Annotated in this window: 398 protein-coding genes, 8 tRNA genes, 3 rRNA genes, 8 pseudogenes, 1 riboswitch and 1 other annotated feature (1 of these 419 cut by a window edge); of the genes and pseudogenes, 279 read left to right on the forward strand and 138 right to left on the reverse strand. The window is 67.1% G+C overall.

What is annotated here, in order from left to right:
- The 10 genes from dxr to ASPU41_RS12240 form a co-directional block, all read left to right on the forward strand.
- Window positions 1-329, forward strand: partial view of a 1-deoxy-D-xylulose-5-phosphate reductoisomerase gene (dxr, locus tag ASPU41_RS12195; RefSeq protein WP_069951141.1) — the 3' end only. The gene continues 856 nt to the left of window position 1, outside the view; 329 of the gene's 1,185 nt are visible here — the last part of the coding sequence; its start codon lies off the left edge, out of view; the stop codon is at window positions 327-329.
- Between the two features lie 18 nt (window positions 330-347).
- Window positions 348-1,679, forward strand: a complete 1,332-nt coding sequence (locus tag ASPU41_RS12200) for a M50 family metallopeptidase (RefSeq protein ID WP_069951142.1) — start codon at window positions 348-350, stop codon at window positions 1,677-1,679.
- A gap of 339 nt (window positions 1,680-2,018) precedes the next feature.
- Window positions 2,019-2,786 (forward strand): MarR family transcriptional regulator, encoded by a 768-nt coding sequence (locus tag ASPU41_RS12205; RefSeq protein ID WP_231941064.1) that lies wholly within the window; start codon window positions 2,019-2,021, stop codon window positions 2,784-2,786.
- The gene (locus ASPU41_RS12210) at window positions 2,783-3,268 is read left to right on the forward strand and encodes a hypothetical protein (RefSeq protein WP_069951143.1); all 486 of its coding nucleotides are present in this window, start codon (window positions 2,783-2,785) and stop codon (window positions 3,266-3,268) included. The genes ASPU41_RS12205 and ASPU41_RS12210 overlap by 4 nt, the downstream gene beginning before the upstream one ends.
- 58 nt (window positions 3,269-3,326) lie before the next feature.
- A complete protein-coding gene (locus tag ASPU41_RS12215; RefSeq protein ID WP_069951144.1) occupies window positions 3,327-3,620 on the forward strand; it encodes a YciI family protein in 294 nt (97 codons plus the stop codon).
- 38 nt (window positions 3,621-3,658) lie between these two features.
- On the forward strand, window positions 3,659-4,825 hold the full coding sequence (gene ispG, locus ASPU41_RS12220; protein ID WP_069951145.1) for a flavodoxin-dependent (E)-4-hydroxy-3-methylbut-2-enyl-diphosphate synthase: 1,167 nt from the start codon (window positions 3,659-3,661) through the stop codon (window positions 4,823-4,825).
- The gene (locus ASPU41_RS12225; protein WP_069952667.1) at window positions 4,788-5,675 is read left to right on the forward strand and encodes a GNAT family N-acetyltransferase; all 888 of its coding nucleotides are present in this window, start codon (window positions 4,788-4,790) and stop codon (window positions 5,673-5,675) included. The genes ispG and ASPU41_RS12225 overlap by 38 nt, the downstream gene beginning before the upstream one ends.
- Window positions 5,676-6,054: 379 nt before the next feature.
- Window positions 6,055-7,866 carry a proline--tRNA ligase gene (locus tag ASPU41_RS12230; RefSeq protein ID WP_069951146.1) on the forward strand — a complete coding sequence of 604 codons (1,812 nt, stop codon included), beginning with the start codon at window positions 6,055-6,057 and terminating at the stop codon, window positions 7,864-7,866.
- A gap of 18 nt (window positions 7,867-7,884) precedes the next feature.
- The gene (locus ASPU41_RS12235) at window positions 7,885-8,679 is read left to right on the forward strand and encodes a sulfite exporter TauE/SafE family protein (protein WP_069951147.1); all 795 of its coding nucleotides are present in this window, start codon (window positions 7,885-7,887) and stop codon (window positions 8,677-8,679) included.
- 97 nt (window positions 8,680-8,776) lie between these two features.
- Complete coding sequence (locus tag ASPU41_RS12240) at window positions 8,777-10,204, forward strand: pyridoxal phosphate-dependent decarboxylase family protein (protein ID WP_069951148.1); 1,428 nt, start codon at window positions 8,777-8,779, stop codon at window positions 10,202-10,204.
- Between the two features lie 98 nt (window positions 10,205-10,302).
- Here the strand turns inward: ASPU41_RS12240 and ASPU41_RS12245 are convergent, their stop codons facing one another.
- The 3 genes from ASPU41_RS12245 to ASPU41_RS23740 all read right to left on the reverse strand — a co-directional run bounded on the left by ASPU41_RS12245 (window position 10,303) and on the right by ASPU41_RS23740 (window position 14,107).
- A complete protein-coding gene (locus ASPU41_RS12245) occupies window positions 10,303-11,505 on the reverse strand; it encodes an aminoglycoside phosphotransferase family protein (protein ID WP_231941065.1) in 1,203 nt (400 codons plus the stop codon).
- Between the two features lie 223 nt (window positions 11,506-11,728).
- On the reverse strand, window positions 11,729-12,460 hold the full coding sequence (locus ASPU41_RS12250; protein ID WP_069951149.1) for a VIT1/CCC1 transporter family protein: 732 nt from the start codon (window positions 12,458-12,460) through the stop codon (window positions 11,729-11,731).
- 477 nt (window positions 12,461-12,937) lie between these two features.
- Window positions 12,938-14,107, reverse strand: coding sequence for a DUF4439 domain-containing protein (locus ASPU41_RS23740; protein WP_083266488.1), 1,170 nt, complete (start codon window positions 14,105-14,107; stop codon window positions 12,938-12,940).
- A gap of 105 nt (window positions 14,108-14,212) precedes the next feature.
- Between ASPU41_RS23740 and rimP the strand changes: the two genes are divergently transcribed.
- The 5 genes from rimP to rbfA all read left to right on the forward strand — a co-directional run bounded on the left by rimP (window position 14,213) and on the right by rbfA (window position 20,102).
- Window positions 14,213-14,830: a ribosome maturation factor RimP gene (rimP, locus tag ASPU41_RS12260; RefSeq protein ID WP_069951151.1), complete on the forward strand. Its 618-nt coding sequence runs from the start codon at window positions 14,213-14,215 to the stop codon at window positions 14,828-14,830.
- Window positions 14,830-15,810, forward strand: coding sequence for a transcription termination factor NusA (gene nusA, locus ASPU41_RS12265; RefSeq protein ID WP_069951152.1), 981 nt, complete (start codon window positions 14,830-14,832; stop codon window positions 15,808-15,810). Before rimP ends, nusA begins: the two co-directional genes overlap by 1 nt.
- A gap of 251 nt (window positions 15,811-16,061) precedes the next feature.
- Window positions 16,062-16,403, forward strand: a complete 342-nt coding sequence (locus ASPU41_RS12270) for a YlxR family protein (RefSeq protein WP_069951153.1) — start codon at window positions 16,062-16,064, stop codon at window positions 16,401-16,403.
- A 152-nt stretch (window positions 16,404-16,555) separates the two neighbouring features.
- Complete coding sequence (gene infB, locus ASPU41_RS12275) at window positions 16,556-19,462, forward strand: translation initiation factor IF-2 (RefSeq protein WP_069951154.1); 2,907 nt, start codon at window positions 16,556-16,558, stop codon at window positions 19,460-19,462.
- 130 nt (window positions 19,463-19,592) lie between these two features.
- Window positions 19,593-20,102: a 30S ribosome-binding factor RbfA gene (rbfA, locus tag ASPU41_RS12280; protein WP_069951155.1), complete on the forward strand. Its 510-nt coding sequence runs from the start codon at window positions 19,593-19,595 to the stop codon at window positions 20,100-20,102.
- A gap of 148 nt (window positions 20,103-20,250) precedes the next feature.
- Here rbfA and ASPU41_RS12285 read toward each other — a convergent pair whose 3' ends face one another.
- Complete coding sequence (locus ASPU41_RS12285) at window positions 20,251-21,414, reverse strand: ScyD/ScyE family protein (protein ID WP_069951156.1); 1,164 nt, start codon at window positions 21,412-21,414, stop codon at window positions 20,251-20,253.
- A gap of 186 nt (window positions 21,415-21,600) precedes the next feature.
- On the opposite strand from ASPU41_RS12285, the gene ASPU41_RS12290 reads away from it, so the two are divergent.
- The 3 genes from ASPU41_RS12290 (at window position 21,601) to ASPU41_RS12300 (ending at window position 23,004) form a co-directional block, all read left to right on the forward strand.
- The gene (locus tag ASPU41_RS12290) at window positions 21,601-22,086 is read left to right on the forward strand and encodes a deaminase (protein ID WP_069951157.1); all 486 of its coding nucleotides are present in this window, start codon (window positions 21,601-21,603) and stop codon (window positions 22,084-22,086) included.
- 105 nt (window positions 22,087-22,191) lie between these two features.
- Window positions 22,192-22,629, forward strand: a complete 438-nt coding sequence (trxA, locus tag ASPU41_RS12295; protein ID WP_069951158.1) for a thioredoxin — start codon at window positions 22,192-22,194, stop codon at window positions 22,627-22,629.
- Between the two features lie 27 nt (window positions 22,630-22,656).
- Complete coding sequence (locus ASPU41_RS12300; protein ID WP_069951159.1) at window positions 22,657-23,004, forward strand: CU044_2847 family protein; 348 nt, start codon at window positions 22,657-22,659, stop codon at window positions 23,002-23,004.
- 65 nt (window positions 23,005-23,069) lie between these two features.
- Here ASPU41_RS12300 and ASPU41_RS12305 read toward each other — a convergent pair whose 3' ends face one another.
- On the reverse strand, window positions 23,070-23,270 hold the full coding sequence (locus ASPU41_RS12305) for a hypothetical protein (protein WP_069952668.1): 201 nt from the start codon (window positions 23,268-23,270) through the stop codon (window positions 23,070-23,072).
- 139 nt (window positions 23,271-23,409) lie between these two features.
- Window positions 23,410-24,576 carry a pyridoxal phosphate-dependent aminotransferase gene (locus ASPU41_RS12310; protein WP_197515646.1) on the reverse strand — a complete coding sequence of 389 codons (1,167 nt, stop codon included), beginning with the start codon at window positions 24,574-24,576 and terminating at the stop codon, window positions 23,410-23,412.
- Between the two features lie 83 nt (window positions 24,577-24,659).
- On the opposite strand from ASPU41_RS12310, the gene truB reads away from it, so the two are divergent.
- From truB to ASPU41_RS12325, 3 genes are read left to right on the forward strand one after another with little or no spacing between them, the layout of a single operon-like run.
- A complete protein-coding gene (truB, locus tag ASPU41_RS12315) occupies window positions 24,660-25,613 on the forward strand; it encodes a tRNA pseudouridine(55) synthase TruB (protein ID WP_083266691.1) in 954 nt (317 codons plus the stop codon).
- The gene (locus ASPU41_RS12320) at window positions 25,613-25,966 is read left to right on the forward strand and encodes a hypothetical protein (RefSeq protein ID WP_069951162.1); all 354 of its coding nucleotides are present in this window, start codon (window positions 25,613-25,615) and stop codon (window positions 25,964-25,966) included. Before truB ends, ASPU41_RS12320 begins: the two co-directional genes overlap by 1 nt.
- A 1-nt stretch (window position 25,967) precedes the next feature.
- Window positions 25,968-26,486, forward strand: a complete 519-nt coding sequence (locus ASPU41_RS12325) for a hypothetical protein (RefSeq protein WP_069951163.1) — start codon at window positions 25,968-25,970, stop codon at window positions 26,484-26,486.
- 4 nt (window positions 26,487-26,490) lie between these two features.
- On the opposite strand, the gene ASPU41_RS12330 is transcribed toward ASPU41_RS12325, so the two are convergent.
- Window positions 26,491-26,919 (reverse strand): VOC family protein, encoded by a 429-nt coding sequence (locus tag ASPU41_RS12330; RefSeq protein ID WP_069951164.1) that lies wholly within the window; start codon window positions 26,917-26,919, stop codon window positions 26,491-26,493.
- 46 nt (window positions 26,920-26,965) lie between these two features.
- Entirely contained in the window at window positions 26,966-27,571 is a 606-nt protein-coding gene (locus ASPU41_RS12335; RefSeq protein WP_083266489.1) for an NUDIX domain-containing protein, read from the reverse strand.
- 143 nt (window positions 27,572-27,714) lie between these two features.
- On the opposite strand from ASPU41_RS12335, the gene ASPU41_RS12340 reads away from it, so the two are divergent.
- Window positions 27,715-29,322 carry an HNH endonuclease signature motif containing protein gene (locus ASPU41_RS12340; protein ID WP_069951165.1) on the forward strand — a complete coding sequence of 536 codons (1,608 nt, stop codon included), beginning with the start codon at window positions 27,715-27,717 and terminating at the stop codon, window positions 29,320-29,322.
- 45 nt (window positions 29,323-29,367) lie between these two features.
- Here the strand turns inward: ASPU41_RS12340 and ASPU41_RS12345 are convergent, their stop codons facing one another.
- Window positions 29,368-29,835: a hypothetical protein gene (locus ASPU41_RS12345; protein ID WP_157356989.1), complete on the reverse strand. Its 468-nt coding sequence runs from the start codon at window positions 29,833-29,835 to the stop codon at window positions 29,368-29,370.
- Window positions 29,836-29,927: 92 nt separating this feature from the next.
- On the opposite strand from ASPU41_RS12345, the gene ASPU41_RS12350 reads away from it, so the two are divergent.
- Window positions 29,928-30,323 (forward strand): hypothetical protein, encoded by a 396-nt coding sequence (locus ASPU41_RS12350; RefSeq protein WP_069951167.1) that lies wholly within the window; start codon window positions 29,928-29,930, stop codon window positions 30,321-30,323.
- 47 nt (window positions 30,324-30,370) lie between these two features.
- Here the strand turns inward: ASPU41_RS12350 and ASPU41_RS12355 are convergent, their stop codons facing one another.
- Window positions 30,371-31,165: a DUF937 domain-containing protein gene (locus ASPU41_RS12355; protein ID WP_069952670.1), complete on the reverse strand. Its 795-nt coding sequence runs from the start codon at window positions 31,163-31,165 to the stop codon at window positions 30,371-30,373.
- A gap of 234 nt (window positions 31,166-31,399) precedes the next feature.
- Here ASPU41_RS12355 and ASPU41_RS12360 point away from each other — a divergent pair, with 234 nt between their 5' ends.
- The 15 genes and pseudogenes from ASPU41_RS12360 (at window position 31,400) to ASPU41_RS12425 (ending at window position 47,752) form a co-directional block, all read left to right on the forward strand.
- Complete coding sequence (locus ASPU41_RS12360; protein ID WP_069951168.1) at window positions 31,400-32,395, forward strand: bifunctional riboflavin kinase/FAD synthetase; 996 nt, start codon at window positions 31,400-31,402, stop codon at window positions 32,393-32,395.
- 41 nt (window positions 32,396-32,436) lie between these two features.
- Window positions 32,437-33,291, forward strand: a complete 855-nt coding sequence (gene kynA, locus ASPU41_RS12365) for a tryptophan 2,3-dioxygenase (protein ID WP_069951169.1) — start codon at window positions 32,437-32,439, stop codon at window positions 33,289-33,291.
- A gap of 5 nt (window positions 33,292-33,296) precedes the next feature.
- Window positions 33,297-34,607 carry an aminotransferase class V-fold PLP-dependent enzyme gene (locus ASPU41_RS12370; RefSeq protein ID WP_197515850.1) on the forward strand — a complete coding sequence of 437 codons (1,311 nt, stop codon included), beginning with the start codon at window positions 33,297-33,299 and terminating at the stop codon, window positions 34,605-34,607.
- 159 nt (window positions 34,608-34,766) lie between these two features.
- Complete coding sequence (gene rpsO / locus ASPU41_RS12375; protein ID WP_069951170.1) at window positions 34,767-35,036, forward strand: 30S ribosomal protein S15; 270 nt, start codon at window positions 34,767-34,769, stop codon at window positions 35,034-35,036.
- 249 nt (window positions 35,037-35,285) lie between these two features.
- Entirely contained in the window at window positions 35,286-37,535 is a 2,250-nt protein-coding gene (locus ASPU41_RS12380) for a polyribonucleotide nucleotidyltransferase (RefSeq protein WP_069951171.1), read from the forward strand.
- Window positions 37,536-37,713: 178 nt separating this feature from the next.
- Complete coding sequence (locus tag ASPU41_RS12385) at window positions 37,714-39,057, forward strand: M16 family metallopeptidase (RefSeq protein WP_069951172.1); 1,344 nt, start codon at window positions 37,714-37,716, stop codon at window positions 39,055-39,057.
- A gap of 131 nt (window positions 39,058-39,188) precedes the next feature.
- Window positions 39,189-39,674 (forward strand): DUF1579 family protein, encoded by a 486-nt coding sequence (locus ASPU41_RS12390; RefSeq protein WP_069951173.1) that lies wholly within the window; start codon window positions 39,189-39,191, stop codon window positions 39,672-39,674.
- Between the two features lie 231 nt (window positions 39,675-39,905).
- Entirely contained in the window at window positions 39,906-41,078 is a 1,173-nt protein-coding gene (locus ASPU41_RS12395) for a substrate-binding domain-containing protein (protein ID WP_069951174.1), read from the forward strand.
- Between the two features lie 97 nt (window positions 41,079-41,175).
- Window positions 41,176-41,940: an ABC transporter ATP-binding protein gene (locus ASPU41_RS12400; RefSeq protein ID WP_069951175.1), complete on the forward strand. Its 765-nt coding sequence runs from the start codon at window positions 41,176-41,178 to the stop codon at window positions 41,938-41,940.
- Window positions 41,937-42,368 (forward strand): annotated as a pseudogene (locus ASPU41_RS23870) (ATP-binding cassette domain-containing protein); the annotation flags it as partial. The gene ASPU41_RS12400 and the pseudogene ASPU41_RS23870, both read left to right, overlap by 4 nt.
- On the forward strand, window positions 42,366-43,301 hold the full coding sequence (locus tag ASPU41_RS12405) for an ABC transporter permease subunit (RefSeq protein ID WP_331712777.1): 936 nt from the start codon (window positions 42,366-42,368) through the stop codon (window positions 43,299-43,301). The pseudogene ASPU41_RS23870 and the gene ASPU41_RS12405, both read left to right, overlap by 3 nt.
- Window positions 43,298-44,539, forward strand: a complete 1,242-nt coding sequence (locus ASPU41_RS12410; RefSeq protein ID WP_083266491.1) for a branched-chain amino acid ABC transporter permease — start codon at window positions 43,298-43,300, stop codon at window positions 44,537-44,539. Before ASPU41_RS12405 ends, ASPU41_RS12410 begins: the two co-directional genes overlap by 4 nt.
- Entirely contained in the window at window positions 44,536-46,182 is a 1,647-nt protein-coding gene (locus ASPU41_RS12415) for a class I adenylate-forming enzyme family protein (protein WP_083266492.1), read from the forward strand. The genes ASPU41_RS12410 and ASPU41_RS12415 overlap by 4 nt, the downstream gene beginning before the upstream one ends.
- The gene (locus tag ASPU41_RS12420; protein WP_069951177.1) at window positions 46,179-46,850 is read left to right on the forward strand and encodes a TetR/AcrR family transcriptional regulator; all 672 of its coding nucleotides are present in this window, start codon (window positions 46,179-46,181) and stop codon (window positions 46,848-46,850) included. The genes ASPU41_RS12415 and ASPU41_RS12420 overlap by 4 nt, the downstream gene beginning before the upstream one ends.
- The gene (locus ASPU41_RS12425; RefSeq protein ID WP_069951178.1) at window positions 46,847-47,752 is read left to right on the forward strand and encodes an alpha/beta hydrolase; all 906 of its coding nucleotides are present in this window, start codon (window positions 46,847-46,849) and stop codon (window positions 47,750-47,752) included. Before ASPU41_RS12420 ends, ASPU41_RS12425 begins: the two co-directional genes overlap by 4 nt.
- A gap of 29 nt (window positions 47,753-47,781) precedes the next feature.
- Here ASPU41_RS12425 and ASPU41_RS12430 read toward each other — a convergent pair whose 3' ends face one another.
- On the reverse strand, window positions 47,782-48,063 hold the full coding sequence (locus ASPU41_RS12430) for a hypothetical protein (protein WP_069951179.1): 282 nt from the start codon (window positions 48,061-48,063) through the stop codon (window positions 47,782-47,784).
- Between the two features lie 112 nt (window positions 48,064-48,175).
- Between ASPU41_RS12430 and ASPU41_RS12435 the strand changes: the two genes are divergently transcribed.
- The gene (locus ASPU41_RS12435) at window positions 48,176-49,312 is read left to right on the forward strand and encodes a helix-turn-helix transcriptional regulator (RefSeq protein ID WP_069951180.1); all 1,137 of its coding nucleotides are present in this window, start codon (window positions 48,176-48,178) and stop codon (window positions 49,310-49,312) included.
- Window positions 49,313-49,333: 21 nt separating this feature from the next.
- Here the strand turns inward: ASPU41_RS12435 and ASPU41_RS12440 are convergent, their stop codons facing one another.
- Both ASPU41_RS12440 and moaA read right to left on the reverse strand, forming a co-directional pair.
- Entirely contained in the window at window positions 49,334-49,600 is a 267-nt protein-coding gene (locus ASPU41_RS12440; protein WP_069951181.1) for a MoaD/ThiS family protein, read from the reverse strand.
- A 7-nt stretch (window positions 49,601-49,607) separates the two neighbouring features.
- Window positions 49,608-50,744, reverse strand: a complete 1,137-nt coding sequence (moaA, locus tag ASPU41_RS12445; RefSeq protein ID WP_197515647.1) for a GTP 3',8-cyclase MoaA — start codon at window positions 50,742-50,744, stop codon at window positions 49,608-49,610.
- Window positions 50,745-51,032: 288 nt separating this feature from the next.
- Between moaA and ASPU41_RS12450 the strand changes: the two genes are divergently transcribed.
- The 7 genes from ASPU41_RS12450 (at window position 51,033) to ASPU41_RS12480 (ending at window position 56,731) form a co-directional block, all read left to right on the forward strand.
- Window positions 51,033-52,568: a molybdopterin-dependent oxidoreductase gene (locus tag ASPU41_RS12450; RefSeq protein WP_069952673.1), complete on the forward strand. Its 1,536-nt coding sequence runs from the start codon at window positions 51,033-51,035 to the stop codon at window positions 52,566-52,568.
- Between the two features lie 89 nt (window positions 52,569-52,657).
- The gene (locus ASPU41_RS12455) at window positions 52,658-53,881 is read left to right on the forward strand and encodes a molybdopterin molybdotransferase MoeA (RefSeq protein WP_069951183.1); all 1,224 of its coding nucleotides are present in this window, start codon (window positions 52,658-52,660) and stop codon (window positions 53,879-53,881) included.
- Window positions 53,869-54,372: a cyclic pyranopterin monophosphate synthase MoaC gene (gene moaC, locus ASPU41_RS12460; protein WP_069951184.1), complete on the forward strand. Its 504-nt coding sequence runs from the start codon at window positions 53,869-53,871 to the stop codon at window positions 54,370-54,372. Before ASPU41_RS12455 ends, moaC begins: the two co-directional genes overlap by 13 nt.
- Window positions 54,369-54,881, forward strand: a complete 513-nt coding sequence (locus ASPU41_RS12465; RefSeq protein WP_069951185.1) for a MogA/MoaB family molybdenum cofactor biosynthesis protein — start codon at window positions 54,369-54,371, stop codon at window positions 54,879-54,881. Before moaC ends, ASPU41_RS12465 begins: the two co-directional genes overlap by 4 nt.
- Window positions 54,871-55,386, forward strand: a complete 516-nt coding sequence (locus ASPU41_RS12470) for a molybdenum cofactor biosynthesis protein MoaE (protein WP_069951186.1) — start codon at window positions 54,871-54,873, stop codon at window positions 55,384-55,386. The genes ASPU41_RS12465 and ASPU41_RS12470 overlap by 11 nt, the downstream gene beginning before the upstream one ends.
- A 98-nt stretch (window positions 55,387-55,484) precedes the next feature.
- On the forward strand, window positions 55,485-56,243 hold the full coding sequence (gene dapB / locus ASPU41_RS12475; RefSeq protein ID WP_069951187.1) for a 4-hydroxy-tetrahydrodipicolinate reductase: 759 nt from the start codon (window positions 55,485-55,487) through the stop codon (window positions 56,241-56,243).
- A 5-nt stretch (window positions 56,244-56,248) separates the two neighbouring features.
- Complete coding sequence (locus ASPU41_RS12480; RefSeq protein ID WP_069951188.1) at window positions 56,249-56,731, forward strand: hypothetical protein; 483 nt, start codon at window positions 56,249-56,251, stop codon at window positions 56,729-56,731.
- A gap of 22 nt (window positions 56,732-56,753) precedes the next feature.
- Here ASPU41_RS12480 and ASPU41_RS12485 read toward each other — a convergent pair whose 3' ends face one another.
- On the reverse strand, window positions 56,754-57,989 hold the full coding sequence (locus ASPU41_RS12485; protein WP_069951189.1) for a heparan-alpha-glucosaminide N-acetyltransferase domain-containing protein: 1,236 nt from the start codon (window positions 57,987-57,989) through the stop codon (window positions 56,754-56,756).
- Window positions 57,990-58,105: 116 nt separating this feature from the next.
- On the opposite strand from ASPU41_RS12485, the gene ASPU41_RS12490 reads away from it, so the two are divergent.
- The 8 genes from ASPU41_RS12490 (at window position 58,106) to ASPU41_RS12525 (ending at window position 66,959) form a co-directional block, all read left to right on the forward strand.
- A complete protein-coding gene (locus tag ASPU41_RS12490) occupies window positions 58,106-58,465 on the forward strand; it encodes a hypothetical protein (RefSeq protein WP_069951190.1) in 360 nt (119 codons plus the stop codon).
- A 20-nt stretch (window positions 58,466-58,485) separates the two neighbouring features.
- Window positions 58,486-59,226, forward strand: coding sequence for a carbon-nitrogen hydrolase family protein (locus ASPU41_RS12495; protein ID WP_069951191.1), 741 nt, complete (start codon window positions 58,486-58,488; stop codon window positions 59,224-59,226).
- 161 nt (window positions 59,227-59,387) lie between these two features.
- Window positions 59,388-60,296 carry a 4-hydroxy-tetrahydrodipicolinate synthase gene (gene dapA / locus ASPU41_RS12500; RefSeq protein WP_069951192.1) on the forward strand — a complete coding sequence of 303 codons (909 nt, stop codon included), beginning with the start codon at window positions 59,388-59,390 and terminating at the stop codon, window positions 60,294-60,296.
- Window positions 60,297-60,356: 60 nt separating this feature from the next.
- Window positions 60,357-62,048, forward strand: a complete 1,692-nt coding sequence (locus ASPU41_RS12505) for a ribonuclease J (RefSeq protein ID WP_069951193.1) — start codon at window positions 60,357-60,359, stop codon at window positions 62,046-62,048.
- Between the two features lie 197 nt (window positions 62,049-62,245).
- A complete protein-coding gene (locus tag ASPU41_RS12510; protein WP_069951194.1) occupies window positions 62,246-65,206 on the forward strand; it encodes an FtsK/SpoIIIE family DNA translocase in 2,961 nt (986 codons plus the stop codon).
- Window positions 65,207-65,215: 9 nt separating this feature from the next.
- Window positions 65,216-65,857 (forward strand): CDP-diacylglycerol--glycerol-3-phosphate 3-phosphatidyltransferase, encoded by a 642-nt coding sequence (gene pgsA / locus ASPU41_RS12515; protein WP_069951195.1) that lies wholly within the window; start codon window positions 65,216-65,218, stop codon window positions 65,855-65,857.
- On the forward strand, window positions 65,854-66,366 hold the full coding sequence (locus ASPU41_RS12520; RefSeq protein WP_069951196.1) for a CinA family protein: 513 nt from the start codon (window positions 65,854-65,856) through the stop codon (window positions 66,364-66,366). Before pgsA ends, ASPU41_RS12520 begins: the two co-directional genes overlap by 4 nt.
- A 140-nt stretch (window positions 66,367-66,506) precedes the next feature.
- A complete protein-coding gene (locus ASPU41_RS12525; RefSeq protein ID WP_069951197.1) occupies window positions 66,507-66,959 on the forward strand; it encodes a helix-turn-helix domain-containing protein in 453 nt (150 codons plus the stop codon).
- 81 nt (window positions 66,960-67,040) lie between these two features.
- On the opposite strand, the gene ASPU41_RS12530 is transcribed toward ASPU41_RS12525, so the two are convergent.
- On the reverse strand, window positions 67,041-67,550 hold the full coding sequence (locus ASPU41_RS12530) for a MarR family winged helix-turn-helix transcriptional regulator (protein WP_069951198.1): 510 nt from the start codon (window positions 67,548-67,550) through the stop codon (window positions 67,041-67,043).
- A gap of 44 nt (window positions 67,551-67,594) precedes the next feature.
- Here ASPU41_RS12530 and ASPU41_RS12535 point away from each other — a divergent pair, with 44 nt between their 5' ends.
- From ASPU41_RS12535 to dapF, 6 genes are all read left to right on the forward strand, one after another.
- Window positions 67,595-67,813, forward strand: coding sequence for a DUF3046 domain-containing protein (locus tag ASPU41_RS12535; RefSeq protein WP_069951199.1), 219 nt, complete (start codon window positions 67,595-67,597; stop codon window positions 67,811-67,813).
- A 269-nt stretch (window positions 67,814-68,082) separates the two neighbouring features.
- The gene (recA, locus tag ASPU41_RS12540; protein ID WP_069951200.1) at window positions 68,083-69,135 is read left to right on the forward strand and encodes a recombinase RecA; all 1,053 of its coding nucleotides are present in this window, start codon (window positions 68,083-68,085) and stop codon (window positions 69,133-69,135) included.
- Between the two features lie 154 nt (window positions 69,136-69,289).
- Window positions 69,290-69,781, forward strand: a complete 492-nt coding sequence (locus ASPU41_RS12545) for a regulatory protein RecX (protein WP_069952674.1) — start codon at window positions 69,290-69,292, stop codon at window positions 69,779-69,781.
- A 38-nt stretch (window positions 69,782-69,819) separates the two neighbouring features.
- A complete protein-coding gene (gene miaB, locus ASPU41_RS12550; protein ID WP_083266494.1) occupies window positions 69,820-71,394 on the forward strand; it encodes a tRNA (N6-isopentenyl adenosine(37)-C2)-methylthiotransferase MiaB in 1,575 nt (524 codons plus the stop codon).
- An 84-nt stretch (window positions 71,395-71,478) separates the two neighbouring features.
- The gene (miaA, locus tag ASPU41_RS12555) at window positions 71,479-72,402 is read left to right on the forward strand and encodes a tRNA (adenosine(37)-N6)-dimethylallyltransferase MiaA (RefSeq protein WP_069952676.1); all 924 of its coding nucleotides are present in this window, start codon (window positions 71,479-71,481) and stop codon (window positions 72,400-72,402) included.
- Entirely contained in the window at window positions 72,395-73,351 is a 957-nt protein-coding gene (gene dapF / locus ASPU41_RS12560; RefSeq protein WP_069951201.1) for a diaminopimelate epimerase, read from the forward strand. The genes miaA and dapF overlap by 8 nt, the downstream gene beginning before the upstream one ends.
- On the opposite strand, the gene ASPU41_RS12565 is transcribed toward dapF, so the two are convergent.
- Window positions 73,332-73,946, reverse strand: a complete 615-nt coding sequence (locus ASPU41_RS12565; protein WP_069951202.1) for a class I SAM-dependent methyltransferase — start codon at window positions 73,944-73,946, stop codon at window positions 73,332-73,334. The two genes, dapF and ASPU41_RS12565, sit on opposite strands and share 20 nt — an antisense overlap.
- A gap of 479 nt (window positions 73,947-74,425) precedes the next feature.
- On the opposite strand from ASPU41_RS12565, the gene hflX reads away from it, so the two are divergent.
- The gene (gene hflX, locus ASPU41_RS12570) at window positions 74,426-75,994 is read left to right on the forward strand and encodes a GTPase HflX (RefSeq protein ID WP_069951203.1); all 1,569 of its coding nucleotides are present in this window, start codon (window positions 74,426-74,428) and stop codon (window positions 75,992-75,994) included.
- The gene (locus ASPU41_RS12575) at window positions 75,987-78,113 is read left to right on the forward strand and encodes an ATP-dependent DNA helicase (protein WP_269450050.1); all 2,127 of its coding nucleotides are present in this window, start codon (window positions 75,987-75,989) and stop codon (window positions 78,111-78,113) included. The genes hflX and ASPU41_RS12575 overlap by 8 nt, the downstream gene beginning before the upstream one ends.
- An 85-nt stretch (window positions 78,114-78,198) precedes the next feature.
- On the opposite strand, the gene lexA is transcribed toward ASPU41_RS12575, so the two are convergent.
- On the reverse strand, window positions 78,199-78,948 hold the full coding sequence (gene lexA, locus ASPU41_RS12580; RefSeq protein WP_069951204.1) for a transcriptional repressor LexA: 750 nt from the start codon (window positions 78,946-78,948) through the stop codon (window positions 78,199-78,201).
- Between the two features lie 339 nt (window positions 78,949-79,287).
- Between lexA and ASPU41_RS12585 the strand changes: the two genes are divergently transcribed.
- The 8 genes from ASPU41_RS12585 to ASPU41_RS12615 all read left to right on the forward strand — a co-directional run bounded on the left by ASPU41_RS12585 (window position 79,288) and on the right by ASPU41_RS12615 (window position 85,688).
- The gene (locus ASPU41_RS12585) at window positions 79,288-79,788 is read left to right on the forward strand and encodes a LysM peptidoglycan-binding domain-containing protein (protein WP_083266495.1); all 501 of its coding nucleotides are present in this window, start codon (window positions 79,288-79,290) and stop codon (window positions 79,786-79,788) included.
- A 56-nt stretch (window positions 79,789-79,844) separates the two neighbouring features.
- Window positions 79,845-80,963, forward strand: coding sequence for a histidinol-phosphate transaminase (locus ASPU41_RS12590; protein WP_069951205.1), 1,119 nt, complete (start codon window positions 79,845-79,847; stop codon window positions 80,961-80,963).
- A 65-nt stretch (window positions 80,964-81,028) separates the two neighbouring features.
- A complete protein-coding gene (gene hisB, locus ASPU41_RS12595) occupies window positions 81,029-81,655 on the forward strand; it encodes an imidazoleglycerol-phosphate dehydratase HisB (RefSeq protein ID WP_024366742.1) in 627 nt (208 codons plus the stop codon).
- The gene (gene hisH, locus ASPU41_RS12600) at window positions 81,652-82,407 is read left to right on the forward strand and encodes an imidazole glycerol phosphate synthase subunit HisH (protein ID WP_069951206.1); all 756 of its coding nucleotides are present in this window, start codon (window positions 81,652-81,654) and stop codon (window positions 82,405-82,407) included. The genes hisB and hisH overlap by 4 nt, the downstream gene beginning before the upstream one ends.
- Complete coding sequence (locus ASPU41_RS23050; protein ID WP_197515648.1) at window positions 82,408-82,566, forward strand: hypothetical protein; 159 nt, start codon at window positions 82,408-82,410, stop codon at window positions 82,564-82,566.
- Window positions 82,567-82,644: 78 nt separating this feature from the next.
- Window positions 82,645-83,391, forward strand: coding sequence for a bifunctional 1-(5-phosphoribosyl)-5-((5-phosphoribosylamino)methylideneamino)imidazole-4-carboxamide isomerase/phosphoribosylanthranilate isomerase PriA (priA, locus tag ASPU41_RS12605; RefSeq protein WP_069951207.1), 747 nt, complete (start codon window positions 82,645-82,647; stop codon window positions 83,389-83,391).
- 12 nt (window positions 83,392-83,403) lie between these two features.
- A complete protein-coding gene (locus tag ASPU41_RS12610; RefSeq protein WP_069951208.1) occupies window positions 83,404-84,306 on the forward strand; it encodes an SseB family protein in 903 nt (300 codons plus the stop codon).
- Between the two features lie 59 nt (window positions 84,307-84,365).
- Entirely contained in the window at window positions 84,366-85,688 is a 1,323-nt protein-coding gene (locus tag ASPU41_RS12615) for an MFS transporter (RefSeq protein WP_069951209.1), read from the forward strand.
- Between the two features lie 118 nt (window positions 85,689-85,806).
- Here ASPU41_RS12615 and ASPU41_RS12620 read toward each other — a convergent pair whose 3' ends face one another.
- Window positions 85,807-86,193, reverse strand: a complete 387-nt coding sequence (locus ASPU41_RS12620) for a DUF1844 domain-containing protein (protein ID WP_069951210.1) — start codon at window positions 86,191-86,193, stop codon at window positions 85,807-85,809.
- 451 nt (window positions 86,194-86,644) lie between these two features.
- Between ASPU41_RS12620 and infC the strand changes: the two genes are divergently transcribed.
- The 4 genes from infC (at window position 86,645) to ASPU41_RS12640 (ending at window position 89,667) form a co-directional block, all read left to right on the forward strand.
- Entirely contained in the window at window positions 86,645-87,766 is a 1,122-nt protein-coding gene (gene infC / locus ASPU41_RS12625) for a translation initiation factor IF-3 (RefSeq protein WP_069951211.1), read from the forward strand.
- Window positions 87,767-87,881: 115 nt separating this feature from the next.
- Window positions 87,882-88,076 (forward strand): 50S ribosomal protein L35, encoded by a 195-nt coding sequence (gene rpmI / locus ASPU41_RS12630; protein ID WP_009358635.1) that lies wholly within the window; start codon window positions 87,882-87,884, stop codon window positions 88,074-88,076.
- 119 nt (window positions 88,077-88,195) lie between these two features.
- Complete coding sequence (gene rplT, locus ASPU41_RS12635; RefSeq protein ID WP_069951212.1) at window positions 88,196-88,690, forward strand: 50S ribosomal protein L20; 495 nt, start codon at window positions 88,196-88,198, stop codon at window positions 88,688-88,690.
- 65 nt (window positions 88,691-88,755) lie between these two features.
- Entirely contained in the window at window positions 88,756-89,667 is a 912-nt protein-coding gene (locus tag ASPU41_RS12640; RefSeq protein WP_069951213.1) for a TrmH family RNA methyltransferase, read from the forward strand.
- A 133-nt stretch (window positions 89,668-89,800) separates the two neighbouring features.
- On the opposite strand, the gene ASPU41_RS12645 is transcribed toward ASPU41_RS12640, so the two are convergent.
- Window positions 89,801-90,067 (reverse strand): GlsB/YeaQ/YmgE family stress response membrane protein, encoded by a 267-nt coding sequence (locus tag ASPU41_RS12645; RefSeq protein ID WP_069951214.1) that lies wholly within the window; start codon window positions 90,065-90,067, stop codon window positions 89,801-89,803.
- 264 nt (window positions 90,068-90,331) lie between these two features.
- Between ASPU41_RS12645 and ASPU41_RS12650 the strand changes: the two are divergent.
- Window positions 90,332-91,041, forward strand: a pseudogene (locus ASPU41_RS12650) (cation diffusion facilitator family transporter); the annotation flags it as partial.
- A 55-nt stretch (window positions 91,042-91,096) separates the two neighbouring features.
- On the opposite strand, the gene ASPU41_RS12655 reads toward ASPU41_RS12650, so the two are convergent.
- Window positions 91,097-92,305: an MFS transporter gene (locus ASPU41_RS12655; protein WP_069951215.1), complete on the reverse strand. Its 1,209-nt coding sequence runs from the start codon at window positions 92,303-92,305 to the stop codon at window positions 91,097-91,099.
- A 169-nt stretch (window positions 92,306-92,474) separates the two neighbouring features.
- Between ASPU41_RS12655 and ASPU41_RS12660 the strand changes: the two genes are divergently transcribed.
- From ASPU41_RS12660 to ASPU41_RS12675, 4 genes are all read left to right on the forward strand, one after another.
- The gene (locus ASPU41_RS12660; RefSeq protein WP_069951216.1) at window positions 92,475-92,930 is read left to right on the forward strand and encodes a (deoxy)nucleoside triphosphate pyrophosphohydrolase; all 456 of its coding nucleotides are present in this window, start codon (window positions 92,475-92,477) and stop codon (window positions 92,928-92,930) included.
- 85 nt (window positions 92,931-93,015) lie between these two features.
- Window positions 93,016-94,173, forward strand: a complete 1,158-nt coding sequence (locus ASPU41_RS12665) for a Re/Si-specific NAD(P)(+) transhydrogenase subunit alpha (protein ID WP_069951217.1) — start codon at window positions 93,016-93,018, stop codon at window positions 94,171-94,173.
- Window positions 94,173-94,490, forward strand: a complete 318-nt coding sequence (locus ASPU41_RS12670; protein ID WP_069952679.1) for an NAD(P) transhydrogenase subunit alpha — start codon at window positions 94,173-94,175, stop codon at window positions 94,488-94,490. The genes ASPU41_RS12665 and ASPU41_RS12670 overlap by 1 nt, the downstream gene beginning before the upstream one ends.
- Window positions 94,487-95,860 (forward strand): NAD(P)(+) transhydrogenase (Re/Si-specific) subunit beta, encoded by a 1,374-nt coding sequence (locus ASPU41_RS12675; RefSeq protein ID WP_069951218.1) that lies wholly within the window; start codon window positions 94,487-94,489, stop codon window positions 95,858-95,860. Before ASPU41_RS12670 ends, ASPU41_RS12675 begins: the two co-directional genes overlap by 4 nt.
- 51 nt (window positions 95,861-95,911) lie before the next feature.
- On the opposite strand, the gene ASPU41_RS12680 is transcribed toward ASPU41_RS12675, so the two are convergent.
- The 4 genes from ASPU41_RS12680 to ASPU41_RS12695 all read right to left on the reverse strand — a co-directional run bounded on the left by ASPU41_RS12680 (window position 95,912) and on the right by ASPU41_RS12695 (window position 99,164).
- Window positions 95,912-97,111, reverse strand: a complete 1,200-nt coding sequence (locus ASPU41_RS12680) for an Rv2578c family radical SAM protein (protein ID WP_083266497.1) — start codon at window positions 97,109-97,111, stop codon at window positions 95,912-95,914.
- Between the two features lie 43 nt (window positions 97,112-97,154).
- Window positions 97,155-98,114 (reverse strand): IS1595 family transposase, encoded by a 960-nt coding sequence (locus ASPU41_RS12685; protein ID WP_083266498.1) that lies wholly within the window; start codon window positions 98,112-98,114, stop codon window positions 97,155-97,157.
- Window positions 98,115-98,131: 17 nt separating this feature from the next.
- Window positions 98,132-98,413, reverse strand: coding sequence for a hypothetical protein (locus ASPU41_RS12690; protein WP_069951220.1), 282 nt, complete (start codon window positions 98,411-98,413; stop codon window positions 98,132-98,134).
- Window positions 98,414-98,789: 376 nt separating this feature from the next.
- The gene (locus ASPU41_RS12695) at window positions 98,790-99,164 is read right to left on the reverse strand and encodes a cupin domain-containing protein (RefSeq protein WP_069951221.1); all 375 of its coding nucleotides are present in this window, start codon (window positions 99,162-99,164) and stop codon (window positions 98,790-98,792) included.
- A gap of 435 nt (window positions 99,165-99,599) precedes the next feature.
- Between ASPU41_RS12695 and ASPU41_RS12700 the strand changes: the two genes are divergently transcribed.
- Window positions 99,600-99,932 (forward strand): hypothetical protein, encoded by a 333-nt coding sequence (locus tag ASPU41_RS12700; RefSeq protein WP_069951222.1) that lies wholly within the window; start codon window positions 99,600-99,602, stop codon window positions 99,930-99,932.
- On the opposite strand, the gene ASPU41_RS22075 is transcribed toward ASPU41_RS12700, so the two are convergent.
- Entirely contained in the window at window positions 99,901-100,065 is a 165-nt protein-coding gene (locus ASPU41_RS22075; protein WP_083266499.1) for a transposase, read from the reverse strand. The two genes, ASPU41_RS12700 and ASPU41_RS22075, sit on opposite strands and share 32 nt — an antisense overlap.
- A gap of 82 nt (window positions 100,066-100,147) precedes the next feature.
- Window positions 100,148-101,119 carry a CPBP family intramembrane glutamic endopeptidase gene (locus tag ASPU41_RS12705; RefSeq protein WP_083266500.1) on the reverse strand — a complete coding sequence of 324 codons (972 nt, stop codon included), beginning with the start codon at window positions 101,117-101,119 and terminating at the stop codon, window positions 100,148-100,150.
- A gap of 203 nt (window positions 101,120-101,322) precedes the next feature.
- Between ASPU41_RS12705 and pcp the strand changes: the two genes are divergently transcribed.
- Window positions 101,323-101,964 (forward strand): pyroglutamyl-peptidase I, encoded by a 642-nt coding sequence (pcp, locus tag ASPU41_RS12710; RefSeq protein WP_069951224.1) that lies wholly within the window; start codon window positions 101,323-101,325, stop codon window positions 101,962-101,964.
- 20 nt (window positions 101,965-101,984) lie between these two features.
- On the opposite strand, the gene ASPU41_RS12715 is transcribed toward pcp, so the two are convergent.
- Window positions 101,985-102,623 (reverse strand): SIMPL domain-containing protein, encoded by a 639-nt coding sequence (locus ASPU41_RS12715; RefSeq protein ID WP_069951225.1) that lies wholly within the window; start codon window positions 102,621-102,623, stop codon window positions 101,985-101,987.
- Window position 102,624: 1 nt separating this feature from the next.
- On the reverse strand, window positions 102,625-103,122 hold the full coding sequence (locus ASPU41_RS12720) for a hypothetical protein (RefSeq protein WP_231941067.1): 498 nt from the start codon (window positions 103,120-103,122) through the stop codon (window positions 102,625-102,627).
- Window positions 103,123-103,333: 211 nt separating this feature from the next.
- Between ASPU41_RS12720 and pheS the strand changes: the two genes are divergently transcribed.
- From pheS to ASPU41_RS12740, 4 genes are all read left to right on the forward strand, one after another.
- On the forward strand, window positions 103,334-104,395 hold the full coding sequence (pheS, locus tag ASPU41_RS12725) for a phenylalanine--tRNA ligase subunit alpha (RefSeq protein WP_069951226.1): 1,062 nt from the start codon (window positions 103,334-103,336) through the stop codon (window positions 104,393-104,395).
- Between the two features lie 2 nt (window positions 104,396-104,397).
- Window positions 104,398-106,941, forward strand: a complete 2,544-nt coding sequence (gene pheT, locus ASPU41_RS12730) for a phenylalanine--tRNA ligase subunit beta (RefSeq protein ID WP_069951227.1) — start codon at window positions 104,398-104,400, stop codon at window positions 106,939-106,941.
- A 194-nt stretch (window positions 106,942-107,135) separates the two neighbouring features.
- On the forward strand, window positions 107,136-107,687 hold the full coding sequence (locus ASPU41_RS12735; RefSeq protein ID WP_069951228.1) for a 4'-phosphopantetheinyl transferase family protein: 552 nt from the start codon (window positions 107,136-107,138) through the stop codon (window positions 107,685-107,687).
- Between the two features lie 179 nt (window positions 107,688-107,866).
- Window positions 107,867-109,672, forward strand: a complete 1,806-nt coding sequence (locus ASPU41_RS12740; protein ID WP_069951229.1) for an HNH endonuclease signature motif containing protein — start codon at window positions 107,867-107,869, stop codon at window positions 109,670-109,672.
- An 83-nt stretch (window positions 109,673-109,755) separates the two neighbouring features.
- On the opposite strand, the gene ASPU41_RS12745 is transcribed toward ASPU41_RS12740, so the two are convergent.
- The 5 genes from ASPU41_RS12745 to ASPU41_RS12765 form a co-directional block, all read right to left on the reverse strand.
- Window positions 109,756-110,133, reverse strand: a complete 378-nt coding sequence (locus ASPU41_RS12745) for a VOC family protein (protein ID WP_069951230.1) — start codon at window positions 110,131-110,133, stop codon at window positions 109,756-109,758.
- Between the two features lie 83 nt (window positions 110,134-110,216).
- Window positions 110,217-111,596 (reverse strand): M1 family metallopeptidase, encoded by a 1,380-nt coding sequence (locus ASPU41_RS12750; protein ID WP_083266502.1) that lies wholly within the window; start codon window positions 111,594-111,596, stop codon window positions 110,217-110,219.
- Window positions 111,597-111,640: 44 nt separating this feature from the next.
- Window positions 111,641-115,564, reverse strand: a complete 3,924-nt coding sequence (locus ASPU41_RS12755) for a Pls/PosA family non-ribosomal peptide synthetase (protein ID WP_069952682.1) — start codon at window positions 115,562-115,564, stop codon at window positions 111,641-111,643.
- Window positions 115,565-115,750: 186 nt separating this feature from the next.
- Window positions 115,751-116,716, reverse strand: coding sequence for a quinone oxidoreductase family protein (locus tag ASPU41_RS12760; RefSeq protein ID WP_069951231.1), 966 nt, complete (start codon window positions 116,714-116,716; stop codon window positions 115,751-115,753).
- Window positions 116,717-116,864: 148 nt separating this feature from the next.
- On the reverse strand, window positions 116,865-117,956 hold the full coding sequence (locus ASPU41_RS12765) for a fatty acid desaturase family protein (RefSeq protein WP_069951232.1): 1,092 nt from the start codon (window positions 117,954-117,956) through the stop codon (window positions 116,865-116,867).
- A 255-nt stretch (window positions 117,957-118,211) separates the two neighbouring features.
- Between ASPU41_RS12765 and argC the strand changes: the two genes are divergently transcribed.
- The 10 genes from argC (at window position 118,212) to ASPU41_RS12815 (ending at window position 128,363) form a co-directional block, all read left to right on the forward strand.
- Complete coding sequence (gene argC, locus ASPU41_RS12770) at window positions 118,212-119,243, forward strand: N-acetyl-gamma-glutamyl-phosphate reductase (protein ID WP_069951233.1); 1,032 nt, start codon at window positions 118,212-118,214, stop codon at window positions 119,241-119,243.
- Entirely contained in the window at window positions 119,240-120,406 is a 1,167-nt protein-coding gene (argJ, locus tag ASPU41_RS12775; protein ID WP_069951234.1) for a bifunctional glutamate N-acetyltransferase/amino-acid acetyltransferase ArgJ, read from the forward strand. The genes argC and argJ overlap by 4 nt, the downstream gene beginning before the upstream one ends.
- A gap of 24 nt (window positions 120,407-120,430) precedes the next feature.
- Window positions 120,431-121,387, forward strand: coding sequence for an acetylglutamate kinase (gene argB / locus ASPU41_RS12780; protein ID WP_069951235.1), 957 nt, complete (start codon window positions 120,431-120,433; stop codon window positions 121,385-121,387).
- On the forward strand, window positions 121,384-122,676 hold the full coding sequence (locus ASPU41_RS12785) for an acetylornithine transaminase (RefSeq protein WP_069951236.1): 1,293 nt from the start codon (window positions 121,384-121,386) through the stop codon (window positions 122,674-122,676). Before argB ends, ASPU41_RS12785 begins: the two co-directional genes overlap by 4 nt.
- Window positions 122,673-123,668 carry an ornithine carbamoyltransferase gene (gene argF, locus ASPU41_RS12790; RefSeq protein WP_069951237.1) on the forward strand — a complete coding sequence of 332 codons (996 nt, stop codon included), beginning with the start codon at window positions 122,673-122,675 and terminating at the stop codon, window positions 123,666-123,668. The genes ASPU41_RS12785 and argF overlap by 4 nt, the downstream gene beginning before the upstream one ends.
- Window positions 123,668-124,201: an arginine repressor gene (locus tag ASPU41_RS12795; RefSeq protein ID WP_069951238.1), complete on the forward strand. Its 534-nt coding sequence runs from the start codon at window positions 123,668-123,670 to the stop codon at window positions 124,199-124,201. The genes argF and ASPU41_RS12795 overlap by 1 nt, the downstream gene beginning before the upstream one ends.
- A 103-nt stretch (window positions 124,202-124,304) precedes the next feature.
- Window positions 124,305-125,510 carry an argininosuccinate synthase gene (locus ASPU41_RS12800; RefSeq protein WP_069951239.1) on the forward strand — a complete coding sequence of 402 codons (1,206 nt, stop codon included), beginning with the start codon at window positions 124,305-124,307 and terminating at the stop codon, window positions 125,508-125,510.
- 5 nt (window positions 125,511-125,515) lie between these two features.
- Window positions 125,516-126,946 carry an argininosuccinate lyase gene (gene argH / locus ASPU41_RS12805; protein WP_069951240.1) on the forward strand — a complete coding sequence of 477 codons (1,431 nt, stop codon included), beginning with the start codon at window positions 125,516-125,518 and terminating at the stop codon, window positions 126,944-126,946.
- 74 nt (window positions 126,947-127,020) lie between these two features.
- On the forward strand, window positions 127,021-127,551 hold the full coding sequence (locus ASPU41_RS12810) for a pyridoxine/pyridoxamine 5'-phosphate oxidase (protein ID WP_069951241.1): 531 nt from the start codon (window positions 127,021-127,023) through the stop codon (window positions 127,549-127,551).
- 71 nt (window positions 127,552-127,622) lie between these two features.
- Window positions 127,623-128,363, forward strand: a complete 741-nt coding sequence (locus tag ASPU41_RS12815) for a maleylpyruvate isomerase family mycothiol-dependent enzyme (protein WP_069951242.1) — start codon at window positions 127,623-127,625, stop codon at window positions 128,361-128,363.
- A 155-nt stretch (window positions 128,364-128,518) separates the two neighbouring features.
- On the opposite strand, the gene ASPU41_RS12820 is transcribed toward ASPU41_RS12815, so the two are convergent.
- A complete protein-coding gene (locus ASPU41_RS12820) occupies window positions 128,519-129,031 on the reverse strand; it encodes a methylated-DNA--[protein]-cysteine S-methyltransferase (RefSeq protein ID WP_069951243.1) in 513 nt (170 codons plus the stop codon).
- Complete coding sequence (locus ASPU41_RS12825; RefSeq protein ID WP_069951244.1) at window positions 129,028-130,593, reverse strand: DNA-3-methyladenine glycosylase 2 family protein; 1,566 nt, start codon at window positions 130,591-130,593, stop codon at window positions 129,028-129,030. Before ASPU41_RS12825 ends, ASPU41_RS12820 begins: the two co-directional genes overlap by 4 nt.
- 91 nt (window positions 130,594-130,684) lie before the next feature.
- Between ASPU41_RS12825 and ASPU41_RS12830 the strand changes: the two genes are divergently transcribed.
- The 19 genes from ASPU41_RS12830 to ASPU41_RS12925 all read left to right on the forward strand — a co-directional run bounded on the left by ASPU41_RS12830 (window position 130,685) and on the right by ASPU41_RS12925 (window position 154,863).
- Window positions 130,685-131,353 carry a DNA-3-methyladenine glycosylase gene (locus ASPU41_RS12830; RefSeq protein WP_069951245.1) on the forward strand — a complete coding sequence of 223 codons (669 nt, stop codon included), beginning with the start codon at window positions 130,685-130,687 and terminating at the stop codon, window positions 131,351-131,353.
- A 55-nt stretch (window positions 131,354-131,408) separates the two neighbouring features.
- Complete coding sequence (locus tag ASPU41_RS12835; protein WP_069951246.1) at window positions 131,409-132,008, forward strand: hypothetical protein; 600 nt, start codon at window positions 131,409-131,411, stop codon at window positions 132,006-132,008.
- 26 nt (window positions 132,009-132,034) lie between these two features.
- Entirely contained in the window at window positions 132,035-132,577 is a 543-nt protein-coding gene (locus ASPU41_RS12840) for an adenine phosphoribosyltransferase (RefSeq protein ID WP_069952683.1), read from the forward strand.
- A 174-nt stretch (window positions 132,578-132,751) separates the two neighbouring features.
- Window positions 132,752-134,980 (forward strand): HelD family protein, encoded by a 2,229-nt coding sequence (locus ASPU41_RS12845; RefSeq protein WP_069951247.1) that lies wholly within the window; start codon window positions 132,752-132,754, stop codon window positions 134,978-134,980.
- A 75-nt stretch (window positions 134,981-135,055) separates the two neighbouring features.
- On the forward strand, window positions 135,056-136,369 hold the full coding sequence (gene tyrS / locus ASPU41_RS12850) for a tyrosine--tRNA ligase (RefSeq protein WP_069951248.1): 1,314 nt from the start codon (window positions 135,056-135,058) through the stop codon (window positions 136,367-136,369).
- Window positions 136,370-136,908: 539 nt separating this feature from the next.
- Window positions 136,909-138,432, forward strand: a 16S ribosomal RNA gene (locus ASPU41_RS12855).
- A gap of 491 nt (window positions 138,433-138,923) precedes the next feature.
- Window positions 138,924-142,070, forward strand: a 23S ribosomal RNA gene (locus ASPU41_RS12860).
- Between the two features lie 241 nt (window positions 142,071-142,311).
- Window positions 142,312-142,428: ribosomal RNA gene (gene rrf, locus ASPU41_RS12865) — 5S ribosomal RNA — on the forward strand.
- Together the 16S, 23S and 5S rRNA genes form the textbook arrangement of a ribosomal RNA operon.
- Window positions 142,429-142,755: 327 nt before the next feature.
- Window positions 142,756-144,732, forward strand: coding sequence for a hypothetical protein (locus tag ASPU41_RS22080; RefSeq protein ID WP_231941068.1), 1,977 nt, complete (start codon window positions 142,756-142,758; stop codon window positions 144,730-144,732).
- A 6-nt stretch (window positions 144,733-144,738) separates the two neighbouring features.
- Window positions 144,739-145,728 (forward strand): HAD-IIA family hydrolase, encoded by a 990-nt coding sequence (locus ASPU41_RS12880; RefSeq protein WP_069951250.1) that lies wholly within the window; start codon window positions 144,739-144,741, stop codon window positions 145,726-145,728.
- A 10-nt stretch (window positions 145,729-145,738) separates the two neighbouring features.
- Entirely contained in the window at window positions 145,739-146,116 is a 378-nt protein-coding gene (locus ASPU41_RS22665) for a hypothetical protein (RefSeq protein WP_069951251.1), read from the forward strand.
- Window positions 146,103-146,915, forward strand: a complete 813-nt coding sequence (locus ASPU41_RS12890; protein WP_197515650.1) for a TlyA family RNA methyltransferase — start codon at window positions 146,103-146,105, stop codon at window positions 146,913-146,915. Before ASPU41_RS22665 ends, ASPU41_RS12890 begins: the two co-directional genes overlap by 14 nt.
- A gap of 22 nt (window positions 146,916-146,937) precedes the next feature.
- The gene (locus ASPU41_RS12895; RefSeq protein WP_069951253.1) at window positions 146,938-147,978 is read left to right on the forward strand and encodes an NAD kinase; all 1,041 of its coding nucleotides are present in this window, start codon (window positions 146,938-146,940) and stop codon (window positions 147,976-147,978) included.
- Window positions 147,979-147,981: 3 nt separating this feature from the next.
- Complete coding sequence (gene recN / locus ASPU41_RS12900; RefSeq protein WP_069951254.1) at window positions 147,982-149,721, forward strand: DNA repair protein RecN; 1,740 nt, start codon at window positions 147,982-147,984, stop codon at window positions 149,719-149,721.
- 76 nt (window positions 149,722-149,797) lie between these two features.
- Window positions 149,798-151,597, forward strand: coding sequence for a CTP synthase (locus ASPU41_RS12905; RefSeq protein WP_069952684.1), 1,800 nt, complete (start codon window positions 149,798-149,800; stop codon window positions 151,595-151,597).
- Window positions 151,598-151,624: 27 nt separating this feature from the next.
- The gene (locus tag ASPU41_RS12910) at window positions 151,625-152,287 is read left to right on the forward strand and encodes an NUDIX domain-containing protein (protein ID WP_069951255.1); all 663 of its coding nucleotides are present in this window, start codon (window positions 151,625-151,627) and stop codon (window positions 152,285-152,287) included.
- Window positions 152,287-153,273: a site-specific tyrosine recombinase XerD gene (xerD, locus tag ASPU41_RS12915; protein ID WP_069952685.1), complete on the forward strand. Its 987-nt coding sequence runs from the start codon at window positions 152,287-152,289 to the stop codon at window positions 153,271-153,273. Before ASPU41_RS12910 ends, xerD begins: the two co-directional genes overlap by 1 nt.
- Before the next feature lie 36 nt (window positions 153,274-153,309).
- A complete protein-coding gene (locus tag ASPU41_RS12920) occupies window positions 153,310-153,798 on the forward strand; it encodes an 8-oxo-dGTP diphosphatase (protein ID WP_069951256.1) in 489 nt (162 codons plus the stop codon).
- A gap of 162 nt (window positions 153,799-153,960) precedes the next feature.
- Window positions 153,961-154,863: a hypothetical protein gene (locus ASPU41_RS12925; protein WP_069951257.1), complete on the forward strand. Its 903-nt coding sequence runs from the start codon at window positions 153,961-153,963 to the stop codon at window positions 154,861-154,863.
- 92 nt (window positions 154,864-154,955) lie between these two features.
- Here the strand turns inward: ASPU41_RS12925 and ASPU41_RS12930 are convergent, their stop codons facing one another.
- The 4 genes from ASPU41_RS12930 to ASPU41_RS12945 form a co-directional block, all read right to left on the reverse strand.
- The gene (locus ASPU41_RS12930) at window positions 154,956-156,095 is read right to left on the reverse strand and encodes a bifunctional 2-methylcitrate synthase/citrate synthase (protein ID WP_069951258.1); all 1,140 of its coding nucleotides are present in this window, start codon (window positions 156,093-156,095) and stop codon (window positions 154,956-154,958) included.
- A 65-nt stretch (window positions 156,096-156,160) separates the two neighbouring features.
- On the reverse strand, window positions 156,161-157,063 hold the full coding sequence (gene prpB, locus ASPU41_RS12935) for a methylisocitrate lyase (RefSeq protein ID WP_069951259.1): 903 nt from the start codon (window positions 157,061-157,063) through the stop codon (window positions 156,161-156,163).
- Complete coding sequence (locus tag ASPU41_RS12940) at window positions 157,063-158,583, reverse strand: MmgE/PrpD family protein (protein WP_069951260.1); 1,521 nt, start codon at window positions 158,581-158,583, stop codon at window positions 157,063-157,065. Before ASPU41_RS12940 ends, prpB begins: the two co-directional genes overlap by 1 nt.
- Window positions 158,584-158,597: 14 nt before the next feature.
- Entirely contained in the window at window positions 158,598-159,239 is a 642-nt protein-coding gene (locus ASPU41_RS12945) for a GntR family transcriptional regulator (protein ID WP_069951261.1), read from the reverse strand.
- Between the two features lie 186 nt (window positions 159,240-159,425).
- Between ASPU41_RS12945 and ASPU41_RS12950 the strand changes: the two genes are divergently transcribed.
- Window positions 159,426-161,336, forward strand: coding sequence for an AMP-binding protein (locus tag ASPU41_RS12950; protein ID WP_069951262.1), 1,911 nt, complete (start codon window positions 159,426-159,428; stop codon window positions 161,334-161,336).
- A 13-nt stretch (window positions 161,337-161,349) separates the two neighbouring features.
- Here ASPU41_RS12950 and ASPU41_RS12955 read toward each other — a convergent pair whose 3' ends face one another.
- Entirely contained in the window at window positions 161,350-162,069 is a 720-nt protein-coding gene (locus ASPU41_RS12955; protein ID WP_069951263.1) for a response regulator, read from the reverse strand.
- Window positions 162,066-163,784, reverse strand: coding sequence for a sensor histidine kinase (locus ASPU41_RS12960; protein ID WP_069951264.1), 1,719 nt, complete (start codon window positions 163,782-163,784; stop codon window positions 162,066-162,068). Before ASPU41_RS12960 ends, ASPU41_RS12955 begins: the two co-directional genes overlap by 4 nt.
- Before the next feature lie 139 nt (window positions 163,785-163,923).
- Between ASPU41_RS12960 and ASPU41_RS12965 the strand changes: the two genes are divergently transcribed.
- The 10 genes from ASPU41_RS12965 to ASPU41_RS13010 all read left to right on the forward strand — a co-directional run bounded on the left by ASPU41_RS12965 (window position 163,924) and on the right by ASPU41_RS13010 (window position 173,789).
- A complete protein-coding gene (locus ASPU41_RS12965; protein WP_069951265.1) occupies window positions 163,924-165,279 on the forward strand; it encodes a cation:dicarboxylate symporter family transporter in 1,356 nt (451 codons plus the stop codon).
- 251 nt (window positions 165,280-165,530) lie between these two features.
- Window positions 165,531-166,430, forward strand: a complete 900-nt coding sequence (locus ASPU41_RS12970; RefSeq protein WP_069951266.1) for a ParA family protein — start codon at window positions 165,531-165,533, stop codon at window positions 166,428-166,430.
- Window positions 166,431-166,438: 8 nt separating this feature from the next.
- Window positions 166,439-167,299 (forward strand): segregation and condensation protein A, encoded by an 861-nt coding sequence (locus ASPU41_RS12975; protein WP_069951267.1) that lies wholly within the window; start codon window positions 166,439-166,441, stop codon window positions 167,297-167,299.
- 167 nt (window positions 167,300-167,466) lie between these two features.
- On the forward strand, window positions 167,467-168,036 hold the full coding sequence (scpB, locus tag ASPU41_RS12980; RefSeq protein ID WP_231941347.1) for an SMC-Scp complex subunit ScpB: 570 nt from the start codon (window positions 167,467-167,469) through the stop codon (window positions 168,034-168,036).
- A gap of 111 nt (window positions 168,037-168,147) precedes the next feature.
- Window positions 168,148-169,425 (forward strand): pseudouridine synthase, encoded by a 1,278-nt coding sequence (locus ASPU41_RS12985; protein WP_069951268.1) that lies wholly within the window; start codon window positions 168,148-168,150, stop codon window positions 169,423-169,425.
- Window positions 169,426-169,427: 2 nt separating this feature from the next.
- Window positions 169,428-170,537 carry a prephenate dehydrogenase gene (locus tag ASPU41_RS12990; protein ID WP_069951269.1) on the forward strand — a complete coding sequence of 370 codons (1,110 nt, stop codon included), beginning with the start codon at window positions 169,428-169,430 and terminating at the stop codon, window positions 170,535-170,537.
- A complete protein-coding gene (gene cmk / locus ASPU41_RS12995; protein WP_069951270.1) occupies window positions 170,537-171,265 on the forward strand; it encodes a (d)CMP kinase in 729 nt (242 codons plus the stop codon). Before ASPU41_RS12990 ends, cmk begins: the two co-directional genes overlap by 1 nt.
- 67 nt (window positions 171,266-171,332) lie before the next feature.
- Window positions 171,333-172,013: a lysophospholipid acyltransferase family protein gene (locus ASPU41_RS13000; RefSeq protein ID WP_069952687.1), complete on the forward strand. Its 681-nt coding sequence runs from the start codon at window positions 171,333-171,335 to the stop codon at window positions 172,011-172,013.
- Window positions 172,010-173,560 (forward strand): ribosome biogenesis GTPase Der, encoded by a 1,551-nt coding sequence (gene der / locus ASPU41_RS13005; protein WP_069951271.1) that lies wholly within the window; start codon window positions 172,010-172,012, stop codon window positions 173,558-173,560. Before ASPU41_RS13000 ends, der begins: the two co-directional genes overlap by 4 nt.
- A gap of 152 nt (window positions 173,561-173,712) precedes the next feature.
- A tRNA-Pro gene (locus tag ASPU41_RS13010) sits at window positions 173,713-173,789 on the forward strand.
- A gap of 92 nt (window positions 173,790-173,881) precedes the next feature.
- Here the strand turns inward: ASPU41_RS13010 and ASPU41_RS13015 are convergent.
- Window positions 173,882-174,751 carry an Fpg/Nei family DNA glycosylase gene (locus ASPU41_RS13015; protein WP_069951272.1) on the reverse strand — a complete coding sequence of 290 codons (870 nt, stop codon included), beginning with the start codon at window positions 174,749-174,751 and terminating at the stop codon, window positions 173,882-173,884.
- Window positions 174,752-174,897: 146 nt separating this feature from the next.
- Here ASPU41_RS13015 and gcvH point away from each other — a divergent pair, with 146 nt between their 5' ends.
- From gcvH to ASPU41_RS13040, 5 genes are all read left to right on the forward strand, one after another.
- On the forward strand, window positions 174,898-175,284 hold the full coding sequence (gene gcvH / locus ASPU41_RS13020) for a glycine cleavage system protein GcvH (protein ID WP_069951273.1): 387 nt from the start codon (window positions 174,898-174,900) through the stop codon (window positions 175,282-175,284).
- Window positions 175,285-175,436: 152 nt separating this feature from the next.
- Window positions 175,437-175,913, forward strand: coding sequence for an FHA domain-containing protein (locus ASPU41_RS13025; protein ID WP_069951274.1), 477 nt, complete (start codon window positions 175,437-175,439; stop codon window positions 175,911-175,913).
- A 23-nt stretch (window positions 175,914-175,936) separates the two neighbouring features.
- On the forward strand, window positions 175,937-176,653 hold the full coding sequence (gene ftsR / locus ASPU41_RS13030; RefSeq protein ID WP_069951275.1) for a transcriptional regulator FtsR: 717 nt from the start codon (window positions 175,937-175,939) through the stop codon (window positions 176,651-176,653).
- Complete coding sequence (locus ASPU41_RS13035) at window positions 176,653-177,156, forward strand: bifunctional nuclease family protein (protein ID WP_069951276.1); 504 nt, start codon at window positions 176,653-176,655, stop codon at window positions 177,154-177,156. The genes ftsR and ASPU41_RS13035 overlap by 1 nt, the downstream gene beginning before the upstream one ends.
- A gap of 261 nt (window positions 177,157-177,417) precedes the next feature.
- On the forward strand, window positions 177,418-178,014 hold the full coding sequence (locus tag ASPU41_RS13040) for a MerR family transcriptional regulator (RefSeq protein ID WP_069951277.1): 597 nt from the start codon (window positions 177,418-177,420) through the stop codon (window positions 178,012-178,014).
- 81 nt (window positions 178,015-178,095) lie between these two features.
- Here the strand turns inward: ASPU41_RS13040 and ASPU41_RS13045 are convergent, their stop codons facing one another.
- Window positions 178,096-178,947, reverse strand: coding sequence for a ParA family protein (locus ASPU41_RS13045; protein ID WP_069951278.1), 852 nt, complete (start codon window positions 178,945-178,947; stop codon window positions 178,096-178,098).
- Window positions 178,948-179,322: 375 nt separating this feature from the next.
- Here ASPU41_RS13045 and ASPU41_RS13050 point away from each other — a divergent pair, with 375 nt between their 5' ends.
- The gene (locus tag ASPU41_RS13050) at window positions 179,323-182,718 is read left to right on the forward strand and encodes a pyruvate carboxylase (protein ID WP_069951279.1); all 3,396 of its coding nucleotides are present in this window, start codon (window positions 179,323-179,325) and stop codon (window positions 182,716-182,718) included.
- 160 nt (window positions 182,719-182,878) lie between these two features.
- Here ASPU41_RS13050 and ASPU41_RS13055 read toward each other — a convergent pair whose 3' ends face one another.
- On the reverse strand, window positions 182,879-184,699 hold the full coding sequence (locus ASPU41_RS13055) for an AMP-dependent synthetase/ligase (protein ID WP_069951280.1): 1,821 nt from the start codon (window positions 184,697-184,699) through the stop codon (window positions 182,879-182,881).
- Window positions 184,700-184,932: 233 nt separating this feature from the next.
- On the opposite strand from ASPU41_RS13055, the gene ASPU41_RS13060 reads away from it, so the two are divergent.
- Window positions 184,933-185,955, forward strand: coding sequence for an ROK family glucokinase (locus tag ASPU41_RS13060; RefSeq protein ID WP_069951281.1), 1,023 nt, complete (start codon window positions 184,933-184,935; stop codon window positions 185,953-185,955).
- Here the strand turns inward: ASPU41_RS13060 and ASPU41_RS13065 are convergent.
- The 3 genes from ASPU41_RS13065 to ASPU41_RS13075 are packed head-to-tail and all read right to left on the reverse strand — an operon-like array spanning window position 185,952 to window position 188,150.
- Window positions 185,952-186,572, reverse strand: coding sequence for a hypothetical protein (locus tag ASPU41_RS13065; RefSeq protein ID WP_069951282.1), 621 nt, complete (start codon window positions 186,570-186,572; stop codon window positions 185,952-185,954). The genes ASPU41_RS13060 and ASPU41_RS13065 overlap by 4 nt on opposite strands.
- Complete coding sequence (locus tag ASPU41_RS13070) at window positions 186,565-187,368, reverse strand: alpha/beta hydrolase (RefSeq protein ID WP_069951283.1); 804 nt, start codon at window positions 187,366-187,368, stop codon at window positions 186,565-186,567. The genes ASPU41_RS13065 and ASPU41_RS13070 overlap by 8 nt, the downstream gene beginning before the upstream one ends.
- Window positions 187,365-188,150, reverse strand: coding sequence for an alpha/beta hydrolase (locus tag ASPU41_RS13075; RefSeq protein WP_069951284.1), 786 nt, complete (start codon window positions 188,148-188,150; stop codon window positions 187,365-187,367). The genes ASPU41_RS13070 and ASPU41_RS13075 overlap by 4 nt, the downstream gene beginning before the upstream one ends.
- Window positions 188,151-188,262: 112 nt before the next feature.
- On the opposite strand from ASPU41_RS13075, the gene ASPU41_RS13080 reads away from it, so the two are divergent.
- Window positions 188,263-189,006, forward strand: a complete 744-nt coding sequence (locus ASPU41_RS13080; RefSeq protein WP_069951285.1) for a lysophospholipid acyltransferase family protein — start codon at window positions 188,263-188,265, stop codon at window positions 189,004-189,006.
- 80 nt (window positions 189,007-189,086) lie between these two features.
- Window positions 189,087-190,520, forward strand: coding sequence for a class II 3-deoxy-7-phosphoheptulonate synthase (locus ASPU41_RS13085; RefSeq protein ID WP_442856198.1), 1,434 nt, complete (start codon window positions 189,087-189,089; stop codon window positions 190,518-190,520).
- A 100-nt stretch (window positions 190,521-190,620) separates the two neighbouring features.
- Here ASPU41_RS13085 and ASPU41_RS13090 read toward each other — a convergent pair whose 3' ends face one another.
- Both ASPU41_RS13090 and ASPU41_RS13095 read right to left on the reverse strand, forming a co-directional pair.
- Window positions 190,621-192,741 carry a Stk1 family PASTA domain-containing Ser/Thr kinase gene (locus ASPU41_RS13090; RefSeq protein ID WP_069951287.1) on the reverse strand — a complete coding sequence of 707 codons (2,121 nt, stop codon included), beginning with the start codon at window positions 192,739-192,741 and terminating at the stop codon, window positions 190,621-190,623.
- Between the two features lie 121 nt (window positions 192,742-192,862).
- Complete coding sequence (locus ASPU41_RS13095; protein ID WP_069951288.1) at window positions 192,863-194,242, reverse strand: lytic transglycosylase domain-containing protein; 1,380 nt, start codon at window positions 194,240-194,242, stop codon at window positions 192,863-192,865.
- Window positions 194,243-194,518: 276 nt separating this feature from the next.
- On the opposite strand from ASPU41_RS13095, the gene ASPU41_RS13100 reads away from it, so the two are divergent.
- Window positions 194,519-194,872 carry an Rv2175c family DNA-binding protein gene (locus ASPU41_RS13100; protein WP_069951289.1) on the forward strand — a complete coding sequence of 118 codons (354 nt, stop codon included), beginning with the start codon at window positions 194,519-194,521 and terminating at the stop codon, window positions 194,870-194,872.
- 192 nt (window positions 194,873-195,064) lie between these two features.
- Here ASPU41_RS13100 and ASPU41_RS13105 read toward each other — a convergent pair whose 3' ends face one another.
- Complete coding sequence (locus ASPU41_RS13105) at window positions 195,065-196,159, reverse strand: polyprenyl synthetase family protein (protein ID WP_069951290.1); 1,095 nt, start codon at window positions 196,157-196,159, stop codon at window positions 195,065-195,067.
- Entirely contained in the window at window positions 196,156-196,686 is a 531-nt protein-coding gene (locus ASPU41_RS13110; RefSeq protein WP_069951291.1) for a lipase chaperone, read from the reverse strand. Before ASPU41_RS13110 ends, ASPU41_RS13105 begins: the two co-directional genes overlap by 4 nt.
- A gap of 176 nt (window positions 196,687-196,862) precedes the next feature.
- Here ASPU41_RS13110 and dinB point away from each other — a divergent pair, with 176 nt between their 5' ends.
- From dinB to dnaE, 23 genes are all read left to right on the forward strand, one after another.
- Complete coding sequence (gene dinB / locus ASPU41_RS13115) at window positions 196,863-198,023, forward strand: DNA polymerase IV (protein ID WP_083266693.1); 1,161 nt, start codon at window positions 196,863-196,865, stop codon at window positions 198,021-198,023.
- A gap of 276 nt (window positions 198,024-198,299) precedes the next feature.
- A complete protein-coding gene (locus tag ASPU41_RS13120) occupies window positions 198,300-198,674 on the forward strand; it encodes a DUF3040 domain-containing protein (RefSeq protein WP_069951293.1) in 375 nt (124 codons plus the stop codon).
- Window positions 198,675-199,100: 426 nt separating this feature from the next.
- Window positions 199,101-199,529: a division/cell wall cluster transcriptional repressor MraZ gene (mraZ, locus tag ASPU41_RS13125; RefSeq protein ID WP_056740915.1), complete on the forward strand. Its 429-nt coding sequence runs from the start codon at window positions 199,101-199,103 to the stop codon at window positions 199,527-199,529.
- Between the two features lie 197 nt (window positions 199,530-199,726).
- Window positions 199,727-200,725, forward strand: a complete 999-nt coding sequence (rsmH, locus tag ASPU41_RS13130; protein ID WP_069951294.1) for a 16S rRNA (cytosine(1402)-N(4))-methyltransferase RsmH — start codon at window positions 199,727-199,729, stop codon at window positions 200,723-200,725.
- Complete coding sequence (locus tag ASPU41_RS13135; protein ID WP_069951295.1) at window positions 200,722-201,414, forward strand: hypothetical protein; 693 nt, start codon at window positions 200,722-200,724, stop codon at window positions 201,412-201,414. Before rsmH ends, ASPU41_RS13135 begins: the two co-directional genes overlap by 4 nt.
- Before the next feature lie 42 nt (window positions 201,415-201,456).
- Window positions 201,457-203,253, forward strand: coding sequence for a peptidoglycan D,D-transpeptidase FtsI family protein (locus ASPU41_RS13140; protein ID WP_069951296.1), 1,797 nt, complete (start codon window positions 201,457-201,459; stop codon window positions 203,251-203,253).
- Window positions 203,254-203,370: 117 nt separating this feature from the next.
- Window positions 203,371-205,020: a UDP-N-acetylmuramoyl-L-alanyl-D-glutamate--2,6-diaminopimelate ligase gene (locus ASPU41_RS13145; RefSeq protein ID WP_069951297.1), complete on the forward strand. Its 1,650-nt coding sequence runs from the start codon at window positions 203,371-203,373 to the stop codon at window positions 205,018-205,020.
- 6 nt (window positions 205,021-205,026) lie between these two features.
- Window positions 205,027-206,574, forward strand: coding sequence for a UDP-N-acetylmuramoyl-tripeptide--D-alanyl-D-alanine ligase (locus tag ASPU41_RS13150; RefSeq protein WP_069951298.1), 1,548 nt, complete (start codon window positions 205,027-205,029; stop codon window positions 206,572-206,574).
- Window positions 206,571-207,680, forward strand: a complete 1,110-nt coding sequence (mraY, locus tag ASPU41_RS13155; RefSeq protein WP_069951299.1) for a phospho-N-acetylmuramoyl-pentapeptide-transferase — start codon at window positions 206,571-206,573, stop codon at window positions 207,678-207,680. Before ASPU41_RS13150 ends, mraY begins: the two co-directional genes overlap by 4 nt.
- On the forward strand, window positions 207,662-209,263 hold the full coding sequence (gene murD, locus ASPU41_RS13160; RefSeq protein ID WP_069951300.1) for a UDP-N-acetylmuramoyl-L-alanine--D-glutamate ligase: 1,602 nt from the start codon (window positions 207,662-207,664) through the stop codon (window positions 209,261-209,263). Before mraY ends, murD begins: the two co-directional genes overlap by 19 nt.
- 2 nt (window positions 209,264-209,265) lie before the next feature.
- Complete coding sequence (ftsW, locus tag ASPU41_RS13165; RefSeq protein WP_069951301.1) at window positions 209,266-210,852, forward strand: putative lipid II flippase FtsW; 1,587 nt, start codon at window positions 209,266-209,268, stop codon at window positions 210,850-210,852.
- Between the two features lie 6 nt (window positions 210,853-210,858).
- Complete coding sequence (gene murG / locus ASPU41_RS13170) at window positions 210,859-211,998, forward strand: undecaprenyldiphospho-muramoylpentapeptide beta-N-acetylglucosaminyltransferase (RefSeq protein ID WP_069951302.1); 1,140 nt, start codon at window positions 210,859-210,861, stop codon at window positions 211,996-211,998.
- 4 nt (window positions 211,999-212,002) lie between these two features.
- Window positions 212,003-213,418, forward strand: a complete 1,416-nt coding sequence (gene murC, locus ASPU41_RS13175) for a UDP-N-acetylmuramate--L-alanine ligase (RefSeq protein ID WP_069951303.1) — start codon at window positions 212,003-212,005, stop codon at window positions 213,416-213,418.
- Complete coding sequence (locus ASPU41_RS13180; RefSeq protein WP_069951304.1) at window positions 213,411-214,280, forward strand: cell division protein FtsQ/DivIB; 870 nt, start codon at window positions 213,411-213,413, stop codon at window positions 214,278-214,280. Before murC ends, ASPU41_RS13180 begins: the two co-directional genes overlap by 8 nt.
- 204 nt (window positions 214,281-214,484) lie before the next feature.
- Window positions 214,485-215,711: a cell division protein FtsZ gene (gene ftsZ, locus ASPU41_RS13185; RefSeq protein ID WP_069951305.1), complete on the forward strand. Its 1,227-nt coding sequence runs from the start codon at window positions 214,485-214,487 to the stop codon at window positions 215,709-215,711.
- A 99-nt stretch (window positions 215,712-215,810) separates the two neighbouring features.
- Window positions 215,811-216,599 carry a polyphenol oxidase family protein gene (locus ASPU41_RS13190; RefSeq protein WP_069951306.1) on the forward strand — a complete coding sequence of 263 codons (789 nt, stop codon included), beginning with the start codon at window positions 215,811-215,813 and terminating at the stop codon, window positions 216,597-216,599.
- Complete coding sequence (locus ASPU41_RS13195; RefSeq protein WP_083266504.1) at window positions 216,592-217,386, forward strand: YggS family pyridoxal phosphate-dependent enzyme; 795 nt, start codon at window positions 216,592-216,594, stop codon at window positions 217,384-217,386. Before ASPU41_RS13190 ends, ASPU41_RS13195 begins: the two co-directional genes overlap by 8 nt.
- Window positions 217,387-217,473: 87 nt before the next feature.
- A complete protein-coding gene (locus ASPU41_RS13200) occupies window positions 217,474-218,004 on the forward strand; it encodes a cell division protein SepF (protein ID WP_069951307.1) in 531 nt (176 codons plus the stop codon).
- Between the two features lie 138 nt (window positions 218,005-218,142).
- Window positions 218,143-218,451, forward strand: coding sequence for a YggT family protein (locus ASPU41_RS13205; protein WP_069951308.1), 309 nt, complete (start codon window positions 218,143-218,145; stop codon window positions 218,449-218,451).
- A gap of 150 nt (window positions 218,452-218,601) precedes the next feature.
- Window positions 218,602-219,288 (forward strand): DivIVA domain-containing protein, encoded by a 687-nt coding sequence (locus ASPU41_RS13210; protein ID WP_069951309.1) that lies wholly within the window; start codon window positions 218,602-218,604, stop codon window positions 219,286-219,288.
- 138 nt (window positions 219,289-219,426) lie between these two features.
- Window positions 219,427-220,011, forward strand: coding sequence for a signal peptidase II (gene lspA, locus ASPU41_RS13215; RefSeq protein ID WP_069951310.1), 585 nt, complete (start codon window positions 219,427-219,429; stop codon window positions 220,009-220,011).
- Between the two features lie 139 nt (window positions 220,012-220,150).
- A complete protein-coding gene (locus ASPU41_RS13220) occupies window positions 220,151-221,008 on the forward strand; it encodes an RluA family pseudouridine synthase (protein ID WP_231941348.1) in 858 nt (285 codons plus the stop codon).
- 94 nt (window positions 221,009-221,102) lie between these two features.
- Window positions 221,103-224,660, forward strand: a complete 3,558-nt coding sequence (dnaE, locus tag ASPU41_RS13225; protein WP_069951312.1) for a DNA polymerase III subunit alpha — start codon at window positions 221,103-221,105, stop codon at window positions 224,658-224,660.
- A 33-nt stretch (window positions 224,661-224,693) separates the two neighbouring features.
- Here the strand turns inward: dnaE and ASPU41_RS13230 are convergent, their stop codons facing one another.
- Window positions 224,694-225,152 carry a flavin reductase family protein gene (locus tag ASPU41_RS13230; protein WP_157357122.1) on the reverse strand — a complete coding sequence of 153 codons (459 nt, stop codon included), beginning with the start codon at window positions 225,150-225,152 and terminating at the stop codon, window positions 224,694-224,696.
- Window positions 225,153-225,361: 209 nt separating this feature from the next.
- Between ASPU41_RS13230 and ASPU41_RS13235 the strand changes: the two genes are divergently transcribed.
- The 3 genes from ASPU41_RS13235 (at window position 225,362) to nrdR (ending at window position 228,118) form a co-directional block, all read left to right on the forward strand.
- Window positions 225,362-226,003: a hypothetical protein gene (locus ASPU41_RS13235; RefSeq protein ID WP_069951314.1), complete on the forward strand. Its 642-nt coding sequence runs from the start codon at window positions 225,362-225,364 to the stop codon at window positions 226,001-226,003.
- A gap of 67 nt (window positions 226,004-226,070) precedes the next feature.
- Window positions 226,071-227,474: a histidinol dehydrogenase gene (gene hisD / locus ASPU41_RS13240; protein WP_069951315.1), complete on the forward strand. Its 1,404-nt coding sequence runs from the start codon at window positions 226,071-226,073 to the stop codon at window positions 227,472-227,474.
- 152 nt (window positions 227,475-227,626) lie between these two features.
- The gene (gene nrdR, locus ASPU41_RS13245; protein WP_069951316.1) at window positions 227,627-228,118 is read left to right on the forward strand and encodes a transcriptional regulator NrdR; all 492 of its coding nucleotides are present in this window, start codon (window positions 227,627-227,629) and stop codon (window positions 228,116-228,118) included.
- Window positions 228,119-228,206: 88 nt separating this feature from the next.
- Here nrdR and ppgK read toward each other — a convergent pair whose 3' ends face one another.
- Together ppgK and map are read right to left on the reverse strand one after the other, a co-directional pair.
- Window positions 228,207-229,010, reverse strand: coding sequence for a polyphosphate--glucose phosphotransferase (ppgK, locus tag ASPU41_RS13250; RefSeq protein ID WP_069951317.1), 804 nt, complete (start codon window positions 229,008-229,010; stop codon window positions 228,207-228,209).
- Window positions 229,011-229,100: 90 nt separating this feature from the next.
- The gene (gene map / locus ASPU41_RS13255) at window positions 229,101-229,979 is read right to left on the reverse strand and encodes a type I methionyl aminopeptidase (protein WP_069951318.1); all 879 of its coding nucleotides are present in this window, start codon (window positions 229,977-229,979) and stop codon (window positions 229,101-229,103) included.
- Between the two features lie 126 nt (window positions 229,980-230,105).
- Between map and ASPU41_RS22670 the strand changes: the two genes are divergently transcribed.
- The gene (locus ASPU41_RS22670; protein WP_128081649.1) at window positions 230,106-230,273 is read left to right on the forward strand and encodes an SPOR domain-containing protein; all 168 of its coding nucleotides are present in this window, start codon (window positions 230,106-230,108) and stop codon (window positions 230,271-230,273) included.
- Window positions 230,274-230,322: 49 nt separating this feature from the next.
- Here the strand turns inward: ASPU41_RS22670 and panB are convergent, their stop codons facing one another.
- Window positions 230,323-231,288, reverse strand: a complete 966-nt coding sequence (gene panB / locus ASPU41_RS13260; RefSeq protein ID WP_069951319.1) for a 3-methyl-2-oxobutanoate hydroxymethyltransferase — start codon at window positions 231,286-231,288, stop codon at window positions 230,323-230,325.
- 264 nt (window positions 231,289-231,552) lie between these two features.
- Between panB and glnA (ASPU41_RS13265) the strand changes: the two genes are divergently transcribed.
- The 4 genes from glnA (ASPU41_RS13265) to ASPU41_RS13280 all read left to right on the forward strand — a co-directional run bounded on the left by glnA (ASPU41_RS13265) (window position 231,553) and on the right by ASPU41_RS13280 (window position 236,988).
- Window positions 231,553-232,893 carry a type I glutamate--ammonia ligase gene (gene glnA, locus ASPU41_RS13265; RefSeq protein ID WP_069951320.1) on the forward strand — a complete coding sequence of 447 codons (1,341 nt, stop codon included), beginning with the start codon at window positions 231,553-231,555 and terminating at the stop codon, window positions 232,891-232,893.
- 9 nt (window positions 232,894-232,902) lie between these two features.
- Complete coding sequence (locus ASPU41_RS13270) at window positions 232,903-235,914, forward strand: bifunctional [glutamine synthetase] adenylyltransferase/[glutamine synthetase]-adenylyl-L-tyrosine phosphorylase (protein WP_069951321.1); 3,012 nt, start codon at window positions 232,903-232,905, stop codon at window positions 235,912-235,914.
- 84 nt (window positions 235,915-235,998) lie between these two features.
- A complete protein-coding gene (locus ASPU41_RS13275) occupies window positions 235,999-236,415 on the forward strand; it encodes a VOC family protein (protein ID WP_069951322.1) in 417 nt (138 codons plus the stop codon).
- Between the two features lie 57 nt (window positions 236,416-236,472).
- The gene (locus tag ASPU41_RS13280) at window positions 236,473-236,988 is read left to right on the forward strand and encodes a GNAT family N-acetyltransferase (RefSeq protein WP_069951323.1); all 516 of its coding nucleotides are present in this window, start codon (window positions 236,473-236,475) and stop codon (window positions 236,986-236,988) included.
- 112 nt (window positions 236,989-237,100) lie between these two features.
- Here ASPU41_RS13280 and glnA (ASPU41_RS13285) read toward each other — a convergent pair whose 3' ends face one another.
- Window positions 237,101-238,525, reverse strand: coding sequence for a type I glutamate--ammonia ligase (glnA, locus tag ASPU41_RS13285; RefSeq protein WP_069951324.1), 1,425 nt, complete (start codon window positions 238,523-238,525; stop codon window positions 237,101-237,103).
- Window positions 238,526-238,822: 297 nt separating this feature from the next.
- On the opposite strand from glnA (ASPU41_RS13285), the gene ASPU41_RS13290 reads away from it, so the two are divergent.
- Both ASPU41_RS13290 and ASPU41_RS13295 read left to right on the forward strand, forming a co-directional pair.
- Entirely contained in the window at window positions 238,823-239,260 is a 438-nt protein-coding gene (locus tag ASPU41_RS13290) for an RDD family protein (RefSeq protein ID WP_069951325.1), read from the forward strand.
- A gap of 874 nt (window positions 239,261-240,134) precedes the next feature.
- Window positions 240,135-241,364, forward strand: a complete 1,230-nt coding sequence (locus ASPU41_RS13295) for an IS30 family transposase (protein ID WP_442856250.1) — start codon at window positions 240,135-240,137, stop codon at window positions 241,362-241,364.
- A gap of 154 nt (window positions 241,365-241,518) precedes the next feature.
- On the opposite strand, the gene ASPU41_RS13300 is transcribed toward ASPU41_RS13295, so the two are convergent.
- From ASPU41_RS13300 to lipB, 4 genes are all read right to left on the reverse strand, one after another.
- On the reverse strand, window positions 241,519-241,893 hold the full coding sequence (locus tag ASPU41_RS13300) for a DUF3817 domain-containing protein (RefSeq protein ID WP_069951326.1): 375 nt from the start codon (window positions 241,891-241,893) through the stop codon (window positions 241,519-241,521).
- Window positions 241,894-242,013: 120 nt separating this feature from the next.
- Window positions 242,014-242,775 carry a DUF4191 domain-containing protein gene (locus ASPU41_RS13305; RefSeq protein WP_069951327.1) on the reverse strand — a complete coding sequence of 254 codons (762 nt, stop codon included), beginning with the start codon at window positions 242,773-242,775 and terminating at the stop codon, window positions 242,014-242,016.
- Between the two features lie 89 nt (window positions 242,776-242,864).
- Window positions 242,865-243,872, reverse strand: coding sequence for a lipoyl synthase (lipA, locus tag ASPU41_RS13310; protein ID WP_069951328.1), 1,008 nt, complete (start codon window positions 243,870-243,872; stop codon window positions 242,865-242,867).
- The gene (lipB, locus tag ASPU41_RS13315; protein ID WP_069951329.1) at window positions 243,869-244,537 is read right to left on the reverse strand and encodes a lipoyl(octanoyl) transferase LipB; all 669 of its coding nucleotides are present in this window, start codon (window positions 244,535-244,537) and stop codon (window positions 243,869-243,871) included. Before lipB ends, lipA begins: the two co-directional genes overlap by 4 nt.
- 109 nt (window positions 244,538-244,646) lie before the next feature.
- On the opposite strand from lipB, the gene ASPU41_RS13320 reads away from it, so the two are divergent.
- Window positions 244,647-246,542: a serine/threonine-protein kinase gene (locus ASPU41_RS13320; RefSeq protein ID WP_069951330.1), complete on the forward strand. Its 1,896-nt coding sequence runs from the start codon at window positions 244,647-244,649 to the stop codon at window positions 246,540-246,542.
- 138 nt (window positions 246,543-246,680) lie between these two features.
- On the opposite strand, the gene ASPU41_RS13325 is transcribed toward ASPU41_RS13320, so the two are convergent.
- Together ASPU41_RS13325 and ASPU41_RS13330 are read right to left on the reverse strand one after the other, a co-directional pair.
- Complete coding sequence (locus ASPU41_RS13325) at window positions 246,681-248,498, reverse strand: HNH endonuclease signature motif containing protein (RefSeq protein WP_083266505.1); 1,818 nt, start codon at window positions 248,496-248,498, stop codon at window positions 246,681-246,683.
- 218 nt (window positions 248,499-248,716) lie between these two features.
- Window positions 248,717-249,619: a TIGR01777 family oxidoreductase gene (locus ASPU41_RS13330; protein ID WP_069951331.1), complete on the reverse strand. Its 903-nt coding sequence runs from the start codon at window positions 249,617-249,619 to the stop codon at window positions 248,717-248,719.
- Between the two features lie 72 nt (window positions 249,620-249,691).
- On the opposite strand from ASPU41_RS13330, the gene ASPU41_RS13335 reads away from it, so the two are divergent.
- Window positions 249,692-253,315, forward strand: coding sequence for a S41 family peptidase (locus ASPU41_RS13335; RefSeq protein WP_069951332.1), 3,624 nt, complete (start codon window positions 249,692-249,694; stop codon window positions 253,313-253,315).
- 92 nt (window positions 253,316-253,407) lie between these two features.
- On the opposite strand, the gene ASPU41_RS13340 is transcribed toward ASPU41_RS13335, so the two are convergent.
- The 5 genes from ASPU41_RS13340 to ASPU41_RS13360 all read right to left on the reverse strand — a co-directional run bounded on the left by ASPU41_RS13340 (window position 253,408) and on the right by ASPU41_RS13360 (window position 259,684).
- Window positions 253,408-253,836 carry an OsmC family protein gene (locus ASPU41_RS13340; protein WP_069951333.1) on the reverse strand — a complete coding sequence of 143 codons (429 nt, stop codon included), beginning with the start codon at window positions 253,834-253,836 and terminating at the stop codon, window positions 253,408-253,410.
- Window positions 253,837-254,056: 220 nt separating this feature from the next.
- Window positions 254,057-254,425 (reverse strand): hypothetical protein, encoded by a 369-nt coding sequence (locus ASPU41_RS13345; RefSeq protein ID WP_069951334.1) that lies wholly within the window; start codon window positions 254,423-254,425, stop codon window positions 254,057-254,059.
- Window positions 254,426-254,600: 175 nt separating this feature from the next.
- Complete coding sequence (gene sucB, locus ASPU41_RS13350) at window positions 254,601-256,391, reverse strand: 2-oxoglutarate dehydrogenase, E2 component, dihydrolipoamide succinyltransferase (protein WP_069951335.1); 1,791 nt, start codon at window positions 256,389-256,391, stop codon at window positions 254,601-254,603.
- A gap of 126 nt (window positions 256,392-256,517) precedes the next feature.
- Complete coding sequence (gene lpdA, locus ASPU41_RS13355) at window positions 256,518-257,903, reverse strand: dihydrolipoyl dehydrogenase (protein WP_069951336.1); 1,386 nt, start codon at window positions 257,901-257,903, stop codon at window positions 256,518-256,520.
- Window positions 257,904-258,157: 254 nt separating this feature from the next.
- Window positions 258,158-259,684 carry a leucyl aminopeptidase gene (locus ASPU41_RS13360; protein ID WP_069951337.1) on the reverse strand — a complete coding sequence of 509 codons (1,527 nt, stop codon included), beginning with the start codon at window positions 259,682-259,684 and terminating at the stop codon, window positions 258,158-258,160.
- Window positions 259,685-259,976: 292 nt separating this feature from the next.
- Here ASPU41_RS13360 and ASPU41_RS13365 point away from each other — a divergent pair, with 292 nt between their 5' ends.
- From ASPU41_RS13365 to ASPU41_RS13380, 5 genes are all read left to right on the forward strand, one after another.
- A complete protein-coding gene (locus ASPU41_RS13365) occupies window positions 259,977-260,912 on the forward strand; it encodes a proteasome assembly chaperone family protein (RefSeq protein ID WP_069951338.1) in 936 nt (311 codons plus the stop codon).
- A gap of 34 nt (window positions 260,913-260,946) precedes the next feature.
- Window positions 260,947-262,278, forward strand: a complete 1,332-nt coding sequence (locus ASPU41_RS13370) for an MFS transporter (protein ID WP_069951339.1) — start codon at window positions 260,947-260,949, stop codon at window positions 262,276-262,278.
- Window positions 262,279-262,380: 102 nt separating this feature from the next.
- A complete protein-coding gene (locus tag ASPU41_RS13375; protein ID WP_231941070.1) occupies window positions 262,381-263,427 on the forward strand; it encodes a DUF4192 domain-containing protein in 1,047 nt (348 codons plus the stop codon).
- Window positions 263,427-263,690: a DUF4192 family protein gene (locus ASPU41_RS23440; RefSeq protein WP_231941071.1), complete on the forward strand. Its 264-nt coding sequence runs from the start codon at window positions 263,427-263,429 to the stop codon at window positions 263,688-263,690. The genes ASPU41_RS13375 and ASPU41_RS23440 overlap by 1 nt, the downstream gene beginning before the upstream one ends.
- 301 nt (window positions 263,691-263,991) lie before the next feature.
- The gene (locus tag ASPU41_RS13380) at window positions 263,992-265,326 is read left to right on the forward strand and encodes an RNA polymerase sigma factor (RefSeq protein ID WP_069951340.1); all 1,335 of its coding nucleotides are present in this window, start codon (window positions 263,992-263,994) and stop codon (window positions 265,324-265,326) included.
- 171 nt (window positions 265,327-265,497) lie between these two features.
- On the opposite strand, the gene ASPU41_RS13385 is transcribed toward ASPU41_RS13380, so the two are convergent.
- The gene (locus ASPU41_RS13385) at window positions 265,498-265,719 is read right to left on the reverse strand and encodes a DUF7455 domain-containing protein (RefSeq protein ID WP_069951341.1); all 222 of its coding nucleotides are present in this window, start codon (window positions 265,717-265,719) and stop codon (window positions 265,498-265,500) included.
- 237 nt (window positions 265,720-265,956) lie between these two features.
- Between ASPU41_RS13385 and ASPU41_RS13390 the strand changes: the two genes are divergently transcribed.
- Together ASPU41_RS13390 and ASPU41_RS13395 are read left to right on the forward strand one after the other, a co-directional pair.
- Window positions 265,957-268,065 (forward strand): DNA gyrase/topoisomerase IV subunit B, encoded by a 2,109-nt coding sequence (locus tag ASPU41_RS13390; RefSeq protein WP_069951342.1) that lies wholly within the window; start codon window positions 265,957-265,959, stop codon window positions 268,063-268,065.
- Window positions 268,066-268,233: 168 nt separating this feature from the next.
- Entirely contained in the window at window positions 268,234-269,754 is a 1,521-nt protein-coding gene (locus ASPU41_RS13395) for a M20/M25/M40 family metallo-hydrolase (protein WP_069951343.1), read from the forward strand.
- A gap of 114 nt (window positions 269,755-269,868) precedes the next feature.
- Here the strand turns inward: ASPU41_RS13395 and ASPU41_RS13400 are convergent, their stop codons facing one another.
- Together ASPU41_RS13400 and ASPU41_RS13405 are read right to left on the reverse strand one after the other, a co-directional pair.
- Window positions 269,869-270,858 (reverse strand): M56 family metallopeptidase, encoded by a 990-nt coding sequence (locus tag ASPU41_RS13400; protein WP_069951344.1) that lies wholly within the window; start codon window positions 270,856-270,858, stop codon window positions 269,869-269,871.
- Window positions 270,859-270,864: 6 nt separating this feature from the next.
- On the reverse strand, window positions 270,865-271,251 hold the full coding sequence (locus ASPU41_RS13405; RefSeq protein ID WP_069951345.1) for a BlaI/MecI/CopY family transcriptional regulator: 387 nt from the start codon (window positions 271,249-271,251) through the stop codon (window positions 270,865-270,867).
- Between the two features lie 243 nt (window positions 271,252-271,494).
- Here ASPU41_RS13405 and ASPU41_RS13410 point away from each other — a divergent pair, with 243 nt between their 5' ends.
- The 4 genes from ASPU41_RS13410 to ASPU41_RS13425 are packed head-to-tail and all read left to right on the forward strand — an operon-like array spanning window position 271,495 to window position 278,730.
- Window positions 271,495-273,096, forward strand: a complete 1,602-nt coding sequence (locus ASPU41_RS13410; RefSeq protein ID WP_069951346.1) for a cytochrome ubiquinol oxidase subunit I — start codon at window positions 271,495-271,497, stop codon at window positions 273,094-273,096.
- Window positions 273,097-273,126: 30 nt separating this feature from the next.
- Entirely contained in the window at window positions 273,127-274,176 is a 1,050-nt protein-coding gene (gene cydB / locus ASPU41_RS13415; protein WP_069951347.1) for a cytochrome d ubiquinol oxidase subunit II, read from the forward strand.
- A 6-nt stretch (window positions 274,177-274,182) separates the two neighbouring features.
- A complete protein-coding gene (cydD, locus tag ASPU41_RS13420; protein ID WP_069951348.1) occupies window positions 274,183-277,716 on the forward strand; it encodes a thiol reductant ABC exporter subunit CydD in 3,534 nt (1,177 codons plus the stop codon).
- Window positions 277,717-277,737: 21 nt separating this feature from the next.
- Window positions 277,738-278,730: a GNAT family N-acetyltransferase gene (locus ASPU41_RS13425; RefSeq protein ID WP_069951349.1), complete on the forward strand. Its 993-nt coding sequence runs from the start codon at window positions 277,738-277,740 to the stop codon at window positions 278,728-278,730.
- A gap of 45 nt (window positions 278,731-278,775) precedes the next feature.
- Here ASPU41_RS13425 and ASPU41_RS13430 read toward each other — a convergent pair whose 3' ends face one another.
- Complete coding sequence (locus ASPU41_RS13430; RefSeq protein ID WP_069951350.1) at window positions 278,776-279,294, reverse strand: DinB family protein; 519 nt, start codon at window positions 279,292-279,294, stop codon at window positions 278,776-278,778.
- Between the two features lie 250 nt (window positions 279,295-279,544).
- A complete protein-coding gene (locus tag ASPU41_RS13435) occupies window positions 279,545-282,061 on the reverse strand; it encodes a DNA gyrase/topoisomerase IV subunit A (RefSeq protein WP_069951351.1) in 2,517 nt (838 codons plus the stop codon).
- A 67-nt stretch (window positions 282,062-282,128) separates the two neighbouring features.
- Between ASPU41_RS13435 and ASPU41_RS13440 the strand changes: the two genes are divergently transcribed.
- The 3 genes from ASPU41_RS13440 (at window position 282,129) to ASPU41_RS13450 (ending at window position 286,870) form a co-directional block, all read left to right on the forward strand.
- Window positions 282,129-284,819 (forward strand): bifunctional acetate--CoA ligase family protein/GNAT family N-acetyltransferase, encoded by a 2,691-nt coding sequence (locus ASPU41_RS13440; protein WP_069951352.1) that lies wholly within the window; start codon window positions 282,129-282,131, stop codon window positions 284,817-284,819.
- Between the two features lie 79 nt (window positions 284,820-284,898).
- Window positions 284,899-285,642, forward strand: a complete 744-nt coding sequence (locus ASPU41_RS13445) for a DUF5998 family protein (RefSeq protein WP_069951353.1) — start codon at window positions 284,899-284,901, stop codon at window positions 285,640-285,642.
- 1 nt (window position 285,643) lies between these two features.
- Window positions 285,644-286,870: an alkaline phosphatase family protein gene (locus ASPU41_RS13450; protein ID WP_069952690.1), complete on the forward strand. Its 1,227-nt coding sequence runs from the start codon at window positions 285,644-285,646 to the stop codon at window positions 286,868-286,870.
- 33 nt (window positions 286,871-286,903) lie between these two features.
- Here ASPU41_RS13450 and sepH read toward each other — a convergent pair whose 3' ends face one another.
- Window positions 286,904-288,262 carry a septation protein SepH gene (sepH, locus tag ASPU41_RS13455; protein WP_069951354.1) on the reverse strand — a complete coding sequence of 453 codons (1,359 nt, stop codon included), beginning with the start codon at window positions 288,260-288,262 and terminating at the stop codon, window positions 286,904-286,906.
- 351 nt (window positions 288,263-288,613) lie between these two features.
- Here sepH and ASPU41_RS13460 point away from each other — a divergent pair, with 351 nt between their 5' ends.
- Entirely contained in the window at window positions 288,614-288,913 is a 300-nt protein-coding gene (locus tag ASPU41_RS13460) for a DUF4193 domain-containing protein (RefSeq protein WP_018772415.1), read from the forward strand.
- Here the strand turns inward: ASPU41_RS13460 and ASPU41_RS13465 are convergent.
- On the reverse strand, window positions 288,910-289,395 hold the full coding sequence (locus ASPU41_RS13465; protein ID WP_069951355.1) for a DUF3093 domain-containing protein: 486 nt from the start codon (window positions 289,393-289,395) through the stop codon (window positions 288,910-288,912). The two genes, ASPU41_RS13460 and ASPU41_RS13465, sit on opposite strands and share 4 nt — an antisense overlap.
- Before the next feature lie 119 nt (window positions 289,396-289,514).
- Between ASPU41_RS13465 and dut the strand changes: the two genes are divergently transcribed.
- The 4 genes from dut (at window position 289,515) to ASPU41_RS13485 (ending at window position 292,081) form a co-directional block, all read left to right on the forward strand.
- Window positions 289,515-290,069, forward strand: coding sequence for a dUTP diphosphatase (gene dut / locus ASPU41_RS13470; RefSeq protein WP_069951356.1), 555 nt, complete (start codon window positions 289,515-289,517; stop codon window positions 290,067-290,069).
- A gap of 167 nt (window positions 290,070-290,236) precedes the next feature.
- Entirely contained in the window at window positions 290,237-290,962 is a 726-nt protein-coding gene (locus ASPU41_RS13475) for a DUF3710 domain-containing protein (protein ID WP_069951357.1), read from the forward strand.
- A complete protein-coding gene (locus ASPU41_RS13480) occupies window positions 290,955-291,374 on the forward strand; it encodes an OB-fold nucleic acid binding domain-containing protein (RefSeq protein ID WP_069951358.1) in 420 nt (139 codons plus the stop codon). Before ASPU41_RS13475 ends, ASPU41_RS13480 begins: the two co-directional genes overlap by 8 nt.
- Entirely contained in the window at window positions 291,371-292,081 is a 711-nt protein-coding gene (locus tag ASPU41_RS13485; RefSeq protein WP_069951359.1) for a DUF3159 domain-containing protein, read from the forward strand. The genes ASPU41_RS13480 and ASPU41_RS13485 overlap by 4 nt, the downstream gene beginning before the upstream one ends.
- Window positions 292,082-292,145: 64 nt before the next feature.
- Here the strand turns inward: ASPU41_RS13485 and ASPU41_RS13490 are convergent, their stop codons facing one another.
- Together ASPU41_RS13490 and ASPU41_RS13495 are read right to left on the reverse strand one after the other, a co-directional pair.
- A complete protein-coding gene (locus ASPU41_RS13490) occupies window positions 292,146-292,940 on the reverse strand; it encodes a potassium channel family protein (protein ID WP_069951360.1) in 795 nt (264 codons plus the stop codon).
- Window positions 292,941-293,612: a potassium channel family protein gene (locus ASPU41_RS13495; protein WP_069951361.1), complete on the reverse strand. Its 672-nt coding sequence runs from the start codon at window positions 293,610-293,612 to the stop codon at window positions 292,941-292,943.
- Between the two features lie 129 nt (window positions 293,613-293,741).
- Here ASPU41_RS13495 and ASPU41_RS13500 point away from each other — a divergent pair, with 129 nt between their 5' ends.
- From ASPU41_RS13500 to ASPU41_RS13560, 13 genes are all read left to right on the forward strand, one after another.
- Entirely contained in the window at window positions 293,742-295,718 is a 1,977-nt protein-coding gene (locus tag ASPU41_RS13500) for an APC family permease (protein WP_197515651.1), read from the forward strand.
- Window positions 295,715-297,073: a class I SAM-dependent RNA methyltransferase gene (locus tag ASPU41_RS13505; protein WP_069951363.1), complete on the forward strand. Its 1,359-nt coding sequence runs from the start codon at window positions 295,715-295,717 to the stop codon at window positions 297,071-297,073. Before ASPU41_RS13500 ends, ASPU41_RS13505 begins: the two co-directional genes overlap by 4 nt.
- A gap of 171 nt (window positions 297,074-297,244) precedes the next feature.
- Window positions 297,245-300,058 carry an aconitate hydratase gene (locus ASPU41_RS13510; protein ID WP_069951364.1) on the forward strand — a complete coding sequence of 938 codons (2,814 nt, stop codon included), beginning with the start codon at window positions 297,245-297,247 and terminating at the stop codon, window positions 300,056-300,058.
- A gap of 161 nt (window positions 300,059-300,219) precedes the next feature.
- The gene (gene dxs / locus ASPU41_RS13515; RefSeq protein ID WP_069951365.1) at window positions 300,220-302,193 is read left to right on the forward strand and encodes a 1-deoxy-D-xylulose-5-phosphate synthase; all 1,974 of its coding nucleotides are present in this window, start codon (window positions 300,220-300,222) and stop codon (window positions 302,191-302,193) included.
- Window positions 302,190-302,735, forward strand: a complete 546-nt coding sequence (locus ASPU41_RS13520; RefSeq protein ID WP_069951366.1) for a DUF402 domain-containing protein — start codon at window positions 302,190-302,192, stop codon at window positions 302,733-302,735. Before dxs ends, ASPU41_RS13520 begins: the two co-directional genes overlap by 4 nt.
- A complete protein-coding gene (locus ASPU41_RS13525; protein WP_069951367.1) occupies window positions 302,732-303,289 on the forward strand; it encodes a hypothetical protein in 558 nt (185 codons plus the stop codon). Before ASPU41_RS13520 ends, ASPU41_RS13525 begins: the two co-directional genes overlap by 4 nt.
- Before the next feature lie 76 nt (window positions 303,290-303,365).
- Complete coding sequence (locus tag ASPU41_RS13530; protein ID WP_069951368.1) at window positions 303,366-303,584, forward strand: hypothetical protein; 219 nt, start codon at window positions 303,366-303,368, stop codon at window positions 303,582-303,584.
- A gap of 61 nt (window positions 303,585-303,645) precedes the next feature.
- Window positions 303,646-304,623, forward strand: coding sequence for an aldo/keto reductase (locus ASPU41_RS13535; protein WP_069951369.1), 978 nt, complete (start codon window positions 303,646-303,648; stop codon window positions 304,621-304,623).
- 66 nt (window positions 304,624-304,689) lie between these two features.
- Complete coding sequence (locus ASPU41_RS13540; RefSeq protein ID WP_069952691.1) at window positions 304,690-305,721, forward strand: nucleoside hydrolase; 1,032 nt, start codon at window positions 304,690-304,692, stop codon at window positions 305,719-305,721.
- Between the two features lie 62 nt (window positions 305,722-305,783).
- A complete protein-coding gene (locus ASPU41_RS13545) occupies window positions 305,784-306,632 on the forward strand; it encodes a glycosyl transferase family 9 (RefSeq protein WP_069951370.1) in 849 nt (282 codons plus the stop codon).
- A gap of 30 nt (window positions 306,633-306,662) precedes the next feature.
- Window positions 306,663-307,421, forward strand: coding sequence for an energy-coupling factor transporter transmembrane component T (locus ASPU41_RS13550; RefSeq protein ID WP_069951371.1), 759 nt, complete (start codon window positions 306,663-306,665; stop codon window positions 307,419-307,421).
- Window positions 307,418-308,929 (forward strand): ABC transporter ATP-binding protein, encoded by a 1,512-nt coding sequence (locus ASPU41_RS13555; protein ID WP_069952692.1) that lies wholly within the window; start codon window positions 307,418-307,420, stop codon window positions 308,927-308,929. The genes ASPU41_RS13550 and ASPU41_RS13555 overlap by 4 nt, the downstream gene beginning before the upstream one ends.
- Window positions 308,930-308,985: 56 nt before the next feature.
- A complete protein-coding gene (locus ASPU41_RS13560) occupies window positions 308,986-309,948 on the forward strand; it encodes a hypothetical protein (RefSeq protein ID WP_069951372.1) in 963 nt (320 codons plus the stop codon).
- A gap of 137 nt (window positions 309,949-310,085) precedes the next feature.
- Here the strand turns inward: ASPU41_RS13560 and ASPU41_RS13565 are convergent, their stop codons facing one another.
- The 10 genes from ASPU41_RS13565 to ASPU41_RS13610 form a co-directional block, all read right to left on the reverse strand.
- Entirely contained in the window at window positions 310,086-312,266 is a 2,181-nt protein-coding gene (locus tag ASPU41_RS13565; RefSeq protein WP_069951373.1) for a 3-hydroxyacyl-CoA dehydrogenase NAD-binding domain-containing protein, read from the reverse strand.
- Complete coding sequence (locus tag ASPU41_RS13570) at window positions 312,263-313,498, reverse strand: thiolase family protein (RefSeq protein ID WP_197515853.1); 1,236 nt, start codon at window positions 313,496-313,498, stop codon at window positions 312,263-312,265. Before ASPU41_RS13570 ends, ASPU41_RS13565 begins: the two co-directional genes overlap by 4 nt.
- A gap of 238 nt (window positions 313,499-313,736) precedes the next feature.
- A complete protein-coding gene (locus tag ASPU41_RS13575; RefSeq protein ID WP_069951375.1) occupies window positions 313,737-315,131 on the reverse strand; it encodes an HRDC domain-containing protein in 1,395 nt (464 codons plus the stop codon).
- Window positions 315,132-315,217: 86 nt separating this feature from the next.
- Window positions 315,218-315,868: a DUF3000 domain-containing protein gene (locus ASPU41_RS13580; RefSeq protein ID WP_069951376.1), complete on the reverse strand. Its 651-nt coding sequence runs from the start codon at window positions 315,866-315,868 to the stop codon at window positions 315,218-315,220.
- Window positions 315,869-316,012: 144 nt separating this feature from the next.
- Window positions 316,013-317,101: a threonine aldolase family protein gene (locus ASPU41_RS13585; RefSeq protein WP_069951377.1), complete on the reverse strand. Its 1,089-nt coding sequence runs from the start codon at window positions 317,099-317,101 to the stop codon at window positions 316,013-316,015.
- 70 nt (window positions 317,102-317,171) lie between these two features.
- Window positions 317,172-317,945 carry an SDR family oxidoreductase gene (locus ASPU41_RS13590; protein ID WP_069951378.1) on the reverse strand — a complete coding sequence of 258 codons (774 nt, stop codon included), beginning with the start codon at window positions 317,943-317,945 and terminating at the stop codon, window positions 317,172-317,174.
- Complete coding sequence (locus tag ASPU41_RS13595; RefSeq protein WP_069951379.1) at window positions 317,942-319,339, reverse strand: DUF6421 family protein; 1,398 nt, start codon at window positions 319,337-319,339, stop codon at window positions 317,942-317,944. Before ASPU41_RS13595 ends, ASPU41_RS13590 begins: the two co-directional genes overlap by 4 nt.
- Window positions 319,340-319,604: 265 nt before the next feature.
- A complete protein-coding gene (gene msrB, locus ASPU41_RS13600; RefSeq protein WP_069951380.1) occupies window positions 319,605-320,120 on the reverse strand; it encodes a peptide-methionine (R)-S-oxide reductase MsrB in 516 nt (171 codons plus the stop codon).
- A 14-nt stretch (window positions 320,121-320,134) separates the two neighbouring features.
- A complete protein-coding gene (locus tag ASPU41_RS13605; RefSeq protein ID WP_069951381.1) occupies window positions 320,135-320,623 on the reverse strand; it encodes a hypothetical protein in 489 nt (162 codons plus the stop codon).
- 18 nt (window positions 320,624-320,641) lie between these two features.
- Window positions 320,642-321,601 (reverse strand): IS481 family transposase, encoded by a 960-nt coding sequence (locus ASPU41_RS13610; RefSeq protein WP_069949745.1) that lies wholly within the window; start codon window positions 321,599-321,601, stop codon window positions 320,642-320,644.
- A gap of 275 nt (window positions 321,602-321,876) precedes the next feature.
- Between ASPU41_RS13610 and ASPU41_RS13615 the strand changes: the two genes are divergently transcribed.
- Window positions 321,877-323,235, forward strand: coding sequence for an alpha/beta hydrolase family protein (locus ASPU41_RS13615; protein ID WP_069952693.1), 1,359 nt, complete (start codon window positions 321,877-321,879; stop codon window positions 323,233-323,235).
- A 127-nt stretch (window positions 323,236-323,362) separates the two neighbouring features.
- Here the strand turns inward: ASPU41_RS13615 and ybaK are convergent, their stop codons facing one another.
- The 3 genes from ybaK to ASPU41_RS13630 all read right to left on the reverse strand — a co-directional run bounded on the left by ybaK (window position 323,363) and on the right by ASPU41_RS13630 (window position 325,334).
- On the reverse strand, window positions 323,363-323,860 hold the full coding sequence (gene ybaK, locus ASPU41_RS13620) for a Cys-tRNA(Pro) deacylase (RefSeq protein WP_069951382.1): 498 nt from the start codon (window positions 323,858-323,860) through the stop codon (window positions 323,363-323,365).
- 34 nt (window positions 323,861-323,894) lie between these two features.
- A complete protein-coding gene (locus ASPU41_RS13625; RefSeq protein WP_197515652.1) occupies window positions 323,895-324,353 on the reverse strand; it encodes a SufE family protein in 459 nt (152 codons plus the stop codon).
- 63 nt (window positions 324,354-324,416) lie between these two features.
- A complete protein-coding gene (locus ASPU41_RS13630) occupies window positions 324,417-325,334 on the reverse strand; it encodes a sulfurtransferase (protein ID WP_069951384.1) in 918 nt (305 codons plus the stop codon).
- A gap of 229 nt (window positions 325,335-325,563) precedes the next feature.
- Between ASPU41_RS13630 and zapE the strand changes: the two genes are divergently transcribed.
- Window positions 325,564-326,601 carry a cell division protein ZapE gene (zapE, locus tag ASPU41_RS13635; RefSeq protein ID WP_069951385.1) on the forward strand — a complete coding sequence of 346 codons (1,038 nt, stop codon included), beginning with the start codon at window positions 325,564-325,566 and terminating at the stop codon, window positions 326,599-326,601.
- Window positions 326,602-326,751: 150 nt separating this feature from the next.
- On the opposite strand, the gene ASPU41_RS13640 is transcribed toward zapE, so the two are convergent.
- The 6 genes from ASPU41_RS13640 to ASPU41_RS13665 form a co-directional block, all read right to left on the reverse strand.
- The gene (locus ASPU41_RS13640) at window positions 326,752-327,021 is read right to left on the reverse strand and encodes an antitoxin (RefSeq protein WP_069951386.1); all 270 of its coding nucleotides are present in this window, start codon (window positions 327,019-327,021) and stop codon (window positions 326,752-326,754) included.
- A gap of 172 nt (window positions 327,022-327,193) precedes the next feature.
- Window positions 327,194-327,268: transfer RNA gene (locus ASPU41_RS13645), tRNA-Val, on the reverse strand.
- A 38-nt stretch (window positions 327,269-327,306) separates the two neighbouring features.
- Window positions 327,307-327,379: transfer RNA gene (locus tag ASPU41_RS13650), tRNA-Gly, on the reverse strand.
- A 56-nt stretch (window positions 327,380-327,435) separates the two neighbouring features.
- Window positions 327,436-327,510, reverse strand: a tRNA-Val gene (locus tag ASPU41_RS13655).
- 39 nt (window positions 327,511-327,549) lie between these two features.
- Window positions 327,550-327,620: transfer RNA gene (locus ASPU41_RS13660), tRNA-Cys, on the reverse strand.
- 45 nt (window positions 327,621-327,665) lie between these two features.
- A tRNA-Gly gene (locus ASPU41_RS13665) sits at window positions 327,666-327,738 on the reverse strand.
- 316 nt (window positions 327,739-328,054) lie between these two features.
- Here ASPU41_RS13665 and ASPU41_RS13670 point away from each other — a divergent pair.
- Both ASPU41_RS13670 and ASPU41_RS13675 read left to right on the forward strand, forming a co-directional pair.
- Window positions 328,055-328,126: transfer RNA gene (locus ASPU41_RS13670), tRNA-Val, on the forward strand.
- A gap of 106 nt (window positions 328,127-328,232) precedes the next feature.
- Window positions 328,233-329,081 carry a cytochrome gene (locus ASPU41_RS13675; RefSeq protein ID WP_069951387.1) on the forward strand — a complete coding sequence of 283 codons (849 nt, stop codon included), beginning with the start codon at window positions 328,233-328,235 and terminating at the stop codon, window positions 329,079-329,081.
- Between the two features lie 158 nt (window positions 329,082-329,239).
- On the opposite strand, the gene ASPU41_RS13680 is transcribed toward ASPU41_RS13675, so the two are convergent.
- Window positions 329,240-330,940, reverse strand: coding sequence for an HNH endonuclease signature motif containing protein (locus ASPU41_RS13680; RefSeq protein WP_083266506.1), 1,701 nt, complete (start codon window positions 330,938-330,940; stop codon window positions 329,240-329,242).
- A gap of 330 nt (window positions 330,941-331,270) precedes the next feature.
- Between ASPU41_RS13680 and def the strand changes: the two genes are divergently transcribed.
- The 12 genes from def (at window position 331,271) to hisF (ending at window position 341,779) form a co-directional block, all read left to right on the forward strand.
- A complete protein-coding gene (def, locus tag ASPU41_RS13685) occupies window positions 331,271-331,867 on the forward strand; it encodes a peptide deformylase (protein WP_069951388.1) in 597 nt (198 codons plus the stop codon).
- Window positions 331,864-332,784 (forward strand): methionyl-tRNA formyltransferase, encoded by a 921-nt coding sequence (gene fmt / locus ASPU41_RS13690; RefSeq protein ID WP_069951389.1) that lies wholly within the window; start codon window positions 331,864-331,866, stop codon window positions 332,782-332,784. Before def ends, fmt begins: the two co-directional genes overlap by 4 nt.
- Window positions 332,781-334,400 (forward strand): RsmB/NOP family class I SAM-dependent RNA methyltransferase, encoded by a 1,620-nt coding sequence (locus tag ASPU41_RS13695; RefSeq protein ID WP_069951390.1) that lies wholly within the window; start codon window positions 332,781-332,783, stop codon window positions 334,398-334,400. The genes fmt and ASPU41_RS13695 overlap by 4 nt, the downstream gene beginning before the upstream one ends.
- 74 nt (window positions 334,401-334,474) lie before the next feature.
- Complete coding sequence (gene rpe, locus ASPU41_RS13700; protein WP_069951391.1) at window positions 334,475-335,131, forward strand: ribulose-phosphate 3-epimerase; 657 nt, start codon at window positions 334,475-334,477, stop codon at window positions 335,129-335,131.
- Between the two features lie 206 nt (window positions 335,132-335,337).
- A riboswitch (FMN riboswitch) is annotated at window positions 335,338-335,488 on the forward strand.
- Between the two features lie 259 nt (window positions 335,489-335,747).
- Entirely contained in the window at window positions 335,748-336,848 is a 1,101-nt protein-coding gene (gene ribD / locus ASPU41_RS13705; RefSeq protein ID WP_069952695.1) for a bifunctional diaminohydroxyphosphoribosylaminopyrimidine deaminase/5-amino-6-(5-phosphoribosylamino)uracil reductase RibD, read from the forward strand.
- Entirely contained in the window at window positions 336,848-337,507 is a 660-nt protein-coding gene (locus tag ASPU41_RS13710) for a riboflavin synthase (protein WP_069951392.1), read from the forward strand. The genes ribD and ASPU41_RS13710 overlap by 1 nt, the downstream gene beginning before the upstream one ends.
- Window positions 337,508-337,566: 59 nt before the next feature.
- The gene (gene ribB / locus ASPU41_RS13715) at window positions 337,567-338,244 is read left to right on the forward strand and encodes a 3,4-dihydroxy-2-butanone-4-phosphate synthase (protein ID WP_083266694.1); all 678 of its coding nucleotides are present in this window, start codon (window positions 337,567-337,569) and stop codon (window positions 338,242-338,244) included.
- A gap of 13 nt (window positions 338,245-338,257) precedes the next feature.
- Window positions 338,258-338,956 (forward strand): GTP cyclohydrolase II, encoded by a 699-nt coding sequence (ribA, locus tag ASPU41_RS13720; protein ID WP_069951393.1) that lies wholly within the window; start codon window positions 338,258-338,260, stop codon window positions 338,954-338,956.
- 90 nt (window positions 338,957-339,046) lie between these two features.
- On the forward strand, window positions 339,047-339,532 hold the full coding sequence (gene ribH, locus ASPU41_RS13725) for a 6,7-dimethyl-8-ribityllumazine synthase (protein WP_069951394.1): 486 nt from the start codon (window positions 339,047-339,049) through the stop codon (window positions 339,530-339,532).
- Window positions 339,533-339,708: 176 nt separating this feature from the next.
- Window positions 339,709-339,972: a phosphoribosyl-ATP diphosphatase gene (locus ASPU41_RS13730; RefSeq protein ID WP_024367461.1), complete on the forward strand. Its 264-nt coding sequence runs from the start codon at window positions 339,709-339,711 to the stop codon at window positions 339,970-339,972.
- Between the two features lie 148 nt (window positions 339,973-340,120).
- Window positions 340,121-340,963 carry an ATP phosphoribosyltransferase gene (gene hisG, locus ASPU41_RS13735; RefSeq protein WP_069951395.1) on the forward strand — a complete coding sequence of 281 codons (843 nt, stop codon included), beginning with the start codon at window positions 340,121-340,123 and terminating at the stop codon, window positions 340,961-340,963.
- Window positions 340,964-341,002: 39 nt separating this feature from the next.
- Window positions 341,003-341,779, forward strand: a complete 777-nt coding sequence (gene hisF, locus ASPU41_RS13740; RefSeq protein ID WP_069951396.1) for an imidazole glycerol phosphate synthase subunit HisF — start codon at window positions 341,003-341,005, stop codon at window positions 341,777-341,779.
- 97 nt (window positions 341,780-341,876) lie between these two features.
- On the opposite strand, the gene ASPU41_RS13745 is transcribed toward hisF, so the two are convergent.
- Entirely contained in the window at window positions 341,877-342,521 is a 645-nt protein-coding gene (locus tag ASPU41_RS13745; RefSeq protein ID WP_069951397.1) for a TIGR03085 family metal-binding protein, read from the reverse strand.
- Window positions 342,522-342,676: 155 nt separating this feature from the next.
- Between ASPU41_RS13745 and hisI the strand changes: the two genes are divergently transcribed.
- The 11 genes from hisI (at window position 342,677) to pyk (ending at window position 357,996) form a co-directional block, all read left to right on the forward strand.
- The gene (gene hisI, locus ASPU41_RS13750; RefSeq protein ID WP_069951398.1) at window positions 342,677-343,114 is read left to right on the forward strand and encodes a phosphoribosyl-AMP cyclohydrolase; all 438 of its coding nucleotides are present in this window, start codon (window positions 342,677-342,679) and stop codon (window positions 343,112-343,114) included.
- A gap of 96 nt (window positions 343,115-343,210) precedes the next feature.
- Window positions 343,211-344,776 (forward strand): anthranilate synthase component I, encoded by a 1,566-nt coding sequence (locus ASPU41_RS13755; protein ID WP_069951399.1) that lies wholly within the window; start codon window positions 343,211-343,213, stop codon window positions 344,774-344,776.
- Entirely contained in the window at window positions 344,773-345,408 is a 636-nt protein-coding gene (locus ASPU41_RS13760) for a Trp biosynthesis-associated membrane protein (RefSeq protein WP_069951400.1), read from the forward strand. The genes ASPU41_RS13755 and ASPU41_RS13760 overlap by 4 nt, the downstream gene beginning before the upstream one ends.
- 114 nt (window positions 345,409-345,522) lie before the next feature.
- Window positions 345,523-345,813: an HGxxPAAW family protein gene (locus ASPU41_RS13765; protein ID WP_069951401.1), complete on the forward strand. Its 291-nt coding sequence runs from the start codon at window positions 345,523-345,525 to the stop codon at window positions 345,811-345,813.
- Window positions 345,814-345,815: 2 nt separating this feature from the next.
- Window positions 345,816-346,634 carry an indole-3-glycerol phosphate synthase TrpC gene (gene trpC, locus ASPU41_RS13770; protein ID WP_083266509.1) on the forward strand — a complete coding sequence of 273 codons (819 nt, stop codon included), beginning with the start codon at window positions 345,816-345,818 and terminating at the stop codon, window positions 346,632-346,634.
- Between the two features lie 95 nt (window positions 346,635-346,729).
- Window positions 346,730-348,046, forward strand: a complete 1,317-nt coding sequence (trpB, locus tag ASPU41_RS13775) for a tryptophan synthase subunit beta (RefSeq protein WP_069951402.1) — start codon at window positions 346,730-346,732, stop codon at window positions 348,044-348,046.
- The gene (trpA, locus tag ASPU41_RS13780) at window positions 348,043-348,870 is read left to right on the forward strand and encodes a tryptophan synthase subunit alpha (RefSeq protein ID WP_069951403.1); all 828 of its coding nucleotides are present in this window, start codon (window positions 348,043-348,045) and stop codon (window positions 348,868-348,870) included. Before trpB ends, trpA begins: the two co-directional genes overlap by 4 nt.
- Window positions 348,871-348,874: 4 nt before the next feature.
- On the forward strand, window positions 348,875-350,095 hold the full coding sequence (gene lgt / locus ASPU41_RS13785; protein WP_069951404.1) for a prolipoprotein diacylglyceryl transferase: 1,221 nt from the start codon (window positions 348,875-348,877) through the stop codon (window positions 350,093-350,095).
- A gap of 262 nt (window positions 350,096-350,357) precedes the next feature.
- Window positions 350,358-354,968 (forward strand): glutamate synthase large subunit, encoded by a 4,611-nt coding sequence (gene gltB, locus ASPU41_RS13790; RefSeq protein ID WP_069951405.1) that lies wholly within the window; start codon window positions 350,358-350,360, stop codon window positions 354,966-354,968.
- A complete protein-coding gene (locus tag ASPU41_RS13795) occupies window positions 354,961-356,418 on the forward strand; it encodes a glutamate synthase subunit beta (RefSeq protein ID WP_069951406.1) in 1,458 nt (485 codons plus the stop codon). The genes gltB and ASPU41_RS13795 overlap by 8 nt, the downstream gene beginning before the upstream one ends.
- 78 nt (window positions 356,419-356,496) lie before the next feature.
- Window positions 356,497-357,996 carry a pyruvate kinase gene (pyk, locus tag ASPU41_RS13800; protein WP_069951407.1) on the forward strand — a complete coding sequence of 500 codons (1,500 nt, stop codon included), beginning with the start codon at window positions 356,497-356,499 and terminating at the stop codon, window positions 357,994-357,996.
- Between the two features lie 106 nt (window positions 357,997-358,102).
- Here the strand turns inward: pyk and ASPU41_RS13805 are convergent, their stop codons facing one another.
- Complete coding sequence (locus ASPU41_RS13805) at window positions 358,103-358,708, reverse strand: ANTAR domain-containing response regulator (RefSeq protein ID WP_069951408.1); 606 nt, start codon at window positions 358,706-358,708, stop codon at window positions 358,103-358,105.
- Between the two features lie 206 nt (window positions 358,709-358,914).
- On the opposite strand from ASPU41_RS13805, the gene ASPU41_RS13810 reads away from it, so the two are divergent.
- Window positions 358,915-358,995, forward strand: a tRNA-Leu gene (locus ASPU41_RS13810).
- Between the two features lie 903 nt (window positions 358,996-359,898).
- Here the strand turns inward: ASPU41_RS13810 and ASPU41_RS23445 are convergent.
- Complete coding sequence (locus ASPU41_RS23445; protein ID WP_231941072.1) at window positions 359,899-360,072, reverse strand: DoxX family membrane protein; 174 nt, start codon at window positions 360,070-360,072, stop codon at window positions 359,899-359,901.
- A gap of 90 nt (window positions 360,073-360,162) precedes the next feature.
- Window positions 360,163-361,346 (reverse strand): IS3 family transposase gene (locus ASPU41_RS13820; protein ID WP_157356993.1). Its coding sequence is split into 2 segments (ribosomal slippage): window positions 360,163-361,085 and window positions 361,085-361,346, totalling 1,185 coding nucleotides; the frame shifts between segments, so codons are not numbered across the junction.
- A 665-nt stretch (window positions 361,347-362,011) separates the two neighbouring features.
- Here ASPU41_RS13820 and ASPU41_RS13830 point away from each other — a divergent pair.
- Window positions 362,012-362,800, forward strand: a complete 789-nt coding sequence (locus ASPU41_RS13830) for an alpha/beta fold hydrolase (RefSeq protein ID WP_069952697.1) — start codon at window positions 362,012-362,014, stop codon at window positions 362,798-362,800.
- A 394-nt stretch (window positions 362,801-363,194) separates the two neighbouring features.
- On the opposite strand, the gene ASPU41_RS13835 is transcribed toward ASPU41_RS13830, so the two are convergent.
- Window positions 363,195-364,703 (reverse strand): esterase/lipase family protein, encoded by a 1,509-nt coding sequence (locus ASPU41_RS13835; RefSeq protein WP_231941073.1) that lies wholly within the window; start codon window positions 364,701-364,703, stop codon window positions 363,195-363,197.
- Between the two features lie 375 nt (window positions 364,704-365,078).
- Between ASPU41_RS13835 and ASPU41_RS13840 the strand changes: the two genes are divergently transcribed.
- The 3 genes and pseudogenes from ASPU41_RS13840 to ASPU41_RS22675 all read left to right on the forward strand — a co-directional run.
- The gene (locus ASPU41_RS13840) at window positions 365,079-366,017 is read left to right on the forward strand and encodes an endonuclease/exonuclease/phosphatase family protein (RefSeq protein WP_069951412.1); all 939 of its coding nucleotides are present in this window, start codon (window positions 365,079-365,081) and stop codon (window positions 366,015-366,017) included.
- A 490-nt stretch (window positions 366,018-366,507) separates the two neighbouring features.
- The gene (locus ASPU41_RS13845) at window positions 366,508-366,912 is read left to right on the forward strand and encodes a hypothetical protein (RefSeq protein WP_231941074.1); all 405 of its coding nucleotides are present in this window, start codon (window positions 366,508-366,510) and stop codon (window positions 366,910-366,912) included.
- A 55-nt stretch (window positions 366,913-366,967) separates the two neighbouring features.
- Window positions 366,968-367,084 (forward strand): annotated as a pseudogene (locus ASPU41_RS22675) (integrase core domain-containing protein); the annotation flags it as partial.
- 84 nt (window positions 367,085-367,168) lie between these two features.
- Here ASPU41_RS22675 and istB read toward each other — a convergent pair.
- Together istB and istA (ASPU41_RS13855) are read right to left on the reverse strand one after the other, a co-directional pair.
- Window positions 367,169-367,900, reverse strand: a complete 732-nt coding sequence (istB, locus tag ASPU41_RS13850; RefSeq protein WP_197515653.1) for an IS21-like element helper ATPase IstB — start codon at window positions 367,898-367,900, stop codon at window positions 367,169-367,171.
- A complete protein-coding gene (istA, locus tag ASPU41_RS13855) occupies window positions 367,897-369,363 on the reverse strand; it encodes an IS21 family transposase (protein ID WP_083266303.1) in 1,467 nt (488 codons plus the stop codon). The genes istB and istA (ASPU41_RS13855) overlap by 4 nt, the downstream gene beginning before the upstream one ends.
- A 278-nt stretch (window positions 369,364-369,641) precedes the next feature.
- Between istA (ASPU41_RS13855) and ASPU41_RS23450 the strand changes: the two are divergent.
- The 3 genes and pseudogenes from ASPU41_RS23450 to ASPU41_RS13865 all read left to right on the forward strand — a co-directional run.
- Window positions 369,642-369,869: pseudogene (locus tag ASPU41_RS23450) on the forward strand (IS3-like element ISAar46 family transposase); the annotation flags it as partial.
- Window positions 369,870-369,951: 82 nt separating this feature from the next.
- Entirely contained in the window at window positions 369,952-370,335 is a 384-nt protein-coding gene (locus ASPU41_RS13860; protein ID WP_157356994.1) for a hypothetical protein, read from the forward strand.
- A gap of 137 nt (window positions 370,336-370,472) precedes the next feature.
- Window positions 370,473-371,717 carry an ISL3 family transposase gene (locus tag ASPU41_RS13865; RefSeq protein ID WP_069949528.1) on the forward strand — a complete coding sequence of 415 codons (1,245 nt, stop codon included), beginning with the start codon at window positions 370,473-370,475 and terminating at the stop codon, window positions 371,715-371,717.
- Window positions 371,718-372,264: 547 nt separating this feature from the next.
- On the opposite strand, the gene ASPU41_RS13870 is transcribed toward ASPU41_RS13865, so the two are convergent.
- From ASPU41_RS13870 to ASPU41_RS13885, 4 genes and pseudogenes are all read right to left on the reverse strand, one after another.
- Window positions 372,265-372,738, reverse strand: a complete 474-nt coding sequence (locus tag ASPU41_RS13870; protein WP_197515654.1) for a hypothetical protein — start codon at window positions 372,736-372,738, stop codon at window positions 372,265-372,267.
- Window positions 372,739-372,762: 24 nt separating this feature from the next.
- Window positions 372,763-373,708, reverse strand: a pseudogene (locus ASPU41_RS13875) (ABC transporter ATP-binding protein).
- 284 nt (window positions 373,709-373,992) lie between these two features.
- On the reverse strand, window positions 373,993-374,484 hold the full coding sequence (locus ASPU41_RS13880; protein WP_069951414.1) for a DUF6326 family protein: 492 nt from the start codon (window positions 374,482-374,484) through the stop codon (window positions 373,993-373,995).
- Between the two features lie 96 nt (window positions 374,485-374,580).
- Entirely contained in the window at window positions 374,581-375,621 is a 1,041-nt protein-coding gene (locus tag ASPU41_RS13885; RefSeq protein ID WP_083266510.1) for an NAD(P)-dependent alcohol dehydrogenase, read from the reverse strand.
- Between the two features lie 124 nt (window positions 375,622-375,745).
- Between ASPU41_RS13885 and ASPU41_RS13890 the strand changes: the two genes are divergently transcribed.
- Window positions 375,746-376,420, forward strand: a complete 675-nt coding sequence (locus ASPU41_RS13890; RefSeq protein WP_069951415.1) for a TetR/AcrR family transcriptional regulator — start codon at window positions 375,746-375,748, stop codon at window positions 376,418-376,420.
- Between the two features lie 160 nt (window positions 376,421-376,580).
- Window positions 376,581-376,895 carry a transposase gene (locus tag ASPU41_RS13895; protein WP_069951416.1) on the forward strand — a complete coding sequence of 105 codons (315 nt, stop codon included), beginning with the start codon at window positions 376,581-376,583 and terminating at the stop codon, window positions 376,893-376,895.
- Between the two features lie 1,337 nt (window positions 376,896-378,232).
- On the opposite strand, the gene ASPU41_RS13900 is transcribed toward ASPU41_RS13895, so the two are convergent.
- The 4 genes from ASPU41_RS13900 to ASPU41_RS13915 all read right to left on the reverse strand — a co-directional run bounded on the left by ASPU41_RS13900 (window position 378,233) and on the right by ASPU41_RS13915 (window position 381,997).
- Window positions 378,233-378,985 (reverse strand): maleylpyruvate isomerase family mycothiol-dependent enzyme, encoded by a 753-nt coding sequence (locus ASPU41_RS13900; protein ID WP_069951417.1) that lies wholly within the window; start codon window positions 378,983-378,985, stop codon window positions 378,233-378,235.
- Entirely contained in the window at window positions 378,985-379,806 is an 822-nt protein-coding gene (locus ASPU41_RS13905) for a fumarylacetoacetate hydrolase family protein (RefSeq protein WP_069952700.1), read from the reverse strand. The genes ASPU41_RS13900 and ASPU41_RS13905 overlap by 1 nt, the downstream gene beginning before the upstream one ends.
- 437 nt (window positions 379,807-380,243) lie before the next feature.
- Window positions 380,244-381,221 carry an NAD(P)H-quinone oxidoreductase gene (locus ASPU41_RS13910; protein ID WP_069951418.1) on the reverse strand — a complete coding sequence of 326 codons (978 nt, stop codon included), beginning with the start codon at window positions 381,219-381,221 and terminating at the stop codon, window positions 380,244-380,246.
- A 77-nt stretch (window positions 381,222-381,298) separates the two neighbouring features.
- Window positions 381,299-381,997, reverse strand: a complete 699-nt coding sequence (locus ASPU41_RS13915; RefSeq protein WP_069951419.1) for an SDR family NAD(P)-dependent oxidoreductase — start codon at window positions 381,995-381,997, stop codon at window positions 381,299-381,301.
- A gap of 323 nt (window positions 381,998-382,320) precedes the next feature.
- On the opposite strand from ASPU41_RS13915, the gene ASPU41_RS13920 reads away from it, so the two are divergent.
- From ASPU41_RS13920 to ASPU41_RS13935, 4 genes are all read left to right on the forward strand, one after another.
- On the forward strand, window positions 382,321-383,307 hold the full coding sequence (locus ASPU41_RS13920; RefSeq protein WP_069951420.1) for a tripartite tricarboxylate transporter substrate binding protein: 987 nt from the start codon (window positions 382,321-382,323) through the stop codon (window positions 383,305-383,307).
- 75 nt (window positions 383,308-383,382) lie between these two features.
- Complete coding sequence (locus tag ASPU41_RS13925) at window positions 383,383-383,859, forward strand: tripartite tricarboxylate transporter TctB family protein (protein ID WP_197515655.1); 477 nt, start codon at window positions 383,383-383,385, stop codon at window positions 383,857-383,859.
- A gap of 1 nt (window position 383,860) precedes the next feature.
- Entirely contained in the window at window positions 383,861-385,387 is a 1,527-nt protein-coding gene (locus ASPU41_RS13930; RefSeq protein WP_069951421.1) for a tripartite tricarboxylate transporter permease, read from the forward strand.
- 63 nt (window positions 385,388-385,450) lie between these two features.
- Window positions 385,451-386,860 carry an MmgE/PrpD family protein gene (locus ASPU41_RS13935; protein WP_069951422.1) on the forward strand — a complete coding sequence of 470 codons (1,410 nt, stop codon included), beginning with the start codon at window positions 385,451-385,453 and terminating at the stop codon, window positions 386,858-386,860.
- A gap of 16 nt (window positions 386,861-386,876) precedes the next feature.
- Here the strand turns inward: ASPU41_RS13935 and ASPU41_RS13940 are convergent, their stop codons facing one another.
- The gene (locus ASPU41_RS13940; protein ID WP_069951423.1) at window positions 386,877-387,833 is read right to left on the reverse strand and encodes an NADP-dependent oxidoreductase; all 957 of its coding nucleotides are present in this window, start codon (window positions 387,831-387,833) and stop codon (window positions 386,877-386,879) included.
- A 137-nt stretch (window positions 387,834-387,970) separates the two neighbouring features.
- On the opposite strand from ASPU41_RS13940, the gene ASPU41_RS13945 reads away from it, so the two are divergent.
- The 5 genes from ASPU41_RS13945 to ASPU41_RS13965 all read left to right on the forward strand — a co-directional run bounded on the left by ASPU41_RS13945 (window position 387,971) and on the right by ASPU41_RS13965 (window position 393,696).
- Complete coding sequence (locus ASPU41_RS13945) at window positions 387,971-388,825, forward strand: alpha/beta fold hydrolase (RefSeq protein ID WP_197515656.1); 855 nt, start codon at window positions 387,971-387,973, stop codon at window positions 388,823-388,825.
- Between the two features lie 28 nt (window positions 388,826-388,853).
- Window positions 388,854-390,410 (forward strand): flavin-containing monooxygenase, encoded by a 1,557-nt coding sequence (locus ASPU41_RS13950; RefSeq protein WP_083266512.1) that lies wholly within the window; start codon window positions 388,854-388,856, stop codon window positions 390,408-390,410.
- The gene (locus ASPU41_RS13955) at window positions 390,407-391,468 is read left to right on the forward strand and encodes an Ldh family oxidoreductase (RefSeq protein ID WP_069951424.1); all 1,062 of its coding nucleotides are present in this window, start codon (window positions 390,407-390,409) and stop codon (window positions 391,466-391,468) included. Before ASPU41_RS13950 ends, ASPU41_RS13955 begins: the two co-directional genes overlap by 4 nt.
- A 70-nt stretch (window positions 391,469-391,538) precedes the next feature.
- Window positions 391,539-392,222, forward strand: a complete 684-nt coding sequence (locus ASPU41_RS13960; RefSeq protein WP_069951425.1) for a TetR/AcrR family transcriptional regulator — start codon at window positions 391,539-391,541, stop codon at window positions 392,220-392,222.
- Between the two features lie 25 nt (window positions 392,223-392,247).
- Entirely contained in the window at window positions 392,248-393,696 is a 1,449-nt protein-coding gene (locus tag ASPU41_RS13965; protein WP_197515657.1) for an MFS transporter, read from the forward strand.
- A gap of 602 nt (window positions 393,697-394,298) precedes the next feature.
- On the opposite strand, the gene ASPU41_RS13970 is transcribed toward ASPU41_RS13965, so the two are convergent.
- The gene (locus ASPU41_RS13970) at window positions 394,299-395,540 is read right to left on the reverse strand and encodes an IS256 family transposase (RefSeq protein ID WP_069952704.1); all 1,242 of its coding nucleotides are present in this window, start codon (window positions 395,538-395,540) and stop codon (window positions 394,299-394,301) included.
- Window positions 395,541-396,120: 580 nt separating this feature from the next.
- Between ASPU41_RS13970 and ASPU41_RS13975 the strand changes: the two genes are divergently transcribed.
- Together ASPU41_RS13975 and ASPU41_RS13980 are read left to right on the forward strand one after the other, a co-directional pair.
- A complete protein-coding gene (locus tag ASPU41_RS13975; protein WP_231941075.1) occupies window positions 396,121-396,468 on the forward strand; it encodes a hypothetical protein in 348 nt (115 codons plus the stop codon).
- A 310-nt stretch (window positions 396,469-396,778) separates the two neighbouring features.
- Window positions 396,779-397,192: a nuclear transport factor 2 family protein gene (locus ASPU41_RS13980; RefSeq protein ID WP_069951428.1), complete on the forward strand. Its 414-nt coding sequence runs from the start codon at window positions 396,779-396,781 to the stop codon at window positions 397,190-397,192.
- Window positions 397,193-397,317: 125 nt separating this feature from the next.
- On the opposite strand, the gene ASPU41_RS13985 is transcribed toward ASPU41_RS13980, so the two are convergent.
- Window positions 397,318-397,725, reverse strand: a complete 408-nt coding sequence (locus tag ASPU41_RS13985; RefSeq protein WP_083266515.1) for an antibiotic biosynthesis monooxygenase family protein — start codon at window positions 397,723-397,725, stop codon at window positions 397,318-397,320.
- Window positions 397,726-397,936: 211 nt separating this feature from the next.
- Complete coding sequence (locus tag ASPU41_RS23455) at window positions 397,937-398,110, reverse strand: cupin domain-containing protein (RefSeq protein ID WP_231941076.1); 174 nt, start codon at window positions 398,108-398,110, stop codon at window positions 397,937-397,939.
- A gap of 302 nt (window positions 398,111-398,412) precedes the next feature.
- On the opposite strand from ASPU41_RS23455, the gene ASPU41_RS14000 reads away from it, so the two are divergent.
- Window positions 398,413-399,634, forward strand: a protein-coding gene (locus ASPU41_RS14000) for an IS3 family transposase (RefSeq protein WP_157356995.1) whose coding sequence is annotated in 2 segments (ribosomal slippage) — window positions 398,413-398,705 and window positions 398,704-399,634 — 1,224 coding nt in all. Because the reading frame shifts where the segments join, the coding sequence is not laid out codon by codon here.
- Window positions 398,691-398,806 (forward strand) — a sequence feature (AL1L pseudoknot). (Overlaps the previous gene by 116 nt.)
- 219 nt (window positions 399,635-399,853) lie before the next feature.
- Here the strand turns inward: ASPU41_RS14000 and ASPU41_RS14005 are convergent.
- Window positions 399,854-401,101, reverse strand: coding sequence for a helix-turn-helix domain-containing protein (locus ASPU41_RS14005; protein ID WP_231941077.1), 1,248 nt, complete (start codon window positions 401,099-401,101; stop codon window positions 399,854-399,856).
- 239 nt (window positions 401,102-401,340) lie between these two features.
- Between ASPU41_RS14005 and ASPU41_RS14010 the strand changes: the two genes are divergently transcribed.
- The 7 genes from ASPU41_RS14010 to ASPU41_RS14040 all read left to right on the forward strand — a co-directional run bounded on the left by ASPU41_RS14010 (window position 401,341) and on the right by ASPU41_RS14040 (window position 410,288).
- Window positions 401,341-403,131, forward strand: coding sequence for an NAD(P)/FAD-dependent oxidoreductase (locus tag ASPU41_RS14010; protein ID WP_069951433.1), 1,791 nt, complete (start codon window positions 401,341-401,343; stop codon window positions 403,129-403,131).
- Between the two features lie 72 nt (window positions 403,132-403,203).
- Window positions 403,204-403,989, forward strand: a complete 786-nt coding sequence (locus ASPU41_RS14015; RefSeq protein ID WP_069951434.1) for an acetoin reductase — start codon at window positions 403,204-403,206, stop codon at window positions 403,987-403,989.
- 40 nt (window positions 403,990-404,029) lie between these two features.
- Complete coding sequence (locus ASPU41_RS14020) at window positions 404,030-405,085, forward strand: 2,3-butanediol dehydrogenase (protein ID WP_069951435.1); 1,056 nt, start codon at window positions 404,030-404,032, stop codon at window positions 405,083-405,085.
- 42 nt (window positions 405,086-405,127) lie between these two features.
- On the forward strand, window positions 405,128-406,306 hold the full coding sequence (locus tag ASPU41_RS14025) for a hypothetical protein (RefSeq protein WP_197515658.1): 1,179 nt from the start codon (window positions 405,128-405,130) through the stop codon (window positions 406,304-406,306).
- Between the two features lie 172 nt (window positions 406,307-406,478).
- On the forward strand, window positions 406,479-408,044 hold the full coding sequence (locus ASPU41_RS14030) for a Re/Si-specific NAD(P)(+) transhydrogenase subunit alpha (RefSeq protein WP_069951436.1): 1,566 nt from the start codon (window positions 406,479-406,481) through the stop codon (window positions 408,042-408,044).
- Window positions 408,041-409,513 carry a Re/Si-specific NAD(P)(+) transhydrogenase subunit beta gene (pntB, locus tag ASPU41_RS14035; protein ID WP_231941078.1) on the forward strand — a complete coding sequence of 491 codons (1,473 nt, stop codon included), beginning with the start codon at window positions 408,041-408,043 and terminating at the stop codon, window positions 409,511-409,513. The genes ASPU41_RS14030 and pntB overlap by 4 nt, the downstream gene beginning before the upstream one ends.
- 466 nt (window positions 409,514-409,979) lie before the next feature.
- Window positions 409,980-410,288 carry a hypothetical protein gene (locus ASPU41_RS14040; protein WP_069951437.1) on the forward strand — a complete coding sequence of 103 codons (309 nt, stop codon included), beginning with the start codon at window positions 409,980-409,982 and terminating at the stop codon, window positions 410,286-410,288.
- Window positions 410,289-411,647: 1,359 nt separating this feature from the next.
- Here ASPU41_RS14040 and ASPU41_RS22680 read toward each other — a convergent pair.
- Window positions 411,648-411,809, reverse strand: a complete 162-nt coding sequence (locus ASPU41_RS22680; RefSeq protein ID WP_157356996.1) for a hypothetical protein — start codon at window positions 411,807-411,809, stop codon at window positions 411,648-411,650.
- Window positions 411,810-411,972: 163 nt separating this feature from the next.
- Between ASPU41_RS22680 and ASPU41_RS14050 the strand changes: the two genes are divergently transcribed.
- Window positions 411,973-413,156 (forward strand): IS3 family transposase gene (locus ASPU41_RS14050; protein ID WP_157356997.1). Its coding sequence is split into 2 segments (ribosomal slippage): window positions 411,973-412,234 and window positions 412,234-413,156, totalling 1,185 coding nucleotides; the frame shifts between segments, so codons are not numbered across the junction.
- Between the two features lie 811 nt (window positions 413,157-413,967).
- On the opposite strand, the gene ASPU41_RS14055 is transcribed toward ASPU41_RS14050, so the two are convergent.
- Window positions 413,968-414,204, reverse strand: coding sequence for a hypothetical protein (locus ASPU41_RS14055; protein ID WP_069951440.1), 237 nt, complete (start codon window positions 414,202-414,204; stop codon window positions 413,968-413,970).
- Between the two features lie 506 nt (window positions 414,205-414,710).
- Between ASPU41_RS14055 and ASPU41_RS14060 the strand changes: the two genes are divergently transcribed.
- Window positions 414,711-415,139, forward strand: a complete 429-nt coding sequence (locus ASPU41_RS14060) for a hypothetical protein (RefSeq protein WP_157356998.1) — start codon at window positions 414,711-414,713, stop codon at window positions 415,137-415,139.
- Between the two features lie 173 nt (window positions 415,140-415,312).
- Here ASPU41_RS14060 and ASPU41_RS14065 read toward each other — a convergent pair whose 3' ends face one another.
- The gene (locus tag ASPU41_RS14065; RefSeq protein ID WP_069951442.1) at window positions 415,313-416,050 is read right to left on the reverse strand and encodes a GAF and ANTAR domain-containing protein; all 738 of its coding nucleotides are present in this window, start codon (window positions 416,048-416,050) and stop codon (window positions 415,313-415,315) included.
- 1,025 nt (window positions 416,051-417,075) lie between these two features.
- Here ASPU41_RS14065 and ASPU41_RS23875 point away from each other — a divergent pair.
- On the forward strand, window positions 417,076-418,074 hold the full coding sequence (locus ASPU41_RS23875; RefSeq protein WP_331712757.1) for a GAF domain-containing protein: 999 nt from the start codon (window positions 417,076-417,078) through the stop codon (window positions 418,072-418,074).
- On the opposite strand, the gene ASPU41_RS23880 is transcribed toward ASPU41_RS23875, so the two are convergent.
- Window positions 418,071-418,193: a hypothetical protein gene (locus tag ASPU41_RS23880; protein ID WP_331712758.1), complete on the reverse strand. Its 123-nt coding sequence runs from the start codon at window positions 418,191-418,193 to the stop codon at window positions 418,071-418,073. The genes ASPU41_RS23875 and ASPU41_RS23880 overlap by 4 nt on opposite strands.
- A 6-nt stretch (window positions 418,194-418,199) precedes the next feature.
- Between ASPU41_RS23880 and ASPU41_RS23885 the strand changes: the two genes are divergently transcribed.
- From ASPU41_RS23885 to ASPU41_RS14090, 7 genes are all read left to right on the forward strand, one after another.
- Window positions 418,200-418,748: a sensor histidine kinase gene (locus ASPU41_RS23885; RefSeq protein ID WP_331712759.1), complete on the forward strand. Its 549-nt coding sequence runs from the start codon at window positions 418,200-418,202 to the stop codon at window positions 418,746-418,748.
- Window positions 418,749-419,137: 389 nt separating this feature from the next.
- Window positions 419,138-419,812, forward strand: coding sequence for a response regulator transcription factor (locus tag ASPU41_RS14075; protein ID WP_231941079.1), 675 nt, complete (start codon window positions 419,138-419,140; stop codon window positions 419,810-419,812).
- Between the two features lie 399 nt (window positions 419,813-420,211).
- A complete protein-coding gene (locus ASPU41_RS14080) occupies window positions 420,212-420,871 on the forward strand; it encodes a dihydrofolate reductase family protein (protein WP_069951443.1) in 660 nt (219 codons plus the stop codon).
- A 222-nt stretch (window positions 420,872-421,093) separates the two neighbouring features.
- On the forward strand, window positions 421,094-421,240 hold the full coding sequence (locus ASPU41_RS22685; RefSeq protein WP_157356999.1) for a lmo0937 family membrane protein: 147 nt from the start codon (window positions 421,094-421,096) through the stop codon (window positions 421,238-421,240).
- Between the two features lie 1,338 nt (window positions 421,241-422,578).
- Complete coding sequence (locus ASPU41_RS24050; RefSeq protein ID WP_157357000.1) at window positions 422,579-422,881, forward strand: helix-turn-helix domain-containing protein; 303 nt, start codon at window positions 422,579-422,581, stop codon at window positions 422,879-422,881.
- A 27-nt stretch (window positions 422,882-422,908) separates the two neighbouring features.
- Window positions 422,909-423,157, forward strand: a complete 249-nt coding sequence (locus ASPU41_RS14085; protein ID WP_083266516.1) for a cold-shock protein — start codon at window positions 422,909-422,911, stop codon at window positions 423,155-423,157.
- A 129-nt stretch (window positions 423,158-423,286) separates the two neighbouring features.
- A complete protein-coding gene (locus ASPU41_RS14090; RefSeq protein WP_069951444.1) occupies window positions 423,287-423,724 on the forward strand; it encodes a hypothetical protein in 438 nt (145 codons plus the stop codon).
- Window positions 423,725-423,968: 244 nt separating this feature from the next.
- Here ASPU41_RS14090 and ASPU41_RS14095 read toward each other — a convergent pair.
- Both ASPU41_RS14095 and istA (ASPU41_RS14100) read right to left on the reverse strand, forming a co-directional pair.
- Window positions 423,969-424,717 (reverse strand): annotated as a pseudogene (locus ASPU41_RS14095) (ATP-binding protein).
- Window positions 424,714-426,192 (reverse strand): annotated as a pseudogene (istA, locus tag ASPU41_RS14100) (IS21 family transposase); the annotation flags it as partial. The pseudogenes ASPU41_RS14095 and istA (ASPU41_RS14100), both read right to left, overlap by 4 nt.
- Window positions 426,193-426,358: 166 nt before the next feature.
- Here istA (ASPU41_RS14100) and ASPU41_RS14105 point away from each other — a divergent pair.
- The 4 genes from ASPU41_RS14105 to ASPU41_RS14120 all read left to right on the forward strand — a co-directional run bounded on the left by ASPU41_RS14105 (window position 426,359) and on the right by ASPU41_RS14120 (window position 430,521).
- Entirely contained in the window at window positions 426,359-427,579 is a 1,221-nt protein-coding gene (locus tag ASPU41_RS14105) for a tyrosine-type recombinase/integrase (protein ID WP_069951446.1), read from the forward strand.
- Window positions 427,576-428,511, forward strand: a complete 936-nt coding sequence (locus ASPU41_RS14110) for a tyrosine-type recombinase/integrase (protein WP_069950601.1) — start codon at window positions 427,576-427,578, stop codon at window positions 428,509-428,511. The genes ASPU41_RS14105 and ASPU41_RS14110 overlap by 4 nt, the downstream gene beginning before the upstream one ends.
- Entirely contained in the window at window positions 428,508-429,500 is a 993-nt protein-coding gene (locus ASPU41_RS14115; protein ID WP_069950600.1) for a tyrosine-type recombinase/integrase, read from the forward strand. Before ASPU41_RS14110 ends, ASPU41_RS14115 begins: the two co-directional genes overlap by 4 nt.
- 331 nt (window positions 429,501-429,831) lie before the next feature.
- Entirely contained in the window at window positions 429,832-430,521 is a 690-nt protein-coding gene (locus ASPU41_RS14120) for a class I SAM-dependent methyltransferase (protein ID WP_069951447.1), read from the forward strand.
- Between the two features lie 222 nt (window positions 430,522-430,743).
- On the opposite strand, the gene ASPU41_RS14125 is transcribed toward ASPU41_RS14120, so the two are convergent.
- Window positions 430,744-432,024 (reverse strand): MFS transporter, encoded by a 1,281-nt coding sequence (locus tag ASPU41_RS14125; protein WP_069951448.1) that lies wholly within the window; start codon window positions 432,022-432,024, stop codon window positions 430,744-430,746.
- Window positions 432,021-433,415: an MBL fold metallo-hydrolase gene (locus ASPU41_RS14130; protein ID WP_069951449.1), complete on the reverse strand. Its 1,395-nt coding sequence runs from the start codon at window positions 433,413-433,415 to the stop codon at window positions 432,021-432,023. Before ASPU41_RS14130 ends, ASPU41_RS14125 begins: the two co-directional genes overlap by 4 nt.
- A gap of 107 nt (window positions 433,416-433,522) precedes the next feature.
- Here ASPU41_RS14130 and ASPU41_RS14135 point away from each other — a divergent pair, with 107 nt between their 5' ends.
- Together ASPU41_RS14135 and ASPU41_RS14140 are read left to right on the forward strand one after the other, a co-directional pair.
- Window positions 433,523-434,203 (forward strand): ArsR/SmtB family transcription factor, encoded by a 681-nt coding sequence (locus tag ASPU41_RS14135; protein WP_069951450.1) that lies wholly within the window; start codon window positions 433,523-433,525, stop codon window positions 434,201-434,203.
- Window positions 434,204-434,276: 73 nt separating this feature from the next.
- Window positions 434,277-434,627, forward strand: coding sequence for a DsrE/DsrF/TusD sulfur relay family protein (locus ASPU41_RS14140; protein ID WP_069951451.1), 351 nt, complete (start codon window positions 434,277-434,279; stop codon window positions 434,625-434,627).
- 168 nt (window positions 434,628-434,795) lie between these two features.
- Here ASPU41_RS14140 and ASPU41_RS14145 read toward each other — a convergent pair whose 3' ends face one another.
- The 9 genes from ASPU41_RS14145 to ASPU41_RS23460 form a co-directional block, all read right to left on the reverse strand.
- On the reverse strand, window positions 434,796-435,608 hold the full coding sequence (locus ASPU41_RS14145; RefSeq protein WP_069951452.1) for an AAA family ATPase: 813 nt from the start codon (window positions 435,606-435,608) through the stop codon (window positions 434,796-434,798).
- Window positions 435,605-437,032: a Mu transposase C-terminal domain-containing protein gene (locus ASPU41_RS14150; RefSeq protein ID WP_069951453.1), complete on the reverse strand. Its 1,428-nt coding sequence runs from the start codon at window positions 437,030-437,032 to the stop codon at window positions 435,605-435,607. Before ASPU41_RS14150 ends, ASPU41_RS14145 begins: the two co-directional genes overlap by 4 nt.
- A gap of 41 nt (window positions 437,033-437,073) precedes the next feature.
- Window positions 437,074-437,685 (reverse strand): recombinase family protein, encoded by a 612-nt coding sequence (locus tag ASPU41_RS14155; RefSeq protein ID WP_069951454.1) that lies wholly within the window; start codon window positions 437,683-437,685, stop codon window positions 437,074-437,076.
- A 357-nt stretch (window positions 437,686-438,042) separates the two neighbouring features.
- On the reverse strand, window positions 438,043-440,067 hold the full coding sequence (locus ASPU41_RS14160) for a putative bifunctional diguanylate cyclase/phosphodiesterase (RefSeq protein ID WP_197515660.1): 2,025 nt from the start codon (window positions 440,065-440,067) through the stop codon (window positions 438,043-438,045).
- Between the two features lie 171 nt (window positions 440,068-440,238).
- The gene (locus ASPU41_RS14165; RefSeq protein WP_069951456.1) at window positions 440,239-440,853 is read right to left on the reverse strand and encodes a recombinase family protein; all 615 of its coding nucleotides are present in this window, start codon (window positions 440,851-440,853) and stop codon (window positions 440,239-440,241) included.
- A 110-nt stretch (window positions 440,854-440,963) separates the two neighbouring features.
- A complete protein-coding gene (locus ASPU41_RS14170) occupies window positions 440,964-442,154 on the reverse strand; it encodes a TniQ family protein (RefSeq protein ID WP_069951457.1) in 1,191 nt (396 codons plus the stop codon).
- Complete coding sequence (locus ASPU41_RS14175) at window positions 442,151-443,059, reverse strand: TniB family NTP-binding protein (RefSeq protein WP_069951458.1); 909 nt, start codon at window positions 443,057-443,059, stop codon at window positions 442,151-442,153. Before ASPU41_RS14175 ends, ASPU41_RS14170 begins: the two co-directional genes overlap by 4 nt.
- 2 nt (window positions 443,060-443,061) lie before the next feature.
- Window positions 443,062-444,750, reverse strand: a complete 1,689-nt coding sequence (locus tag ASPU41_RS14180) for a DDE-type integrase/transposase/recombinase (protein WP_069951459.1) — start codon at window positions 444,748-444,750, stop codon at window positions 443,062-443,064.
- Between the two features lie 550 nt (window positions 444,751-445,300).
- A complete protein-coding gene (locus ASPU41_RS23460; RefSeq protein WP_231941504.1) occupies window positions 445,301-445,495 on the reverse strand; it encodes a hypothetical protein in 195 nt (64 codons plus the stop codon).
- Here ASPU41_RS23460 and ASPU41_RS14185 point away from each other — a divergent pair.
- Together ASPU41_RS14185 and ASPU41_RS14190 are read left to right on the forward strand one after the other, a co-directional pair.
- A complete protein-coding gene (locus ASPU41_RS14185) occupies window positions 445,403-446,653 on the forward strand; it encodes an FAD-binding oxidoreductase (protein ID WP_231941349.1) in 1,251 nt (416 codons plus the stop codon). The two genes, ASPU41_RS23460 and ASPU41_RS14185, sit on opposite strands and share 93 nt — an antisense overlap.
- A gap of 58 nt (window positions 446,654-446,711) precedes the next feature.
- Window positions 446,712-447,005, forward strand: a complete 294-nt coding sequence (locus ASPU41_RS14190; protein WP_069951461.1) for a hypothetical protein — start codon at window positions 446,712-446,714, stop codon at window positions 447,003-447,005.
- 461 nt (window positions 447,006-447,466) lie between these two features.
- Here the strand turns inward: ASPU41_RS14190 and ASPU41_RS14195 are convergent, their stop codons facing one another.
- The 3 genes from ASPU41_RS14195 to ASPU41_RS14205 all read right to left on the reverse strand — a co-directional run bounded on the left by ASPU41_RS14195 (window position 447,467) and on the right by ASPU41_RS14205 (window position 450,624).
- The gene (locus ASPU41_RS14195) at window positions 447,467-448,861 is read right to left on the reverse strand and encodes an IS1380 family transposase (protein WP_083266399.1); all 1,395 of its coding nucleotides are present in this window, start codon (window positions 448,859-448,861) and stop codon (window positions 447,467-447,469) included.
- Window positions 448,862-448,976: 115 nt separating this feature from the next.
- Window positions 448,977-449,186 carry a hypothetical protein gene (locus tag ASPU41_RS23055; RefSeq protein WP_197515661.1) on the reverse strand — a complete coding sequence of 70 codons (210 nt, stop codon included), beginning with the start codon at window positions 449,184-449,186 and terminating at the stop codon, window positions 448,977-448,979.
- 370 nt (window positions 449,187-449,556) lie between these two features.
- A complete protein-coding gene (locus ASPU41_RS14205; protein WP_069951463.1) occupies window positions 449,557-450,624 on the reverse strand; it encodes a glycosyltransferase family 4 protein in 1,068 nt (355 codons plus the stop codon).
- Window positions 450,625-451,637: 1,013 nt separating this feature from the next.
- Between ASPU41_RS14205 and ASPU41_RS14215 the strand changes: the two are divergent.
- A pseudogene (locus ASPU41_RS14215) lies at window positions 451,638-454,132 on the forward strand (ATP-dependent Clp protease ATP-binding subunit).
- A 206-nt stretch (window positions 454,133-454,338) separates the two neighbouring features.
- Here ASPU41_RS14215 and ASPU41_RS14220 read toward each other — a convergent pair.
- Window positions 454,339-454,566: a hypothetical protein gene (locus ASPU41_RS14220; RefSeq protein ID WP_157357003.1), complete on the reverse strand. Its 228-nt coding sequence runs from the start codon at window positions 454,564-454,566 to the stop codon at window positions 454,339-454,341.
- A 310-nt stretch (window positions 454,567-454,876) separates the two neighbouring features.
- Here ASPU41_RS14220 and ASPU41_RS14225 point away from each other — a divergent pair, with 310 nt between their 5' ends.
- Both ASPU41_RS14225 and ASPU41_RS14230 read left to right on the forward strand, forming a co-directional pair.
- A complete protein-coding gene (locus tag ASPU41_RS14225; RefSeq protein WP_069951466.1) occupies window positions 454,877-455,305 on the forward strand; it encodes a hypothetical protein in 429 nt (142 codons plus the stop codon).
- Window positions 455,306-455,681: 376 nt separating this feature from the next.
- Window positions 455,682-455,993, forward strand: a complete 312-nt coding sequence (locus ASPU41_RS14230; protein WP_069951467.1) for a low affinity iron permease family protein — start codon at window positions 455,682-455,684, stop codon at window positions 455,991-455,993.
- Window positions 455,994-456,311: 318 nt separating this feature from the next.
- Here the strand turns inward: ASPU41_RS14230 and ASPU41_RS14235 are convergent, their stop codons facing one another.
- A complete protein-coding gene (locus ASPU41_RS14235; RefSeq protein WP_069951468.1) occupies window positions 456,312-456,488 on the reverse strand; it encodes a CsbD family protein in 177 nt (58 codons plus the stop codon).
- Window positions 456,489-456,737 lie beyond the last annotated feature (249 nt).

Consider the following 456,737-nt stretch of genomic DNA (forward strand, 5'->3'; position numbering starts at 1 on the left):
TCCCCGGCTCGGCCCGGCCGTGCGACTGGAGCCAGGCCACCAGCTGGACCTTCGAGCCGCTGGACATCGAGGCGTTCCCCGCCGTCGGACTGGCCAAGCACGCCGCCCGGCAGGGGAGCACCTACCCGGCTGTCTTCAACGCCGCCAACGAGGAGGCCGTGATGGCGTTCCATGCCGGCCGGATCCGGTTCACAGACATCGTCGATACCATCGAAGCAGTCCTCAGCGAACACACAGGGTCCTCCGGGTTGACGGTGGAGTCCGTGCTGGATGCTGAAGGATGGGCACGCGCCCGCACCCACGAACGTTTAGCCGTCAGAAGCGTCTAGGAAGCAGCAGATCCAAGCATGAGTCCCGTCCTCCTCTTTATCCTCGGTGTCGTCTTTGTCGCGATCGGCATCGCCGTGTCCATTGCCCTCCACGAGGTGGGCCACCTGCTGCCGGCCAAGCTGTTCAAGGTCCGCGTCACCAAGTACATGATCGGCTTCGGACCTACCCTCTGGTCCCGCAAGAGGGGCGAGACCGAATACGGCTTCAAGGCCATCCCGCTGGGCGGCTTCGTCTCCATGATCGGCATGTACCCGCCGAACAAGGAGGACGGCACCGTACGGACCTCCAGCACCGGCATGTTCCAGTCCCTCGCCTCGGACGCCCGCTCCCTGGCCCACGAGGAAGTCGGCCCCGCCGACGGCAACCGCGTCTTCTACAAGCTGCCGGTCTGGAAGAAAATCATCATCATGCTCGGCGGCCCTGCCATGAACATGCTGATCGGACTCGCGCTGACGGCCGTGCTGCTGATGGGCTTCGGCATCGCCACCCAGACCACCACCATCGCCGACGTCTCCAAATGCCAGGTCAAGGCCGGCGAAACCGTGGACCCGGACTCCGCCGACTGCAAGCTCACGCCCGCCGCCGCCGCGGGACTGTTGCCCAACGACGTCATCACCTCCTTCGACGGCAAGGCCGTGACCAGCTGGGATGAACTCACCGGCTGGATCCGCGCGTCCGCAGGCCGGCAGGTCAGCATCACCGTGGAGCGCGACGGCGGCCCCGTCACCACCACCGTCACACCCGTCCTTTCCGCGCGTCCCGTGGTGGGCGAGGACGGCCGCCAGGCCAGGAGCGCCGACGGAACCCTCCAATACCAGGACGTCGGCTTCCTGGGCATCGGTGCGCAGACCGCACTCGTGCCGCAGCCGGCGTCGACCGTCCTGCCGATGGCGGGCGAGAACATCAAGCAGATCGCCAACGTCGTCCTGAACCTGCCGGCCCGGGTGGCCGGCGTGGCGGAGGCAGCCTTCAGCGAGGCGCCGCGCGATCCCAACGGGCCCATCAGCGTGGTGGGGGTGGGGCGTGTGGCCGGCGAGGTCGCCGCGATGGAGCAGGTCCCGATGCAGTCCCGGGTGGCCACCCTGGTGGGGCTGCTGGCCGGACTCAACTTCGCCCTGGCCGTGTTCAACCTCATTCCGCTGCTGCCGCTCGACGGCGGCCATGTGGCCGGCGCACTGTACGAAGGTGCCCGCCGCCGGATCGCCAAGCTCTTCGGCCGCCCGGACCCCGGCGCCTTCGACATCGCCAAGCTGCTCCCGGTCACCTACGTGGTCGCGGTGCTGCTGATGGGCATGGGCGCCCTGCTGATCTACGCGGACATCGTCAAACCGGTCAACCTCTTCGGCTGACGCCGCGTCCGGCCGGCCCGGAGCATACCTTCTGAGGTTCAAGGGCTGTGATCGCCGTTCCACGCGCCTTCGGCTGGCATCGCCTGCGGTCCGGGGGCACTTTGCCGCCGTCCGGCGGCGAAATGGATGACGGCGCCCGGCGTTTCGTGTCAAAGTGCCCCCGGACGGCCCCGGGTGCGGCCGCCGTCCAGGCGCCCGCCGCAGCCCGGTTGCTTGGGACAGCCTGGCCGGGTTCTAGCCGCATTCAGCTGTTTATCAGCCATCAGCTTATTTTGGCTTATTTTTAGTAATCAGTTGAAAATGATTGATTCAGCAAGATCAGCCGCTTAGGCTGGGGCTATGTACGTGATGACCATCGACCAGCGCGGCAGCAGCGCCGACGTCGACCGTGTCCCGGAGCTCCTGGCCGAGCTCGCCGGGCTGTCCACCGCCGGGCGCTTCGAGCGTTCCGTGGGCGATGAAGTCCAGGGCGTTGTGGAGCGCCCGGACGAAGTCGTGGAGATCGCCCTGCACGCCCTGCGCAGCGGCCGCTGGTACGTGGGAATCGGGGTGGGGGCGGTTGACCTCCCGCTGCCTGCCAGCCCGCGGGAAGGATCCGGGCCGGCCTTCGTGGCGGCCCGCGCCGCCGTCGAGAAGGCCAAATCAGCGTCCGCCCATGTGCCCATCGCGGTCGTCTCCGGCGGCCTGCGCAGGGGAGAGGCTGCGCCCTCGCCCGCGGGATCTGCCGGCGCCCGCGCCTGTGCCAACGCCGAGGCGGTGCTGCGCCTGATCGGACGGCTGGTCCAGGACCGGACAGCTGCCCAGTGGAAGGTCGTGGATGCCCTGCGCTCGGTGCAGCACGGGCACTCCGGCACCCACGGCACGCAGAAAGTCACCGCCCGGGAACTGGGAATCACGGAGCAATCGGTGAGCCGTGCGCTGCTGCGCTCCGGCTGGCAGGAAGAATGGGCCGCGAGGCCGGCGGCGGAAATGCTGCTGGACTTCGCCCACCGGACCATCACCGGCAACGACGAGGCCGGCGGGCAGCCCACGGACCGTGCCCACGACCCGGCCCGGACGCTGCGCCCGGATTCCAGCACCAAGGACAGTACAGAAGGAGACCGGTGAACGCCCTTTGGATCACCCTGGCCCTGCTCACTGCAGGCTTCGCCGGATGGCCCGTAACGGCCCTGGTTTTCCGGCTCGCCCGGACCATTGACGACCGGCAGGACGCCAGCGCCGGCGCCGCCGACCCGGCGAATGACCCCGCGGCGGACGTCACGGTTGACCCCTCGGCCACCGGCGCCCCCAACTCCGCCGCAGGCAACCCCACTCCGGCAGCAGGCCCCGCGGCCGCCTCGGTCAGCAGCGTGCGGATCCTGCGCGGCGGAGCGATCATCGGAGTGCTGGAACGCCTGGCGGTCTGCCTCGCGATCCTCGCCGGCGAACCGGTAGCCATCGCCTATGTGGTTGCGATCAAGGGCCTGGGCCGCTTTGCCGAACTGAAGGAGACCCCGGTCGCCGCGGAGCGTTTCATCATCGGCACCCTCACCTCCCTGCTGTGGGCTGCCGGAGTCGCCGTCCTGGCCAGGCTGCTCGTCCTCGGCTGAGACCGGCAGCCCGGGCGCCCGGATGGGTACCGGGCCACCGGGGCGATAGTGTATCCGTATGACTGTTTTTGCTGTTGAGTACGTATACGACGCCGAATCCTCCGAAGCCCGCGACCTCGCCCGTCCGGCGCACCGCGAATGGACCGCAGGACTTGCCCAGGAGGGAACGCTGCTCGCCAGTGGCCCCTACGGTGACGGCGCCGGTGCGCTGCTGATTTTCAAGGCCGCCGACGAGCAGGCCCTGAACGAGGTCCTCAAGCAGGATCCCTTCGCCGCCGCCGGTGCCATCTCCGGTACCCGCACGACGGCCTGGGCTCCCCTGACCGGCCTCCTGGCCGGCCACGCCGCCTAGCCGTCCCCCGCCAGACCACTTCGATACAAGGAGTCCATGTGACCTCGGTCAGCCTGGGAATGCCGTCAGCACCGCCACCCGTCCTCGCGCCCCGCCGCAAGACCCGCCAGATCAAGGTCGGTTCGGTCGGCGTCGGCTCCGATTCGCCGATCAGCGTGCAGTCGATGACCACCACCCCCACCACGGACATCAACGCCACCCTGCAGCAGATCGCCGAGCTCACCGCTTCCGGCTGCGACATTGTGCGCGTCGCCTGCCCGTCCGCGGACGACGCCGAGGCGCTGCCGATCATCGCCCGGAAGTCGCAGATCCCGGTGATCGCAGACATCCACTTCCAGCCCAAGTATGTTTTTGCCGCGATCGAGGCAGGCTGCGCCGCGGTCCGGGTGAACCCCGGCAATATCCGCAAGTTCGATGACCAGGTCAAGGAAATCGCCCGCGCGGCGAAGGACCACGGCACCTCGATCAGGATCGGCATCAACGCCGGATCGCTGGAGCCCGGAATCCTGAAGAAGTACGGCAAGGCCACCCCGGAAGCCCTCGTGGAGTCCGCCGTCTGGGAAGCGTCGCTGTTCGAGGAGCACGGCTTCAACGACTTCAAAATCTCGGTGAAGCACAACGACCCGGTCATCATGGTCGCTGCCTACGAGATGCTGGCCGAGCAGGGCGACTGGCCGCTGCACCTCGGCGTCACTGAGGCCGGACCCGCCTTCCAGGGCACCATTAAGTCGGCCACGGCTTTCGGCGCCCTGCTGTCCCGCGGCATCGGTGACACCATCCGCGTTTCCCTGTCGGCCCCGCCGGTGGAGGAAATCAAGGTCGGCAACCAGATCCTGCAGTCGCTCAACCTGCGCCCGCGCAAGCTCGAGATTGTCTCCTGCCCGTCCTGCGGCCGCGCCCAGGTGGACGTGTACACACTCGCCGAGCAGGTCACGGCGGGCCTGGAAGGCATGGAGATCCCGCTGCGCGTGGCCGTCATGGGCTGCGTCGTCAACGGACCGGGTGAAGCCCGCGAGGCAGACCTCGGCGTCGCCTCGGGCAACGGCAAGGGCCAGATTTTTGTGCGGGGTGAAGTCATCAAAACTGTCCCCGAGGACCAGATTGTTGAGACACTGATCGAAGAAGCCATGCGTATTGCTGAAGAGATGGGGGAGGCCGATGGCGAAGATGCTGTCAAGGGTAGCCCCGTGGTTAGCGTCTCGTAAGGACGGCGCCGCTCCCGGCGTCGCAGTCCGGACCCTGGGCGGCTCGGACACCTCCCAGCTGGTTGATCTGGCGCGGCAGGACGCCGTCGCCAATGTCTTCATCCTGTCCCACCTGGCAACCACCGGTTCGGCGGCTCCCACCACCGGCGGGGCAAGCATCCTCGGCGTGTTCGACGGCGGCACCCTCCTGGGCGCCTGCTGGGCCGGCGCCAACCTGGTGCCGGTGCAGCTGGACCCGGAGCTGGCCGGCACGGTTGCCGAGTCCGCGCACCGCTCCGGGCGCCGGTACGCCTCGATCTTCGGCCCCGCCGACACCGTCCTGGCGCTGTATGCCGGGCTCGAACAGTTCGGGCAGACGGCCCACGAGGTCCGCGGGGACCAGCCGCTGATGACGATTGCCGGACCGCCTGCCGTGCCGCCGAACCCCCAGCTGGGCTTTGGCCAGCTGGCGGACTTCGACCGGATCCTGCCGGCGTGCGCTGCCATGTTCGAAGAGGAAGTGGGCTATTCGCCCTTCCTGGGCGGCCGGGAATACTACAGCCGGCGGGTCAAGGGGCTGATCCGCCAGGGGCATTCCATGGTCCACCTGGACCCCGCCGGCGGGGTTGTGTTCAAGGCCGAGCTCGGTGCTGTCACGCCGGAGGTGACGCAGGTCCAGGGAGTCTGGATGAACCCGGAATTCCGTGGCCAGGGCCTCAGCGCCGGCTACATGGCCGCCGTCGTCAGCCTGGCCCAAACCCTGGCCCCGGTCACCAGCCTCTACGTCAACAGTTTCAACACCCGGGCACGTGCCACGTACGAGCGGGTGGGCTTCCGCCAGGTGGGGACTTTCGCCACTGTACTTTTTTAACTCCAGTGTTCTTCTGCCCCGGCGGTTTACCGGGCTCACAGATAAATATCTGGATGCAGACTCTTGTTTTAGTGCCCCGCGTCACATAGGTTCGAGCTAACCGTGTCGCATGGGCACGTGTTTCCACGGAGCAACAGCCGGGGATGCAGACGCCCTTGAGGGCAGCACAACGGAACTCACGGCCAGATCTTTGGCGGTGCTGGGGCCGCAGAGCCACGCCATGACAGGATGACCAGCCGGAAACGGCCAGGGGCTTCCGTCAGTTATGGCGTGGCTCTTCCGTGTTCAGGCTGACGGTAGATTAGTACCTAGACGCGTGTGCCGGTCTCCCCGGTTGTATCGTTTTGCCCGCACCTTCCCAGAAACGGATAGATACCCAGTGGTCCTTCGACTTTCCAAGCTGTTCCTGCGCACTCTGCGTGAAGATCCCGCCGACGCCGAGGTGGCCAGCCACCGGCTCCTGGTCCGCGCCGGGTACATCCGCCGGGCCGCACCGGGGATCTACACCTGGCTTCCGCTGGGGCTGAGCGTGCTGCGCAAGGTGGAGGCGGTCATCCGCGAGGAGATGTCCGCCATCGGCGCCCAGGAAGTGCATTTCCCGGCCCTGCTGCCCAAGGAGCCCTACGAGGTCACCAACCGCTGGACCGAGTACGGCGAGGGCATCTTCCGGCTCAAGGACCGCAAAGGCAACGACTACCTGCTGGCGCCCACGCACGAGGAGATGTTCACCCTGCTGGTCAAGGACCTGTACTCCTCGTACAAGGACCTGCCGCTGAGCATCTACCAGATCCAGAACAAGTACCGCGACGAGGCCCGCCCCCGGGCCGGGCTGCTGCGCGGCCGCGAATTCATCATGAAGGACTCCTACTCCTTCGACGTCGACGACGCCGGCCTGGACGCCAGCTACGCGGCGCACCGCGGCGCCTACCTGAAGATCTTCGAGCGCCTCGGCCTGGAGGTCATCCCGGTCGCGGCGACGGCGGGCGCCATGGGCGGCTCCAAGAGCGAGGAATTCCTGCACCCCACCGAGATCGGCGAGGACACCTTCGTCCGTTCCCCCGGCGGCTACGCAGCCAACGTCGAGGCCGTTACCACGGTGGTCCCGGCGGACATCGACTTCAGCCGCGCCCCCGCCGCCGAGGTCCGGGACACCCCGGACACCCCGACCATCGACACGCTGGTGGACGCCGCCAACGCCCTGGTGCCCCGCGCCGAGGCCGACGGCGGCGCCTGGACTGCCGCTGACACGCTCAAGAACGTCGTCCTCGCCGTCACCCTGCCGACCGGCGAACGCCAGATCGTGGTCATCGGCGTTCCGGGCGACCGCGGCGTGGACCTCAAGCGGGTGGAAGCGAACATCGGATCCTTCCTGCCGATCGCCGGCGAAATTATCCTCGAGGCCGCCAACGAGGAGGACCTCAAGAAGCAGCCCCTCATCGTCAAGGGCTACCTGGGCCCCGGCCTGTCCCCGGATGCGCCCCTGCTGGGCGCTGAGGGCGCCGCCAAGCTCCTCTACCTCGTGGATCCGCGCGTGGTCAGCGGTTCCGCCTGGGTCACCGGTGCGAACGAGGCCGGAAAGCACGTCTTCGGTCTGGTCGCCGGACGCGACTTTGGCTGGGACGGCGTCATCGAGTGCACCGAGGTGCGCGCCGGCGACGAGGCCCCCGACGGCTCCGGTCCGCTGGAAACCGCCCGCGGCATTGAGATGGGCCACATCTTCCAGCTCGGACGCAAGTACGCCGAGGCCCTGGAGCTCAAGGTCCTGGACCAGAACGGCAAGCAGGTCGTGGTCACGATGGGTTCCTACGGCGTCGGGGTCACGCGCGCCGTCGCCGCCCTGGCCGAATCCAACCACGACGACAAGGGCCTCATCTGGCCGCGCGCCGTCGCTCCGGCCGATGTCCACGTGGTGGCCGTTGGCCGCGGCGAGGAGATCTTCGCCGCCGCGGAGAAGCTGGCCCTCGAGCTTGAGGCCGCCGGCCTCGAGGTGATCTACGATGACCGGCCCAAGGTGTCCCCGGGCGTGAAGTTCGGCGACGCCGAACTCGTCGGTGTGCCGACCATCCTCGCCGTCGGGCGCGGCCTGGTGGACGGGGTCGTCGAGATCAAGGACCGCCGCAGCGGCAACGCCGAAAACATCGCCGTTGAGAAGGCTGTTGACTTTTGTGTCGCCGCCGTCCGCAACAACTAGCGCACTGTCCCTGCAGGCGTGGTCTCCGGACTCGAGTCGATCGAGCTCAGTACCCTCATCCTGATTGTGGTCGCCGGCTTCGCCGCGGGCTGGGTCGACGCCGTCGTCGGAGGCGGGGGACTGATCCAGCTTCCGGCGATGCTGCTGGTGCCGGGCATCAGCCCGGTGCAGGCCCTGGCGACAAACAAGATGGGGTCGATTTTCGGCACCACCACCAGTGCCGTCACGTATTACGGCCGGGTGCGGCCGGACCTGCGCACTGCGCTGCCCATGGCGGTGATCGCCATGGCAGGGAGCTTCGGCGGGGCGGTGCTCGCGGCGAACCTCCCGGCGAGCGTGTTCAAACCGATCATCGTGGTCGCGCTCGTCGCCGTCGCGCTGTTCACCGCCTTCCGCCCCAGCGTGGGGGAGCTGACGAAACTGCGGCACAACGGCCACCGGCACTATGCGGTGGCGTGCCTGATCGGCGGCCTGATCGGCTTCTACGACGGCCTGATCGGCCCCGGCACCGGTTCCTTCCTGGTCATTGCGCTCGTCTCGGCCATGGGCTATGCCTTCCTGGAAGCCAGCGCCAAGGCGAAGATTGTGAACATGGCCACCAACGCCGGCGCCTTGCTGTTCTTTGTGCCGCACGGAGCCGTGCTGTGGGGTCTCGGGCTGGTCCTTGGCCTGGCGAACATGGCGGGCGGCTACCTCGGGGCCCGGACGGCCGTCAAGCAGGGGAACAAGTTCATCCGCATCGTGTTACTGGCGGTCGTCGGGGCGCTGATCATCAAGCTCGTCGCGGACATCTGGCAGGAGAGCTTCGCGTAGCAGCCGCGGCCGACCGGACCCCCGTCTGGAGGGACCCGTCTGAGGGACCCGTCCGGAGGGACTCCCCGGACGAAAGCCGCGGGCGTAGCATGCAGCTATGTCAGCACCTGAAGAAGGCTACAGCGACGCCCTGGCGGCTGCGGCCCGGCACGCACGCCAGTGGCTGGAGAGCCAGCAAACACGGCACGTCGGCCCGCGCGTAACCGCGGCGGACCTCGCCGCGGACTTCGGCGGTCCGCTGCCCCGGGACGGAACGCCGGCGGCGGAGGTCGTGGACTACCTGGCAACGAAGGCCGAGCCCGGGCTGATGGCCATGCCCTCCGGGCGGTTCTTCGGCTGGGTCATCGGCGGCACCCTGCCGGCGGCGCTGGCCGCAGACTGGCTGGTCAGCGCCTGGGACCAGAACGCCGGGTTACGTTTCGCCACCCCGGCGACGGCGGCCATCGAGGAGGCCGCCGGCACATGGCTGCTTGAGCTGTTGGGGCTTCCCGAAGAGTCCGACGTCGGCTTCGCCACCGGCGCCACGATGGCGAACTTCACCGGACTGGCCGCGGCGCGCTGGCGCCTGATGACCGACGCCGGCTGGGACCTCGACGTCGACGGTCTCTTTGGTGCGCCCCGGATCCGCTGCTTCGTGGGCCGGGAACGGCACGACACGATCGACCTCGGCCTGCGGTACCTGGGGCTCGGCAGGCCCACGGTGGTCCCCGCGGACCGGCAGGGCCGGATCAACCCGTGGGAGCTGGACCGCGCCCTGGCCGGCGCCGTGGAACAGGCGTCAGCCGCCGGAGCCGGCCCGGCCCCGCTGCTGGTCTGCCTCCAGGCCGGTAACCTGCACTCCGGCGCCTTTGATCCCTTCCTGGAGGCCATCGCCATCGCCAAAGCACACGGCGCCTGGGTCCACGTGGACGGGGCGTTCGGGCTCTGGGCCGCCGCCGTGCCGGAGCTTGCCGCCCTGACCGCCGGCCTGCAGGGTGCCGATTCCTGGGGCACCGACGCGCACAAGACCCTCAATGTGCCATACGACTGCGGGATCGTGGTGGTCCGGGATGCCCGGGCTCTGCGTTCGGCCATGGGCGTTCACACCAGCTACCTGATCCAGGACGCGGACGGCGCGGCGGACCCGTTCGAGACGGTTCCGGAGCTGTCCCGCCGGGCCCGCGGGGTGCCCGTCTGGGCCGCGCTGAAATCGCTGGGCCGGAATGGCGTCGAGGCCCAGGTCCGGGGGCTGGTGCTGTATGCCCGGCAACTGGCGGAGCAGCTGTCCGCGCTGGACGGCGTCGAGGTGCTCAACGACGTCGACTACACCCAGGTCTCGCTGGCCTTCGGCGACGACGCCACGACCCGTGCGGTCACGGCCAGGATCATCGAGGACGGCCGGGTCTGGATGTCCGGATCGCGTTGGCGGGACCGGGACATCCTGCGGATTTCCGTAAGCAACTGGAGCACGGACGACGCCGACGTGGCAGTCGCCGTCGACGCCATCCGGGACGCCCTGGCGGCGGTCCGCGGGGGCCCGAACTAGCCAGGGACTGAGGGTCAGCACTCCGTCGGCGCCAGAGTTAACCGGCGCCAGAACCAACCAGTGCCTCTGCCGGACCGGGGGCTGCGGGTCCGCCGCCGCTAGTGCAGGTCCTGGCCCGGCGCCGGCAACTCGTGCGGCGCCGGGAGGTCCGGCAACGTGCGGCCGGCGAGGGTGCTGGCCACCCAGAGCGACCGGGCAAGGTGGCCTTCGTGGCGGGGCTTCGAGGCATACCCGAGGGCGTTCTCCACCTCGCGGGCCAGGCTCCATTGCCGGGCCACCTCGGCGTCGAGGCCCGCGGCCAGGCTGAAGTCCCGGCAGCGCTCCAGCAGGCCCCGTTGCGGATCCGCCCGCGGGAGCTCAGGGATACGGTTCCACAGCAAGGGTGCCACCGCGAATTCCGCCTCGCCGATCATGGGCTGCGGATCGATGGCGGCCCAGCCGTCGGCCGGCTCCGGCGCGCCCTCGGGTGTGCGGCCCCGCGGTGCGCCGCGGTCGGGTGCGCCGCGGTCGGACCGGGCCAGGACATTCAAGAAGTGCAGGTCGGTATGGACCAGGACATCGCGTCCGGAGCGGCGCCCGACAGCCCCGCGGGTCTGGCAGACCTCCAGCGCGGCTTCCAGCAGCCAGCGCGGGAAAGGGCGGCCCAGCTGTTCCCAGCTCTCCGGCAGCTCATCGCTCCACTGCTCGGCGCGGGCTGCCACGTGGCTGAACTCCCGCCATTCCGGCCGGTCGTCCGGGACCAGGCTCAGCCGGCGGATCAGTCCGCCCCACACCGGAAGCGCCAGGTCCATCGGTGCGTCCTGGAGGGACCGGGCGGCGTCCAGGCGCTCCAGCAGCACCGTGCCGGCACCGGGGTCATTGGCCAGCAGCCGCACCGCACCGCGCCCGCTCCAGAGGGCCAGGGCGTGCGGTTCCAGAAGGGCTTCGTCGTGCGGAAAGGCGACTTTCAGGACGGCAGCCCCTGCCATTGCCGCGGCGGTGCTGGCGGCGGACCTCGTGCTGGCGGCGGATGCGGCCGTGGACCCGGTGTTGGTGCTGGAGACGGCTGTGGTCCGGGTGTTGGCGCTGGCGGAGCTGCTGGAGTCAGCGTCGCCGCCGGCGCGTTGGCGCACCGGGATCACGATGGCCCCGTGGCCGTTCCACGGCAGTGCGCCCGGCGCGAGGTCAAGCTCGAGCTGCCACTGGTCCAGGCTGTGCCGGATCAGCCGGGGGAGGGAGGCCAGCCAGTCGCGGCCGGTCGTGCTGCCGCTGTAGCGGCGGCTGAGGTCGGGCGGGATCGGGACGTCTGCGGACTGGCTCATCAGAACCAGCGTAGTTGCTTCCGGCCACCTTGAAACCCCGGGGACTTGGGACCTAAGACCGACGACCTATGACATGGCACCTGACACGGGCGGATTGCCGGATCGCGGGCCACCTCGTCAGACGGAGTGGAACGGCTGCGCGGCGGGCCTTCTCATCAGCCGGACTGGAACGGCTGACGGCGGGCCTTCTCATCAGCCGGCCGGGCCGGCAGGAACAGGACTATCAGACGGTGATGCCGCTGGCGCCGAGCCAACTGCCGATCAGGAAGGTCGCGACAAGCGCAGCGGCGCCGCCGATCACCACGCGGATGGCAGCCTTCATCTTCCCGCCGCCGCCGATCCACGCGCCGATGGCCCCGGTCAAGGCCAGCGCCACCAGCACCGCCACGAAGGTCAGCGGAACCCGGATGTTCTCCGGCGGCAGCAGGATGGCAAGCATCGGGAGGATCGCGCCGATCAGGAACGCCGCGGCGGAGGCGAACGCGGCGTGCCAGGGGCTGACAATGTCCGTCTCGTCAATGTGCAGCTCTGCCGAGAGGTGCGCGCCGAGGGCATCGTGGGCGGTGAGTTCCCGGGCTACCGTGCGGGCGGTCTCGGCGCTGAGGCCTTTGCCCTGATAGATGGCCGCGAGTTCTTCGAGTTCCTCTTCGGGCTGCTCTTCCAGTTCCCGGCGTTCCTTCTCGATCAGAGCCTGCTGACTGTCCTTCTGGCTGCTCACGGAGACATATTCGCCCAGCGCCATCGAGATTGCACCACCCACGACGCCGGCAGTGCCGGCGATGAGGATGGGGCCGGATTCCGTGGTGACGCCGGCAACGCCGACCACAATCGCGGCGACGGAGACGATGCCGTCATTGGCGCCCAGCACACCCGCGCGGAGCCAGTTGAGGCGGTGTGCGATGTCATTGCGGTGTGGCTCGTTCTCATGCTGAATGGGTACGGCTTGACTGTCCATGAGTACAGCAAAGCACCGGCGCCCACAGCCAGCCAGTATGACGAGCCTAACTAAGCGATTCCTCGCCACCGCGGTTGCTGTATCCCGGACCTGGCTCGGGCGGCGCGGCGGGGGCACTTTGACACAGACACACCGCGTCCTGCGCAGGATTCGGGGCCCGCGGACCTCAAAGGCGCCCCGTTCTGCCGCCACCTGCAGCACGGCCACCCCCACGCGCAGCTTCGGTTGCTGTATCCCGGACCTGGCTCGGGCGGCGCAGCGGGGGCACTTTGACACAGACACGCCGCATTTTGGGCGGGATTCGGGGCCCGCGGACCTCATAGCCGCCCCGTTCTCCCGCCACAGCCCTCCCGCCACAGCCAGCCAGCCCCCAGCCCTCCCGGCCACCGAGCAGGGGCGGGAAATCGCGGGTCCGCGGCTGGAAGAGGCCAAGGAAAACCAGGAGCCGGCAACCCAAAAATCGTCCGGGACCCGGGGCTATGGACTGGGGGTTGGTGACGGAAGCTCGGGGAATCCCTCCGGGTCTGCGGTCAGGCCCGGAAGCACGCCGGTTTCAGCGCCCCAGAGAGCGGCGCGGCGTGCGGCGCCGACAAGACCGGTGATGGCCCACTGCCGGGTCTCACCCTCGCTCAGGGCCACCAGGTCCCCGTAAACAGGCAGTGCCGCAGCCTCCAGGCCGCCGAGACCCGCGGCCGGTGAATCGAGGAAGTCCTGCCCCAACTGGTAGCCGGCCACGCGGGGCGGAACCGGGGCGCAGTGCACTCTGCTCAGCGCTTCGGCAGCTCCGGCGAGGGCCTCATGCCGGGCTAGCTGCTCCGCCGCCGGGCCGGCTGCTTGGCCGCCCAGCCGGGTCAGGGCCACCTGATAGCCGTACACGGTTTCCAGTTCGGTCTCCACGGTCGCCGCCAGCGCTGCGGCAAGGGAAGCGGGGGCAGGGTCCGTCCCCGCCAGGTTGCCCGCCAGGTTGCCCGCCGAGGCTACCGCCGTGGGACCGGTCGGATCATCGGCCGCGGCGCCGGAGGACGCCGGCGATGCCGTCGCGCTCGTGCATACCCCGGACGGCTGGGGTGCGGCGGGGTCCGGCACGGCAGGGGCCGGAGCCCCGGCCGCGGCGGCGAGGGAGGACCCCTGGAGCAGCTGGGCGGTTCCGACGGCGGCAAGCAGCCGGGCCATGCCGCCGTCGGCAACGGCGGCGTCGGTGAGCCGTTGCGAGGCGCTGGCCGCAAGCTCGCTGGCCAGCGCGGCCACCGACGCGGGCGGGACAACAGGGGGCACAACAGCCGTCGAGGCAGCCGGAGAGGCCGGGCTCGGGGAGGAATCGGGGGAGGGCGAAGAAGCCGGTTCGTCCTGGCCCGGTCGCAGGAGGGCCCGTGCCTGGCTTGTCAGCAAACTCACAGTGCGCGCCACTGCGGCCTGCCCGTCGCCGGAGAGGGTCTGGCTGAGGAGCTCGCCGGCCGCCCGCAGCCGCATGGTTTCAGCCAGTGCCGCGGACCTCGCCTGTTCGGAAAACGTCGGTTCGGCGGGCTCCTTCGGGTTTCCGGGACTCAACGCCACCCCGAGGCTGACGACCACAAGGGCGAGGCAGGCCAGGAGCGAGATGCGGGGAATGAGTCCCCGCCGCCGCTTTTCCCTGGTGTCGTCTTTCACAACAGACCATTTTGTCATGCCGGCCGGGAACTCGGTGCACCATGGCGCCGGGAAAATCGCTAGGCTAGTACACACAACATCATCTAGCGGGAGGCGGCCGGCATCATGACCAACGCAGAAGCCACGACTTCGACAGACCGGACCGGGACGGGTAAGGCTGACGCCGCACCCGCTCACAACTTTGAGGCCGAGCGGCTGCATGCCCTCCTGGAGCCCGAAGTCCTGGCAAACCGGCTTTACCTGGAGGACGTTTCCATTCACGTCGCCGGTGCCAACCGGGTGGTCCACGTGGTGGTGGACCTGCCGCAGGAGGAAACGGGCGGCGTCGGTCTTGACGTCATCGCGGAGATCTCCAAGACCCTTTCCGAAACCCTGGACAACGATCCCAGCACCGACGCGCGACCGTACGAGCTTGAGGTTTCCTCGCCCGGCGTCGGCCGTCCCCTGACCGAAGAGCGGCACTGGCACCGCGCCCGCGGCCGGATGGTCAAGGTTAATGTCCTCCAGGGTGAGAACGTCACCGGCCGGGTCCAGTCCGTTGATGACGAAGGCGTCACCCTGATCCCGGAGATCGCCGTGAAGAAGGGCATGAAGCCCAAGCAGGGCGAGCCCATCAAGCTTCCGTTCGACAAGATCCGCAGTGGAAAAGTCGAGATAGAGTTCAGCCACCTCGAAGAGGCCGGTCTGGAGAACGCACACAATGGACCTTCCGAGGAGGCCTAATGGATATTGACATGAGCGCACTGAGACTCCTGGAGCGTGAGCGTGAAATCCCGCTGGATCTCCTGATTCCGACCATCGAACAGGCCCTGCTGGTCGCCTACCACAAGACGCCGGGAGCCTTCGAGAAGGCCCGTGCCGAGCTGGACCGCAAGAGCGGACACGTGACCATCTGGGCCACGGAGATCGACGACGACGGCGCCCCCATCGGCGAATTCGAAGACACCCCCGCGGGCTTTGGCCGGATCGCAGCCAGCACGGCGCGGCAGATCATCCTGCAGCGCCTGCGCGATGTTGAGGACGACAATGTCCTCGGAGAGTTCAAGGGCCGCGAGGGCGAGCTCGTGGCCGGAACCATCCAGCAGGGCAACAACCCGCACATGATCCAGGTCAACCTGGGCACGGTGGAGGCACTGCTTCCGCCGCCCGAGCAGGTGCCCGGGGAGAAGTACACCCACGGCAACCGGCTCCGCGCCTTCGTGATCGACGTGCACCGCGGCACCAAGGGCCCCTCCATCACCCTGTCCCGGTCCCACCCGGGCCTCGTGCGGAAGCTCTTCGAAATGGAAGTTCCGGAAATCGCGGACCGCTCCGTGGAAATCGTCGCCCTGGCCCGCGAGGCCGGGCACCGCACCAAGATGGCCGTCAAGGCCAACATCCCCGGCATCAACGCCAAGGGCGCGTGCATCGGTGAAATGGGTTCGCGCGTCCGCGCGGTCATGAACGAACTCAACGACGAAAAGATCGACATCGTCGACTATAGCGAGGACCCGGCCACGTTTATCGCCAGCGCGCTGTCCCCGTCACGGGTGAACTCGGTCACCATCACGGACGAGGCAACCCGCTCGGCCCGCGTTGTGGTGCCGGACTACCAGCTCTCCCTCGCGATCGGCAAGGAAGGCCAGAACGCCCGCCTCGCCGCCAAGCTCACCGGCTGGCGGATCGACATCATCTCCGATGCCGCCGTCAGCCGCGACAAATAGCCACCCGGCTCCACCGGCCCGGGCAATCGGGCACCGGTGCAGGCCCGCCCGTCAGCGTCCGTGTCCCCGAAGGTTCGGGGCCCGGGCGCTTGAGGGGCTAGAATAGACATGACCGCGCCTCACGGCCGGTATCCGCGTGTCCCCAACGCGTCCGGGTTATGTCCGGCGAAGGTGTTGTTCACAACCCTTGGCCAGGCTGGCTCCAGCAGCCCGGGGCCGGCAGATATGTACTGGCAGGAAGATACTCGTAAGTGGCACACGTGCAACACCTCGAGAATCAGCCGCAGCGTACCTGCATCGGATGCCGGAAAAAGGGTTCGCGGTCGCAGCTTCTCCGGCTCGTCGCCGACGGCAGCGGTTCAACCGCCGTCGTACTGGATGAACGACGCCGGATGGCTGGCCGGGGTGCATGGCTGCACCCCAGCGAAAAGTGCCTGGCACTGGCGGTCAAACGTCGGGCGTTCGGACGCGCCCTCAACGGCGCCGCCGTAACAGCCGACGTCGAACGCCGGATCATGGCAGTCACGCAAGCCGTGGACACCCCGGTGGCCGCAGCAAAAACCGTCCAACCTGAAAGCGGGTCAGAAAACTGATGGAAACCCGATGAGTTCCCAGCGATGAGTGCGCAACGATGACAAATTTGTTGCGCTCTGCAATGGACCTTTCAGCTGCACTCGCGGCGAAGGTCCGCAGTAAGAAGTAGACGGTTCGTGCCTGGCTCGGTGCGGACCGAGACAGGAGAAATGTGGCCAAGGTCCGCGTACATGAGCTTGCTAAAGAGCTCGGTATTACTTCCAAAGATGCAGTAACCAAACTGCAGGAACTGGGCGAATTCGTTCGCTCTGCCTCTTCCACCATTGAGGCCCCCGTTGTGAGGAAACTCCGCAACGCGTTCCCCGACGCAGCAGCAGCTTCGAAGTCCGAAGCGCCCGCGTCCGCACCCAAGGCACCCGCCAGCCCCTCGGCATCCCGTCCGGCGCCCGCGCCGGCCGCGGTTGCACCCACGGCGCCGGCGGCTGCAGTAACCAAGACAGAAGCTCCGGCAGCAGCAGCGGCTCCGGCACCGAGTGCCGCCCCGGCAGCTCCGGCCGCCGCACCGGCCGCACCTGCGGCTCCCGCCGCCCAGGCTCCGGCCGCACCTTCGACGGGCGCCAAGCCCGGCGCACGTCCGGCACCGAAGGCTGAAGCCCCGGCTGCTCCGGCACGCCAGGGTGGCGCACCCCGCCCGGGCGGTCCCCGTCCCGGCAACAACCCGTTCGCTACCTCCCAGGGCATGCCCCGGGGCCGCGGCGGCGACAACGAACGTCCCTCGCGTCCGGGTAACAACCCGTTCGCTCCTTCCCAGGGCATGCCGCGTCCGGGCGGAAGCCGCACCGAGGGCGAACGCCCCGGCGGGCCCCGTCCCGCAGCAGGCGCTGGTGGTCCGCGTCCCGGCGCTCCCCGCACAGGCGGAGCCCCGGGTGCCCGTCCGGGCGCCCCGCGTCCGGCTGGCGCTGCAGGCGCTGGCCGTCCGGCAGGGGCCGGCGGAAACCGTCCGACTCCCGGCATGATGCCTAACCGCACCGAACGTCCCGCACCCGCAGGTGCAGGCCGTCCCGGCGGCGGAGCCCGCGGCCCCGGCCGTCCGGGTGGCGCTCCAGGTACCGGTGCTCCCGGTGCCGGTGGCGGCGCTCCGGCCGGCGGTGGCTTCGGCAAGGGTGGCCGCGGTCGCGGTGGCACCCAGGGTGCTTTCGGTAAGGGCGGCGCAGGCCGTGGCAAGCAGCGCAAGTCGAAGCGTGCCAAGCGCCAGGAACTCGAGCAGATGAGTGCTCCGTCGCTGGGTGGCGTAAGTGTGCCCCGCGGCGACGGCCACACCGTGGTCCGGCTTCGCCGTGGCTCGTCCATCACGGACTTTGCCGACAAGATCGAGGCGAACCCCGCAGCACTGGTGACCGTCCTCTTCCACCTCGGCGAAATGGCTACCGCCACGCAGTCGCTGGATGAAGAGACCTTCGCCCTGCTGGGCGAGGAGCTTGGCTACAAGCTCCAGGTCGTGTCCCCGGAGGACGAGGAGCGCGATCTGCTCTCCGGCTTCGACATCGACTTCGACGCCGAGCTGGAAGCCGAAGGCGATGAGGAACTTGAGGCACGTCCTCCGGTTGTCACCGTCATGGGTCACGTTGACCACGGTAAGACCCGTCTGCTCGATGCCATCCGCAAGTCCGACGTTATGGCGGGCGAGCACGGCGGCATCACGCAGCACATCGGTGCTTACCAGGTCACGCACGCCCACGAAGGTATCGATCGCAAGATCACCTTCATCGATACTCCGGGCCACGAGGCGTTCACCGCCATGCGTGCCCGTGGTGCCAAGGTCACTGACATCGCCATCCTCGTGGTCGCAGCGGACGACGGCGTTATGCCGCAGACCGTTGAAGCCCTCAACCACGCGCAGGCGGCCAACGTGCCGATCGTTGTGGCCGTGAACAAGATCGACAAGGAAGGCGCGAACCCGGAAAAGGTCCGCGGCCAGCTGACCGAGTACGGACTGGTTCCGGAAGAATACGGTGGCGACACCATGTTCGTGGAGGTCTCTGCCCGCCAGAACCTGAACATCGACGAGCTGCTCGAGGCCGTCCTGCTCACCGCAGACGCAGCCCTGGACATGCGCGCCAACCCGAACAAGGACGCCCGCGGTATCGCGATTGAGGCCAACCTGGACAAGGGCCGCGGCGCGGTCGCTACCGTCCTGGTCCAGTCCGGCACCCTGCACATCGGCGACACCATCGTGGCAGGCACGGCCCACGGCCGCGTACGTGCGATGTTCGACGACGACGGCAGTGCACTGACCGAGGCCGGCCCGTCCCGCCCCGTGCAGGTACTGGGTCTGTCCAACGTCCCGCGCGCCGGCGACACGTTCTTCGTGACCGCTGACGAGCGCACCGCCCGCCAGATCGCCGAGAAGCGTGAAGCTGCGGACCGCAACGCGGCCCTGGCCAAGCGCCGCAAGCGCATCAGCCTGGAAGACTTCGACCAGGCCGTCGCCGATGGCAAGATCGACACCCTCAACCTCATCCTCAAGGGTGACGTGTCCGGTGCCGTGGAAGCCCTCGAAGACGCGCTGCTCAAGATCGACGTCGGCGAAGGTGTCCAGCTCCGCGTTATCCACCGCGGTGTCGGTGCGATCACGCAGAACGACGTCAACCTGGCGACGGTCGACAGCGCCGTCATCATCGGCTTCAACGTCAAGCCCGCCGAGCGTGTTGCCGAACTGGCAGACCGCGAAGGCGTGGACATGCGCTTCTACTCCGTCATCTACGCAGCAATTGATGACATTGAGGCAGCCCTCAAGGGCATGCTCAAGCCCGAGTACGAAGAGGTCCAGCTTGGCACCGCCGAGGTCCGCGAAGTGTTCCGTTCCTCCAAGTTCGGCAACATTGCAGGCTCGATCGTGCGCTCGGGTGTTATCCGACGCAACGCCAAGGCCCGGGTCAGCCGCGACGGCAAGGTCATCGGTGACAACCTCACCGTTGAGACGCTCAAGCGCTTCAAGGACGACGCCACCGAGGTCCGCACGGACTTCGAGTGTGGTATCGGTCTTGGCTCGTTCAACGACATCAACGAAGGTGACACCATCGAGACCTTCGAGATGCGCGAAAAGCCGCGCCTCTAAGCCTGAAGTCAAATGCAGTAAAGGTGCGGGGCCGTTGGATTCTTCCGGCGGCCCCGCCTCTTCGCAAAACCCAACAGTTGTGCGGCCACCGTTCCGGCGCCGTCGTACATCCAAATTTTTAGGAGTGGAAATGGCTGATCCCGCACGGGCTGCCAAGTTGGCGCAGCGGATTAAGGTTGTTGTTGCCGAGGCGCTGGGCCGGAGGGTCAAGGATCCCCGGCTTGAGGGCGTCACCGTTACCGATGCGCGTGTGACCAATGATCTTCAGCATGCCACCATCTACTACACCGTGTTCGGTGACCAGCTGGTCCAGGCCGAGGCGGCCAAGGGGCTTGAGAAGGCCAAGGGCGTGCTGCGTCAGGAAGTCGGGCGGAACATCACCGTCCGGCTCACCCCGACGCTGGAGTTCGTGGCGGACCAGATCCCCGTCAACGCCTCCAACCTGGAGGAACTTCTCCGGGCTGCGAAGAAGCGCGACGCCGAGGTGGCCGCACTGGCTGCCAGCGCGAAGCACGCCGGCGACGCCGACCCCTACAAGAGCGACACTCCCCAGGACGTGGAGCTCGATGAGGATGACTTCGACGAAGAGGACCTCGACCTCATCAACGAAGACGACGTCGACGAGGACAGCAACAAATAGTCCACACCAGCACCGCACAGCACAGCAAGGAAATGGCCGGCCCCGGTTGGGGACCGGCCATTTCCGTCCCGCCACCGGGGCTGATCTGTCCGCGTTTCGTTGCCGGCTATGCGCTGCCGGCGGCGCGCTGCCGGCTGTGCCGGAACGCTCAGCTGAATGCAGCCCGGTCGTGCCGCCCGTCCTTCAGCTCCAGGTACATCACCCGGCCGTCCGGCGGGCCCCCGGGTCCGGGCAGGGCGTTGACCGTGGCAAAGAGCGTGTCTCCGCGCAGGTCCACATCGGCCGCGAAAGCTGCGGCGAGCACCACCGACTGCCCGCCCGAGTCCGGGTCGATCCTGAGCACGCCTTCACCGAAGAGCGAGGCGACGTACATGTCGCCGTTGTCGTCCAGGGCGAGTCCCGTGGGCGTCATGATCTCATCCGCCACGAGCTCCACGTCGCCGTCGTCCGGATCCACCTTGAAGATCGCCCCCCGCGGGCCGAGCGTCGGATCTTCCGGTCCGCCCGGCAGCGAAGTGACATACAGCCACCCGTCGGGTCCGACGGCGACATCGGTCGGAACAGCCTCGAAGTCGTAGGTCGTTCCCACAACGCAGTCGGGCAGGCCGTTGGAGGCCGCGGCTTCCGGGGTGATCTGGTAGGGACGCGGCGGCAGCACAGCGACGGTCTCGGTCCGGCCGCTCCCGGTGTCAACTGACACCACACTGTTGGCCCCGGCGTCGGCGACGTAGATGGTTTCTTCCGTGTGGACGATTCCGTATGGATGGGAATCAACTTCACCCGTGTAGCTGGCGGGCATATTGGCCGGCAGTTCGGCTGCGCAGCTGTCCGGCAGGTGGCGGTAGCCGTACCGGGTTGTGCCGTCGGCGTTGTCCTCCGTTTCCAGGGCGGCGAAGTCGCCCAGCGTCCGCTGGTGACCGTCTTCTTCGATGATGCGGACGTGTCCGGCCAGCTCGGCCGGGTCGGGTCCGGCGCCTTGGCTCTCCAGGAAGTACGTCGTGTCACGCCACTGGGCGTTGCCCGCCACGCTCCAGTCCGCGGTTTCGTAGAGGACCTTCTGGTGCCCGTCGGCGTCGACCCGCGTCAAGCGGCCGGCGAAGGACTCGCTCACCGTGACTGAGCCGTGGCGGCCGGCGTTGACGTGAAGCGGGCCCACGAGCCTGTCGGTGAGCAGAACCGGTGCGGTCTCTCCGGCGCTCCCGCCCTGGCCCTTCCCGGGGGCTGTGGCGGGGGCTACGCCGGCAGCTGTCCCGGTCGAGAGGAACACGGCTGCGGTGGCGGCCGTGGCTAGCAATGACAAACGCTTTCTCATGGTTGGCTCCCGTGGCGGGTGATGAAGTTTTTGCATCGATGAGACCACTGAGACCGGTGTACTGGCCGCCGGAGTATTCACGGGGCCCCTACAGCGGATATTAGGCTCTCCGGGTTTCAAAGTCGATGCCTTGGCGGCGGACACGGGTCCTCCCCGGCAGACGTGGTTGCTGGCTATGATCGGACCATGGCCACGGCACCCTCAGCTCCCGGAATTGACCGCTTCCTGGATCAGGCCGTCCGGCTCGCCGCCGCAAACGTGGCCGCGGGCGGCGGACCTTTCGGTGCGCTGGTGGTGACCCCCGACGGGCGGATCCATGAGGGCGTCAACCATGTCACGCGGGACAACGACCCCACCGCCCACGCCGAGGTGGTGGCCATCCGTGCTGCCGCGGCCGCGTCCGCCAATTTCGATCTCAGCGGGGCCGTGCTCTATGCCAGCTGCGAACCGTGCCCGCTGTGCCTCGCCGCAGCCCTGTGGGCGCGCGTGGACCGGGTCTACTTCGCCGCGGACCGGCACGCGGCCGCTGCCGCCGGCTTCGACGACGCGCTTTTCTATGAGTACTTTGACGGAACCCGGCCGGACCTGATGCCGGTGCGCCAAACTGCAGTCCCGGCGTCGGGCGCACCATTCCAGGCCTGGCTCGATAACCCGGACCGCATTGAGTACTGAGACCGGCGTCCACGGGCAGGCCGGGGGTCTTTGGACTCTAGGCCCGCCCCGCGCGGGGGCGTCCCATGGAACCATGACTGCGGGGACTCGGGAAGGCGGCGGACCGTGGGCTCCAGCCTGATCGCCTGCCCGCACTGCGGGAAGACCAACCGGCTACCGGCGGCGGCCGCCGGGCATCCACGCTGCGGCAACTGCCGCAAGGACCTCCCCTGGATTGTCGAGGCAGGGGATGCCGACTTCGCCGCGATCGCCGAGCAGTCCTCGACGCCTGCCCTGATCGACTTCTGGGCAGCCTGGTGTGGGCCCTGCCGCATGGTCAGCCCGGTGCTGGACAGGCTGGCCCAGGAGCGCGCCGGCCGGGTCAAGCTCGTCAAGGTCGACGTCGACAAATCACCGGCGCTCTCACGGCGCTTCGACATCCAGGCCATTCCGACGATGCTGTTGATCATCGACGGGAAAGTGGTGGCCCGGCAGGCGGGCGCACCGCCGGCGGCCGCCCTGCGCCAGTGGCTCGACGGCGCGCTGGCCGCCGGCAAGCCGTGACCCTCCCACCGGCGAGATGAGGAAGCAATGACCGACATACTGCGCTACGAAGTGGGTTCCGGGACGGTGCTGGTGGAGGTTGCGGACGGCAGCTTCGGCGTCGAGCGCCCCTCGCGGAACGAGCAGGGCATTACGGATGCCGGGCGGCGGCTTGAGGATGCCCTCGCAGCCATCCGGCCGGCGGCCAACGCGGCAGCGGAGGTCCTGAAGGAAATCGGCGCAGAGCACCTGGAACTTCAGTTCGGCGTGAAGCTGGCCGGTGAGGCGGGGGCCATCATTGCGCAGAACTGCTCCGAGGCCCACTTCATCGTCAAGCTCTCTTTCTCCCACGCGCCCGAGGCGCCGCCGTCGCCGGAGGACGAGATTATCCTGTGAGGCCCCGGGCCCCGGGCGCCGTCACTGGATACGGGGGCGGGCTGTTTCAGCGGCGGACGGCTGTTTCAGCGGCGACTGCGCCGGGCGCCCAGTCCGCCCAGGACGGGGGAGCCCATCCCGAGCAGGAAGCCGAAGTCGTACCAGTTTCCCGCGCGGGCCGTGTTGTAGAACGGGAACTCACTCCACTGCCCGAAGACATGGACGATCAACACAATCCACGCCGTGAGCCCGTTCCAGATGCCCCATAACAAGTCCTGCCACCACATGTGAACCTCCCAGACCGCACCCTGAAACACCGGTCCCGGAACGGCACGTCCCGGGACGCACGCGAAAGCACGCGCTGCGCTCAGATTAGGGCCTACAGCGCCGCGGCGGTAGGGGACGGGGACCCGAAAAGCCGGGCTGTCAGCCTTCGGCCGGGAGCCTGGCCGGCAGCCGGCTGAGGCCTTCCACGAGGTCAGCCTGGCTGCTGCAGAGGGCAATCCGGATCCAGCCCTCGCCGATCGAGCCGAACGCGGTGCCGGGGGCAAAGGACACCCCGGACTCGGCCAGGAAACGCCGCACCCAGGCGCGGACATCCCCGCCGCTGACGTGGGACACATCCGCCCACAGATAGAAGGCCCCCTGCGCGGTGAGGAACGGGATCCCCCTGGCAGCCAGGACCGCCGAGGCAGCATCCCGGTTGGCCCGGTAGTGCGCATGGGCGTGGCTGACATAGTCCTGCGGACCCGTCAGTGCGGCCAGCGCCGCGTACTGCGAGGGCGAGGCGACACAGGAGACAATTGCCTCCATCACGTTGTTCATCCTCTGCTCCAGGCCGGGCGGGCAGATCAGGGCCCCGATCCGCAGCCCGGTCAGCCCGTAGGTCTTGGAGAGTGTGAGCGAAGTGAACACGCGGGCTTCGCCGGGGACGTCGCTGTCAAAGCGGGCCGGGCTCACATGGGGAACGTCGTAGGTGAACGCCTCGTAGCATTCGTCGGAGATGATCCAGAGATCGTGCCGGACGGCCAGCGCCACGAGGCTGCGGGTGAGTTCCTCGCCCAGGACCGCGCCCAGCGGGTTGGACGGCGAGTTGAGGATCAGCACCTTCGTCCGCGGGGTGATGAGCTCCTCGATGTCCCGGATCCGGGGCTGGAAGTCGTGCTCGGGATACAGCGGATACTGCACCGGGACTGCGTGCAGCAGGCTGCTGGTCATCGCGAAGGTCGGGTAGCCCGGGTTGGGAATCAGGACCTCGTCGCCGGGGGAGAGCAGCAGGCTCATCGCGAAGTGCAGGCCCTGCTGGGCGCCGTCGACGACGTACACCCGGTCCGCTCCGACCGGCGTCGCGTGGTGTTCCCGGAACCTGGCTGCGAACGCCTCGCGCAGGGCCGGGATGCCGGCGTTGGGGGTGTAGTTCGTCTCGTCCCGGTCCAGGCACGCCATCCCGGCCTCAAGGATGTGGCGGGGGACGGCAAATCCCGGTTCGCCGATGCTCAGCACGATGGCGCCGGGGGTTCCCCAGGCGGCTTCGGTGATTTCGCGGATCTGGTTGATGGGAACGTCGCGGACGTGGGCGGCAAGCTCGGGCATGTCTGCCATCCTAACCGGCGCAGCTCGCGGTGCCGGGGGACACCGGCGCAGGGGGCGGCTCCGGCGCAGATATACTGGGGAGCGTGCTTTCTGGACTGGTAATAGTGGACAAGCCGCAAGGCTGGACCAGCCACGATGTGGTTGGACGGATGCGGCGGCTCGCCGGTACCCGAAAGGTCGGCCATGCCGGAACGCTGGACCCGATGGCCACGGGGGTTCTGGTGGTCGGCATCAACAAGGCCACCCGGCTCCTGACCTACATCGTGGGCACCTCCAAGACCTACACGGCCACCATCCGCCTGGGCGAATCGACGGTCACCGACGACGCCGAGGGCGAGGTCACCGCGACCCACAGCGCCGCAGCGGTCACCGAGGAAGCTGTCCGGGCCGGCGTCGCCGCGCTGACCGGTGAGATCGAACAGATCCCCAGCAGCGTCAGCGCCATCAAGGTCAACGGTGAACGCGCCTACGCCCGGGTCCGCTCCGGCGAAGAAGTCACCCTGGCCGCACGTCCGGTCACCATCCACCGCTTCGAGGTCCACGGGCTCCGCCCGGTGCGCGGCGGAGAGGCGCTCGACGTGGACGTCACGGTGGAATGCTCCTCCGGCACCTACATCCGGGCCCTGGCCCGCGACCTTGGCAACGCACTCGGCGTCGGCGGTCATCTGACGGCGCTGCGCCGGACCCAGGTGGGCCCCTACACGCTGGACCAGGCCCACACCCTCGAACAGCTCGCCGAAGAACTCGACGTCCTGGAAATGTCCAAGGCCGCCCGGGCGCTCATGCCCAACCGCGAACTCAGCGACGAGGAAACCACCGAGATTTCCTTCGGCCGCAGGATCGCCGCGGGACCGGCCGCCGGGACACCGGAAGCGGCCACGCCGGAGCAGCCCGCCGCGGGCTTCGCCCCGGACGGGACCCTCGTGGCCCTGCTCGCGGACAAGGGCAGCTACGCCAAACCGGTGCTGGTGTTCGCGCCGGACAATGAGAAGCGTGCGCCCAAGCAGCCGACGGCGGAACAGCAGGCCGGGCAGTAGTGGACGCGTACTTCTACATCATCCTGGTGGTCGGGCTGGTCTCCACTGTCATCTGCCTGACCGCCGGCATCCTCAAGAAGGCCCCGAACGACACGACGATCCTCTCGGTGGCCGCGGTCGAACTGTCCCTGCTGGTCTACCTGGCGGGCTCGATCGTGCGGGTCGCGGGCGGGGAACAGATCGCGGGGGAGCCGTGGGAGTTCTGGGGTTACCTGCTGACGGCCCTGATGCTGCCGGTTGGCGCGGTGTACTGGGCCGTCCTGGAACGCACCCGGTGGAGCAACTTCGTGCTGGCCGCCGTCGGCGTCACCGCCCTGGTGATGGCGGCCCGAATGAATCAGATTTGGTACTGACATGGAAGAGGCAGAAAACGTGACGGCGAAACCTTCGCACGAGGACACCGGAACGACGCCGGCACCGGCTCCGGCCGCCAGGGCTGCGGCCCCTGCGACGGCTGCTGCCCCGGCGGCAAAAGACACCCGCAATACCGGCCCGGGCCGGCTGCTGATCGCTGTTTACGCCGTGTTCGCGATTTCCGCAACGGCCCGGGCGGGATTTCAGATCCTCACCAAGTTCTCCGAAGCCCCCTTGGCGTATCTGCTCTCGGCTTTCGCCGCCGTCGTCTACCTGGTGGCCACGGTGTCCCTCGCGAAGTCCGGCCGGACCTGGTTCAAGGTCTCCGTTGCGGCGGTGCTCGTGGAACTGGTGGGTGTGCTGGTGGTCGGTGCGCTCAGCCTGTTCGACGCCGTCAACTTCCCGCATGAAACCGTCTGGTCCCTGTTCGGCCGGGGCTATGCGTTTATCCCGCTGCTGCTGCCGATCCTGGGCCTTATCTGGCTGTACCGCCGCCGTCCCGCGCCGAAGCGGGCCTGAACGCCTAGTCGGCGGGCTGGTCCAGTTCCTGGAACAGCGTGATCTGGAGCCCGGCAGGGCCGTTGAGCCGTGAGTTCACGGAGCGCCACGGTGTCTCCCGTGGTTCCGCGATGAGGGTGCCGCCGGCCTCCACCAGGTTCTGCGTGGCCGCCTGCGTGTCGTCAACCTCGAAGGCAACCCGGATCCTGGCGCTCGGCTGACCGTCGGCCTCCACCTGGTCGATGTACTTGACCTGCGCCGGGTTGGAGAGCTCCAGGGTGGCCCGGCCTGCTTCCAGGATCGTGATGCGTGCCTCCCCGTTGCTGGGGACCGCTTCACGTTCCACGAGGCCGAGGACGTCCCGGTAGAAGGTCAGGGCGGCGTCGTAGTCCTCGGTCTCGACGACGAGGCGCAGTTGCCGGACAGGACGCGGGGTGTGATTTTCGGTCGTCATAACCGAACCTTAGGACGGACTGTTCCGGTGCGGAATACCGCAGTTCCTAACTGCCGCCCGGGCCGGCGTCGTTGACCTGGTCCGTCCCGGCGTCGAACTCCAGCAGCCTTCGCTGCAGGCCCCGCCACGCTGCCCCGAAGCCGGGGTGCAGTTCCTTGTCGCCGACGAGCTCCACCGGAACCCACTGCAGCTCCAGGCTCTCCGGGTCGCTGATCTCCGGTTCGAAGGCCTCCACGACCTCGGCGACGACAGTCGTGTAGCTCCAATAACCGACGTCGAACACCGAGGTGAACAGCACCCGGACGCTCTCCGGCGGAACGGCAGCTTCTTCTTTGGCCTCGCGCAAAGCCCCGTGGACCGCTGCTTCGCCCTGGTGCAGGGCTCCGCCCGGGAGCCCCCAGGTGCCGCCCTGATCGCTCCACAAGGCGCGGTGCTGGAGCAGGACGCCCTTGGCCGGGTCGTGGACCAGCAGTCCAGCCGAACCGAACCGCCCCCAGAACCGTCCGCGGTCGCCCTCGACCCACGCGTCACCGGGATCGCGGGGTCCGAGGGGGCGTCGCAGCTCGATCGGGAGCTCGGTGGATTGTGCTGCGCCGGGCAGCGCGTTGTGGAGGAGTGCCGGGCTGGAGGTCGGGGGAACAGGGCTGTCCATGCCCCCAGTTTCCCACGGCACTCCTCGTCCCGGCCGGAGTGTGACTCCGCGGGGCCAGCCGGGACGCCAGGGTGGATCCCGCCCGTATCAGGGTCGAACAGCTCGATCCCGTTACTGTCACACCCCAAAAGTAATGTTGAGTCATGGAAGCCATTGGAGATTTCATCCCGGTACAGGCCAACCGGCCAGGCGCCGGGATCCTCCCTGGCGTTCCCCGGCTCGCGCCCGTTCCTGACGAAGCGGAGAACGCGGACCGTGCTCTGGACGGAGCACTTGCCCTCCTCCGCTCTTCAAACGGGACGGCGTTGACCCATGCGGCGCAGTTCGGAGTGACCGAAGCCTCGGACTTTGCCGGCCGCGTGGAGGAATTGTCCCGCATGGTCGATTACTTCCAGCTTGTGGCGACGGCGGCGGTCGACCGGACCCGAAGCCAGGCAGCGGCTGGAGCCAGGACTGCCGCCGCGAAGTTTGGTTCCAACGCGCCTGCCGGCTGGTTGACTGGCTGGAATACGGAGGCGAGTGGGCCGACGAGTACTCCCTCGGACCCCTCCTGGAACGAACCGGGAGGCGCTGATCTTTCCACGGGATGGGTGGACGACGGGTACCGGAACACCGTGGAGTTCCTGCGGGCACGGCTGCGGATCACTGCCGCGGAAGCCCGACGCCGGCTGGCCCTCGTCGCGGACGTCCTGCCGCGAACAGGCATATCGGGCCAGCCACTGCCGGCCGCGAAAGAAGAACTCGCGGCTGTGGTCGTCTCCGGGGACATCAGCTCACGGGCGGCGACCATCATCAGCCTTTCCCTGGACCGGGTCCGGCACGTGTCCGCCGCAGAGGATGCCGCCCGGATGGTGCACGCCCTCACCCGGACAGCGGTTGAGAACGACCCGGACTTCCTGACCAGGATCGCCAAACGCTGGACGGACGCCTTGGACCAGGACGGCGACGAACCCGACGAGCAGGAACTGCGCCACCGCCAGGGTGCCTTCATACGACGGGCACACCGTGGACTGCATCATCTGGAAATCTTCGCCACGACCGAACAGTTCGAACACCTACTCACGGTCATGAACACCGCCACCAACCCGCGGACCGGCGCCGCATCCGGGCCCGACGCGGACGACGCCGCCTCAGCAGAGCTGCTGGATCAGCGCACCCGGCCGCAGCGGCATCTCGACGGCCTCGTCGGTGGCTGTAAAGCTGCCCTCGCCGCCGGAGACCTGCCCGCCGCGGGAGGGCTGCGCCCGCAGGTGATGGTCACCATTGACTATCGTGACCTCCTGGACCGGCTGGGCGGCCCCGGCCCGGAGACTCGAGCCCCTGGCTCCAACGCCGGGACACTGATGTTCACCGGACCCATCACGGCCTCGACAGTGCGCAAGATCGCGTGCGACGCCGACCTCATTCCCATCGTGCTCGGGGGCAAGGGCCGGATCCTCGACATCGGCCGCGCCTCACGGGTTTTCCCGCCGCACGTCCGCAATGCCATCGCCGCGCGCGACCAGGGCTGTGCCTTTCCCCAGTGCACGATCCCGGCGCCCTGGTGCGAGGCCCACCACATCAACTACTGGTCCCGCGGCGGAAGCACTGGGACAGGCAACGGAACGCTGCTCTGCTCGCATCACCATCACGTAATCCACAAGGAACAGTGGACCATTGCACTCCGAAGCGGCGTCCCCTGGTTCATCCCGCCTCCGCACCTTGATCCTCGCCAGGTGCCGCGACGAAACCGCTACTTCCGCCTTGAATGAGGCTTGAGCTTCCACTGTTAGTGAGGTGGGAGCGTGGAACCTCGATCAGCCCACCGAATCGACGGCCTTGAAGGGGAGCGGGGTGCCGGCGTCGAACGGCACCGCGCCCTGTACCGGAGTCTGCGTGATCCAACCGCCGTCCTGTTTGCTGGCGTAGATAAGCATCCGCTGGCTCCGCTCAAGCGGATCACCGTCCGGATACAAGAATCCGGGGGAGCACGTCGGCGGCGTCGAAGTGATGCGGAGCGGTGCTGGACCCGGCTCACCCTTGAGGACAGTCTCAACGTCCAGGAGGTGGACGTTCGCCCTGTAGCCGTAGAGGGCTGTCTCCCCGTCCGCCCGGACGGGTTTGCTGATCACGACGAGGGCGGCGTGGTCGTACTGGGCCTGGGGCGTCTCGAAGCGGATCCAGTCGACGCACGTCTCGGAAGGCCCGGTGGGCAGCAGGGAGCAGCCACTCGCCAGGCCGCACGTCAGGAGTCCCACGATCGCCGCTTGCACTGGTCTTGGCATGCTCAGAACATATCCGCCACCGGACTTTCCCGCCACGTCCGGGCGGGCCGAAAGCCTCTGAACGGACGGCGGCGCACAGCTACGCTGGACTCATGGCTGGACTCAAGGCTCCACCGGCGCTGCGGAAGGCTGACCGTGCTTCGCTGCTAAGGGCCGTGAAGGCATTCCACACCTTTGCCTGGTTCACGATCGAGGCCTGCATGGTCTACGTCCTGTATGCCGGTGTCCGCGGCCGCACGGACCGGAGGGTTGGTGTGGCCGCCGGCGTCGTGACCGCCGAAACCCTGGTCTTTGCCGCCAATGGCTTTCACTGCCCGCTCACCGCCGTGGCCAGGGACCTGGGCGACGAGACAGGCTCAGTCACCGACATCTATCTGCCGCGGTGGTTCGCGCGGAACCTCCCGGGCATCCACGTTCCCCTGATCCTGGCCGCAGTGCTGCTGCACTTGCGGAACTACCGCGCCGCTGGCGGCGCCACCGGGCGTTGAAAGCCCCGCTACGGTGCCCGGGACCGTCGGGGACGGCCGCGGCGGGCCTACTTCTTCCCGAACAGACCGCCCAGGATCCCGCCGAGGCCGCCCGGGCTGCTCTCTTCGTTCTTCCGCTCCTCCGGCTGGCTCTCCGGGAGGTCGACCTCGATCACCTCGCCGGGGCGCGGTGCACCGCCGGTGGGCTGGCCCTGCGGGTAGGCCTGTGGTTCCAGCGTTGAGTCCCGCCGCGCGTCGGGAACGGCCGCCGGCGAAGACGGCTGGCCCCCGCCCAACAGCCCGCCCAGCAGATCGCCAAGCCCGCCCGTCCCACCGGCGCCGGCACCGCCGGCAGCGCCGCCGAGGATCCCGCCCAGAATTCCGCCGAGGTCAATGCCGCCGGCCTGGCCGGACCCGCCCGCGCCGCCGGACGCGTCTGCCCCGGACTGCCCGCGACCCCCGAGGACCTTGTTCGCGAGGTAGGACATCACAATCGGGGCCAGGATCGGCAGCAGCTTCTTGATCAGGTCCCCGCCCACGCCGCCGAGCCGGGATGCCCCGGCCAGCTGGCTGGCCACCCGGTCCTGCTGCCCGCCGAAGACGTGGCTCACGATCTTCTCGCCGTCCGCGGTGTCCACCTGCGAAACATCCACCCCACCGTCCATCAGCCCGTCCTGATGCTGGCTGAGCGCTGACTCCAGCGACGCGGCGCCGTCGGGGGCTTGAGCGTTCCCATGCATACCCGCCAGCAGCGTGGGCACGGCGGCCTCCACTGCGGCCTGCGCAGTCTGCCGGTCGGTGCCGAGCATGCCGGCAATCTGGTCTACCGGGATCTGCTGCAGGATGTCGTGGAGTTCGGTCATGGGGTACTCCTTCAGCCGCACCTCGGTGCGGGCTTCGCTGGAAACGGCGCCCGCGCAGACGCCGCCGGACTGTTGCCCTTGCATCGTAGTCCGGGCGTCCGGAACACGAAAGGACGTTGCACGGCGCCGGGCAGTGCCGTCGGGGGCGCGGGGCGTTTGCGGGTAATCTAGGAGAGTTCCGGAGCCGGCAGGTTCTCCGGAGGCGCACATGGCAGGTAGCAAAAGGCGAGGTTGATGGTCCACATCTGGAACGATCCGTCCGAAGTCCCGGCGGACTTTGGTCCTTCCGTCGTTACTTTCGGCAACTTCGACGGCGTGCACCGCGGCCACCAGCAGGTGCTCTCGCAGCTCATCCGCGTCGCCCGCCTGAACCATGCCAGGGCCGTCGCCATCACCTTCGACCCGCATCCGGCGCAGGTCCACCGCCCCGAATCCGCTCCCGAGCTGATCATGGGCCTGGAAGACAAACTGGTCGCGCTCGGCGAGCTGGGTCTGGACGCTGTACTCGTGATGAAGTACTCCCTCGAGCTGGCCAGCCTCACACCCGAAGAGTTCGTCGCCAACGTCCTGGTCGGCAGCCTCAAGGCAAGCCACGTGGTGATCGGCCACGACGCCCGGTTCGGCCGGGGCAACTCCGGGGACCTGGAGACCATGCAGGAACTCGGCAGGAAGCTCGGCTTCGAGGTGCTGGTTATCAGTGAGTTCGGCTCCGAAGGATTCCCGCTCCACGGTGAAGTGCACAACGACGGCGGCACGGACCGCCGGTGTTCCTCCACCTGGGTGCGCGAGGCACTGCGGGAGGGCGACGTCGCGACTGCCGCCGCCGTCCTGGGAAGGTCGCACCGGATGCGCGGCGAAGTGGTCCACGGTGCCGCACGCGGGCGCGACCTCGGCTTCCCCACCGCCAACCTCGCCCCGAACGCCAGCGGCTACATCCCGGCGGACGGCATCTACGCCGGCTGGCTCGTGGACCAGGCCGGCACGCGCTGGCCCGCCGCCATCTCCGTCGGCTCCAACCCCACCTTCGACGGCGTCAGCCGGCAGGTGGAGGCGCACGTGATCGACCGGCCGGAAGAGGCCGTCGAGGACTTCGATCTGTACGGCCAGACAGTAGTGGTGGAATTCGTCGCCCGGCTGCGGGGGATGGTGGCGTACCGTGGCCCTGAAGCGTTGGTGGACCAGATGCGCCTGGACGTGGTCCAGGCCCACAACATTCTGTTCGCGCGCTGAACCGCCGGGCTGGACAGCCTCGGGCAAGGAAGGCACAAAACGTGACGATTGAGAAAAACACCAGGGAACTGGACAAGGACATTGTCCGGGACTTCAGCTCAAAGATGAGCTACGCGTCCTACCTGCAGCTGCCGACGCTCCTGAGCGCCCAGCAGCCGGTCAGCGCCCCGGAGCACCACGACGAGATGCTGTTCATCATCCAGCACCAGACCACGGAACTGTGGCTCAAGCTGGTCCTGCACGAGCTCCGCAGCGCCGCCGCCTGGCTGCGCTCCGACGATCTCGGCTCGGCCTTGAAAGCCATCGCCAGGGTCAAGCACATCCAGAAAACCCTCACCGAGCAGTGGTCCGTGCTGGCCACGCTCACCCCCACCGAGTACTCGCAGTTCCGGGGCTTCCTGGGCAACTCCTCCGGATTCCAGTCCAGCCAGTACCGCGCCGTCGAATTCCTGCTCGGCAACAAGAACCGCAAGATGCTGCCGGTGTTCGAATCCGACCCCGAGGCCCACGCGATGCTGCTGGAGCTCCTCGAATCCCCGAGCATCTACGACGACTTCCTCGCCTACCTCAAACGCCAGGGCTTCGACGTTCCCGCCTCACTGCTGGAGCGGGACGTCACCCGGGCACACGAGTTCTGCGCCGAGCTCGTCCCGGTCTTCAAATACATCTACGAGAACGCCGCCGAGAACTGGGGCGCCTACGAGGCCTGCGAGGAGCTCGTGGACCTCGAGGACAACTTCCAGCTCTGGCGCTTCCGGCATCTGCGCACGGTGCAGCGCACCATCGGCATGAAGTCAGGCACCGGCGGCTCCAGCGGCGCTGCCTTCCTGCAGAAGGCGCTGGAACTGACCTTCTTCCCGGAGCTCTTCGCCGTCCGGACGGAGATCGGTCAGTGAGCGCCCTGCATCCGACGACGGCGGGCCCCGCGGCACAGGCCACCGCCGGCAACGACACAGCCCTGCTGCAACGCGCCCGGGACCTGGATGCCGCCGATCCGCTGGCCGACTACCGCGATCACTTCATCGGCACCGGGACGGAACTGTCCTACCTGGACGGCAACTCCCTGGGCCGCCCGCTCAAGCGCACCGTTACGGACATCAGCAGCTTCATCCAGGACAGCTGGGGCGGCCGGCTGATCCGCGGCTGGGACGAGGAATGGCTGGAGCTCCCGCAGTCCATCGGCGACCAGCTCGGCAGGGCCGTCCTCGGCGCCGCTGGGGGGCAGACCATCATCGCAGACTCCACCACGGTGGTGCTGTACAAGCTGATCCGGGCCGCGCTGGCCGCGGTCACGGACCCGGCACGCACCGAAATGGTGCTGGATACGGAGAATTTCCCCACCGACCGCTACCTCGTCGAGGGCATCGCCCGCGAGGAGGGCCTCACGCTGCGCTGGATCGACGCCGACCCCGCCTCCGGCGTGACCGTGGAGCAGGTGCGGGCCGCCACCGGACCGGCCACCGCCGTCGTCGTCCTGAGCCAGATCGCCTACCGTTCCGGTTTCCTCGCGGACCTGCCGGGCATCACCGCGGCCGTGCACGACGCCGGCGCGCTGGTGGTGTGGGACCTCTGCCATTCCGCCGGTTCGGTGGAGATCGCCCTGGACGCCGCCGCCGTCGACTTCGCCGCCGGCTGCACTTACAAATACCTTAACGGGGGACCGGGCTCGCCTGCCTTCGCCTACGTCAACGCCCGGCACCTGCCGGGCCTGCAGCAGCCGATCTGGGGCTGGATGGGCCGCAAGGACGCCTTCGAAATGGGGCCCGGTTATGAGGCGGCCGCCGGAATCCGCGGCTTCCTCAGCGGCACCCCGGCCGTCTTCGGAATGCTCGCCATGCGCGGCACCCTGGACCTGCTCGAGGAGGTCGGCATGGCCGCCGTCCGGGAAAAGTCACGTCTGCTGACCGGGTTCGCCGTCGAACTCCACGACGCCTGGCTCGCCCCGGCGGGGGTTGACCTCTCGACACCGCGGGATCCGGAGCTGCGCGGCAGCCACATCACCGTGGACCACCCGGCCTTCCGGGAGATGACCGCGGCGCTCTGGGAGCAGGATGTCATCCCCGATTTCCGGGCGCCTCACGGCCTCCGGATCGGGCTGTCCCCGCTGAGCACATCCTTCACCGAGCTGTACCGCGGAGTGGCCGCCATCCGCGAACGGCTGGAGCAGGGCCCTTCCGGGCAGCACCAGGACCGGCCGTTTCGACAAGATTAGCGGCGTGCCGGTAAACTAAACGTTGGATCCGGCTGCAGTCCGTGGCGGCTGGCTCTTGTTGTGTACGGAAAACTGCCTCTTTGGAGGAGAAGTGCCGCCGCAGCACCCCCGGCAGTGAGTTACTGATTCGGGCCTCACGGCACATCTCTAGGAGTTATTGTGGCACTTGAAGCCGCTGTAAAGACGTCCATCATCCAGGATTTCGCAACGTCCGAGGGCGACACCGGTTCGCCGGAGGTCCAGGTTGCAGTCCTGACTCAGCGGATCAAGGATCTCACTGAGCACATGAAGGTGCACAAGCACGATTACCACACCCAGCGCGGTCTGCTGGCCATGGTCGGTCGTCGCAAGCGCATGCTGACCTACCTCAAGAACACTGACATCACCCGCTACCGTGCGCTCATCGAGCGTCTCGGGCTGCGCCGCTAGTCAGCTTTAAGGGGCGGCCCCTTCCACGACGGAAAGGGCCGCCTTCTTCAAACAAAAACTCAACAGGAGGATCAACCGCATCACGCATTCGCGGTCTTCGGTAGTGACTTCCGGGAACGGCTTCAAGGAAATGTTGCCTTAGCCCGTGGGTCTCGATCGATGACCGGGTGCAGTGCAGGCCAGCAGACAGAAGCTGGGCTGGGTTGATGCGGCTGGACTCCGTGAACCAAGAAACGGAGGTGACTCTCTATGGAGGGTCCCGAAATCCAATTCTCAGAAGCAATCATTGACAATGGCCGCTTCGGCAAGCGTGTAATCCGCTTTGAAACCGGCCGCCTTGCCAAGCAGGCAGCCGGCGCAGCGATGGTCTACATCGACGAAGAGACCGCGCTGCTGTCCGCAACCACCGCCGGCAAGCACCCGCGTGAAGGTTTCGACTTCTTCCCGCTGACCGTCGACGTCGAAGAGCGTATGTACGCCGCCGGCCGCATCCCGGGCTCGTTCTTCCGCCGCGAAGGCCGTCCCTCCACGGAAGCCATCCTGGCCTGCCGCCTGATGGACCGCCCGCTGCGCCCCGCCTTCGTCAAGGGCCTGCGCAACGAGGTCCAGATCGTCGTCACCGTGCTGTCCATCAACCCGGACGAGCTCTACGACGTGGTTGCGATCAACGCTTCCTCGATGTCCACCCAGCTCTCCGGCCTGCCCTTCTCCGGCCCGATCGGCGGCGTCCGCGTTGCCCTCGTCGCCGACGAGCACGGCTCGCAGTGGGTTGCGTTCCCGAAGCACTCCCAGCTTGAGAACGCCGTCTTCAACATGGTCGTTGCCGGCCGCGTCAAGAACGATGACGTCGCCATCATGATGGTTGAAGCCGAAGCCACCGACAACTCCTGGAACCTGATCAAGGAACAGGGCGCCACCGCCCCGACCGAAGAGGTTGTTTCCGAGGGCCTCGAGGCTGCCAAGCCGTTCATCAAGGCACTCTGCGAAGCGCAGGCCGACCTGGCAGCCCGCGCCGCCAAGCCGACCGTCGAGTTCCCGGTCTTCCTGGACTACCAGGATGACGTCTACGCGGCTGTTGAGTCCGCCGCCGCCGAGAAGCTGGCCGCTGTCTTCCAGATCGCTGACAAGCAGGAGCGCGACACCGCCTCCGACGAGCTCAAGGACGAGGTCACCTCTTCCCTGGCCGGCCAGTTCGAAGGCCGCGAGAAGGAGCTGTCCGCAGCCTTCCGCTCCGTCACCAAGCACGTTGTGCGCCAGCGCATCCTCACGGACCAGATCCGCATCGACGGCCGCGGCCTGACGGACATCCGCCAGCTCACCGCCGAGGTTGAGGTCCTGCCCCGCGTTCACGGCTCGGCCATCTTCGAGCGCGGCGAGACCCAGATCATGGGTGTCACCACGCTGAACATGCTCAAGATGGAACAGCAGATTGACTCGCTGTCTCCCGTGACGCGCAAGCGCTACATGCACAACTACAACTTCCCGCCGTACTCCACCGGCGAGACCGGCCGCGTCGGTTCCCCGAAGCGCCGCGAAATCGGTCACGGCGCCCTCGCCGAGCGCGCCATCATGCCGGTGCTGCCGTCCCGCGAGGAATTCCCGTACGCCATCCGCCAGGTGTCTGAGGCTCTCAGCTCCAACGGTTCGACGTCGATGGGTTCCGTCTGCGCCTCCACGCTGTCCCTGCTCAACGCAGGTGTGCCCCTGAAGGCTGCAGTTGCCGGTATCGCCATGGGCCTGGTCTCCGACCAGGTTGACGGCCAGACCCGCTACGCCGCCCTGACCGATATCCTCGGCGCCGAAGATGCTTTCGGTGACATGGACTTCAAGGTCGCCGGCACCGCTGAGTTCGTCACGGCCATCCAGCTGGACACGAAGCTCGACGGTATCCCGGCCTCCGTCCTGGCAGCCGCGCTGAAGCAGGCCCGCGAAGCCCGCCTGCACATTCTGGACGTCCTGAACTCTGCGATCGACACCCCGGACGAGCTCTCCGAGTTCGCGCCGCGCGTCATCGCGGTCAAGATCCCGGTAGACAAGATCGGCGAGGTCATCGGCCCGAAGGGCAAGATGATCAACCAGATCCAGGAAGACACCGGAGCCGACATCTCGATCGAGGACGACGGAACTGTCTACATTGGCGCCACGAACGGCCCGTCTGCCGACGCAGCACGGTCCGCGATCAACGCCATCGCCAACCCGCAGATCCCGGAAATCGGCGAGCGTTACCTGGGCACGGTCGTCAAGACCACGACCTTCGGCGCGTTCGTTTCCCTGACCCCGGGCAAGGACGGTCTGCTGCACATCTCCGAGCTGCGCAAGATCGCCGGCGGCAAGCGCGTGGACAACGTCGATGACGTCGTCTCCGTCGGCCAGAAGATCCAGGTGGAAATCACCAAGATCGATGACCGCGGCAAGCTCTCCCTGTCACCCGTTGTGGCTGACGAGGCAGGCTCCGAGGATGCCGACACCGCTGAGGTCTCCCTGGAGACCGCAGAGTAGTCTGAGCTGAACCAAGTGGCGGGGCCGGTGGATTATCCACCGGCCCCGCCGCCGTTAACGGCGGCTGCCACGGCAGCCGCCGTCGCCGCCGGCTGCGGTGCCGCGGCCGGACCGTTGGGGCCGTGTCCCGCTGGTACGATGGCAGGCAGATTTGGCATGTTTTTACTGAAAGGCCTTGATGACTGTCGTCCCCCTGCCGCTTGAGCAGAACCAGCACGCTGACACCCTGATCCACGGAGCCGATGGCGGTTCCGAGGTGCGCCGTTCGGTCCTGCCCGGCGGCGTCCGTGTGCTGACAGAGGCGATGCCGGGCCAGCGCTCGGCCACCATTGGTTTCTGGGTCGGCGTCGGCTCCCGTGACGAGGCTCCGGGCCAGCACGGTTCCACCCATTTCCTGGAGCACCTCCTGTTCAAGGGCACCAAGCGGCGCACCGCCCTGGAGATCGCCTCGGCCTTCGACGAGGTGGGCGGGGAATCGAACGCCGCCACGGCGAAGGAGAGCACCTGCTACTTCGCCCGGGTGCTGGACACGGACCTTCCCATGGCAATAGACGTCATCGCGGACATGATCACCGGCGCCGTGCTGGACCCGCAGGAGATGGAGCAGGAACGCGACGTCATCCTCGAGGAGATCGCGATGGACAGCGACGACCCCACCGACGTCGCCCATGAACACTTCGTCGCCGCCGTGCTGGGCACCCACCCGCTCGGCCGCCCGATCGGCGGCACTCCGGACGCCATCCGCGCCGTCGCCCGCGACTCGGTCTGGGACCACTACCGCCGCTATTACCGCCCGGACGAGCTCGTTATCACCGCCGCCGGGGGACTGGACCACGACGTCGTCTGCGGACTCGTCGTCGATGCCCTGCACTCCGCCGGCTGGAGCCTGGAACCCGACGCGGCACCGGTGCAGCGCCGCTCCACCGACCGTGCCGCCATCACCGGCACCGCCGGACTGCACGTGGTCAAGCGCCCGGTGGAGCAGGCCAACATCATCATGGGCTGCCCCACCATCGTCGCCACCGACGACCGCCGCTTCGTGATGAGCGTCCTCAACGCGGTGCTCGGCGGGGGCATGTCCTCGCGGCTGTTCCAGGAAGTCCGCGAGAAGCGCGGGCTGGTGTACTCGACCTACTCCTTCGCCTCCTCCTACGCCGACGCCGGCTACTTCGGCATGTATGCCGGCTGCACGCCGTCGAAGGTCCGGCAGGTCCTTGAGCTGCTCGGCGCCGAACTGGACAAGCTGGCCGGCGGCGGGATCTCCGAGGAGGAACTCCGCAAGGCCGTCGGGCAGCTGTGCGGCGGAATCGTGCTGGCGCTTGAGGACACCGGCTCCCGGATGTCCCGGCTGGGCCGGGCCGAACTTGTCTCCGGTGAGTACCAGGACATCGACGAAACCCTGCGCCAGATCAAGGCCGTCACCGCGGCCGAAGTCCAGGAGCTCGCCCGCGAACTCGCCGCTGCCCCGCGGACCGTCACCGTGGTGGGCCCCTTCGAGGACACCGAGACCTTCGGCCTCTGAGGCCGGGCCGCAGGCCGCTGAGCTGGGGCTGCACCGGCCCCGGCAGCGGCCCCGCACCTAGACACGGCAGGCGGCGCCGCGTGATGATGGGGGCGGGCTCACTCGGGAGGACCCCCACCTGGAAGGAAAACATGGACCGGCCGCTGCCAGGCAGTGCACACGAGGCGCTTGAGGCGTTCCTCGGGCACTGGACCGGCACCACCCAGTGGCAGGCCACGCCCTGGGGGCCGGCACGTTCGGCCGCCCTCGAACTGACGTTCGCCCGCGCAGCCGCCGGCCTGGCCGTCACCCACAGCTACCGGCACACGGAAGCCGACGGCACCCGCTCCGAGGGCCACGGTGTCTTCACCATGGACCCGGACCGTACGGACACACTCTGGTACCACGTCAACAGCATGGGGCGGCCCCCCGAAGGGCCGGCCCGCGCCAGCTTTCAGGACGGCGTCCTGACCATGGAACGGCGCAGCGAGCGCGGCACGTCCCGGCATACCTTCCGGGTCGACGACGGCGTGCTCACGCACACTGCCGGACTCCGGCTGGGTTCCGCGAGCGAGTTCACGCCCTTTATGGTCTCGGTCTGCCGGCGCGTGCCCGAGGTTTCCCGCACCCCCGCCTGAGCCCTGCGCTCTCAGGACGCCGCGCAGCCAAACCGCCGCCACCGCGCAGCGAGCCGCCACCGCGCCGGGCGGCAACCCGGCCCTGCCGCCGTCCTGCCCTGGAGTTGCCGGACCGCTGCAAAGCCGCCCTTGAAATCCGTTGACAGCCTGTGGGCCGCATCGTAGATTAGCCGTAATCTGAATCACCTTTCAGGTTCAGCGTTAGTTTCAGAGGATACAAAGAAGTTCCTGATGGCCGCCGTGATGGCCACCGGGCTCGCCCTTAGCGCCTGCGCGCCCACTGCCGGTAGCACAGCGCCGGCCGCCTCGGGCAGCGCCAAGGCCGCCGAACCGGTCGATGTCGGCATCATTTACTCCAAGACCGGCCCGCTGGCCGCCTACGGCGCCACCTACTACGAGGGCCTGCAGGCGGGCATCGAGCACGCCACCGGCGGGACCGGCGAAGTCAACGGCGCCAAGATCAACATCACCTATGCAGACGACGGCGGCGACCCGGACAAGGCGGTGACGGCTGCGAAGGACCTGATCGGCAAGGGCTACAAGATCATCGGCGGCACGGTCGTCTCCGGCATCGCCCTCAAGCTGGCCGAACAGGCCGCCCAGAACAAGGTCCTCTACATCTCCGGTCCCGCCGCGACCGACGCGATCCAGGGCATCGACAAGTACACCTTCCGCTCGGGCCGCCAGAGCCTGCAGGACGTGGCCACCGCAGGGTCCTTCATTGACACCAACGGCAAGAAGGTCGTCGTCTTCGCGCAGGACAACGCCTTCGGCCAGGGCAACGTCGCCGCCGTCAAGGCCGTGCTGGGAGCCAAGGGCGCCACCGTGGAGGCCGTCCTGGTTCCGGACGGACAGGAACTGACGCCCTTCGCCCGCCAGCTCATCGACGCGAAGCCGGACATGGTCTTTGTGGCCTGGGCCGGGGCAACGTCCGGCACCATGTGGCAGACCCTGAGCCAGCAGGGCGCCTTCGACGCCGCTCCGGTCGTCACCGGGCTCGGTGACGCCGCCACCTTCGGCGCCTACGGCGAGGCCACCTCCAAGATCAGCTTCCTTAGCCACTACTTCCCGGGCGCCTCGGGCACCGAGGTGGAAAAGAAGATGATCGCCGCGGTCGAGAAAGCCGGCAAGAAGGCGGACCTCTTCACCCCGGACGGCTTCGTCGCCGGCCAGATGATTGTCCAGGCCATCAAGGAAGGCGGCTCAGACACCGACGCCATGGTCAAGGCACTCGAAGGCTTCAGCTTCGACGGCCCCAAGGGCAAGGAAACCGTCCGCGCCTCGGACCACGCCCTGGTCCAGGACATGTACCAGGTCAAGCTCGTCCAGGCCGGCGGCAGCTGGGCTCCCGAGCTGATCAAGGTGGTCGCGGCCGACACCGTCGCCCCGCCGGAAAAGAAGTAACCCGGTGCGGCGCTGTGCCGCCTGACACTGGACCACACCGCACAGCGCCGCCCGCCAGCGGGACAGCCACGACTCCAGCGAGCCATGAAGGATCCGAATGAAATCCCCAGCCCTGCCCGCCCTCGCGGTGGACGGCCTCGGCCTGCAGATCGGCGGTGCCCGCATCCTCCAGGATGTGAGTTTCGCCGTCGGCACCGGCGAAATGGTCGGCGTTATCGGCCCCAACGGAGCCGGCAAGACCACGTTGTTCGACCTGATTTCCGGTGTGATGCGGCCTACGACGGGCAGCGTCACGCTGAACGGCAGGGAGATCACGGCCGCGCCGATCCACCGCAGGGCCAAGGCGGGGCTGGGCCGGACCTTCCAGACCTCCAACCTGTTTCCCCGGCTCAGCGTGCTGGAAAATGTCCGGCTCGCCGCCCAGGCGAAACTCGGCGGCAGCTTCAGCATCCTGCGCTTCCCCTCCGCGTCCGACGAGGCCAGCCGGATTGCCCGCGGCACCATCGCCGAAGTCGGCCTCACCGGCCAGCTCTCGACGGCGGCGGGTGACCTCTCGCACGGCGAGAAGCGCAAGGTGGAGATCGCCGTGCTGCTGGCGACCGATCCCGCCGTCGTGCTCCTGGACGAGCCAATGGCCGGGGTGGCGTCGGGGGACGTCCCGTCCCTCACCGCGATCATCGCACGGCTGCACCGGGACCGCGGCTGCACCGTGATGATGGTGGAGCACCACATGGACGTGGTCCTGGGCCTCGTGGACCGCGTCGCCGTGATGCACCACGGCAGCCTGCTCGCCCTGGACAGCCCGGAGGCCGTCATGTCGGATCCGACCGTACAGAGTGCCTACCTGGGAGAACCCGTATGAGCGCCGCAGCCGAAACCCGACCCATCCTCAGGATTGAGGGACTCAATGCGCACATCGCCGGACAGCAGGTCGTGGAGGACGTCTCCTTCACCGTCCCGGCCACCGGCATCACCGCGCTGCTGGGCCGCAACGGCGTCGGCAAGACCAGCACCATCAAAGCCATCATCGGCCTGATCGACCGCACCGGAGCCGTGGAGCTCGACGGCGTGCGGATCGAGAAGGAGCCGACGTTCAAGATCATCCGCAGCGGGGTGGGCTACGTGCCCGAGGACCGCGAGGTCTTCTCCAAGCTCACCGTCGCGGAAAACCTCCGGCTCGCCGAACGCGACGCCGCACCGCGGCGCCAGCTTGTCGAGGAGCTTTTCCCGGACCTGCTGGCCCGGTCCGCCCAGATGGCCGGGACCCTGTCCGGCGGCCAGCAGCAGATGGTCTCGCTGGCGCGTGCGCTGCTGAACACCAACAAGATCCTGCTCGTCGACGAACCCACCAAGGGACTGGCCCCGAAAATCGTCGCCGAGGTCGCCGAGACCCTCGCCGAAGCAGCGAAGACCGTGCCCATCCTCCTGGTCGAGCAGAACCTGCACGTCGTCCGGCAGTTCGCCGCGGGAGCCGTCGTCCTCTCCGGCGGCCGGGTGGTCCACACCGGCAGCGCCCTGGAATTCCTCGACGACGCCGACCTGACCCAGCGCCTGCTGGTCGGGGCCGCGGCCGGAGCCGCTTTTGCCGCCTTCACCGAGTTCGTGCTGATCCGCCGCCTGTACCAGCGCCACATCGAGCAGGTCCTCATCACGGTGGGCCTCTCGCTCGCCGCTGTTGCCCTCTTCGACGGCATCTGGGGCACCGACCCGGTGTTCATCCAGGGACCGGCCTGGTTCAAGGAGACCACCGAAATCCTGGGCGCCCGCGTCCCCAACGACCGGTTTGTCTGCATCATCGCCGCCGTCCTGGTGCTGCTGGCCCTGGTGTACTTCCTGAAAAACACCCGCTACGGCATGATCATCCGGGCCGGTGTCGAAAACCGCTCCATGGTGACGGCCCTCGGCATCGACGTCCGGAAGGCCTTCACCCTGGTCTTCACGATCGGCGGCGCCGCGGCGGGCCTGGGCGGGGTCCTGGCCTCGCACTACTTCGGCTACGTCTCGCCGATGCTGGGCGGCTCGCTGCTGATCTTCGCCTTCATCGTCACCGTGATCGGCGGACTGGGCTCGCTGACCGGCGCAGCCCTCGCCGCCGTCGCGGTCGCCCTCCTGCAGCAGTTCGCGAACTTCTACCTCGGCGGCACCGGCGACTTCGTTGTGGTGCTGGCCCCGGCGCTTGTTTTGCTGTTCCGTCCCTCCGGCCTGCTCGGGAGAACCTCATGACCACCGATACCGACGCCACCAACCCGGAAACGGAGCTCACAGCGGACGGCCCCGCGGGGACACGCCGGACCGCCGACGCCGACCGGCCGGGCGGTTCCGCCCGGCCGCGTCTGACCCGCCGGACGGCCGCCGGCGCCGCCGCCGGGCTCGCCGGAATCGTGCTCCTGGTCCTGCTGCCGCTGCTGAACCTGTCCCTGCCCGGGGTGCTGCCCGGACCGACCTACACGCCGGGATCACTGCAGCTGCTGGCCATGTGCATGCTGATGGCCGCCGCGGCCCTGACCTACCACCTGCTGCTCGGCGTCGCCGGGCTGCTCTCCTTTGGCCATGCGCTGTACTTCGGTGCCGGCGTCTACGGGCTGGCAATCATCCTGCAGAACCTGGACCTCCCGCTGCTGCCCGCGATGGGCCTGACCCTGCTGATCGTGATCGTGCTGGCCCACGTCGTGGGCAGCATCAGCCTGCGGGTCAGCGGCATCCCCTTCGCCATGGTCACGCTCGCCTTCGCGCAGGCCGGTTCGGTGGTTGTAGGCCGCAACCCGGAGGGCAGCACCGGCGGAGACGAGGGCCTCACGCTGCGCACCGACAACCTGCCCGACTTCCTCGTCGGAGTGGTCAACACCCGCAACCTGTACTGGCTGGCCCTGGCGGTGCTCGTGGGCGTCTTCATCGTCGTGACCTGGGTGCAGTCCTCCCGCGCCGGCCACGTCGCCGCGGCGGTCCGCGAGAACGAACTGCGCGTCCGCGTCCTGGGCCTGCAGCCGTACCTCGTGAAGCTGCTGATCTTCGTGGTCTCCGCCGTCCTGGTCAGCATCATCGGCATGGTGTTCCTGCTTCTGCAGAGCGGCGCCGTCCCGCGGGCCATCTCTGCCGACCTGACCATCACCCTGCTCGTGATGGTGGTCCTGGGCGGCGTCGGCTCCCGCTGGGGCGCCGTGATCGGCGGCGTCTTCTACACCATCCTGGACCAGCGCCTCACAACCCTCGCGAACTCGGACGCCATCGACGCGCTGCCGGACATCCTGCGGATACCGTTGTCGGAACCCTTGTTCATCCTGGGCACGCTGTTCATCCTCGTGGTGCTTTTCCTGCCGGGCGGCATCACGGGAACCGCCCAGCGGCTGGCCCAGCGCCGCACCCGGCGCGGCGGGGAGGCCGGCGGCAGCAGTGCCGGCGGCCCAGCCCCCGGAGGTCAAAGCACAGCGAGCTCCCGCGAGATCCTGGAGGAATCGGCATGAGCAGCACCGGAACCTGCCGGGCGGACGGCCTGCACACCCTGGGCCGCTGGACCACCGACCGCAGCCTCGCCACGCCCCGGCGGATCGCCATCGACGACCGCGGCTGCACCCTGAGCTACGGCGAGCTGGAACGCCGGGCAGCGGGCCTCGCCGCCGGCCTGAAGGCCGCCGGCTACGCCGCCGGGGACCGGATCGCGACCCTGACCGGCAACAGCTCGGACCATGTGGTGCTGTTCTTCGCCTGCGCCAAGGCCGGGCTGGTCCTGGTCCCGCTGTCCTGGCGGCTCTCGCCCCGGGAACTCGCCGCGCAGCTCGGGCTCGCCGACCCGCAGCTGCTCCTGGTCGAGGATGAACTGGATTCCCTCGCCGCAGGGGCATGCACGCTGCTCGCGCACCGGCCCCGGACCGCGGCGCTGGGCCCCGGCGGCATTGAAAAATCCGTCCCCCCGCCGTCGCGGCGCATGCCGGACACCGTGCCTGAGCCAGGCCGGGAGGTGCGCGACGACGACCCGCTCCTGATGGTCTTCACCTCCGGCACCGAGGGAACAAGCAAAGCCGCGGTGCTGACCCATGCCAACTGTTTCTGGACGAACCTTTCACTGTCCCGGACGCTGGATCTGGGCAGCACTGACGTGGTGCTGGCGGTGCTGCCGCAGTTCCACGTCGGCGGCTGGAACATTCAGCCCCTGCTGGCCTGGTGGACCGGCGCCACCGTGGTGCTCGAACGCGGCTTCGAACCCGGCCGGGTCCTGCAGCTGATCGCGGAGCGGGGCGTGACCATGCTTATGGGCGTCCCCACCCAGTACCTGATGCTCGCCGAACACCCCGACTTCGCCGCCGCGCAGCTCGGCAGCCTCCGCCACGCCGTGGTCGGCGGCGCGCCGATGCCTGCGCCGCTGCTGCGGATCTGGCACCGCCGGGGAGTAGCCCTGAGCCAGGGCTACGGACTGACCGAGGCGTCACCGAACGTGCTCTGCCTGGCCAACGAGGATGCCGCCCGGATGGTGGGCTACTCGGGCAAACCGTACCCGCATGTCGCCGTCGCGGTGGCCGATCCGGTGACCGGGGACATCCTGGACGGTGCCGCCGCCGGGGAACTGCTGGTGGGCGGGCCGGGGGTCTTCGCCGGCTACTTCCGCGACCCCGCGGCCACTGCCGCCGTCCTCGTCGGGGACTGGCTGCGGACCGGCGACCTGGTGGAGCGCGACGCCGAGGGCTACGTCAGAGTGGTGGACCGGCTCAAGGACATCTACATTTCCGGCGGCGAAAACGTCGCCCCCGCCGAGGTCGAGGCGGCGCTGCTGTCCCATCCGGCAGTGGCGCAGGCCGCCGTCGTCGGTGTGGAGGACGAGCGCTGGGGCGAAACCGGGGTCGGCTTCGTCGTGATCCGTCCCGGCATGGCCACCGATGAACAGGAACTCCTCGAGCACTGCGCCGCCCAGCTCGCACATTTCAAGGTTCCCGCCCGGATCGAGACGGTCGGTACGCTGCCCCGCACGGCGCTGAACAAGGTGCTCCGGGCCCGGCTCCGGCAGCAGCTGGAAGGTCGAACCCTCAACGGACGGCACGAAAGCGCCCCAGCCGGCCTGCCCCCAGCCGTCCTGCCCGCGGCCAAGCTGCCCGCGGACGGGGGACGGCGGTGAGTGCCGTGCCGCGCACCGCGAGGGGCACCCGTACCCGGGCCAAGCTGCTGCAGGCCGCGGAGACGGTGTTCGCCTCGGTGGGCTACCACGAGGCCTCGATCGTGAAGATCACGGAGGAGGCCGGCGTCGGGCTCGGCACTTTCTATCTGTACTTCGAGGGCAAACAAGCCATCTTCGACGAGGTCGTCGAGGACCTGAACCGGCGGGTCCGGCATGCCATGACGGACGCCGCCCGTGCCGCCGGAACCCGGCTCGCGGCCGAACGCGCCGGCTTCCGGGCCTTCTTCAAGTTCACCGCCGAACACCCCGCGCTGTACCGGATCATCCGGCAGGCCGAGTTCGTCTCACCCGGGGCGCTGCGGCTGCACTACACCCGGATCGTCAACGGCTACATCGAGGGGCTCAAAGCCGCGCAGCTCACCGGCGAAGTCCGGGCGATGGACCCCACCGTGGCGGCCTGGGCGCTGATGGGCATCGGCGAGTTGATCGGCATGCGCTGGGTGCTGTGGGACGAGGAAGGCGCCGAACCCGCCCGGGGCGCCCGCCCGGATGTCCCGGAGGAGGTCTTCGAGGAAATGATGCAGTTCATCGAACGCGCACTCGCCCCCGGCCCCGCGTCCAGCCCCGCTTCCAGAACGACTCAGGCCCAGGAAGGGACAGCCCCATGAACCAGGCAGCCAGCAACCCCCGTTACCGGACCACCGAGGTCCAGGTCCGCGGCGGCACCCTGCACACCGCGCTCTGGGGACCCGAGGATCCGGCCGCCCCGACCATCCTTGCGGTGCACGGCGTCACCGCCTCCCACAAGGCCTGGCCGGCGCTGGCGGAGGCCCTGCCGGAGGTCAGGATCATCGCCCCGGACCTGCGCGGCCGCGGGTGCAGCAACGCGCTCCCGGCGCCCTACGGCATGCCCTCCCACGCCGAGGACCTCGCCGCGGTGCTGGCTGCGCTCAGCAGCGGCCCCGTTGTCGTCGTCGGCCATTCCATGGGCGCCTTCGCCGCGGTGGTCCTCGCGAACCTGTTCCCGGAGCGGGTGCGGTCCCTGGTGCTGGTCGACGGCGGACTGCCGCTGCAGGTGCCTGCCGGGCTCAGCGACGAGCAGATCGTCGCCGCCGTGCTCGGTCCCGCCGCCGAGCGCCTGAACGCCACCTTCGCCAGCCGGGAGGCGTACCGCAGCTTCTGGAAGCAGCATCCGGCGTTCAGCGCGGACTGGAGCCCGCTCGTGGAGGAGTACGTGGATTACGACCTCACCGGCGAGGAGCCGGTGCTCCGGCCGGCCACCCGGTACCAGGCGATGGCGGACGACACCGCCGAGCTGCACCGCGGCGCCTCCCTCCTGAAAGCCCTCGCTGAGCTCGCGGTGGACACACTGGTGCTGCGCGCGCCGCGCGGCCTGCTCAACGAACCCGGCGGCCTGTACGCGCCCGGCTATCTGGACGCCTGGGCGGAGAAGCTGGCCACCCTGACCGTGCGCGAGATCCCGGACGTCAACCACTACACGATTGTCATGGGTGCGGCGGGGGCCGCCGCCGTCGCGGGAACCGTGCGGGAGGCGCTGGCGGTCGCCTGACCTCCGTCACGGCCGCTGGTGCGTCAGTGTCAGGCGGCGGACTCCAGGATCCGGGTCTTCGGCGCGCCCCGGAGGGCCGGGGCCGCGGCGGAGGACGTCCAGACGTTCGCCTGGAGCTTGGCCAGCAGCGCCTCGGCCTGGTCGCGCCGCTCAAAATCGAGTTCGACCACCACATAGTGCGGATCCTCCACCGGCCGGCTGATCCGGTGCGCGGTCACCCCCGACGCCGCGCGGTTGACCGGGTCACGGTCGAACGCGGCCTTCCAGAGGCCAAAATCCTTGATCCCGTGCTCGATCTGCAGCGTATACATCGCACTCATTCCTTCCGGTCACTTTCCCACTGGCTGTGGGGATGTTCCACGCTAGGCGCGGCGGGCCGGCGGGTGGTATCCCAGAAATCTGGTGCCGGCGCATACTGAATTCATGACCACCAGCTGGGCGCTGAGCCGGAGCCTGGAACGCATCGGGCAACTCTGCCGGGACGTGCCCGAGGACAAGGAACTGCGCCGGGGAGTGCTTGCTGAACTGGGCCGGATGGTGCCGTTCAGCGCGTTCGCCTGGCCGCTGGCGGACCCCGAATCGGCCACCGGCATCGCGCCGATGGCCAGGATCCCCTGTCCGGAGGAGCTGCCGGAGCTGATCCGGCTCAAGTACCTGACACCGGCCTGCCGCTGGACCGCCCTCATCGGCTTGCGCCGGCCGGCCACGACCCTGCTGATGGAGACCGGCGGCCGTCCGGCACGCAGTCCGCTGTGGAGCGCGCTGCTGTCCCGCTACCGGGTGACGGATGTGCTGTCGACGGTTTTCGCTGACAAGCATGGCTGCTGGGGCTGGCTGGACCTGTGGCGGGCGGGGGATGAAGGCACGTTCTCCGAACCGGAAACCGATTACCTCGCCGCCGCCGCGCCGCTGGTGGCGGCCGGCCTCCGGCGCAGCCGGGCGGCCCAGTGCCGGCGGGACACGGAGGGGCCCGGCGGCGCGTGGCCAACTGTCCGGAAGCCGCTGCCGCCGCAGGCGGTGCTGACCCTGGACGAGCGGCTGGCCGTGGTGGGACAGACCGCCTCGGCCGGTGACTGGCTGGGGCTGCTGCAGCGCGGTCCCCGGCCGCATGAGGGGATACCGGCGGAGGTCCTGAATGTCGCCGCCCAGCTGCTGGCGAGGGAAGCCGGAGTGGACCCGCACCCCGCCATGTCGCGGGTCCCCGTCGGCCTCGGCGCGTGGGCGCTGCTGCGCTCCACCCGGATGGAAGACGGCCGGACGGGAACAACGGCTCCGCTCGCGGTGACCATCCAGGAATGCCCCGCGGCGGAGCGGCTTGAAGTGTTTGCCCGCTGCTTCGCCCTGACACCGCAGCAGCACCGGCTGCTGGGGCTCACCGCCGGCGGACTCAGCACGGCGGAGCTGGCCGCGGCGCTGCGGATCAGCCCCTACACCGTGCAGGACCAGTTCAAGGCCGTCTTCGCTGCCTGCGGCGTCCGGAGCCGGAGCGCGCTGCTGGGCCTGGCCCTGGGCACCGCGGCGGCGCCGCCGGAGGCGGGCCCGGCAACGGGCCGGCGGTAACGGGCGCGGAAGCCGGTCCGGCTAGCCGCCGGCGAACGGCGGCAGCACGTCCACGACGTCGTCCGGCCGGAGCGCGGCCGCACGGTTCCGCACCGCCACCTCGTTGAGCAGGAAGCTGCTCCGGGACAGCAGGCGCGCCAGCGGCGGCGTCCCGGCCGGGGGTTCGGGGCGCTCGACGGCGAGGATCGCTTCGAGCAGTGAGTCGACGGTGGCGTCAGCGGGGAGGTCAAAGCGCTCCTCCTCGACGCCGGCGGCAGCGCGCGCGGCAGCGAAGTATCGTACGTTCACGGGTGGTTCAGCCTCCGATGGCGCTCATGCTGCGGTCCGGCTGGACGAAGTCCGGGGCGTCCAGTCCGACGTGGTCCATACCGTGGGCCTTGGGTTTGATCCACATGGCGTCCTGCCAGCGCTCGGCGAGCTGTTCGTCGCTGGCGCCCTCGCGGAGCAGCCCCAGCAGGTCCACTTCCTCACGGGAGAACAGGCAGCTCATGATCTTGCCCTCGGCCGTGATCCGGGTGCGGCGGCAGTCGGAGCAAAACGGCTCGGTCACGGAGGCGATGATCCCCACGGTTCCCAGCACCGGGCCGGCCGCCTCGGCCGTGCCGGGCACCCGGGCCCGTACCTCAAAGCGTTCCGCCGGGGCGCCGTCGCGGTCCCGCGGGTCAGCGCTGAGCACGTAGTCGACGGAGAGCAGTTCACGGATCTCCGCGGCGGTGATCATGTTCCGGCGGGTCCAGCCGTGGTCGGCGTCGAGCGGCATTTGCTCGATGAAGCGCAGTTCGTAGCCGCGGTCCAGCGCCCAGGCCAGCAGCGCGGGGGACTCGACGTCGTTGATGCCGCGCATCAGTACGGCGTTGAGTTTTACCGGGCCCAGCCCGGCGGCCCAGGCAGCGTCCACGCCGGCCAGGACCTTGTTCAGGAAGGGGCGGCGGGTCAGCTGGGTGAAGGTTTCCTCATGGAGCGAGTCCAGCGAGACGTTGATCCGGGACAGTCCGGCAGTCTTGAGCCCGGCAGCTTTTTTGTCCAGCCCGACGGCGTTTGTGGTCATCGAGATCGGCAGGTCGGGGTGGGCGTGGCGGAGCGCCGAAATGATGTCCAGCAGGTCGGCCCGGACCAGCGGTTCGCCGCCGGTGAGCCGCAGTTCGCGCACGCCCAGCATGTCAACGCCGATCCGGACAATCCGGACAATTTCCTCCGCCGACATCACGGCCTGCTTGGACAGCCACGCCAGGCCCTCGGCCGGCATGCAGTAGGTGCAGCGCAGATTGCATTTGTCGGTCAGGGACAGCCGCATATCGGTCGCACGGCGGCCGTAGCGGTCAACCAGGCCGGCGGGCATTCCGGCCGGGCGCCCGGGCAACGGCGCTCCGGAAGTGCCCGCGCCGGGGCCGTCATCCGCGCGGGGCTGGGGCATACCAAGCTGAACACTCATAATGTCAGGCTACGCCACCTCGGCACCGGTATCACAGCGGCCGGGCCAGCGATTCCGCCGGCGGCACCCCGGTGGCGAAGGGACGTCGCCGCCGGACCGGCACAAACCTATGCTGGAGGAGTGAACACCTCCCAGCAGGGGCAGCCAGGCACTCCTGCCGCCACCCGGCGGCCCGGCCGGCGGAGCGCCCGGCCGCGTAACCCTGAGCCGGAGAACCCGGGGCCGGAGAACCCTGAGCCGCGAAGTCCGGACCGGCAGGCGGCCGGCCGGGCGGCGGCGGCCGGCATTGTGGCCGTGGGAACGGGGCTTGCCCTCGGGGAACTCGTGGCAGGTCTCGTGAGCCCCTCGCTGTCCCCGGTGACCGCTGTCGGCGGCGCCGTGATCGACGTCGTCCCGCCGGGCGTCAAGGACTGGGCCATTGCGCTCTTCGGTACGGGGGACAAGATGGCCCTGCTGACCGGGATGGGCCTGCTCATCGCCGCGCTGGCCGCCGTGTCCGGAATAGTGGAGCTGCGGCGCCGCTTCGCCGGGGCCGCCATCATCGCCATCTTCGGGGTGGTGGGGCTGGTGGCCGTGCTGGGCCGGACCGAACTGACCGTGATCGCGGTGCCGGTCCCGCTGCTCGCCGCCCTCGTGGGCATGGTCCTGCTGCGGTGGCTGGTCCGCCGGCTGGGGGAGTGGCCCGCCGAAGCCGGACCGCCCCCCGCAGGTCCCGGCCCCGAAGCGCAGCTTCCTTCCCGGTCAGCGCAGCCTCCGTCGCGCCGCCGGTTTTTCCAGGCGCTCGGTGGAACGGCCGCCCTCGCCGTGGCCGCCGGCGCGCTGGCCGCGACGTTCCGGGGCGCCGCCGCCGTCGTGAGTGAACTGCGCAGCAAGCTGGCGCTCCCCGCGCCGGCGTCACCGGCTCCGCCGATCCCGGCCGGAGCCGAGGTCCGGCTGGAGAGTGTGGGCCCGCTGGTGACGCCGAACAGGGACTTCTACCGGATTGACACCGCGCTGCGCGTCCCGGTCGTGGAGCCGGGCCAGTGGACCCTGAAGGTCACCGGGCTGGTGGAGAAGGAGGTCTCACTGGACTTCGCCGCGCTGCTGGCCAAACCCCTGATCGAACGGCACATCACCATCGCCTGCGTCTCCAATGAGGTGGGCGGGGACCTGATCGGCAACGCCCGCTGGCTCGGCTGGCCGGTCCGGGAACTGCTGGCCCTGGCCGGCCCGCGGGACGGTGCGGACATGGTCCTGTCGCGCAGCACGGACGGCTGGACCGCCGGCACCCCGCTGGAGGTGCTGACCGACAGCCGGGACGCGCTGCTGGCCGTCGGCATGAACGGTGAACCCTTGCCGTTGGAGCACGGCTTCCCGGTCCGGCTGGTCGTCCCCGGTCTCTACGGCTACGTGTCGGCGACCAAGTGGGTCACCGGGCTCAAGGTGACACGCTTCGCGGACGATGTCGGATACTGGACGCCCCGCGGCTGGAGCGAGCGGGGGCCGATCAAGACCTCCTCCCGCATCGACGTGCCCCGCGACCGCCGCCCCGTGGGCGCCGGGACGGTGGCTTTCGGCGGGGTCGCCTGGGCCCAGCACACCGGGATCGGGCGGGTGGAGCTCCGGGTCAACCGCGGGGCGTGGCAGCAGGCGGAGCTGGCCGCCGGGATCTCCAAAGACACCTGGTACCAGTGGAAACTGGAGCTGCCGCTGACCCCCGGCCAGTACGAGGTCCAGGTCCGCGCCACGGACCTCAACGGCGCCGCGCAGGTGGAGGACCGCGCGGCGGTGGCGCCCAGCGGGGCCACCGGCTTCCACACGGTTAGAGTGGACGTGAAATCCTAACGGCCCGGGCCACCACGCGGGCCACCACGCCGGGCCAGGGGGCCGGCCGGCGAGTTAACCCGATGGCTTAAGACGAGGGGTCACAACGCATGCACCGCACCCAGGCACGGCACGTCACCGTGGAAGCGCACCGCGAGTCGGTCCGCAAGCTGCTGGCCCCGCTCCGCACCCCGGACCGGATTGAGCGGCTTCCGCTCCTCGCGGCGCTGGGCCGCGGACTCGCGGCGGACGTGGTGGCTCCGCTGGACCTGCCGCCTTTCGCGAATTCGCAGATGGACGGCTTCGCCATCCGCAGCGCCGACGTACCCGACGGGGGTGCCGGGCTGCGCGTTGTGGCCCCGGTTCCGGCCGGTGCCGCGCCAGCGGAGCTGGCCCCCGGGACAGCCGCACCGATCATGACCGGCGCCATGCTGCCGCCCGGGGCGGACGCCGTCGTGCCGATCGAGCAGGCCGTCCCGGCGGTCTTCCCCCCGCCCGGCGTGCCGGCCACGGTCCGGCTGCCCGCCGTGCCGGCCGGGAACTACGTCCGCGACGCGGGCAGCGACATCCGCACCGGCGAACCTGCCCTCGCCGCCGGAACGTTCCTGGGACCGGGCCAGCTGGGACTCCTGGCCGCCCTGGGATTCACCGAAGTGCCTGTCTACCGTGCGCTGCGGGTCCTGCTGGTCACCACCGGGGACGAGGTCGTGGAGCCGGGCAGCCCGCTGGGCCCAGGCAAGATCTACGACTCCAACGCCACCCTGCTGGAGTCATCCATGCGCCAGGCCGGACTCGACGTCACCCGCACCGGGATCTCCACGGACCGACCGGAGGAACTCGCCGGCCTGCTGCGCCGGCACACCGGGGACGTGGACCTGATCGTCACCACCGGCGGGGTCAGCAAGGGAGCATACGAGGTGGTCCGGCAGGCGATGGAGGGCCACAGCGTCGACTTCTTCGGTGTGGCCATGCAGCCCGGAGGCCCGCAGGGCATCGGCTCCTTCGACGGCGTCCCGGTCCTCGGGTTCCCGGGGAACCCGGTCAGCTGCCTGGTTTCCTTCGAAATGTTCCTCCGGCCCGCGCTCGGAGACCTCTTCGGCTCGCCGGCGCCGCGTCCGGTGGCCAGGGCGCGGCTGGCAGGGACGCTGACGTCCCCGGCGGGCAAGCACCAGGTCCGGCGCGGCACGGTCCTGCCGGACGGCACCGTACGGCTGGAAGGCGGCGCCGGCTCCCACCTGGTCAGTGCCCTGGCGCACTCCAATGCCCTGATCCAGGTGCCGGAAGGAATTGCCGCGCTCGCCGAGGGCTCCGAGGTGGAAGTATGGATGCTGTGAACGAAGCAAATCCCGCAACGGGAAACCCAGGCCTGACCCATCTCCGGCAGGACGGCACGGCCCAGATGGTGGATGTGTCCAACAAGGCGGAGAGCACCCGCGAGGCCACCGCCACCGCCACCGTCCGCAGCACCGCCGAGGTCCTGGCCCTGCTCGGCGCGGGAGACCTGCCCAAGGGCGACGCCCTCGCCGTCGCCCGGGTCGCCGGCATTATGGCCGCCAAGAAGACCCCGGACCTGATCCCGCTGTGCCACCCGCTGCCGCTTGCCAAGGTCACCATCGACTTCGAGCTCGACGCCGACTCGGTCACCGTGTTCGCGACGGTCAAGACCCTCGGGGTCACCGGCGTCGAAATGGAGGCGCTGACCGCCGCCTCCGTCGCCGCCCTCAGCGTGTACGACATGATCAAGGCCGTGGACAAACACGCGGTGCTCACTGACATCAAAGTGCTGGCCAAAAGCGGCGGCAAGAGCGGGGACTGGACACGATGAGCATGCCCGAACCACACCGGCACGGCGAAGCCACGGGGCGAAAGGCCGGCGTCGTGATCGCCTCCACCCGGGCCGCGGCCGGAATCTATGAGGACCTGACCGGTCCCGTCATCATCGACTGGCTCACCGAACACGGCTTCGAACCGTTCCCGGCCATGGTGGTCCCGGACGGCGAGGCCGTGGGCGCCGCGCTGCGCGCGCTCCTGACCCAGGCACCGGCGGTCATCATCACCAGCGGCGGCACCGGCCTCAGCCCCACCGACGTCACCCCGGAGCAGACCATTCCCCTGCTGGACCGCGAGATCCCGGGGATCATGGAGGGCATCCGCAGCGCCGGGACCGCCAAGACCCCCACCGCGATGCTCAGCCGGGGACACGCCGGCGCCGCCGGCCAGACCTTCATCGTCAACCTTCCCGGGTCCCCGAAGGGCGTCATGGACGGCCTCAGCGTGCTGGACCCCATCCTGGGACACCTGTGCGACCAGCTGGAAGGCAGCCATGGCCACTGAATCAACCTTTGAAGTGGTGACCGCGGTGCTGAGCGCGGAGCCCATCTCCGTGGACCAGGCCATCGCCGCGGTCGAATCGGACACCGCGGGCGCGGTGGTCAGCTTCAGCGGCGTGGTCCGGAACCACGACGGCGGCAAACCCGTCCAGCGGCTCAGCTACAGCGCGCACCCGACGGCGCACCAGGTGATGGCCGACGTCGTTGCGCAGCTCGTCGCCGAACAGGCGGCCGGGGGAAAGCCCGGCGGTCCCGACAGCGAAGCCGGCGGGACCGCCGGCGAAACCGGCCGTGCGCCGGACCAGCCGGTGCGGATTTGGGTGGCGCACCGGATCGGGATGCTGGAGATCGGCGACCCCGCTCTGGTCTGTGCCGTCTCCGCCGCCCACCGGGGCCAGGCATTCGCGGTCTGCTCGGAACTCGTGGACCGGATCAAGGCGCAGGTCCCGGTCTGGAAGGAACAGTTCTTCACCGACGGCACGGTCGAGTGGGTCGGCGCGGGGCAATAGTCCGGCCTTGAAGGCCCCGGCGGGAGCCCCTCGACGGGACCCGTCATGCAGGGCTGCCGGTTCCGGCGGGCAGCCGCCCCGGCGGTAGGGTTGATGGCATGATCGAACAACTCGCAGTCGCCGTGCTGGGCGCGAACGGGCGCATGGGCGCCGAAGCGGTGCAGGCCGTCGAGGCCGCCGCGGACCTGAAACTTGTCGCCGCGCTGGGCCGGAACGATTCCCTGGATACCCTCGTCGAGGCCGGCGCCCGGATCGTGGTGGACCTGACGGTCCCCGGGAGCACCGAAGCGAACGTCCGCTTCGCCGTCGAACACGGCATGCACGCCGTCGTGGGTACGACCGGCTGGGATGCGGAGAAGCTGGGCCGGCTCGAGGAGCTCCTCGCCGGCCAGCCCGGCGTCGGAGTCCTGATCGCACCGAACTTCGCGCTGGGATCAGTGCTCGCCTCCGCCTTCGCGGCCAAGGCCTCGCGCTACTTCGAATCGGTCGAAATCATCGAACTGCACCACCCGGACAAGGTCGATGCCCCGTCCGGAACCGCCGTGCGCACCGCGCAGCTGGTCTCCGCCGAGCGTGCAGCCGCCGGCCTTCCCGCCAGCCCCGACGCCACCACCAGCGAACGCCCCGGCGCGCGCGGCTGCGAGGTCGACGGCATCCGCGTCCACAGCGTCCGGCTCCGCGGCCTCGTGGCGCACCAGGAAGTCCTGCTGGGCGGGCCGGGGGAGCAGCTGACCTTCCGGCACGACTCCTTCGACCGGGCCTCGTTTATGCCTGGCGTGCTGGTGGGGGTGCGCAACATTGTGTCCCACCCGGGCCTCACCGTGGGCCTGGACAGCTACCTGGACCTGGGGCTCTGAGCGCCGTGGCCAATGTCCTGACCGCCTTCAAAGCCAACCGCACCAAGATCTGGGTCGGCGCGGTCACGCTGCTGCTGGTTTTCTACCTCGTGGTGTCTTTCCAGCGCGCGGTCCTGCTGATGATGGACGCCAACCCGGTGGCCAAAGCCATTGGCGTGGCGTACCTGCTGCTGCCGGTGATCGGCGCCTGGGCCCTGGTCCGCGAGCTGCTCTTCGGCGCCCGGACCGAGAAGCTGGCGAAAATCCTGGAAGCGGAAGGCGGCCTGCCGGAAGACAATCTGCCGCGCACCCCCGCCGGGCGCATCATCCGTGAAGCTGCGGACCTTGAATTCGAAAAATACCGTGCCGAGACGGAGGCTGCGCCGGAGGGCTGGCGCTCCTGGTTCCGCCTCAGCTGCGCCTACGACGCCGCCGGCGACCGCAAACGGGCGCGCGCCTCGATGCGCGACGCCGTCCGGCTCTACCGGACCGGATCCCGCCAGACCTGAGGCGCGGCCAGCGGACGCGGGCTCAGCGGACGCGGGCAGGCCGGTAGCGGCCGAGCTGGTTCGCGGCATGCGCCACCCACTCCAGCGGCCCCCGCCACGCCAGGGCCGCGAACATGCCGCCCAGGGCCAGGATCGCCACGGCCTGCGCCCAATAGACGCCCTCCACCGTCCACCCGGCCGGCAACGGCTGGCCGTAAAGGGAAGCCATCACGCAGAGGTGGGCCGTGTAGAAGCTCAGGGTCATGGCCCCGGCACCGCGCAGCGGCAGCAGCACATCCCGCCCGGTCTGCCGGGCCAGCCGGCCCAGCAGCAGGCAGACACCGACGACGGCGGCCGCCACGCCCGAGGTGTGCAGCAGATCCAGGGTCGTGCCCGAATGCGGGGCGCTGGAGGCAAGCCACCACGCGGAACCGGTTTGGTCCACCCCGGCCAGGTTGACCTGCAGGAGGCTCTCCAGCGGATACGAGGGATTGAGCAGTGATGCCTGCAGCGCCGCCCGGCCGCCCCAGTCCTCCATCATCACCACGCTGAGCCACTTGGCCAGCACCGCCACCACGCTTCCCGCCGCCAGCAGCAGGACCGGGGCCCCCGCCGCCGCGAGGGCCAGCCGGCCGATCACGAGGCCGATCAGCAGATAGGCAATCCACTGGAGGACCGGGTAGTAGCCGGTCAGGAAAAGGTCGCCGAGGAGTACCGCGGGAGTGGACAGGTCCTCCCACTTGGGGTTGTGGTCCAGCTGCAGGGCAGGCTCGGCGGTGAGCAGCCAGGGCCGCAGCAGGAAAGCAAATGCCGGGGTCACCAGCACCCAGCCGAGGGCAAGCACCAGCAGGCGTTTGGCGTCCAGGCCGAGGAACGGCAGCACACAAAGGAACAGCACGGCGTAGTGGACCAGGATGATGGCGATGTTCACTTCCAGCCCGCCGATGGAGAGGCCCACGGCGCCCACCACCAGGGCCCTGAGGGCGATGCCCCGGCGCGCCGCCCACAGCGGCGGGCCCTGGAGCGGGTGCCGTTTTCCGGTTGACAGTGCCAGTCCGACGCCGGCGAGTACGGCGAAGAGGGCCGAGGCGCGTCCGGAAAACACCAGCCCCACCCAGGTGGGGGTGAGCTGGGCATCGGACTCGAAGGTGGGGAAGACATGGGTGGCCATCATGCCCAGCAGGGCCAACCCGCGGGCGGCATCGATGCCAGACAGCCGCGCCCCGGCCGCTTTGCCCGCAGCGGGCCGGGAAGTGGAGGCAGTTGCGCGCGGCGTCATCGTTCGATCGTCTCATGACCGGCTCCGGTGATCGCCGTCCCGAGGCCGGATCCGGCGAGGTTCACAGGAGTCGCACAGGCCTTGTGTTCGAATATATGTTCGAATAGCATGTCGGTATGGACAATCCATCAGAACCCATTTTTCGACGGGACATCGTTCAGCCGGACAGGTCCCCCGGTGTGCTCAAGGCCATGAGTCCCGGCGTCGTGGACTTCCTGTTCCGCCAGCTCGTTGCCGGCGAGCCGGCGGAGGACGTCCAGTGGCAGCAGGAGGGGGCCGCCCTGTCGGCACAGGCGCCCGGCGCCGAACTGGCCCGCCGGCTCGCCGAGACCGACCTTGACGCGCTCACGCCCGGCGAACTGTTCCACTACGTGCGGGCGGCCCAGCGGCTCGCGGTGTGGGCCGAGGGACTCCGGGAGGACGCCGTGGGCCGCTACTGCGCCGCACCTTCCGGGCGCGCCTCCCCGGCCGTCTGAGCCGTGCCTAGGATGGCAGGGTGACCACCGCGCTGACGCTCTCCGCCATCCAGTACACGGCCCTCGACGGCGGCCCTGCCGCCAATATCCCGGAACACATCCGCCTCATCGAGGACGCGGACGACCACGGTGCCCGGCTGGTGGTCTTCCCCGAGCTTTCCCTCACCGGTTACGGGCCGGAAGGGCTGGCGGATCCGGAGCGGTGGGTGACCGCCGCGGACCCCCGGCTGGACGGCCTGCGCGAAATCTGCCGGCGGACCGGGATCACCGCGGTCGTCGGCGCCCCGTTCAGGGAAGCGGACGGCACGCCCCGCCTGGCCTCGCTCGCCATCCACCCCGGCGGCGTGTTGGAAGCCGGCTTCAAGGGATGGCTCCACGGCCCGGAGCAGGAGGCCTTCCGCCCCGGAGACCGGACGGTGATCCTGGACCTGGACGGCTGGAAGATTGCCCTGGCCATCTGCCTGGACGCTGCCCGCCCGGTTCACGCCAGAACGGCGGCGGAGGCGGGTGCCGACGTCTATGCCGTCTCGGCCCGATTCACCGCCGGCGAGGGCCACCGGATGGCCCTGCACCTGAGCGCACGGGCCCGGGAGAACCGGATGTTCAGCCTGCTGGCGAACCTCGGCGGCAGGACCGAACGCGGGCCTTCCGCCGGCGGGAGCGGTTTCTGGGGACCGGACGGACTGGTGATCCGGCAGGCCGCCGGGACGGGAACCGAGGTGCTGACCGCGACCCTGCAGCACGCAGTCCCGGCCCGGTAGGCCCGCTTGCCAAAGGAGTGCGCGGACCGGAACCACCGGGCCCGGGCATCCCGCCGGCCGGCCGCCGGGTGGGGCTGCGGGGAGGCTCCCGGGGCGGGTTTGATCTTCATCACGTCGCCGTCATTGTCCGATCACGCCGGGGACAGGGTAACGTTTTTCATATGGCTGACTCTGTTACTCGCTCATATACGTTCGGAACCCTCGTGACCGCCATGGTCACGCCTTTCACATCCGACGGTGAGGTCGACTACCAGCAGAACGCCGAACTGGCCAACAAGCTCGTCGACGACGGCAACGACGCCCTCGTCATTTCCGGTACCACGGGGGAGACCTCGACGCTGGAAGACGACGAGAAGGAAAAGCTTTTCCGGGTGATCGTGGAGGCCGTGGGGGACCGCGCCAAGGTCATCGCCGGAACCGGCACCAACCACACCTCGCACTCGATCGAGATGGCCAAGCGCGCCGCCAAGGCCGGAGCGCACGGCCAGCTGATCGTCACCCCGTACTACAACAAGCCGAGCCAGGCCGGCATCCAGGCCCACATCGAAGCCGTCGCCGACGCCGCCGACCTGCCCGTGATGGTCTACGACATCCCCGGACGGTCCTGCGTGCCGATCCTGCCCGAAACCATGATCCGGCTCGCGGACCACCCGAACATCGTTGCGCTCAAGGACGCCAAGGCCGACTTCGCCGCCGTCACCCGTGTGCTCGCGAACACCGACCTTGACGTCTACTCGGGCGACGACGGGCTGACCCTGCCGTGGATGTCCGGCGGGGCCGTCGGGCTTGTCAGCGTTTCCGCGCACGTCGCGACGCGGCAGTTCCGCGCCATGATCGATGCCGCACTTGCGGGCGACTTCGCCACCGCCCGCACCATACATTTCGAACTGGACCCCGTGGTCCGTGCAGTGATGACCCACATTCAGGGTGCTGTTGCTGCGAAGCAAGTTCTTAAGTGGCAGGGAGTCCTGCCCAACTCGGTTGTCCGTTTGCCCCTCGTGGAGCCGGACGACGCCGAGATCGAAACCATCCGCGAGGACTTGGCGGAAGCCGGAATGGTCTTTTCCTGATCAGGTGTTCTTTCTGATCAGCAAAGACCAGCCGGTGACCCGCCTGGAAAGTAGTGCATTATGACCCAAACCGCCCTTCCCGGCCTTGTCACGCCGCCGAAACTGCCCAAGGACACCCTGCGGATCGTTCCGCTCGGCGGCCTCGGGGAGATCGGCCGGAACATGACCGTCTTCGAAATCGACGGCAAACTGCTGATCGTCGACTGCGGCGTCCTCTTCCCGGAGGAAACCCAGCCCGGCGTCGACCTGATCCTGCCCGATTTCTCCTACATCGAGAACCGCCTCGATGACATCGTCGCCGTCGTCCTGACCCACGGCCACGAGGACCACATCGGTGCCGTTCCGTACCTGCTGCGCCTGCGCGCCGACATTCCCCTGGTCGGCTCCCGGCTGACGCTGGCCCTCATCGACGCGAAGCTGCTGGAACACCGGATCAAGCCCGTCATGCAGACCGTCACCGAGGGACAGGTGCAGAAGTTCGGTCCGTTCGAATGCGAATTCGTGGCCGTCAACCACTCGATCCCTGACGCCCTCGCCGTGTTCCTCCGCACCTCCGGGGGCACCGTGCTGCACACCGGCGACTTCAAGATGGACCAGCTGCCCCTGGACGGCCGGATCACCGACCTCCGCCACTTCGCCAAGCTCGGCGAGGAAGGCGTGGACCTGTTTATGTCGGACTCCACGAACGCGGACGTCCCGGGCTTCACCACCGCCGAGAAGGAAATCGGGCCCACCCTGGACCGGCTCTTCGGCCAGGCCTCCAAGCGCCTGATCGTCGCGTCCTTCTCCTCGCACGTGCACCGTGTCCAGCAGGTCCTCGACGCCGCCGCCAACCACAACCGCAAGGTTGCCTTCGTCGGCCGCTCGATGGTGCGCAACATGGCTATCGCCGAGAAGCTCGGCTACCTCGACGTGCCCCCGGGCATCCTGGTCGACATCAAGAACATCGACAACCTGCCGGACAACCGCGTGGTGCTGATGTCCACCGGTTCCCAGGGCGAGCCCATGGCAGCCCTGTCCCGCATGGCCAGCGGTGACCACCGCGTCGTCGTCGGCAAGGGCGACACCGTCATCCTCGCCTCCAGCCTGATCCCGGGCAACGAGAACGCCGTGTTCCGCATCATCAACGGCCTGCTCAAGCTCGGCGCCGACGTCATCCACAAGGGCAACGCCAAGGTGCACGTCTCCGGCCACGCCGCCGCCGGCGAGCTGCTGTACTGCTATAACATCCTGGAGCCGCTGAACGCGATGCCGGTGCACGGTGAAACCCGCCACCTGATCGCCAACGGCAAGATCGCCCTGGACTCCGGTGTCCCCGAGGAAAGCATCCTCCTCGCCGACAACGGCACCGTCATCGACCTCCGCGACCACCAGGCCGATATCGTCGGCCAGGTCGAGGTCGGCTTTGTCTACGTCGACGGCTCCAGCGTCGGCGAAGTCACGGAAGCGGACCTGAAGGACCGCCAGACCCTCGGCGATGAAGGCTTCATCTCCATCATCACGGTGATCCACCGGGCCACCGGCAAGGTCGTCTCCGGTCCCGAGATCCACGCCCGCGGCGTGGCCGAGGATGACTCGGTCTTCGATGAGATCATCCCCAAGATCAACGCCGCCCTGGAAGAAGCCGTGCTCAACCGCTCGGACCACACCACGCACCAGCTGCAGCAGGTTGTCCGCCGCGTCGTCGGCACCTGGGTCAACCGCAAGCTTCGCCGCAAGCCCCTGATCATCCCGGTGGTCCTGGAGGCCTAAGCGCCTGAGGTTCTGGCGCTTCGCCGCGGGGAGCCCCAACAGGTGGTTTCGCACCACAACGGCCTTCCCGGCCTGCCGCAGGCTCCAGCTTGCGGCGGACCGGGAGGGCCGTTTTTGTATCTCCGGCCGGCAACATGATCCCCGCAGAGGCCCGTAAATCCGCGGTTTTCGGCACGGCGTCGGGTACCGTAGCGGGTATGGCGACACGTACTTCCTCCGCGCCTAGAGGAAACCCCAGCGGTAAATCAGGCAGCTCTTCGGCCCGGGGCTCCGGCCCGGCTGCGTCCAAAACCAGCAAGCCCTCCGGAACAGCGGGCACGGCGCGCACCCGCCAGCTGGCCGCCGTCGAACCCAAACAGCCCTGGCTGGTCAGGGTTGTGGCCGGCACCTGGCTGGGCGTGGCCCACGTCGTCGGGGCGGGAATCCGCCGGATCGGCTACGACGTGAGTGACCTCGCCCCCGGGGACCGCCGCGACGGCGCAGCCCTGTTCAACCTCGCACTCGGCGTTTTCGTCGCCACCTTCGCCTGGTGGGGCTTCCAGGGCTGGTTCCCGGACACGGTCTACGCCATCGTCAACGGCACCTTCGGCTGGATGTCGCTGCTGCTGCCGCTCATGCTGATTGTCTGCGCCTTCCGGCTGTTCCGCCAGCCCGTCGATGGCCGCGGCAACAACCGGATCGGGATCGGCTTCCTGATCATGACCTTCGCCGGCTCCGGCCTGGCCCACATCATCGGCGGAGAACCGGCCGTCGCCCAGGGATTTGACGGACTGCGCCACGCCGGGGGCATGCTGGGATACCTCGCCGCGGCCCCGCTGGCTGCCATCCACCCGGCCGTCCCGGTGGCCGTCTACAGCCTGCTCGCCTTCACCTCGCTGCTGATCGTCACCGCCACTCCGTTCGGCGCCATCCCCGCCCGGCTCCGCGGCGCCTACGAGCACCTCATGGGCATCGACCTGCAGGACGACGACGGCGACGGCCACGACCGCAGCTACCTCGACGAACGCAGCACCCCCGCCCCGGCGAAGAAGAAACGGCGCCGCCTCTTCGGCAAGGACCACAACGAGGACGCCGGACTCGACGGCTACGTCGGCGACGAGGCCTTCGAACGGGCCCTCATCGCCGACGAGGAAGCCGAAGCCGCCAAATCCGCCGGCGGCTCCAAAACCGGCTCCGGATCCGTCGCACCCGGGGTGCGCCGTCCCACCCAGGCAGAGATGGCCGTCGAGAAGATCAAGGCGGCCCAGGGCCTCGGCAGCAACGCCGGCGCGGCGGCGGGGGAGAACGCCACCGAGGCGATCCCGCTCGTCACCCCGGGAATGATCGCCGCGGGCTCGCTGAACCCGGCCGCCCCGGCACCGGGCGCCGCAGCCGTGGCCGCCGCCGCGAAGGTCCCCTCCAATCCCGTGGCCGTGGCACCGCTGCCCACCCCCATTCCGCAGCGCACCGAACAGCTGTCCCTGGCCGGCGACGTGACATACACCCTCCCGCCGTCGGACGTCCTGACCCCGGGCTCCATCCCCAAGGAACGCACCGAGGCCAACGACGCGATCGTCGCCTCGCTGACCGAGACCCTGAACCAGTTCAATGTCGAGGCCCAGGTCACCGGCTTCAGCCGCGGCCCCACCGTGACCCGCTACGAGATCGAGCTCTCCCCGGGCACCAAGGTCGAACGCGTCACCGCCCTGTCCAAGAACATCTCCTATGCCGTCGCCAGCTCGGACGTGCGCATCCTGAGCCCCATCCCCGGCCGGTCCGCGATCGGCATCGAGATCCCCAACACCGACCGCGAGACCGTGTCGCTGGGCGATGTGCTCCGCAGCCAGAACGCCCGGCGGACAGAGCACCCCATGGTGATCGGCGTCGGCAAGGACGTCGAGGGCGGCTACGTCGTCGCGAACCTCGCCAAGATGCCGCACCTTCTGGTGGCGGGCGCCACCGGTGCCGGCAAGTCGGCGTTCGTGAACGCCATGATCACCTCCATCCTGATGCGCGCCACCCCCGACGAGGTCCGCATGGTCATGGTGGACCCCAAGCGGGTGGAACTCACCGCGTACGAGGGCGTCCCGCACCTCATCACCCCGATCATCACCAACCCCAAGAAGGCTGCCGAGGCCCTGCAGTGGGTGGTCCGGGAGATGGACGCCCGCTACGACGACCTCGCCAACTACGGCTTCAAGCACATCGACGACTTCAACAAGGCGGTCCGCGCCGGCAAGGTCATCCCGCCCGAGGGCTCCAAACGGGTCATCCGGCCGTACCCGTACCTGCTCGTGATCGTCGATGAACTCGCCGACCTGATGATGGTCGCCCCGCGCGACGTCGAGGACTCGATCGTGCGGATCACCCAGCTGGCCCGCGCCGCCGGCATCCACCTCGTGCTCGCCACCCAGCGGCCCTCCGTCGACGTCGTCACCGGCCTGATCAAGGCCAACGTGCCGTCGAGGATGGCGTTCGCCACCTCCTCGGTCACCGACTCCCGGGTCGTCCTGGACCAGCCGGGCGCCGAGAAGCTGATCGGCCAGGGCGACGCGCTGTTCCTGCCGATGGGCGCGTCCAAGGCCATGCGGGTCCAGGGCGCCTGGGTCACCGAATCGGAAATCCACAAGGTCGTCGAGCACGTCAAGGGCCAGCTCAAGGCCGTGTACCGCGACGACGTCGCCCCCGAGGCGCCGAAGAAGCAGATCGATGACGACATCGGAGACGACCTCGAGGTCCTCCTGCAGGCCACCGAGCTCGTCGTCACGACCCAGTTCGGTTCCACCTCGATGCTGCAGCGGAAGCTGCGCGTCGGCTTCGCGAAGGCCGGCCGGCTGATGGACCTGCTCGAATCCCGTGGCGTGGTGGGCCCCTCCGAGGGCTCCAAGGCCCGCGACGTGCTGGTCAAACCCGATGACCTCGCGACGGTTCTCGCGGCCATGAAGGGTATGGAGGTGCCCGCCGTCGCCGATTCCCAGACCGCGGCGCTGAGCGAGAACGCCAACGCGAACATCGCCCAGGGCGGTTACGCGGAGGATCTCGTCGCATCGGATCTGGACCGGCGGAGTCAGAACACTCAGTACTTCGACGGCGCAGACGGCGCCGACGGGGGCTCCGCCGGCGGCCCGGGCGAGGACGACGGCGGCTCCGAGGACGCCTGGTCGCTCACCGGACGGTAGCCTAGGAAGGTGACTAGCGCCGAAGCAAACAAGGCCGGATCCGCGTCCCCGATCTGGAACCTGCCCAACATCCTGACGATGCTGCGGATCGTGATGGTGCCGTTCTTCGTCTGGTTCCTCCTGCTCGACGCGCCCGGGCTGGACGCCGGAAACGGCCTCTGGCGGTGGATCGCCGCCGCGACCTTCGCCGTCGCCATCTATACGGACAAGCTCGACGGCGACATCGCCCGCAGCCGCGGCCTCATCACCGACTTCGGCAAGATCGCCGACCCGATCGCGGACAAGCTGCTGATCGGCTCGGCCCTGGTCATGCTCTCAGTGCTGCAGGAGCTGCCCTGGTGGGTCACCATCCTGATCCTGGTCCGCGAATGGGGCGTCACCGCCCTGCGCTTCTTCGTCATCCGCTATGGCGTGATCCCGGCGTCGCGCGGCGGCAAGCTCAAGACCGTCATCCAGACCGTCGCCATCTTCCTGTACATCCTCCCGCTGGCCTCCCTCGCGCCGTGGCTCGGCGTCGTGGCCTTCGCGGTCATGCTGGTGGCCCTCGCGATCACGGTCTGGACCGGCGGCGAATATGTCATCGAGGCCCTCAAGCTGCGCGCCAGCGGCATCCGGGAACAGCAACAGAAGATCCAGGAGGGCAAGCCATGACCGACCCCCACCACAAGATCAACCTGCACCATCTGGCCGAAGAAGCCGTCACCGGGGCGATCGGACGCGGGCTGACCGTCGCCACCGCCGAATCGCTCACCGCCGGCATGGTCGCCGCCGTGCTGGCAGACACGCCCGGCGCCTCCGGGATGCTCCAGGGCGGCGTGGTCTCCTACCAGAACACCGTCAAGGCGAACGTGCTGGGAGTGCCCCGGGAACTGCTGGACAGCGTCGGAGCCGTCGACGGCCGGGTCGCCGAGGCCATGGCCGAGGGCGCACGCAGGGTCTGCGGCGCCGACATCGCCGTCTCCACGACCGGCGTCGCCGGTCCCGAGCCGCACGGCGGCAAGGACGTGGGCTCCGTCTACATCGGCGTTGCCACCGCGGACGGAGCGACGTCGTACAGGTACAGCTTCGAGGGCAGCCGCCCGGAAATCCGCGGCCAGGCCTGCGCCGCGGCGCTGGAGCGCCTGCTGGAAGCTCTGGCGTCCGCAGGCTACCGGGCGTAAAGTTGCCGGGAACAAAACTTGATTCCTAATAGTTGTTACATTGTGTCGCTTCCAAATAAGGGAGGCGCCTAGGATGAAATCATCATCAGTGTCCGCTTTGACCGGCGGGCTCGACATAAAGAGGGAGCAAGGCGATACAGATGGTAAAGCAGCCCGTATCCGTTAACGGCGTTGTCCGCTGGAAGGATGTGGGCCTCGCCGATCAGGCTAAGAGCGAACAGAAGGAGCGCAAGATGGTTGTACTTCGTCACGAAATCGGTGATGTACTGCGCGATGTCCGCCAACGCCAAGGCCGTACCCTCCGCGAAGTTTCGCACAGTGCCCGCGTTTCCCTGGGCTACCTGAGCGAAGTGGAACGTGGCCAGAAGGAAGCCTCCTCGGAGCTGCTCTCCTCGATCTGCTCGGCCCTCGATGTTCCGCTCTCCAGTATGCTCCGCGAGGTCAGCGACCGCGTCGCCGTCGCCGAGGGTGTTGCGGTTCCGGACACCGTCCCCCAGGAGTTCGCACAGCGCTACGGCCGTGACCTGGACCGTGAGCTCAACACGGACCTTAACGACGAGTTGGCCAAGGGCCTTCTCTCCGGGGCACGCTAGCCCCCACCCCCACTACCCGACAAAAGACCCCGGCGGTGTGCCGGGGTCTTTTGCGTGCCGGCCCGGGGCGGAACGCCCGCGCTACTCCGGTTCGTCGCGGGGGAAACCGTCCCGCTCGTAGGTGGCGTTGAGTTTGGCGATGTAGCGGGACAGGGTCTGCAGTTCCTCCGGCGGCCACTCGCCGAGCCGTTCACGGAACACTTCCCGCCGGGCGTCCTGCACCTCGTGCATCTTCTCCTCGCCCCGGGGCGTCAGGCGGATCATCTGTGCGCGTCCGTCAAGCGGATCAGCCTCCTTGGAGACCAGGCCGAGGCGTTCCAGGAAGGCGATCTGCCGGCTCACCGAGGGCTTCCCGACGCCGATGCTCGAGGCCAGCTCGGTCAGCCGCATGCCGCCCTGCCTGCGGATCACGGACAGCAGGCCGTAGGCCGCCGGGTCCATGTCCGGGTGAACCTGGCGGGAGAGGCGGTGGGAGATGGAACGGGCGCGGCGCCAGAGCAGGCTCAGCTGGTGCTCGACGGCCGCCAGCGCCGCGTCTGTGGGATCGTCAGTGCCGCCGGGGATGCCAGCGCCTGCGGCGGGGTTGCTCATGGCAACCATTCTAGGGTCGTCGCGCATCGTGAGAGACTTTAGGGGTGCGAATCAGTGACTTTTGGCGGCTTATGGACGACGAATTCGGGGCGGGCTACTCGCGAGTCCTCAGCAGCTCGCTGGTCCTGGCGGGAGTCGGCGGCCGGACCGCCGACCAGGCCCTGAGCGCCGGTATACCCCCGCGCCAGGTGTGGTTGGCGCTCTGCGAGGTCCAGGACGTCCCGCCCGAGCGGCGGCTGGGCCGCGACGTCAAACCGCGCTGACCCGCTGCACTCGCCGCGTTGATCCGCTGCACTGACCCCGGCGCCTTCCGGGCAGCGACGGCTGACACGCCGCGGCGATTGTTCGAATATCTGTTCGGGTAGGACTATGCTTTTTTCAGAGTGTTTTCCACATATGCGGGGCCGGCAGGCAACTCTGTCGGTGGGTGCCGGTAGCTTCAGTAATGAACTGATCACCAACCTGATCAAGAACACTTAACACAGGGCCGGAACGGCCCCTCCACAGCGAGAAAGTATTAGAGGTGTGAACCATGGCCGCAGCCCCGGATCGCCAGAAAGCGCTCGACGCAGCGCTTGCCCAGATTGACAAGCAGTTCGGTAAAGGCTCTGTCATGCGCCTTGGTGACGAAGTCCGTGCGCCCATCGAGGTTATTCCGACCGGTTCCATCGCGCTGGACATTGCCCTGGGAATTGGCGGCCTGCCCCGCGGCCGCGTGGTGGAAATCTACGGTCCGGAATCCTCCGGTAAGACCACGGTGGCGCTGCACGCGGTCGCCAGTGCCCAGCGCCTGGGCGGCATCGCTGCCTTCATCGACGCCGAGCACGCCCTCGACCCGGAATACGCCGCCAGGCTCGGCGTCGACACCGACGCGCTCCTGGTCTCCCAGCCGGACACCGGCGAGCAGGCCCTGGAAATCATGGACATGCTGATCGGCTCGGGCTCCCTTGACGTTATTGTCATCGACTCCGTTGCCGCCCTCGTTCCCCGCGCGGAAATCGAAGGCGACATGGGCGACAGCCACGTCGGCCTGCAGGCGCGCCTGATGAGCCAGGCCCTCCGTAAGATCACCGGCCGCCTGAGCCAGACGAAGACCACCGCCATCTTCATCAACCAGCTGCGCGAGAAGATCGGTGTCTTCTTCGGCTCCCCGGAAACCACCACCGGCGGCAAGGCCCTCAAGTTCTACGCCTCGATCCGCATCGACGTCCGCCGGATCCAGACCCTCAAGGAGGGCGCGGACTCCGTCGGCAACCGCACGAAGGCCAAAATCGTCAAGAACAAGATGGCCCCGCCCTTCAAGATCGCCGAGTTCGACATCATTTACGGCCAGGGCATCTCCCGCGAGGGCGGCATCATCGACATGGGTGTCGAGCACGGCATCATCAAAAAGTCCGGCTCCTGGTTCACCTATGACGGCGACCAGCTGGGCCAGGGAATGGAGAACTCCCGCCGCTTCCTGCGGGACAACCCGGAGCTGGCGGCCGAGCTTGAACGGCTGATCAAGGAAAAGCTCGGCGTCGGCGTCAAGGCCCCCGCCGAGACCGCGGCAGAACCGAAGCTGAAGGCCGTTGACGGCTTCTAACGGCCGACGGCGCAAAGGGGCAGGATTCCCGTCACGGGGTCCTGCCCCCGGCGTTGAGGACGCAGACCGGCCCGGGGACGACGCCCCTCGCGGCGAACCTTCCGCCGCACAGGACCGCGACGCGGACCCGGCGGCTGTCGCGCGCGCCGTTGTCCTGCGGCAGCTGACAAACTCGCCGAAGAGCCGGCTGCAGCTCGCCCAAAAACTGGCCGAGCGCAACGTCCCGGACGACGTCGCGGAAGCCGTGCTGGACCGCTTCGCCGAAGTGAAGCTCATTGACGACGCGGACTTCGCCGACATGTGGGTGCGGTCCCGTTCCCGGAGCCGCAAACTCGCCAAGGGCGCCCTCCGGCGCGAACTCGCCGAGAAGGGCATCGACGCCGAAACCGCCGCCGGCGCCCTGGCACAGCTCAGCGACGCGGACGAGGAATCCGCGGCCCGCGAACTGGTCCAGCGGAAACTCAGGGGCGCCGCCGTGTCCGGGGACCGTGCCGAGCGGGACAAGACCACGCGCCGTCTGGCCTCCATGCTCGCCCGGAAGGGGTACCAGCCCTCGCAGGCCTTCCGGATCGTGGGCGAAGTCCTCGACGCTGCCGGCCCCGGTGCCGGGTCTGCCGCCGGGGCCGGGGACGAACCGGACTTCTGAGGAACCCCCGGCACCGCGCGACCCGGTACCCTTAACACGTGAGTTTGACCATTCCTTCCCCAGCAGCCGGCACCATCCCTTCCACGGACGCCTCGTCACTCCCGGGCGCCGGGCCGCAGCCCGCCGCGCCGCAGCCCCGCACCTACCAGGTGCGGACGTACGGCTGCCAGATGAACGTGCACGACTCCGAACGGATGTCCGGAATGCTCGAAGCCGCCGGTTATGTCCCCGCCGCCGGGGAACTGGCCGACGTCGTGGTCTTCAACACCTGCGCGGTGCGGGAAAACGCCGACAACAAGCTCTACGGCAACCTCGGCATGCTCGCGCCGGTCAAGGCCGCCAACCCGGGGATGCAGATCGCCGTCGGCGGCTGCCTGGCGCAGAAGGACCGCGACACCATCCTGAAGAAGGCCCCCTGGGTGGACGCTGTCTTCGGCACCCACAACGTCGGCGCCCTGCCGGCCCTGCTGGAACGGGCCCGCCACAACAACGAGGCACAGCTCGAAATCCTCGAGTCGCTCGACGTCTTCCCCTCCACCCTGCCCACCAAGCGGGACTCGGTCTACGCCGGCTGGGTGTCGATCTCCGTCGGCTGCAACAACACCTGCACCTTCTGCATCGTCCCGGCCCTGCGCGGCAAGGAAAAGGACCGCCGCCCCGGCGACATCCTCGCCGAGATCCAGGCCCTCGTCGACGACGGCGCGATCGAAGTAACCCTGCTGGGCCAAAACGTGAACTCCTACGGCGTCGAGTTCGGCGACCGCCAGGCCTTCTCCAAGCTCCTGCGCGCCTGCGGCGACATCCCCGGCCTGGAACGCGTCCGCTTCACCAGCCCGCACCCCGCAGCCTTCACCGACGACGTCATCGACGCCATGGCCCAGACCCCCAACGTGATGCCGCAGCTGCACATGCCGCTGCAGTCCGGCTCGGACAAGGTCCTCAAGGACATGAAGCGGTCCTACCGCTCGACAAAGTTCCTGGGCATCCTGGACAAGGTCCGCGAGAAGATCCCGCAGGCCGCCATCTCCACGGACATCATCGTCGGCTTCCCCGGCGAGACCGAGGAGGACTTCCAGGCCACGCTCGACGTCGTGGAGAAGTCCCGCTTCGCCACCGCCTTCACCTTCCAGTACTCCAAGCGGCCCGGCACGCCCGCCGCTGAGCTCCCGGACCAGCTCCCCAAGGCGGTGGTGCAGGAACGCTTCGAACGCCTCACCGCCCTGCAGGACCGGATCGCCGCCGAGGAGAACGCCCGCCAGCTCGGCCGGCGCGTGGAGGTTATGGTCACGGCCCAGTCCGGGCGCAAGTCCGGGGAAACCCACCGGCTCTCCGGGCGGGCCCGGGACCAGCGCCTGGTCCACTTCTCCGTGCCCGCCGGTGCCGGGACGCCCCGCCCCGGGGACCTCGTCACAGTGACCATCACCGGCGCCGCGGCGTTCCACCTCGTCGCCGACCCGGCGTCGGCGGAGGACTACAGCCTGCGCCGCTCCCGGGCCGGCGACGCCTGGGACAGGTCCCAGGCGGACTCCTGCGGCGCCCCCGCCCCGGGGCCCGTCCCCGGCACCACCGGCGTTTCGCTGGGCATGCCCACCCTTCCCGTCCGCGGCCGCTAGCCCGTGGCAGGTCCGCAGGCCGTCGCGGGCGGCGGCGCTGGCGATGCCCCGGCCGGCGCCCCGCCGGAAGGTGCCGGTCCCGCCCTGCCGGTGATCGCCGTCGTCGGCCCGACCGGCTCCGGCAAGTCCGACCTCGCCGTCTCGCTGGCCCTGGAACTCGACGGCGAAGTCATCAACGCCGACTCCATGCAGTTCTACCGCGGCATGGACATCGGCACGGCCAAGATCACCGAGGCAGAACGCAGGGGAGTTCCCCACCACCTCCTGGACATCCTGGACGTGACCGAGGAGGCCAGCGTCTCGGACTTCCAGCAGCAGGCCCGTGCGCTCATTGCCGACATCCACGGCCGCGGCAAACGCGCCATCCTGGCCGGCGGCTCCGGGCTCTATGTCCGCGCCGCCCTGGACGTGCTGGAATTCCCCGGCACGGATCCTGCCATCCGGCGCCGGCTCGAGGCTGAACTGGAAACCGGGGGCCCGGCACCGCTGCGGGCACGGCTGGAAGGCGTGGACCCGGTCTCCGCCGGCCGGCTCGGGGACGCACGCCGGATCGTCCGCGCCCTCGAAGTGTTCGAACTCACCGGGCGGCCCTTCAGCTCCTTTATGCCCACCCGCGAGTACGCCCGGCCCGCCGTGCAGATCGGGCTGGAAGTGGACCGCGAACAGCTCCGGGAACGGCTCGCCCGCCGGGTCCACACCATGGTGGAGCGCGGCCTGCTCGATGAGGTCCGGACGCTTGACGCGGCCGGACTCCGCCGCGGGAGGACCGCCCCGCGCGCCCTCGGCTACGCCCAGTTCCTGAAGGTCCTCGACGGCGAATCCGAGGCGGCGCAGGCGGCGGAGGAAACCATCGTCGCGACCCGGCAGTTCGCCCGCCGCCAGCTGACCTGGTTCCGTGCCGACCCCCGCATCCACTGGCTCGACTGGCGGGACCCGGAGCTCGTCGCCAAGGCCGCCGCGCTCTGCCGCCCCGGCCTCCCCGGCCCGGTAACCTTGGAACATGGATGAAACCCTGGCCGTGGCCGCTGACCGCAACTCCGCCGGTGACACGGCAGCCCTGAGCGGACTGAAGTTTTCCAAAGGCCACGGCACCGGAAACGACTTTGTGCTCCTCGCGGACCCCAACGGCACCCTGGCGGTGACCCCCGGGCAGGTCGCGGCACTCTGCGACCGGCACCGCGGAATCGGCGGCGACGGACTAATCCGTGCCGTCCCGTCCCGCCTGCTCGCCGAAGGCCAGGAGCTGCTCACGCGGCACCCGGACGCCGAATGGTTCATGGACTACCGCAACGGCGACGGCTCGCTGTCCGAAATGTGCGGCAACGGTGTCCGCGTCTTTGTGCACTTCCTGCTCGCCGAGGGCCTGGTCGAACTGCCCGCCGGCGGGTCACTGACCATCGGCACCCGGGCCGGCGCGAAGACGATCGTCCGCACCGCCGCCGGCTACGCCGTCGACATGGGCCCCTGGGAGTTCATCTTTCCGGGCGAGGCCACCGCACGGGCCATGGATTCACTGGTCAGCGCCGCGGGGCTGGAGGTGGCCAGGCCCGCCCTGTCCGTGAGCATGGGCAATCCGCACACCGTCGTGGCGCTGGCCGAACTGGCCGAGCTGGAGGCCACGCAGCTGTTCACCGCGCCCCACGTGGATCCCGCCCCGCCCCACGGCACCAACGTGGAGTTCGTTGTGCCGTCCGAGCCGCTGGTCCATGACGGCGTCGGTACCATCACGATGCGCGTCCATGAGCGGGGCGTCGGGGAGACACAGTCCTGCGGCACCGGCGCCTGCGCCGCGGCCGTCGCGATCCGCCACTGGGCCGGCCAGGGTGCCCCGGACGAATGGCATGTCCAGGTCCCGGGCGGAGTCGTCGGCGTGAAGTTCTTCCTCGGCGCGGAGGGCCACGAGCACGTCGAGCTCAGCGGCCCCGCGGTGATCGTGGCTAGTGGGACGCTTTCCTGACCCGAAGGATGCGGAACGACTTCGAGGTGCTCTCGCGCGTCACCGTAAAGCTGCTGTCCAGCTCCGCAGCGAGCCAGCGCTGAAGGGAATCCGAGCCCAGGTTCTTCTGCACCACCAGCCACGCCGAGCCGCCCGGCGCCAGCCGCGGCAGCCAGTGCAGCAGCAGGGCATGGAGCTCGTCCTTGCCGACCCGGATGGGCGGGTTTGACCAGATGGTGTCGAAGCGAAGCCCGGGGTCGACGGCGTCGGGCGTGCTGGCCGTGACGTTGCCCAGCCCCAGCAGCGCCGCGTTCTCGTTGGTCAGGGTCACGCACCGTTCGTTGACGTCCACGGCGTAGACCTGCGAGTGCGGTGCCCGCAGGGCCAAAGTCAGCGCGATCGGACCCCAGCCGCAGCCGATGTCCAGCAGCGTGCCCTGCGGCGCCGGCGCGGGAGCCTCGGCCAGCAGCACCGCCGTGCCCTTGTCGATGCCGTCGGGGCTGAAGATGCCCGAGGACGTCTGCAGGTGCCGGGTCTCACCGGCAAGCTCCACGGTCAGTGGCTTGCGGTTGAACGGCCCGGCCGGCTGGGCGCTGAAATAGTGTGCAGACTCCATAACCTGCCAGATTAGTTGTCCCTGGGTGTGTATGGGAAACCGGCGGGCACCAGGCCGGGCGGTGGCCGGCCGGACGCGCCGGCACCTTCTGCTACTCTTAAATACATGCTCATTAACTTCAAGTAGCCGGCACGGGTTAAATCCCGTCCCCGCAGCGACGCAGGTAGTCACCTTCCGCTCAGTGCGCCACCCCCTCGATGATCCCGGCAGGGACCACAGGCTGGCGCCCGATCCACTTGGAGTCCGGCAGCGCTCATGGAGCCCTGCCCGGCGGACCGTCACTCCCTCCCCAAGGCCAGCAGGCCTGTTCCCTCACTGTTATTACCGTTCCGATGCGGAGCCCACCCTGCCCCCGGCACCGCTGCCACAGGCATCCCAGGAGACCCCGTTTGACCAACACTCGTCAGCCCAGCGCGAATTCCGCCCCACACAGCACCGATCGGCACTATTCTGAAACTGCCGAACCTCTAAAGGAGACCATGACCACTCAGCCCAACACCGGACCCGATTCAGCAGCCCAGGACATGAGTCCTGCGGAAATCCAGGCTGTCATCGACCGGATCCTCTCCAAGGAAACCCCTGCCCGGAAGGCAGCCCCCGCTGCCGGTGAGCCCACGTCGGTGCTCGGCAAGGCGCAGGCGATCTCCCGGCTGGATGAGGAACACAGCAACTACGACGGCGACCAGCAGGACCTCGAGGAACGGCACGCCCTGCGCCGTACCGCCGGGCTGTCCACCGAGCTCGAAGACGTCACCGAAGTCGAATACCGGCAGCTGCGCCTCGAACGCGTCGTACTGGCCGGCCTCTGGACCGAAGGCACCCTCGCCGACGCGGAGAACTCCCTCCGCGAACTCGCCGCCCTCGCCGAAACGGCCGGGTCGGAGGTCCTCGACGGGATCGTCCAGCGCCGCGCCAAGCCGGATCCCGGAACCTTCCTCGGCTCCGGCAAGGCCCAGGAGCTCAAGGACATCGTGATGTCCACGGGCGCGGACACCGTCGTCGTCGACGCCGAACTGGCCCCGTCCCAGCGCCGCAGCCTGGAAGACATCGTCAAGGTCAAGGTCATCGACCGCACGGCCCTGATCCTGGACATTTTCGCCCAGCATGCCAAGAGCCGCGAGGGCAAGGCCCAGGTGGAACTGGCCCAGCTCGAATATCTGCTCCCGCGCCTGCGCGGCTGGGGTGACTCGATGTCCCGCCAGGCCGGCGGCCAGGTCGGCGGTGCCGGGGCCGGCATGGGTTCGCGCGGTCCCGGTGAGACCAAGATCGAGCTGGACCGCCGCCGGATCCGCACCCGGATGGCCAAGCTGCGCCGCGAAATCGCAGCGATGAAGCCGGCCCGGGAGACCAAACGGGCCAACCGCCGCCGCAACGCGGTGCCGTCCGTAGCGATCGCCGGGTACACCAACGCCGGAAAGTCCTCGCTGCTGAACCGGCTGACCGACGCGGGGGTCCTGGTGGAGAACGCCCTGTTCGCCACCCTGGACCCGACCGTCCGCAAAGCCGAAACCGCGGACGGGCTGGGCTACACCCTTGCCGACACCGTGGGCTTTGTCCGTTCGCTGCCGACCCAGCTCGTGGAGGCTTTCCGCTCCACCCTGGAAGAAGTTGCCGATGCGGACCTGATCCTGCACGTCGTGGACGTCTCCCACCCGGACCCGGAAGGCCAGATCGCCGCCGTCCGCAAGGTGTTCAGCGAAGTCGACGCCCGCAAGGTGCCGGAAATCATCGTCCTGAACAAGGCCGACGCGGCGGACCCCTTCGTGATCGAACGGCTCAAGCAGCGCGAACCGCGCCACGTTGTGGTGTCGGCACGCACCGGGGAAGGCATCCCGGAACTGCTCAAGGCCATCAGCGAGGGCATCCCGCGGCCCAGTGTGAAGCTGGAACTGATGATCCCCTACAACCGCGGGGACCTGCTCAGCAAGCTGCACGAGACCGACGCGGAGATCCTCAGCCTCGACCACGAGGAAGCGGGCACCCGTGCCGTTGTGATGGTGCGCGAGGGTTTCGCCGCTGAACTGGATTCGTTCATCAGCAATGACTGAGGCAGCGGCGGCCGGGCCGGACACGAGCGATCCGGCGGGGGACGACCCCGCACCGCAGGAACCCCCGGCACGCAAAAACGGGCCGGCCGGCGAGGAGTTCGTCATCGAACTGCTCGACCGGGCCGTGTCCGGCATGGGCGGCCAGAGCCGCGACGGCCAGCACGAAATGGCCCGGCAGGTGGCGCACGCGATTGACAGCGGCGACCACCTGCTGGTCCAGGCCGGAACCGGAACCGGCAAGTCCCTCGCCTACCTGATCCCGCTGATCGCCCATTCCCTCGTCAGCGACAAGCCCACCCTGGTCTCCACCGCCACCCTGGCCCTGCAGACCCAGATCGTCGGACGCGACCTGCCCCGGCTGCTGAAGACCATCACCCCGGCGCTGGAGCGGCCCGTCAAGGTCGCCCTCGTCAAGGGCCGTTCCAATTACGTCTGCCGCCACAAGCTCGAAGGCGGCTTCCCCTCGGAAGAACCCTCCGAAGGGCAGCTCTTCTCGCTCGGCGAGGACACCTCGGTACCGCACTTCGCCGCGGCGATGGGCGGCCCGTCGTCCCAGCTCGGCAAGGAAGTCGTCCGGCTGCGCGAATGGGCCGAGGACACCGTGACGGGGGACCGTGACGAACTCCTGCCCGGCGTAACCGACCGCGCCTGGCGGCAGGTCTCCGTCACGTCGATGGAGTGCCTCGGCGCCCAGAAATGCCCGCTGGCCGCCGAGTGCTTCAGCGAACTCGCCCGGCAGAACGCCGCCGACGCCGACCTCGTCGTCACCAACCACGCCATGCTTGCCGTCAGCGCCTTCGAGGGCCTCGCCGTCCTGCCGGAATACGATGTCGTGGTGGTCGATGAAGCCCACGAGCTGCAGGACCGCGTGACCGGTGCCGTGACCGGCCAGCTTTCCGTCGCGATGGTCCACGTCGCCGCGTCCGGCGCGCGGAAAAACACCGGCATCACCGTGGACGCACTGAACAACGCCGCGTCCAACCTCGAACTAGCCATTGAAGGGGTCCCCGGCGGACTCATGCCCAACGGCCTCAACAGCGAACAGCTGGACTGCGTGGACCAGCTGCGGGACGCCTGCCGCGCGGCCCTCTCAGATTCCAAGGGCGACAGCGCCAACACGGCCGACGGCGGCCGCCAGCTCGCGCGCTCCCGCCTGATGGTGATCCTGGAACTCTGCGAACGGCTGCTCGCCGCCCGCGAAAACCGCGAGGTGGTCTGGTTTTCCCGCAACAGCACCTTCGACCCGCAGCAGGGCTACGCCCAGCCGGACGAGTCCGCCCCGGCCCTGATCAACATCGCCCCGCTCAGCGTTGCCGGACGGCTCCGGGAGGGACTGTTCGCGGACCACACCGTCATCCTGACCTCGGCGACGCTGGCGATCGGGTCCGCTTTCGAACCGGCCGCGGGCGGCCTTGGCCTGGTCGGACCCGGGGCCCCCAGCTGGACCGGGGTCGACGTCGGCTCCCCCTTCGAATACCCCAAACAGGGCATCCTCTATGTAGCCAAGCACCTGCCCAAGCCCGGCCGCGGCTCATCCCCGGAAGCCCTCGACGAGCTCGAGAAGCTGATCCGGGCCTCCGGCGGCGGAGCCCTGTGCCTGTTCTCCTCCCGGCGCGCCGCCGAGGACGCCGCCGAAGCCATGCGTCCCCGGCTGGACATGAGCATCCTCTGCCAGGGCGATTCGACCATGACCGCGCTCGTGAAGCAGTTCGCCGACGAACCGGACACCTGCCTTTTTGGCACCATGTCCCTGTGGCAGGGCGTCGACGTGCCGGGAATCTCCTGCCGCCTGGTCGTGATCGACCGCATTCCGTTCCCGCGGCCGGATGATCCCCTGATGACGGCGCGGTCCCGGGCGGTGGCCCAGGCCGGCGGCAACGGCTTCATGAGTGTTTCCGCGACCCACGCCGCCATCCGCCTGGCCCAGGGTGCCGGCCGGCTGATCCGCACCACGACGGACAGGGGAGTGGTGGCCGTGCTCGACTCGCGGCTGTCCACCGAGCGCTACGGGGGGTTCCTTCGGGCCTCCCTGCCCCCGTTCTGGCCCACCACCGACCCCGCGGTCGCCGTCGCGGCCCTGGAGCGCCTCTCGAAGGAATCCGGGCAGCCCGCCACGTAACCGCGGGGCGCAGAAACGCGCAAGGGCCCCGCCGAATCCGGCGGGGCCCTTGCGGCAGCTTTCGGGGGTGCTGGTCCTCCCGCTGCTAAAGGGAGCGCAGCACCGAGACGACCTTGCCCATGATGACGGCGTGATCGCCGAGGATGGGCTCGTACTGGGTGTTCTGCGGCAGCAGCCAGGTGTGGCCGTCGCGCTGCCGGAAGGTCTTGACTGTTGCCTCGTCGTCCAGCAGGGCCGCGACAATGTCACCGTTGACGGCGTCGCCCTGCTGGCGGACCACCACCCAGTCACCGTCACAGATGGCTGCGTCAATCATCGAATCCCCTGCGACCTTGAGCATAAACAGATCACCGTGGCCCACCAGCTGGCGGGGCAGCGGCATAACGTCCTCGACGACCTGGTCGGCCAGGATCGGCCCGCCTGCTGCGATGCGGCCCACCAGCGGCACCATGGCGGTGTCGGTGGCGCTGGCCAGTTCGGAAACAGACAGGCCGCCGACAGTGCGCAGGCCGCCGGGCTTCGCAACTCCCGAGATCTTTGTGGTGCCCTCATCGAGGGTCAACGGCATCAGCACTTCCATGGCGCGGGGACGCTTGGGATCGCGCCGCAGGTAGCCGAGCTTTTCGAGCTGGGAGAGCTGGTGGGTCACGCTGGAAAGGCTGGCCAGGCCGACGGTGTCGCCGATCTCGCGCATGGACGGCGGGTAGCCGTTGTCCGTTACGGAGCGCTGGATGGTTTCCAGGATCTTCTTCTGCCGGACCGTAAGGCTCTTGGGTGGCCGGGCTGCCTGCGGGCTCCGCTGGGTGGCCCTGCCGCCGGTGGCTTGTGCTGCCATGTTCGCCAACGCCTTTCCGTTCCCCCGGCCGCCGTGGCTGCGGCTTCCGGGAACCTCCGGCCTGAAATGTCAGACCCTGCTGATCAACTGCAGAAGTGGTTGTTCTTGACTCAAACGTAGGCCAGCCACACGGCTTTTTCAAACATTTGTTCTAGCGAGTCTCGACAATGTTCGTCAATAGGTGCTAAAACAGAACAAGCAGGGTTCGAATATGTGTTCTAGTCGGACCCGGCTCGGGCACAGCATGACGTTCGGTTCTTTGTTCGAAGGTTAGGCCGGTTGGCGGCAGGTACGTGGAGTACGCCGGGCGGCACAGTATGGTCCAGGAGGGCTCAGTTCATGTCAGTATCAAGCGCGTTTCACGACACTTTCGGCCGCGACGCATTCGGCAACTACGGCCGCCCCGGCGGCGGTGCGCCCGCCGGCCGGCACGACCCTGCCGGCCGGGCCGACGGCGGCGCGTCCGCTGCGCGGCGCAGCCCGGCCGCGGTGCAGAGCCCGGCCGGATCCGGTCAGCGGGCCAGGCAGGCTCCGCTCAGGCTCACCCGGCGCGGCCGCTTTGTCTTCATTGGGGTGCCGCTGATCCTGCTGGCGGCGCTGATCCTTTCCTTCAGCGGCTTCCTCAACGCCCCCGCCAAGGCAGCGGACTCCGCCGCCGAACTGTCACTGACCCCGACGGTGACCGTTACGGTGCAGGCCGGTGAGTCCCTCTGGGCCATCGCCGAGGTGGTGGCGCCGGAGCGGGATCCCCGCGACGTCGTCGACGACATCATCCAGCTGAACAACCTCGAGGCAGCCCGCGTCGTGCCGGGCCAGGCACTGTTCATTCCGTCCCAGTAACGCCGTCGATCCGTCACAGTTTCAGGGCCTGCGGCGATCTCACTTAAACTAGTGAAGTGACTGACCAGTTAGAGCGCCTGAACCGACTTCCCCTCCGGACGAATCTGCGCGGCCTGACGCCGTACGGCGCGCCGCAGCTGGACGTCCCCATCCTGCTCAACGTCAATGAGAACACCCATGGTGTCCCGGCTGACGTGCGGGCCGCCATCGCCGAGGCCGTCACGATTGCCGCCGCCGGCCTGAACCGCTATCCGGACCGCGAGTTCACGGAACTGCGCGAAGCCCTCGCCGAATACCTCGGGCACGGACTGGGTGCGGAGAACATCTGGGCGGCGAACGGCTCCAATGAGGTGCTCCAGCAGATCCTTCAGGCCTTCGGCGGCCCGGGACGGACCGCCCTCGGCTTCCCTCCCACGTACTCCATGTACCCGCTGCTGGCCTCCGGCACGGACACCGGATACATCGTCGGGGTCCGCGCCGACGACTATGGACTCAGCGCCGCATCGGCAGCCCGCCAGGTCCGCGATCTTGCGCCGAACATCGTTTTCCTGTGCTCCCCGAACAACCCCACCGGCACCGGGCTGGGGCTGGACGTCGTGGAGGCCGTCTACGAGGCCGGCGAAGCCAGCCAGACCATCGTGATCGTCGACGAGGCCTACCACGAGTTCGCCCATGACGGCACACCCAGCGCCCTCGCCCTGCTGCCCGGCCGGGAACGGCTGATTGTCTCGCGCACCATGAGCAAGGCCTTCGCCCTTGCCGGCGCCCGGGTGGGCTACATGGCGGCAGCGCCCGAGGTAACGGACGCCCTGCGCCTGGTCCGGCTCCCGTACCACCTCTCCGCCATCACCCAGGCGACAGCCCTGGCCGCCCTGCACCACCGCGTCGCACTGATGGCCGACGTCGAGGACATCAAGCGCCAGCGGGACAGGATCGTGTCCGAACTGCAGCGGATGGGCCTCAAACCGGCCGCCTCCGACTCGAACTATGTCTTCTTCGGCGGTCTCGACAACCCGCACGAGGTCTGGCAGGGCCTGCTCGATGCCGGGGTGCTCATCCGGGACGTTGGCATCCCGGGGCACCTGCGCGTCACCGCAGGCACTGAGACGGAAACCACAGCCTTCCTCGAAGCCCTCGAACGGATCCTGGCCGGCCGCGCAGTGCAGCCCGCCTAGACTTAACCCAGGACATCCACCCTGCCCTGTTCGCCGGGCACCGTCGTCATCCAAAGGACACCCACATGAGCAACACCGGATCAACCGCTGCCGAGGGCCGGACCGCACGCATGGAACGGACCACCAGCGAGTCATCCGTGCTGGTCGAGATCAACCTGGACGGCACCGGCGTCTCGGACATCAGCACCTCGGTCCCGTTCTACGACCACATGCTGACGGCACTGAGCAAGCACTCCCTGATCGACATGACGGTCAAGGCCACCGGCGACACGCACATTGACGTCCACCACACGGTCGAGGATGTTGCCATCACCTTCGGCGAGGTCCTGCGCACCGCGCTGGGGAACAAGGCCGGGATCCGCCGGTTCGGCGAAGCCACGGTTCCCCTCGACGAGGCCCTCGCACACGCCGTCGTCGACGTTTCCGGCCGCCCGTACCTCGTGCACGGCGGGGAGCCTGCAGGCCAGGAGTACCACCTGATCGGCGGGCACTTCACCGGTTCCCTGACGCGCCACGTCTTCGAGGCGATCACCCTGCACGCCGGAATCTGCCTGCACATGAACGTCACCGCCGGCCGGGATCCGCACCACATCGTCGAGGCCCAGTTCAAGGCCTTCGCGCGCGCCCTGCGCGCCGCCGTCGAACCGGACCCCCGGGTCAAGGGCATCCCGTCCACCAAGGGTGCGCTGTGACCGGCAAAGTGCTGAGGGACGGCGCCATCATCGACCCCGACGCCGGCCGGAAGCCGGCGTCGCCCCAGGGCAAACCCACCGTCACGGTCCTCGATTACGGCTCCGGAAACGTCCGCTCGGCTGTCCGCGCCCTCGAACGCGCCGGGGCCGAGGTCATCCTCAGCTCCAGGCCGGAGGATGTGCTCAACGCCGATGGCCTCGTGGTCCCCGGCGTCGGGGCGTTCGAGACGGTGATGCGTGAGCTCAAAGCCGTCGACGCCATCCGCATGATCGGCCGCCGCGTCGCCGGTGGCCGCCCTGTCCTGGCCATCTGCGTGGGCCTGCAGGTCCTCTTCGAGGCCGGCGTCGAGCACGGTACCGAGGCCGAAGGCATGGGGGAGTGGCCCGGCAGGGTCGAGCTCCTCCCGGCCGACGTTGTGCCGCACATGGGCTGGAACACCGTCTCCGTTCCGGAAGGCTCCCGGCTCTTCGCCGGAGTCGAGCACGAGCGCTTTTACTTCGTCCACTCCTACGGTGTGCAGAAGTGGGATTTCGACGTGATCCAGCCGCGGATGACGGCGCCGCTGGTCACCTGGTCCGAGCACGGTGCCCCGTTCATCGCGGCCGTGGAGAACGGACCGTTGTGCGCCACGCAGTTCCACCCGGAGAAGTCCGGCGACGCCGGTGCGCGCCTGCTGCGCAACTGGGTGGAGGGGCTGCGGCGCCAATCCGAAACCGGAACAGCCCAGGCCCCGGAAGCCGGGACCGCCTAAATGTGGTCGATCGTGCTGATGGGGCTCGCCGGCCTGCTGGTCGGCGGGGGACTGTCCTTCCGCCAGCAGAACAGCCCGCGCTGGGTCCAGGCCGTGTTTTACGTCCTGGCCGCCATGGCGCTGCTCGCCGCCTACCTCCTGACGCTGCCCGCTGCCTGAGGCACTGCACTGACGCACTGCACCGCCGAACCCCCTGCCGTCCCTGAAGAGCCGTCCCCGAAGAGCTGAGGATCCCCAATGACCACCGAAACCCCGCTGCCCGTGCTGGAGCTGCTGCCCGCCGTCGACGTTGTCAACGGCCAGGCAGTCCGCCTTGTCCAGGGCGAGGCCGGCAGTGAAACGAGCTACGGCACTCCCCTGGAAGCCGCGCTCAACTGGCAGCAGCAGGGGGCGGAATGGGTCCACCTGGTCGACCTCGACGCAGCCTTCGGCCGCGGTTCGAACGCTGACCTGCTCCGTGAAGTAGTCGGCCGGCTCGACATCAAGGTCGAGCTCTCCGGCGGCCTGCGCGACGACGAGTCGCTTGAGAAGGCCCTCGGGCTGGGCGTGGCCCGAGTGAACCTCGGCACCGCGGCGCTGGAGAACCCGGAGTGGACTGCCCGGGTAATCGAGCGCTTCGGCGACAGGATCGCCGTCGGGCTGGACGTCCGCGGCACCACTTTGGCCGGCCGCGGCTGGACCAAGGAGGGCGGTGACCTTTGGGACGTCCTTGGACGGCTGGAGGAGGCCGGCTGCTCCCGCTACGTCGTCACCGACGTCACCAAGGACGGCACCCTGCAGGGCCCCAACGTCGAACTGCTGCGCCAGATGGTCGAGAAGACCGGCAAGCCCGTGGTCGCCTCCGGCGGGATTTCCAGCCTGGATGACCTCAAGGTGCTGCGCTCCCTCGTGCCGCTCGGCGTCGAGGGTGCCATCGTCGGCAAGGCCCTCTACAACGGCAACTTCACGCTGCCCGAGGCCCTCGACGTCGCCGGCCGCCGCTAGCCGGTCCGCAGCATGGAGAACCGGCCAGCCGGCAACGGCGCCGCCGACACCCCAGCCCAGCCGCGGCAGCTGCCCGGCCATATCGCCGCCGCCCTGGCCGGAGCCGGCGGGGCGGCGGACTCGGCCGGCCAGCCCTGGTCCGGCCGCAGCCTCGCCGGGGACAGCGCCAGGATCCACAACTTCGAGGACGACGACGGCGCGGCCGACGCCGGTTACCTCGCCGCGCTGGCTGCCCTCGTGTCCGGCGACGGCGACGAGGCCGCGGTGGTGGCCGCACTGGCCCCGGCGCGGGTTTTTGTGCCGATCCTCGCCACGCTCGCCGAAGAAAGCCACGGTGCCGGCGGGCTGCAGGCCGACAAACAGGCCGACATGGCCCTCGTGACCCTCAAGGCCCCGGACGGCCGGACGGCGATGCCGGTGTTCACCTCCGCCGCCGCACTGAAGGCCTGGCACCCCGAGGCCCGCCCGGTGGCCGTGTACGCTGCCCGTGCGGCACTCTCCGCGGTCGCCGAGGGCGCGGAGCTGCTCGTGCTGGACCCCGGCTCAACGCTCACCTTCGTGGTGCGCCGGCCCGCGGTGTGGGCCCTAGCGCAGCAGCGGGACTGGACCCCGTCCTATGCTGATCCCGGGCTCGCCCGGAGCCTCGGTGAGGCCGCGGCTGGCTTTCCCGCCGTCCGCCGTGTTGAAATTCATCCCGGCGGCGGAGTTGCCTCGGTGACGTCCGACGGTATCCAGCTGCCGGGCGGCGGCGCCGGCCCGGAACTCCGGGTGCTGCTCTACCTCGAAGACGGACTCGACGCCGCCGGCGTCCAGTCCATCGTGTCCGGGCTTAACAGTGCCTGGGCACGCAATGAAGTATTTGCTGAGCGGGTTGACTCGATCGAGGTCAAGTTGCAGCGCGCAGCAGCACAGTAGCTGACGGCCGGCCGGGAGACCCTGGTGCTGCCGGGGGCAGTACCAGAAGGATGTAGTCCGTGAACTTCGCGCTGTACCGGGAGCTGCTGGCCGTTCGGCCGATCAGGCGGCTCCTGCTGGTGGGGATGGTCGCCCGCATACCGCACTCCGCGGCCGGGGTCCTGCTGACCCTGCACATCGTCCTGACCCTCGGGCAGGGCTACGCGGCCGCGGGGGCCGCCGCAGCCGTGATGACCATCGGCATTGCCGTCGGGGCGCCCTGGCGCGGCCGGCGCGTCGACACGGTGGGCCTGCGGCGCGCCCTCGTACCGTCCGTGATTTCAGAGACCGTCATCTGGTCCGTCGTGCCGCACGTGACCTACGAGGTCCTGCTGCCACTGGTGTTCATCGGCGGACTGCTGACGCTGCCGATCTTCAGTGTGGTGCGCCAGTCCCTCGGCGTACTTGCCACGGGGGAACAGCGCCGGACTGCGTTCGCCCTCGACGCCATCTCCACCGAACTGGTCTTTATGATGGGACCTGCTGCCGGTGCCCTGGTCGCGACGGCCGGATTCTCGGTCGTGGGGCTGACCGCCGTCGGGATCGCCACCTCGGTGTCCGGGCTGTTCCTGATGTGGTTCAACCCGCCGACCCGCAGCGCGGATTCCGACGCCCGGTCCGTAGCCGTGTTCGAGGCAAGCCAACAGGAAGCCGCCGAGGTCGCCGTGGTCGCCGCTGCCCCGGCGCACCTGCAGGAAGCCGCCGCCGAGTTCGCCCCGTTGGCCGCCGCCGGGGAACGGCGCCGGGAACGGGCCGGGCTGCGGCACAGGGTCATCCACAATTTCGCCTGGTTCACCGCCGCCGTAGCCGCCGTCTTCGCCGTCGCGGCCGGGGCGGGCATGGTCCTCAGCGGCACCGACGTCGGCATCGTGGCGGCGCTCGAAACCGGCGGCCACCAGGCCGAGATCGGGCTGGTGTTTCTCTTCTGGTGCGGCGCCTCGGTGGTCGGCGGGCTGATCTACGGCGCCCTGCACCGGCCCATTTCGCCGATCCTGCTGCTGCTCGGCATGTCCGCCCTGACCATTCCGATGGCCTTCGCGCAGGACACCTGGACCCTGTGCCTGCTCTCGCTGCTGCCGGGCCTGCTGTGCGCACCCGTGCTGTCGGCAGCCTCGGAGAAGGTCGCCGAACTTGTCGACGAGCGCCGCCGCGGTGAGGCGATGGGCTGGTACGGCTCGGCCCTCACCGGGGGCGTCGCCCTCGGCGCGCCGCTCGCCGGAGTCTTCATCGACGGCGTTGGCCCCTCCGCCGGCTTTGTGGCCGTCGGTTCGGGAGGCGTCGTGCTGTGCCTGCTTGGCCTTGCCTTGAAGCACCGCCGCCGGCGGCGCCTCACCGCTGCCTGAGGGCCCGCAGCGCAAGGACCAGCTCCCGCAACCATCCGGCACGGGCGTTAACGACAGCGGCGGCGGGCGGACCGCTGGTCCGCCCGCCGCCGCGTTATGGCTGGGTTGCTGTCGGGGCCTAGTTGACCGGGCCGGTGTACTTCTCGCCCGGGCCCTTGCCCGGCGCATCCGGGATGCTGGATTCCTCGCGGAAGGCCAGCTGCAGGGAACGCAGTCCGTCGCGCAACGGGCCGGCGTGCTGGGAACCGATCTCGGGCGCCGCGGCGGTGACCAGGCCGGCCAGGGCCGTGATCAGCTTGCGGGCCTCGTCGAGGTCCTTGAGCTCTTCGGCGTTCTCCTCGGCGGCGAGGCCAAGCTTCACGGCAGCGGCACTCATAAGGTGCACGGCGGCGGTGGTGATGACCTCGATGGCGGGCACCTCGGAGATGTCGCGGATCTGCTGTGAGACGTCGCCCTGGGCGCTGGCGGGCTCGTAAACGTGTGAATTACTGTCTGAAGTGCTCATGCTGGTAAGCTTGTCACAGACCGACTGATAGTCGCTATTTTGCAGTTGTTATGTCCCGGTTTCCCTGTCACGCATTTCTGCTGCGGCGGTATGGGCGCCGGAAACCCTCCGCAACCAACATGCCCGTCATGCAGGTGCGCCGGACGGGATTTCTTCTGTAGAATCGATTTCAGTTTGCAAGCGGAGTTCTCTCCCACCCGCGTCAGCCGCTCTCCTTCGGGAAGCTTCGCAAGAAGCAAGGTTGCCGGGTACCTGGTCGGGCATTTCTCCCGGGCGTCAGCCTGGCGGGATGCATGCCGCCTTCTACGAGGCAGGCAGTACCGATCTTCGAGGCCTTCGATTGCTCCGGCAATTGGGGGCCTTCTCTTTTTGCCGGTGGAATACCCCTCACGAACACAGGAGCTTTAACATTAGCGAGCCAAGAATCAATGAGCGTATCCGCGTCCCCGAGGTGCGGCTGGTCGGCCCTGCAGGCGAGCAAGTAGGCGTTGTCCGTATTGAGGATGCCCTGCGTTTGGCTGCCGAGTCCGATCTTGATCTCGTTGAAGTTGCACCGCAGGCCAAGCCTCCGGTGTGCAAGCTGATGGACTTCGGCAAGTACAAGTACGAAGCCGCTGTCAAGGCACGCGAGGCCCGGAAGAACCAGACCAACACGGTCCTGAAGGAAATCCGCTTCCGCCTGAAGATCGACACCCACGACTACGAGACGAAGCGCGGCCACGCGCTCCGCTTCCTCGGCGCCGGTGACAAGGTCAAGGCCATGATCCAGTTCCGCGGCCGTGAGCAGCAGCGCCCCGAGATGGGCATCCGTCTGCTCCAGCGCTTCGCGGACGACGTCGCCGAAGTCGGCGTCGTGGAGTCCAGCCCGCGGATCGACGGCCGCAACATGGTCATGGTGGTCGGCCCGCTGAAGAACAAGGCAGAAGCCAAGGCAGAGGCCCGCCGCGCATCGCAGCGTGCGGAAGCCAAGGCCGAGAACGAAGCCAAGGCTTCCGGCGGCGGCCGCGTTGATACGTCCGGCGCCGTGGATGCACCCCTGACGCAGTCGCTCGCCGATCTGCTTCCGGAGGGCTACCAGGTCCGCACCGAGCCCGAGCCTGAGGTAACCGAAGCTGAAGTCACCGCACCGGAGACTCCGGCGACGGAGGCCCCCGCCGCGGAGGCTGCTCCCGCCGTCGACGAGGCCCCGGCCGAGAAGACCGCAGAAGCTGTGGTGGCGGCCCCGGCCGCCAAGGCCGAGGAAGCCCCGGCTGCCAAGGCTCCCGCCGCGGAAACGCCGAAGCAGGAGGCCCCCAAGGCTCCCAAGGCGGCCCCGAAGCGGGAAGCCCCGAAGGCTGAGGCTCCGAAAGCGGCCACCAAGCCGGCAGTAGCCAAGGCGCCCGCAGCGCCCAAGGCCGCCGCCAAGGCTCCGGAAGCCGCACCGGTTCCCGAGGCTGAAAAGGCCGCTCCGGCGGCAGCGCCGAAGCCGGTTGCCGCCCCGAAACCGGTCCCGCGTCCCGCGGCGCCGAAGCCTGCTGCACGGCCGGCTGCCCCGAAGGCGGCCGCCAAACCGGGCACCAAGAAGACCAACTAGTTCAGGGCTGCCGGACAGCAATGTCCGGCAGCAAGCAACCAGCATGCCGCCCGCAGGGGCGGCTGCACGAAAGACTGCAGACCCTGTCTGCGGATACGTAAGGAGATCGGTCCCCATGCCGAAGATGAAGACCCACAGTGGTGCTAAGAAGCGCTTCAAGCTGACCGGCAGCGGCAAGCTGCGCCGCCAGCAGGCCAACCGCCGCCACTACCTCGAGCACAAGTCCTCCAGGCTGACCCGCCGCCTCGCCGGCGACAAGATCGTCTTCAAGGGCGACGCCAAGGTCATCCGGAAGATGCTCGGCATCTAAGTTCCAAGTTCTCTGATTGCCGCCACCTGGCAGCAGTCAACTACCAAAAAGGCTTCTCAGGCCAGCCGGTTCTTCCGGCAGTAGACGCTTGGGATCAGAATTTTCTAAGGAGTACGCACGTGGCACGTGTGAAGAGGGCGGTCAACGCCCACAAGAAGCGCCGGGTTATCCTTGAACGCGCAAAGGGCTACCGTGGACAGCGTTCACGCCTGTACCGCAAGGCTAAAGAGCAGCTGCTGCACTCGTTTGTGTACAGCTACGGCGACCGCAAGAAGAAGAAGGGCGACTTCCGCCGCCTCTGGATCCAGCGCATCAACGCTGCCTCCCGCGCCAACGGCCTGACCTACAACCGTCTGATCCAGGGCCTCAAGGCCGCTGAGGTCGAGGTTGACCGCCGGATGCTGGCCGAGCTTGCCGTTTCCGACGCCAACGCTTTCGCCGCGCTGGTCCAGATCGCCAAGGATTCGCTGCCCGCCGACACGTCCGCTCCGGCCGTCCAGGCTGAGGCTGCACCGGCCGTCAAGAAGCCTGCTGCCAAGAAGGCCGCCGCCAAGAAGCCGGCCGCCAAGAAGCCTGCCGCTGAAAAGGCTGCCGCCGACAAAGCTGCTGAGTAGTACCTGAGGTAGTCCACGGACTACGTCGTTCAGGAACCGGCTGGAAAAGCCACTAAGGTTCTTGTATGAACGAAACCGGGCGCCCGCAAGATGATCTACTTTCCAACCCCCGAGCCGATCGGGTCAGGAAGGTGGCCCAGCTTGCCGGGCGCCCGGCCCGTTTAAAGCGCAGCGAGTTCCTGGCGGAGGGTCCGCAGGCGGTCCGGGAGGCCTTGGTCCTGCACCAGAAGCGGATTGCCATGGGGGAGCCCGGCATCGTCTACGAGGTCTACGCGAGCGAGTCCTGCCTGGACCGGCACCCGGACCTGGAGACCCTCGCGGAGGGCACCACCGCCTACCTCGCCACCGACGAAGTGCTCGCAGCCATGGCGGACACCGTCACCCCGCAGGGCGTTCTCGCGGTCTGCGGCTTCCTGGACGTGAGCCTTGAGCAGGTGCTCGACGCCGGACCGCGGCTCATTGCCGTGCTGTGCCAGGTCCGCGATCCCGGCAACGCCGGCACCGTGCTCCGGGCCGCGGACGCGGCCGGCGCGGACGCGGTCATCCTTACCGGTTCCAGCGTCGACATCTACAACCCCAAGGCCGTGCGCTCGACGGCGGGATCACTCTTCCACCTGCCTGTGGTGCTCGGCGCCGACGTGGCGGAACTCGTGGCCCGCTGCAAGGAACGCGGCATCGGAGTCCTCGCCGCGGACGGTCACGGCCAGCTTGACCTGGACCGGCTGCAGGACCAGAACGCGGCCCGCCGGCTCGGCGCCCCGGCCCTGGAGTCCGAGTACGCCCTGGAGAACCCGACGGCGTGGCTCTTTGGCAACGAGGCCCAGGGCCTGACCGAGGAGGAACTCGCCCTCGCCGACCACCGGGTGGCCGTGCCGGTGTACGGGGCCGCCGAGAGCCTCAATCTCGGGACCGCGGCGACCGTTTGCCTCTACGCCAGTGCCCGCTCCCAGCAGGATGGCGGACGCCCGCGCGGCTAGTCCCCGCACCGTTGAGCCGTACCGGCCCGGAACGAGGCAAAAAAGTACGGCGGGGGTCCACCGAGGGTGGGCTCCCGCCGTCATTGCTGTCACCGTTCCTGCACCGGGGGTACCGGGCCGGTGATCAGTGAGGTTACGTGGTCCTGTTGCGTCCTTTGATGGCACCGTAGATGCCGGCAACTACCAGGCCGCCGACAATCGCCAGTATCCAGGAACCGAGATTCCAGAATTCCATCCGGCCGCCGCCGAACAGCAGATCGCCGATCCAGCCGCCGACAACGGCTCCGACAACGCCGAGCACCAGGCTGGTGACCCAGCCGCCACCGACCCTGCCAGGCATGATTGCCTTGACGATTGCACCTACTATGAGTCCGAGAATGATCCAGCCTAGAAAGCCCATTACTCCTCCTACATATTCGTCGGCATTCAAATGGTGAATCCCGATTATGGCTTCAAGCTAACATAGGCCGGTTGGCTTGTCAGCAGGATCACCCCCAATCGTTACCTGCCCGGTGACCTGCACCGTTGCAGGTCTGCCGGGCCGCCGACCCGGGCCGGTGCGGCGCAGCGCTCGGTGCTTCGGCGGGCTGATAACGGGTACGGTATTTCTGGTGGGCGCAGGCATCGGCCGGAGTCCACCCCCGGTCGAACCCTGAGGAGAAGCGGCTGCGGGCGCGAGCGTTATATCTACGCGTTCATCGTCTCGATCGTGATGTTCAGCGTGGCGGCCTCTTTGCCCTGTACGAGGCGTGGGGAAAGCTCCAGCACCCGCACGCCATCGGGGGCGCGTTCTGGTGGGTCCCGCTCGCCGTGCTCATCGGCGCCATCATCGCGGAATCCTTCTCCTTCCGGACGGCGATCATCGAATCCAACCATGTCCGCGGCAGGTAGAGCTGGGTCAGGTTCATCCGCAGCGCCAAACAGCCGGAGCTGCCGGTGATCCTGCTGGAAGACCTCGGCGCCCTGGTGGGCCTGGTTTTTGCGCTCTTCGGCGTGAGCCTGACCCTCATCACCGGGAACGGAAGCTGGGATGCCGTGGGCACCGCGATGATCGGGATCCTGCTGGTTGTCATCGCCGCCGTGCTGGCGCTCGAGACGAAGTCCCTGCTGCTTGGCGAGTCAGCCACGAAGGACGACGTCGCCCGGATCCGCTCCGCCATCGAGTCCGACGGCACGTCGATCATCCACCTCAAGACCCTTCACCTGGGCCCGGAGGAACTGCTGGTCGCGGCCAAGATCAGCATCGGCCACTCCGATACGGGCCAGGAAATCGCCAAGGCAATCGACGACGCCGAGACCCGGATCCGCGAGGCTGTTTCGATCGCCCGGGTCATCTATCTTGAACCGGACGTTCAGCGCGTCAGCACGCCGTAGCCTGCAGCGGGCCCGCGCCACCGGTGGAGGGGCCGCTGGCCGGGAGCCGTTTGGGCTACCGGACCAGCGGCCTTTTGCGTTCCACGAGCCCGCTGATGAGGGCGACGCCGAGGCCCAGGATGGCGAGCCCGGCTCCGACCAGGGCGGGCGCGACGTAGCCCCAGCCCCAGGCGATCACGAGGCCGCCGAGGAAGGCTCCCAAGGCGTTGGCGACGTTGAGGGCCGCATGGTTGAGCGAGGAGGCCAGCGAGGGCGCATCCGGGGAAGCATCCAGCAGCCGGGTCTGCAGCGCCGGGACCAGCAATGAACCGGCGCCGCCGACGACGAAGACCATCACGTAGGCGGACCACGGCCAGTGCACGGCGACGGCGTAGACCACCAGGGCCACGGCGATACCGGGCAGCACCCAGTAGATCGTTCCCATTACGGACCTGTCCGCGATCCGGCCGCCGACGATGTTGCCGGCCACCATACCCAGCCCGTACAGCGCGACGACCAGCGGGAGCCACGCCGCGGGAATGCCCGCCACCGAGGTCATGGTGTGGGCGATGTAGGTGTAGGTGGCGAAGAAACCGCCGAAGCCGACAATGCCGATCAGGATCGCCAGCCAGACCTGGAGCCGTTTGAGGGCGCCCAGTTCCCGGCGGAAGCTCGCGTCGGCGTGCGGCTGCTGGAACGGCAGGAACTTCCAGAGCATCACCAGCGTGAGAATGCCGATCACACCTACCAGCAGGAACAGCAGCCGCCAGCCGTAGGTCTGGCCCAGCCAGGTGCCAAAGGGGACGCCGATGACGTTGGAGACGGTCAGGCCGGCCATGACCATCGAGATGGCCCAGCCGCGCTTGGTCGGCGCGACCAGTGACGCCGCGATCACGGCCGCGACGCCGAAGAAGGCTCCGTGGGGCAGCCCGGCGGCGAAGCGCGACACCAGCATGGTGCCGTAGTCGGGTGCGATAAAGGACGTCAGATTCGCGATACTGAAGAACAGCATCAGTCCCAGGGCCAGGTACTTCCGCGGCATCCTGGCACCGACAGCAGCCAGCAGCGGGGCCCCGACCACCACACCGAGGGCGTAAGCGGAGATGAGGTGGCCCGCTTCCGGGGTGCTGATGTTCAGCCCTTGCTCGACCTCCTTGAGCAGGCCCATCATGGTGAACTCCGTGGTGCCGATGCCGAATCCGCCCATGGCAAGGGAAAGGATGGCAAGGGCCAGGTGGCGGGTGCCGGTTTTGCGCGCCAGCGGGGCGTGTGTGGTGGTAGTCATTCGTCTGCTTTTCGGGGACGTCCCCGGCTGGAGCCAGGAGAATGCGGCAATAAAATCTGATGTGTGAGCTGATCTGTGTAACGGGGCAGGCACGCCCGGTATTCCGGGTCCTCAGGACGGCGGCCACCTCCATTCTCCCCTAAGCCGACGCCGGCCCTAGACTTGGGGCGTGACTGGACTGATCAGCGTCGCAGGCGGCGCCGTACTGGATTCCCTGGCCGAACCCGGCCGGCTGCTCGTGGCGCGACGGACGGCGCCCCCGCACTTCGCCGGCATGTGGGAGTTCCCCGGCGGCAAGGTCGAGTCCGGCGAGACGGCCGAGCAGGCGCTGCACCGCGAGCTGCTCGAAGAGCTTGGCGTGCGTGTCCGGCTGGGCGATGAACTGGCCGGCGGGTCCGCCGACGGCTGGCCGCTCAACGAGCGCGCCGCGATGCGGGTGTGGTTCGCAGAACTGCTCGACGGCGTTCCCCGCCCGCTCCAGGACCACGATGAGCTGCGCTGGATCGACATCCGGAACCGCGAAGAGGTGCTGGCCCTGCCGTGGATTCCGGCTGACCTGCCTATTGTCGAGGCGTTGCTGGACAGGCTTCAGATACCGGATTCAACGGCCGTGTCCGCGCGCTGAGGCACGGCTCGGGGCCCGCCGTGGCCCACCTCTCGCCAAAGCGTGACGCATGTGACTACGCTGAAGCGAACCGAGAGGAGTACCCGTGCAGGTCGGTGTCAGGCGGGAGCAACGTGCAGGGGAGCGGCGGGTTGCCGCCACGCCGGAGACGGTGCAGCAACTCACGGCCCTCGGCCTGGACGTGGCGGTGGAGAGCAACGCGGGCACGGCGGCCGGCTATCCGGACGCAGCCTTCGCCGCAGCCGGAGCGGCAATCGTTCCGGAGCTGACCGCCGAATCCCTGGATGTGCTCCTGCACGTCCGGCCGCTGGAACCGCAGACCGCCGCAGGACTCCGGCCCGGCACCATCACGATCGGGTTCGCCTCGCCGGCGTCGGAGCTGGCAGCGGTGGGCGCCCTTGCCGCCGCGGGCGTGACCTCCTTCGCCCTCGAGCTGGTGCCGCGCATCTCCCGGGCCCAGTCCATGGACGCGCTCAGCTCCCAGTCGCTGGTCTCCGGCTACCGCGCCGTTCTCGAGGCGGCCCTGCGCTACCCCAGGTTCTTCCCGCTCTACATGACGGCCGCCGGAACGATCCCGCCCGCACGGGTGCTCATCCTGGGCGCCGGCGTCGCCGGGCTGCAGGCCATCGGCACCGCGAAACGCCTCGGGGCCAGGGTCTCCGCCAACGACATCCGGGCCGCTTCCGCCGACGAGGTCGCCTCGATGGGCGGCACCTTCATCAATCTGGATCTGGACGCTCGAACTGCGGACACGTCCGCTGAGGGCAGCGGCGGCTACGCCCGGGAGCTCGGCGAGGACCGGGCCAAACGCCAGCGCGCCCTCCTGGCCCCGCACGTCGCGGCGGCGGATGTCCTCATCACCACGGCGGCCATCCCCGGCCGCCCGGCCCCCCTGCTGGTGACCTCGGCCATGGTGGCCGGAATGCGGGCCGGTTCCGTCGTCGTCGACCTTGCGGCGGAATCCGGCGGGAACGTCGAAGGCGTCATCGCGGGCCGGGACGTCCAGGTCCCGGTGGACGGCGGTTCCGTGACCCTGGTGGGGCTGCAGGACGCCGCCTCGGCGATGCCTTTTGATGCTTCCCGGCTGTTTGCCAAGAATGTCGCGAACCTGTTGGCCCTGATGACCGCCGACGGCAAGGTCGTCCCGGACTTCGACGACGAAGTCGTCGCGGGCGCCTGCCTCACCCACGGCGGCTCCATCCGTCATGCCGCCACCGCCCAAGCCCTGGAGGCCCTCAAATGATGGATCCGATTACACTGCTGACCGTGGTGGTGCTCGCCGTGTTCGTAGGATTCGAAGTCGTCTCCAAGGTGACCAGCAAGCTGCACACACCGCTGATGTCCGGTGCCAACGCCATCCACGGCATCATCCTGGTGGGGGCCATCATCGTGGCCGGCCAGGCCGGTGACCCGTGGCTGCTGACGATCGCCCTCATCGCCGTGGTGCTGGCGACTGCCAACCTGGTCGGCGGATTTGTGGTGACGGACCGGATGCTGGAGATGTTCGCCACCCGGAAGCCTGCCGGACCCCGTGCCGGCCCGGGGGAGGGCAGCAAATGAGCGTCCTTGGTCCGGGGTGGACGTCCCTGTTCTACCTCGTGGCCGCGGTCTGCTTCATCCTCGCATTGAAGGGCCTGAGCTCTCCCCGGACCGCCCGGCGGGGCAACGCCATCGGGGCGGCCGGCGCCCTCGTGGCCGTGGTGACGGTGTTCCTCTCGGCGAAACTGGAGAACATCCCGCTGATCATCGCCGCGATCGCCGCCGGTTCCGCCGTGGCCGTTCCGGTGGCCCGGCGCGTGCAGATGACCCAAATGCCCCAACTGGTCGCCCTGTTCAACGGGGTCGGCGGCGGAGCGGCCGCGCTGGTCGCGGTGCTCGAACTCGGCCACAGCGGGGATCCCTGGGTGCGGCTGGCCGTGGTGTTCACGATGCTGGTCGGCTCGGTGTCCTTTGCCGGGTCGGCCGTGACGGTGGGCAAACTGCAGGAACTGATCAGCACCCGCCCGCTGCTTTTCCCCGGCATGCCGGCGGTGATGGGCGTTGTGGTGCTGGGGGCCGCCGCGGCCGGAGGCCTCGTCATCGCCACAGGATCCGTCGGCTGGGCCATGGCCCTGCTGGTGCTGGGCCTGGTGGCCGGCCTCCTGCTGGTGCTTCCCGTCGGCGGGGCCGACGTGCCGATCGTGATCTCGCTGCTCAACGCCTTCACCGGGCTCGCGGTTGCTGCCTCCGGCATCGTGCTGGGCAATGTGCTCCTGCTCGTCGCCGGCACGCTCGTCGGGGCCAGCGGTACCATCCTGACCAAAGTGATGGCGTCCGCCATGGGCCGGGGCGTTACGGGCATCATGTTCGGAGCGTTCCGGGGAGGCTCGACCGCGGGATCAACTGTGCAGAGCGACCGGCCGGTGCGCTCCTCCTCTCCCGAGGACGTCGCAGTCCAGCTCGGCTACGCGCAGCGTGTGGTGATTGTCCCCGGCTACGGACTCGCCGTGGCCCAGGGCCAGCACACCATCGCCGAGCTCGCCACTGCCCTGGCGGCCCGCGGCGTCGAGGTGGTCTTTGCCATCCACCCGGTGGCCGGGCGGATGCCGGGCCACATGAACGTGCTGCTCGCGGAAGCGAATGTCCCCTATGAGGCTCTGAAGGAGCTGGAGGAAGCCAACCCGGAGTTCCCGAACACGGACGTGGCCCTCGTCGTGGGCGCCAACGATGTCGTCAACCCGGCGGCCAAGTCAACCCCCGGCGCACCGATTTACGGGATGCCGATCCTGGAGGTGGCCCAGGCCGGGCAGGTGGTGTTCCTCAAACGCTCCATGCGGCCGGGCTTCGCCGGAATCGAGAACGAGCTGCTGTTTGATCCGAAGACCACGCTCCTGTTTGGGGACGCCAAGGAATCGCTCACCCGTGTCCTGGGCGCCGTGAAGGCCCTCTAGAACTCCCTCTGTAAGGGACCGCTAAAACGCCCGGTAGAACAGAGTGTGCTGCTAGAACAGGGTGGGCTGCGCCGCCTCGGTTCCGGCCCGCGCGCGGGCCGGAGGTGCCGCCGCCCCGGGGATGCTGCCGGCCGGGTACTGCGCCTCCTCATCCCGGGGATCATTGCTGCCGGGATCGTCGTTGAGATCGCGGTGGCTGAAACCCTGCGATCCCAGGAAACCATGCCGGCCCTTGAAATACCGGATGCGGCCCGACAGCCAGGCCCGGTATTCCTTGGAGGCATAGGAGCCGGTTCCGTAGAGCCGGCGGTACCTGCCGGCGAGCTGGGGATGTTCCCTGGCGATCCACTGCATAAACCACTCCCGGGTTCCGGGCTTGAGGTAGAGGGCTCCTGCGGTGACGCCGGTGGCGCCCGCCGCAGCCAGCGAGCCGAACAGCGAATCCAGTGCCTCGTCGCTGTCCGAGAGCCACGGCAGGATGGGCATGGCCATCACCCCGCAGGGCAGCCCCGCCTCCCGGAGCCGCGTGATCAGTTTCAGGCGGGCCCGGGGACCGGGTGTCCCCGGCTCCACCGCTTCGGAGAGCCGCTCGTCCGTCATCGCCAGAGAGATGCCAACCCCCACGGGAACCTGGGCCGCGGCATGCTTCAGGAGCGGGATGTCCCGGGCCAGCAGGGTGCCCTTGGTCAGGATCGACAGGGGAGTGCCGGAATCGGCCAGCGCCCCGATGATGCCCGGCATCAGCTGGTAGCGGCCCTCGGCCCGCTGGTACGGATCGGTGTTGGTGCCCAGGGCCACATGCTGCCGCCCCCAGGAGGGCCTGGCCAGTTCCCGGCGCAGGACCTCAGCGGCGTTGATCTTGACCACCACCTGGCTGTCGAAGTCCAGCCCGGCATCGAAGTCGAGGTAGGTGTGGCTCTTCCGGGCGAAACAGTAGACACAGGCGTGGCTGCAGCCGCGGTAGGGGTTGATGGTCCACTCAAACGGCATCCGCGAACCGGCGGCCACTTTGTTGAGCACCGATTTGGCGGTGACCTCATGGAAAGTGACCCCGGCGAACTCGGGGGTGGTCACGGAACGCACCAGCCCGATCAGGGGCAGCAGGGGATCGGTGGTCGGGGCGGCCGGGGACGCGCTGCCTGTGCTGCCGCCGGCAGGCGTGGTGACACGCGGTGCGCCGAGTCCCGGGGCCTGGTCGGGGATGACCGTGTCCGCGGGCGCCGGTTTCAGTGCTTGTGCGTCCCATCTCATGGCTCTATTCGAATGTATGTATTGGGTATCTGCTTAGCTGAAGTCAGTCCGCAGATGCGGAACTGACCAGATTCTTCAGAGGCACGGGGCCGGTGTTCATGCACTGTTGGAGCAGCCGGTGGAACAACAGCCCGCGGCTGGCTGACGTCCTGCGGTTGAAGCGGAACGTGAACTCGTCCAGGTAGTAGGCCAGCTGTTCCCGGGAGATGCCCTGGTGCAGGGTGCCGTCAATCCAGCGCTTGAGCTGGGAGGCCGCCATATGCACTGCAGGCATGTTGACGTGCGCCGGGACGTCCGAACCGAGCTGGGTGAAGTATTCGTGCTTGTAGCCAAGCTTGGCGAACCGCCTCAGCTGCCTCGCTCCGTCCGTGCGGATAGTGGAACCCGGGGCGACGACACGTTGGCCGAATTTCACCAATGCGAGCCTCCGGTCGGCCGGCCCGGGCTCGAGGCGGATGCGCCCGATCCGGTTATGGTCCAGATGCTCCGCGGCGATCAGGACGGAGATCTTGTCAGAGCCAAGACCGGGCTTGCCGCGGGCCAAGCCCCCGATGAAGCTCTCGTCGACTTCGACCGTCCCGGAGAGTACTTCCCGGTCGGGCCGGACCATGGCCCGGCGGAACTTATGCATCCAGGCCCACGCCGTTTCGTAGGAGCCCAATCCCAGAACCCGCTGCAGGCCGAGGGCGGACACGCCGTTCTTCTGCGCGGTGACAAACCAAACCGCGGCAAACCATGTGCGCAGCGGAGTGCGGGTGCGGTCAAATATGGTCCCGGCCGTCACCGACGTCCGACGTGAACATACCCGGCACATCCAGAGTCCGGCACCTGTACGCCAGTAGTCGCCGCCACCACATCTGGGGCAGATGAATCCATCCGGCCAACGCAGCTTGGCCAGGTACTCAAGACACGCATCATCGGTGCTGAACCAGTCCTGAAACTGCCCGAATGTCCTGGGATAGTCCACGCCTGCGCGCGGCATCTGCGGCGGTAAATCGGCCATACGCCAGTCTACTTCAGCTAAGCAGCGACGAAGTAGCTCGTGAAACCGCCGTCGCCGCTCGCTACACCCGAGATGGCTTCATTAATGTCGTCCAGCGGCCAGCTCTTCGGTTGGAGCACCGAGATATCGATCGTCCCGCTCCCCAACATGGCCGCGAGTTCCATTGCCTCGGCGGACGTGAACCAGACCGAGCCGAGGAGTTCCATCTGCTCGTTCATCCACCACTTCACATCGACGCTGAGGTCACCTGCCGTTCCGCCGATATTGATGATTCGGCCGCCTCGTCTCACGCCGTGCATTGCATCCTTGAGAAGAGGTTGGCGGGCTCCTCCGCAGCAAGCTCTTTCCCAATGGTGAGGCGAGAATCAGCGCCGTCGATCTCGGCGGTGTTGTGCTCGACCTGACCTACGGTGGCATAGCGGTCTTCCTCAACGTCAACACCGCGGACAGATGGTGCGGCAAGTCCTCACCGCTTTCCGCAGTTCGGTCCGAGTGGCACACGCAGACTGACTTTCACCTTTTGAGGCACGCAGTCGGATCTATCGAGTAGCGGCGTCAACGTCATCTGTGATCCGATGACCGACAACAGTTGCAATGTCACGGGAGCAGCAATGTCACGGGAGCATCGGCCAACACAGTCGGCCGGCCGATGCTGACGGTTTCGTTGTTCGGGGACTAGGCAGGCTTGGCGTAGGTGGCCGCACTCATGATTTCATAGCCCACGAATGCCTCATCGCCTTCGACCCAGGCATCATGGCCAGCGGGAATTGTATAGGCGTCGCCGACGCTAATTGTGGCGCGCGTTCCGTCCTCCATCTCCACTGTTAACGTTCCGGCGGTGCAGAACCCCAGATGGTTATTCTGGCAACTGTCGGTGTGGACCACGGTCTTGACGGTCTCGGACCACCGCCAGCCAGGCTCAAAAGTGAACCTGCCCAAGGTGGTATCACCGAGGGTGACCACGTCAACCTCGGTCTTGGGTGGTCGGCGCTTTTCATCGGGTTCGTTGAATGACTTAAATTCAAGGGCTTTGACAGTTACTGCGGGCATTGTGCCCTCCTCAACAGGGAGTGATTACAACTGTTCATCCGGAAGCGCAATGAGATGCTCCGGGAAAGAGGGTTCGGCAGACACGGGCTGATGTCCGTTCAGCGCGCCTGCCAAACGCCTGCGCGCCCAACTCTATCAGCGTGCTCTCAGCGGCAGGCCGTGTCAATATGCACGGCCTCTCGTTGGCCGCAACCTCAGACCCAGCGTCGATGCGTTGATTAAAGTCTGCGGCTGGGCCTGTTTTCTGGCAGCCGCAAGCGGGTCACTTAGAGCGGACCTTTGGAGCGAATGCTGGCCGGTTGGTTGTCTGATGCTCTGGCCACCCGAGAAGGGAACTCGGGTTAGTTGTCATCAGGCGGCATAGAAGATCGTCACCTGCCGCTGTCCGGACCCATGCCAGGATTTCAGCGAATGTATTTTCTTCGTGTCCGGTGAATGGCCAGTCGCTGCCGAACAGGAGCCGACAAAGCCGAAGCCGTCCTGTCGGAGATCGAGACCCAGGTGATCGCTGAAAAGGGCCCGCTGCCTGCCCCCGCCGAGCCGGTCATCGTCCCGAAGCAGACCAAGGCACCACTCAAGCTCCTGCTCCAGAAAAAGTACCTCGGCCCCACGATCCTCCTCACAGTCCTCTGGGTGACGCAGACCGTTGGCTTCTTCGGGTACTCCAGCTGGGCACCGACGCCGCTGGCCAAAGAAGGCTTCAGCGTAGAGAACTCGATCTTCTGCGTAGCACTTACTAGTCGCCGCCACCACATCTGGGGCAGATGAATCCATCCGGCCAACGCAGCTTGGCCAGGTACTTAAGACACGCATCATCGGTGCTGAACCAGTCCTGAAACTGCCCGAAGTTCTTGGGGTAGTTCACGCCTGCGCGCGGCATCTGCGGCGGCAAATCGGCCATACGCCAGTCTACTTCAGCTAAGCAGATACCCAATATGTATGTTCTAGTTTAAGTCAAGGACCCGGACGGCGGTGCGGACGCGTCACGGACAGCAGGACGGTCGTGGGGCCGAAGGATGTCCCGGAGGCACACCGCGCTCAGGGTGCCTTGCTCCGTCCACATCGACGTGTTGTTGCGGTGCCCCGCTGTTGCCTGCGCTGCAGCCGCCGGTGCCCAGCCAAACCGAAGCGGCCATGAGGCCCAGCACGTCGGCGAAGCCGAGGATGGCGGCCCAGGGCAGTTCGATGTCTCCTGCGTTGAGGTTGTTGAAGAACGAACCTAAGGGAGTGAGTAAAGGCCACAGCACCAGGAAGCTGCGGGTCAAAGCGAACGCGACCGCATAGATGACCCCGAGCCCAAAGAGGAAGACCATGCCTTCGCCGCTCATCCCGTAGCCGACGTGGTACGCGGCGTACAGGGCTGCAGCGATTGCAATGCCGGGGGCCCGCCCGAAACTGGCGCTGAGGCGGGTCTGGATGAAACCTCGGAAGAACACGGTCTCAAATGCGCCCACCGTCAAAGACATCACCAGCAAAGGCACCCAGCCAACCGGTTCGGGAAGGGGGTACCCGAAGAGCGTAATGGCGAACTGAAGGGACGCCAGGATCAATCCCAGGGCTACCGCCGGTTTCCAGTTGCCGAGCCACAGTCCCAGGTCGGACAGCGGCCGCCCCCGGCTGACGGTATAGAACACAGGACCCGCCACCCCCAGGACCAGCCCTGCACCAAAGCACAGGAACAGGCCCAGCACGTTCGTGACAGTGAAGACGGTGAAGGCCACGCGGAACAGCACGACGACCGCGATGTAGAGGGCCGCCACCACGGCGAGATCCAATTTGTCGACTCCCTGCCGACGCCAGGCCGAGGGGCCGGAAACCGCGGCCAGCAGCAACGCCGAAACGGGCACCACCAGACCGTAGAACGTCAGATCAAGGACCGCCAGCAGCAACACGGCGGCGACCAGCCACAAGCACCAGATCCAGGTGCGCCAGCTCTGAACTGCCTGCACTCTCATCAGGGCCGTCCTTTCGCGTCAAGTTCAGTGTGGTGCCAACAGGCCGGTGCCGGAAGAGGCTTTCGACGACTGCTCCGGCGTGTCCCGGGTGCGGAGCCGGTCGCGCCCCGTCCGGCCCTGCTGAAGTTTGCCGACGGCTTGCCTGATCGCACACAGCCGCCGCCGTCCGGCCGCCCGGCGGACTGCCTTGTTAGGCTGGGGCGATGATTCTCCTGACAGGTTTCGAGCCCTTCGGCGGCGAAAGCACCAACCCGTCGTGGCCGGCCGCGCGGGCGGCTGCGGGCCTGCTCCGGGCCGAGGGGCTCGATGCGCAGGCCGTGGAGCTGCCCTGCGTCTTCGGGGAAGCAATCCGGGTGCTGGCAGCGGCGCTGGAGGAGCACCGTCCGGAGCTGGTGATCTGCGCGGGCCAGGCCGGCGGAAGGCCGCGGATCTCGCTGGAACGGATCGCGATCAACTGCGACGACGCGCGGATTCCGGACAACGCCGGCAACTCACCCGTAGACCGGCCGGTTGTCGGCGGGGGACCGGCGGCCTACTTCAGCACTCTGCCGGTGAAGGCGGCGCTCGCGGCTCTCCTGGCGGCCGGGATCCCCGCCGAGGTATCCCAGACCGCAGGCACCTACGTCTGCAACCACGTCTTCTACGGGCTGATGCACGCCCTGCGGCTGCGGCCCGGAACGCGGGGAGGCTTTGTCCACATCCCCTACGAACCGGCCCAGCTGCCGCCGGGGAGCCCTGTCCCGTCCCTGGCACTGGAGCAGCTGACGGAGGCGCTCGCCGTCGTCGTCCGCAGCACCCTGGCGACGACAACGGATCTCAGCATCCCTGCCGGCGCCCTTCACTAGGGGCTGGCCGCGGCCCGGTCTCAGTCGAGCAGTTCCCAGACGACGTCGACGGTGGCACTGATGCTGGACTCGCCGGCCTCCACGGTGAGCGACTCCACGGCGGCGGCCCGCTGCATCCTCGCCACCGGGATGGGTGCCGGGTGGCCGGACTGCTGCGCGAGCGAGACCACCTGGCCCAGGGAGGCACCGGCGAGCGAAGCGAAGTGCCCGGCCGCGGTGAGGGCGTCCTGCCAGGCGGCTTCGCGGGCCCGCGCCGTGACCGCGGCGGGATCGGCGAAGCCGAACTCCAGGCCGTTGAGCCGGACATCGTTGCCGCCGGCCGCGACCGCGGCGGCGATGACCTCCGAGGATCTTCCCGGTTCCCTGAGCCGGACGCTCAGCACGGTCGACGCCAGGTAGCCCGAGACGACCTGGCCCCGGCCCTCCTGCCAGTTCACCTCCGCGCGGACGTTCAGCCCCGACGTCGTGATGTCCGGATTCGCCACGCCGTATTCGCGCAGTACCGCCGAGATGGCTGCCGAGACCCGGCCCGCCTCGCCGTAGGCCGCGCCGACGTCCTCCCGGCGGCACTCGACGCCGATCGAGAGGGTCAGCAGGTCCGGTGCGGCTTCCGCGCTGCCGGATCCGGTGACTGAGATCGTCCTGGGGCTGTCGGTCATGTTATGCCTCGTTCCGTTCGGGGGCCGCTTGGCCCGTCCTGCCGGCGTCGGATCCGGTTTGCCGCTCCGCTGACCGGATCTGGTGGTTGGGGCCGGTGTTCAGCTCCGGGTAGCCGCCGGCCCGGAGGCCGGCGTGCCGTTCGAAAACGTTGCGCGAGCCGGGGTTACCGGTCCGGGCCAGGGACCAGCCTGCCGCGAGGAAATAGAGCGGCAGGAACGGCATGCCCAGGCACCAGGCGTACTGGGTGCAGTGCCGCTCCTCGTGCCCCAGCAGCTCCGGGTTGCCCAGGGCCTGCTCTGGCCCGGACCGGAACAGCACCACATTTCCGACCGCGAAGGCGCCGGCGAGGGGCAGGCGCCAGCGGTAGCCGGTGGCAATGAGCAGTCCCCGGGGGCCGCGGCGGACGGGGGCGCGGGCACAGCCGGCCAGCAACAACCCCAGCGGAGTTGTTGCATTCACTAGATTGGCCAGCTGCCGCAGTCGTTGTCCCGGCGTCATAACGCCATGCTATCCGGGGCCCCGCCTGCGGGATACGCGGCAGTGCAGAGCCCCGTCACGTTCCGGCAGCCGAGCGCGTTCAACTAGACTGAACGGGAGTGCCCGCCGGAGCGTTTTGGCGAGCCCTGCCCTTTGTCAACGCACCGGTCCCCGCACGTGAAGAAGGTCCTGTGGCCGTTGGCATGAACCGACTCGTAGCTAAGAACAGTAGATGACTGAAACTTTGCCGGGCGCCGGCGTCCCGAATCCCCTGGATGAAGCCGCCATTACCGCCGCCGTAGACCAGGCCGTTGCCGCCATTGCCGCCGCCTCCACACTCGATGAACTCAAAGCAGCCCGCCTCGCGCACACCGGAGAGAAGTCCGCGCTGAGCCTGGCCAACCGTGAAATCGGCGGCCTGCCGAAGGACCAGAAGGCCGCCGCCGGAAAGCTCATGGGCTCCTCCCGCGGACGCGTCAACAAGGCGCTCGCGGACCGTACGGCCCAGCTCGAAGCCGAGAACGACGCGCGCATCCTGGTCGAGGAGACCGTGGACGTCACGGCGGCGCCGCGCCGCCGTCGCGCCGGTGCACGCCACCCGCTGTCCACCCTGCAGGAACGCGTCGCGGACATCTTCGTCGGCATGGGCTGGGAGATCGCCGAAGGCCCCGAAGTCGAGTCGGAGTGGTTCAACTTTGACGCGCTGAACTTCAAACCGGACCACCCGGCCCGCGAGATGCAGGACACCTTCTTCGTGGAGCCGCCCGAGGCCCACCTGCTGATGCGCACCCACACCTCCCCGGTGCAGGTCCGCTCCATGCTCGAACGCGAGCTTCCCATCTACGTGCTGTGCCCCGGCAAGGTGTTCCGCACGGATGAGCTCGACGCCACGCACACCCCGGTGTTCCACCAGTTCGAGGGCCTGGCCATCGACAAGAAGCTCAGCATGGCGGACCTCCGCGGCACCCTGGAGCACTTCGCCCGCCAGATGTTCGGCGACGAGGCCCAGATCCGGCTGCGCCCCAACTACTTCCCCTTCACCGAGCCGTCCGCGGAGCTGGACATCTGGCACCCGGGCGCCAAGGGCGGTCCGAGCTGGATCGAATGGGGCGGCTGCGGCATGGTCAATCCCAACGTGCTCCGCGCCGCCGGTATCGACCCGGACATCTATTCAGGTTTTGCCTTCGGCATGGGCATTGAGCGCACGCTCATGTTCCGCAACGAGGTCGGCGACATGCGCGACATGATCGAAGGCGATGTACGTTTCAGCGAGCACTTCGGGATGGAGATCTAACAGTGCGTATCCCACTTTCCTGGCTGCGTGAATTCGCGCAGGTACCGGCCGGAGCAACGGCCGAAGACGTGATGGCCGAACTGGTCAAGGTCGGTTTTGAAGAAGAAGCGGTCCACCGGCCGACGGACATCCTCCGGGGCCCCATCGTGGTGGGCCAGGTTCTGAGCATCGTCAAGGAACCCCAGACCAACGGCAAGACCATCAACTGGTGCCAGGTCCGGGTCGTCCCCGAAGGCCGGCAGCAAAGCCTCACCGGCGAGGGCATCGACCCCTCCGGTGTCCAGGGCATCATCTGCGGTGCCCACAACTTCGTGGAAGGCGACAAGGTGGTGGTCACCCTTCCCGGTGCCGTGCTGCCCGGCGACTTCCACATTTCCGCGCGGAAAACCTATGGCCACCTGTCCGCCGGGATGATCGCCTCGGTGCGTGAGCTCGGCATCGGCGAGGACCACGACGGCATCCTGGTGCTCTCCCGGATCGGGCTGGACCCGGAACTCGGCACCGACGCCATGGAGCTGCTGGATCTCTACGACGAGGCCGCCGAAATCAACGTCACCCCGGACCGCGGTTACGCATTCTCCATCCGCGGCGTGGCCCGCGAATACGCGCACGCCACCGGCACGTCCTTCACCGACCCGGCGTCCCGGGTGCAGGCACCCGCGGCACTGTCCGGCGGGTACGGCGTGAAGCTCAACGATGACGCGCCGATCTACGGCAAGCCCGGCTGCGACCGCTTCGTGGCGCGCACCGTCCGCGGGGTCGACGCCGCAAAGCCGACGCCGCCGTGGATGGCCTCCCGGCTCAGGCTCGCCGGCATCCGCTCGATCTCGCTGCCGGTGGACATCTCGAACTACGTCATGCTCGAACTCGGCCAGCCCACGCACTGCTACGACCTGGACAGGCTGTCGGGCGACATCGTGGTCCGCCGCGCCCTCGCCGGCGAGAAGCTCAAGACCCTCGATGAGAAGGAACGGGCGCTCAACGTCGAGGACCTCCTCATCACCGACGGTTCCGGTGCCATCGGCATCGCCGGGGTGATGGGCGGCGCCGCCACCGAGGTCTCCGGTTCCACCACGAACATCCTGGTGGAGGCTGCGCACTTCGACGAGGTGTCCATCGGACGCTCCCGCCGCCGCCACAAGCTGCCGTCCGAAGCCTCCAAGCGCTTCGAACGCGGCGTCGACTGGCAGGTAGCCGGGATCGCCGCCCAGCGGGTCGTTGACCTTCTGGTCGAACTCGCCGGGGGCACCGCCGATGAGGCGGGGACCGACGTCGGAACCGCACCGGACGCCGTGGCCGTCGAGCTGCCCGCGACCTTCGCCGCGGAACGGATCGGCATCGACTTCACCGAGGAACAGATCCTCACCTCGCTCGAGGACCTCGGCGCCGTCGTCGCAGCAAACGCGACCGGCTGGACGGTGACCGCCCCGAGCTGGCGGAATGACCTGGAAACCAAGGAAGACCTCACCGAGGAGATCGCGCGGCTGGTCGGATATGACAAGATCCCGGCGTCCCTGCCGGTGGCGCCTCCGGGCCGCGGCCTGACCCGCGTCCAGCAGCAGCGCCGTCGTCTGGTCCAGGCCCTGGCCGCTTCCGGCCTCACTGAGGTCCTTGCGTACCCGTTCGTCTCCAAGGCCGCCAATGACACATTCGGCGTGCCCTCGGAAGGTTCCCCGCGCAGGGCCCTCAAACTGGCCAACCCGATCAGCGAGGAGCAGGGCTACCTGCGCACCTCAATCCTGCCGGGCCTGATCGAGGTCGCCAAGCGCAACCACTCCCGCGGCTTCCGCGACCTGGCCCTGTTCGAGGCCGGCCTGGTGTTCCTGCCGGGCGACACGCTTGGCACCGCCACGATCCCGCCGCTCGGCGTCAAGCCCAGCGATGAGGTGCTTGACGGCCTGTACGACGGAGTCCCGGACCAGCCGCTGTACCTCGCCGCCGTCCTCACGGGACACGACTCGCCGGCCGCCGCCGGCCACGTGCCCCGGGCCTGGGACTGGGCGGACGCCCTGGACATCGCCCGGATCGCCGGCGACGTCCTCGGCGTCGACATCGTGATCAGCCAGGGACAGCACCAGGCCTTCCACCCGGGACGGACCGCGCAGCTGGCGCTCCGCACCGGGGAAGTCCTGGGCTACGCCGGTGAGCTGCACCCGAAACTGCTGGCGGCGCACGACATGCCGGCCCGGTCCGTGGCACTCGAGTTCAACGCGGACGCCCTCTTCAAGGCCGCGGCGGACGTGATTGTCGCCCGGCACATCTCCACCTACCCGGTGGCCAGCCAGGACGTTGCCCTGGTGGTTCTACAGGAGATCCCGGCGGAAGATGTGCTGGCAGCACTGCGCGAGGGAGCCGGCGAGCTGCTCGAGGACGTCGCGCTCTTCGACGTTTACGCGGGCAAGGGCATCGAGGAGGGCAGGAAGTCACTGGCCTTCAGCCTGCGCTTCCGTGCGGCGGACCGCACCCTCACGGCGGACGAGGCATCCGCAGCCCGCGAGGCAGCCGTGGCCGTCGCCCACGAGCGCTTCGGAGCAGTCCAACGCTAAAGCCCGGCGGAACCCTCGCCGTTGCCGGAATCACCGTCCGGTCCGTTCGTCTTGCCGACGTCGGACCGGGCGGCGGGGGCTTACTTGATCCGGCCGAGCGGGAGCGTGCCGCGCGCATCACGGATCCGGCAGCGCGGCGGGACTTTTCCGCCGGGCGGATCGCGCTGCGCGGTTTCGCCGCGGAGATCCTCGGCGTGCGCCCCTGGGAGCTGAGGGCCGACTACTCCTGCCCGGACTGCGGCACGGGGCCGGAGCTGGACCACGGCCGGCCCGGCTACCGGCTGCGCGAAGACATTGCCGGCCAAGTCGCGGGCCTCAGCCCCGGCATCAGTCCGGGCATCGGCGGCATTCCCGGTGCCCGCCTGAGCTTGAGTCTTTCCCGCAGCCGCGGCTGGGCCCTGCTGGCCGCCGCTGGCGACCGCGGTCCGGCGACAGCTGTTGGCGTTGACCTGGAGCACAGGTCCGGCGTCGGGTTTCCCGGCTTTGACGAGGTCGTCCTCACCAGGGCGGAACGTCAGCGGCTTTCTGCTCTGCCCCCGGATCTGGTGGACCTTTGGCGCACTGCCGTGTGGGCGCGCAAGGAAGCCCTGCTCAAGGCCCGGGGGACCGGGCTGCGGGTGGACCCAAGCTCGGTCGAGGCCTTCCCGGCGCTGGGGCGCGGAGACTTCCTCATCGAACTGGATACCGTTGCCCTCGGCCTGCCCGAGGGCTTCGCCGCCGTACTGGCAGTCCAGCGAGCAGCCTAGCTGCCGCCGTAATCAGTACGGCAACCCGGACTGTTGGGGCGCGCTGCGCAAAGACCCGGACCAGCCCCGTGAGGGCAATTCCTTCCGGTGACAGCACCATCGGCAACCGTGTGGTCGAGTTATCCACATAGCCTAAGTCCGGTCGACTAATCGTCGCAGGCCCTCGATATTCTGGGTTCATGGAGAGCACCACAAGCTGGAGTGTGGAGGGCAGGGAGGCGCTGGCGGCTGTCGGGGCGTCCTATGCGGCGCTGGTGGGCTTTAAGGGGGCTGCAGCGCGCCGCGCTGATCCGTTCGGCGCTGACTTCACTGACTTGGCTGACGGTGGCCGCACTGACTTGGCTGGCGTTGACGGTAGTGATCCGTTGTGGGATGATCCGTTGCACGATCTGGTGGATGATTCCCTGGACCGCCTCGCCCTGATTGGAGGGATGGAGGCCCAGCTTGCGGCGTTGAAGGTCTGCGCGGCCGCGGACTACGTGCGGGCCGCCGACGCTTTGGCGCCGCCGGCGGTGGCGCTGCACGACAACATGGGCCAGGAGATGGCGGTGACGGCGGAGGTCGCGTGTGCCCTGACCGTGAGCGAGCAGACCGCCGGGGCGTTCCTGGGTGACTGCCTGGCCCTGACGAAGACGTTGCCGCTGACCCTCGCCGCGCTGACGGCGGGCACGATTTCCTGGGCGCACGCCCGGATCATGGTGGACGAAACGACCAGCCTGGACCCGGCCGGGGCGGCGGCGTTGGAGGCGCACTTCCTGGACCCGGCCGCCCCGAATCCGGCCCGGGGGTGCCCGGCCGGGGAACTGGTCCCGGGCAGGTTCCGGGCCAAGGCCCGGACGTGGCGTGAACGCCATCACCGGGAGAGCATCGAACAGCGCCATGCCAGGTGCGCGGCGGACCGGCGGGTCGAGTTCCGCCCGGACAGTGACGGGATGGCCTGGTTCTCCGCCTACCTTCCGGCCGATACCGCCGCGGGGATCTGGGAACGGACCACCGCGGCCGCCCGCGCCCTGCAGGGCCCGGACGAGGAACGCACCCTGACCCAGCTCCGCGCCGACATCGCCGCCACCTGGCTGCTCACCACCGGCGGAACAGCGGATGGCGGCAGAACGGGCGGTACCGGCGTGGCCGGCGGCGGAAGCTGCGGATCCTGCCGCGGCACCGGCGCCGGCGCGGCCGACGGCATGTGCGCCGGGGCGGGCGGGGGTGTGCCGTCGCCGCGGGCGCAGGTCCTGATCACCGTCCCGGTCCTGTCCCTGCTCGGCGCCGGGGAGGAACCGGCGATGCTGGACGGATACGGGCCGATCCCGCCCTCGATGGCCCGCCGCCTGATCACCGACGGCGCCGGGTCCTTCCACCGGGTCCTGGTTGACCCGCGGGACGGGGCGCCGCTGGAAATCGGCCGCACCAGCTACCGCCTCACCAAAGCCCAGCGGCACTGGCTGATGCTCCGTGACGGGAGATGCCCGTTCCCGGGGTGCAACAACCACTCCCTGGACAACGAAGCGGACCACCTCCTGGCCTGGGCCGACGGAGGCACCACCGGGATCACCAACCTCGGGCAGCCCTGCCGCAAACACCACAAGCTCAAACACAACTCAGCCTGGACACCGGCCGGGGCCAGCAAAACCGCCCCGCCCGGCTGGACCTCCCCGACCGGACGGCACTACCCCAGCGAACAGCAGGACTGGGAACCACCCCACTGGCCGGACGGAATCCTGGACACAGAATCACACCCGGATATAGATGCAGACGTGACTGAAGACATGGATGCAGCGATGAGCACGGACCCGTATGCAGACAGAGACCCGGACCCAGCCCTCGGTCCGGAACCGGATATGGACCGAGACCTGTACCGCGACCTGCCCGAGTACCCCGGCCCCGATCCGGAACAGGAACAGGAACTGCCGAAGGATCCCTTCCCGGACTGCGACCTCTTCACGGCGGGGTACCCGTCCCGGGCCGCCGCCGAAGCCGCCGCCTAAATAGTCGCTCTTTGCGGAGTTGAAGCCACGGAAACTACGCAGCTGAACGCTTGTGCCCCGTGCCTCTTGAGCTGGACCTCTGGCTACTGATCTTCGACGTCCTGGACGGATCGGGACAGCAGGCAGAACTCATTGCCCTCGGGGTCAGCCAGCACCACCCAGCTGACGTCCGGGCCCTGCCCCACATTGATTCGCCGCGCACCGAGGGCGAGCAGGCGCTCGAGTTCCTCGGAAGTGGATACGCCGTCGGCGCGGAGGTCAAAGTGCAGCCGGTTCTTGACGGTCTTGCCCTCGGGGACTGCGGCTATATCGATGGAGGGCCAGGTCTTATCCTGCGGCGCGATGCTGATGATGTTGCTGTCCTCTTCGACAACCTGCCAGCCGAGGACGGCGCACCAGAAGTCGGCCACCACCCGTGGCCGGCTCGCGTCGATGGTGATCACAGCTAATTTGCTGGGCATGGCACCACGATAGCCCGGGAGAGGTGGCTGTGGGGCGGTTCTGGTTGCTCGGGACCTTGAGTAGGCCGCTCCGGAGGCTCGGTCTAGCCGCCGGACGGCAGCGGCGGCAGGGCCTCCTGATACAGCCACGGGTGCAGCAGAGCCTCAGTATCCAGACCGGTCGCATGGTCCGCGGCAAGGATGAACTGCGCCGTGGAGACGGATCCATGGCGGTTCTGGCCCGTCCATTCGTGCAGCAGTGAGAAGAACGCGAGGTCGCCGCAGCGCATCCGGAGGGCATGCAGGGCCAGTGCGCCCCGCTTGTAGACGCGGTCATCGAACATCAGCTCCGGCCCGGGGTCGCCGATAAGCAGGTCCTGCTTGCCGGTGCTGAGCTTCCGCCAGGCGGCGGCGGCCCGCCGGGCCACCGTCATGACGCCGGCCTCCTCGGACCAGATCCACTCGGCGTAGCAGGCGAAACCCTCGTGAAGCCAGATGTCCTTCCACGAGGCCGCCGTCAGCGAGTTGCCGAACCACTGGTGCGACAACTCATGGGCGATCAGCCGCTGGGACTCCCAGTCCTGCTCCAGATGGTTGGGTCCGAAGATCGACAGGCTCTGCGCCTCCAGCGGGATCTCCAACTCGTCGCCCGCCACCACGACGGTGTACTCGGAGAACGGGTACGGGCCGAAGCAATCGATGAAGGTGCGCATCATCTCCGGCTGCCGCGCGAGTCCCTCGCGGGCTGTGTCCGCCAGCTCTGCCGGAACGGCCGCATACTGCGGTACCTGCACTGCCGGGCGGGCCGGGTTGAGGGCCAGGAGCTCGTAGCGGCCGATCTGGACCGTGGCGAGGTACGTGGCCATCGGCTCTGACTGCTCGTAGACCCAGGTCTCGCGGCTGGACCGGCCGGTGCGCGCGACCAGAATCCCGTTGCACACGGCCCGGTAGTTGGCATCCGTGGTCACCGAGATCCGGTAGCTTGCTTTGTCCCGGGGATGGTCGTTGCAGGGGAACCAGGACGGTGCGCCGTTCGGCTGGCCCGCCACGAGGACCCCGTCGGTGAGTTCCTCCCAGCCCACTTCGCCCCACAGCCCGCGGCGCGGAGTGGGGTTGCCATCGTAGCGGATGTCCAGCGTGAATTCTTCGCCCGGGAGCAGTGCGGCTTCGGGGACGACGACGAGCTGGTCGGCGCGCTGGCTGAACTTCCGCACCCTCCGCCCGCTGAGCTGGATCTTGGTGGCACGAAGCCCGGTCAGGTCCAGCACCAGTGCCGACGTCGGCCGCTGCGTGACGGCGTGCACCAGGGCACGCCCGGTCAGGCGGTTGCTGCTGAGCTTGTAGTCCAGCTCAAGTTCATAGCGGGTGACACGGTAGGCGTCCGTGCCATGACCGGGCAGATACGGATCCGGGGAGCCGGCCGTGCCGTCAGCGGGCAGGCCGCCTCCGGAGCCGGCGGTGGCAGTCTGGGGGGTGGAACTCATAAACGGGCCTTCGGGATTGCGGACGCGGGACGGGCGGTGCGGGGCTACTTCAACTTGGGGGCAGGCACAGCCGGCCCGCGCCAGGGGCTCACCGGATTGCCCATCCAGTAGGTCGCGGCGGGCACCGTTTCACCCCGCATCACGAGGGATGCAGGGCCCACCGTGCCGCCCTTGCCGATGCGGGCCTGCGGGAGGATAACTCCGTGCGGTCCCATCGTTGCCCCGTCATCGAGCGTAACAGTGTCGATGCTCATGACCCGATCGTGGAACAGATGGGTCTGCACCACGCAGCCGCGGTTGACCGTGGAGTTCCGGCCCAGAGTCACGAGGTCCGCTTCGGGCAGCCAGTAGCTTTCGCACCAGGTGCCGGCCCCGATTTTCGCGCCAAGTGCCCGAAGCCACCAGACCAGCGCCGGGGTCCCGGTGGCTGCACGGGCGAACCAGGGGGCGCTGACCATCTCGATGAAGGTATCCACAACCTCGTTGCGCCAGATGAAGGAGCTCCACAGCGGATGCTCGCCGGGCCTGATGCGGCCCACGAGCAGCCATTTCGCCACGACGGCGCTGCCCGCGGCCACGGAGCCGGCCAGCAGGATCACGACGCCGCCCAGGAGTGCCGCGATGCCGTAATTGAAGGCGGTCGCCAGCCAGTCGAAGGCGAGGAAAACCCCCGCGGCGATCGCGACCGTTGCCACGACGGGGACAAAGCGGCACAGCTCCCACAGCGCGCGGGCAATCCTGAGCCTCAGCGGCGGCTCGAACGTCCTGGTGTCATCGGAGGCGATGGCGGTGCGCCGGAGCCGCACCGGAGGGCTGCCCAGCCAGGACGTTCCGGACTTCGCCTTCGCCGGGGTCGCCGAAAGTACCGCCACGAGGGAGTTCTTGGGCACGTTGCGGCCGGCCGCTGTCATGCCGGAGTTTCCCAGGAAGGAGCGTTTGCCGATCTTGGCGGGGGCGATCCGCAGCCAGCCGCCGTCAAGCTCATAAGAGGCCACCATGGTGTCGTCGGCGAGGAAGGCACCTTCACCCACCGTGGTCATCTTGGGGATCAGCAGGACCGTCGAGGCCTCCACGTTCTTGCCGATCCTGGCTCCGAGCAGGCGCAGCCAGACCGGGGTGAAAAGGCTGGCGTAAATGGGGAACAGCAGGTCGCGGGCCAGGTCCAGAACCCGTTCGGTGGCCCAGACCTGCCAGCCGATCCTGCTGCGCACCCGGTAGTAGCCTTCGGCCAGGCCCACACCGAGGAGCCGGGTGGTCAGGAGGATCAGCACCAGGTTGGCGAGGAACCAGACCAGGGCCGCAGGCGGAAGGGACAGCAGGAGCTGCGGCAGCGCGGCGGAGAGCGATTCGCTGCCCCGGATGAAGCTGAAGACCACGAGGGCCGCCGCGGCGGCGGAGAAATAGGGAATCAGGGCCAGCACGGCGGAGGCGGCGGCGAAGCCGGCAAACCAGAGCCGGCCGATCAGCGGATGCTCCGGGGGAGTGTCCGGCCAGGAGTGTTTGGCCTTCCCCCGCCGCTCGGCGGGGGAGCCGGCGACGAGCTGCCCGGACTTCACCTTGCCCAGCACGGCCGAACCCGGTTCCACGCGGGCTCCGGCGCCGATCGTGGCGCCGGGCATCAGAGTGCTGCGGGCGCCGACCGTGGCGCCGGGCCCGATCCGGATGGCACCGATATGGACGATGTCGCCGTCGATCCACCAGCCGGACAAATCGACCTCCGGCTCGACATTGCAGCCGCTGCCGAGCGAGAGCAGGCCGGTGACGGGCGGCAGCGAGTGGAGCTGGACGTTGTTGCCGATCTTGGCCCCGAGGGCCCGGGCGTAGTACGGCACCCAGGGAGCGCTGGCCAGGCTGACGGCGCCGGCCAGGTCCTGGATCTGCTCGGCCAGCCACAGGCGCAGGTGCACCCGGCCGGACCGCGGGTAGGTACCCGGCACCACCTTGCGCAGCAGGAACCGGGCTGCGGCGATGGAGATCAGCATCCGGCCCGCAGGACTGACGAAGACGAGCCAGGAGGCGGCCACCCACCACCAGGACACGGTGGGCGCCGCCGCAAACCCGGCGAAGGATGCGAGCAGATTGTTCGCCGCCATCAGGTACGTCAGCCAGCGCATGCCGACGAGGATGTGCAGCGGAACGCCCATCAGGGTCTGGAAGACCTGCGACTTGCGCGCGGTGCGCCGGACCGTGCGTTCCGGGGCCGGCCCGGCCCCGCCTTCGGGCAGCGACTGGCGGGCGGTGTCGATGAGCGCACCGATCCGGGGCGTGGCGTAGATGTCGGCCACCGTGATGGTGGGGTAGCGCACGCGCAGGGCGGAGACGAGCTGGGCGGCAGCCAGGGAACCGCCCCCGTAGGCGAAGAAATCGGCGTCGAGGCTGGACACGGCACTGCCGAGCACCGCACCCCACTGCTCGAGGATCCAGGCTGCGTCGTCCGGGAGGTTCAGCGGGGCGGCTTCGGTGTCGGCGGCCCCGGCGCCCGCCAGCGGCCAGGGCAGCGCATGCCGGTCCACCTTGCCGCTGGTTTTGGTGGGAAGCGAATCGACCAGGGTCAGCAGCGGGATCAACGGGGCCGGCAGGCTCGCCCCCAGCAGCTCCCGTGCGGCGGCCAGATCGATCTCCGTGCCTCCGGCCGGGGCCAGGTAGCCGACGAGGATCTGGTTGCCGGCCGCCGTCGTCTGCACCGTCGCGGCCGCGCCGGCAACATCCGGCAGTGCCTGCAGTGCGGCGTCGATTTCACCGAGCTCGATCCGTCGCCCGCCGAGCTTGACCTGTTCGTCGGCGCGGCCCTGGAAGATCAGGCCCGCGGATTCGTAGCGGACCAGGTCGCCTGAGCGGTAGGCGCGTGTCCAGCCCAGCGAGGGCATCGGGGCATATTTCTCGGCATCCTTGGCCGGGTCGAGATAACGGGCCAGGCCCACGCCGCCGATGATCAGTTCGCCGACCTCGCCTTCCCCGACCGGCAGGGAGTCGGCGTCCACGACGGCGAGGTCCCAGCCGTCCAGCGGCAGGCCGATCCGGATGGGACCGGGACCGCCCAGCTGCGCCGCGCAGGCGACGACGGTGGCCTCGGTGGGGCCGTAGGTGTTCCAGACTTCGCGGCCTTCGACGGCGAGCCGCTCGGTGAGCTCCGGCGGGCACGCTTCGCCGCCGAAGATCAGCAGGCGGACACTCTCCAGCGACTCCACCGGCCAGAGCGCCGCGAGGGTGGGCACCGTGGACACGACCGTGATGCCGTGGCTGATCAGCCACGGGCCCAGGTCCATGCCGGTCCGGACGAGGGCGCGGGGCGCCGGGACGAGGCAGGCGCCGTGCCGCCAGGCCAGCCACATTTCCTCGCAGGAGGCGTCGAAGGCCACCGACAGCCCGGCAAGGACGCGGTCCTGCGGGCCGATCGGATCGGCCCGGAGGAAGATCCGGGCCTCGGCGTCGACGAACGCCGCCGAGGAGCGGTGCTGCACGGCGACGCCCTTGGGCGTTCCGGTGGAGCCGGAGGTGAAGATGACCCAGGCGTCATCGTCCGGGCCGGGAAGTCTCGGGGCCGGGAACGGGCGGGGCCGCCGGCCCTCCGTCACCACGTCCCCGGCTCCCCGCAGGATACCGGCGACCCGGGCCTCACCGAACACGAGCCTGGCACGCTCCTCCGGGTCATCCGCGTCCACCGGAACATACGCGGCCCCGACCATCAGGATGGCCAGGATTGAGACATAGAGCAGGTTGGTGCCGGAGGGAATCCGGACTCCAATCTTGTCCCCGGCGCCGAGGCCGGCCCGGTGGAGCTGCCTCGCCCTGGCCCGGACGGCCGTCAGGAGCTGGGCGTAACTGAGCGACTCGTGGCCGTCATCGAGGGCCGAGGCGTCCGGGAAGCGCGCGGCGGTCTCCTGCAGGATGTCGACCAGGGTCCGCTCCGGCGGCGCGGCAGGTGATCCCGGAAGCTGGGCCCGGAACACCGGACTGACAGGGTCCAGGACCTGCGGCGGGTCGCTGGGTCGGGATTGCTGCTGTTGCTCAGTCACGGGGAAATCGTCTCCGGCGTAGGTGAACGGAAGGTGTCCGGATTCGCTTTGTGTTAATGCTCCGCCACTGTCCGGATGCAAGCACGCGATTCCCGCGGGGTGCCGGGAGCTGCGGAAACTGGATTTAGGGCACCGGATTTAGGGCACGAGGATGACCTTGCCGGTGGTGCGCCGCTGCTCCAGGTCGTCGTGGGCCCGGGCGGCTTCCGCCAGGTCATAACGGGCACCGATCCGGACCTTGAGGCTCCCGTCGGCCACCGCGGCGAAAAGCTCGTCCGAGCGCCACCGGCGTTCCCGGGCGTCGCGCAGGTAGTGGACGATCGTCGGCCGGGTCAGGTACAGCGAGCCGCCGGCGTTGAGCCGCTGCGGGTCGACGGGCGGCACGGGCCCGGAGGCGGCACCAAAAAGCACCAGGGTGCCGCGGACGCGCAGCGCGTCGAGGGAGCCGTCGAAGGTGTCCTTCCCGACGCCGTCGTACACCACGTCCGCGCCGGTCCCGTCGGTCAGTTCCCGGACCTTGGCGGCGAAGCCGTCGTAGCGCAGCACATGGTCGGCGCCGGCCTCGCGGGCCAGCCGGTCCTTGTCGCCGGTGGAGACGGTGGTGATCACGCGGGCGCCGCGGGCCTTGAGGAGCTGGATCAACAGCAGGCCGACGCCGCCGGCTCCGGCGTGGAGCAGGACGGTATGGCCGGGCTCGACCTTGAAGGTGGAATTGATCAGGTAGTGCGCGGTGATGCCCTGCAGCGGCAGCGCGGCGGCCGTGAAGTCGTCCACGCCGCGGGGGACCGGCAGCGCCTTGTCCTCATCGATCAGGGCGTAGCCGGCGTAGCAGTTGACGCCTTCGGCCGTGGCCACCCGGTCGCCCGGGGAGAAACCGGTCACGCCGTCGCCGATTTCCTCAACGGAGCCTGAGGCCTCGGACCCGGGGGTGAAGGGGTAGGAGACCTTGTAGCTTCCGCTGCGCTTATAGGTGTCGATGAAGTTCACTCCGACGGCGGCGACCTTGACCAGCAGCTGGCCGGGACCCGGAACCGGGCGCTCCACCTCGGTCAGTTCAAGGACCTCCGGGCCCCCGGCCTCGCGCGCGACGATTGCATGCATCATGTGGCTCCTTGCCTGCGTTGAATTGCCGGGGCTGGAATTGCCGGCCCTGATCCTGCACCCATCCTAGGGACACCCGGCGTCAACGACGAAGTGACGGCCCGGATCCGGCCGTCACTTCGGGTCAAACTGCGTTTTGTCGAGCTGCCGCCTAGTAGCGGCGGGTCACCGTGGCCATCGGGCATTCGAAGTGGCGCCCGGCGGAGAGGCCGACCTCATTGAGGTAACGGACGATGATGCCGTAGGACTGCAGCAGTGTGGTTTCGGTGTAGGGAACCTGGTGCTTGGCGCAGAACTCGCGGACAATCACGGCGGCCTTGTCGAGCTGCGGGCGGGCCATGTCCGGGAAGAGGTGGTGTTCGGCCTGGCGGTTGAGGCCGCCGAGCAGGATGTCCATAAAGCGTCCGCCGGAGATGTTCCGCGACGTCAGGACCTGTCGGCTGAAGAAGTCCACGCGGCTGTCCGCCGGCAGGACCGGCATGCCCTTGTGGTTCGGGGCGAAGGAGGCCCCCATGTAGAAACCGAAGACCGCGAGCTGGACCGCGATGAACGCGAGCGCCATGCCCCAGGGCAGGAAGGTGAACGCGAGCACCGGCAGCAGGCTGAGGCGGACCACGAGGATCGGGATCTCTACCCAGCGGTGCGTGACCTGGGCGCGCTGGAAGATGAATTTGATCGAATCGATCTGCAGGCCCAGTCCCACGAGGAACAGCAGCGGGAAGAAGAGCCAGCCCTGCTTGCGGGTGAGGAAGGAGAAACGTCCCTGCCGGGTGGCGGCGGCCTCCGGGAAGAAGGCGATGGCGCCGGTGGCGATATCGGGGTCCTTGGAAATGACGTTGGGGTGGTTGTGGTGCGCGCCGTGCTTCTGTTCCCACCAGGAGTAGCTGATCCCGGCGACCGAGGTGGCCAGCAGCCGCGCGGCCCAGTCATTGGCGCGGCGGGAGGCGAAGATCTGCCGGTGCCCGGCCTCGTGGGCCAGGAAGCTCAACTGGGTGCAGAGGATGCCCAGGGCTGCGGCGATGAGGAGCTGGAACCAGCTGTCACCGATCAGCGCGAAGCCGAACCAGGTGGCGGTCATCAGCAGGACCAGAACGGAAAACACCGTGATGTAGAAACCCACGCGCCGTTCCAGCAGGCCCGCGGCCTTGACGGTCTTAAGGAGTTCCGAGTAGCTCAGGACGACGGCGTTCGGCTGCCGGATACGCGATTTCGGTCGCTCCGGCGTGGCAGTGGTAGGGGTCATGTAGCGCGTGCCTCGAAACTGTTACGGGCAACGCTGCATCCGACACTCGGACAGCACGGTTGGATCACCCTATGCCAAGCATACGCTGTGACTTTTAGCCGGGCGTCCGGGTCCAGCCGGGTTCCGGCCCGGTGCGGGCACGGCCCGGGCGCCTGCGGCACGCCCGCCAGGGTGTCCCGGGTGCGGTGTCCGGACAGGAGAATGCAATGCATAAATATCGGCATCTATGCATACTCTTGCTGTATAGTCCTAACTATGACTATTTCTGTTGCCGTCTCCGGCGCAAGCGGATACGCCGGCGGCGAGGTGCTGCGGCTCCTCGCCGGCCACCCCGACGTCACGATCGGCGCCATCACGGCGCACAGCAACGCCGGTTCCAGACTAGGGGAATTGCAGCCGCATCTCCACGGTCTGGCCAGCCGCCTCCTGGAAGACACCACGGTCGAGAACCTGTCCGGACACGACGTCGTGTTCCTGGCCCTTCCGCACGGGGCCTCTGCGGAGATCGCGGCGCAACTGCCGGCCGGTACCGTCGTGATCGACGCCGGCGCCGACCACCGTCTGGAGGATGCGGCCGCCTGGGAGAAGTTCTACGGTTCCCCGCACGCCGGAACCTGGCCCTACGGCCTGCCGGAGCTTCCCGGCCAGCGCGAGGTGCTCCGCGGCGCCAAGCGGATCGCCGTGCCGGGCTGCTACCCGACGTCGGCCCTGCTGGCACTCACCCCGGGCTTCAGTAACCACCTGTTGCAGGCGGACGACGTCGTCATCGTCTCCGCCTCCGGCACTTCCGGGGCCGGCAAGGCCGCCAAGGTCAATCTGATCGGCGCCGAGGTCATGGGTTCGATGAGCCCGTACGGGGTGGGCGGCGGACACCGGCACACCCCGGAGATCGAACAGGGACTCTCCAGGGCCCTGAACGCTCCGGTCACCGTGTCCTTCACGCCCACGCTGGCCCCCATGAGCCGGGGCATCCTCACCACCGCCACCGCGAAGGTGCGGCCCGGCGTCACCGAGGAGGAACTCCGCCACGCCTGGACCGAGGCCTACGACGATGAGCCCTTCGTGCACCTGCTGCCGGAAGGCCGCTGGCCCTCCACCAAGTCCGTGCAGGGCTCCAACCACGCCGTTATGCAGCTGGCGCTCGACACGCACACCGGCCGCGTGATCGTCACCTGTGCCATCGACAACCTGACCAAGGGGACCGCCGGCGGAGCCGTGCAGTCCATGAACATTGCCCTCGGCCTGGCGGAAACAGCCGGCCTCGAACTGCAGGGAGTCGCACCATGAGCATCACCGCCCCCCAGGGATTCCGCGCCGCCGGCGTCACCGCCGGCCTGAAGACCTCCGGCAACCCGGACCTGGCCCTCGTGGTCAACGACGGCCCGGCAAAGGCCGCCGCCGCCGTCTTCACCTCCAACCGGGTGGCCGCAGCCCCCGTCCACTGGTCCCGCGAGGTTGTCAAGGACGGCCGGGTGGACGCCGTTATCCTCAATTCCGGCGGAGCCAATGCCTGCACCGGCCCGCAGGGATTCCAGAACACGCACACCACCGCCGAGAAGACCGCCGAGGCGCTGGGCGTCTCCGCCACCGACGTCTTCGTCTGTTCCACCGGCCTGATCGGCGAGCAGCTCCCGATGGACAAGATCCTCGCCGGGATCGGCGCCGCCACGGCAGCGCTCAGCACCGGCGGCGGTCCCGACGCCGCCACCGCGATCATGACCACGGACTCCGTGTCCAAGCAGGCGGTCTTCACCGGTTCCGATGCCGACGGCAAGGAATTCACCATCGGCGGCATGGCCAAGGGCGCCGGCATGCTCGCCCCCGGGCTCGCCACCATGCTGGTGGTCCTCACCACGGATGCGGACGTCCAGCCGGAAATGCTCGACGTTGTGCTCCGCGATGCCACCCGGGTCACCTTTGACCGGGCCGACTCGGACGGCTGCATGTCCACGAACGACACCGTGGTGCTGCTGTCCTCCGCGGCCTCCGGCGCCGTGCCGTCCGCCGTCGAGTTCGGCCGGGGCCTGACCCAGGTCTGTGCGGAACTGGCCCGCAAGCTGATCGGCGACGCCGAAGGCTCCAGCCACGACATCGCCATCCGCACCTTCAACGCCGCCAGCGAAAAGGACGCGGAGCTGGTCAGCCGCGCCGTCGCCCGCTCCAACCTCTTCAAGGCCGCGATCTTCGGCAAGGACCCCAACTGGGGCCGTGTGCTCTCCGCCGTCGGCACCACCGACGCGGCCTTCGAGCCCGACCAGCTCAACGTGTCCATGAACGGCGTCCAGATCTGCCGCGATGGCAGCATCGGCGATGACCGCAGCCTCGTGGACCTGGAACCCCGCGAGGTCCTGGTCGAGATCGATCTTCGGGCCGGCGAGGCCGAGGCCACGATCTGGACCAACGACCTGACCCTCGAATACGTCCACGAAAACAGCGCCTACTCCAGCTAGGCAGTTCCCGGAGGGACGATCAATATGAACACCCAGACCCGCGAGACCACCTCCATGTCCGATGCCCAGAGCAAGGCCGGCACCCTGATCGAGGCCCTGCCCTGGATCCAGCGCTTTGCCGGCACCACGATGGTGATCAAGTACGGCGGCAACGCCATGGTCAACGACGAGCTCCGCCGCGCCTTCGCCGAAGACATCGTCTTCCTGCACCACGTCGGCATCCACCCCGTGGTGGTGCACGGCGGCGGGCCGCAGATCAACGCCATGCTCAGCCGGCTCGGGATCGAATCCGAGTTCAAGGGCGGGCTGCGGGTCACCACGCCCGAGGCCATGGACGTGGTCCGGATGGTCCTCACCGGCCAGGTCGGCCGCGAACTCGTGGGCCTGATCAATTCGCACGGCCCTTACGCCGTCGGCATGTCGGGCGAGGACGGCGGGCTGCTCCGCGCGGTCCGGACCGGCACCGTGGTGGACGGCGAAGAAGTGGACCTGGGCCTGGTCGGCGAGGTGATCGGCGTCAACCCCGAGGGTATCCTGGACATCATTGCCGCCGGCCGGATCCCGGTGATTTCGACCGTCGCGCCGGAGATCTTTGACGACGGCAGCGGGGACCCGGGAGCAAAACAGGCCCAGACCACCGGCCAGGTGCTGAACGTCAATGCCGACACCGCCGCCGCGGCCCTGGCCGAAGCCCTCGGCGCCTCGAAGCTGGTGATCCTCACCGACGTCGAGGGGCTGTTCGCCAACTGGCCGGACCGCTCCTCGCTGATCTCCTCGCTCACCGCGACGGAACTGCGCGAGCTGCTGCCGCGCCTGGAATCCGGCATGATCCCGAAGATGGAAGCCTGCCTCAAGGCTGTCGAAGGCGGAGTCGAACGCGCACACATCGTGGACGGCAGGCTGCCGCACTCGATGCTGCTGGAAACCTTCACGACGGCGGGCATCGGCACGCAGGTCGTCCCGGACGAGGAAAACAAATGAACCAGAGCGACACACCCGTGGACCTTGAGCACTCTCCAGTCGGGGAGCTGGTCCGTCCCCACGCCACCGGCGCACAGTGGCTGTCCCGGTACTCCTCCTCGCTGCTGGGCGTTTTCGGCACCCCGCAGCGGGTCCTGGTCCGCGGCTCCGGCTGCCTGGTCTGGGACGCCGACGGCAAGGAATACCTGGACCTGCTCGGCGGGATTGCGGTCAACGCCCTCGGCCACGCGCACCCCTTCGTCAGCTCGGTGATTTCCAGCCAGCTCGCCACCCTGGGCCACGTCTCCAACTTCTTCACGAGCCCCACCCAGATCGCGCTGGCCGAAAAACTGCTGGACATCACCAGGGCCCCGGCCGGCTCCAAGGTGTTCTTCGCCAACTCCGGCACCGAAGCCGTCGAGGCCGCCTTCAAGCTGGCCCGCCGGAACACCGGCGCCGGCACAGCCGCGGCAGCGGGGAGCACAGGCAAGCCGCGCACCAGAATCATCGCGCTCGAGGGGGCCTTTCACGGCCGCACCATGGGTGCCCTGGCGCTCACCGCGAAAGAGGCCTACCGGGCGCCGTTCGCGCCGCTGCCCGGCGGCGTCGAACACATCCCCTTCGGCGACATTGACGCGCTCCGTGCAGCGGTGGACGAGACGGTCGCCGCTGTTTTCCTCGAACCGATCCAGGGTGAGGCCGGCGTCCGCCCGTTGCCCGCCGGCTACCTGTTGGCCGCACGGGAGGCCACCCGCGACGCCGGCGCCCTGCTGATCCTCGACGAGGTCCAGACCGGGATCGGCCGCACCGGCAAGTGGCTCGCGAGCGAGGACGCCGGGATCGTGCCCGACGCCGTCACTCTCGCCAAAGGCCTCGGCGGCGGTTTCCCGATCGGCGCACTGGTCACCTTCGGCCCGGAAACGTCCTCCCTGCTGACCGCCGGCCAGCACGGGACGACCTTCGGCGGCAACCCGGTGGCCACCGCCGCCGCACTGGCCACCCTGCACGTGATCGAAAGCCAGCAGATCATGGACCACGTCCGGACCGTGGGGGAGCACCTGAGGGCCGGCCTCGCCGCGATCGACGGCGTCACCGGAGTGCGCGGCGAAGGCCTCCTGATCGGCTTCGACCTCGACGCCGCCGTCGCCCCGGCCGTCGTGACCGCCGGCCTCGAGGCGGGCTTCATCGTCAACAGCCCCGGCCCGCACACGATCCGTCTCGCGCCGCCGCTGATCCTCAGCACCGAACAGGCCGACCGCTTCCTCGCGGCACTGCCCGATCTCCTCCAGACCGCAAAGGACGCCCAGTGACCGCTCCAGCAGCCACCCGCCACTTCCTCAAGGACACCGACCTGACCCCGGCCGAGCAGGCCGAGGTCCTGGACCTCGCCGTCCGGATGAAGGCCGCCCCGTACAGCGTGCAGCCCTTCGCCGCGGAAGGCAGCGGCCGCAAAACCGTCGCCGTGATCTTCGACAAGACCTCCACCCGGACGAGGGTATCCTTCGCCACGGGAGTCGCGGACATGGGCGGCAATGCGCTCATTATCAACCCGGGCGAGGCACAGATCGGCCACAAGGAATCCGTCGAGGACACCGCCAGGGTCCTGGAGCGCATGGTGTCCACCATCGTGTGGCGCACCGGCGCCCACTCCGGGCTGGTCGCCATGGCGGACAACTCGCGCGTGCCGGTCATCAACGCCCTCTGCGACGACTACCACCCCTGCCAGCTCCTCGCTGACCTGCTCACCATCAAGGAACACAAGGGCGACCTGGCGGGCCTGACCATGAGCTACCTCGGCGACTCCGCCAACAACATGGCCAACTCCTACCTGCTGGCCGGTGTCACCGCGGGCATGCACGTCCGCGTCGCCGGCCCCGACGGCTACCTGCCGTCCCCCCGGATCATCGCGGCGGCCGAAGACCGTGCGGCGGAGACCGGCGGCTCGGTGCTCGTCACGGTGGATCCGGCCGAGGCGCTGCTCGGAGCCGACGTCGTCGCCACCGACACCTGGGTGTCCATGGGCCAGGAGGACGAGAAGGAATCCCGGCTGCAGCTGTTCCGCGACTACGCCGTGGACGAGGCCGCGATGAAGCTCGCGGCCCCGGACGCCGTCGTGCTCCACTGCCTGCCCGCCTACCGAGGCTATGAGATCGCCGCGGCCGTGATCGACGGGCCGCAGTCCGTCGTCTGGGACGAGGCCGAGAACCGGCTGCACGCCCAGAAGGCCCTGATGGCCTGGCTGATGCACCGCTCCGGCCTGGCTATTGTCGAGGGGCTGGCGCCGGTCGAAGGGCTCGGATAGTGTCCGTCCCGCCCTCCTCCCCGGGCGCCAGCCCGGCAACCAAGACGGCCCGGCAGGCGCGGATCACCGCCATCCTGACCGGTGAATCGGTCCGCTCGCAGGCGGAGCTCGCGGCGCTGCTCGCGGACGACGGCGTCCAGGTCACCCAGGCCACGCTGTCCCGGGACCTCGTGGAGCTGGGCGCTGTCCGGGTCCGTGGCAAGGAAGGTGTGCTCGTCTACGCGGTGCCGGGCGAGGGCGGGGAACGGGCGGCCAGGAGCGGGGTCACCCAGGAAATCCTCGACGCGCGGCTGGCCCGGCTCTGCGGGGAACTGCTGGTCACCGCCGAAGCGTCCGCGAACATCGTGGTGCTGCGGACGCCTCCCGGCGCGGCCAACTTCCTGGCCCTGGCCATCGACCACTCGGTGATGCCGTCGATCCTTGGCACCATCGCCGGGGACGACACGGTGCTGCTGGTCACCCGCGATCCGCTCGGCGGGGCCGAGGTGGCCGCCCGCTTCCTGCAGCTCGCCGAGGAAGCCGGCACCGGCTGAGCGCACCGGCCCCAAGATTGGGCCTGCCACAGGGATGTGACAGGCTTTCACCAGACAAGCTTTTACCCCGACATTTTCCCCAAACAACTAAGGAGCATTTCAAGTGACTGAGCGTATTGTGCTGGCCTACTCCGGTGGCCTGGATACTTCCGTAGCCATCGGCTGGATCGGTGAAGCGACCGGCGCCGAGGTTATTGCCGTAGCGGTCGACGTCGGACAGGGCGGCGAGTCGCTGGAGACGATCCGGCAGCGCGCCCTGGGCTGCGGCGCCGTCGAGGCCTACGTCGCCGATGCGAGCGACGAGTTCGCCAACGAGTACTGCATGCCCGCGCTGAAGGCCAACGCCCTCTACCAGGGCCACTACCCGCTGGTTTCCGCGATCTCGCGGCCCGTGATCGTCAAGCACCTGGTCAAGGCCGCCCGCGAATTCGGCGCCACCACCGTCGCCCACGGCTGCACCGGCAAGGGCAACGACCAGGTCCGCTTCGAAGTCGGCATCCAGACCCTCGGCCCGGACCTGAAGTGCATCGCCCCGGTCCGGGACCTTGCCCTGACCCGCGACAAGGCCATCGCCTTCGCCGAGGAAAAGGGACTGCCGATCGAGACCACCAAAAAGAACCCGTACTCGATCGACCAGAACGTCTGGGGCCGCGCCGTCGAAACCGGCTACCTCGAGGACATCTGGAACGCCCCCACCAAGGACATCTACGACTACACCGCCACCCCGGAATTCCCGCCGGCCCCCGATGAAGTCATCATCTCCTTCGAGGCAGGCATCCCGGTCGCGATCGACGGCGTCAAAGTCACCCCGCTGCAGGCCATCAAGGAACTCAACCGCCGCGCCGGCGCCCAGGGCGTCGGCCGGATCGACGTCGTCGAGGACCGCCTCGTTGGCATCAAGTCCCGCGAAATCTACGAGGCACCCGGCGCGATGGCGCTGATCACGGCGCACAAGCACCTCGAGGACATCACGGTCGAGCGCGAGCAGGCCCGCTTCAAGGCAACCGTCGGCCAGCGCTGGTCCGAGCTGGTCTACGACGGCCAGTGGTTCTCGCCGCTCAAGCGCTCGCTCGATGCCTTCATCGAGGACACCCAGCGCTACGTCACCGGCGACATCCGAATGACCCTGCACGGCGGCCAGGCGATCGTCAACGGACGCCGCTCCGGGACCTCGCTCTACGACTTCGACCTTGCCACCTACGACACCGGTGACACCTTCGACCAGTCGATGGCACGCGGCTTCATCGAGCTGTGGGGCATGTCCGCCAAGGTCGCCTCCGGCCGCGACATCCGCGTCGCCGGAAAGTAGCCTCTGTGGCTGAGCAAAAACCGGAGGCTACGAACACGGGCGCGCTCTGGGGCGGCCGCTTTGCCGGCGGCCCCGCGGACGCCCTTGCCGCGCTGAGCAAGTCCACGCACTTTGACTGGCGGCTTGCCCGCTACGACATCGCCGGGTCCCAGGCGCACGCCCGCGTGCTGCACAAGGCCGGGCTGCTGGACGACACCGAGCTCGAGGGCATGCTCGACGCCCTGGGCCGGCTGGACGAGGACGTCGCCTCCGGCGCCTACCTGCCCGCCGAGTCCGACGAGGACGTGCACGGTTCGCTGGAACGCGGACTCATCGAGCGGGCCGGCACCCAGCTCGGCGGCAAGCTCCGCGCGGGCCGGTCCCGCAACGACCAGGTGGCCACGCTCGGGCGGATGTTCCTGCGCGACCACGCCCGGATCATCGCCCGCGGTGTGCTCGCCACCATCGATGCCCTCGTGGAGCAGGCCAAAGCGCACCGGGGGGTGGCCATGCCCGGCCGCACGCACCTCCAGCACGCCCAGCCGGTGCTGCTCAGCCACCACCTGCTGGCCCACGCCTGGGCGCTGCTGCGCGATGTGCAGCGCTTCCAGGACTGGGACAAGCGTGCGGGCGTCTCCCCGTACGGCTCCGGTGCCCTGGCCGGCTCCTCGCTGGGCCTGGACCCGGAGGCGGTGGCCGCGGAGCTGGGCTTCTTCTCCGCCACGCACAACTCGATCGACGGCACCGCCTCCCGCGACGTCTTCGCCGAGTTCGCGTGGATCACGGCCATGATCGGCGTGGACCTGTCCCGGGTTTCCGAGGAGGTCATCCTGTGGGCCACCAAGGAGTTCTCCTTCGTGACCCTGCACGATTCCTACTCCACCGGCTCCTCGATCATGCCGCAGAAGAAGAACCCCGATGTGGCGGAACTGGCCCGCGGAAAGGCCGGCCGGCTGATCGGCAACCTGACCGGGCTGCTGGCCACCCTGAAGGGCCTGCCGCTCGCGTACAACCGCGATCTGCAGGAGGACAAGGAACCGGTCTTCGACGCCGCCGACACGCTGGAGGTCCTGCTCCCGGCAGTGTCCGGCATGATCGCGACGCTGAAGTTCAACACCGAACGGATGGAATCGCTGGCGCCGCAGGGCTTCGCGCTGGCGACGGACATCGCCGAATGGCTGGTCCGCCAGGGGGTTCCGTTCCGCGAGGCGCATGAGCTCTCCGGTGCCGCGGTCAAGCAGGCCGAAAGCCGCGGCGTCGAACTCTGGGACCTCACGGACGCGGAATACGCCGCCATCTCGGAGCACCTGACGCCTGAGGTCCGCACGGTCCTGAGCACGGAAGGCTCGCTGAAAAGCCGCAACTCCCAGGGCGGCACCGCACCGGCCGCCGTCGAGCGCCAGCTGCTGGCCCTCGAGGGTGAGCTTGCCGGCGTGCGCGGGTACGCGGGGCAGTAAACGCCCGCGGAAGTCCCGGCCCTCCCGGCCAGCATGGTCGGGACGGCCGGGACTTTCTTCGTTAAGGTGGGCGGATGAGCGAAACGTTCCGCCAATTGCTGCGCGCCCTGCCGGACTTCCCCGAGCTGCTCCCGGGCTTCGATCCGGCCGCCGCCCCCGCGGACCCGGCGGAACTGTTCCGCCAGTGGCTCCGGGAGGCACTGGCGGCCGGGGTAACGCAGCCGAACGCCTGCAGCCTGGCCACGGCGGACGGGCTCGGACGGCCCTCCTCCCGGATGCTGATCCTGAAGGACATCGACGCCGACGGCTGGCACTTCGCCACCTCCCGGGCCTCGCGGAAGGGCCGGGAACTCTCGGCGAATCCCCAGGCGGCGCTGAACTTCTACTGGCAGCAGCAGGGCCGGCAGGTCCGCGCCGCCGGCGGTGTCATTGAGCTGTCCGCGGCGGCGTCCGCGTCCGACTGGCACACCCGGCCCGGCGCGGACGGCAGCGACAACCCGGACTGGCAGCTGTACGCCCTCCAGCCCCGCGAGATCGAGTTCTGGCAGGCCCGGCACGACCGGCGGCATGTCCGCCACCGCTACGGCCAGCAGTCCTTCAGTTAATCCGGCTTTCCAGTTATTCCGGGTTTCCAGTTAATCGGCTTCGGTCAGGGCGCTCGGTTAGGATGATCGCCATGACCACCATCACACCGGAAAAACTCCTGGAAGAGCTGCGCCGGGCCGCCGGCGTCGTGGCCGGAATCACCGCCACCTTCACGGACGAGGACATCAAAGCGCCCTCGGAACTGCCGGCCTGGACCCGCGGCCACGTGCTGGCCCACCTTAGCGGCATCGCCAACGCGATGGCGCGGCAGCTGGAATTCGCGGCCCAGGGCGACAGCATCGAACTCTACGACGGCGGCTTTGAAGGCCGGACCCGCGCCATCGACCTGGCCGCCGGACACACCCCGGCCGAACACCGGGCCGACCTGGACGCCGCCCTGGACCGGGCACTGCGCGCCTTCGAGGCGCTGGACGATACCGGCTGGCAGGCACCCATCAGCTTCCGCGGGGGAGTGGTGTTCGACGGCGGCCTGGCGCTCTGGCGCGAGCTCGTCATCCACACCACCGACCTCGGGACCGGCCGTGGCCCGGAAACCTGGAGCCGGCCGTTCTGCGGGCACCTCTTCGAATTCCTGGCGGCGCGGGTTCCGGACGGGGAGCGGTTTGTCCTCCAGCCGATGGGCCTGCCGGGCGTGTCCATCGGCACCCCCGGCGGCCGGTCGACCGTCATCAACGGGATGCTGACCGACATCGCGGCCTGGCTCGCGGGACGCACGCCGACCCTCGGCAGCCTGCGCGCCACCGCGGCGGCCGACGGCGTGGACCTCCCCGCCCTGCTGCCGTGGCCGTCCGGGGTTCCCGCCACCCGCTAGGACTCACGCCCCTGGGACTCACGCCGCCCGGGACTCACACCCTCCCGGGACTCACACCCTCCCGGGACTCACGCCGAGGTGAGATTAAGCGCCCATGATCCGCCGCCGCGAGATGGGCGCGAGGTCTCACCTCGGCGCCTTTTCAGGGCCCGGCGTTACGCCAGCTCGGCGGCCTGCCGGCGCTCCCGGTCCAGCAGGCTCTCCTTGATGGCCAGCCCCCAGCGGAACCCGCCCAGGCTGCCGTCGGTGCGGATCACCCGGTGGCAGGGCACGAACAGCGCCGCCGCGTTGAAGGCGCAGGCGCTGGCCGCGGCGCGGACGGCCTTCACATTTCCGGACCGTTCCGCGTATTCGGTGTAGGTCACGGGGTGTCCCGGAGCGACGGTGCGGAGGATGTCCCAGGCATGGCCCCGGAACGGACCGGACTTCTGCAGTACCGGCACCGCCATGGCCGGTTCCGGGTTTTCGGAGTAGAACGCCTCCACCGCGTCGGAGATGGCGCCCATTCCGGTGACCGTCTCGTATTCGCCCGGCAGCAGGTCCGGATGGATCTGCCCGGTCAGCTCGCCGGGCACCGCGGTCCAGCCCGAGGCCAGCACGGCGCCGTCCCGGGCGATGATGGTGAACGGGCCGTCCGGGGTGGACATGGTCAACAACTGGGCTTTCATGATTGTGCCTTCTTTGGAGCCTGGGTCGGGGATTGCTTAAAAGTCTGTGTTGGAGGCTGCGCCGCTGTGCGTCCCGCGGCCCGGGCAGCCGCTGCGGCGCGCCACAGGTGCATGGTGGCGTAGGAGCGCCAGGGGCTGAGCTCACGGAAGTCAGGACTCAGCGGTGTTGCAGGGGACACTGCCGTGACGTCGGTGTCCCGGGCGAGCGAGCGGATGCCGTTGCGCACCGCCGCGTCGTTGGCCAGGAAGACATCCGGGGCGCCGATCACCCGCATCGCCACATAGCCAACCGTCCACGGCCCGACCCCGGAAAGGGGCAGCAGTTTGGACTCCAGCCCGGGCAGATCATCGCCATAGCCGAAGTCGAGCCCGCCCGAGGCCATCGCGGCGGCGGCGCTCCGGACCGCGTCGATGCGGCGCCGCGGGCCGCGGAGCAGTTCGGAACCGTGCACGGCGATCTGTTCAGCGCTCGGGAACAGCCGGTGCAACCCCTCGGAGGGAACCAGGCACTCGCTTCCGGCCGTGGACAGTTGGGCGAGCGCGGTCCGGGCCGCGGCGACAGTGATCTGCTGGCCGATCATGGCCCTGACCAGCAGCTCCTGCGGGTCGACGGCGCCCGGCATCCGCATGCCGGGCGTGGCGGCGACGCTGGCTGCCAGCCGGGGATCGGACCCCAGCGCACCGACGATCGCGACCGGATCGGCGTCGAGATCCAGCAGCCGGCGGACCCGGCTGAGCAGGGAGGACAGGTCCCGGAGGTCGACGGCGCCGATGGTCAGCACCAGCGGGCGGCCGGCTTTACCGGCGTCGTAGTCCACCCGGAAGCGGGCGTCGCCGTGGGCCAGGCGCAGCGTCCGGGCGTAGGAGGTGGACGAGCCTTCCTCGATGCCGGGGATGGCCCGGACCGCGAGGAAATCGAAGACCCCCGGGTCGAACGGCTCGCGGTACGGCAGCTTCAGGGTCAGGGCCGTCGACGCCACAGCGGCCCCGGCGGGCGAGCGGTGGTGCCGGGCGGTGGCTCGCAGCGCCGAGGGGGTCATGGCGAAGACCTCCCCGATGGTCTCGTTGAACTGGCGGACGCTGCTGAAGCCGGCGGCGAAGGCAATGTCGGCGACTTTCATGGTCGTGGAGACGAGCAGGGTCCGGGCCGTCTGGGCCCGGCCGGCCCGCGCGAGGGACAGCGGACCCGCGCCGAGTTCGTGGCTCAGGATCCGGTTGAGCTGCCGTGAGGAGTACCCGAGGCGGGCCGCGAGCCCTTCGACGCCGTCGCGGTTGATCACCCCGTCGTTGATCAGCCGCATGGCCCGGGCGGCGATGTCGGAGCGGAGGTTCCAGGCGGGCGTGCCGGGGACCGCCTCGGGCAGGCAGCGTTTGCAGGCCCGGTAGCCGGCGTCGTGCGCTGCGGCGGACGTTTCATAGAACGTGACGTTCCCCGCCTTGGGTGTCCGGGCGGGGCAGGAGGGCCGGCAGTAGATGCCCGTGGTGCGGACAGCGGTGTAGAACTGCCCGTCGAACCGGGTGTCCCGGGCGTCGATTGCCCGGTAGCGCTGCCAGAAGTCCATGAAGTCATCCTGCCAGCTTCCCGGTACCGCTGCTAGCGGAAATCGGACACGGCCGTGGAGGGGGATGCGGGCTGTTTGTTAAAGTCGGAGCATGAGTTTGACTCCTTCTGCCGCTGCGCCCGCCCGTGGACTCCCGGCCGGCGGACTGCGGGAGCTCCTGTCCGCGGATGCCCGTCAGGTGGCGCCGCTGCTGCTTGGCGCGGTCCTGACGCATGAGGGGCGTGAGGGCAAGGTGTCCGTGCGGATCACCGAGGTGGAGGCCTACCTGGGCCCGCACGACTCGCCCCACCCGGATCCCGGCTCGCACACCTTCCGCGGCGCCACCGCCCGCAACGCTCCGATGTTCGGCCCGGCCGGCCATCTGTATGTCTACTTCACCTACGGCATGCACCACTGCGCCAACATTGTGTGCGGCCCGGAGGGCACCGCCTCAGCGGTGCTGCTGCGCGCCGGCGAGATCGTGGCAGGGGAGGAGCTGGCCCGCACCCGCCGGCCGACGTCGAAATCCCCGAAGGACCTCGCGAGCGGACCCGCCCGGCTCGCGACGGCGCTCGGCATCACGACCGCCGACAGCGGCCGGGACGCCCTCGGGGCCCCGTTCCGGCTGGACCTTCCGGCCGCAGCCGCTGCTGAGGTCAGCGCGGGACCGCGCGTCGGCGTCTCCGGCGCAGGCGGCACCCGCGACTACCCCTGGCGCTTCTGGCTGAGCGGAGACCCGACCGTCTCCCGCTACAAGGCCGCAAAGGTGCGCCTGATCTAGGAGGCCGGCCACGGTCATTCGCCGGTACCCGGCGGTAAGGGGATGATGAGCTCTTATGGGTGAGGGCAAGCGGGGCAAACCGCGCAGCGAGCTTGAAAGGCTCGAGATCTTTGAGCAGCTGGCCGCCGACTATTTCCGCATGGTCGAGCTGTTCCCGCCGGATGCCGTGCCGGTGCCGGCGGACTCCTCGGCGGCGGAGCGCCGGCGCTGGCTGGACCTGTTCCGGGCAGCCCTGCTGCGCAAATTCATCGTCCGGGATGAGCACGTGTCGCTCAAGCTCGTCGTGCGGGCCCTCCGCCTGTGCAACCACACCGCGGACCGCACGCTCGCGGAGGCGACGGCAGAAGTGGCCGGCCTGTTCACCCCGGAGATGGTTCAGGGCCGTCAGCATCTGACGCCGGAACCGGCGCCGGACGACGGGCGTGAGATCTTCGAGGACGTTCTCTACGGACGGCTCCTGCACGGCGACGCCGACCGGTTCCACCGCTCGGCCTGGGCGCAGGACAACAGCCGCCTGAGCGCGGCGGCGGCCCAACGGTTCGACGCGGAGCACGCGCTTACAAGGGCGCTCGAAGTCGTCAGGTACGGATTCGCGCACGACCTCCTGCGGTCCCCGGCCGCACCGGTCAACGATGCCAGTAAGGTTGATGGGTGAATCCAAGCGAGCTCCACCAGACCACGATGACCAGAAATGATCCCTCCGCACCGGTGGGCGAGCTGATCAGCAGCCTCTGCGCCACCATCCCCGATTACCCCAAATCCGGGATCGTCTTCAAGGACCTGACCCCAGTATTCGCCGACGGCGCGGCACTGAAGGCTGTCGTGAACGCCCTCGTGGAGCCGTTCCAGGGCCAGTTCGACGCCGTGGCCGGGGTGGAAGCCCGCGGCTTCCTGCTCGCTGCCGCTGCGGCCTACGCCACCGGCACCGGCGTCATCACCGTCCGCAAGGCCGGCAAGCTGCCGCGTGAAGTGGTCTCCGAGGACTACGCCCTCGAATATGGCAACGCCACCCTGGAACTGCACACCACCGACCTCGCACCGGGCAGCCGCGTCCTGATCCTCGATGACGTCCTTGCCACGGGCGGCACGCTCGGCGCTGCCGTGCGGCTGTTCGAACGCTGCGGCGTCGAGGTGGCCGGTGTGGGCGTGGTTATGGAACTTGCCGAACTCGGTGGCCGGTCGGCCTTGAGCGGCCACCGGGTCAGCTCCCTGCTGCGCCTGTAGCCCTCACCGCTGCGCCCTCCCCGCCGCGCGGGCCGGCGGGTGAACGGCCGCAGGACCGAGTGGACGATTCCGCCCGCCTCGGTAGAATGCCTGCACAAAACTGACATATGCCGCTGGGGCGACCGAAATGGTTGTAGAATGATTGGTCTGTCTTTTTCGATAGGGGAACGTTCGATGCACGACGCTGATTTGGCCCATGAACGCGACTATGTGGCCGGACTTTACGCCCGGCTGGATGAGCTGCGGGCGGAAAAGCGCGCCCAGCTGGCGCAGGTACGGCGTGCCGGTGCGGTGGGCACCATGCAGAACGTCTCGGAGCGGGACGCTTTCGCCGCGCTGTACGAGGACCGCCTGGCGCAGCTCGACGCCGTCGATGACCGGCTCGTGTTCGGCCGCCTCGACCTCGACTCCGGGGAGGCCCAGTACATCGGCCGCATCGGCCTGACCACTGAGGACCTCCAGCGCCTCATGCTCGACTGGCGCGCGCCCGAAGCCGGCCACTTCTACCAGGCCACCGCCTTCGACCGGCAGGGTGTCCGCCGCCGCCGCCACCTGATCCTGCAGGGCCGCGAGGTCAAGGCGATCGAGGATGACGTGCTCGACGCCGACCTGCTCGCCGACAACGAGTCGCTCCAGGGCGAGGGCGCCCTGCTGGCCGCCCTGAATTCCAAGCGGACCGGACGGATGTCTGACATCGTCGGCACGATCCAGTCCGAGCAGGACCGGATCATCCGCTCCTCGATCTCCGGTGCCCTCGTGGTCCAGGGCGGTCCGGGCACGGGCAAGACCGCCGTGGCGCTGCACCGCGCCGCCTACCTGCTTTACACCCACCGCGACCGGCTCAAGACCGCCGGCGTCCTGCTGGTGGGACCGTCGTCATCGTTTATGAAGTACATCGAGCGGGTGCTGCCGTCGCTGGGCGAAACCGGCGTCGTGATGGCGAGCGTTGGCCGGCTGATGCCCGGCATCCACGCGGTCGCCGAGCCTGAGTCCGAGGTCGCGGCCATCAAAGGCCGGCTGGACATGGCCGAGGTGGTGGCGAACGCCGTGGCCAACCGGCAGCGCATTCCGGCGGAAAACCGTGTCCTCGAAGTCGACGGGCGCAAGCTTCTGCTGACACCCCGCCAGGTCCGCCGCGCCAGGGACCGGGCCCGCTCCACCGGCAAGCCGCACAACGAGGCCCGTGTCTCTTTCGTGAAGATCCTGCTGCGCGAACTGACCGAGCAGATGACCGAACTCGTGGAAGCCGGCAGCATCGGCAACAACGCCGACCGCTCCTACCTGGCCGAAGACGTCCGTTCCGCCCGGGATGTCCGCATCGCCCTGAACCTGTGCTGGATGCCGATGACACCGGAGAAGCTCATCGGTGAACTCCTCAGCAGGCCCGCGATCCTGGAAGCCTGCACGCCCAGGCTCACCCCGGCCGAGCGTAACCTGCTGCTCCGGCCCGCCGACGCTCCGTGGACCGAAGCGGACGTGCCGCTGCTGGACGAGGCCGCCGAACTTCTCGGCGAACTCGATGCGGCCGCCGGCAGGGGACTGGCCCAGCAGGAGCATGACCGCGCCCGCGATCTGGCCAATGCCAAGCAGACGCTGGTCAACATGGAAACCGCCGGCGTGGACGTTTTGATCTCCGCCGAGGAACTCGTGGACCAGAACCAGGAACGCGAAGCCCGGCTCACCGCCGCCGAGCGCGCCACAACCGACCGCAGCTGGGCGTTCGGGCACATCGTGGTGGACGAGGCCCAGGAGCTGTCGCCGATGCAGTGGCGGCTGCTGGTCCGCCGCTGCCCGCTGAAATCCTTCACCATTGTGGGCGACATTGCCCAGACGAGCTCCGTGGCCGGGGCCAATTCCTGGCAGGGCGCCCTGGCGCCCATGTTCGGGGACCGCTGGCAGCTCGAAGAACTCACCGTCAACTACCGCACGCCCTCGCAGATCGCCGAAGCCGCCGCCCGGATGGCCAACGCGGCGGGACTCGTTGTCTCCGCCCCGAAGGCTGTCCGCGAAGGCCGCTGGGCGCCGGTGATTGACCGCGTCGAGCCGGGCCAGATCATCAACAAGCTCGTGGAGGTCCTGCCGGAGGAGCTCGGCGCGCTCGAGGGCGGCCTGCTCGCCGTCATCGCCGACGGCGACCTCCTCCCGGAGGCGACCGCCGCGCTGCGCGCTGTCTACGGCCGCCGCGTCGGAACGGACGCCGGCAGCTATGTGCAGGACATCGTGGTGATCAGCCCCCGTGAGGCCAAGGGCCTGGAGTTCGACGGCGTCGTGGTGCTGGAGCCGTCCGCGATGCTGAACCATGAGCACGGCCGTGTTGGCGACCTGTATGTGGCCATGACCCGGCCCACGCAGCGGCTGCGGCTCATCGCCGCCGCCGGTGTGCCGGCCGGCATCGAAGACTGAGCCCCGACGTCCGGCGTCGGGTCCTCCGACGGTCACAAGCGCTGGCGGTGCGCTGATCCTGCTAACTTAGATTCCGTGTCCCAGCTAAATGATCTCCGTTCCCAGCAGAATGACCCCAGCTTCGCCAACGTCTGGCAGGAGTTGAAATGGCGCGGCCTCGTCCACGTCTCGACAGATGAGGCGGAGCTGGAGAAACTGCTCGCCGGTGATCCTGCAACCTACTACTGCGGCTTCGATCCCACCGCGCCGAGCCTGCACCTGGGAAACCTGGTCCAGCTGCTGCTGATGCGCCGGATCCAGCTGGCGGGCCACAAGCCCCTCGGCCTCGTCGGGGGCTCCACCGGCCTGATCGGGGATCCGCGGCAGACCGCCGAGCGGGTGCTCAACACCCCCGAGACCGTCGCCGAATGGGTGGGGAAACTGCAGGCGCAGGTCCAGCGTTTCCTCAGCTTCGAAGGCGAGAACGCAGCCCGGATGGTCAACAACCTGGACTGGACAGCCCCGCTGAGCGCCATCGATTTCCTGCGGGGGATCGGCAAACACTTCCGGGTCGGCACCATGATCAAGAAGGACATTGTTGCCAACCGCCTGAATTCCGATGAGGGGATCAGCTACACGGAGTTCAGCTACCAGATCCTTCAGGGTATGGACTACCTTCAGCTGTTCCGCGACTACGGCTGTGTCCTGCAGACCGGCGGCTCGGACCAGTGGGGCAACCTCACCAGCGGCACCGACCTCATCCGCAAAGTCGAGGGCAAACACGTCCACGCGCTGGGCACGCCCCTGATCACCAACTCCGACGGCACGAAGTTCGGCAAGAGCGAGGGCAACGCCATCTGGCTTGACCCGGAGATGTGCAGCCCGTACGCCTTCTACCAGTTCTGGCTCAACACGGCCGACAGCGACGTCGCGGCACGCCTGAAGGTGTTCACCTTCCTGGGCCGGGCCGAGATCGAGGCCCTGGAGGCCGCGGTTGCCGACCGTCCGTTCGCCCGCGAAGGACAGCGGAAGCTCGCCTACGAAGTGACCTCCCTGGTCCACGGGGTGGAGGCCACGGAGAAAGTCATCGCCGCCTCTGCCGCACTGTTCGGCAACGGGGACCTTGGGGCCCTGGACGAGGCGACGCTTAGGGCTGCCACGTCCGAGCTGCCGTCCGCCACCGTCGACGCCTCCGGCCTGGGCATCATCGAACTGCTGGTGGCGACCGGCCTGTCGGAGAGCAAGTCTGCCGCCCGCCGCACCGTCGGGGAGGGCGGCGCCTATGTCAACAACACCAAGGTGGCGGATCCGGACGCTGTTATCGAACCGGGCCAGCTCCTGCACGGACGGTACTTGCTGCTGCGCCGCGGCAAGAAGAACCTGGCAACCGTGGAAGTCTCCGCGGCCTAGCCGGACCACGGGTCCGACCACTGCGTCCCCCCGCACGCTCCTTCCCGGCCCAGTTGCAAGGTCGGGGAGGAGCGTGTATTGTTTTTTTAGTCGCCACCACAGAGTGGCGGCCAACCCCAACAAAAATATGAGAAGCAATTCTTCTAGTACTTTCGGCTCCCCTGGAGCAGGCGGTGCAGAAATGAAAAAGTTGCTTCACATTTTGCTGGGTTCATTCGTTCCACAGAATGAAATTTAGATGAAAATCCGGATTTGCAAAGTGGATATGAATGAAATAAGCTTGAAATATAGCAGCGAAGAAACGCCGAAATAAAACAATTCAATTACATTGAATTGTTTCTGTTAGTACTTCGAATGTGTCTGTTGTTTGAGAACTCAATAGTGTGCCAAGTTTGTTGATACCAATTTATTGTATTGAATTGGTTGAATTGACTGGATCCGCCACCCCGTGGTGTGGTCTGGTTTTTACAGCTGGTTTCAAATTTTGTGCAGCCAATACGTCCCGTTTTCCCGGGGGTGTTGGTTGTGTCTGTTTTACTTCAACGGAGAGTTTGATCCTGGCTCAGGATGAACGCTGGCGGCGTGCTTAACACATGCAAGTCGAACGATGATGCCAGCTTGCTGGTGGATTAGTGGCGAACGGGTGAGTAACACGTGAGTAACCTGCCCTTAACTCTGGGATAAGCCTGGGAAACTGGGTCTAATACCGGATATGACTCCTCATCGCATGGTGGGGGGTGGAAAGCTTTATTGTGGTTTTGGATGGACTCGCGGCCTATCAGCTTGTTGGTGAGGTAATGGCTCACCAAGGCGACGACGGGTAGCCGGCCTGAGAGGGTGACCGGCCACACTGGGACTGAGACACGGCCCAGACTCCTACGGGAGGCAGCAGTGGGGAATATTGCACAATGGGCGAAAGCCTGATGCAGCGACGCCGCGTGAGGGATGACGGCCTTCGGGTTGTAAACCTCTTTCAGTAGGGAAGAAGCGAAAGTGACGGTACCTGCAGAAGAAGCGCCGGCTAACTACGTGCCAGCAGCCGCGGTAATACGTAGGGCGCAAGCGTTATCCGGAATTATTGGGCGTAAAGAGCTCGTAGGCGGTTTGTCGCGTCTGCCGTGAAAGTCCGGGGCTCAACTCCGGATCTGCGGTGGGTACGGGCAGACTAGAGTGATGTAGGGGAGACTGGAATTCCTGGTGTAGCGGTGAAATGCGCAGATATCAGGAGGAACACCGATGGCGAAGGCAGGTCTCTGGGCATTAACTGACGCTGAGGAGCGAAAGCATGGGGAGCGAACAGGATTAGATACCCTGGTAGTCCATGCCGTAAACGTTGGGCACTAGGTGTGGGGGACATTCCACGTTTTCCGTACCGTAGCTAACGCATTAAGTGCCCCGCCTGGGGAGTACGGCCGCAAGGCTAAAACTCAAAGGAATTGACGGGGGCCCGCACAAGCGGCGGAGCATGCGGATTAATTCGATGCAACGCGAAGAACCTTACCAAGGCTTGACATGAACCGGAAACGCCTGGAAACAGGTGCCCCGCTTGCGGTCGGTTTACAGGTGGTGCATGGTTGTCGTCAGCTCGTGTCGTGAGATGTTGGGTTAAGTCCCGCAACGAGCGCAACCCTCGTTCTATGTTGCCAGCGCGTTATGGCGGGGACTCATAGGAGACTGCCGGGGTCAACTCGGAGGAAGGTGGGGACGACGTCAAATCATCATGCCCCTTATGTCTTGGGCTTCACGCATGCTACAATGGCCGGTACAAAGGGTTGCGATACTGTGAGGTGGAGCTAATCCCAAAAAGCCGGTCTCAGTTCGGATTGGGGTCTGCAACTCGACCCCATGAAGTCGGAGTCGCTAGTAATCGCAGATCAGCAACGCTGCGGTGAATACGTTCCCGGGCCTTGTACACACCGCCCGTCAAGTCACGAAAGTTGGTAACACCCGAAGCCGGTGGCCTAACCCCTTGTGGGAGGGAGCTGTCGAAGGTGGGACTGGCGATTGGGACTAAGTCGTAACAAGGTAGCCGTACCGGAAGGTGCGGCTGGATCACCTCCTTTCTAAGGAGCACCTACGATCACCGTGCCTCATGTATGTGAGTGTGTCGGGGTTGTCAGGAGTACGCCCGTTGCGCAGACGCTAGTTCTGCGGCGGGTGCTCACGGGTGGAATATCAATGAATAGCGGCCGCCGGTTTTTTCCGGCACCCAGTACGGACTGTTCACTCTTCGGGGTGTGGTTCTGGAACGGTGCGGGGAGGGTACGGGCGGTTTAGTGTTTGGCACACTGTTGGGTCCTGAGGCAACAGGGTCGGGAGGGGTTTCTTTCCCGGGTTTGTTTGTTTCTGGTTTCCTGGCTGCACCGGGCATGCACTTTTTTGTGTGTGGGGTGTGTGGTATGGGGTTGTTGTTTGAGAACTACATAGTGGACGCGAGCATCTTTTATAAGAAGCAATTTCCAAGAATTATGAACCTGGATCTGTTGTTCCATCCTTCGGGGTGGGGTGATGGTTTTCATGGTTCTCTCGTGAAGTAGTTTTTTTGATCTTTTGTGGTCAAGTTTTTAAGAGCACACGGTGGATGCCTTGGCATTAGGAGCCGAAGAAGGACGTAGGAATCTGCGATAAGCCTGGGGGAGTCGATAACCGGACTGTGATCCCAGGGTGTCCGAATGGGGAAACCCCGCCAGGGGCGCGAGTTACCTGGTGACCCGCATCTGAACACATAGGGTGCGTGGAGGGAACGCGGGGAAGTGAAACATCTCAGTACCCGCAGGAAGAGAAAACAATAGTGATTCCGTCAGTAGTGGCGAGCGAACGCGGATCAGGCTAAACCGTTCCATGTGTGATAGCCGGCGGGCGTTGCATGGTCGGGGTTGTGGGACTTCCCATTCTGTCTCTGCCGGGACAGTGGGGTGAGTAGTACAGGCATAGGTGAACGGTCTTGAAAGGCCGGCCAGAGAGGGTGTGAGCCCCGTAACCGAAATGTTGTGTACCGCCCGGGGAGTATCCCAAGTAGCACGGGGCCCGAGAAATCCCGTGTGAATCTGTCAGGACCACCTGATAAGCCTAAATACTCCCTAATGACCGATAGCGGACCAGTACCGTGAGGGAAAGGTGAAAAGTACCCCGGGAGGGGAGTGAAACAGTACCTGAAACCGTGTGCTTACAATCCGTCGGAGCATCTGCAGCTTGCTGTATGGGTGTGACGGCGTGCCTTTTGAAGAATGAGCCTGCGAGTTAGTGTTACGTCGCGAGGTTAACCCGTGTGGGGAAGCCGTAGCGAAAGCGAGTCTGAATAGGGCGTTGCAGTGGCGTGATCTAGACCCGAAGCGAAGTGATCTACCCATGGCCAGGTTGAAGCGACGGTAAGACGTCGTGGAGGACCGAACCCACTTCAGTTGAAAATGGAGGGGATGAGCTGTGGGTAGGGGTGAAAGGCCAATCAAACTTCGTGATAGCTGGTTCTCCCCGAAATGCATTTAGGTGCAGCGTTGCGTGTTTCTTACCGGAGGTAGAGCTACTGGATGGCTAATGGGCCCTACAAGGTTACTGACGTCAGCCAAACTCCGAATGCCGGTAAGTGAGAGCGCAGCAGTGAGACTGTGGGGGATAAGCTTCATAGTCGAGAGGGAAACAGCCCAGACCACCAACTAAGGCCCCTAAGCGTGTGCTAAGTGGGAAAGGATGTGGAGTTGCGAAGACAACCAGGAGGTTGGCTTAGAAGCAGCCATCCTTAAAAGAGTGCGTAATAGCTCACTGGTCAAGTGATTCCGCGCCGACAATGTAGCGGGGCTCAAGTACACCGCCGAAGTTGTGGATTTCAGATAGTAGCCAAGCCGCCTCCTTTGTGGGGTTGGTTCAGGCGTCTGGAGTGGTAGGGGAGCGTCGTGTGGGCAGTGAAGTCGCGGTGTAAACCAGCGGTGGAGCCTACACGAGTGAGAATGCAGGCATGAGTAGCGAAAGACGGGTGAGAAACCCGTCCGCCGAATGATCAAGGGTTCCAGGGTCAAGCTAATCTGCCCTGGGTAAGTCGGGACCTAAGGCGAGGCCGACAGGCGTAGTCGATGGACAACGGGTTGATATTCCCGTACCGGCGAAAAACCGCCCATGCTGAACAGGGGATACTAACCGCCCGAGACCTGCCTGACACCCCTTGTGGGTGGAGGGTTTTGGTGGAGCGCGGGACCTGATCCTGGGAGGCAAGCGTATTAACAGGTGTGACGCAGGAAGGTAGCCGAGCCGGGCGATGGTTGTCCCGGTCTAAGGATGTAGGGCGAACGGTAGGCAAATCCGCCGTTCATGATGCCTGAGACCCGATGGGACTCCCGTAAGGGGGGATTCGGTGATCCTATGCTGCCTAGAAAAGCATCGACGCGAGGTTTTAGCCGCCCGTACCCCAAACCGACACAGGTGATCAGGTAGAGAATACTAAGGCGATCGAGAGAATTATGGTTAAGGAACTCGGCAAAATGCCCCCGTAACTTCGGGAGAAGGGGGGCCCCCATCGTGATGGACACTAGCTGTCCGGAGCGTGCAGGGGCCGCAGAGACCAGGGGGAAGCGACTGTTTACTAAAAACACAGGTCCGTGCGAAGTCGCAAGACGATGTATACGGACTGACTCCTGCCCGGTGCTGGAAGGTTAAGAGGACCGGTTAGCCGCAAGGCGAAGCTGAGAATTCAAGCCCCAGTAAACGGCGGTGGTAACTATAACCATCCTAAGGTAGCGAAATTCCTTGTCGGGTAAGTTCCGACCTGCACGAATGGAGTAACGACTTCCCCGCTGTCTCAACCATAAACTCGGCGAAATTGCAGTACGAGTAAAGATGCTCGTTACGCGCAGCAGGACGGAAAGACCCCGAGACCTTTACTATAGTTTGGTATTGGTGTTCGGAGTGGCTTGTGTAGGATAGGTGGGAGACGTTGAAGCCCGGACGCCAGTTCGGGTGGAGTCATCGTTGAAATACCACTCTGGTCACTTTGGACATCTAACTTCGGCCCGTAATCCGGGTCAGGGACAGTGCCTGATGGGTAGTTTAACTGGGGCGGTTGCCTCCTAAAAAGTAACGGAGGCGCCCAAAGGTTCCCTCAGCCTGGTTGGCAATCAGGTGTCGAGTGTAAGTGCACAAGGGAGCTTGACTGTGAGAGAGACATCTCGAGCAGGGACGAAAGTCGGGACTAGTGATCCGGCGGTACATTGTGGAATGGCCGTCGCTCAACGGATAAAAGGTACCTCGGGGATAACAGGCTGATCTTGCCCAAGAGTCCATATCGACGGCATGGTTTGGCACCTCGATGTCGGCTCGTCGCATCCTGGGGCTGGAGTAGGTCCCAAGGGTTGGGCTGTTCGCCCATTAAAGCGGTACGCGAGCTGGGTTTAGAACGTCGTGAGACAGTTCGGTCCCTATCCGCTGCGCGCGCAGGAAATTTGAGAAGGGCTGTCCTTAGTACGAGAGGACCGGGACGGACGAACCTCTGGTGTGTCAGTTGTACTGCCAAGTGCACCGCTGATTAGCTACGTTCGGATGGGATAACCGCTGAAAGCATCTAAGCGGGAAGCTCGCTTCGAGATGAGATTTCCATACACCTTGTGTGTGAGAGGCCCCCAGCCAGACCACTGGGTTGATAGGCCGGATGTGGAAGCGAGGACTAACGACTCGTGAAGCTGACCGGTACTAATAGGCCGATAACTTACACCACACACCCTCTTCGTGAACGGATTCAAAAGACGTTCACACCATGAAAAGGGTAAAAAGAAAACAAGACTGCTTGCGTCCACTATGTGGTTCCCAAACAACAAACCCGTTGCTTGAGGAACGAACAACTACATAACAACACCACAACTGCACCACCACCCCCAGGGGTACCGGTGCAGCGAGGTTGTAACCACAGATTTCCCACCCCAACGCCCACCGGGCGCACCGGGGTCGGGAGCAAGGGTTACGGCGGTCATAGCGTGGGGGAAACGCCCGGTCCCATTCCGAACCCGGAAGCTAAGACCCACAGCGCCGATGGTACTGCACCCGGGAGGGTGTGGGAGAGTAGGTCACCGCCGGAACATCATTAAACGGTCGAGAGCCCCAACCACACGGTTGGGGCTCTCCCGCATTTAACCACCCCTCCAAACAGCAGGAAGCCACCAAGAACCCGCAGAACGAACTGCTGCTGCCGGCCCGGAAGGGCCAACGCGCGCGGCTGTCTGTGAGGCTTGACACCGGGACGGCCGAAAGAGCCCCTGCCGTTAGCCGGGCGCAGGGGACTCGCCTAGAATTGAATGAGATGTACGGACTTCGAAGCGCTTGATTTCGGGTTGCGTAGGGACGAAACACGGAATAGAGCGGCTGCGATTGCGCCAGTGGTCAGCTCATAACAGGAGGAATCCAGCATGGCTGAGCACAACGACGGTAATCGCGGCGGCAACGACCGCGGCAACGACCGCGGCAACGACCGCGGCAACGACCGCGGCAACTTTGGCGGCGGACGCAATCAGGGCGGCGGCGGATTCCGCGGCACCAACAACTCCGGCGGTGACCCGCGCGGGTTCCGTGCCCGCGATGACCGAGGGGCCCAGGGGGACCGTCCGTCCTCCGGCGATCGTGACCGCAAGCCCTTTGGTGGTGGCGGGGATCGTGACCGCAAGCCCTTTGGTGACCGCGCCCCGCGTGAGGGAGGCGGCGAGCGTCGCAGCTTTGGCGCCGGCGGCGGGGACCGGAAGCCGCCTTACAGCGGTGGCGGGGATCGTGACCGCAAGCCCTATGGTGACCGTGCCCCGCGTGAAGGCGGCGGCGAACGTCGCAGCTTTGGCGCCGGCGGCGGGGACCGGAAGCCGCCTTACAGCGGTGGCGGGGACCGTGACCGCAAACCCTATGGTGACCGTGCCCCGCGTGAAGGCGGCGGGGACCGGAAGCCGCCTTACAGCGGTGGCGGGGACCGTGACCGCAAACCCTATGGTGACCGTGCCCCCCGTGAAGGCGGCGGACAGCCGCGCAGCTTCGGCGGCGACCGTGACCGCAAGCCCTTCAGTGGCGGCGACAACCGGAAACCGTTCGGCAGCCGCGATGACCGTCCGGCCCGCAGCTTTGACCGGGATGACCGTCCGGCCCGCAGCTTTGACCGGGATGACCGTCCGGCCCGCAGCTTTGACCGGGATGACCGTCCGGCCCGCAGCTTTGACCGGGGAGACTCCGGCCCCCGCCAGTTCGGCCGTGACCGGGCAGAGGACCGTCCCGTGCGCGTCCCCAACGCCCGGGATCTCCGCAGCGCCAACCGTCCGGACCGCGAGCGTTCGCCGCAGATCGACGACGACGTCACCGGCAAGGAACTGGACCGCGCCACGCAGCACCAGATCAGGACCCTCGAGGAAAACAGTGCCGAGTGGGTGGCCCGCCACCTCGTGATGGCCGGACGCCTGATTGACGACGAACCGGAGCTGGCCTTCCAGCATGCCCTCGCTGCCAGCCGCCGCGGTGGCCGCCTTGCCGCCGTCCGCGAAGCCGTGGGCCTGACCGCCTACGCCGCCGGCCACTACGGCGAAGCCCTGCGCGAGTTCCGCACCTACCGGCGGATCAGCGGCTCCAACATGCACCTGCCCGTTATGGCCGACTGCGAACGTGGACTGGGCCGGCCCGACCGCGCCCTGGAGATGGCCCGTTCCGAAGAAGCCAAGGACCTGGACGCCCCCGGCAAAGCGGAACTGGCCATCGTGGCCGCCGGCGCCCGTACCGACTTGGGCCAGCTGGACGCTGCCGTCTCCGAACTGGAAATCGTGCAGCTGGACATCAACAGGGCATTCTCCTACAGCCCTCGCCTGTTCCGCGCCTACGCCGATGCCTTGACCGCCGTGGGCCGCACGGCCGAGGCGGAAAAGTGGCAGCGCCAGGCCGTCGTGGCCGAGAACGCCCTCGGCCTCGATGTCGCTGAAGACCCGGACATCATCGACCTCGGCTGGGACGAGGAAGAGGAAGCCCGCGAGGAAGAGCAGCAGCGCCGGCTCCTCGCCGAGCAGACCGCCCAGCGGTCCGCCCCGTCAGCCGAAGAGCAGGACAAGGCGCCGCGTGCCGCCAGCGCCGAGGCTGTTGCCGGTCTCCCGGAAACGACAGAGGCGGCAGGGAACATTCCCGAGGAAGGATCCGACGACGCCGAGTCCGACTTCTGGGAGTCCGACGACGCTGAGTCCGATGAGGATTCCGTGGAAAAGGATGCCCTGGACCGCTCCGAGGTACTGAGCGGCGATGACTCCGGCGAGACCGGGCACAACGAGTCCTATGACGGCGAGTCCTATGACGGGTCCCACAACGGCGAGACCGGACACGGCGAGTCCGACGACGACGGTTCCCGCAACCCGGAACGCTCCGAGGGCTGAGCGGAAGTGGCCGCACCGGAGCTGATCTCAACCTTCGACGCCCTGCTCGCCGACCTCGACGGCGTAGTTTACGCGGGTCCGCACGCCATCCCGGGCGCCGTGGAGTCCCTGCGCCGGCTCGCCGGGATCGGCGTCGGGCTCGGCTACGTCACGAACAACGCGTCCCGGACTCCGGCTCAGGTGGCGCAGCACCTGCGCGAACTGGGCGCCCCGGCGGAGGACCACCAGGTCGTCAGCTCCTCGCAGGCCGCGGGCGAGCTGCTGGCTTCGCTGCTACCGGCGGGTGCCCGCGTCCTGATCACCGGCGGCGCCTCGCTGGCCCAGGAAATTGAACTCGCGGGGCTGGTGCCGGTCCACAGCGAAGCCGAGCATCCCGTCGCCGTCGTGCAGGGCTTCCACCCGGACCTCGGGTGGAAGGACCTCGCGGAAGCCGCCTACGTCATTGCCGGCGGGGCTCTGTGGGTGGCCACCAACACGGACATGTCCATTCCCCAGGCCCGGGGCATGGCACCCGGCAACGGGACGCTGGTGGCGGCAGTCGCTGCCGCCACCGGGCAGCGCCCCCTCGTCGCCGGCAAGCCGGAAGCGCCCCTGTTCCATGCCGCCGCGAAACGCCTCGCTGCCGACCGGCCGCTCGTTGTCGGCGACCGCCTGGACACCGACATCCTCGGCGGCAACAACGCCGGCTTCGCCACGGTCGCCGTGCTCACCGGCGTCGACACGAGGGAATCGATCCTCGCCGCCCGCACTCCGGAACGGCCCGACTACCTCATCAACGACCTCACGGACCTCTACCGCCCCTACCCGGTGACCGAGCTCGACGCCGGACAGCACCGCTGCGGCGCGGCCTCCGCCGTCGTGCACGGGCAGACGCTCCGGGTCAGCGGAGACCCCGGCGACCTCGACGCCTGGCGGGCCGCTTGTTCGGCGTGGTGGACAGCCAACCCCGAGACCGCCACTGCCCTGGCGCCGGTCCTCGAATGGCTGGATCACTAGACTGGGGACCATGACCGAGCCGAACCACACCATCGAGACGGACCCCGCCGGGGGCGAAGCCCAGGTCAACTGGCCGGCGTTTCCGGCGGCACCGGACGAAGCCACGGCTGACCGTCCCGACGGAGACCCCGCCGGAGACCCCGCCGTGGACCCCGCCGTGGGGCCGCTCCTGGACCGCCTCCGCGACCTGCCGGACCTGCCGGTGGCCCTGCACACCGAGGTCTACTCCGGCCTGCACGACGAACTGCTGGCCGCCCTGAACGAGACCGTCGCAGGCCAGCCGGCCGCAGCACAGGCCGCCGAAGGCCGGCCCTCCGCAGGACAAACAATCAGGACACCAACGACAGCCGCCACCGAGACAGGGGATGCCACGCATGAGCAGGCTTGACCAGGCCCTCGTCGGCCGCGGGCTGGCGAGGTCCCGCACGCACGCCGCACGCCTCATCGCCGAAGGCAAAGTCAGCTCCAACGGGGAGGTGCTCGCCAAGGCATCCCTCCAGGTCCAGGACGACACCAGCCTCGACGTCGCAGCCGCCGATGAGGACAACTACGTCAGCCGCGCCGGACACAAGCTGGCCGGCGCGCTGGACGCCTTTCCCGCCGTCAAGGTCGAAGGCAAGCGGTGCCTGGACGCCGGTGCCTCCACCGGCGGATTCACCGAGGTGCTGCTGTGCCGGGGCGCGGACCATGTCGTGGCCGTCGATGTTGGCCACGACCAGCTGGTCCCCGTGATCCGGAACGACCCCCGCGTTTCCGTCCACGAAGGCCTCAACGTCCGCTACATGACCCCGGATGAGATCGGCGGACCGGCGGTGTTGACGGTGGCGGACCTGTCCTTCATCTCCCTGACCCTCGTGCTGGCCCCCCTCGCGGCGTGCACGGAGCCGGGCGGGGACCTGGTCCTGATGGTCAAGCCGCAGTTCGAGATCGGCAAGGACCGGCTGGGCCGCACCGGCGTCGTCACCTCGGAGTGGGAGCGCCGCCTCGCCGTGGGCAAAGTCGCGGCGGAAGCGATGGACTGCGGGCTGGAACTGAAAGGCCTCGCCAGCAGCCCGCTGCCCGGCCAGGACGGAAACGTCGAGTACTTCCTGTGGATAAAGCGCGGGATTGCGACAGACCTGCCTAAGATCGAAGAGCGGGACGCAGCCGTTGCTGCGTTACTCGGAACAATCTGGCCGAAGTACTAGAAGCACTAGAAGGCGGAACCCGATGAGCAGGCGTGTCCTCATCCTTGCCCACACAGGCCGTGAGGAGTCCCTCAAGGCTGCCTGGGAGGCGTGCACCCAGCTCCATGACTACGGCATCATTCCCGTGATGCTGAAATCAGAGCTCGGCGACATGGTCCGCTTCTTCGGACGCCTCGACCAGCCCGTTGAGATCCTGCATGACCACGTGATGCTGCCCGACGTCGAGCTTGTGATGGTCCTCGGCGGCGACGGCACCATCCTGCGCGCCGCGGAACTGGTGCGTGAGGTCGACGTGCCGCTGCTCGGCGTCAACCTCGGCCACGTCGGATTCCTGGCCGAGAGCGAGCGGGCGGACCTCGCCCAGACCGTGGAATGGATCGCGAGCCGCCAGTACACCGTGGAGGAGCGGATGACCATCGACGTCCAGGTCTGGGTCCGCGGACAGAAAATCTGGCACACCTGGGCCCTGAACGAGGCCGCGATCGAAAAGGGCAACCGGGAACGGATGCTCGAGGTGGTCACCGAGGTCGACGAACGCCCGCTCACCTCCTTCGGCTGCGACGGCGTCGTCCTGGCCACGCCCACCGGATCCACCGCCTACGCCTTCTCCGCCGGCGGACCGGTGGTGTGGCCCGAGGTCGAGGCCCTCCTGATCGTGCCGATCAGCGCCCACGCACTCTTCGCCAAGCCGCTGGTCGTCTCACCCCGGTCCCGGTTGGCGGTCGAAATCCTGAACCGGACCGATGCGCAGGGCGTGCTCTGGTGCGACGGCCGCCGCTCGGTGGACCTGCCGCCCGGAGCGCGCGTGGAAGTGACCCGCTCCGCCACCCCCGTGCGGCTCGCCCGCACCCACCAGACGCCCTTCTCCGGCCGTCTGGTCCGCAAGTTCGAACTGCCCATCCAGGGCTGGCGCGGGCCCATGCCGGAGGCCGCCAAAGTCCACACCGGGCCGGTGCCGGTGATCCGCACGCCCCGCCCGATGCCCCCGCTGCCAACTCCGCCGCAGGCAGGGCCGCCGCACGCAGGGCCCGGCGAGACCACTGATCCATCGACTGCGAAGTGAACCATGCTTGAAGAACTGAGAATCCGCGACCTGGGCGTCATCACCGACGCCACGCTGCCCCTCGGCCCGGGCCTGAGCGTGGTGACCGGTGAAACCGGCGCCGGCAAGACGATGGTGGTGACCGCCGTCGGGCTGCTGCTCGGCGCACGCTCCGACGCGGGTGCCGTGCGCAGCGGCGCGAAGAGCGCGTCCGCGGAAGCCACCGTAAGGCTCGACGCCGGGCACCCGGCCGTGGCACGCGCCCGTGAGGCGGGGGCCGAGGTGGAGGAGTTCGACGGCGGCGCCGAGCTGCTGCTGGCCCGCAGCGTGGGCGCGGACGGGCGAAGCCGCGCCTACCTCGGCGGACGCGCCGCCCCCGTGGGTGTGCTGGGCGAAATCGGCGAAACCCTGGTGGTGGTCCACGGCCAGTCCGGTCAGATCAGGCTCAAGAGCCCGGTGGCGCAGCGCGAAGCCCTCGACAAATTCGCGGGGGAGCAGCTGGCGGCGGCGCTCGGCAGCTACCAGGAGCTCCATGCCCACTGGAAGTCCAGCCAGGCCGAGCTGGATGAGCTCCGCAGCGCCGCCCGGGAACGCCTCCGCGAGTCGGAATCCCTGGAGGCTGCCCTGGCCGAGATCGACGCCGTCGACCCGCAGCCGGGGGAGGACGAATCGCTCAAGGCCGAGGCCGTCAAGCTTGCCAACGTCGAGGAACTCCGGATCGCGGCCACCACGGCCCAGCAGGCGCTCACCGCCGAGGACTTCGGCGACAACTCCGACGCGACCACCCTGGTGGATGCCGCCAAACGCACCCTGGAGCACGTCGCCGAACACGACGAGGACCTCGGGTCCGCTGCCGCCCGGCTGGCCGAGGTGGGCTTCCTGCTCAACGACATCGCCACCGAACTCGCAAGCTACCAGGCCGCCCTCGACTCCGAGGGCCCGGAACGGCTTGCCGAGATCGAGGACCGCCGGGGCGCGCTGGCGACGCTGGTGCGCAAGTACGCCCCGACCATCGATGAAGTGCTGCTGTGGGCCGAGCAGTCCCGGGCACGGTTCCTGGAGCTGCAGGATGACTCCACCCGGATCGAGGCGCTGGACGCCGAGGTGACCCGCGCCGGGGCCGAACTGGTCAAACAGGCCGCGGTCATCAGCAAGTTGCGGAAGAAGGCCGCGAAGGAGCTCGCGGCCCGGGTCAGCGCGGAACTGAAGGCCCTGGCGATGGCGGACGCCGCCCTGGTCATCAACGTCGAGTCCGGCGGGCAGCCGGGGCCGTTCGGCGCGGACGAGATTTCCTTCCTGCTCCAGCCGCACTCCGGCGCCCCCGCCCGCCCCCTGGGCAAGGGTGCCTCCGGCGGTGAACTGTCCCGGGTGATGCTCGCCATCGAAGTGGTGCTGGCCGCGGTCGATCCGGTCCCGACCTTCGTCTTCGACGAGGTCGACGCCGGCGTGGGCGGCCGTGCCGCCGTCGAGATCGGCCGCCGGCTGGCGATGCTCGCCCGGCACGTCCAGGTGCTCGTGGTGACCCACCTGCCGCAGGTGGCGGCCTTCGCCGACCAGCACATCCGGGTCACGAAGACCTCCGTGCGCGGCGCCGACGGCGCCACGGCGACCGGCTTCACCTCCAGCGACGTCCGGCTCCTCGACGAGGCGGAACGCGTCAGGGAGCTGGCCCGCATGCTCGCCGGCCAGGAGGATTCCGAATCCGCCCGGGCCCACGCCCAGGAGCTGCTGGACGACGCCAGGCTCCTGCCGCAGCAGGCCTGAGCACCCCTGCGGCGGGCCGGAACCGGGCGAAAATCACAGCGGATTGCCCCGCACAGATCCCTGGAAGGCTGAATTGGTGATAGGCTCGAACCCCGTGGTGCAGCGATCAAATTCCCGTGTAAATTCCCGGTTTCCGGGCTCGTCCAAGACGACCAAACACATCTTCGTCACCGGTGGTGTGGCGTCCTCGCTCGGTAAGGGACTGACGGCTTCGAGCCTCGGTCACCTCCTGCGGGCACGCGGCTTGTCTGTAACTATGCAAAAGCTCGATCCCTATCTGAATGTGGATCCGGGCACGATGAACCCCTTCCAGCACGGCGAAGTCTTCGTCACTGACGACGGCGCCGAAACGGACCTCGACATCGGTCACTACGAGCGCTTCCTCGATGAGAACCTCGAGGGTTCGGCCAACGTCACGACCGGACAGGTCTACTCCACGGTCATCGCCAAGGAACGCCGCGGGGAATACCTCGGCGACACCGTCCAGGTCATCCCGCACATCACCGATGAAATCAAGCGGCGCATGCGGCTTCCCGCCGAGGGCAAGCACGCCCCCGACGTGATCATCACCGAAATCGGCGGCACCGTGGGCGACATCGAGTCGCAGCCGTTCCTCGAATCCGCCCGCCAGGTCCGCCAGGACATCGGCCGCGGGAATGTGTTCTTCCTGCACGTCTCCCTCGTGCCGTACATCGGCCCCTCGCAGGAACTGAAGACCAAGCCCACGCAGCACTCCGTGGCCGCGCTGCGCTCCATCGGCATCCAGCCCGAGGCGATCGTGATCCGTTCGGACCGCGAAGTCCCGCAGCCCATGCGCGACAAGATCGGCCGCATGTGCGACGTCGACATCGACGCCGTCATCGGCTGCCCGGATGCCCCGAGCATCTACGACATCCCGAAGACCCTGCACTCCCAGGGCCTGGATTCCTACATCGTCCGCGCCCTCGATCTTCCGTTCAAGGACGTTGACTGGACCAGCTGGGACAAGCTCCTCGACGCGGTCCACAACCCCAAGCACGAGGTTGAGATCGCCCTGGTCGGCAAGTACATCGACCTGCCGGACGCCTACCTGTCCGTGACCGAGGCGCTGCGTGCCGGCGGTTTCGCCAACGACACCAAGGTCAAGATCCGCTGGGTCCCCTCGGACGAATGCGAAACCCACGAAGGTGCGGTCCAGTCACTGGACGGTGTCGACGCGATCTGTGTCCCGGGCGGCTTCGGCATCCGCGGGCTCGAAGGCAAACTCGGCGCGCTGAAGTACGCCCGTGAATCCAAGCTTCCGGTCCTGGGCCTCTGCCTGGGCCTGCAGTGCATGGTGATCGAGTACGCCCGCAACGTGGTCGGCCTCGAGGGCGCTTCCTCCTCGGAGTTTGAGCCGGACTCGAAGTACCCGGTGATCGCGACGATGGAAGAGCAGCTGGACATCGTCGGCGGCAAGGGCGACCTGGGCGGCACCATGCGCCTGGGCCTGTACGAGGCCAAGCTGGACGAGGGGTCCGTGGTCGCCGAGACCTACGGCACCACCAAGGTCAGCGAACGGCACCGCCACCGCTACGAGGTCAACAACAAATACCGCGAGCAGATCGCCGCCCAGGGCCTGGTGTTCTCCGGAACCTCGCCCGACGGCAAGCTCGTGGAGTACGTGGAGCTTCCCCGCGAAGTCCACCCGTACTACGTTGCCACGCAGGCGCACCCGGAGCTCAGCTCGCGCCCGACCCGGCCGCACGCCCTGTTCACCGGACTGGTGAAGGCCGCCCTGGAGCACCAGCGCGGCAACGGCGGCAAGGCCGCACAGGCTGCCGCGAAGGGCACAGCCAGCGCAGAGGCAGCGACGGCCGCTCCGGCCGCCAAGCCTTCCCCGGCAGTGTCGAAGTAACCACCAACTGAATCAAAGGACGGCGCGATGCCCGGTAAACCTGAAACCCCCCATGCTGCACGGCAGGTTTCGGACGAACCGAGCCCGCGCCGTCTTTTGTCGTCCCGGACGGTCTACGAAGGCCGGATCTGGGACGTGGTCAGTGACAGCTTCCAGCTCAACGACGACGGCGACCCGCTCGTCCGCGACTACATCGAGCACCCCGGCGCGGTGGCGGTCCTGCCGATGAACGACGAGGGCGAAGTGCTGCTGATCAAGCAGTACCGGCACCCTGTCGGCATGGACCTGTGGGAGATCCCCGCCGGGCTCCTCGACGTTGAAGGCGAGGACTTCGTCGCCGGCGCGGCTCGGGAACTCGCCGAGGAAGCCGACCTCATTGCCGGCCAGTGGAATGTGCTCGCCGACTTCTTCAATTCCCCCGGGTCATCCAGCGAGGCCATCCGCATCTACCTCGCCCGGGACCTGAGCGATGTGCCCGGCCACGAACTCCACGTCCGCACCGACGAGGAAGCCGAAATCGAGCTGCACTGGATCCCCCTGGATGCCGCCGTGCAGGCCGTGCTGGACGGGCGGCTGCACAACCCGTCCGCCGTCGTCGGAATCCTCGCCGCCGCGGCCGCCCGGACCGACAACTTCTCGAGCCTGCGCCCGGGCAGTGCGCCGTGGCCCGCGCATCCCAGCCAGCGCTGATGGTGGAACCGCTGACTGCCGAACCGCTGGCTCCCGAGCCGCTGACGGCGATCGACCGCGCCATCACGGACTACCTGCAGCACATGGGGGTGGAACGCGGACTCGCGGCCAACACCCTCTCCGCTTACCGGCGGGACCTGGCCCGCTACGCCCGGCACCTGGCCCGGACCGGACGCCGGCGCCCCGCCGAGATCACCCGCCACGACGTCACCGGCTTCGTCCAGGCGCTCTCCGACGGCTCCGACGGCGGCTCGGCCCTGGGCATCCGCTCGGCAGCCCGGACCGTGGTGGCAGTGCGCGGGCTCCACAAGTTCTGGGCACTCGAGGGCGTCACTCCCACCGACCCGGCCAGCGATGTCCATCCGCCCATGCCCGGCAAACGGCTGCCCAAGGCCATCAGTGTCGACGAAGTCACCAGGATCCTGGAGGCGGTCGGAACCGACACCGCCACCGGACTGCGCGACCGGGCCCTGCTGGAATTCCTGTACTCCACCGGCGCCCGCATCAGCGAAGCCGTGGGCCTGGACGTCGACGACATCTCGCTTCCTGCCGGAGCGGCCGCGGACGCCGGGCCCGCAATCGTCCGGCTCTTCGGCAAGGGTTCCAAGGAGCGGCTGGTCCCGCTGGGGTCCTTCGGCGCCCGGGCCCTCGACGCCTACCTGGTCCGGGGCCGGCCGCTGCTGGCCGCCAAGGGCAAGGGCACCCCTGCCCTGTTCCTGAACGCCCGCGGCGGACGGATCAGCCGGCAGAGCGCCTGGACCATCCTCAAGACAGCCGCCGCGAAGGCCAACATCACCAAGGACGTCTCGCCGCACACCCTGCGGCACTCCTTCGCCACGCACCTGCTCGAGGGCGGTGCCGACGTCCGGGTGGTCCAGGAGCTGCTGGGCCACGCCTCCGTCACCACCACGCAGGTGTACACCCTGGTCACGGCCGACACCCTGCGTGAGATCTACGCCGCGGCGCATCCCCGGGCGCTGGGCTGAGCCGCCGGGGCGCACCCCGGCGCTAGGCTTGGATCCATGGCCTCCACTCCCGTCACACTGTGTTTCATGCTCCGCGAAGCGGGCTCCGGCACCGAAGTGCTGCTGGGGCTGAAGCGGACCGGGTTCGGCACGGGCAAGATCGTGGGCATCGGCGGCCACGTCGAACCGGGGGAGAGCGACGCCGAAGCCGTCGTCCGCGAAGTCTGGGAAGAAGCCGGAGTTGTCGTCTGCCAGGAGGACCTGGCCCATGCCGGCGTCGTCGAGTTCATTTTCCCCGGCCGCCCTGAGTGGAACATGTACTGCAGGCTGTTCACCACGCGGCGCTGGGAGGGCGAACCGGCAGAGAGCCCGGAGATTACGCCCGAATGGTTCGACGTCGGGGCGCTGCCGCTGCAGCTGATGTGGCAGGACGCGGAGCACTGGCTTCCGCCCGCGCTGGCGGGCGAGGTGCTCGACGTGGTGGTGGTCCTGAACGAGGACAACGAAACTGTGGCATCGGTCCGGCATACCTCCGCGCCCGGGTGACCACGGCTTCCGCACCGAAACATATTTCCGCGAATCGAAACCGCGGCGCGGGGAATGCCGCTGCCGGACCGGTAGCCTAAGGCGCGAACGGTGCGCCGCGGTGATCCGCGTACTTCCCTCGCTCACCGGCAGGCGGCACACGGACCTTATTGGGGGCAGGACATGGACTCTGGCAATCACGACATCCTGGACAGGGATCCTCACGACGACGGAGCGGCGGCGGGGACCGCGGCACGCCGGCGCTGGCCCTGGGTGGTTGCCGCCGTTGCCCTGGTCGCAGTTGCGGCCGCCGGGGGCATTGCCATGGCCGGCAACCTGGGATCCGGCGCCCCGGCCCCCGCGGCAGGCCCGACGGCCGCGGTGACGGCGCCAACAGCGTCAGCGGCGCTGACGACGGCGCCCTCGCCGACCGTTGCGACGTCGGCCCCCGTGCCGCCGCCGGCGGTTGCGGCGCCCGCAACATCCCGGACCGCCACAGCGCCACCGTCCGCCGGGGAGTGGCGCACGTTCACCAGCGCCGACGCAAAGGCCAGCCTCCAGCACCCCGCCGCATGGACCGTCTCCACTCCCACCGGGGCTTTCGGTTCCGGCGCGGTGGATGTTGACGTCGCGAACGAATCCGGAGTGGTGGTGGCCTCACTGCACCTCGGGCCCTACGGCGGACTCGGCGGCGCGTGCCAGAACCCGGTTCCCTACACGGTGCTTGATGTGGTGGAAGTCGACCTGCCGTACCTGCCCTCGAAGGGCTCTGTCACACCCAGGTTCGCCTTCCGGGCACTGCAGGAAACGGGCCATGTCACGGCGTCCTACGGGCTGACCAGCACCCTGGCCGGGCAGGACGGAACCACCTGCATGTTCTACAACGTGGTCAACGGCCCCGCCGAGACCCCGATGTACTCCTTCGCCGATGCGTTCCAGGTCAACGCCGGAGGCACGGAGGAAGTCCCCAACCGCCGGGGAGCCAAGGCGTTCCCCACGCTGGACGCGGCCCGGGCCTACATGCAGACCCCCGAGTACCTGAACGCGAAGCGCATGATCACCTCGCTGAAGATCAGCGCGGGCTAAGGGCCCCGGCACAAAGCCCGGCGGCACAACAACGGGCCGGCCACCTCCCGGAGGTGACCGGCCCGAAATGGTCCGCGCTGCAGGAACCGAAGCTACGGCAGGTGCCGTTCCTCGACGCCGTTGTATTCGCTCAGCGGCCGGATCAGGGAGTTCGAGTCCAGCTGCTCCATGATGTGCGCGGTCCAGCCCGTGATGCGGCTGGCAACGAACAGCGGAGTGAACGTCGGGGTGTCGAAGCCCATCAGGTGGTACGTGGGGCCGGCCGGGTAGTCGAGGTTCGGCTTGATCGCCTTGGCCTCGTCCATCGCCGTTTCCAGCCCGTTGTACAGCCCCAGCAGCTCCGGCCGGCCATAGTGCGCGATCATCTTGTCCAGGGCCGCCTTCATGGTCGGCACCCGGGAATCGCCGTGCTTGTACACACGGTGGCCGAAGCCCATGACCTTCTTTTTCTTTGCCAGGGCATCCTCCATCCACGCCTTGGCGCGGGTGTGAGCCTCCTCCAGCGACTCCTCCGGACGGATGCCGATCTCGTCGAAGGTGTGCATCACGGCCTCGTTCGCGCCGCCATGCAGCGGACCCTTGAGCGCGCCGATCGCCCCGGTCACGGCCGAGTGCAGGTCCGAGAGCGTGGAGGTGATCACCCGGGCGGTGAACGTGGAGGCGTTGAAGGAGTGCTCGGCGTACAGGATCATCGAGACGTTGAAGGCCTCGACGACCTCCTGGACCGGCTCCTCGCCAAAGGCCATCCAGAGGAAGTTGGCGGAATAGCCCAGGTCATCGCGCGGCTCCACCAGTTCCTGGCCGTGGCGGCGGCGCTGGTCGTACGACACCACCGCCGGCATCGCGGCGAACAGGTCCGCAGCCTTGGTCAGGTTGGCCTCGCGGGAGGAGTCCTCCGCGAGCGGGTGCCGGGCGCCCATCACGGAAGCAGCCGTGCGGCAGACGTCCATCGGATGCGAGGTGGTCGGCAGCGCGTCGATGACCTGCTTGACCACGGGGTCCAGCGGCCGTCCGGCGCGTTCCCGCGCGGTGAACTCCGCCAGCTGCCCCGCGTCAGGCAGCTCGCCGTTCCACAGCAGGTAGGCGACTTCCTCGAAGCTGCACCTGGCGGCCAGCTCCTGCACGGGGTAGCCGCGGTAGAGCAGCGAATTGGTGTCCGGGTTTACCTTGGAGACCGCGGTGTAATCCACCACGACGCCGGCGAGGCCCTTTTTGATCTCTTGTTCAGCCATTGCTGAAACTCCTTTGTTCCTGTCGCCTGTTGAAACCGGCCGGAGCCGGAAGTCCGATGCGGGGCTTACTGGCCCGGGACCTGGAAATTGAAAACCCCGGTGTCGAAGCTGTTGTACGCCTCGTAGTCGACGAGGTCATACAAACGCGCCCGGGTGAGCATGGTCCCGACCTGGGCCTCCTGGGTGCCGTCAGCCTTGATCGATTCCAGCGTACGCTCCGCAGCGCCCATGGCACTACGGAGCAGCGTCACCGGGTAGATGATCATGTTGACCCCGACGCCGGCGAGCTGGTCCACCGTGAACAGCGCGCTCTGGCCGAACTCGGTCATGTTGGCCAGGATCGGCACGTCGACGGCGTCGCGGATCGCCTGGAACTCGCTGAGGTCCTTCATGGCCTCCGGGAAGATGGCGTCAGCCCCGGCCTCGACCAGGGCCTTTGCGCGGTCCTGCGTGGCCGACAGACCGTCCGTGGCACGGATGTCGGTCCGCGCCATGATCAGGAAGTTCGGGTCACGCCGGGCATCGGCAGCCGCCCGGATGCGCTTGGTGGCGGTGTCCAGGTCCACGACGTTTTTGCCGTCGAGGTGGCCGCAGCGCTTGGGGTTGAACTGGTCCTCGATGTGCAGGCCGGCGAGGCCGGCGTTCTCGAGTTCCTGGACCGAGCGGGCCACGTTCATCGGCTCGCCGAAGCCGGTGTCGGCGTCGACAATGCTGGGCAGGTCCGTCATCCGGGCGATCTGCCCGGCCCGGGTGGCGACCTCGGTGAGCGTGGTCAGGCCGATGTCCGGCAGGCCCAGGTCATTGGCCAGCACGGCGCCGGAAATGTAGACCCCGGCGAAGCCCTTTTCCTCGATCAGCCGCGCCGAGAGCGGGTTGAACGCGCCCGGGAACTGCTGGATCGTCCCGGAGGCCAGGAGCTCGCGGAAGCGGACGCGCTTCTGCTCCGGGGTGACCTTCGAATACAGCATTAGAAGAGCCCCTTGGGTGCAGCGGCCAGATCGATCACGCCGTCGGCGGCCTTGATGTTGAGCTGGTCCAGCTCACCGGCGGCGAGCTCGGGCAGGCGGGCGGCGGCGGCCAGGAAACGCTCGATTTCCTCTTCGGCGACGAGGCCGGCGGCGAGGGTGCGGAACTTGTTCACGTACTGTTCCCGGGCGAAGGGCCGGGCGCCCAGCGGGTGGGCGTCGGCGACGGCGATCTCGTCGGTAATGACCGTGCCGTCCTTGAGCGTGATGACCACGGTGCCGCCGAAGGCCTTCTCGGCGATGTCGAGGGAATGGTAGCGGCGGGTCCACTCCGGATCCTCGACGGTGGTGACTTTGTGCCAGAGTTCCACGGTGTCCGGGCGTGCGGCGCGTTCCGGGGCGTAGGAATCGACGTGGTGCCAGGCGCCGTCCTGCAGGGCGACCGTGAAGATGTACGGGATGGAGTGGTCCAGCGTCTCGCGGCTTGCCGTGGGGCTGTACTTCTGCGGATCGTTGGCGCCGGAGCCGATCACGAAGTGGGTGTGGTGGCTGGTCTTGATCAGCACGGACGCCACGTTGGCCGGGTCGGTGACCTCGGGGTGCTCGCCGTGGAGCTTGCGGGCCAGGTCAATCCACGCCTGGGCCTGGTATTCGGCCGAGTGCTCCTTGGTGTACGTGTCCATGATGGCGCGCTTGGGTTCGCCGGGTGTCGGCAGCGGCACCGTGTAGGAGGCGTCCGGGCCGTCCAGCATCCAGGCGATGACGCCGTCCTCGCCTTCGTAGATCGGCACGGGTGAGGTCTGGCCGCGGATGGCACGGTCCGCGGATTCGACGGCCATCTTGCCGGCAAACGCCGGGGCGTGGGCCTTCCAGGTGGAGATCTCGCCCTTGCGCGACTGCCGCGTGGCGGTGGTGGTGTGCAGCGCCTGGCCGATGGACTGGAAGATCGTCTCGACGTCGAGCCCCAGCAGGGTGCCGATACCGGCGGCGGCGGAGGGGCCCAGGTGGGCGACGTGGTCGATCTTGTGCTTGTGCAGGCAGATGGCCTTGACCAGGTTGACCTGGATCTCGTAGCCGGTGGCGATGCCGCGGACCAGGTCCTGGCCGCTGGAGCCCACGTGCTGGGCCACGGCGAGGATCGGCGGGATGTTGTCGCCCGGGTGGGAGTACTCCGCGGCGAGGAAGGTGTCGTGGTAGTCGAGCTCACGGACGGCGACGCCGTTCGCCCAGGCAGCCCATTCGACCGCGACGGGTTCGTCGATGCCGAAGACCTTCGAGCCCTTGCCGCCCGTGGTGGGGCCGTGGGTCAGCGCCTGGGCGCGGGCCGCGACGATCGGAGCACGGTTCAGCGAGGCAATCGCCACCGAGGCGTTGTCGATCACCCGGTTGATCACCATGTCGGTGACCTCCTCGGAGACGGCGACGGGGTCGGCGGCCACCGTCGCAATCTTGAACGCGAGCTGGTCCTCGCGGGGCAGGTTTTCCTCGCTCTTGTAAACGCGGACGTGGTGTTCCTTAACCATGGTGTGCTCCTTCATTAGTGAGGTACGTGGGTGGCTTTGACGTGGGAAAGACTGCGGTGCAGATGAAGCGTGGTGGCGGCTTCGGCCAGCCGGGGATTGCCGGCCGCGATCGCCTCGGCGATGGCGGCATGCTCGGCCGCGGCGGCGGTGAGCCGTTCGGCGTCGTCGGCCGCCAGCCGGCGGACCCGGACCAGGTGGACGCGCAGGCTGCGCATCGCCTGGGCGAGGTAGGAGTTGTGGATCGCGGCGTCGATGGCTGTGTCCAGCCGTCCGACCAGTCCGTAGTAGGCGTGCCGGGCGGGGTCCCCGGCGCTGATCAGCGCCGGCGCCAGGCGCAGCTCGTTGCGGAGCTGTTCGAAGGTGGCGGCATCGCCGCGTTCAGCGGCCAGTGCCGCGGCTTTGCCCTCGAGGGTTTCGCGGAGTTCGAAAAGTTCGTCGATATCGTCCAGCGAGATGTCGGTCACGACGACGCCGCGGCCGCCCGCCGTCGTCGTCAGGCCTTCCGCGGTCAGCCGGCTGAGGGCCTCCCGCAGCGGGGTGCGCGAGATGCCGAGCCGCTCGGACTGCTCCACTTCCGCGAGCACCGTCCCGGGCGCCAGGCGCCATTCGATGATGTCCTCACGCAGGGCCGCATAGGCCCGATCACTGGCGCGCATCCTGCCTCCTTCATTGGCTGACGCTGTCCAGTGTATACACGCCCATCGGATTTGCCCAGCATTTTGGCCACTTTCCCGGAAAACCCGCCCAGTGGAACGCCTCTCTGTATACACAAGCCTTGTGCCCTGCGCCCCGTCGGGGCTACCATGAGCACCATCACATCGTCGTGGACGGGACTCATTTTCATGGTTAGCAAGAATTACCAGGACAGCTACGCACGCAGCCTGGAGAAGCCCGAAGCATTCTGGCTGGAAGCCGCAGGGAAGATCTCCTGGACCGCCCCTCCTCAGCGGGCCCTGGATTCCAGCAGGGCGCCGTTGTACGACTGGTTCCCTGACGGCGTGCTGAACACCTCCTACAACGCGCTGGACCGCCATGTGGAGGAGGGGCGGGGCGGGCAGGACGCCCTGATTTATGACTCCGCGATGCTCGGCACGCAGCGGCGCTACAGCTATGCGGAGCTGACGGACCTCGTCGCCCGGTTCGCCGGCGTCCTGCGCAGCCAGGGCGTGGGCAAGGGCGACCGCGTCGTGATCTACATGCCGATGATCCCCGAGGCGGCCATCGCCATGCTCGCCACGGCCCGGCTCGGCGCCGTGCACTCCGTCGTCTTCGGCGGCTTCGCCCCCAAGGAACTCGCCGCCCGCATCCGCGACGCCGCCCCCGCCGCGGTGGTCACGGCCTCCGGCGGCATCGAACCCTCGCGCCGGATCGAGTACCTGCCCGCCGTCGCGGAAGCCCTCGGCCTGGCCGGAGCGCCGGACACGCCGGTGCTCGTCAAGGCCAGGGAAGGCTTCGCCTCCTCGGTGGCCGGGCATGCCGGCTGGCTGGACTGGGACGCCGAGATGGCCGCCGCCGCGCCCGCCGCCCCGGTTGACGTCAAAGCCACTGATCCGCTCTACATCCTCTACACGTCGGGAACCACCGGCGCCCCCAAGGGCGTCGTGCGGGACAACGGCGGCCACGCGGTGGCGCTCAGCTGGACCCTGGAGAACATCTACGACGTCGGCCCCGGCGACGTGATGTGGACCGCATCCGACGTCGGCTGGGTCGTCGGGCACTCCTACATCGTGTACGGGCCGCTGCTGGCCGGCGCCACGACCGTCATCTACGAAGGCAAGCCTGTCGGCACCCCTGACGCCGGTGCCTTCTGGCGGGTCATCCAGGACCACAAGGTCAACGTGCTGTTCACCGCCCCGACCGCCCTGCGGGCCATCCGGAAGGCGGACCCCGAGGCGAAGCTGCTCGAGAAATACGACATCTCCAGCCTGCGCACCCTGTTTGCCGCCGGCGAGCGGCTCGACACCGACACCTTCCACTGGGCCTCGCGGACCCTGGGCGTGCCGGTGGTGGACCACTGGTGGCAGACCGAGACCGGCTGGGCCATCTGCGCCAACCCCCGCGGGCTGGACGGGCTGCCGATCAAGGCCGGCTCGCCCAGTGTGCCGATGCCCGGCTTCAAGCTGAACATCGTCGACGGGTCGGGGGCGGATGTCGAAACGGGGGCGGAAGGCAACATCGTCCTGGCCCTCCCGCTGCCGCCGGGCACGCTGACAACGCTCTGGGGCAACGACGAACGCTACATCTCCTCCTACCTGCAGGCGTTCGAGGGCTACTACGCCACCGGCGATTCCGGCTACCGGGATGAGGACGGTTATCTGTTCGTGATGGGCCGCACCGACGACATCATCAATGTCGCCGGCCACCGGCTCTCCACCGGCGCCATGGAACAGGTGATCGGCCAGCACCCGGCAGTTGCCGAGTGCGCCGTGATCGGACTGGCGGACCCGTTGAAGGGCCAGCGCCCCAGCGGCTACGTGGTGCTGAAGTCAGGGGTCGATGTGCCCGAGGAGATCCTGGTCAAGGACCTGATCGCGCTGGTCCGGCGGGACATCGGCGCCGTGGCGGACTTCAAGCACGTCACCGTGGTGGAGGCCCTGCCCAAGACCCGCTCCGGCAAGATCCTGCGCAAGACCATGCGCCAGATCGCCGACGGCGACGACTATGTGGTGCCCTCGACGATTGAGGACGCCGGTGTGATCGACCAGCTCATCGGAACCCTGCGTCCCGCCGCCGCGGGGGAGCGGCCCGCGTAAACGCCGGCGCCGCTTACCGGACCGGCCGGGCCCAGCGGTATTCGTTCTCCGGCCGGCCGGGCGCGCCGTAACGCGCCGTCCGGGTGACCGTGCCGGCGTCGGCGAGGTATTCCAGGTAGCGCCGCGCGGTCACCCGGGACATGCCGAGGGCGTCCATCACCTCGCTGGCCGACACCGCCCCGGACTGCAGCTTCATGAAGTCCTGCACCGAGTCCAGCGTGGACGGCGCCAGCCCCTTGGGCAGCGGCAGTTCCGAAGGAGCCCGCAGGCTCGCGAAGGCCTGGTCCACATCGCTCTGCGACGCCCCGGGACCGGCCTGCCCGGCGGCGGGGGAAGCCAAATGCTCCCGGAAGTTCCGGTAGCTGCTGAGCTTGTCCGCGAAGGTGGCAAAGGTGAAGGGCTTGATCAGATACTGCACCACGCCCGTGGCCACCGCGCTGCGGACAATGTTCAGTTCCCGGACGGCGGTGATGGCGATGATGTCCGCGAACAGCCCGGCAGCCCGCATCCGGCGCGCGATGTCGAGGCCGTGCAGGTCCGGAAGGTTCATGTCCAGCAGCACCAGGTCCACCGGCGTGCCCGCCGCCGCGAATTCCGTCATCAGCCGGAGCGCGGACTGTCCGTCCGGGGCCGATCCAGCCAGGGTGAATCCCTCCAGCCGGCCGACGTAGGCGGCGTGGGCTGCCGCCGCGATGGGCTCGTCTTCGACGACGAGTACACGGATCTTGGTCATTGCTGTCCCTTGGTGGTCAGTGATCCCGGCGGCGGTGCCGGCGGTATTGTCGGCGAAGCCGTTGGCAGCGTGACGCGGAACAGTGCCCCGGCCGGGCTCGTGATTGTCATGGTACCGCCGAGCCGGTGCACCGCCTGGCGGACCAGTGCCAGGCCCAGGCCCCGGCCGAACGGCCCCGGCGACTTGGTGCTGAAGCCGTGCCGGAAGATGTCCTCCACGGCCTGCGGATCGATCCCGGGTCCGCTGTCCTCCACCGTGATTTCAAGGGCCCCGCCGTTCGCTTCCACCGTGAGTTCCACGAGTTTGGGCGCCGGAGCCTCGGCGGCCGCGTCGATGGCGTTGTCCAGGAGGTTGCCGAGGATCGCCACGAGGTCCTGCACGGCCAGCCCGGACACGGCGGTCGGGCCGCTCCCGGTCCCGGCGGTGTTGAGGCTCAGTTCGACGCCCCGTTCGTGGGCCTCGGCGGCCTTGCCCATGATCAGGGCCCCCAGGACGGGCTCGTCGACGGAGCTCACCACGTCATCGGTCAGCCGCTGGCTGAGCTCCAGGTCCTGGGTGGCGAAGTCCAGGGCTTCGGCACCGCGTCCGAGTTCCATCAGGGAGACGATCGTGTGAAGCCGGTTGGCGTGTTCGTGGGTCTGGGCGTGCAGGGCGTCGGAGAGCGTACGCATGGTTTTCAGCTCGCTGCCGAGCGACTCGATTTCCGTGCGGTCCCGGATCGTGGCCACGGTGCCGTAGACGGCCGGGTTGCTGCGTCCGCCGGCGGATCCGGGCCCGACGGCCCGTCCCTGGTTCACAACCAGGATCCGTGAGCCGGTCAGGTGGATCTCGTCGAGCGCGGTCCGGCCCGATTCGAACAGTTCCCGGAGGCTGGGGGCCAGCGGGAGCGCCTCGAGTGAGGGCGCCTCCTGTTGCCTGCCGTCAGCGGCGGCCCTTTTGCCGGGGGCAGGTGCGCCGCCGTCGTCGGACCGCGGGGTGAGTCCCAGCAGTTCGGCGGCCTGGTCGTTGTACATCACCACCTTGCCCCTGGGATCGATCAGGATGACGCCCTCGCGGACAGAGCGCAGCACCGATTCGTAGTAAGCGAAGAGCTGCGCGAGCTGCTCCGGGCCCCAGCCGCGGGTCACCTGCCGCAGGTACCGTCCCAGCAGCCAGGATGCCAGCGATCCGCCCGCGAGCAGGGCCAGCCCGATGGCCACGAGCGCCGGCAGCCTGCCGGAGACGGCGATGTCCACGGTGCGGACGGTGACGCCGGCCGCGACCAGTGCCCGCACGGTGCCGTCCGCGTCCTGCACCGGGGCGATGGTGCGGACCGAGGGGCCGAGCGTGCCGGCGGTGATCTCGGTGAAGACCTCGCCGTCCAGGGCCGCATCGATGGAGCCGATATAGGGCTTGCCCAGTTCCTCATCCCGGGGGTGGGTCCACCGGGTGCGGTCCGGCGCCATGATCGTGATGAAATCCGCGTCCGCGTCCTCCGTGACCTTCATCGCGTAGGGCTGCAGCAGGGCGGAGGGATCCGCGGCGTCCGCCGCGTCAAGCACCAGGGGGTTGTCGGCCACGGCGGTCGCTACGGCGGCCATCCGCCGGCCGGCCTCGTCGTAGGCCTGGTCGCGGGCATCAACGAACGTGGCGGTGCCGACGAAGGCCGTCAGGGTCAGCATAAACAGCAGATGGGCCACGAACAGCCGTCGGGCGATGCTCCAGTGGTGGATCATCCAAACCTTCCATGACCAATATGAACGCAACGGTGATGCGCATCACTCCATCCCCAATGATGGTGGAACACGCACAAACGGACGGGATCGGCCCACAGCCTGTGCCGCACCGACGTCCAGCCTATCCAAGGAGAACACCATGGCCTCTCAAAGAGGAGAGTCGGCGGCACTGGCCGCGACGCCGGTCAAGAAGCGCAAGGGGCTCGACAAGTCCCATTATCTCTACATCGCGGTCATTGCGGCCGTCATCCTCGGCGCCCTGGTCGGACTGATGTTCCCGGAGTTCGCCAAGTCCCTGAAGCCGCTGGGCGACGGATTCATCAAACTCATCAAGATGATGATCGGCCCGGTCATCTTCTGCACCATCGTGCTGGGCATCGGTTCCATCGCCAAGGCAGCCACGGTCGGCAAGGTCGGCGGCCTGGCCCTGGGCTACTTCATGGTGATGTCCACCTTCGCGCTGGCCATCGGCCTCGTCGTCGGCAACCTGATCCACCCGGGCGAGGGCCTCAAGCTCGCCCCCTATGACCCGAGCAAAAAAGCCGCCACGGACAGCACGGTCGAGTTCCTGCTCGGCATCATCCCGGGCGACATCCCGGTCCTGCCGACGCTGCTCGCCGCGCTCCTGGTCGGCTTCGCCCTCCAGCAGATGGGCGCCCAGGGTGCACCGATCCTCAAGGCAGTCGGCTACGGCCAGGCCCTCGTCTTCCGCATCCTGGTCATGATCATGTGGCTGGCCCCGGTCGGAGCCTTCGGCGCGATCGCCGCCGTCGTCGGTGCCACCGGCGTGCAGGCCATCCTCAGCATGGCCACCCTGATGGTTGCGTTCTACATCACCTGCGCCCTGTTCATCGTGGTGATCCTCGGCGGCCTGCTCAAGATCGTCGCCGGCCTCAACATCTTCCGGCTGATGAAGTATCTTGGCCGCGAATACCTGCTGATCTTCTCCACGTCCTCCTCCGAAGCCGCGCTGCCCCGCCTGATCGCGAAGATGGAACACCTCGGTGTGTCCAAGCCGGTTGTTGGCGTCACGGTCCCCACCGGTTACTCCTTCAACCTCGACGGCACCGCGATCTACCTGACCATGGCCTCCCTCTTCGTGGCCAACGCCATGGGCACCCCGCTTGACCTGGGCGCCCAGGTCTCGCTGCTGATCTTCATGATCATCGCCTCCAAGGGCGCTGCCGGTGTCACCGGTGCCGGCCTGGCCACCCTGGCTGCCGGGCTGCAGGCCCACAAGCCGGAACTGCTCGGCGGCGTCGGCATGATCGTCGGGATCGACCGGTTCATGTCCGAGGCCCGCGCCCTGACCAACTTCACCGGCAACGCCGTGGCCACCGTGCTGATCGGCACCTGGGTCAAGGAGATCGACGGCGGTCAGGTCGAGCGCGTCCTCTCCGGCGTCGAGCCCTTCGACGAGCAGACCATGATCGCCGGACATGGTGAGCACGAGGCGGCCGCGGCTCCGGAAAAGCCGGTCCTGGCCAACGCCTGAGCCGTTCCACCCCTGCCGCACAGCGGCCACAACCGCCCGGACGCCGACCAGCGTCCGGGCGGTTTTGTGTGCCCCGCCGGCAACCTTCGACTTCTACCAGAGGGTTGAGGCTCATAAAACGGCGGCTGTCAAGGTCCACGGAATACCGTGTCGGGCGCTGTAACCTTGTGAGGAATAAGATCGGCGCTGGAAGTCCAGTGGCAGCAAGATCAGGCACGAGAATCACCGTCATCGAAAGTGTGGATAGATACGTGAGCAGCGAACAGGGTTCAGCAACTCTGGAAGGCACCGAACTCGATCTGGAAGACGCCGTCATGGGCCCCACCGGGCGCCCGCACCGCGACTTTCCGGAGCCGGCACCGCTGTCATCCCACGGTCCCGCGCGGGTCATCGCCATGGTCAACCAGAAGGGCGGAGTGGGTAAAACCACCTCCACCATCAACCTGGCGGCCGCGCTGGCGGAATTCGGCCGCCGTGTGCTCGTCGTGGACTTCGACCCGCAGGGTGCCCTCTCCGCCGGCCTCGGCATCAACCCGCACGAACTGGATCTCACGGTCTACAATGTGCTGATGGACCGCAAGGTCGACATCCGCGACGCCATCCACAAAACCGGCGTGGAAAACCTGGATCTGCTCCCGGCCAACATCGACCTCTCCGCCGCGGAAGTCCAGCTCGTCAACGAAGTGGCCCGCGAACAGGTGCTGGACCGGGCCCTGAAAAAGGTTGAGGACGACTACGACGTCGTCCTGATCGACTGCCAGCCCTCGCTGGGGCTGCTCACCGTCAACGCACTGACCGCCGCCCACGGCGTCATCATCCCGCTGATCTGCGAGTTCTTCGCCCTGCGCGCCGTGGCACTGCTGGTCGAGACCATCGACAAGGTCCAGGACCGCCTGAACCCGCGGCTCCAGGTCGACGGCGTCCTCGCCACCATGTACGACGCCCGGACCCTGCACAGCCGCGAGGTGATCTCCCGCCTGGTGGAGGCCTTCGGCGACAAGGTCTTCGAGACCGTCATCAAACGGTCCATCAAGTTCGCCGACGCCACCGTCGCGGCCGAGCCGATCACCAGCTACGCCGGCAACCACATCGGCGCCGACGCCTACCGGAACCTGGCCAAAGAGCTTATTTCGCGCGGCGGCGCGCCCTAGTCAGGGCCGTGGCAGGGGCAGGCGCTCCGGCGGCGGACCTCACTCCGCCGGGCCGGGAGAACGCGAAGAAGCCCGGCTTCGAGGTCCGGCTTGCCAACTTCACCGGCCCCTTCGACCTCCTCCTCGGCCTGATTTCCAAGCACCAGCTGGACATCACGGAAGTGGCGCTGTCCACCGTGACCGACGAGTTCATCAAGTACATCAGGCGCCTGCAGAACCTGGGCGAGGAGTGGGCCCTGGACGAGGCCAGCGAATTCCTCGTCATCGCCGCCACCTTGCTGGACCTCAAGGCCGCCCGGCTGCTGCCGGCCGGCGAGGTGGAGGACGAGGAGGACATCGCGCTGCTCGAGGCCCGGGACCTGCTCTTCGCACGGCTCCTGCAGTACAAGGCGTTCAAGCATGTGGCGGGGATGATGGGTTCCACCCTCGAGCTTGAAGCCCTCCGGTATCCGCGGCAGGTCGCCCTGGAGGGCCACTTCGCCGCGCTGCTGCCGGAGCTTCTCTGGCGGCACACCCCGGCGCAGTTCGCCGGCCTGGCAGAGGCCGCGCTCAAGCCCCGGGAAGCCGCGCCCACCGAGATCGGCCTGGCCCACCTGCACGGCACCCCCGTCAGCGTCAAGGAGCAGGCCGAACTGCTCGGCCGCCGGCTGCGGCCGGGCGCGCCGCTCACCTTCCGGGCCCTGACCGCCGACGCCGAGTCCACCCTCGTGGTCGTGGCACGGTTCCTGGCGCTGCTGGAGCTGTTCCGGGACCGGGCCGTGGCCTTCGAGCAGGTGCTGCCGCTGGGGGACCTGACGATCCGCTGGACTGCGGGCCCGGAGGCCTGGAACAGCGAGAACCTGAGTGAAGAATATGAGGAGCAGCCGTGAACCAGAACCGGCCCGGGCGGGCAGCCGCCGACACAGCCGCCGACGCCTCCGCTGAGGCGGCACCGGCAGCAGGAAACGACGCCGGCCCCGACATCAGCAGCCTGCCCGGCGGCGCCGACGTCAGCAGCCTGCCCGGCGGCGCCCGCGCGGCCCTCGAGGCGGTCCTGATGGTGATCGACCAGCCGGCGACGGCGACGGAGCTCGCCACCGGCCTGGACGTGCCCGTCGACGCCGTCGAGGGGCTGCTCGTGGAACTGCAGCGGGAGTACAACGGCTATACTGTTAATGCCCCGGATGTGCACGATGCCAGTTTCAACGGCTTCAGTGCCACCCCCCGGGGTTTTGAATTGCGGAATATCGCCGGAGGCTGGCGGATCTATTCACGCGCTGAGTTCGCCGACATCGTCGGCGGGTTCGTGCTGGAGGGACAAACGGCCAGGCTGACGCAGGCGGCGCTCGAAACGCTCGCCGTCATCGCTTACCGCCAGCCCGTCTCAAGGGCGCGGGTGTCTGCAATTCGAGGAGTCAATGTTGACTCTGTCGTGCGGACGCTGACGCAGCGGGGGCTGATCGAGGACTCGGGAACTGATCCCGAGTCCGGGGCCATCCTGTACCGCACGACGTCGTATTTCCTGGAGCGAATGGGAATCGGCTCGGTGGCGGAATTGCCGCAACTTTCACCCCATCTTCCGGGGCTGGAAGGCATCGAAGAGTTCTACGACGCAGGAAGAATGTAGGCAGGAACCACTGCCTGCGCACGAGTATCCACCGGGGCAGAGGCTTTTTGCCCCGGCCGGCGGGTGTTGTCGGGAGACAGCGGCCGTTGGCCAACAAACGAAGGACGGGTCATGACACAGGCGGGACGCCAGGGTTCACCACGTAACAGTTCCGGACGCAACAGTGCCGGACAAAATTCAGCGCAGGGCTCCGGCCGCGGCGCGCAGGGCGGCGCCGGGCGCAGTGGCGGAGCCGACTACAAGGGCGGCGCAGGCCGCGGCGCACAGGGCGGGGCAGCAGGCCGCGGCGGGGGAGCAGGCTTCAAGGGCGGCGGAGACCGCCCCTTCAAGCACCCCAAGCCCCGCGAAGAGGCCTTCATCGATCCGGACCTGCAGGGACCCGACGGCGCGCCCGCCGGCAAGCCTGCCTCCGGCGACTGGAAGTCCAAAGCGCCCTCCGGCAAGGAAGCGGCCCGCAAGGCGGCCGCCCGCAAGCCCGGCTTCGGCAAGGCCCCCGGCACACCCGGTGCGCTCAAGCCCAAGCCGCGCACCGGCGCGCCCAAGACTGCCGGCGCGCGCGCGTTCGGCAGCGAACGCTTCGGCCAGAACCTCGGGCCCGTGCGCAAGCCGGCCCGCAAGCGCGGACCCCGCGCCGAGGTGCCCCAGTCTGAAGTGCACGACCAGGACGGCATCCGCCTGCAGAAGGTCATGGCCTCGGCCGGCGTCGCCTCACGGCGTGTCTGCGAAGAAATGATCTCCGAGGGCCGGGTTGAAGTCGACGGCCAGGTCGTCACCGAGCTCGGCGTCCGCGTCGACCCGAAGACCGCCGTGATCCACGTCGACGGCCTCCGCATCCAGCTGGACGAGAACATGGTCTACATGGTGTTCAACAAGCCCAAGGGCGTTGTCTCCACGATGGAAGACCCGGACGGACGTCCCTGCATCAGCGACTTCGTCCGCAACAGCCACGGCGAACGCCTGTTCCACGTCGGGCGCCTCGACGTCGCCACCGAGGGACTGCTGCTGCTGACCAACGACGGCGAACTCGCCAACCGCCTGACGCACCCTTCCTACGAGGTCCCCAAGACCTACCTGGTGCAGGTCCGCGGGCCGTTCCCGCAGGGGGTAGGCGCCCAGCTCAAGGCCGGCGTAGAACTCGAGGACGGCATCGCTTCGGTGGACTCCTTCAAGCTGGTGGACTCCACCCCGGGCCACGTGCTGATCGAGGTCGTGCTGCACTCCGGCAAGAACCGGATTGTCCGCCGCCTCTTCGACGCTGTCGGCTTCCCGGTGCTCCGGCTGGTCCGCGTGAAGGTCGGCCCCATCGGCCTGGGTGACCAGCGCCAGGGCAGCATCCGCAACCTCGGCAGGCAGGAAGTCGGCCACCTGCTGGCATCCGTAGGGCTGTAGGCATGTCCGCCTTTCGCACCCACGGCCGCGGCCACCTCAACGGTCCGTTGGTGGTCGTGGGGACCGGGCTCCTGGGCACCAGCATCGGGCTGGGGCTGCGGGGCCGCGGAGTGGCTGTCTTCCTCTCCGACCCTTCGCCCACCAACCAGGCCGTCGCCGTCGACATCGGCGCCGGCCTGCCCTTGGCGCGCCTTGACGGGGACCGGCCGGAACTCGTGGTGGTCGCCGCTCCGCCGGATGTCACGGCGGACGTGGTGGAACGCGCCCTCGCGGACTACCCGGGGGCAACCGTCGTGGACATCGCCAGCGTCAAGGCCGGCATCCAGGCCGAGCTCCGCGCCCGCGGCGCCGACCTCAGCCGCTACGTGGGCACCCACCCGATGGCCGGCCGGGAAAAGTCGGGTCCCGTCGCTGCCCGCGGAGAGCTCTTCACCTCCATGCCGTGGGTCCTCTGCCCGTCGGAGGAGACACTGCCCCAGGCCCTGCAGGCAGCGCGTGCGCTGGCCATGGACCTCGGCGCCGTCGTGTCCGAATTCGGGGCCGAGGAACACGACGAGGCGGTGGCGCTCGTCTCGCACGTGCCCCAGATCGTGTCCTCGCTGGTGGCCAGCCGGCTGCAGGGCACCCCCCTGCACGCGCTCTCCCTCGCGGGCAACGGACTGCGGGATGTCACCCGGATCGCGGCGAGTGATCCGACCCTGTGGGTGCAGATCCTCGGCGCGAACGCGGAGAAGGTCGTGGAAATCCTGCACGGGGTCCGGGCGGACCTCAACCGGGTCATCGGCACGCTCGAGAACCCGACAGCGCCCGGTGCCCGGCTCGATCTCGCCCAGCTGATCAGCGAAGGCAACGCCGGCCAGTCCCGTATCCCGGGCAAGCACGGCGGACCCCCGCAGAGCTACTCCTGGCTGACGGTCCTGGTCGATGACACCCCGGGACAGATCGCCCGGCTCCTGACGGAGATCGGCGAGATCGGCGTCAACCTCGAGGACCTCCGGCTGGATCACTCCTCGGGCCAGAACGTGGGCATGGTGGAAATCTCCGTGCTGCCGAACAAACACGAACTGCTCATCGAAGCCCTCAACGACCGTGGATGGCGGGTACTCCAGTAATGACCCAGGAACTTATCGAAACCGTGGAGATTCTCCGTCCCGGGAAAAGCCTCGTCGTAGCCATCGACGGGCCGTCCGGATCGGGCAAGTCCAGCGTCAGCAAAGAGGTGGCACGCCGGCTCAAACTGGCCTACCTTGACACCGGCGCGATGTACCGTGCCCTGACCTGGTTCTGCCTGGACAGCGGCACGGACCTGAACGACGGCGCCGCCGTCGAGGCTGCGGCCAGGAGCCTGGCGCTGGAAATCAGCACCAGCCCGCTGGAGGAATACGTCCGGGTCGGCGGCACCGACGTCACGCACGCGATCCGCGAGCCGGCGATATCCGCCGCCGTCAGCGCCGTCGCCACCACCCTGGGCGCCCGCACCGAACTGATCCGCCGGCAGCGCGAACTGATCGAAAAGCACCACCACCGCATGGTGGTCGAGGGCCGGGACATCACCACCGTCGTCGCGCCCCACGCCGAAGTGCGGATGCTGCTCACCGCGAGCGAGGAGGCGCGCCTGCGCCGCCGGGGCATCCAGCTCGGCGGCAGCCAGAACGCCGAACAGCTCGCAGCGCAGGTCACCCAGCGCGACGCGAAGGACTCGACCGTGGTGAACTTCACCCGGGCCGCTGACGGGGTGGTGACGCTGGATTCCTCGGAACTCGACTTCGCCGAAACCGTCGACGCCGCGCTCAGCATCGTCAACGGCATCGTCAACCACCAGGCGCTCCACCGTGACTGACGCCAGGCAGCGGCCGCGGCCCGACGCCGGGCTCCCGGCCCGCTGGACCACGCTCTGGAGCCGGCCCGTGGGCTGGATGCTGGACCATGTCCTCTACCGGACCTCGGTCACCGGACGGTCCAACGTCCCGGCCACCGGTCCGGTGATCTTCGCCGGCAACCACATCAGCTTCCTGGACGGACCCGTCATGTTCGGGGCATCACCGCGAGCCATGCACATCCTGGTCAAGCAGGAAATGTTCACCGGCTTCCTCGGCCGGGTGCTCCAGGCCTCCGGCCAGCTGGCAGTCGACCGCTCGGGCGACCGGGCGGCCCTCCTCACGGCCAAGAGCGTGCTCGACGCCGGACGGTGCGTGGGGATACTGCCCGAGGGGACGCGGGGGAGCGGTGAAGCCTCCGCCATCAACAAGGGGGTCGCCTGGCTCGCGCTGAACTCCGGCGCGACCGTGGTCCCCGTGGCCATCCTCGGCACCCGGAAGGGCGGCGAACACCTCGACGCCGTTCCACGGTTCCGCCGCCGGCTGCACGTCAGCTTCGGCGGAGCCCTCAACGTCAGCCGCAGGCCCGGTGAGACCGGGCGTGTTTCAATGGACAGGGCCGGAACCGAGATCCGCGCCGCGCTGGCGCGCCATGTCCAGGACTCGATCCTAAGAACAGGGCAGCCCTTGCCCGACGCGGATTCCCCGCAAGAACGTCATGAAGCAGTAGCCGGGACGCCGGCAGATCACCCCATAAGGAAAGTGCAATGAGCGATACGACTCAAACCTCCGGCCAATTTGGCGCCGGCGAAGACGAATACACGCCCACCGGCACGGACCAGGTGGCCGAGCACCTTGCCGCCCTGGACGATGAGGAAGCAGAGGTCCGCGCGGCCTCCCTCCGGGCCGGCCTGGACGACTATGAGCTGGATGAAGACGACGCCGCCCTCCTGAGCGGCGAGTTCGACGACGAGGACTTCGACGGTCCGGTCAAGCTGGATCCGGTCCTGGCCATCATCGGCCGGCCCAACGTGGGCAAGTCCACCCTGGTGAATCGGATCCTCGGCCGCCGCGAAGCCGTGGTCGAAGACACCCCCGGCGTCACCCGTGACCGTGTGATGTACTCCGCCACGTGGAACGGCCGGAACTTCACGGTCGTCGACACCGGCGGCTGGGAGCACGACGCCCGCGGCATCCATGCCCGCGTCGCCGAACAGGCCGAGATGGCTGTGGAGCTTGCCGACGCCGTGCTCTTCGTCGTCGACTCGGCCGTTGGCGCCACCGCCACGGACGAAGCCGTCGTGAAGATGCTCCGCAAGTCCAAGAAGCCGGTCATCATGGTGGCCAACAAGGTGGACGACTTCGCCCAGGAAGCCGACTCGGCACGGCTCTGGGGCCTCGGCTTCGGCGAGCCGTACCCGGTCTCCGCACTGCACGGACGGGGCGTCGCCGACCTCCTGGACCACGTGATGGACACCCTGCCCGAGTACTCCACGATCGAGGGCCTGGAGCGCTCCGGCGGTCCGCGCCGCATCGCCCTGATCGGGCGTCCGAACGTCGGCAAGTCCTCGCTGCTGAACAAGCTGGCCGGCTCTGAGCGCGTTGTTGTGGACAACACCGCCGGCACCACCCGGGACCCGGTCGATGAGTTCATCGAACTCGGCGGCCGCACCTGGCGTTTCGTGGACACCGCCGGCATCCGCCGCCGCCAGCACATGGCACAGGGCGCCGACTTCTACGCTTCCCTGCGCACCCAGAGCGCGCTCGAAAAGGCGGAGGTCGCCGTTGTGCTCCTCGCCGTGGACGAAGTGCTCAGCGAGCAGGATGTCCGCATCCTGCAGCTCGCCATCGAATCCGGCCGGGCCCTGGTTCTCGCCTTCAACAAGTGGGACCTGCTCGATGACGAACGGCGCATCTACCTGGAACGTGAAATCGAGCAGGACCTCGCCCACGTGGCCTGGGCGCCGCGCGTGAACATCTCGGCGCTGACCGGATGGCACAAGGACCGGCTGGTCCCGGCCCTGGACACCGCCCTGGAGAGCTGGGACAAGCGCATCCCCACCGGCCGGCTCAACGCCTTCCTCGGCGAACTGGTCGCCGCCCACCCGCACCCGGTCCGCGGCGGCAAGCAGCCCCGCATCCTCTTCGGCACCCAGGCCTCCAGCCGTCCGCCGAAGTTCGTGCTGTTCACCACCGGGTTCCTGGACCCGGGCTACCGGCGCTTCATCACCCGCCGGCTCCGCGAAACCTTCGGCTTCGAGGGCACGCCGATCGAGGTCAACATGCGTGTGCGGGAAAAGCGCGGCAAGAAGCGTTAATTCCGACACACCTCGCCCGTGACATGCAGAAAGTGTCACGGGCACCCTCCGGAATCGTGTAAGCTTTTGGAGGTGGTTCGGCCGGACTGCTCAGATGAAATCTTCTGGATATCCAGGAGAATCTCATCGAGAGCGGAGAACGGCGGGACTAACGGGCTGTAGCGCAGCTTGGTAGCGCACTTGACTGGGGGTCAAGGGGTCGCAGGTTCAAATCCTGTCAGCCCGACCAACAGAAAGTACCCCGTCATTCCCGATCAGGGAATGGCGGGGTTTTCTGTTTCTCCGGCCCGGACGCCGCCGCCGCACCCCACGCCCGAACAGCTACTTCAGGAAGCGCGAGGTCCGGCGGTCAGCCAGGATCTTTCCCTTCGTCTGGCAGCCGGGGCAGTACTGCAGGGCAGTGTCCGCGAAGGACACCTCGCGGACGGTGTCCCCGCACACCGGACACGCTTCGCCGGTCCGGCCGTGGACCCTCATATGGCTCCGCTTGGTGTCCTTGAGCTCATGGGGCGCTTTGCCGGCGGCTTCCCGCAGGGCCGTGCCCAGAATGCTGTGGATGGCGTCGTAGAGCACCCGGACCGCATCCCGGTCCAGGGACCGGGCAATGGCGAATGGTGAGATCCTCGCCGCGTGCAGGATCTCGTCGCTGTAGGCGTTCCCGATGCCGGCAATCACACTCTGGCTCCGCAGCACACCCTTGATTTGCTGGGAACTGGCAGCAAGGATCGCCGCCAGGGCATCGACGTCGAAGCCGGGACTGAACGGATCAGGTCCCAGCGCGGCGATTCCGGGCACCTCGTGCGGATCCCGGACCACGTAGATGGCCAGGCTCTTTTTCGTGCCGGCCTCGGTCAGGTCGAGGCCCAGCGGGCCGGTGCCACTGGAAAACGAAAGCCGCGCCGCAAGATGTCCCTTGCCCATCCTCAGCGGGATACCGGTGGGCGCGTCGGTGAAGCGGACCCAGCCGGCCCGGGCCAGGTGAAAGACGAAATACAGCCCGTCGGCCTCCAGGCTGACAAACTTGCCAAAGCGGCGCACCCCGGTCACGGTCCTGCCCTCCAGCCCGGAGAAAGGAGGATCCGCCGTTTTGAGCACCGCGAAAGAGACGAGCTGGACCTTCGTGACAACGGCCCCGCGCAGGTGCCCGGCGAGAAAATCCGTCAGGGCCGCGACTTCCGGAAGCTCGGGCATTTTCTAGCCGATGCCGGCTTGTTCTGTCATCGCCCCATCATGCCAGAGTCCTCCCCGGGCAATGCAGGATATGCCTATACTTTCAGCGGCGGACAGTTCAGTTGACCGCCGTCGACATTGGTGATTGACCCGAGGAAAGGCCCGTCATGAGCATCATTCCCGAAGAACTGTCCTACACCGCAGAACACGAGTGGGTATCTGCCCCGGACGCGGACGGTGTCGTGCGCGTGGGCATCACCGATTTTGCCCAGGACGCGCTTGGGGACGTCGTCTATGCCCAGATGCCGGAGGTCGGCACCACGATCAAGGCAAACGACGTCATCGGCGAGGTCGAATCCACCAAAAGCGTCAGCGACATCTATGCACCGGTCGCCGGTGAAGTGGTCGCCCGCAACGAAGCCCTGGACACGGATTCCGCCCTGATCAATTCGGATCCGTACGGCGAGGGCTGGCTGATGGAAATCAAGCTCGCGGAGGCCGACGCCGTCGAGTCGCTCCTCAGTGCATCGGAGTACGAACAGCAGGTAGGCTAAAGCAAAGGACATTCGGGCCGGGCCGTTGGGACACCCGTTGGGAAACCAGCGAAACAACGCCCCGCCGAAGGGCCGGACACCGGATTTGCCACGCTTTTCCGGACAGCATGCGTTGTTTGCAGGGGGGACACCTGCAGCGAATGGAGGAATCAATGTTTGGGCACGAAAGCAACAACACCGGTGACGGTTTTGGCACGGGTGGACTGAAGGCTTCGGAGACCACGTCGATCAACCTCACCCCGGTCCGTGAAGAACCGACCATCACGCCGAGGCTCTCGGCTGAGGAGCGGACCGCGGTTGAGGCGCTGCCGTACGGCTCTGCCCTCCTGATTGCGCACAGCGGCCCCAACGCCGGTGCCCGTTTCCTGCTGGATTCGGACATCACGACGGCGGGCCGGCACCCGGACGCTGACATCTTCCTCGATGACGTCACGGTTTCCCGCAGGCACGTCGAGTTCCGCCGCACCGCGCGCAGCTTCGAAGTCGTGGACACCGGAAGCCTGAACGGCACCTACGTGAACCACGACCGCGTCGACAGCGTGGAATTGAAATCCGGGCACGAAGTGCAGATCGGGAAGTTCCGCCTCACCTTCTATTTGAGCCCTGCCCGCGCAGCAGGCAACGTCTGATTCCGGGGTAGCTGCCTGTGGCCATGGCACAAGCGGAACGGCGCGGACCCCAGGTTCTGAACATCGGGGAAGTCCTGGCTCAGCTGAGCGACGACTTCCCCAGCATGACCGCGTCAAAAATCCGGTTCCTGGAGGAAAAGGGACTGATCAACCCCCGGCGGACACCTGCCGGGTACCGGCAGTACGCCGAGAGCGACGTCGAACGGCTGCGCTTCGTGCTGTCGCTCCAGCGCGACCAGTACCTGCCGTTGAAGGTGATCAAGGACTACCTCGACGCGATTGACCGCGGGGAACGTCCCGAAAACCTGCCGCCGGGCGTCACGGTGTCGCCGCGGATCGTTTCGGAGGAACTTGCCTCCGAACTGCAGAACCGGGTCCGCCGGCTCAGCGCGGAGCAACTCCGCGCCGAATCCGGCGCCAGCGTGCCGCTGCTCGAATCGCTCCTGAGCTTCGGCCTGATCGGCCATGTCAACGGAAAATTCGATGAGCACGCCCTTCAGGTCGCCCGCGCCTGCGTCCAGCTGGAGGGCCACGGACTGGAGCCACGTCACCTGCGTCCGTTCCAGGCTGCCGCTGAACGTGAGTTCGGGCTGGTGGAGCGTGCTGTGGCGACCCTGACATCGCGCAAGGACGCCGCATCCCAGGCCCGTGCCGCCGAAGCGGCCCGGGAGATCAGCGAGCTGTGCCTCACCCTGCACCGGGCCCTGGTCCAGGACCGCATCTCGAGGATGGACATCTGATGATTGAGGTCGAAATTGTAGGCGTGCGGATTGAGCTTCCGTCCAACCAGCCGCTTGTCCTGCTCAAGGAGATCCAGGGCGAACGGCACGTGCCGATCTGGATCGGCACCCCCGAGGCCAGCGCCATCGCCCTGGCCCAGCAGGGGGTCGTGCCGCCGCGCCCGATGACGCACGACCTGCTGATCGACGTGGTCGAAACCCTCGGCCACTCGATCGTCAGCGTCAACATTGTGGCCGTGGAGGACAACATCTTCTACGGCCAGCTCCAGTTCGAGAACGGGACCACGGTCAGTTCCCGCGCCTCCGATGCCCTGGCGCTTGCCCTGCGCGCCAAGTGCCGCATCTGGTGCGCCGACGCCGTGATGGAGGAGGCCGGCGTCCGGATCACCGAACACGACGAGGGCGAAGACACCCACCCGGGTCCCGCCGTCGACGAGGAGGGCGAGCTGCGCCGGTTCCGCGAGTTCCTCGACGACGTCGAACCTGAGGATTTCGCCGGCTGACGCGACGCCAAGGTTAAAGTCGAGGATGAAAGTTTCGACACGCCCCGGCAATACCTCGAACGTCTTTGACCTTGGGCCCCGGCAGGCCTAACGTCAGAAGTACAAGTTCCCATTGCACGCAACAGCCGCTCAGGTCACACTGGAAAGTGCAGCCCCGGCAGAATTACACGGATGAATTTTATCGGCCCGTGTTTTGTTTAGCTAGTGATAACTGGTTGTTGCTGCATATTTCGCAGGGGAGCCAAGACAAGGAGGATCCACATGAGTCCGAAAGGCGAAGCAGGCGAGCTCAAACAGCCCTCGACGGCTGGTGTGGCCGTGCCCGCCAGCGGTGCCCAGGGCCTGCTGTTCACGGAGGACCTCCCTGTTCTGGATGAGGACGCGGGCTACCGCGGACCCACGGCCTGCAAGGCCGCCGGCATCACCTACCGCCAACTGGACTACTGGGCACGCACCGGGCTGGTGGAGCCCGCCGTCCGCGGCGCCGCCGGTTCCGGCTCCCAGCGTCTCTACGGTTTCCGCGACATCCTGGTCCTCAAGGTCGTCAAGCGCCTCCTCGACACCGGGGTGTCGCTGCAGCAGATCCGCACCGCCGTTGAGCACCTCCGGGAGCGCGGCGTCGAGGACCTCGCCCAGATCACCCTCATGAGCGATGGCGCCAGCGTGTACGAGTGCACCTCCGCGGACGAAGTGATCGATCTCGTCCAGGGCGGGCAGGGCGTCTTCGGCATCGCCGTCGGCCGGGTCTGGCGGGAAGTGGAAGGCAGTCTCGCGGCCCTTCCCAGCGAACACGCCAGCGACCAGTCGTTCCCGGGCGACGAACTCGGCAAGCGCCGCGCCGCACGCAAGATCGGCTAGGTTCCGCCCCACCAGGCTATTTACGGCAGAGGCCGCCTCCCCGACGGGAAGGCGGCCTCTGCCGTTGCCGGGCGGACCTGCTCAGCGGCGGACGCGGTCCCGGACCTGGCCGCCGGACCGCTTCGCGTCCGGCTTGAGCAGGTTCCGCAGCAGCGTGTCGAACAGCGCGGCGGTGCTCTTGGCCGATTCGCCCGGCCAGTGGTGGATGGAGTGGGCGGCGCCCTGGATCTGCTGCCAGTTGGCCTGCTCGGGGATGTGCGGGGTCAGCAGCAGCCCGCCGAACATGGACTCCATCTCGGCGAGCCGGAAGGTGTGCTCGGCGGAACCGGCGCGCACCCGGTTGGCGACGATGCCGGCGGGGGAGAGGTTCGGGGCGAATTCCTGCCGGAACAGCTGGATGGCCCGCATGGTGCGTTCGGTACCCGCGACGGAGAACAGGCCGGGTTCGGCGACGAGGGCGACCTTGTCACTGGCGGACCAGGCCATCCGCGTGAGCCCGTTCAGGGAGGGCGGGCAATCCACGAGGACCAGCTCGTACTTCCCGGCGCCGGCCAGCACTGTGGAGAGCCGCCGCAGGTCACGGCGGCCGAGGTCGGGACGGTCGTAAATGCCGGTGTAGGCGGAACCGACAGCCACATCGAGGACGGCCGCCGCCGGGCCGGCCGGAGCGCCGCCGTTGGCGGAAGCCCGTTCCACCCAGCCGCTCGCGACCACGTTCTCGGCCAGGCGGGCCCGCCTGGGGGCCTTGAGCATCCGGCCGATGTCCTGCTGTTCTCCGGGCCGGACTCCCAGGGCCGTGCTCGCATCGGCGTGGGGATCAAGGTCGACGACAAGGGTGGGGATGCCGGCGGCCAAGGCCGCGGACGCCAATCCGGTGGTCACCGATGTCTTGCCGACACCGCCTTTGAGGCTGCTGATGCTGATTACTTGCACTTGAAAAACCAATACCTAACGCCGGTTGCCGGGACGGGGTCCTGCCGGCTCCTGCGTTCTCCGGAACCGGGGCGTGCATGCGCCACCCACCCCCTCATCATATGTTGCCGCACCCCCGAAACCTGCCTCATCGGGTGCCGGGGCGGCAGATCATGGATAAGCTGCAACCGGGGCCGGGATCCACACCGCCTGAGGCGCCTGCCTTAGGTACGCGGCTTGTGTGCTGGCCCTGATGTGCTGGACTGATGTGCTTGGCTAATCCGGCATACGTGACGCGCGCCGCTGTGACGGTCGACACAATAATTTGTGTTTGCCCGTCCACCTCTTAGACACTGTGACCAATTACCGATACACCCGCGATGATGCAGGAGAAGTATGTTTTCGAAGATTCTGGTGGCCAATCGCGGCGAAATCGCGATCCGTGCCTTCCGCGCCGGCTATGAACTCGGTGCCAAGACTGTCGCCGTGTTCCCGAACGAGGACCGCAACTCGATCCACCGCCAGAAGGCCGACGAGGCATATCTGATCGGCGAAGAGGGCCACCCCGTCCGGGCCTACCTCGACGTCGACGAGGTGGTGCGCGTGGCCAAGGAGTCCGGGGCCGACGCCATTTACCCCGGCTACGGCTTCCTCTCCGAGAATCCGCGCCTGGCCCGGGCCGCCGCGGAAGCCGGGATCACCTTCGTGGGCCCGCCGGCCGAGGTACTGGAACTGGCCGGAAACAAGGTCGCGGCCCTGGAGGCTGCCCGCAAGGCCGGCGTCCCGGTGCTGAAATCAAGCCAGCCCTCGAAGGACGTCGACGAGCTCATCGCAGCCGCGGACGTCATCGGGTTTCCCATCTTCGCCAAGGCCGTCGCCGGCGGCGGCGGGCGCGGCATGCGCCGCGTCGACACCCGCGAGGACCTGCCCGAAGCCCTGCAGGCCGCCATGCGCGAGGCCGACGCAGCCTTCGGCGATCCGACCATGTTCCTGGAGCAGGCAGTGCTGCGCCCCCGGCACATCGAGGTCCAGATCCTGGCGGACGCGGAGGGCAACGTGATGCACCTCTTCGAACGTGACTGCTCCATCCAGCGCCGCCACCAGAAGGTCATCGAAATCGCCCCGGCGCCGAACCTGGACGAAGGCATCCGGCAGGCGCTCTACCGGGACGCCGTGAAGTTCGCCAAGGCGCTGAACTACGTCAACGCCGGCACCGTGGAATTCCTCGTCGATACGGTCGGGGAACGGGCCGGCCAGCACGTGTTCATCGAAATGAACCCGCGCATCCAGGTTGAGCACACCGTCACCGAGGAAGTCACCGACGTCGACCTGGTCCAGGCGCAGCTGCGGATCGCCGCCGGCGAAACCCTCGCGGACCTGGGCCTGTCCCAGGAGACCGTCAAGCTCAGGGGTGCCGCCCTGCAGTGCCGCATCACCACGGAGGACCCGGCCAACGGCTTCCGGCCCGACGTCGGCAAAATCACCGGCTACCGTTCGGCCGGCGGCGCCGGCGTCCGGCTCGACGGCGGCACCGTCTACTCGGGCGCCGAGATCAGCCCGCACTTCGATTCCATGCTGGTTAAGCTGACCTGCCGCGGCCGCGAGTACCCGGCTGCCGTGGCCCGGGCCCGCCGCGCCCTCGCCGAGTTCCGGATCCGCGGCGTCTCCACCAATATCTCCTTCCTGCAGGCCGTGCTGGACGACGCCGACTTCATCGCCGGGAACGTGGCCACAAACTTCATCGACGAGCGCCCGCAGCTGCTCAAGGCCCGGGTCTCCGCAGACCGCGGGACCAAACTGCTGACCTGGCTCGCCGAAGTCACCGTGAACAAGCCCAACGGCGAGCTCACGGTCCACAGCGATCCCGCCGCCAAGCTCCCCGCCCTGGACGAAGCCGCTGCCCTGCCCGGCTCCCGCCAGCGGCTGCTGGAGCTGGGCCCGGAAGGCTTCGCGAGGGACCTCCGCGCGCAGGACGCCGTCGCCGTCACGGACACCACGTTCCGCGACGCGCACCAGTCCCTGCTCGCGACCAGGGTCCGCACCCGCGACCTCGTGGCCGCCGGCCCGGCCGTCTCCAAGCTCCTCCCGGAACTGCTCTCCGTCGAGGCCTGGGGCGGCGCCACCTACGACGTGTCCCTGCGCTTCCTCGGTGAAGATCCCTGGCACCGGCTCTCCTCGCTGCGCAAGGCGCTGCCGAACGTCTGCCTGCAGATGCTGCTGCGCGGCCGCAACACCGTCGGCTACACCCCGTACCCGGAAGAGGTCACGGTCGCGTTCGTGAACGAGGCCGCCGCCACCGGCATCGACATCTTCCGCATCTTCGATGCGCTCAATGACGTCAACCAGATGGCACCGGCGATCCGCGCCGTCCGGGACACCGGGACCGCCGTCGCGGAAGTGGCACTGTGCTACACCGCCGACATGCTGGACCCGGACGAGACGCTCTACACCCTGGACTACTACCTGGAACTGGCGCAGCGAATCGTCGACGCCGGTGCGCACATCCTGGCGATCAAGGACATGGCGGGCCTGCTGCGTCCCGCCGCCGCTGCCCGCCTGGTGACGGCGCTGCGCGAACGCTTCGACCTTCCGGTCCACCTGCACACGCATGACACCGCGGGCGGACAGCTGGCCACACTGCTGGCAGCCGTCGACGCCGGGGTGGACGCCGTGGACGTGGCCTCCGCCTCGCTGGCCGGCACCACCAGCCAGCCCTCAGCCTCCGCCCTGGTCGCCGCCCTGGCCCACACGCCCCGGGACACCGGGCTGAGCCTGGCGAACGTGTGCGCCCTGGAACCGTACTGGGAAGCCGTGCGCCGCGTCTACGCACCGTTCGAATCCGGCCTCCCGGGCCCCACCGGCCGGGTCTACCAGCACGAAATCCCCGGCGGCCAGCTCTCCAACCTGCGCCAGCAGGCGATGGCGCTGGGCCTCGGTGAGCGGTTCGAGGCCATCGAGGACATGTACACCGCGGCCGACCGCATCCTGGGCCGGCTCGTGAAGGTCACCCCGTCCTCCAAGGTCGTCGGCGACCTCGCCCTGCACCTCGTCGGACTCAACGCCGATCCCGCCGACTTCAACGAGAACCCGCAGAAATACGACATCCCGGACTCCGTGATCGGCTTTCTCTCCGGTGAACTGGGCGACCCACCCGGAGGCTGGCCGGAACCGTTCCGCACCAAGGCCCTGCAGGGCCGCACCGTCAAGGTCCGCGACGTCGAGCTCAGCGCCGAGGACAGCGCCGCACTCACGTCCGACTCCAAAACGGTGCAGCAGACCCTCAACCGGCTGCTCTTCGCGGGTCCGACCAAGGACTACCAGAAGAGCGTGGAGTCCTACGGCAACCTCTCAGTGCTCGACACCCGCGACTACCTCTTCGGGCTGCAGCGCGGCGCCGAGCACGAGATCGAGCTGGAGAAGGGCGTCCGCCTGATCGCCTCGCTCGAAGCGGTCTCCGAGCCGGACGAGAAGGGCATGCGCACCGTGATGTGCACGCTCAACGGGCAGTCCCGCCCGGTTGTGGTCCGCGACCGCTCCGTGGTCAGCAACGTCAAGGCCGCGGAACGCGCCGACACCTCCCAGCCCGGCCAGGTGGCCGCGCCGTTCGCCGGCGCCGTCACCCTGACCGTCAAGGCCGGCGAGTCGGTCAAGGCCGGCGACACCGTCGCCACGATCGAGGCCATGAAGATGGAGGCATCCATCACGACGCCGGTGGCCGGCACCGTCTCGCGCCTCGCCGTCGGCGCGATCGAACAGGTCCAGGGCGGGGACCTGCTGCTGGTCGTCGAGTAGCAGCAGCACCGCAGGGCGACACAGCGCAAAAGACGAAGGGTCCTTCCGGCCGAGGCTGGAAGGACCCTTCTTCTACAAGCAACGCGGGGTCACTTCCGGCCCATCCGGGGGCCCAGGATGGGCCGGAAGTGACCCCGCGTTGCCTTGGGGTGGGTGCCGGTTAGACCTGGGCGGGGCGGGGGGTGCCGTACATTTCCTCGATGACGTTCTCGAAGTCCTTCATCACCTGGGCCCGCTTGACCTTCATCGACGGCGTCAGGTGCCCGGAGGCCTCGGTGAAGTCGCCCGGCACGATCCGGAAGGACTTGATGGCCTCGGCCTGGGACACCGACTGGTTCGCGCCGTTGATGAGTTCCTGCACTGCAGCCTTGACCACCGGGTTGTCGGTGGCCTCCGCGACGGTCGTTGACGCGGGCAGGCCGTGGCGGTGCAGCCAGCCGGGCAGGGCCTCCTCGTCGAGGGTGACCAGCGCGCCGATGAAGGGGCGGTTGTCACCGACCACCAGCACCTGCGAGACCAGCGCGTCGGCGCGGATCTGGTCCTCCAGCAGGGCCGGCACGACATTCTTGCCGCTGGCCGTGACGATGATTTCCTTCTTGCGCCCGGTGATGGTCAGGAAGCCCTGCTCATCGAGCTGTCCGATGTCGCCGGTGCGGAACCAGCCATCGACGGAGGACTCGGCGGAGAGATCCTCGCGCTTGTAGTAGCCGCGCATGACGCACACACCCTTGGCGAGGATCTCGCCGTCGTCGGCGATCTTCACGGCATTGCCCGGAATCGGGGCGCCGACGGTGCCGATCTTGATCAGATCCGGGGTGTTCACGGTTACCGGGGCCGTCGTCTCGGTCAGCCCGTAGCCTTCCAGGATCTGCATGCCGATGCCCTGGAAGAAGTGTCCGAGCCGCTCGCCCAGCGGGCCGCCGCCGGAGACGGCGTGCGCCACCTCGCCGCCCATGGCGGCGCGGAGCTTGCTGTAGACGAGCTTGTCGAAGAGGGTGTGCTTGAGCTTCAGGCCCAGTCCGATCTTGCCGGCCTGGCGCGCGCGGGAGAACTCGATGGCGGTGTCCGCAGCGCGGTGGAAGATCGCGCCCTTGCCGCCATCCTCGGCCTTGGTGAGCGCCGAGTTGTAGACCTTCTCAAACACCCGCGGCACCGCGAGGATGAAGGTCGGCTTGTAGCTCTGCAGGTCCGGCAGGAGGTTCTTGATGTCGGGCGTGTGCGCCACCGTGACGCCCGCGGCGACCGCAAGCACCGAAATGAAGCGCGCGAACACGTGGGCGAGCGGCAGGAACATGATGGTCCGGGCCTGCTCGTGGACGATCTTGTTCAGCGAGGTGGCCAGCGCATTTTCGGAGAGTTCCACGAAGTTGCCGTGGGTCAGCTCGCAGCCCTTGGGCCGGCCGGTGGTGCCGGAGGTGTAGATGATCGTGGCGAGGTCGTGCAGGGACGCCAGGCTGCGCCGGGCCTCAAGCTCCTCGTTGCTGACCGTCGCACCGGCGGCGCGGACCTCGTCGAGGCCGGTTCCCTCGAGCTGCCAGACATGCGCCAGCTCGGTGAGGCCTTCGGAGCTGGCGGCCTGCCGGATGATGCTCTCGTGGTGGGCGGACTCGCCGAACGCGGCGACGGCACCGGAATCGCCCAGGTTCCAGGCAACCTGTGAGGGGGAGGAAGTCTCGTAGATCGGCACGGAGACAGCACCGGCGAACCAGATGGCGAAGTCAATCAGGGCCCATTCGTACCGGGTGCGGGACATGATGCCAACCCGGTCACCCGGGGCAACTCCGCTGGCCATCAGGCCCTTGGCGAGCAGTGACACATCGGCCAGGAAGTCGGTGGCCCGGATGTCCTGCCACGCTCCGCCGGCGTCGAGTCGGGAGAACAGTGCCGGGTTGGAGGCCTTCGCCGCCTGGCGCAGGACCAAATCCGTGACGTTCATTTCCGGGGGGACGTTGACCAGGGGCGGGACACTGATTTCTCGCACGTTAGCTCCTTTGATATCCATGGACCCACGAGGGGTATGACTAACACTAGTATGCGGTCCACGGCATGTGTGTTCCACCACACCTACTGATGAGTAACCTTACGTTTTGGTAACCCCTGTGGTGCGGCTGGTGCGCGGCGGTCCGGCGAATAGGATAGGGAATCATGCACACACCTACACCCGGGCAGCAGCCCGGCCCGTACCGCAGGACGGCCGCCTGGCGGCGCAGGACGATGGCGGGCGGGGCCGCCGGACCGGCCGGCCAGGGTTTGCGGGAGCACCTGCGGCTGGGCCGCAAGGGACTCGCCATTGGCGTGGACATTGGCGGCACCAAGGTGGCGGCCGGTGTGGTCGACGCCGAGGGGCGGATCCTCGCCCAGGCCAAGCGGTCCACTCCGGGCAACGACCCCCGGGCCGTCGAACAGGTGATCGTGGAGCTGGTCGAGGAGCTGGGCGAGGGCCACCGGATCTGGTCGGTCGGGATTGGCGCTGCCGGCTGGATGGACCTCGACGGCGGCACCGTGCTCTTCAGCCCCCATCTGGCCTGGCGCAACGAACCCCTCCGGGACAACCTGCAGCGGCTGCTCCGCCGGCCGGTGCTGCTGACCAACGACGCCGATGCGGCCGGCTGGGCGGAATGGCGCTTCGGCGCCGGGCAGGGCCAGAGCCGCCTGGTCTGCATCACCCTCGGAACCGGCATCGGCGGGGCCATGGTGATGGACGGCCGGCTGGAACGCGGCCGCTTCGGCGTGGCGGGGGAGTTCGGCCACCAGATCATCATGCCGGGGGGCCACCGCTGCGAGTGCGGCAACCGGGGCTGCTGGGAGCAGTACGCGTCCGGCAACGCGCTCGGCCGGGAAGCCCGGGAACTGGCCGCCGCCAACTCCCCGGTGGCCCAGGAACTGCTCAAGGCAGTGGACGGCCACGCGGAGCGCATCACCGGGGTGATTGTCACCGAGCTGGCCAAGGCGGGGGATCCGACCTCATGGGAGCTGCTCGAAGACGTCGGGGAGTGGCTTGGGCTGGGCCTCGCGAACCTTGCTGCCGCGCTGGATCCGGGCATGTTCGTGATCGGCGGCGGACTCTGCGACGCCGGTGAACTGCTGGTCGGCCCGGCACGGAAGGCCTTCGCCCGGAACCTGACCGGCCGCGGCTTCCGGCCCGCGGCGGAGATCCAGCTGGCGGCCCTGGGCCCGAATGCGGGCCTGATCGGCGCTGCGGACCTGTCCCGGGTCAGCAGCCGCATGCACAGCTAGAGGCGCGCGCCGTCGTCGTGTTCGTCTTTTTCACCCGGCAGCTTCATGATCAGGAACACCAGCGACGCCGCAAAGGCGGCGACCATTCCGAGGATGGCCATCAGCGGGGCGGAGCGCCAGAACATCGCAGACATCAGCAGCGCCACCGGGCCACCCACTGCACCCAGCCAGGCCAGCACGGTCAGCGGGTCGGTTCCGGCGAGGCTGGGCGGCTCCTCCGGCACGAATTCGCCCGCAAACGGGTCCTCATCCGCTGAGTCATAGTCCCGGGGTCCCCGTGCCGCCTCCGGGCCATCCGCAGCCTCCGGACTTGCCGCGGCGGCCTGGCTCCGTGCCAGCCGCTCAGCGGCGGAGGGTTCAACCGGCAGCCCGGCGGAGAGCCCCAGCGGGTCGAAGTCGCTGAAGGGCCGGGCCGCTGCGGTACTGTCGGCGCCCGCGCCGTCCGTGCGGGACCCTTCCCGGTCCTCCGTGCCGTCCGTGTCTTCCCGGCCTTCCGCGGTCCCGGGGCCTGCGCCCTGGTCCCTGCCTTCGAGCCTGGCGACCAGGTCCAGCCAGACGGCGTCGTCCTGGTTGGCGCTGGAATCCGGGTCCGGAGAGTTGGGGTCCGGTCTAGTCATCTGCCGTGTCCTTTTGGCTAGCGTGGGCAGCGTCCGGAGTGCCTCCCGCAGCCAGCGACCGGACGAATTCGGCCGAGCCGTGGAAGATCATAGGCGCGTCGTTGTCCATCGTAGCCACGTGGTAGCTGTTTTCCAGCCGGATCACTTCCAGCGGGGCGCGGGTCAGGCCGCGGCGCAGGGCCACCATGCTTGAGTCGGAGACCACATGGTCCACCGCGGAGCGGTAGACCCGCACAGGCGCGGTTATCCGCGGCAGCAGCCGCAGGGTGTCCTTGAACATCCTGTTCAGCTCGTGTGCCGCCGCGACCGGAGTCCGGGTGTAGGCCCCCTCGTCGATGCCCTCCTTGAGGATGTCGTTGGCGATCGCGGGGGTGCTCTTGAGCACGAATTTCAGGATGCCGGCCAGCGGGGCGCGGGGATCGTCAATGACAAGGGCGGGGTTCACCAGCACGGCCCCGGCCACCGGGCGGGTGGCGGCAATCCGCAGCGCCAGGGCCCCGCCCATGGACAGGCCCGCCACCACGACGTGCTCACATTCCCCGGCAAGTTCAAGGTAGGCGGCGTCGAGCGCCGCGTGCCACTCCTGCCAGCGTGTCCGGGACAGCTCCTGCCAGCTGGTGCCGTGCCCCGGCAGCAGCGGCATCCGCACAGCGTAGCCGGCGTCGGCCAGCGACCTGGCCCAGTCCCTGACACCGTGCGGACTGCCGGTGAAGCCGTGCGAGACCAGGACTCCGGTGCGGGGACCGGTTCCGGTGAACGGGCTGCTGAACGGAGTGTGGTCCAGGGGAATGGTCATGGGGTCTCCCGGGCTGTGGTGGCTGTGTGCTGCAGGAAAAACTGAACGGAACGGTCGAAGATCAGCGGGGCGTCGACGTCGAGGGTGGCCACGTGCCCGCTCTCCGGCAGGCCGACCACCTCCAGCTCCCGCGAGCCCAGCCGCTTCCGCAGCAGTTCGAGCGAGGAGGGCGGAACCACGGTGTCGGTGTCGGACTTGAACACCAGCGCCGGCGCGGCGACGGCGGGCAGTTCGCGCAGCACCGCCCGGAAGAGCCGGCTCAGCTGGTGGACGGCTTCCAGCGGGGTCAGCGAGTAGTCGCCGTCCTCGGTGGCCGAGGCCGTCGGACCCGATTCCTGGACCGGAACGGTGGTGCGCTGGACGTGCTTGAGCAGGCCGATGTAGCGCACCCGGCGGTCGTAGAAGCTCAGCCCGGGGTTGACGACGGCGACCCCGGCGACGTCGTGGCGTGCCGCGGTGCGCAGGGCGATGGTCCCGCCCATGGAGAGTCCTGCCACGTAGCAGTGCCGGGTTCCGGCGGCCAGCTCCAGATAGGAGGCCTCGAAGGCCCGGTACCAGTCCTGCCAGCCGTGGCGGGCCAGGTCGCGCCAGTCGGTGCCGTGACCGGGCAGCAGCGGCACGGACACCGCAAAGCCCTGCCGGGCCAGATGCTCCGCCCAGGGCAGGACGCTCAGCGGGCTGCCGGTGAAGCCGTGGCAGATGGCCACGCCGATGCCCGCGTTGGCGCCGTGGCCGGGATAATTGAACGCCGCGGGCGCCAGGGGAGTGCTGCTTCCGGTCATGAGCCCATCGTGTCACTGTTCCGGACAAAACTCACTAGAGTAGGGTGTCATTGAAGTCCTGGCGCCGGTCCGCTGCGGGCCCCGCCAGACGCCTTCCGGAGAGGTACACCACGTGTTTTATTGGTTCATGAAGACGTTCGTTCTCGGGCCGGTCCTGAAGACGCTTTTCAGGCCCTGGGTCAAGGGCCTGGACAATGTCCCCGCCGAAGGCGCCGCCATCCTGGCCTCCAACCATCTCTCCTTCTCCGACTCCATCTTTATGCCGCTGATGGTGCCCCGGCCCGTCGTGTTCCTCGCGAAATCCGAGTACTTCACCGGCAAGGGGATCAAGGGCAGGCTGACGGCCACGTTCTTCCGGCTCACCAACCAGCTGCCGATGGACCGCTCCGGCGGGGCCGCGTCAGCCCTGTCGCTCAATGCCGGCATGGACGTGCTGAAGAACGGTTCGCTCCTGGGCATTTATCCGGAGGGCACCCGCAGCCCGGACTCCCGGCTGTACCGCGGCAAGGTCGGGGTGGCGCGGCTGGCGCTGCAGGCCCGGGTCCCCGTGATCCCGGTCGCGATGATCGGCACGGACAAGGTCCAGCCGATCGGCAAACGGATGCCCAACATCCGTCGCATCGGGATGATCTTCGGTGAGCCGCTGGACTTCAGCCGCTACTACGGCATGGAGGATGACCGGCTGATCCAGCGGTCCGTGACCGACGAGATCATGTACGAACTGATGCGCCTCTCCGGCCAGGAATACATCGACGAGTACGCCGCCGTCGTCAAGCTCCGCCTCGCCGGGAAAGCCACCGAGGTTCCGGAGGACGGCGCCGCCGGCCCCGGCCCCGCAGCACCCGGGAGTGCGTGAGCGGACCGTGTGACGGCCCCGGCGCAGTCAAATGACGGCCCGGGTCTGACGATCGCCACGGGGGCAACTATCCTTAGAGGGTGACTGAGCTATCTGCGGCTACGGCCCTCCCCCTGAACAGTTCCGTGAGTGGCTCGCCCCTGGCGGGCTCCGCCCTGACCAGCACCGCCCAGAGCGGTGCCGCCAATTATCCCGGCCTGGACCACTGGCGGGAGTTGCCTGCCTCCCAGCAGCCGAGCTGGTCGGACAAGGCCGTCTTCGAAGCCTCCGTGAAGGAACTGTCCGTCCTTCCGCCGCTCGTCTTCGCCGGCGAAGTGGACATCCTGCGGGAGCGGCTCGCCGCCGCGGCCCAGGGCAAGGCATTCCTGCTCCAGGGCGGTGACTGCGCGGAAACGTTCGAAGCGGCCACGGCCGACAAGATCAGCGCCCGCGTCCGCACCATTCTCCAGATGGCCGTCGTCCTCACGTACGGCGCCGCCATGCCGGTCATCAAAATGGGCCGCATGGCCGGACAGTTCGCCAAGCCGCGCTCCTCCAACGACGAAACCCGCGACGGCGTCACGCTGCCGGCCTACCGCGGCGACATCGTCAACGGCTATGATTTCACCCCGGAATCCCGCGCGCACGACGCCAGCCGGATGCTCAAGGCGTACCACACCTCCGCCTCCACCCTGAACCTGATCCGCGCCTTCACCCAGGGCGGCTTCGCGGACCTGCGGCTCGTGCACCAGTGGAACAAGGGCTTCACCGAGAACCCCGCCCACGCACGCTACGAGTCCCTGGCCCGGGACATCGACCGTGCCATCAAGTTCATGGCGTCCTGCGGGGCCGACTTCGAGGCGCTCAAGCGTGTGGAGTTCTACGCCAGCCATGAGGCGCTGCTGCTCGACTACGAACGCGCCCTGACCCGCATCGACTCCCGCACCGGCTTCCCGTATGACACCTCCGCGCACTTCCTCTGGATCGGTGAGCGCACGCGCGAACTGGACCACGCCCACGTCGACTTCCTCTCGCGGGTACGGAACCCGATCGGCGTCAAGCTGGGCCCCGGCACCAGCGGCGACGATGCGCTGCGCCTGATCGACAAGCTGGACCCGGACCGCGAACCCGGCCGCCTGACCTTCATCACCCGGATGGGTGCCGGCAACATCCGCGAGAAGCTGCCCCCGATCGTGGAGCGGGTCACGGCCTCCGGCGCCCAGGTGCTCTGGGTGACCGACCCCATGCACGGCAACACGGTGACCTCGCCGAACGGCTACAAGACCCGCAACTTCGACGACGTCATCGATGAGGTCCGCGGCTTCTTCGAGGTCCACCACGCGCTCGGCACCGTCCCGGGCGGGCTGCACGTCGAGATGACCGGCGACGACGTCGCCGAGTGCCTGGGCGGGGCCGACCCGGTGGACCAGGAGTCCTTCCTGGACCGCTACGAATCGGTGTGCGATCCTCGCTTGAACCACATGCAGTCCCTCGAGATGGCGTTCCTGGTCGCCGGGGCACTCGCCAAGCACTGAGGCACTGCCGCTGCGGGGTCCGCCCGCGGCAGAAAGCTCCGCCCCGGCTGGAATCAGCCGGGGCGGAGCTTTTTCTCTGTAACCTCCGGAGCCGGGGGGCTCAGACCACGGTCAGGGTGACCACGGAGCCCTCCGGAACCTTCTTGTTCACCGGGTCCTGGTCCCGGACGGTGCCGAAGAATCCGCCCAGGATATTGTTCACCCGGACTTCGAAGCCCAGCTGCTCCAGGGCCTCGCGGGCCTCGTCGGCCTGCTTGCCGATGAAGCTGGGGACGTCAACGAGTTTGGGTCCCTTGGAGACGGTCAGGGTGACCGTACCGCCCCGGGTGAGGGTCCCGCTGGCCGGCGCCTGGGCCACCACGGCGCCCTTGGGCACAGCCCGGTCATTGACGGTGACGGGCGCGACCACAGCCTTCAGCCCGGCGGCTTCGATGGCCTTGACCGCGTCCCCCTGTTCCTGGCCGCGCACGTCCGGCACCGGAATGGGCTGCGGGCCCCTGGACACCGTGAGGTCCACCGGGGTGCCGTGGCGGACCGGATTTCCGGTGCGCGGTGCCTGGGCAAGGACTGTCCCGGCGGGCGCGGTTTCGTCGTAGGTTTCAGAGATTTTCCCCAGGGCCATGCCCGCGCCGTTGAGGGCGGCCTTGGCCTCGTCCAGGGACTTTCCGGTCAGCTCGGGCAGGGGGAACAGCTCGGGGCCCTTGGAGACCGCCAGGGACACCGGCTGGAACTTCCGGATGACCTCCCCGGCCGCCGGTTCGGAGCCCACCACCAGGCCCGGGGAGACATCGTCGTCGAAGACGTCCTTGGTGGTGGACTGGAATCCGGCCGTCCGGAGCAGCTGCTGGGCCTCCGCCACGGTCTTGTTCGCGAGTTCCGGAATCGTGCCGGGGGAGCCCGGTCCCATGCCGAAGAACCAGCCGGCCCCGCCGGCCAGCAGTGCCGCGATGACCAGTACGAGAATCCAGAGCAGGCCGCGGCGCCGCGGGTTGCCCTCGCGCAGGCTCCGGACCGGTGTGGCCGCGGCGCGCAGGCGCGCCTTCTGCTCGTCCCGGTCATGTTTGCGTAGTGCCCGCTTGCTGGCCGGAATGGCGGCATCGTGTCCGTCGTCGTAGCCGCCCGGGTAGGGTGCTTCGTCCGGGGCGGACAGCGGGCCGTAGCCGGGGCGGTGCGGGGCCGCGGACAGCACGGTGGTCGGGTTGCTGCCCCGGGCGATGAATTCCGTGGGGTTTTGCAGGCCGCCGATGACCTCGGTGGCGCCGTGCCCGGTGCGCGGATCCGGGGCACCGCCGGGCCGCCGGACCGGCGGGCCGGGCGCGGGAGGCGCGGCGGGCAGGGCCGGACGTGCCGCAGGCGGCTGAAGGTCGAGTTCGGCGTCGCTCAGGTTTGTCCGGATGTGCCGGAGTTCGGAGAGCAGGGCGCCTCCGTCGACCGGGCGTTTGTCGGGGTCATTGGCGGTGCACCACTGCACGAGTTCGTCGATTTCGCCGGCGAGTCCCGGAACCAGCGCCGACGGTGCGCCGACGGTGGAGTTCACGTGCTGGTAGGCAACCTGGATGGGGACTTCACCGTCGAACGGCTGCCGGCCGGTGATCATCTCGTAGAGCATGATGCCCACCGAATAGATGTCGCTCCGGGCGTCGGCCTGCCGGCCCAGCACGAGTTCGGGGGATAGATAGGCCACGGTGCCAATCAGCGCGCCGGTGCTGGTCGACGTCGAAATCGCGCGGGCCAGCCCGAAGTCGCCGAGCTTGATCCGACCGTCCTCGGCGATCAGCACATTCTCCGGCTTGATGTCCCGGTGGATGAGACCGGCTTCGTGGGCCGCCCCCAGTCCCTCCACGACGGGATCGATCAGCGCCAAGGCCAGGCGGGGCGGGAGTGCGCCCTTGTCCTTAAGGACGTCGCGAAGGGTGTGGCCCTTGATGTACTCCATCACCAGGTAGGCCACCCGGTCATCCTCGCCCTGGTCGAGCACCCCCACGACGTGCGGGTGCGAAAGCCGGGCGGCGGCCTTGGCCTCGCGGCCCAGCCGGTCAAGGAACTGCGGGTCGCCGGCCATGTGGGGGTGCAGCACCTTCAGCGCCACATCACGCTCCAGCCGCCGGTCGGTGGCCACATACACGGTGGACATCCCGCCGCGGGCGAGCCGGGACTGAATCAGGTACCGGCCATCCACCAGGGTGCCAACGAGAGGGTCCGACGAATAATCCTGCACTATACGATCCTAATCGCTGCACGGAAACGGGCCCGAATCAACATGCGATCCGGGCCCGTATCGTTATGCTCCGGGGCGTGGCCGGAGCGGGTGGACGCCGCGGCTGCGGCTGTCCGGAGCTTCCCTAGCCGAAGTTCTTCTGGTGTGCCTTGATGGACTCCACGTAGCGCTTGGTGTCCTCGTACATGCCGTACTTGCTGACGGAGTACTGGCCCTGGTAGTAGCCCGCGATGGCCGTGTCCTGGTCCGGGCTGGTGCGGATCAGCTGGCGGATGATCGCGACACCGGCCGTGGCGTTATCATACGGGTCCAGCAGGTTCAGCTGGCGGCCCACAAGGTCCGAGGCCCATTCGCCCGAGGACGGGATGACCTGCATGGTGCCGATCGCGTTGGCGGGGGACACCGAGCGGTGGTCAAAGCTGGATTCCTGGAAGGCGAAGGCCAGGGCCAGGGACGGCTCGACCCCCATGCGGCGGGCGGTGTCCGCCACAATCGTCTTCATCTGTTCCCGGCTGGGCACGGGCGAAGCGTTCAGCAGGGCCTTGTTCTGGTTGGCGGAGCTGACGACGGCGGCCGGGTAGCTGAAGCCCAGGAAGCTGCTCGGGACCAGCGGCGTCACCGTGGCAGCGGGCGGGGTGGAGGCCGGTGCGATGGAACCGCCCGAGAGCGCGAGCTTCTGTCCGGGGTAGATGATGCTGCTCATCGTCAGACGGTTGGCGGAAAGGATATCGGCGAGCTTGACGCCGTTCCTGGCCGCGATGCCGGAGAGGGTATCGCCGGACTTGATCGTGTAGGAACCCGTTGCGGCGACCGGGGTCGCGGCCGGCGCCACCGGGGCCGGAGCAGCCGGAGCCGGGGCAGGTGCCGACGGGGCAGGTGCCGCAGCGCCGCCGCCGATCTTGACCTGCTGGCCGGGGCGGATGATGGAGCCCATGTTGAGCCCGTTCCAGCCGAAGACCTCGGAGAGCCTGACGCCGTGGCGGGCTGCAATGGCACTGAGGGTGTCACCGGACTTCACGGTGTAGACGCTGCCGGAAGCAGCCGACGGAGCGGGAGCAGCCGGCGCCGCCGGCTCCGGCGCCGTGGCCGAGCCGCCAAGCTTGATCTTCTGGCCGGGGTAGATGAGCGTGTTCGCCTGCAGCTGGTTCAACTTCAGGATGGCGTAGGTGTCCAGGCCGAACTTGCCTGCGATTCCGCTGATGGTGTCGCCCCGGGCGATCGTGTACTCCGCCGGGGCGGAAACCTCGGCGGGGCGGAACGCGGAGGGCATGGCCGCCGGGACGGAACCGGCAGGAATCAACGCCGGGCGGGCGGTCTGTCCCTGGGCCTGTGCCTGCATGGCCGCAGCCAGAGTGGCCGGGATGGCGCCGGGACGCGACTCCGCCGCTGCAGGCTGGGCGATCGCCAGGGAAGAAAGCATAACGGCGGGCAGGGCCGCCGTCGTGGCCGCAATCATCGGCAGGCTGGGCCTCGCAGTGGGCTTTGGCGAACGTGACGTCGTCATGGGAAAGGTCCTTTTCTCAGCGGCGGACGCTGCAGTCTGGCCGGCGTTACTCGTGTTAACAGTGTGACTCAAGTGAGTACTGTTACAAATGTGGTCTATGCGAATCTCTCATGGTTTGGGAATTAGCACAAGAACTGTTTGACATTCCGCAAACGAAGGATGTGGGAGTGTCGGCAAGCGGGCCGGCGCCGGCGGCGGAAGCGGCGCCCGGACAGTCTCCATTTATCGGGCGGCGCCGACTAGGCGCTAAGGGTTCCGGCATGGCAATCTTGATCCGTGAGTAATGTAGAAAGCCTTGTGGGCGAATGGCTGCCCCTGCCCGATGTCGCACAGCTTCTGAACGTTTCGATTACCAAGGTCCATGCGCTCCTTGACGAGCGCGCGCTGGCGGCATTGCGGGTCGGGGAACGCCGGATCCGGTGCGTTCCTGCTGAATTCATCCAGGACGGTCATCCGGTCGAAAGCCTCAAGGGAACAATTGTGGTTCTTGCCGACGCCGGCTATTCCGACGAGGAACTCATTACCTGGTTGTTTACGCCGGATGAATCCCTGCGCGGCCGACCGATTGATGCCCTGCGTGAGGGACGCAAAACGGAAATCCGGCGCCGGGCGCAGTCCCTGGCCTGGTAGCCCCCGCAACATTCCGGACCTAGTCTGACGCAGTCCTTAACCCCTGCGGGCCCCGCACCTCGAATACCGGGTGCGGGGCTCGCAGGGGTTAGGGGCTCTTTCGGGTTAAGGACCCCGTATCGGGGGACTCCGTTGTTGGGGCAGCGGAAGCCGGTGCGCGCCTGGGTGCCCCTGCGGCAGGGCGATGCCGGCTCAGGCCGCGCGGCTGACGGTGGCCTCGGCCAGTTTCCGGAGCGCGGTCTTGGGCAGTTCGTCCAGCGGCAGGAGATCCAGGGCGGAGAAAGCTGCGCGCCCGAAGTCCGCTATCAGCACTTCCGTGGCCTGGAGTGCGCCGCAATCGGCGATGATGCGGCGGATCTCGTCCACGTCCGCGTCGTCCAGCCCCGGGCTGCCCAGCTTTGCGTCGATGAAGGCTGACTCGGCAGGGCTGGCCAGGTCCAGGGCAAAGGCGATCAGGACGGTCCGCTTTCCTTCACGGAGATCGTCTCCGGCCGGCTTGCCCGTGGTGACCGGATCGCCAAAGACTCCCAGGACGTCGTCGCGGAGCTGGAAGGCCTCGCCCAGCGGGAGGGCGAATGCCGAGTAGCCCCGCAGCAGCCCGTCGTGGGCGCCGGCCAGGGCGCCGCCCAACGCCAGCGGATGTTCCGTGGAGTACTTGGCGGACTTGAAGCGGATGATGGACTGGGCTCGGCTGACGGCCCCGGCGCGGTCCCGCCTGGGCCCGGCGACTTCCTCAAGGATGTCCAGGTACTGGCCCGCCATGACCTCGGCGCGCATCAGGTTGAAGATCAGCCGTGCCCGGCTGCCGGACGCTGCACTCTCCCCGATTTCGGTAAACGACTCCTCGCTGAAGGACAGGCACAGGTCCCCGGTCAGGATGGCGGCCGCGTGCCCGAACCGTTCGCTGTCCAGCGCCCAGCCCTGCGCCTCGTGCAGCTCGCTGAAGCGCCGGTGCACACTGGGGCCGCCCCGGCGGGTGTCCGAACGGTCGATGATGTCGTCGTGGATCAGGGCCGCGGCCTGGAAAAGCTCCAGCGCGGACCCGGCCGTGACCACCTCGTTGGCTCCGGCCTCGCCCCCGGCTCCCCGCCAGCCCCAGTAGCACATGAGTGCCCGCAGGCGTTTTCCGCCGGTGACCAGGTTCGAGATGGATCCCATCAGCGGATCAATGTCGGGGGAGATGGCGGACATCACGGACTGCCGGGTGGTCAGGAAATCGGTGAGCTTTCCGGCGACGGCGGCAACGTACGAGGCCTGCTCCAGGCGCAGCTGCTCCGCGACGGTCACTTGACGGACTCGGCGGCGACGTTCGCGCCGATGGTGAACGTGGAAACCCCGGCGGTCTCCAGCACCGAGATGTTGACCGTTTCGCTGTCACCGCGGAGGAAGTCCTTGGAGGGAATGGCTCCCACCGTTTCCCCCGGCACCGCCGTGAAGCCCTGGGCAACAAGTTCCTTCGTATAAAAGGCGAGCACCTCGGCCGAGGGCGCGGAGATGCTGCCAACGAGCGCCACGGTCGCCGGCGTCGTGGTCTTGTCGAAGCTGCTGGAGACGACCTTCGCCCCCGGCATAAGCGGCAGGAGCTGCTCCGGGAACCCCGGAACCATGGCGCCGACGGTGGCCGAGGTGCCGGGTGCGGCCGAGGGGCTCGCCGGCGCCGTCGTGGACGGTTGGGCCGGGGACGGCGCGGCCGAGACCGATGAGGAGCCCGACGCCGTCCCGGGGTTGGCGGGCGTGCACGCGGCCACGGCCATCAGCGTGCCCGCGGCCAGAACGGCTGCCGCAGCACGGTTGCGCTGTCCAAATACCTTCACAGGGACTTTCCTCCTGGTGTTGACGCCGGATTCAGCCTCCAGTTTAGACAGTCCCGGGGCATAGGATTGAAGTCGTGCGGCCGGACCAGGAAAATCAGCAGCGGGAGCAGTCCCCCCAGGGCACCGCCCAACGGCCCGGTGAAGCGCAACTGCGCGAGCTCCGGCGGAGCAGCATCATGCACGTGGACATGGACGCGTTCTTTGTCTCCGTGGAACTTCGCACCCGTCCGGCCCTCGTCGGCAGGCCCGTCATCGTCGGCTATCCCGCGGACCGTTCCGTTGTGCTCTCCGCCTCCTACGAGGCACGGCGTTTTGGCGTCAAGTCCGCCATGCCGATGGTGGTTGCCATGCGGATGTGCCCCTCCGCCGTCGTCATCGAGCCCCGGCACAAGCTGTACTACGAGGTGTCCGGCCAGATCATGGGGATCTTCGGCTCGATCACCGACCTCGTGGAGCCACTGAGCGTGGACGAGGCCTTCCTCGACGTCGGGGGAGCGATCCGGCGGCTGGGCCCGCCCCGGGCGATCGGCGAACTCATCCGCACCCGCGTCCGCAGCGAACTGGGCATCACCGCGTCCGTCGGGATTGCCGCCAGCAAGTTCGTGGCGAAGATTGCTTCCACCCGATGCAAGCCGAACGGACTGCTGCTTATCGGTCCGGAGGAGACGGTCCCGTACCTGCACAGCCTGCCGGTCAGCGCCCTGTGGGGTGTCGGGGCCAAAACCGTCGACGTGCTGTCCCGGATGGGCATCCGGACCGTGGCGGACGTCGCGGCGTCCCCGCTGCCGTCGCTCCGGAAGGTGCTCGGTGCTTCGGGGGAGCACGTCTACCGCCTGTCGTGGGGGATTGACCCCCGGCCGGTCACCCCTGTGCGGCTCGAGAAGAGCATCGGCGCGGAGGAGACCTTCGCCGTGGACACCGCGGACGAGGCGCTGCTGCACCGCGAACTGCTGCGCCTTTCGCACCGGACGGCGGAGCGGCTCCGCAGTGCCGGCATGCACGCCCGCACCGTGGCCCTCAAGCTGCGCTACGCGGACTTCTCCACGATCACCCGCAGCCGCACGGTCAGCACCCCGATCGACAGCGCCCAGCTGCTGTACGCCGTCGCCGTCCAGCTGCTGGAATCACTCGGCGAACGCCCGATGACCGTGCGGCTCGTCGGGATCCGCGCCGAACAGCTCGAGGAGGCCGCACAGGCCCCCCTCCAATTGAGCCTCGACCGCAGGGATGACAACTGGCGCGCCGCTGAGCAGGTCCTGGACCAGGTGACCCGGAAATTTGGCACCAAATCGGTGCTTCCGGCGCGCCTCCTGGACCCCGGGGACGCTCCGGGCTGATTTTTACCCTGCTGCGGCCGCGTGATCAAGTCAAGGGGACGTTCGGCATCTTTCAGAACAGGGCGCAACAAACTATCCTTAGTTATACGTAGATTTAGAACGACTGGAACGAGCGTTCGGACTAATGCAGGACCAGCTGAACACCCCGGAAGGGGCCGTGGAAGACCCGATTCGACCAATGACGGCGATCGGGAACCACACGGGAATCCCGCACGTTGTGGGTTTAGGGACACTGGCCGCGTCAGTCTGGACGTTGGCCGACTTAAGGAGGTCGTGATGCCGCTCTCGGAGCACGAACAGAAGTTGCTAGAGCAACTTGAGAAGCAGCTGCATGAGGACGATCCCAAGTTCGCCAGCTCGATGGGCTCGGATGCGGGACGTTCATGGTCAACCCGCCATCTGGTGATCGGCGTCCTGGCCACCCTGGCCGGCGTCGTGCTCCTGCTTGTCGGCGTGACAATCCAAAGCATCCTCGTCGGGGTCCTTGGCTTTGTGGTGATGGGCGGAGGGGTGTACTACGCCACCATGCGCGGTGCGGCGGCCGGCAAAGCCGACGCCACAGGTACAGCCCGGAAACCCGGGAAGCCCAGGAGTTCGTTCATGAGCAATCTGGAGGAACGCTGGGACGAGAGGCACCGCGGGGAGTCCTGACCCCCGGCCGGCGGCCCGATCCTCCGGCACCCCGGCAACTGCGACCTCCCCCAGGCGCCTCCACTTTCCACCACAGGGAAAACATAGGTGGCACAAAAGACCCGCTCCGGCGGGTCTTTTGCCGTTAACGGCGGTTAGCCACGCGTTCTTCGCCGACGGAGGGGGCCGCCGAAGCCTCCCCGGGCCGGCGCCTGCCCCCCGCGACGCAGTGTCGCATCCCGGCCCTGCACTTTCCCTCCACTGCGCACCACCGGCCCGATTCCTTGCCCCCGCGGGAAAGCAGCGGGCTGTTTGGGCCTTAATTGACGCGCAAACGTTCGGCGTGTCGTTGACTGTGGAGGGATGTGGAGTAATGTGGAGGACGTAAGAGGGTAGTGGCAGCACGGGGGACGTTGAACTTTCCTACGAACAGACAGGCGGTGGGCCGTGTTTCTCGGCACACATTCGCCGCGTCTGGACGAAAAAGGTCGCATCATCCTTCCCGCGAAGTTCCGCGAGGAGCTTGCCGCGGGGCTGGTTCTCACAAGGGGCCAGGAACGCTGCATCTACGTCTTCAGTGAGGCGGAGTTCGGCCGGGTACACGAGCAAATGCGGGAGGCGCCAATCTCCAGCAAGCAGGCTCGCGACTACATCCGGGTTTTCCTCTCTGGAGCCTCCGACGAGGTACCTGACAAGCAGGGGCGCGTGACGATTCCGCCGGCGCTCCGGGAGTATGCAGGACTCGGCAGGGAACTCGCCGTCATCGGCGCAGGAACCCGCGCCGAGATCTGGGACGCCCAGGCCTGGAACGAGTACCTCGCAGAAAAGGAAACGGCCTTCTCGGAGACCGATGACGCCATACCGGGGATTCTCTGAAACCCCGCACGAACCAAGCAGCACTGCACGATTCTTGATCGAGATCTCCAGCCGCCCATCCGGCTGTTTTCCTGGCTCACTTCCCCGGAGCCAGGCGGACGAAGGATAGGCGCGGATGGGGATCTGGATCAAGAAGCGGCACGCGCAGCCAGCAGCCGCACTCCAGACATCGCCCCGCACAACGAAAGGACGCAGGCATGACGGACCCTGACCAGTCGAAGCCTACGTCCGAACGCCATGTACCGGTCCTGAAGGACCGGTGCATTAATTTGTTGGCACCGGGGTTCGAGGCGGCGCGCAGCCGCGGTGAGACCCCCGTGGTCATTGATGCCACCCTGGGCATGGGCGGTCACGCCGAGGCAATGCTGCAGCGCTTCCCGGACCTGCACCTGGTCGGCATCGACCGTGACGAGGAAGCCCTGGCCCTCGCGGGGGACCGGCTGACGCCCTTCGCCAACCGGATCGACCTGGTGCACGCCGTGTACGACGAAATCCCTGAGGTCCTGGCGGACCTCGGTTTCAACGAGGTCCACGGAGTCCTGATGGACCTCGGGGTATCCTCGCTCCAGTTGGACGAACGGGAGCGCGGCTTCGCCTACTCCTTCGATGCCCCGCTGGACATGCGCATGGACACGAGCCGCGGCCAGACCGCCGCCGACGTCGTCAACAACTACAGCGAAGAGGACCTGGTCCGGATCATCCGGAAATGGGGCGAAGAGAAGTTCGCCGGCCGCATCGCGAACAGGATTGTCACCGCACGCACCGCGAAGCCCTTCACCACCACGGGGGAGCTGGTCGAACAGATCCGTTCCGTCGTACCCGCCGGCGCCGCCAAGTCCGGCGGGCATCCCGCGAAGCGAACCTTCCAGGCGCTCCGGATTGAGGTCAACGAGGAACTCGATGTCCTGGAACGCGCCATCCCCGCAGCCATCAGCGCAATCGCCGTCGGCGGGCGCGTTGTCGTGATGTCCTACCACTCGCTGGAAGACAAGATCGTCAAGGGCTTCTTCCAGGCTGGATCCAAATCCTCCGCGCCACTCGGTTTCCCGGTGGAGCTGGAAGAGCACAAGGCAGAGCTGAAAACCCTGACGAAGGGCACGGAAGTGCCCACCGCCGCCGAAATCGCCGAGAACCCACGAGCCGCTTCCGCCCGGCTCCGCGCCGTGGAACGCATCAAAGCCAGGAGGGCCGCATGAGCGCCGCCGCTGTCAGCAGATTCCCCGTCGCCACAGACGCGGCGGCCCGCGCACTGCCCGGGATCACCCCCGGCACCGGGCCCTCCCGGAAAGCGCGCACCCCGCTCTCGCTGGTCCGGTCAGCGCCCCGGAAACGCCGCGCCCCGTTCGTTGTGCTCTGCTTCGGTCTCCTCGCCGTCGCCCTCATGGCAGTGCTGGTCCTCAACATCTCCGTCTCCACCGCGCAGTACCAGCTGGTGCAGCTGCGGAGCGAACAGTCCACGCTGACGAAGCAGAACCAGGACCTGACCCAGCAGGTGCAAAACTTCGACGCCCCGCAGAACCTGGCAGCCAAGGCCACCGAACTGGGCATGGTGGCCTCCACCGTCAAGGGCCAGATCGACCTCTCCACCCTGAGCGTTACCGGCAAGGCGAAACCCGCGGTCAAGGGCGACGCCCCCGGCGCCGTCATCGCCGCGCCGGCCGTTGCCGGGCAGCTCCGGGTTGTTCCGCCCGCCACCGTCAAGGAGCCGCTCGCAAACCGCAAACCGGCCGAGGCCGCGGCGCCGGCAGCAGCCGCAAGTCCCGCCGCCGAGGGCGCACCAGCCGCCCCGGCGGCCCCGGCCGCCGCCGTTGTTCCTGCTCCGCCGGCTGTCGAACTCCACGGGGGCTCGGTTCCGGCCCCCGCGCAGAAGGTCCCGGGACAGTAACGCAGGACGGACCACCAGCCAGGCAACAAGCAAGGAAACATCGTGGCAGAGAAGACCGGCAAGGCACGCAAGGCCAAAGCGCCAAGCGCGACCCGGCGGCTGCGGTTGGGCCTTGGTGTCATGCTGACCCTCCTGCTCGTCGTCGGCGGAAAGCTGTTCCTGGTCCAGGGCCTGGACGTCGGGGGGATGGCTGAAGCCGCCCTGCAGAACAGGCTCACCCCGGTCGAACTACCCGCCGAGCGCGGCAGCATCCTCGATGCCAACGGCACCGTCCTGGCCAGCAGCGTGATCCGCTACAACCTCGTCGTCGATCAAAGAGTCAACACCAAGACCGAGACGTTCCGCCGGTTCGACGAGGGCACCGAGAAGCTGGTCGAGGTTTCCCGGGACCAGGGCATCTCCGAGCTTGCCCCGCTGCTGGGCATGGACACGGCCACGGTCAGGGAGGCCCTCACCGGCGGCCAGCCCTACTACATCGTGGCCAAGGACCTGAAGCCTGACGTCGAGGACCGCATCTCCAAACTCCAGATCCCGGGCATCGTCACGGTGGGAACCAGCAAGCGGGTGTATCCCAACGGCTCGGTGGCCGGCGGGATCGTCGGGTTCCTGAAGGACGGCACCACCGGACAGGCAGGCCTCGAACAGACCCAGGACGAGATCCTCAAAGGCACTCCCGGCAAACGGCTCTTCGAAATCGGCGCCGACGGGCTGCGCATCCCGGTCGGGGTGGACCAGCTGACCCCGGCCGTGAACGGCAAGGACCTCAAACTCACCCTGAACTCGGACCTGCAGTACTTCGCCCAGCAGGCGATCCAGAGCCAGCGCGACAAACTCAGCGCCGAGTGGGGCGTTGTCATCGTCCAGGACATCAAAACCGGCGACATCATCGCCATGGCGGACACCAACTCCCCGGACCCCAACGACCCGGGCAAGTCCGAGGCCAAGGACCGCGGCGTCCGGGCCGTGACGGCGGCCTACGAGCCCGGTTCGGTGCAAAAGATGATCACGGCCGCCGCCCTGATCGAGGAGGGCAAGTCCAGTCCGCTGGACAAGTTCACCATCCCGTCCTCGTACACCGTGGACGGGCAGACGTTCAACGACGCCTTCCCCCACGGCACCGAGGACCGGACCCTGGCCGGCATCCTCGGCTGGTCGATGAATACCGGCACGGTCATGGCCGGCGAGCGGCTCAGCAAGGAGCAGCGCTATGACTGGCTGAAGAAGTTCGGCATCGGGGAGGCGCCGGACATTGGACTCCCCGCCCAGGCCCAGGGGATCCTGACCCCCGCCGATCAGTGGGACGGCCGACAGCAGTACACCGTCCTGTTCGGCCAGGGCGTCTCGCAGTCCACGCTCCAGACCGTGCGGGCCTTCCAAAGCGTCGCCAACAACGGGGTGATGCTTCAGCCGCGGCTGATTGACAGCTACATCAACCCGGACGGCACCGAGGAGAAGGTGCCGGCGCAGGATCCCCGGCAGATCGTCTCCCCGGACACGGCCCGCCAGGTCCGGGACATCCTCGAGAGCGCCGTCACCGAGGGCCAGATCAAGGAAGCGGCGCTGGACGGCTACCGGGTCGGGGCGAAGACCGGCACCTCGCAATCCCCGTGCGACGACGGCACCGCCGGCTTCTGCGGCTACACGGCGTCGATGGTGGGGATGGCGCCGATGGACGATCCGCGGTTTATTGTTGAAGTGGTGCTGCAACGGCCCAAGGGCGATATCTACGGAATCTCGAACGGACCGGTTTTCCGGTCCGTGATGAGCCAGGCGCTGCGGACGTTCAACGTCGCGCCGTCCACCGGCGAGCCCGTCCGGCTGCCGCAGTTCGCCAAGTAGCACCCGCCCGAGAACCAGCACGTCCCTCACGAACCTTTACCGGAAACTGAGCCTGCGGGCCGGAGGAATCCTCCGTGCGCAGCACCAGATCAACCAGCACCACCAACGGAGATCCTCTTGTCAGATCAGTTTGCCCCCGGCGCTTCCGCCGCGCCGTCCGGTCCGGGATCCACCTCCGGCTTCCGGCCCACTGCGGTTGCTGCCGTGCCGCTGGCAACCATCGGTGAGTCGATCGGCGTCGCTGTCCCCGGGGCATCGGCCTCCGTCCCGGTCACCGGGATCTCGCTGAATTCCCGCACCGTCCAGCCCGGGGACCTCTACGTCGCACTGCCCGGGGCAAGCCGGCACGGCGCCGACTTTGTCTCCCAGGCAGTGAAGGCCGGAGCGGCCGCGGTGCTGACGGACGACGCCGGGGCCCGCCTGCTGGCGTTCTCCCACGACATTGCCGTCCCGGTGCTGCTGGCAGCGGAACCGCGCACCCTCGTGGGCGGACTCTCCGCCCTGATCTACCGCAGCCGGCCGCACGATGCGCCCGCCCCGGCCCTCTACGGCGTGACGGGCACCAACGGCAAGACCACCACGACCTACTTCATCAACGCCCTGCTGCAGGCCCTCGGGAAAAAAACCGGACTGATCGGCACCATCGAGATCCTGGCCGGCGGCGAACCGATTCCGAGCCTCCTCACGACGCCCGAATCCACCGACGTCCACGCACTGCTGGCCCTGATGCGTGAACGCGGCCTCGACGCGGCCTCCATGGAAGTCTCCTCGCACGCCGTCGCGTTCCACCGGGTCGACGGGGTCGTGTTCGACGTCGCCGGCTTCACCAACCTGACCCAGGACCACCTGGACCTGCACGGCAGCATGGAGGAGTACTTCCAGACCAAGGCGCGGCTCTTCAGCCCCGGGCGGGCCCGCAGCGCCGTTGTGACGGTGGACGACGACTGGGGCGTGAAGCTTGCCGCCACCGCCGGAATCCCGGTCACCACGCTGGCCACCCACACCGCCGGCGCGGTGACCGGGGACGCGGACTGGACGGTCCTCAACCCGGCCCCGCGCGGCCTCGGCACGGACTTCATCCTCCGCCACCGCGGCGGCACGGAACTTCGGGTCCACACCGGTCTGCCCGGAAGCTTCAACGTGGCCAACGCGGCGCTTGCCACCGCCATGGTGCTCGCGGGCGGCCACGAGGCCGCCGCTGTCCAGGCCGCGCTCGACGCCGGAGACCCCTTCACCGTCGCCGTCCCCGGCCGCATGCAGCTCGTCTGCACCGCCCCCGCAGCGGTGGTCGACTTTGCCCACAACCCGGACGCCCTGGCCCGCGCGCTCGAAGCAGTCCGCTCCCCGGAGCCGGGGTCCCGGGTGATCATCGTCTTCGGCGCCACCGGACAGCGCGACCAGGGCAAGCGGCCGGCCATGGGTGCCATCGCGGCGCGCCTCGCCGACACCGTCATTGTCACCGACGATGATCCGCACGACGAGGACGCCGCGGGGATCCGTGCCGACGTCATGGCGGGCGCAGCCGAGGCGAAGGAACGCGGGGGCCTGGCCTGCAGCATCCTCGAAGTCTTCCCCCGCGATGCCGCCATCCGGCACGCCGTCGAGCTCGCCGGCCCGGCCGACACCATCCTCGTCGCAGGGCGGGGCCACGAAATTTGGCAGGAGGTCAAGGGCATCAACCTCGCCCTTGACGACAGGGTGGAGCTCCGCTCCGCCTTGACAGCCCGGGGATTCACCGTTCTCGAAGACCAGCGGATAGAGTCCTAAACCGAGATGATTGCATTTAACGCGGCGGAAATCGCCGACATAACCCATGGCCGGCTGGCCGCCGAACCGGGGATCACCCCCGGCTCGGTGGTGACCGACTCCCGCGAAGCCACACCAGGCTCCCTCTATGTGGCCAAGCCGGGGGAGACGGCCGACGGCCACGACTTCGTCGGCGCGGCCTTCGAACGCGGCGCCGTGCTGGCGCTGGTCGAGCATGACGTCGCGGACGGCGCCGGGCACAGCTACCCCGCCGTCGTGGTCCGGGACGCGGTCCTCGCCATGGGCGCCCTCGCAGCGGAAGCCGTCCGACGGATCCGCGCCGCCCGCGCGGCCGACGGCAAGCCGCTGACCGTGATCGGCATTACCGGCTCAGCCGGCAAGACCACCACCAAGGACCTGCTGGCCGGGATCCTGGCCGCCGAAGACACGACCGTTGCCCCGCAGGGTTCCTACAACGGCGAGGTCGGGGTCCCGCTCACCGTCTTCAAGGCCGGCGCCGACACCCGCTACCTCGTCATCGAGATGGGTGCCACCGGAGTGGGCCACATCAGCTACCTCGCGGAGATGGTCCGCCCCGACATCGGTGTTGTTCTGGGGGTCGGCACGGCCCACGCCGGCGAATTCGGCGGCGTGGAGAACATCGCCCGGGCCAAGGGCGAGCTCGTCGAAGCCCTGCCCGCCACCGGCACCGCCGTGCTCAACCTGGACGACGCCCGCGTCGCCGCAATGGCCACGCGAACCCGGGCCCGCGTGCTCGGCTACTCCGCCCAGCCGGCCCGCGGCGTGTCCGGCGACGCCGGTGCAGAGCGGGTCCGTGCCGAGGGCGTCGAACTCAACGCCGGCGGACACCCCGAATTCGAGCTCTACCTGCCGGGCGAGCCCGCCGGGCACCACGTCGAAGCCAGGCTGATCGGCGCCCACCACATCGCCAACCTACTCGCAGCGGCGGCAGCGGCCCACGCCGCCGGCGTCCCCGCCGCGCGGATCGCCGCTTCGCTCAGCACCCAGACGGCCGCCAGCCGCTGGCGGATGGAACGCACCGAACGGGCCGACGGCGTCACCGTCATCAACGACGCGTACAACGCCAACCCGGAATCCATGCGCGCCGCCCTGCGGACCCTCGCCGACCTCGGACGGGGCCGCCGGACCTGGGCCGTGCTCGGAGCAATGCTCGAGCTGGGCCCGGACTCCATCCGCGAACACATGGCTGTCGGCACCCAGGTGGTCAGGCTCAACATCTCCCGGCTTGTCGTCGTGGGCCGGGAGGCCCGGTCGCTCTATGTCTCGGCCGTCAACGAGGGGTCCTGGGGCGACGAATGCGTCTTCGCGGAGACCCCGGAGGAGGCCTACGAGCTGCTGCAGGCCGAGCTGGAGCCCGGCGACCTCGTGCTGTTCAAGTCTTCCAACAGCATCGGGCTGCGCCATCTGGGCGATCGGATAGCATTACCCCCACAGGCCGCCGGGACCGCTGCCGGTCCCGCTGAGGGAAAGGCCGCCGAAAGCGCTGCCCAAGACGCTGCAGGAACCGCCACTGAAGGGAGTGCGCTGCTGTGATTGCACTGCTGATGGGGTCCGGAATGGCCCTGCTGTTTTCCTTCCTGGGCACCCCGCTCTTTATCCGTTTCCTGGTCCGGAAGAGCTACGGGCAATTCATCCGGGATGACGGACCCACGACGCACCACACCAAGCGCGGTACCCCCACGATGGGCGGCACCGTTGTGGTCATGGCGGTGCTGGTGAGCTACGGACTCACGCACCTCATCATGTGGATGATGAACCCGGACTCTCCGGGCCCGTCCGCTTCGGCCCTGCTGCTGCTGTTCCTTATGGTCGGGATGGGGCTCGTCGGGTTCCTGGATGACTTCATCAAGATTTCCAAGCAGCGAAGCCTGGGCCTGAACGCCAAGGCCAAACTGACCCTGCAGGCGGCCGTGGGTATCATCTTCGCGGTCCTGGCCCTGAATTTCCCGGACGAGAACGGCGTGACGCCGGCGTCGTACCAGATTTCCCTGGTCCGCGACATCCCCTGGCTGAACCTCGCCTTCGCCGGCACCGTCATCGGTGCCATCCTCTTCGTGCTCTGGTCGAACCTGATCATCACCGCCGCCACCAACGGCGTGAACCTCACGGACGGCCTGGACGGCCTGGCCGCCGGCGCCTCCATTATGGTCTTCGGCGCCTACACCCTGATGGGCATCTGGCAGAGCAACCAGTCCTGCGGTTCGCCGCGGCAGGCCGGCGCCGGCTGCTACACGGTCCGCGATCCCCTGGACCTGGCCCTGCTCGCCGCCATCCTCAGTGCGGCGCTCGTCGGCTTCCTGTGGTGGAACACCTCCCCGGCAAAGATCTTCATGGGCGACACCGGCTCGCTGGCGATCGGCGGCGCCGTCGCCGGGTTCGCCATCCTGTCCCGGACCGAGCTGCTGCTCGCGTTCATCGGCGGCCTCTTTGTCCTGATCACCCTCTCGGTGATCATCCAGGTCGGCTACTTCAAGATCACCAAGGGCAAACGGTTCTTCAAAATGGCCCCGCTCCAGCACCACTTTGAACTCAAAGGCTGGGCCGAGGTCACCGTCGTCGTCCGGTTCTGGATCCTGTGCGGACTCTTCGTCGCCGCCGGACTGGGCATCTTCTACGCCGAATGGGTGGTACTGCTGTGACCGGTCCAATTCCCGCACCTCTCACCACCTCAGCCCAGCTGCAGGGCCTGGTCAGCTGGGACTCCGACTGGGCCGGACTGCGCGTCGTCGTCGCCGGCATCGGCGTCTCCGGCTTCGCCGCCGCGGACACGCTGATCGAACTCGGCGCCCGCGTGGTTGTGGTGGACGCCGCCACCGGCCCCAAGGCGCAGGCCCAGGCCGACACGCTCCGGATCGTCGGGGCTGCCGAAGTCCTGCTGGGCGAGGACGCCGTGACGGCGGTTCCCAAAATCGACGGTGCCAAGCCGGACCTGGTCGTCACCTCACCGGGATGGAGGCCGGACCAGGCCCTGCTCGCCGCCGCGGCGCGGGCCCACATCCCGGTCTGGGGCGATGTCGAACTCGCATGGCGGGTCCGCGAACGCAAAGGGCGCAAGACCGCGGACTGGCTCACCATCACCGGCACCAACGGAAAGACCACCACCGTCGGGCTGACCGAAGCGATGCTGCAGGCTGCAGGCCTGAAGGCCATCGCCGTCGGCAACGTCGGCACGCCGATCCTGGACGCCCTGCGTGATCCGGTGGAGTACGACGTCCTCGCCGTCGAGCTCTCCAGCTTCCAGCTGCACTGGAGCGACTCCGTTTCCCCGGTGGCGAGTGTCTGCCTCAACGTCGCCGAGGACCACGTCGACTGGCACGGCTCCTACGCCTCCTACCTGGCGGACAAGGCCAAGGTCTACGAGCACACCCAAAAGGCCTGCATTTACAACGCCGAGCAGATCGAAACCGAACGCATGGTCGAGGAGGCCGACGTCGTCGAAGGCTGCCGTGCGGTGGCCTTCACCACCATCACGCCCGCGGTCAGCATGCTCGGCGTCGTCGAAGGACTCCTGGTGGACCGGGCCTTCATCGCCGAGCGCAAGGACAGCGCAGCCGAACTGGCTGCCGTTTCGGACCTTGGTCCCGTGGCTCCACGCCACATGGTGGCCAACGCCCTCGCTGCGGCAGCCCTGGTCCGGTCGTACGGCGTCGAGCCGTCCGCCGTCCGGAAGGGCCTGCTGAACTACCTCCCCGGGGACCACCGCATCCAGCTCGTGGCCCGCCACAACGGCATCCTCTGGGTCAATGACTCCAAAGCAACCAACCCGCATGCTGCCGCGGCGTCCCTGTCCGCGTTCGAAAACGTTGTCTGGATCGCGGGAGGGCTCTCCAAGGGCGTGCACTATGACGCGCTCGTCCAGGAGCACGCCCGCCGACTCAAGGCCGTGGTCCTGATCGGGGCAGACTCCAGCGATCTGCTCTCCGCGCTGCAGCGACACGCGCCCGATGTCCCCGTGATCGGTGCGGGGAAGGGCGAAACTGAAGGGGTGCAGACTGCCGGAACGGCCGGCGCCGAAGCAGGCCCCTCGCCGATTTTCAGTGAGACTGTGATGGCCCGGGCCGTTGCGTCGGCGGCGCAGCTGGCCGCCTCCGGGGACACTGTGCTCCTGGCCCCGGCGGCTGCGTCCATGGATCAGTTCTCTTCCTACGCTCACCGTGGCGACGCCTTCATCGAAGCTGTCCGCGAGCTCGTGGAAGGGCAGGCTCAGACCAGCGAGGAGTAACAATGGTCAGCACGCCCACACGTAACCCCGCGGCCACACCGGCCGCCGGAAAGCCGCCCGCCGCGAAGGCGCCGGCAGCGGCACCTTCGGCGCCCGGGACACCCAAAGGCCCGCAACGGGCCGGCCGTAAGATTCGGGGCTGGTACCGGGGATTCTGGTCTGCCCTGGAAGGCTCGGGCAAGTCCCGCAACGGCTCCACGTACTACCTCATCCTGGGCTCCACGCTTGCGCTGACGGCGATCGGCATCCTGATGGTGCTCTCCGCGTCCAGCGTTGAGGCCATCGCCGCGGGGGAGTCGCCCTACACCGCCGCCCTGAAGCAGGGGACGTTCGCCGGGCTCGGCCTGTTCAGCATGTTCCTGCTCTCCCGGGTCAACGTGGTCTGGCTCAAGCGCGGCGCCTGGATCGCCATCATCGTGGCGTTCGCGCTGCTGGTGCTGGTGCTGCTCGTCGGCCGCAGCGCCCTCGGCAACCAGAACTGGATTGACGTCGGACCCTTCACCTTCCAGCCCTCCGAGGCCGCCAAACTGGCGCTTGCGCTGTGGATGGCCACGGTGCTGGACCGCAAGGCCAAGCTGCTGTCCCAGGCCAAGCACGCCCTGATCCCCGTAGTGCTCCCGGGAGCCGCCGGCGTGATCGGACTCATCCTGATGGGCAACGACCTCGGCACCGCCATGATCGTCATGATGATCACGGCGGCCGCACTGTTCTTCGCCGGGGTGCGGCTGTACCTGTTCGGCATCGCCGGGGTCTTCCTCGCCGCGGGCACGGCCGTCCTGGCCATCACCAGTCCCAACCGGGTCTGCCGCATCCTGTCCTGGACCGGCCAGACCTGCGCGGACGGCTCCGACCTGAACTACCAGTCCACCAACGGGCTGTACGGGCTCGCCTCCGGCGGATGGTTCGGGGTGGGGCTCGGCCAGAGCCGGCAGAAGTACAGCTGGATCCCGGAAGCCCACAACGACTTCATCTTCGCCATCATCGGCGAGGAACTCGGGCTGGTCGGAACCTTCGTGGTGCTGGTCCTCTTCGCCATCCTCGGCACCGCCATCTACCGCGTTGTCGTCGCGCAGAAGGACATGTTCCACCGCGTCCTGGCCGGCACCATCATGGTGTGGCTGCTCGGCCAGGCAACGGTCAACATGGCCGTGGTCACCGGCCTGGCCCCCGTGGTCGGCATCCCGCTGCCGTTCATTTCCTACGGCGGCTCGGCGCTGCTCATGTCGCTGTGCGCGATCGGCGTAGTCTTGTCCCTGGCCCGGGCACAGATGGCGCCCGGCCTCCGGCCGAAGCGTCTGTTCAGGTTCGGACCGGCCGGACTGGCGGCCACCCTGCGGAAGCGGTCCGCTGCCCATGGCACAGCCACGAAAGAAGACACGAAGGACGCCAGGAACGCAGCCAGGCGCCCGGCCGGCAGCACCGGCAAAAACCCGGCCCGGAACGCAGCCAAAGCCGCCACGGCTTCCGCGCCCGCGCCCGCCACCGGCCGGAAGGCCCCCGTGGACACCGGGGCCCCCCGGGCACCGGGCACCCGGACACCCGGCTCCAGAACCCCCGCCCCCAGCAATCCTGCACGAAAGCGTAAATAGGCCTCCATGAACACCGAGTCGTCAATCTCCGTCGTCCTCGCCGGCGGCGGAACAGCCGGGCACATCAGCCCGCTCCTGGCCATCGCGAACGCCCTCCGGGAGGCCCGCCCCGGGATGCGGCTGCTCGCCGTGGGAACACCGGCCGGGATGGAAACCCGGCTGGTCCCGGCCGCCGGGCTGGACCTCGCCACGATCAGCAGGGTCCCGTTCCCGCGCAGGCCCTCGCTGGAGATGCTGCGGCTGCCCGGCCGGCTGGCCGGCGCCGTGAAACAGGCCGGAGTGATCCTCGACGAAGCCAAAGCCGACGTCCTGGTCGGCGTCGGAGGCTATGTCTGCACGCCGATGTACCTCGCCGCCTGGCGCCGGAAGATCCCCATTGTCATCCACGAGGCGAACACCCGCCCGGGACTGGCCAACCGGGTGGGCGCACTGCTCGGCGGACACGTCGCCGTGGCTTTCGCCGCCACCAGGCTCGGCGCCTCCCGGCACGTCGGCATGCCGATGCGCCGGGAAATCTCCAGCCTGGACCGGAGCGCAGCCCGGGCCGAAGCCAGGGCGGGCCTCGGACTGGACCCGCAGCGTCCGGCCCTGGTTGTCACCGGAGGTTCCTCGGGCGCCCAGAGCATCAACCGCACCATCGCGGCTTCGCTCGGCCTGCTCGCGGACGCCGGCATCCAGACCCTGCACATCACCGGACGCGGCAAGGCGGTCCAGGACGCCGACGGCAGGCCCCTCGCGGCCCCCGGCTACCAGCAGCGCGAGTACGTGGACAGAATGGAAACGGTCTACGCCGCGGCCGATCTGCTGCTCGCCCGCTCCGGCGCCGCCACGGTCTGCGAGGTCGCCGCCGTCGGGCTTCCGGCCGTCTTCGTTCCGCTGCCCGTCGGAAATGGCGAACAGGCGCTGAACGCCGGCGGACTCGTCGCGGCCGGAGGCGCCCTGACCGTGGAGGACGGAGCGTTTTCGCCCGAGTGGGTCCGCGGGCAGATCATCCCGCTGCTGCAGGACCCGGACCGGCTCGCCCGGATGGCGGCCAGCGCCGAACAGCTCGGCATCCGGGACGCCGACCAGCGCATGGCCAGTCTCGTCCTTGAAACGGTGGCGTCTGCGAAGGCAAAGCCCGTAAAGCCCAGCAGGAAGTGGTAGCGGAATGACCCAGCCCGAACACCAGCACAGCTCCACGGACGCCCGCACCGGGCAGTCCCTCGGCCGGATGCACTTCATCGGCATCGGCGGCGTGGGAATGTCCGCCGTCGCCCGCATCATGGTGGCCAGAGGCCTGCCGGTCAGCGGCTCCGACGCCAAGGACCTGCCGGTCATGGCCGACCTGGCGGCGGCCGGGGCGCGGATCTGCGTCGGCTACGACGCCGCCAACCTGGGCGACGCGCAGAGCGTGGTCGCCGGCTCCGCCATCCGCCCGGACAACCCCGAGCTGGCCGCGGCCCGGGCTGCCGGGCTGCCCGTACTCCACCGCTCGGAGGCCCTGGCGGCCGCCATGGCGCAGGACACCGCCGTGACCGTCGCCGGCACGCACGGCAAGTCCACCACGACGTCGATGATCACCGTCCTGCTGCAGGGCGCGGGGCTTGACCCGTCCTTCGCCATCGGCGCGAACGTCCCGGCGCTGGGCGTCAACGCCGCCAGCGGCAGCTCGCCGGTTTTCGTCGCGGAAGCCGACGAATCCGACGGCTCGTTCCTGAACTACCGCCCGCAGATCGCGGTCGTGACCAACGTCGAACCGGACCACCTCGACTACTACGGCACCGCCGAGGCCGTCTACGCCTCCTTCGACCGGTTCGCCGCCCTGCTCCCGGCCGACGGTGTGCTGGTGGCCTGCGCGGACGACGCCGGAGCCAGGGCCCTGGCCACACGGACCCTCGAGCGCGGCAACACCCGCGTTGTGCTCTACGGCACCAGCGCCGACGCCCAGTTCGTGCTGCACGACGGCGGCCCGGGGGACGTCGCGATCACCACCCCCGCCGGACGCTTCCCCCTCGATCTGCACGTTCCCGGGCGGCACAATGCCCTCAACGCGGCGGCTGCCTTCGCCGTCGCGCTGGAACTTGGCGTGGACCCCGCCGTTGCCGCCGGCGCCCTGGCCAACTTCACCGGGGCCTCCCGGCGCTTCGAATTCAAGGGCGAGGGCGGCGGCGTCCGGGTCTACGACGACTACGCCCACCACCCCACGGAAGTGCGGGCAGCCCTGTCCGCGGCGCGGTCGGTGGCCGGCGGCCACAAGCTGCACGTCCTCTTCCAGCCGCACCTGTTCTCCCGGACCCGGGAATTCGCCGCAGAGTTCGCCGCGGCGCTCAACGCCGCCGATACCGCACTGGTCCTGGACATCTACCCCGCCCGCGAAGACCTGATTCCCGGCGTCACCAGCCAGTTGATCGCGGCGCACCTGGGCGCCGGCGGCCGGCTCGTCGGGCCGGGTGAGGAGGCTGTGCAGTCCATCGTGTCCGCCGCCGCGCCCGGGGACATCGTGCTCACGGTCGGCGCCGGCGACGTCACGGCCTACGGCCCGCTGATCGTGGCGGCCCTGAACGGCGGAGCCGCCGGTGCCTAGCACCCGGCGCCCCAGCTACCGGACGGGCACACGCCGGCCGGCGGCGGGCGGGGTCTCCCCGTCCTCCGACGTCATCTCCGCGTCCAAGGACGGCGGCCCCACCGGCGGCGCAGCCGCGACGGTAACCCCGGCGGCCCGGGACAACGTGCTGTCCTTCCCCGAACCCAAGGCCAAGCGGCGCCGGCGCATCCGCCAGGGCATCATCGGGTCCCTGGCCGTGCTGGTCGCGGGGCTCATCGCCGCGGCGGTCTACTCACCGGTCCTGGCGGTGCAGACGGTCACCGTGGAAGGCACCAGACTGCTCACTGCTGAGCAGGTCCAGTCGGCCCTGGAACCGCTGCAGGGCAAGCCCCTGCCGCAGATCAGCGACGGGGACGTCACGGCGCTGCTGCAGCCTCTGGTCCAGGTCAAGGAAGTCAGCACCCAGGCCCGCCCGCCCTCGACGCTGCTGGTCAAGGTGACCGAACGCGTGCCGGTGGCCCTGGTCAGGCAGGGCGACGCGCACCAGCTGGTCGACGCCGACGGCGTGAAACTCAGCGACACCGCCGATCCGGCCTCGATTCCGCTTCCGGTCATCGACGGCGGAGGCGGCACCCTGCCCAAGGACCTGTTCCATGCCATCACCGGGGTCCTGGGGGCACTGCCCGCGGATGTGCTCGCCCGGCTCTCCAACGCATCGGCCAAATCGGTGGATGCCGTGGAGCTCAAACTGGTGGACGGCCAGACGATCGTCTGGGGCAACGCGGGGGAGAAGGAGCTCAAGGCAAAGGTGCTCGAGGCCCTGCTGAAGGCCCCCGCGGACCCGAAGAATCCGGTCCGGGTCTACGATGTCAGCGTGCCCCGGCACCCGGTCACCCGATAGCCGTAAATCACTTGGCCGGGAGCCAGTTTGCCGCCAATACCGCGACACGCGGGCCCGGTAATTGAATGTCCTCCGCATAGGAAATAGCGTCACTGCATGAGTTACTTGACATAACTATAACCTTCAAGTCGAAGGTTAGGGTTCCAAGGTTCAAGTCCGACTCCATCAGTTTTCGCAATAGAACACGAACAAGGGACACGTAACGTGGCAGCTCCGCAGAATTACTTGGCCGTCATCAAGGTCGTCGGCATCGGCGGCGGTGGCGTGAACGCAGTCAACCGCATGATCGAGGTCGGTCTTCGCGGCGTCGAATTCATCGCCGTCAACACCGACGCACAGGCGCTGTTGATGAGCGATGCCGACGTCAAGCTCGATATCGGGCGTGAGCTGACGCGCGGCCTGGGTGCCGGTGCGAACCCGGAGGTCGGCCGGCAGGCCGCAGAGGACCACGCCGAGGAAATCGAAGAGGTCATCCGCGGCGCAGACATGGTCTTCGTCACCGCCGGCGAAGGCGGCGGCACCGGTACCGGCGGCGCGCCCGTCGTCGCCAGGATCGCCCGCTCGCTCGGCGCGCTGACCATCGGCGTCGTCACCCGCCCCTTCACCTTCGAGGGCCGCCGCCGCGCCGGCTCCGCCGAGGCCGGCATTGACGCCCTCCGCGACGAGGTCGACACGCTGATCGTCATCCCGAATGACCGGCTGCTGTCCATCAGCGACCGCAACGTCTCCGTCCTGGACGCGTTCCGCTCCGCCGACCAGGTCCTGCTGTCCGGTGTCCAGGGCATCACCGACCTGATCACCACCCCCGGCCTGATCAACCTTGACTTTGCAGACGTCAAGTCCGTCATGCAGGGCGCAGGCTCCGCCCTGATGGGCATCGGCTCGGCACGCGGTGAAGACCGCGCCGTCAAGGCGGCCGAGCTCGCCATTGCCTCCCCGCTGCTTGAAGCTTCGATCGACGGCGCCCACGGCGTCCTGCTGTCCATCCAGGGCGGCTCGGACCTCGGACTCTTCGAGATCAACGAGGCTGCCCGCCTGGTCCAGGAAGTCGCCCACCCCGAGGCCAACATCATCTTCGGCGCGGTCATCGACGATGCCCTCGGCGACGAGGCCCGCGTGACGGTCATCGCAGCAGGCTTCGACGACGTCAAGGCCACCTCCCCGTCGATGGACCAGTCCCTTCCGCAGTCGGCACCGCAGCGTCCGGCGGCCCCGGCAGCAGCCCCCGCCCCGGCCCAGGCTCCGTCCTCGGCCCAGGTCCAGCCGCTGCACGCCACCGTCGGCGCTTCCGGTTACGGCGGCTGGGGCCAGCAGCGCCCGTCCGCAGTCCCGGCGGACTCCGGCTTCGACGCTGACCTGCCCTCGGTGGTGGAGCCGGACCTGTCCGGCCGCCACTCCGACGACCTGGATGTCCCTGACTTCCTCAAGTAGATCCTGAAGCACCATGGCACTGCCCGATGGCAGTGCCATGGTGCTTTCTCGTAGGATCGAAGTTCTGCAACCAAGTTTGGCAACGATGTGGGGTTTTGAGTGTTTTCGTGGCGGACGGAAGTCCGGCCCGGCGTCTGGGTGGCTTTCACCGACGCCGCTGCCGGCAACCTGGCGCTCCATGTCGGCGACGACCCGGCCGCGGTCCGGCGCCGGCGCGCCCGCCTCGAGGCGGCCCTGGGGCTCGGCGGCCGCAGCTTCCAGTACATGAACCAGGTCCATGGCAGCGAAGTCGCCAGCATCGGTGCCGCGGCCGCCCACGGCTCCGGAACCGGCGCCCCGGCCGCCGATGCTCCCACTGCGGGCGCTCCCACTGCGGACGCCCCCACTGCGGACGCCATGGTCTCCCTGGGCGAACCGTTGGCGGTGATGGTGGCGGACTGTGTGCCGGTCGTCCTGCTGGGGGAGCGGCCCGACGGGGAAACCCCGGTCCTCGCCGTGGTCCATGCCGGGCGCCCGGGTGTCGCCTCCGGCGTCGTCCCGGCGGCCGTGGCCCGCATGCTCGAACTGGGCGCCGCCGGGCTCAGCGCCTGGATTGGCCCGTCCGTCTGCGGAGGGTGCTACGAGGTCCCCGGGGACATGCGCGAGGACGTGGCCGCCCTCGTGCCCGCGGCCCGGTGCACCACGACCCGGGGCACCCCGGGCCTGGACCTGCCGGCCGCCGTCCGCAGCCAGCTGCGGGACGCGAGTGTCCGGGTCGAATACTCCGGCAGCTGCACCCTGGAAGACGAACGCCTCTTCTCCTACCGCCGCGACCGGCACACGGGACGATTCGCCGGGCTGGTGTGGACCGGCTCCGCGCCGGCCGGCGGCGGACTGCCGGATGAATGACCAGGTGAATGGCCAAGTGAATGACCAGGTGAATGACCATGTGACGGAGCCGGAGCCCGCAACCGGGCAGGCCGATCCCCGGCTGGAACAGCTCCGCGGTCGGCTCGCCGCCGTCCGGCGGCGCATCGACGGCGCCGTGGCGGCCGCCGGCCGGCAGGAGCGGCCGCCCCGGCTGATCGTCGTCACCAAATTCCACCCCGCAGAGGACGTGCGGAGGCTCGCCCTCCTGGGCATCACGGACGTCGGGGAAAACCGTGACCAGGAAGCCGCGGAAAAAGCCGCCGCGCTGGGCGCGCTGGGGCTCCACTGGCACTTCATCGGCCAGCTCCAGAGCAACAAGGCAAAGTCCGTGGTGAAGTACGCCCATGCCGTACACTCCGTGGACCGCCTGCAGCTGGCCGGCGCCCTGGCCAAGGCCATGGCGGCCGAGCAGGAACGCACCGGAAGAGCGCCGCTGGAGTGCTTCATCCAGGTCAGCCTCGACGACGACGCCGGCGGTCGCCGCGGCGGTGCCCTGCCCTCCGACGTCCCGGCGCTGGCCGAGCAGCTGGCCGGCTCGGCGGGACTCCGGCTGGCCGGGGTGATGGCGGTCGCCCCCTTCGGCAGCGATCCGGCCCCGGCGTTCGAGAAGCTCGCGGCACTGTCCGCGCGCCTGACCGCCGACCATCCCGGCGCCACGGGCATTTCCGCGGGGATGAGCCAGGACCTGGAACAAGCCATCCGCTTCGGGGCGACACACCTACGCATTGGCTCCGATATTCTCGGTCCGCGTCCGGCGTTGGGGTAGGTTCAACGTATTGGAAGGTAATGGCGGGGATTCCAAGGCTGCTAAGTCATTGAACGGCCCGCTGACAGACACGATTAGGAGTCGACCATGGCCGGCGCTCTGCGCAAGACAATGATCTATCTTGGGCTCGCCGATGGCGACGAACACCACGAGTCTGAGCACCACACATCGCACAAGGATGAGGACGATTCCATGGAGCATGACCGCGAGGAACGCCGCGCACCGGCGCCCGTCCGCGAGGCCCCCCGGGAAGAGCCCTACGCCGCCGAAGAGGAATATCGCGCACCTGTGACACCCATCAAGCGAGCGGCATCGAGCCGTGAAGAGCACACCGGACTCCGCCAGATCACCACGATCCACCCGCGGTCCTACAACGACGCCAAGATCATTGGCGAAAGCTTCCGGGACGGCATCCCTGTCATCATGAACGTGACGGACATGGGTGAGGCGGATGCGAAGCGACTCGTCGACTTCTCAGCCGGACTGGTCTTCGGACTTCGCGGCAGCATCGAGCGAGTGACCAACAAGGTCTTCCTGCTCTCGCCGTCGTACGTTGAAGTCATCGGCGATGACAAGAAGGTCAGCGAGACACAGGCGGCCTTCTTCAACCAGAGCTAGTCCACGATTTCGTCAGGGATGCCAGGCAGGGACACCCTGTCTGGCATCCGTGCTGAATTATCCGTGTTGAAATAGAGGCGTAACCATCAAAGAGGACACTGCGGTATCCGGAATGAACATGGAGATATGAGTTAGCTCATGGGAATTGTTTTCGGACTTGTCTATATCGCTTTGCTGTTGTTCCTGGTTGCCCTCATCATCCGGCTGATCTTCGACTGGGTGCAGATGTTCGCGCGGGACTGGCGGCCGCGCGGCGCGGCGCTCGTCACGGCCCACGCTGTGTATTCGGTCACAGACAAGCCCATCAAACTGCTCCGGCGGCTCATTCCGCCGCTGCGGCTTGGCGGAATTTCACTGGACCTCGGCTTCCTGCTCCTGTTCGTGGCAGTCACCATCGCCATGTCAGTAGCCAGGTTCCTGGTGGTTTCCCAGTCGATCGCGGCGTAGCCGGGCGGCGGACCCGGTCCGCAGCCCGAAACATTTAGAAACTCCGGTTTGACACTGCGGTGTTGAATTAGAGGAACCAGACCATATATAGGTACCGTAGTTTTGACGGCCGGAAGGCCTACTGACTAACTAGACCAACGAGGTGACCAGATGGCTTTGACGCCAGAAGACGTTGTCAACAAGCGCTTTCAGCCGACCAAGTTCCGCGAAGGCTACGACCAGGATGAAGTTGATGACTTCCTGGACGAGATCGTCGTGGAACTGCGACGCCTGAACCAGGAGAACGACGAGCTGCGCAAGAAGCTCGCCGAACTGGGCGCCGGCACGCCTGCCAGCTCCGCCGCCGCGGCTCCCGTGGTGGAAAAGGTTCCGGCACCCGTCAAGGCCGAGAAGGAAGACCGCGCCAAGGCCGATGCCGAGGCCAAGACCGCCGAAGCCGCCAAGGCTGCTGAAGTTGCCAAGAAGAAGGAAGCCGAGCAGGCAGCTGCCCCGGCACGCGTCGCCTCCACCCCGGCGGCCGAGTCCGCTGCAGGTCTGCTCGCCATGGCGCAGCAGATGCACGACAAGCACGTCGCCGACGGCGAGCAGCAGCGCGACAAAATCATCGCCGAAGCGCAGATCGAGGCCAGCAGCCTCGTCAACGACGCCCAGGAAAAGTCCCGCAAGATCCTCGGCGCCCTCGAGCAGCAGCGCTCCGTGCTGGAACGCAAGGTCGAGCAGCTCCGCGGCTTCGAGCGCGACTACCGTTCACGCCTGAAGGCCTACATCGAAGGCCAGCTGCGTGATCTGGATGCCCGGGGCTCCGTGGCGGCCCCTGAGGTCGAAGCCACCAGCTAGCATTAAGCACGTATTCTAAAGGCCGGTGGCTGAGGATTCCTCGGCCGCCGGCCTTTGCCATTAACCGCAGCTTCTGCCGGCGGCCGTGACCAAGCACCCAGCCCCCAGTCCCCGCACTGGCCCGTGAACGAAAGCCTTATGACTGACGCACCCTCCCCTGACGCCACGCAGCCCGCTGAGTCCGCCCAGACGGCGCCCCTGAAGCCGCGGCCGCCGCGGGTCCTGCTGCTCTCCGTGTTCTTCGGCCTGGCGGTGTTCGCCTACGTCTTCGACCAGCTGACCAAACTGTGGGTCACGGGCAACATGATCGAGGGGGAGAGGATCCCCGTGTTCCCCCCGCTGCTGCACTGGTACTACATTCGAAACTCCGGTGCCGCGTTCTCGATCGGGGAAAACGTCACCTGGGTGTTCACGATCATCATGACTGCCGTCTCGATCGCCATCCTGCTGCAGCTGCGGAAACTGGGCTCGCTCTGGTGGGCAATGGCGCTCGGACTGCTGCTCGGCGGTGCGCTGGGCAACCTCACGGACCGGCTGTTCCGCGAGCCCTCTTTCGCCATGGGCCATGTCGTGGACTTCATCCAGCTCCCCAATTTCGCGATCTTCAACATCGCAGACTCGGCCGTCGTGTCCTCCGTGGTGATCATCTGCCTGCTCACCCTGCGCGGGATCTCCCTGGACGGCTCGCACCAAACGAAGGACACCGCAAAACATGACTCCTAAGGACGCCGTGCCTGAGCGCAGGATGCCTGAAGACCTGACGCCCAAAGACCTGACGCCCACGGGCCCTGCGTCATCGTTCCGCTTTGTGGTCCCGGATGACCTCGCGGGAACCCGCGTGGATGCCGGGCTGGCGAAACTCATGGACATTTCCCGCTCCCAGGCCGCCACGCTGATCGCCGAAGGCAATGTCACCAGCAAGGACAAAGCGGTCGGAAAGTCGCTCAAGCTTGCCCCCGGCGCCGTGCTCGACGTCGTCGTCCCGGCACGCCGGGACCCCCTGGAAATCGTGGAGGAAGTTGTGGAAGGCCTGAACATCCTGCTGGACGATGGCGAGTTTGTCGTCATCGACAAACCGGTCGGTGTGGCCGCGCACCCCTCGCCCGGCTGGGTGGGGCCCACCGTCGTTGGCGCCCTCGCCGGCCTCGGCTACCGGATCACCACCTCCGGCGGGCCGGAGCGTGCGGGCATCGTCCACCGGCTCGACGTCGGGACCTCCGGGGTGATGGTGGTCGCCAAGACGGAGCGGGCGTACACGGCGCTCAAGCGCGCCTTCAAGGAACGCACCGTGGACAAGGTTTACCACGCAGTCGTCCAGGGCCTGCCGGACCCGCTGGCCGGCACGATTGACGCGCCCATCGGCCGCCACCCGGGCCACGACTGGCGCTTCGCCGTGATCGAGGACGGCCGGGACTCCATCACCCACTACGAGGTCCTCGAGGCGTTCGGGAAAGCCTCGCTGGTGGAAGTGCACCTGGAGACCGGCCGCACCCACCAGATCCGGGTCCACTTCGCGGCCCTGCGACACCCCTGCGCCGGCGACCTGACCTACGGTGCGGATCCCCGGCTCGCCGCCACCCTGGGGCTCACCCGGCAGTGGCTGCACGCCCGGCAGCTGTCCTTCGACCACCCCCGGACGGGTGAGCGGGTCACCGTCACCAGCGAGTACCCGCAGGACCTGCGCTACGCGCTCGAGGTTTTGGAGTCCGGACAGGCCTGAGCCGGCTGAGGCGGGACCCGACCGGACCTGTCCAACCGGGTCCCCGGCCGGAGTGCCGCACGGAAAGGTCGGTGCGCGGCACTAGAATGATTCGGTGACTTCCAGCAACGACTCGTTTGTCCATCTCCACAACCACACCGAGTACTCGATGCTGGACGGCGCCGCCCGGCTTAGTGAACTGTTCGACGAAACCGAGCGGCTCGGCATGCCGGCCCTCGCCACGACCGACCACGGCTACCTGTTCGGCGCCTTTGATTTCTGGAAACGGGCCACTGACCAGGGCATCAAGCCGATCATCGGCGTCGAGGCCTATGTCACTCCCGGGACCGCCCGCACGGACAAGACCCGTGTCCGCTGGGGCGAGGAGAACCAGCGCAAGGACGACATCTCCGGCGGCGGCGCCTACACCCACATGACCCTGCTCAGCTACAACAATGTGGGCATGCGGAACCTGTTCCGTGCCTCCTCGATCGCCTCCCTGGACTCGGTCTTCGGCAAATGGCCCCGGCTGGACCGCGAGCTGCTGAACACCTACTCCGAAGGGCTGATCGCCACGACCGGCTGCCCGTCCGGGGAGGTCCAGACCCGGCTCCGGCTCGGCCAGTACCGCGAGGCGGTCGAGGCGGCCGCCGAGTTCCGCGACATCTTCGGCGCCGAAAACTACTTCTGCGAACTCATGGACCACGGCCTGGATATCGAGCGGCGCGTCACCGGGGACCTGCTGCGGCTGGCCAAGGAACTGAACCTGCCCCTGGTGGCCACCAATGACCTCCACTACACGCACGAGCACGACGCGAAGGCGCACGAGGCCCTGCTGGCCATCCAGTCGGGTTCCACCCTGCTGGAGCCGACGTACGACAACGGCGGCTCGCGCTTCGCCTTCTCCGGCAGCGGGTACTACCTGAAATCCCCGCAGGAAATGCGGGAGCTGTTCCGCGACCACCCCGAGGCATGCGACAACACGCTCCTGATCGCCGAGCGCTGCGAGGTTTCGTTCAACACCGGCGCCAACTACATGCCCCGGTTCCCCTGCCCGGAGGGGGAGGACGAAACGTCCTGGCTGGTCAAGGAAGTCGACAAGGGACTCCGCTACCGCTACCCCCAGGGCATCCCGGACAAGGTCCGCACCCAGGCTGACTACGAGCTCGGCGTCATCACGTCCATGGGTTTCCCCGGCTACTTCCTGGTGGTGGCCGACTTCATCAACTGGGCCAAGAACAACGGCATCCGGGTCGGTCCCGGACGCGGCTCGGGCGCCGGCTCCATGGTGGCGTATGCCATGCGCATCACCGACCTCGATCCGCTGCACCACGGGCTGATCTTCGAGCGATTCCTCAACCCGGACCGGGTCTCCATGCCTGACTTCGACGTCGACTTCGATGACCGGCGCCGCTCCGAGGTCATTGACTACGTCACGCGCAAATACGGTGACGAACGCGTCGCGATGATCGTCACCTACGGCACCATCAAGACCAAGCAGGCCCTCAAGGACTCATCACGCGTGCTGGGCTACCCGTTCAGCATGGGCGAACAGCTGACCAAGGCGCTGCCGCCCGCCGTGATGGCCAAGGACATCCCGCTGGCCGACATCCAGAACAAGGACTCCAAGCGCTACAGCGAGGCCGCTGACTTCCGCCAGCTGATCGCCACGGACCCGGAAGCCGCCAAGGTGTTCGAGACGGCGCTCGGCATCGAGGGACTGAAACGCCAGTGGGGTGTCCACGCGGCCGGCGTCATCATGTCCTCCGACCCCATCATTGACGTCATCCCCGTCATGCGCCGCTTCCAGGACGGCCAGGTCATCACGCAGTTCGACTACCCGACTTCCGAAGGCCTCGGCCTGATCAAGATGGACTTCCTGGGCCTGCGGAACCTGACGATCATTTCCGATGCCCTGGAAAACATCAAAATGAACCGCGGCGAGGACCTTGACCTGGAGGCCCTTGCCCTGGACGACGTGGCGTCCTACGAGCTGCTTGCCCGCGGCGACACCCTCGGCGTGTTCCAGCTCGACGGCGGCCCGATGCGGTCACTGCTGAAGCTGATGAAACCTGACAACTTCGAAGACATTTCCGCCGTCCTGGCCCTCTACCGGCCCGGACCCATGGGTGCCAACGCGCACACCGACTACGCCCTGCGCAAAAACAAAATCCAGGACGTCATCCCGATCCACCCGGAGCTCGAGGAACCGCTCTCCGAGATCCTCGGCGGCACCTACGGCCTGATCGTGTACCAGGAGCAGGTCATGGCCGTGGCGCAGAAGCTCGCCGGCTACACCTTGGGCCAGGCCGACATCCTGCGCCGCGCGATGGGCAAAAAGAAGAAATCGGAACTGGACAAGCAGTTCGCCGGTTTCTCCCAGGGCATGCAGGACAACGGCTACTCGATGGCCGCGGTCAAGACCCTCTGGGACATCCTGCTCCCGTTCTCCGACTACGCCTTCAACAAGGCGCACTCGGCCGCGTACGGCGTGATCTCCTACTGGACCGCCTACCTCAAGGCGCACTACGCGCCGGAGTACATGGCGGCCCTGCTCACCAGCGTCGGCGACGACAAGGACAAATCGGCGATCTACCTCAACGAATGCCGGCGGATGGGCATCACCGTGCTCCCTCCGGACGTCAACGAGTCAGCGCTGAACTTCACCCCGGTCGGAACCGATATCCGCTTCGGCATGGGCGCCATCCGCAACGTCGGCGTCAACGCCGTCGAGGCCATGGTCGCGGCGCGGGAAAAGGAAGGCGCCTACACGTCGTTCAAGGACTACCTGGTGAAAGTCCCGGCAGTGGTGTGCAACAAGCGCACCATCGAGTCGCTGATCAAGGCCGGCGCCTTCGACTCGCTCAATCACCACCGGCGCGCCCTGGCGATGATCCACGAAGAAGCCATCGACTCGGTCATCACCCTCAAGCGCAACGAGGCGATCGGCCAGTTCGACCTTTTCGCCGGTTTCGACGAAGCCGAATCCGAGGCATCCCTCAGCATCGAAATCCCGGACCTGCCCGAGTGGGAAAAAAAGGACAAACTCTCCTTCGAACGGGACATGCTGGGCCTGTACGTCTCGGACCACCCGCTGCAGGGCCTCGAAGGGGTCCTGAGCCAGCACGCCGACCAGTCCATCACCACGCTCATCGCCGAGGACGGCCCGCACGACGGCGCCATCGTTACCATCGCGGGCATGATCACCTCACTGAGCCGGCGGATCGCGAAAGCCAGTGGCAACGCGTACGCCCGCGCGGAGATCGAGGACCTCGGCGGGTCCGTCGAGGTCATGTTCTTCGGCCAGGTCTACGGCCCCATCGCCTCGGTGCTGGCGGAAGACCTCATCGTGGTGGTCAAGGGACGGCTGCAGCGCCGGGACGACGGCGCCGTCGCGCTGAACTGCATGGAACTCTCCGTCCCTGACCTCAGTGAGGGCCTGAACGGCCCGCTGGTGATCACCATGCAGACCCACAAGGCGACCGAAGCCGTCGTGACCGAGCTCGGCGACGTGCTCCGGACCCACCGCGGCAAGTCCGAGGTCCGGGTGCACCTGCAGGGCGACTCCCGGGTGGAGATCATGGGCCTGCCCGTCCATCTGCGGGTGAACCCCAGCCCCTCCCTGTTCGGGGACCTCAAGGTGCTTCTCGGCCCGACCTGCCTGGACAACTAGGCAGGGCCGCGCCGGCGCTGCCCCGGTGAGGTGTCAGATCTCGTAGTCCAGCGGCACGGGCTGGCCGTAGCTGCCCGCGCGGTAGAGCAGCGGGGCGCCGTCCGCGCCCACTTCACCCTCGACGACCTCGACCACCACCACGGCGTTGTTCTCGAAGGAGAGCCGCATCTGGACCTTGCCGATCAGCCAGCCGGCCACGTCGTTCAGGATCGGCACCTCGTGGGGCCCGAGTTCCCAGTGGTCGCCCTCAAAGCGGTTGCTGGTCCGGGCAAAGCGGTCGGCAAGCTCCTGGTTGTCCAGGCCCAGCATGTGGACGCCGATGTAGGTGGTGTTGGCCACGGCCGGCCAGGAGCTGGAGGTGCGGGCCATGTTGAAGGTGAACCGGGGCGGTTTCGCCGAGAGCGACGCCACGGACGTCGCCGTGAAGCCGAAGGGGACACCGTTCAAGTTGGCGGTGATGATGGCAACGCCGGCCGCGTGCCGGCGGAACATCTCCCTGAAGGTTCCCTCGAAGGCTTGGTCCTCTGTGGCCACTGCGATCCAACTCCCTGCTGCACGTGTGTGATGTTCCTATCCTGCCAGCGTATGGCGCCGGCGATCGGCCGCGGTACTTGTTTACCCGGGCGCGTCATGTGCAGCGTCATCCGGGGACCCGGGGCGTTATGTGACCCGCCGGCGGAAAGCTTGTTAAGGTTTGTTCCATGACACAGCCCGCAGTGCACGCCCGGTTTCCCCGTGACGCCCCGCAGGACGGCCCGCGGGACGCCCCGCAGGACTCCACCGGACACGCGGGCCGGGGTTCCGGGCCCCAAGGGGCCTCCGGCCCGGCGGTACCGGGTGCAGGGACCCGCGCCTGGCCCTGGCGGAAGCATGCCGTCATCGCCGCCGCCGGCGTCCCCGTGGGGTTGCTGTGGTGGCTGCTCGCGCCTTCCGGGCTGAATCTGCTCTCGGGCAATCCGGAGCTGCACAGCGGCGGCAACACCGAAGGATGGCTGCCGCGGGACCTGGTGCTGGCGGGCCTGTTCCTGCTCGCCGGCTGCATCTCGGGTGCCGTGGCCTCCGGCAGCAGGCACCACGGGCCCTCCGGCCGGGACGTTCTCCTCGCGGTGGGCGCCGGAGCCCTGGGCGCCCTCCTGGCCTGGGGGACCGGCGTCGTGTGCGGCCTGTGGTGGGGAACGCCGGAGGACACCTCGGCCAGCGCCAGTATTGCCTTTTCCCTGCGGTCCTTCGCCGTCCTGGCGATCTGGCCGGCCGCCGCGGCACTGGCCATCTTCCTGAACACCGTCTTCTCCTCCCCGACGCCGGAAGCCGGGCCCGGGGCCGGCGGGCAGCCCCCGAAGTAACGGGCCCGAAGTAGCGGCCCGAAGTAACAGGCGCGGAACCTGCCGGGGCGGCACGTAAAATGAACGGGTGACCCCTTCAGCTGACAGCTCCGTGCCCGCCGTTACCGCGACCCCGGCTCCCGCCGGCCTCGCCTTCCGCACCGTCGACCTGCGCGGCCAGCGGCTGACCCTCGCCGGTCTCCGCGCCGCGGTGCCCCGGGCGCAGGCCGGCACCATGGCTGACGCCGAGCAGAAGGTCCTGGAGATCATCGATGCCGTCCGCACCCGGGGCTTCGAGGCCCTCAGCGGGCTGGCGCGGACCTTCGACGGCGTGGAACAGACCCACCCGCGGGTCCCCGCCGACGCACTGACCGGCGCCCTGGCCGGCCTCGATCCCGCCGTCCGGGCGGCACTGGAGGAGTCCATCAGGCGTGCCCGGCGTTTCGCCGACGCCCAGCGCCCGGCGGACACCGACGTCGAGTTCGGCGACGGCGCCGTGGTCAGCCAGAACTGGGTCCCCGTGGCGCGCGTCGGCCTCTACGTCCCCGGCGGCCTGGCGGTCTACCCGTCCTCCGTGATCATGAACGTCGTCCCGGCCCTCGCCGCCGGCGTCGAATCCATCGCCCTGGCGTCGCCCCCGCAGAAGGACTTCGGCGGGCTCCCGCACCCCACGATCCTGGCCGCGGCATGCCTGCTCGGGATCGAGGAGGTCTACGCGATCGGCGGCGCCCAGGCCATTGCCGCTTTCGCCTACGGCATCCCCGGCTCGGGGGACAACGCCGGCCTGGACCCGGTGGACGTCGTCACCGGACCCGGCAACGTGTTCGTCGCCACGGCTAAGCGCCTCGTCAAGGGTGTTGTGGGCATTGATTCCGAAGCCGGCACCACCGAGATTGCCATCCTGGCCGACGCCACCGCGCAGCCGGACCTGGTCGCGGCTGACCTGATCAGCCAGGCCGAGCACGACCCCAAGGCGGCGTCGGTGCTGATCACGGACTCCGAGGACCTCGCCGCAGCCGTCCGGGTGGAACTGGACCGCCAGGCGGCAGCGACGAAGCACAGTGCACGCGTCCGCGAGGCGCTCTCCGGGCCGCAGTCCGGCGTCGTCCTGGTGGACAGCCTGGAACAGGGCATCGCGGCGTGCAACGCCTACGCAGCCGAACACCTGGAAATCATGACGGCGGACGCGGCCGGCGTCGCGCGCCGGATCCGCAGCGCCGGGGCGATCTTCGTGGGCGACTACAGCCCCGTCAGCCTGGGCGACTACTGCGCCGGCTCCAACCACGTGCTGCCGACCAGCGGCACCGCCGCGTTCTCCTCGGGGCTGAACGTGACCACGTTCCTGCGGGCCATCCAGGTGGTCAACTACACGCGCGCCGCCCTGGCGGAGGTCAGCGGGCACATCGTGAGCCTGGCCGGGGCGGAGGATCTGCCGGCGCACGGCGAGGCAGTCACGGCCCGGTTCGCCGGGGCTCCGGACCACAACATGTAGTAATTACAGGATTGTTATTAGGCTACATCTAGTCGTAAACTGGTTCCGGAGCCAAGCGCTCCGACGGATCGGTGGCGGTCGGAGCACGGGCGTTCGGATCACGGGCGTTCGCCCGGGGCCGGCCAGCAGCTTGCGGCAGGGGAGGAAACGACATGTATTGCCCGTTTTGTCGCAACCCTGATTCCCGGGTGGTGGACAGCAGGATCGCGGACGACGGATCAGCCATCCGGCGCCGCCGGCAGTGCCCCGAATGCGGCCGCCGCTTCACCACTGTCGAGACCACCAGCCTCACCGTGATCAAGCGGTCAGGCGTCGGCGAGCCGTTCAGCCGCAGCAAGGTCATCAACGGTGTCCGCAAGGCCTGCCAGGGCCGTCCCGTCACCGAAGATGACCTGGCCATGCTCGCCCAGGAAGTCGAAGAGACCATCCGGGCCTCCGGCGCTGCGGAGATCGAGGCGCATGAGGTCGGCCTGGCGATCCTGAACCCGCTCCAGCGGCTCGACGAGGTTGCCTACCTGCGCTTCGCGAGCGTCTACCAGGCCTTCGAATCCCTCGAGGACTTCGAAGCGGCCATTTCCCTGCTCCGCCATGAGGCCGAGACCAAGGGACGCGAAGGCAAGAGCGAGCAGAAGAGTGCGCTCTAGTCACGCTCCACCTGCACCAAACAAACGATGAGCTGTCACTCCGGGTCGTTCCAGCGTCCAGAACGACCCGGGGTGATAGCTCATCGGGCTACTTGGCCAGTTTGTGTTTCAGCGCGATCTCGAGGGCGGCGCCGACGATGCCGGCGTCGTTCTTCAGTTTCGCCGGGACAATCGGTGTGCGCAGCTGCAGCCGGGGCAGATATTCGTCGGCGCGCTTCGAGATGCCGCCGCCGACGATGAACAGTTCGGGGGAGAAGAGGAACTCCACATGGGAGAAGTAGCGCTGCAGCAGCACGCTGTACTCCTCCCAGCTCAGGCCGTCCCGCTCGCGTGCCACGGCCGAGGCCTTGCTTTCGGCGTCGAATCCGTCAATTTCAAGGTGTCCGAGCTCGGCGTTGGGGACGAGCTGGCCGTCGAAGATGAAGGCGGAACCGATCCCGGTGCCGAGCGTGATGACCAGCACGGTCCCCTTCACGGATTCGCCGGCGCCGTAGCGCGCCTCCGCGAGGCCGGCGGCGTCGGCATCGTTGATGACCTCCACGGGACGGCCGAGGCGGGCGGTGAGCATCGCGTCGATGTCCATTTCCAGCCAGGACTTGTCCACGTTGGCCGCGGAGTGGACCACACCGTGCTGGATGATGCCGGGGAAGGTGACACCGACCGGCGAGTCGGGCGCGGGGGCCTCGGGCCGGGCGGACAGCTCGGCGACAACCCGGGCCACGGCCTCGGCCACCGATTCGGGCGTGGAGGGCTGCGGGGTGGGGATGCGCAGGCGGTCACCGAGCAGCTTGCCGCGCTTCAGGTCGACGATCCCGCCCTTGATCCCGGTGCCGCCGATGTCGATGCCGATCAGCTGGGCGTTCTTTTTCGACTTCTCGTCCTTCTTGGCCAATGTGGTTCCGTTCGTGGCAGGGGGCGGGGCTAGGAGGGTGCGGCCCAGGGCCGACGGGCGAAGACCGGGGTCTTCTGGTGGAGCGGGAAATCAGGGGAGGGTCAGGACCTCAGCGCCGGACTCGGTCACGAGCAGGGTGTGCTCGAACTGCGCGGTGCGTTTGCGGTCACGGGTCACGACGGTCCAGTCATCAGCCCACATGTCCCAGTCGACGGTGCCGAGCGTCAGCATGGGTTCGATCGTGAAGACCATACCGGTTTCCATCACCGTGTTGTAGGCCGGGGCGGCGTCGTAGTGCGGGATGATCAGGCCGGTGTGGAACGCCTCGCCCACGCCGTGGCCGGTGAAGTCGCGGACGACCCCGTAGCCGAAGCGCCTGGCGTAGGACTCGATGGTGCGGCCGATCACGTTGATTTCGCGGCCCGGGGCCACGGCGCGGATGGCGCGGTTCAGGGACTCCCGGGTGCGCTCGACCAGCAGCCGGGATTCCTCGTCGACGTCACCGGCCAGGAAGGTGTAGTTGGTGTCGCCGTGCACGCCGCCGATGAAGGCCGTGATGTCGATGTTGAGGATGTCCCCGTCCTGGACCACGGTGGTGTCCGGTATGCCGTGGCAGATGACCTCGTTCAGGGAGGAGCACAGGGACTTGGGGAAGCCGCGGTAGCCGAGCGTCGACGGATACGCGTTGTGGTCGAGCAGGAATTCGTGCCCGACCCGGTCCAGCTGGTCCGTGGTGACGCCGGGCCGGATATGCTTGCCGACCTCCACGATGGCCTGCGCGGCAATCCGTGAGGCGATCCGGATCTTCTCGATGGTCTCCGCCGACTTGACCTCGGAGCCGGTGAACTTCGCCGGCGCGGGCTGGCCCACATATTCGGGGCGCGGGATCGATGCCGGAACGGGAAGCTGCGGGCTGACTGCTCCCGGGACCAGGGTGCCGATGGGTGCAGTCGAGGCTAGAGAAGGCATACATTGATCATATAAGGCCCGGCCGAACGCCAGGAAACAGAAGCGGAAAGATACCGCGGGAAATCACGTTTGGCGCCGTCCGGCCCCGCCGGGGCGCGGGGCGCCACCATGAGTTGAGGAGCATCGATGCCGGAGTACTGGTACAACGTCAATACGCACGAGGTTGAAGAGGACGCCATGTCCGACTGGAGCCAGCTGATCGGCCCCTACAAGACGCGTGAGGAAGCCGAGCACGCCCTTGAGAAGGTCAAGGCCCGCAACGAATCCTGGGAAAAAGGCGACGAGGACGACTGACAAGGCTGCCGGCTCCACTGCCCGGCGGCCCTGCAGGCCGGGCTGGAACTTAGAAGGAGTGCTCCGGGCCGGGGAACTGGCCGGAGCGAACGTCCTCGCCGTAGGCTTTCGCGGCGTCGCTGAGTGAGGTGCGCAGGTCGGCGTACTGCTTGACGAACTTGGCCATCCTGCCGCCGCGCAGGCCCGCCATGTCCTGCCACACCAGAACCTGGCCGGTGGTCGCGTTGCCGGCGCCGATGCCGATCGTGGGGACGTCGACGGCGGCGTCCACGGCGGCCGCCGTCGCCGCCGGAACCATTTCCATCAGCACGCAGAAGGCACCGGCCTCGGCCAGGGCGACGGCGTCATCGACCAGCCGCTGGGCGTCATCGCCGCGGCCCTGGACGCGGTAGCCGCCGAGGGCGTGCTCGCTCTGCGGGGTGAATCCGATGTGCGCCATCACCGGAATGCCGGCCTGGACCATGGCGCGGACGGTCTCGGCGTAGAACTTGCCGCCCTCGATCTTGACCGCGTGGGCGAGTCCTTCCTTGAGGAACCGGACCCCGGTGGCCACCGCCTGCTGGGCGGAGACCTCATAGCTGCCGAAGGGCAGGTCCGCCACGACGAGGGCCCGCTTGGCCGAGCGGGTGACGGCGCGGCACAGCGGGAGCAGTTCGTCCACGGTGACGGGCAGGCTGGTTTCGTTGCCGAAGACATTGTTGGAGGCCGAGTCGCCCACGAGGAGGACCTCGATGCCGGCCTGGTCGAAGATTTCCGCCGTGTACTGGTCGTAGGCGGTCAGCATCGCGAAGCGCTCACCGTTGAGCTTGGCCTGGCGCAGGTGGTGGGTGCGGACCTTCGCCACCGGCTTCCGGGCGCCGGCCTCGGGACCTGCGGCCGGACCTGCGGCCGGACCTGCGGCCGGACCTGCGGCCGGGGCCGCGGGCTGGCTTGTGGCCGGGGCCGCCGGGCCGTTGCCGTAGGGTGCAGGTAGTTCTGCGGGCATGCTGGAATCGGGGCTGGTGCTTGTGGCCATGGCACGAGCGTAGTGCGATACCGAGTGTCCTAGCTACTTCGCTCCAGCCCGTGGGCGGGTGAATCACATCACACGGGCACCGGCCCGCCGCCCGGGCGCCGGTGCCGGACGGCGAAATTCGGGGTCCGGCGGTAAACGCTGTGTTACGCGGGGCCGCTACTTCAGCAATCGCTGGCAATGATTAGTAAAGTGAATCGTGAGCAGCTGCGGGACCCAGGTACGACGGGCCCGGGGCACTGACGAAAGAACCGGAAAGAGGCCAGTATGGACCGCCAGCAAGAGTTTGTCCTGCGGACGATCGAAGAGCGCGACGTGCGGTTCGTGCGGCTGTGGTTCACCGACGTCGTCGGCTCGCTGAAGTCGGTGGCGCTGGCCCCGGCCGAGGTTGAAGGCGCGTTCGAGGAGGGCTTGGGTTTTGACGGCTCCTCCATCGAGGGCCTCGCCCGCGTGTTCGAATCCGACATGCTGGCCCAGCCGGACCCCGCCACCTTCCAGATCCTGCCGTGGCGCGGCGAGACCGAGGCGACGTCGCGGATGTTCTGCGACATTCTGACGCCCGACGGCGAACCCTCCGCTGCTGATCCCCGCAACGTCCTCAAGCGCAACCTGGCCAAGGCCGCGGACATGGGCTTCACCTGCTACACCCACCCCGAGATCGAGTTTTACCTGCTCAAGTCCCAGCAACCGGGTCCGGACGGTTCCCCCGTCCCCGTCGATGAGGGCGGCTACTTCGACCACGTTCCGGGCGGTGTGGCCCAGGACTTCCGCCGCACGGCCGTGACCATGCTGGAGTCAGTCGGCATCTCGGTCGAGTTCAGCCACCACGAGGCCGGTCCCGGCCAGAACGAGATCGACCTGCGCTACGCGGATGCCCTGCAGACCGCGGACAACATTATGACGTTCCGCACCGTGATCAAAGAGGTCGCGCTGCAGCAGGGCACCTACGCCACCTTTATGCCAAAACCGTTCACGGCCCACCCGGGTTCGGGCATGCACACCCACTTCTCGCTCTTCGAGGGCGACACGAACGCCTTCTACGAGGCCGGCGCCGAATTCCAGCTCTCCGAGACGGCCCGTCAGTTCATCGCCGGCATCCTCAAGCACGCCCCGGAGTTCACTGCCGTCACCAACCAGTTCGTGAATTCCTACAAGCGGCTCTGGGGCGGGGGAGAAGCCCCGAGCTACCTCAGCTGGGGCCACAACAACCGCTCCGCCCTGGTCCGCGTCCCGCTGTACAAGCCCGGCAAGGGCCAGTCGGCGCGGATCGAATACCGCGGCATCGACTCGGCGGCCAACCCCTACCTGGCCTACGCCGTGCTGCTCGGTGCCGGGCTCAAGGGCATCGAGGAGGGCTACCAGCTCCCCGCCGCAGCCGAGGACGACATCTGGTCACTGAGCTCGGCCGAGCGCCGCGCGATGGGCCACGACCCGCTTCCGGCCAGCCTGCACGACGCCATCCGCTCGATGGAGGACTCCGAGCTCATGCCGCAGATCCTCGGTGAGCAGGTCTTCGAACACTTCCTGCGCAACAAGCGGGCCGAGTGGCAGGACTACCGCCTCCAGGTCACGCCCTACGAGCTGCAGCGCAACCTCGGCATCCTTTAGGCGGCCCCGGTGAGCCTGGCACGACGCCTTATTGCGGCCGGTTTCAGCGATCTGGAAAAGGGTGAACGTTTCCTGGCCGCCCCCGAGCTCGAGGGCCTGGACCAGGACATCCTCTTCGCCGGGCTGCAGCTCGCCGCGAACCCTGACACGGCGCTGCAGTCGCTGGTCCGGCTGATCGAAAAGCACCAGGATCTGCGGAAGCTGGCGGTCGCGGAGCTGGAACGCAGCGAACCGATGTACCGGGTACTGGGCGCCTCGGAGGCGCTGGGTGAGTTCCTGATCCGCCACCCTGAACATCTGGACGCCTTCGAGGTGACGGCCAGCCCGGAACCGCGGGCCGCGGACGCCGCCGTTTTACGCGCCCGGCTGCTGAATTCCGTGCGGGCCGATCCGAAATCCCCCCGCCCGGTGGCTTCGCTGACCGGGCAGGAAGGCTACGTCGCGCTGCGCACGGAGTACCGGCGCGGCCTCGTCGAGCTCGCCGTCAAAGACCTCTGCGCCGCCGACCCGCTGGACTTTATGCCCGCGGCGGGCGCCGAACTGGCGGACCTCGCCGGCGCCGCCATCGAGGCGGCCCTGGCCGTCTCCCGGGCCGAGGCCGCCGAACACTTCAGCGCCACGGAGGTGGCCGACGTCGGACTCGCCGTCATCGGCATGGGCAAATGCGGTGCCCGCGAACTCAACTACATCTCCGACGTCGACGTCATTTACGTCATCGAATCCGGCGGGCTCGACGATTCGCGCGCCAACACGATCGGCACCGCCCTCGCCTCCGGCATCTCCCGGGCCATCATGTCCATCGGCCGCGAACCCGGGCTCTGGGAGGTCGACGCCAACCTGCGCCCCGAGGGCAAGTCCGGACCGCTGGTCAGGACCCTGGCCTCGCACGAGAGCTACTACGCCCGCTGGGCCGAGAGCTGGGAGTTCCAGGCGCTGCTGAAAGCCCGGACCATCGCCGGGGACACCGATCTCGGCGCCCGCTACGAAGCCGCCGTCGCGCCGCTGATCTGGTCCTCCGCCGGCCGGGAAGGCTTCGTCGAGTCGGTCCGCTCGATGCGCCGCCGGGTCACCGAACACATCCCCGCGGAAGAGGAACAGCGGCAGATCAAACTGGGCCGCGGGGGACTGCGCGACGTCGAATTCACCGTCCAGCTGCTGCAGCTGGTGCACGGCAAATCCGACGAGACCCTGCGCTGCCGGGACACCACCTCGGCCATCGCGGCGTTGTCCGCCGGCGGCTATATCGGCCGCTCCGACGCCGCCGAGTTCGACCGCTGCTACCGCTACCTGCGGCTGCTGGAACACCGGATCCAGCTCTTCCAGATGCGCCGCACCCACCTCATGCCGGTCTCGGAAGCCTCGCTGCGGGCCCTTGGCAAAGCCGTGCTCGGACCCTTCTCCAGCGAACGGCCCAAACCTGATGCCCTGGTCGGGGCCTGGCGGAAGACCAAACGCTCCGTCCGCGAGCTGCACGAACGTATCTTCTACCGCCCGCTGCTCAACACCGCGGCGGCCCTCAGCAGCGAGGAAGCCAAGCTCAGCCCGGAAGCCGCGCAGGGGCGGCTCGCCGCCCTGGGCTACCTCGACCCGAGCGGCGCCATGCGCCACATCGAAGCGCTCACCGGCGGAGTCAGCCGCCGCGCCGCGCTCCAGCGACAGCTCCTGCCGATCCTGCTTGGCTGGCTCGCGGAGGGCGTGGACCCCGACGGCGGCCTGCTGGCGTTCCGCCGCGTCAGTGAGGCGCTCGGCACCACCCACTGGTACCTCGGCATGCTGCGGGACTCGACGGCGGCGGCCGAGCGGCTGTGCCACGTGCTCTCCAACTCCCGGCTGATCGCGGACCTGCTGGAGGTCTCGCCCGAATCGGTCGCCTGGCTCGGCTCCGACAAGGAACTGGTGCCGTTGACGTTCGAGGCGCAGTGGCTCGAGATCGCCTCCAAGATGTCCCGCCACGCCGAGCCGGAAAGCGCCATGCGCCTGATCCGGTTGATCCGGCGCCGCGAGATCCTCCGGATCGCGATCGCGGACAGCGCGGGACTGCTGGACCAGGACCAGGTCGGTGCAGCGCTGGCCGACACGGACCGGGCCGCGGTCCTGGGCGCCCTGCGCGTTGCGGAAACCATGGTCACCGCCGAGGAGCCGCTCAAAACGCATGTGCTCGTGGTCGCCATGGGACGGCAGGGCGGCCGGGAAATCGGCTACGGCTCGGACGCCGATGTTATCTACGTGCACCGCGGGCTTCCCGGAGTCCCGGAGGACGAGGCCCAGCAGCAGGCCCTGCAGATCGTGAGCCGGCTCTCCAGCCTGCTGACCCAGCCGCTGAAGCCTGCCATCCTGGCCGAACGCGTCCTGATGGTCGATGCGGACCTCCGTCCCGAGGGCAAGAGCGGGCCCATGGTGCGATCGCTGGAGTCCTACGCCGAGTACTACCGCCGGTGGTCGCTCGTGTGGGAGGCGCAGGCGCTGCTGCGCGCGCGCCCCATGGCCGGAGACGATGAGCTGGCCGCCGACTTCGTGGCCCTGATCGACTCCGTCCGCTACCCCGAGACCCTCTCCGAGCACGACGTCCGCGAAGTCCGGCGGGTGAAGGCACGGGTCGAGGCCGAACGGCTGCCCCGCGGCGCAGATCCGGCCCGGCACCTCAAACTCGGCCGCGGCGGATTGAGCGACGTCGAATGGCTGGCCCAGCTGCTCCAGCTGCAGCACGCCGGCAGGCATCCCGAGCTGCGGACCACCTCCACGGTGGAGGCACTCGAGGCTGCGGCCGCCGTCGGGCTCCTGGATGCGGGGGACGTGGACATCCTCCTCCGGGCCTGGCGCCTGGCGAGCCGGGTCCGGTCAGCCAACGTGATCTGGACCGGCCGGGCCTCGGATGTGCTGCCGTCCTCCCGCCGCGATCTGGAAGCGGTGGCCCGCTGGTGCGGCTACGGGCAGGGCAACGCCGCCGCCTTCGAAGAGGACTATCTGAGGCTGAGCCGTCGGGCCCGGGGCGTGTTCGAACGGGTTTTTTACGGCCAGTGACCGCCCGGCAGCGCTCCCGCCGCGCACCGGGCGGGCAGCGTCCGGGGGCTGACACTCCCGAGGGCGCGGTGCTACCTTATCCGCATGGCCAGACAACTCTTTGTGAACCTCCCCGTCAAGGACCTCGACAGGACGGTGGAGTTTTTCACCGCCCTGGGCTTCTCCTTCAACCCTGACTTCACCGACGAGAACGCCACCTGCATGATCGTCAACGACGGCGCCTTCGTGATGTTGCTCGTCGAGGCGTATTTCAAGACCTTCACGTCCAAGGCTGTCGCGGATGCCTCAGGTGCTGCCGAGGTCATCATGTCCTTCTCCCTGGACAGCCGGGAGGCGGTCGACGAGCTCGTCCGGAAGGCCCTTACCGCCGGCGGCGCACCCTCCCAGGAAGCCCAGGACTACGGCTTTATGTATACCCACAGCTTCCAGGACCCGGACGATCACCTCTGGGAAGTCTTCTGGATGGACCCGGCCGGGCCCCCGAAGGACGCCGCTCTCTGAGCCAGTGAACCGGTCCGGGCGGCGGGGGCACCCCGCTGGCTTGGGTACGCTTCTGTCATGCCTGACAACGTGTGGCTGATGCCGCTGGAAGACCTCGACGACGACGCCCGCGCCATCAAGCTGGGCGAGATCGCCGAACTGGAAGTCACCGAAGACCAGCGGAGATTCGTCGGCGACCCGCTGCGGATGGTGCTCATCGGGCTCGAGGAGGACTCCCGGCACCCCTTCGCGATTGACGCCAACGGATCCGCGGTCGGGGTCCTGACACTGCAGTCCGGTGCCGCGACCCTGGCCGGCTGGGCGGACGACGACTCGGTCTGGCTGCTGCGCGGGTTCCTGATCGACCGCCGGCAGCAGGGCAAGGGCCTCGGCACGCTGGCAGCGGATGCCGCCGTCCGGGCGGCCGCGAAACTGACGGCGGCCGGCGGCGGCGGGCAGACCGGCGTCGTGCTGTCCGTCAACGAGGAAAACCCTGCCGGGCAGGCCGCCTACCGCAAGGCCGGCTTCGAGGACCGCGGCCAGTACCTGGGCGGCGACGCCGGCCCGCAGCGGACGTTCTACCGCGGGTTCTGACCTGCGAGGCGCCCCCGGGCCGTCCTGCTGGCCGACGTCGAACAAAAAGCGGCCCCCACCGCAAGGATGGGGGCCGCCGTCGTGCGATCCTGTGACGGAAAGCCGCTAGTGGCTAGACGCCGTAGTACAGCTCGAACTCGTACGGGTTCGGGCGCAGCGAGAGCGGACGGATCTCGTTCTCGTACTTGTACTCGATCCAGGTGTCGATCAGGTCCTGGGTGAAGACGCCGCCGGCCTGGAGGAACTCGTTGTCCTCGGCCAGGGCATCCAGGGCCTCTTCGAGCGTGCCGGGAGCCTTGGGGATGTCCTTGGCTTCCTCGGCGGGGAGCTCGTAGAGGTCCTTGTCGATCGGAGCCGGCGGTTCGATGCGGTTGCGGATGCCGTCAATGCCGGCCATCAGCTGGGCCGCGAAGGCCAGGTACGGGTTGGAGGAGGGGTCCGGAGCGCGGAACTCGATGCGCTTGGCCTTCGGGTTGGAGCCCGTGATCGGGATACGGATACCGGCGGAGCGGTTGCCCTGCGAGTAGACCATGTTGACCGGAGCTTCGAAGCCCTTGACCAGGCGGCGGTAGGAGTTCACCGTCGGGTTGGTGAAGGCCAGCACGGCTGAGGAGTGCTTCAGCAGGCCGCCGATGTACCAGCGGGCCATGTCGGAGAGGCCGGCGTAGCCCTTCTCGTCGTAGAACAGCGGCTCGCCACCGGTCCACAGCGACTGGTGGCAGTGCATGCCCGAGCCGTTGTCGCCGAAGACCGGCTTCGGCATGAAGGTGACCGACTTGCCCCACGCATCGGCGGTGTTCTTGATGACGTACTTGAACTTCTGCAGGTCATCAGCGGCGTGGGTCAGGGTGGTGAACTTGTAGTTGATCTCAGCCTGGCCGGCGGAACCGACCTCGTGGTGGCTGCGCTCGACCTCAAGGCCGGCTTCGTCCAGGGCGATGCACATGGCGTCGCGAAGGTCGGCCTGCTTGTCAGTGGGGGAGACCGGGAAATAGCCACCCTTGATCGGGGTCTTGTAGCCGAGGTTGCCGCCCACTTCCTCGCGGCCGGTGTTCCAGTGTGCTTCTTCGGAGTCGATCTTGTAGAAGCTGCCCTGCGGGGAGGACTCGTACTGGACGTTGTCGAAAACGAAGAATTCGGCCTCGGGTGCAAAGAAAGCGGTGTCGGCGATGCCGGTGGAGGCCAGGTAGGCCTCGGCCTTCTCGGCCACGCCGCGGGGATCGCGGTGGTACGGGTCACCCGTACGCGGGTTCACGATCGAGAAGTTCAACGCGAGGGTCTTCTCAACGCGGAAAGTATCGAGGAACGCGGTGGTCACGTCCGGGATGAGCTGCATGTCCGACTCGGCGATGCCCTGGAAACCGCGGATCGAAGATCCGTCGAAGAGCTGGCCGTTGACGAAGAAGTCCGCGTCAACGCTCTTGGCGGGCACATTGAAGTGCTGCTGAACGCCAGGGAGGTCGGTGAAGCGAATATCGACGAATTTTACGTCTTCGTCTTTGATGAACTTGAGGACTTCGTCCGCAGTCTTGAACATCTATGCTCCTTATGCATGTGAAATATCTGGCCGTCAGGCCGTGTGGTCCAGCGCAGTCCGACAGCGGGAAAAACGCAAAGGTTTACCCCGCTCGTATGCCGCTAGCAACTGTTACCACCCTAAGGACACGGGATTTCCCCGCGGTGTCCGCTTTGTTTCCGGCAGGTTACAGAATGCCCTGACGTGTAAACGGTAGTCGCTGTCCACAAGGTGGCCTATCCGTGACCAGAGTGTGGCCTCCAAGGGTCCACACTCTGAACAGCGCGGGTGGGCGTCCATTGCCGATAGTCTAAGAGTGTGGTTGATCGCAAAGACATAGGCTCATGGCTCACCGGGCCGGATACATCCGGCATCTCCAAGTACCCGGGGGAGCGGCTGGGCCTGCCCGAGTCCGGGCCGGGGTCCATCGCCCGGGCCGGCCGGCGCATCGTCGCCATCTGCATTGACTGGGCCATCGCGCTGCTGATCAGCAACTACGCATTCGCCGGGGATCCCTGGGCCACCCTTGCCGTGTTCGCCGTCGAGCAGGCGCTGCTGGTCGGCACCCTTGGCTACAGCATCGGCCACCGCATCATGGGGATCCACGTCATCCGGCTCGGCGGCGGCCCCGCCGGCCCGTTGCCGGCCCTGGTCCGCACCCTCCTGCTCTGCCTCGTGATCCCCGCAGTCATCTTTGACCCCGATCACCGTGGGCTGCACGACAAAGCCATGAACACGGTCCTCGTCCGGATCTAGCGCCGGCCGCCGTGGCGCGTCGATTCGCCAGGAATGGCCGCTAAACCGCCCCGTTTGGCGACCATTTGCGTCGAATGGACGTGCGGGTTTGCCATTGCGTGACCGTGCGGCAAGAACCGGCGATCCTGGAGTCATGAGCTTGGGCCCGGTGATCGGGGGGCTGCCAGTACGCGTTAGACCTCATCCATTAGCCACGAATGGCCGCCACACCACCCTGGCGGGTTCAAGCGGTCGTTGCAACACCCCCGAATAATCGGGAGTTGCAACGCCCATGGAGTCACCATCAAGAAGTAGTTTTTCCTCAAGGAAAGAATCTCCTTCGACGGAAACATCGGCGTCCCCGGCAGGAGCAGCCGGCAGGCGCCATCAGCAGTCCCATACCGGTGCCCAGAGGAAGGATTTTCTTTCTGCCGTGGCGCGGTTGGGAAGTGTTGCCGCGGCGGCCAAAGAGCTGGGACTCAACAGAAGCACCTGTCAGAAGTGGGCGAACGCTGCCGGGATCAGGCGTCACCGCCAGTACGTCCAGGCCGACAAGGACCAGTTCCATGCTGTCCTTGATCGGACCGGCAACATCGTGGCTGCGGCCAGGGAACTGGGGCTGAACACCAGCACAGCGAATTCCTGGGCCGGCCGGGTCAATCGCGCGGCCGGGAAGCCGCGCACAACCAGAACCGAGAAACGCGGCCCGCAGCAGCGCCACTCATCGGCGGTGGTTGAGGAGTTCCTGGACGTGCTGCGGAACGTCGGCAGCGTCAGCGCGGCCGCCAGGGAACTCGGCCTGAACATCTCCACCTGCTCGAACTGGGCAAACGATGCCGGCGTAGCCTCCCTCAGCCCGCGACGCCCGTCGGGGAAACAGCTTCACTACCTGCGCTTGCGCCAGGAAGGAGCCGGCCGCAGGGACGCTGCCCTCGCCGCCGGCGCCAGCGAACAGAGCTCCTACCGATGGGACCGGCACCAGGGTGCAAAGGACAAGGAGGCCGCCGGGGACGATACTGCGGATCTGCCGTATAACCAAGAGGTGAGAACTACTTTCGCCGAACCTCCAGCCCCTGCTGCGGCACCGGGCCCGACGGCACCAGCGGCGGAGTCTGCACCCGCCCCGGCGGCCCCGGCGGCCCTGGATGCCCTGGAGCAACCCATCAGCACCCGCTACCTGTCCTTGCGTGAGCGGGAGCTGATCGCCGACCTGCTCAACGGCGGCAAGTCGATGCGTGACATCGGCCGGACTCTGGGCAGGTCACCGGGCTCAGTCAGCCGGGAGATCGGCCGCAATAGCCACCCGGTGCTTGGCTACCTGCCGTACGGCGCCAACCGGCGTGCCACCGCGGCCCGGGCACGGCCCAAGGACAGTAAACTGGCCGCACCCGGGAAACTGCGCGACTATGTGCACGCCAAGCTGCTCACACGCTGGTCCCCGGAACAGATCTCGCACTTGCTGATCAAGGAATTCCCCGATGACCCCCTCATGCGTGTGACCCACGAAACGATCTACCAAGCCCTCTACATCCAAGCCCGCGGCGGACTCAAACGCGAGGTCAAAGAAGCCCTGCGCACCGGACGGACCCGTCGCAAAAAGCACAAAAACCCCGAAGAACGCACCAGCCGTTTCCGGGACCCGATGATCAACATCTCCGAACGCCCCGCCAAGATCGAAGACCGCGCCGTTCCGGGGCACTGGGAAGGCGACTTAATTACCGGAGCCTACAACCAGTCGGCAATCGCAACGCTCGTGGAACGCACCACCCGCTACGTGATGCTCGTGCACCTGCCCACAGACCACACCGCCGAATCCGTGCGCGACGGTCTCATCAAGACCATGGCCACACTGCCGCAACATCTGCGCGGATCCCTGACCTGGGACCAGGGTGCGGAAATGGCCCTGCACAAGTCATTCGGCATCGCCACGGACATGGACGTGTACTTCTGCGACCCCGCCAGCCCCTGGCAGCGCGGATCCAACGAGAACACCAACGGCTTGCTGCGACAATACTTCCCCAAAAGCACCGACCTGAACGCCTACGGACCCGAGGACCTGGAGCACGTCGCCCAGGAACTCAACGGACGACCACGAGAGACCCTTGGATGGGATACCCCCGGGTAGCGTCTCCGTGGTTTACTGATAGCCAATTGACCTCGGGTGTTGCATCGACCCCTTGAATCCGCACCCTGCGGAGCCTCGATTCGCCAGGAATGGCCGCTAAACCGCCCCGTTTAGCGACCATTTGCGTCGAATGGACGTGCGGGCCCGGACTGTCCTAGACGCCGGCCGTCTCGCCGGCGGGCTCCTGCGCCGGCTGGGAAGCATCCCCTGCAGCCGGGAACGTCAGGTATCCCTGGCGGCCTGCCCAGCGCTCAAACCAGACAGTGGCGAAGGGGAACACCGCGGAGAGCCCCGCGAACAAGGCGACCCGGAACGGCCAGCGCTGCATACCCCACAGGCTCAGTGCAGCAACCCCGTAGCCGATGAAAAACGCCCCGTGGATCGGGCCGGCGATCTCCACCCCGAGCTCCGTGGTCCGGGTGACCCATTTGAGGAACATACCCACCAGCAGCGCAGCCCAGCTGAAAGCTTCGGCGATCGCCAGGGCACGGAAGATCCGGATCACGGCTGGAGTGGAAGGCAGTTTCATGGCGAAGTCTCCGGTTTTCTGTCCATGCGGGACGTGGGGTATGTCGGGGGCAAAGCAAACGCCCCGGCTGCCGGCCTGAAAGGCGGTTACCGGGGCGTCCCTGTGCTCTGGCGTGTGGGCCTAGCGTCCGCGGGCTGCCTTGCGGTCCGGGCGGGCCTTGTAGGGATCAATGCCCTTGGGGATGGGCAGCCGGCTGCCGAGCGATGAGATGCGCTTGGAGACGGTGCTGACCTCAAGCTTGGTCAGTTCGTTCTTCAGCTTGGTCATCTTCTTGGAAACCTGGCTGATCGGAACCTGGCCCTCGCCGCGGCCGGTTTCAATCACGTGAATGGTGACGTTGGGCAGGATGCGGGCGAGCCGCTTGCGTTCGGCCTCGAGCAGCGGCTTGACCCGGTGGCTGGGGCCTTCGCTGACGAGGACAACGCCGGGACGGCCGATGGCACGGAAAACCGCGTCCTGGGTGCGGGGGTTCACCGCGACGGGCTGCTCTTCGACAATCCAGCCTCGCTTGAGCGTGCCCAGCGCAGCGCCCGAGGCGCCGGGCTGGTTCTCAATCCGGGCGAAAGCGGCACGTTCGGCGCGGCGGGACAGGATCAGCGTTGCCGCCAGGACACCCAGCGGGATGCCGATGATCAGGCCGGTAATCCAGTTGTCCAGGAGGAATCCCACGACGAAGCTGACAGCGACAACGCCGAGGAACGCCAGCAGCATCAGCCACGGGACCATCGGGTCGTGCTGGCGGGTCATCTGGAAGACCTCGCGGATTTGCTTCAGACGGCTCGGCTTCTTGACCTTGGCCACCTTGGGCTTGCGGGAGAAGAGGCCCCGCTTCGGAGCGTCAGAAGCCGGAGTGGGGTTGCTGGAATCAGGGGAATTCGCCATAGTGCCTTAATTCTACGTGATGGACAGCGAAGGGCCGGACGCCGAATTCCTCCGGTGCCGGCCCTTCGCCGCAATCGCTACAACTGGATTCAGGAGTGCGCGGCGAGGATGGTGCTGGCTTCCTGGCGGGTGGTGCCGGAGGACTCGATGTGGGCGAGGTGGGCGGGGATTTCGCGGCCCTTTTTGCGCATCGCGGTGGCCCAGAGCCGGCCGGCGCGGTAGGAGGAACGCACCAGCGGTCCGCTCATGACCCCGAGGAAGCCGATCTCGTCGGCTTCGTGCTGGAGGTCCACGAATTCCTGGGGTTTGACCCAGCGGTCCACGGGCAGGTGCCGTTCGGACGGGCGCAGGTACTGGGTGATGGTGATCAGGTCGCAGCCGGCCTCGTGCAGGTCCCGGAGGGCTTCGGAGATTTCCTCGCGGGTCTCGCCCATGCCCAGGATCAGGTTGGATTTGGTGACCATGCCGAGTTTGCGGCCCTGGGTGATGACGTCCAGGGACCGCTCGTAGCGGAACGCCGGGCGGATGCGCTTGAAGATCCGCGGGACGGTCTCGACGTTGTGCGCGAAGACCTCGGGTGCGGACTCGCAGATCGCGGCGATGTGTTCGGGTTTGCCGGAGAAGTCCGGGATCAGGAGCTCGACGCCGGTGCCCGGGTTCAGTTCGTGGATCTTGCGGACCGTTTCGGCGTAGAGCCAGACGCCCTCGTCGGCGAGGTCGTCGCGGGCCACTCCGGTGACGGTGGCGTAGCGCAGCTGCATGGCCAGGACTGAGCGGGCCACCTTGGTGGGTTCGAAAACGTCCACGGGGGAGGGTTTGCCGGTGTCGATCTGGCAGAAGTCGCAGCGCCGGGTGCACTCGGAGCCGCCGATCAGGAAGGTGGCTTCCTTGTCTTCCCAGCATTCGAAGATGTTGGGGCAGCCGGCCTCTTCACACACGGTGTGGAGGCCTTCCTTTTTGACGAGGTTCTTGAGCTGGACGTATTCGGGACCCATCTGGACCTTGGCCTTGATCCATTCCGGTTTGCGTTCCACCGGGGTGGCCGCATTGCGCTGCTCAATACGCAGCATTTTCCGGCCTTCTGGTGCCAGGGTCACAGTAGAGCTCCTTCATGGGTTGCGACTAGCGCTTCTTCATTGTTGCGCAGTTCTTCGGTGATCCGTGCCACGAGATCGGCGGGGGTCACGTCCCGGCCGGTCTCCTGCGCGATCGTGGTGACGCCGGCGTCGGTAATGCCGCACGCGATGATCTGGGCGTACGGCGACAGGTCGTTGTTGCAGTTGATCGCGAAGCCGTGCATCGTCACGCCTTCATGGACGCGGATGCCGATCGCGGCGATCTTGCGCGCCGGGCCCTTCTCATCCTGTTCGATCCAGACGCCGGCGCGGCCCTTGATCCGGACTGCCACGATGCCGTGGTCGGCCAGGACGGCAATAATCACCGCTTCGAGCCGTTCCACGTAATCGCGGATCCCGGCCGGGTTCCTGAGCTTGATGATGGGGTAGCCGACGAGTTGTCCGGGACCGTGCCAGGTGAGTTTGCCGCCGCGGTCCACCGGGACCACAGGGGTGCCGTCAAAGGGGCGTTCATGGTCCTCGGTGCGTTTGCCGGCCGTGTAAACGGCGGCGTGTTCGAGGAGCAGAACTGTGCTGGGGGCAGTACCGGCGAGGACCCGCGCATGGAGCTCGCGCTGGATGTCCCAGCCGCGGGTGTATCCGACAAAGTCCGGTGCGAGACCCAGCTGGGAGAACTCAAGAGTCATGGCATCCAGCTTAGACCCCGGCTGTCCCAGCGGCTGATTCTGTGGCGAAGCTCTCACGGCCCTGTGGATAACTTCTGCGGGATCCAGGCGGATCCGCTATTCATTGGTTATGGAAGATTACGAAGGGGCCGACGTTGTGGCGCCCGCGGTTCCCGGATACGACGTCGGCCGTTGTCTCGGGCGCGGCGGCAGCGCCATCGTGTGGCTCGTGAGGGAACAGTCGACCGGCCGCGAGTACGCGCTGAAGGCTTTCCGCGCCGACGATGACTCCGGCCGGGAAGACACGGAGGCAGCAGTCCGGCGTGAGGTGAGGATCCTCTCCGCCCTGGAGCACGAGCATCTGGTGCGGGCCCGCGCGGTGTTGCGCCTGCGCGCCGGCGTCCGGCGTGGCTCCGCCGTCCCTGACCGCGACGGCGGCGGAGCTGGCCAGGGCGTCCCAGACGGCGACGGAGCCGGCGACGGTTCCCCGGGCGCGGGCCTCGGCCTGATCATGGATTACGCAGCGGGCGGCTCGCTGGCTGAGCTCATGGCCGGCCGGGGGAAGCTGGGGCCGGGGGAGACGGTGACCGTCCTGACCCCCATCGCCCAGGCCCTCGCGTACCTGCACAGCCAGGGCTTCACGCATGGTGACGTTTCACCCGGCAACGTGTTGTTCACCGCGCACGGAAAACCCCTCCTCGCCGACCTCGGAGTGGCCCGCATGGTGGCTGACGCCAGGGCAGTCACCGAGGCCGGTACCGAGGGTTTCCGAGATCCGGCGCCTGTGGACGCCGTCCGGGCCGGAGTGCAACCGGAGCGCGATGTGTATTCGCTCGCGGCCCTGGGCTGGTTCTGCCTGACCGGACGTGCTCCTGAGCCGGGGGCGCAGCGGCCGCCGCTTCCGCTGCTGGTCCCGGACGTTCCGGCGGCACTGACGGCGGCCCTGGAAGCCGGACTTCATGAGGACCGCAGGCTCAGGCCCGCTGCCGCCGAGCTGGCAGCCGCCGTTCAGCGAAGCGCTCCGGCCGCACCGGTGGATCTCTCGGTCTCGGTCCACCCCACGGTCATTCCGCAGCTGCTGACCCGGCGCGCCCTGCCTCTGACGGCACGCGCACGGAGGGCCGAACGGCTCCGGTCCCTCCAACGCCGATTCAGCAAGCCCCGGAGTGCCCGGCCCCTTCCGCCGGCCGGGTCCCCCAAATTCGGACATTTGGCAGGGTTCCCGGCCGGACGCCCCATCGGGCTCCCCTCCGGGGGCATCGGCGCGCGGCACTCCCGCCGCCGGACCTCCTCCGACCCCGGACCTGCCCGACCGGAAACCGCTGCCCGGCCGAGGCCGGGAACGCAGCTGAAGGGTGGGGACAGCAGGGGCTACCGGGCAGCCAGCGGCACCCGGGCAGCCGCGGTGGGTCTGGCCCTCAGTGGTGTTCTCGTCACCGCGTGGGCTTTCGCCGGTTCCCCGTTGGCCGCGTCCTTCCCGACCTTTGCGGTCGGGAGCTCAGAGGGCGGCCGGGAGTCCGAGCAGGCAGCCGTGGCGCCCGCCGTTGCTGCGCCGGCCGTTCCTCCGGAGGTGCAGATCCAGCTCGCCTCACCGGACCCCGAGGAAGCGGTGCGGGGGCTGGCCCGATTGCGTTCCCTGGCGTTCAGCTCGGGGGACTTCGGGCTGTTGGAGCAGGTAAACGTCCCGGCGTCACCCGCGGCCGAAGCGGACGGACGGATCAGCGCCGGGCTGAGGGAGTCGGGCCGGGTCCTGTCCGGATTCTCCACCGTGCTGTCGCAGGTGGCCGCCACCCGGGACAGCGGGAGCCAGCTGGCGGAGGTGGCCGTCAGTGTGGTTACCTCCGCCTACCAGGAACGCGACGCCGCCGGAGTGGTCCTGGCGGACGCTGCCGCCGTGCCGGAACAGCGACTGCGGCTGGTGCTGTCGCCAGTGGAGGGCCGCTGGCGGATTCAGCAGATCCTCCCGGCCGACGACGGTGCCGGAGACCGCGCTGTCAGCCAGGACCCCGGCACCTCTGGCGGATAAGGGACGCGCCCGCATCCCGCAGCCAGACGGAGGCGGCCGGCGGAGGGTCGCGCCTCGGTAGGTCAGGGCCATGTTGTCGTATCCAGCGGCAGGATCCGCCATTGCCGACAATGTAGAAGCAACAGTGAGGGACCCTGGTCAGGCACATTGGGGCGGGCAGTACTGCGGGTGGTGGTCTTCGCGGGGTTCTTGCCAGCCCGGACTGGGATCCGGGCCGGGGTCCGGGGGCAGGTCCGTATCGAAGTCCAAGTCCGGGTCCACGACCGTACGCGGATCCATGTCCATACCTGTGTCCATGCTCGTGTCCGGGTCCATGCCCGAAGGCGGACCCACGTCCATACATGTGTCCATGCTCGTGTCCGGGTCCATGCCCATGCATGCGCCCAAGTCCGTGCCTTTGGCCGTGCCTGTGTCTGACTCTGTTCCCGAATTCAGGATGCCGTCCGGCCAGTGGGGTGGTTCCCAGTCCTGCTGTTCGCTGGGGTAGTTTCGCCCAGAGGGGGAGGTCCAGCCGGGCGGGGCGGTTTTGCTGGCCCCGGCCGGTGTCCAGGCTGAGTTGTGTTTGAGCTTGTGGTGTTTGCGGCAGGGCTGTCCGAGGTTGGTGATCCCGGTGGTGCCTCCGTCGGCCCAGGCCAGGAGGTGGTCCGCTTCGTTGTCCAGGGAGTGGTTGTTGCACCCCGGGAACGGGCATCTCCCGTCGCGGAGCATCAGCCAGTGCCGCTGGGCTTTGGTGAGGCGGTAGCTGGTGCGGCCGATTTCCAGCGGCGCCCCGTCGCGGGGGTCGATCAGGACCCGGTGGAAGGACCCGGCGCCGTCGGTGATCAGGCGGCGGGCCATCGAGGGCGGGATCGGCCCGTATCCGTCCAGCATCGCCGGTTCCTGTCCGGCGCCGAGCAGGGACAGGGCCGGGACGGTGATCAGCACCTGCGCCCGCGGCGACGGCACACCCCCGCCCGCCCCGGCGCACATGCCGTCGGCCGCGCCGGCGCCGGTGCCGCGGCAGGATCCGCAGCTTCCGCCGCCGGCCACGCCGGTGCCCCCGCAGGTACCGCACGTTCTGCCGCCATCCGCTGTTCCGCCGGTGGTGAGGAGCCAGGTGGCGGCGATGTCGGCGCGGAGCTGGGTGAGGGTGCGTTCCTCCTCCGGGCCCTGCAGGGCGCGGGCGGCGGCGGTGGTCCGTTCCCAGATCCCCGCGGCGGTGTCGGCCGGAAGGTAGGCGGAGAACCAGGCCATCCCGTCAGTGTCCGGGCGGAACTCGACCCGCCGGTCCGCCGCGCACCTGGCATGGCGCTGTTCGATGCTCTCCCGGTGATGGCGTTCACGCCACGTCCGGGCCTTGGCCCGGAACCTGCCCGGGACCAGTTCCCCGGCCGGGCACCCCCGGGCCGGGTTCGGGGCGGCCGGGTCCAGGAAGTGCGCCTCCAGCGCCGCCGCCCCGGCCGGGTCCAGGCTGGTGGTTTCGTCCACCATGATCCGGGCGTGCGCCCAGGAAATCGTGCCCGCCGTCAGCGCGGCGAGGGTCAGCGGCAAAGTCTTCGTCAGGGCCAGGCAGTCGCCCAGGAACGCCCCGGCGGTCTGCTCGCTCACGGTCAGGGCACACGCGATCTCCGCCGTCACCGCCATCTCCTGGCCCATGTTGTCGTGCAGCGCCACCGCCGGCGGCGCCAGAGCGTCGGCGGCCCGCAGATAGGCCGCGGCCAGCCGCACCTTCAACGCAGCGGCCCGCGCCTCCCACCGCGCCATGACGGCCAGGCCATCCAGGCAACCATCCGCCAAATCCCGCAACGGATCCTCCCACAACGGATCAGCGCCCGGCGGACCCGTCTGATCAGCACCCGACGGACCAGTCGGATCAGCGCCAGCGCCGGCCGCGGTGACGGAATCCAGCGCCGCAGTCAACGCCGCAACAGCTGTCAGCGCCGCCCTGCCCTCCGCACACCAGTCCGTGCCTTCCATAAACCCAGCACATCACGAGGCAGTGACACTTTGGCGAAATCCATTGCGTGGCCTGTCACGGTCCGGGACGAGGGCCGGTCAGAGGCTGCGGCGGTGGAGCACCTCGCGGTGCAGCTTGAGGCACCTTGAGTCATCGCGCATTGCTGACGGGCCGCCCGCAAGGCTTTCACGATCGCGTTGCGCCGCCCGGAAGCCAAACCCCAGTGGCGCGGGGATGCTCAGTCCTTGGGACCGCGGCCTGCCACCCAGGCGGCAGCCTGGGCGAGCGACGGATGCTGCCATTCAAAGCCGGCTTCGCTCAGGACGGCCGGTTCCATCCGCTGGCTGGAGAGCAGCAGTTCATCTGCGAGCTTGCCCATCACCAGGCGCAGCACCGGGGCGGGGACGCGGAAAACCGCGGGGCGGTGCAGGGCCCCGGCCAGCTGCGCAATCAGGGAGTTCACATCCGCGCTCTCGGGGGCGCAGAGGTTCACCGGGCCGGACAGCCGGCTGCTGAGCAGGAAGGAAAAGGCCCCGGCCACATCAGGGAGCGTGATCCAGGGCCAGTACTGCCGGCCGTTGCCCAGCGGTCCGCCCACGCCCAGGCGCAGCAGCGGCATCAGCCTTCCCAGTGCTCCACCCGAACGGCTCAGCACGACGCCGGTGCGGGGGGTGACCACCCGGACGCCCGCCGGCGCCTCGTGCGCGGCGGCTTCCCAGTCGGCGCAGATCCGGGCCAGCACGCCGCTGCCGGCGGGGGCGTTCTCGCGCAGCAACGTCAGTCCGGCGTCGCCGTAGTAGTTGGAGCCCGACTGGCTCAGGAAGACCGCCGGCGGAGTGTCCAGACGCCCCATGGCCGCCGCCAGCGTCCGGGTCGGCCCCAGCCGTGAGTTGCGGAGTTCGTTGATGCGGGACCTGGTCCAGGGCCGGTCGCCGATGCCCGCGCCGGAAAGATTGACGACGGCGTCCGCCCCCTTCAGCGCGGTGTCGTCGATGCTGCCCTCCGCGGGGTCCCACTGGAACTCGGTCGGTGCGGCGGGCGGCCGCCTGACCAGCGTGCCGACGTCGTGCCCGGCGCTGCGCAGGGAGCGGGAAATGGCGGTTCCGATCAGCCCGGAGGCTCCGGCAACAATGATTCGCATGATCCATCTCACCATGCCCGGCACGGCTGGGAAACTCCGGGGCGGGAAGGCCGCCTTGACTATGATCTAACGATGACCTCTTCGAGTTACTTCCGTTTCCCGCATGTCCACGGCGATCTGGTCACTTTTGTGGCCGAGGACGACGTCTGGATTGCGCCCCTTGGCGGAGGTCGCGCCTGGCGCGTGTCCTCACTCCAGTTGCCCGCCCGGAACCCCCGCTTCACGCCGGACGGCAAGCGGCTGGTCTGGACGGTCGTTCAAGGAACATCACCGGAAGTTGTCACCGCGGATGTCGACGGCGGCGGCTACCGCCAGCTGAGCTACTTCGGTCACTCCACCACCAAGGTCAAGGGTTTCACCCCCGGCGGCGACGTTGTGGTCACGAGCGCCTTCCGCCAGGCTGACAGCCGCCACACCCACGCCTACAGCCTGCCCGTCACCGGCGGCTGGGCCACTGAACTCCCGCTGGGTCCGGTGGAATCCGTCGCCTTCGGACCCGTGGTCGGCGACGAACGGCCCGTTGTCCTCGCCAGCGTGCTCTCCCGCGAACCGGCGTGGTGGAAGCGCTACCGGGGCGGTGCCTCCGGCAAACTCTGGATCGACGCCGACGGAAACGGCGAGTTCGAACGCCTCGCTGCCGAGCTGGACGGCAACCTGACCGACCCGATGTGGGTGGACGGCCGGATCGCCTTCCTCTCCGACCACGAGGGCTACGGCAACCTCTACTCGGTGCTGCCCAGCGGCGCCGATCTGCGCCGCCACACGGACCATGAGGACTTCTACGTCCGGCACGCCGCCACCGACGGCCAGCGCATCATCTTCGAATCGGCCGGTGAGCTCTGGCTCCTGGCGGACCTCAGCTCGGACGCCCGCAAGCTCGAGATTTCGCTCGGTTCAGCATCCCAGGCCCGCCGCGCCGCACCGCTGAAGCCCTCAAAGCACCTGGGAGATGTGATTCCCGACCGCACCGGCGGCTCCAGCGCGGTGGAAGCCCACGGCACGCTGCACTGGCTGCGGCACAAGGACGGCCCGTCGCGGGTGCTGGAAGCCACCCCCGGAGTCCGGGCCCGCCTGCCCCGCCCCTTCGGCGAGGGCCGGATCGCCTACGTGGCCGACCACGACGGCGTCGAGGCCCTGTACCTGAAGGCGATTGCCGGACCCCTGGACGGCCGAAACCCGGACTCCGGAACGGCACACTCCGGAACGGCGCACGCCGGAGTCACAACGGGCGCGCACCAGCCCGGCGGACGGCCCTTCGAACCGGCGGCGCTGAAAGCCACCCCGCAGGAGGATCCCGACGCCGGCACACCCCTGCCCGCCCCCGTCTCGGCTGCAGCCCTCACCCGGCCGGACGCCGTCGACGCCGCCGCGGCACCAACGGCGGCCGGAACGGGCCACAACACCACCAACATCACCGACACCGCCGACACCGCCGGCCCGGCGGATGACGCCACGGCGGCTGAGGCCGCCCCGGCGCAGCAGGGCCGGCAGGGAGAGTCCGGCCAGCCCACCAGGATCGAATTCCCCAAGCCGACCCGGGCCAGCGCCATCGAGGCCAGCCCGGACGGCAACTGGCTCGCCGTCGGCACCGCCTTCGGTGACATCTACCTGGCCGAGACCCGCACCGGCACCCTGACCCTGGTGAGCAGCATCGGCGAAGGCAGCATCGAGGGCTTCAGCTGGTCCCCGGACTCGGCCTGGCTGGGCTGGTCCGAGCCGGTCACCTCCTTCGGCTCCCGCAGCCGGCTGCGCATCACCGCGGTCGGGGACGGCAGCACCGCAGCGGGCGGGACGCGGACCATCATCGACGTCACCGACGGGCGCTTCCGCGACAAATCGCCGTCGTTCACCCCGGACGGCAAGTACCTCGCGTTCCTCTCGAACCGCAGCTTCGACCCGGTCTACGACGGACATTCCTTTGACCTGTCCTTCCCGAGCCCGATCAAGCCCTACCTCGTCGCCCTGGCGGCGGACACCCCCTCGCCTTTCGGCCCGAGCGTCGACCTTCCGGAGACCCCGGAGACCCCCGAAGCCACGAAGCAGTCGGACAGCACCGGCCCGGACCAGGTTCCTGCGGTCCGGGTCGACGCCGAAGGCCTGGCCCACCGCGTCATCAGCGTGCCGGTGCCGCAGGGCAACTACTCCGCCCTCACCGCCACCGCCGGGGCGCTGCTCTGGCTCGACAGCGAACTTTTCGGCGTCACCGGCGAGGGTCGCGCCAGCCTCGAGGAGAAGAACGCGGCTCCCTGCCTGGTCCGCTTTGACCTGGCCCGGCGCAAGGCCACCACCATCGTGGACGCGCTGGACAGCTACCGCCTCTCCGGCGACGGCGAAAAGGTCGTGGTCCTGCAGGATAGGCAGGTCCGCGTCTCGCCCGCCGGCGCCAAGGCTGACGAGGAGTCCGGCCAGCTGGTCAAGGTCGACCTCAGCCGCATCCGCGTCCAGCTCGATCCGCTCAGCGTCTGGGGCCAGGCCTTCGATGAAGCCTGGCGGCTCCAGCGCGACTTCTTCTGGACCGAAGACATGGCCGGGCAGGACTGGGACTCGGTGCACGCCCGCTACCGTCCGATCGTGGACCGGCTCGGCTCGCACGACGACCTGGTGGACCTGCTGTGGGAGCTCCACGGCGAACTGGGCACCTCCCACGCCTACGTCCGCCCCGCCGCCGTCACCGAGAACGGCAGCAACGGCCAGGGCCGCCTCGGCGCGGACCTCGCCTTCACCGGCGAGGGCTGGGAGATCACCCGGATCCTCGCAGGAGATTCCTCCGACCCGCTCGCCACCTCGCCGCTGACCCGCCCGGGCGCAGACGCCAAACAGGGCGACCTGCTGCTGGCGATCGACGGCGTCGAGCTCACCGAGGCGCGCACCCCGGCCATGCAGCTGGTCGGCGCCGCGGGACGCGCCGTCGAGCTCACGCTGCGCAACGGTGCCGGACACGGAAACCAGGCCGGCAGGCAGCGCCGCGTCGCCGTGGTCCCGGTCAGGGACGAAGAGCGGCTGCGGTACCAGGAATGGGTGGGCGCCAACCGCCGGACTGTCCGGCAGGCCTCGCAGGGAACCTTCGGCTACCTGCACATACCCGACATGATGGCCCACGGCTGGGCGCAGCTGCACCGGGACCTCGACACCGAAACGGCCCTCGACGGGCTGATCGTCGATGTCCGCCGCAACCGTGGCGGGCACACCTCCCAGCTCGTCGCGGAACTCATCGGGCGCAAGGTCACCGGCTGGAGCATGCCGCGCGGGGAACGGCCCCGGACGTACCCGCAGTCCGCGCCGCGCGGTCCCGTGATCATCCTGACCGACGAATTCGCCGGCTCCGACGGCGACATCATCACCCAGGTTTCCAAGCTGCGGGGGATCGGGCCGGTCATCGGCACCCGGACCTGGGGCGGCGTCGTCGGCATCGACAACCGTTTCGCCCTGGCTGACGGGACCGGCGTCACGCAGCCGCGCTACGCCACCTGGTTCTCCGGGGGCGTCGGGTGGGGTGTCGAGAACTTCGGCGTCGCCCCGGACATCGAGGTGACCTTCCCGCCGCACGCTTACGCCGCCGGCACGGACCCGCAGCTGGAATACGGTATCGGTGCGCTCAAGGAAATGATCCAGGAGCTGCCCACCGACCGTCCGCCGCTGCGCGAGGGCTACCGTCTGGTGCGGCCGGCCGCGTTGCCGGCCCGCCGGGACGTCTAGGAACCCGGTACCCGGCGCAGAGCCCGCCACGAGTGAAGGCCCCCGTTTCCTGGCCAGGAAACGGGGGCCTTCGCAGTTGGCGCGTTGGGGGGCTAGGAGGCCAGCGTGGCATCCAGCGTGATCTTGAGGCCGGTGAGGGCGCCCGAGACGGGGCAGCCGACCTTGGCCTCCTCGGCGATGCGCTGGAATTCATCTTCGGAGATCCCGGGAATCCTCGCGCTGACCGTGAGGTGGCTGTCGGTGATGCCGGTGCCGGGCACGAAGGTGACGTCGGCCTTGGTGTTGACTTCCTCGGGAGCGTGGCCGGCCTGGGCGAGGGCGAGGCTGAACGCCATGGAGAAGCAGGCCGAATGCGCGGCGGCGATGAGCTCCTCGGGGCTGGTCTTGCCCTCGGAGGCCTCGGTGCGCGCCTTCCAGGTGACATCGAAGTTGCCCAGCCCGGAGCTGTCCAGCGTGGTGTTGCCGGCGCCCGTCATCAGGTCGCCATTCCATACAGTGTGTGCGGTGCGTGTTGCTGCCATGTCCACTCCTCAAGGTCGTTGAAATCCTACAGATCCGTCAATCGGCCGGATCATGCCGTTTCCCATCCTAGGGATTTGGCGCTGTCGCCGCACCGGTGTCCGCTGTCAGTGGATTGTTGCCTGTGGCGCGTGGCCTGGCCCGTACCGGCACCCGAATGAGACGGCGACGGCGGCGCACCCGTGCGGGGTGCGCCGCCGTCGCCGCCGCCTTGGTGGCGGCTTACTGCCAGAGGGTTGCGATGGCCACGTTCAGCAGGGCCAGGCCGCCGACGCCGTGCGCGAGGCCCTTGCCGACGTCCTCGCCCTTCTTGTACCTGCGGCGGCCCATGAAAGCCAGGACACCGACGGCCAGGGCCACAACCAGCTTGATACCGAGCTTGGCGTAGTCCGGGTCGGCGAACCGGGGAATGGTTTGTCCCAGGACGGGAATCAGCCCCATCAGGGCGATGCCGGTAAGGAGCTGCAGCATCGCGCCGTCGAACTGGCGGGGGTGGACGGTGGGCTTCTTCATCTGGCCGATCCAGATGCCCACGATCATGGCGGCGCCGACAATGTGCAGGAAGACCACGATGTTATAGACAATTTGCATGGCCCCAGTCTAGCCAGAAGATTCTACGCGCCGTAGTAGGACCCGCTGCCGTCAGACCCGCAGTTGCTGCAACGCAGCCTGACCCGGGCACAAAAACGGCGACGGCGGCACGGGCCCGTGGTTTCCCGCCGGTGCCCGCACCGCCGTCGCCGTTGGTGTCCTTGAACCCTTGAGGCTAGAGTCCGAGGTCGGCTTCGAAAGCGCCTTCCTCAAGGCGGGCCTTCAGCGTCTGCAGGAAGCGTCCCGCGTCGGCGCCGTCGACCAGCCGGTGGTCGTACGTCAGGCAGAGGTACATCATCGAGCGGATGGCCAGCGAGTCATCGCCGTTCTCATCGGCGACCACAACGGCGCGCTTGACGATCGCCCCGGTGCCGAGGATGGCAACCTGCGGCTGGTTGATGACCGGCGTGTCGAACAGGGCGCCCACGGAACCGATGTTGGTGATGCTGAAGGTTCCGCCGGAGAGCTCGTCCGGGCCGATCTTGCCCTTGCGGGTCCGGTCCGCGACGTCGGCGATCTTTCCGGCCAGGCCGGCGAGGTTCAGGTTGCCGGCGTCGGCAATGACCGGGACCAGCAGGCCCTTGTCCGTGTCCACCGCAATCGCCAGGTGCTCGGCGTTGTGGTAGGTGATCTCCTGCTTGTCCTCGTCGTAGGAGGCGTTGACCTTCGGGTGCTGCTTCAGGGCCTCGGCCACAGCCTTGGCGATGAAGGGCAGGAAGGTCAGCTTGGAGCCGTTCTGGGCCTGGAAGGAGTCCTTGGCCTTGGCGCGCAGCTTGGCGACCTTGGTCATGTCCACCTCGTGCACCTGCGTCAGCTGGGCGGAGATGTCCAGCGACTCGCGCATCCGGCGGGCAATGACCTGGCGGATCCGCGGGGCCTTCTGCACGGTGCCGCGCAGCGAGGACACGTCAGCGGACGGGCGCGCGGCCGGAGCAGCGGACGGTGCGGGAGCCGAAGGAGCCGGGGCTGCCTTGGCTTCAGCTGCTGCCAGCACGTCCTGCTTGCGGATCCGGCCACCGACGCCGGTGCCGCTGAGGGAGCTGATGTCCACGCCCTGCTGGTTGGCCAGCTTGCGGACCAGCGGAGTGACGTAGCCGGACTCAGCGGACGAAGCGGCCGGGGCAGCCTCAGCGGCCGGGGCAGCTTCCTTGGCGGGGGCAGCGGGTGCTTCCTGCTTGGGAGCCTCCTGCTTCGGGGCCTCAGCCGGAGCAGCAGCCTTGGGAGCTTCCTGCTTCGGTGCTGCTTCCTTCGGAGCTGCTGCTTCTTTCGGAGCTTCCGGGGCCGGGGCCGGGGCCGGGGCCGGGGCCGCGGCGGGGGCCGCGGCGCCGGAACCGATCACGGCGAGGACGGAGCCGACCTCGGCCGTTTCGTCCTCGGCAACGCGGATTTCCTGCAGGGTGCCGGCCACCGGGGACGGGATCTCGGTGTCGACCTTGTCGGTGGAAACCTCGAGCAGCGGCTCGTCGACCTCGACGGTGTCACCGATGCTCTTGAGCCAGCGCGTGACGGTGCCTTCGGTGACGCTCTCGCCCAGGGCCGGGAGAGTGACCTCATGGCTTTCGCCGGCGGGAGCGGCTTCTGCGGGAGCCGCGGCGGCGGGCGCCTCAGCTTCCGGCGCCGGTGCCTCGGCGGCCGACGGCGATTCCGCCGGCGCTGCTTCAGCCTCAGCGGGCGCTTCCTCGGCCGGGGCCTCTGCGGCAGGGGCTTCGGCTGAGCCGGCGGAACCGGAGCCGTCGCCGATGCGCACGAGCGGTGCGCCGACTTCAGCCGTCTCGTCTTCGGCGACGAGGATTTCCTCAATCACGCCGGCGATCGGAGAGGGGATCTCGGTGTCTACTTTGTCGGTGGAAACCTCGAGCAGCGGCTCGTCCACCTCTACCCGGTCACCTACCTGCTTGAGCCAGCGGGTGACGGTTCCTTCGGTGACACTCTCACCGAGGGCGGGCAAGTTAACGGATTCAGACATGTCGTCCCCGTTCTCCTTATTGATCTTTAGTGCGGATGATTGCTGCCTTGATCGAGCTTAGTGCACCCGGCATTTCGGGCCGGGTGCACTAAGCTCTGTGGTCTTGCGGTGGTGCGGGCGGAACTGCTAACCGTGCAGGGCCTTGCCGGCCAAAGCCAGGTGGGCCTCGCCCAGGGACTCGTTCTGCGTCGGGTGTGCGTGGACCAGCTGGGCCACGTCCTCCGGGTAGGCCTCCCAGTTCACGATCAGCTGGGCTTCGCCGACCTGCTCACCCATGCGGGCGCCGATCATGTGAACGCCGATCACGGGGCCGTTTTTCTGGCGGACCAGCTTGACCAGGCCGGACGTGCCCAGGATGGAGCTTTTGCCGTTGCCGGCGAGGTTGTATTCCTGGGTCTGGATCTGGTCGTCACCAAACTTGGCCTTGGCGGCCTTCTCGGAGTAGCCCACCGTGGCGATTTCGGGCTCGGAGTAGGTGACCTTGGGGATGTTGATGTCCTCGACGACGACGGGCTTCAGGCCGGCGATCTCTTCGGCGACGAAGATGCCCTGCTGGTAGCCGCGGTGCGCCAACTGGACGCCGGGAACGATGTCGCCCACGGCGTAGACGTTGCCGACACCGGTGTGCAGGCGCTCGTTGGTGATGACGAAGCCGCGGTCGATGGTCAGCCCGGCGTCCTCGTAGCCGAGGTTCGCCGTGACCGGGCCGCGGCCAACGGCGACGAGCATAAGGTCCGCCTCGAAGGTCTTGCCGTCCACGAGGGTGACCTTGACGCCGTCGGCGTTCTGCTCAACGCCCTGGAAGAAGGTGCCGGTGGAGAACTTGATGCCGCGCTTCTTGAAGGCACGCTCAAAGGCCTTGACGATCGTGGCGTCCTCGTTCGGGACCAGCGAGGGCAGGCCCTCGATGATGGTGACGTCGACTCCGAAGGACTTCCAGACAGAAGCGAACTCGACGCCGATCACGCCGCCGCCCAGGACGATCGCGCTCTTGGGGATGAAATCCATTGTGAGGGCTTCGTCCGAGGTGATGACCTTGCCGCCGATTTCCAGGCCCGGAAGCGAGCGGGAGTAGGAGCCGGTCGCGAGGACAATGTTCTTGCCCTTGTACGCGGTGCCGTTCACAACGATGGTGTCGGTGCCCTGGAGCTTGCCTTCGCCCTCGATGACGGTGATGCCCTTTTTGCCTTTGATGAGACCCTGCAGGCCCTTGAACTTGCCGGCGATAATGGCGTCCTTGTAGGCGTTGACAGCGGTGATGTCGATGCTGTCAAGGGTGACATTGACGCCGTACTTCGCCGAGTCACGGGCGTGGTCGGCCAGTTCTGCGGAGTGCAGCAGGGCCTTGGTGGGGATACAGCCGTTGTGCAGGCAGGTACCGCCGAGCTTGCCCTTTTCGATCAGGCCAACGGTGAGGCCGAGCTGAACGGCCCGCAGGGCAGTTGCGTAGCCGCCGCTGCCGCCGCCGAGTACCAGGATGTCGAATTCTTGCGCAGTTGCCTGATCGGCCACTAAAACGCTCCCTCGCGTGAACGATGACACGAGAGTACGCATCATCTGGTCTTGGAACTTCCTTGCCGCGATTATGCCAGCAGGACAGTTCCCTTTCATTTGTGACTACCGGAGTTCACCTTAGCGAACCACTAATACATGCTCCACCCTGCCATAGCGTTTGTGGAGCGCTTGTGTCCAGTGTCACGCGGCCTGATGTCCGGGGGATCAGCCCCGGCCACCAGGCCGCGCAGAGGACCGGGCGGGCCGTGGGCTCAGGCGGTTTTTGCCAGAATGTCCTCGACATAGGCCACGAGCGTGCGCACGGTGCATCCGGTGCCCTGCTTGTGGTTGTAGCCGTAGGGGCTGCCGTTATTGAAGGACGGGCCGGCGATGTCAATGTGTGCCCAGGGGATCTGCTCGCCGTCCTTGCCCTTGCCGACGAATTCGCGCAGGAAGACGGCCGCCGTCATCATGCCGCCGTGGCGTTCGCCGATATTGGCGAGATCCGCGACCTGCGAGTCGAGGCTGGGGCGCAGCTCCTCCGGCAGCGGCATCGGCCAGACGAGCTCGCCGGCGCGGTCCGCGGCAGCCTTGATCGGGGCGGTGACAGAGTCGGACCCCATCACCCCGGCGGTGCGGTCGCCGAGGGCGATCAGCTGCGCGCCGGTGAGGGTGGCGACGTCGATGATGGCGTCCGGGAACTCCTGGCTTGCGGCGACGATGCCGTCCGCCATCACCAGGCGGCCCTCGGCGTCGGTGTTCAGGACCTCGACGGTTTTGCCGCCGAACATGGTCAGCACGTCGGCCGGGCGCTGCGCAGCGCCGGAGGGCATGTTTTCGGCGATGCAGAGCCATGCGGTCGCCTTGACGGGCAGCCCGAGGCCGGCAATGGCCAGCACGCTGTTAAGGACGACGGCTGCGCCCGCCATGTCGGACTTCATGTCGCCCATGCCAAGGTGCGGCTTGAGCGAGATCCCGCCGGTGTCGAAGGTGATGCCCTTACCCACGAGGGCGATCTTGGCGGTGGCCCTGGCGGGGGAGTATTCGACCTTGACCAGGCGCGGCTGGCGGGTGGAGCCCTTGCCGACGCCGAGGATCCCGCCGAAGCCTTCCTTATCCAGGCGCTTCTCGTCCCACACGGTCACCTTGACGGGCAGGCCTTTGGACAGTTCCTTGGCCGCTTCGGCGAAGGATTCGGGGTAGAGGTGGCTCGGCGGCTGATTGACCAGGGTGCGGGTCGCGTTCACTGCCTTGCCGATCAGGGCTGCGCGGTCCAGGACCGGCTTGAGGGCCTTGTCTGCGGCAAAATCAGTGACGATCACGACGTTCTTCACCGGATCCTTCAGGCCGTCCTGGGAGGAGCGGTATTCGGTGAAGGAGTAGGCGCCCAGTGCGGCGCCCTCGGCGACGGCGGCAACCTCGCCGAGGGACGACGTCGGGAGGGCCAGCGCGACGGTACTGACGCCGGCGAGCTGGCGGACGGCCGAGCCGGCGGCGCGGCGGAGTGCTTCTTCGGTGAGCGGCTGCGATCCGCAAACCTTGCCGACGCCGGCGAGGACGAGCACCTTCGCGCCGGCCTCGGCCAGGCCCGGGAGGCGGTGGGCCTGATCGGCTGCCCCGGTGATGCCAAGAACACTCAGTGAGTCCGCCAGGGCTTCGGCGGCCTTGGCCGTCAGGGGGTTGCTGAGCAGGACGGGTCCGTCCGTGCCCTGCCCCACGCCGATGACGAGGGCGTCGCTGGGGGACCTCTTGAGGTCCCCGGCGACTGCACTAAGTTTGACTTCAGTATTCTTGACCACGAGGGCAGTCCTCAATTCTCTGAGTTTTTTTCGGCAGGAACTGCATGTTCGGCGCCCTGCCATGGAACCTGGGCCACTGCCGGTTTGAGACGCAACCAGGTGTCTTCAAGCCGTCATAAGGCCAGCTTCGATCGTAGTCTCTCCCCGGTGCGGGTGTTCAATTGAATGAGAGCTGGGGCACACTCCGCTCAGGAATGCCCCCGCACTCCGGCGTGTTGTACCCGGTAACAGGGCCGCAGCCCCGCACGGCCCGTCCGGCCGCCCCCAATGACTACGACGAAAGGAACATGCCGTGATTGAACGGATTTCCGGCTCCTTGCTGGACCCCGAATCGCTCTACCTGCGTGATGACGCGCTGTTCCACAGCCCCGAACTGCGCGGACTGAACCTCGTTATGGGATTCACCGGATTCGCTGATGCAGGGCACGTCGTCCGGCAGATCACCGCCGAGATGCTCGACACCCTGGACGCCGAAATGGTGGCCGAGTTCGACGCCGACCAGCTGATCGACTACCGGTCCCGCCGCCCGCAGATCAGCTTCGTCGAAGACCATCTGCAGGATTATCAGGCGCCGCGCCTGGCGCTGTACCGGATGGTCGACGGGCTCGGCAGCCCGTTCCTGCTCCTGGCCGGATTCGAACCGGACCTGCAATGGGAGCGGTTCGCCCGCGCCGTCGTGGGAATCGTCGAGGAGTTGGACGTCAACCTCGTCACCTGGATCCACTCCATTCCCATGCCGGTGCCTCACACGCGGCCCGTCGGAGTCACGGTGCACGGCAACCGCCCGGATCTCATCGAGGGCATTTCGGTCTGGAAGCCCACCGTCGAGGTGCCCGCCGCTGTCGGACACATCCTCGAACTGCGGCTGACGGAAGCCGGGCGCAACGTCGCCGGCTATGTGATGCATGTGCCGCACTACCTTGCCGAAGCCGAATACCCGACGGCCGCCGTCGCCGGTCTCGAATACCTCGGAGCGGCCACCTCGCTGATGCTGCCCACCGACCGGCTCCGTGAAGCCGGCCGGGAAGTCGGACGCCAGATTGCGGAGCAGATCGATGCTTCGGAGGAGGTGCAGCAGGTGGTTTCACGGCTCGAAACCCGCTACGACGAGAACGCCGAAGGCACCGTGCGCCGCTCCCTGCTCGCCGACGAGAACGACCAGCTTCCCAACGGGGACGCCCTCGGCGCGGCGGTGGAGGCCTACCTGCGCAAGGAACCCCGCGAATAAATAGTATTTGTCCCGCCGCTGGCATAATGGGGCAGTGACCTCACCCCGCGCCTGGCTGATCTGGATCATCGGGATCTTCGCGTACCTCGTGGCGGTCACCCAGCGCACGTCGTTCGGGGTGGTGGGACTCGAAGCCACGGAACGCTTCCATGCCAGCGCGGCCGAAATTTCCTTCTTCACCGTGCTGCAGCTCCTCGTTTATGCCGCCCTGCAGATTCCGGTCGGAATCCTCGTGGACCGCTTCGGGTCCCGGGCGATGATCGCCGGCGGCGCCCTGCTGATGGGGCTGGGCCAGCTTCAGCTGGCCTTCGCCGAGAACATCCCCGGAGGCGTGCTGGGACGCGTGCTGGTCGGCGCCGGGGACGCGATGACTTTCATCTCCGTGATCCGGCTGATTCCGATCTGGTTCGCCCCCGCCCGTGTTCCGCTGCTCACCCAGCTGACCGGGATGTCCGGCCAGCTCGGCCAGCTGATCAGTGTGGTGCCGTTCGCCATGGTCCTGCACCTCGCCGGCTGGACCCCTGCCTTCCTGACACTCGCTGCCATGTCAGCCCTCGCCGTGGTGCTTGTGCTGGTCCTGCTGCAGGACCTTCCGTCCGGGCATCCCGCGCCGGCGCCGTCCCAGGGGCTGCGCGCAACCGGGGTCAGGCTGTCCCAGGCCTGGCGGCAGCCCGGCACCAGGCTGGGACTGTGGAGCCACTTCACCATCCAGTTCAGCGGCACCGTCTTCGCGATGACCTGGGGCTATCCGTTCCTGATCTCCGCCCAGGGCCTGGACACCGCCGCCGTGTCGGCGCTGATGACCTTGTACGTGGCCACGGCCATCGCCGCCGGGCCGCTGATGGGCAGCTTTGTCGCGCGTCACCCGCTGCGGCGGTCCACCATGGTGCTGCTGATCGCTGCCGCCACCGCCGCGGCCTGGGCGGCCGTGCTGCTGATCCCGGGCCGTTCCCCGCTGTGGCTGCTGGCCGGGCTTGTGGTGGTGCTCGCCATCGGCGGCCCGGGCTCCATGATCGGCTTTGACTTCGCCCGCACCTTCAACCCGGCCCACCGGATCGGCACCGCCACCGGGATCGTGAACGTTGGCGGCTTCATCGCCGCGCTCATCGCCATCTACCTGATCGGGCTTGTGCTGGACATCCTCTACGCCACCGGATTCTCCCAGGGCGAGCTCTATGGGCTCGATCCGTTCCGGATCGCCCTGAGCGTGCAGTTCCTGCTGCTGGCGGGAGGGGCCGTCGCGATCATTGTCATCCGCCGGAAGGTGCGGAGGCAGATGGCGGCCCAGGGCGTTGTGGTGCCGCCGCTGCTGGCGGCACTCGCCGAGCAGCGCAGGCGGAACGCGGAGCGGCGCCGCACCCCCTGACTGCGCTGGGGCGGCTGGGCGGAGCGCTGTTTGTCGGCCAGGTTGTCCACATAGCACGCGCCGGCCCTGACGCGGTCCCGCGCGGGCCGCCAAGCTGGCTGCATGACAGCTCCCGAACATCTGAGAATCACCGGCCCGGAGGACATCCTCGGGTTCATTCCGCATTCCCTGGGGTACTGGCCGGCCCACAGCCTCGTGGCCATGACCCTGCAGGGCAAACGGCTCGGAGCCACGCTCAGGGTCGACCTCCCCGGCGAAGCCGGCAGTGCTGACCGGACCGGCTCCGCCGGACTGCCGAATTTTGCCCGATCCATTGCGTCCTACCTGGAAGCCGACAAGGACGCGGACGGTTCGCTGCTTGTCCTGTTTACCGAAACCGACGGGGACGGGGCACCCTGGGCGGAGCTCCTGTCCGAGCTTGAGAGCGCCCTGGGCGACGCGGGGATGCCGGTGCGGGACGCCTGGCTCGTCGGGGCCGAGTACTGGCGCAATGCCTATTGCGTTGACCCGTCGTGCTGCGCGCCGCCGGGGCGGCCCGTCGAGGAGATCAGGAACAGCAGGCTCAACGCTGAGATGGTTTTCCGCGGCAGTACTGTCGGGCCGGCCCCGGGAACGGCACCACGCACGCCGCCGCCGGAGGCTGCGGATCCTGCCGTGCTGGAGGCCGAGGGGGAGTGGGACCGGCTGTTCGCTGGGTGCACGCGGGACAGGCGCCAGTTTCGCCAGGTACTGGACGTCTGGGCCCGGGTCTTGCACCGCCCGGCGCCCGGGCCGAAACTGGCCGCGGAGCTGACAGGTTACCTGCGTGCCTCCCTGTGCGTCCCGCCCTGGCGCGACGCGGTCCTTGTGATGGCCGCTGCCGGGCCGGAGGCGGCGGCGCGGGGCGCCGAGGACTTCGGCGTTTTCGACGGAACGACGCCGCGCCCGGCTTGGGCCCGTTCGCTGCCCGGGTCCGCGACGCCGCGGAGGCCGCTGGCGCCGCTGCCTCCGCTGGAAGGCTTCCCGCCCCTGTCTCCACCGCCGTCCCCGCCCGCTGGCCATGGCAACGAGGGCTCCGGCGGCGGCTCCGGCGGCAGTCCGCCCCGGAGGTGCCCGGCTATGGTGAGGTCCTGCTGGGGCTGGCCCCGCCGCTGCCTGACTGGATCTTGATGGCACGGCTGGACCGGGTTCTTGAACAGCTCGGCAACGCCGGCGGCGAGGCGGGAGCCGCAGCGCTGACCGGGCGGGGCTGGATTGAATGGTGCCGCGGCAAGGGGTCCTTCGCGGATGCACTGTTCAGCCGCGCGATTGAGGAGCACCCCGGCTACCGGCTGGCGGAGCTGCTGGGCGAACTGGTCCGTCGCGGGACGCTCTGCGGCTGGGCGGGCAGGAGGGAGGCGGCCTGGCAGAGGTTCGAGCCGGACGTCGCCTGACGCCCGCCCGGCCCCGGCCCGGCCCGGGCCGGGGCGCCGGCGGCAGGATATCGAGGCCCGGGGTCCCGGTTCGGTGCCGATTCCGAAAACCGTGAGACAATGGTTGCCGAGACCCGGTTGGGTCCGTGTATTGAGTGCTCGCAGTGGACCTTGGAAACAGGGAACATTTCGGTCGCCCCAGGAGTTCTACTTAGTGGCTCTGCTGGTCGTGATTGCACCTGATGTCAAACACGGACTTGACAGGGTCATAGTGGTGTTGCCCGTATGGTGATTCCACAGACCGCCGCTAGAAAGGTTTTCTGTGACCCCGTCTTCCGCGAAGAAGGAACCCGCCGACCAGGCCGTATTGTCCCCCGAGGAGAAGAAGGCGGCGACGAGCGCCAAGCGTGCTGCCACGCGTGCAGCCAACAAGGCTGTCAAAGACGCAGCCTTGGCCGAAGGTGGCGACACCGCATCGGCGTCCGCCAAGCCCGAACCCAAGAAGCGCGGGCCCAAGCCCGGCGCCAAGGCCGCGGCGCAGGCCGCCGGCAAAGCCGCGAACGGTGATGACGAGACCGATGAGGACGTCGAGGTTGACCTTGACGATGTCGTGGTCGAGGCCGTTGAGATCGGTGAAGACGGCGAGGAGATCCCCAAGGCTGCTGCAGCGGCCACCGGCTCCGGCTTTGTCTACTCCGACGCCGACGATGACGACGCCCCCGTCCAGCAGGTGATGTCCGCCGGCGCCACCGCCGACCCCGTCAAGGATTACCTGAAGCAGATCGGCAAGGTCGCCCTGCTGAACGCCGAGCAGGAAGTCGACCTCGCCCTCCGCATCGAGGCCGGCCTCTTTGCCGAGGAAAAGATCAACGCCGACGACGGAACCATGGATCCGAAGCTCAAGCGCGAGCTCGAATTCGTCATCCACGACGGCAAGCGTGCCAAGAACCACCTCCTGGAAGCGAACCTCCGCCTCGTGGTCTCCCTCGCCAAGCGGTACACCGGCCGCGGCATGCTGTTCCTGGACCTGATCCAGGAAGGCAACCTGGGCCTGATCCGTGCGGTCGAGAAGTTCGACTACACCAAGGGCTTCAAGTTCTCCACCTACGCCACCTGGTGGATCCGTCAGGCCATCACCCGGGCCATGGCCGACCAGGCCCGCACCATCCGCATCCCGGTGCACATGGTGGAAGTCATCAACAAGCTCGCCCGCGTGCAGCGCCAGATGCTCCAGGACCTCGGCCGCGAACCCACCCCGGAAGAGCTGGCCCTCGAACTGGACATGACGCCCGAAAAGGTCGTCGAGGTCCAGAAGTACGGCCGCGAGCCGATCTCCCTGCACACTCCGCTGGGCGAGGACGGCGACTCCGAATTCGGTGACCTCATCGAGGACTCCGAGGCTGTGGTCCCGGCCGATGCGGTGAGCTTTACCCTGCTGCAGGAACAGCTGCACTCGGTGCTGGACACCCTCTCCGAACGCGAGGCCGGTGTGGTCGCCATGCGTTTCGGCCTGACCGACGGACAGCCGAAGACTTTAGACGAAATCGGCAAGGTCTACGGCGTCACGCGTGAGCGGATCCGCCAGATCGAATCCAAGACCATGTCCAAGCTGCGGCACCCGTCGCGGTCCCAGGTCCTGCGGGACTACCTGGACTAGCAAAGAGCCACACCACGCGGGGTCACGTCCCGCCCATCCTCCCCGGAGGATCGGGCCGGAGGTGACCCCGCGTTGTTCGTTAACGGGCGTCCGCCGGGTTGGTCGTTAACGCGGAAAGGGCCCCTCCGAAGTGGAGGAACCCTTTCCTGAGTGGTCCGGCTCTTGAGTGGTCTAGTCGACGGAAACCGGCGGCTTCTCGTGAAGCCGGCCCGTCTCGTCGTACCAGTCAGAGCTGAGCGGCCTGAGCGTCGGTTCCACGGCGCGGGCGTGGTGGCCGCAGAAAAGAAGCTCACCCCCGGAGGCGCCGAGAACAACCCGGACATATGCCTGTGCTCCGCAACGATCGCACCGGTCGACGGTGCTAAGTGTGCGGTCCGCAACTGCTGTTGTCATGTTCGGCCTCCTTGGTAGATCGGTATACCTATATAACCAGCATTCGCAGCGAAACCATGGCTCGGATGGCCCACTTTCGCTGTACGCGTATCACGTCTCGGTAACGGGTTCCGGGGTGCGGTGCGGCCGGGGAGTGGCAGCACGCCGGATGGCGGCACTCCGACTACCCTAGGAAGAGCGCCAAAGTGCTTTGCCCGTCCAATGGGACGGTCCCGTTCCTGAAGGAGTTTCCGCCCCGTGGCACCAAGTTCTGATTACACCGCCCGGCATCTCTCCGTACTGGAGGGCCTTGAAGCCGTCCGCAAGCGCCCGGGCATGTACATCGGTTCCACCGACTCCCGCGGCCTCATGCACTGCCTCTGGGAAATCATCGACAACTCGGTCGACGAGGCCCTCGCCGGCTTTGGCCATGACATCAAAATTATCCTGCACGCGGACAACTCGGTGGAGATCCACGACGACGGCCGCGGGGTCCCCGTGGACATCGAACCGAAAACCGGGCTGAGCGGCGTCGAGGTCGTCTTCACGAAACTGCACGCCGGCGGCAAATTCGGCGGCGGCTCCTACACCGCCTCGGGCGGACTGCACGGTGTCGGCGCCTCCGTCGTGAACGCGCTGTCGGCGCGTCTCGACGTCGACGTCGACCGCGGCGGCAAGACCTACCGGATGTGCTTCCGCCGGGGCGAGCCCGGCCGTTTCAAGGACACCGGCAGCAAGCCGGACCCGGCATCGGTCTTCTCGCCCTTCGTCGACGGATCCGTCCTGGACATCGTGGGCAAGGCCAAACGGGGCGTTACCGGCACCCGGATCCGGTACTGGGCGGACCGGCAGATCTTCACCCAGGACGCCAAGTTCTCGTACGACGAACTGGCCGCCCGCGCCCGCCAGACCTCGTTCCTGGTCCCCGGCCTGAAGCTCACGGTCCGGGACGAGCGCAGGCTCCCCGGCACTCCGGGCGAGTCCGGCCCGCATGAGGAGGTCTTCCACCACGACGGCGGCATCTCCGAGTTCGTCGAATACCTTGCCGCGGACCCCGCCCTCACGGACGTCTGGCGGCTGCACGGCGCCGGCAAGTTCAAGGAAACCGTCCCGGTCATTGATGAAAAAGGCCACAGCAAGCTGACGGAGGTCGAGCGGGACTGTGAAGTCGACGTCGCCCTCCGCTGGGGCATCGGCTACGACAGCACAGTGCGCACCTTCGTCAACATCATTTCCACCCCCAAGGGCGGCACCCACCAGACCGGCTTCGAGCAGGCGCTCCTCAAGACCTTCCGCAAGGCGGTCGAAACCAACGCCCGGAAACTCAAGGCCGGCAACGACAAGATCGAGAAGGACGACATCTTCGCGGGGCTCACCGCCGTCCTCACCGTGAGGCTGGCGGAGCCGCAGTTCGAGGGCCAGACCAAGGAAATCCTGGGCACCTCCGCCGTGCGGGCCATCGTGGCCAAGGTGGTGGAACAGGAGCTCAACGCGAAGCTGACCTCGTCCCACCGCAACGACAAGGCCCAGTCGGCGCTGCTGCTGGAAAAGATCGTCAGCGAGATGAAGTCGCGCATCTCCGCGCGGGTCCACAAGGAGACGCAGCGACGCAAGAACGCGCTCGAGACGTCCTCCATGCCCACCAAGCTCGCGGACTGCCGCACCGACGACGTCGGGCGCTCCGAACTGTTCATCGTCGAAGGTGATTCGGCGCTTGGCACCGCGAAGCTGGCGCGGTCCTCCGACTTCCAGGCGCTGCTGCCCATCCGCGGCAAGATCCTCAACGTCCAGAAGGCTTCGGTGGGCGACATGCTCTCCAACGCCGAATGCGCGGCCCTCATCCAGGTGGTGGGCGCCGGCTCCGGCCGCAGCTTTGACATCAGCGCCGCCCGGTACGGCAAGGTCATCCTGATGACCGACGCCGACGTCGACGGGGCCCACATCCGCACGCTCCTGCTGACGCTGTTCTTCCGCTACATGCGGCCGATGATCGAGCAGGGCCGCGTCTTCGCGGCCGTCCCGCCGCTGCACCGGGTGGAGGTCATCAACGCCGGCCAGAAGGCCAACGAGATGGTCTACACGTACTCGGAGGCTGAACTGCACGAACTGCTGGCCCGGCTCGCCAAGGAGGGCAAGCGGTACAAGGAACCGATCCAGCGCTACAAGGGCCTGGGTGAGATGGACGCGGAGCAGCTGGCCGAGACCACCATGGACCCGCGGCACCGCACCCTGCGCAAGGTCGGGATCGAGAACGCCAAGCAGGCCGAAGAGACCTTTGACCTGCTGATGGGATCCGATGTGGCGCCCCGCAAGGACTTCATCATCGCCGGGGCGGCGAGCCTGGACCGGGAACGCATCGACGCCTGAGACCCGGCCATGGCCGGGTGCGTCGGCGCGCATTCTCAGGGCAGCTGCTGAATAGCGCCAGTGCCCTAATGCCCTCTAACCGGTTATGCCTCCTTCCGATAGTGTCGTCTCACGGCCCCGGGCAATGACGCCCGGGGCCGGATTCCGCAGCAAATCCAGGAGACCCCTGTGAGGCAAACTCGGAATATCCAGCGCGCGGCCATCGCCGCCACGATCGGGCTGGCGGTCAGTTTCGCGCCGCCGGCCCTTGCAGCAACCGGAACCACGTCGGACACCCTCCGGTCAGCGGTGTCCGCGGACAACATCATGAACCACCTCGAAGCACTCCAGGCCATCGCCGAGAACAACGACGGCAACCGGGCGGCGGGGACCCCGGGCTACGAAGCGTCCCTCCTCTACATCGAAGGCAAGCTGGAGGAGGCCGGCTACAAGCCGGTCCGGCAGCCTTTCAGCTACGACCGCTACGACTTCGCGTCGGCATCACTGGAACGCGTGTCACCTGATCCGTTGGCCTACGTCTACGGGGAGGGCTTTCTGGACCTGTCCTACTCGGGTGCCGGTGACGTCACCGCCCCGCTGACCGCCGTCGACCTCAACCTCGCCGGTGACCACGCCTCAACCAGCGGCTGCGAGGCGGGCGACTTTGCCGGCTTCACGCCCGGCAACGTCGCCCTGATCCAGCGCGGCACCTGCACCTTCCGGATCAAGGCGGAGAACGCCGCCGCCGCCGGGGCCTCGGGAGCCATCATCTTCAACCAGGGCAACGTCGTGCCGGGGGATGACCGCCTCGGCCTGTTCGCCGGCACCCTGGACCTGCCCCAGGCCGCCATTCCCGTGGTCAGCACCAGCTACGCCACCGGAGCCGGACTCGCCGGCCTCAGCGGTGTGGTGATGCACCTCGCCGTCGATGCCGGGGTGACCACGATCGAGTCATACAACATCCTCGTCGACACCGCCGGCCGCAGCGACCGGACCGTCGTGGTGGGCGCCCACCTGGATTCCGTGGGGGGCGGTCCCGGCATCAATGACAACGGCTCAGGATCGGCCGCGATCCTGGAGACAGCGATCCAGCTGAAGGAATCGGCGATCGCACCGACCAACCGGATCCGCTTCGCGTTCTGGGGAGGGGAAGAGGACGGGCTGGTCGGTTCCGAGCACTACGTTTCCCAGCTGTCGGCCCGCCAGGTCAAGGACCACGCCGTGAACCTCAACTTCGACATGGTCGGCTCGCCCAACTTCGTCCGCTACGTCTACGACGGCGACGGCTCGGCGTTCGGGGAAAAGGGCCCCAACGGCTCGGCGCTGGTGGAGCAGGTCTTCCTGGACTACTTCAAGTCCCAGAGCCTGCCCGTCGCGCCGACGGCCTTCGACGGGCGGTCCGACTACTTCGGTTTCATCAGCAACGGCATCCCTGCCGGAGGATTGTTCACCGGGGCGGAGGACCCGAAGACCGCGGAAGAGGCCGCAATCTTCGGCGGCACCGCGGGTGCACCCCTGGACCCGTGCTACCACCAGGGCTGCGACACCATCGAGAACGTGGACCGGACGGTGCTGGAGCAAATGGCCGACGCGATCGCGCACTCCACGCTCACCTTCGCGATGACCACCTCGGCGGTCAACGGCTCGGCCAAGGGGAACGGTAACGGCAACGTGGATCTCGAATACAAGGCCCACAAGCTGCTCAAGTAAGCACCGGGCCACAGCAGGGCACCGGTGGCCGGGCCGCTCCGCCCGCGGGGCGGCCCGGGGTGGGACCGGGGTGTGCCGGCTCCCGTGGCCGCGCCGCTTCCGCGGCGGGACCGGTCAGCCCAGCAGGCCGGGGACCATCAGCAGTGCCGTCGGGACCGCCAGCAGCAGCACGCAGGCCGCCAGCACCGCGGCGCGGAGGGATTCCGGCAGGGGCGGCTGCGGGGAGAGCAGTCGGCTGATGCGGGACGCCGTCGTCCGGGCCGAACCGGCGCCTCCGGTGGCACCCGGCTGGCCCGGCTCGACGTCGGAGAGTTCCGGTTCGCCGAAGGCCATCCTGGCGCCGTGGGCTCCGGGGGAGCCGCTGGCGACAATCGCGATCGCCTTGATCAGGGTGGCCCTGCTCTCGGTCTTCAGCGCGACGTCGTCGGCGAGCATCTCGATCAGCGAGCTGACCGCCTCCTGGGCCAGCCGCGTCGTGGGCAGCCACGGCAGCGCCTGCCGCCAGGCCGCGAAGGCCCACAGCAGCAGGTGATGGCGCTGGTCCAGGTGCGCGTTCTCGTGGTTCAGGACGGCACGGAGTTCGGCGGGTTCCAGGGCCGCCATGAGCCCGTCGGAGAGGACGGTGACCGAGCGGGCACCCCCGGGCAGGCAGTACGCAACGGGGGAGTCAACACTGATCACCATGGTCCGCGGGCCCTCAGCGGAGGGGGACGCCAGCAGCGCCAGCAGTTCGCGGTGCCGCCGACGCTGGCGCTGGATCTTGTAGTACGTCAGCAGCAGGGTGAACACGAGGTGGGCTGACAGCAATGCCGCAGCCGAGAGCGCAAAGATATGCCAGAAGCCCAGCGCCGTTGTGGGCGCATTGCTGAAGACCATCCCGGCAAGGGCCCGCAGGCCTGCCAGCAGGTTGTCCCCGACCGGCCCCAGCCCGTAGACCAGCATGGCGCCGATCATGGACAGCCCGCCGGCCAGGGCGATCGCCTGCCAGAGCAGCATGGCCGTGAACGGCGAACGTGACGGCCACTGGGCGCGGGAAAGCAGGACAGGCACCGGCCAGGCCAGCGCTATCGCCAGGACCGCCAGAAACCATGAGGTCCAAAACATCGGGCGCTAGCTGAGTCCCAGCAGCTTGCGCAGCGTTTCTGCCTCGGTGTCGGTGACGGAGCCAATAAAGCGTGCCAGCACCGCCTCGCGGTCCGGAGCGGATCCGAGGACTTCGTGCATCAGTTCAGCGGTGTGGTCTTCACGGCTGGAGACTGCCTGGTAGCGGTGCGGGCGGGTGCCGCGTTCGCGCTCGACCAGGCCCTTGCGCTCAAGGCGGGAGAGCACGGTCAGCACCGTCGTCACGGCCAGGTCCTTGCCCTCGTGTCCGGCCGTGCCGTTTTCCGGGCGGGTGCTCTGCGCGAGCAAATCCCGCAGGGTGTTCGCCGTGGCAGCCTCATGGCCTGCCCAGAGCAGGTCCATCACTGCCCGTTCCAGTTCACCGAGACTTGCCATTCCGTACGTCCTTCTTGAGGACCGCGCCGGCTAATCGACTCTGCCGTGCGGTGGGTGAATACTTCTGTCTCAAATTTACCGTGTTTTGCGGATAGTTTCTACATGAGGTAGAACAGCCCCCCGTTGCGGCCCCTTCGGCCGCATGGGACGCTGGGATGCAGGGGACCGCCAGCTTGTTCTACACTCTGTAGAAGAATCTTTCTACGTTCTGTAGAAGTTGCGCCTAGCAAAGTAGGGACTGCCTTGGACGCCTTGGAAATCGCACGGTGGCAATTCGGAATCACCACCGTCTATCACTTCATGATGGTGCCGCTCACCATCGGCCTGGGCCTGGTCGTCGCCGTGATCCAGACGATGTGGCACCGCACCGGCAAGCCGGAATACCTCCGGATGACCAAGTTCTGGGGCAAGCTCTTCCTGATCAACTTCATCATGGGCGTTGCCACGGGCATCGTGCAGGAGTTCCAGTTCGGCATGGCCTGGAGCGAGTACAGCCGCTTCGTTGGCGATGTGTTCGGGGCACCGCTGGCCATGGAAGCCCTGCTGGCGTTCTTCGTGGAGTCGACCTTCCTGGGGCTCTGGATCTTCGGCTGGAAGCAGCTCAAGCCCGCCGTCCACCTCGCCTGCCTCTGGATCGCCGTGATCGGTTCGGTCTTCTCCGCCTACTTCATCATCGTGGCCAACAGCTGGATGCAGCACCCGGTCGGTGTCGAGATGATCAACGGCCGCCCCGTGATGACCGATGCGTGGGCGGTCTTCACCAACAACACCGCCCTCGTCGCCGTCCCGCACACCCTCTTCGGTGCCCTCGCCGTCGCCGGCTCCTTCCTGCTGGGCATTGCCTGGTACCACCTGTGGCGCCGCCGCCACGACGGGATCGACACGATCGGGGCCGACGGCAAGGTCGTCCCCGGCGAGGCCGCCATCCCCGGCCGGGACCGCGCCGACCACGCCGTCTGGATCCGCTCCCTGCGGATCGGCGCCGTCGTCGCGATGATTTCCTTCGCCGGCACCTCCCTCACCGGCGACCTGCAGGGCAAACTCATGTTCGAACAGCAGCCCATGAAAATGGCCGCCGCCGAAGCGGCATGCCACGACGGCACCGGTTTCTCCATCCTGAGCATCGGCAACCTCGGCTCCAAGAACTGCGATGAAATCGTCGCCCTCATCGAGGTGCCCGGAATCCTGTCCTTCCTCGCCAAGGGCAACTTCACCACCGAGGTCCCGGGCGTCAACGGCCTGCTGGACCAGTACAAGGCCGACTACGGCACCCACCTGCCGGACAACCCCATCTACGGGGAACGGGCCGGCCAGGAGATCCAGTACGTCCCGGTCATGGAGGTCACCTACTGGGGCTTCCGGATGATGATCGGCTTCGGCGCACTGGCGGCAGCCGCCGCGCTGGTCGCGCTCTGGCTGACCCGGAAGGGAACCGTCCCCGCCTCCCGCGGCCTGATGCGGCTGGCCGTGTTCGGCATCCTGGCACCCTTCGGAGCCAACGCCGCCGGCTGGATCTTCACCGAGATGGGCCGCCAGCCATTCGTCGTCGCCCCCAACCCCGACCCCAGCGGGATCGACCAGGTCTTTATGTTCACGGCCGCGGCCGTCTCACCCGGCGTCTCGGCCGGTGAGCTGCTGACCTCTCTCGTGGTCCTCACCGGCGTGTACGCGGTGCTGCTGGTGGTCGAGGTCAAGCTACTGGTCAAGTACATCCGCGGCGGGGTGGTCTCGGCCATGCCGGAACTCGCGCACGTCCCCGCCGATGAAAACGCGGACGGCACCCCCGGGGACGGCGGTCCCGGCAAGCCGGCGGGCGCCGACGACGTCCTGGCCTTCGCCTACTAAGCCTCCCACGAAACGCAGAGGATACTCAGCATGGAACTGCTTCCCACCATCTGGTTCATCGCCATCGCGGTGCTGTGGACGGGCTATCTCTTTCTCGAGGGCTTCGACCTCGGCGTCGGGATGCTGATGAAGGGCTTCGCCCGGAACAACACCGAACGCCGGGTGCTGCTCAACACGGTCGGACCGGTCTGGGACGGCAACGAGGTCTGGCTCCTCACGGCCGGAGGCGCCACCTTCGCGGCCTTCCCGCTCTGGTACGCCTCGCTGTTCTCCGCGCTCTACCTGCCGCTGCTGCTGGTTCTGGTGGCCCTCATCTTCCGCGCCGTGGCCTTTGAATACCGCGGCAAGGTGGACAACCCGCGGTGGCGTGCCCGCTGGGACTGGGCCATCTCCCTGGGCTCCCTCGTGGCGGCCTTCGGCGTCGGGGCCGCCCTGGCCCTGACCACCACCGGGCTGCCGCTGAACGCCAACGGCGACCGCGAGGGCGGCCCGTTCGCGTGGTTCAGCGCCTACGCCGTCCTGGGCGGCCTCGCCGTCGTCGGATTCTCACTGCTGCACGGCCTCGCCTTCCTGGCGCTGAAGACCGACGGCGACGTCCGGCACCGCGCACGCCGGTGGTTCGTCCGGCTCCTGCCCGTCCTGCTGCTGCCGATCGCGGGCTGGGCGGTGAGCCTGCAGCTGCTCAGCGGCGAGGTCTGGACCGTGCTGGCCGTCGCGGCCGCCGTGGTGGCTGCCGTACTGGCCTGGAACTTTGCCCGCACGGGTGCCGAAGGCCGCGCGTTCCTGTCCCTGGGCGCCTTCCTGCTGTTCGGCAGCGCCTCGATCTTTGGTGCAGCCTTCCCCGTGGTGCTGCCGTCCACGCTGGACCCGGCCTTCAACCTGACGGTCTCCAACGCCTCCTCCTCGGACTACACCCTGGGACTGATGAGCATCGTCGCCTGCATCGGGCTTCCGCTGGTCCTCGTGTACCAGGCCTGGACTTACTGGGTGTTCCGGCGCCGGGTGAGCGATGCGCATATCCCGGAGGCCCACAGCTTCCTCCCCGCCATCGCCGCCAAAGCCCTGGCACCCAAGGACTAGCAGCTGATGAGACCGCAGTTTCCCGAGGGCCCCGCCAACCGCGCCGCCCTCTACCTGCTGGGCCTGCTCGCGGCGCTGAAGGCCCTGTCCCTGGTGCTGATCGGGCAGGCCGTCGCGTCCATGCTTGCCGGGCTGATAGCCAACGACGCTGCCTGGGGCGACCAGCTGTACTGGGGAGCCGCGGGAGTGGCGCTTCGGTCCCTGACGGTCTGGGTCCAGGCTGTCGCTTCGCGCCGGGCGGCGCTGGGCGTGAAGGAGGAACTGCGCGCGCGCCTGCTTGCGCGTGCCCTGCGCAACGGCACCCGGTCCGCGGGCCCCTCCGACGGCGGACTGGCCATTCTCGCGACCCGGGGGCTTGACGCCCTGGACAGCTACTACACCCAGTTCCTGCCTGCCCTGGTGAACTGTGCGGCGATTCCGCTGCTGCTGGGCGCGCGCATCCTTTACGCCGACTGGATCAGCGCCGTCGTGGTGGTGCTGACCGTGCCGCTGGTGCCGCTCTTTATGATCCTGATCGGCCGCTACACCGATGACCGCGTCCGGGAAGCCCAGTCGGCCCTGGCCCGGCTGTCCGGCCACATGCTGGAGCTCGCCAAGGGCCTGCCCGTCCTCGTGGGGCTGGGCCGGGCAACCGCCCAGCGCCGGGCCCTTGAGGACCTCTCCGAGGAGTACCGCCACCGGACCATGGTAACCCTGCGCACCGCGTTCCTCTCCGCCCTTGCGCTGGAACTCATCGCCACCATCTCCGTGGCCGTTGTTGCGGTTTTCATCGGCGTCCGGCTGGTCCACGGCGACATGGCCCTGGAAGCCGGGCTTCTGGCCCTGATCCTGGCCCCCGACTGCTACCTCCCGCTCCGGGAACTGGGCACCGCCCACCATGCCAGCGATGAAGGCCGCGCCGCGCTCGCCGAAACCACCGCCGTCCTCGAGGCACCCGAGCCCACCCCGCTGCGGCCCGCCGGCCCCGCTGCTGGTGCCGCCGGAACGGCATCCGCTCCTGCCCGTCCGCCCGCCCTGACCGTTGCCGGACTGACCGTGCGCTACGGCGGCAGGACCGACGCCGCCGTCGGGCCCCTCAGCTTCACCGCCGCCCCGGGCCGGATCACCGCCCTCGACGGCCCCAGCGGCGCCGGCAAAAGCACCGTCCTTGGCGTGCTGGCCGGCACCATCGGGTCCGGCGACGGCACGGACCGGCAAACCACGGTCACCGGCCGGCTGGAAGGATTCACGACGGCGGACGTCGCCTGGGTGCCGCAGCATCCCGTGATGGTCGCGCCGACCGTGCTGGAGGAGGTCCGGCTCTATCTGGGCGCCGCCGAGCCTGATTCCGGCAAGTCTGATTCGGCTGAGTCTGATTCGGCTGAGTCTGATTCCGGCGAGGCAACGGCCCGGCGCTGCCTGGCAGCCTGCGCCGCGGAACACCTGGCAGCGAAGCATCCCGCCGAACTCAGCCCGGGGGAGCTGCGCCGGGTCGCACTGGCCCGCGGCCTGGCCCGGATCGAGGCCGGAGCCACCGTGCTGCTGCTCGACGAGCCCACCGCCCACCTGGACCGGGAATCCGCCACCGCGGTCAGCGCGGCCATCGCCGGGCTGCGCGGCAGGGTCACCGTCCTGCTGGTGGCCCACGACCGGCAGACCCGGGAACTCGCCGACGAGCTGGTGGGAGTGGCCACCGGCGCCATGGCAGCAGGCTCCGGGCCCGCCCCCGCAGCCCACGCAGCCCCGGCCGCCCCCGCAGCCCACGCAGCCCCGGCCGGCGTGTCCGGGCCCGGTGCTGCCGACTTTCAGCCTGCCGGCTTTCAGCCTGCAGGCGGCCGGGAATCCGGTGAGCTGCCGGCAGAAAGCGCCGGAAGCGCCGCCAGCGGGTCCACGGCGGCCCGGCTGCGCCGGCTGCTCGCACCGGTCGGAGCCAGGTTCGCCGCTGCCGGCGCCGTCGGCACCCTGGCGGCCCTGTTCGCTGTCGCCCTCGCCGGGCTCTCCGGCTGGCTGATCATCCGCGCCAGCGAGCAGCCGCCCATCCTGTACCTGCTCACCGCAATCGTGGGAGTGCGCTTCTTCGGCATCGGCCGGGCCGCCCTGCGTTACCTGGAACGTCTCCTGCTGCACGATGCCGTCTTCGCGGCCCTGACCCGGCTCCGCGGCCGGCTCTGGGAATCGCTGAGCCGCCGCGCACTCTCGCTGCGCCGGCTGCTGCAGGGCGGCAACGTCCTGGGCACCGTGGTGGACGACGTCGACACGGTCCGGGAGCTGCTGCCCCGCGTGGTCCTGCCCCCGCTGACCGCCGTGGCCGTCGCGGCCGCCGCCGTCACCGGGATTACCCTGCTGTTGCCGGCCGCGCTCCCGGCCACGCTTGCCGCCGCCCTGCTGAGCCTCGTCGCAGCCCCCGCCCTGGCGCTGGCCGCGGACCGGATGTCCGCGGGCACCGAACAGCGGCTGCGCGCAGGTGTCCTCCGCCAGGTGGCGGCAGCCCTCGATGCCCGCGCGGAACTCCACGCCAATTCCGTCTCCGCTCCGGTGCTCGCAGCCATCACCCGCGCCGACCGCTCCGCGACCGCCGCATCCCAGCGCTCGGCCTGGGCCGAAGGGCTCGGCCAGGGCCTCACGGTGCTGGCGTGCGGGTCCGCCGCCCTGGCCAGCGCGGTGCTGGCCGCGCCGCTGGCCCTCAGCGGGGCCGTTGAAGCCTCGACGGCCGCCGTCGTGGTGCTGCTGCAGCTCGCCCTCGTGGAGCCCTACGCGGCCATCACGACGGCGGTCCGCCAATACCCGGCGCTGCGGGCCGTGCTGCGGCGCATCAGCGAAGCGGGGGTCCTTGACGACGCCGACGCGCCCGGCGGGCTGGTCCCGGTGGCAGGGCGGCCCGGCGGCAAACCCGGGATCGAACTCCGGGACCTTGCGGCCGCCTGGCCCGGCGGGCCGGCCGTCTTCACCGGACTCACCGCCACTGCCGAACCCGGGCGCTGGCTCTCCGTCACCGGCACCTCCGGCTCCGGGAAGTCGACCCTGCTCGCCGTCGTCCTGGGCTTCCTCCCGGCAGCAAGCGGCCACATCCTGCTGAGCGGTCGTGCCGCCTGGTGCCCGCAGGAGGCGCACCTCTTCGACTCGACCATCCGCGGCAACCTCCTGCTGGGCCTTCCGGACGGCCAGCGCGGGGAAGTGGCGGAGCCGCGGCTGCAGGAGGCCCTCGCAGCGGTCGGCCTCGGCCCGCTGATCGGACGGCTGGAGCACGGTCTGGACACCCGGATTGGACCCGGCGGGGCCTTCCTCAGCGGCGGCGAGCGGCAGCGGCTCGCGGTTGCCCGCACGCTCCTGACCGGAGCGGACGTGATCCTGCTGGACGAACCCACCGCCCACCTGGATGCCGAGTCCGGCCGGGCGATGCTGGCTGAGCTGCGGCACGGCCTGCGGGACCGCACAGTGGTGCTCGTGACGCACAACCCGGAGGACATCGCCGCGGAGGACCAACGCCTGGACCTTGACCGCGCGTCGGCCTGGCCCGCAGCACCCGCGCAGGAACCAGCGCCGCTGCTGGCGCGGGGGTAAGCCGGACGTTAGCCTGTTGCCATGAACGGAGACGCCGACGCCCTGGCCAGCCTGGACCCGCGCCTGGAGTGGCGGCCCGCCGGGGCCGCGGGCCTGGACGACTGGGCGGCGCTGATCGCCCGGACCGCCGCCGTCGAACGGCCTGTCTGGTTCGAGCGTCGCGCCGACCTGGAACAGGTCCTCGAATCACGGAAGAACCCGGCCGCCGCGAACACCATCCTCGGCTTCGACGCGCAGGGCACGGCCAGGGCGTACGGCCGGATCACCAAAAACCCGGACGGCGAGAAGGCGATCGGGTACGGCTGCGTCGATCCCGGGTGGCAGGGAACCGGGATCGGCACCGGGCTGCTGGGCTGGATGGAGGCGCGGACCCGGCAGCGTTTTGCCGGGGACGCAGTGCAGGGTTCCACACCCCGGCTGCGGCTCCACATGGAGCAGCAGCACACGCACCAGGCCGCCCTGTTCGGGGGCGCGGGCTACCGGATCGTCCGCTACTGCAACGAGATGCACCGGCCCCTGACGGTCGGCTTTCCCGACGCGGTGCTCGGCGACGGGCTGGAAATCGTGGGCTTCGGGCCCGAGCTGCACGAGCCGGTTCGGCGCGCACACAACGAGGCTTTCCGGGACCACTGGGGCAGCGAGCCCCGCGACGAGGAAGCCTGGGGCTTCGTGGTGAATGATCCGCTGGCCCGGCCGGACCTGAGCGCCGTCGTCGTGGAGCAGGCCACCGGGAAGGTGGCCGGCTACCAGCTCGCCAGCCATGACGCCATCAGCGCCGAGTCCCGGGGCTACAAGGAGGGCTACACGGACCTGCTGGGCGTGCGGCGCGAGTTCCGCGGCCGCGGCGTGGCGCAGGCGCTGCTGGCCGATGCCATGCGCCGCTTCGCCGCGGCCGGGATGGACAAGGCCTCACTCGACGTGGACTCGGAGAACCCCACCGGCGCCCTGGCCCTCTACGCCAAAATGGGCTACGTCGCGGTCAACAGCAGCATGGCCTGGGACAAGGAACTCTAGCTCGCCGTCCGTGGGCCGGCCGTCGGCGCGCTGGGCGTCCGCGCACTAACCGTCCACATCGTGGAGGTGATGGACGATGTCGTGCAGAAAGTACTGCGAGAACGTGAGCACCGTGAACTCGGAGCCGTTGCTGCGGGTTCCCGTGCGGCCCCACTGATCCTCCGGAACCCGCCCGAAGGAAGCGGCGATCTGCTCGCCCTCTGTGGTGAGTGCAGCACTGACCTCGGCCGGGTCCGCGTTGGTATAGTCCTTCTCGACCGCGGCCAGATCCTGGTCCCAGTCCTCGAACCGGGCGCCCTCCTCGCGCAGCATGAGGTCCAGCCGGTGGTCGAACAGGCTAAAGACGTCCCGGACGTGGCAGGCGTACTCAAGGACGGACCACGTGTTCCCATCCGGGCGTTCCGCCACGTCGGGGCGCCGCAGCGCGGCCCGCCAGCGCGGCAGCATGCTGGCCAGCTTTCCCGGCGTCGTGGCCGGAGTGCACGTAGAGACGTCGAAACCGCACTCCGGACACGGCCGCTGCAGCACCCAGGTCCAGTCCTTGTTGTCCGCGATGATAGGCATGCGAGCATTCTAAACGCATTTTCCCGGGCCGGATCGGTGCGGCCGACGACTCCGGCCCTCGCCGGCGGGAACGTCCCGGGCTTCGCCGCATTCGTTTCCCCGCACTGGTACAGCGCAGCGACCGGCCGGCGCCGGTTAGATCACCCGTTCGTCACAAATGGCCGCTTTGGCGCGCCCCGTGGCGGCCATCTGTGGCGAATCGGTGACCCGGCGGCGCCCCGCCGGCCTCCGACACGGCACACACAGCAGCCTAGGCGGCCGTCTCCGGGTCCGGCTGCCAGGACATGCTCGGACCAATCGCCTCGATGGCCTGCGAGAGCGGAATGCCGGACCCGTCGCGGCGGCCGTGCTCCCCGGGAAGGGAACGGGCCACCCCGGCCTGGGAGGAGGCCTTTGCGGGGCCGTGACCGGCCCACGCGAGCAGCAGGGTGTCCTCGCCCTTGAGGAAGCGGTGCGCCCTGACCCCGGCGGTGGCGCGGCCCTTGGCAGGGTATTCGGAGAGTGCGGTGACCTTGGCGGCCCCCGGAGCGGTGCCCGGGAGCGCCCCTTCCGTGCCGGCGATGGTCACAACGACGGCGGCGCTGTCGGCCGTGCCGGCGGCGCCGAAGAACATCACCCGGTCCCCGGCAGCGAGCTTGATCCCGGCCATGCCGCCGGCGGTCCGGCCCTGCGGGCGGACGGCGGACGCAGGGAAGCGCAGGAGCTGCGCCTGCCGCGTCACGAAGACGAGGTCGACGTCGTCGGAACCCGCGGGAGCCACACCGACCACGGTGTCCTTGTCCTTGAGCGCGATCACTTCCCAGTCTTCGCGGTTCAGCGGGTAGTCGGGCTGGACCCGCTTGACCACGCCCTGGGCCGTGCCGATCGCCAGCACGTCATCGAGCGGCGCGAAGCCGACCAGGGTTTCGCCCTTGAGCAGCGTGATGAAGTCCTTGGCCGGCACCCCGCCGGCCATGTTCGGCGTGCCGGAGGTCGGCGGAAGTACGGGCATGTCCATCACCTGGAGCCGGAGCATGCGGCCCTGCGAGGTGACGGCGGCAATCTCGCCGCGGGCGGACGTCTTCACCACCGACGTGAACACATCGTGCCTGGTCCGCGGCCCGGACTCGGCGAGGCTGTCCTGGTTGGCGGTCCGCGCGATCTGGCCGGAGGCGGTCAGGATGGCCCAGCAGGGGTCATCCGCGATTTCCAGGGCCAGGGGAGCGGCCTTGCCTTTGGCGCCCGGCGCGGCCAGGGCGGCGACGGTGGGGGAGACGGCCTCGGATTCGAGCAGCACGGTGCGGCGCGGGGTGCCGTATTTCTCGGCGATCTCGGCCAGCTCGGCGGACACGAGGCCGCGGAGCCGCTCGCTGGAGCCGAGGATGGCTTCGAGCTCGGCAATCTCGCGGCGCAGCTCCTCCTGCTCCTTCTCGAGTTCGATCCGCGAATACTTGGTCAGCTGCCGGAGCCGGAGTTCCAGGATGTAGTTGGCCTGGATCTCGGAGAGGTCGTAGATGGACATCAGCCGGGTCCTGGCCGCGGCCACCTCGTCCGAGGAGCGGATGATCTGGATGACCTCGTCGATGTCCACGATCGCGATCAGGAGGCCCTCGACCAGGTGCAGGCGGTCCTTCTTTTTGCCGAGGCGGAAGGCCGTGCGCCGGCGCACCACGTTGATGCGGTGCTCCACGTAGACGGTGAGCAGCTGCAGCAGCCCGAGGGTCTGCGGCTGGCCGTCGACGAGCGTGACGTTGTTGATGCCGAAGGAATCCTCCATCGGCGAGTAGCGGTACAGCTGCTGGAGCACCGCGTTCGGGTTGAAGCCGTTCTTCAGCTCGATCACCAGGCGCAGGCCGTGCTTGCGGTCCGTGAGGTCAACGATGTCGCTGATGCCGGTCAGCTTCTTGCCGTTGACGGCGTCCTTGATCTTCTCGATCACCTTTTCCGGGCCCACCATGTAGGGAAGTTCGGTGACCACCAGTCCGGTGCGGCGGGCCGAGAGCTGCTCGACCTCCACCTTGGCCCGGGTCTTGAACGAGCCGCGGCCGGTGGCGTAGGCGTCGCGGATGCCGTCCAGGCCCACGATCCGGCCTCCGGTGGGCAGGTCCGGGCCGGGGACGAACCTCATGATGTCCTCGAGGGTGGCGTCCGGGTGCTCGATCAGGTGCCGGGCTGCGGCGATCACTTCCACCAGGTTGTGCGGGGCCATGTTCGTGGCCATGCCGACGGCGATGCCGGTGGCACCGTTGACCAGCAGGTTCGGGAATGCCGCCGGCAGCACGTCGGGCTGGGTGAGCTGGTTGTCGTAGTTGGGAACGAAGTCGACGACGTCCTCGTCGAGGTGGTCCGTCAGGGTCAGCGCCGCAGCCGCGAGGCGTGCCTCGGTGTACCGCGGGGCGGCCGGGCCGTCGTCGAGCGAGCCGAAGTTCCCGTGCCCGTCGATCAGCGGCAGCCGCAGCGAGAAGTCCTGTGCCATGCGCACCATGGCGTCGTAGATCGCGCTGTCACCGTGCGGGTGCAGCTTGCCCATGACCTCGCCCACCACGCGGGCGCTCTTGACGTGGCCGCGGTCCGGGCGGAGTCCCATCTCGCTCATCATGTACAGGATGCGCCGCTGCACCGGTTTCAGGCCGTCGCGGGCGTCCGGAAGGGCCCGCGAGTAGATCACCGAATAGGCGTACTCGAGGAACGAACCTTCCATCTCGGAGGTGACGTCGATGTCGACGATGTTTTCTACGAAATCCTGGCTGGCTTCCCCTGCCGGGGACGGAGTTTGGCGGCGGGCCATGAGACTGGTGGGTCCTTCTGAGCGGTGCTGAACGGGTGCTGCGTAAGTTTATGACTAGGCTAAGCCTATGGTGGATCAGCCCGTGGACGGCGTATATCCGGAATATTGGGAAGCCGATGTTGTCTTGCGGGACGGCGGGACGGCTCATCTGCGCCCGATCCACCCTTCCGACGCGGACGCGGTTCAGGCGTTCCACGTGGGGCAGTCGCAGAAGTCCATCTATATGCGGTTCTTCGCGTTTAAGTCCAAACTCTCCGACAAGGAGCTCAAACGCTTCACCGAGGTGGACTACAAGGACCGCGTGGCCCTCGTGATCACCATCGGCCAGGAAATCATGGGTATCGGCCGCTACGACCGGCTCGATGATCCCGAGGAAGCGGAAGTCGCGTTTAATATCGCCGATGCGCACCAGGGCCGCGGCATCGGGTCCATCCTGCTGGAGCACCTTGCCGCTGCCGCCCGCGAAAACGGCATCCGGAAGTTCAGTGCCGAAGTCCTCCCGGAAAACCGCAAGATGCTGATGGTCTTCTCCGACGCCGGCTACGACGTCAAACGCCACTTCGACGACGGTGTGGTCAGCCTCGAATTCAACATCGACCCCACGGACAAGTCCCGGGCCGTGATGGAATCCCGGGAACACCGCGCCGAGGCGCGCAGCATCCAGGAACTCCTCGCCCCGTCCTCCGTCGCCGTGATCGGGGCGAGCCGCAAATGGGGCACCGTGGGCTACCAGCTGCTGGAGCACATCATCGAGGGCGGCTTCACCGGCCCGGTCTACGCCATCAACCCGGAGGCCTTCGAGCTCGCCGGCATGCTCTCCTTCGCCCGGCTCTCCGAGGTGCCCGGGCCGGTCAAGCTCGCCGTCATCGCTGTCCCGTACGCCGAGGTCCCCAAGGTTGTGGAGGAATGCGGTGCGGCCGGGGTCAAGGGGATTGTGGTGGCCACTGCCGGATACGCGGACGACGGCGAACGCGGCCTCGTCCGGCAGCGCGAACTCGTCCGGCAGGCCCGTGCCAACGGCATGCGCGTGATCGGGCCCGCCTCGCTGGGCATCATGAACACCAATCCCGCCGTGTCCCTCAACGCCTCGATGGCTCCCTCGCTGGGCCGCCGCGGCGGCCTGGGCCTGTTCAGCCAGTCGGCGGCGATCGGCGTCTCGCTCTACGCGGCCTCCAGCCGGCGCCGCGTCGGGATCTCCACCTTCCTCTCGGCCGGCAACCGCGCCGACGTCTCCGGCAACGACATGATGCAGTTCTGGGAAGACGACGCCGACACCACCGCCGTCGGGCTCTACCTGGAATCAATCGGCAACCCGCGCAAGTTTTCCCGCCTGGCCCGGCGGCTGGCCCGGACCAAGCCGGTCATCGTGGCGAAGTCCGACGCGATGGGCCTGGGGCTGCCGCCCGGCCATGCCGTCCGCACCACCCAGGCCCCGCCGGAGGCCCTCGACGCGATGATGCGCCAGGCCGGCGTCATCCGCGTCGAGACGATCGAACAGCTCATGGACGTCGCCCAGATTGTCTCGAGCCAGCCCCTGCCGCAGGGCCCGGGGATCGCCGTGTTCAGCAACTCACGGGCCCTCGGCAAGGTCGTCGCGGACAGCGCGGCCGCGCAGGGGCTGGGCGTGGAACGGATCGTCACCGACATCGACCTGGACGCGGGGATGTCCCTGGCCCTGCCGGCGCTGCGGCGCAGCCTGCAGGAAGTCCTCACCGCGGACACTGTCCACGCCGTCGTGGTCGCACTGCTGCCTGCCCACGGCCTCACCGTGGAAAAGATCGCCGGAGTCCTTGCCGAGTGTTCGGTCGCTGCCGGCAAGCCCGTTGTGGCGGCGTTCAGCGGACTCCTGGACCCCTCCATCTATGTGGAGGGGATGGTGGGCGACGAAGCAGGGTCGGCGGTCGTTCCCTGCTACTCCAACCCCGGCGCGGCAGTGGCCGCGCTCGGTGCCGTGGTCCGCTACGCCCAGTGGCTGAACCGGGACCAGGGCCTCTTTGTCGAACCCGAGGGCTGCGACCCGGAGGGCACGCACGACGAGCTGGAACGCCTGCTGGACGATGTCGGCGGCGAGCAGCTGATCCGGCTGGACCCGGACACGGCCGCGAGCCTGCTGGCCCGCTACGGCATCAGGGTGGTCCCGTCCGTCGGCTTCGACACCGCCGAACAGGCCGTCGCTGCGGCGGAACGGCTCGGCTGGCCGGTGGCGCTGAAGACGACCGATCCCGCGCTGCGGCACCGCCTGGACCTCGGCGGGGTGCGCCTGGACATCCAGGATGCAGACTCCCTGCGGCGGAATGTCCTGGAAATGCGCAAGTCGCTGGAACGCTACGGTTCGCCATCCCTTGAGGTCCAGTCAATGGCACCGGTGGGCCAGGCCTGCACCTTCCGTGCCATCGAGGACCCCCTGCTGGGTCCGGTGATTTCCTTCGGCCTCGCCGGTGACGCGGTCAACCTGCTGGACGACTGGGCCCACCGGGTGCCCCCACTCTCGAGCTCGGACCTGCACGACTTCATCCGGGCGCCCCGGGCCTCGCGGAAACTTTTCGGCTACCAGGGGTTGCCGCCCGTGGATGCCCGGGCCCTGGAGGACCTGGCCGCCCGGCTGACCCGGCTCAAGGACAACCATCCGGAAATCGCCCTTGTCGACTTCAACCCCGTGCTCGCCGGGCCGGAGGGGGCGTCCATCCTGGCGGCCGACGTCCGGATCGCCAACGCCGCCCAGCGCACAGACAGTGCCCGCCGCGCCATGCGCAGCTGACGCGGCGGGGGAGCGGCGGGGGCACCTCCGGGCCGGCAACGGTTAGCATGTCCCGGGCCGATCTGTGAAAATGGAGACCATGAGCTTTCAGCCTCCGACACCCGAGCCCCAGGCGACCTTCACCGGACGCCCGGGCGCGCACCATCACGGCCTGCATGACCACAGCGCGAAGGGTCAGAGCCTGGAAGGTTCCCTCCAGCAGGCCGGCTTCTACCCACGGCTGGTGGCCGACGTCGTCGCCGATGCCCTCGACGGGCGCGACTGCGTGGCCCACCTGGTGCACCTTGAGACGCACTTTGACCGCGCCGAGGTCCGCCGCCACATCACTGTGCTGGTACTCACCGAGGACATGCTCGTCATCACGCACGTGGATGACCAGCAGCTCGACGAGGCCGGGGAGCAGACCGTCGCGCAGGTCTCCACCGAATCCGTCCCGGTCACTCAAATCCGCTCCGTGGTCCTCAGCTACGTGTATGCGCAGCCCCAGGAATACAAGTCATCGGATCCGGTCCGCGAGCTGACCCTGTCCATCGCCTGGTCCGGCGGCCAGCGCCTGGACATGGGGCCGGCCAGCTGCGGGGACCCGCAGTGCGAAGCGGACCATGGCTACAGCGGCACCATCGCGCAGGAGGACATTGTCATCCGGATCAGCGCCGAAGCCGACGGGCTGCAGGCCGTCCAGGACGCCAAGCTTTTTGCCCGTGCCCTCCGCGCGGTGAACACCGGATCCTCCGCCCCGGTGCCGCATGCCGGCCCCGGGCTCCCGCCGCGCCCGCGGATGGGTGTTTTCGGAAGCCGCGCCAGCCGCGGCCACCAGCGCTGAGATGACACCGGTCCGCGTGCCCGAAGCCCTGTCCGCCGCCCCCGCCATCGCGCAGAGCCTGCCGGCGGCACCGGCCTTCGGCGACCGTTCCATCGCCGAGGTGCTCACGAGCGCCGCGGCCAGCCTGGGGGTGCCGGGCTTTGAGGACCGGCTGAATCTCCCGGCGGCGAAGCGCATCTGCGTCGTCCTCGCCGACGGGCTGGGCCGCAACCTGCTGAAGCAGAAGTCGGCGCACACACCGTTCCTGCGTTCCGTGATGCAGTCCGGGCAGGGGCGGGTGCCGGTCTCGCTGGACTCGGCTTTTCCCTCCACGACCGCGGCGTCGCTGGCGAGCTTCGGCACCGGACTCCCGGCCGGGCAGCACGGCATGGTGGGCTACGACGTGCTGGACCCCGACCAGGACCGGGTGGTCAACATGCTCGGCGGCTGGGACGCGGGTGTCGATCCGCAGCAGTGGCAGCCGTTCCCCACCGTGTTCGAACGGGCAGCGGAACACGTGGACGTCACCACGGTCAGCCTCCCGCAGTTCAGCGACTCCGCCATGACCCGGGCCGCGCTCCGCGGCGGTCGCTACGTCACGGCCACCACCTCACACGCCAGGACCGGGGCCGCCGCCGAGGCGATGGCCGGTGCGGGACGTTCCCTGATGTACTTCTACGTCAACGAACTCGACAAGGCCGGCCACCGCCACGGCTGCCAGTCACCGGAGTGGGAGCACCAGCTCGAGGAACTCGACGCCACCGTGAAACGGCTCAGCGCCACCCTTCCGACGGGCACCACCATCCTGCTCACCGCGGACCACGGCATGCTCGACGTGCCGGAGCCCCAGCGGATCGACTATTCCTCCGACCCCGCCCTCGTGGCCGGGGTCCGCCACACCGCCGGCGAGCCGCGAATGGTCCACCTCTACCTTGAGGAGTCCGAGGGCGACGCCGGCCGCGCGCGGCTGCTGGATGCCTGGCGGGCCCGCTTCGGCGACCGGATCTGGGCGTTCACCCGGGCCGAAGCCATCGCCGCGGGGCTCTTCGGTCCGGTACGGGCTGAGGTCAGCCCGCGGATCGGCGACGTGATGATCGCTGCCAGGGACGCCCTGGCCCTCTATGACACCCGCCGTGTCCGGCCGACGGCACTTGAAGTCGTGGGCCAGCACGGTTCACTGACGAAGGCCGAACGCGAAGTTCCGCTGTTGTGTTTCCAGGCCGACGGAAAAAGGGCCCCCCGCGCCTGACTGCGCGTGAGGGCCCTGAAGCCTGCGGTTTCGCTAGTCCCCGCGGGCTCCGAAGACGATGTCATCCCAGCTCGGAATGCTGGAACGCTTCGGCTTGGCCGGCTGGCGTTCCGGCTGGTCCGCGTCGCGGTCATTCGGGGCGCTGCCGGGAGACTCACGCTGCTGGCGCCGCGAGGTTCCACCGCCCAGGAGCTCGTCCAGCCCCGGGCTGGAGGCGGGGCGCTGCTGGCCGGCCGGCCGCAACGGTGACGCCACGATGGTGATCTCCCGGGTGTCGGTGCTGACACCGTCATGCAGTTTCAGCGCGTCGTCCGGTTCGCCCTGCTGGCGGGGCGCCAGCGTGAGCCGGGACATAATCGAGGGCTTGCCGTCGCGGCGGCGTTCCCACGGACTGCTGGACGGCCGGGCTTCGGTCTCCGCTGCGGGTGCCTGCGCCGGCTCCTGTTCGGGGGTGGCGGGCTCGGCGCTGTCCTGCTCGGCCGGCTGCCCGGCCGGCACCTCGGTGGGCCGGGGGTGGGCTGCGGGAACACCGTTGGTCAGGAGCACCGCGAGGGCGTCGTCGGCGTCCTCGTCCACGCCGAGCCGCTGCCCGCGACGGGAGCGCAGCATGTCCAGCAGCCCGTCGGAGTCCTTCTCCTGCTGCAGCTGGAGCTGCTGGACGACCTGAAGCTGTGCGGTGGCGGTGCGCGCGGCAGCATCGGCGTCGGTTTCAAAGTCAAAGGGCCGGTCGGAGACGGCGGTGAGCCGGCGGGCCGGGACAGGGCCGTCGAGGGGCTCGAGCTCGCTGAGCTGCTGCGCCCAGCGGTTGGCGTTCTGCAGGGATTTGCGGGCCGGGCTGAACGTCCACATGGCCGGCGGTTCCTCGCCGATGCCGGCAGGGCCGCCGGGGGTCGCCTCGAAGCGTGCCACCACGTTCCAGCTGCCGTCCGGGCGCCGCCACGAGTCCCACTCCACGGTGGAGGCTTCGATGCCGTGCGCGCTGAGCCGGTGGGCCACCATCTCGCCGAGCGACGCCGGGCGGTCACCGAACACCGAACGGTAGACATCGTGACCCGGGGCCGGGGACGCGACCTCCACCTTGCGGGCCTGCTGGGCCACGTGGTCGCGCTCGGCGAGCACCGGACCCTCATAGCGCTGGACCTTTGCGAGCGGAATTCCGGAGAGCTCCGCCACCTCTGCCGCCGTCGAGCCGCTGCGGATCCGCGCCTGGATATCGCGCGGAGACATGGCAATAGCTGCGGCGCCCGCTCCGGAAGCGGTTTTGGCCGGCGTCCGGCTGGCTGCCACCCGAAGTGCTTCATCGATTGGCAGCTGGAACATCTCGCCGCCGGCACCGCTCAACAGGAGATGCTTCCCGTCGTCGTGGACGCCTACAAGCCGTAGATCCTGCATACAAATCCTCCACCCTGGCATTACTAACAATCGAAACTCTGCCACCGATGGGAGCCATTTCGGGTGAAGAGCAAGGGCGCGCCGTCATTTTCCGCTAATTTCCGCCACTTTTCGGCTGATCAACGGGCCGGACGCAGCCCCGTCCCGGCTGCGGCGGCCGCGGCCCGGTGTCACGGACCGCAAGACTCTGGCGTTCACCGGACGCTTAAGCAAAAATGACCCGACATCGGGCACAAAATCAGCATGTCCGGTGTTGACACCGGAGAACCCTCCCGGGGCCCGGGGCTACAGCCTGCAGGACCGGCCGGGCGGGCGATCCAACCGATCGAGTGCGGAATGCGAGCAACCATAATGGCGACAGACTACGATGCGCCGCGCAAGACCGAAGAGGACCTCAGCGAGGACTCGATTGAGGCGCTGAAAGCGCGGCGTACGGAAAAGCCTTCCGCGGTCGTCGACGAAGACGAATCGGACCTTGCAGAAGGCTACGAACTCCCAGGCGCGGATCTGTCCGGGGAGGAACTGCTGGTCCGGGTCCTGCCGGCGCAGGCCGACGAATTCACCTGTGCCTCCTGCTTCCTGGTCCGGCACCGTTCGCAGATTGCCCGTGAAAAGGACGGCCTCAAGTACTGCAAGGACTGCGAGGGCTAGGAGTTCAGGGCAGCGAGCAGCTCATCCGGGCGGCGGGTGGACGTGAGCCAGTAGGGCGTGCGGTCGGAGGGATCGGTGATCCCGATCCGGACCACAGGATCGATCCATCCGCGGATGCACAGGAAAGCCAGGCCGTTCAGGCGGGTGCCGCGTTCCGCGGTCGCTTCCTTGTCCCGGAAAGCGGACGCGGTGCCCACAAAGCGTCGTTCGATGGTGGCGCGTCCGACGCTCAGCGTGGAGCCGGTGACCGTGATGGCAGGGGTCGAGAGGACCAGCAGCACGGCGATGATCGCAAACAGGACGACCGCGGCGGTGAACCCGGCGGTCATGCTGATGGGGGCAAACACGAGGATCCCGGCGCCCGACAGACCTGCCGACACCAGCCAGATCCAGAAGTTCGGCCAGAGCTTCTCGTGGTACAGGACGGTGGAGTCGCTGGGGGTGCTGTTGGGGGCAGGCACGGCTGCGCTGGATTCGGGCATAAGCCCAGCTTTCCACTTTTCCCGGGCTATTTCACCTTGGCAACGGAATCGCGGGCTGGCGCCCGGGCCGCCGGCCGCCGCTAGGCCGAAGCTCCCCGCTGGCGTTAGAGTGAGGGACTGTGACTGAAGAAACGACTGCAGTGAACGCCGCCGAATCGGCAGCGCCGGAAGAACAGCCGGAAGCACAGCCAGCGGCGGAGTCCGGGGCAGGGTTCGGAACCCCCACCCTGACGGTGCAGCTGAAGATGCTCGACGACGGCCTGGAGCCGCCGTCGTATGCGCACCCGGGAGACGCCGGAGCGGACCTGCGCGCGCGCGAGGACGTGGTGCTGGAACCGGGGGAGCGCCGGCTGGTCCCCACCGGTGTGTCCATCGCCCTCCCCGAGGGTTTCGTCGCCCTGATCCACCCGCGGTCCGGGCTCGCGACCAGGCACGGGCTGACCGTGGTAAATGCCCCCGGAACTGTCGACGCGGGTTACCGCGGAGAAATCGCGGTGACGCTGCTGAATACGGACCGCCACCAGGCGATCGAACTCAAGCGCGGCGATAGAATTGCACAAATGGTTATCCAGCGCGTGGAGTACGCCCGGTTCCTGCCGGTCCAGGAACTCAGCGGCTCGGTTCGAGGCGGCGGAGGATTCGGATCCACCGGCGGTTTCGGCGCGCCGGTCTGACCGGCAGCGGGCAGGACCCGCAGTATTTACGCAGGGACGTATGAGCAGGACCTATTTGCAGGACTACGGCCGACCGCTCTTGCTGCATGAGACAGACTCGGACGGCGGGCGCCACGCGGACGCGGGGCGACGCGGCGGCACAGGATCACAACTAAGGAGACAACCCCATGGTTTTTGGGCGTGGCTGGAAAGCCAAGCAGGAACAGCTGACCGATCCCGGGGAAACCCAGGAGGCAGTAGCTGATGCCGGCGACTCCGCCGGGGCTTCCTCCGCAGTGCCGGTCCGTGGCACCACGGGTCCTTTCGACGTCTCGGAAATCGAGGATCAGGACGGCTACGTGGACCTCGGAGCACTCCTGATTGCCCCCGCCGAAGGCCTGCAGCTTCGGCTCGAGGTTGAGGAGGCGACGCAGCGCGTCGTCGCCGTCACCATGGACCTGAACGGCTCAAGCCTGCAGCTCCAGGCCTTCGCGGCTCCCCGCTCCGAAGGCCTGTGGGACGAAATCCGTGAGCAGATCGCCCAGTCGGTCGGCAGCCAGGGCGGCCAGATCGAGGAGATCCAGGGCGGTTTTGGCCCCGAACTGCTCGCGAAACTGCCGGCCAGCGGTACCGACGCAAGCCAGGGCTACCGCGTCGCCCGCTTCATCGGCGTGGACGGTCCGCGCTGGTTCCTCCGCGGCGTGTTCGGCGGCGAGGCCGCCGTGGACCGCGATGCGGCCGCCGGGCTGGAGGCGCTGTTCCGGCAGATCGTGGTGGTCCGCGGTGAGAACCCGATGCCGCCGCGCGATCTGCTGCAGCTCCGCCTGCCGAAGGATAACGCCGTGCCCGCACCGCAGTCCGCCCCGGATCTTGAACAGCCCGAACGCGGACCGGAGACTACCCAGATTGGCTGATGCCCCCCGCCAGGATCCGGCCTCCTCCGTCTCCGTGAGGGGGTTGCCGGTCCGCGGCCGCGTGCTGTGCCACGGCTACATCGAATCGGTCACCTACCCGCCGGCGAGCCAGGTGGCAGCATTCACCGCGGTCGTCGTCGACCATGATGCGCCTCCGGCCCGGACCCGCGTTGCCGGTACCGTCCCGGCCGGATCCGAAACGCCAGCCGCCGCAGCGCCGGCCGGGACCCCGCGCCAGCGGCCCTCGGTTCCCACGGACCGGCTCCGGGTGGTCTGGCTGGGAAGGCGCCGCATCCCCGGGATCGACGCCGGCACCGAACTCCGGCTCCAGGGCATGGTCACCGTGCGCGACGGGCTGCCGACGATGTTCAACCCCCGCTACGAAATACTCTCCCGCCAGGAGGAGCAATGACCTTGCCCGAGAAACCCGAGCGCCCGGCAGTCCAGCCCACGGTGGCGCAGCTCGCCGAAGGCTATGCGGCCAAAGCCGGACTGCACCGTTCCAGCAACGGCAACATCAACGTGCTCAAGAGCGCCGGCGGGATCCAGGGCATTGCCGAAAGCATCCTCCCGGGTCTGGTTTTCCTCATTGCCTTCACGATCACGCGCGAACTGCCCCTGGCCCTGATCTCCGCACTCGCCGTGGCCGCGGCGTTCACCGTCGTCCGGCTCGTCCAGCGCAAACCGCTGACGCAGGCACTGGCGGGGATTGCCGGCGTCGGGCTTTCCGCGTGGCTGGCCAACACCACCGGCAAGGCCGAGGACTACTACCTCCCGGGATTCTTCACCAACGCCGCCTACATCGTGGCGATGTCGATATCGGTTGCCGTCCGCTGGCCCTTCGCCGGGCTGATCTTCGGCTTCATCCGGAACGAGGGGCTGGAGTGGCGGAAGAATCCGGCCCGGGTCAAGGCGTACCAGATCGGCACCTGGGTGATCATCGGAGTGCTGGCCCTGCGGCTCATGGTCCAGGTCCCGCTGTACTTCATGGGCGAGACCGGCTTCGCGGCCCTCGCCACAACACGTCTCCTGATGGGTGCGCCGCTGTACATCCTGGGCATCTGGGTAGCCTGGCTGCTGACCCGGCCCGCTCCCGCCGCAACGGACACGGCCGCCTAGCCTCCGTTGCGCTATCGGTAAGCGTCGTTCACAGCGTGCAGAACGTGCTGACAGCGCAACCTGGCTACCCGTCGAAGCCGTCGTCCTCGCCCGGAGGGATCTCGTGGCCTTGCCGGTCCGCGGCGGCACGGTGCTGGCCGTTTTCGTGGCCGTCGCCGCCGTCGTCCCCGTTGTCGTTGGCGTCCTCGTCATCGCCCTGGGACTCCGGCGAGAGCAAGGCGCGCAGCTCGTCCTCGGCCGCGATCGTGGTCACGAAGAACAGTTCGTCCCCGCCGTCGATCACGTCATCACGGCTCGGCGTGATCGGCGCCTGGTCCCGCAGGATCGCCACCAGGGTGGAATCCTCGGGCCAGTCGATGTCGCCCACGGTCAGGCCCAGCACGTGCGAATCGTGGGGGACCGTGAACTCGACCAGCGATGACACGCCGGTCTGCAGGGTCAGCAGGCGGACGAGGTCGCCGATCTCCACCGCCTCCTCCACGAGGGCGGTCATCAGCTGCGGGGTATTCACCGCCACGTCGACGCCCCAGGAATCGTCGAACATCCAGTCGTTCTTGGGGTTGTTGACCCGGCCGACCGTCCGTCCGACGCCGAACTCGGTCTTGGCCAGCAGCGAGACGACCAGGTTGACCTTGTCGTCACCGGTGGCGGAGACCACGACGTCGGCGTCCTCCAGTTTCGCGTCCTGCAGGGTGCTCAGTTCGCAGGCATCGCCGACCAGCCAGTGGGCGCCGCGCAGGCCGCTGCGGCCGATCACCTCGGGCTTCAGGTCGATCAGCAGGATCTCGTGTTTGTGGGCCAGCAGTTCGCGCGCGATCGAGGAACCGACGCTTCCCGCCCCGACAATGACGACTTTCACTTAGGACTCCTCGGCGGGGGACTTGGCAAGAATGTGGGCGACTTCGGTGCTGCGGTCCACGCCCAGCATGGCGTGCACGGTGTCGCCGTCCTGGTAGAGGGTGCCGGCCACGGGCAGCATGCCCTCGCCGAAGCGTGTCAGGTAGGCGACCCGGACGCCGGCGGCCTTTTCGATCGAGGTGACCGGGTGGCCGATCCATTCCGGGTTCAAATCCACCTCGGCGAGCACGAGCCGGCCCGAGGGGTCCCGGTAGTCACCGGCCAGATGCTGTTCGGGCAGGATCCGCCGGAGCACCTGGTCCGCGCTCCAGCGCACGGCGGCGACCGTGGGGATGCCCAGGCGCTGGTAGATCTCCGCGCGGCCCGGGTCATAGATCCGGGCGACAACGTGGGGGACGTGAAAGGTTTCGCGGGCCACCCGGGTGGCCAGGATGTTGGAATTGTCACCGCTGGAGACGGCGGCAAAGGCATAGGCCTCGGCAACGCCGGCCTGCTTGAGGGTCTCCCGGTCAAAGCCCACGCCGGTGACCTTGCGGCCGGTGAAGCCGGTGCGGAGCCGCCGGAAGGCGCGGTCGTCCTGGTCGATGATGGCCACGGAGTGGCCCGCGTCCTCGAGTGTGTGCGCGAGGGTTGCCCCCACGCGGCCACAACCCATAATCACGAAGTGCGCCAACCGTGCCTCCTGTTGTTCGGGTACTGCTGCTGCGTAAAACTCTACCGGCCAGCCAGCCCCGGGAGCCGCCCGGACGGACGGGATCGACGCCGTCATGACATCGCGTCCGAATCGGACTAGCTTTGTGTGGTGCCGACAATTTTCAATGCCGTGAAGCGGGTGCTGGTAGGCAGGCCGTTCCGGAACGACAACCTGGCCCACACCCTTCTTCCCAAGCGGATCGCCCTGCCCGTTTTCGCCTCCGACGCGCTGTCCTCCGTGGCGTACGCGCCGGACGAAATCCTCCTGACGCTGGCGCTGGCCGGCGTCAGTGCCGTGGCGTTCTCGCCCTGGGTCGGGCTGGCCGTTGTGGTGGTGCTGCTCACCGTCATCGCCTCCTACCGCCAGAACGTGCACGCCTACCCCTCCGGCGGCGGCGACTACCAGATCGCCAACGAGAACCTGGGCAAATATGCCGGTCTCACCGTCGCCTCCGCGCTGCTGGTCGACTACGTGCTGACCGTTGCCGTGTCGATGTCCTCCGCCGCCACCTACCTGACCACCGCCGTGCCCTCGCTGCACGGCCAGCAGGCCACCATCGCCACGATCGGCGTGGTGGTCCTGGCCCTGGTGAACCTGCGCGGCATCAAGGAAGCCGGCACGCTGTTCGCCCTGCCGACCTATATCTTCATGGCGTCCATCCTCGGCATGACCGCCATCGGTGTTTTCCAGGCCGCCACCGGGCAGCTGGGCGAGGCGCCCTCCGCGGCGTTCGCGATCGTTCCCGCGCCCGGCTTCGACGAGGGACTCGTCGGGCTCGCCGGGGCGTTCCTGCTGCTTCGGGCGTTCTCCTCCGGCGCCGCGGCGCTGACCGGCGTCGAAGCGATCAGCAACGGAGTCCCGAACTTCCAGAAGCCCAAGAGCAAGAACGCGGCCACCACCCTGCTGTTGCTCGGTGTGATCGCCTCCGCCATGCTGGCCGGCATCATCTACCTGGCCAACGCCACCAAGGTGCACATCGTGCTGGACCCGGCCACGGAGTTCCTGCTGGACGGCAAGCCGCTGCCCGAGGGCTACATCCAGAGTCCCGCGATCAGCCAGATCGCCCAGACGATCTTCGGCGCGGGGTCCTTCGCGTTCTTCCTCATCGTCGCCGCCACCGGCGTGATCCTTGTCTTCGCGTCCAACACGGCGTTCAACGGTTTCCCGGTGCTCGGCTCGATCCTGGCCCAGGACGGTTACCTGCCCCGCCAGCTGCGCACCCGCGGGGACCGGCTGGCCTTCAGCAACGGTGTCCTGGCGCTGGCCGCCGGCGCCCTGGTGCTGATCATCGCGTTCAACGCGGACGTCACCAAACTCATCCAGCTCTACATCGTGGGTGTTTTTATCTCCTTCACCATGAGCCAGCTCGGCATGGTCCGGCACTGGGGGCGGGAACTCAAACTCGCCAAGGACCCGGCCGTGAAGCTGCGGATGCTCAAATCCCGCACCATCAACATGGTCGGTTTCGGCATGACCGCCCTGGTCCTGCTGATTGTCCTCGTCACAAAGTTCCAGCAGGGCGCCTGGATCGCGCTGCTGGCCATGTTCGTCCTGTTCCTGATCATGTGGAGCATCCGGGCGCACTACGACAACGTGGCCAAGGAACTGGCCGTGGATGAGGACTCCTCGCCGCGGGCCCTGCCCACCCGTGTGCACGCCGTGCTGCTCGTCTCGCACGTCCGCAAACCGGTGCTCCGGGCGCTGGCCTACGCCCGGGCGTCCCGGCCCTCCCGGCTGGACGCCGTCACCGTGGACATCAGCAGCGAGGAGACCGAGCAAACCATCGCGGACTGGGCGAAGCTGGAAATCCCGGTACCGTTGACGGTGCTGGCCAGTCCGTTCCGCGAAACGGTGACGCCCATCATGGAGTACATCAAGAACATGCGGCGCGATTCGCCCCGCGACTTGATCGTCGTCTACATCCCCGAATACGTCGTGGGTAAGTGGTGGGAACAACTGGTGCACAACCAGACCGCGCTGCGCATCAAGACCCGGCTGCACTTCGAGCCGGGCGTCATGGTGGCCAGTGTGCCGTGGCAGCTGAAATCATCCGAAGAAGCCAAGAGACTGCAGGACATCCAATGAGCTCCGACACCCAGACGCAATCCCACACCGAACTGATCGTCGACGTCGGGCGCGTCGCCCACGGCGGGCACTGCGTGGCCCGGCACGAGGGCCGCGTGGTGTTCGTCCGCCACGGCATCCCCGGCGAGAAGGTCCGGGTCCGCCTCACCGAGTCCGGCCCGGACGCCAAGTTCTGGCGCGGCGACGTCGTGGAAGTCCTGGCGGCTTCCCCGGACCGGGTGGAGCACTTCTGGGACCTGGCGGATTCCGCGCGGTCCTGGTCGCACCGCCACCCTCCGGTGGGAGGCGCCGAACTCGGCCACATCTCCCTCGCACGCCAGCGCAGCCTCAAGGCCGAGGTGCTGGCGGAGCAGCTGCACCGGCTGGCCGGCGTCAACCTCCCGCACGCGGGAAAGGGCATCGTGGAGGCCGTGGGGGAGTCCGGAACCCCGGCGGCGGCGGGCCTGGCCTGGCGTACCCGCGCTGGTTTCGCGGTGACCCCCGCCGGAAAGCTCGGCATGCACGCGCACCGCTCCAGCCTGGTCCTCCCGGTCCGGGAGATGCCCCTCGCCGTGGAGGCCATCAACGCCCTCCGGCTCTGGGACATCGACCTGCAGGGCATCGAGCAAGTGGAGGTCGCCGCCCCGGCCAACGGCTCCCGCCCGCTCGTGCTCCTGGTCCCGGCCCCGGGAACCCGGGCCAAGCGGCTCAGCGCGGTCCTCGCGCAGCTGCCTGAGGACGTTTCAGTGGCCAGCTTCGATCCGGTCAAGGGCGAGGTGCTGCGGCTGCGCGGCCGCACCTACGTGCAGGAGACCGCGTCCGGCCACGACTACCGTGTCACCGGCGACGGTTTCTGGCAGATCCACCGCGACGGCCCGGATACCCTCGTGGGCGCCGTGACCGGCTTCCTGCACGACGGCGGCTTCCTGGAACCCGGCGCCGTGGTGGCAGACCTTTACGCCGGGGCGGGCCTGTTCACGGCCCCGCTCGCGGACGCCGTGGGCGCCACCGGGTCCGTGCTGTCCGTGGAAGGCTCGCCCGGCAGCAGCCGGGACGCCCGCAAGAACCTCCATGAGGCACCCCAGGTCGAGATCGTCCAGGGCCGGGTGGAAAGGGTCCTGCGCGAGAAGGCACGCAAGTTCGACGCGATCCTGCTGGACCCGCCCCGGGCCGGTGCCGGCAAGGCCGTCGTGGACCAGCTGATCGGGGCGGGCACCCGCGCGGTCGCCTATGTGTCCTGCGATCCGGCGTCCTTTGCCCGCGATGTGGGCTACTTCCAGCAGTCCGGCTGGGAACTGGCCGGGCTGCGGGCCTTTGACCTGTACCCGCACACCCACCACATGGAGACTGTGGCGCTACTGACTCCCCGGGGCTAAGGCCACTAGGATGGGCGGAACAGTCCGACGTCGCGCTCCGTAATCACGGCTGACCTCCTGCATCCTGTACTGATCCTTGTGTGAACAAGGCCAAGCACTAGTTAGGACCACCTAACTAGCAAGGGGTCTGCGGCAAGACAAAGATGAAACTGTTGCGAGAGGAGTCCTGCGATGAGCATTGTGGACAGCTTCGGTTCAAAAGGCAAACTTAATGTAGCCGGTACCGAATACGAAATTTTCCGGTTGAACTCCGTTGAAGGTGCAGAAAACCTTCCGTTCAGCCTCAAGGTATTGCTTGAAAACCTGTTGAGGACCGAGGACGGCGCCAATATTACGGCCGATCACGTCCGAGCACTGGCCGGCTGGGACCCCAGCGCCGAGCCCGACACTGAAATCCAGTTCACGCCGGCGCGCGTGATCATGCAGGACTTCACTGGCGTGCCCTGCGTTGTGGACCTTGCGACCATGCGTGAAGCAGTCAAGGAACTCGGCGGGGACCCCAAGCGGGTCAACCCGCTGGCACCCGCCGAAATGGTGATCGACCACTCCGTGCAGATCGACGCCTTCGGCAACTCCGGCGCACTGGAGCGCAATATGGAGATCGAGTACCAGCGCAACGGCGAGCGGTACCAGTTCCTGCGGTGGGGCCAGACCGCGTTCGATGACTTCAAGGTCGTCCCGCCGGGAACCGGCATCGTGCACCAGGTCAACATCGAGTACCTGGCCCGCACGGTCATGACCCGCGAAATTGACGGCGTCGTCCGGGCCTACCCGGACACCTGCGTCGGCACCGACTCGCACACCACCATGGTCAACGGCCTGGGTGTGCTGGGCTGGGGCGTCGGCGGCATCGAAGCCGAGGCAGCCATGCTTGGCCAGCCCGTCTCCATGCTCATCCCGCGCGTCGTGGGCTTCAAGCTGACCGGGTCCATCCCGGCCGGCGCGACCGCCACCGACGTCGTCCTGACCATCACCGAGCAGCTGCGCAAGCACGGTGTGGTCGGCAAGTTCGTGGAGTTCTACGGCGAAGGCGTCGCGGCTGTGCCGCTGGCCAACCGCGCCACGATCGGCAACATGAGCCCGGAGTTCGGCTCCACGGCCGCGATGTTCCCGATCGACGACGTCACCCTCGACTACCTGCGCCTCACCGGCCGCTCGGACGAGAACGTTGCCCTCGTGGAGTCCTACGCGAAGGAACAGGGCCTCTGGCACGATCCTTCCAAGGAGATCAAGTTCTCCGAGTACCTCGAGCTTGATCTGTCGACGGTTGTCCCGTCGATCTCCGGCCCGAAGCGTCCCCAGGACCGCATCATCCTCACGGAGTCCAAGGACCAGTTCCGCCAGGACCTGCGCAACTACGTGAAGGAAGAGCTTGTCGACGGCAGCCTGGACGAGGCGATTGACGAAAGCTTCCCCGCTTCGGATGCCCCCTCATTCACTGCTTCGGGATCGCACCTGACCGACGAGGCCCCGCACGCGCACGGCCCCAAGTCCGACGGCCGCCCGTCCACCAAGGTCAGCGTCAAGACCGCTGACGGCCGCGAGTTCGAGCTGGACCACGGTGCGGTGTCGATCGCCTCGATCACCTCCTGCACCAACACGTCCAACCCGTCCGTGATGCTGGCTGCCGCACTGCTGGCCCGCAACGCCGTCGACAAGGGCCTGACCTCGAAGCCGTGGGTCAAGACCTCCGTGGCGCCCGGTTCCAAGGTTGTCACCGACTACTACAACAAGTCGGGCCTGACCCCGTACCTGGAGAAGCTCGGCTTCTACATCGTCGGTTACGGCTGCGCGACCTGCATCGGCAACTCCGGCCCGCTCGACGTCGAAATCTCCGAGGCCATCCAGGCCAACGACCTTTCCGTCACCGCCGTGCTCTCCGGTAACCGCAACTTCGAAGGCCGGATCAACCCGGACGTGAAGATGAACTACCTGGCCTCCCCGCCGCTGGTCATCGCTTACGCCCTGGCCGGTACCATGGACTTCGATTTCGAGAACGACGCCCTGGGCCAGGACGAGGCCGGCAACGACGTCTTCCTGAAGGACATCTGGCCGAACCCGGTCGAGGTCCAGCAGGTCATCGATTCCTCGATCGACAAGGAAATGTTCGCCCGCGGCTATGAGGGCGTCTTCGAAGGCGACGACCGCTGGAAGGCACTCTCCACCCCGGCAGGCGACACCTTCGCCTGGGATCCGAAGTCCACCTACGTCCGGAAGCCCCCGTACTTCGATGGCATGAAGGCACAGCCGGAGCCCGTCAAGGACATCACCGGCGCCCGCGTGCTGTTGAAGCTTGGCGACTCGGTCACCACGGACCACATCTCACCGGCAGGTTCCTTCAAGTCCGACACCCCGGCCGGGCAGTACCTGCTGGCCAACGGTGTGGAGCGCAAGGACTTCAACTCCTACGGCTCACGCCGTGGCAACCACGAGGTGATGATCCGCGGAACGTTCGCGAACATCCGGATCAAGAACCAGATCCTGGACGGCGTCGAAGGTGGTTTCACCCGCGACTTCACCCAGGCCGACGGCCCCCAGGCCTACGTCTACGACGCAGCGCAGAACTACGAGGCCGCCGGCATCCCGCTGGTCGTCCTCGCAGGCAAGGAGTACGGCTCCGGCTCATCCCGTGACTGGGCAGCCAAGGGCACCGCACTGCTGGGCGTCAAGGCTGTCGTGGCTGAAAGCTACGAGCGCATCCACCGCTCCAACCTGATCGGCATGGGTGTCCTGCCCCTGCAGTACCCGGCCGGCCAGAACGCGGCCAGCCTCGGGCTCACCGGCACGGAAACCTTCGCGGTTGAGGGCGTCACCGCCCTGAACGAGGGCACCACGCCGAAGACGCTCAAGGTCACCGCCACGGCCGAAGACGGCACCGTCACGTCCTTCGATGCGATCCTGCGCATCGATACCCCGGGCGAGGCTGACTACTACCGCAACGGCGGCATCCTGCAGTACGTGCTGCGCCAGATCTCCGCCAACTAGCGGGGAGCTCCTCCGCACGGAGGAACAGCTGCCACAGCACCAAGGCCCCGGCCGGTCCCAGACCGGCCGGGGCCTTTTCGTGCCGGAACGCGTTCCGGCACCGGGCCGACTCCGGAGGCGTTAGAGTTAAAAGGCATGTCTACCACCCGAAGGAGGGGCCGTTGGGAATCTTGGAGACCATCCGGAATCCGCAGGACCTGAGCAGGTTGTCCGAGGCGCAGCTGGATCGGCTGGCAGCCGAGGTCAGGGAATTCCTGATCGGCAACGTCTCCCAGACCGGCGGGCACCTGGGCCCTAACCTCGGCGTCGTCGAACTGACCATCGCGGTGCACCGGATCTTCGATTCCCCCCGTGACAGCATCGTCTTCGACACCGGCCACCAGTCGTACGTGCACAAGCTCCTCACCGGACGCCAGGACTTCAGCACCCTGCGCCAGCAGGGCGGCATGTCCGGCTACCCGGACCGCGCCGAATCCGAGCACGACATCGTCGAAAGCTCGCACGCCTCCTCCTCGCTCTCCTGGGCGGACGGGATCTCCCGCGCCCGGCAGCTGACCGGCGACGGCGACCGGTACGTCATCGCCGTCGTCGGTGACGGCGCCCTGACCGGCGGCATGGCCTGGGAGGCGATCAACAACATCGCCGCCGACAAAAAGCGCCGCGTCGTGATCGTTGTGAACGACAACGGCCGCTCCTACGCCCCGACCGTGGGCGGCTTCGCGGACTACCTCGCCTCGCTGCGCCCCACCATCGACTCCTTCCGCGCCGCGCCGGCCTATGAAGGCACCCTGGACTGGTGGCGGAAGAAGCTGCAGAACGGCGGACCCGCGGGGCAGTTCGCCTACCGCAGCCTGCACGCCATGAAAAAGGGCGTCAAGGACTGGTGGGCCCCCCAGGGCATGTTCGAGGACCTCGGCATGAAGTACATCGGGCCCGTGGACGGCCACGACCTCCAGGCCATGGAGCACGCCCTGTCCACCGCCAGGAACTACGCCGGTCCCGTCATCGTGCACGCCATGACCGAAAAGGGACACGGCTACGCGCCGGCCCGCGCGCATGAAGCCGACCAGTTCCACGCCGTCGGGATCATCGACCCGGAGACCGGCGAACCCACCGAGGCCGGAGGCGCGAAGTCCTGGACCGCCGTCTTCGCCGACGAGATCGCCGACATCGCGGACGAGCGCAAGGACATCGTCGGGATCACCGGCGCCATGCTCATCCCCGTCGGGCTGCACAAGTTCGCCGCGCGGCACCCGGAAAGGGTGTTCGACGTCGGCATCGCCGAACAGCACGCCCTCACCTCCGCCGCCGGGATGGCGTTCGGGGGACTGCACCCCGTCGTGGCGGTCTACGCGACCTTCCTGAACCGCGCCTTCGACCAGCTCCTGATGGACGTCGCCCTGCACAAGGCAGGCGTCACCATCGTCCTGGACCGCGCCGGCGTCACCGGACCCGACGGCGCCAGCCACCACGGCATGTGGGATATGGCCATGGTCCAGATCGTTCCCGGGCTGCACCTCGCCGCGCCCCGCGACGCCACCCGGCTGCGCGAGGAACTGCGCGAGGCCGTCGCGATCGAGGACGCCCCGACAGTGCTCCGCTACTCCAAGGGCACCGTGGGGGCCGAGATTGAGGCCATCGAACGGCTCAGCGACGGCGTCGACGTGCTGGCACGCCGCCCCGCGGGCTCCAGCGAAAACGACGTCCTGATCGTCAGCGTCGGGGCAATGTCCGAACTCGCCCTGGACGTCTCGAACCGGCTCGGCGCGCAGGGCATCAGCTCCACCGTCGTGGATCCCCGCTGGCTCCTTCCGGTCCGGAAATCCATCATCGCCCTCGCCTCCCACCACCGGCTCGTCATCTGCATCGAGGACGGCGTCCGCGCCGGCGGCGTCGGATCCCGGATCCGCCAGGAAATGCGGGCCGCCGGGGTGGACACCGCACTGAACGAGGTCGGCCTCCCGGTGGCGTTCCTGGACCACGGATCCCGCAGCCAGGTACTCGAGCGGGTGGGTTTGACCGCGCAGCAGATCACCCACGACGTCGTGGCGCAGGTCCTGGGGACAAAGGTGCCGTTTGCGCGCCCGCTCCCGGGCCAGGAACACCCCAGCACGGGCAGCCTGCCGATTCTGTGAGGATCCCCGACGGCCTGGCCCCGGGAGACCTCGTGGTCTCGCGGAACCGGAAATGGAACGGCACGGCCCACTGGGTGGTGCCCGGAACCTATCTCGGCGAGGACGCCCACGGCTGGTGGATCTTCCAGGGCACCAACGAGTTCTGCTCCCGCCCGGGCGCGGCGTTCTACGCCGCATCCGACGCCGTGCTGCTCATCCCGCGCTCCGGCGAGTACGTGGCCACCTTCTATGACGAGGCCCACCCCGCCGCCGTCCAGGTCTACGTGGACCTCGCGACGGACCACGGCTGGAGGACCATCCGGCCCGGGGTTACCGAGTTCCACCTGATCGACATGGACCTGGACGTGGTCCGGACCGTGGACCGCGGAGTGTACGTGGACGATGAGGACGAGTTCGCCGAGCACCGGATCGAAATGGACTACCCCGCAGACGTGGTGGACCGGATCAGTGCGGCATCGGACCAGCTTTACCAGGCCGTGAAGGCACAACAGCCACCCTTCGACGGCACAGACCGCGAATGGTTCAGGAGAGGACGGGCATGAGCGGGATTATCCGGGTTTACAAACGCAGCGACGAAGGGGTCCTCGAATTCAGGGAAGCCTGGTTTGACGAGGACTACAGCCAGTTCGTGATGAACCACGGCGTCGTCGGGCACCAAAGCAAGACCGAGGAGACCGACGTCGCGGACGCCGCCGCCGCGGAGGGCCTGATGGATGCCTTCGCGGTGCAGTGCGCCGAGGACGGCTTCGCCGAAATCCCCGAGGAGGAGCAGTTCTGGGTCGTGGCCCAGTACGCCCTGAAGACCAAGGACGGCACGGACCGTGACCGCTACCTCGAGGAAAAGGCCAAGGACGCCCTGATCAGCCACCTGGCCTGGCGCGGGCTCGGCGTTGTGGACCGCTCGGAATTCTCCGACGCCAAACTCAACATCTTCATCCTCACCCCGGACATCAACAAGGCCGTCAACGCGATCAAGGTCTGCATCCGCGGCGAGGACCTCGACTTCACCAAACTGAGCATCGGCGCCGCAGCCTACGGCGAGACCTCTTTCAAGCTCAAGCACTCACCGAAGCCGGCCAACAGCTTCACCCTGTAGCACCCTGTACCTTCAGGGCAGTTCCACCGGCAGGATCCACATCAGTTTTGGGGGCATCGACTGGAAGGTATGCATCATGGCACCGAAATCCGTTGAACCCGGCCGTACCCCGCTGCCGCGGGGGATCGCGGCTCCCGCCCGCCGGGCCCTCGCCCACGCCGGCGTCGAGACCCTCGAACAGGTGGTGGCCATGGGCGGGCGTGTCCTCGCCGGGATGCACGGCATTTGTCCGCGGACGCTCGCCCAGCTTGAGGATGCCCTGGACGAGCGCGGGCTGGAACTGCCCGCAGGGTAGCGCCGGGCCTGCAGCGCCGGTCCTGCCAGGGGGCGCTGCCGGCCGTTATAGGCTGAACCCCATGACTGAATACCGCCGCGTAGGAAATTCCGGACTGACCGTCTCCGTCGTGGGGCTGGGCTGCAACAACCTGGGCCGGCCCGGCACGGCGACCGAGTCGCAGCAGGGGACCGACGCCGTTGTGCACGCTGCCCTGGACGCCGGAATCACCTTCTTCGACGTCGCCGACACCTACGGCCGGGAGCCGGGCCTCAGCGAGACCATGCTGGGCCGGGCGTTGCAGGGCCGCCGCGACGACGCCGTGCTCGCCACGAAGTTCGGCATGGACATGCGCGGGGCCAACGGCAACGACTTCGGCGCCCGCGGCTCCCGCCGCTACATCATCAAGGCAGCCGAAGCCTCGCTGCGCCGGCTCGGGACAGACTGGATCGACCTCTACCAGTTCCACACCCCCGATCCGCTGACCCCGGTCGAGGAGACCCTCGCCGCCCTCGACGAGCTCGTCACCAGCGGCAAGGTCCGCTACATCGGCCACTCCAACCGCGCCGGCTGGCAGATTGCCGAGGCCGAATTCGTGGCCCGCGCCCGCGGGGGAGCACGCTTCATCTCCAGCCAGAACCACTACAACCTGCTGGACCGACGGGCCGAACTCGAAGTCACGCCCGCCGCCGAAGCCTTCGGCCTGGGCGTGCTGCCGTACTTCCCGCTCGCCAACGGGCTGCTGACCGGCAAGTACGCCAAGGACACCGCGCCGGCGGGCTCGCGCCTGAGCCATACCCGCACCAACCTGGTCCACGACGCCGACTGGGAACAGCTCGGTGCCTTCAGCGCCTTCGCCGCCGAGCGGGGCCTCAACGAGATCCAGGTGGCGTTCTCCTGGCTCGCGGCGCAGCCCTCGGTCAGCAGCGTCATTGCCGGCGCCACCCGGCCCGAACAAGTCCGGCAGAACGCCGCCGCGGTGGCCTGGATCCCCAGCGCCGCGGAACTCGCCGAACTCGACGACATCTTCCCGCGCACGCCCAAGGTCGCACTGTTCTAGATGGAGCCCGAACTGCCGGGCGGCGGGCTCCTCCCCGGGATTCCCGTCCCGGCGCACACCATCCTGATGGACGTTGACACTGGAATCGACGACGCCCTGGCTCTCGTCTACCTGCTGTCCCGGCCGGAGGTCCACCTGCAGGCCATTACCTGCACGGCGGGGAATGTTGGTGCCCGCCAGGTCGCGCTCAACACCCTGGCGCTGCTGGAACTGTGCGGGCGGCCGGGAATCGAGGTGGCCACCGGCGCCGAGGTGCCGCTGGAAATCCCGCTGGTCACCACCGAGGAGACCCACGGGCCGCAGGGGATCGGCTACGCCGAGCTGCCGGCGCCCGCCCAGCGGATCTCGCCGCGCCACGCCGTCGACGTCTGGGTGGAGGAAGTCCGGGCGCACCCGGGGGAGATCACCGGGCTGATCACCGGGCCGCTGACCAACTTCGCCCTGGCGCTGCGCCGCGAACCGGAGCTGCCCCGGCTGCTCAACGGCCTGGTCATCATGGGCGGGAGCTTCTACTACCAGGGCAACACCACACCCACGGCGGAATGGAACGTCTCGGTGGATCCGCACGCGGCCCGGGAAGTCTTCGCCGCCTACCGCGGCCTGCCGGAGGACAAACTGCCGGTGGTGTGCGCGCTGGAGACCACGGAGCGGATCGAGATGCTGCCGGAGCACCTCCGGCGTCTCGGCGAGGCCGCCGGGGCCGGGCCGGAACTGGTCCTCCCGGGGCAGCCGGAGGGCCTCCGCAGCACCTCAGCCAGCCCGCTTGTGGCCTGTCTGTCGGATGCGATCCGGTTCTACATGGAGTTCCACCGGCTCTACGACCAGGGCTACGTGGCGCACATGCATGACGCGTTCGCGGCCTGCGCCGCTGTCGCACGGACCCCGTTCACCACCCGGCTGGCAACCGTCGACGTCGAAACCCGCTCGCCCCTGCTGATCGGCACCACGGTAGCGGACTTCCGCGGGCTGTGGGGCCTGCCGCCGAACGCCCGGATCGTCGCCTCCAACAACCCGGAGCACTGCTTCGCGGAGCTGATTTCCTCCGTGGGCGCGCTGGCGCGGCGCAGCGCGTCCGGCGGGCCGCCCGCCACTGGTTAGGATAGGAGCTGCGCCGAGGTGACATAGGCGGATGTTGCAGCCCCCACCGAAGGACCATCCCCATGTCACAGCAGTCCCTGACCCTCCCTGCCACCGGATCCGGTGCCGGTTCCGCCGCCGGCACAGCCAAGGCTCGGCGCAACCGCCGCCTGCTGGAACTCGCCGGTGCCGCCGCAATCGCAGGCACCTACCTCTTCCTGATCCTGACCCAGCCCGCGGACATTGCCAACGGCCCGGCCAGCGTCGCGGCGCTCGTTGCCCTCGGCGGATTCTTCCTGGGCGCGGTGCTGCTGATTGCCGCGGCGCTTCCGGTCCTGCCCACGTCCACGCTGGTGCTGATGCCGGTCGCGCTGGTCCTGAATGTGGTCCTGGGACAGCTCATGGGCAGCACCGGGCTGCCGTTCTACTTCGATGCCATCGGCACCGTCCTGATCGCCGTCCTCGCCGGTCCGGCGGCGGGTGCCGCCACGGGCGCGCTCAGCAGCATCGTGTGGTCCTTCTTCAACCCGACCGTGCTGCCCTTCGCCGCCGGCGCGGCGCTGATCGGATTCCTGGCCGGACTGGCCGCCCGCGGCGGGCTGTTCCGCCGCTTCTACCTGGCGCCCGTGGCCGGATTCTTCACCGGCATCCTCGCCGGCGTGATCTCCGCCCCGATCGCGGCCTTCGTCTTCGGCGGCACCGCGGGCCTCGGCACCGGGGCGCTGGTCAGCGCCTTCCGTGCCATGGGCGACACCCTGCTCGCAGCCATCACCAAGCAGGCGCTGATCTCGGACCCGATGGACAAGGCCATCGTCTTCGCCATCGCCGCGATGCTGGTCTACGCGCTGCCCCGCCGCACCACCGCCCGGTTCCCGTTTGTCCGGCGGCACCGGGTGCTCGCCGGCAGGACCCCGGCCTCGCCGGAAGCCTGAGCCCGAAGCCTGACACGGACTGCCCCGAGAATGCCCTCCGCCCTCCATCCCCTGACGTCGCTGACGGCGGCAGGCTGCACCGCGGTGATCACGACGGCGGCCGGGAACTGGCCGCTGTCCCTCGCGGTCGCCCTCGCCGCAGCCGTGCTGGCCGTGCGCGCCGGCGTCGGCCGCCGCGTGCTGGCCGCCGCAGCGGCGGTCCTGCTTCCCCTGGGGCTGTCCCTGCTGATGCTGCACGGGCTGTTCTTCCCGGAGGGCCGTACCGTCCTGGCGGCCTGGGGACCGGCGCGGGTCACCGCGGAAGGCCTCAACTTCGCCCTGGAGGCAGGCACCCGCACGGGCGCCTGCGTGCTGGTGCTCCTGCTGTTCTCCTTCACCGTGAGCGCCCCCGATCTCGTGGCGGCGCTGGCTGCCCGGGGGCTGCCGCCGCAGTTCGGCTTTGTCCTGGCCGCCGCGCTCACCCTCCTGCCGGCCCTGTCCGGCAGGCTGGAAAGCATCAGGGCGGCGCAGGAGGCCCGCGGGCTGGTGCTCGGCGGCGGGGTGCTGTCCAGGTTCGTCGGGGCACGGCTGCAGATGCTTCCCCTGGTGCTGGGCCTTATCGAGGACTCCGGGAGCCGTGCCCAGGCCCTGGAAGCACGAGGCTTCGGCGGCCCCGGCCCCCGGACCAGCTACCGCGAGGTCGCGGACCCGCCGGTCCAGCGGCGGTTGCGGGCGGTGCTGCTGCTGCTCGCCGCCGCGGCCGTGGCAGTCCGAATCGGGGCCGCCTGGCCGGCTGCGTGGCCCGCATGACCACCGCTGACCCCGCCGCCCGGACCGGCGCCGCCATTGCCGCCCGGATCCGAAGCTTCAGCTTCCACGGCGACACCGCCCCCGCGCTGCACGACGTGGATTTCAGCGCCCGTCCGGGAACTCTCACGGCGGTCCTCGGCGGGTCCGGCAGCGGGAAAACCACCCTGGGCAAACTGCTGGCCGGCTGGCTCCGGCCCGGGCAGGACGGACGGCTCACTGGTACGCTCGCGCTGGCCGGGGAGCTGCTGGACTTCCGCGGCGGCGGGGAGGACCCCCGGATCAATCCCTCCGTCTGGTCAGGCACGGTGGGCTACGTCCCCCAGGATGCGGCGGCCATGCTCTCCACGGTCCGCTCCACCGTCGCCGAGGAACTCGCCTTCGGCCTGGAAAACCGCGGAACCCCGCGGCCCCGGATGCTCCGGGACGTGGCAGGCACCGCGGCACTGACCGGCCTGACATCCCTCCTGGACCGGGACCCGGCCACCCTCTCCGGCGGGGAACTGCGCCGGCTGGCCATCGCCTGCGCCATCATCGCCGGACCCGGTGTGCTGGTCCTGGACGAACCGCTGGCCTCCCTGGACGCTGCGGGTGTCATCCAGGTCCGGGACCTGATCAGCCGGCTCACCGGCGCCGGTACCGCCGTGGTGGTGCTGGGCCAGGCAGCCGACGGCCTCGCACGCTCCGCCGCGCACTGGATCATCCTCGACGGCGGCACCGCCACCGCCAGCGGGACACCCCGGGAGCTGATCCGGTCGGCGGAACTGGCCCGTACCGGCATTGTGCTGCCCGCCCTCACCCACACCGCGCCCGCCGCCCGGGCCGCGGCTCCGGAGCCGGCCGCCGCACCCGTGCTCGAACTGCAGGGCCTCGGTTTCGGCTTCCCCGGAGCCGGCGGAGTTGCCGGGGAGCCGCTGTTGCGGGATCTGCAGCTCACGGTTCGGCCGGGGGAGATTGTGGCCGTCACCGGCCCGAACGGGGCCGGGAAAACAACGCTGCTGCGCCACTTCAACGGGCTGCTCCGTCCGGACACCGGTGCAGTGCGCGTCCAGGGACGGAATACCGCCGGTCTCCCGGCCGGCCGTATCGCCGCCTCGGTCGGGCTGCTGTTCCAGCATCCGCGCGACCAGCTCTTTGAACGGACGGTGCTGCGGGAGGTCAGCTTCGGACTTCGGCGGCTGGCGGGCAGGGACGCCGAGGCCAGGGCACACGGGGCGCTGGCCGCCGTCGGGCTCTCCGATGCCGCAGGTACGCACCCGGCAGAGCTGCCGGCCTCGAAACAGCGGCTGCTCACCCTGGCCACCGTGCTGGCCCGCCGGCCGGCCGTCATCGGGCTGGACGAACCGACGGTCGGGCTGGACCGGCACGGCCTGGAATTCCTGCGCCGCGCCGTCGAGGACTCCGCCGCGCGGGGCGCCGGCGTCGTAATGGTCACCCACGATCCCGGCTACGCCCGGGCCACGGCACATCGCGTCCTGCAGCTTGACGGCGGGAGCCTGCGGGAAACCTGACGGGCACGGGGCTTGTGACCCTACCGGGCCGCCCGCCGGGCCCCGAGCCTTAGGCTATGGACAGCAAAGCAGACACCGCAGCCCGTTCCGGGGTTCCCGCCGTCCTGACAACGTGCTCCTGGATCTGGCTTGTCCTCGGGGCAGCCGGCACCGTCTGGACGCTTCAGGGGCTCCTCCTCGTCCTGGCTTTCAGCGGAATGGTCCCGCCGCAGACCTACCTCCCGGCCCTGGTGCTCTACCTGGCCAGTGCGGCCGTGTTCGTGACCGGCGGCGTGTTCGCCGTGCTCCTGAGGCGGGGCCGCCGGCTGGCCCGCATTGTCCTGTCGGCCTATGCGCTGATCATCCCGGCCCTGTTCATCTTCCGCGGCGGCCCGCCGGTCGGCGAGGTGCCCTGGCCGGCGGTGCTGCTGTCTCCGGTCGGCGCGGCCGGTGCCGCTGCAGTCGCCGTCACGGTGCTCATGTGGCTGCCGGCGGCCAACGCGTATTTCGCCGCCGCCGGTGCGCACAAGAGCGAAACTGCTGCCGCTCCGGAGCTCGCCTCCGACCGCGTGCCAACGGCCGTGACGGCATCGGTCTGGATCCTGGTGGTCGGCGGAGTGCTCGCCGCGCTGCAGGCGGCGCTGGGGCTGCTCCTCCTTGCGGACACCATGGGTTCAGGCGGAAGCACGACCCCGGCCCTGGTCCTCTGGCTGACTCTTGCCTCGGTGGCTGTTGCGGACCTCGCCTGCGCGGGGGCGCTCCGGCGGGGACGGGCCTTCGTCCGGCCCGTCGTCACCGTCATCCCCGTGGCTGGACTGACCCTGCTCGTGCTGGCCACACTCGCCGGACTTTCCTCCGCAGCGGCCGGGAGCCCGGCAGCCACGGGCGGTGTGCTGCCGGCGGTTTTCCTGACGGTCTTCTCCCAGGGGCTGCCGCTGATCGGCGGGCTGGTCCCTGCGGTACTCCTCTGGCTGCCTTCCGCCCGGCGACACTTCCGCCGTGGCGCGGTGGTTCATCCGGCCGGCACCGCAGGACCCTGACACGGCGGCGCCGCCGCCCGCACCGGGTCAGGTGCGGACAGCGGCGCCGTGTGGTCAAAGCCTGGTGGTGAAAGGCCGTGTGGTGAAAGCCGGGTGCCGAAATGCCGGGCGGTGCAGCTTTGGTGCTCAGTCGGTGCTCAGGCGGCCGGAGCGGACGCCACGCCGGGCGCCAGGAACTTCCTGCCGTTGACCCGCTCGGAGGCGCCCACCCGGTCAAGGTACGGGGTGATGCCGCCGAGGAACATCGGCCAGCGCGCTCCGAGGATCATGCAGAGGTCGATGTCCTCCGGTCCTGCCACCATGCCTTCCTCCAGCATGAGCCCGATTTCCTCGGCCAGGGCGTCCTGCGTGCGGCGCAGCACCTCCTCGCCGGTGGAGGGTGTACTGCCGAAGGACATCAGCGCGAGCGTTTCGGCGGGGATGAAAGGCTTGCCGTCCGGTCCCTTGGCCGGCACCCCGTTCTGCATCGCCCAGATCGATTTCACCCCGTTATCGATCAGCTTCTGCAGGTTCCCCGAGACGGTGAAGCGGTCGGGGAACGCCGCGTGCAGGGATTCCTGGACGTGCTGCGCGACCGGCAGCCCCACCATGGCGCCCAGGACAAACGGCGTCATCGGCAGGCCCATCGGCCGCAACGCGCTGTCTGCCACCTCCGCGGGGGTGCCCTCATCGAACGCCGCGGTCACTTCGCCCATCAGGCGCAGCAGGAGGCGGTTGACCACGAACGCGGGGGCGTCCTTGACCAGCACAGCGGACTTCTTGAGTCCCTTGGCGAGCTCGAACGCGGTGGCCAGCACGGCGTCGTCGGTCTTCGGGGCGCGCACAATCTCCAGCAGCGGCATCACGGCGACGGGGTTGAAGAAGTGGAAACCGACCAGGCGCTCCGGGTGCTCCAGGTCTTCGGCCATGGCGGTGACGGACAGCGAGGAGGTGTTCGTGGCGAGGATGCACTCGGGTGAAACGACGGCCTCGACTTCCTTGAAGACCTGCTTTTTGACGTTGAGCTCCTCGAACACCGCCTCGATGACGAAGTCGGCGTCGGAAAAGGCTTCCTTGGACACCGATCCGGTGACCAGCGCCCGGGTGCGGTTGGCGGCATCGGGGCTGATCCGGCCCTTCTGCAGCATCTTGTCGACCTCGGCGTGCACGTAGCCCACGCCCTTGTCCACGCGGGCCTGGTCGATGTCAGTCATCACCACCGGCACCTTGAGCTGGCGGGCGAAAAGCAGGGCGAGCTGGCTGGCCATCAGGCCGGCCCCCACGACGCCGATCCTGGTCACGGGCCGGGCCAGCTTGCGGTCCGGCGCTCCGGCGGGGCGCTTGGACCGGCGCTGCACGAGGTCCAGGAAGGCGTAGACGGTGGAGCGGAACTCGTCGGTCTGCATCAGGTCCGCGAGGGTCTCGCATTCCAGCTCCGCCGACTGGACCTGCGTCAGCGTCCGGTTGGCTTCCATTACCTCGAGGACCTTGGCGGGCGCCGGGGAGGCGTTGGAGGTTTTGTCCTCCACGAAGGACCGGCCGGCGGCGACGGCGGCCGCCCAGCGGGCCGCCACCTCCGGGGCCCCGGGATCGACGGCGTGGGCGCGTTCCGGAACCACGGCGCCCGCGATGACCCGCGCTGCCCAGGCGACGGACTGCTCGACGAAATCTGCCGGTTCGAACATGGCGTCCGCCATGCCCAGCTGGAACGCCTGCGGCCCGGTGAGCGTGCGGTTGTTGCTGAGCGGGTTTTCGATCATCACCTTGACGGCGTTTTCCGGGCCGATCAGCCGGGGCAGGATGTACACCCCGCCCCAGCCCGGGATCAGGCCGATGAACGCTTCGGGCAGGGCCAGCGCGCCGGCGCCGGTGGATACCGTGCGGTAGGTGGACTGCAGCGCGATCTCCAGCCCGCCGCCCAGGGCGAGGCCGTTGACGAAGGCGAAGCTGGGGACGCCCAGGTTTGCCAGGGTGCCGTAGACGTCGTGGCCGAGCTGGGCCATCCAGAGGCCGTGTTCACGGCCGCTGATGGACTTGACCGTGGACAGGTCCGCGCCGGCGACCAGGAAGTGGGGCTTGCCGGTGACGCCCACCCCCACGATCTCGCCGCGGGCGGCGCGCTCCTTGAGCCCTTCCAGGACGGTGCCGAGCTCGATCAGGGTGTTTGGACCCAGGGTCGTGGGCTTGGAGTGGTCCAGGCCGTTATCCAGCGTGACCAGGGCAAAGGTGCCCGGACTCCTGCCGTCAACCGCCGGCAGCTCGATGTCCTGGACGTAGGAGTGGGTGACCGTCTCGTTCGGGAAGAAATCGGCAAGCTTGCGGAAATCAGCGGCGCTCATGCTGCGGCTCCAGTCTCGGTGGTGGTGGTCTGGTCAAGGGCAAGGCCGTAGTCGGCGTGGTGCGGGTTCTCCCAGATCACGGTGGCGCCCATGCCCAGGCCGATGCACATCGTCGTCATGCCGAAGCGGACCGTCGGGTCCTCCTCAAACTGGCGGGCCAGCTGGTTCATCAGCCGCACGCCGGAGGACGCGAGGGGGTGCCCGACGGCGATCGCCCCGCCGTAGCGGTTGACCCGGGGGTCGTCGTCGGCGATGCCGAAATGGTCCAGGAAACTAAGCACCTGCACGGCGAAAGCCTCATTGATTTCAAACAGGCCGATGTCCCCGATGCCCAGGCCGGCGTTCCTGAGGGCTTTTTCGGTGGCCGGAACCGGGCCGATGCCCATCACTTCGGGCTCGACGCCGGCGAAGGCGTAGCTGACCAGGCGCATCTTGACCGGCAGGCCAAGTTCCTCGGCGGCGTCGGCGGAAGCCAGCAGGGCGGCGGTGGCGCCGTCATTGAGCCCGGCGGCGTTCCCGGCCGTGACCCGGCCGTGGGCGCGGAACGGGGTCTTGAGCGCGGCGAGGTCCTCCACCGAGGTGCCCGGGCGCGGCGGCTCATCGACCGTGTTCACGGTCCAGCCCTGGCCCGGCTTCATCGTGGCGACGGGCACCAGGTCCGGCTGGATCTGGTCCCTGGCATAGGCCGCCGCCAGTTTGTCCTGGGAGGCGACGGCGTAGGCGTCCGTGCGGTCCTTGGTGATGGCGGGGAAGCGGTCGTGCAGGTTCTCGGCGGTGTTGCCCATGTTCAGGGCTGCCGGGTCCACGATCCGTTCGGACATAAAGCGCGGGTTGGGGTCCGCGCCGGCGCCCATCGGGTGGTTGCCCATGTGCTCCACGCCGCCGGCGATCACAACGTCGTAGGCGCCGAAGCCGATGCCGCTTGCCGTGGTGGTCACGGCCGTCATGGCGCCGGCGCACATCCGGTCGATCGCAAAGCCCGGCACGGTCCGCGGCAGTCCGGCCAGCAGGGCGGCGGTGCGCCCGATGGTCAGGCCCTGGTCGCCGGTTTGCGTGGTCGCCGCTATGGCGACTTCGTCGATCCGCCCGGCGGGCAGGGACGGGTTGCGGCGCATCAGTTCGCGGATGCATCTGACGACGAGGTCATCGGCGCGCGTTCCGGCGTAGATGCCCTTCTCTCCGGCGCGGCCAAAGGGGGTGCGGACGCCGTCGACGAAGACGACCTCGCGGATGGTGCGGGGACTCGCGCTTCCGGTTTTTCCGCTGCTCGGGTTTCCGCTGCTCGGGTGCTGGCTCACGTGTTACTCCTCATCGAGACGTGGGTGCCGGATCCGTGCCCCGGACTCAAGGAGCCAGGGGCAGCAGGTATCCGGGCGACATCAGACAATATGTTACTCGTCAGTAACATAGCTGGCAAGCAGTCCGGTGGCGCGCCGTTCGATGAAACACCGGGAGCCGGAGCGCGGCCGCCTAGTGCGCCGTGTCCGGCGCTGCCCCGGCAGGTGCGGCTGCAGCTGTGGGGTCAGGTATGGCTGTCGCGGTTTTGGCTTCCTTGGCCGGCAGCGGCTGCGGGTTCAGGAACGCCTCGGCGATCAGCGGCGCGACGAGTTCAATCTGCCACTGGCGGGCCCCAAGGTTCGCCAACTCCTCCGCGATGCCTTCCTCGCTGGGTTCCATCGGCGGGCGCCAGGTAACGCGGCGGAGGTAATCCGGCGTCAGCAGGTTCTCCACCGGCATGTTCAGTTCCTCGGCCTTGGCCTGCAGCAGGGGCCGGGCGGTGGCCAGCCGTGCGGCGGCCTCCGGGTCCCGGTCGGCCCACACGCGCGGCGGCGGGGGAGCGTTGGTGGGCAGGTGCAGGGGAGGGAGCTCCTCAAGAGTCCGGGCGGCGCTGATGCAGCGCAGCCACCGCGGTGCCTCACGCTGGGCCGCGCGGCCGTGGAAGCCTTTGGTGCCGAGCAGTTGCGGCACTGTGGCGGGCATGGCCTTGGCGGCGGCCACGAGGGCGGAGTCGGGGATCAGCCGTCCGGGCGCCACGTCGCGCTTTTGTGCCAGCGAGTCGCGTTCGAGCCACAGTTCGCGGACCGCGGCCAGCTGGCGACGGTCGCGGATCTGGTGCAGCCCGGAGGTCTTGCGCCACGGGTCGACGCGGGGCGGCGCCTGGCCGGCCTCGAGGATGGCGGCGAATTCCTGTTCGGCATAATCGAGCTTGCCGTCGGCCACAAGGAGCTCAATGAGCTCCTCGCGTAGTTCGGTGAGGACCTCGACGTCGAGGGCGGCGTAGCGCAGCCAGGGTTCCGGCAGCGGACGGGTGGACCAGTCGGCCGCTGAGTGTTCCTTCGCGAGGCCAAAGCCCAGGAGCTGTTCGATCACCGCGGCAAGGCCCACCCGGGGAAGCCCGGCGAGGCGGGCGGCGAGTTCGGTGTCAAAGAGCTTGTCCGGCCACATGCCGAGTTCGGCCAGGCAGGGCAGGTCCTGGCTGGCCGCGTGCAGGATCCATTCAACACCGCGCAGGGCGTCGTTGACGATGTCCAGGTTCCCGAAGGGCTCCGGATCGATCAGCCACGTGCCGGAGCCTTCGCGGCGGATCTGGACCAGGAAAGCGCGCTGGCCGTAGCGGAAACCGGAAGCGCGTTCGGCGTCTACCCCCGCGGGGCCGTGGCCTGCGGCGAGGGCCGCGGCGCAGCGTTCCAGGCCGGACTGGGTTTCGATGACGAGAGGCACGCCGTCGCGGGGGGAATCGAGGTCGATAACCTCGGGGACCAGGCTGTCGAAGCCGTCCACCGCGATGTGGGCTGTGGTGTCAGCGGTCTCGGTCGTACTTTGAACGGCGCCGGCCGTGGTGATTTCCGGAATATGAGGGGTCATGATGAGTTCAGTTTACCGACAACACAGTGTTCCAGGCCGCGCCTTGGCCAAAACGAAGCGGATTCCCCCGGCGCCCGGGTCCCATCTCAGGCCTGGCCGCGGCGCCAGCGCGGCAGCGGCGTGACGCCCTCGGGCAGCGGCGGAAGGCCGGCGAAGGTGCAGACCATGTCCGACCAGGCCTCGAGGTGCGAGGTGATGTCCGGGGTGTCCGGCGTCCAGGAGGCCCGGAGTTCAATGTCGATCGAATTGGGCCGGTCCGCGAGGGTTCCGAAGCTTTCGGACAGGACCCGCGTCGCGGTGCCGCCGGCCGAGCGGTAGGGTGCTGCGTGGTTTTCCAGGGCTTCGACGAGCCACGCCCAGGCGACCGAGCCGAGCATTTCGTCGTTGCCCATTTCCGGCTCCAGCTGGGCGCGGATGTAGGTGACGATCCGGAATTCACCCTCCCACACCGCGGAGCCTTCGGGATCGTGCAGCAGGATGAAGCGGCCGGTGGCCAGCTCGACGTCGTCGCTTCCGGACGCACGTGCCAGGGCCGCGGCGGCAGGGCCGTGGACCGCCCTGGCGGGTGACGGTTCGCCTGGGGCGATGACTTCCGCCCCGAGCGCGACGGCGAACGGCGCGAGCCGCGCGGGCGCCGGGATCTCCTCCAGGCGCAGCTCACTGCGGGTTCGTGCCTGACGAAGGGTTCCCAGGGCAAAGAGAAAATCAGCCGGAACCTGATCGAGTGCGTTCACAATGGAAGATTATGCAAGCGGCGAGCCCAAGCCCGGCAGGCTCGCCGCCGCTGCCCGGTCGGGCTGACGCCGGAGACTCCCGGGCCGGAGACCCCCGGGCCGGAGACCCCCGGGCCGGTGCGGGCGGCGGCGGGCCCGCCGCCGGGCTCAGCCGGCAGCGAGTTCGCGCCTGATGGCAGCGATGAAGGAATCAACGTCAGCCTCGGTGGTGTCGAAGGAGCACATCCAGCGGACCTCCCGGGCCGCCTCGTTCCAGTCGTAGAACCGGAAGGACTCGCGCAGCCGGTCCGCCACGCCGGCCGGAAGGACCGCGAACACGCCGTTGGACTCGGTCTTCTGGCTCAGCTCGACGCCGGGGATGGACTCGACGCCGGCGCGCAGCCGGGCCGCCATGGCGTTGGCGTGCGAGGCGGAGCGCAGCCAGAGGTCTCCCTCCAGGAGGGCGATGAACTGGGCGGACATAAACCGCATTTTGGAGGCGAGCTGCATATTCATCTTGCGCAGGTAGATCAGGCCCTGGGCCGCGGCCGGGTTGAGTGCGACGACGACCTCGCCGTAGAGCAGGCCGTTCTTGGTGCCGCCGAAGGAGAGGATGTCCACACCGGCATCGCGGGTGAAATCCCGCAGCGGCACGTTCAGGTGGGCGGCGGCGTTGGCCAGCCGGGCGCCGTCCATGTGCAGCTTCATGCCCTTGGAATGGACATGCTCCGCGATGGCCCGGACCTCCTCGGGGGTGTAGCAGGTGCCGAGCTCGGTGGTCTGGGTGATGGACACGGCCAGCGGCTGGGCGCGGTGCTCATCTCCCCAGCCCCAGGCTTCCCGGTCGATCAGCTCGGGGGTGAGCTTGCCGTCCGCCGTGGGAACCTGGAGCAGCTTGATGCCGCCGATCCGCTCCGGCGCGCCGTTCTCGTCCATGTTGATATGGGCGGTGGAGGCGCAGACCACCGCGCCCCAGCGCGGCAGCAGGGCCTGCAGCGAGAGCACATTGGCGCCGGTGCCGTTGAAGACCGGGAAACATTCGATCCCTTCACCGAAGTGCTGCTCCATCAGCTGCTGCAGCCGGGCGGTGTAGTCGTCCTCGCCGTAGGAGACCTGGTGGCCCCCGTTGGCGGCGGCCAGGGCAGCGAGCACCTCGGGGTGGACGCCCGAGTAGTTGTCCGAGGCGAAGCCGCGGACGGAGGGGTCGTGGAGCCGCACCGCGGTGCTGGCAGGGGCAGTTTCAACTGTGCTTGTCATCGATTTGCTCACGCTTTCAGTCTAAGGAGGTCCGGGCCGAAGTTCAGTGCCGGGGGCGCAGGGCCCGGCTTCAGTTTCCGGGTCCGGGGCCCAGCAGCTGCCGCCGGCCATTGAGTTCGGCCGCGGGGGAGCTGAAAAGCGCGACGGCGGCTGCGGCCAATTCCTCCACATCGGTGAATCCGGGGAAAGTGCGGTCCGGGGCCTTGGCCCGCATGGCCGCGTCCGCAAGGGCCTTCACCACAAAGATCACCGCGGCGCTGTGCTGGTCCACGGGGTCCTGCTTGCGGCCCGACTGATCCCGGTGGAAGCCGTCCGCGACGGCCAGGGTCCAGGCTTCGGCGGCGGCCTTCGCGGCCACATAGCTGGCTCCGCCCGCCGTCGGCCTGGCCACGGCGGTGGAGGAGACCATGGCGAAGCGCCCGGTATCCGAGGCTGCCAAGTCGTCGTAGAAGACCCGGGTGACGTTCCGCAGCGTGGTGATCGCGCCGCGTTCCAGGAACTCCCAGTCCTCGTCGCTCTGGTCCGTGATGCCCTTGGCGCCGCGCCAGCCGCCGACCAGGTGGATGACGCCGTCCACGGCAGTGCCCGACCCGGCAAGGCCTGCTCCGGCAAGCCGTGAGTGGACGGCGGCGTGTAGCGACCGGACGTCGGCCAGGCTGGCGAGGTCGCAGACCAGCGGAATGACGCCGCTGCCGGCTTCCGCGGCGGCCGCCTCGATCCGGGGCCCGTCGGAGCCGACCGTGAAGACCTGGTGCCCGGCGTTGTGCAGGGCGCGGGCGGCGGCGATCCCCGAAGGGCCGCTGCCGCCCGTGACCAGCACGTTCAGGGTGCGTCCGGAGCTCATCCGGCGTTCATGGCCGTGGTCACGGAGCCCGTATCCGACATGCCGGTGATGCCGGCGGTGGATTCGATCACGGGGCGCATCTTCTTTTCGAGGGCCTCGTAGAACATGGACAGCGGGAATTCGTCGTCGAGCACCTGGTCGGTGAGGCCGCGCGGCGGGCCGGACAGCGGCAGCGCGCCCGGTCCCTTTGCCCAGACGGACGCCGGGTTGGGTGTGACAGTGCCGGAGATCAGCTCGTACGCGGCCAGCCAGTGGGCCATCTTCGGGCGGTCGATCGAGCGCCAGTAGAGTTCCTCGATTTTGGCGCCGAGTTCAACCACGACGTCGGCGACTTCGTCCCAGTCGATGCTGAGCTTGCTGTCGGTCCAGTGCAGGACATGGTGCTGGTGCATCCAGGCGAAGAGCAACTGGCCGCCGAGGCCGTCGTAGTTGCGGACGCGGCTGCCGGTGATGGCGAACCGGAAGATCCGGTCAAAGATGACGGCGTACTGCACCAGCTTGGCGTGCCGGCGTGCCTCGGGATCGGCTTCCTCAGCCTTTTCGATCTTCACGGATTCGCGGAAGGCGGTCAGGTCGCAACGGAGTTCCTCGAGGGAATAGAGGAAGTACGGCATGCGCTGCTTGATCATGAACGGGTCGAAGGGCAGGTCGCCGCGCATGTGGGTGCGGTCGTGGATGAGGTCCCACATGACGAAGGTTTCCTGCGTCAGCTCCTGGTCCTCGAGCAGGGCCGCGGCGTCCTCGGGGAGCTGCAGTGAGGTGATGTCCGCGGCGGCCCGCAGCACACGGCGGAAGCGTGCTGCCTCGCGGTCGGCGAAGATGGCGCCCCAGGTGAAAGTGGGGGTCTCGCGGACGGCGACGGTTTCCGGGAACAGCACCGCGGAATTGGTGTCGTAGCCGGGGGTGAAGTCGAGGAAACGGATCGGGACGAAGAGCTTGTTGGAGTATTCGCCCTCCTCGAGACCGGCGATGAACTCGGGCCAGATGGCTTCGATCAGCACCGCCTCGACGAGGCGGTTGCTGCTGCCGTTCTGCGTGTACATCGGGAAAACCACAAGGTGCCGCAGGCCGTTCACCCGGTGCTGCTGCGGCTGGAACGCCTGCAGGGAGTCGAGGAAATCGGGCACGCCGAAGCCGCCGTCGGCCCAGCGGCCGAAGTCGGCGACCAGCAACTCGAGGTAGCCGGCGTCATGCGGGAAGGCCGGGGCCAGGGCGCCAATCGACTCCGTGATGGTCCGGACATAGCCGGCGGCGGCCTCGTGGTTGGCGGTCTCCGGGACGGAGCCGTCGTGGACCTGGAGTGCCTGGAGTGCGGTGGCGGCAGCCTTGAGCTGCAACCACTCCGGGGAGCTGGCGGAGATCGGGGCAGTGGTGGTGATAGCGGTGGTAGTCATCGTCAGCGGGCGCCTTTCTGTTGGCTGGGAGCGTCGCTCTTCAGCTTCTATGCCGAGCGTAGCAAGCAAACAGGATTCCTAATGCAAAACCAAGCCGAGCATAAGAAACTCTGTGGCAAGTGGCGTGCCCGGCCCGTCCCAGCTCCAGCAGGGGCGCGGCTTCCGCCCGCGACGGGCAGGGCCGACGGCACGGAACAGGCCCCCGCCCTGCGCCGCAGCAGCGGAGCGAGACGGGGGCCTGGCAGTGGTCGGCCCGGATTCCGGACTATTCGGCGGCGTCGTCCGCCGAGACCAGCTTCAAGGAGACTGAATTGATGCAATAACGCTGGTCGGTCGGGGTCCCGTAGCCTTCGCCCTCGAACACATGGCCAAGGTGGGAATCACAGTTGCCGCAGCGGACTTCGACGCGTTCCATGCCCAGGGTGCGGTCGTGGATGTACTTGACGTTGCCCTCCGCAAGCGGGGCCCAGAAGGAAGGCCAGCCGCAGTGCGAATCGAACTTCTCCTTGCTGGTGAAGAGCTCGGTGCCGCACGCGCGGCACTGGTAGACCCCCTCGGTGTGGGTGTCCCAGTATTCGCCGGTATATGGCCGCTCGGTCCCGGCCTCGCGCAGCACCCGGTACTCCTCCGGCGTCAGTTCCTGGCGCCACTGCTCGTCGGACTTTTCAGCGGGCGGGTTGGCAACCCCTCCGGCGACGCTCCCGGCAGCGGAGCCGGCCGCATTTTCGGCGGCGGGGGCCGCGACGGGCGTGACTTTGGTCCTGTTACTAAAGATGCTCATAGCCTCAATAACGCTCAGGAGTCCCCGATAAATCCCGATCCGGCGTACAGATGCAGGACCGGCAGGCCCAGCTTGTCCTGCGCCTTGGTGGCCCAGTCGGTGTGGAACGTATCCGCGACGGCGTGCGGGCGGGTGATCACCACGGCCTGCCCGGCGCCGACTTCCTTGACCCTGGCGACCATTGCGTCCACTGGCTTGCCCTCGACGATTTCGCCGGTGACGCCGCCGCCGAGTCCGGCCAGCGCCGCGAGCGAGACAGCCAGGGTCTCGGCGGCTTCGGCGCGCTCCCCGGTGGGGTCGGGGTGGGCCGTCAGTTCACGGAAGGCCTTGGAGATTTCCAGCAGGGACAAGTTCTCCAGGAAATCCACCAGGAGGTGCCGTTCCGTGCTGGCCGGAACCAGGACCACGAGCGGCGCATCACCCCCGGCGATCAGGGTTTCGATGTTGACGCGGTCGTCCGCGCCGAGGGGCTCTTCTGTCAAAATGACGATTGGATCACTCATGCCCCCAGCCTAGCTGTATTACCCACTGAGGTTAGTGACGCGGCTTGCTGGTGGCTGACCCTTGAGTGAGGTGTGGCCTCGATGATGATTGTAGTCATGGAGCCAGGCCGGGAAAGCGGCAACGCGCTCGGCCTCTGAGGTGTAGGGGCGGGCGTAGGCCCATTCCTCGAGCATGGTGCGGTTGAAGCGCTCGACTTTGCCGTTGGTCTGGGGGCGGTAGGGCCGGGTTCGTTTGTGCGTGATGTCCGGGCCCAGGGCGTCTTTGAAGGCGTGGGAGCGGTAGCAGGAGCCGTTGTCTGTCAGGACGCGCTTCACGGTGATGCCGGCGGCGTTGAAGGCCTCGTTGGCGCGTTCCCAGAAGCCGGCGGCGGTCTCTTTCTTCTCGTCTTCGAGGATCTCGGTGTAGGCGAAGCGGGAGTGGTCATCCACGGCGTTGTGCAGGTAGGCGTAGCCGGGGCGCCGGTTCGCTTCGGTTCCGGTCTTGTTCCTCTTGCCCGCTGCCCTGTCCATGACGCGGTGCCCGCCGCCGTCGGGGATGCGTCCGAGTTTCTTGATGTCGACGTGGATCATGTCGCCGGGCTTCTCGTGCTCGTAGCGGCGGATCACCCGGCCCGTGGCACGGTCCAGCCAGGACAGTTTCGCCAGCCCGAACCGGGACAGGACCTTGTGCACGGTGGATGGGTGGATGCCCAGCAGATACCCGATCCGGGCCGGCCCCCACCGCCGGTTCACGCGCAGGGCGATGATCCGCCGCTCCCGCCGCTGCGGGGTCCGCGAGGGACACCTCAGTGGGCGGCTGGAGCGGTCCTCCATCCCGTCCTCGCCGTGTTCACGGTAACGGCCGGCCCAGCGTGCCGCTGTCGGCACGGACACCTGGAACCGCTCCGCAGCCCGACGCAACGGCCACCCGTCATCGACGACGCACTTGGCCAGCTGCAGCCGTCCCCGGGGAGCGAGAAAAGCATTAGGGTGGGACATGAAGACCTCCGTTTGTGGAACTGGACTCTAGACAAGCCCACTCCACCCGGAGGTCTTCTTTTTGTCACCTAACCACGCCGCCTGTCACCAACGTCCGTGGTTAATACACCTAGCCGTGCACCGGTGCGCCCGCACGGATTGGGGCGCCGGGTACCCGCCGGTCGCGGTTGAATGTTCTGACCGGCGGTGCTGCAGCGCCCGGCGTCCATCAGCAGGAACCGCCGCCGGTGGTCGCGGATGCCACGGTGGGCGGGGAGTTCAGTAAGAATGGTGCCATGGCTTCCTCCCCACGCCTCCTGCCGGCCCCGCAGCGGATCTCCACCGCCCGTGGACAGTACGCCCGCGCCGTCGCGGCCTCCGCGACCGGCGTTTCGCCCTCCGCGACGGAAGTTTCGGTCAGGGGCAGCGCCAAGTGGGCCCTTGGCGGGATCATCGGCGGCAGCGCCGCCGCCGGACTGCTGGCCGCCGGCTCCTCCGCCCTCGCCCTCTATTTCGCCCGCCGCGTGATCACTCCCGCCCGGATCAAGGAGGAGGACCAGGAAGTTCTCGCAGTGATCCGGGGCGGGCACGGGCTCCAGCTCATCCTCGCGGCCACTCCCGAGACCACCGTGGAGGGCGTCTACGGCTTCTTCTTCGACGGCGGCCGGGGGCACGCCCGGATCGGCCGGATCGTGTCCTATTCGCCGGGGGAGCGCACGGTGCAGCGCGAAGTCGAGGCTGTCTACAGCGGCGACCTCAGCACGGCGCGCCGCGGCTACTGGAGCGGGGCCGCGCACCCGGATCCGGCCGGCATCGGCCTGCCGTCGGAGGACGTGGACATCGACGTCGACGGCGGGACGGCGCCGGCGTGGCTGGTCCGGGCCCCGCAGGAGTCCGGCATCTGGGCGATCATGGTGCACGGCCGCGGCGCGAGCCGGCAGGAATGCCTGCGGGCGGTCCGGACCGCCCGGGAACTGGGCATGTCCAGCCTGTTGATCTCCTACCGCAATGACGGCCTGGCGCCCTCGGCGCAGGACGGCCGCTACGGACTCGGCTCCACCGAATGGCGCGACGTCGAGGCAGCCATCGGCTTTGCCCTCGAACAGGGCGCCAGCGAAGTAGTACTTTTCGGCTGGTCCATGGGCGGGGCCATCTGTCTCCAGACCGCCGACTTGTCCCGCTACCACCCCCTGATCCGGGCGATGGTGCTGGACGCGCCCGTCATCAACTGGGTGAACGTGCTGGCCCACCACGCCGAGCTCAACCGGATACCCTCGGCGGTGGGACGCTACGGGCAGCTGATGATGAGCCACAGACTGGGCCGGCGGCTGACCGGCCTCGCCGCGCCTGTGGACCTCAAAGCGATGGACTGGGTTTCCCGGGCGGTGGAACTGCGGACGCCGACGCTGATCATCCACAGTGTGGACGACGAATACGTTCCCTATGGCCCGTCCGCTGCCCTGGCCGAGAAGAACCCCGAGATGGTCACCTTCGAGACGTTCGACAGTGCCCGGCACACCAAGGAATGGAACGTGGATCCGGAGCACTGGGAGCGGCTGGTCACGGCCTGGCTCGGGCAGCAGCTCGCTCCCCGCCCGAATCCGGGCCAGCCGAGTCCGGAGCAGCCAAGTCTGGAACAGCCAAGTCTGGAATAGCCAAGTCTGGAATAGCCGGACCCGGAGCATTCGGACCCTGAACGGCCGGACACTGAGCAGCCGACCCGGAGCGGCCGAACCCGGAACAGCCCCATGCGGGGTAGTCGGGCCCGGGGCGGAGCCCGGATCAGTTCCTGCGGGTGCCGATTTGCGCCGTGCGTGCCCCGGTGAGTCGGATCAGTTCGGCCGGGCTCAACTCGATGTCCAGGCCGCGCCGCCCCCCTGAAACCAGGATCGTGTCCAGGTCCAGCGCGCTGGCATCCAGAACCGTGGGGGAGGGCTGCCGCTGGCCCAGCGGAGAAATGCCGCCCAGCACATAGCCGGTGCGGCGCTCCGCCGCGGCCGGGTCCGCCATCACAGCCTTCTTGCCGCCCAGCGCGGCCGCCATCGCCTTGAGGTCCAGGTTCCCGCTCACGGGCACCACGCCGACGGCAAGGCGGCCGTCGACGTCGACCATCAGGGTCTTGAACACCCGGGCCGGATCGACTCCAAGCACCTCCGCGGCTTCCAGCCCGTAGCTGGCTGCACCCGGGTCATGGCTGTAGGGATGGGCGAGGAAAGGAACCCCGGCTGCCGCCAGTGCTGCGGTGGCCGGGGTTCCCTGCGACGCCTGTTTGCGTGCCATTCTGTTCGGATATCCGGGTGGGTCCGGTCCGTGGTCAGGACTGCTGCGGGAGGGCAGCAACCTTGCGTTTGATCCGGCCCAGCATCGCTGTCATCCCGCGCATCCGCAGCGGGGTGATGGCCCGGGTAAGGCCCAGCAGCTCAGGCATGTCGTCCGGGACGGCGAGGATCTCTGCCGGGCTCAGCCCGTCGAGGCCCTCATGCAGCACACTGGCGAACCCGCGGGTGGTGGGGGCTTCGGGCGGCGCCTTGAAGAAAAGCCGCACGCTGCCGACCGCGCCACCGTCGGACGGTTCCGTTTCGATGGTCAGGAAGAGCGGCGACTGGCACTCGACCACCTGCTCCATCAGCTCCGGGTGGTCCTTGAGCCGGTCCGGGAGTTCGGGCAGCTCGCGGGAGAACTCAAGCAGCAGCTGGAGCCGTTCCGGTTCGGTTACGGCCTGGAAGTCGTCAACAATTTCCGCAAGTGCGGCGGGGAGGGCAGAAGTATTCATCCCTTCCAGCTTACGCACGCGCGGCAATTGTGTCCCGGTCGCTGCCCGTCGACGCGGGGGACGCTACCGGGCGGCCGGGACCGCGCCGCGTTCTGTGCCCTTGACGATCGGGGCGCGGACGGCGTTGCCCCATTCGGTCCAGGAACCGTCATAGTTGCGGACGGAGTCGAAGCCCAGCAGGTACTTGAGCGCGAACCAGGTGTGGCTGGAACGCTCGCCGATGCGGCAGTACGCCACGACGTCGTCGCCCGCCTTCAGTCCGGCCTCGCCCAGGTACAGCGTCTCCAGTTCGGGGCGGGTCCGGTACGTGCCGTCCTCGGCAGCCGCCCGGGCCCAGGGGATCGAGGCCGCGGTGGGGATGTGGCCGCCGCGCAGGGCGCCTTCCTCGGGATAGGCGGGCATGTGCGTGCGCTGGCCGGTGTACTCCTCGGTGGAGCGGACATCAATGAGCGGATTGCCGAAGTGCGCCATGACGTCTTCCTTGAAGGCGCGGATCGGCGCGTCGTTGCGTTCAATTACGGGGTATTCGCCCGGGGTGGTGACGGGTTTGTCCGTGGTGAGGGCGCGGCTTTCGGCGATCCATTTATCCCGGCCGCCGTCGAGCAGCCGGACGTCCTCGTGCCCGAAGAGCTCGAAGACCCAGAGGGCGTAGGCGGCCCACCAGTTGGATTTGTCGCCGTAGATGACGACTGTGCTGTCGCGGGAGATCCCCTTGGCCGCGGCCAGGGCGGCGAACTTTGCGCCGTCGACGTAGTCGCGGGTGACCTCGTCATTCAGGTCCGTGTGCCAGTCGATCTTCACGGCGCCCGGGATGTGGCCGACCTCGTAGAGCAGCACGTCCTCGTCGGACTCCACCACCACGAGCTTGCCGTCCTGGAGGGCGCCGGAGTCGATTGCGGCGGCCAGCCATTCGGTGGACACGAGCCGCTCGGGGTGGGCGTAGGCGGCGAACTTCTCATTCTGCTCAACGGGGTAGGGCATGGTGATGGCCTTTCACTGAAACGGTCAGGGACCGGGCCATGGAAGGGTCAAACGCGGCGCCGGGCCTTCATTAACACTAGCCACGCCCCGCCGGGTTTGCTCTACCGGGTCCATACTCTGAAATATGGTCTTCGTCACGTGATGTCCCCCCGTCCCACGTTGCCACACGAGCTGTCCGTGCATTGCCGGTATTCTGTCTGGGGACAAGAGACCAGCAGAACGGACCACCTTGGTACAGATCGAACAGCTCGCCGCCCGCACCCCGGCAGTTTCAGTGGATGAAATCCTCAACGGTTTCTATCCATCGCCGCGCTTCGGTGAGGTTTCGTTTTCCAGCTACCGGCCGGATCCGTCCCAGCCCAGCCAGGCAAACGCCGTCGGGGCACTGGAAGGTTTCGCGGCAAACGTCGGGGCCCGCGACGGCGACGGGCTCTTCAAGCGCCTCTTCGGCAAGAAGGACACCTCCCGGGCCGGGATCTACCTCGACGGCGGCTTCGGCGTCGGCAAGACCCACCTCCTGGCCTCGCTGTGGCACGCGGCGCCCGGGCCCAAGGCCTTCGGCACCTTCGTTGAGTACACCAACCTGGTCGGGGCACTGTCCTTCCGCAAGACCGTCGAGGCCCTGAGCCACTACAAGCTGGTCTGCATCGACGAATTCGAGCTGGATGATCCGGGCGACACCGTCCTGATGTCCCGGCTCATGCGTGAACTGGCCGACGCCGGCGTCAAGCTCGCGGCCACCTCGAACACCCTGCCGGGGTCCCTGGGCGACGGCCGGTTTGCCGCCGTCGACTTTGCCCGCGAAATCCAGGTGCTGGCGGACCAGTTCGACGTCGTCCGGATCGACGGCGAGGACTTCCGCCACCGCGGTCTGCCGGCCGCGCCGCTGCCGCTGCCGAACGATCAGTTGACGCACCACATGCAGAATGAATTCCACGGCAAGACGGTGGCACGCGATGAGTTCAGCACGCTGATCAACCACCTGGCTGGCGTCCACCCGAGCCGTTACCGCCAGATGCTGGACGGGATCGAAGGCGTGGTCTGGAAGAACGTCCACACCATCACCGAACAGGCTGTCGCGCTGCGCTTCGTGGTGCTCGCGGACCGGCTGTACGACAAGGACGTGCCGATCCTGGCCAGCGGCGTGCCCTTTGACCAGCTCTTCACCGAGGAAATGATGACCGGCGGGTACATGAAGAAGTACTTCCGCGCCGTCTCGCGGCTCACCGCCCTGGCCCGCGAGGGCCAGAACCACGAGCCCTCCTAGCGTTTAGAGCAACGCGGGGTCAGCTACAGCCCATCCTGATGCACCGGATGGGCCGTAGCTGACCCCGCGTTGCTTGTTTAAGCGCCGTTAAACGCCGGAGGTGCCGGCGCCGCCTCTCGGCGGGACCGGCACCTCGCTGACGTATCTGGGTCAGAGGCCTGGCTGGCGGGGTTCCCCGGCTACGGGGGGCTCACCGGCGACGGGAGGCTGGTCGGTGACCGGGGCCGTGTTCGGCCGGTCGTTCGCCTTGTCCACGAAGTCGGAAGCGCCCCGCTGCGCGGCATCAATCTTGTCGGCGTGCTTTCCGCCGGTCTTGGAGTCGACGAAATCGCCGGCCTTCTTGATGCCGTCCTTGATGGCTTTTTCGTTGCCACCAATAATGTGCTGAGCCTTGCCCTTTAGATCGTCAAGTAAACCCACGGGCACCTCCCTTCAGTCGCGGAGCCAGATCGCTCCTTGCGTTTTCTACCCTAGCCGGAGGTGATGGAGGTGCCAAGGGTGTCCGCCCACAGGGTAAAAGGCGCCGGGTCAGGTGCACAGGGCAGAAGGACCTGTAGGGCACAAAAAAAGCAGCTCCGGGGAGCTGCTCGTGTGGTGGGCGATACTGGGATCGAACCAGTGACCTCTTCCGTGTCAGGGAAGCGCGCTACCGCTGCGCCAATCGCCCGCAACCGGAAGGATCCGGAGTGGAGTTGTAATGAAGAGAGCGGACGACGAGATTCGAACTCGCGACATCCACCTTGGCAAGGTGGTGCTCTACCAGCTGAGCTACGTCCGCATTTTAGTCCATGCCGGCGGGGCCGGTGGTACTGCATCAAGCAAGTCGCCTTGCTTTGGTGGGCGATACTGGGATCGAACCAGTGACCTCTTCCGTGTCAGGGAAGCGCGCTACCGCTGCGCCAATCGCCCCTTGCATCCGACCTAAACCGGAAACCAGGGTTTTCACCGAGGTGGGTACGGGATTCGAACCCGTGTATACGGCTTTGCAGGCCGCTGCCTCGCCTCTCGGCCAACCCACCGTGTAAGTACGGTTCCGAAGAACCCTACCGTGACAGTGTCCTGCGAGCGGACGACGAGATTCGAACTCGCGACATCCACCTTGGCAAGGTGGTGCTCTACCAGCTGAGCTACGTCCGCAATATTGTCTGCAATTCCCCGCCGCAATCGGCATTTCCTCGCGTTCCAACGAGTAAGAACTCTATAGGAGGTTCAGGGAACTTACAAATCGAGATGGCGGGGCCGGACGCCAAGGCCGCTACATCCTTGATATCTAGACATTCTTGCTAATTACAGCGCTGTAATTAGGCGCGGTTTCCAGGCGGCATCCAGATGCTCCCCGTGGCCCACCCGGGTTGATCGGTGCCTCCGCCGACGACGCATTCGAGGACAAAGTGGGAGGGTGACGCTCCGATTTCTAAATTCCGCCGGGGTGGGCTAGCATTCAATGGCATTGGGGCGATTGGCGCAGTGGTAGCGCGCTTCGTTCACACCGAAGAGGTCACTGGTTCGAACCCAGTATCGCCCACCCAAGAAATGGTCCGTTCCGCTCACCGAGCGGGGCGGACCATTGTTGTTAGTGCAGTGGGGCCGCTGTTTGCCCCACTGTCAGAGCCCCGTGAAAGAGTCTTGCCATGACCGCCCCACTTCTTGCCCACGCCACGGACTATGGCCGGATGTATGCCCGCTCCACCTCGGAGCAGTTCTCCGTGCCGTCCATCACCACGGTGATCGGCCAGCAGCCGCACGGCCTGGACGGCTGGTTTGGGTACATGGGCGCCAATAGCCTTGCCCAGGATCCGACCCTGCCCGGCATTCTCGGCAGCCCGGCCAAAGTGCGCCAGGCAGTGAGCCGCGCGGCGAAGGCGGCGGAGACTTACCGGGACGACGCAGCCAAGCGCGGGGACCGGGTACACAACTACTGCGAGCAGGTTGCCTTGCGTGCCCTGGGCCGCCCGCACCAGATGAAGGAAACGCGCGAAGCCCTCGCCGCCAACGGCGAGGAAGGGTTTGCGGCCCGCTTCGACGAGTGGTGGGAACTCTTTCAGGTGGAGCCGATCGCCCCGGAAATTACCGTCTGGAACAAGACCGTCGGCTACGCCGGCACGCTGGACCTTGTGGCCAAGATCAATGGCCGGACCTGCCTCATCGACTACAAGACCAAGGGCACCAGCCGCGACGGCACCGTCAAACCGCTGGACGACAAAGTGGTCATGCAGCTCGTGGCCGGCATGAAGGCCGAGGAAAGCCTCGTGGACCCGGTTGCAGGGGAGTGGGAAGCCTGGCAGCACGGCGAATCCCCGATCCTGCTGGCGGTGGCGATCGGCGAGACCGAAGTCCGTCCGCTGCGCGCCAACCCGGACGTCCTGAAGCACCACTGGTGGAAGTTCTGCGCCCTGCGGCGCGTCTGGGAGATGTCCGCCGACACTACAGCTGCCGGAACGGCGCTGCTCCCGCTGGCACCGCCGCCTACTACCCGGTAGTTCCAACTCGGCCGACGCCAACGCCGCGCACTCCGGCTGGTGGCGGCGTCGGCCAATATTCGTGCCGGTGACGGCATCGGCCAATAGCTGCGCTGTCCTGCAGGGTCCCCGATTGCGGCGTCACTGACCACCGCAGTCCTGCCGCCGAGCTGGACCCGTCAGGCTGCGGGGCCGAGGGCTGAGGGGCGGAAATAGGAGTTGCGCCTGGGTTTTTGGCGTGGGTCCAGGTGGGGTGGCGGGATGAACCACGGAACGCCGTTTTGCAGCTGGATGGTCCAGTGTTCTTTGTGGATCACGTGGTGGTGGTGGGAGCAGAGAAGAACGCCTTTCTCGGTGCCGGTCGTGCCGCCGCGGGACCAGTAGTCGATATGGTGCGCTTCGCACCAGGGCGCCGGGATGGTGCAGCCGGGGAACGCGCAGCCCAGGTCACGGGCGGTGAGCGCTTTGCGGATGTGCGGCGGGAAGACCCGTGAGGCGCGGCCGATGTCCAGGATCCGCCCTTCGCTGCCGAGGAGGATGGGGATGATGTCCGCGTCGCAGGCGATCTTCCGGACCGTGGAGGCGGTGACGGGTCCGGTGAAGAGCAAGTTTCCGGTGTGCTCCATCGGGTCACCGGGGGCGGCGGCGCCGTCGACGGTGGCGAGGCGGGCGAGCAGGTCGCGGTAGTCGATGGTGACCATGACCTGCGGGCGCAGTCCTCCGGCGGCGGGCAGGGTTCCGGCGGCGAGGGCGACCTTGGCGGCGCTGACGAGGCCGTCGAGGTGTTTCTGCGGGCGTGAGCGGAGATCGAGCGGGATGTCGGCGCTGTCCTGGCCGCCCTCGGCCCAGGGGACCCGGCCTGCGGTGGAGGAGGTGGCGGTTCCGGCGGCCGTGAACCCGGCGGCGGCGCGGGGGTTGGTGGCGGTGTTCATGACGGTCATGAGGTGTTCGAACTGTTCGGCGGTCGCGAAGATTTCGAGGTGCTGGAGTCCGTGGCGGGGTTTGCGGATGAAGGCGCCCTGGAGCTGGCGCAGGAGTTCTTCGGAGGGCTCGGCGCCGTCCTGGTCCAGCGCGTCGGTCCAGCTCCGGGCGACGCGGGTCAGGAAGTCCGGGTCGTTCTCGGCGGCGGTGCGGGTCAGGGCGTGCTCCATCCGGTCGGCGGCCTCGGCGTCGCAGACGTGCCGGACCCGGTCCAGCGCGAGGGTGATGATCGTCGCGGAGCGGGACGGGACCTCCCCGGTGGCGACGGCGGCACTGAGTTCCCCGTGCACCGGCGGCAGGCGTTCGCCGGTGAATCCTTGGCGCGGCAACAGACTCCCGGCGAGTGCGAGCCGGCGGCGGGCTTCGGCGGCGCTGATCCGCAACCGCGCCCGGAGGAATTCCGTGGTGTTCCGGTACCCGTCATCCACGGCTTCAGCAACAGCAACAGCAACCGTCGGGCCGTCAGCGGCGGCCGGGGCGTCCACAGCTCCCGCCGCGGCCTCGGCCACGCTGTCCAATCCGGCAGTCCCAGCCCCGGCCTCCGTGAACGTGCCGGGGCCGGTGTTTTCCCGCCAGCCGGTGGTCCATGAGGTGCCCGCCCTCGTGGCGGAAGCCGCGGCCCGCTGCCGGGTCCGGTCCACGGCCCCGGCCGCCACGAGCTGCAGATATTCCATGACCCGAGAGAGCTCCTCCACCGTGCCGGCGAAATCCGAGGCGGCCTGGAACCCAAGCAGCGCCGCGTCCCCGACCGCCGTCAACCCCACTTCCCGGAGGATGGCGAGGGCCTCGTTCACACCGTCCATACCGGGCTGTCCGGCCCGGGGGGTACCGCGGTCGGTGCTGTGTTCAGCGTCCCGGTCCGTGTCCTCGGAAGCAATGAAATCCCTGACGGTTTCCATGAAACAAAATTTACCGCGGAGCTATGACATTCTTGGGAAGACCGGAAAGGGGCAGCAGTTCTGTGGGCGACCTCTTCCTGGCACCCTGCTGTGTCAAGCCCACAGCGTCCACCCACGCCCACCCGCCCCAGCCGTGGCATCCAGCCCAGCCCTCCGCAGTCTTCCCGCAATCCCATGCGCGCCCGGCCCCTGCCGGGACGCCGCTCCGGTCTGCCGGGGGCGACGCTCCGCTCCGCCAAGCCGATTCCTCGAACCCGTCCGGGCCGAGTCCCAGTGTGCAACTAAACTGGACAGGATCCCGTCGTCGCCCACTGTAAGGACAGATTGCACATGGCCATTTTGAATATCCGCATCATCGGGGATCCTGTGCTGCGCACAGTTGCCGATCCCGTGACGGAATTCGGGCCGGAGCTGGCGAAGCTTGTTGCCGACATGACCGAAACCATGGAGGACGTGGACGGGGCAGGCCTGGCCGCACCCCAGGTCGGCGTCAGCCAACGGGTATTCACCTACCGCATCCGCGGCGTCGAGGGACACATCATCAACCCTGTGCTGGAGAACAGCGAGGACTTCCAGCCCGACGAAGTGGAGGGGTGCCTCTCCATCCCCGGTCTGGTCTTCCCGGTCCGCCGGCACCGGCTCACCCGCGTCACCGGCGTGGACCTGCACGGCAACCCCGTCGCGGTGGAGGGCGAAGGCATGCTGGCGCGGGCCTTCCAGCACGAGACCGACCACCTCGACGGCATTCTCTTTACCGACCGGCTGGAGGGCGAGGACCGGAAGGCCGCGCTGCGCGCCATCCGCAACGCCAACTACGACTCCATTACCGAGCAGACGACGGCGAAGCGCGCCAAAACGGTCGGCACCAGCTTCGGATCCGGCAACGCAGGTACCGGAAGCTTCGGCGCCTTCGGTAACTCCCAGTGAGGGTTCTCTTCGCCGGGACCCCGGCCGTGGCAGTGCCGTCCCTGGACGCGCTCGTTGAGGCAGGATTCGACGTCGTTGCCGTCCTGACCCGCCCGGACGCCCCGCTCGGACGCAAACGCGTGCTGACGCCGTCGCCCGTTGCCGCCCGCGCCGCGGAACTTGGCATCCCGATCATCCACGCCTCAAAGGTGGACGCCGCGGTGACCGGGCAGATCGCGGCGGCTGCCCCTGACGTAGCCGCCATCGTCGCCTATGGGGGCCTCATTCCGAGGGCCGCCCTGGACATACCCCGGCATAGCTGGATCAACCTGCACTTCTCCCTGCTGCCGGCCTGGCGCGGCGCGGCCCCGGTCCAGCGGTCCCTGATCGCCGGCGACGACGTCACCGGCGCTGTCACTTTCCTGCTGGAGGAAGGGCTGGACACCGGCCCCGTGTTCGGCACCCTGACCGAAGCCGTCCGCCCCGACGACACCGCCGGCGCGCTGCTCGAGCGGCTGTCCCACAGCGGCGCGGTGCTGCTGACCCAGACGCTGTCCGCGGTCGACGCCGGCCGGGCCGCCGCGGTACCGCAACAGGGCGAAGTCAGCCTGGCCCCCAAACTCACCCTCGAGGACGGCCGGCTCGACTGGCAGCAGCCGGCCCTGGCGATCGGCCGGCGGGCCCGCGGGGTCACCCCGGAACCCGGCGCGTGGACCACCCTGGATGGCCAGCGGGTCAAGCTGGAACCGGTAATCATGCGGTCGGGTGACCCGGCCCTGAAACCGGGACAGCTGGCCCTGGAGGGCAAGAGTGTGCTGGTGGGAACCGGCTCACATCCGGTGGAACTGACCCGGATCCAGCCGTCGGGCAAGAAAATGATGACCGCCGCTGATTGGGCGCGCGGACAGGCAACACTTGAAAGCGTGGTATTCGAATGAGCGAGTCCGGGACGAGCGGCAGCGGCCGCGGCAGCGGCCCCCAGCGCGGGGGATCAGGCGGCCAGACCGGCGGCCAAAACGCAGGCCAGGGTGGCGGCCAGGGCGGCCGCGGCCGGGACGGCAGCCAGCGGAACGCGCAGGGCCGGGAACGCAACCGCGGTCCGCAGCGCGGCTTCACCGAGAACGCGCCTTCCCAGCGCACGCGCCGGGCGGATCCTGCCCGGCTCGTGGCCTTCGAAGTGCTGCGCGCCGTCGCCGCTGAGGACGCCTACGCCAACCTCGTCCTGCCCGCCCGGATCCGGCACCACGGCCTGGACAAGCGGGACGCCGGCTTCGCCACCGAACTGAGCTACGGGGCGCTGCGCGGCCAAGGCACGTACGACGCGATCCTGGCACGCTGCGTGGACCGGCCGCTGGACCAGCTGGACCCGGCCATCCTTGATGCCCTCCGGATCGGCGCCCACCAGCTGCTGGCCATGCGCGTCCCCGCCCACGCAGCCCTGGACCAGACCGTGGGACTGGCCCGCGCCGTCATCGGCGCCGGGCCGTCGGCGCTCATCAACGCCGTGCTGCGCAAGGTTTCCGCGCACACCCTCGAGGAGTGGCTGGACCTCCTGCTCAGCGATGAGACGGACGAAACCAAAAAGGCTGCCATCCGCTACGCCCACCCGGAGTGGATTGTCCGGGCTCTCCGGCAGTCCCTGGTCGCCCACGGGCGCCCGGTCAGCGAAATCAGCGACCTCCTCGAGGCGGACAACGCCGCGCCGGTGGTCAACCTCGTGGCGCTGCCCGGGCTCGGCAGCCTCGACGAGGCCCTCGAAGGCGGTGCCACACCCGGTGAACTCGTCGAAGGATCGGCCCTCTCCAGCGGCGGAGACCTCGGCCGGCTCGCTTCCGTCCGTGAAGGCACCACCCGTGTCCAGGACGTCGGATCGCAGCTGGTGGCCCGCGCCATGGCCGCGGTCGACCTTGGCACCGGCACGGAGGGCACCGGCAGCCCCGGCGAGGAAAAGGCAGCCGAACGCTGGCTGGACATGTGCGCCGGACCCGGCGGCAAGGCGGCCCTGCTCGGCGCCCTCGCCCGGGAACGCGGCGCCACCCTGCTGGCCAACGAACCCGCACCGCACCGCGCCAAACTGGTCCGGCAGGCCCTCGCCGCCGTTCCGCACGAGGTCTGGCATGTGAGGACCGGCGACGGCCGCGAGGTCGGCACCGAAATGCCGGAAAGCTTCGACCGCGTGCTCGTCGATGCGCCCTGCACCGGACTCGGTGCCCTGCGCCGCCGCCCGGAGTCCCGCTGGCGCCGGACCCCCAAGGACCTGACGGACCTCGGCCCGCTGCAGCGCGAACTGCTGAAGTCCGCACTGGACGCCGTCAAGCCCGGCGGTGTCGTGGCCTACGTGACCTGCTCGCCGCACCCGGCGGAGACGACCGCCGTCGTCAGTGATGTGCTGCGCAAGCGCGACGATCTTGAACTGCTCGACGCCGGTGCGGCGCTGGACAGCGTCAGCCTCACCGGCCACCTCGACGCCGGACACGAGCTCACCGCGCAGCTCTGGCCGCACGTGCACCGGACCGACGCCATGTTCCTGGCGCTCATCCACAAAAAGGCCTGATCAACAGGGAATACTGGGTCACTGGACGCCCCGCCTTCAACAGGACATCTCAGCAGAACGACAAGGAATTCCACATGGCCAAGTGCTGTATCAACCCGAGCATTCTCTCCGCCGACTTCGCCAACCTCGAAGCGGAACTGCGCAGGATCAGCAACGCCGATGCGGTGCACGTGGATGTCATGGACAACCACTTCGTCCCCAACCTCTCGTTGGGGTTGCCGGTCGTCGCGCGCCTGCAGGAGATCAGCCCGGTGCCGTTGGATGCCCACCTGATGATCGAGCACGCGGACCGATGGGCTCCGGCCTACGCCGACGCGGGCGTCGCCTCCGTCACGTTCCATGCCGAAGCGTCGATCGCGCCGATCAAACTCGCCCGCGAGCTGCGGGCCCGCGGGGCCAAGGCGGGCCTGGCGCTCCGGCCCGGCAGCGGCGTGGAACCCTTCCTGGACATGCTGGGTGAACTGGATGTGCTGCTGATCATGACGGTCGAGCCGGGCTTTGGCGGCCAGGAATTCCTCGACCTCACGCTTCCCAAGATCCGCCGGGCCCGCGCGGCGATCGACGCCTCCGGGCTGGACGTGGCACTGCAGGTCGACGGCGGCATCACCGAGGACACCATCTGGCGGGCCGCCGACGCCGGTGCCAATGTCTTCGTGGCCGGCTCCGCTGTCTACGGCGCCGACGATCCCGCCGAAGCGATCGAACGGCTCCGCGCCGCCGGACGCCGCTAATCGCTCCGCGCCGCCGGACGCCGCTAATCGCCCCGCGCCGCCGGACGCCGCTAATCGCCCCGCGCGCGAGGGCCGGCCGCCTCGCGCGGCGGGCCGGCCGCCTGCCAGCCGCCGGCGCAATGCGGCGAAAAATGACGCACTCCGTAACATCCTGCCGCCGGGAATAGCCAAAGCTACCCGGCGGTTGTGCCAGAATAGCAAGACACATACGTGCTCCGGGGTCGGTGTAAGTCCGAACCGGCGGTTATAGTCCGCGACCCGCGAGCCGGCGCTTCCCTTGGGAAGCTTGCCGGCAGACGGTTGAACCGGTGGAACTCCGGTACCGACAGTTAAAGTCTGGATGAGAGAAGCACGTACAGCTGTTACTGCGGCGCCCTCCTGGCGCCGCGGAAGTTCGCTGTCGTATACCCCCGGAGCCATCGCGGCTTTAGAGGGAAGGAACGACACACATGGACTCTCTGCGATGGCTCTTCACCCACACTGAGGTTTTCGAAAGCCCGGTGGCAGGTTGATGAGCCTTAGACACCCCATCCACGAGAAGCACCCCGCCCACGAGGCGACGGACGACGCCGCGGCCGTTGCCGTTGCCGGTTTCAGCGCAGTCGAGGTCGCTGCCATGGACGCCGCCCTCGAGGCAGCCCTGCAGGGGCCCCGTGGCGTGAACCCGCTGGTCGGCGCCGTCGTGATCGCCGCTGACGGAACCCGCCTGGTCACGGGCTACCACCGCGGCGCCGGCACCGCGCACGCGGAAGCCGATGCGATTGACCAGGCAAAGGCCGCCGGCCACGACCTCAGCGGCACCACCATGGTGGTCACGCTGGAGCCGTGCAACCATTGCGGACGCACCGGGCCCTGCGCCCAGGCGATCATCGAGGCCGGTATCGCTGACGTCGTCTACGCGGTCGACGATCCGCACGATCCCGCCGCCGGCGGCGCTGCGACGCTGCGTGCCGCGGGAGTCCGCGTCCGCTCCGGGCTCGGCGCACAGGCCGCCCTGGAGCTGAACCGGCAATGGTTCGACGCCGTTGAGGCCAAGCGGCCTTTCGTCACCCTGCACATCGCGCAGACCCTCGACAGCCGCATCGCCGCCAGCGACGGCACCAGCCAGTGGATCTCCAGCCCGGAATCGCTCGCCGACAACCACGCCCTGCGCGGCCGGATCGACGCGATCCTGGTCGGAACCCAGACGGTCCTCGTGGACAATCCGCGCCTGACCGCCCGCGGCGCCGACGGCGAACCGGCCGGCCGGCAGCCCCTGCGCGTCGTGATGGGCTACCGGGGGATCCCCGAGGGCGCCGCGATCAACGGCGACGACGGCAAGGTCCTCCACCTGCCGACCCGTGATCCTCGGGAGGCGCTGGATGAGCTGTTCGCCGCCGGCGTCCGGCACCTCATGGTCGAGGGCGGCTCCCGCATCCTCAGCGCCTTCCTCTCCGCCGGTCTCGTGGACGAACTCATCGTCTACCTCGCCCCGACGCTGCTGGGCTCGGGGACCCCGGCACTGGAGGACCTCGGCATTACCACCCTGGCCGACGCCCAGCAGTGGGAATGGGACCCGGCGTCCGGCGGGGCGGTCCAGCAGCTCGGCCGCGACCTGCGGCTGCATTTGCGCCCCGCCCGGACAGGCGCGAACGACCAACCCCTGGCGCCAAACAACACTTCATCCGACTCAACCACGCTCCGCGCAGACGCGGACACCGCCGCAGGAGGCAACTGATGTTCACCGGAATTATTGCCGAGCAGGGGAAGGTGTTGTCCGTTGAGCGCAACGGCGACATCAGCGCCACCGTCCGGCTCCACGCGCCCGGAAGCACGGAGGGACTGGCCCTCGGCGGCTCTGTCGCCGTCAACGGCGTCTGCCTCACGGCCACGGAGATCGACGGCAAGGACTTCAGCGTCGACGTCATGGGCGAGACCCTCACCCGCAGCACCATCGGCGAACTCTCCGCCGGGGACCCGGTCAACCTGGAGCGCTGCGTTCCGGCCGGCGGCCGGCTTGACGGCCACGTCGTCCAGGGCCACGTCGACGGCGTCGGACAGCTGATCGAGCGCGAGGGCCTCGGCAACTGGGACCGGCTCCGCTTCGGCGTTCCCGCCGGACTGGCCCGCTACATCGCCGAGAAGGGGTCCATCGCGGTCGACGGCGTTTCGCTGACCGTCACCGCCGTGAGCCCGGCGGCTGAACCTGCGCCGTGGTTCGAAGTGGGGCTGATCCCCACCACCCTGGCCGACACCGGACTGGGCGCGAAAGCAATCGGCAGCCACGTGAACCTCGAAGTTGACGTCCTGGCGAAGTACACTGAGCGCCTGCTGGCATTTTCGGGCACCGCCGCCGGGGGAGCAGCAGCAGTACACGCGGAGGGGGCAACAGCGTGAACAACGTCAAGGACATCCCTGCCCGGCAGCCCCTGCTCACTGACGCCGCCGAGGCCTCCCTGCCCGACGAGCTGGCACCCCTGCCGGTCATCCCGCCGGCGGGCCTGGACCTGATCGAAGACGCCGTCCGCGCCATCGCCGCCGGACGTCCCGTTCTGGTGGTCGACAACGAGGACCGCGAAAACGAAGGCGACATCATCTTCGCCGCCCAGCACGCCACCCCGGCCCTGATGGGCTGGACCATCCGGTACAGCTCCGGTGTGATCTGCGTGCCGCTCGACGCCGGCCGTGCCGACGCCCTCGCGCTGCCGCCGATGGTCGAAATCAACGAGGATGCCAAAGGCACCGCCTACACGGTGTCCTGCGACGCCGCGGTGGGCGTCAGCACCGGAATCTCCGCCACGGACCGGGCCCTCACCGCCCGGATCCTGGCCGATCCCGGCAGCCAGCCGGCGGCGCTGACCCGTCCCGGGCACGTTTTCCCGCTCCGCGCCGTTATGGGGGGAGTGCGGGAACGCCCGGGCCACACCGAAGCGGCCGTGGAACTGTGCCAGCTGGCCGGACTCGAGCCCGTGGGTGTGATCGCGGAAGTGGTGTACGACAACGGAGAAATGATGCGGCTGGACGGACTGCGCGGCTTCGCCCTGGAGCACGGCTGCCCGCTCATTTCGATTGCCGACCTGGTGTCCTATCTTGAGGGCGGGCAGAGTGCCGGCCACGCAACGGACCACATGTGATGGAGGAGAAACGATGACGACGTCGGAAGCACAAGAACAGCGGACGGCCGGACGCCAGCCGCATCCGGTCAGCGCCGGCCCCATCGTCCAGCTGCCCACCGCCTTCGGTGACTTCGTGGCGCAGGCCTGGACCGATCTGGCCACCGGAGCCGAGCATCTGGCGGTCAGCTCCCCGCTGCCGCCGGTCGACGGGATGGCGCCGCTGGTCCGCCTGCATTCGGAGTGCCTCACCGGCGACGTGTTCGGCTCCTACCGCTGCGACTGCGGTGAGCAGCTGGCCTATGCCCTCGAGATGATCAACGAGTTCGGCGGCACCCTGCTGTACCTGCGCGGCCAGGAGGGCCGGGGCATCGGCCTCGCGAACAAGATGAAGGCCTACGCCCTGCAGGAGGCCGGCTTCGACACTGTGGAGGCCAACGAACAGCTGGGCCTTCCCGTGGATGCCCGCTGCTACAAGGCCGCGGCCCAGATCCTCGCGGACATGGGCCTGCACGAGGTCCGCCTGCTCAGCAACAACCCTGACAAGCAGGACCGGCTGGCCCAGGCCGGTGTCCGGGTCGTGGAGATGGTGCCCACCGAGGTTCCCTCCCGGGAGCAGAACATCCGCTACCTGCAGACCAAGAAGGACCGGATGGACCACCGGCTGGTCCTGGACATGGAGCCGGCTGCGCCGGCTGCCGGCCCGCGCGGTTTTGACCCCGATCCGGTCTGACGTCTCCGAGACGACTTTCAGCCGGCCCACACGGGGCCGCGCTGACCTTTCACCACGCACACCACGACTTAGCAGAACAAGGATTCCCAGATGAGCGGACACGGCGCACCACAGATTGACCTGAGCACCTTCAAACCGGAGGAAACCGCCCGGCTGAAACTGGCCATCGTGGCAGCCAGCTGGCACACCCAGATCATGGACGGGCTGCTGGACGGCGCGCTGCGCGCGGCGAAGGACGCCGGCATCAGCGAACCGACTGTGCTCCGCGTCCCCGGTGCCTTTGAGCTGCCCGTCGCCGCCGCCCGGCTGGCACCGCACTTCGACGCCGTGGTGGCGCTCGGCGTCGTGATCCGCGGCGGAACCCCGCACTTCGAGTATGTCTGCGAGGCCGCCACGATGGGCCTGACCGAGGTCTCGGTGCGCACCGGCGTCCCGGTCGGCTTCGGCGTGCTCACCTGCGACACGGAACAGCAGGGCATCGACCGCGCCGGGCTGCCGGGCTCCACCGAAGACAAGGGCCACGAAGCTGTTACCGCCGCTCTCGCCACCGCGGTGACCCTCAAGCAGTTCAGCTAAGCCGGCAGGCGCCGGGCCCGGCCGCGCCCGGAAGGGGCGCGGCCCAGCCCGGCCCAGCCCGGCCCAGCCCGGCCCAGCCCGGCCCAGCCCTTGGGACTGTGTAATCGCTCACATCCCCGCCGTCATGGAACGGCCCGGCAGGCGTCCTCCGCCCGCGAGCAAGTAGGCTGGAGGGTGTGAAGAATTTCGAATCGCTGTTCGCAGAACTGAGTGAGAAGGCAGCCGTCCGTCCGGAAGGCTCCCGCACCGTCGCCGAACTGGATTCCGGAGTCCACGGCATCGGCAAGAAAGTCGTGGAGGAAGCAGCCGAGGTCTGGATGGCTGCCGAGTATGAATCCGATGAAGCCGCCGCCGAGGAAATTTCGCAGCTGCTTTATCACCTGCAGGTTCTGATGCTCGCCAAAGGACTCAGCCTGGAAGACGTCTACAAGCATCTCTAGCCACGTCCGCCCCGGAACCTGGCAGGCCCTGCCCTGCGAATCCGGTGTCCAGCGTGGCCCGCTGTGCCTGAACCGACTGATCCCGGACGGGCTGTTCTGAACGGACTGTTTTGAACGGACTTCGTCCCGACCAAGAAAGACCTTCCCGATGCTGAGAGTTGCCGTCCCGAACAAGGGATCCCTGTCCGAAGCCGCTTCCGCCATGCTCGCCGAGGCCGGCTACCGCCAGCGCCGCGACACCCGCGAGCTGGTCATGCTGGACCCGGACAACGATATTGAATTCTTCTTCCTGCGCCCCCGTGACATCGCCGTGTACGTCGGCCAGGGCACGCTCGACGTCGGCATCACCGGCCGCGACCTGCTCCTGGACGCTGAGGTTGAAGCCGAAGAGCTGCTCCCGCTCGGCTTCGCCGCCTCCACCTTCCGCTTCGCCGGCCCGGTGGGCGACTTCAGCACGGTCGAACAGCTCGACGGCAAGCGCCTCGCCACCAGCTACGACGGCCTGCTCCGCGGCTACCTGGCCGAGCGCGGCATCAAGGCCAAGGTCGTCCGCCTCGACGGTGCCGTCGAATCCTCCGTGCGCCTCGGCGTCGCGGACGCGATCGCCGACGTCGTCGAAACCGGCAACACCCTCAAGGCCGCCGGCATGGAGATCTTCGGCCAGCCCATCCTGCACTCCGAGGCCGTCCTGATCGGACGCAAGGGCGAGCGGAACCCGGCCGCCGAGGTGCTGATCCGCCGCCTGCAGGGCGTCCTCGTGGCGCGGCAGTACGTGATGATGGACTACGACATCCGCAAGGAACTCGTGGAAGAAGCCGCGGCCCTCACCCCCGGACTGGAATCGCCTACGGTCTCGCCGCTGCGCGATTCGGACTGGGTCGCCGTCCGCTCGATGGTGCCCAAGAAGCAGACCAACCGGATCATGGACGAGCTGTACGACCTGGGCGCCCGCGCCATCCTGGTCAGCACGATCCACGCCTGCCGCATCTGAGCGGGCGAGCCTTTCCGTGAGCGAAAACCAGGAGAAGTCATGGCAGTAGCCGTCCGCGTTATCCCGTGCCTGGACGTTGACGCCGGCCGAGTGGTCAAGGGCATCAACTTCGAAGGACTCCGCGACGCCGGAGACCCCGTCGAACTGGCACACCGGTACGACCACGGCGGCGCCGACGAGCTGACCTTCCTCGACGTCACGGCCTCCTCGGGCAACCGGGAAACCACCTTCGACGTCGTCCGGCGCACCGCCGAGGAAGTCTTCATCCCGCTGACCGTTGGCGGCGGCGTCCGCGGTGTGGCCGAGGTGGACAAGCTCCTGCGCTACGGCGCGGACAAGGCGGCCATCAACACCGCCGCCGTCGCCCGTCCCGACGTGATCGATGAGATCACCCGGCACTTCGGCTCCCAGGTCCTCGTGCTTTCCCTCGATGCACGCCGCACGCGTCCGGGCTCGCAGCCCACCCCCTCCGGCTTCGAGGTCACCACCCACGGCGGGCGCCAGGGGACCGGAATCGACGCCATCGCTTGGGCCCGTGAAGCCGCCGACCGCGGTGTCGGTGAAATCCTGCTCAACTCGATCGACGCCGACGGCACCAAGGACGGTTTCGACCTGGAACTGATCCGGCTCGCGCGGGCCGGGGTCAGGGTCCCCCTCATCGCCTCCGGCGGCGCCGGCAAGCCGGAGCACTTTCCGCCTGCGGTGGCGGCAGGAGCCGACGCGGTCCTCGCCGCGTCCGTCTTCCACTTCGGGCCGCTGGACATGATCGCTCAGGTCAAGGCCGCGATCCGGGAAGCAGGCTTCGAAGTCCGCTAATCCCCACCCAAAGCAACGCGGGGTCACTTACCGCCCATCCCAACGGGGAATACGGGCGGTAAGTGACCCCGCGTTCCTGCGTTTTGGAGAGCGGGCCCTACAGCCCGACTTCGGCGGACTGCAGGAGCGCGACGGCGTCCGGCTGGCCTTCGAAGGTCACGAGGGCGTGGCGGGTGCGGCCGTGGGCGTGCATCAGCAGTTCACCCGGCTCACCGACGATCGCCACGGACACCGGAGCTCGCTTGGCGACGTGCCGGGGGCCGGAGGGCCGGACCAGCACGATCCCCAGATCCACTCCGCGGTAGAGAATGGCCGCACGCTTCACCAGATCATCCCAGAGGGCGTCCGAATACGCTTCGTCCAGGGCTCGCGGCGCCCAGCGGTCCACGGCCCGGCGCACGTCCTCGGTGTGTACGAAGTATTCGATCAGGTTGGCACTTTCGTCCAGTGCCTTGATCTTCATCGGCGAGAACGCGGACGGGCCGGCGCGGAAGGAGTTGACCAGCTTGTTGTAGTCCTCGGGCGTCCTGAGCTTCGCGGCCAGCGCGGCTGTGGCCTCGTCCGACGCCTTGGAGAAGCGTTTGATCAGCAGCCCCAGTCCGACGGCGGCTTTCCGCTCGCGCAGGTACAGGTGGGCAGCTAGGTCCCTGGTGAGCCAGCCCTTACAGAGCGTGGGGGAGTCAGGACCGGCCGCCAGTAAGGTTTCGGCCAGAACTTCTCGGGACGGTTCGACGAAATGCATCACTTGTGAAACTAGCACGAGACGGCGCCGCGTGGGCACGTGAACCGCCGCCGTTTTGGCCGCCGGGAGCCGAATCACTCCCCGGTGACGCCGATGTTAAGCGCCGGGCCGGGCGGCCGGGCGGCGCCGTGCCGCGAGGCACTAGACTGGATCTGATGTCTGAGCAGCCCGCCCCCGCCCCCGTTCTTGGAAGCCCTGTCCCCGGAAGCACCGATCCCGGACCGGCCGCGCCCGCACACGCCCTCCCCGCCGGGCTCGCCGCCGCGCTGAAGCGGGACGGCGCCGGCCTGGTCGCCGCGATCGTGCAGCAGTTCGACACCAACGAGGTGCTCATGCTCGGCTGGATGGATGACGAGGCCCTGCGCCGCACCATGACCAGCGGGCGCGTGACGTTCTACTCCCGCTCCCGCCAGGAATACTGGCGCAAGGGCGACACCTCCGGCCACGTGCAGTGGGTCAAGTCGCTCGCAATGGACTGCGACGGCGACGCGCTCCTGGTCCGCGTTGACCAGGTCGGCGCGGCCTGCCACACCGGTACCCGGACCTGCTTCGACGGCCGCGGCCTGGACGTCGTCACCGGCCAGGCCGACTAACCTCAGCAGCTGCCGGCGCCCCGGGCGCCGCATCGGGGCACAGCCCCGCACACTCAACCTTCAGGACCACTGAAAGAACAGGCGGAAACCACAGCCATGCAGGACCTTGGAATCATCAGCCCGGGCCTGGAGGAGTTCCGTGAACTCGCAGGCCACAGCCGTGTAATCCCCGTCCGGCTGAAGGTGCTGGCTGACGCCGAAACACCGATCGGGCTGTACCGCAAACTCGCCCAGGGCCAGCCCGGCACGTTCCTGATGGAATCCGCGGCCGTCGGAGGTTCCTGGTCCCGCTACTCCTTCATCGGCGCCCGGTCCCGGGCCACCCTGACCACCAAGGACGGCCAGGCGCACTGGCTCGGCGAGCCGCCGGTCGGCGTACCGCTCGGCGGCAGCCCGGTGGATGCAATCCGCGACACCGTCGAAGCCCTCCGCACCGACCGATTCGAAGGCCTGCCGCCGTTCACCTCCGGCCTGGTGGGCTTCCTCGGCTGGGAAACGGTCCGCCACTGGGAAAAACTGACCAGCCCGCCGGAGGACGACCTGCAGCTGCCCGAGATGGCGCTGAACCTCGTCACCGACATGGCCGTGCACGACAACATGGACGGCACCGTGCTGCTGATTGCCAACGCGATCAACTTCGATAACAGCTCCGAACGCGTGGACGAGGCCTGGCACGACGCCGTCGCCCGGGTCAAGGCCCTGCTGGCCCGGATCAGCACTCCCGTCCAGCAGCCGGTTTCCGTGCTCGACGCCGCCGCCCTGGACTTCGCCTCCAGCGTGCAGGAACGCTGGAAGGAGTCGGACTACCTCGCCGCCCTGGACCGCAGCAAGGAAGCGATCGTCGACGGCGAGGTCTTCCAGGTGGTCATCTCGCGCCGCTTCGAAATGGAGTGCGGCGCGGACCCGCTGGACGTGTACCGGGTGCTCCGGAACACCAACCCCAGCCCGTACATGTACATCTTCAGCCTCGAGGATGCCGCTGGCCGGCAGTACTCGATTGTCGGGTCCTCCCCGGAAGCGCTGGTGACCGTGACGGGCCAGGAGGTCATCACCCACCCCATCGCCGGCTCCCGGCCGCGCGGCAAAACCGTGGAGGCGGACAAGGCCCTGGCCGAGGAACTCCTCGCGGACGAAAAGGAACGCGCCGAACACCTGATGCTGGTGGATCTGTCCCGCAACGACCTGTCCAAGGTCTGCGTGGCCGGTACCGTCGACGTCACCCAGTTCATGGAAGTGGAGCGCTTCAGCCACATCATGCACCTGGTCTCCACCGTCGTCGGAAAACTGGCGCCCACCGCCACGGCCTACGACGTGCTCAAGGCGACCTTCCCGGCCGGAACACTTTCCGGCGCCCCCAAGCCGCGCGCTCTGCGCCTGCTCGATGAGCTGGAACCGCACCGCCGCGGAATCTACGGGGGAGTGGTGGGCTACCTCGACTTCGCCGGCGACATGGACATGGCCATCGCCATCCGCTCGGCCCTGCTCCGGGAAGGACGCGCCTACGTCCAGGCCGGCGGCGGCATCGTCGCCGACTCGGTGAACGCCACCGAGGCCATCGAAACGGTCAACAAGGCCGCCGCCCCGATGCGGGCCGTCCACACGGCCCGGTCGCTGCGCAACATCACGGCCGACTCCCTTCCCGACGCCGGTACGCAGTCGTGAGCGGCACCACGGTCACGAGCACCAGCCCGGCCATTCCGGGCTGGGCCCGGAAATCCACCCTGGTCCTGGCCATCGCCGCCCTGGCCCTGGCCGTGTTCGGGACCACGACGCAGACCTGGCTCACCGTCCACCTCGACCCGGCCCAGCTCGGGGCGGCCGTCAACAGCCAGGACGGCCTGCAGGTGCAGGGCAGCAAAGCCGCGACGACGGTGACGGCCCTTGCGCTGGTGGCCCTCGCCGGCGGACTGGCCGCGTCGATCGCCGGGCGGATTGCGCGCTGGATCATCACAGCGCTCATCCTGCTGGCCGCCGCCGGCATCGTCGGCGCCGCCGCGATCGTGGTCGCGGACCCGCTGGCCGCAGCCCAGGGCTCCATCGCCGCCGCCACCGGGATCACGGGCAGCGACGTGTCGGTGGATGTCACGGTATTCCCGGCCCTCGCCGTCGTGGCCGGCGTGCTGCTGGGACTCAGCGCCCTGCTGATCATCCCCGCGGGCCGCTTCTGGAAGTCCCGCACAAAATACGACACCCCGGCAACGGGCGGTGCCCCGGACGGCTCCGGAGCGCCCGCCGGGCCGGCGGACGAAATCGACAGCTGGGACCGTTTGTCACGCGGTGACGATCCCACCTGAGCCGATGCCGCGGGCGCGCCCGGCAGCGCGCCCGGTGACGCGGCCGGTAACGCGGCCAACAACACGGTCAATAAATGGCAGAATGTAAGCAGTATTCACCCTGAGGAGATTTCAATGAGCAAAGCCCCTGTTTCCGCCCCCAAGCCCGCTGCCGGAACCGGCTACTCCTACGACGACATCGATCACCGTGAACCGACCGGCCACGGCAACAGCCCGGCAGCCTGGACCACGGTTTTCGTCATGCTCGTCGGCGCCCTCATCATGTCCATCGCCTTTGTCATCGCCAACACCCCGATCTTCATCGCGGGCGGCGTTGTGATGCTGATTGGCCTGGTCATCGGCTTCATCATGCGCAAGGCCGGATACGGCGTGGGCGGCAGCAAGCTGAAGAATTCCGGCCACTAAGGGTGAGCGTTCTCGATGACATCAATGCCGGTGTCAGGGAGGATATGGAGGCCCGTCAGCGCCTCACCACGCTCGCCGAGCTGAAGGACCGCGCCGCCGCGGCCGCACCGGCACGCGATGCCTGGGCCGCCCTGGGCGGCGCCTCGGCAATGCGCGGGCAGCTGAAGGTCATCGCCGAAATCAAGCGCCGCAGCCCCTCCAAGGGCGATCTCGCCAGCATCGCGGACCCCGCCTCGCTCGCCGTGCAGTATGCCGACGGCGGCGCGGCCGCGATCAGCGTGCTGACCGAACAGCGCCGCTTCAACGGTTCGCTCGCCGATTTCGACGCCGTCCGGGCGGCAGTGGACATTCCGCTGCTGCGCAAGGACTTCATGATCGACGAGTACCAGATCTGGGAGGCCCGGGCACACGGGGCCGACCTGATCCTGCTGATCGTGGCGTCCCTGTCGGACGCGCAGCTGCGCGAGTTCAGCGCCCTCAGCCGCGAACTCGGCATGAACGTGCTCGTCGAGACGCACACGGCCGGGGAAATCGAGCGGGCCGTCGCCGCGGAAGCCCGGATCATCGGCGTCAACGTGCGCAACCTCAAGACGCTCGACGTCGACCGTTCCGTCTTCGCCGAACTCGCCGGGGGCATCCCCGCCGGCGCGCTCGTCATCGCGGAATCGGGCGTGCGCGGCGTCGACGACGTCCGGCACTACGCCGCCCACGGGGCCAACGCGGTCCTCGTCGGCGAAGCCCTGGTCAGTGACGCGACGCCGCGGGAGCGGATCGCGGAATTCATGGCAGCCGGAGCAGAAGAAATCGCCGCACGTTCCTGACTTGTGCTCCGGCCGGGCAACGCCTGGCCGGACGCCGGCAGCGCCTCCGTGCGGCACCCAGATCTAACTAGCAGTGGAACAGGATGGTGAGACTGATGGTCGATGCGCCAGCAGCCGGCTCAGACGAAAGTACCGTGGACGCGTTCCTGCAGGGTGGAGAATCCCTGCGGCACGCCCCCGGACCCTACTTCGGCTCCTACGGCGGCCGATGGATGCCGGAGTCCCTCATCGCAGCCCTGGATGAACTCGAGGACACCTTCGAAAAGGCCAAGGCCGATCCGGAGTTCACCGCGCAGATCGCGGAGCTGAACAAAAACTACTCCGGCCGGCCCTCGCTGCTGACCGAAGCCAAGCGCTTCGCCGAGCACGCCGGGGGAGTGCGGATCTTCCTCAAGCGCGAGGACCTCAACCACACCGGTTCGCACAAGATCAACAATGTGCTGGGCCAGGCGCTCCTTGCCAAGCGGATGGGCAAGACCCGGGTCATCGCCGAGACCGGGGCCGGGCAGCACGGTGTCGCCAGCGCCACCGCCGCGGCCCTGATGGGCCTGGAATGTGTGGTGTACATGGGCGCCGAGGACTGCCGCCGGCAGTCCCTCAACGTGGCCCGGATGGAACTCCTCGGAGCCACCGTCATCCCGGTCACCAACGGTTCCCAGACCCTCAAGGACGCCATCAACGAGGCGCTCCGCGACTGGGTCGCCAACGTGGACAGCACGCACTACCTGCTCGGCACCGCCGCCGGGGCGCACCCGTTCCCGGCCATGGTCCGCTACTTCCACGAGGTCATCGGCGAGGAAGCCCGCGCCCAGATCCTGGAGCAGACCGGCCGCCTGCCCGACGCCGTCTGTGCCTGCATCGGCGGCGGCTCCAACGCCATCGGCATCTTCCACGGCTTCCTGGATGATCCCTCAGTCAAGATCTACGGCTTCGAGGCCGGCGGCGAGGGTGTGGAAACCGGACGCCACGCCGCGACCATCACGCTCGGCAAGCCCGGTGTGCTGCACGGCGCCCGCTCCTACCTGATGCAGGACGACGACGGCCAGACCATCGAGTCGCACTCCATTTCGGCCGGCCTGGACTACCCCGGCGTCGGCCCGGAGCACTCCTACCTCGCGGACATCGGACGCGTCAGCTACGAGCCCATCACGGACAGCGAGGCCATGGACGCGTTCCGGCTGCTCTGCCGCACCGAGGGCATCATCCCGGCCATCGAGTCCGCGCACGCGCTGGCCGGAGCCATGAAGATCGGCCAGCGACTGGCCGCCGAAGGCGACGCATCAGAGAAGATCGTCATCGTGAACCTCTCCGGCCGCGGCGACAAGGACGTGGCCACCGCCGCTGAATGGTTCGACCTGCTGGACAAGGATTCACCCGAGCATGAGATTGCCAAAGAGGGGGAGCAGCTGTGAGCCACGTCCAGGACCCGGGTACCGCCCGGACCGCCAGCAAATCGGCTGCGGCCATTGACCGGGCCAAGGCCCAGGGCCGCGCCGCCCTCATCGGATACCTGCCCGCCGGCTACCCCAGCGTCGCGGACACCATCGCGGCAGGCATCGCCCTCGCGGAAAACGGCGCGGACCTGATCGAAATCGGCATCCCGTACTCCGACCCGGTCATGGACGGCCCTGTTATCCAGGCCGCCACCACCGAGGCCCTGGCCAAGGGCTTCCACGTCCAGCAGGTCTTCGACGTCGTCCGCGGCATCACCAGCAAGACCGACGCCGCCGTGCTGGTCATGACCTACTGGAACCCCGTGGTCCGGATGGGCGTGGACGAATTTTCCCGCCAGCTGGCCGAAGCCGGGGGAGCCGGGCTCATCACCCCGGACCTGATCCCCGACGAAGCCTCCGAATGGATGGCAGCCTCGGACAAGTACGGCCTGGACCGGGTGTTCCTGGTCGCGCCCTCATCCTCGCCGGAGCGCATGAAGCGCACCGTCGAGGCTAGCCGCGGCTTTGTCTACGCGGTCTCGATCATGGGCGTCACCGGCGCCCGCACCTCGGTCAGTTCCGCGGCCCGGGACGTGGTTGCCGCCGCCCACGCTGCCGGCGCCGAACGCGTCTGCGTCGGGCTGGGCGTGTCCAATGCGGACCAGGTCCACGAGATCGCCGCCTACGCGGACGGTGTAATCGTTGGCACCGCGCTCGTCGTGGCCATCGGCGACGGCGGCGTGGATGCGGTAGCGTCCTTGACCAAAGACCTCAGCACCGGCCTTACCAGGGAAGAAGCCTAAGCACATGCAGTCAGTCCTCCACGCGGCGGCGATGATTCCCGCGAGCATTCCGAGCCCGGACTGGTCCGGCTTCGACATCCCGCTGCCGTGGGGGTCACTGCGCATCCATGCCTACGCGCTGTGCATCCTGCTGGGCATCATCGTCGGCCTGTGGCTTACCTCGGTGCGCTGGTCCAAGCGCGGCGCACCGGAGGGCAGCGTCTGGGACATTGCCATCTGGGCCATCCCCTTCGGCATCATCGGCGGCCGGCTGTACCACGTGGTGTCCTCACCGGACGCGTACTTCGGCCCCGGCTTCGACGGCACCGGTGACCTCTCCCTGATCCCGCAGCTCCAGCGCGGCGGGCTGGGGATCTGGGGCGCCGTGCTGCTGGGTGCCGTGGGTGCCTGGATCGGCTGCCGCAAGGCGGGGGTCAAGCTGAGCGCCTTCCTCGACGCTGCCGCGCCCGGGCTGCTGCTGGCCCAGGCGATCGGCCGCTGGGGCAACTACTTCAACCAGGAGCTCTTTGGCGGCCCCACCACCCTTCCGTGGGGCCTGCAGATCGACGCCGACAACCCGAACTTCCCGCCCGGCATGGCCGCGGAGACACTCTTCCACCCGACGTTCCTTTATGAATCCCTCTGGAGCCTGGCCGGCGTCGGGATCTTGCTGCTGCTGGACCGCAAGTTCCACTTCCGCCGCGCCCGCCTGTTCTGCCTCTACGCGGTCTACTACACCCTGGGCCGGGTCTGGATCGAAGCGATGCGGATCGACGACGCCGAGCAGATCAGCCTCTTCGGGATCACCACCAGGCTGAACGTCTGGACCAGCATCTTCGTCCTCATCGCCGCGCTGGTCGCCTTCATCCTGCTGGGCCTGCGGAAGCCCGCGGAGCCCGACACGGCCTACCTGCCGGGCCGCGAGCCGTCGGACAGCGACTCCCCGGAAGCCGCCGGCCCGGAGGCCGCCGCCGCGGAAGCCGACGCTGATTCGGCACTCAAGGAGCCGGCCACGGTTCCGGCCGCGGGCGCCGGAACTGTCCGCCATTCGGATTCTGCTGTCTCAGATAGTGATCCGCGTGGTAATCTCCCTGATAACCAAAGCGGTCCAGGCCACGTTTCCGCCCCAGCTGAAGCGTCCAAGGAATCCACTGGCGGCACCCAGCCCGCCAAGGGAACGCCGGCGGCCGGAGCACCCGGCCACCAGGCCACCGGAACCGCGCCGGAAGCTGAGGGCACCAAATAGCTCAGCCAGGGTAACCGGGCCGCGGAGTCACCCCTCGCAGAGCCCGTCTCCACAGCGTCGTGGCAGCAAGGAATCCAGCGGACAGCAGAGTGTTGCCGTTCGCGCAATTCCGGGCCGGCGTTTGCGTAACTGTTAGTGCAGGACGCGGCGCTGACCTACAATTCCAATAAGAAAACACTTTGTTGTGCCCATCACACCGGCGCACCGATGCGGGCCAATGTTGTCCCTCCCATACGCACGATCAGGAGGAAGGACGTCTCCCATGACCCAAACCCTGCACAGCCCCAGTTGGTCCGAGCCTCAGCAGCCCGCCATCTCACCTTTTAAGCGCTTCGCGGCGCTTCCCGAAGCGGCCGGGCTCTACAACCCGGAGCAGGAGAAGGACGCCTGCGGCCTCGCCATCATCGCCACGCTGCGGGGGGAGCCAGGCTATGACATCGTTGACGCCGCCCTGACAGCCCTGCGCAACCTCGAGCACCGCGGTGCCGTGGGCGCCGACGAAGGCACCGGCGACGGCGCCGGACTGCTCATGCAGGTCCCGGACGAATTCTTCCGCGCCGTGACGGACTTCGAACTTCCCGCCCCCGGCCAGTTCGTCGTCGGAACGGCGTTCCTCCCGGCGGAGCAGCGCGAATCCGACGCCGCCAAGGCCGGCATTGAAAGCCTCGCCGCCGACGAGGGCCTGACGGTCCTCGGCTGGCGCGAAGTTCCGATCGTCGCCGACCTCGTCGGTGCGATGGCCCGGGCCTGCATGCCCTACTTCTCCCAGCCGTTCTTTGCCTCCAGCACCGGGGAAGTGCTGGAGCGCAACGAACTGGACTCCCGGGCCTGGCGCATCCGGAAGCGGGCGCAGAACAAGTTCGGCGTGTACTTCCCGTCGCTGTCCTGCCGGACCATCGTCTACAAGGGCATGCTGACCACGGCCCAGCTCGAGCCGTTCTACCCGGACCTCTCGGACAAGCGCTTCAAGACCAAGCTCGCGATCGTCCACTCACGCTTCTCCACCAACACCTTCCCGTCCTGGCCGCTGGCCCAGCCGTTCCGGACCATCGCCCACAACGGCGAAATCAACACGGTCAAGGGAAACCGCAACTGGATGCGTGCCCGCCAGTCGCAGCTGGCCAACCCGCTGCTGGGGGGTTCCCCCGAGGAGCTGTACCCGATCTGCACCCCGGGCGCCTCCGACTCGGCCTCCTTCGACGAGGTCGCGGAACTGCTCTGGCTCTCCGGCCGCCCGATCACCCACTCGATCATGATGATGATCCCCGAGGCCTGGGAAAACCACGCCACGATGGATCCGGCCCGCCGCGCCTTCTACGAGTACCACTCCATGCTGATGGAGCCCTGGGACGGCCCCGCCGCGGTTTCCTTCACCGACGGCAACCTCGTCGGCGCAACCCTGGACCGCAACGGGCTGCGCCCCGGCCGGTTCTGGATCACCGAGGACGGCCTGATCATCTTCGCCTCCGAGGTCGGCGTGATCGACGTCGAACCGTCCAAGGTGGTCAAGAAGGGCCGCGTCTCACCCGGCAAAATGTTCCTCGTGGACACCGAAGCCGGCCGGATCATCAGCGACGCCGAGGTCAAGGCCGAGGTGGCGGCAGCCAACCCCTGGGCCGACTGGGTCAAGGAAAACCTGATCGACCTGAAGGACCTGCCCGAGCGCGAGCACGTGGTGCACACCGCGGCCTCGGTCAATATCCGCCAGCGCACCTTCGGCTACACCACCGAGGAACTGAAGATCCTGCTCGGCCCGATGTCCCGCACCGGCGCCGAGCCGCTCGGAGCCATGGGATCGGACACCCCCGTGGCGGTGCTGTCCAAGCGGCCCCGGCTGCTCTTCGACTACTTCGTGCAGTCCTTCGCGCAGGTCACCAACCCGCCGCTGGACGCCATCCGCGAAGAGCTCGTCACCTCCCTGACATGTGCGATCGGCCCGAACGGCAACCTGCTGGACACCAAGCAGGTCCGCCAGCCGCAGGTTGCGCTGCCGTTCCCCGTGATCAACAACGACCAGCTCGCCAAGATCGCCAACATCGAGAACGCCGACGGCGACAGGGTCGCCATGAAGGTCCGCGGACTCTACCGGCCCGAGGGCGGCGAAAATGCCCTGCGCGCCCGGCTGACCGAAATCTGCGAGCAGGTCTCCGGCGCCATCAACCGCGGCGTGCAGTACGTTGTGCTCTCGGACCGTGACTCGAACGCCCAGTGGGCGCCGATCCCGTCCCTGCTGCTGGTCAGCGCCGTGCACCACCACCTGCTGCGCAGCGCCAACCGCACCAAGACTGCCCTCGTGGTCGAGGCCGGCGACGTCCGCGAGACGCACCACGTGGCCGTGCTGATCGGCTACGGCGCCTCCGCCGTCAACCCGTACCTGGCGATGGAATCGGTGGAACAGCTGATCTCCACCGGCGACGTCGTCGGGGTCACCCCGCAGGACGGCGTCTACAACCTGATCAAGGGCCTCGGCAAGGGCGTCCTGAAGATCATGTCCAAGATGGGCATTTCCACCGTTGCCTCCTACACGGGAGCCCAGACCTTCGAGGCCCTGGGCCTTGGCCAGGACCTGGTGGACGAGTACTTCTCCGGCACACACTCCCAGCTTGGCGGCGTCGGACTCGACGTCATCGCGGCCGAGGTCGCGGCGCGCCACCGGATGGCGTACCCCGAGAACGGCATCGAGCAGCCCCACCAGGCGCTGCTCGGCGGCGGCGAGTACCAGTGGCGCCGCGACGGCGAGCCGCACCTGTTCAACCCGGAGACCGTGTTCCGGCTGCAGCACGCCACGCGTGAGCGCCGGTACGACATCTTCAAGTCCTACACCCGCGGGGTCGACGACCAGTCCGAGAACCTGATGACCCTGCGCGGGCTCCTGAAGTTCAAGGCCGGGCTGCGTCCCGCGGTCCCGCTGGAGGAAGTGGAGTCCGTCTCCAGCATCGTCAAGCGGTTCTCCACCGGCGCGATGAGCTACGGTTCCATCTCCCAGGAGGCCCACGAAACCCTCGCGATCGCCATGAACCGCCTGGGCGGCAAGTCCAACACCGGTGAGGGTGGCGAGGACGTTGACCGGCTGCTCGATCCGACGCGCCGCTCGGCAGTCAAGCAGATTGCCTCGGGCCGCTTCGGCGTGACCAGTCTCTACCTGACCAACGCCGACGACATCCAGATCAAGATGGCGCAGGGTGCCAAGCCCGGCGAAGGCGGCCAGCTGATGGCGCAGAAGGTCTACCCCTGGGTGGCCCGGACAAGGCACTCGACGCCCGGCGTCGGGCTTATCTCCCCGCCCCCGCACCACGACATCTACTCGATCGAGGACCTCGCGCAGCTGATCTATGACGCGAAGCGGGCCAACCCCTCGGCCCGGGTGCACGTCAAGTTAGTCTCCGAGGTCGGGATCGGCACGGTGGCCGCCGGCGTCACCAAGGCCAAAGCCGACGTCGTGCTGGTTTCCGGGCACGACGGCGGAACCGGCGCCTCGCCGCTGAACTCGCTCAAGCACGCCGGGGTGCCGTGGGAACTCGGCCTCGCCGAGACCCAGCAGACGCTGATGCTCAACGGCCTGCGCGACCGCGTGGTGGTGCAGGTGGACGGCCAGCTCAAGACCGGCCGCGACGTGGTGATCGCCGCGCTGCTCGGCGGCGAGGAATTCGGTTTCGCCACCGCGCCGCTGGTGGTCTCCGGCTGCATCATGATGCGCGTCTGCCACCTGGACACCTGCCCGGTGGGGGTCGCGACGCAGAACCCCGAGCTGCGCTCCCGCTTCACCGGCAAGCCGGAATTCGTGGTCAACTTCTTCGAATTCCTCGCCGAGGAAGTCCGCGAGATCCTGTCCGAGCTTGGCTTCCGGAGCATCGAGGAAGCGATCGGCCACGCCGAAATGCTCGACACCCGTGAGGCGATCAACCACTGGAAGGCCGAAGGGCTGGACCTGGACCCGATCCTGCACGGACTCGAGTTCGACGACGACGCACCCCTGCGCAACCTCACCGGCCAGAACCACGAGCTGGACAAGCACTTCGACCAGCGCCTGATCGTGATGGCCGCGGAGGCCCTGAGCGACCGCACACCGGTCAAGATCGCCGTCGACGTGATCAACACGGACCGCTCCGTCGGCACGATGCTGGGCCACGTGGTCACCAAGACCTTCAGCACGGACGTGCTGGCCACGGACACCATCGACATCACACTGACCGGCACCGCCGGCCAGTCGCTCGGTGCTTTCCTGCCGGCCGGCATCACGCTGCGGATGTTCGGTGACTCAAACGACTACGTCGGCAAGGGGCTTTCCGGCGGGCGCATCATCGTCCGGCCGGACCGCACCAACGTGTTCCCGGCGGAGCGCAACGTGATCGCCGGAAACGTGATCGGCTATGGCGCCACGAGCGGCGAGATGTTCCTGCGCGGCCAGGTCGGCGAACGCTTTATGGTCCGCAACTCCGGCGCCACCGCGGTGGTCGAGGGGATCGGCGACCACGGCTGCGAGTACATGACCGGAGGTCAGACGCTGATCATCGGGCGCACCGGCCGCAACTTCGGTGCCGGCATGTCCGGCGGTACCGCTTATGTGCTGGACCTGCAGACCGAACGCGTGAACAAGCAGGCCCTGGAGTCCGGCGAGCTGCAGCTGCGCGAACTGGACGCCGAGGACCGCGACATTGTCCATGGACTGCTGCTGAAGCACTCCGAGGAGACCGAGTCGCTGCTGGCGGCCCGGCTGCTGGAGAACTTCGATGACACCGCAGCCCGCATAACCAAGGTGCTGCCGCGCGACTACGCGGCCGTGCTGCAAACCCGCCTTGACGCCATCGAAGAGGGCCTTGACCCCGACGGCGAAGAAGTTTGGTCTCGAATCCTGGAGGTGACCGGTGGCTGATCCACGCGGATTTCTGAAAGTACGTCAGCGCGAAACCCAGCCCCGCCGTCCCGTTCCGGTCCGCATTATGGACTGGAAGGAAGTCTACGAGGCCCAGGAAAAGGGTGTCCTGAAGGCCCAGGCCGGCCGCTGCATGGACTGCGGCGTGCCGTTCTGCCACCAGGGCTGCCCGCTGGGGAACCTCATTCCGGAGTGGAATGACCTCATCTGGCGGGACAAGGGCGAGGAAGCGATGGAGCGGCTGCACGCCACCAACAACTTCCCCGAGTTCACCGGGCGGCTCTGCCCGGCCCCCTGCGAGGCCTCCTGCGTGCTGGGCATCAACCAGCCCGCGGTGACCATCAAGCAGGTCGAGGTCTCCATCGTGGACCAGGCGTTCGAGAACGGCTGGGTCAACCCGCTGCCGCCGGCCCGCCTCAGCGGCAAGACGGTCGCCGTCGTCGGCTCCGGCCCGGCCGGGCTTGCCGTCGCGCAGCAGCTGACCCGGGTGGGCCACACCGTCGCCGTCTATGAGCGCGATGACAAGATCGGCGGCCTGCTGCGGTACGGGATTCCCGATTTCAAGATGGAAAAAGAGCACGTGGACCGCCGGCTGGAGCAGATGAAAGCCGAAGGCACCCGCTTCCGGACCGGCGTCGCCGTCGGCACCGACGTGACCTGGGAGCAGCTGCGCCGACGTTACGACGCCGTCGTGGTCGCCACCGGCGCCACCGTCCCGCGTGACCTGCCGATCCCGGGCCGCGAGCTCGAGGGCGTGCACTTCGCGATGGACTACCTCGTCCCGGCCAACCGTGTGGTGGCGGGGGAGACGGTGGAGAACCAGATCAACGCTGCCGGAAAGCACGTTGTTATCCTCGGCGGCGGCGACACCGGCGCGGACTGCCTCGGCACCGCGCACCGGCACCAGGCCGCGTCCGTCACCACCCTGGCAATCGGCAAGCAGCCGCCGGCGGAGCGCGCCAGCCACCAGCCGTGGCCGACGTTCCCCACCCTGTTCGAGGTGGCCAGCGCCCATGAGGAGGGCGGCGAACGCACCTACCTCGCCTCCACCGTGGAGTTCGTCGGCGAGAACGGCAAACTGACCGGCGTGAAGGTGGCCGAGACCGAATTCGTCGACGGCAAGCGCCTCCCCAGGGCCGGCACCGAGCGGATCATCCCGGCCGACCTGGTCTTCCTCTCGCTCGGCTTCACCGGCCCGGAGCCGGCAGGGATCACCGAGCAGGTCAGTGCCGAGTTCGACGGCCGCGGCAACGTGGCCCGCGACGGGTACTACATGACCAACACGGAAGGCATCTTCGTCGCCGGAGACGCCGGCCGCGGCCAGTCGCTCATCGTCTGGGCGATCGCCGAGGGACGCGCCTGTGCCGCCGCGGTGGACAAGTTCCTGATGGGCAGCACCATCCTTCCGGCCCCGGTGGCGCCAACCGACCGGGCCATGGCCGTCCTGTAGTCCAGCTGGTTTCCAACGGCCCCCGGCCATTCACCTTGATACAACTACATCCATACAATCGACTACTAGGGTAGGTATATGAGACGCGCTAAAATAGTGGCCACGTTCGGACCGGCAATCGCGAGCTTTGAGAACACTCTCGCCGTGCTGGAAGCCGGCGTCGACGTGGCCCGCATGAACATGAGCCACGGCGACTACGCCGTGCACGACTCCACCTACGAGAACGTCCGCAAGGCAGCCGGGCAGCTCGGCAAGGCCGTCGCCATCATGGCCGACCTGCAGGGCCCGAAGATCCGCCTGGGCCGGTTCGTGGACGGACCGCACCTGCTGGCTGTTGGCGACACCTTCACCATCACCACCGAGGACGTCCCGGGCACCAAGGACATCTGCTCCACGACGCTCAAGAGCCTCACCCAGGACGTCAACGCCGGCGATGCCCTGCTGATCGACGACGGCAAGGTCGCGCTCCGCGCGATCGACGTCGACGACGTCAAGGTCGTCGCCCAGGTGATCGTCGGAGGGTACGTTTCGAACAACAAGGGCATCAACCTGCCCGGCGTTGCCGTCAACGTGCCGGCGCTGAGCGAAAAGGACGAGGACGATCTGCGCTGGGCCATGCGCCGCGGCGTGGACATGGTGGCACTGTCCTTCGTCCGCGACGCCTCGGACATCAAGCGTGTCCACGAGATCATGGACGAAGAAGGCCGCCGCGTGCCGGTGATCGCCAAGATCGAGAAGCCGCAGGCCGTTGAGCAGCTCCCCGAGATCATCGACGCGTTCGACGCCATCATGGTGGCCCGTGGCGACCTCGGCGTGGAACTTCCGCTCGAGGAAGTGCCGATCGTGCAGAAGCGCGCCGTTGAACTGGCCCGCCGATGGGCCAAGCCCGTCATTGTGGCCACCCAGGTGCTGGAGTCCATGATCGACAACCCGCGACCGACCCGAGCCGAGGCGTCCGACTGCGCCAACGCCGTGCTGGACGGCGCCGATGCGGTAATGCTCTCCGGCGAGACCAGCGTGGGCAAGTTCCCGATCGAGACCGTCAAGACCATGGCCCGGATCATCGAATCCACCGAGGTCCACGGCCTGGAGCGCGTCCCCCCGCTGGGCACCAAGCCCAAGACCCGCGGTGGCGCCATCACCCGGGCCGCCGTCGAAATCGCCGACCAGCTGGATGCCAAGTACATTTGTGCCTTCACGCAGTCCGGCGACTCGGCACGGCGCCTGTCGCGGCTGCGTCCGATCCGGCCGGTCTTCGCCTTCACCCCGGTGGAGCACGTCTGGAACCAGCTGGCGCTGACCTGGGGAATCCAGCCGGTGCTGGTCCCGATGGTGGGCCACACGGACGAGATGACCGCACAGGTTGACCGCAGCCTGCTGAACATGGACCTGGTCGAGGACGGCGACATGGTGGTCATCGCCGCCGGTTCGCCTCCCGGAAAGGCCGGTTCCACGAACATGCTGAAGGTCCACAAGGTTGGCGACCTGGCCGACGCCGGCAGCCACGGCGAAGCCGAGGTTACCAAGGACAAGCTCGGCCCCTGGCCGGAAAAGAAGAAGCGGAACGGCAAAGCCTAGTTCCGGAGATTGACAGCACGAAGGAGGGTCCCCGCCACGCGGTTTGCGCGGCGGGGACCCTCCCCTTTTTGTCTTCTTTGCCGGGCTCTTGTCTGCCCGGGCCGGGTCAGTTGACCTGGTTGATGATGGTCTCGGCAACCTCGCGCATGCTCAGGCGGCGGTCCATTGAGGTCTTCTGGATCCACCGGAACGCCTCCGGCTCGGTCAGGCCCATTTTGGTGGTCAGGAGGCTCTTGGCGCGCTCCACGAGCTTGCGGGTGGCGAACTGCTCCTGCAGGTCGGTCACTTCGCTTTCGAGGGCCTTGATCTCCTCATGGCGGGAGAGCGCGATCTCCAGGGCGGGGATCAGGTCCGCCGGGGTGAAGGGCTTGACCACGTAGGCCATGGCGCCGGCGTCGCGGGCGCGTTCGACGAGTTCCTTCTGGCTGAACGCGGTCAGCAGGACCACGGGGGCGATCCGCGCCTTGACGATCTTTTCGGCGGCCGAGATGCCATCCATGATGGGCATCTTGACGTCCATCAGGACGAGGTCCGGCTTCAGTTCCTCGGCGAGCTGCACGGCTTTCTCGCCGTTGTCTGCTTCGCCGACGACGTCGTAGCCTTCGCCCCGCAGGATCTCGATGATGTCGAGCCGGATGAGGGTCTCGTCCTCGGCGACAACCACGCGGCGCGCCGGCTTGGACGTGGGGTTTGACTCCGTCTGTTCTGACACGGGAACTCCTTGGAAAGGTACGGCGGGAACTAGACCATCTTAGGTTGTCACCGCTGGTGTACTGGGACCGGGTTGGGTTCGATGCGGCGTCACTGGCGCGATTCTGGAATTCAGCCTATCTGCATGTAGAGTAATTTCGGGCACTGGAAGCGATCGCGTTGCTCACAGCACTGTGGCTGGGCGATTATGACACCGGTGTACTCCGCGCCCGAGTGGCGGAATGGCAGACGCGCCGCACTCAAAATGCGGTATCGAAAGGTGTGTGGGTTCGAGTCCCACCTCGGGCACAGTGTTTCCGCAGTTCAGGGGCTTTTTTGGTGTTTTTTCGTGTGGACAGTGTCCACACTCTCGCCTCTGATCTGATGTTTCGGGTGTGTGGGGTCCCGGAACGGCCTATTTGGTTGTTTGGGGAGCTGCTGCCTATGGCGGAACGGGTACCGCTCTGTGGGGTCTCTTCTGGGTGTTCATCCTCGTTCGTCCTTTCGTTTGGTTTTTTCGCGTTCACTACTTCATGGTGGCCAGGGCCGCGTACAACATGACGTTCTGATTATTCTTTAGATGGACCTGGGTTTGCCGCTGGTCCGGATTTTCCGCTCTGATACCTGTTCATGCAGGACTGCGGGGGGAACGGCATGACCTGGCAACTGATCCGGGCAGGTCATGGGCTCGCTGAGCCTGGCCAGTCGGCAGGCGGGGCCGGCTTCGAGGGCGGGTTGTTGGACCTGGTGGGACCAGTTGCCATGTCCTTCCCACCACTAACCCGCCGCCGTGGCCATCATTTTCCCGTCATCGTCGCATCCGGATTCTGGTATCCGGCGTCACTGTCCTCACTGTCCTCGCTGTTTTGGGTGGGGGGAGCTGGCCACGTTGCTCTCAATCCGATCGCACGGAAAAGCTAACGAGGCGGTGGGCCTAGGCCAATGGGTGGATTCAGGCTAAGGCGTGTGGGGCTGGGCTGACACTTCCTCCACCGGGGTTCCGGAGGCCGGTGCCACTGTGTCGTCGGCCAGGGCTTTACGCCGGCGGTAAATCTGGACCCCGATGGCTGCCGGTATTACGGCTAGGTCAGCCGCCCTCATCCAGGGCCGGTCCAGGATATGACCGGTGAGCGAGTCCAGGGAGAGAGGTCCGGGCCCTCCGATGGTGAACGACGCTGCCGCCAGGCCCAGTACCGCGGGGTACTCAAATCCTCACTCTGTGGCGAAGAAGCCGTTAGGGGCGTGGACGCTGGCAGCGACGCCCATCGTGGTGGCAGCGGCGGCGCCGGCGGCCGGAGTGGCCAGCCCCAGGGCCAAGGCAACACCGGCTCCTGCTTCACCCACGCCTGCGAGGATGGCGCTGGGTTTTGCTGGGCGGAAGCCCATGGCGTGCATGCCCTTGCTGGTTCCTTCGATGCCTCCTCCGCCGAACTGGGCTGCTGCGGGGATTTCGGACAGCGGAATTAGTGGATTCTTCTACGCTGCCAAGGCTGGCTGTTGATAACCATAGTGGACTTCGTTGGGCCGGCGGTAACCCAGCGCGGAGTGACGGCGCCGGCTGTTGTAAAACCCCTCGATGTAGCGAATGACGTCGCTCCGGGCTTGTGATTTGGTCGCGTAAACGGTCCGGTAGACACGCTCGTTTTTCAGGGCGGAGAAGAACGATTCGGCCATGCTGTTATCCCAGCACACGCCGGTGCGTCCCATCGAGGAGCGCATACCGAGGCCGGCCACCAGGGCCCTGAAATCCGTCGAGGTATAGACGCTGCCCCGGTCGGAGTGCCAGATCGCGGACGGCTCGATCCGGGTTGTCGCGGCGGCGTTCCTAAGCGCATCGGTCACGAGCTCGGTGCGCATGTGATCGGCGATGGACCAGCCGACGACTTTCTTTGAGTAGCAGTCGATGACGGTGGCGAGATAGACGAACCCTTGCCAGGTGTGGATGTAGGTGATGTCGCCGACGAACTTCACTCCGGGGCGGTCGGCGGTGAAATCCCGGTTGACGAGGTCGGGCATGCCCGCGGCGGCCTCAGCGTCAGCCTCGGTGGTGATGCGGAACGGGCGTGGCTGACAGGCCACCAGACCCTGGTGGCGCATGATCTGCCGCACCAGCTCGGGAGAGCACTCGGTCTGTTCCGCGGCGAGATCGGCGTGGATCCGCCGGTACCCGTAGGTGCCCTCGGACTCCTCGAAGAAGTGCTGGATCCGTGCCGTCAGGGCCTGCCGGCGCCCCGAGGTGGCAGATTGCGGACGGGTGGCCCAGTGATAGAAACCGGAGGTTGAGACGGCCAGCCAGCGGCACATTTTCACCACCGAGTTTAGATTGGCGGGCTCAGCTTTTTGGGAATCGATGAATTCATACTTGCTCACTACCGCTGCTCCCGCGCGAAGTAAGCGCTGGCTTTTTTCAGGAAGGCAGTCTCCGCCCGCAGCTCTTGAACTTCACGCTCGAGCTCCTTCAGCCGGGCCCGTTCCGGCACCGTCAGATCCACCTCTGTCCCGCCGTTGGCCTCGCGGTACTTGACCAGCCAGTTGCGGAGCGTCTCGGGGCCGACACCGTACGCCGTGGCCACGTCCTTGATCGGCTTGGACGTGGTGATCACCTCGCGGCACAGCTCGTCCTTGAACTCCTGGGGAAAACGCTTCCGTGATGCGGTCATGCTGATCTCTACTTTCGGTAGACCCCCATTTTAAGGGGGCCCACTGTCCGAGATCTCCGCGGCAGCCCAAACCATCCGAAGAGTTTTTGGGATCCGTGCGCGATGAGCACGCCTCCGAGGGCAACCCGGAACAGGGTCTGCGCGGCGGCGGCAGCCTCAGGGCTGGTCGTTGCAAGGCTCATAGGGGTTCTCCTTGGATGGGCCGTGGCGCTGCGCCGGCCGGCGCTCCTTTACAAGCATGATTCTACGTCGGCGGGCCGATCCGGTCACGGGAGGTAAAGCCTAAGAAGAGTTCTTCTCCCGCCGCTGGCGGCAAGGGGTTTCACAGGTACTGCAAGAAAACGTGCAGCAAATGACACCGGGTTAGGCGCTGCGGGGACAACGACAACCCCTGACCCATCCATCTTGGTCCCAGCAGCACCCGTGGCCGGATACGCTTCGCGAGCACTTCCCAAATGAGGCACGCACCACATTTCGTGAGCACTATTAATGAGTCTCGTAGAACCCTTGTGGCGCCGAGGGCGCGAGAGGAAAATAACCGCAGGGACGGGCACGCCGTCGAAGATCAACCGCTCAATGGCCGCACAAATTCACACGGCGGCATGCGGAACGTGATGCCAGTCCCTTCTAAGCGGGTCGGGGAACCGGCCAGGACGGAGTGGACCATGCCCGGCTACGTGGAAATTGACGGGCACCCAACGTGGGTCGATGATCGGGGCGGTCCGGGCACACCTCTCCTGCTGTTGCATGGCGGCCTGAGCAACAGTGACGAGCTGCTCAACAGCATTGGGGCAGGTCTCGCGGAGCGCTACCGAGTCGTCGCGTTCGATCGCAGTGGCCACGGCTACACCTCGGACACCGATGCAGATTTCCACTATGCGGACATGGCGGACGAGACCGTTCGGGTGCTTGAACAGGTCGTCGGCGGACCGGCCCATCTCGTGGGGTGGAGTGACGGCGGGATCGTTGCCCTGCTCGTTGCGCTTCAGCGATCCGATCTCGTACAAAGGCTTGTTGTCATTGGCGCTAACTACCACTTCGACGGCTCCATGGCCGTTGAGATGGATCCTGAATCTTCGCTTGCGCAGGCACTGGGCAAGGCCTACATCGAACGCTCACCTCACGGTCCCGAGCACTTGGAAGTGGCCATCAGCAAGAGTTTCAGAATGTTCGGTGCGGAGCCGACGCTCACGACGACCGACATCGCGCGAATTGCCCGGCCTGTGCTCGTCGTCGTCGGCGACGATGATTTGGTCGCACTGCCACATACGGTCTCGCTGTACGAGGCCTTGCCTGAAGGCCAGCTGGCCGTGGTCCCCGGGGCCTCTCACGCGCTTCCATTGGAACAACCGGATGTCCTCACCGGTCTCATCCTCAATTTCCTGGCCGCGGTTGAGTCTGCCCGCACGCTCCTTCCCGTTCGCCGGGCACGGCCCAGGCCCAGCAGCAACTAGGGCCCCGAGGGCACGGGGCATGACGCTTAACAAAAGCAGCCAAGAGGTGCCCTGGTTTGGCCAGCTGGGCACCGAGGGAACGTCAGTCCGGATTTCAACCTGCGGCATCGCCATGAACTCATCCAAGGACCAGGGCGGCGTTGATCCGTCTCGGTCACAATGGCGAACTTACAGTCCTCCGGCGAGATAAGGAGCAGGACCGCAGTCAGCACGGGAAAGCTTTCGGTCTTGTATTGGCCCCGTGGTAAGGCTCGATGTCCAGTGCGCGTCGAGGCCCGGGTCCCTGAAGGCCACAGGCTGATCGTCATCCGTACGTTCTAAGCGCCATCCTCGCAGCCGCCCGCCACGAACCGGGCAGAGCCCTCCTGACAACCGACAGTCTCCACCCCACATGTCAAGCGGAACCGAGATCAAGTGAGCGCGGGGTGACCGTGATGCGGATGCCAGCATTGTGACCGAGCAGGTCCCGGGATATTTCTGGTACTTCGATCCGCCCGCTCCAATGCTCGGGTGCGGGGTCGGTGTCCTCCAGGAAGTCCTTGTCTTCAGGGTCCCAGTCCCGAACCGCGGCCCGAACGGTGCTGTTCCATGCTGCCCACGCCCTGGGCAGCAGCCTGCCCTCGGAGGGGGGTTCGATCTCGACGAGCAGCGTGTCCTGCCAGTCCTCCGTCTGTTCGAGATGGTCGTCAAAGAAGAAATGGCCGTCCCTCTCCGTGATGGACATCAGGCGCAGGTTCAGCGCGTGGCGCAGCCGCGGCACCACGATGCCTCCCACACGCGGGCGAGGTGCCTTCGAAGAGAGAAATGTGGTCAGGAGAGGCACAGGAGAATCAATGGGGTCTCCTTCTCTCCATCGCTCGATTTGAACGGGGCAGTAGTGTTCAGCGCTTTGTTCATGGACCAGGACGGGAAGGCCTCGGATAGCCAGTCCGACGTCGAGCTGGAAGACGACCTCGGGAGGTGCATCTCGGCCGACGGTGAAGCCCACGGTCTGTACTTCGACTTTGAGGTCGCCGAAGAGGAAGCGCTGAAGGTTTTGGTAGCCCTCCTCAGAGTTCACGATCCCGTACCTGCCGCTGTGGCTGCGGTGGACGACGGCCAGCGGCGCCCCACGGACCGCGGCGTTTTCAATCTGGACTAGGCCGTCGCTGCGGGGGCCAACGGCCTTCGAGGACAGGCCGAATGCAACGTCATAATCCTCAGGGTTGGAGCCGACGAGGCAGAAAACTTCATCCACGGGGAATCCGTCGTCGGGTATTTCGGTGCTGAGGAAGTTCTCTCGGGTCCGTGTTGACCGGACGGGGGCTGGAGTCAGATATTCATACATCCTGTCCGGACCGAAAATGTCGGCGCCCTGGATCGCCGTGGCGTCACGGATGCGCTCAAGCACTCCGAAGCCAATGGCGAAAGTTATCCCTCCGTGGGGGGTGGCATACGTGAAGAGCCGGGCCACGTATTTGGTGCCGGCGGCCGGATCGAACACCTCCCCGGCGTCTGCAAGTGCTTCAGGGATGACGCGCTGCAGGAGCGAGCGGCAGATCAGCCCGCCCATGGAGTGCGCGACCAGGAACACCTTCGGGGCCCCTGTCTTTTCCAGGACGAGCTTGATCAGCTCGAACAGGTCAGCAGCTGCCTCCTCGAAGGAGAACGTCTCCGGGTCCCGTGAAAAAGTGTCCGAAGACCCGTCATAGAAACGGTAGATCCAGACGGAGGCCGGGTTTACCGAGGCCGTTTCGGCACGGCTCAGGAAAGCCCACTGGTCCCCATGGACGGGCACCTCATATTTGTGGTCCGTTATCAGGCGCAACATCGGCGATTCGAACTGGTGGAATTGTGCCCGGCCATTGCCGTCAGCGCGGACGTGCACCGATCCTTGGCTGAAACCGTAAAACGGATCGTCCACTGCATTGTTTATCGCTCCGGCCCCACCTGCGAACCCGCGGACATAGATCACCGGAAGCCGGCCATCACCACCCGGAAAGCCCATTGCATCCACCTTTTCTGACAACAGGTGCACTTTAGTCGAGCAGGCGAATGCACCCGATTCCCAAGTGGTGCCTGCGCCACCATTCCGTCCGACGCCGCCGGGACTCCTGCGGCGCCACATCCGGATCAATCCGCGAGCCCCTCGTTGTCTCAAGGGAAGCTGCTGCCACCTTGTGGAGCTGGCCGGGACCGGTAGAAACGACAATCCTCAGAACCACAGGCCTTGTCAATGGAGCGCCCGCCACCCAGTGTGGCTGTTCCCATCAGGCGGGCAGTCTGCTTGCATGGAGGCATGACGGAACAGCCGCCGGCAGCCGTTGCCGAAGACCTGGACCGGTTGCGCACTGCCCTGGACAACACCATCCCCGTCAGAGCCGAGTCCAACCTCTTGATCGGGACGTGGAACATCCGTGCCCTTGGCAGCCTGACGGCCAAGTGGACGGCCGGTCCCAGGGACTCACCCACACGTGACTGGCACGCGGTCGCTTGCCTTGCCGAAGTGATCTCCCGTTTCGACGTCGTGGGCGTCCAGGAATCCCGCCGGAACCCCCAGGCCCTCAAACACCTGCTGGCCACTCTCGGGCCGCGGTGGCAGGCCATCGTCTCGGACGTGACGGAAGGAGCCGCTGGCAACGGTGAACGACTCTCATACCTCTACGACACCGAACGGGTCCAGCCCTCGGGGCTGGTCGGGGAGATCGTACTGCCGCCGATCGAGGACAACCAGCAGCGCCAGTTCGCCCGCACCCCCTACACAGCCAGCTTCTCTCGGGCCGGTACCGAATTCACCCTCGCGTCCGTCCACGTGATCTGGGGCAAGAACCCAGCCGAGCGGCTGCCCGAGATCACAGCCTTCGCCCAATGGATGAGGGCATGGGCGCTTCGGCCCAACGACTGGAACTCCAACCTCATCGTGCTTGGGGATTTCAACCTCGACCGGATCGGTGACCCACTGTACGAGGCGTTCGTCGCAACCGGCCTGTGGCCACCGACAGAGCTGAACGCCGTTCCGCGGACGATCTTCGATGATGACCGCACCCGGCACTTCTACGACCAGATCGCATGGTTCTCCGACCCTGACGGCACCTCCCTGCTGAAGGGGCTCACCTACGGGCAGGGTGCCGGCTCCTTCGATTTCATCCCGCACATCTTCCGGGACAAGACCCGCACCGAGGTGTCCTGGCGGATCTCAGACCACTACCCGCTCTGGTGCGAATTCCTGCTGGCCTGAACCGACTATCCGTAGACGCCCGCGAATAGGGGCCCGGCGCTACAGCGGGACATCACTGCAGCGAGGCAGGGTGAGGCGCTCGCTGAGCCTGGCCAGTCGGTAGGCGGAGCCGGCTTTGAGGCGCGTTGCAGGAATTGGTGGGCTTTGCGCCTCGTCGCCGGCCTGATCCACTAAAGATTAAATCCGGGACCCGTATCTGGTTTAATCACTTTCTGATAGCAGCCCAGGTTGCCGGGCGTATGAGGAAAGCCTCCGCGCGAGTCCAGGGACTCAAGCGCGGAGGCTCCCGGCTCTCCAAGCTGGGGGGACTGGAGAGCCGGTCTAAGTCTACTCGCAGGGTGAGTTCATGACCGGTGGGCGGCGGGGAAGCTCGGCCTCTAGGCCCGGTCGAGGTCCTTCGGCTGCTTGGCGCGGCGTCCGGACAGCCACCGCGCCATCTACCGTTCACACCTGTCACCGGAGCGGCCGCCACCTTGGACACTTCGCAGGGGTGAGCACATCACGACCAGGGATCTTCCGGACGGTGGCGCCGCACGGCGCCGCCGGGGACCTGGCGCACCAATCCGGAATGGACGTCGCAGAATCCGGCAAGGGCTTCTTCGCAGACGGACAACCCGTGACTTTCACCGCCACCGCGGCAGCGAGCGGGATATCCCGGGCGACCCTCTACCGAAACCCCGAACTGCGGGCACTGATCCAGGAATACCGGCTCCGTGGCGTTCAAGGACCCACGCTCTCCGGCCTGAGCACCGAGATCGCCCAGCTCCGCGCCAGCCTCGACGCCGTCGCCGACCGCGCCCGGCAGCACGAGGAACGCCTCCGCCGGCTCGAACGAGTCAACACCACGACCAAGACCAAGACCAAGACCACGACCAAGACCAAGACCGAAAGATAGAGGTCCAAAAAGGACGACAACGGACAATTCCAGACCCCGACTAGCCGGTTAAGGCAACGATAATCCGTACTCAGAAAGACTCTTCAAGACCATGAAATACGGGCCCATGTTCCCCGAACGCTTCGCTTCCCTTGGCGATGCCAGGGCCTTTATCAGCGAGTTTGTGGACTGGTGTGTTTCGTCAAGTTTAAGTAGGCCGTTTCAGCGCTAAGAATTAGGCCACGTCGGCTCTTTTCTGGTCCATTTCAGCGGTTGGCTATTTCATGAGGGCATTTTTGACCCGGTAGGACTCGCCGCGGAACTGCAGAAGCCGCCCGTGGTGGACCAATCTGTCAATGACGGCGGCGGCCATGTTGTCGTCTCCGAACACGGTGCCCCAGCGGGAAAACTCCAAATTTGTTGTGATGATCAGGCTTCGTTTTTCATACCCGTCCGCGATCACTTGGAAGAGTAGCCTGGCCCCTTCGGCGTCGATCGGGAGGTAGCCCAGCTCGTCGATGGCCAGGAGCCGGTTCTTGGCCAGGGAGGCCAGTTCCTTGTCGAGGCGGTCTTCGTCCTTGGCGCGGCGCAGCATCATGACCAGGGCGGAGGTGGTGAAGAACCTGGCGGGGATGCCCTGCCGGCAGGCGGCGGCCACCAGGGCGGTGGCCATGTGAGTTTTGCCGGTGCCCACGTCGCCGTAGAGGACCAGGTCCTGGGCCCGGTTGATGAAATCCAGGGATTCGAGAGGTCCGCGGCCGTAGTCCTCCGGGAACCTGACACTGCTGTAGTCGAACCCGGTGAGTGTTTTCATGGCCGGCAACCTTGCGGCCTTCAACAGCCGCTGGCGCCGTGACTCCTGCCGGGATTCGTGCTCGGCGACCAGCACCCCGTGCAGGTATTCACGTTGCTTCGGGGTGCCCTTCTCGGCCCAATCGGTCAACACGCTGCCGGTCAGCGAGGCGTGCTTGCCCGCCTCAAGGAGGTCCTGGACGGTGATCGTGCTCATGCTATTTCTCCTGTGGTGGTGTTCAGGGTGGTGAAGGTGTCATAGACGCTCAGGTCCACGTTCGTTGCCTCCGGTTCGGTGCCATCAGCCAGACGGCGGGCCAGCATGCCCAGCATGGCCATGTCCGGTGCATCCCCGCGCTGGATCAGGGTGTCGGCAGCGGCCACCGCGGCATCGAATCCCGCCACCGATGAGGCAGCATCCACCGAGTTGAGCAGCCGGCGCCGATCCGTGGCCGTGGCCCGGTCCAACCAGTCACGCACCGGGTCCGTCACCAGGGCCCGCAGCGGCGAATGGGACCACGCCCCGGGCTTCGTCACCAGCAACGGCACCAGGGAAGCAGGGTCAAAGACCGTCTCGGCCTGCTTGCCGAAGACGCGCGGGAACGTGCGGACAGGTTCGGAATGCTCATCAAGGATCTGCACCACGTCGTGTCCCAACCCCACCGTGAGCATTCGCCCGTGGAAAGCGGGCCCGGCGGCGTACGTGTTCCCGTCAATGAGCAGGTTCCCGGTCTTGTCGGCCTTGCGCGATTCGTAGCGCACGGCATCGAAACCGATCCCCGGCAGGTCTATGGACGCCGCAACGTCCTGGGCGAACAGCTCACCCAGGGGCAGGCCCTTGCGGTAGTGCACGGTGGTGGCCAACGCGTCGCAGCGCGCCATGAGGTCCTTGTTCAGCCCCTCCAGGGTGGCGGCCTCCGGCTCGGGGACCATGAAGTTCCGGCGCAGGAACCCCACCGCGTTCTCCACGTTGCCCTTCTCATGGCCCGAGTACGGATTGCAATAGCGTGACTCGGACCTGTAGTGGAGTTTGAAGGCGCCAAACAGCTTCGTCTCGGTCACCCGGGTTCCCACCCGATTTCCGATGCCCGTGGCATTATCAAAGACCATGTGCCGCGGCGCAGCCCGAATGTGCTCAAACACCCTCCGCAGCCCGTGGGCCACGCATTCGGCGGTCTCGCCCCGATACGCCTGCACGAAGCGCATGTTCGAGAACGGGAAGGTCACCACCAGGATATGCAGGACCTGCCGGATCCCGGCAACGATGGCCTCGGCCTGACCGAAGTCGACCTGCACGGTGCCGGCAGGCCAGACCAGTTCGGTAAACCCCTCACCGGGCTGCCGGTGGGCGGCCAACCATTTCTTCACGTACCGCTGGACCGGTGAATAGGTGGCGGTAAAACCATGCTCGTCAACGAGCCGGTCGAAGATCCGCTTCGCCGTATGCCGCTGCTTGCGGTTCCGGCGCTGATCCTCGATGAGCCACCGCTCAATGATGTGCTCGAACCCGGTCAGCACCGAGGCCCCCGGCCTGGCCAGCGGTGCCCGCGGCGCCGGGGAGAAGTCCTCCTGCTCGGCGTACTTGGCCGCCGAGGTCCGGCTCACTCCAAGCCTTCGGGCGATCTGACGCACCGGGACTCCCTGGGAGTCGAGTCTTCTGATATTTTCTTGAACGGACATGGGTACCGTCATCTCACTTTCCAGCCCTTCCGGCGCATACGCTTCGCAATGGCAGCACCGTAAGGAACCTATCTGGGGGTGGCGGGCCCATGTCCCCAACACTCTGGGAAAGGCCCCCGACCACCCGGGTGATCTCTAACTTCAGGCAAGCCCCCGAAACCTGATTCCGGGAAGAAAAAACTGGCCTAATTCTTACCGCTCTTTTGGCCTGAAACGAGCCACCAACATGGCTCAAATTCCTGGCTGAAACGGCCTACAGATAGTCGATCACACACAACTGGTACAACCATCACCACCAGCATTCCGGAATCGGCTTCCACACGCCCGCGAACGTCCACTACAGGCTCGCCGCCAGTATCGCCAAGAAACGCTCCGAAACCCTCGCCACGGCACGGGCGAAACACCCCAACCACTTCACCAAAACCACCGACCCCAAAATCCTGGCCCTGCCCGGGCCCGCATGGATCAACCAACCCAAGGAAGACACCGAACAGTCAGCCGCCTAACTCCCGTTGGTACCGTTCAGCTTGAAAAATTCCGAACGGACAGTACTGTCGGGGTAAGACACACTCCAAAGATGGGGGAAGCATGAAAATGCTCTTTAAGTTGAGAGTGGCGGGTGCGCTTGGACTTGTATCTGTGATCAGCATGGCGGCGTGCGCGGCGGCGCCAGTTCAGAAGGACGCCGCCTATAGAACCTTGAACGATTTGGTTAGTGCGGTAGCAACAACCGGGCTGAAGTGCGAAGGCGCATATCAAAGGTTCGATGACGGCGCCAGCGAAGTCAGGTCCTGCAGAACAAATAGCTGGGTGGGCATCTACGGAACACCGTCTTCACGCGACCGACAAGTTGAGATACAGAAAGGGAGTAACGACACTGTGATGGTCGTCGGGCCGAATTGGATCGTAAAGGCCCCCCTCGGTTATGCCATGAACGTCAGCGACAAGCTCGGCGGGACGATTCAAGAGTAATTTGCGGCGTGAGTGTGTCTCACCTTCCGATTAAGGGCTCTCCTGACGTAAGTGTGGGTCAGGGTTTGCGTGTTATGAGGCATGGGTAGCCCGGTAGATTTGGGAGTTCTCACACTGTCCAAATTTCGGAGCTACCCATGCGTGCTACTACTCTACTCAACGGCGTCTTGAATCTGGCCGGGGTCCGGGTTGTTGACGTTGATCCTGGCGCCGGGGGTCCGCTGCTGGTGCGGGTGGCGTTGAAGGCCCGCAAGCGCCTGGACTGCCCGCACTGCAGCTACTCAACGATGGCCGGGTATGACACCCGGTGGGCGGAATCGTCGTGGCGGCATCTGGATTTCGCCGGCAGGGTCCTGGTGCTCACAATGCTCCGCCGGCGGCTGGTCTGCCCCAGCCACGGCGTCGTGGTGCAGGGCGTGCCGTTCGCCCGGCCCGGCTCCCGGTTCAGCACGGAATTTGAGGACATGATCGCCTGGCTGGTCACCCGTGCGGACAAGACCACGGTGTCCACCTTCGCCCGGATAGCGTGGCGGACCGTCGGGGCGATCTGTGAACGCGTCGTGGCCGAACAACTCGATGAGAGCCGCTTCGAAGGCCTGGTCAATATCGGCGTGGATGAGATTTCCTGGCGCAAACACCACCGCTACCTGACCCTCGTCTCGGACCACGCCACCTCGAAGATCGTCTGGGGCGCACCGGGAAAGAACGCGGCGACACTGGATGGATTCTTCAAGGAGATCGGACCGGTGAACACGGCGGCGATAGAGGCCGTCAGCATGGACATGGGCCCGGCTTTTGCCAAGTCCGTGAAGACCAACGCACCCGGCGCGGTCATCTGCTACGACCCGTTCCACGTCATCCAGGTCGCCACCAACGCGCTGGAAGCCTTCCGCCGTTCCATCTGGCAACGGACCCGTGAGCTGCCCGATCAGGACATCGCGAAGAAGTTCAAAGGAACCCGCTGGGTGCTGCTGAAAAACCCGCAGAACCTCACCGAAAAACAACAAGCCACCCTGGCCGGGCTCGAACGCACCGGAGGGCTGCTCTGGGACGCCTACCAGCTCAAGGAATCCCTCCGGGAGGTCTTCGCCGGCGACCTCAACCCCGATGACGTGATGGAGATGATCACCACCTGGTGCGACCTCGCCGCCAAATCCAACATCCGCGAGTTCGCCAGGGCCGCCGCCACGATCCGATCCCACACCCAAGGGATCCACGCAGCAGTCACCAGGAAACTCTCCAACGGCCGCCACGAAGGACTGAACAACAAGATCCGCACCATGACCCGCAGATCCTACGGATTCCACACCCCCGAAGCCGCCCTCGCCCTGATCATGCTCGCCTGCGGACCCGTCGAAATCAAACTCCCATACCAGACATAACCGAACCCACATTCACGTCAGGAGAGCCCGATTAAGCCTCGGACTTCCCACAGGTGCGCCCTCAGCGGAGGGCCCTAGGTAAATAACACATGTTCCACATTGGCCACACCATGCATTTCACACTTTGACCACTTGGAATGATGAGAGGCAGCACAATGGGGAATGCCGGCAGGAGTGCTGAGCCCGCCTGCCGGTGACTCAGAAGTGGACCGGTCCGAGTACGTGCCTTAAATGCCCGGAATTGGAGCCGGCGGACTGCTAACCAACCTCCACTACTAGACTCGCTGGAAAACACGATGCTCGCTGGATGAAGCGAGAAAATTTTGGGGGACAGCATGGTTCAAGGCGTGCAGGATTTGCGGCAGTATGGCATCCGACCGGAGGACTGGCATTGGTACCGCGAACACGGCCGGGTACGCCCGGATCGGTCGCCGCATTACCGGACCACGACGCGGCGGGTCGCTCGAAAGTCTGTGATCCTTTTCGCCTTAGTCCTCGTAGCAGTCGTGCTGGCCATGCCAGTGATTTACTGGACGGCAGTGATTGCTCATGTCAGCCTGTACCAGATTGCGCCGGCAACACTGGTTGTCCTTGTGGTGGGAGTGGCGTTGCTCCTCGCTATCTGCGTCGCGTGGGCCCGTGCAGTGCGCGAGGCGCGAAGGACGGGGATCCGGCTCGGGACTGCCGCGAACGTGGAGCGGATCATGCCGGTGGCGTATTCCCCGGTGATGAGCAGGGCGCCCAGGACGGCGATGGTCAGAATGCCGAAGTGGAAGCCGCCTGCGATGACCTCGGCGCCATGCATCTGCTCGATGCCCGGGGCCAGGGCGGGATCGTCGGCCATGGCGTTCAGCGACATGGCGGCGGCCAGGGCCACCAGCGTGATCACTCCGGCGGTGGAGGCCAGCGCCCACCACGTCGAGCGCAGGGCCAGCAGCTTGATCCACTCCCCGCGCATGACCCCCGTGAAGGTGGGCTGCACCTGCGCGGCGGCGGGCGGGGTGGCGGCGGGTGAGGTCATCGGGGGGGCCGGCGGTCAGGTTGCTCATCGGTTCTGGCCCTTCTGGGCCGGGGTGCTGCGGGCGGTGGTGGGCTCGGAGCGGTACTCGACCGCGCCCTGTGTCACGTTCATGTACGCCTCTTCGAGGCTGGCGCGGCGCGGGGACAACTCGTACAGTGGCAGCCCGTTTCGGAAGGCGACCTCTCCGACGTGCTCTGCGGTGGTCCCGCTGACCTCGAGCATCCCGGCCTCCGGAGAGGTGATGGTCACACCGTCGGTGGCCAGAGCGGCGGCGAGCTCGCCGGCGCGCGGGGAGCGCACCCGCACAGCGCCGCTGGCGACGGAGTCGGTGACCTGTTGGACCGAGCCGGCGGCGATGATGTGACCGCGGCCGATCACGAGGAGCTGGGCGGCGGTCTGGGACATCTCGCTCATCAGGTGCGAGGACAGGAACACGGTCCGTCCCTCGGCGGCCAGGTCGCGCACCAGCTGGCGAACCCACTGCACGCCCTCGGGGTCGAGCCCGTTGACCGGCTCGTCGAGGATGAGTGTTCGGGGGTCGCCAGGAGTGCGGCGGCGATGCCCAGGCGTTGGCTCATGCTGAGGGAGAACCCGCCGACGCGCTGGTCGCGGCCCCGGCCAGGCCGGTTATCTCGATGACCTCGCTGACGCGGGTGGTCATGATGTTGTGGGTGGCGGCCATCGTGCGCAGATGCGAGCGGGCGCTGCGGCCGCGGTGCACGGCCTTTGCGTCGAGCAGGGCGCCGACCTCCCGCAGCGGGGAACGGCGCTGCCCGTAGGGCTTGCCGTTGACCGCGACGGTGCCCGACGTCGGCCGGTCCAGTCCCATGATCAAGCGCATCGTCGTGGACTTGCCGGCACCGTTCGGGCCGAGGAACCCGGTCACGGTGCCAGGCGCGATGGTGAAGCTGAGTGTGTGCACGGCGGTCTTGTCGCCGTAGCGCTTGGTGAGCTCGTGTGCCTCGATCATGACCGGGACCTTCCTGGGTGATGGTGGGACTGGCGGATCTGATACGGCGGCTCGGCGTGCCCGTCGTGGCGGGTCGGCGAGGCGGACGACGACGTTGCCGCGCTTAGGGTCGGTGTCGACGACGTGGCGGGCCTGTGTGCGCATCCGATGACCTGGCCTGCCGGTAGGGGCCTTGGAAGGCCCCTACGCGACGTCCCAGTGGTAGTTGGTATCCCACCGCCAGGAGGCCCACACCGCGGCACCGAGGCAGATGGCTCCGAACAGGACGGGGACTGCTCTTGGGTTCACGCTTGCGGCAGGGCGCGATCGCCCTCACGGCTGGTCGGCATGGTCGCCGACGGTGCGGTGCGGGGCCAGGTCCAGGCGGCGCGCAGGATGAAGGCCAGGATCAGCACCTCGACTCCGATAGTGAGGGCGTAGTAAAAGGCGTAGTCCCAGGACGCCCCTGCCGCGTTGAACACCATGACGGGGATGTACAGCGATGCAACGACGAGGTTCGTGGCGCGGTTCACACGGGCGGGCAGCGTCATGGAGAGCATGATCATCAAGGCCGGGATCGCGATAATCACGAAGAAAATGGACATCAATGTCCCGCTGATGTCGAACTCGAAGATGACGCCACCGCGAATTAAGTCGATTTCGCCGGGCTGGTAGAGGTGGTAGTAGTCGATGTAAATGACGAGGAACATGAGGCTGGTCCAGGCTGCCGCGAGCTTGGCCTGCACGGGGATCGGTGGGTTGTCGACCAGGTTCGGGGTTTTCGTTCGGATGGTCATCGGTTCGTCTTTCAAGAGGAGCGGTCCGTCCGCCGGAGTGGCGGCAGGTCTGGGCGTGCATACGTACGGGTTGGGTCGTTCTCATCGGTCCGGTCGTCAGACGGTGATCACGACCTTCCCTCGGGTGTGGCCGGCCCCGACGTAGCGGAGGGCGTCCGCTGCTTCGTCGAGGGGGTAGGTGCGATCGATGACCGGCGTGACCTGCCCGGTCGCGAGGAGGTCGGCCAGGGTGAGCAGGTCCTGGCGCTTCTCGACCGACAGGAAGGGCTTCAGCTGCTGACGGGTGAACCCGGACAGCACGCGCGCTTTGACGATCCGACCGAGGGGGCCGAGCCAGGGGCCGCCGCGTCCGCTGTTGGGGATGAGGGTGCCGGTGGGCGTCAGCGCTCGGCGGACAGCCGCTAGGGGCTGGGCTTCCACGTTGTCGAGGATGACGTCGTAGCGCTTCTCGGTGCGGGTGAAGTCGGTCCTCGTGTAGTCGATGACGTGGTCGGCACCGAGTGACCGGACCAAGTCGACGTTGCGGGTGCTGCACACACCCGTCACCTCGGCGTTAAACGTCTTGGCGATCTGTACGGCGAAGGAGCCCACGCCGCCCGACGCGCCCGTGACCAGCACCGCCTGGCCCGGTTGAACGTTCGCGATCTCGCGCACCGCCTGCAACGCAGCCATGGCCGACGTGGGCACCGCTGCCGCGTCCACGACCGACACGTTGGCGGGCACGGACACAAGGTTGTCCGCCGGGACGCAGGCGTACTCCGCGAGCGTTCCAGCGGTGCTCCAGCCGAACACCTCGTCGCCGGGGCGGAAAGCGGTGACATCATTCCCGACCGCTGCCACCACGCCGGCGAGGTCCCTGCCAGGGATGCCGTGGCGCGGCCGGCGGAGCCCGAACGCCAGGCGCGCCACGTACGGCTCACCGGTCATGACGAAGTAGTCGCCAGGGTGTACCGAGGCCGCGCCCACGTGGACGAGCACACAGCCTCGACCGGGCAGCGGTAGCCCGACCTCGGACGACTCGAGCACTGAGGGCGGGCCGTAGCGTTGCTGGACGGCGGCCCGCATCGTCGCCGCCCCGGCCGGACTCGCCTCCGGCACCAGGCGTGCTCCGGCATTCGATCGCTGTTCGATTCCCACAGAGGCCTCCTCACGTCCGAGCCGCGACTCTCGCTGGCTCGTACACCGTACGACGTACGGTGTACGGTATACTTTGATCGTACGATGTACTATTGTCAAGCCTTTTGAGAGAGCGAGGAGACCCGTGTCTGCGAGGGAACAACGCCAGGTCGCGTCAGACGCGGGGTTGAGCAAGCAGCGGGTGGTGGTCGAGGCGGTCCGGCTCGCCGACCGCGAGGGGGTCGACGGGCTGAGCATGCGCCGGCTGGCTGGCGTGCTCGGTGCGGGCGCGATGTCGCTCTACCACTACGTGGCGAGCAAGGACGAGTTGCTGGACGCCATGATCGACATCGTGTTCGAGGAGATCGAGCTCCCGCCCGAAGAAATCGACTGGCAGTCGGCGATGCGACGGCGGGCGGTATCCGCCCGACAGGTTCTCGCACGCCACCCGTGGGCGATCGGCCTGTTGGAGTCGCGGACATCGCCGGGGCCCGCGAACCTCCGCCACCACGAAGCGGTTACCGCCTGCCTGCGAAGGGCCGGCTTCCCGGTCTTGATGGCGACACACGCCAACTGGTTGATCGACAGCTATGTTTACGGTTACGCCCTGCAGGCAGCCAGCCTGCCGTTCGACACCGCCGATGAGCTCGCGGACATGGCCAAGGACGTTTACCTGCCCCAGCTTCCTCCTGACGAGTTCCCCTACCTCAACGAGTCCGCCGCGGCGCTCGTCGCTGCCGGCTACGACCCGGCCGAGGAGTTCATCTTCGGCCTCGACCTCGTCCTAGCCGCCCTCGAGCCCCTGAGAGCCTCCGCATAGCGACTCTCACGGACAGTCGCGCGGCCCTCTGCACCGCAGTTCCGATCCATAACCGCCGTGTTGTAGTTTCTTCTACGACTCGGAGTCTCGAAACCTCTGTGTCTCGAATTGAACCGTACCGGGTTTGATGCCGCTTCCTTTTTTGTGAAGGATAGCGATTATGCCCAAGCGATACCCCCAGGATCAGCGTGCGCGTGCCGTGCGGATGGTCCTGGACCACCTCAGTGAGTACGACTCCGTTTTTGCCGCCTGTTCCGCCATCGGACCGAAGCTCAATATTGGCAGGGAGTCCCTGCGCCGGTGGGTTCTCCAGGCCCAGATCGACGCGGACGAACGCCCCGGCGTCACCAGCGCCGAGCAGACCCGGATCAGAGAGCTGGAGAGCGAGAACCGGGAACTGCGGGAGGCAAACGAGATCCTGAAGAAAGCCTCGATTTTCTTCGCGAGGGACCTCGACCCTCGCCGCCGCAAATAGCTGGATTCATCTACGAACTGCGTGCCGATGGCCACGGTACTAGCACCCCCGAGCCGCCGAGCAATCTCTCGATCATCCACTCCCGTTCAGGTGATGCCCACCCAGCGTCTGAAGGTGCGCCGCCCGGTTATGCAGAGGTCCGCCGATCGGATCATGAATAGTTTAAAGGGAGGTGACGTCGTGATGGAGCGTCCAGAGGCTGAGCACGCCGTGCTGCATGCCCAAGACTCGGCAACGGGCGCGTGCGGGACCCGGTTGCAGCCGCGGTTGAACTTCTCCAGCAGGATCAAGTCTTTTCAGGGCAAAGAAGTGCCGCACCCTGTCGATGCGGGGTGCGGCAGTTTGGGGAGGCCGCGGGTGGGGAGAATGGGGGTGTGGACAGTGTCCACACTTTGGGTCCCGGACTGGGCCGTACCGGTGCCGGACTGGCCCGGATTCCGTATGTTTCGGCGGGAGTCCAGTGTTTGCAAGGGCTGGAACCCGGTTCGAGTCCCACCTCGGGCACAGTGTTTCCGCAGGTCAGGGGCCTTTTTGGTATTTTTCGTGTGCACAGTGTGCACACTCTCGCCTCTGATCTGATGTTCCGGGTGTGTGGGGTCCCGGAAACGGCCTATTCGGTTGTTAGGGGAGCGGCTGACTACGGCAGGCCGGGTGCCGCCCTGCGGGGTGCGTTCTGGGTGTTCATCCTCGTTCGTCCTTCCGTCGGGTTTTCGCGTTCACTACTTCATGGTGGCCAGGGCCGACTACAACATGACTCGCTGAATATTTTTTGGATCGGCCCAGGTTTGCGGCTGGTCCCAGAATTTCCGCTCTGATACCTGTTCATACAGGAACGCGGGGGGAACCGCATGACATGGCCACTGATCCGGAGCAGGTCATGAGCCAGTTGAGCCTGCCCAGTCGGCAGGCGGGGCGGGCCTCGAGGGCGAGTGTGTCGGAACTGGTGGGCTTTGCTGCCTCTGCCTTCCCACCAGTCAATCCGACCGCCGCAGCCATCATTTTCCCCGTCATCGCCGCATCCGGATTCTGGGTATCCGGCGTCGCTGTCCTCGCTGGTCGACCGTCACCGACACCTGCAAACCATCCATCAGTGCCACCAGCTGCCGTGCCTCCAGCTGCCGTGACGCTGCGGGCTGGCACCGCCCCGGGCCTCAACCTGCCTCGACGATCCAGATCGGAAGCGGCTTGGCTGACAACTTCTCGGACTCACTCGTAGCGTCTTTGAAATACTCATGCGCGGGATGCATCGGGTTTGTCGACTCGGCTGAACGCGATGTGAGGAAAGCCCCCTCGATTGAGGGGGCTTTCCTGGTCATGATGGGCTTAGGTGGTGGGGCTCAGATCCATTTCGCGGCGGCCGGGACCGCCACAGGCGCAGCCGCGCCGTCGACTGCGGTCACACCGGCGCTGCCCCGGCCGGCCGCCCACTCGACGACGGACGCCAGCGGTCCTGAGACGACCGTCGGCGACGCCGACGTAGCATTTCCGAACGCCAGATCGCGGTCGGTCACTTTGATGAGGAGTCCCGTGTCGGTGCCGCGGGTGTGCCAGGCGCCGGTGATGTCCTTGAGGAGCCGGTCCAGCACGGGAACCGGAATGTCACGGAAGCTGGCGCCGTTGTCGAGATCGACGGCGTGCATCCACACTTCGCGGCTGCGCATCCAGACGGTTTCCGTGGCGGGGACTTCCCGGTCCTGGATGGTCCGGACTGTGTGGTGCCAGGCGTCCTCGGGCAGGTCCCGCCATTCGACGTTGAGGTGCACGGCGGAGTGGTCGAAGAGGTGCCGTAGCGCGATCGGACTCAGGGTCGCCCCAAAGTTGATCTCGTGGTCCCGGACCGCGGTGGAGGCGTACATCGGGGTCTCCACCCCGGTGACTGCCCACTCCACGAGCCGGGCGATGGCCCGGGCGTTGTAGCCGATGTGCGCGGTGATGTGGCGGCGGGTCCAGCCGGGAAGCAGCGAATCGCCGTCGAGCTCCGCGTCGGAGAGTTCGTTGAGCTTGCGGGCGAAGAACGCCGTGCCGCGGCGCGCCTGCAGCAGGGCCGCCAGCAGCTCCGGGTCCGTCGTCTGGTCATGGCGGGCGACCATCAGGCTTCCTTGACCACGCGGTTCTTCAGCTCTCCGAGGCCCTCGATGGTGGTGACCAGGAGCTGGCCTTCCTGCAGGTAGCGCTTCGGGTCCTGGGCGTGGCCGACCCCGCCGGGGGTGCCGGTGGCGATGACGTCGCCCGGGTTGAGGGTGATGATGGTGGAGATGTAGGAGACCAGGAACTCGGGGGTGAAGACGACGTCGTTGGTGGGGGTCTGCTGCTGGATCTCGCCGTCGACCGCGGTGGTCATCAAGCCGCCGCTGAACTCGTCCTTGGTGACCAGTGCCGGGCCGAACGGGGTGGACTTCTCCCAGGTCTTGCCCTGCAGCCACTGGATGGTGCGGAACTGGTAGTCGCGCATGGACACATCGTTCAGCACCGCGTACCCGGCGATGTGGTCCGCGGCGTCGGCTTCGGCGATCCGGCGGCCCTTCTTGCCGATCACGACGGCGAGCTCGGATTCCCAGTCGACCGTGTCGGATTCCTGCGGCAGGGCCAGGTCATCGTTCGGGCCGATCAGGGATTCCTGGTACTTGGCGAACAGGGTCGGGAACTCGGGGACTTCCCGGCCCATTTCCTTGATGTGGTTGCGGTAGTTGTGGCCCACGCAGATGATCTTGCCCGGGGAGGGGACAACGGCGTCGAGGTCCGCGCCCTCGAGGGGGTGCTTGGCGCCGTTGGCGGCCTTTGCGGTGGCTTCCCAGTCCGGGGAGCGCAGCAGCTCTCCGACGTCGGCGAAGCCGTCGATCTCGGTCAGGGTGTCGCCGTCCTGGCGGACAGCCTTGGTACCGTTCTTGGTGCGGAGGGTGAGGAGTCTCATTTGTTGTTGCGTCCTTCGATGCAGGTGCGGACGGTGCGCTCGGAAGTCCGGGTTGGCCGGGCAGATTAGCGGAATGAGCGGAAGCAGAAAAGCGAAAAAGACGAAGATGAAGCCGGTGAACATAAAGACCACCAAACCCAGCACCAGCATCGCCAAGAACTTCTACACCTGCTCCACGGGGAGCCGGTTCTTCGAAGTTTGTCGGCTGAGCAGCAGCCCCCAGCAGGGAGTCCGAGCAGCCAGCCTCAACACCAGAGGCCGTCGCAAACGCCTCGTACCACCACGGTCTCTTGAGGGCACACAAGGCGCCGTCAACAACGGAAAGCAGGAGTTGGCAGGCCCACAATTCGAATTATTTCGAAGATCGTTGGGCGGCGCACGCATGCGCGTAGATGTCCTGCCATAGTCCGGGCGCGGCACGGTTAGTCGCCGGGACATTAGACGGTAAGCAGGACTTTGCCAATATGCGAGCCCGAGTCGAAGTATCGATGGGCGGCGGCTGCCTCGGCCAGGGGGAAGGTCTTGTCCACCTGCACTTGGACCTCGCCCGAAGTGACCATAGGCCAGACGTTTTTGGACAAAGCCTCCATGATGGCAGTTTTCTCCTGCACGGGCCTTGGCCGCAGCAGGGTGCCAATCACGCTGGCACGCTTCATCATGAGTGACCGGATGTCGAGTTCGGCTTTGGCTCCGCCTTGCAGCCCGATAATCACAAGTCGGCCAGAGAAGTTGAGAGCGTCGATATTGCGGGCCAGATACGTCCCGCCGACAACATCAAGGATGACATCCGCCCCCCGACCGCCCGTGGCGTTCTTGATCTCGTCAACGAAGTCCTGTTCCCGGTAGTTGATCAGGATGTCCGCACCCAGATGGGCGGCCGCGTTCAGCTTCTCCCTGGAACCCGCGGTGACAGCCACGGTGCCTCCGAAGGCCCTCACCAGCTGAATTGCAGTGGTTCCGATGCCGCCAGCGCCGCCATGGATCAGCACAGTCTCGCCAGGGGCGACGCTAGTGGACATGAAGAGGTTGGAATATACGGTTGCCATGGTTTCGGGCAGGGCGGCCGCGCTGACAAGGTCGACGCCCGCGGGGGCCCTGACCACCTGGCCCGAGGGAACGGCTACGTGCTCTGCATAGCCGCCACCGACCAGCAGCGCCACGACTTCATCGCCCACCGAAAACTGGTGGACACCGGAGCCGACAGCTGAGATCGTGCCGGACACCTCGAGTCCGAGAACATCTGTCGCCCCGGAAGGAAGCTTGTAGTTACCCTCGCGCTGCAGCGTGTCGGCTCGGTTGAGGCCGGCTGCGGTAACGGCGATGAGCACTTCGCCGGGTGCGGGAACCGGCACAGGCATCTCTTCGATTGCGAGTACTTCAGGGCCTCCTGGTCTATTTGCGCGAACTACCCTCATCGATACCTCCAGTAGATGTCTGCCGCCCGGTTGGGTGTGCAGGAGTGTCATTTGATTCGAGCGTTGGGTTAGGCAACTCAGATTCCTGCCATGCCCACTGTCTTGCCACCGCAAACGTACAGGGCCTGCCCGGTCACGAAACCGGATCGATCGTCGAGGAAATGAAGCACGCTGTTGGCTATGTCCTCGGGCTCCCCCATCCTTTGCACCGGGATGGAGTCAATGATCTCCTGCGTTCTGGGGGCGCCGGGCGGGTTGGCTGCTTCGAACATCGCCGTCCGAATTGGGCCCGGGCCAATTGCGTTTACGGTCACTCCGTGTCTTCCAAGTTCCAATGCCCACGTCCGGGTTAGCCCCAGCAGTGCCGCCTTCGACGAGGCATAAGCTGTTCTGCCTTCCTTGCCCAAGGCCGCCCGGGATGAAATATTGACGACGCGCCCGAACCCGCGCTCTTTCATGGCGGGCAGGACGGCCTGCAGGCATTGAATGGCTGAGCGCACGTTGACTGACCACGTCAGTTCTAGGTCCTCCATGCTGACGGTTTCGATGGAGGCGACCTTTATCATTCCGACGTTGTTGACGAGCCGGTGGATCGGCCCGTCCGCCAACGCCTCCTGCAGCACCTCGGCGGTAGCCTCGGGATCCGACAAATCGGCTCTCAACTTGGAGCCGACGCGGTCTATCACGACGGGCTCGTAGCCCTCTTGCAGGCAGCGCTCTACGATAGCTGCCCCAATTCCGGACGCTCCACCCGTCACCAATACGCGTTCCTTCATGTTTCTGTCCTGACTTCGATGATCTTTCAATGAGCAACGCGCTTCAGCAGACTGGAACTTGAGAGCGCGGTCCGTGATTCCCGAAACGAGTCAAGCAGAGGGACCCCCGGGATGGCAATGGGATCCAATAATCCATTTTCAGCCCGATGTAGGCGCTGTAGGAGAAGAGGAGGTAAGTCCCAAATCCTCGCACATGGTATGCAAAAATGTGACTTGACTTACATCTCAAGGGCCCCATAGCCTCTGTTGGACGGAAGTTTTGATAGTGCACTTCTATCAGCTGACGGGTCAGCAACGAAGCTCACACCTGAACTGGAGACCTCATGAATAAGAAATTCACCCGCACGGCACGTATGCTCGCCGGCGTCGGAGTTATGTCTGTTGCAGTCGTAGCCTGCGGCAGTACGGCAGGCACCCGATCAGCTGAAGGGTACCCCACCGAAAATATCCGCTTCATTATTCCCTATTCCGCCGGAGGTCCGACCGATGTAACGGCCCGTGCCCTTGCGCCGTGCCTGAGCAAGGAGCTCGGTCGGTCAGTCGTCGCTGAGAACGTAGCGGGCGGCTCCGGTGCTCTGGGGATGCAGAAGCTGATCGGCTCCAAGGCGGATGGACATACCGTGGCGATTGTGTCGACTGGAATGACTGTGCTGACGCCGCTGGTCAATGATCTCGACTATTCGAAGGATGACATCACGCCGATCGGAGTCATTTCCCATGTACCAATGAACCTGGTGGTCGGAAAGGACTCGTCCTACAAAGATGCCAAGGCATTCATTGATGCAGCCAAGGCTGATCCGGGTAAGCTCACCGTTGCTGTATCCGGATCATCCACACCGCAGGCCATCGAACTGCAGCGGCTCGAGGACCAGTATGGCGTAGACATCACGGTTGTGCCGTTCGATGGCAGTGCAGGAGCAACAACGGCAGTTCTGGGCGGCCACGCGGACGCAGCTTTCATCAACGATGCGCCCGAAGTCTCGGCCAGGGTCGAAGACGGTTCGTTCAGGGCACTTGCAGTCTCTGCCGAAGAAAGGCAGAAGCACCTGCCGGATACGCCCACGCTTGTCGAGCTCGGTTACCCTGACCTGACCCTGGCGGTTACTACATATGCGCTTGCGGGCCCGGCGGGTCTGCCAGGCGACGCCACCTCCAAACTTGCGGCCACCCTGGAGACGTGCCTTAAGGACCCGAAGACAGTCGAGATCATTGGCGCACGCTTCGTCCCTGAAACGTTTGATGACGCTGAAGCCCTCAAGGGGATACTCGATGAGGGCGCGGCTGTCTACAAGACGATGCTGAAGAAGTAAGTCGCGCCAGTAGAGAGAGGGCGGAGCATCATGGCCCCTGCGGCAATGAGCAGTGCACGAACACAGGAGACAAAAGTGTCCGCAACGCCTGTCCATACACAATGGCCCCGCGTCATTCCGATCGTCCTATTGCTGGTTGGCGTGGCTGTAATGGTTGGCGCTTATCAGCTGTCTTTAGGGCAACTAAACAAACCGGGACCCGGATTGTGGCCGTTTATCCTCGGAATGTTTCTTACAGTGATGGCAGGTGTCCTCCTGGTTGTCCAGGATCCCACCGAATGCGAACGCTGGAACCGCCGGGCGTTGTACATCGCCGGGGGTCTGGCGAGCTTAGGTATCTTTATCGTCCTTTTTCAGGCGATCGGTTTCCTCATCCCGGCTTTCCTCATGCTGACCTTGTGGCTGAAGACTTTCGGCGAGGAACCGTGGAAGCTGGCGGTACCGCTAGCCGCCGCCGGTTCCGTTGTGATGCATTTTCTCTTCGTAGTGGCGTTGGGCGTTCCGTTCCCCAAGGATGTCGTCGTTACTCTATTTTCAGCTTTGGGAGTCTGACATGGACGCGTTGAACAATCTCGCCTTGGGGTTCTCTGTGGCCTTTGACCCCATGAACTTGTTGTATGTATTCATCGGTGTGACGGTTGGTACTGCCATCGGCGTTTTGCCCGGTCTTGGTCCGACGGCCACGATCGCCCTTCTGCTGCCTCTGACGCTCACGCTTGATCCCACGGCTGCGGTCATCATGCTGGCCGGCATTTACTACGGCTCCATGTATGGAGGAACAATAACCTCCGTGTTGTTGCGCTTGCCGGGCGAGGCCGCCTCGGTGGTCACGACGTTTGACGGCTATCAAATGGCTAAGCAAGGACGTGCCGGAGCTGCTCTCGGTATCTCAGCCATTGGCTCCTTTATCGGCGGAACGGCGTCGGTTATTGGTCTGGTCTTCCTTGCTCCGGTGCTTGCGGACGCGGCGCTCGCTTTCGGTCCACCCGCTTTCGTGGCGCTCATGGTTCTCGGACTCTTTCTCGTCACCTCGCTGGGTACGGGTTCTACGGTCAAGGCGCTGTGCATGGCTGCAGTGGGGCTCCTGCTCTCAGCGATTGGCCAGGACCTGGTAACGGGCAAGCCCCGCTTCACCTTCGGCCAGACGTCCCTGCTCGATGGTCTGGACTTCGTCGCCGTCGCCATGGGCTTGTTCGGCGTTGGCGAGATTCTGTACAACCTGGAGCAGACAGAAAAAGTCCAGGCCTTTACCTCAAAAATAAAGAACATCCTGCCCACGCGGAAGGATCTCAGGGACTCTTCCGGAGCCATTGCGCGTGGTTCCGTGCTCGGCTTCTTCATCGGCATTCTCCCGGGCGGAGGCGGCGTACTTTCTTCGCTGGCGTCCTACGCGATGGAGAAACGCCGGGCTAAGGATCCAAGCAGGTTCGGGAAAGGGGCCATCGAGGGGGTTGCAGGACCGGAAACCGCCAATAATGCATCCTCGACGTCGGCTTTCATCCCCCTGCTGGTGCTTGGAATTCCGTCGAACGTCGTGCTGGCGCTGCTGTTCGGTGCTTTGCTGGTTCACGGCATTACGCCAGGCCCGCAGATGATGACCAATAACCCCGAGGTCTTCTGGGGCGTCATTGCATCAATGTTCATCGGCAATCTGATGCTGCTTGCGCTCAATATACCCTTGGTCGGTTTCTTCGTTCAGCTGCTCCGTATCCGCGCCGGCATACTCGTCACGTTTGCCTTGCTGGTGGTCATGGTAGGTGTCTTCTCGATCAGCAACGACGTGTTCGACATGTGGGTAGTGCTCGTGTTCGGCGTGCTCGGATGGCTAATGAAGAAGACCGGGTTTGATCCGGGCCCCTTGGTCCTGGCCTTCGTTCTTGGACCAATTCTCGAGACCTCCGTGCGGCAGTCGCTACTGCTCTCGGGCGGCAGCTTCGGGATCTTTGTAACAGATCCGATCTCGCTGACTATCTTCCTGGTACTGGGCGCAGGCATTATCTTCGGATTCGTCAGCAAGCGCCGCCGTCGCCCGATGGCACTGCTTGCCGCCAACAAGCCGGAAAAGATGCCCGCAGAATAGCGCCCGCGTCCAGGAGGAAGTCCGTCAACTGGTGCGTCACAAACTGGGACAGGAAGTCAGAAAATGATCGTCGCCGAACCGGGACCAACCATCCTTGCCCAACTTGCTGATTACGTTGACAGTCTCAGCTACGACGCGATACCGCCAGACGTCACCGAGCGTGCCAAGACGGTCTTATTTCATAACCTCGTCGTTGCATTGGGGGCGAGGAACCTAAATATTCCCGGGCAGGACCGGGTGAACTGGCCGGAGGGCGCGCCCCGCACGGTGACAGCGACACGGTTGACCGACGGTTGGAGGGGACCGAACGAAAGCAGTTTGTACACCAACTCGCTGCTCATGGGGGCTCGCGCCCAGCACGACGAGCACCCCGGTTCGGTAAGCCACTTCGGCAGCTGCGTCATTCCGCCTCTGCTCGCCGTGGCGGAAAACCGTTCCCTGGGCGGCCGGGCATTCATCGTCGCCATGATTGCCGGCTACCAGGTGGGCGCCGGCATCGGTGGCAGCTCCGTGGGTGCAGTAACACGGCGCGGGTTCCGCCCTACTGGCCTGTTCGGTCCATTTGCCGCAGCGGCCGCTGTCGCGAAGGCGCACGGGGGAGGGGCGGCACAAATCGCCAACGCACTCGCCATTGCGGCCAGCTCTGCAGCGGGCATCACGCAAATGTGGAGACGCGGAACGGATGAATGGCGCTACCAGACGGCGGCTGCGGCAAGAAACGGTTTCTTCGCGGCAACTTTGGCCGAGGAAGGGGTTCAGGGTGCGCCGGATGCCATTGAAGGTGCATCCGGCTTCCACCGGGCCTTTGCCGGTCAGGATCCAGCGGACGGGGATGAAATTCTGGGCAGCCTGAACACGTGGGCCGTGAGCGATGTCATTCTCAAGCCGTTTCCGGTATGCGCGATCAATCAGGCTGCCGTCCAAAGGATCGTTGAGCTCAGAAGTAGATACGGGTTCGGGGCTGAGGATGTGGACGAGGTCGTCGTCGCGGTGAGTCAAAGTGACAGGTCCTATCCAGGAGTCGACGCGCGGGGTCGACCACCGACAGCCACGGCGGCAATGATGAGCATGCAGTTTGCCCTTGGGGTGGCGCTGGTTTACGGGAGCGTCGACGTCGGCCACCTCGCCGAGCACGGAAATCCTTCCGTGCTCGGCGCTGCGGCGAAAGTGAGACTCGAGACCGGACCGGCTGAACCGGGGGACCACCGGGCTTCGGTGCGGATACGCCTGCTTGACGGTCAGCGCATGGATTCGGGTCCGGCCCGCGCAGTTGAGTACGATCGCGACGGCATCATGGACCTTGCCCGTCACCTGCTGCCTGCCTCAGGGCTTTCCTGGTCAGAAATGAGTGCGGTGGCGGACTTCGTCTATAGCTTGGAGGACCGCGATGACGTGGGACAGTTGCTGCCACTTTGCCTTCCGTCCCGGAACCGGCACGGTGCGCTTGCCCCTAAGCCGGATTTGTTGGCATAAGCACCCGCGCTCGGGTCTAGGGCGTCAGCACGATTTTTCCTGTTGTTCGGCCAGTCTCACCCAACTCGTGGGCACCGCGGGCGTCAGACAATGGAAGGACCGCCGAGACGTGGGGGCGAAGTTCTCCCGAGTCCACCAGCCGTGCAAGCGCCTTCAGGCCTTCAGCGTCCGGTTCAACGACCACCAAGGTGTAGCGGACGCCGGCAGCAGCAGCCGCCGCCGCCGTCGGGCCGTGCCTTCGGGGAATCAAAGAAACCAGAGTGCCTCCGGGGCGAATAAGGCCGACAGAGCGTTGTCCGGTCTCTGCGCCGATCAAATCAATGACAACGTCCACCTTTGAAAGGCTTTCAACGGAGTGGGCTTCCGTGTAGTCCAGCACTTCGTCCGCGCCCAGGCTGCGGACGAACTCATGCTTTGAACGCCGGGCTGTGCCGATGACGTATGCTCCGCGTGCCTTTGCGATCTGTACCGCTAGATGGCCGACGCCGCCGGCTGCTGCATGGATGAGCACGCGTTCTCCAGCCAGCAAGCCGGCGGCATCAACCAAGGCCTGCCATGCGGTGAGACCCGCCAACGGCAAGGCCGCAGCCTGAATGTGGTCCAAGCGTGCCGGCTTGCGGGCGAACTGGCGGGCGGGTCCGGCAACATACTCTGCGTAAGCCCCCGCCTGTTGAGGGAAATGGGGCATTCCGAAGATCTCGTCGCCCGGCTGGAAGAGAACGGAACCTTCGGCCACCTCCTCAACAACGCCGGAGACATCGAACCCCAGGATCGGGGGGTTCTTCCACAGCCTCCTGCCGCCGGTAGCCCGGCTCTTCCAATCTGTCGGATTTACCCCGATTGCTTTGACACGAATCAGGACTTCGCCCGGTTGGGGGGAAGGCCTGTCCACTTCAATTTCCCGGAGGACCTCAGGTGGGCCCCAGCTGGAAGGACTGACGGCTCGCATACGCGGCCGAAGCTCAACATTCATTAGAGGCCTCCTTGTGAAAAACCCTAATGGCAGGGGTTGTGAGCGGAACCACATCAGTGATGTAATGATAGTACACTTCATTAGGAGTGAACTATCAAAAGTCTCTCTCTGAGATGGTTGTGATGAAAGGAAGCAGAGTGACTTTCTACCCGGGAGTATCCCAAGGTACCGTCAACGTCGACGGCGTCGAAGTGTCGTATTACGACACCGGTGATAAGGAAAGGGGCGGAGCACCCATAGTCCTCCTTCATGGGACAGGTGGGAGCGCGGAAAACAATTTTGCTGCCCTTCTGCCCATGTTGTCGTTCCGGCACCGGGTGTTGGCCCTCGATTTCGTGGACGACCTCCCCGACAGCTCCGGGCCGCTGTCCGTGGATCACTTTGTCAGTCAGGCCTCCGCGGTCATCCAGAGGCTGTCACCAGGCCGACCCGTCACGCTTGTCGGCTATTCACTCGGCGCTGTCGCTGCCGCTGTAGTGGCCGCCGAGCAACCCGAACTGGTCGGAAACCTGGTTCTGGTCGCAGGTTGGATGAAAACCGACGAACATCAGAAACTGCGGAATTCAGTCTGGCAGCAGCTTCACGATTCGGGGTCCGAGGCATTGGCGGAGTTCATGCTCCTCACCGCTTTCAGCTCCCGGTTCGTCGCCACCCGACAGCCCGGCGAACTCCAGAAGCTCCTCGCAGGCATCAAGAGCGCTCCCAGCAGGGCGCGCAAGATGCGCCTCAATAGAACGGTTGACATCTCGTCGAAGTTGTCAGGCATTAGGGCCCGGACGCTCGTCATTGGATGCTCCGACGACCAGATGGCTCCCATTCGACACAGCCATGCCCTGTTCGGCGCAATCAACGACTCCCGTTTTGTCGAGATTTCAAGTGGTCACGCCGTGGTGCATGAGCGACCTGCTGAACTCTTTACTCGCATTGACAATTTCGTTCAGGGACACGATTCCGAAGATGCCGGGGCCGTTCTGGCCCCCGTCCATGCATGAGCCAGAATCAGAGAAACGAGGAGTACCGATGAATCATACTGAAATCGCAGCAACTGCCGACAGTGACCCGAGGGACGAACATGATCCGTTGAGAAGTGTCGATGTGATCATCGTCGGGACCGGTTTCTCGGGCCTTGGGATGGGCATCCAGCTCGCTCGAGAAAACAACAAGTCATTTGTCATGCTGGAACGCGCCGCTGATGTAGGCGGGACGTGGCGCGACAACACTTATCCGGGGGCTGCGTGTGACATTCAGTCACACCTTTATTCGTTCTCGTTTCGTCCCAACCCTGACTGGTCAAGGGTCTACGCCACTCAGCCGGAGATTCTCCAGTACCTTCAGGCTGCAGCCCGCGAAGAAGGGCTCGTCCCACACATCCGTTTCGGGGCGGAAGTGCTGGACGCCCGCTGGGACGAAACCCAGGAGCACTGGACGGTCTCCACGCCCCGGGGAACCTTCACCGGGAAGTCTTTGGTTACAGCGTCGGGACACCTCTCGGATGCGAAATTTCCCAACATCAAGGGGATAGACAGTTTCTCAGGTGAGATCTTCCATTCCGCGCAGTGGGACCATGATGTGCAGCTGGAGGGCAAACGGATCGGAGTGGTCGGTTCCGGCGCGTCAGCGATCCAGATTGTCCCGGAAATCGCAGAAACGGCCGCTGAGCTAACGGTCTTCCAGCGCTCAGCGCCCTATGTGATTCCCCGGCTGGACTACTTCTATACTGATGCCGAACGCGGAATGTTCAGGAAGTTTCCCCATACCGCCCAGGCCATCCGGGATGAGCTGTTCTGGGGCAATGAGGCACGTTTCCCGCAGCGCAGGGGCGTTCCGGCCTTTATTGACCAGATTACGGAGACAGCGGACAACCACCGTAAAAGCCAGATTGCTGATCCCGTCCTGTACAAGAAGCTCACTCCGAACTATGCAATTGGCTGCAAACGAATCCTGATCTCCAACGATTACTACCCGGCCCTGACCCGCTCCAACGTCACTCTGGAAACGGACGGGATCAGCCACATTGAGGGGAACACAGTAGTCACCCGGGAAGGGGAACGGCACGAGCTGGATGTCCTGGTCCTGAGCACCGGATTTGAAGCGAGCGATCTGCCGATTTCGCATCGTATTTACGGAAAGGGCGACGTCTCGCTGGCGGATCACTGGGGCAAAGGAGGGCAGGCGTATGCCTGCACAACGGTAAGCGGCTTTCCAAACTTGTTTGTGATGCTCGGGCCGAACACCGGATTGGGGGCAGGATCCATTATCTTCATGGCAGAAACCCAGATCTCCTATATAGCGGGGGCATTGAAGTACATGAGTGAGAACTCGGTTTCCTCCTTGGAAGTGAGGGCCGAAGCGGAGGAGGAGTACGTGAAAACCATTCATGATCGCAGCCAGGGTACTGTGTGGCTCTCAGGTGGTTGCGAAAGCTGGTACGTAGATCCGAGGAACGGTCGGCTGACTACGCTTTGGCCCGATTTCATGAGCCAGTTCAGGAAGGAAAATGGGACCTTCCGGGACGATGATTACGTTGTAAGGGCCCGTTCGGACCAGAGTCAGCCGATATTGGCCGGTGGACGATGACCACGTCTCCTGCTCTCGTTCAAGTTGAGGAGTCCTGGCTGAGGTCGACAGTCGGGCGGATTTTTGGCTCCCTGGGCTACTCGCCGGCATCGGCGGCCAGAGTCTCAGATTCACTGGTTGAAGCGGATCTTCGCGGCGTCCGGTCCCACGGCACAATGCGCGTGCCCATGTACGTGGAGCGCATCAGAGCCGGTTCGGTTTCGCGGCACGAAAGCGCGGAGGTGGTGCGAGAGCGGGGAGCCATTTGCGTTCTGGATGCCCGCCACGCCCTCGGTGCTCTGACGTCAGATCAGGCAATGGCCATGCAGAAGGCTGAAGCGTTCGGTGTGGGCGCCGTGACTGTCCGACACGGCTTCCATTTCGGCGCCGCCTCCCGGTACGTGCTCCAGGCGGCCGAATCCGGCTACATCGGTATTGCAGCTGCCAACACGCGCCCTCTCATGGCCGCGATAGGAGGCGCAGAAGCCGTCGTCGGGAATAATCCCCTGGCCATCGGCGTGCCGAGCGGCGACGGAGCTCACTTGGTTCTGGATATGGCACTTTCAGAGGCGGCATTTGGAAAAATCAAGTCGGCTGAGCAGAGCGGGACTTGCATACCAGACACCTGGGCGACCGGACCGGACGGGTCCGCGACGACGGATCCGGCCGAAGCTATCCGCGGGCTGTTGCTTCCGGCAGGCGGTCCCAAGGGCTTTGGTCTAGCCGTGATGGTGGACGTCCTGACCGGAGTACTCTCCGGTGGCGCCTGGGGTGATAGCGTCCAAGGTCTCTACACGGGACCAGAAATCCCCAACGACTGTTCACACTTCTTTCTGGCCCTGAACATCGAAGCTTTCACCGACCCAGACGAGTTCAGGCAGCAGGTGGCCAACATGGCTGCCCGTGTACGGGACTCGCGACGAGCGCCGGGCGTCGAGGCCTTGCTTACCCCTGGAGAGCCGGAGTGGAACGCCCGCGGGGCAGCCGGCAAGGGAATGGTTCTGGTCGATGGCACTGTAGCCCGCGAACTCACGAATTTGGAGCGCTCTCTCGTAGTGCCCCCGGTCATGACGAACTAATATCGTGATTCGTCCCGGATGGTTTGCTAAGGTCAATATTTCGGATCAAACTCTCAAAGGGGTAGCACTCGTGAGTCAAGAACGACTGGGGGCAGCCAATGGCAATAAGCAGCAGCTGAGCCTCCGGGAACGGTCCAAACTAGGGAAAGCTGAGCGAATCAGGGCGGCGGCCGAACAGCTCCTCAGCCAACGGAGCATCGACCAAATCACCACCAGGGAGGTCGCAGAGCTGGCCGGCATTGGGGAGGCAACGCTTTTTCGCTACATCGGAAGCAAGCGCGAACTCCTGATGATGGTGTACGGAGATCAGATGGACGACATCCTGACCAACATCGAGAGGGAAGATGCCGTCTTAGCGTCTTCAGGATCGATGAGACGGGACGACGGGCAGGCCTATTGCGACCGCATCTATAGCGTCTACCGTGCCCGGTGCGAGTTCTACCGCCGTAATCCGGATAACGCCGCCCTCTACATGCGGGAAGGCTTCCAGGTCGGTAGCGCGACCGGAGCCCGCAATATTGCCCAGGGAGACCGGTCTATCCGCATGGTCGGGGCTATCCTGGCGGAAGGTCAAAGCCATGGGGCGCTAATTGCGACCGTGGATCCCTACCTCGTGGCCCAAAACTGTCATGGCATTTTTATCCACGAAGTCGACCGCACGCCGGTTCGAGGCTTCACGCCAGAAACGATATGGGACCGGACTAGCGCCCGGCTATCCGTGCAGTTGTCCCCGCTCGTCATCACTGCCGGCTAAGACCCGAAATGAATGCCCGGCGACGATGACAAATCCCGGCAGACCATCGAGGGTCGCATACTGGGGATTACTGGGATCATCTACGCTGGCCACGTTATCGAGCAATATTCTTAACGCGCCTCTGGAGATTATTAGGACCGAACTAAGCTCCAGCGTCGCTGAAATCGTGCTGATGGTCAGCGCTTTCACCGTCGTTTTGACCGTCGCGGTCCCAGTGGCTGGGTGGTGGTGCGACCGCTTCGGCAACCGCCGTATGCTCGTAAGCGCTTTTGCCCTGATGGTCGCCGCGGACCTCGCAGGGTCGATGGCAGAAACCGTGGGTATGCTCGTTCCCGTACGGGGCCTACAGGGGCTGGCAACAAGCTTTATTGCCCCGACAGTGCAGAAATCGCTCTTCGTCATCTGGCCCGACTTCCGGAAGCGCTCCCTAGCTCTATGGGCCTCGGCATTGGGCATCGGGCAGGCTGTTGGACCGCTGGCAGGCGGTGCCATCAGCCAGACCCTCGGCTGGCGGGCCGTGTTCATCGTCCATGCAGTACTTTGTGCCGCCATGCTGTTTCTACTCTTAGCAACGCTGCCGCGAGTTGTCGACCGAACGGTGCGAACGAACGTTGCCGGCCTCCTCCTGCTCATGGCTGGAACGGGAGGAGTCGTAATCGGACTCACCCTGTTTGCCCAGCGGACGGTGTCATCCGCAGCGATAATTAGCGGACTCCTCGGTAGCGTGCTGCTCGTGGGGTTCGTGTGGGTGGCGTATCAAAGACCCGACGACCTTATCGACCCTCGGCAGCTGATTGGGCGTACATTTGCCGGAAGTGCAGCCGGAGCCTCGGCAGCGATGTTTGCAATGGGCTCTTTCCTAGTAGCCACACCTTTGTTTCTGTCAGCGCGCCTGAACACTCGTCCGGACGTCATCGGCGTCATCCTGTGTTGCTTGGCCATCGCCATGAGCCTGGGCGGTCCCTTGACTGGCGTCCTTTGCCGAAAGTGGGCGACCAGCGTGGCGATGAGGCTCGGTCTGCTCGTGAACCTGGTCGCGGCGGCAGGCATGGGGCTGGTGTTGCTCTTGCCGACACCACTGGCAATCACGGTGGCAGTGACTCTCTTGCTCACCCTTGCGGGATTTGGAATCTCAATCGTTCAGAGTACGTCGGCGGAGGCCCTCGCAGCCTCACCACCCGGGCGATCGGGGTTTGGGATCGGTATTCACAATATGCTGAAATTCGCGGGCATGGCCGTTGCCTATGCTTGGATCGCTGCTTTCCCCCCCGGGGAAAACCCGCTACTGACTTACATGGGAGTCGCGGTGGGGATCGCTGCGGTATTTGTTTTTGTCTGGTTGACGGGGGAAGCTGCTCCTCCGTCCGGCGGCCGGCGAATGTGGTCGCGATCCCGGGCCCGGCGGGGCAGCCAAAAAGGGCCTGGCGAACCCGACGGCGGTTCCTGCGAACCGCAATCAGACTTGGCGACCTGATGACCGAGGACCACACGCTAGATCCCTTGGCCAAGAGCACACTCCACTATTTACGACTTCTGCTGCAGCCCGACGCTGTTCGGCTTTTTGAAGTTCGGCCATCGGTAGAACTCCAACGGATCTGGAAAAAATTTGAACAGGCTACGAGCCACGTGGTGCTAATCGGCCACGGAAATGCCGACAGCATTTGCCTCCTTGACTGCGACCAGCCAGTAACGGGGGCCGACTTTGCGAAGATGCTAGAGGTGCATCGCCAACCGGATTCCCTAAGATGTTCGTTTCGATGAGCTGCTTGACCGGTCGTCAGCCGTTCGCGAAACCATTTGGCGAAAGCAATGTCTGTGCCGACTATCTCGCACCCTTCCAATCCGTTCATTCCGCCGCCGCATCATTGTTTGCTCAAGCTTCTTTACCAACCATCTACTCAATGGCCTTGGCGTGATTTCTTCCTACCGTCATGCGCGCATGGCAGTCGGGTCAGGCATTAGCTACCGCCACTGGAGGAACGGCAAACTTACACCGAGTTCGGGGGCGTAAGAAGGTAGGTCGCATCAAGTCCAAATGCGTGGTGTAACGCGGTTGCCGCGTGATCTTTGGTTTGTTTAGGCGCTGAGCGCCAGTTCTGGGGTGTTCGCTGTCTCCTCTGTGGTTGTGGTGCCGGTGGTCTGGGCCTGTTGGATGAGGTCCAGGCTGAGGTAGCGGCGGGCTTCGATCCTGTCATCGTGTTGCTCGGCCAGGACGGCGCCGACGAGGCGGATGAGGGAGTTCCGGTCGGGGAAGATCCCGACCACGTCGGTGCGGCGGCGGATCTCCCGGTTCAGGCGTTCCTGCGGGTTGTTGGACCACACCTGGCGCCAGAGCCCCCTCGGGAACGGTGTGAAGGCGAGCACGTCGGCGCGGGCGGTTTCGAGGTGGTCCGCGACCTTGGGCAGCTTCTCTTCGAGGGCGTGCAGGACGCGGCCGAACTGGGCGTGCACGGCGTCCGCGTCGGGCGGGTCGTAAACACTGTGCAGCAGGGTTTTCACCCAGGGCCAGGAGGTCTTGGGTGTGAGGGACATCAGATTCGCCGCGTAGTGGGTTCGGCAGCGCTGCCAGGACGCTCCGGGCAGGGTTGCCCCGATCGCCGCGACGAGCCCGGCGTGCGCATCGGAGGTCACCAGCTTCACCCCGGTCAGGCCGCGGGCGGTCAGGTCGCGGAAGAAGCCGAGCCAGCCGGCCCCGTCCTCGGAGGAGGTGGCCTGGATCCCCAGGACTTCCCGGTGCCCGTCGGCGTTGACGCCGGTCGCGACCAGGGCGTGGACGTTCGCGACCCGCCCGCCCTCGCGGACCTTCAACACCAGCGCATCGGCGGCGACGAACGTATACGGGCCCGCGTCCAGGGGCCGGGTCCGGAACGCCTCGACCTGTTCGTCCAGGTCCCGGGCCATGTTGGAGACCTGGGACTTGGACAGCCGGGTGATGCCCAGGGATTCGACGAGTTTCTCCATCCGACGGGTGGAGACCCCGAGCAGGTAGCAAGTCGCCACCACCGAGGTCAGTGCGGCCTCGGCCCGGCGCCGGCGCTCCAGCAGCCAGTCCGGGAAATACGTGCCCTGGCGCAGCTTCGGGATGGCGACGTCCAGCGTCCCGGCACGGGTGTCGAAGTCCCGGTGCCGGTACCCGTTGCGGGAGTTCACCCGCTCCGTGGAGGCGATGCCGTATTCGGCGCCGCAGACGGCGTCGGCCTCGGCACCCATCAGGGCGGTGATGAAGCTCTGGAGCATCTGGCGCAGCAAGTCAGGGGACGCCTGCTCGAGCTGCTCCGACAGAAAACGGGTCGGATCGATAGAATAAGGTGCGGTCATCGCGGAGTTCTCCTTCAGGAAAGACATTGGACTGTCATTTCCAAGGATCACGCGGTGACCGCCTTCGCATCTGGCAAACACGCCCGAGGTGGGCCGATACACCACGCTAATGGACGTAACCAAAGTTCCCCGGAACTAACACTCTGTTGTAGCCTGCAGAGCATTCTTCCTCGTCGAGCGTCCCGGCGATGGCACACTTGCGACTTAGTGTGACTGTTAACTCCGTTTGGCGGCTATTTCGCAGTTCAGAATGGCGCTGGGATGTCGCGTCAGATTGGATGTCGCGCGTCAAGGATAAAGGCTGGGAGGGGCATTCTCGCCCCGGGTGGCGTCATACGGCTTCAAGGGCCCTTGCTGATTACGGGCTGAGCCGGACAACGGTCAGTGCTGGCTGGATGATTTGACAGTTACTGCCCGTGCATCCGGGCGATGTCACGAGGAGCTGACCACAGCAATTGGGTCTCATCCGGGTTGCCCTTGTGCTTATGCGCTGTCGGGTTCTTACTGGTGGGAGGAACCGAACCATCCGGTAGAGCTTGTCGCGGGCAGCATGTGTTCCGGCCACACAGGTCCCCTCCATATGTTGCAGATTGAATCGGTAAGCGGGTTCCAGCCAGGGAGTATTGGAGGAAAATCGATGTTCGCTAGAGTCAGCACCTATAAAACCGGCCCCGAGACCACCGCAGACGCGCCCTCGGAAGACATCGTCAAGAGAGTGCTTGAAATCCCCGGATGCCGGGGAATCTATTACTTGAACGGGAAGGAAACTGACAAGGCCCTCTCCATTACGCTGTGGGATACCGAGGAAGCTCTGGGTGCGAGCCGAGAGGCGGCAAACAGAATCCGGACAGAGACCAGCGGTGCGCAAAAAACGCAGATCCTTGAAGTGGAAGAATTCGAAGTCACTACCAGCAGTCTCAAGGACTGAGCGTCCGCGGATCGCCTGACCCTTCCGTCAGCGCCTGCTCCCCGCTGGCAGACGGTGGGGAGCTGCGGGGTGGCAGGGCCCGGGTGTTCGCCAAAGAGGTCCGGGTCGGCCGGGACTTCCGCCACGTTCACCGATCGGGATGCAACCGCACTCGCGCTGTACTGGCTTCGCGGGCACCGTCGCCTTTATGACTCTGCGGGAGCGGTGTTGCCTCCTTTGGGCCAGGTTCCCGATGTTCAGGCGGCTCGGCCCTGTGGAAAAGGCGCGCGTTATGTTGCCAACTTGTCCGTGAACCTCCACGATTGGGTGCATGAGTAGCGATCCGGAGGCGGTGGCGCAGCGCTGGGTTACATCCCTGTCGGCGCATGACCTGGAAGCGGCCGTGGATTGCTTTGACGCCGCCTATGTTGATGAAGCGCCGGCACGCCGCGGGGAATCCGTGCGGGGGCAGGACTCCGTCCGTCGAAATTTCAGCATGCTTCTTAGCGACCTGCCTGATCTCGCTGCCAACATATCCCGGACTGTGGCGGACGGCGATGATGTTTGGATGGAGTGGAGCATGCAGGGAACACGCCGGGATGGCACGCTCCTGGAGTTCGTGGGGGTCAACATCTTTCGGGTCAAAGACGGCAGATTCCGCTCGGGTCGGATCTATACGGAAATTGTGCGCGACGCCGGTGGGATTGATGCGCAGATTAACCGTATGGCTAAGGGAAATAGCTGAGGACCCAATCGCTCCGTCCATGCCTTCATCTGAAACGACAGCCAATCACCGTTTTGAGCTGCGGAAGAGCCGCAGTGACCTGACGACCACCTGACCCGGGAGAGGGTGACACCTGGCCGCAGTAGTTAGGAATCCAGCCCCATCTCCGTCAGTCCTTGTCCCAGAACGAGCTCCAGTGTGGAGATCTGCATGTCATCCAAATGTTCTTTCATCCGCGCGATCATGGCCGGGAAATCCGTCCGCGCCCTGAACTCGTCGATCGCTTCCCGGCTCTCCCACACGGCGTAACTGAGATAGTTCCGAGGCTGACTGAGATCCCGAAGTAGCCGGGGACGCTGCAGGAGCCCGCGAATCGGAGGATCGACATCTTTTACGCCCGACTCCTCGAACGCCCGAGCGAATGCCTCCTCATGGCCTTGCCTTACTGACCAGCGGCCGGATGTATAGAACACCCCGCCGACAGCTGGCCGCTCAAGAGGTGGTTCGGCGGCATCCCTTGGCAGGTCATCGCCGGGCCGTCGTGGACTGGTCATCGACTGCTCCTTCTGCTAGTAAAAGGGACATCAGGCATGACCGAAACCAGGAGGCGTTCCGGCCTTGCCAGCAGCAGAAACCAAACCCATCTCGTCAGAGAGGGAGGGGAAGGGCATCTGCGAGAATTACTACTAAATAACCAACAGTGGCGCTTGGGCACCCCAGCCGCGGTCGGGGCGCCCTTCTGGATACTAACGTTTGGGCCTTAGCTTATGGTTTGGCGTAGTCGGCGAACCCCTGCCAGTCGATCACCACGCAAGGTTCGTCTCCCACTACCCATGCGTCATGTCCAGGGGCCATGGTGGCGAAGTCGCCAGGCCCATAATCCATTTCTTCACCGTCGTTCATAACGACCTTCATCCGGCCGGAAACGAAGTAGCCCATGTGGGCTGCCTGGCAGCTCTCCGTTTTGCGATCGGTTTTACATGTTCGGACCAGCGCCATCCAGGCAGGAATGTGGCGCGGCCAACGGCGCCCGCTTGCAGGTTAACAAGTTGGAGCTGGCCCGTACCACCTTCGTAGGGGCGGGTCTCCTCGGGCGAATCAACGCTCTTGCGATCTAAACTCGGCATTTCATCTCCTATGGTCGGTAATGCTTTTTGTTGCGGGTGAGGCTCAGGCAACTGCTCAAAGGTGAATCGCACCGGGTTTGATGGAGACATCGATTATCCGGAAGGATGATTCCCATGCCAGCACAACGGAAGTACCCAAACGAGCTGCGTGAGCGCGCAACGCGGATGGCCATTGATGCAAGGAAAGACCCTGCGACCAGGACCGGCGCGTTCCGCCGGATCGGTGAGCAGCTCGAGGTAAATCCCGAGGCGCTGCGGACCTGGGTGAGCCGGGCCGGGACCGACGAGGGCCTGAGGCCGGGCACGACAACGGCGGACGCGGACCGGATCACCGAACTTGAGCGTGAGGTCCGCGAGCTGCGCCGGGCGAACACGATCCTGAAGCAGGCCTCGGCTTGTCTATCGCGGCGGAGCTCGACCGCCCGTCGAGGTGATGTGCGCCTTCGTGGACAAGCACCGCGATGAACACGGGGTCGAGCCGATCTGCAAGGCGCTGCAGATCGCCCCTAGCACGTACTACGCCCGCCGTTCCCGGCCGGAGTCCGCCAGAGCAGTCAGCGACCGCGAGCTGGGGGAAAAGATCGAGAGCGTCCACGCTCAGAACTACGGCGTCTACGGAGTCCGGAAGATCCACAAGGAGCTGCACCGGCAGGACATCCCAGCGGCGCGCTGCACCGTCGAGCGGCTGATGCGCCAGAAGGGCCTGCGCGGGATCTCGCGGTCCAAAGGGCCGCGCACCACGAAGCCGGCACCGGAGACCGGCAGGCCCGCGGACCTGGTCGAACGCCGGTTCCAGGCCACGGCGCCAAACCGGCTGTGGGTCGCAGACATCACGTATGTCCGCACGTTCGCCGGCTGGGTCTACGCGGCGTTCGTCATCGACGTCTTCTCCCGCAGAGTCGTCGGCTGGCAGGTGGCCACGAGCCTTTACACCGACCTGGCGCTGGACGCTTTGGAGATGGGCATCTGGGCCCGGACCCGGGACGGCGCAGACCTTACCGGGCTGGTGCATCATTCGGACCGCGGCGTGCAGTATCGTGCGATCCGCTACACCCAGCGCCTCGAGGAAGCAGATGCGGTGGCCTCCGTCGGGTCCAAGGGCGATAGCTATGACAATGCCCTCGCCGAGGCGTTCAACTCGCTATTCAAGGCCGAACTCATCCGCAACAAGGGCCCATGGCGGGACATCAACCACCTCGAGGTCGCCGTGGCTGAGTACGTAGATTGGTTCAACCACCGGCGTCTCCACGGCGAGATCGGCCACGTCCCTCCAGTCGAATACGAGCAGCTCCACGCAGTCCACCCGGCCCCGGAACTGCTCTCAATTTCCAACTAAAAACGCCTCCACAAAACCCGGGGCTTGACATGTCGTCGTCCACCAGTGGCACCCGCACGGGGAACGGTCTGCCAACGATTGGCACACCGGTCATGCCTGACGGAGTGGCAGAGGGCCCTCCGTGACCAGAAACTACGCAGACAATTGCATGGTGATCACCCAAGGCGAGGGCTGCCCGGGGCGTTCATCAGGATAGGCTCGTGATCGGGGCTGCCGAGCTTACGCCCGCAGCTCCCGATCAATCCGTTCCATTCGAGAACGCACCAACTGGAAACGCGCGTCCCCAGGACCGGTCAATCTTGCCAGCGCGGCAGCGGCGGCGATGTCGCCCGAGCCCATGTCGCTGGCGCACCAACGTGACATCATCTCGGCGTCTCCGCTGGAACGGACCGAGGCCGCAACCGCCTCATTCAATTCGTCACGCATGAGCTCCACGGTCAGATTCGTCGAGCGGTTGAGCAAGCGGGCCGGGTACGCGGCCAACGCTTCTCCGAGGCGGCCGGCCCGCAGATACGCGGCCACTTCGTCGGCGTCGGACACCACACGCACGCCGGCGGTAAAACGGTATGGATTGGGCTCCACCACGGCACCCAGCACCGAACGGATCCGGTGCATTTCCGTCCGGATTGTCGCGGCCGCTCCGTCCTCGCCGTGCAGCTGGTAGGCCAGCTCTTCTGCGCTCCAGCCTTGCGTCCGGGAGGCCAGCAAGGCCAGTATTTCGGCTCGGCGCAGCGTGATCGGAACGCCGCGGCCGCCGTCGAGCTCTGCTGTCGGTTTGTCGCCGAGCAGCCGCAGGAAGAGCGTGGAGGCGGTGTAGGGGCTGGACAGCCCGACGGCGGCACGCGGACCCGCGTCCGCCGTCGGGCCCGCGGACCGCAGCAGTTCCTCGGCCAGCCGCACGCCGCAACGCACCATGCGCAGGCTGTCCCGCGTCATGGAATCGATCGGCCCGGAAACATCCAGCACGCCGACGATTTCCCCGCTGAAAGGGTCACGGATAGGGCCGGCAGTGCATGCCCAGTCGTGGTGTGTCCGGACCAGGTGCTCGGACGAAAACAACTGGGCCGGGCCCCCGGAAATAAGCGCTTCGCTGATGGCATTGGTGCCGATACCGGACTCGGACCAGTCGGCACCTTCAACGAACTCCAGCGAGTCGGCCTGCCTCAACGCTGACCCGCTGCCGACCCGCCACAGCACCTCGCCCTGATGGTCAGTGACGATCAGCAGGTGACGGCCGGCGGCCGACTCATCGGCGAGCAGCTGGGACAAAGCCGGAACCACGGATGCCAGACGATGCTCCGCTCCCAGCGTCCGGGCTTCAGACACGTCATGCAGATGCAGCGGACTGTGCTGCTCGGGATTGATTCCCAGAGCCAGGGAGCGGCGCCATGACTCAAGCAACGACGGCGAGAATGCCGGATCCGGCGCGCCGGCCAGCGTAGCCTCCCGGGCACTGCGGAGCGTCATGGCGTATTCCAGTGGAGAGGAGAAGCGGAGCCCAGGATCGGGCGCCAACGCGTGCCGCATGTGTCTACTCCCAACTCGCCGTCGAATCGATCCGCCCGAAAACCCCACAGCAAAAAGGGGAGAGGCCCGTGTAACCCGATTGTAACCCCCCGCGACATTTACTTGTGATGGAAGTCACCATCTGGCCGGCTGTTACGGAACCGGGAAATGACTCATCGTCAGCAAGGGAAAGAGGAAACATGCCTGAGACCGCAAACGGCATAGCCGAGGCTTGGCTGGCGCAGTTTGACGAGGCGCTGCGCAGCCGCAACACCGGGGCCGCACTGGAATTGTTCGAGGACGAATCGTATTGGCGCGACTTCGTATCCTTCACCTGGAACCTCAAGACCCTCGAGGGCAAGGACCAGATCAGGAGCATGCTGGACGCCACGCTCGAGAATATCCAGCCGGCCAACTGGACCCTCGCCGAAGATGCCACCGGGGACGCCGCGAACACCGAAGCATGGGTCAACTTCGAGACCTCACAAGCCCGAGGTTACGCACATCTGCGCCTGCGCAACGGCAAATGCTGGACCCTGCTCACCACCATGCAGGAGCTGAAGGGTTTCGAGGAGAAGAAGGGTGCCAACCGTGAGAAGGGCGTGGCCCACCACATCAGCAAGGGCCGCAAGTCCTGGCTGGAACTGAAGGAAGAGCAGGAAGCCAGGCTCGGCTACCAGGACCAGCCATACACGGTGATCATCGGCGGCGGGCAGGGCGGCATCGGCCTCGGCGCCCGGCTGCGCCGGCTCGGCGTGCCCACCATCATCATCGAGAAGAATGAGAAGCCCGGCGACTCCTGGCGGAACCGCTACAAGTCCCTGCACCTCCACGACCCGGTCTGGTACGACCACCTGCCGTACTTGAAGTTCCCGGAAGACTGGCCTGTGTTCGCGGCCAAGGACAAGATCGGCGACTGGCTGGAGCATTACACCCGCATCATGGAACTGAACTACTGGTCCAGCACCGAATGCACCAACGCCCGCTACGACGAGGACGCCCAGGAATGGATCGTCCAGGTCATCCGCGACGGCGAGCCGGTCACCTTGCGTCCCAAGCAGCTCGTCTTCGCCCTGGGCGTCTCGGGTTACCCCAATGTGCCCACGTTCGACGGCGCCGAGAGCTTCCTGGGGGAGCAGTACCACTCCTCCAAACACCCGGGTGGCGGCGACTGGACGGGCAAGAAGGCCGTGGTGATCGGGTCAAACAACTCGGCCCACGACATCTGCGCCGACCTCTGGGAACACGGCGCCGACGTCACCATGATCCAGCGCTCGTCCACCCACATCGCCCGCAGCGAGTCCCTCATGGACCTGGCCCTTGGCGATCTCTATTCGGAGAAGGCGCTGGCCAACGGCGTCACCACGGAGAAGGCCGACCTCCTGTTCGCCTCGCTGCCGTACCGGATCCTCCCGGAAGCCCAGATCCCGGTCTACCAGGAGATGGCAAAGCGCGACGCCGGCTTTTACTCACAGCTTGAGGCCGCGGGGTTCGAGCTGGACTTCGGTGTGGACGGCTCGGGGTTGTTCCTGAAGTACTTGCGGCGTGGCTCCGGCTACTACATCGATGTCGGCGCCTCCCAGCTCATTATCGACGGCCGGGTGAAACTCGCCAACGGCCAGGTCAGTAAGATCACCGGCAACGCCGTGGTCATGGACAACGGTGCCGAGCTGGAAGCCGACGTGATCATCTACGCCACCGGCTACGGCTCCATGAACGGCTGGCTCGCCGACCTCGTCTCACCCGAGGTGGCGGACACGGTGGGCAAGTGCTGGGGCTTCGGCTCCGAAACCCCCAAGGACCCCGGCCCCTGGGAGGGCGAGCTGCGGAATATGTGGAAGCCCACCAACGTGGAGAACCTCTGGATCCATGGCGGCAACCTGCACCAGAGCCGGCACTATTCCAACTACCTGGCACTGCAGATCAAGGCCCGGCTGGAGGGGCTGCCCACACCGGTGTTTGAGCTTCAGGCTTCGCACCACACCCGCTGATAACCACCCACTCAGGCGACGGCTGCGCCAACATGGCGCAGCCGTCGCCATGCCTAAAAGGATGCTAACAACATGACTGTTCAAAACAAAGTAGCCCTCGTCACCGGCGCCGGCCAAGGGATCGGCCGGGGTATAGCGCTGAGATTGGCCCGGGACGGATTCAACGTTGCCGTGGCGGATCTTGATTCCCAGCAGGAGAAGGGCGAGGCCGTAGTTGCCGAAATTGAGGCCGGCGGGGGGCGGGCGGTCTTCATCGCCGCCGACGTCGGGCGGCGGGCCGATGTTGTGGGCGCAGTCGAGACGGCCACCCAGCAGCTCGGCGGCTTTGACGTAATCGTCAACAACGCGGGCATCGCCCAGGTTCGGCCGGTGCTGGAGATCACGGAGGAGGATCTGGAGCAGGTCTTCCGGATTAACCTGAACTCCGTGATCTGGGGCATCCAGGCGGCCGCTGCAAAGTTCGATGAACTTCAACACGGTGGCAGGATCATCTCAGCCGCTTCGATTGCGGCCGTGAAGGGCTTTCCGATTCTCGGGGCGTACTCGGCATCCAAGTTCGCGGTCCGGGGCATCACCCAGGCCGCGGCGCAGGAGCTGGCGCCGAAAGGCATCACCGTAAATGCCTATGCGCCGGGCATTGTGGGCACGGGAATGTGGGAGTTGATCGACCGGGAACTGAGCAAGATCAACGGTAAGCCGGCCGGCCAGAACCTGAGTGAGAACGTCAAAGCCATCGCCCTGGGCCGCATCGAGACGCCCGACGACGTCGCGAAGGTAGTCTCCTTCTTCGCCAGCCCGGATTCGGACTATGTCACCGGGCAAACGCTGATCGTAGACGGCGGCATCCTGTATAGCTGAGCCCGACGAATCAGACATCAATACAAAGGAAGAAGAAAACATGAAAGCAGCACGATTTTACGCCCGCAATGACCTTCGGATCGACGATGTTCCGGAGCCGGAGGTGCGGGCCCGGACAGTAAAAATCCAGGTTGCGTGGTGCGGCATCTGCGGAACCGATCTCCACGAGTTCCTGGAAGGCCCCATCTTTGTCCCATCGCCCGGACACCCCCATCCTCTCTCCGGAGAAGAAGCCCCAGTCACCCTGGGACACGAATTCTCCGGGACGATTGTGGAGGTCGGGGAAGGTGTTGACGAACTAGCAGTCGGCGACAATGTCGTCGTCGAACCCTATTTCGTGTGCGACGAGTGCGCACCCTGCAAGGCAGGCAACTATCATCTGTGCACGAAGATGGGCTTCATCGGCTTGTCCGGCGGGGGCGGCGGTCTCGGCGAGAGAATTGTTGTGGACACGAGGTGGGTCCATAAAATCGGTGACATTCCGTTGGATGAGGCCGCGTTGATCGAGCCGCTGTCGGTTGCCCACCACGCGGTGACCCGCAGCGGTGCCAAGACAGGCGACGTCGCACTGATCGGCGGTTCCGGACCCATCGGGCTGCTGACGGCGGCCGTTTTGAAAAGTAGGGGCGTCACTACAATCATCAGCGAGCTCAGCGCGGCCCGCAAGGAAAAGGCACGCTCCAGCGGGGTCGCGGATTACGTGATCGATCCGAGTCAGGAAGACGTCCAGACACGGGTACAGGAAATCACGGATAGCGTCGGCGCGGACGTGGCCTTCGAATGTGCCGGCGTCAATGCCGTGCTGGATACCTTACTCAGTGCCGTAAAGCCCGCCGGCGTGGTAGTGAACGTGTCCATCTGGGGCCATCCGGCGACGGTGGATATGCAGAAAATCGTGCTGAAGGAGATCGATTTGCGGGGCACAATCGCCTACGTGCGCGACCACGCCGAGGCGATCAGGCTGGTCCAGGACGGCAAGGTGGACCTCAAGCCATTCATCACCGGCAGGATCGCGCTGGAAGACCTGGTCGACAAGGGGTTCGATACCTTGATCAACCACAATGACACCGCGGTGAAGATTCTGGTCCACCCGTAGCCTCCGGCTGCGTTCAAAGACGAAAGCAACGTGAGATGAGGCGTGAAGATGGATTTTTCGACAACGGTCGGCAGGGATGCCGACGCTGAGGTTCCAATTGACAGAGTTCCAGACACGACGCGAACACGGTGGTTCCTGTTCGGTATCTCGAACCTGGGTGTTGTGGTGGTGTTGGCGCTCGCGTCGTGGTATCTGCTTGCGGACCCGACTACGAGTCCCTGGGCGTTTTATCCGCTGCCGTTCAATGCGGCATTGTTCTGGGCGATTCTGTTCATCGTCTTTATCGGCTTCAACACCGAGTTCTGGGGATTCGACCGTATCCCTCAGCCGCTGCGCGGGTTTGTCATCATCTGCGCGGCTACGGTGTTCGCAGTGGTTGTGACCTGGGTGCTCGCCAACGTGCTCGGCCACTTTTCTCCAAGTTTCGCTGCGTCTCGCGACGGTGGGCTGGGGTACTTTGCCGGCGCACTGTTCGTCCTGTTCGGCTTCGCGACTTGGGTGATGGTCGTGCTCAACTGGCTGCACTGGCCCTGGACCAAGCTCGGCATGAAGCAGCCGTTGATCGGACTGTGCGAAATCGGGTCCATGATGGTGCCCACACTGGCGCTATACCTTGTTTTCGGGCTGCCCTCGGTATCCGAAAGCGCGGCCACTTCGCTGATGTCCGTCGACACCGTGCTGGGATGGTTCTACTCGATCGTCGTCGCCGTGATCCTCACGGGTCAAACACTCGACAACTGGCCGTGGCGGCTGTTCGGTGGCGGGGGACGCACGGCTCTCGCGTCGCTGATCGGAAACGTGCTCTTCGGAACCGTAATCTACTTCCTCATGGTGCCCCTCTCCAAAGTGCTTGTCGGGAGTGCTGCGGTACATGAGTTGGGCGGTGCAATCAATCAGTTCCCGGCCCAGATCGGTGTGTGCTGGGCGTTCTGGATGATCTTCTGGGCGAATGCTTTCGGAAACAAGCCCACAGGGTTCGGGGTTGCGGCGAACCTCACGGTCCGTACACTGGTCACCTTCACGCTCGGCATCGCGACTTTTCTGGGGTACTACTACTTCGCTGCAGAACACATCCTGCACGAGCCGATGGTCGCAGGCGCGCTGTACGGCAACGCCCTGGGGTTTATCGACTGGTTGGTGCTCTGGACCCTGTTTTACGTCGTGGGTTTTCAGTCATTCGGACTCGGCGCCCTTCGCTCCCTTGAGCCTTCTCGCGGATGAGGTCCAACCGCTTGTAGCGCCAGACTCGAAAATGACAGGTGCGGACGCAATCGGTGGATCAAGGACAGGGGGAAGTACACCGTCGTTGGTCTCCGGGGGACCATCGCCTACAGCGGTCTCACGCGGATTCCCGCCTGGACACGTTATCCATCTAAGAGAGTAGAGAGCAAAAGTGACACGTATTGGCATCGTGGCCGAGTTGGGTCGCGAGACGAGAGTGGCGGCGACGCCTGTCACCGTCAGGCAGTTGGCGGAGTTGGGCTACGACGTCGTGGTCGAAAAGGGGGCAGGGGAATCATCGTCCTTCCGTGATGAGGCGTATACCGCAGCTGGCGCACTGATCGTAGGCGCGGACGAGGCATGGGGCAGCGAGGTCGTGCTGAGGATCAACCCGCCCACCGGGGAGGAGATCGGACGGCTGGCCGACGGGGCAACCCTGATCGGGACGCTGGCTCCAGCCCTACGGCCGGAGTTGGTGGAGGCCCTGGCGGCGCGTCGGATCACCGCGTTGGCGCTGGATGCGGTGCCGCGGATATCGCGGGCGCAGTCGATGGATGTGCTCAGTTCGATGGCGAACATTGCCGGATACCGGGCGGTGATCGAGGCAGCCCACGAATTCGGGCGGTTTTTCACCGGTCAGGTGACCGCGGCCGGCAAGGTCCCGCCGGCGAAGGTCCTGGTCGCGGGCGCCGGCGTCGCCGGCCTGGCGGCGATCGGCGCGGCGAGCAGTCTCGGCGCGATCGTAAGGGCGACGGACCCTCGGCCCGAGGTGGCCGACCAAGTGAAGTCCATCGGCGGGACCTACCTCAAGGTGGAGGTGGAGGAGGAGATGAAGTCCTCCGACGGATACGCCAAGGCCACCTCTGAGGCGTATAACCGGCGGGCGGCGGAGATTTACTCCGAACAGGCCCGGGATGTCGACATCATCATCACCACGGCCCTCATCCCGGGCCGTCCCGCGCCGAAGTTACTCACCGCGGAGGATGTGGCCGGCATGAAGCCGGGCAGCGTGATCGTGGACATGGCTGCCGGTCAGGGCGGCAATGTGGAAGGCTCTGTCGCGGGGGAACGCGTGGTCACCGACAACGGCGTGGTGATCCTGGGTTACACGGATCTTCCGGCCCGGCTGCCGGCCCAGGCCTCTCAGCTGTACGGGACCAACATGCTGAACCTGCTCAAGCTCCTCACAAAGGACAAGGACGGCCAGCTCAGGATCGACTTCGATGACGTGGTGCAGCGCTCAGTGACAGTGGTGCGCAACGGTGAGAAGACCTGGCCCCCGCCCCCTGTCCAGGTCTCGGCCGCACCACCGGCCCAGGCCCAGACCGCCAGCGTGGGGGACTCCCCTGCCGGTACCGCGGCGAAGAAGACGGGGCTCAGCCCGGCCGGTAAGGCCGGGCTGTTTGCCGCGGGCATCGCGGTGCTGTTTGGGATCAACGCTGTGGCCCCGGCGCCGCTGCCGCAGCACTTCACGGTGCTGATGCTCTCCATCGTGGTCGGGTTCTACGTCATCGGCAAAGTCCACCACGCCCTGCACACCCCCCTGATGTCCGTCACCAACGCCATCTCGGGGATCATCGTCGTCGGCGCGCTGCTGCAGGTCACCTCCGAAAACCTCGTCATGCAGGTCCTCGCCGCCGTCGCGGTCCTGCTGGCCAGCATCAACATCTTCGGCGGCTTCGCCGTCACCCGTCGCATGCTCGCAATGTTCTCCGCAGGAAAGAGGGCCAACGGATGAACGCCGCACACGAAGCAGCAGGAATTCTATCGAGGAGCTTTGCCGTGTCTGAAACCATCTCCGGTCCCTTGACCGCGGAATCCATCGCGGGGGCGGCCTACATCGTCGCGGCCCTGCTGTTTATCCTCAGCCTCGCGGGTTTGAGCAAGCATGAGAAGGCCCGGGCAGGGGTCATCTACGGCATCGCTGGCATGGTCATCGCCCTCGCCGCGACCGTCTGGCTGACCATCCAGGACGCCTGGGGGACCGACCACGGCATTACCGGCCTGATCCTCCTGCTGGCCGCGGTGCTGGTCGGCGGCACCATCGGGCTCTGGCGCGCCCGCGTCGTGGGAATGACAGGCATGCCCGAGCTGATCGCTTTGCTGCACAGCTTCGTTGGCCTCGCCGCGGTCCTTGTGGGCTGGAACGGGCACCTCGAAGCCCCGGCCCTGTCCGCGGACCTGATGGCTGTCCATCACGCGGAGGTGTTCATCGGCGTGTTCATCGGCGCGGTGACGTTCACAGGCTCGATCGTGGCGTTCCTGAAACTCTCGGCGCGGATGAAGTCCACGCCGCTCATGCTGCCCGGAAAGAACGCCATCAACCTCGGCGCCCTCGCCGCGTTCATCGCTCTGACCGTCTGGTACGTCAACGATTCCCAGCTGTGGCTGCTGATTGTTGTCACGGTCCTGGCGCTGGGCCTGGGTTGGCATCTGGTGGCCTCGATCGGCGGCGGTGACATGCCCGTGGTCGTTTCCATGCTCAACAGCTACTCCGGCTGGGCCGCGGCCTCGGCGGGTTTCCTGCTGAACAACGACCTGCTCATCATCACCGGCGCCCTGGTCGGATCCTCGGGTGCCTACCTGTCCTACATCATGTGCAAGGCCATGAACCGGTCCTTCATCTCCGTGATCGCCGGCGGCTTCGGGATCGCCGCCCCCGCCGCGGCGGACGCCGACTACGGTGAGCACCGCGAAATCACGGCCCAGGCAACCGCCGACATGCTGACCAACGCCTCCAGCGTCGTCATCACCCCCGGCTACGGCATGGCAGTCGCCCAGGCCCAGCACCCAGTCGCCAAACTCGCCCACCAGCTGCGGGAACGGGGAGTGAATGTGCGGTTCGGCGTTCACCCCGTCGCCGGACGGTTGCCGGGCCATATGAACGTGCTCCTCGCCGAAGCCAAAGTCCCCTACGACATCGTCCTCGAAATGGACGAGATCAACGAGGACCTCGACGGAACCTCAGTGGTCCTCGTCATCGGTGCCAACGACACCGTGAACCCCGCCGCCGCCGAGGACCCCAGCAGCCCCATCGCAGGCATGCCCGTGCTCCGCGTCTGGGAAGCAGACAACGTCGTCGTGTTCAAACGGTCCATGGCCGCAGGCTACGCCGGCGTCCAGAATCCCCTGTTCTTCCGGGATAACTCTCAGATGCTCTTCGGCGACGCCAAACAACGCGTCGAGGACATCCTCCGCGCGTTCTAACTAGGGCCTCTTGACGGAGGCCCAGGGGAACAACAAACTCCTATGGAGTCAGCCAACCGGCGACAAGCACCACCCCGGGTCCAACGCGAAGCCTCCTTCGGCCACGCTACGAGCAGCTGCACTGCGGTTGGACGATCCGCGGACCAGCTATTACAGACTCGCGGTATCGAATGCAGGCAGACAGAAACGACGTCCGGGAAGGGGGCGCACATCACCGCTGACCAACACCACCAACCCACTGTTTCATCCGCGAAAGCCCCTCCGCTGAGGGGCCTTCCTATGTGCCGCGAGTCCCGCGGCGGGGCGGCGTTTACAGGCCGCCTGATCATGGGTCCCAGCGCGCACCCGGCGACCCACATCGAGCCGACTGCCGTCGGCTGGCAGCAGCGGTCGGCTCGACTCCCTTTCCCAGCGCCGGACCTATGCTTTGGTTAACGCCTATCCGTTCCGCCGAAGGAGAAATCGAATGTCTCGCATCATTTCGACCGGCTTGGCCAAGACCGGTCTCCTGCTCGGCTACAAGGTCGCCCGCGATACAGGCAACAGGCAGGCAGGCGGCGCCATTTTGGCAGCCTGCGGCTTGGCCGCCTTCACGGTTTGGAAAAACGACGCCGGCGCGGCCCGGGCTGCCGCCCTCACGGGCACGTATATTACGGCCTTTGGCGCGTCCCACCCCCTGGCGAAGAAGATCGGCGCGTGGCCGGCAGTATTCACCGTCACCGGGGTCATGGCGCTGGCCTCGATGATCTTTGGCGGGCGCCGCAAGGAGTCCTAGTACAACAGGCGCGCTGGCTGTACCCAGCCAGCAGGTTGGTTACATCTGCTGATGGGTGGTCCTCCTCCGAGGGCGCTGACTTGTGGTCCTGGAGGCGGGGGCTCCGCTGCTGGTCCGTGCTCACCACCTGGAGGCCGGCCGGGCAGCCGGTCGGTCATGCAGGTTGCTGTTTTCTTCTCCATGAGACGTTCGGAGAGGAGGCACCCGCAGCCATGATGGTCAGCGATTTTCAGCAGGAGGGCCGCCTGGTGCGGTGCTTGTACGCGGCCGGCCCGGTTCCGGAGGCCTACTCTTCCTATCGGAGCGAAATCGAGCGCAAGGCACAACCGACCCGCCCGGACAGCCGGTTAAGCAGCCTGGTTGGGGGCGCCGAAACGGGCAAGAAAGAGGGTGTGCACAATGTGCACACCCTGGGCTTCGGATCGGGCCGTACCGGTGCCGGACTGGCCCGGATTCCGTATGTTTCGGCGGGAGTCCAGTGTTTGCAAGGGCTGGAACCCGGTTCGAGTCCCACCTCGGGCACAGTGTTTCCGCAGGTCAGGGGCTTTTTGGTGTTTTTTCGTGTGCACATTGTGCACACTCTCGCCTCTGATCTGATGTTCCGGGTGGGTGGGGTCCCGGAACGGCCTATTCGGTTGTGTGGGGGATCGGCTCTCTACTGCCGTCCGGGTACCGCCCCGCGGGGTCCCTTATGGGTGTTCATCCTCGTTCGTCCTTTCTTTGGGTTTTCGCGTTCACTACTTCATGGTGGCTAGGGCCGCTTACAACATGACTTGCTGATTATTTTTAGATCGACCCAGGGTTGCGGCCGGTCCGGAATTTCCGCTCTGACACCTGTTTATGCAGGAATGCGGGGGGAACGGCATGACATGGCAACTGATCCGGAACAGACCATGAGGACGCTGAGCCTGGCCAGGTGGTAGGCAGGCCGGCCTCGAGGGCGAGTTGCAGGAATGGGTGGGCTTTGCTGCCATGGCGTTCCCACCCGTTAACCCGCCGCCGCAGCCATCATTTTTCCCGTCATCGCCGCATCTGGCTTTTGGGTATCCGGCGTCGCTGTCCTCGCTGTTTTGGCGGTGGGAGCTGGCCACGTTGCCCTCAATCAGATTCCGACGATCTCTGCCTCCCCGGCGTCAACGCATGATGGGCGAGCGGCGCGGCGACGACCCAGCCGGGAAATTCCGGCTCGGCTGCGGAGTAGCCGGTATCGGCATCGGGGTTCGGCAACATGAGGAAGCCGGCGGAGCAATGTTCCGCCGGCTTCCTCTCTAAGGTGCGCTGTCTCGGCGATGCCCTCCAACTGAAGGGGCTGAAACACTCAGCCGAGCATAGGGATCAATTTTCGTACTAGCCCTCGTATTACCGGACCGGGAACTCGTTGTCCTGGTAGAAGAAGGTGGGGTCAAAGAGCGGAACGGCAGGCGGCAGGAGCTTGAAACAGAGGAGATCGTCGTTGTTCCGGTCCTCAGCCTCGATTGCCGCTTCGAAACCTGGCGTTGCATACGTAAGAACTTCTTCCACAGATAGCGTTTGGAAGCCCTTAGGACAGCCTGCTCCCTTGGGGGCTGCACTCGCCGGTGCCGCGAGACTGATGGAGCAGGCGGCTACTACAGCATGGGCTGCCGCGGAGATCTCGGACAGTGGGCCCTCTTAAAATGGGGGTCTACCGAAAGTAGAGATCAGCATGACCGCATCACGTAAGCGATTTACCCAGGAGTTCAAGGACGAGCTGTGCCGCGAGGTGATCACCACGTCCAAGCCGATCAAGGACGTGGCCACGGCGTACGGTGTCGGCCCCGAGACGCTCCGCAACTGGCTGGTCAAGTACCGCGAGGCCAACGGCGGGACAGAGGTGGATCTGACGGTCTCGGAACGGGCCCGGCTGAAGGAGCTCGAGCGTGAAGTTCAAGAGCTGCGGGCGGAGACTGCCTTCTTGAAAAAAGCCAGCGCTTACTTCGCGCGGGAGCAGCGGTAGTGAGCAAGTATGAATTCATCGATTCCCAAAAAGCTGAGCCCGCCAATCGGAATTCGGTGGTGAGAATGTGCCGCTGGCTGGCCGTCTCGACGTCCGGTTTCTATCACTGGGCCACCCGTCCGCAATCGGCCACCTCGGGGCGCCGCCAGGCCCTGACAGCGCGGATCCAGCACTTCTTCGAGGAGTCCGAGGGCACCTACGGCTACCGGCGCATCCACGCCGATCTCGCCGCGGAACAGACCGAGTGCTCGCCAGAGCTGGTGCGGCAGATCATGCGCCACCAGGGCCTGGTGGCCTGTCAACCACGGCCGTTCCGCATCACCACCGAGGCTGACGCTGAGGCAGCCGAGGGCATGCCCGATCTCGTCAACCGGGACTTCACCGCCGACCGCCCCGGGGTGAAGTTCGTCGGAGACATCACGTACATCCACACCTGGCAAGGGTTCGTCTACCTCGCCACCGTCATCGACTGCTACTCGAAGAAAGTCGTCGGCTGGTCCATCGCCGATCACATGCGCACCGAGCTCGTCGCCGACGCACTCAGGAACGCCGCCGAGACAACCCGGATCGAGCCGTCCGCGATCTGGCACTCCGATCGGGGCAGCGTCTACACCTCGACTGATTTCAGGGCCCTGGTGGCCAGCCTGGGCATGCGCTCCTCGATGGGACGCACCGGCGTGTGCTGGGACAACAGCATGGCCGAATCATTTTTCTCAGCCCTGAAAAACGAGCGCGTCTATCGGACCGTTTACGCGACTAAATCACAAGCCCGGAGAGATGTCATTCGCTACATCGAGGGGTTTTACAACAGCCGGCGCCGTCACTCCGCGCTGGGTTACCGGCGGCCCAACGAAGTCCACTATGGTTATCAACAGCCAGCCTTGGCAGCGTAGAAGAATCCACTAATTCCGCTGTCCGAAATCACCGCAGCAGCTCAGCACAAGCGGCGATGGCGTTTCTGGTTTTCATTTTGGTGCCTTTCAACAGGAGACCATTCGATAACCCCAGCCCGACCATCTGCTTAAGCCGGACTCTCAAGGTAGGCGAACAACGCCGTTGGCACTACAGTCCACGCAAATATTACGGACTGAAACCTGGGCGGCATTGGGCCGGATTGTGCCAGAAAATAGGTGGCCACGATCTGGCCGCCCCCACAGACACGGACCACGTAGCGCCCACAAGTGGGCTGTTACTGGTCAGTACCGGCCACATTTCGACCTTCTAAAACACAGGTGACCGACTCTGGGCCGATTCTTGGCAGGATCGTGCTAGCTACGGGCCGAAAAGATTCCGCACCAGGCCAATAGCGTTTTGTCACTGTCGTGGCCGCCGATTCTGCTGTCTTCGACGTGCTGGTTGTATCTTCTCCCTACGCGTCAGCATTGGTGAGCCCAGCAGCTCGTAGCAACTTCGTCTGATTCGTAGGCGAGAATCAGGAACATCACCAATGTCTGTCTCCACGATTTTCCCGGTGCGGGAAGATGGATACATGGGCAATTCTGGCCCCCGCTTCGGAGGCCGACCCCTCGGCCCAACGCCGCAATGGCGGGAAACCGCGCCCACTTGGCCTGATTCTTAGCGCCGAAATGGCCGACTTAAAGTTGACGAAACACAGAAGGCCAAGGGGAGGCTCCGCGACGGGCCCACATACGCTCTTCTGTTGCTGTTCTGTTGTTGCGGGACTGAAGGCTGGGTGATGCGTCCTTAGCCGCTGTAGGAGGCAAGGTGCGGCAGGTGGAGGTCACTCAGGCGCTCATTGAGGACCAACGCCAGCAGGTTACAGTCGTGGGCCGGCAGCGGAATCAGTCCGTTCAGATATGCATCGACGACCAACAGGCCCTGGTTGCCCCCGTACGCGAAGTACGCCAACCAGGCTTCATGGGCCTCGAGGTCTGCGAGCAGGAACGCAACATGAGTCAATTCCTGCGGGTTTTCATCCATCAGAACACACCCTCTGACCCCCCGAACTTCGCAGAAGTGCGGGGATTTCACGCCGTTGCTTGATCGCAGGACATGCATTCCCGCAGTCTCCCATAAGGCTACAACTGCGCCCGCACAGCGGCCACCGTCTCTTCATCGGGCCACCGCGCACTGCAGTGTTCTGTCCGGGATGGCCGGAAGCTGGCATGACAGTCGACAGCCAGGGCCGATACGGGCCTCGCTGCGCTCGGACAGCACAAGCACTCTTCCTTTTTTGCTGCTGTCCGTTGGATCATACGTACCCGCTCCACCGCTGTAACCGTCCTGCGGACGGCCGCGCACCGGCTGCCTTGTGTCGGCGCTGCGCTTATTTCCTCACCCAACCCCTGCGCTGCCTGCCCTTCGGGTTGCCCCGGCTCCGTCGGGCACAGCTACGCGATGCCCCGCCAGCAGGCAAAAACACGGTGGGGGAGAGGGAAGCCGGTAATCCAGGCACCCGCCCCGCCCGAGTGAAACGGAGCATCACCTTGAGCACAGGAACCATGACCCGCACGGCCACGACCGACACCGCCGAAGCGGTCGCCGCCCCGGCCCTGCCCGCCGACGACCGGGCCGGGGACGGGTACGACTGGATGGACATCCTTGACGGCACGGCCTGGTCGGTGCTGCCGAACTGGGGCAGTGAGGGCTGGGACGCCGGGACCTGGCCCTACATCATGTTCGCCGTCGCCCGCACCCGGGACGGGAACGGGGGACTGTCCGGCTACGGCACCTGCGTCGAAGGTGACACCGCCACGCACCGGTTCCGGTCCCAGGACGCCTGCTTCGAAGCGATCGCCGTTGAGGTGTTCTTCCACTGGGCCTCCGGCCAGTCCGACGGCCCGGACAACCTCCCCGCCACCGCCGCCGAACTGCCGCACAAAGACCGGAAGCCCTACCCCGGCTGGACGGACTAGAAACACCCCGGGTGTCCCGGCCATAACCGGCCGGGACACCCGCCAGTATCCGTTGACAACATCATTGAGATTGCTGCGGGTTCTATGCGTCCGCTGCAGCCCGTTCGCTCAGGGTGACTCGTGGGATACGCGGTGCGTGTCGTTTGGAAGTGCGGGGAAGTCAGGATTGTCGTTCAGGCATCGAACCGGGTGTCTGGCGGCACGTGGCCGGAGAGCCCGAGCAGCAGTTCTTCGGCGACTTCCTGTAGTTTCTGGTTCCGGTGGTTTGAGGCCCGGGTCAGGATGGCGAAGGCCGCTTCCTGGCTGCAGCGGTTTTGGGCCATGATGGCTCCGCAGGCGAGGTCAATCGTTGACCGGCTTATCATGGCGGCTTTGAGGTCTTCGGCCAGGAGCTGTGCGGTTCCTATCCGGACAGCCAGGCGCAACGCGTCGCCGGCGATCCTGGCGAAATTTTCGGCGATGGCGATGGACGCCGGGGTGAAGGCCCCGGCGGCCGGAGCGAACAGGTCAAGAGCGGCCCAGGAATCTTTGCCGAGCTCGAGCGGGATTCCGAGGACGGCGTGGTAGCCACGGGCCGTGAGTTCGCGTTGGAAGTCGGGCCAGCGCGGGTCGCGGTTAACGTCGTTAAGCAGGACCGTGGTGTTGGTTTCCAGTGCCAGCATGCAGGGGCCGCTGCCGAGGGCCTGCTCGATCTGGTCCAGGGCGCGTGCTTCCTCGCTGCTTCCGGCGATCGTGATGGTGCGCCGGCGCCGCCGCAACGCCACGGCGCACTCGACCGGATGGCCGATGGCCGGGCTGATGGTCCGGGCCGCGAAGAGCGCTAGTTCGTCCAGGAACTCGCTGACGGTACCGGACTCCGTGATGAGGTCCTGAAGGTCTGAGACGGTGGATTCATCGGAAGGACTTGTCATGGCCTCAGAATACGACGCAAGGGGTCCCGTGTGTGCCTTTTTCATATCCGGTTACCCGGCCTGACGCTGATCTTGCATCGACCGGCCGTGGCGGCTTCACTGCCCTGGGCCATCAGCAGATCTCCGTCCGCGAGCGGCACCATGTTGTCTAGGATTCTGCCCACGCCCGGACCGCTGACAGGTTCTGAAGCGACTGAGGCTGTCCCGGGTCGAGGACTGCCGGCTCCGCTATCGCGCGCGGGTGTGGGAAGCCTGCTGAGATGCTCGATTCCAAAGCGGGCAGAGACGGGGCCTCATCGCCGAACGAGGGATGCCGGCCGGACCGGTAAGCAGAGGCGATGATCGGTTCGAGCTGGTCGAGAACAGACCGGTTCCCAGGGAAGACCACATGCGCCAAAACACTGGATGGGACCCTTTGCGGAACATTCCTTGGCGTCCCTTTCGCGAACAGAAGTCCGTGGCCCTGGGCGTATAGTCAGCAGACGGTCAAGACGCGGCCATGGAACTGTATCGTGGAGCTGCCATGCCTGATTCTTCCCCTCCTCGTTCCGCCGCCCCGCGCGCGCCCGCCCGCCAAAGCGCCGCCCTGGCCCAGGCGCCTTCCGGGCCGGCACGCTTGAACTCGTCCGAGTCGAGGGTGGCAGAATCCTCATACGGATCCTGGACGGGACCGGAGCGGCGCTGGCCCTCTCACCGGACTACCTGGATATTGCCGCCGCCGTGAAAGGTGTTGAGGCCTTGCGGGAATGCGCTGCCACCTCTCACATCTCGGACCAGACAGGCCGCCTTGCTCCGAAGCCATTCGGTATCCGGCCGGGTGGCCGGTCCATGAACGCGCCCCGTCCCCGCGGCGGGGCCCGAAGCCAGCCCGGCCAGGACCTGCCGGCCCGTTCCTCACTCTTGGCCTTGCAGACTGTGTAGGACGCATCCGCGACTGAGCTGGACCATGTCGCCGACCTGTCCGGAGCACCAAACCCCGGCGGGTTGTCGGGGCCTCGGGTCCTCCCTGCCGAAGGAATACCCCGTTGAAGTGGCGTGATCCGATGAAGCGCCGGGCCGGGGATCTGCTGCGGGCGTCCATGGGCCGGGCCGATGAGCTGCTCCGTACCCAGGACCGGATGCGGGGTCTGCTTGCTGCGGTCGTGTCCCTCACCGAGGATCTGAGCCTGGAGGCCGTCCTGGACCGGCTGGTGCAGTCGGCGTGCGAACTGATCGGTGCCCGGTACGGGGCGCTGGGCATCATCGGCGGGGACCAGGCGCTGAGTCATTTCATCACCGTCGGCATCGACGGGGACGGCATCCGGATGATCGGTGCGCCTCCCACGGGAATGGGGGTTCTCGGGCATCTGATCCGGGATCCGCAACCGTTGCGGCTGCACGATCTGGGCGGGCACCCCGCGGCGGCCGGATTCCCGCTCAACCACCCGCCCATGAAGACGTTTCTCGGCGTCCCCGTCAGGGTCCGGGACACAGTCTTCGGGAACCTGTATCTGACGGAGAAGCAGGACGGGGCGGACTTCACCGAGGAGGACGAGGAACTCACCGTAGCACTGGCCGCGGCCGCCGGCATCGCCATCGAGAACGCCGGCATGTTCGAGGACAGCCGCCGTCGGCAGGGCTGGCTGGAGGCCAGCATGGAAATCAGTGGCAACCTGATCACCGCGGCACATCCGGGCGCCCCGGACTACCTCGATCTGGTCGCCGAACGCGCCGGGGCGGTTTCGGGCTCCACGTTATCTGTCATCGCGGTTCCCGGCCCGGACGGCGTCCTCCGGTGCCGGGCGTCCCTGGGGGAGCAATCGCTGCCGGCCGGATTTGAAATCCCGGTCTCCGCGGCCATCACAGGCGTACTGGAGACAGGGGACACGGCGGTGGTTCCGGACTCCGGACAGCTCTTCGGTCTTGGTGCCTCCGGGAAGATGGGCCCCGTCCTTATCGCCGCCCTGGGCCACCCCGGACCAATAACGGCCTGCTCATTCTGGGCCGGCCGGCGGGCGCCGACGGCTACCCCCAGTCCGATCTAGAGTCCAGCGCCCTGTTCGGCTCCCGGATCGGACTGGCCCTTGACCTGGTCCGGGCCAACCAACTCCGGGAAGAACACCTGCTCTTCGCAGACCGGGACAGAATCGCCAAAGACCTCCATGATCTGGTGATCCAGCGCCTGTTCGCCGCAGGGCTGAGCATCCAGAGCCTGCGCCGGTACACCGACAACGCCGTCGCCCATGAACGCATCGCCGCAGCCACCTCCGAGCTGGATGCAACGATCCGTGAGCTCCGGGCCACGATCTACTCTCTCCAGGACGGCGAAGGCGGTGCGGGGCTGCTCACCGACCGGGCCCTGCGCGCCGTCCAGGCCGGGGCACGCGATCTCGGCTTCACCCCAACAGTCCAGCTGATCGGGCCCCTGGACGATAACGTCTCAGAGGAGCTGGCATTGCACCTGCTGCGCGTCCTCTCCGAGGGACTCAGCAACGCCATCAGACACTCCGGAGCGAAAAACATCAGCATCAGCCTCACAGCCAGCCAGGACAACGTGGAGCTACTCATCACCGACGACGGCTGCGGCTTCCAAAACCCTGAACGAATCAGCGGCCTGGCCAACATGGAACAGCGCGCAGCATCCCTCGGCGGAACCTTCAACATCGACAGCCCACCCGGCCACGGCACCCGACTATGCTGGACCGCCCCCACAACCTGACCTCAAGCGCGCCGAGCAGTGGCCCCGGTCTCTTCGCCGTGCCACCGCACCGTGCCGTGTTCTGTCCCGAATGGCCGAAAGCTGGCATGACTGGCGGCAGCAAGGGGCTGATAGGGCCTCGCTGCGCTCGGGCGGCACAGAGCGTTTTCCTGACCTTTGTCGAGGGAGACCCCGCAACGCCTTGGTTCCGGATCCAGGTGGCCAGACCCGGTTTAGCCGCGACGCAGAACCTCCCGTGCCGGTCACCACGGCTCTTTCTGGCCGGTCGCGGTCCTTTGGCCCTAGCAGCAGGTCTTCCCGTTTGGAACGATTTTGGTAGGTGACCCCCGGGTGGGAGGGACCTGCACGAAGTGGCGGGTCGGTGGCGCTCAAACAACAGGAGTCTGTCGATGGGTTTGCCTTTGGACGCCGCTGTGGGCCGGGAACGGGCCCCGGGGTCGGTGCGCGTGTTTGTCGTCGATAGTCACGAGCTCGTCCGGGAAGGGCTGAGGGACTTTCTCGAGGGGGAAGGCCTCGAGGTGGTCGGTGAGTGCTGGTCAGCGGCCGAGGCCAGCCGCCGGATCGTGGAAGCGGGCGCGGACGTGGTGGTGCTGGATGGACCTCTGCCTGACGGGACCGGAATTGAAGTCTGCCGGTATGTGCGCTCCGTTGATTCGGATCTGCAGTGCCTGATGATGACCAGCTATGTCGATGACGAGGTGCTGCGCAGTGTCGTTCTTGCCGGCGCGGCAGGTTATGTGCTCCGGCAAGTCCGCGGCCACCACCTGGCCCGGGCCATCCGTCGTGCCGCGACGGGGGAATCGCTCCTGGGCACTGAGGTGGTGGAGCGGGCGAGGGCGTGGTTCGTCAACGCGACGGCAGACCCGGGGTTTGGTAGCCTGACCGGCGCGGAGAGGGAAGTGCTGGCACGGATTGGCAAGGGTCTGAGCGACCGGCAGATCAGTGAGGCATTGGGTCTGGCTGAGACGAGGGTACGTGGCCTCGTTTCCACGCTGCTGGTCAAACTGGGGTTCGGAGGCGGTAGCGGGCCAGCGGTCGGCCGGCCGACAGATGCACTCCCGTGAATCGACGAGACTGAGCCGTCCGGCGGCCGGATCCCGGGCCTGATCAGTGCACTTCACATTGGGTTGCCGCTGTGGCGTTCGCCCGGTAGCTCATCCTCCACGGATGAGACGAGGAGAAGGATCCGGCCACATTCGCGGGATTCCTCCCCGCCCCGAATACCCCTCTCGGCTGGCTCATTGAGAATCGTTGGAAGACCGCCGCACGCTGTTATCACCCGCAAGGACTGGCGATTCCTCTTTTTCGGATGAGGCGTCCGGATCTTCTTCCCCGGGTGCGGTGCAGACGATACAAGGGTCGCAGTAGGGCCTCGCTGCGCTCGGGCAGCACAAGCATTTTCCCTATTTCCTTTTTTGCTGCTGTCCGTTGGATTGCGAACGGCAAGCAGTTCAGGAGATGACATGTCCCTCGTCCGCGTGCATAACTTCTCGGTCTCCCTCGACGGCTTCGGTACCGGCGAGGGCCAGCAACTCGACGCTCCGTTCGGGCACGCAGGCTCACGGCTCATGGAGTGGGCCTTTGAGACGCGCACCTTCCGCGAGATGGGCATCCACGGGGAGTCGGAGGGATCCTTCGGCGTCGATGAGGCGTTCGCCAGCATGTGGGGGCCCGGGATCGGTGTGGAGATCATGGGGCGCAACAAGTTCGGCCCTAAACGCGGTGCCTGGGGGGACGGGGCATGGAAGGGATGGTGGGGTGATAACCCTGTCTTCCACACCTCTGTCGTTGTTCTGACCCACCATCCCCGGCCGGTCCTGGAGATGGAAGGCGGAACAACCTTCCATTTCGTGGACGCCGACCCCGTCTCCGCGCTCGAGCGGGCCCGTGCCCTGGCTGGCGACCTCGACGTCCGGATCGGCGGCGGGGTCGGCACGGTTCGGCAGTTCCTTGAGGCCGATCTGATCGACCACATGCACATCGTCCTCGTGCCGATCGTCCTGGGCCGGGGCGAACGGCTCTGGGATGGACTCGAAGGACTCGAACAACGCTTCGACATCGAAGCGACCCCTTCCCCATCCGGAGTTCTCCACCTGATCTTCTCCTGTCGCACGGCCCCGTAGGCCGACGTGGGAGCGATCGCCCGTGGACGACCGTTTTACGGGACAGTCTGACCAGTTGAACTTCCGCGAAGGGCGAGGCCGCATGCCCGACGCAGCATAGTTCCAGGAGGCCGACCGGCTCGTGACCTACGCCTTATCTTTCTGCTATTTCCACCTACACCAGTACTGACATATGGTGATACTCACCACACGATTACCGTGCGGGAATTAAAGGAGACTCTCATGCTGCTCTGGATAGCCATCATTATCGCAGTTCTCTGGCTTCTCGGCCTGCTCGGCAACATCGGTGGCGGGTTAATTCACATACTTTTGGTTATCGCCGTGGTCGTCGTGATCCTCCACTTCGTTCGCGGCAGGTCCCGCGCCTAAAATACAAAACTGTGGTCCGCCCCTGCTGGACAGCGAGGTGGGAGCTGCCGCCGTTCTCGGGCAAGGCCTACAAGTCGCCTGACCCGACCGACAGATGGCTCTGTACTGACGAACATGCCAGCCACCCGCCGGGCGGCCAGCCCTGAGGCGGGCGCAGAAGTCACCGGCAGCCGCTGACCTGGCCAGCTGCGCCGTTGTTCCTGGCCTGGTCGTTGTCATCGCCGCTGCCACCTGCGGCACCGAATGCGGACCGAAGAAAACGGGACCAGATGCGCGATTCTCTCATTAGACGACCGTGTATTGGAACGCTGATAACCGGCCTTTCGTCGTTCTGGGAACTCGATGGGTTCGGCCGTGCTCCCGTGCAGAGGGTTCTGGTCATACGCGGTTCTATTCTTTCCGCCATGAGATGTCCGAAGGAGGTGCAACACCATGGCGCTCGTTGATTCCCCGTCTTCCGCTTGACCGGATGTTGGTGCCGGTCGAGGCCGAGCCCCGGCCAGGGCTCGGGCATGTGGGTGACACAGGGCGGAATGACGGCGCGGAGCAGACCGGCTTCTCCATGCCGGCAGGGCTCCGGCCCTTTTTCTGGTTGTTGCATCAAATTGGTCAAAGAAGAGGGCGTGCACAATGTGCACACCCTAGGCTTCGGATCGGGTTGTACTGGTGCCGGACTGGGCCGGATTGCGGAGGTTTTCGGGGGAGTGGCGGTTTTGCAAGGCCCGGAGTCCGGTTCGAGTCCCACCTCGGGCACAGTGTTTCCGCAGGTCAGGGGCTTTTTAGTGCATTTTTCGTGTGGACAGTGTCCACACTCTCGGCCCTGATCTGATGTTCCGGGTGTGTGGGGTCCCGGAAACGGCCTATTCGGTTGTGTGGGGGAGTGGCTGCCTACGGCGGACCGGGTACCGCCCTGTGGGGTCTTTTCTGGATGTTCATCCTCGTTCGTCCTTCCGTCGGGTTTTCGCGTTCACCACTTCATTGCCGCCAGGGCCGCGTACAACATGACTTGCTGATTATTCTGTAGATGGACCTTGGGCTGCGGCCGGTCCGGAATTTCCGCTCTGATACCTGTTCATGCAGGAGTGCGGGGGGAACGGCATGACATCGCCACTGATCCGGAGCAGACGATGAGCTCGCTGAGCCTGGCCAGTCGGAGCGGGGGGTCTGCCTCGGAGGGCGAGTCGTAGGAACTGGTGGGCTTTGCCGCCATGGCCTCATGGGCGCCGGGGTGGGGCGCCGGGGCCGCCCAAGGTTCGATCTTGCAGTGGCAGGGGACGCTCGGACAGGCTTGGGTTCAAGGAATCAGTGCAACACCCCTTGCTCTGAGGGGTCTCAGCGATGTCGCCAGCATCAACTTCGAGAAAACCGAATCGACAGTACTCGGCAGAAGAGAAAGCAAACATTTCTTGCCGGCTGGATCGAGGGGGAACTATTCGGGCTGTAGCGGCCGAACTCGGGATTAACGTCGACGCATGTTATCGGTGGCGGCACGAGACGGGCCAATCGACCGCGCGCGGGAAGACAACGTTGGCTCTCGGGCGACCATTGGAAGGAATGGCCTCCTCACGTTCGGGAACAACACGCCCGGGGCCGGGCCGTTACACCACGCTAATGGGCACTACCGCTGAACGTCCCTCCTAATGGGCACAAAGTAGCCAATGGCACGAGGTGGCTATCATCGGTGACATGTATGAACCTTGGAGCAAGGGAACCGTGAAGACCTGGCACAGCGAAGAAGGGTGGGGATCCATCCAAATAGAAGGTGTGGCCGCAGAATGCTTCGCCCATTTCTCTTGCATCGTCCAGAGGACTAATGAGTTTCTTGAGCTTGTCCCAGGCGAAGCCGTAAGGCTCACCTGGCACGAGGCGCAGCAGGATGAATTCTTCATCGTTGCAGACCGTGTGGAGCGTTCCTAGCCGAAGCCTCGGCGGCACGATCCGTTAGGGGATCCCCTAACGAACCATGTGGACACCGTCAGTGCTCGTAAGTCCCTTGGTCGTGGTCTTCGTGTACCGTCATGGAATCGATAGCTTGGGGGCAGCGACATGACACGTCATCCATTTCCGGTTATTACCGCCGTGGTCGGCGCAGCACTGCTGCTGGGCGGCTGCTCCGGCCAAGCCGGGCTAAAGGCCTTGGACCGTGCCGCGACGCCGGAAGACAAGCTGCCGCCAGGCATCACCTTCCAACAGGATGTGAAGGCGGACAGCGCCCGCCTGCTCGCCACCCGGGATGGTGTCAGGTACTTTGCCGCCGAAAATGACGATGCCACGGTGGCCTGCGTGGTCGTCGTCCCACCAGATGAAGATCCCCGCTGGATGGCCGGCTGCAGCACCCTGAACACGACCGGCCGGATCGTCGAGGTCTCCAGCGTGGGCAGTGCATCGGCCACCATGCTGATCACAGACGGCTCCGACACCCGCAAGCTGGAATCGGAAGGGTGGACCAAGGTCACCGAAAACATTCTCGTCTCAGGTGGTTAGCGGTCAGTGGCCTGACGCCCGCTTGGGGGAACCCACCCGTTAGTCGGCCCCGTCCGCCTCCCACGACTGAACCTGCGGGGCGAGACATCTGCCGGGCCTCTGTGAACGCTGGGGCATGTCCGTCATCCTGAATGAGTATTTGAGGCTTTGAGCACCACCCAATCGTGCGGTTCAGCACCACCGATCGTGCGGGAGAGCGCCAGTGGTGGTGTGGCTGGGAGCCACTGACGCTCTCCGTCATCGATTACGCGCTGGCCATCGCGGTGTGCTCCCTCATGTTGTAGGTGCCCGTCTCAACCCAGATCGTGTTGTGGATGATCCGGTCCATGATCGCGTCCGCATGAACACCGGAGCCGAGGCGCTGGTGCCAGTCCTTCTGCGAGTACTGGGTGCAGAATACCGTGGACGTTTCGCCGTAACGGCGCTCCATCAGCTCCAGCAGCATGGTGCGCATCGACTCTGTCGGCCGGTCCAGCAACCACTCGTCAATGACGAGCAGCGTGAACGCGGCGTATTTGCGGAGGAACTTCCCGGCCCCGCCGGGGGTGTCTTGAGCGGCGACCCAGGCTTCCTCGAGGTCGGGCATGCGGACGTAGTGGGCGCGGATGCGGTGCTCGCAGGCGCGTTTGGCGATCGCGCATCCCAGATACGACTTCCCTGACCCGGTGAACCCCTGGAAGACGACGTTCTGCTGCCGGGTCACGAATGAGCAGGTGCCGAGCTGGGTCAGCAACGGCCGGTTCAGGCCGCGCTCGTCGAGCAGGTCGATGCGGCGCAGGTCAGCGTTCGGGTAGCGCAGCCCCGCCCGTCGGATCACCCGGCGACCTTGGAGTGCATGAAGGTGGAGTAGGCGTCATCGACGACCAACCTCACCCGCTCTTCGAACGACGGGCTGATCGAGAGCGTCTCGTCCTGGGTGTCGATCGCCTCGAGCAGCTCGCTCGCGTTCATCTCCCGGAGCTTGCGTTTGGTCTCCCCGTCCAGGCGGTTCAACGGGTCCCTCTGGCGTAGTAGGCGCTGCCGCGGACGTATCCGCCATCATGGCCCTCAGGCTCCTCCGAGACGTGGCCGGTTTTGTCCTGCCCGGTATCGAGGATCGGTCTCAGGTGGGCGTAGCGGGGCGATCGTATCGGCCCGCGCAGCGCGAGTTGGCATGCGGCTTCGACCCGGGCTGGTGAGAACTTACGAGACAGACGCAGGACCGCCAGGGCGGGGTCGTAGCCGGCCTCCTCGATGGAGGCTGCTTCGAAGATTTTGCCGATCACCGTCACCGTGGCCGGGCCCATCCGGGCAGCCCAGTCGTCAATCCGGGGCCGGTCCCAGGCCTGCCAACTGCGTCCCTCGGGCAGGTCCGCGGCGTTCGTCTGATACTGATTCGCCGTGCTTGCCGGCAGCAGCAGGTGGCTGGTCAGGCGCTCATCAGCCCGATAGACCTCCAGCATGGTGTCCGTGAGGCGAAGGTCAACGAGAGAGCCGATGTGGCTGAAGGGGACGGAGTAGAAGTTCTTCGCCCAGACCACGTGAGCGTTCTTGTTCACCTTGCGCCGGTAGGACCACGTGCTGATCTCGAACGGGGCTGCCGGCAGCGGTTGCATGAGCGGCAGTTCCTCGGTGGTGAAGACGCTCAGCCGGGACCCGGGGCGTTTCTGGAACGGTTGCCGGTTATAGGCATCGATCTGCTCATAGACCCGGGTGCGCAGCTGCGCCAGGGACGTGAACTGCTCGTGCCTGAGCCCTGCGATGACCCAGGTCGCGACGTGGGAGACCGTGTTCTCGACGCTCGCCTTGTCTTTCGGAGCCCGGACTCTGCCCGGCAGCACGGCGGCCGAGTAGTGCGCCGCCATCTCGCGGTAGGCGTCGTTGAGAACGATCTCTCCCTCGCGGGGGTGGGAGATCACCCCGGTCTTCAGGTTGTCGGGCACCAGGCGCGGGACGGTGCCGCCGAAGAAGGCGAACATCGCCGCATGGGCGCGCAGCCACGACTCCTGCCGCATATCCAGGCTCGCTTCCACGAACGCATACCGGCTGAAAGGCAGGCAGGCGACGAACAAATACACCTTCGAGATCTCACCCGTGGTCGGATCCAGCAGCTGCATCGTGGGCCCGGACCAGTCGACCTCGATGCTGCGGCCGGCCTTGTGCCCGACCCGGGACGACGCCCCGGTCACGGCGGCGTACCCGCCGTAGAGCCGGCAGAACCGGTCATAACTCATCACCGCCTGCCCTGCGCGAGAAGACGCGTCGAGATACTCCTGGTGCAGCAGCTTCAACGTCACCCCCACCCGGGCCAGCTCGGTGTGCACCCGGGCCCAGTCCGGCTGCGCAAAGACACTCTCGCGGACGCCGCGGCCGGGAAACAACGCCGCATACACCTCGGCCTCCGACAGCTCGGCGACGTCATCCCAACCGAGACCTGCCAGCTCCGCCGCATCGAGGACCGCCTGAATGCTGTGCCGGGATATCCCACGTCTTATGCCGACGTCGGCATAATACCTGTTATGCCGACGTTGTGATTATGCCGATGTTGGTCTGCGATCCCAGGTTCCAGGCGGTGGACGGGGTGAAAAGGTCGGCATAATCACGCTGTGGTGATCGGCTTGTCTTCTCAACTATTGGGCAGACAAGGAGCACACGATGACAGCGACAACACGAGCGGACCGGGTCCAGATCCACGGTCCGCTGCAGAAACACGCCGAGGGATTCAAGGCCGAACTATTGCGGCTGGGATTCACCCCGGCATCGATTGTGAATCAGTTCCATCTGCTGGCACATCTGAGCCGGTGGCTCGAGGCGGGAAGCATGCGCCTTGGCGATCTGACGGTGGTGCAGGTCGATGCATTCCTCGCCGAACGCAAAGCGACACATACCGCGTTGTTCACCCGCAAGGCGCTGCGCCCGTTGCTGGGCTGGCTGGCTGAGTCAGGGATGATCACCGCGGAGGCAGCGTCTCCACCCCGGCCGCCGGAGGATCCGGCGGTGCTGGTCCGGTTCGAGCGCTACCTTCTGACGGAGCGTCGTATCGGGGCGCGCACCACGTCAGCTTATGTGGTGCGGGTCCGGCGGTTCCTGAAGACACATTGTCCGTCCGAGGGGTTCGCCGGGTTGAGCGGTGCCGACGTCACGCGCGCGTTGCTGGAGGAGGGAGTGGGGCGGGCACCTGCGTCGGTGAAAAAGTTCGGCTATGCGCTGCGGGCCTTTCTGCGGTTCTGTTTCATCACCGGCGAGCTCGACCGTGATCTGACCGGAGCGACGCTGGTGATTCGGGAACCGTTGCCCTCCCTTCTTCCGCTGGGCGCCAGCGCGGAACAGATCGACACCCTCCTGCAGGGCTGTGACCGGACCACAGCTGCGGGGCGGCGCGAATATGCGGTAATCCTCCTGCTAGCCCGGCTCGGCCTCCGCGCCGGGGAAGTGGCCGGAATGCAGCTGGAAGACATTCACTGGCGCCACGGCGAGGTCCTCATCCGCGGCAAGGGCGCCAAACTCGAGTGCCTTCCGCTGCCAGCCGAGGTCGGCGCCGCGGTGGTGGACTATCTGATGCATGCCCGTCCGGCCGATGCGGACTTGCGGGAAGTGTTCTGCACCATCCGTGCTCCGCGACGACGGCTAAGCTCTCCGGGGGTTTGGGCGATCGTGACCCGTGCCTGCACCCGCGCGGATTTGGAGACATTCGGGCCCCACCAGCTGCGCCACAGTTTGGCCGAGGCGATGGTTGCCGCCGAAGTGCCGTTGGCCGCGATCGGGCAAGTACTCCGCCACGAGGATCCCGCGACGACGGCGAACTACGCCCGGGTGGACGGGATCCGGTTACGAGAGCTGGCCCGGCCCTGGCCGGCCGGGGGTGAACTGTCATGACCTGGAACGAGAAAGTCACCGATTATCTGCGCCTGCGCCGCCAGCTCGGCGCCCGCCTTACCTGGCCTGAACACCTGCTGCACCAGTTCGCCACACACCTCACGGCCGCGGGCATCGAGGTTATCACCGTCACCGAGGCAATCACTTGGTGCAGTCTCCCGCCGGCCGGGGTGACGGCCGCGCCGAGGACCCGGGCGTCGAGTCGGATGACCGCCGTCCGTGGGTTCGCCGACTACATGCACGCCCTGAACCCGATCCACGAGGTTCCGCCCCGCGGGATCTTCGCCGGCCCCGTGCATCGTCAGGGTCCCTACATATATTGTTCCGCTGAAATCACGGCGGTGATCCGCGCAGCCGCCACCCTGGAGGGCAGGAGTCGGGCGCAGACTTACCCGGTGTTGTTCGCGCTGCTGGCGGCCACAGGACTACGGGTCGGGGAGGCCCTCGCACTGGACAGGGACAGCGCCGATTTGGATGCCGGAGTGCTGCTGATCAGTCGGGGAAAGGGGCGCGACCCACGGCTGGTTCCGCTCCACCCGACCGCCACTGCCGCACTCGAACGCTATGCTCACTGGCGCGATGACCAGCACCACGGTCGCAGGCCAGCGTTCTTCACCGACGCAGACGGCGAACGGTTGAAATACGCAACTGTTCGCGATAACTGGGTGCACGCTTCTACTGCCGCAGGACTACGCACTGCGGCGCGGCAGCCACGGATGCACGACCTGCGGCATACGTTCGCGGTGAACACGCTGCTGGGCTGGTATCGCGACGGGGCCGATGTTGCCGCGAAGATGCCCGCCCTGTCGATCTATCTGGGCCATTCCGATCCGGCGAATACCTACTGGTATCTGAGCGCCGTTCCCGAACTGCTCGCTCACGCTGCCGCCCGCCTTGATGCCGCGAACACCCGGGAACAGGCAGAATCATGAGCAGTCTCGCCCCGCTGCTGCAAGCGTTCTTCACCGACCGGCTGGTCACCCAGCGCCAGGCCAGCGGCAACACAATCGCGGCCTACCGCGATACGTTCACGTTGCTTCTCGGCTACGTCTGCGATCTGAAAGACAAGACGCCCTCACTGGTGGAAATCAGCGATCTTGATGCCGACACCATCACCGGGTTCCTCCACTATCTGGAGGAAGTTCGGGGCAACAGCCTCCGCACCCGCAACGCCCGCCTAGCCGCGATTCACTCCTTGTTCGGTTACGCCGCATTGCGCCACCACGAGCATGCCGAAGTGATCCAACGCGTCCTGGCGATCCCGACCGCGAGAATGCACCGCAACATCGTCACCTGGCTTGACCCCAGCGAAGCCGATGCACTGCTGCGCGCCTGCGACCAAGACACCCGCACCGGCCGCCGCGACCATGCAATGTTCACCCTGGCGATCCAGACCGGACTGCGCATCAGCGAGATCATCGGGCTCACCATCGCAGACGTCCACACCGGTGTCGGCGCGCACGTCCACTGCCTCGGCAAGGGCCGCAAAGAACGCCGCACACCGCTGCTGCCAGCCACCGTCACCGTCATGAATGAATGGATCGTCGAACACAGTGGCCCCGCCGATGCCGCGCTGTTCACCACCAGCACTGGCCGACGTCTCAGCCGTGACGCGATCGAGCACCGCATCCACCACACCATCACCACGGCTGCAACGTCCTGCCCCTCGCTGGTCGGAAAACACGTGACCATGCATACGCTGCGCCACACCGCCGCGATGCGGCTGCTGCACGCCGGCGTCGATACCACCGTCATCGCTCTCTGGCTCGGCCACGAACAGATCTTCACGACAAACATCTACCTCCACGCCGACATGACCGTGAAGGAGGAAGCGATCGCGAAAGTCACCCCACCCGGCATCGCGGCTACGGTGCGCTACCAGCCCCCCGACACCGTCCTGGCCTTCCTCGCGATGCTGTGATTATGCCGACCTTTTCACCCCGTCCACCGCCTGGAACCTGGGATCGCAGACCAACATCGGCATAATCACAACGTCGGCATAACATGAGCGGACTCAATTGCTCTTCGCGACAGGCTTTGATTTCGCAGCTGCAACACCAGCTTCGCTTTGATCTTCCGTACCATTACCGGTACTCCTTCCACCATGTGTCCGTCACATGGTGGAAGGAGCTTTTCAGGTGGTGCTCAACCACACCAACGGTGGTGCTCAACCACGCCAGTCGCGCTACCGGACGATGGCGCTCATCCGCGCCACAGGTGGAGCCCACAGAAGCCAATATTCACCTGAACATATGACTACCCTGCCCCCTGCCGAGAACACGGTTGCTGCCGCCTTCAACGCCCGTGCCGAGCAGTACGACCAGTGGTTCGACGAGCATGCGGCCCTCTACCGTGCCGAGCTCACCGCGGTTGCCGAGCTGCTCGCCCCTGTCCAAGCAGCCGCAGGGACCGGATCCGAAGGCCTTGAGATCGGCGTGGGCACCGGACGCTTCGCCGCCCCGCTGGGCATCAGCCGTGGCCTGGAGCCTGCTCCCCGGATGGCCCAGCTCGCCCGGGCCCGTGGAATCGACGTCGTGCCCGGGGTGGCCGAGGACCTGCCCTTCGACAACGGACGCTTCGCCTACACTGCTTTCCTGACCTCGCTGTGCTTCGTCAATGACCCCGCCCGTGCCCTGCGCGAAGCCCGCCGCGTCACCGTCGGAGGCGGGGCCGTTCTGGTGGCCTATCTCAACCGGGCCGGACCGGCCGGCCAGGAACTGGCGGCGCGCCAGGCCGAGGATCCGTACTACTCCCATGCCCACCTGATGACCGCGCGCGAGCTGGAGGCCCTGCTGCGCGGGGCAGGTTTCACCCCGGAGGACTCCCGGCAGGTCCTCGTCGGTCCCGACGGCTCACCCGTGGTGCGGCCCGGTGCCGGGGAAGGGCTGTTCTGCGTGCTCCGGGACCGCGCTGCGGGTGCGGCAAGTCACGTCCAGGGATAGCGAACAAAAGGACGGGCCTCTCACCGGTGCCACTGCAATGCAATCCCCGTGACCGGTGCCGGCAAGCCGTTCGGTCATTGCCTGCTGCTCATCTTCGAGAAAACGCCGCCATATATGCCGCCATATATATGGTCAACAGTCACACCGCTCCACTGCGCAGTGTGCCTTGCCGTCAGACTCTGGTCTGTGGCGTTTCAGCGCGGGAAACGCGGGGTCATGGTCTCAGGCGGCGGGGTGGTGGTCGGTGCCGCGCATGCGGACGGCCACCAGAAGACCCGACAGGGCTGTGAGTCCTGCGACGACGCCGACGGCGGCCGGAATGCCGTATGCGTCGGCGATGACCCCGGAAAGCAGCGCGCCGACAGCGAAGCCGCCGTCGCGCCACAGACGGTAGATGCCAACCGAGCGGGCACGCCACTCCGGGTGCGCGACGTCGCCGATGGCCGCGAGCAGCGTGGGATAGACCATGGCCGTACCGAGACCCAGGAGGACGGCGGCGGTCAGCCAGATCCCGAAATCCTGGCCCACGGCGATCATCGCCAGGGCGGCGGCCTGGAGAAGCATGCCGCCGACGATCAGCCATTTCCGGCCGTATTTGTCCGACATTGCTCCGGTGACGAGTTGGGCGGCGCCCCAGACGGCGGGGTAGACGGCGGCGAGGATGCCGATCTTTTCGATGGTCAGTCCGGCGGCGGCGAAGAGGACGGGGAAGAGTCCCCAGGCGAGGCCGTCGTTGAGGTTGTTGACCATGCCGGCCTGGCTGACCGAGGAGAGGGACTTGTCCCGGAAGCTGGTGAGGGTGAAGATTTCCCGGTTGCTCAGTTCACCGTGGGCGCCGGCGTGCGCGGACGTATGGTTGGCGGATTCAAGCTTCGCGTGGCCCCGGGTTTCCTTCACGGCGAAGACCGAGAGGCCGAGACCGAGGGCGATGTAGGCGGCACCGAGCAGGAAAGGTCCGGGCCGCAGCCCGTAGGTGGCGGCGATGTAGCCGGTGGCCAGGGCGGTGCCGGCCACACCGAGGTAGCCGGCCGCTTCGTTCAGGCCCATGGCGAAGCCGCGGCGCTCCGGGCCGACGAGGTCCATTTTCATCATGACGGTGGTGGACCAGGTGAGGCCCTGGCTGATGCCCAGGACAACGTTGGCGGCGACAATCCAACCCCAGTCCGGCCCGAAAATCAGCATCAGCGGGACGGGCAGGGCGATGACCCAGCCGGCGACCAGCACAGGTTTGCGGCCGTAGCGGTCTGAGAGGGTGCCGGCGAAGTAATTGGTGGCGGCCTTGGCCAGGCCGAAAGCCAGGATGTAGGTCAGCGCGGACGTGTAGAGGTCGAGGTGGAAGACCTCTCCGGCCAGCAGCGGCAGGACGGTGCGTTCCTGGCCCAGGGTACCGCCGACCAGGGCGTTGACGGCGACGAGGAGCATGAACTGGGCCAGGTTCTGCCGCAGGCCCAGCGTGATGCCGGTGCTGCCTGGTTTTCCGGTGGTGGTGCTGTGGTTGCTCATTTGGCCGCCGCCGGATCCGTACCGGTTTCGACGTTGTTGCCGGTTGCGGCCGCCCAGTCGGCGGGTCCGCCGTTGAATACTGCGATGCCGGTGCGGCCCGATCCGGCGAGGATGCTCGCCCCGCCCATGGCGCGTTCGCCATGGCCGCACATGACGATGACCGGCCCGGCCGGTACAGCGGCGATGTTGTCGGCGAGGTAGCCGAGTTCGATGTTGACCGCGCCCGGGACGTGCCCTGCCGCGTATTCACCGGACTGGCGGATGTCGAGGACTGTTTCCCCGGCCTGCAGGCGTTCGATCATTTGCCCGGGCTCGAGCAGGGCCACTTCTTCCGTGCCGGTGTGTGCCTGGGTCCAGGCGGGGTAGCCGCCTTCCAGTTCCCCGGCAAGGGTGTCGAATCCGACCTTTGCGGCGGCGGTAGCAATGTCGGTCGGGTCCTGTTCCGGGGAGCGGACAAGGACCACGGGCCGGTCCGGGGTGGCGAGCCATCCGAGCCAGGTGGCGAAGACCGGACGGAAAGGGATCGAGAGGGAGCCGGGGACATGGCCGGCGCCGTAGTCTGCCGGCTGGCGGGCGTCGATGACCTGCGCACCGTCCGCGATGAGTGCCGCAACGGCAGCCGCGGACAGGGGCGCGAGGCGGGGCTGTTCGTGCAGGACGGCCGGGCCGCGCTTGTTGATTTCCCCCAGCCGGAGGAAGTACTCGGGAAAGGTCCCCAGCGTTCCCAGCAGGGCATCGACGAAGGCGTCTTCGCCGTCGACCTGCAGCAGCGGGTTGGTGGCGCGTTCGGCGCCGATGGTAGTGACCCGGTCACCGCTGCCGCCGGCGGAGCAGAAGGAGCCGGCTCCGTGGGTGGGCCAGACGGGGGTGGTGTCAGGGAAATCCATCAGGCGCTGCAGGGACCGGTACTGTGCCCGGGCCAGGGGTACCGTCATGTCCGGACTGACCAGGTCAGTGCGACCCGCGGTGCCCACCATCAGGGACCCGCCCGTGAAGATTCCGGCCAGATCCCCGTCTTCAAGCAGCAGGTACGACAGGTGCTCGGGAGAGTGCCCCGGGGTGTGCAGGGCCTGCAGGGTGAACCGGCCCATGTCAACGCTTTGCCCGTCGGTGAGCCCGGTGTGAACGAAGCCGCGGTGCCCGACCTCGGGGGCCAACACGGTGGCGCCGTCAATCTCAGCAAGTTCAGCGACGCCGGAGATGAAATCGGCGTGCAGGTGGGTTTCCACCGCGTAAGCGATGCTCAATCCGCGTCGGGACGCTTCGGCACGGACCTGCCGCAGATCACGCTCCGGATCCATAACGAGAGCGCGGCCCTCACCGAGGTCGAGCAGGTACGTGGAGTTGCCCAGTCCCTCGTCCACGACGGGGATCAGCTTCAAGGGGCCCATGGTTCTCATTCCTTCCGCACCGGGGCGAGCTCCGGCGGTAGAGTGGTATTCCAGATATACATGGAATAGTATTTGTTCCAGTATTACATGGATCTTTGGAGGAGCAAGTGGGAGACAAGACCAGGAAATCTGAACTCTTCGAAGAGTTCGCCCGGGTAGGCAAGGCCCTGGCCAACGGCAAGCGGCTGGAGCTGCTGGACCTGCTCAGCCAGGGGGAGCGGAGCGTGGAAACCCTGGCCGCCGCCGCCGGGCTGGGCCTGAGCACGGCCTCGGCGCACCTGCAGACCCTGCGCCAGGCCGGACTGGTGACCACCCGGCGGGACGGCAACCGGATCCACTACGACCTCGCCGGCCCCGACGTCCTCCGGCTCTACAGCCTGCTCCGGTCAGTTGCACAGGAACACGTGACCGACGTCGAATCCAAACGCATCGCCTACCTCGGGCTGGAAGGCGCACGGGCCAACGACGAGGAAGTCACGCGCGAAGACCTCCTGACCCGCGCCGGAGCAGGAACGGTGACAATACTCGATGTGCGCCCCGACGAGGAATATGACGCCGCCCACATCCCCGGAGCCCTCTCCATCCCGCTCGAACAACTCCGCGACAGGCTCTCCGAACTGCCCGAGGACAGCGAAATCGTCGCCTACTGCCGCGGCGCCTACTGCGTCCTGGCCTATGAGGCGGTAGACCTGCTGCGTTCCGCCGGCCGCAGCGCCTCACGGCTGAACGAAGGAATGCTGGAATGGAGACTCCGCGGACTGCCGATGGCAACAGGCCGGGCAGCCTGAGACCGGCGGCGAAACAACCCGAAGCCATCCCTGCCATGCGGTACAGATATCCGAAGAACGGAAAAGTCTCCCCATGAAGATCCTGATGATCATCAACGGTGCCGCCTACGGCCAGGACGCCACCTACAACGCGCTGCGGCTCGCCAAAACCCTCGCCCAGCGTGACAACGCTTCCCTGCAGATCTTCCTCATGGGCGACGGCGTCACCGCCGCCATGGCCGGACAGAAAACCCCGGACGGCTACTACAAACTGGACCGAATGCTGACCGACACGGCCCGACACGGCGCGCAGATAGGATGCTGCAGCACCTGCATGGACGCCCGCGGCATCACCGACGAACTTCTCATACCGGAAGCCCGGCGTTCCACCATGAACGAACTCGCCGACTGGACCATCGAGGCGGACAAAGTCCTCGTCTTCTAGGTCGTATTCAGAGTCGAAAGCCATCGAAGCAACGCTTGCCCGCCTAGCCCGACGCGCTCAATCCATAATTCGCAGGGCCCCCCAATTTTCTGATCAGGAAATTCTCCGTAGCCTGACTGTGACTGTTAGTTCGGAATGGCGGTTTTTTCACAGCTCGGTTTGGCGGTTCTAACTGATCCCGATGACGAGGGTTGAGCGTGCGGCTTCAATGACGTCGTCGGTGATGGTGCTGAGTTCGTTGATTTTCATGATTCGCTCGATTTGGGTGAAGAGCCGGTCGATGAGGCGGAAGTTGCCTCGGGTGATCCGGGCAACGGTGGCGATGGCCTGGGCATCGGTGAAGTCTTCCGGGTTCAGGGTTTGGCCGAGTTTGTGCCATCGGCGTTCCAGGACGAAATTCAGTTCTTCCTGTGCGAGTGGGCGGTATTCGTGGGCGAAGCCGACCCTGCTGTAGAGCTGTGCGTAGCGGCTGAACCATTTTTCGATGCCGGGCATGCCGATGAGGATCAGGGCTATGCTGTCGCGATCGTAGCGGTCGCGCAGCAGTTCTAGGGAAGTGGCGTTGAGGCGCTCGGATTCGTCAATGATGAGCAGCTCTACATGCTTAGCGGTGCGGGTGTGCGGTCCTGTCTTCTTGCCGATTTTTTCCAGGTGCTGGTCCACGCAGATCGAGACGCGGGTGCTGATGTGCTCGAGGTCGGCGTGGATCTGTTTGGGTGAGGTGAGCACGGCCGGGGTGTAGAAGACGCTGCGTGCCCGGGCCAGGGCCGCGTAGATCTGGTAGTCGGAGTCGTCCCGGGGACCCCACTGTTCCAGGAGGTTCTCTGCCTTGTGCCAGTTGGCGTAGCGCTTGGCGGAGAGGGTCTTTCCGATGCCGGCCTGGCCGTAGCAGATGCCGATGGTGTGCTGGCGGCGCACCGCGTCGGCGAACTCCGCGAACCGGCGGTGCTCTTTGGTGGCAATGAAGCTTTGTGTTGTCATCGGTCGTCCTCCAGATAGGTGCGGAGCTTCGGGCGCTTTTTGGGTTGATCGGCAGGGTCCGGGTCGGGAGCCGGTTTCGCTGATGCCAGGTCGGGCAGGCGCCTGGCGACGACGGCGATGCGTTGGTTGATTTGTCCGCGCAGTTCCCGGCGGCGGGCCGATCGTGCGGCCTGGATGTCCTTGAGCGTCAGGGTGGAGGTTTCGTGGTCGGGGTCCACGGCCTTGCAGATGAACTGATTCTTGTGGAAGACGCGGATCTCGGTGATGTCCCGCGGGTCGTAGCGGACAATGACTGGTTCGCGGACGTAGGCGGCCAACAGGGGCGAGACGTATCTGAGTCCCTGGAAGTGCACGCCGTCGCGGTGGACGATGCGGGGTTTTGCCACGGTCAGCAACAAAAGGTTCAATTCGTCCATGGTTGCCGGGAGCCGGGGCAGCCAGCCGTCACCTACCCAGGCGTGGTGCGGGGTGGCCCTGATCTCGTTGTGCTCCCGCTGGTGGTAGTCCTCCGTGATGAAGCGGCCGATGGCCGTGTCCAGCTCTTTGAGTGTCAGTACTGGTGCCGGTCGCGGGTGGCCACGGGCCAAATGTCCGGGCAGTTCGGCCAGCAGCTCCGTATTAACGGTGCCGTAGAACCGTTCGATCTTTCCCCGGCCTTGGGGTCTGGCGACCGTTGAGTAGGTGATTTCGAAGTGCAGGTCCTTCGCGGTCTGGGCCAGGTGGTGACTGGTGAAGTCTGACCCGTGGTCGACGTAGAGGACGTCGGGTATCCCGCACATCGGCCACCCTGCGCCGGCTTTGGGCCAGATCCCCTGCCGCAGCGCCAGTGCGGTGTTCAGGGCAGACGGTGCCCCGAGGAAGAGCATGTAGCCGCAGATCGCGCGGGAGTAGTCGTCCATGATCGTGGTGAGCCACGGGCGCCCGGGTTTCAGGTTTGCATCCAGGACGAGGATGTCCAGTTCGGTGTGGTCTGCCTGCCAGATGGCGTTGGGGCGCTCGGCCCGGTGCCGCCAGGCCAGTTCGTAGGTGTCCCGGTAGACGGCAGTTCCCTGTTGGGCGAGTGTTCTCATGCCGGGGTCAAGGCCCATGGTGATGGAGCGGACCGTACTGTAGGAGAGCGGCGACCAGTCGTGGTCGGCGGCGACGCGGTTGGCCTTGCGGGCGACGGCAGCCACAGACAGGGGCGGTTTCACCAAAGCCAGGCCTTCGACGAGGGCGACCAGCTCGGAGGTGCTCCGGCGTCGGGTGGTCCCACGGTTGGCTGTAGCCAGTCCGGCGATGCCGTTGCGCTTGTGGGCCGCGTGCCAGCGCTGCAGTGTCCGAAGCCCGATGCCTTCGTGTGCCGCGAGGGTCGTCAGCGGCACTCCGTCCTCGATATGCCGGCGCAGGATCTGCCAGCGCACCAACGCCGTCTGGTCAGGCATGGAGGCAGTGTTACCGCTGAGGGTACCACTGCCTCCGGCCGTCACCGGACTGTCTTATGTGTTGCCGTTGAACGCCGCCGCGGCGCAGCAGGGACCGGTTCGCGCCGGAGCGCCCGATACACAGTGGTCCGGCTGACGCCGAGGACCTCACCGATCTTTTCGACCGTCATGTCCTTCTGCTCATACATCCGGCGGGCGGTCCGGAGCTTGTCCTTCGTCAGCAGCGGAGGCCGGCCTCCAACGCGCCCGCGCGCCCGCGCTGCCTGAAGCCCGGCGTTGGTGCGCTCACGGATCAGATCCCGTTCAAATTCGGCAAGGGCTGCGAACACGTGGAAGACGAGACGTCCGCCTGATGATGTTGTATCGATCGCCTCCTGCAGGGACCGGAAACCGATGCCACGCCCCTGGAGATCGGCCAGCTGGTCAATCAGATGCCGGATGGACCGGCCGAGCCGGTCCAGCCGCCACACAACCAGCGTGTCCCCGGGCCGGAGCTGATCCAGAACCTTCGTCAGTTCCGGGCGCGACTCCAGAGACCCGGAAGCCGTGTCGGTGAAGATCCGGTAGCAGCCGGCAGCCTTCAACGCGTCCTGCTGCAGGGCCGCGTCCCGGTCCCCAGTCGATACCCGGGCATAGCCCAACAGATGTCCCATGCGCCCAAATGTACCAATACCCGTCAACCACCAGAAGAACCGGGACATAGAAACCGGCACTGTGTTTCGCTACAAAAATCGAGTGTGCATGGAATTTTCTAGATGTCATTTTCAGGAGTCGTCTGCACGGAATGTCCGAAGTCGTCTGCACTGTTAATGCCGCGGATTAATCTGGTTCTTGGCAAGCAGTCTGACACGTATGGCAATGTCCCGGGAGGATGATCAATTTAGCGGCTGCTCACTGGAGCTACTGCTGCCGGCCTGTCAGGACCAAGATCTTTTGCGCCGCAGATGAGCGGGCGTCTTCCGTGCCCATCAAGGACGGCGGGTGCGGCTGTGGGGCGGCTGGCGCGAGTGTTAAGTGGGCAGGGACGGAACATGCTCAGAGGATTCTTGTGGGCTGTGTTCGCGGATCTGCCGGGTGAGCCAGTCGATGAGGAATTGGTTGGAGTCGGGGTGTATCCCCGGTATCTCGTGTTGTTGTGCGTGCCATGGATTCACCTCGGCGGAGGCGTTGGCGTCATGGATGAAGTGGGTGAGGGGGCAGCGGTCGAGTTCCAGCGGGTGCGGCGCGGCTAGTCGGGCGAACTGCCAGTGATAGGCCAGAGCGCCGAGCGGTGTCTGTATCGGGGATAGGTGTGATTGGAGGGTGAAGGAATCAGACCACCGAAGGCAGTCTTGTGGTGGCATTGGTTTGGCAAGGTAATAGCCCTGGCCCAGCGGTGCACCGAGGACGGTAGCGGCTTCGGTCAGGCTTTCGTTCTCCAGTCCTTCGATAACGACATTCATGCCCAGGTCCCGGCCTAATTGGATGAGGGTTGCCATGACGCTGAGCGTTTCCACGGGCCTGTCCTTGACGTGGAGGAGTAGTCCGCGGTCGAGTTTGATGGCGCTGAACGGGAATGTTGAGAGTCTTTGCAGGCTGCTGTAGCCGGATCCGAGATCATCCATGGCAAGGCCTACTCCCAAGTCGACGAGCTCCCGCAAGGTAGTGCGCTGCTCCTCGAGGCTTATGTCCTCCGATTCCAGCAGTTCCAATCCCAAACGCCCCGGCTCGATGTTATGTGCCGAGAGCATTTCCTGGACGAGCGCCGGTGTCGACCCGTCGAGCAGAACTGCTGGTGGCAGGTTCACCGACACGTCGTGACGGATACCCTCCTGGTCCCATGCTGCGAGGATTCCCAACGCCCGATCGAGGACGCCGGTGAACAAAACGCGCAGATCGTCAGGTCCGAAGTGAGGCAGGAATCCATCGGGGTACGCGACGCGTCCTCCGGGTAGCTTCAGGCGCGCCAGAGCCTCGAACAGGTGCACGCCCCCATCGCGGAGATCCACCACGGGCTGGAGGTGAACAAGGATGTTTCCACTCTTTAGAGCGCCTCGATAGTCCTCCGGACTTGCTTTTTCTCCCGTGCCGGAGCTGCCATTGGCGCTACCACTGTTGTCGCTGTCTTGTGAGTGGGTGCCGGCGTGTTCCGTGGTCTCCCACCAGGTCCTCCGATCGTTTCGGCGTTCCTTGGCTACATAGAGCGCCTCATCGGCGCTGCGAAGAATGGACCGGCTGTCGGTGCCGTCCTCGGGAACCAGTGCGATCCCCAAGCTCATTCCGATGCGGACCTGCCCGCCGTCAACAGCGAAGGGTTCCTTAACTGCCTCATGGACCCGGTGGAGTATTCCGGGCAGGTCCTCGTTTGCGGTGCTACGGGTGATGTTTTTGAGGACCAGGATGAATTCATCCCCGCCCATCCGGGCCAGCACATCGCCTTCCCGCAGACATGAGAGCATACGGTCCGCCCACTGCCGCAACACCTCATCGCCCGCAGCATGACCCAGCGTGTTGTTGACGAGACGGAAATCATCCAGATCAATCAGGCCAACCGCCACAGCCACTTCCCGGTGAAGGGACCGTTTCACAACTTCCTCCACGACCCGTTCGGCCGCCGTCCGGTTCGGCAGCCCTGTCACGGAGTCGTGAAGTGCCTGGGTCTGCAGCTGCTTCAGCAAGGCCACCTGGTTGCTGATATCGCGTTGGATACTCACAAAGTGGGTGATCGCCGTTTCGGCGCCCACCCGCATCGGGATGATCTTCAACGCTGTCCAGAACGCGGAACCGTTCTTGCGGTAATTGAGGATTTCTCCTTCGAAGACTTCCCCCGACGCGAGGACTTCCCGCATGAGGCGTCTCGTGGTGGAATCGGTGCCCGGTCCCTGCAAAACACGACAGTTCCGGCCCATCAACTCAGCCTGCTCATACCCGGTCATGGCGGTAAAAGAAGCAGAAACATACACAATTGCCTGCGTTGAGTCGGTTATCAGCGCAATATCAGCGGTCGCCTCCCGGGCAGCCGCGAGGACTGAGGCGAGGCAATCATCCTCGTCCACGTTTCCATTCATCCCCAGGGTCATAGTTTCCTTAAGTGAGACCGAACCAACAAATACTGTGGCCACGAGCCTACAAGCGCCCGGCTTATCAACATGACAGATGGTTCTCCGACCTTCACACCGCACAAGGACCCAACGGACACGGACAGGCCCAGTAACGTACGCGTGCGCCTACCGGGAAAGGAGCTTTCGACCGTCTTGGCGCAGCTCCCCGGTGGGTGAAACGTGCCGGTACAGGGTCTGGCGGGTGATGCCGAGCTCGATGCAGAGTTCGCTGATTTTGGTTTCGGGTTTTCCCATGGAGGCCATGGCGAGCCGGAGTTTCGCGGGAGTCATCTTGTAGGGGCGTCCGCCGTTGCGGCCGCGGGCCCGAGCGGAGGCGAGGCCCGCGATGGTTCGTTCGGAGATCAGTTCGCGCTCGAATTCGGCCAGGGCGGCAAAGATCCCGAAGACCAACTTCCCGGACGCGGTCGTCGTATCAATGGCAGCGCCCTGGCCGGTGAGGACTTTGAGTCCGATGCCGCGTTCGGTCAGGTCGTGGACGATGTTGACCAGGTGCCGGAGGTTCCTGCCGAGCCGGTCCAGTTTCCAGACGACCAGTGTGTCTTCATGGTCGCGCAGCGCCTTCAGACAGGCGGCCAGTTCCGGGCGGTCATCCGTCTTCCCGGAGGCCTTGTCCTCATACAACTGACCCGGCCCGACGCCGGCAGCCAAGAGCGCGTCGCGCTGCAGGTCGGTGCTCTGGGACCCGTCCGCTTTTGAGACGCGCATGTATCCGACGAGCATGATTTTCCCCTGTCATTTATACGTCCGTTTAAGTGACAGTGTGATTCCGAATCGGGCTGGAATCAAAATATGTCACTTAACCGGTTCTTTATTCTAAGTCAGGCAAAGGGTCATTGATTCTCTGTTTGTGACAAAAAGTCGAGGGGTATGTGAAGCTCGGCGAAGGTTTCCCGGAGACTGCCCACGGATTCTTCACTCCGGCATCCGTACCGTGCGAAGTCGTAGAGCTGCTGCGCGACGAGCGGGTCTGCTTTGGCTGCTGCGATGCAGACTTCCAGTGCGTCCGTTGCCTGTTTCCAGAGCTCATCGAGAGTCGGCTTCTTCCAAGCTTCTGCGGTCGCTGTCGGTCGGCCGGGCCGGATTCCGTCGCTGATCCGGGGGTTTGGTCCGGGGCGCAGGAGGTGTGCGGAGGTTCCCAGGGCGCTCAGCGAGCCGGCTTCGATCAGTTCCATCGCTGCGGCGGCTGCTTCGAGCAGCTGCTGCTGGACGGTCCAGTGAAGGGTCTCGAACGGCTGCCACGAATACAGGCCGGCCCGGAACGGGTGACCGCAGTGTTCCCAGACACGACGCACGTCGTCCAGTTGCCGGCCATATCGTCCCTGGGCTGTGGTGAGTTCGTCCAGGAGGGTCCGCAGCAGCCGGAACCAGATGCCGGCGTGAACCGGATACCGGGGCAGGTCAACGGAACCGGTCGTTATCGCCTGCCAGGTGCGCCGGTCCAGGAGGGACAATGACTCCGGCAGGGGCCGCTGGTCATGAGCGGGAGTTGCCCACAGAATGTAATCAGGAGGGTTTCCTTCGTAGGTTTCGAGCCGGCGCCCGTGTACCGGGCAGCTGGCCATGACCGGCAATTGCCAGAAGAGCAGCAGCGTCGGGCTGGACTCCAGGCAGTCCGGGCATCCCCGCCGCACCCCCGCTCCCGGCAGCCATGGCAGCCACTTCCGCGGGGCGTAGATATTGCGCCGCTTGGGCGGCAGGAGCACCGAGAGCTGGTGCACATAGGTTTCGTAAGCGCCGGGGGCAGGGATGAGGCTGTCGAAGAGCCATGGCACCCATCCGGCCATGGTCATGGCGTTTACGCGGTGTTGGTCAAGACCGGTGCGGTTGGCGAGCTCTTCGAGCAGGTCCGTCGGCGGGTTCAGATCCAGCTCGGTATCGCTGAGTTCCCGGTGGCCGAGTCCGTGTTCGAGCAGCTCGTAGGAGTACATGCCGTAGCTGGCGGCAATCCGCCGCAGCCAGGAGGACAACGATTCCGTTTCTGCAGGTGCCGGGTGCAGGGGCCAGCGTTCCGGCGGTCTCATCTGAGTTCGCGTTCGAACAAGCGCCGCCGTTCGGTGGGTCCGGCGTAGTCGGCCATGACCAGGGTGCGGCGATTGATGCGTTCTTCACCGCTTTCTACGGCGGCGATCGCCGCGGTCGTCAAGAGCCGGGTGAGTTCGCCAATGGTTCCCTCGCTTCGGGTTAGCAGATACTGCGCCATATCGGGGGTAGCGATGTCCGAGGGGCGGTGCAGCGGCAGGGCGGCGGCGAAGCTGGCCAACAACGACAGGGTGTCCTCACCCATGTTCCACAGGGGAAGGACGATGGGTTCGAACCGGTTCTCCAATTGATCATCGGATCTGACCGCAAGATACGCCTCCCGTGTTCCGACGCCGATGATCGGGATGCGTAGCTCGTTGCCCAGGAATCGCAGGAGATTGAGGAACTCCCGGCGGCTGTTGCCCTGCCCGGCGAGGATGTTGTGCAGCTCGTCGATGACGAGCATGCGCACTCCCGTTGTGCGCAGCAGCTTCAGCGAGATCTGCTCAACGTCGGCCAGACGCCGGCGTGGTTGAAGAGGTGCTCCAAGCGCCGCCAGGAGCGCGATGTAGAAGCGCAACACGGAGGGCTCGGACGGCATCTGCACGCACAACACTGGAATGTTTTCCCGGTCTGCCTCGGTCACAGGTAGGTGCCCCCGGCGAAACTTTTCCACGATCATCGACTTGCCGTTGTTCGTCGGCCCGATCAGCAACAGGTTCGGCATTCGTTGTTTGACTGGCCAGCACAGCAGGGTCTCCAGGCGGGCCACGGCCTCCACCGCGCGCGGGTAGCCGATCCACCGGTCGGCCCGGATCAGTTCAACCCGTTCGTTCGCAGGCAATCGGGCCGTGTCCCGCACACTCGGGTGCAGGTGGGACAACTCGGGTGCCTCGTAGTCGGGCATGGTCACCACTGCTCGATCTGATCGAATCGCGGCACCCGGGCCGCATCCGACACCGTGTCCTGTGCCTGATCAGCAGGGGCTTCCGGCGGGAATAAAGGGGCTGGTATCCCGCCGCGCCGCGTCGTCGCTGCATTGCGGCGCTCGGCGTCGCGTCGCATGCGCTTGGTTGTTTTCGACGCAGTAGTCGCGATCTCTCTCATCTGCTCGATCGTGCGGAACAATGCCGCCTCATCCACTTGCGCTATGCCGCGCTCGTGTAGCCGCGCCAAGGCGTGTCTGTGCTCCCACAGGCTCACAGCCGGGTTCGCCATTGTCCGGTAAGGAACCTCCACATAATGAACCCCCTCTGGTTCCAACACCCAAATCCTGCTGATGTCCCGGGGGTCCCGACGGATCAAGAACGGCCCAAGCGTGTCGCGTCGGCTGATCCACGGTTTCAGCACGTTCGAGAAATAGTGGACGTGGTCGATGACAAATCCCGTCCGCGTCAGGGTACGCCGCACGACGGGAAGGAAGTCGACCAGGAACGCTGTCGGGCTCGAGGCAACCGCCGGCAGCCCCGTGGCCGCCACTCCTTCTGCCCACCGACCGGTGGGCGTCTGCCCCAAGGTGCTGTGGATGGTGCCGTGGTAGCTGGTAACGGCCAGGGTCATCCATTTCTCCAGCTCGCGCAGGGTCAGCGCCGCTTTCCGGTCCGAGTCATACCGGCCCCGTTCGACGGGATTGGAAAAGGTGGTTCCGGGGAGTTCGTGGATTTGCTGCATTGCGGTGCCGATCACCCGTTCCACGATCCCGCCATAGTGAGGCCGGCCCGGCGGGCGGTAGGCCAGCTGGATACCGTGTTGCTCGCATCCTCGCCGGAGCGCCTCGCTCTTGAATTCGCTGGCGTTATCCAGGTGCAGCTGTCTCGGCTTCCCGCTCATGGGCCACTGCGCCTCAATACCCAAACTTTCAAGCCATGGCCTTTTGTCAGTGCCGGCATGCGCCAGGCACAGCCCGACCGACACTGCCGAGGGCGCCTCCAGGGTGACGACCATGCCAACAATGCATCGGCTGTAGACATCGATCGCGACAGTCAGATACGGGCGGCCGATCGGTTGGCGCTCCCGCTCGTCCACGACGATGACATCGATGACCGTGTGATCGATCTGCACCTGTTCCAAAATTGTGCTGATCGCCGGCACCTCGTCGCCGGCAGACTGCAACGGCCGCACCGCATTGGGGCCACCCCTGCGCCGGCCTACCTCAACTGGATTCAGCGCCCGGATTCGCCGCTCGACCGTGTTTCGGGCCGGGACAGGGAGCTGTCGTGCGCGGCACGCTGCAGCGATGTCGCGATACACCGCCGCCAAGGTCCGTTTCTGCCGGGTCAGGAACTGCTTCCGCACGATCTCGCGGACGAGGTCTTCGACTTCGTCCAACAGACGCGCGGTTCCTTTCCCTCCGGAGGAGCGGCCCGGGGCCAAATCCGTCAGTAACCCAGACCCGTCGCGATGGCGTTTGATCAGCACGTAAACCTGGCGTCGCGATATGCCCAACGCCAGGGCGGCCGCATCAACTGCCGCCCTGCCGACGACCGCGTGCGCTGCCAAGGGCGTGATCACCGCCGAAATTGACTTCGTCCGGTCCCACAGAGCATCTGGCATGGTCAACGTGCCCGGCTCACGAATGTGTGTAGATTCTGCATCCACTCCGCTACCTCCCTTGGTGTGCAGAGGAGTAGTAAGCAACAACGACATTAGTGCAGAGGAGTATTGAAAAACCAGTGCTCAACACTCGCCTGCACAACCGCGAGAACAGGCGGCCAGCCGTGCAGGCGAGTATGGAAAATGACACTAGACGGACCTGCTTGTCTGTAGCGAATACGGTCGTTTTTGACGGTCACTGCTTTCATGCAGGATGCCGTGGTTTGGTTTCATTTCCATATGAGTCTCGGATACCGCACGTGGGGCTGAGAGGCAGCAGGTGGCCGTCCCGGAAGGCCCTGCTGGTCCTGGCAGCAGTGCTCATCGCGGCCACGCTGTTCATAACCTCCGTGGGAATTACAACTAGTGCTGGTGGCCGTGGATCTCGTCATCGGCAGACCTGCAGCGGGGGCCTTTCATGTCCCTCCGGATAAACCGCTAATCCCCAGTTTCCTCTTGCCAGTTCGTTCGAACGGTGGGAATCTGCTCGGAGGAGTGAGAGGTCCGTGATGTTATGGCAGAGGGCACGAAGATGGCCGGCGGTGCTGTCGATGAACTACAGACATCCTTTCGGGGTGAACTCGTACGGCCGGATGATGTTGGTTACGATGAGCATCGCAAGGTGTGGAACGGATCGATTGATCGCCATCCCGCGCTCATAGCCCGCTGCACCGGCGTCGCAGATGTACGTGCTGCCCTCCGGCTCGCCCGTTCCCAAGATCTGCTGGTCGCCGTGCGTGGAGGCGGTCATAGCTTTCCTGGGCTGTCAGTGTGTGACGACGGCATGCTCATCGATCTCGGGCTGATGAAGGGGATCCGCGTGGACCCTGAAGCGCGAACGGCACGTGTTCAGGCCGGCGTACTGCTCGGCGAGCTCGATCGTGAAACGCAGGAGTTCGGACTCGTTGTTCCTTCGGGAATCGTCACCCACACAGGAGTAGCGGGCCTCACGCTGGGCGGCGGCCTCGGGTGGGTCATGCGCAAGTACGGACTCACGATTGATCAGCTTCTGTCCGTGGACGTGATCACCGCCGAAGGCGAGCTGGTCAGGGCCAGCGAGGATCACAACGCCGACCTCTTCTGGGGCGTGCGGGGCGGTGGCGGGAACTTCGGCATCGTCTCTGAGTTCGAGTTTCGTCTTAACCCTGTGGGCCCCTACGTTATGGCAGGTCCGGTCTTCTGGCTGATGGAAGATGCCCAGGAAGTGCTGCGGTTTTATCGTGATTGGATCGCGGATTGCCCCGACGAGCTCATGACGGTCGCCGTGCAGAGAAGGGCGCCGGCGCTACCGATCGTCCCGCCCGACCTGGTCGGAAAGCACGTCGTAGCGATTGCCGCCTGCTACGCGGGACCTGTTGAGGAGGGTGAACGAGTCCTGCGGCCGCTCAAGGAATTCGGCTCGCCTGTGCTCGATCTGTGCCGGCCGAAACTGTTCGTGGAGCATCAGAAGATGTTCGACCCGTCATTCCCCCACGGCTGGTCCTACTACATCCGGTCCTGTGACGTCGCAGCCCTTAATGACGACGTCATCGATATCATGATCGAGCACGGCAGACATATCACCTCGCCGATCACCAGCATCGGCCTGTGGCAAATGGGCGGAGCGGTGGGGCGGATCGACGACGGCGCCACTGCGTTCAATGGCCGCCGGGCCGGGTTCACCTTCAACATCGCCGGCAACAGCAAGACGGCCGACGGCTTCGACGCTGAGCGCGAATGGGCCCGCAACCTCTGGTCCGCCCTCGCGCCCTACCACACCAGCGTCTACGTCAACTTCCTCATGGAAGAGGGCGAGGAGCGGGTCAGGCAGGCCTACGGTGCCGCTAAGTACGACCGACTCAAGGCACTCAAACGCAAGTACGACCCGACGAACTTCTTCACCCTCAACCAGAACATCAAACCCGACTGAGGACCTTATTCTTGGGCTCCGAGAACATGGCATCGGGCTCCACACCCTAGAAACGCGAATGGCCATCGGCGACGGCGCTTGTTTTTGGCTGCCACCTGTTATGGGATACGAATGCCGCGGCACGGAGGAAGAGCAACGGAACATAGAAGCCGGTCTCGCCGTGGGGGTTCGTATGCGCCTTGTGCGGATCGTCGCCTGCCAGGGCATCACGATCGTGGAAGCTGAGTATGACAACCCGCCGAACGACGCAGATCACTGCCCGCCCTGGCACACCGAGATCCGGATCCATCCAAGGGGCCCGACCACCCGCATCGTGCTGCACTTTGGGCAACGACCGGTACCCCGGTCATAAGGTCAAAACCGCCATTCGATCTGTGATTTAACCGCCATTCCGGGCTAACAGTCACAGCCCAGGATCTCGGCGATGCGCACGGAGATCCTGGGTCCCCGAGCAGGGGCCGTTGGACGTCAGTGCTGGTCATCCGCAGACCACGACGTCCTCGAGTGCCTCGGCGAAGCTGCCGTACATCTGCGCTCCGACGAGGACGGGGCTTGAGGACCAATGCTCGGGAAAGTCACGCTAAGCCGATCTCCAGTGGTAACGATGGTAGCCCTGGGTCGCGAGCACCAGGCAGCGGCAGTCGTTCGGACCGGTCGCCTTAGCCTTGATCCACCGATCCGTCTGGGCTGATGAGCTGAATCCGGTTTCGGCTCGTTGTGCGGGCAGCGGGCATGCTGGGGTGCCGGCCTCGCTGCCCTTGGGTGTTCCACTGGTGGTTTCCGGTTGCGCCGTGTGGCTGGGTTGACGGTGGTTCAGGCGGGTTGCTGTGGCGGGTAGAGGTGGTCGAATAGGGCCTGCCATGGTGTTTGCCAGGGCCAGGATTCGGGCAGATGAAGACGGATGCGCCGGGCGCTGGTGGCGATCCTGGCCGGGACGTGGATGAGTTTGCGGCGGATCGTTCCGGTCCGGGCCTTCCCGAAATGCCCTGCGGCGAGGAGCCCGGCGGCGCGGGTGAGGTTGTAGGCCATGACCGCGGCGACCAGCCAGGCCGAGTTCGCCGCGAAAACACCCGAGGGCATGTGGGCCAGGGCGCTGTCCTTCAGATCGGCATTGACCTGCTCAATAATGGCGTGTTTCCGGTGGGTTTTGTCCGCCCCGACGGTGTCCAGGACCGCTGCGTCCACGGTGGTGAAGAACGCGTGGTGCCGGTGGGTCTCGAAGAGGGTTTCCTGTCCGTCGGCGGTTTTCGGGTTCAGTTCCGGGATGCGGCGCACGACGAGGCGGCCGGTGATCTGCTCGTCCTTTTTGCGGGAGCTGAACGCGGTGAACACGGTTTCGGCGACCTCGGCCTTCGAGACCCAGATGTTGGTGGTCTCATCGAAGACCGCGTCGGTGTATTCGATGGTTTTCCACGCCGCTTCAGGGATCCCGGTGATGGCGCGTTTGACGGCCGGGTCCATACGCACCGTCACGGAGACTTCCGCCCCGCCGGCCAGGGCCGCGGAAACCGCGGCATGGCCATAGTAGGCCGAATCGAACCGGCAGAGCACCCGCCTGCCGGTCTGGACACGCCTGAGCGTGGACAGGGCGTCGGTGATCAGGCGTTTGGCTCCGCGGGCCGAGTTCGCCGCCCCTTTGCGCAGCCGCTGGGCCAGGATGACCGGGGCATTGTCCTTCGCGGAGACCGTGGCCAGCAGGGCGTTCAGGCCGCGGACCCCGGAATACCCGTAGCCGGAGCCCTGCTTGGCATAGCCGTGGACCTCGATGATCGTGTCGTCAACATCGACGAAGACGAAGTCCGCCGCCCCTGGGCTCCCGAGCAGCGGCGCCAGAGTCCCCAGGTTGGCCAGGAAACGGGAGGCGACAGCATCCAACTGCCGCACGTGCCCAAACGTGAAGGACCGCAGGAACGAGCCCAGGGTCGAGGGTGCATAACCGGCGGTGAAGAGCCGCTTCATCCCGCCGTGGCGCAGCAGGGCCATGTCATCGATGCTGTCCGCGCCGGCGACCATCCCGGCCACCAGCGCGGCGACTTTCAGCCCGGCGTTGGCGCCCTTGTCCGTCGGCACCGACAGCCACTCATCGGCCAGTTCCTGCAGCCCGGCGTCCCGGGCCAAGGTCATCACCGGCAGCAACCCGGCCACCGACACGAGATTCGGCTCGTCAAAGGAAACTGACACGGAGGCGCGCTTATGGGAAACTTGCATCTACGAGATGCCCTCTTTTCGGTGGTTAATGTGCTCTAGACAAGCTCCATTTTCCTTGAAAAGACGGGCATTCTCGGTTTAAACCGCCGTCGGCGCCCCGACCATCATCGGTGGATCAAGGCTTAGTGAACCGGGCGGTATTGACGTTATCCCCGTCGAACGGCCGGTCATAGGCCCGCTCCAGGACTTCGAAGAGTTGCGCGAACACGCCGCTCATTTGGTAGGTGTATGACAGGTCGCCGCTGGCGAACCCCGCATTGATCAGATGCAGGGCGATCGGGGCGGGTATCGGCTCGTCGATGGGGTTGTTGACAAAGTGCATCACCTCGAGAGCGCATATTTGGAGCGAGCGGTCGGAACTCCGACCCATGAATTGGGTAAGCCCAACAATTCGCCCCGGCAAGGCAGGCACAAAGGGGGCGCTTCAGAAAACGGAAAAAATACTACGCCAAGCCTTGGCCAGTGGTGGTAATGGCCTGAATTTGCCTGTGCCGACCCCTGCCGCCCGCATAGGACCAGCGCGTTGATCGGCTGATGTCAACTGCCTGGAGAGTGCGGACACCTCACCTGACTCATCGGCTTACGGTCGGCCCACGTGGGCAACGTCTGTTGTCCCGGCTGATGGGGTACTCCTTCGCCGAACGCGCGGCACGGGGCTGCTTCCTCAGCCTTGCATCAGCGGCGGACCTTCCTGTTCAGACGAGGGAGCTTGCGTCCAGCGGTGCGGGGGCGTCGGCCGGGGCCGGAACGCCGGTTAGGGCTTCCTCGTAGAGCCGTAGGTGTTCGGAGACCATTCGTTTGGCGCTGAAGCGTGTTGCGGCCGCACGCCGGCATCCGCTGCGGTCCAGCGTTCCCGCCTCGTTGAGGGCTGCCGCGAGTTCGCGGATTCCGCCGCGCAGGAATCCGGTTGCGCCGTCGTCGATGATTTCCGGGGCGGAGCCCCGGGGTGTGGCGATGACCGGGGTGCCGGCGGCCAGGGACTCGATCATGACCATGCCGAAGGGCTCGGGCCACTGAATGGGATTCAGGAGGGCCACGGCGCCTCCGAGCAGCGCGTACTTGTCCGCCGTGTTCAGTTCGCCCAGGTACTCCACGTCCGGCCCGAGCAGCGGCTCGATGACGGTGCGGAAATACTCGTGCTCGTCCCTGTTGTGCATTTTCGCCGCGATCCGCAGCGGCATCCGGGCCAGCCGTGCGGCCCCGATGGCCTGGGGCAGGCCCTTGTCGGGGTGCATCCGGCCCAGAAAGCATGCGTAGCCCCCCTCGCCGCGTCCCACCGGAACCGCGGCGGTGGTGATGCCGTGGTGGATGACCCGGCTGACCCTGAGATCTGGGGCGGAGCGGGCCTGGTGGTGTGAGATGGCAATGAGCGAGGCTTCGGCAGTCATGGCGTGGTAGATCCCGCGCATCCCTCCGGTTAGGGGTCCGTGCGCGGTGGTGATGAGGGGTGTTTTTTCCGGCCGGTGCCGGTACAGGGGCCCGGCGAGGGTGTGATCGTGGATCAGGTCGACGCCGTCCATCGCCTCATAGGCGAACACACTGTGCCGGAGCTCGTCAGCGCACGCGCCCATTGTTGCAGGATCCGCGGCAGGAGCACCGGGAACCTTTGGAACCGGACAGGTACTGCCGGCCGCGGCCGCCAGAAGCACTTCGTGTCCTTCTGCGGCCAGCCCCCGGGCCAGCACATCGACGACGGACTCGATGCCGCCGTACGCCGGCGGGGGCACCGGGATCCACGGCGGAGCGATCAGGCCGATGCGCATCCCGACCCTCCCTCCGGCCGGGACCCGGCGGCCCTTGCCGTGCTGATGATCATGTCCTGAAGCTCATGGAAGGATTGCTGGCCCGCGGCGTTGGTCATGCCCCAATGTAGAGCCGGCCACGCCGCGGCACAACCATAGCCTGGCCCGGACCCATGCAAGGGGCGGGCAGCATGGCCGGTGGCCACGCGAGAGATTTGGCAGTGCACCGCGTGCGACTACCAGGTCTCGCTGACCGCCGGCACGATACTGCACAGGTTCGGCTCTCCAGTTCCCGTGCGGCGGTGGCGAAATTTCAGGTCTGCGAACGCCGCGAGGGCCTGCTTGGTGACGCGAGCTTAGTGGTGGAACGCGGCGGGGGTGGCCCTCTCCGGGCATGGGCCCGGTCAGCGCGTCGAGATATGAGACTTTGGTAGAGGTCTCCGAGGAAGCTCCCGGCAAGGTCACGGCTGAAGCCGTTGCCGACGACGACCCGCTGTGCGGTCCCTTCGGTAAGTTCGGCCGGCATCGGATGGGCCGGAACAATCATCCGCGCCTGCGCAGCCGCTCGGAGAGGTGGTAGAAGTTCCAGTTATCCGAGTAACCGTCTTTGAGCCGCCAGGCGAAGATGGGGACGCCGGGGCCATCCTGATCGCCAGTCACACACCGCAGGGCTTGAAATTTCAAAGATGAGTCCTGTCTTGCAGCCCAGGGCTTGGGAGACACACGAGCTGTTGATGATCCCATCGAGACCGCCGTTCATCGCTGGTCATCGGATTCAGCTGGAACGGCCGTCTCGAACTGTGATCAACCGCCATTCATAAGTAACGGTCACACCGATCCGGCGTCGAACTCCGGGAGGTGTTATTGCGGCAGAGATCACACGCGGTGACGTGGCGGATAGCGGTGCGAAAAATCTGCCGCTTACGTGGGAAAGTCACGGAACCTGGCTCTCTTTGTCCTGCCTCCGGCGAACACCCCACGAGGGCCCGCGGCGACGTAGCATCAAGGTAGGCGGCAGCTAGGAGTGTGGCGAAATGTTTGAGCGATTTACGGACCGTGCCCGTCGCGTAGTTGTGCTTGCCCAGGAAGAGGCACGCATGCTGAACCACAATTACATCGGTACCGAACACATCCTCTTGGGTCTGATCCATGAAGGTGAAGGTGTTGCTGCCAAAGCCCTTGAGTCCTTGAGCATTTCGCTCGACGGCGTCCGCGAGCAGGTACAGGAGATCATCGGACCGGGCCAGCAGGCCCCGTCCGGGCACATCCCCTTCACCCCCCGCGCCAAGAAGGTCTTGGAACTCTCGCTCCGCGAGGCCTTGCAGCTGGGACACAACTACATCGGCACCGAGCACATCCTGCTCGGCCTCATCCGCGAGGGTGAAGGCGTTGCCGCCCAGGTGCTGGTCAAGCTCGGGGCGGACCTCAACCGCGTCCGCCAGCAGGTCATCCAGCTGCTCGCCGGCTACCAGGGCAAGGAAACCACGGGCGCAGACCTAGGCCCGGGCCAGGCCGAAGGCACCCCCGCCGGTTCCGTCGTCCTGGACCAGTTCGGCCGCAACCTGACCCAGGCTGCCCGGGAGAACAAGCTGGACCCGGTCATCGGGCGCGAATCCGAGATGGAACGCGTCATGCAGGTCCTCTCCCGCCGCACGAAGAACAACCCCGTGCTGATCGGCGAGCCCGGCGTCGGCAAGACCGCCGTCGTCGAGGGCCTTGCCCAGGCGATCGTTCGCGGCGACGTGCCCGAAACTCTCAAGGGCAAGCAGCTGTACACGCTGGACCTCGGGTCCCTCGTGGCAGGTTCCCGGTACCGCGGTGACTTCGAGGAGCGCCTCAAGAAGGTCCTGAAGGAGATCCGCACCCGCGGTGACATCATCCTGTTCATTGACGAGATCCACACCCTGGTCGGTGCCGGTGCGGCCGAGGGTGCGATCGATGCGGCTTCGATCCTGAAGCCGTTGCTGGCCCGCGGTGAGCTCCAGACCATTGGTGCCACCACGCTGGATGACTACCGCAAGCACATCGAGAAGGATGCCGCGCTGGAGCGCCGCTTCCAGCCGATCCAGGTCAAGGAACCCTCTGTTGCTCACGCGATCGAGATCCTCAAGGGCCTCCGTGACCGGTACGAGGCGCACCACCGGGTCACCATCACCGACGGTGCGCTGGCCGCCGCGGCGAGCCTCTCGGAGCGTTACATCTCGGACCGGTTCCTGCCGGATAAGGCGATCGACCTGATCGATGAGGCCGGCGCACGGCTGCGCATCCGCCGGATGAGCGCCCCGCCGGAGCTCCAGGCGATGGACGAGCGCATCGCCGTACTGAAGCTGGAGAAGGACTCCGCGTTGGATGCGGAGGACTACGAGGGTGCCGCTGCGCTGCGCGACAAGGAGCAGAAGCTCATTGCCGAGCGTGCCGAGAAGGAACGCCAGTGGAAGACCGGCGGCATGGACGACATCTCCGAGGTGGATGAGGAACTGATCGCCGAGGTCCTGGCGAACTCCACGGGCATCCCGGTGTTCAAGCTGACCGAGGAAGAGTCCTCGCGACTGCTGAAGATGGAAGACGAGCTGCACCAGCGCGTGGTGGGCCAGGAGGACGCGATCAAGGCGGTGTCGCGGGCGATCCGCCGTACCCGTGCAGGCCTGAAGGACCCGAAGCGCCCGGGTGGTTCGTTTATCTTCGCCGGCCCCACCGGTGTCGGTAAGACCGAACTCGCCAAGGCCCTCGCCGAGTTCCTGTTCGGTGACGAGGACGCCCTCATCACGCTGGACATGTCCGAGTACTCGGAGAAGCACACGGTGTCGCGTCTCTTCGGTGCCCCTCCGGGCTACGTCGGCTACGAAGAGGGTGGGCAGCTCACCGAGAAGGTCCGCCGTCGTCCGTTCTCCGTGGTCCTGTTCGACGAAGTGGAAAAGGCACACGCTGACCTCTTCAACTCACTCCTGCAGATCTTGGAAGACGGCCGCCTGACCGACTCCCAGGGCCGGGTGGTGGACTTCAAGAACACCGTGATCATCATGACCACCAACCTGGCACGCGGGATATTTCCAAGAGCGTTGCCACCGGTTTCCAGTCCGGCACGGACACGCAGACCGGGTACAACCGGATGCGTGCCCGCGTGACGGAGGAGCTCAAGCAGCACTTCCGCCCGGAGTTCCTGAACCGTGTGGATGACGTTGTGGTGTTCCCGCAGCTCACCCAGGACGAGATCATCGAGATCGTGGACATGTTCGTCAGCCGCCTGGGGCAGCGACTGGCGGACAAGGACATGGGCATCGAGCTCACCACCGCGGCCAAGATCCTGCTGGCAACCCGCGGCTACGATCCCGCCATGGGTGCCCGGCCGCTGCGCCGCACCATCCAGCGCGAGATCGAGAACCAGCTCTCCGAGAAGATCATCTTCGGCGAGATCAAGCCCGGCCAGATCATCGCGGTCGACGTTGCCGGCGAGGGCGATGACGCGACGTTCACCTTCACAGGAAACACGAAACCGCGGATCCCGGACGCCCTGCCCGTCCCGGGCTGAGGGGTGAAGCGGCCGGCGCCCGCGTCGCAGCCGGACCTGGGACACGGCGCCCCGCCGCTGGCTGATTACGACGGACGCCCAGGGCGCCGACGGAGAATCCGACTGTGCTCATTCATCGGTCGTCCTTGAGGGTTTTGGGGGCTGCGGATGACTGTGCTGCCGGGACCCGCGCGCCGGCGGCTGCGGGAGCCGTCAACGGCACCTTACTAGTGATCCGCAGCGGGTTCCCCTGCAGCATGTGCTTCCCCTGCGGGGTGCCGGGCCTGTTCCAGATGGTGTGCCAGCTTTTCTTCAGCGTCCTTGCGCCGCTTTCCAATGATGCGCATCTGCTGAGTCGTCAGATTTTCGCGACGGAAAGGGTGACCGGGATGACGGGCTCGTTCCGTGCCGCCGGGGGCGCCGTGGGCCGGATCCGGACCGGTGTTTTCGCTCATGAACGCATCGTCCCACAGCACTTCCCGGAGCAAAAGAGGGCCATGTACCGCCCTCGCGTGCGCTCTGCCTATGGGGAGCGGCACGTTGTCAACCGCCGTCGGCCGGACTTTCCTGGTGCCGCCGGCTCTCGGCTAATAGTCGGTGCCGCGCAGGGGCGCGCACCCTATGCTTCCGGCCCGCACGCGCGGCCCCGTGTCCTTGTCAGCCTCCTGACGCACAGCTACCCTGATGCCAGAGGGGGGCACAATGGTGGGGCCACGACCGGCAGATCCTGGGCGGGGCGGCTCTCCCGGACAAAGGAGTCTGTCAATGTCGATCATGTCCCATCCCCGCAAACCGGCTCGAGCAAACGGACCGCGCGGGCAGCGGCTCTGGTGCACCGAATGTGACACCGACGAGCATCTGGTCATCGAATCCATCCAGGCCCTGACACCGCCGAGAACAGGGCTGGTCGATGCCGCCTACACCTGCATTGAATGCGACTTTTTCTACGCGCACCCGGCCACGGTGGCCCAGGTTGCCGCGGTCCTGAACCGTCCTGGTCCAGGATCCGGGGTGTCGCAGTTCGGCGGGGCCTACCTTCACTGCGGGGAACCGATGTCCGCCGCCGGCTCCGAGCACCGCAGCGTCTACGTCCCGGTGTCCACCGAACACTCCGTTGACAGACCCCTGGAGGTGTACCTGCGCACCAGGGTCCTGCGCTGCCGCTGCGGTTTCCAGATGGAAATACCGGACTGACTCCACCGCAGGGCCGGAACGACTGCCGGTGAGAGGGTACGGATGCCGTCACGGTATCTAGAAAACCCGTGGCTGACGGACCCTCGTAACCGGTGACCGACCGCCACCGGCAACGGCGCCGAGGCCGTTCCCCGCCAAGAGAGCCAGGCGGAAAGTGAGGACTGATCGGGCCGGTGGCCCGTGAAAGGGCCCCCGGGACTTGTCCAGGCAGCAATGACTGTTGGGCGGCCACGGCCCAAGGCATCTGTCCTGGACCGGTTCCTTGAACGGGGGAGGGGGATTGATCCTAATGTCCGCCCGCTCTCTCGGTTCCCGTTCAGATTGGAGTGGCGGATGAGATTGCAGACCCCGGGGTGTGCCCAGATGGGGGAGGAGAATGGCAACCGGGGATAAGGGTGACAAGCCGGACGTATTCACACGGTTCACGACAAAGTTGGCCAGCGTGCTGGGGCTTGCCTGGGTGTTTGCCGTTGCGGTCGCCGTTTTGACTGTCTGGGCTTTCACCGGTCCGCTGCCCGGTTTTTCTGACAGCTGGCAGCTGATCATCCATACGAGCACGACCATCGTGACGTTCCTGATGGTGTTTATCATCCAGAACACGCAGAACCGTGACACGGCCGCGATGCATGTGAAGCTGGATGCGATCATGCTCGAGCTGAAGGTCAGCAACTCGAAGCTGTACTGCTAACGGGGGCCCCGACCACGAGGGCGGGACGGAGCTCGAGGACCAGCGCAAACGCATCGAGCGTGAAGGCGAGAAGGAGAACGGGTAGTAGCTCAGTCAGACTGCGTGCGGAGCCCACATCACTGGTTTCTCCAGAGCGTCCACGGGGACCGGGACCCGCACATGAAGCCCGATGCCCTGTCAACCGAAACTTATCAGTCACACATGTTGGGACGTGAAAAAACTTCGGGAGCGGCCGCTTGATCTTTCCTGCTGCCAGGCATAGGCATAGGCAGAGGTGCGGTCCGTCCGGACCGCACCTCTGCCTTCTGGCTGCGTGTCTCAGTGTTTCTTGAAGGCATCCTTGATTTTTTCGCCGGCCTGCTTCAGGTCCGCTTTGACTTGCTCGCCTTTGCCCTCGGCCTTCAGCCGGTCGTTGCCGGTGGCATCGCCGGCGGCTGCTTTGCCCTTGCCGTGGAGTTTCTCGGCGGCGTTGTGGATCTTGTCACCCAAACCCATGGTCGTTCTCCTTATTTGGCCGCCCCCGAGACGTGAATGCCGTGGAGGCCGACAGTTAATTGTAGGGACGGAACCGTCAAGAGTCGGTGCGATGGGCGATCGGAATAGCCGGTGATTTGGGCCGGAATTGGCGGTCGGTGCCGGCCGGTGGGTCCGCCGCGTGGATTTTGGCTCCGTTTCTTCGCTGCGGGCATACGGTTGTAATTTTCGGCCCCGGGTGGCAGGTCTTCCTCAGTGCTGAAATGGCAC

The organism is Arthrobacter sp. U41 (assembly GCF_001750145.1).
GTDB lineage: Bacteria > Actinomycetota > Actinomycetes > Actinomycetales > Micrococcaceae > Arthrobacter.

Excerpts from the sequence above, each read along its gene's own strand:
- ASPU41_RS12200 (WP_069951142.1), top strand. The coding sequence starts at position 348 with ATGAGTCCCGTCCTCCTCTTTATCCTCGGTGTCGTCTTTGTCGCGATC.
- ASPU41_RS12205 (WP_231941064.1), top strand. The coding sequence starts at position 2,019 with ATGTACGTGATGACCATCGACCAGCGCGGCAGCAGCGCCGACGTCGAC.
- ASPU41_RS12215 (WP_069951144.1), top strand. The coding sequence starts at position 3,327 with ATGACTGTTTTTGCTGTTGAGTACGTATACGACGCCGAATCCTCCGAA.
- ASPU41_RS12225 (WP_069952667.1), top strand. The coding sequence starts at position 4,788 with ATGCTGTCAAGGGTAGCCCCGTGGTTAGCGTCTCGTAAGGACGGCGCC.
- ASPU41_RS12240 (WP_069951148.1), top strand. The coding sequence starts at position 8,777 with ATGTCAGCACCTGAAGAAGGCTACAGCGACGCCCTGGCGGCTGCGGCC.
- ASPU41_RS12245 (WP_231941065.1), bottom strand. The coding sequence starts at position 11,505 with ATGAGCCAGTCCGCAGACGTCCCGATCCCGCCCGACCTCAGCCGCCGC.
- ASPU41_RS12250 (WP_069951149.1), bottom strand. The coding sequence starts at position 12,460 with ATGGACAGTCAAGCCGTACCCATTCAGCATGAGAACGAGCCACACCGC.
- rimP (WP_069951151.1), top strand. The coding sequence starts at position 14,213 with ATGACCAACGCAGAAGCCACGACTTCGACAGACCGGACCGGGACGGGT.
- nusA (WP_069951152.1), top strand. The coding sequence starts at position 14,830 with ATGGATATTGACATGAGCGCACTGAGACTCCTGGAGCGTGAGCGTGAA.
- rbfA (WP_069951155.1), top strand. The coding sequence starts at position 19,593 with ATGGCTGATCCCGCACGGGCTGCCAAGTTGGCGCAGCGGATTAAGGTT.
- ASPU41_RS12285 (WP_069951156.1), bottom strand. The coding sequence starts at position 21,414 with ATGAGAAAGCGTTTGTCATTGCTAGCCACGGCCGCCACCGCAGCCGTG.
- ASPU41_RS12290 (WP_069951157.1), top strand. The coding sequence starts at position 21,601 with ATGGCCACGGCACCCTCAGCTCCCGGAATTGACCGCTTCCTGGATCAG.
- ASPU41_RS12300 (WP_069951159.1), top strand. The coding sequence starts at position 22,657 with ATGACCGACATACTGCGCTACGAAGTGGGTTCCGGGACGGTGCTGGTG.
- ASPU41_RS12305 (WP_069952668.1), bottom strand. The coding sequence starts at position 23,270 with ATGTGGTGGCAGGACTTGTTATGGGGCATCTGGAACGGGCTCACGGCG.
- ASPU41_RS12310 (WP_197515646.1), bottom strand. The coding sequence starts at position 24,576 with ATGCCCGAGCTTGCCGCCCACGTCCGCGACGTTCCCATCAACCAGATC.
- ASPU41_RS12325 (WP_069951163.1), top strand. The coding sequence starts at position 25,968 with ATGGAAGAGGCAGAAAACGTGACGGCGAAACCTTCGCACGAGGACACC.
- ASPU41_RS12330 (WP_069951164.1), bottom strand. The coding sequence starts at position 26,919 with ATGACGACCGAAAATCACACCCCGCGTCCTGTCCGGCAACTGCGCCTC.
- ASPU41_RS12335 (WP_083266489.1), bottom strand. The coding sequence starts at position 27,571 with ATGGACAGCCCTGTTCCCCCGACCTCCAGCCCGGCACTCCTCCACAAC.
- ASPU41_RS12340 (WP_069951165.1), top strand. The coding sequence starts at position 27,715 with ATGGAAGCCATTGGAGATTTCATCCCGGTACAGGCCAACCGGCCAGGC.
- ASPU41_RS12345 (WP_157356989.1), bottom strand. The coding sequence starts at position 29,835 with ATGCCAAGACCAGTGCAAGCGGCGATCGTGGGACTCCTGACGTGCGGC.
- ASPU41_RS12350 (WP_069951167.1), top strand. The coding sequence starts at position 29,928 with ATGGCTGGACTCAAGGCTCCACCGGCGCTGCGGAAGGCTGACCGTGCT.
- ASPU41_RS12355 (WP_069952670.1), bottom strand. The coding sequence starts at position 31,165 with ATGACCGAACTCCACGACATCCTGCAGCAGATCCCGGTAGACCAGATT.
- ASPU41_RS12360 (WP_069951168.1), top strand. The coding sequence starts at position 31,400 with ATGGTCCACATCTGGAACGATCCGTCCGAAGTCCCGGCGGACTTTGGT.
- ASPU41_RS12380 (WP_069951171.1), top strand. The coding sequence starts at position 35,286 with ATGGAGGGTCCCGAAATCCAATTCTCAGAAGCAATCATTGACAATGGC.
- ASPU41_RS12385 (WP_069951172.1), top strand. The coding sequence starts at position 37,714 with ATGACTGTCGTCCCCCTGCCGCTTGAGCAGAACCAGCACGCTGACACC.
- ASPU41_RS12390 (WP_069951173.1), top strand. The coding sequence starts at position 39,189 with ATGGACCGGCCGCTGCCAGGCAGTGCACACGAGGCGCTTGAGGCGTTC.
- ASPU41_RS12395 (WP_069951174.1), top strand. The coding sequence starts at position 39,906 with ATGGCCGCCGTGATGGCCACCGGGCTCGCCCTTAGCGCCTGCGCGCCC.
- ASPU41_RS12400 (WP_069951175.1), top strand. The coding sequence starts at position 41,176 with ATGAAATCCCCAGCCCTGCCCGCCCTCGCGGTGGACGGCCTCGGCCTG.
- ASPU41_RS12405 (WP_331712777.1), top strand. The coding sequence starts at position 42,366 with ATGGTCTCGCTGGCGCGTGCGCTGCTGAACACCAACAAGATCCTGCTC.
- ASPU41_RS12410 (WP_083266491.1), top strand. The coding sequence starts at position 43,298 with ATGACCACCGATACCGACGCCACCAACCCGGAAACGGAGCTCACAGCG.
- ASPU41_RS12415 (WP_083266492.1), top strand. The coding sequence starts at position 44,536 with ATGAGCAGCACCGGAACCTGCCGGGCGGACGGCCTGCACACCCTGGGC.
- ASPU41_RS12425 (WP_069951178.1), top strand. The coding sequence starts at position 46,847 with ATGAACCAGGCAGCCAGCAACCCCCGTTACCGGACCACCGAGGTCCAG.
- ASPU41_RS12430 (WP_069951179.1), bottom strand. The coding sequence starts at position 48,063 with ATGTATACGCTGCAGATCGAGCACGGGATCAAGGATTTTGGCCTCTGG.
- ASPU41_RS12435 (WP_069951180.1), top strand. The coding sequence starts at position 48,176 with ATGACCACCAGCTGGGCGCTGAGCCGGAGCCTGGAACGCATCGGGCAA.
- moaA (WP_197515647.1), bottom strand. The coding sequence starts at position 50,744 with ATGAGTGTTCAGCTTGGTATGCCCCAGCCCCGCGCGGATGACGGCCCC.
- ASPU41_RS12455 (WP_069951183.1), top strand. The coding sequence starts at position 52,658 with ATGCACCGCACCCAGGCACGGCACGTCACCGTGGAAGCGCACCGCGAG.
- moaC (WP_069951184.1), top strand. The coding sequence starts at position 53,869 with ATGGATGCTGTGAACGAAGCAAATCCCGCAACGGGAAACCCAGGCCTG.
- ASPU41_RS12465 (WP_069951185.1), top strand. The coding sequence starts at position 54,369 with ATGAGCATGCCCGAACCACACCGGCACGGCGAAGCCACGGGGCGAAAG.
- ASPU41_RS12470 (WP_069951186.1), top strand. The coding sequence starts at position 54,871 with ATGGCCACTGAATCAACCTTTGAAGTGGTGACCGCGGTGCTGAGCGCG.
- dapB (WP_069951187.1), top strand. The coding sequence starts at position 55,485 with ATGATCGAACAACTCGCAGTCGCCGTGCTGGGCGCGAACGGGCGCATG.
- ASPU41_RS12485 (WP_069951189.1), bottom strand. The coding sequence starts at position 57,989 with ATGACGCCGCGCGCAACTGCCTCCACTTCCCGGCCCGCTGCGGGCAAA.
- ASPU41_RS12490 (WP_069951190.1), top strand. The coding sequence starts at position 58,106 with ATGGACAATCCATCAGAACCCATTTTTCGACGGGACATCGTTCAGCCG.
- dapA (WP_069951192.1), top strand. The coding sequence starts at position 59,388 with ATGGCTGACTCTGTTACTCGCTCATATACGTTCGGAACCCTCGTGACC.
- ASPU41_RS12505 (WP_069951193.1), top strand. The coding sequence starts at position 60,357 with ATGACCCAAACCGCCCTTCCCGGCCTTGTCACGCCGCCGAAACTGCCC.
- ASPU41_RS12510 (WP_069951194.1), top strand. The coding sequence starts at position 62,246 with ATGGCGACACGTACTTCCTCCGCGCCTAGAGGAAACCCCAGCGGTAAA.
- ASPU41_RS12520 (WP_069951196.1), top strand. The coding sequence starts at position 65,854 with ATGACCGACCCCCACCACAAGATCAACCTGCACCATCTGGCCGAAGAA.
- ASPU41_RS12525 (WP_069951197.1), top strand. The coding sequence starts at position 66,507 with ATGGTAAAGCAGCCCGTATCCGTTAACGGCGTTGTCCGCTGGAAGGAT.
- ASPU41_RS12530 (WP_069951198.1), bottom strand. The coding sequence starts at position 67,550 with ATGAGCAACCCCGCCGCAGGCGCTGGCATCCCCGGCGGCACTGACGAT.
- recA (WP_069951200.1), top strand. The coding sequence starts at position 68,083 with ATGGCCGCAGCCCCGGATCGCCAGAAAGCGCTCGACGCAGCGCTTGCC.
- dapF (WP_069951201.1), top strand. The coding sequence starts at position 72,395 with ATGGATGAAACCCTGGCCGTGGCCGCTGACCGCAACTCCGCCGGTGAC.
- ASPU41_RS12565 (WP_069951202.1), bottom strand. The coding sequence starts at position 73,946 with ATGGAGTCTGCACACTATTTCAGCGCCCAGCCGGCCGGGCCGTTCAAC.
- hflX (WP_069951203.1), top strand. The coding sequence starts at position 74,426 with ATGACCACTCAGCCCAACACCGGACCCGATTCAGCAGCCCAGGACATG.
- ASPU41_RS12575 (WP_269450050.1), top strand. The coding sequence starts at position 75,987 with ATGACTGAGGCAGCGGCGGCCGGGCCGGACACGAGCGATCCGGCGGGG.
- lexA (WP_069951204.1), bottom strand. The coding sequence starts at position 78,948 with ATGGCAGCACAAGCCACCGGCGGCAGGGCCACCCAGCGGAGCCCGCAG.
- ASPU41_RS12585 (WP_083266495.1), top strand. The coding sequence starts at position 79,288 with ATGTCAGTATCAAGCGCGTTTCACGACACTTTCGGCCGCGACGCATTC.
- hisB (WP_024366742.1), top strand. The coding sequence starts at position 81,029 with ATGAGCAACACCGGATCAACCGCTGCCGAGGGCCGGACCGCACGCATG.
- ASPU41_RS23050 (WP_197515648.1), top strand. The coding sequence starts at position 82,408 with ATGTGGTCGATCGTGCTGATGGGGCTCGCCGGCCTGCTGGTCGGCGGG.
- priA (WP_069951207.1), top strand. The coding sequence starts at position 82,645 with ATGACCACCGAAACCCCGCTGCCCGTGCTGGAGCTGCTGCCCGCCGTC.
- ASPU41_RS12610 (WP_069951208.1), top strand. The coding sequence starts at position 83,404 with ATGGAGAACCGGCCAGCCGGCAACGGCGCCGCCGACACCCCAGCCCAG.
- ASPU41_RS12620 (WP_069951210.1), bottom strand. The coding sequence starts at position 86,193 with ATGAGCACTTCAGACAGTAATTCACACGTTTACGAGCCCGCCAGCGCC.
- rpmI (WP_009358635.1), top strand. The coding sequence starts at position 87,882 with ATGCCGAAGATGAAGACCCACAGTGGTGCTAAGAAGCGCTTCAAGCTG.
- ASPU41_RS12640 (WP_069951213.1), top strand. The coding sequence starts at position 88,756 with ATGAACGAAACCGGGCGCCCGCAAGATGATCTACTTTCCAACCCCCGA.
- ASPU41_RS12645 (WP_069951214.1), bottom strand. The coding sequence starts at position 90,067 with ATGGGCTTTCTAGGCTGGATCATTCTCGGACTCATAGTAGGTGCAATC.
- ASPU41_RS12655 (WP_069951215.1), bottom strand. The coding sequence starts at position 92,305 with ATGACTACCACCACACACGCCCCGCTGGCGCGCAAAACCGGCACCCGC.
- ASPU41_RS12670 (WP_069952679.1), top strand. The coding sequence starts at position 94,173 with ATGGATCCGATTACACTGCTGACCGTGGTGGTGCTCGCCGTGTTCGTA.
- ASPU41_RS12675 (WP_069951218.1), top strand. The coding sequence starts at position 94,487 with ATGAGCGTCCTTGGTCCGGGGTGGACGTCCCTGTTCTACCTCGTGGCC.
- ASPU41_RS12680 (WP_083266497.1), bottom strand. The coding sequence starts at position 97,111 with ATGAGATGGGACGCACAAGCACTGAAACCGGCGCCCGCGGACACGGTC.
- ASPU41_RS12685 (WP_083266498.1), bottom strand. The coding sequence starts at position 98,114 with ATGGCCGATTTACCGCCGCAGATGCCGCGCGCAGGCGTGGACTATCCC.
- ASPU41_RS12690 (WP_069951220.1), bottom strand. The coding sequence starts at position 98,413 with ATGCACGGCGTGAGACGAGGCGGCCGAATCATCAATATCGGCGGAACG.
- ASPU41_RS12695 (WP_069951221.1), bottom strand. The coding sequence starts at position 99,164 with ATGCCCGCAGTAACTGTCAAAGCCCTTGAATTTAAGTCATTCAACGAA.
- ASPU41_RS12700 (WP_069951222.1), top strand. The coding sequence starts at position 99,600 with ATGGCCAGTCGCTGCCGAACAGGAGCCGACAAAGCCGAAGCCGTCCTG.
- ASPU41_RS22075 (WP_083266499.1), bottom strand. The coding sequence starts at position 100,065 with ATGGCCGATTTGCCGCCGCAGATGCCGCGCGCAGGCGTGAACTACCCC.
- ASPU41_RS12705 (WP_083266500.1), bottom strand. The coding sequence starts at position 101,119 with ATGAGAGTGCAGGCAGTTCAGAGCTGGCGCACCTGGATCTGGTGCTTG.
- pcp (WP_069951224.1), top strand. The coding sequence starts at position 101,323 with ATGATTCTCCTGACAGGTTTCGAGCCCTTCGGCGGCGAAAGCACCAAC.
- ASPU41_RS12715 (WP_069951225.1), bottom strand. The coding sequence starts at position 102,623 with ATGACCGACAGCCCCAGGACGATCTCAGTCACCGGATCCGGCAGCGCG.
- ASPU41_RS12720 (WP_231941067.1), bottom strand. The coding sequence starts at position 103,122 with ATGACGCCGGGACAACGACTGCGGCAGCTGGCCAATCTAGTGAATGCA.
- pheS (WP_069951226.1), top strand. The coding sequence starts at position 103,334 with ATGACTGAAACTTTGCCGGGCGCCGGCGTCCCGAATCCCCTGGATGAA.
- ASPU41_RS12740 (WP_069951229.1), top strand. The coding sequence starts at position 107,867 with ATGGAGAGCACCACAAGCTGGAGTGTGGAGGGCAGGGAGGCGCTGGCG.
- ASPU41_RS12745 (WP_069951230.1), bottom strand. The coding sequence starts at position 110,133 with ATGCCCAGCAAATTAGCTGTGATCACCATCGACGCGAGCCGGCCACGG.
- ASPU41_RS12750 (WP_083266502.1), bottom strand. The coding sequence starts at position 111,596 with ATGAGTTCCACCCCCCAGACTGCCACCGCCGGCTCCGGAGGCGGCCTG.
- ASPU41_RS12760 (WP_069951231.1), bottom strand. The coding sequence starts at position 116,716 with ATGATGCATGCAATCGTCGCGCGCGAGGCCGGGGGCCCGGAGGTCCTT.
- ASPU41_RS12765 (WP_069951232.1), bottom strand. The coding sequence starts at position 117,956 with ATGACCCCTACCACTGCCACGCCGGAGCGACCGAAATCGCGTATCCGG.
- argC (WP_069951233.1), top strand. The coding sequence starts at position 118,212 with ATGACTATTTCTGTTGCCGTCTCCGGCGCAAGCGGATACGCCGGCGGC.
- argJ (WP_069951234.1), top strand. The coding sequence starts at position 119,240 with ATGAGCATCACCGCCCCCCAGGGATTCCGCGCCGCCGGCGTCACCGCC.
- argB (WP_069951235.1), top strand. The coding sequence starts at position 120,431 with ATGAACACCCAGACCCGCGAGACCACCTCCATGTCCGATGCCCAGAGC.
- ASPU41_RS12785 (WP_069951236.1), top strand. The coding sequence starts at position 121,384 with ATGAACCAGAGCGACACACCCGTGGACCTTGAGCACTCTCCAGTCGGG.
- ASPU41_RS12810 (WP_069951241.1), top strand. The coding sequence starts at position 127,021 with ATGAGCGAAACGTTCCGCCAATTGCTGCGCGCCCTGCCGGACTTCCCC.
- ASPU41_RS12815 (WP_069951242.1), top strand. The coding sequence starts at position 127,623 with ATGACCACCATCACACCGGAAAAACTCCTGGAAGAGCTGCGCCGGGCC.
- ASPU41_RS12820 (WP_069951243.1), bottom strand. The coding sequence starts at position 129,031 with ATGAAAGCCCAGTTGTTGACCATGTCCACCCCGGACGGCCCGTTCACC.
- ASPU41_RS12825 (WP_069951244.1), bottom strand. The coding sequence starts at position 130,593 with ATGGACTTCTGGCAGCGCTACCGGGCAATCGACGCCCGGGACACCCGG.
- ASPU41_RS12830 (WP_069951245.1), top strand. The coding sequence starts at position 130,685 with ATGAGTTTGACTCCTTCTGCCGCTGCGCCCGCCCGTGGACTCCCGGCC.
- ASPU41_RS12835 (WP_069951246.1), top strand. The coding sequence starts at position 131,409 with ATGGGTGAGGGCAAGCGGGGCAAACCGCGCAGCGAGCTTGAAAGGCTC.
- ASPU41_RS12840 (WP_069952683.1), top strand. The coding sequence starts at position 132,035 with ATGACCAGAAATGATCCCTCCGCACCGGTGGGCGAGCTGATCAGCAGC.
- ASPU41_RS12845 (WP_069951247.1), top strand. The coding sequence starts at position 132,752 with ATGCACGACGCTGATTTGGCCCATGAACGCGACTATGTGGCCGGACTT.
- ASPU41_RS22080 (WP_231941068.1), top strand. The coding sequence starts at position 142,756 with ATGGCTGAGCACAACGACGGTAATCGCGGCGGCAACGACCGCGGCAAC.
- ASPU41_RS22665 (WP_069951251.1), top strand. The coding sequence starts at position 145,739 with ATGACCGAGCCGAACCACACCATCGAGACGGACCCCGCCGGGGGCGAA.
- ASPU41_RS12890 (WP_197515650.1), top strand. The coding sequence starts at position 146,103 with ATGAGCAGGCTTGACCAGGCCCTCGTCGGCCGCGGGCTGGCGAGGTCC.
- ASPU41_RS12895 (WP_069951253.1), top strand. The coding sequence starts at position 146,938 with ATGAGCAGGCGTGTCCTCATCCTTGCCCACACAGGCCGTGAGGAGTCC.
- recN (WP_069951254.1), top strand. The coding sequence starts at position 147,982 with ATGCTTGAAGAACTGAGAATCCGCGACCTGGGCGTCATCACCGACGCC.
- ASPU41_RS12910 (WP_069951255.1), top strand. The coding sequence starts at position 151,625 with ATGCCCGGTAAACCTGAAACCCCCCATGCTGCACGGCAGGTTTCGGAC.
- xerD (WP_069952685.1), top strand. The coding sequence starts at position 152,287 with ATGGTGGAACCGCTGACTGCCGAACCGCTGGCTCCCGAGCCGCTGACG.
- ASPU41_RS12920 (WP_069951256.1), top strand. The coding sequence starts at position 153,310 with ATGGCCTCCACTCCCGTCACACTGTGTTTCATGCTCCGCGAAGCGGGC.
- ASPU41_RS12925 (WP_069951257.1), top strand. The coding sequence starts at position 153,961 with ATGGACTCTGGCAATCACGACATCCTGGACAGGGATCCTCACGACGAC.
- ASPU41_RS12930 (WP_069951258.1), bottom strand. The coding sequence starts at position 156,095 with ATGGCTGAACAAGAGATCAAAAAGGGCCTCGCCGGCGTCGTGGTGGAT.
- prpB (WP_069951259.1), bottom strand. The coding sequence starts at position 157,063 with ATGCTGTATTCGAAGGTCACCCCGGAGCAGAAGCGCGTCCGCTTCCGC.
- ASPU41_RS12940 (WP_069951260.1), bottom strand. The coding sequence starts at position 158,583 with ATGGTTAAGGAACACCACGTCCGCGTTTACAAGAGCGAGGAAAACCTG.
- ASPU41_RS12945 (WP_069951261.1), bottom strand. The coding sequence starts at position 159,239 with ATGCGCGCCAGTGATCGGGCCTATGCGGCCCTGCGTGAGGACATCATC.
- ASPU41_RS12950 (WP_069951262.1), top strand. The coding sequence starts at position 159,426 with ATGGTTAGCAAGAATTACCAGGACAGCTACGCACGCAGCCTGGAGAAG.
- ASPU41_RS12955 (WP_069951263.1), bottom strand. The coding sequence starts at position 162,069 with ATGACCAAGATCCGTGTACTCGTCGTCGAAGACGAGCCCATCGCGGCG.
- ASPU41_RS12960 (WP_069951264.1), bottom strand. The coding sequence starts at position 163,784 with ATGATCCACCACTGGAGCATCGCCCGACGGCTGTTCGTGGCCCATCTG.
- ASPU41_RS12965 (WP_069951265.1), top strand. The coding sequence starts at position 163,924 with ATGGCCTCTCAAAGAGGAGAGTCGGCGGCACTGGCCGCGACGCCGGTC.
- scpB (WP_231941347.1), top strand. The coding sequence starts at position 167,467 with ATGGTGATCGACCAGCCGGCGACGGCGACGGAGCTCGCCACCGGCCTG.
- ASPU41_RS12985 (WP_069951268.1), top strand. The coding sequence starts at position 168,148 with ATGACACAGGCGGGACGCCAGGGTTCACCACGTAACAGTTCCGGACGC.
- ASPU41_RS12990 (WP_069951269.1), top strand. The coding sequence starts at position 169,428 with ATGTCCGCCTTTCGCACCCACGGCCGCGGCCACCTCAACGGTCCGTTG.
- cmk (WP_069951270.1), top strand. The coding sequence starts at position 170,537 with ATGACCCAGGAACTTATCGAAACCGTGGAGATTCTCCGTCCCGGGAAA.
- der (WP_069951271.1), top strand. The coding sequence starts at position 172,010 with ATGAGCGATACGACTCAAACCTCCGGCCAATTTGGCGCCGGCGAAGAC.
- ASPU41_RS13015 (WP_069951272.1), bottom strand. The coding sequence starts at position 174,751 with ATGCCCGAGCTTCCGGAAGTCGCGGCCCTGACGGATTTTCTCGCCGGG.
- gcvH (WP_069951273.1), top strand. The coding sequence starts at position 174,898 with ATGAGCATCATTCCCGAAGAACTGTCCTACACCGCAGAACACGAGTGG.
- ASPU41_RS13025 (WP_069951274.1), top strand. The coding sequence starts at position 175,437 with ATGTTTGGGCACGAAAGCAACAACACCGGTGACGGTTTTGGCACGGGT.
- ftsR (WP_069951275.1), top strand. The coding sequence starts at position 175,937 with ATGGCACAAGCGGAACGGCGCGGACCCCAGGTTCTGAACATCGGGGAA.
- ASPU41_RS13035 (WP_069951276.1), top strand. The coding sequence starts at position 176,653 with ATGATTGAGGTCGAAATTGTAGGCGTGCGGATTGAGCTTCCGTCCAAC.
- ASPU41_RS13040 (WP_069951277.1), top strand. The coding sequence starts at position 177,418 with ATGAGTCCGAAAGGCGAAGCAGGCGAGCTCAAACAGCCCTCGACGGCT.
- ASPU41_RS13050 (WP_069951279.1), top strand. The coding sequence starts at position 179,323 with ATGTTTTCGAAGATTCTGGTGGCCAATCGCGGCGAAATCGCGATCCGT.
- ASPU41_RS13060 (WP_069951281.1), top strand. The coding sequence starts at position 184,933 with ATGGCGGGCGGGGCCGCCGGACCGGCCGGCCAGGGTTTGCGGGAGCAC.
- ASPU41_RS13065 (WP_069951282.1), bottom strand. The coding sequence starts at position 186,572 with ATGACTAGACCGGACCCCAACTCTCCGGACCCGGATTCCAGCGCCAAC.
- ASPU41_RS13070 (WP_069951283.1), bottom strand. The coding sequence starts at position 187,368 with ATGACCATTCCCCTGGACCACACTCCGTTCAGCAGCCCGTTCACCGGA.
- ASPU41_RS13075 (WP_069951284.1), bottom strand. The coding sequence starts at position 188,150 with ATGACCGGAAGCAGCACTCCCCTGGCGCCCGCGGCGTTCAATTATCCC.
- ASPU41_RS13095 (WP_069951288.1), bottom strand. The coding sequence starts at position 194,242 with ATGACGACGTCACGTTCGCCAAAGCCCACTGCGAGGCCCAGCCTGCCG.
- dinB (WP_083266693.1), top strand. The coding sequence starts at position 196,863 with ATGCACGTGGACATGGACGCGTTCTTTGTCTCCGTGGAACTTCGCACC.
- ASPU41_RS13120 (WP_069951293.1), top strand. The coding sequence starts at position 198,300 with ATGCCGCTCTCGGAGCACGAACAGAAGTTGCTAGAGCAACTTGAGAAG.
- rsmH (WP_069951294.1), top strand. The coding sequence starts at position 199,727 with ATGACGGACCCTGACCAGTCGAAGCCTACGTCCGAACGCCATGTACCG.
- ASPU41_RS13135 (WP_069951295.1), top strand. The coding sequence starts at position 200,722 with ATGAGCGCCGCCGCTGTCAGCAGATTCCCCGTCGCCACAGACGCGGCG.
- ASPU41_RS13150 (WP_069951298.1), top strand. The coding sequence starts at position 205,027 with ATGATTGCATTTAACGCGGCGGAAATCGCCGACATAACCCATGGCCGG.
- murD (WP_069951300.1), top strand. The coding sequence starts at position 207,662 with ATGGGTGGTACTGCTGTGACCGGTCCAATTCCCGCACCTCTCACCACC.
- ftsW (WP_069951301.1), top strand. The coding sequence starts at position 209,266 with ATGGTCAGCACGCCCACACGTAACCCCGCGGCCACACCGGCCGCCGGA.
- murG (WP_069951302.1), top strand. The coding sequence starts at position 210,859 with ATGAACACCGAGTCGTCAATCTCCGTCGTCCTCGCCGGCGGCGGAACA.
- murC (WP_069951303.1), top strand. The coding sequence starts at position 212,003 with ATGACCCAGCCCGAACACCAGCACAGCTCCACGGACGCCCGCACCGGG.
- ASPU41_RS13195 (WP_083266504.1), top strand. The coding sequence starts at position 216,592 with ATGAATGACCAGGTGAATGGCCAAGTGAATGACCAGGTGAATGACCAT.
- ASPU41_RS13200 (WP_069951307.1), top strand. The coding sequence starts at position 217,474 with ATGGCCGGCGCTCTGCGCAAGACAATGATCTATCTTGGGCTCGCCGAT.
- ASPU41_RS13205 (WP_069951308.1), top strand. The coding sequence starts at position 218,143 with ATGGGAATTGTTTTCGGACTTGTCTATATCGCTTTGCTGTTGTTCCTG.
- ASPU41_RS13210 (WP_069951309.1), top strand. The coding sequence starts at position 218,602 with ATGGCTTTGACGCCAGAAGACGTTGTCAACAAGCGCTTTCAGCCGACC.
- lspA (WP_069951310.1), top strand. The coding sequence starts at position 219,427 with ATGACTGACGCACCCTCCCCTGACGCCACGCAGCCCGCTGAGTCCGCC.
- ASPU41_RS13220 (WP_231941348.1), top strand. The coding sequence starts at position 220,151 with ATGGACATTTCCCGCTCCCAGGCCGCCACGCTGATCGCCGAAGGCAAT.
- ASPU41_RS13230 (WP_157357122.1), bottom strand. The coding sequence starts at position 225,152 with ATGTTCCGCCGGCACGCGGCCGGCGTTGCCATCATCACCGCCAACTTG.
- ASPU41_RS13235 (WP_069951314.1), top strand. The coding sequence starts at position 225,362 with ATGACACAGCCCGCAGTGCACGCCCGGTTTCCCCGTGACGCCCCGCAG.
- nrdR (WP_069951316.1), top strand. The coding sequence starts at position 227,627 with ATGTATTGCCCGTTTTGTCGCAACCCTGATTCCCGGGTGGTGGACAGC.
- map (WP_069951318.1), bottom strand. The coding sequence starts at position 229,979 with ATGCCTTCTCTAGCCTCGACTGCACCCATCGGCACCCTGGTCCCGGGA.
- ASPU41_RS22670 (WP_128081649.1), top strand. The coding sequence starts at position 230,106 with ATGCCGGAGTACTGGTACAACGTCAATACGCACGAGGTTGAAGAGGAC.
- panB (WP_069951319.1), bottom strand. The coding sequence starts at position 231,288 with ATGGCCACAAGCACCAGCCCCGATTCCAGCATGCCCGCAGAACTACCT.
- glnA (WP_069951320.1), top strand. The coding sequence starts at position 231,553 with ATGGACCGCCAGCAAGAGTTTGTCCTGCGGACGATCGAAGAGCGCGAC.
- ASPU41_RS13275 (WP_069951322.1), top strand. The coding sequence starts at position 235,999 with ATGGCCAGACAACTCTTTGTGAACCTCCCCGTCAAGGACCTCGACAGG.
- ASPU41_RS13280 (WP_069951323.1), top strand. The coding sequence starts at position 236,473 with ATGCCTGACAACGTGTGGCTGATGCCGCTGGAAGACCTCGACGACGAC.
- glnA (WP_069951324.1), bottom strand. The coding sequence starts at position 238,525 with ATGTTCAAGACTGCGGACGAAGTCCTCAAGTTCATCAAAGACGAAGAC.
- ASPU41_RS13300 (WP_069951326.1), bottom strand. The coding sequence starts at position 241,893 with ATGAAACTGCCTTCCACTCCAGCCGTGATCCGGATCTTCCGTGCCCTG.
- ASPU41_RS13305 (WP_069951327.1), bottom strand. The coding sequence starts at position 242,775 with ATGGCGAATTCCCCTGATTCCAGCAACCCCACTCCGGCTTCTGACGCT.
- lipB (WP_069951329.1), bottom strand. The coding sequence starts at position 244,537 with ATGACTCTTGAGTTCTCCCAGCTGGGTCTCGCACCGGACTTTGTCGGA.
- ASPU41_RS13320 (WP_069951330.1), top strand. The coding sequence starts at position 244,647 with ATGGAAGATTACGAAGGGGCCGACGTTGTGGCGCCCGCGGTTCCCGGA.
- ASPU41_RS13325 (WP_083266505.1), bottom strand. The coding sequence starts at position 248,498 with ATGGAAGGCACGGACTGGTGTGCGGAGGGCAGGGCGGCGCTGACAGCT.
- ASPU41_RS13330 (WP_069951331.1), bottom strand. The coding sequence starts at position 249,619 with ATGCGAATCATTGTTGCCGGAGCCTCCGGGCTGATCGGAACCGCCATT.
- ASPU41_RS13335 (WP_069951332.1), top strand. The coding sequence starts at position 249,692 with ATGACCTCTTCGAGTTACTTCCGTTTCCCGCATGTCCACGGCGATCTG.
- ASPU41_RS13340 (WP_069951333.1), bottom strand. The coding sequence starts at position 253,836 with ATGGCAGCAACACGCACCGCACACACTGTATGGAATGGCGACCTGATG.
- ASPU41_RS13345 (WP_069951334.1), bottom strand. The coding sequence starts at position 254,425 with ATGCAAATTGTCTATAACATCGTGGTCTTCCTGCACATTGTCGGCGCC.
- sucB (WP_069951335.1), bottom strand. The coding sequence starts at position 256,391 with ATGTCTGAATCCGTTAACTTGCCCGCCCTCGGTGAGAGTGTCACCGAA.
- ASPU41_RS13375 (WP_231941070.1), top strand. The coding sequence starts at position 262,381 with ATGACAGCTCCCGAACATCTGAGAATCACCGGCCCGGAGGACATCCTC.
- ASPU41_RS23440 (WP_231941071.1), top strand. The coding sequence starts at position 263,427 with ATGGCACGGCTGGACCGGGTTCTTGAACAGCTCGGCAACGCCGGCGGC.
- ASPU41_RS13385 (WP_069951341.1), bottom strand. The coding sequence starts at position 265,719 with ATGACAACAGCAGTTGCGGACCGCACACTTAGCACCGTCGACCGGTGC.
- ASPU41_RS13400 (WP_069951344.1), bottom strand. The coding sequence starts at position 270,858 with ATGTTTTGGACCTCATGGTTTCTGGCGGTCCTGGCGATAGCGCTGGCC.
- ASPU41_RS13405 (WP_069951345.1), bottom strand. The coding sequence starts at position 271,251 with ATGGCAAGTCTCGGTGAACTGGAACGGGCAGTGATGGACCTGCTCTGG.
- cydB (WP_069951347.1), top strand. The coding sequence starts at position 273,127 with ATGGAACTGCTTCCCACCATCTGGTTCATCGCCATCGCGGTGCTGTGG.
- cydD (WP_069951348.1), top strand. The coding sequence starts at position 274,183 with ATGAGACCGCAGTTTCCCGAGGGCCCCGCCAACCGCGCCGCCCTCTAC.
- ASPU41_RS13425 (WP_069951349.1), top strand. The coding sequence starts at position 277,738 with ATGAACGGAGACGCCGACGCCCTGGCCAGCCTGGACCCGCGCCTGGAG.
- ASPU41_RS13430 (WP_069951350.1), bottom strand. The coding sequence starts at position 279,294 with ATGCCTATCATCGCGGACAACAAGGACTGGACCTGGGTGCTGCAGCGG.
- ASPU41_RS13435 (WP_069951351.1), bottom strand. The coding sequence starts at position 282,061 with ATGGCCCGCCGCCAAACTCCGTCCCCGGCAGGGGAAGCCAGCCAGGAT.
- ASPU41_RS13440 (WP_069951352.1), top strand. The coding sequence starts at position 282,129 with ATGGTGGATCAGCCCGTGGACGGCGTATATCCGGAATATTGGGAAGCC.
- ASPU41_RS13445 (WP_069951353.1), top strand. The coding sequence starts at position 284,899 with ATGAGCTTTCAGCCTCCGACACCCGAGCCCCAGGCGACCTTCACCGGA.
- ASPU41_RS13450 (WP_069952690.1), top strand. The coding sequence starts at position 285,644 with ATGACACCGGTCCGCGTGCCCGAAGCCCTGTCCGCCGCCCCCGCCATC.
- sepH (WP_069951354.1), bottom strand. The coding sequence starts at position 288,262 with ATGCAGGATCTACGGCTTGTAGGCGTCCACGACGACGGGAAGCATCTC.
- ASPU41_RS13460 (WP_018772415.1), top strand. The coding sequence starts at position 288,614 with ATGGCGACAGACTACGATGCGCCGCGCAAGACCGAAGAGGACCTCAGC.
- ASPU41_RS13465 (WP_069951355.1), bottom strand. The coding sequence starts at position 289,395 with ATGCCCGAATCCAGCGCAGCCGTGCCTGCCCCCAACAGCACCCCCAGC.
- ASPU41_RS13475 (WP_069951357.1), top strand. The coding sequence starts at position 290,237 with ATGGTTTTTGGGCGTGGCTGGAAAGCCAAGCAGGAACAGCTGACCGAT.
- ASPU41_RS13485 (WP_069951359.1), top strand. The coding sequence starts at position 291,371 with ATGACCTTGCCCGAGAAACCCGAGCGCCCGGCAGTCCAGCCCACGGTG.
- ASPU41_RS13505 (WP_069951363.1), top strand. The coding sequence starts at position 295,715 with ATGAGCTCCGACACCCAGACGCAATCCCACACCGAACTGATCGTCGAC.
- ASPU41_RS13510 (WP_069951364.1), top strand. The coding sequence starts at position 297,245 with ATGAGCATTGTGGACAGCTTCGGTTCAAAAGGCAAACTTAATGTAGCC.
- ASPU41_RS13525 (WP_069951367.1), top strand. The coding sequence starts at position 302,732 with ATGAGCGGGATTATCCGGGTTTACAAACGCAGCGACGAAGGGGTCCTC.
- ASPU41_RS13530 (WP_069951368.1), top strand. The coding sequence starts at position 303,366 with ATGGCACCGAAATCCGTTGAACCCGGCCGTACCCCGCTGCCGCGGGGG.
- ASPU41_RS13535 (WP_069951369.1), top strand. The coding sequence starts at position 303,646 with ATGACTGAATACCGCCGCGTAGGAAATTCCGGACTGACCGTCTCCGTC.
- ASPU41_RS13540 (WP_069952691.1), top strand. The coding sequence starts at position 304,690 with ATGGACGTTGACACTGGAATCGACGACGCCCTGGCTCTCGTCTACCTG.
- ASPU41_RS13545 (WP_069951370.1), top strand. The coding sequence starts at position 305,784 with ATGTCACAGCAGTCCCTGACCCTCCCTGCCACCGGATCCGGTGCCGGT.
- ASPU41_RS13550 (WP_069951371.1), top strand. The coding sequence starts at position 306,663 with ATGCCCTCCGCCCTCCATCCCCTGACGTCGCTGACGGCGGCAGGCTGC.
- ASPU41_RS13555 (WP_069952692.1), top strand. The coding sequence starts at position 307,418 with ATGACCACCGCTGACCCCGCCGCCCGGACCGGCGCCGCCATTGCCGCC.
- ASPU41_RS13560 (WP_069951372.1), top strand. The coding sequence starts at position 308,986 with ATGGACAGCAAAGCAGACACCGCAGCCCGTTCCGGGGTTCCCGCCGTC.
- ASPU41_RS13565 (WP_069951373.1), bottom strand. The coding sequence starts at position 312,266 with ATGAGCGCCGCTGATTTCCGCAAGCTTGCCGATTTCTTCCCGAACGAG.
- ASPU41_RS13575 (WP_069951375.1), bottom strand. The coding sequence starts at position 315,131 with ATGACCCCTCATATTCCGGAAATCACCACGGCCGGCGCCGTTCAAAGT.
- ASPU41_RS13585 (WP_069951377.1), bottom strand. The coding sequence starts at position 317,101 with ATGACAAGCACAGTTGAAACTGCCCCTGCCAGCACCGCGGTGCGGCTC.
- ASPU41_RS13590 (WP_069951378.1), bottom strand. The coding sequence starts at position 317,945 with ATGAGCTCCGGACGCACCCTGAACGTGCTGGTCACGGGCGGCAGCGGC.
- ASPU41_RS13595 (WP_069951379.1), bottom strand. The coding sequence starts at position 319,339 with ATGACTACCACCGCTATCACCACCACTGCCCCGATCTCCGCCAGCTCC.
- msrB (WP_069951380.1), bottom strand. The coding sequence starts at position 320,120 with ATGAGCATCTTTAGTAACAGGACCAAAGTCACGCCCGTCGCGGCCCCC.
- ASPU41_RS13605 (WP_069951381.1), bottom strand. The coding sequence starts at position 320,623 with ATGAGTGATCCAATCGTCATTTTGACAGAAGAGCCCCTCGGCGCGGAC.
- ASPU41_RS13610 (WP_069949745.1), bottom strand. The coding sequence starts at position 321,601 with ATGTCCCACCCTAATGCTTTTCTCGCTCCCCGGGGACGGCTGCAGCTG.
- ASPU41_RS13615 (WP_069952693.1), top strand. The coding sequence starts at position 321,877 with ATGGCTTCCTCCCCACGCCTCCTGCCGGCCCCGCAGCGGATCTCCACC.
- ybaK (WP_069951382.1), bottom strand. The coding sequence starts at position 323,860 with ATGGCACGCAAACAGGCGTCGCAGGGAACCCCGGCCACCGCAGCACTG.
- ASPU41_RS13625 (WP_197515652.1), bottom strand. The coding sequence starts at position 324,353 with ATGAATACTTCTGCCCTCCCCGCCGCACTTGCGGAAATTGTTGACGAC.
- ASPU41_RS13630 (WP_069951384.1), bottom strand. The coding sequence starts at position 325,334 with ATGCCCTACCCCGTTGAGCAGAATGAGAAGTTCGCCGCCTACGCCCAC.
- ASPU41_RS13675 (WP_069951387.1), top strand. The coding sequence starts at position 328,233 with ATGACCGCCCCACTTCTTGCCCACGCCACGGACTATGGCCGGATGTAT.
- ASPU41_RS13680 (WP_083266506.1), bottom strand. The coding sequence starts at position 330,940 with ATGGAAACCGTCAGGGATTTCATTGCTTCCGAGGACACGGACCGGGAC.
- def (WP_069951388.1), top strand. The coding sequence starts at position 331,271 with ATGGCCATTTTGAATATCCGCATCATCGGGGATCCTGTGCTGCGCACA.
- ASPU41_RS13695 (WP_069951390.1), top strand. The coding sequence starts at position 332,781 with ATGAGCGAGTCCGGGACGAGCGGCAGCGGCCGCGGCAGCGGCCCCCAG.
- rpe (WP_069951391.1), top strand. The coding sequence starts at position 334,475 with ATGGCCAAGTGCTGTATCAACCCGAGCATTCTCTCCGCCGACTTCGCC.
- ribD (WP_069952695.1), top strand. The coding sequence starts at position 335,748 with ATGGACGCCGCCCTCGAGGCAGCCCTGCAGGGGCCCCGTGGCGTGAAC.
- ASPU41_RS13710 (WP_069951392.1), top strand. The coding sequence starts at position 336,848 with ATGTTCACCGGAATTATTGCCGAGCAGGGGAAGGTGTTGTCCGTTGAG.
- ribA (WP_069951393.1), top strand. The coding sequence starts at position 338,258 with ATGACGACGTCGGAAGCACAAGAACAGCGGACGGCCGGACGCCAGCCG.
- ribH (WP_069951394.1), top strand. The coding sequence starts at position 339,047 with ATGAGCGGACACGGCGCACCACAGATTGACCTGAGCACCTTCAAACCG.
- hisG (WP_069951395.1), top strand. The coding sequence starts at position 340,121 with ATGCTGAGAGTTGCCGTCCCGAACAAGGGATCCCTGTCCGAAGCCGCT.
- hisF (WP_069951396.1), top strand. The coding sequence starts at position 341,003 with ATGGCAGTAGCCGTCCGCGTTATCCCGTGCCTGGACGTTGACGCCGGC.
- ASPU41_RS13745 (WP_069951397.1), bottom strand. The coding sequence starts at position 342,521 with ATGCATTTCGTCGAACCGTCCCGAGAAGTTCTGGCCGAAACCTTACTG.
- hisI (WP_069951398.1), top strand. The coding sequence starts at position 342,677 with ATGTCTGAGCAGCCCGCCCCCGCCCCCGTTCTTGGAAGCCCTGTCCCC.
- ASPU41_RS13755 (WP_069951399.1), top strand. The coding sequence starts at position 343,211 with ATGCAGGACCTTGGAATCATCAGCCCGGGCCTGGAGGAGTTCCGTGAA.
- ASPU41_RS13765 (WP_069951401.1), top strand. The coding sequence starts at position 345,523 with ATGAGCAAAGCCCCTGTTTCCGCCCCCAAGCCCGCTGCCGGAACCGGC.
- trpB (WP_069951402.1), top strand. The coding sequence starts at position 346,730 with ATGGTCGATGCGCCAGCAGCCGGCTCAGACGAAAGTACCGTGGACGCG.
- lgt (WP_069951404.1), top strand. The coding sequence starts at position 348,875 with ATGCAGTCAGTCCTCCACGCGGCGGCGATGATTCCCGCGAGCATTCCG.
- gltB (WP_069951405.1), top strand. The coding sequence starts at position 350,358 with ATGACCCAAACCCTGCACAGCCCCAGTTGGTCCGAGCCTCAGCAGCCC.
- pyk (WP_069951407.1), top strand. The coding sequence starts at position 356,497 with ATGAGACGCGCTAAAATAGTGGCCACGTTCGGACCGGCAATCGCGAGC.
- ASPU41_RS23445 (WP_231941072.1), bottom strand. The coding sequence starts at position 360,072 with ATGGGCTTCCGCCCAGCAAAACCCAGCGCCATCCTCGCAGGCGTGGGT.
- ASPU41_RS13830 (WP_069952697.1), top strand. The coding sequence starts at position 362,012 with ATGCCCGGCTACGTGGAAATTGACGGGCACCCAACGTGGGTCGATGAT.
- ASPU41_RS13840 (WP_069951412.1), top strand. The coding sequence starts at position 365,079 with ATGACGGAACAGCCGCCGGCAGCCGTTGCCGAAGACCTGGACCGGTTG.
- istB (WP_197515653.1), bottom strand. The coding sequence starts at position 367,900 with ATGAGCACGATCACCGTCCAGGACCTCCTTGAGGCGGGCAAGCACGCC.
- istA (WP_083266303.1), bottom strand. The coding sequence starts at position 369,363 with ATGTCCGTTCAAGAAAATATCAGAAGACTCGACTCCCAGGGAGTCCCG.
- ASPU41_RS13860 (WP_157356994.1), top strand. The coding sequence starts at position 369,952 with ATGAAAATGCTCTTTAAGTTGAGAGTGGCGGGTGCGCTTGGACTTGTA.
- ASPU41_RS13865 (WP_069949528.1), top strand. The coding sequence starts at position 370,473 with ATGCGTGCTACTACTCTACTCAACGGCGTCTTGAATCTGGCCGGGGTC.
- ASPU41_RS13870 (WP_197515654.1), bottom strand. The coding sequence starts at position 372,738 with ATGACCTCACCCGCCGCCACCCCGCCCGCCGCCGCGCAGGTGCAGCCC.
- ASPU41_RS13880 (WP_069951414.1), bottom strand. The coding sequence starts at position 374,484 with ATGACCATCCGAACGAAAACCCCGAACCTGGTCGACAACCCACCGATC.
- ASPU41_RS13895 (WP_069951416.1), top strand. The coding sequence starts at position 376,581 with ATGCCCAAGCGATACCCCCAGGATCAGCGTGCGCGTGCCGTGCGGATG.
- ASPU41_RS13900 (WP_069951417.1), bottom strand. The coding sequence starts at position 378,985 with ATGGTCGCCCGCCATGACCAGACGACGGACCCGGAGCTGCTGGCGGCC.
- ASPU41_RS13905 (WP_069952700.1), bottom strand. The coding sequence starts at position 379,806 with ATGAGACTCCTCACCCTCCGCACCAAGAACGGTACCAAGGCTGTCCGC.
- ASPU41_RS13910 (WP_069951418.1), bottom strand. The coding sequence starts at position 381,221 with ATGAGGGTAGTTCGCGCAAATAGACCAGGAGGCCCTGAAGTACTCGCA.
- ASPU41_RS13915 (WP_069951419.1), bottom strand. The coding sequence starts at position 381,997 with ATGAAGGAACGCGTATTGGTGACGGGTGGAGCGTCCGGAATTGGGGCA.
- ASPU41_RS13920 (WP_069951420.1), top strand. The coding sequence starts at position 382,321 with ATGAATAAGAAATTCACCCGCACGGCACGTATGCTCGCCGGCGTCGGA.
- ASPU41_RS13930 (WP_069951421.1), top strand. The coding sequence starts at position 383,861 with ATGGACGCGTTGAACAATCTCGCCTTGGGGTTCTCTGTGGCCTTTGAC.
- ASPU41_RS13935 (WP_069951422.1), top strand. The coding sequence starts at position 385,451 with ATGATCGTCGCCGAACCGGGACCAACCATCCTTGCCCAACTTGCTGAT.
- ASPU41_RS13940 (WP_069951423.1), bottom strand. The coding sequence starts at position 387,833 with ATGAATGTTGAGCTTCGGCCGCGTATGCGAGCCGTCAGTCCTTCCAGC.
- ASPU41_RS13950 (WP_083266512.1), top strand. The coding sequence starts at position 388,854 with ATGAATCATACTGAAATCGCAGCAACTGCCGACAGTGACCCGAGGGAC.
- ASPU41_RS13955 (WP_069951424.1), top strand. The coding sequence starts at position 390,407 with ATGACCACGTCTCCTGCTCTCGTTCAAGTTGAGGAGTCCTGGCTGAGG.
- ASPU41_RS13965 (WP_197515657.1), top strand. The coding sequence starts at position 392,248 with ATGACAAATCCCGGCAGACCATCGAGGGTCGCATACTGGGGATTACTG.
- ASPU41_RS13970 (WP_069952704.1), bottom strand. The coding sequence starts at position 395,540 with ATGACCGCACCTTATTCTATCGATCCGACCCGTTTTCTGTCGGAGCAG.
- ASPU41_RS13975 (WP_231941075.1), top strand. The coding sequence starts at position 396,121 with ATGTTGCAGATTGAATCGGTAAGCGGGTTCCAGCCAGGGAGTATTGGA.
- ASPU41_RS13980 (WP_069951428.1), top strand. The coding sequence starts at position 396,779 with ATGAGTAGCGATCCGGAGGCGGTGGCGCAGCGCTGGGTTACATCCCTG.
- ASPU41_RS13985 (WP_083266515.1), bottom strand. The coding sequence starts at position 397,725 with ATGACCAGTCCACGACGGCCCGGCGATGACCTGCCAAGGGATGCCGCC.
- ASPU41_RS23455 (WP_231941076.1), bottom strand. The coding sequence starts at position 398,110 with ATGGGCTACTTCGTTTCCGGCCGGATGAAGGTCGTTATGAACGACGGT.
- ASPU41_RS14005 (WP_231941077.1), bottom strand. The coding sequence starts at position 401,101 with ATGACGCTCCGCAGTGCCCGGGAGGCTACGCTGGCCGGCGCGCCGGAT.
- ASPU41_RS14010 (WP_069951433.1), top strand. The coding sequence starts at position 401,341 with ATGCCTGAGACCGCAAACGGCATAGCCGAGGCTTGGCTGGCGCAGTTT.
- ASPU41_RS14015 (WP_069951434.1), top strand. The coding sequence starts at position 403,204 with ATGACTGTTCAAAACAAAGTAGCCCTCGTCACCGGCGCCGGCCAAGGG.
- ASPU41_RS14020 (WP_069951435.1), top strand. The coding sequence starts at position 404,030 with ATGAAAGCAGCACGATTTTACGCCCGCAATGACCTTCGGATCGACGAT.
- pntB (WP_231941078.1), top strand. The coding sequence starts at position 408,041 with ATGAACGCCGCACACGAAGCAGCAGGAATTCTATCGAGGAGCTTTGCC.
- ASPU41_RS14040 (WP_069951437.1), top strand. The coding sequence starts at position 409,980 with ATGTCTCGCATCATTTCGACCGGCTTGGCCAAGACCGGTCTCCTGCTC.
- ASPU41_RS14055 (WP_069951440.1), bottom strand. The coding sequence starts at position 414,204 with ATGGATGAAAACCCGCAGGAATTGACTCATGTTGCGTTCCTGCTCGCA.
- ASPU41_RS14065 (WP_069951442.1), bottom strand. The coding sequence starts at position 416,050 with ATGACAAGTCCTTCCGATGAATCCACCGTCTCAGACCTTCAGGACCTC.
- ASPU41_RS23880 (WP_331712758.1), bottom strand. The coding sequence starts at position 418,193 with ATGGAGGTCTTTGGCGATTCTGTCCCGGTCTGCGAAGAGCAGGTGTTC.
- ASPU41_RS14075 (WP_231941079.1), top strand. The coding sequence starts at position 419,138 with ATGGGTTTGCCTTTGGACGCCGCTGTGGGCCGGGAACGGGCCCCGGGG.
- ASPU41_RS14080 (WP_069951443.1), top strand. The coding sequence starts at position 420,212 with ATGTCCCTCGTCCGCGTGCATAACTTCTCGGTCTCCCTCGACGGCTTC.
- ASPU41_RS22685 (WP_157356999.1), top strand. The coding sequence starts at position 421,094 with ATGCTGCTCTGGATAGCCATCATTATCGCAGTTCTCTGGCTTCTCGGC.
- ASPU41_RS24050 (WP_157357000.1), top strand. The coding sequence starts at position 422,579 with ATGTCGCCAGCATCAACTTCGAGAAAACCGAATCGACAGTACTCGGCA.
- ASPU41_RS14090 (WP_069951444.1), top strand. The coding sequence starts at position 423,287 with ATGACACGTCATCCATTTCCGGTTATTACCGCCGTGGTCGGCGCAGCA.
- ASPU41_RS14105 (WP_069951446.1), top strand. The coding sequence starts at position 426,359 with ATGACAGCGACAACACGAGCGGACCGGGTCCAGATCCACGGTCCGCTG.
- ASPU41_RS14110 (WP_069950601.1), top strand. The coding sequence starts at position 427,576 with ATGACCTGGAACGAGAAAGTCACCGATTATCTGCGCCTGCGCCGCCAG.
- ASPU41_RS14115 (WP_069950600.1), top strand. The coding sequence starts at position 428,508 with ATGAGCAGTCTCGCCCCGCTGCTGCAAGCGTTCTTCACCGACCGGCTG.
- ASPU41_RS14120 (WP_069951447.1), top strand. The coding sequence starts at position 429,832 with ATGACTACCCTGCCCCCTGCCGAGAACACGGTTGCTGCCGCCTTCAAC.
- ASPU41_RS14125 (WP_069951448.1), bottom strand. The coding sequence starts at position 432,024 with ATGAGCAACCACAGCACCACCACCGGAAAACCAGGCAGCACCGGCATC.
- ASPU41_RS14130 (WP_069951449.1), bottom strand. The coding sequence starts at position 433,415 with ATGGGCCCCTTGAAGCTGATCCCCGTCGTGGACGAGGGACTGGGCAAC.
- ASPU41_RS14140 (WP_069951451.1), top strand. The coding sequence starts at position 434,277 with ATGAAGATCCTGATGATCATCAACGGTGCCGCCTACGGCCAGGACGCC.
- ASPU41_RS14145 (WP_069951452.1), bottom strand. The coding sequence starts at position 435,608 with ATGACAACACAAAGCTTCATTGCCACCAAAGAGCACCGCCGGTTCGCG.
- ASPU41_RS14150 (WP_069951453.1), bottom strand. The coding sequence starts at position 437,032 with ATGCCTGACCAGACGGCGTTGGTGCGCTGGCAGATCCTGCGCCGGCAT.
- ASPU41_RS14155 (WP_069951454.1), bottom strand. The coding sequence starts at position 437,685 with ATGGGACATCTGTTGGGCTATGCCCGGGTATCGACTGGGGACCGGGAC.
- ASPU41_RS14165 (WP_069951456.1), bottom strand. The coding sequence starts at position 440,853 with ATGCTCGTCGGATACATGCGCGTCTCAAAAGCGGACGGGTCCCAGAGC.
- ASPU41_RS14170 (WP_069951457.1), bottom strand. The coding sequence starts at position 442,154 with ATGAGACCGCCGGAACGCTGGCCCCTGCACCCGGCACCTGCAGAAACG.
- ASPU41_RS14175 (WP_069951458.1), bottom strand. The coding sequence starts at position 443,059 with ATGCCCGACTACGAGGCACCCGAGTTGTCCCACCTGCACCCGAGTGTG.
- ASPU41_RS23460 (WP_231941504.1), bottom strand. The coding sequence starts at position 445,495 with ATGACCGCCTCCACGCACGGCGACCAGCAGATCTTGGGAACGGGCGAG.
- ASPU41_RS14190 (WP_069951461.1), top strand. The coding sequence starts at position 446,712 with ATGGCCATCGGCGACGGCGCTTGTTTTTGGCTGCCACCTGTTATGGGA.
- ASPU41_RS14195 (WP_083266399.1), bottom strand. The coding sequence starts at position 448,861 with ATGCAAGTTTCCCATAAGCGCGCCTCCGTGTCAGTTTCCTTTGACGAG.
- ASPU41_RS14205 (WP_069951463.1), bottom strand. The coding sequence starts at position 450,624 with ATGCGCATCGGCCTGATCGCTCCGCCGTGGATCCCGGTGCCCCCGCCG.
- ASPU41_RS14220 (WP_157357003.1), bottom strand. The coding sequence starts at position 454,566 with ATGAGCGAAAACACCGGTCCGGATCCGGCCCACGGCGCCCCCGGCGGC.
- ASPU41_RS14225 (WP_069951466.1), top strand. The coding sequence starts at position 454,877 with ATGTCGATCATGTCCCATCCCCGCAAACCGGCTCGAGCAAACGGACCG.
- ASPU41_RS14230 (WP_069951467.1), top strand. The coding sequence starts at position 455,682 with ATGGCAACCGGGGATAAGGGTGACAAGCCGGACGTATTCACACGGTTC.
- ASPU41_RS14235 (WP_069951468.1), bottom strand. The coding sequence starts at position 456,488 with ATGGGTTTGGGTGACAAGATCCACAACGCCGCCGAGAAACTCCACGGC.